Origin of the sequence: Schaalia odontolytica (genome assembly GCF_005696695.1) — a bacterium.
Classification (GTDB): domain Bacteria; phylum Actinomycetota; class Actinomycetes; order Actinomycetales; family Actinomycetaceae; genus Pauljensenia; species Pauljensenia odontolytica_C.
Map to the genome: position 1 here is coordinate 115,344 of NZ_CP040006.1, position 461,373 is coordinate 576,716.

Consider the following 461,373-nt stretch of genomic DNA (forward strand, 5'->3'; position numbering starts at 1 on the left):
GCCGGTGCCGTAGGGCTGGGAGACCACGGATTCCATCATGGCGCGCAGCTTCGAGGCCGTCTCCGACGAGATCGGTTTGCCGGCGTCGGTCGGGCTGTTCGTGCGCACGACCTGGTTGTCGGCGTCCACGATCGAGTCGATGAGGTAGGGGGTCATCATCTGGCCGTCGTTCGCGATGGCCTGGGCGACCTGCGCCATCTGCAGAGGCGTCGTCTGAACCGTGTACTGGCCGATCGAGCTCATCGCGAGCTGCGCGGCGTCCGCGTCGGCGGGGAACACGGAGGGCGTCACCGTCAGCGGAATCTGAGACTCGCGGCCAAAGCCGAAGCGGTTCGTCACGTCGAGGAGCTGCTGGTTCGTCAGCTGCTCGGAAGCCAACACGAAGGTCGTGTTGCACGAGCGCGCGAAGGCCTCGGTGAGCGTTGGGTTGCCGTCGCCGCAGGTGGAGGACTCGATGTTGGAGACCTCGGTCGCCGTGCCCGGCAGGGTCGTCGACACGGGCGAGGGCATGTGCATGTCCGGGTCGGCGAGGCCGTTTTCGATGAGGGCGATCGTTGTGAGGATCTTGAACGTCGAGCCGGGGGCGTAGCGCTCTGAGATTGCGCGGTTGAGCAGCGGGTTGTTCGGGTCCGAGGAAAGCGCGGAGAACGCGTCGGACACCGCGCTGGCGTCGGAGGAGGCCAGCTGGTTCGGGTCGAAGGTCGGCGACGAATACATCGCCAGAACCGCGCCGGTGCGCGCATCCAGGGCCACGACGGCGCCCTTGCGGTTACCGAGGGCCTCGGCTGCAGCCTTCTGCATCTGAGAGTTCAGGGTGAGGGAGACGCCGCCGCCCTGACGGTTCTGGCCCGTCAGGAGATTGCGCAGGCGCTGTCCGAGGAGCGTCTGGGACTGGCCGTCCAGGACGTCCTCCTCGGCGGCCTCGATGCCCGTCGACGCGTTGCCCACCGACGAGAAGTAGCCCGTGACCGGCGCGTACAGCGGCCCATCGGAGTAGGTGCGCACGTAGCGCTTCGAGTCTTCCTCGCGCTCCGAGGAGGCGATCGCCGTCTTGTCGACGATGATCGGGCCGCGGTCGGTTTCGGCCGCGTGCAGGATCGTGCGCTGGTTGCGAGCGTCGGCGTTGAGTGAGGACGCGGAAATGAACTGCGTGTTCGTGATGCCCACGCCCAGCAGGGCGAACATCAGGAGAACGATGATGAAGATCTTGCGGATCTGGTTATTCACGGCTCACTCACCCACTCCCACGGCGGGCTGGATACCGGAGTTCCACGGCGCGGGGGCCGAGGCCGGGCGGCGAGCAGCGTCCGACACGCGGATCAGCAGCGCGACGGTGATCCAGGAGGACACCATCGACGAGCCGCCCGCAGCGAGGAACGGGGCCGTCAGGCCGGTCAACGGAATGATGCGCGTGATGCCGCCGAGCACCACGAACAGCTGAATAGCCAGCGAGAAGCTCAGGCCGGTCGCCAGGAGCTTGCCGAAGCCGTCGCGCACCGTCAGCGCCGCGCGCAGGCCTCGCTGGATGAGGATCAGGTACAGGACCAGGATGGCGGCCATGCCGGTCAGGCCCAGCTCCTCCGCGAAGGAGGACAGGATGAAGTCCGAGTTCGCCAGCGGCACGAGCTGCGGGTAGCCGCGGCCCCAACCGGTGCCCATGAGGCCGCCCGAGGCCTGGCCGAACAGACCCTGAACGAGCTGGTAGGACCCGCGGTCGTACACGTCGGGATCCAGGGCGTTGAGCCAGATGTTGAAGCGCGTCTGCACGTGGCTGAAAGACTTCACCGCGATCGCGACGGCCGGCACGAAGAGCGTGAAACCGATGACCAGCCACGACACGCGGTTCGTCGCCACGTACAGCATCGCGACGAACAGGCCGAAGAAGAGCAGCGAGGTGCCCAGATCGCGCTGCAGGACGAGGATCGCGATGCCGATCAGCCACACGACCATGATCGGACCGAGGTCGCGGGCGCGCGGCAGGCGCATGCCCAGGAACTTGCGGCCGCCGATCGCCAGGTTGTCGCGGTTCGTCACGAGGTATCCGGCGAAGAAGATCGCCAGCGTGATCTTCACGAGCTCACCGGGCTGGACGGAGATGGGACCCAGGTGGATCCAGACGCGCGCACCGAAGGTCTCCTGGCCCAGGCCGGGAATCATCGGCAGGAGCAGCAGGAACAGCGACAGTGCGCCGAAGGTGTAGGTGTAGCGGCGCAGCATGCGGTGGTCGCGCAGCATGATCAAGATGATGGCCGCGATAACGATCGCGATGCCCACGAAGAGCGCCTGGCGGAAGCCCACCGTGGCCTCGTCCCTGCGCGCGTACGACAGGTCGAGGCGGTAGATCATCGCCAGCCCCAGGCCCGTCAGCGCCACGGCGACCGGCAGGATCACCGGGTCCGCGTAGGGTGCCAGGAAGTGCACGCCGACCTCGGCAATGATGGCGATCGCGACGAGCACGCCGACCTGCGTGAGAAGGTTTGCGGGGATCTCCCCCGTGTAGTTCAGCGAGGTCAGCACGTAGCCGGCGATGCCGACGGCCAGAGCCAGGCCCATAAGGGTCAGCTCCAGGAATCGGCGAGGCCGGGCGGGCGCGATCGATACGGTAGCCATTAGGAGGCGCCCCCGCTCTGTGCCCCGGACTGGGCCTCACCGGACTGCGGCGCGCCCGACTGGGGCGTTGGCGACGAGGGGGTGGCGGGCTGGACGACCGAGCGGCGCAGGCCCTCGATGTAGGAGTCGATGTCGGCGCGCGAGGAGCGCAGCACCGGGGTGTCGAGGCGCTGACGGTCCACGGGCGCGAGGTCGGACAGCGCGACGTTGGAGACCTCCACCGCGTGGGAGAGCTGCCACGGGCCGATCGACTGGGGGATGCCCTGGTAGATGACGACGTAGCCGTCCTGGCCGATCGCGTAGTACTGGGTTTGCGTCCACTTCCACGACATCCACGACGCGGCGACCACGAGGACCGTCACGAGTGAGATGAACACGGGGGTCCACCACGAGGAGCGGGGCTTGAGCTCGACGGGGGCCTCGTCCTCGTCGCTGGGGGTGCCCGAGGCCGAGGAGCCCAGGGCAGCAGCGCGCGCGGCCGCTCCGTCCCCGCCGCGCGACTTGGCGTTGCGGTCGATGGCCGCGGCACCCACGATCTGCGGGGGAGCGGGCGGGAACGTGCCGGCGGGGACGATGTCCGCGATGACGCACGTGATGTTGTCGGGGCCGCCACCCAGGAGGGCCAGGCGGATGAGCTCTTCGGCGCACTCGCCCGGATCCTTGAAATCGGCCATGACCTGGCCGATCGTCTCGGGGGAGACGACGCCGGACAGGCCGTCGGAGCACAGCATCCAGCGGTCGCCGACGACGGCTTCGCGGATCGTCTCGTCGGGGGCCACGTCGGCCTGCGCGTCGCCGAGGATCTTCAGGACGACGTTGCGGTTGGGGTGGTGCTCGGCTTCCTCGGGAGTGATCTGGCCGGTGTCGACCAGGTACTGCACGAAGGAGTGGTCGGTCGTGACCTGCGTGAGCGTGTCGCCGCGCAGCACGTAGGCGCGCGAGTCGCCGATGTGGACCATCGCGAGGCGGTTGCCGGAGCGCATGAGCGCGATGCAGGTGGTGCCCAGGCCTTCGAGGTCGCGGTCGCGGCTCGAGCGTTCGGTGAGCTCCTCGTGCGCGTCGAGGAGGGCCTCGCGCAGGAGGGGGAGCATCGAGTCTGCCGGGTGCGAGTCCGTGTCGAGGGGGACGAGGTGCGCGAGGGCCACCGAGGAGGCGATGTCGCCGCCTGCGGGACCGCCCATGCCGTCGGCGAGGACCAGCAGGTTCGCGCCGGCGTATCCGGAGTCCTGGTTGTTGGAACGTACGAGGCCCACGTCTGAGCGGGCAGCGTAGTGGAATTGAACCGCGTTTCCTGACATATCAACCCACCAATTCGAGAGTCGTCTGGCCGATGCGGATGACGTCACCGATCTTGAGCTGGCGCGGGGCGCTCAGGCGCTCGTCGTCGATGAAGGTGCCGTTACGGCTGGAGAGGTCTTCGATCCACCAGCCGTCGGACTGGGGGGTGAGTGCTGCGTGGCGGCTGGACGCGTACTCGTCTTCGAGCACGAGGGTGCACGCGGGGGAGCGGCCGATGACGATGGGGGCCTCGCCGAGGGGCAGCATGGTGCCGACGAGGGGGCCGCCGGTCACCAGGAGATCCTTGGGGGCCAGGGGGTTCGTGGACGTGCGCTTCTTGTTGTCCTTGCGCTTCTCACGGGAGGCTTTGCGGCGTGAGGTGGCCTTGTCGCGTCCCTTGCCGCGCGGGGTTACGACTGTGCCGAAGATGTCGCGTCGCAGCGTGTTGACGGCCGCGAGCACGAGGAGCCACAGCAGCACCAGGAACCCGATGCGGAAAACGGTAAATGCGAGGTCAGTGGTCACTTCATTAAACTCCGCTCTGGTCTGGGTGCGTCCAGAAGAGGATCTTGGTGCGTCCGATGACGATCTGGTTGCCGTCGAGCAGGGTCGCTGCGTCGATGCGGTGGCCCTCAACGAAGGAGCCGTTGGTGGAGCCCAGATCGGTCGCGATCACGCCGGTGGGCGTGATGCGCAGTTCGAGGTGGCGGCGCGAGACGCCCGAGTCGTTGACGACGATGTCGGCTTCGGAGCCGCGTCCGATGACGGTGACGGGCTCGGTGAGGAGCCACTTTTCGCCGTCGACGTCGATGATCGGGTGCTCGGGGGACGCGGACGAGGCCGTGGCGGGGGCCGCGGGTCCCCGGCGGTTTTCAGCGTCGACCTTCAGGGTGCCGCTGGGCTCGGAGGCGTCGGCGATGAATTCGATCGTGACGGGGCCGAGGAGGGAGTAGCCGTTCGCTGCGGCGTGTTCGGTGGCCTGCTGGGCGAACTCGTCGGCGAGGACGTCGAGGGAGGCCTCGAGGGAGGTGAGGTCGGTGCGCGAGGCGTAGACCGAGAAGTGGTTCGCGGCAATGATGCGCGAGGCGGAGACTTCCTGGACGGATTCGTCCATGGCGCGGCGGATCGCCGTGGTGATGTCCACGGGCTTGATCCCCGACCGGAACACACGCGAGAAGGCGCCGTTGACGCCTCTCTCGACGGCGCTCTCGAAGCGGTCGAAGATACTCATAGTCGTGCTCTCCTCATTCCCCCGCGCTGTGCGCGCGACGTACGGTGTGGGTGGAAGCGAGGCCGCTCCCAGTCACAGTTTAGCCGCCGCGCGAAGTGGTGTGGCCCCATCTGTCGGGATGTTCCCGATGAGTAAAGGCCCGCGCACTCGCATCGAAGGCCTGTCATGGCAGGGAATACCTTGTCATGATGCGCCTGTGACATTTGGTGCACATGTTACACGTGTGACGATAAGTGTGTTGGAGCAAACAGAGTGTGGACAGGTCGCGTCGCATGTTTGGTCTCGCTTGGCTGCAATTTCGCTCCTGGACTTCTGTTTTGGGGGAGGTCGTGTCGAGGTGTGTCCTGGCGGCACGCACATTGCGTCTGTTGCGCAGTGCACAATCGAAGGGTCTGACCAGGTGGTTGGTACTGCTGGCTCTTTCGTGTTGAGTGGCCGAGTGTGGGGTGAGGATGTGAAAAAGTGAGTCGGGTCGCCATTTGGGAATGGAGAGCTCGGTCTGGCAGTAATTGTCTGCATGGTCCGTCGAATAGGGGTGCCCTGTTCCGTATGTATGGGTACAGATAAATACTGACCTAGAGGGTTGTGCGGGAACTAAGTCCCATTGTTATGGTGAGTCGGTAACCATAACAACGTGGGGGCGGTATGAGACTCACTGACATGCAGGGCGGCGTCCGCAGGAGTAGCGCTGCCGACCGAGACGACCATCCGCCGGCGGGTGGCCACCTGGCCGACCGCGCGGTGCAGGCGTCGCGCCTGTGTCGCATTACCGTGCGCGGAATCGTCGCCGCCGCACTGACGGGGCTTACCCTCTCCGGCCTCGTTCTGGTTCCTGGTGCAGCGCGAGCGGAGGCTCCCCTCGAGACCCCCGGCGCCGACAGCATCACCTTCAATCGATCCGAAGGGCGCATCGGCGCGGCCGTCCTCAACGACTCTGGTACTGACCGCACCACCGTCGTCGCCGACAACTCCTACTTCGGTATCGTGCCCGGTATGACGGTCTACAATTCCGCGGACCCCAACCAGCGCTCGGTTGCGTATCGAGCGGGATACTCCCAGGACTGGCTCGACGCGAATACAGCGAAGAGCGGTGACTACTGGTCCTATGTCACCCGAGGCGTTGCCTGGGACTACCACTTGGCCGCCTATTACCAGTACCCCTACTACGGCGAATACACGCCCGACGCGATCTCGACCTCGACGACGAGCGCGCTCGGCTACAAGCCGAACAATCCCGGAACCGTCCCGCTCAACAGCACCTTCCTGATCGGGGCCGTGCGCCACAACAACTTCCCTATCTACTCCCAGATCCACTGGGTGCACTCCTCGTTCGACATCCGCATCGGCAATCTGGAGGAGTCCTTCCCCTTCGACCAGCACGAGACGACGAACGACACGGACACGACCGCGGTCAAGCGTGAGGGTGGGCCCTACAAGGTGGCCTACCGTGCTTCCGCGCCGCGCACCTGCCCGTCGGACGCCCCCTACTACGCGCTCAACCGAAATACGGGTACCACGTGGTACTGCTACAAGTACGTGGGCGAGGGCAACGGCAACCGAGATATCTACACCGACTACCCGCAGAACTACCCCGAGTCCAAGGGTCGGCCCGACCAGACGCCCGACTCGGATGACGTCCTGACGATCACGAAGACCACCTCGGACCAGACGATCACCGTCAACGGGATCCCCTACCGCCTCGTCCTCTACGGATTCGTGCCCAACGCGGACGGCAACTGCCCCGCCACCCCGCCCGCCGGCTCGACCCCGGTCTCCACCTTCACGACGAAGGAAAGCCAGGCATCCTTCGGCTGCCTCTACGGCTCTTTCAGCCAGGAGCGCTACGTGCGCATCGCGAAAGCCGTCACCGAGGACTCTGAGCAGGTGGGTGACGCGATTCCCCCGTTCACCTTCACGACGATGGGCGTGGGTGACTGGGCCGCGCCCACGGGAACCCCGCTCACCACGAGCGTGACGGCCGACGGCTTCGTCGGGTGGAACTCCTTCGAGGATGCGAACCTGACCCCGACCGCCTACGGCGAGGCCGGGGCGGCCACCTCCGGCTACAGGGCCTTCATGCCCGGCTTCTCCCAGTTCATCATCGCCGAGACGGGGCCGCGAATCGCCGGCAGGTTCCCGTTGGCTTTTGGTGCGCAGGGGCGTTTCGGCCCCTGGAAGACCAACGACGACCCGAACTCCGCGCAGTGGAGCCTCGTCGACGTGACCTGCCTGAACGGTGTGGGCGAGCGAGTGAACGTCACCCGAGACGCTGAGACGGGCGGCGTGGATTTCTCCCAGGTTGCCCCGGCCTCGTCCCCGGCGGCCCTGCCGATCACCTGCACGTTCACCAACCGCGAGCAGGTGCCCAAGCTGCGCATTCAGAAGGAGCTTGAATCCGTCGAGGGCGCGACGACGGATGACATCACCGTCACCTACCGCATCACGGCCACGAACGACGGGACCCTCGCGGGCACGACCGGGCGCCTGACGGACACGCCGAACTTCGCGCCGGGCCTGACCGTGCGCTCCGCTACCGTCGTGAGCAGCCTCGACGGGCTTGATGCCGCGACCGCGCAGGCGGCCGCCGCCTCCTACGTCCTCACCGAGGGGGCGACCGTCGAGCCGGGCGCGTCCTCCTCATGGTTCATCCGCATGAAGGTCACGCGCGATAGTTCGGCCGCCGGGTATTCCGAGTCGCTGCTCGAGTGCGCCTCGTCGAACGACCGCCTCACCCCGGGCCACGGCCTCTACAACGCGGTGACGGGCGCCTACGATCACGATGGCGAGGCCAACAATGAGGCCTGTGCACCCGCGCGCCCCCGACCGATCCGCATCGAAAAGGCCGGCACACAGCCGGTCGGAACCCCCAACGACGACGGCACATACCCGCTCGACGGCGCGGCCTTCGCGATCTACGACAACGAGGCCCTGGCTGGGGACCCGGTCTCCGTCCTCGATGGAGGGTCGCGCTTCGTGACCGCGCCCCTCGAAACCGGTAAGAACTACTGGCTCGTGGAGACCCGCGCGCCCGTCGGGCACGCTCTGCTGCCCCGTCCCGTCGCCTTCCATATCGAGGCTGGCGCGGATGCTGACGCAACGACCGTCATTAAGACGGACTTCGGCGCCGACGAGGGCTTCAGCTCCGTGCGTGTCCTGCCCGCTTCGGGCAGCCTGCCCGGGGATCGCACGCCCGGCATTCGCGTCGTCGACACCCAGGTCGGCGTGCTCCCCAAGGCCGGATCCATCGGCATCTACCCCCAGCTCGTGGGCGGAGCTGCCTTGCTTGGCCTCGCCGGAGCATGCGCGTGGCTGCGCCGCCGAGAGCGGACGCAGGTCGCGTAAGAAACACTGCGAGACATAACGACGTGGGTGTGCCCGCCATCTGGCGGGCACACCCACGTGCGTCTCGAGGGGAGGTGGCCGGTCAGGCCGCGTCGTTTGCGTGGCCCGGCCCCGGCCTCGTGAAACTTAGAAGTCCCAGTCCTCGTCCTCGGTGTCCACGACCTCGCCCATCACGTAGGACGAGCCGGAACCCGAGAAGAAGTCGTGGTTCTCGTCCGCGTTGGGGCTCAGGGCCGCCAGGATCGCGGGGTTCACGTCGGTCGCATCGGCCGGGAACAGGGCCTCGTAACCCAGGTTCATGAGCGCCTTGTTCGCGTTGTAACGCAGGAACTTCTTGACGTCCTCGGTCAGGCCGAGCGGATCGTACAGGTCCTCCGTGTACTGCTCCTCGTTCTCGTAGAGCTCGTACAGCAGCGAGTACGTGTAGTCGCGCAGGTCATCCTGGCGCTCGTGGCTCGACTCATTCACGGCCAGCTGGTACTTGTAGCCGATGTAGTAGCCGTGGACGGCCTCGTCGCGGATGATGAGGCGGATCAGGTCGGCCGTGTTCGTGAGCTTGGCGTGCGAGCTCCAGTACATGGGTGCGTAGAAGCCCGAGTAGAACAGGAAGGACTCGAGCATCGTCGAGGCGACCTTGCGCTTCTCCGGGTCGTTGCCGTCGTAGTAGGACTTGACGATCTCGGCCTTCTTCTGCAGGGCCTCGTTCTCGTTCGACCAGCGGAAGGACTCGTTGATTTCCTCCGTGGACAGCAGCGTGGAGAAGATCGACGAGTAGGACTTGGCGTGCACCGACTCCATGAATGCAATGTTCGTGTAGACGGCTTCCTCGTGCGGGGTGCGTGCGTCCGGGATGAGCGACACTGCGCCGACCGTGCCCTGGAGCGTGTCCAGCAGGGTCAGGCCCGTGAACACGCGGTTCGTCATGAGCTGCTCGTCCTTGGTGAGGGTCTTCCAGCTCGGCAGGTCGTTGGAGAGCGGAATCTTCTCAGGCAGCCAGAAGTTGCCCGTCAGGCGATCCCAGACCTCAAGGTCCTTGTCGTCTTGGATCTTGTTCCAGTTGATGGCCTCGAACACGGGCTCGGTCGCCATGGGGGCTCCTCTGTGTGCGGTGTCGGACGGACGAGGCCGGGGCGGCCTCGCGTGCTCCCACCAGGATACCCGTGGGGCGCGCGTGTCGCGGTCACGGGATCGCCTGCGTTTCGTGGACGAGGTCACCTCGGTGGGTCGGATCCTTCTTCGTCGACGTCGATCGGATCGCCGTTCTCATCCAACATGCCGTGGCGCTTCATGTACTGGTACCGAGCGTCGGCCCAGCGGGGAACGGGTAAGGGAAAGAAATGATAGATGGCAGCGATAAGAAAACAGAGTAGACCGGCGACGATGAGGATACCCGTGACGATGTAATAAGAACTGAGGTCGTAAATAGCTTCTCCGAGGCTGCAGATGAAGAAGCCAAGGCCGACAAGTGGGCGTGTTGTTGCTTGGCTTCTCGCGCTGCTGCTCATCCGCGAGGTGATAATGCGGGAGTTGCTAGAGAAAGTGGTATCGAGATAGGTCTCCATGTACCAGGCACCAATAATCATGAGCCCGAAAATCGCACCACAGACTTCCCAGAAAATCATGACTGCGAACCTCCACTGTTAATGCTTGCTGCGACTTCGCCGTTGAGTCCAGTGCTCATTAATCTTCTTCCTCCGAAAGCTCGAACTGCGGGAGGGGATCGCCGTTCTCGTCCAGCATTCTGTGGCGCTTCATGTACTGGTACCGAGGGTCTATCCATCGGGGTACGGGTATCGGTGAAAAATACCAGACAACACCGATGATGAAAATTGCCAAAGTTATTGCAATAAGTGTCAGTTGGACAAACTGCGGAAATCTTCCATCATTGCCGATTGTCACGAAGCTGCCGACCAGAAATGCACTTCCTGTTGCAAGGGTGCCGATTGATTGGTACTTGTCATTCATGCGTGTTGCTGAGCTAATGAAGCGCGCATTCTGGCCAAATTGCGAATCCGTATAAGTCTCGCAATACCACATAGCTAGAATTGCGAGGCTAAACGGTATGCCGATGATTCCCCAAATCATGAGGGTTGTCCACCTCCGTGTATAGCGGAATAAGTAGCACTGTTGATGCCTGTTTTGACTTCTCGGTCGAATCCACTGCTCATGAATCTTCTTCCTCCGAAAGCTCGAACTGTGGGAGGGGATCACCGTTCTCGTCCAGCATGCCGTGCCGCTTCATGTATTGGTACCGAGCGTCGGCCCAGCGGGGGACAGGGAATGGGAAGAAGCAAATGAAACCTATGACAATAAGTGCTAGCCCAACGATGGCGATACTGAGGGAAGGAATAAGGATGATGCGTATGTTGGGAAGGAGGTCGGTTAGAATTGCCGCCAGTGCAAACAGTGAGAATCCTGTTGAGATAAATAGTGGAGACAGGGAATCGCCGCTTGTGTTCTTATCGTTTCGATCGCCCATCTCTCGCCATAGTGCGGCAATAGGGGAGTCTGTGTAAGTTTCCACATACCATGAATACAGGCCGAATAGACCGATGGCTAGGCCCGCAAAGGACCATAGATAGCTCATCATCTGCTCCTATCTTCCGATTGAGCTGAGGAATGTCTCGTTAAATCTGCTTGCTATCGATTGATCCAATCGCGCTGTCGAAGAGCAGTCGTCGTAATGGTGTGTGCTCAGAAATGAACTGCGGCCTGCTGTATGTCGTGGACGAGGTCAGCTTGATGAGGAGGGGGTCACGGCTGTGATCTGCGTGTTCCCCGTCGGAACAGGGGCCGTGTACTTGTGGTTGTATTCGTCGTTGTAGCGTTGGATCTCGCGCATGACGTCCGCCACCGCGTCGTCCGTGCACTTGAAGTCCTCTGTTGCGGCCGCTAGGCCCAAGTAGATGCCGTTCAGGATCCACGCCATGTGGTTGAGTGTTGAGTTCAGAGCCGTGACGTGTTTGCTCAGAGTTGCATCGTGTTCGCTGCCCGTGTCGGATGTACTGAGGGCTGGCGTCTTCCTGAGTTCTGCGCACGCGTTGCTGAGCTTCGCAATGATCGAATTAACTTCGTCGTAATTCCATTCGAGAACGACGTAAGTCATGGCAGTTTCCTCTCGGGTGAAAGGGCGAAGAGATACGTGATGAGTGCCCACAGCTGCGTGTTGTAGATGGGGTGGATGGGGATGTGAGGTCCGGTGCTGGGTGCGAAAAGCGGAGCCTCGACCCTGTAGGCGGCGGCTGGCGTGATGAACGTGGAGAGGGTAGAGGTCGGAACGAAGGAGCCCTTCTTCGTGCGCTCTTCCCGGATCCAGGTGGTGTATGCCCAGCGTTGGGCCACGAGAGCCTGCGCGAAGGCGGAATCTGAGGGGCCGTAGGAGGAGTAATTCTCGAGGAGCTGGGCCGTCTGTTCGGTCGTGCCTTGCTGTGCGGCGTACACGATGGCCGTCGGTAGCACGGGAGGTCCATCGAAGACGGCGGGGTTAGGCGTGAGCGGAGATATCGCCGCCGTGACGTGGGGAATTTCCTCGTTATCGATCTGATAAATGTGAGTCTCAGTGTCGCCGTCGGGGGTGGTAGCGGTGCGGGCGACGACGCAGGGCCCCGCCTGCATCCAGATGAGAGCCTGGCGGCACTGGGAAGCATCCGGAGACGTGGTGGCGATGACCAATCGCGAGCGAGCCGTGCGCATGAGAGCCGCGAGATGGTCCGCGTCGCCGGTGAGTCCCTCGGAGGTGGCGAAGCTTGAGGTGACATCACCCGGAATGATGATGTGAGGACGGTCAGGCATTGCGCACCTCCAGGCTCATGATGATCGCGAGAACGTCATCGTTCAGGTCGCCGAAAGCGGGTGTCGTCATCGTCGCAGTCGCCGTGAGGAGGAAGTCATTCCCGCCGTCGGAATGAATCCACGCCCACTGGCAGGCGGTGATGGGGACGCTGCCCTGAATGTAGATTCCCGTGCGCAGGTGTGAAGATTCGGGTCGCGCCGGCCACTCGCAATCCTCCAGCATGCGAAAGCCGGGAACCTGATCGGACATGGACTGTGCCGAGTCGGCGAGCGCCTGCGCGGGCGTCGTGCTCGCGGGGATAGGGGAGGCAAGCACGAGGAGGGTGGGGGTGAAATCGTAATCGGCATCGATGGGGCCGACGGCGAGGGCGATAACGCCACCTTCGGCCGGATGCTGATCGCTGTCTGGCGTTCGCTCTTGCGCGTCGCCGGCGCTCCCGAATGCCTGGTTGAGGATCGAGGAGATCTCCTCCTTCGGGCACGACGACCAGCGGGGAGGCATCAGCCAATAGGTCGACAGACTCATGGTGTCCCCCATCCCTGATCGTTGTCAGCGGACTCCTCGTCGTCCTCCGAAAGCTCGAACTGCGGGAGGGGATCGCCGTTCTCGTCCAGCATTCCGTGGCGCTTCATGTACTGGTACCGAGCGTCGGCCCAGCGGGGAATAGGCAATGGAGAAAAACGCCAGATCAGAGAAATGAGTATGACAAGCAAGGTGAGGATAAGTAGAGAGTTGATAACGAGGTTTGGCAATTTAAGCTCGTTGCATATGATGACGATGGCTGCAAAAATGAATACGACTCCTGTTGCGGGGAATCCGATGGCATCTGACTTAGGATGTGCGTGAAAGGTTGTGCTAATAAAGCGTGAATTCTTCCCGTATGACGTATCCGTGAAGGTCTGAATGTACCATGTCGCTAAAATAACTGTTCCGAATAGAAGGGCAAGTATTCCCAATAACATTATTATCCTCCGTGAATTGCTGTGTGTATCCCGTTGTTCGCTAGGTCTGCTAGGTAGCTTCCGGTGGCGCTTCCAATAAGTCCGCCAACTACTCCTCCGATAATTCCTCCAGCAAGAATGCCGACGGGGCCTCCGAATGCGCCAATGGTAGCGCCGATTTTTGCGCCTGCGACACCACCTGCGAAACCTAGTCCGCCGCTGGCACCGCCCTTGAGACCGGCTCTTGCTACCTTCTCGCCCTGTCCCATCTCCGGGTGGTGGTAGGAGTCCGACTGGTAGCTGTCGTAGGCGCTGACGACTCCGTCGAGGACCGCGCAGGCGCGGCCTGCGACTTTGCCGCCAATGCGCAATGCGTCGGCGGTCTTGATCGCTCGACTGCCGCCCTTGACGGCGTCCACCCCCGGGACTTTCCAGTTCTTGAGGTTCCCTCGCTCGGTGATCTGCTTCCAGGGGGACGCGTCTTTGATTCCGGCCGGCGCCTGGTACTTGGCGCCCTTCGCCTGTAGATAGACCGACTCGATCCCGTCTGCGAGGGTATTGCGCATGGTGTCCGCCCAGCCCGGTAGGCGAGCTGGCACATTCAACCCCGTGGGGAATCCGTACGTGCCGACGAATTTGTTGAACACGGGGAGGAGGGTCGACTCCCAGACGGTGGGGTCGATACCCGCGAGGTCGTCGCCGAACAGTGTTTCCGCGTAGGCGAACTTCCTCTGGTTGATCTCGCAGCGTGAGCGCAGCGACGCGAAGAAGGCGCCAACGCCGCCCGGGACGTTTGCTGGGTGGCTGATGGTCACTTTCGTTCCGTCACGAGAAACCGTGAGCCCGGCGCCGCTGGCGTCGGTGACAATGGCTCGAAACTCTGTCCTGATGGGTTTCAGGGTGCCCCCGTAGTCCTCCAGGGCGGATTGCAGCGAGCGGAAACATGACAGCGCATGCTCGCTCGCGGAGATGACATTCGTCAGGTGCTCGACGACGGTCTCCACCAGCCTGGCTCTCTGATGTTCGACCATCCCTCGGGCGGCCGTCGCGTCGCCAATGGCCTCGTCGAGTGCCGCGATCGGTTTGTCGCACTGGTCCTTCAGCGACAGGATCGCGTCCACCTTAACCGGAAAGTCCCACGAAAAGGACTCGGCGAATTCTACGGTTCCTGCAGATGTGGGAACCGTTGAGGTGGCTGGAAGGGGGGGCATTGCTTCACTCCGTTGGAACAATCGGGCGACATGCGTGTTGCGCATCACTTATTGGTCAGCGTACTCCGGTTGTTTAACAATCTGCAGTGAAACCTGGCCGAAAAGTGCCGACGAATGATGTCGCCTGAGGTCGTGAGCGGATTTCCCATACCGCCAGTGGCTGGAGTTTGCGTGTCGTGGACGAGGTCACCTCGGTGGGGGTGGGGGCGGTATCGTGTTCGCCATGACGACGCCCACCTTCGCCGACGTTGACGAGGCCCTCGCCCGCCACGACTACCGCGCGGCCCTGTCTATCCTCGAATCCCTCGAGGTCGTGGGTGAAGACGCCTGTTACCGTCGCGACGTCCAGGCCGCGGCCTGCGCCGACCGCCTCGGCCTGTACCCCCTGTGCGAGGAGTATGCGACGCGCGCACGCGCCTACGGCGACGACATGGCCGACCCCTTCGCGCTCATCGCCCGCGCCCAGCGCCGCCAAGGCCTCGTCGCGGACGCGGAGGCCACGGCCTCGGCCGGCATGCGCCTGCATCCCCAATCCGCCGAGATAGCGCGTGAGCTGACCCTCTGCCTCGTCGACCTCGGACGCTACGACGAGGCGCGCCCGGTCTCCGAGATTGCCACCGACGGCCTTCCCAACGACGTCGAGCTCCTCATGGCATACGGGCGCCTGTGGGCACCCGTGGAACCCAATGGCGCCCAGTGGGCCTTCGGGCGCGCCACCGCGAACGCCCCGGACCTGGCCGAAGCGAAGTTCGCATACGACTCCCTGGCCCACCCGCTCAAGGGAGCGGGGCGCTCCTCGTACGACATCGAGATGGAGCCGCCCGTCGCCGAGGCCTACGGACGGATGCTCAAGCGCGTGACCTTCGCCCTCGACAAAGCCTGGATTTTCGCCATTTTCTCGGGCTTCGGCTGCGGAATCGGCTACGTCGCAACCCTGCGAGTCATGACGGATGAGCTCGCGCTGTTCTTCTTCCTCCTGTACGCCGTCATGTCGCTCAGCGGCTACCTCATGACGTTCGCGCAGATCGCGCTCTTCAATCGCGTCCTCCCGCGAGGCGTGCGCCTGACCTTCAGGATCCTGCGCAAGCGCTTCCCGGACCTGGGGAGCTCCGTCATGGACTTCGTTCGCATGATCGTGCTGGCGGGGCTCATCCTCTTCGGGCTGATGGCGCTCACCCGCTGATCCCTGTCGCTGCGCAGTTTCAGTGATGACGGCGAAAAATGCTCATATCCTGACCAGTGAAAAAGTGTCTAACTGGGCATCGCATAGTTGCTTTGTAAGGCGCGAAAAATTAACGGACAGCGCTATTGTGAGGGCGTGACCTATCAGCCCTTGCAATTCGATGCCGCGCCCCGGCCCTACCGCCTGGGGAATGACCAGCTGCGCCGCTACAACCGCGTGCGCGCCGGCCAGCGAACGCAGGGCCGCGTCAACATCGCCATCGACGTCGTCACTATCCTCCTGATTGTCTCCGTCAGCGCCATCGTCGCTATCGTCGAGCTCTCTTCCATGCCCGACACGATCCTCGAAAAGCTCGCCGGCCTCGCCCTGACCCTCATCCTCGGAGGAGGACTCATCCTCCTCGCGCTCCTCGCCGCACTCCTCATCGCCGCCCGCCGCTGGCACCGCGAATGGGACGGCAACGAAGACCTCGTCATCTTCTCCGAGTCCCACGCAGCCCTGCACGCAGCCCGGCAAGACGGCGCCGTCATGATCGCCTGCGCGCGCATGCAGCTGGCCTGGTTCATCGGCTTCCTCGCCGTCGGCTCCATCGCCGTCGCCACCGAATCCGCTCTCCTCGCCGCCCTCGTCTCCCTGCCCCTCGCCATGGGACTCCTCAACTCCTGGCGCTCCTGCCAAGCCCTGCGCCGCATCACCGGACGCACCCTCTGACACGCGTCGGGCCCGCACGCCCACGCGCACGGACCCGATCACTGTGCCCCGGCCTCGTCGGCGCGGGACGGAAGGTCAGCCCTTCGAAAGTTTTTCTCGCACGGCTCCCGCGCCGAACGTCAGCGCGGTCAGGCCCGCTTCCAGAGCGCCCAGGGCCAGCCCCTGCCTCGTGTGGGCAAAACGAGCGCCCTGCGCACGGCGACCCTCACCGCGGCGGAACAGCCAGCGCTCCACGCCGACCGTGATCATCGCCGACCCCAGCGCCGCGCCCGCGAGAACCGCCAGCTCCGCCGGATCCGCCTCGGTGACACCCTCGAGCGGATCCTCACCCGCGACGGGGGATGACTTCGAGCAGTCCACGTCCTCGTCATCGTAGGGCGGAAGCTCCGAGGGCTCCGGCAGCTGCGCCACCATCGACCAGCCGAGCACCCCCAGCAGACCCGCCTTCACGAGACCGCGCAACGGACGCGAGCGCACGTAATCAGGCAGGGCGTACCACGCGACGGTCGCACCCACGCCCGCCGCAAACCCCGCGACCCGAGTCGGGTCCACCGAGCCAGCGCACGGACAAGAACAGCTAGATGAGGCGGCCATGGCCAGTCCTTTCAATCGGGAGCGCGCGGATCAATCCGCGAGCAGGTCAAGCAGGTGAGAGACAACCTTTCCGCCCGAATAGGCGGAACCGTCGTGCTGGTACTCATTCGTGATGTAGTGGCGAGCGCCGATCAGCTCACCCGTCTCCACGGACAGCTCACGCGGCACGAACATGTCGTCGTAGTACACGGCCGCAGCCACCGGCACCGTGTTCTCGGCCAGCACATCCGGCAGGTACACGGGCGCCGCCTCCGTCGTCGACGCGAGGATCTCCGCGACGCCCTTCAGCGGCGCTAAGCCCGGGTCCTCGTCGTAGACGCGGCGCATGAAATGCTCGCCCGTCAGGTAGAACGGCTCGCTCTCATCCAGAGGGTTCGCGTCCTTCGCGAAGCCCGGGATCTCCTCGGCCAGGCGATCCGCCGCCCAGCCCGTCGCCGTGCCCACCAGGTCCGGCGTCGCGCACGCGTAGATGTACTCCTGGAACACGGCGTAAATCGGTGCGACGTCCACCTGCGAGCCGATCGCCGCCAGGAACTGCGACGAGAGACGTCGCTCGCCTCGAACCGACGTCCACGGACCCTCGAGCAGGTAGTGCAGCTGATCCGTGTTGCCCTGGCCGCCCAGCATCATGCCGATCATGCGCAGGCGCGCGGGGGAGAGACGCTCGCCCGTCGGCAGCGTCTCCTCCGTGTCAGCCAGGTGCGCGCACAGCTCGCGCACCGTGCGCTCATCGCCCGGGTGGCGCTGGAAGTACGCGCGGTTGCGCGCCGCCGTGCGCTCATACGTCAGACGGTAGATCTCGTCCACATGGACGAGGCCGGGCAGACCTCCCGTGATCAGGCTGGCCTTCAGGCCCTGGGGAGCCAGCGACAGGTACGAGGTCGTGATAAAGCCGCCGAAAGACTGGCCGAGCGTCGTCCACGGGTCATCCCCGCACAGCTCGCGGCGCAACGCCTCCGCGTCGTACACGATCTGATCCTGGCGGAAGTGGCGCAGGTACGCGGCCTTCTCCTCGTCCGTATCCAAGTGGGAGAGCGCCTGGGCGTCCATGCGGGTCGACTGGCCCGTGCCTCGCTGATCGAGGAGCACCACGCGGTAATCCTGCAGGAGACGATTCATCCATCCGCCGGTAAACGTGCCGAAACGCGGGCTCGGGTAGCCCGGGCCACCCTGGAGAAACACCGCGTAGGGAGCGTCCTCGCGGCCCTTGCGCACGACCTCGCGCGCGAAAACCTGAATCGTCGGGTTGTCCTCGCCAGTGGGGCGCAGGTGATCAAGGGGAACGTCCAGGCGGTGTTCGTAAACGGTGTGACCGTGGTGCAGGTACGACTCTGTGTGCATGGACACAATGGTAGCGGTTTTGCGGCGGTGCCGTTGTGGTCGTTTGTTGTCCCGTCTGTTTTCTGGGCGCTGCTTGTGGCCCCACGGGTGTTCCGGGCGCCGGAGGGCCCGGCCGCCCGCGAGGCTAGGCGTCCTCACTTCGTTCGGCGCCGCGCCTCGAAGCCCGCCCGTGCCCTCCGGTCCCTCCGGCGCCCTCCACACCTGTGGGGCTGGATCGCTGTGCTAGCCCGGCCAGGCCCCGCCGCCGCCCACGGGCACCGCAGCCTGGCCCTCAGGGTCCTCCGGTGCCCTCCACACCGGCGGCGCCTGGTCGCTGTTGTCTGGTTCGGTGCGTCGTCTCGAAGCCCGGCCAGGCCCCGCCGCCGCCCACGGGCCCGCAGTCAGGCCGTGCCAACCAGGCGGCCGGTTGTCTGAAACCGGTGTCGCCATTGCTCGTGCCTGCCTGCGTAGGGTTGAAACCGTCATCGCCTTTGCGGGTGCGAAATGGGTGTTTCTTAGTGCAGTTTTCGGGTGCAGAGGTGATGTCGGTTTCAACGGTCCCTTGTCGGGGGTGAGCAGTGGTGTTGTTGGTTTCAACGTCGCTACGTTGTCGCACCTCGTGCGCGAAAAAGTTCGCCCTGCTTGGCCTGATGTGTGCGTGAGCGCGAAAAAGTTCGCCCTGCACGCTCAAAACACCCCAAAATCGGCGTTTTTACATTTGCTGGGCGAGTTTTTTCGCGCCAACCCCACCTGCGCCGATCTTGGATGCAGCGCCGCGCACTTCAGGCTGGCTGCCGATGGGGGTTTTGCAGCATTAGGAACTGGCTGTCGGCGTGTCGCCGGCGTGTCACACCCCTAATGACGCCATTCCCCCCGTTGCGTGGTGCTGAGGTTGCGGCGTGAGGGGGTGGACGCATCGATTGTGCTATTCAGCGCTGTAGGCGAGGCGGATGCGAGGCGGATCTGGTCGCTGGACCCCACTACTGGCACCCTTAACCCGCTAATGCGCAGCTAAACCCTATTGGTGGCATGGTGGGCAGGCCGCCCAGGGCGCCACCCATCGGGTTAACGTGCGCATGAAGGGGCCCAGGCCGCCACCTATCGGGTTAACGTGCGCGTAGGTCGGCCCTGGCGGTCCGAGCAGCTGGAGCCCAGCCAGCTCGTCAGAGCCAGTTGAGCAACGCGACGTAGCAGACCGTTCCGATGCCGACGCTCCACAGGAGCTTGCGGCCGCTCAGCAGGTGCGCCGCGACCGTCACCCCCGCCGCCACCAGCGCCGCCCACCAGCGGCCACCCGCCGCCTGCGCTCCCTGCGTCAGCGTGGAGAGCACCAGAATCAGCATGATGCCCGGCGGCATCCACACCGCCATGTCGGAGACGAAACGCGAGTCGCGCAGCGGCTCGAGGATCTTGAACGGCAGAGCACGCAACGTAAAGTCGATGACGAAGGTGATTGCCAGAAGCGCCAGCAGGTAGCCCAGCGTCGGAGTCACTGCGCACCCCCTTCAGTCGCCTCATCCGCGGAGTGCAGGATGCCTCGGCGATGAAGGACGTGGCGAACCACCAGGCACGCGACGAACAGCAGGAGCGCCACCAGCAGGCGCTGGCCGGGTGCCGCCACCATGGCCACCGCGAAGGATGTGCCAGCCAGGAGGATTGAGGGCAGCTCGCGCCTCGTGCGCGCCGCGTCCAGCGTCAGCGTGATGAACAGGGCCGTCAGCGCGAAGTCGAGTCCCTCGATCTGCGTAGGAATCAAGGATCCCGCGGACACGCCCACGAGGCTCGAGATCACCCACGTGAGGTTAAAGAGAGCCTGCATCGCCAACAGGCGAGGCTTCGTCCACCCGTTCGGGCGGGCGGCGGTCAGCGCGTAGGCCTCGTCTACGAGGGCGTACATCGAGAAGAGGCGCGCAAAACGGCCCTCGATGACGTGCAACGGGAACGAGAACGCGAAAAACAGGAGGCGGAAATTCACCAGCAGCATCGTCACCGCGATGACAGCCAGCGGCGTATTCTGCGCGGCCAGAGTGACGACGAGCAGCTCGGCCGACCCCGAGTAGGCGGCCAGGGAGAGCGACGGAGCCAACCACCACGGCAGGCCCAGCTGGATGACGAGAACGCCGTACGCCAGGCCCAGCGGGATGTAACCCGCGGCCACGGGCGCCGTGATGCGCAGGCCTTCGAGGATCTCGCGGCGGGTAGGGCTAGCCGGCACGGGGAGGTTCACGGTGCGCGGTAGCTTGGGCATGGGTGCAATTGTGACGCGTGAGGCGGTAGGAGTGCGCGCTGGCAGGGCCGTGCGTGACGACTTGCACGCTCTCGTAGCGGGGGCGTTTCGCAGAGTGGGAAAGGGCCTCGTCGCGGACCTGTCACATAGTTTCAAAACGGGAAATAGCTCTCGCGCAATAAACCGTCCGGTGGAAATATCGTTCCTGTCGCCGAGGAACATACCCTCGGCGCTTCCATCGAAAACGCAGATCAGGAGCCCTCATGAGCGCCACTCACGCACGCAAGAAGCCATTCCTTCGACTCGCCACGGCCGCCGTCGCCATGGTCGCAGCCCTCGGCATGGCCGCATGCTCTGGTGGCGCGTCCACCTCCTCGTCCTCCTCGTCGAGCGCGCAGGTCGGCGACCGCAGCCCCGAGCAGATCAAGGAAGCCGGCGAGATCGTCATCGGCATCTTCTCCGACAAGGCCCCCTTCGGCTACATCGACGCCGACGGCAAGCCCGCCGGATACGACGTCGTCTACGGCGACCGCATCGCCGCCGACCTGGGCGTCACCGCTAAGTACGTCCCCGTCGACGCCGCCGCCCGCACCGAGGTCCTCGCCTCCAACAAGGTTGACATCACCCTCGCGAACTTCACCGTCACGCCCGAGCGCGCCGAAAAGGTCGACTTCGCGAACCCCTACTTCAAGGTCTCCCTTGGCGTCGTCTCGCCCACCTCGGCCGAAATCACCGACGTGAGCCAGCTGGCCGGCAAGACCCTCATCGTCACCAAGGGCACGACCGCCGAAGCCTACTTCGAGGCCAACCACCCCGAGGTCAAGCTCCAGAAGTACGACCAGTACTCCGACGCCTACCAGGCCCTCGAGGACGGCCGAGGCGACGCCTTCTCCACCGACAACACCGAGGTCATCGCCTGGGCGATCCAGCACCCCGGCTTCAGCGTCGGCATCAAGAGCCTGGGCGAAACCAGCTACATCGCGGCCGCCGTTAAGAAGGGCAACACCGCCCTCCTCGACTGGCTGAACAACCAGCTCGTTGAGCTCGGCAAGGAAAACTTCTTCCACAAGGACTACGAGCAGACCCTCGCCCCCGTCTACGGTGACGCCGCTACCCCCGACGACCTCGTCGTCGAAGGCGGCGTGGACACCACCTCCACCAACTGACGCAGGTACGAGGCCGTGGCCCCCACCGGGGACAGCGCCCACCGCGGGTAAACGCCCCGGGCGGCCACGGCCTCGTCCCGGATTTTTCCTATGAATCTTGACATCCTGGCGCGATACGCGCCCCTGTACGTCGACGCCGCCATCCTCACCCTGAGGATCGCGGCTATCGGCATCGTCGGCTCCCTCGCGGTCGGCCTGCTCGTGGCCGCGATCCGGCAGTACCGGATCCCCGTCGCCACCCAGATCGCCGCCGCTTACGTCGAACTGTCGCGCAACACGCCCCTGCTCGTGCAGCTCTTCTTCATCTACTTCGGCCTGCCGCGCGTGGGCATCAAGTGGAGCGGCGAGACCTGCGCGATCGTCGGCCTCATCTTCCTGGGCGGTGCCTACATGGCCGAGGCCCTGCGCTCCGGCCTCGACTCGATTGCCACGATCCAGTGGGAGTCCGCGTCCGCGCTCGGCCTCACACGCACCCAGACGCTGCGTCACGTCGCGCTCCCGCAGGCCATCGCGACCTCCGTGCCGCCGCTCGCCGCCAACGTCATCTTCCTCATCAAGGAAACATCCGTCGTCTCCGTCGTCGCGCTGCCCGACCTCGTGTACGTCGCGAAAGACCTCATCGGCATGTCCTACAACACCTCCGAAGCGCTGATCCTCCTGGTCATCGCCTACCTGGTGATCCTCCTGCCCGTGTCCATCGCGGCCCGACTCATCGAAAAGAAGGTGCGCCGTGGCGGATTTGGGAATTAACGTCATCTTCGAGGGCCGCAACCTCGTACGCATCCTCGAGGGCCTGGGCGTCACCGTCGGCATCTCCGCGCTGTCCGTCGTGCTGTCGCTGGTGCTCGGCGTGTTCGTCGGCCTCGGCATGCGCTCGCGCTGGCGAGTCCTGCGCTGGCTCATGCAGCTCTACCTCGAGTTCGTGCGCATCATGCCCCAGCTCGTCCTCCTGTTCGTGGCCTACTTCGGGCTCACGCGCGTCGCGGGGATCAACCTGGACGGCATCACGGCGTCCGTCCTCGTCTTCACCCTGTGGGGCGGTGCCGAAATGGGTGACCTGGTGCGAGGCGCGCTCATCGCGATCCCCCGCCACCAGTACGAGTCCGCCTACGCTCTGGGACTCACCCCGAGGCAGACCATGCGCCGCGTCATCCTGCCGCAAACCCTGCGCAGGCTTGCGCCCCCGGCCGTCAACCTCATCACCCGTATGGTGAAGACGACGTCCCTCGTCGTGCTCATCGGCGTCGTCGAAGTCCTCAAGGTTGGACAGCAGATCATCGACGCCAACCGCTTCAACTACCCGACCGCCTCGCTGTGGATCTACGGCCTGATCTTCGTGCTGTACTTCCTCATCTGCTGGCCCATCTCGCTCCTCTCACGCCACATGGAGAAAACATGGCAGAACTGACCTCCGACCCGCAGCTGCGTCTCGTCGACCTTGACAAGACCTACCCCGGCGGCCATCACGCCCTGCGCGGCGTCTCCCTCGACGTCGCCGACGGCGAAGTCGTCGTCATCATCGGCCCCTCCGGCTGCGGCAAGTCCACACTCCTGCGCACGATCAACGGCCTCGAGCCCATCAACTCCGGGCAGATCCTCTTCGACGGGACCGACCTGGCGGCCCCCGGCGTCTCCTGGCCCGATGTCCGCCGCCGTATCGGCATGGTCTTCCAGTCCTACGAGCTCTTCCCCCACCTGACCGTCATGGGGAACCTGACGCTCGCCCCCGGCCTCGTCGCGGGAGAATCGCGCGCCGACGCGAGCGCGCGGGCGCTGAAACTACTTGAGCGCGTCGGCCTGGCGGACCGCGCCGACGACTACCCGCGCCAGCTGTCCGGCGGCCAGCGCCAGCGCGTCGCCATCGTGCGTGCGCTCATGATGGACCCCGAGATCCTCCTCCTCGACGAGGTCACGGCCTCCCTCGACCCGGAGATGGTGCGCGAGGTCCTCGACGTCGTCCTCGAACTGGCTCGCACCGGCATGACGATGCTCATCGTCACCCACGAGATGGGCTTCGCCCGCGCGATCGCGGACCGCATCGTCTTCATGGACGAGGGCCGCATCGTCGAGGTTGACCCGCCGCGCAAGTTCTTTGCGGACCCGTCCTCGGATCGTGCGCGCAAGTTCCTCGATATCTTCAGCTTCGAAGGCGCCAAGCTGTAAGGGTGTAGGAGCTCCTCGCGGAGGGGCTTGAGCGGGGGCGCAGGCTGGTGGCTTGCGCCCCCGTTGTTGTGCTTGTTGCTGTGCGCCCGGGATGTGTTCTGGGTGCCGGAGGGGTTGGCCTTGCTGGGCCCGGCTGCTTGGTGCGCCCGTGGGCGGCGGCCCGCCCGCGAGATCGCCACACGCGAGCCTTCGGCTCGGAGTGATCGATCAGATGCCCGGCCAGGCCTTGCCGCCGCCCACGGGCGCCGCAGCCTGGCCCTCCCGCCCGTGTTCTCGGTCCCACCGGCGCCCTTCCAACAGCAGGGGCTTCGTGTTCTGCTGGGATGTCTAGCCAGGCCTTGCCGCCGACCACGGGCGCCGCAGCCTGGATCACCAGTGTTCTGGTCCGGCACCTTCCGCGTTATGGCTTGTTCCTAAGTGGTGTGACACCACTTAGCGGGGTATTACACCAGCTCGGAGGTGGTGTAATGCTCCCTAACTGGTGTAATGCTCCCGAATTGGTGCAATGTCGCGCAGGTGCCGTTGGGGCTCGCGGATAGGAAACGGCTACGTGGATAGGTTACGAGGATCCGGATAGGTTACGACGATGCGGATAGGTTACGAGGATCCGGATAGGTTATGAGGATCCGGATACCTTAATAACCTATCCGCATGTACGCAACCTATCCGTGTAGGGGGCTGGGTTGGACTGGGGGGCGTGCACCTGGCCGTCGAGGTGCCTATTCGCGTAGCGGCCCGGTGCCCTGCGTGGTGATCCGGTGCATTGAGCACGCGCGAGAGTTGAGACTGCGCGAGTAGAGCCCACCCGCGACAGAATTTCCCGTTTCAGCCGATCAGCGTCGACTGGTGGTGCACCATGATCAGGCGCGATTCGCCAGACGTCGCCGGCGCCCACACGCTGGATTCCAGCGACGCGCCGCCCTCCCAGCGCACCCGGTAGCGCGTCAGGAACGACCCGCCCAGGTCGTGCGCGTCGATGCGGCCGATCGCCGGGGAAGCGGGCGAGGGGCCCGCCAGCGTCGTGGTCGCGCCGCCACCCGGCCAGATGCGCGTCGTGCGCTCGTCGGTCATGGCCGCCAGTGCCTCCTCGTCGCCGCCGGTCCACGCCAGGATGAACTCGCGCTCGCGGGCGACCGCATCCTCGGTGGTCGGAGCGCTCACGGACGAGGCTGGGGCCGCCTCCGCTGGTTCAATCGGCTCAGCAGAAGCAGAGAAAACGCTGGGATGAGAACGGAATGTCGACGTGGCGGCCTCGTCGGTGGAGGTGTCGTGTGAAGCGGGAGCGCTCCCTTGGGCATCAGTAGTAGCGGGCACGTTGTGCGGCTCGACGGACGTGGGCGCAGAGGTAGCACCCCCGGATGCCTGATCCGCCGACGCAGTGCCACGTGACGCAGTGCCACGCGACGCGCCGCCCCCGAACCCGGGGCCCGGCTCGGGCGTGCGCCCAGCCTGGTAGGCCTCGGCGCATGCGCGCGCGAGGTCGTCGGCCCGCTCGTTCATATGGTGCCCAGCGTGGCCCTTGACCCACTCGAAGGTGACGCGGCGCCCCTCCATGGCCCGATCGATCTCCTGGATGAGCTCCAGGTTCTTGATGGGTTTCTTGTCGGCCTTCGTCCAGCCGCGCTTCTTCCAGCCGAGCCGCCACTTGGATACGACGTTGATCGCGTACTGCGAGTCGGCGAGGATGTGCAGCTCTTCGCCGGTCTCGGCCGTGGCCTCGAGCAGACGCAGAATCGCGGTCAGCTCGCCTAGGTTGTTGGTGCCCTGCGGCCAGCCGCCCGCGTCCCACGTGTCCTCGTCCACGTACCAGGCCCACCCCGCGGGCCCAGGATTGCCGAGGGAAGAACCGTCCGCCGCCGCCGTAATCGTCATGCCCTCATCCTATCGGCATCCCGCTTGCCTGATCGGAAGGGGGACGAGGCCGGGGCCGCCTCAGCCTCGTGCCCTAGACTCTGGGGTGGGCGTGGTCGCGCCCTTCGCTGCACAGACGAGGACGGAGATGACCATGAGTACACACAACGGTGAGAAGCGTGAGACGGGTGCCGACGAACAAGAGCAAGGCAGCTCGAAGAAACCGGATCGTTCCCGCCGATGGGCTTTCCTGACGCTCGCTCTCCCGATTGCGCTGCTCGCGTGGAGTTGCGTTCCGAAGGCTTCCCTGCCGGTGACGCCGACCAACAAACTGGCCATCGGGGATGCCGTCATTGCTGTGCAGCTGGGTGAAGCACAATCGCAGTCGGGCCTTGAATCCCCAATTCAGAACAACTTGGTTGCACTTGTTGACATGCAAGGGGAGCAGGATATCGTGCGTATCGGCAACCAGTGGGAAGGTAGGATCCTGTGGTCTGATCGCGGTATCTCCTTCGGTGCCGACCAATGGGAGTACCAGACGACAGAAAACGGAACGAGTAGCCAAGAAATTAAGGACTGGCGGGCCTCGAACGTCCAGCGTTATGAGTTGTCGGATGGTCGATTCATCGTGGTTTCTTACTCGTCAGACTTGGGCTATCGGGTCGATACGATCGAACGTGATGGAAGCGTGACGAGTGTGTCAACTCCCGGAACGCGCGGGGACATGGGGCAGTGTGGGGATCGGATCCTGTCGATCGTTGACACGAAGCAATTCCCGCGTGTGAGAACGGAGGCTTTCGAGGCTTACGCCGCACAGTCGGGCGGCGATGGCGAGCAACCGGAGGAGCTGTCTGTCGTCATTCAGTTGAATGATCGCGATGGTGACACTCCTCGGATCATTGGCGTCGCGCCAATGATCGACGGCTTGGTGTCGGGACAGAGAGAGTTCGCCTGTGAGGGGGACGTGATCACGATGCCGAGCGTCCAAACGGGCGACTCTCGAGTCGTTCGTGTGATGGCAGATGGTGGAGAGACGGGAACGATGGTTCTCGAGCGCTGGGATCTGGCGACTGGGGAGCGCACGATTATTCCCGTGGTCGACGAGCAGGAAAATCCCATCGAAGTGAACAGGGACCGCAGCATTTTCGACTATCAGGGGATCCAGGTCGGTGATGAGTACCGGTTCATCAGTGAAGGCGGGGATGCGTTTGCAGTGGACCTGAGGAGCGGTCGAGGCCGCTACCTGTTCTCTTATTCCGGTACACGAATCAACCAGCGAATGGTGTACCAGGTGAGTGAGACGGGCGTATACGCGCTCGAGGGCCGCCGGGAGGATCACAATGTCACCCTCTCTTACCGGCCGTGGGATGGGGGAGCATACCGGGACGTCATCACAATGGACAAGCTGGCAGACTACGTCTGGTTGGAAGGCGGTTTCATGTCGTCGGGCCACTGGCGAAGGATTCAGTCGTTCTCTCTGCGCCCCGGCTGGGATGGCGGCGCGCAGTAACGTTGTTCGGTTGTCCGGGGTTCCCGCTCGGTCGGGACGTCACTCGATGGGACGAGGACGGGGCAGCCTCGGCCTCGTGCCCTAGACTCTGGGGGTGGGCGTGGAAGCGCCCGCTGCCGCGATGAGAGGGAAGATGCGCATGGGGGAACGCCTCGACGAGCTTTGTGAGACGGCTGCCGACGAGCAGGAGCATGGCCACCCGAAGAAGCCGAAGCGTTTCCGCCGATGGGCTCTCCTCGTCGTCGTGCTCTCGGTTGCCGCGCTGGCGTGGAGCTGCGTTTTCCATGGGGGATTGACCAGAAAACCGGCTAGTTTTCTCGCGACGAATGACGCGGTCGTTGCCGTGCGTCTGGGGTCCGGATGGTCCACGGTGGCCGAGGATTTTCGGTATAACGACTATGACGGCTGGATCGTGCTTCTCGACGCCGACGGGCGCGGCCAGGTTGCTGCCGTGAACAATGTGCTTGATGGCGATGTGGTGTGGAATGAGCGGGGCGTCTTCTACGCGGCGTCTTCTCACGACTTCCTCACGACCCAGGCGGGAACGCAGGAAATTGGACGAGGAGACCGCAGCGACGAGCGTCAACGCTATGCACTCCCCGATGGCGCGCTCGCGGTTGTGAGTGGTGAAGAGTTTGGGTATGAGGTTGACACCGTCCACGTTGATGGACGTGTGGCGAGCGTCGAGAATGACAAGACAGGAGGCTCTGTCGGGCAGTGTGGGGCGCGGATCTTGGCGATCACCGACACGAAGGAGTCTCGCGGCATCAGTGCCGCAGCGTTCGCGGCGTATGCTGCTCGATCGGGCGACGAGAAGCCGCCGACCACCCTCGCGGCTGTTGTTCAGCTCAATGACCACGATGGCGAGGAGTCTCCAGTCCTCGCGGTAGCGCCGATGATCGACGGCTTGGGGTCGCGACAACACATGTTTGCCTGCGAAGGGGACGTCATCACGATGCCGACCGAGCTGTCGGACGAGGCCGCTGCCTCAAGCCATGGTTCGACGAGCGAGCGGCAGCGAACGGTGGTTCTTGAGCGGTGGGACCTGTCAACGGGTGAGCGCTCGATCATTCCCGTCCTCGACGAGGCCGGCAACCCCCTTGAGTTGAATGATGAGCAGGGCGTTTCCGAGTACGAGGCGATTCGCGTGGGCAACGAGTACAGGTTCGTGTCGTGGGGTGGGGATGCTTTCGCTGTCGACCCGGCGAGTGGCCAGGGACGTTACTTGTTTTCGCTTGATACGCCAACGTATGGGCCGGACGGATACTTGGCGACCTTCCAGGTGACCGAGACCGGCGTCTACGCGCTGAAGGATCGTCGCTCTGACCGCGTCGTGACCCTCTCGTACAGGCCCTGGGAAGGTGGCGAGTGGCGTGACATCTTCACGACCCGTGACCTGGCCTATTTCCTCAAGAAAGGCGAGTTGACGCCGACGGCGGACATCCAGTCCTTCGCCCTGCGGCCCGGCTGGGACGGTGGCGCGCAGTAACGCGTGCAGCCGCGCGGCACAGTGATGCAACGCGAGAGGGGCGGTCCTCCAATGAAGACCGCCCCCACCTGTTACACCGTGACGCCCACCTGGCCCAGCGCGAAGGCGAACTCCTCGCAGCGCGCCGCCCACCGGCCCTCGCGCCCGGACGGGCCGGCGTGCCCGGCGACCATCTCGGTGCGCAGGATGATCGGACGCTCGAGCGGGTCGCGTGCGGCGACGAGGCCGTGGCCGGCCTCCCCGCTCGCGCTCGCCTCGCCGGCCTCCGAATCGCAGCAATTGCAGCGCTGCCCAGCCCCGGCCTCGTCCGTGGAGGGAACCTGGCCGGTGGCCTCGCGCAGGCGCTGCACCCACTTGGTGGGCTCGACGAACTCGACGCGCGTGTCGTTGACCGACGTCGTCGCCATGATCGCGGGCAGGAGCGCGCCGTCGGGCACGTTCTCGTAGGGTGTGTAGCGGCTCATCGCGTCGAACACGGCGCGCGAGGTGAGTGGGTTGCCCCACTCCTCCCATTCGCCGACGGTGAGAGGCAGGGACGGGTCCAGGATTGTTGACAGCGCGTCCACGAAGGGCACGCCCGCCAGGATCGCGCGGAAACGGTCGGGTGCGGCGTTGGTGACCGCGCCCATGAGCAGGCCGCCGGCGCTGCGGCCCTCCGCGACGAGGCGGCCGGGCGCCACCCACCCGGAGTCGACCAGCCAGTCGGCCACGTCGATGAAGTCCGTGAACGTGTGCTCCTTGACCAGCTCCTTACCGTCCTCGTACCAGGCGCGGCCCATCTCGCCGCCGCCGCGCACGTGCGCGATCGCGTAGACGACGCGGCGCAGGATCGGCAGGCGCAGGGTCTCGAACTCGGGGTCGTAGCTGACCTCGTACGAGCCGTACCCGATCTGCCAGCCCGCGTGCGTGCCGTCCGGGCGCGCGTCGCGGTGGTGGATGAGGGTGACAGGGATGCGGGTCGCGCCGTCGCGCGCGAGCACCCACACGCGCTCCTCGACATACTCGGCAGGGTCCCAGCCGGGCGCCTCGCGGGTGCGCAGGGTCCGCACGGTCAGGGCCGCGCCTTCGGGGTTTTCGGGGGACGAGGCCGGGGCCGGGGTGGGCAGGGACACCTCGGCGACCGTGGGGGGCACGGTCTGTGACTGGAACTCAACCCGAAGCGGATCCTCCCACGGGGTCGGCACGGTCGCGATCGTGCGCACCGGGGCGTCCACCTCCACGCGCCGCCACGCGGGTGAGGGTTCGCGGCGATCCCACACGTCGACCTGCGTCAGAGAGCCCGAACGAAGCGAGAGCGCCACGTAGTCCGCGTGAGCCTCGACGTCGGTGATGCGCTCGCCGGGGCCGGGGCTGCGCAGCGGCTCCCAGGACTCAAACGGCGTGAGGGGTGCGGGCTCGTCCTCCGGCAGGGGAGTGCCCGGCGTGCGATCCGCCAGGGAACCCCGCGAGAACGCGGAGGAGGACGTGACGCCGAGGCCCGCCAGGGCCTCGGGCGAACCCCCTGCAGGCAGCATCGCCTGCGCGAGCGAGCCCTCCTGCGTCAGCCCCGTATGCACGATGAACAGGCGATCCCCGGCCGAATCCGCCGACACCAGCGTGCGCGGGCGCACCGGCATGAGCGGCAGCGGGCGCACGTCCGGGTGGGCGGGCAGCCATAGCCACGCGCGGCCCGCCGTCGACGACGAGGCGTGAATGACGACGTGCCCCGGGAAACCCGAGGGCGCGAACCCCATCTCGAAGCCCTCGTCCGGCTCCACCAGCAGCAGCTCGTCGGCCTCACGAGGCGTGCCCAGGCGGTGCAGCCACACGTCGCACGCGCGCCACGCGTCGTCTACGCCCATGTAGATAAAGGAGGCGGAATCATCCGCCCACGCGAAGCCGTACCCGGCGTCCACCACGGCCTCGTCGATGACGCGGCCCGACGCCTCCTGCACGACCCACGTGTAGCGCTCATCCCCGCTCGTGTCCCGAGCCCACGCGATCAGGCGCCCATCCGGGGACGGGTACATGTCCGCCAGGCGGAAAAACTCCTGCCCGCGCGCCCACTCATTCTCATCGACGAGGAGCTCCTCGCCCCGCGTCGGCACGCCCGGTTCGGGGACGAGCGGGACCGGCACCCCGGCCTCGTCGCGCTCCACCGGCGCGCGATGATGCGTCGCGTACGACTCGCCCTCCGCGAAACGCCGAAAATACCAGAACTCGCCCTCGCGGATCGGAACCGTCACGTCGGTGAGCGCCGTGGAGGCCTTGACCTCCTCCACGAGGCGCGCGGCCGCCTCGCGCGTCGGCGCCGTCACCGCGTCCGCCCACGCGTTCTCCGCCTCCAAATGAGCCCTGACCTCGGGATCCTCACCGTCACGCAACCAATCCCACGGGTCATCAAAATGCTGCCCGAACTGGTCGCGCACCCGGTACCCGTAACGCTTCGGGGCAACCGGGGGAGTGTTCATCGACGAGGCATTGGCCGCCTCACGCGTAGTCGTGTCAGTCATGTGGACCATCTTAGAGGTGGGCCAACTGATGGGGATCCACGAAACAGCGGCGCGACCGTGCGAGACTAGGGGGGTGAACGACGAACAAGCTCCCTCGCGCGGATCCGCTGCCGCGCTCGAACCCGAGTCCCCTGTGCTCGACCCCGCGGCGCTCGCGGACCGACCTGCGCCCCTTGCTCAGCCCGGCACCCGAGGGCAGGTGGATGGGGGAGCGGCCCCGGCCTCGTCCCTGAGCCTCACCGAGCGACTCCTCGCCTGGGTGCGCGAATTCATTCAATTCGGCATGGTCGGAGCCACCGCGTACATCGTCGACGCCGGACTGTTCAACCTGCTCCAGCACGGGCCGCTCGGCGTGCTCGCCGGTCACCCCAACACCGCGCAATTCGTCGCCGCCGCGACCGCGACCCTGTACTCGTGGATCGCCAACCGCCTGTGGACCTACCGTGGACGCACCCAGGCAAACGCCACGCGCGAAGCTGTCCTCTTCTTCTTCGCCAACGCCTGCGGCATCGGCATCACCCAGTTCTGCCTCTTGTTCACCCACCACATCCTCGGGTACACCTCGGCGCTGGCAGACAACATCGCCGCCTACGTCGTCGGCTTCGCCCTGGGCACCGCGTTCCGCTTCTTCTTCTACCACTACGTGGTCTTTACAGGACATACGCGCGCGTAGGTTCGAGGCGCGGCTGTAGGGTCGAAACGTGAAGGAAACGGCAGAGCACTACCCGACCCCCGAAGAGTCCATCGCCACGATGGTCACCATCGACGACACCGCCCTCGTGTTCGAAGGCGGCGGCATGCGCAACGCCTACACGGCCGCGCTCGTGAACCGACTCATCGCCGAAGGCATCAACTTCCCCCATATTTCCGGGGTTTCTGCGGGTTCCAGCCACCTGTGCAACTTCACCTCCCGCGACGCGCAGCGTTCCCACGACACCTTCGTCGACCTCGTCGAAGACCCCGAATTCGGCGGACTCAAGCACTTCCGCAAGGGCCACGGCTACTTCAACGCCGAGTACATCTACCAGCAGATCTGCTACCCCGACGGCGCCCTGCCCTTCAACATGGATGCGTTCCTGGCGAACCCGGCGACCACGCGCGTCGCCACCTTCAACGCGTCGCGTGGGCAGGTCCGCTGGTTCTCCAAGGAAGAAATGAGCACCCTGGACACGCTCGGACCCATCATCCGCGCCTCCTCCACGCTGCCGATCCTCATGCCTCCCGTCGAGATCGACGGCGACACCTATGTCGATGGTGCGCTCGGCCCCAACGGCGGCCTGCCCTTCGACCAGCCCCTGCGCGAGGGCTATCGCAAACTCCTCGTCGTCCTCACTCGCCCCCGCGACTACGTTAAGGGCCCCATGCCCGCCAGCGTCGGCGCGCTCCTGCGTACCGCCTACCGCCAGTTCCCCTCCGTGTTCGAGGGCGTGGCTCGCCGCCCCGACCGCTACAACGCGGGACGCCGCTTCCTCTTCGAGCTTGAGGAACGAGGCCAGGCCTACGTGTTCGCCCCCGACAACCTGTGGATCAACAACACCGAGTCGCGGCGCGAACGCCTGGAAGCGACCTACCGTGCCGGCCTGGTGCAGGCCGTGCGCGAAATGCCCGCGATCAAGGCGTTCCTGGGGCTGTAGGCTTTCCTGTTCCTGTTCCTGTTCCTGTTCCTGTGGTGGTGCTTGTTGCGCCGCTGGTGTTCCGGGCGCCGCGTGTGCTTTGTGGGGCCGGGCTGCCCGCGTGATTTCCAGCCGCCGCCTGATCTCCGGCCGCCGCGTGGCCTGCTGTTTTTGGGTGTGTCTGCTCTGTGCGCTCGTGGGCGGCGGCCCGCCCGCGAGATCGCCACACGCGAGCTTCGCTCGGAGTGGTCGATCTCGAGGCCCGCCCTGGCCCTGCCGCCGCCCACGAGCGCCGCAGCCACACTCCTATTGCCCCGCAGGCCCTGCGGTGGTCTCCAATCGGGCGGGCATGTGTGTGCCCTGGCCCCGCCGCCCACCGGCACCGCGGCCAGGCCCTCCGGTCCCTCCGGCGCCCTCCACACCAGTGGTGCCTGGCGTGCTGCTGACATGTGGTTCGGCGCGTCGTCTCGAAGCCCGGCCAGGCCCCATAGGCCAGGCGGTTCGGTTCTTTGAAACCCCTGTCGCCTTTGCGCGCTCGTACGTGCCTGGGGTTGAAACCGTCATCACCTTTGCGGGCCGGCGAGGTGCGCCAGTTGAAACCACCATCGCCTTTGCGGCTATGAAACGGGCGATTTTGGTGCGTTTTTTGGTTGCAGTGGTGACGGTGGTTTCAACGGTTGCTATTCAAGGGCGCGCAGTGGTGATGGGGGTTTCATGCTGACCTGCAGCAGCGGTCGTAGAGGTGTCATTGGTTTCAATATCGCCACGTCGCCGCTTCCTGCGCGCGAAAAAGGTCGCCCTGCTCGGTCTGATGGTGGACGCGAGCGTGACTATATTCGCCCTGCAGGCGAAAAAGTACCCAAAATTGGCGTTTTATGGCGTGCTGGGCGAATTTTGTACCGGATGCGCTGATGAAGGGCCTGTGTCGGGCGAGTTATGTCCCGGACCTTGCATCTAGGGCCTCTTGCTGCCGATATGTTCCTGGATCTGCGGGACGACTAGATGTTGCCCCACGATCTCGTGCTATCTGGCCGATCTGTTTCTCGGTCTGCGGCGCGCCCAGATGCGCCCCCTAGATGTAGGGCTCGTGTCGGCCCCTAGATCTAGGGTGCGCCTCCCGTTGGAGGCGCGCGTGGGTGCCTCGCTCAGACCCCATGCGACCGCCTTTCCGCATGATTCCGGCCATTTCGCCAAAAATGCCACTCACCCCTATATCTAGGGGCGCTTAGTCGCCAACGACCCCTAGATGTGCGGGTGCGACACGCCCAAGAGTGCCACCAAAGAGTGTGACGCTCGACATCTTTCAGGTGGTTGGCAGGTGGTTATGCACAGGGTGGTGATGCGCTCGTCCACAGGGTGCACAGGTGTGTGTGAGGGTGGTGGAGACCCCTAGATGTGCCCGTGGGTTAGTCGCAAACCCCAATGTTTGCGCGCATCTTCGCGCACCTGTGCGGAGGGGGCGACAAATCGCAAAGGCCTCTCCGAGATCCTGACCGCTCGCTCCATCCACAGACCCCTCCTGCCTCGTCCACAGTTGGGGCGGCGCACACAACATCTAGGGGGCGCTTGCGTGGGCGGCCACGAGGTGTAGTGTTGTCGTGTTCGCGGCGAACGAGCCGCCAGAAAGACAACACAGGATGCCAACGTCCGGCCTCGAGCCGCAAGGAGACACGAACATGTCGATCACCGTCTACTCCAAGCCCCGCTGCCCCCAGTGCGACGCGACCTACCGCGCCCTCGACAAGCAGGGCGTCTCCTACGAGAAGATCGACGTCACCCAGGACGCGGAATCCCTCGCCTTCATTAAGGGCCTCGGCTACCAGCAGGCCCCCGTCGTCGTGGCCGGCGAGGATCACTGGTCCGGCTTCCGCCCCGACCGCATCAAGGCCGTCGCTGCCGCAGCTGCCCCCCTGGCGCTGCAGGCCTGAGTCGCGCCGACAAGTCCCGGCCGCGAGGCCGGGGCTTTCGCGTATCTGGGCGGGAACGGGGCCGGGGCGCACCCCTCGGTGGATATGGGGAAATGAGCGGCCAACTGGCCGTGAGGATTTGCCGCCCACGGCCGCATACATACGCCGCCAGCGACTGCGTGCCCTCGCCAAGCCGGCCGCGTCGATCATCCCACATGGGACACGCGTGCGAGGCAACCCCGCCCGGGCCTCGGGGGTGAGACACTAGAGATTCAGCATCCCGCCTAGCAGGAAGGATCACCATGGGCATCGTCGTCTACTTCTCGTCGGCGACGGGCAACACCCGCCGTTTTGTCGAAAAGCTCGGCCTCCCGGCGGCGCGAATCCCGTTGCTTCCCAAGGATGAACCCCTGCGCGTGACCGAGGAGTACGTGCTCGTCGTGCCCACCTACGGCGGCGGAAATCTCAAGGGAGCGGTGCCCAAACAGGTCATCAAGTTCCTCAATGACCCCGACAATCGGGCCCTGTGTAGGGGCGTCATCTCGTCGGGAAACACTAACTTCGGCAAGGCCTACTGCATCGCGGGCGACATTATCGCGGCCAAGCTGGGGGTCCCCCACATGTATAAGTTCGAGCTCCTCGGTACGCCCGAGGACGTCTCCAGAGTTCGCGAAGGACTGGAACAGTTTTGGCAGAAAACTACACCGACACAGGCGTAGAGGAAGCTCCCTCCCCGGAGCTGGACTACCACGCGCTGAACGCGCAGCTTAACCTGTACGACGCGAACGGACACATTCAGTTCGACGCGGACCGTGCGGCGGCTCGCCAGTACTTCCTCCAGCACGTCAACCAGAACACGGTGTTCTTCCACGACCTGGAAGAGAAGCTGAAGTACCTGGTAGACGAGGGCTACTACGAGAAGCACGTCCTGGACCAGTACGACTTCGCGGACATCAAGGAGCTGTACAAGCAGGCCTACGCCCACAAGTTCCGCTTCCCGACGTTCCTGGGCGCGTTCAAGTACTACACGTCGTACACGCTCAAGACTTTCGACGGTAAGCGCTACCTGGAGCGCTTCGAGGATCGTGTCGCCATGGTGTCGCTGTACCTGGCGCGCGGCGACATCGAGCTTGCTCGTAGCTTCGTGGACGAGATCATGACGGGCCGCTTCCAGCCTGCCACCCCGACCTTCCTCAACGCCGGTAAGGCGGCGCGCGGCGAGCTGGTCTCCTGCTTCCTGCTGCGCATCGAGGACAATATGGAGTCGATCGCGCGAGGCATCAACTCGGCCCTGCAGCTGTCCAAGCGCGGTGGCGGCGTCGCCCTGCAGCTGACGAACCTGCGTGAGTCGGGTGCCCCCATTAAGAAGATTCAGAACCAGTCCAGCGGCGTCGTGCCCGTCATGAAGCTGCTCGAGGACTCCTTCTCCTACGCGAACCAGCTGGGTGCGCGTCAGGGCGCGGGCGCTGTGTACCTGCACGCGCACCACCCGGACATCATGCAGTTCCTGGACACCAAGCGTGAGAACGCGGACGAGAAGATCCGCATCAAGACGCTGTCCCTGGGCGTCGTCATCCCGGACATCACGTTCGAGCTGGCCCGCAAGAACGAGGACATGTACCTGTTCAGCCCCTACGACGTGGAGCGCGTGTACGGCGTGCCCTTCTCCGAGATTTCGGTGACGGAGAAGTACCACGAGATGGTGGACGACGGCCGTATCCACAAGCGCAAGATCAACGCTCGTCGCTTCTTCCAGACGATCGCGGAGATCCAGTTCGAGTCCGGCTACCCCTACATCGTCTTCGAGGACACGGTGAACAAGGCGAACCCGATCAAGGGTCGCATCACCATGTCGAACCTGTGCTCGGAGATCCTCCAGGTGTCCGAGGCTTCGACCTACAACGACGACCTGTCCTACGCCCACGTCGGCAAGGACATCTCCTGCAACCTGGGCTCGCTCAACATTGCGAAGACCATGGATTCCCCGGACTTCTCCAAGACGATTGAGATGGCGATCCGCGGCCTGACGGCCGTCTCGGACCTGTCGGACATCGGCTCGGTCCCGTCGATCGCCCGCGGCAACGCGATGAGCCACGCGATCGGCCTGGGTCAGATGAACCTGCACGGTTACCTGGCGCGCGAGCACGTGCACTACGGGTCCGAGGAGGCCCTGGACTTCACGAACATGTACTTCATGACGGTCCTGTTCGAGGCCATTAAGGCCTCGTGCAAGATCGCGCGTGAGCGCGGCGAGACCTTCGAGGGCTTCGAGGAGTCGAAGTACGCGTCGGGCGAGTTCTTCCGCAAGTACATTGACGAGGAGTGGGCCCCCACCACGGACAAGTGCCGTGAGCTGCTCGCCGCCTCGTCGATCAAGGTCCCGACCCAGGCGGACTGGGAGGCCCTGGCGGCCGACGTCGCCACGTACGGCATGTACAACCAGAACCTGCAGGCCGTGCCTCCGACGGGTTCCATCTCGTACATCAACAACTCGACGTCGTCGATTCACCCGATCGTGTCCCGCGTGGAGATCCGCAAGGAAGGCAAGATCGGCCGCGTCTACTACCCGGCGCCCTACATGTCGAACGAGAACCTGGAGTACTACCAGGACGCGTACGAGATCGGCCCGGAGAAGATCATTGACACCTACGCGGTGGCCACCCAGCACGTGGATCAGGGCCTGTCGCTCACGCTGTTCTACCCGGATACGGTGACGACGCGTGACCTGAACAAGTCCTACATCTACGCGTGGAAGAAGGGCATTAAGACCCTGTACTACATGCGCCTGCGCCAGATGGCCCTGGAGGGCACGGAGGTCGAGGGCTGCGTGTCCTGCATGCTGTGACGTGACGCCCGTTTGTCGGGTGGTGCGGGGGTCGGGAAACCGGCCCCCGCACCCTTTTATGTGGGACGAGGCCGGGGCGGGCCGGGAGCACCGGCGTGAGGTTGGGGCGGGCTGCGTCGGGTTGTGGTGAGTGGTGAGAAGGGACAATGAGGCGGAACTTCCGTGTTGCAGAGGTTGCTCGTATGATGTGGGAGGATAAGATCCCACAATCTGACCGGAGCTATTGATGAGCGACCCCTCCAATCCCTACGGCTCGGGCGGTGCGACCCCCTACGGCAGCCAGCCAGCGTACGGCGCCCAGGCCTCGTACGGTGCCCAGCCTGCCTATGGACAGGCCCCCGTCGTGCAGCAGCCTGCATACGGTACCCAACCCGCATACGGTGCCCAGGCCTCGTACGGCGCGGGCGCTTCCTACGGGCAGCCGATGTACGGCCAGGTCGTGTACGCCCTGAACCCCGCCGTCGAGCGCGTGCGTTCAAACGCGTCCATGGTGCGCATCATGTCTTTCGTTAGCTTTGTGACGGTCGGGCCGCTCCTGTCGTTCGGTGCGTGGTTCTGGAGCATGAACCTCCTCAGCGAGGCCGAGAGCCTGGGTGCCCCCGAGGACGTGCTGAGGGACGTGCGCGGTGCCCGAACGACGGCTCTCATCTGCGGAATTGTCGGCATCGTGCTGTTCGGTCTTCTGATCGCCGCGCTCTTCCTCTCTGTCTGGCTCGTGGAATCTGCGAAGTGATTGGTTGTTGACATGAGTGACGAACAGATGCCCTCGCGGGCAATTCCGGCCGGCTGGGACTGGCCTCAGCAAAGCGACGGGCCGGTCGCGCCCCAGGTGGGAGCTCCCGCCTCGTCGTGGTCGAACGCTCCCGCCCAACCGCAGGCCCCTGCCCCCGCGCAGTTTGCGCCCCCGGTGGGTGCGCCCGTGAACGTCGCGCCCGTCGCGCAGCAGTCGCCCTACGCTCCCGGACACAGCGGGGTCGCGGCCGCCAGTGTGGCCCCGGCGTACGGCACCCCTGCTGCGTATCCCCAGCAGGGTGCACCCGCCCAGCCGATGCCGTCCTACGGCCAGCCGAGCGCCTATCAGGCGCAGCCTGCGCCCGTCGCCCAGCCGATGCAGCAGGCCGCCACCCCGCAGTACGGCGTGAATCCGCAGGCCGCGTACGCGAGCCAGCCGGTGCAGCCGTCCACGGATCAGCTCCGGCAGCTGGCCTTCTCCCGCCTCAAGTCCAACGCCACCGTCGCCATCGTCATGTCCTTCGTGTGGTTCTTCACGACGCCGGTCATTCTGCTGCTCGCCAACGCGGTTCGGGCGCAGCGCCTGTGTACCCACGCCCGGGAGATCGACGCTCCGTCCGACGTGACACGGAAGGTGAACACTGCGCGCGGCATTGCGTTCGGCATGCTCCTCCTGCAGGTGAGTCTGATTATCTTGCTGATTGTCTCGGAGAACATGCGTTAGCGATCTAGTGGCGGCCGTTGTGTTCGTAGTAACTAAAGGTCGTTTTGTTTATTTTTGTACTCTCGCGTCGGCTACGATGACAGCCGTATCCGATCGACACAAGCCATTTGGAGTCACTCATGAGCGATCCCGTGAACGCCTACCCCGCCGCCGGCCAGGACCAGCCCCAGCAGGCCTACGGCCAGCAGCAGGCTTACGGTCAGCAGCAGGCTTACGGTCAGGCGCAGCCGGCGTACGGTCAGCCCGTCTACGCCCTCAACCCTGAGATTGAGAGGATCCGTTCGAACGCGTCGACGGCCCGCATGCTCTCCTTCGTGAGTTTCCTGTTCGGCCACCTCCTGCTTGCCGGTGGCATGTGGATCTGGGCCAACAAGCTGGTCGAGGACGCCAAGATCCTGGGCGCCCCGATGGACGTGATGGCCGATGTGGAGAATGCTCGCTCGGCTGCGAAGATCTGCTCGATCATCCAGATCGCGCTCATCGCTGCGGGTTTCTTGTTCTTCATCATCTTGATGGTGATCGTCGGCGCGACTGCGGCCGCCAACAGCTGACGTATCGTTACGTGTGGGGCCCGAGGAAACGGCGAGTTTCCTCGGGCCCCAACGCATAGTGGTTGACGACCGCTGCTACGATAGCGCCCATCGTCATCCGCACGGAACTATCTGGAGTGCACCATGAGCGATCCGGCTTACCCCTACGGGGCCAATCCTGCGAGTGCGCAGGATCCCTACTCGCAGCAGACGCCCTATGGTCCGGCTGCATCCGCGCCGTACGGCCAACCCGAGGCGGCGTACGGCCAGCAGCCTGCCTACGGCATGCCCAATGGGACGGCGTACAGTCAGCCCGCGCCGGCCTATGCGCAGCCGTACTATGTGAGTTCAAACCTTGCGGCCGTCGCAAACCTGCGTTCCAATGCGCAGCTCGCCATGATCTTGGCTGGCGTGAGTTTCCTGACTGTCTATCTGCTTCTCTCGTTCCCCGCGATGGTGTGGTCCTTCACGCTGCGCACGAAGGCGAAGGACCTGGATGCCCCGCAGGACATCAAGTCACTGACGAATACCGCGGTGGTCGTCACGTCCATATGCGCATCACTCCAGCTGCTCGTGCCTCTTGCCTTTTTCCTCGCCTTTTTCCTCAGTGAACGATAAGTCGTGTGCTGATACCACCTTGCCACCCGTGAGACTCGCGCGACAGCGTCGACTCTTCACACCCCGGAGCCTGTAGGAACGGTGATGCCGTTTCCGCAGGCTCCGCCTGTATTCTTGAGGGTATGACTCCCCGATACGAAGCACCCTCGCGCTCGACGTCCGGAACCGACGCAGACCTCCTCGATCAGCTGCGATACGCGGACGGGCGCCCCTACGGCTTCTACAAGAACGCCCTGGGTGCCTGGGATTACGGGGACTTCACCCTCGCGATCGATCACGTGCAGGCCGATCCCTACGCCCCGCCCTCGTCCCTGCGTGCCTGGTCGACACCCGAGGCCATGGGACTGCCCGAGGCCGCCCTGGCCTCGTCCGACGCGCGCCTGGCGGCCGCGGACTTCATCGCACGCTCCTTCGACGAGGCTATCCGCGCCCGCGACACCCGCGACGTGTCCATTGCCCGCGCCGGCGCCCTCATCCTCCAGCGCTCCTACGCGACCGTCCTACCCGACCGCGTCGAGGTCCGCTTCCAAGTCAAGCTCCCCGCGCGCGGACGCACGATCCTCGGCAAGAGCGCCGCTCACCTCTTCGATGTGGACGTGCCCAACATCGTCATGGACTGCTTCGACTTCGTCTCCGAGGACCCGGCCACCACCCGCAAGCGCTCCCGCCTCCTCGGCCACGTCGCCGCCTACGAGGACTACCGCGCCCTCCAGGGAATCCTCGAGGAACGCGGCTGGGTGTCCTTCGTCGCCGACGACGCCCTGTTGGCGCGCCGATCCGGCGTGTCCGAAACACCCCTGACGGGTGACGGCGTCGTCGCTTTCAATGCCCCCGAGACCCTGCGCGCCACCGTCACCCTGCCGCACGCCGGCGAGGTGTCGGGCATGGCGATCCCCCCGGGCCTGACCCTCATCGTGGGCGGCGGCTACCACGGCAAGTCCACGCTCCTGGAGGCCATCGCCCAGGGCGTGTACGCGCACATCCCCGGCGACGGCCGCGAGCTCGTCGCCACCGACCCCACCGCCACGAAAGTGCGCGCCGCCGACGGGCGAGCCGTTACCGGCGTTGATATCTCGCCGTTCATCACCCACCTGCCCGGCGGCGCCGACACCACCTCCTTCTCCACCGAAAACGCGTCCGGCTCCACCTCGCAGGCCGCCTCCATCATCGAATCCCTCGAGCTGGGCGCCCGCACGCTCCTCATCGACGAGGACACCTCCGCGACCAACCTCCTCATCCGTGACACGCGCATGCGCGACCTCGTCGCCGCCGAGAAGGAACCCATCACGCCCCTCGTCGACCGCGTCACCTCCCTCACCGAGGCCGGGGTCTCCCTCATCATGGTCGTCGGCGGCTCCGGCGCGTTCCTCGACGCCGCCGACCGGGTCCTCATGATGGACAACTACCGCTGCCTCGACGTCACCTCCCGCGCACGCGAGGTCGTGGCCAACCTGCCGCGCCCCCGCACCGACGCCCCCACCAGCTGGGAGGCGGCACCCCGCGTGCCCGCCGCGAAGGCCCGCGTGGACCGCCCGCGCACCAAGGCCTCGGGCACTTCCGTGCTGACGATCGACCGCTCGACCGTCGACATTTCCGACGTCGCCGCAGTCGTCGACCCCGGGCAGGCCGAGGCCATCGCCTGGTGCGTGCGCGGCGTCCTCGAGGAGATGGCCGGCAAGCAGTCGATGCCCGACCTCATGGCCAAGCTCGGACGGCGCCTCGCCTCCGAGGGCCTGGACGCCGTCTGCAAGTTCGGCGCCCGCTCCTACCCGGCGTTCCTGGCGCGCCCGCGCCTCATCGATGTGGGCGCCGCCATCAACCGTTATCGCGGGCTGTCCCTGCGCGAGCCGCGCGGCGAGGCTGTTGCGAGCGAGGTTTCCGAGTCGTAGTTGCTTGTGGCCCCACGGGTGTTCCGTGCGCCGGAGGGCCCGGCCGCCCGCGAGGCTAGGCGGCCTCACTTCGTTCGGCGCCGCGCCTCGAAGCCCGCCCGTGCCCTCCGGTCCCTCCGGCACCCTCCACACCAGTGGGGCCGGGTCGCTGTGCTAGCCCGGCCAGGCCCCGCCACCGCCCATGGGCCCGCAGTCAGGCCGTGCCGACCAGGCGGCCCGGTTGTCTGAAACCGGTGTCGCCTTTGCTCATGTGTGGCTGTGTGGGGTTGAAACCGTCATCGCCTTTGCGTGTGAGAAATGGGTGTTTTTGGTGCGGTTTTTGGGTGCAGTGGTGATGTCGGTTTCAAGGGGCCCTTGTTGGGGGTGAGCAGTGGTGTTGTTGGTTTCAATGTCGCCATGGTGTCGCGTCTGGTGCGCGAAAAAGATCGCCCGGCGGTGCTGTGTCATCGCGAAAGTGCGAAAAAGTTCGCCCAACGCGCTCAAATTGGCCCAAATTCAGCGTTTTTGCGCTTGCTGGGCGAGTATTTTCGCGGAAGAGCCGCTGGAGGGGCCGTGCTGGGCAAGTTTTTTCGCGCCAACCGACCCTGCGTCGATCTTGGATGCGATGCGGTGCACTTCAGGCTGGCTGCGATGGGGGTTTTACGCCATGCGAAGCCCTCTGACGGCGTGTCGTCGGCGTGTCGGAGGCTTGGATGGCGTCATTCCCCCCGATTGGTGGCGGCGCGGCCGCGCTGTTTGATGTGAACCGACCAATTTCGCACGTAATTCCCCTGTGACTCTTTCAGGATTTGAATTGGCATCGTTGGAATTGCAACGATTCTGAAGGTTGTTGAAAGTTCACGCAATCGAATTACGTGCGAAATTTCTGGTAGGTGTTTGCGCCTTCACTCATGGGAACCGCAGCTAGGCAGCCCAACCAGGCATCGCAGCCACGTACTGCAGCTAGGCGCCGCCGCAGGACGCCCGCAAGCACATAACACGGGAATATCAACGGTCGTAGCCCCGGGGTAGGGCGGCCGAGCATCCCCGAGGGTACCCCGGGTAGTCTCGGGGATGAATCAGGGGAAACCTCCGTAGCGGTGACGCGCACCGCAGGCGCACGATGGATACATGAACACGAACACGACAATCGCGCAGGCCCCCGTGGCCGACCAAGGGGCCCCGGCCTCGTCCATCGTCCGACTCCAGGGCGTCTCCAAGATCTACGGAAGCGGCGACGCACAGGTGCGCGCCCTCGACGACGTGAGCGTCGGCTTCGGCGCCGGCGAATTCACCGCCATCATGGGCCCCTCCGGCTCCGGCAAATCCACGATGATGCACATCCTCGCCGGCCTCGACGCCCCCACCTCCGGGCACGTCTTTGTCGAAGACACCGACATCACCGCCCTGAAAGACACCGCGCTGACGAAGCTGCGCCGCGACCGCATCGGCTTCGTGTTCCAGTCCTTCAACCTGGTGCCCACCCTGGACGCGCGCGCCAACATCCTCCTGCCCATGCGCCTGGCCGGGGCCACCCCCGAGAAGGAATGGTTCGACCTCATCGTCAACTCCCTGGGCATCGCGGACCGCCTGAGTCACCGCCCCTCCGAGATGTCCGGCGGCCAGCAGCAGCGCGTCGCCGTCGCCCGCGCCCTCATGAGCCGCCCCGCCGTCATCGTCGCGGACGAGCCCACCGGCAACCTCGACTCGCACTCGACCACCGAGGTCATGGACCTGCTGCGCCGCGCCGTCGACGAACTCGGCCAGAGCGTCATCATGGTCACCCACGACACCGCCACCGCCGCCTACGCGGACCGCGTCCTCGTGTGCCGCGATGGACGCATCGTTTCCGACCTGCGCGACGTCACCGCCGACTCCCTCACCGCGGCGCTGCGCTGAACGCGCGCCCACTCCCCAAGGCTCACCTCATGTCTGCAACAAACTCCCTCCTGAGCGCTAACCTGCGCTCCCACGGCCGCCGCTACATCTCCACCGGCCTGGCCGTCGCCATCTCCACGGCCTTCATCGTCATCACCCTCATCGTCATGACGGCGATGACCTCGGGCCTGACCTCCAGCGTCTACAGCCAGTACCGAGGCGGCACGGTCGTCGTCTCCCAGAACAAGGACGCGACCGACGAGTCGACTCAGCGCGCCGAAGAAATCCTGCGCTCCACCAGCGGCGTCACCGCCATCAAGCACATGGCCCAGTGGCCCGCCGACGCCCAAACCGACGCGACTCGCGCCGGCCTCTACGTGTCGCCGCTGGCCCCCAAGCCCTTCGCCGACCTCGACCTGAGCGCCGGAACCACCCCGACCGCCGACGACCAGATCGCCATCCCCGAGCACACGGCCTTGACCCTCTCGCTGAAGGTCGGCGACACCGTCCGCGTACGCGCCGGATTCACCGAGGGCGACTACCGCACCCTCACCATCGTCGGCACCACGCGCTCGAACACCATCAGCATGGGCGTGCCCGCCAGCTACGTGACCGACGGCGGATTCTCCGCGATCTTTGGAACGACCGCCTCCGGCCAGTTCATCGTCGCAACTTCCGGATCGGATACGGACAGCAACGCAAACCCTCCCAGCGCCACCCAGGACGAGTGGGTGGCAACAGCAAACTCCGCGCTCAGCGGCGTCTCGGGCGTGACCGTGACCAGCGTGCACAAGGCAATCCAGGACGACCTCAACCAGGCGCGCCTGGGAGCGTCCGTGACGATGGGCATCATGCTGATCTTCCCGGCGATCGCGGCGCTCGTGGCCTCTATCGTCGTCTCCTCGACCTTCCGAGTGGTGCTCACGCAGCGCACCCGCGAACTGGCGCTGCTGCGCACGCTGGGAGCAACCAGGCGCCAGGTCCGCTCGCTCGTGACCCGCGAGGCCCTCGCGATCGGAGCGATCTCGTCCGCGATTGGCGTCGCACTCGGCTGGCTGATTGGCGCGCTCGCGGAGGCGGGCACCGGCCTGGCCTCTAGCGTCGTCGCGGCGCTGGCGGGGGCCTCCATCTGGCAGCTTGTGTTCACGTGGCTGGGCGCCACCCTGTTCACGACCCTGGTCGGCGTCTTCCCGGCCCGCGCCGCCTCCCGCGTCGCGCCCGTCGCCGCCCTCGCCCCCGTGAACGAGGCCGGGGCCGCCGCCCGCAAGAAGCACACCGTCCGCTTCATCATCGGCGCGCTCGTCGCGGTGGCCGGCTGCGCCTCCGTGGCCCTCGCGTGGCGCTCGGATAGCGGCGGCACGAAATTCCTTGGGGCTTTCGGCGGGTCACTCCTGGCCCTCCTTGGCGCGCTTCTCGTCGCCTCCGTGCTGCTGCCGGCCCTCACCCGCGCGTTCGGCTCGGTCTTCCCGGGCACGCTGTCCGCCATGGCCCGCGAGAACACGATGCGCAACCCCGGACGCACCTCCGCGACCGGCACCGCGATCATCATCGGCGTGACCCTCGTCGTCACCATCATCGTCGGCGCCGCATCCGTGCGCACCACGCTGACCAACGCCGTGAACGACGCCCGACCCTTCGACCTCATGGCCACCTCCACGAGCGGAGCGCTCACCGACGACCAGCAGGCCGCCATCGCGGCCACCGACGGCGTCGCCGCCACCGTCGCCCAGTACGCCGCCCCCGGCACCCTGACGACCACCTCGGGCGCGCCCGCCTACGCTTCCGGTGAGGGAACCGGGGCGGAGGACGAGGCCCAGGCCTCGTCGGTGATGATCACCGGAGAACCCGACTACACGGGCGTCACCCACTCGACCGTCACCCAGCTGGGCGATAACCAGGTGCGCGTCGGCGACGAGGCCCTGGCCGGGCAGACGCTGCGCCTGTGCGCCGACACGTGCGTGGACCTGAGTGCCACCTACGACAAGAACGGCAGCGTCGGGGAGGCCCAAGTCTCTGAGAGGACCCTGCGATCCATCGCGACCTCGCTCGAGCGTCAGGCGATCATCATCAAGATGGCCGACGGGGCTGACGCCGAGACCGTCCAGGCTGCGCTGCTCAAGGACTCGCAGCTGAGCGTTAACGGCTCCGCCCTGGAGCGCCAGATGTACACGAAGATCATCGACAAGCTGATGCTTGTCCTCGTCGGACTGCTCGGCGTGTCCGTCCTCGTGTCCCTGGTGGGTGTGGCCAACACGCTGTCCCTGTCGGTCGCCGAACGCATCCGCGAAAACGGGCTGCTGCGGGCGCTCGGCCTGACGCGACGCCAGATGAAGAGCCTCCTCGCCCTCGAAGCGCTGTTCCTGTCGATGACCGGTGCGCTGATCGGCGTCGGCATGGGCGTCGCCTTCGGGTGGGTCGGCGTCATGAGCCTGCCGATTGATGGGGCTACTCCCGTGCTGAGCGTGCCGTGGCTGCAGCTGGTCGGCGTGTGCGTCGTGGCCATTGTGTCCGCGCTGATCGCCTCGTGGCTGCCCGGCCGCCGGGCCGCCAAGGTCAGCCCCTCGGAGGCGCTGGCGACGGAGTGATTGCTTGTTGACTGCGGTTGGTTGACTGGTGTTGATGACGGGTGGGGTGCCGCGAGGCGCCCCACCCGTTGGTATGGTGGTGCTGTGTGGCCCCGCTGGTGTTCCGGGCGCCGCGTGTTGTTGCTTGTGGCCCTACGGGTGTTCCGGGCGCCGGAGGCCCCGGCCGCCCGCGAGGCTAGGCGGCCTCACTTCGTTCGGCGCCGCGCCTCGAAGCCCGCCCGTGCCCTCCGGTCCCTCCGGCGCCCTCCACACCAGTGGGGCCCGGTGTGCTGACGTGTGCTTGTGCGTCGCCTCGAACCCCGGCCAGGCCCCGCCGCCGCCCACCGGCACCGCAGCCTGGCCCCGTAGGCCTCGCGGTGGCCGCCGATTGGGCGGGCCTGCTTGTGTTTTGTTACAAACGTCGTCAATCCGAGGAGTTTTTTGTGGGGATTCTTGTGTGGTTGTTACAAACGTCGTCAATCCGACGCCTTTTTCATTGAAAATACTGGTTTTTTGGCTCAGATTGACGACGTTTGTAACAGAGGCTGTTGAAGGGCGTTTCAAAATGCTCCAGTTTGACGACGTTTGTAACGCATGGCTGCCGTAAGCGGTGAGTCCTCGCCCAGCAAACCATGGGGTGGCCTCCGATTGGGGCGGTAATGGGGGTTTGCGCCATGCGAAGCCTTCTGACGGCGTGTCGCCGGCGTGTCGGAGCTTTGGATGGCGTCATTCCCCCCGTTTTGAGGCTCTGAGGTCGCAGCTTGGGGTGGTGCGGCGCCGAAAACACAGACCACCTCGGTGAAAAACGCTGAAAACGGGCTGTCGTGGGCGAGGTGGTCTGCGTTTTGGGCACAAAGGTGTCTGGCGCGGTGCATGTGCTCGCACGTGAGGCCAGTATCCGGAGTGCTCACCCGATAGATCGCACGTTAACCCACTGACCTGCACGTAAACCCTTTGATACGCACGTAAACCCCTAGACATGCACCTGGGCGGCGCTGCCCACACGCATGTCATCGGGTTAACGTGCGGACTTAGTGGCCCGTGCGCATGTTATCGAGCCCAGGTGCGCATGAAGGGGCCCAGGCCGCCACCCATCGGGTTGACTGTGCAGGCGAGCGAGTGTGTGGGCCCCGCAGGCCTCAGCACTCCACGACGTTGACGGCCAGGCCGCCCTCCGAGGTCTCCTTGTACTTCGAGAGCATGTCGTTGCCGGTCTGACGCATCGTCTCAATGACCACGTCGAGGCTCACCGTGTGGCGGCCGTCGCCCCACAGGGCCATGCGCGCCGCGTTGATTGCCTTGACGGCCGCGATCGCGTTGCGCTCGATGCACGGCACCTGCACGAGGCCCGCCACCGGGTCGCACGTCAGGCCCAGCGAGTGCTCCATCGCGATCTCCGCCGCGTTCTCCACCTGCTGCGGGGTGCCGCCGAGGGCCTGCGCTAGGCCAGCGGCCGCCATCGCCGAGGCCGACCCGACCTCGCCCTGGCAGCCGACCTCAGCGCCCGCGATGGACGCGTTCGTCTTAATAAGGGCGCCGATCGCCGTCGCCGCCAGCAGGAAGTCGTGCACGAGGGCGCGGCGGCGGGCTGCGCAGGCCTCGGGCGACGCGGGATCGTCCGAAGAAGTCTCCGAGGAATCCTCCGTCGTCATGCGAATGTGCGCCAGCGGGGTGACCGCGCCGTCCTCCGTCGCCGGACCCGCCGCCACGCCGGGCGTCGACCCCGTCTCCGGGCAGTGCGTCACCAGGTAGCCCAGGACCGCGGGGATCACGCCGGCCGCGCCGTTCGTCGGTGCGGTCACGACGCGGTGGCCCGCCGCGTTCTCCTCGTTCACGGCCAGGGCGAAGAGGTTCACCCAGTCCATCGCCCGCATCGGGTCGGCCACGGTCGACACCCAGGCGCGTGCACCGGGGGAGCGCACGCCCTCCGCGGGAGATGCGCTCAAGGAGGCCCCGGCCTCGTCCGTCGAAGCCTGAGGGATGCCCGTCAGGCGCTCCGCGAGCTTGCCGGCGAGCGCGCGGGCGCGGCGCGGCACGTCCAGGCCGCCCGGCAGGATGCCCGCCGCCGACGTGCCCGCATCCACGCAGTCGAACATCGTGTCGGCGATGCGATCCAGGTAGGCGTTGACGGTCTCGTGGGGGCGCACCGCCTCCTCGTTCCTGCGCACGAGCTCCGCGATGCTCAGGCCGGACGCGTCGCACGCGGCGAGCAACTGCGCGCCGGATACGAATGGGTGCGGCGCGGGAACGTCGATGCCGACGCCCGCCTGGCTCGTCGCGAGCGAAGACACCTCCGGGTTCTGTGGGTCGTCATTCGTCTGAATCATGACGAAGCCGCCGCCCACCGAATAATAGGTGCGCTCCAGGATCACGGTGCCGTCATCGTCGGAGGCGGTGATCGTCAGCGCGTTCACGTGATAGGGCAGGACCGTGCGCGGCACGAAACGCACGTCCTCGGCGATGTTGAGGGGGACCTGCGTGCCGCTCGGCAGCGTCAGCATGTTCGACGAGGCCAGGGTCGGCAGGATGGACTCCACCGTCTCGATGTCCACCGTCTCTGGGTCGTAGCCCGCCAGGCCGAGGAGGACCGCGCGGTCCGTCGAGTGACCGCGGCCCGTCGCACCCAGCGACCCGAACAGGTCAATCGTGATGTGCGACGGCGGCTTCAGCGTCGTCAGCTCCGTCGTGAATGCCAGACCCGCGCGCATCGGACCCACCGTGTGCGACGAGGACGGCCCGATGCCAATGCGGAACATGTCGAAGACCGACAGGGGGTGCGGCGCATCGTGCGCGGCCACCTCGCCCGAGACGATAGCTGCGGGCGTGGGACGCGACGGGTCGTACGTCGTGACAGATGCGCCAAGGGCGACGGGGCGAAGATCCATGGGGACTATTGTGCAGCAGCCGCCTGGGGGAATGCCTGTTGTGGCTGTGGCCCGCCAGATCTCCGGCGTTGCTCTGCCCGCCAGATCTCCGGCGTTGCTCTGCCCGCCTGATTTCCGGCCGCCGCGTGGCCTGCCCGCCCGCTCGCCGTCCGCGCCGCGAGCTTCGCTCGGCGCGTCGGCTCGAAGCCCGGCCAGGCCCCGCAGGCCACTCGGCGGCCTCCAATCGGGCGTGCGCGTGCCCGCCCTGGCCCTGCCGCCGCCCACGAGCGCCGCAGTCACACCCCTATTGCCCCGCAGGCCACGCGGCGGCCTCCAATCGGGCGTGCTTGTGCGTGCCCTGGCCCTGCTGCCGCCCACGGGCGCCGCAGCCACATCCTTATTGCCCTGTAGGACCCGCGGCGGCCTCTGGGTGGGTCGAAAGTCCTATGTGTTCGCAGGTGGGAAGAAGTTTGAGTGGAAATGGGTGACAGGACAAAGGATTTTCCTTGCATTGCTTGACGCTTTGGGGGTGACACCGGTCTGAAAATAGGCTTATCGGTTGATTGTTGGGAACCTGTCAAGCGCTGCAAAGTTCCACACTTTGATTTGTTTCCAGCCGTTAAAAAAGATGAAAATAGCCGAAAAGACACGTTTTCATAGATTGAAACCAGTAGGTCAATCGTTGATTTCCTGCGGAAATATCACTTGACTGTTTTTCTGTAAGGTAGACCACTAGCAAAGCTGCAGAAAATGGGTTGCATTTTTCGGTAACCGCGTCGTACGCTGAGTGTCATCAAGGTTGTGGAAAAACCTCTCGGGACATCCCCCCGAGTACGACACAGCGAAGCAACAGTCTTCAAGGAGATCGATTAATGGCAACGAGTCGAGCGCGCGCAGGCCACGCGCGGACCAAGCGAGCAGGAGTCGCGTCCCGCGCCCTGGCCGCCCTGGCCGTCGTGGCAACCGCCACCGGTACGCTGGTCGTCTCCCAGGTCGCCACCCCCCAGGCGGCTCAGGCCGCCCAGGAGCCTGCCGCCACCGGAATTGAAGTTGGCCCCGTTCGCGCCAACATGGGAACGGGCTTCGTCAACGCGTCTGCGACGGACACGACCACCAGCCTTCCCGACAACTTCATCCGCTACGGCATCGTCAAGGCCATGAGCGACAAGCCTGCTGACAGGATCAGGACGGGCACTGCCCCGATGACGACGTTCCTTGGCGGCGAGTACGCGAAGAATAATGATGCCTGGACCTACATCGCCCGCGGCTGGCCCTGGAAGTGGGATGAGAACCCTGCGAAGGCGGACGATAGTCAAAAGTGGATGCAGGCCCACTATGAACAGTGGAAGAATGGTGGCGACGGCACGATCTGGGTGAATGGCCAGTCCGCTATCGGCTTTAAGCCGAACGACCCGGGCACCGTCCAGCCGGGTCAGACCTTCCTGCTCGGCGCCATCCGTCATAACAACCTGCCGATCCGTGGCGGCGCAAATGTCAAGCAGTTCCTGCACTCGAGCCTGAATCTCACGCTCCCGGACCTGGTCGGCAGCACGCCTGAGAACTTCCCCTTCGTCAACCAGGAGACGTCCAACACCCTGGCGACGACGATCATCTACCGCAAGGGCGGCGCCTACGTGAAGACGGCCGGCGAGCCTGGCACGGGCACCTGCTCCTCCGACTTTGGGCTCAACGGTTGGCCCGCGACCCAGCAGATCGAGGGTAAGTGGCCCCGCGACTGGCTCCTTGCAGGTGGCAAGTACGGTACCCCCGGTTACACGCCCTCCGGTTCCTTCATTGGTCCCGCCTACGAGCCGGACCCGGTCGACGCGAGCGATCGCTCGAAGGGTTACGTCAACAAGCCCGAGACCCAGTCCGGACGTATGTACTGCGTCAAGTACGTGGGCGAGGGCAACGGCGAGTACGACCTCTACAGCCAGTACTACAACAAGGGTGCCGAGCAACCCGCCAGCACTCTGGGTACCAATCATCCCGAGGTTCTGCCGCGTGAGTGGCCGGGCGCCAAGGGTAACGTCAACGAGAACCCCTACGTGTGGGATAACGTGAAGCTGACGAAGACGACGTCGGACCAGACCTTCACGAAGAACGGTCGTACCTACCGCCTGCAGCTGTGGGGCTTCGTTCCCGCGGACAACCCCAGGACGCTGATCACCCCGGAGAATATTCAGAGTATTCCGACGGCTCAGTGCCCGGCGACCCCCGCTCCGGATGCCAAGCGCACCGACACCTTCATTACGCAGGAGCTCTCGGTCAACTACGGCTGCCTCTACGGCGTCATCACCGAGGAGCGCTCCGTGCGCATCGCGAAGGCCGTTGAGGATCCGGCGGGCGCCAACCCGACCATCCCCGCCGCCAACTTCTCGGTGGAGACCGGCGCGACCTGGCACGATAACACCGACCGTACCCCGGCGACCACCGGCACGGTGACCGTTTCGAAGCCCACGGCATCCTCCGCCCCCGCCAAGGCCTCGTACATCTCCGCAGCCGACCCGGCTGCGACGCTCACCCCCACCGCCTTCGGTGAGACCCAGGCGAAGTACGACTCGGTGTTCATCCCCTTCGAGGTCGGCAACTCCGACTTCACCATCACGGAGAAGGACATCAACACCGGCGGCGAGGACAAGTGGAACCTCAAGGACATCAAGTGCGTCAACGGCATCGGTGAAGACGTCGCCGTGACCAAGACCGAGCGCGGCGTTAGCTTCAAGAACGTCGGCGGTGCAAAGTCCGATGAGGCAGCCCCCATCACCTGTACGTTCGTCAACGAATACCAGGCTCCCAAGCTGCGCGTCGAGAAGTCCATCGAGGCGAACGGCGGCGCCAACGGCGCCACGAGCTTCAACGTGGACTACAAGATCGTCGCCACCAACGACGGCTCGCTGGCCGCCAACACCGGCAAGCTCACCGACAAGCCCGACTTCGCCAAGGGCCTGGAAATCCAGTCCGCGAAGATCGCCGAAACCCAGGCCGGCCTGGACTCCGCGTCCAACGCCACCGCCACGAACGGCGTCTACACGCTGACCGACGGCGTCGAGCTCGCTGCCGGGGCCACCAAGGAATACTGGATCCGCTTCGCGGTCGTCCGCAACACTGCGGCCGCCGGCTACAACGAGGCCGACCTGGCCTGCTCGACTCCGAGGGAGAATATCCCCGTTGCCGGCTACGGCCTCTTCAACGAGGTCCTGGCTGAGAACGGCAAGGACTGGGACGGCACGGACAACAACAAGGCCTGCGGCCCCACCGTCCCCCACGACTTCGTGGTGGTGAAGGCCGGCACGCAGAACACGGGTAAGACCTTCACCGACGCGGATAACCAGTACACGGGCCCCAATGGAGTCAAGCTGTACCCCCTCGCGGGCGCTGAGTTCGAGATCTACAAGTCCAACCCCAACACGGACGCCAACGCCCAGGTCGTCAAGACCCTGACCCAGGCGACCGCGACCGACGGCTACTACTGGTCCGTCAGCGACCTGAACATCGACACTGCCTACTGGCTGGTCGAGACCAAGGCCCCCGCCGGACACTCCCTGCTGCCCCAGCCCCTCGAGTTCAAGCTGACCACCGTCCACGCCGGCGGCTCCGGCACGAACGTTGAGCTCGCGGCCGACCTGAAGGACCAGGCCAAGTGGGCCACGAGCGCCGTCCAGGCGTTCGCGTCGGACAGTAGCATGCCCGGCGACAAGGGCTTCCTGGCCGCCGGAACCCGCAAGGCCACCATCGTTGTCAAGGACACCGAGGTTGGCGAGCTGCCCAAGGCTGGCAGCACCGGAATCTACCCCTACATCGGCGTCGCAGCGGCGCTCATGTCCGGGGCGATGGTGATGACCGTGGTCACCACCAAGAGGCGCAAGGCAATCGCCTGAGCCACCCATGAGGTCCCGTGACCACGAGACCCACCATCAGAAAAAACTCCCGAAATCACACACACAGGAGAAAGAAAACCAATGAGCACCACGAAGACCCGCCGCAGCCTGAGCCTGCTCGCAGCCTTCGCCGTCGCCGCCGGCGCGCTGGCCCTGCCCGCCGCCACCTCCGCGACCCAGGCTGCCCCCGCCTTCGGCCTTGCGGCGACCGTCACGCGCGCCCCGTCGCTGGTCGACCTCGACGCCACCAAGACCGGCTCCATCACCATCCACAAGCTGGTCAAGGACGCCAACAACGGCACCACCGCTGGCAACGGCCTCGAGGACGCCACCGCGACCGGCGACCCCCTCGACGGCGCGACCTTCACCGTCGAGAAGCTGACCAACGTCGACCTCACCACGCAGGCCGGCTGGGAGAAGCTCGCTGGCTTCAACGGCAACGTTGACACCGCGAAGGCTGACGGCGTTGACGCTGCCGTCACCAAGACCACCGCCGGTGGCGGTCTGGCTAAGTTTGACAGCCTCCCCCTCGGCGCCTACGTCGTGACCGAGACCGTGACCCCCGCCGGCTACGTCGGCTCCAAACCCTTCATCATCACGGTGCCCATGACGCACCCGACCGACCTCAACAAGTGGGTCTACGACGTCCACGCCTACCCGAAGAACTCCAAGGCCGGCATCGAGAAGACCGTCGCCGACGAGAACACCCCGGCCATCGGCTCGGACATCTCCTACACCATCAAGTCGGACATCCCCGCCGCTGAGGCCCTCGACTTCTACGACGTCGTCGACCAGTACGACAAGCGTGTGGAGCTGCCCGAGGCCGGCATCACGCTGAAGATCGTCGACGGCAAGAACGGCGAGGTCGCCCTGGCCAAGGGCACCGACTACAAGCTGATCGCCGCCGATGGCACCGATGGCAAGACCAAGTTCTGGACCGCCGAGTTCACCGCTGATGGCCGCGCCAAGCTGATCGCCAACCGCAAGGACGACAACACCAAGGTCCAGATGGACCTGGCCGGCACCGTCAAGGACAAGGTTGAGGCTGACGGCCTGTTCAAGAACAAGGCCATCCTGCTCCCCAACGCTCCCTCCAATGGCTGGAAGCCCAACTCGGGTGAGGTTCCCCCGCCGGATTACCCGAACTCCGAGGTTGTCTCCAAGTTCGGCAAGGTGAAGATCACCAAGGTCTCCGCTAAGGACACCAACGCCAAGCTGAAGGGCGCCGAGTTCGAGGTCTACCAGTGCACGCCTCAGACCACCCCGACCGCGAACTTCGAGTCCGTTGACGCGACCCTCGACAAGAAGCTGTCGCCCGCCGGCACCGAGACCTACACCACCGACGCCAACGGTGAGGTCACCATCGACGGCCTGCGCAACAACGACTGGGCGAACAACGCCGCCGTCGCCAACCCCGGCTACTACTGCCTCGTTGAGACCAAGGCTCCCGAGGGCTTCGAGCTCCAGACCCGCCCGATCGCCTTCCAGATCCTGCAGTCCAACTCCAAGGCTGACAACGAGTACACCCTCAACACCACGGTGAAGGACGTCCCGAAGAACGGTGGCTTCAACCTGCCGCTGACCGGTGCTGCCGGTGTTGGCGTCCTGATCGGCGCTGGCGCCCTCCTCGTGGGCGGCTCCGGTGCGATCGCGCTGGCCAACAAGCGCCGCAAGGAGCAGGCCGACGCCTGAGCCTAGCTAGCGACACACAGGGGGGTGTGGACCCGCGGGTCCACACCCCCCTTGCGTTGCCCGCAACCGCCCCCAGCGGTACTACCCTGTAACCAGACAAACTTCCACGGCCTCGGCAATGAACGGAGAAAGCGTGAGCACCCAAGCGCCCGACAAGAAGAAGACACCCCTCAAGTGGCGTCTCCTCACCATCGCGCCCCCGATCCTGCTGCTGGCCGGCATCCTGGTCCTCCTGTACCCCGTCTTCGCGACCCAGTACAACAACGCGCGCCAGGAACGCATCGCCTCTGAATTCAGCGCCGTCGCCGAGCAGGCCGGCCCCGACGCCGTCGCCGAGTCCCTGCGCCGCGCCGACGAATACAACCTCAAGGCCTCCGAGTCGCCGATCCTCGACCCCTGGCTGGACGCCCAGCGCCCCGGCACTGCGCAGTACCAGGACTACCTGAGCCAGCTCAACCTCAACGACGTCATGGCGACCATCAAGATCCCCTCGATCGACGTCAACCTGCCGATCTACCACGGCACCGACACCGCGACGCTCGACAAGGGCATCGGCCACCTCTTCGGCACCGCCCTGCCCGTCGGCGGCGAATCCACGCACACGGTCCTCACCGGCCACACCGGCCTGGGCAACGCCACCATGTTCGACCAGCTGACCAGCGTCAAGATGGGCGACTACTTCTACATCGAGACCGCCGGGCGCCACCTCAAGTACCAGGTCACCGACATCCGCGTCGTCCTGCCCCACGAGACCGAGTCCCTCAACAAGGTCGAAGGCAAGGACCTCGCCACCCTCATCACCTGTACCCCCTACGGAGTCAACACGCACCGCCTCCTCGTGACCGGCGAGCGCGTCCCCATGGACGAGGAGGCCGTGGCCGCCGAAGCCGCGCAGGTCAAGGGCTCCGTCATGAAGCCGTGGATGATCGCCGTCCTCGCGTCCGTCGCCGTCATCCTGCTCGTTGCCGGCATCCTCTGGCTGCGCTCCCGCAAGCGCAACGACGAGGAGCCGCAGGAGATTGAGGGCGCCGCCGCTGCTGCGCTCGCCTCCGCCGAGGCCGGGGACGAGGCCGGGGCTGAGTCCGCCGAGGCCGCTGAGTCCGCCGAGGCCGCTGAGTCCGTCGCCGACGCCCCCGACGCGCCCGCCGCCCCCGACCTGCTGACGGACGCCGAGCAGATCTCCGAGGAGGAGATCAACGCCGGCCGCACCGCCGCCCTGAGGAAGATGCTTGAGGAACGCGGCAAGCAGTAAGCAACCCTTTCACGTGCCCCCGTGGGGCACCTGAGACGCGGAAACGCGCGGACGAGCGAGTAAGCTCACCCGCGCGTTTCCGCGTATTTACGCTAGAGTCAGTGAGTAACTGTCAAACGACCTGGAGGGTACGTGGAGCACCACCCCAGCGGCGCACGCTCCCGCCGCGCCACGCACGCGAGGGCCAAGTCCCGGCCTCGCGGCACCGTCGCGCGTGCCCTCGCCGCCCTCCTCGTCGCGGGCGCAGCCCTCCCCGGCCTCGTCGCCCCCGAACGCGCGGACGCCGACGCCACGCTGGAGCCCCCCGGCGGCGGCACCGTCCCCGTCACCTCGTCCACAGGCCGCCTCGGCGCGACCACCATCAACGGCTCGGCCACGGACCGCACGACCAACGTTCCCGACAATGCCTACGTCGGAACCGTGCGCGGCGCGGGCCCCTTTGATGCGGCCGACCCCGCCCAGTCCTCGGCCCCCCTCCAGGCCGGGACCGCCCAGCCAATGCTGGACGCCGCCGTCGCGTCGGGGGACTACTGGACCTACATCGCGCGCGGCCTGCCCGCCGCCAACCCCGTCGCCACCGGCGTCATCTCGCCGCAGAACACCAACGCCCTGGGCTACAAGCCCAACAACCCGGGCGACGTTCCCATCGGCAAGCCCTTCCTCCTGGGCACCGTGCGACACAACAACTTCCAGGTGCACTCGGCCAGCCGGTGGGTCCACTCGTCGATCGACGTCAACATCGGCGGCATCGAGGACTCCTTTCCCTTCGACCAGGAGGAGACCGAGGACGACACCGACACCACCGCCGCCCTGAGCGACGAGGGCGCCTACATGCTCGCCTCGCGCGCCAACGGACCGAACTCCTGCCCCGCGAACGCGCCCTACGCCGCCCTCAACCGCGACGCCGGATCGGGCGTCTGGTACTGCTACCGTCACGTCGGCAAGGGCCGAGGCAACCGCGACATCTACACGAACAACCCGGCTGCGTACCCCGACGCCGCGGGTACGCCCGACCAGAGCCCCAACTCCGACGACGTGCTGACGATCTCGCGGACCACCTCGAACAAGACCGTCATGATCGACGGAATCCCGTACCGCCTCGTCATCGCCGGCTTCACCCCCAGCGGCGACGGCACCTGCCCGGACACGCCGCCCGAGGGCGTCACCCCCGTATCCACCTTCAGCTCGAAGGAAAACAAGACCTCGTATGGGTGCCTGTACGCCACCTTCAGCCAGGAGCGCTACATCCGCATCGCCAAGACCGTGACCCCTGAATCCGAGGCGATCGGCGGCAAGATCCCCTCCTTCAACTTCACGACGCTGGGTATCGGTGATTTCGTCTCGCCCACGGGCGAGCCCCTCAAGACCGCCGAGAACGCTGGCGGCTTCGTCGACTGGTCCTCCTTCGAGGACAGTCCCCTGACCCCCACGGGCTACGGCAAGGACGGCACGGTGACGTCGGGGTACCAGGCCTTCATCCCCGGCTACTCCCAGTTCGTCATCGCCGAGACCGGTCCGCGCATCCCCGGGCGCCGCCCCCTGCGCTTCGGCGAACCCGGCTACTTTGGCCCCTGGAAGGTCTCCGACGACCCGAACTCCGCGCGCTGGGAGCTCACCGACATCAACTGCGTCAACGGCATCGGCGAGGCCGTCAACGTCACCCGCGACCCCATGACCGGCGGCATCGACTTCTCCGACGTGCCCCCGGCCAAGACCGCGGCCGCCGTGCCCATCACCTGCAACTTCACGATCCAGCAGCAGGCCCCCAAGCTGCGCATCGACAAGACCGTCGAAAGCGTCGAGGGCGCCTCGGGCGACACGATCACCGTCACCTACCGCGTGACCGCCACGAACGACGGCACGATCGCGGGCACGACCGGCCGCCTCGTCGACACCCCGGCCTTCGCGCCCGGCCTCACCCTGCGCTCCGCGGCGATCGCCACCTCTCTCGATGGGCTGCGCGGCGCCCGCGAACAGAACCGCGCCGCCACCTACGTCCTCACCCAGGGCACCACCGTCGAACCCGGAAAGTCAGCGACCTGGTTCATCCGCATGAAGGCCGCCCGCGACAAGGCGGCGGCCGGATACAGCGAGGCCGCCCTCGAGTGCGTCCCCTCGAACGGGCGCCTCACCCCCAAGCGCGGCCTCTACAACTCCGTCGCCGGCCCCTACGACCACGACGGCGCCGCCAACAACGAGGCCTGCGCGCCCGCCCGACCGCGCACCATCCGCATCGAAAAGGCCGGCACCCAGCCCGTCGGCACGGCCAACGAGGACGGCACCTACCCGCTCGAGGGCGCCGCCTTTGCGATCTACGACAACGAGGCCCTGACCGGTACCCCCGTCTCCACCTCCGACGGCGAATCGCAGTTCGTCACCGCGCCCCTTGAGACCGGCAAGACCTACTGGCTCGTCGAGACCCGCGCCCCCGCCGGGCACGTCCTCCTGCCCCGCGCCGTGCCCTTCCACATCGAGGTGGGCGCCGACGCCTCGGCCTCCACGGTGATCACCACCGACTTCGGCGCCGACGAGGGCTTTACCTCCGTGCGCGTCATCCCCGCCGCCTCGGGTACGGGCGCCGCCGCGCTGCCCGCCATCCGCGTCGTCGACACCCAGGTCGGCGTCCTGCCCAACTCCGGCTCCGCGGGCATCTACCCCCACCTCGGCCTCGGCGCCGCCCTCCTCGGCCTCGCCGGCGTGTGCGCGTGGGTGCGCCGCCGCTCCGCCTAACCGGTACGAGGCCGGGGCTCGGTCCCGCTTCGCGTCCCCTGTGGCGCGCGCCCCGCTGTGCCGCCACCGCGCGAGGCGAGCGCGACCGCGGCGGGCCTCGTCCCCTACGATGGGAACCATGAACCTCAGCTTCCCCGAGCGCATCCGCGTTGACGCCATCATCCAAGCCGCCATGGACATGGAGGCCGCGCCCCTCCTGCACGAGCTCGCGCCCATCGGGGACGACGAGACGCCCCAGGCCATCCTCGCGGGCAGCCACAAGGCCCAGCGCTTCGTGCTCGGCATTCTCGACGGACGCACCGTCCTGGTCGTCACCTCCGGCATCGGCCTGGCCAACGCCGCCTCCGCGACCGCGCGCGCCCTCACCCTTGTCGAGGCGCCCATCGTCATCGCCGCCGGCACCACCGGCGGGCTCGCCCGCGACATCAACGTTGGCGACATCGCCGCCGGCACCCGCGCCATCTACGGGCAGGCGGATGCGACCGCCTTCGGCTACGCCATGGGCCAGGTCCCCCAGATGCCCGTCGACTACACCACCTCCGAAGCCGCCGAAGAGCGCCTTCCCATCCTGCGCGGCCTCATCGAACACCCCGTGCGCCGCGGGCGCATCGTCTCCTCCGACTCCTTCTGCACCGAGGCCAACGTTGGCCCCATGCGCGAGCGCTTCCCCGACGCCATTGGCACCGACATGGAAACCTGCGCAATGGCCCAGGTCTGCTGGTCCTCCGACGTCGACTGGATCTCGTTGCGAGCCGTCTCCGACCTGTGCGGCCCCACCGCCGACCAGGCCTTCCACATGGACGGCGCCCGCGCCGCTGCCCACAGCGCCCAGGCCGTGCGCGCCTACCTGACGCTGCTCTGAGCGCCCGCCCCGGCCTCGTGCCTGCCCCGGCCTCGTCCCGCCCCGAACGAACGGAAACGAACATGACCCGCCCCGCCCGCGTCCTTATGGTGTGCACCGGTAACATCTGCCGCTCCACGATGGCCCACGCGGTCCTCGAACAGGCCGCCGCGCGCGCCGGCGTGGATGTCGTCGTCGATAGCGCCGGCGTCTCCGACGAAGAGCAGGGCAACCCGATCGACCGCCGCGCCGCTCGCGTGCTGCGCGACGCCGGGTACATCGTGCCCGATCATCGTGCGCGCCAGATCCGCGCCGGCGAGCTGGGGGAGTGGGACCTCGTGCTGGCCATGACCTCGCGCCACCTGAACGTCCTGGAGCGCCTCGCCGAGCGCGTCGGGGTTGAGCACGAGGGTGCGCCCGCGTCCGCCGCCGACCTGGGCCAGGGGCCGCGTGTGTGCCTGTACCGCGACCTCGACCCCGAGGGCAGCGGCGACGTGCCCGACCCCTGGTACGGCGGCCACCAGGACTTCCTGGACACCCTCGAGGTTATCGAGCGGGTCACCCCGCAGATCCTCGCCCTCGTGCGCTAGGCGCGCGGACTGATTCCTTGTTGCCCCATTAATTTCGCACGTAATTCCCCTGAGGGATCTTCGGATTACCCCGAGAAAACCGCATGATTTCAACGTTTAGAATTCAAATGTTGAAAGAGCAGTGGGGGAATTGCATGCGAAATTAGTGTTGAGGGTGATAACTAGGCAGGTATCCGCTCAGGATGTCGAGGAAGGCGGCGTTCTTCACTGCGTCGCGCGTGTCTTCCATTCCAGTGTCGGGTAGGAGGCGACGGAGGGCCTGTACCGATACCGGGACCTCTCGCGCGAAGTTGCCATTCATGACGTCGTCATAGGTGAATCGAAGGACGACGTATCCGCGCCGTAAAAGTTCTCGATCGCGTTTGAGGTCCTTCTCGCGCTGCTCTTTCGATGAGTGGAAGGCCCATCCATCCACCTCGATGATGATGAAGCCGAGAATGATCATGTCGACCTCGCCGACTCCTTCAATCCAGACCCCGACCTGCGGTGTCAGCCCCATATCAATGAGCTGCAAACGTGCAACTGTTTCGAGGATCGATCGGGCACGCTCCGACGATAGGGAGAGAGCTTCTTTGAGGTGAGGCAGTCGGCTGCCGGTTGGTGGAATAGTGAGCGTCGAGACGTCGTAGAGGCCGCGATTGCGCGCGGCATCAAGCATGGGCAGCGAGACCTTGAGTGGCATGCAGACGAGCACTCGCTCCAAGACTGTCCCGATGCTCGCTACATGTGTGCGTTCTTCTTCTTTACTCAGGACCGGCTCCCAGTGGACGCACACATCGTCGAAACGGCGGAGCTTTGAGTAGTGCATTCCTCGGCTGTGTCTGACGGACAAATGCGTGCGCTGTGGGAGTTCCCCAGTGGCGACTGGTAGGTCATAGAACTTCGCTGCACTCACACACGAGAGGCAAGCGTTGTATACGAAAGCGCGTACCTGATCTAACGTGTACCTGGTGTGGTCGTAGATCCAACCGCGGTAGTGACTGATGCCAGCTGGCAGCGTTGAAGGAGTGAGGTCTGCGTGGCGCAGGCTCGATAGTTTGGTGATGCCTTGTCGTTTACGTAGCTCTTCGTTGAGATCCATGCATAGATCGTGCTACTTTGTGGCGCTTTGTGTGATCTGTTTGAAAAATCTGTGGATAACTAAGAAATTTCGCATGCAATTCCCTGCCGAGGTCTATTTGGTACCTCGTGAAAACCGCATGATTTCAATGATCTGAGTTCAAATCTTGAAAGAGGGGTGGGGGAATTGCATGCGAAATTGATCGGGGAACCAGTGTCTCCGCCGAATAGAGCGAGCGGCCACCCTGCGTGGGGTAGCCGCTCGCTGCGTTAAAGGGTGGCGCCTCAGTTGGGCAGGGACACCCCCGCCTCGGTGAGGAGGGTGCGGATCTGCTCTTCGACGCCCTTCGTGCCGCGGCCCATCGCGACGAGCTTGCCGTCCGTGCCCGCGATGAAGTGCGTCGGCCACGCCGTCGCGCCGTAGGCCTTGAAGGCCTCCAGGTCGGGGTCCAACGCCACCGGGTAGGTGATGCCCAGCTTCTCGATCGACGCGTTCACCACCGAGGTGTCGCGCTCGTAGGCCTGCTGGGGCGAGTGCACGCCCACGACGACCAGGCCGTAGTCCTTGTACTTCTCGTAGATGGCCTCGAGCTCGGGGATCTCGCGCTGGCAGTTCGTGCACGAGCTCGACCAGAAGTCCACGAGCGTCACCGTGCCGGACGGCTGGCCCAGGGTGTTCAGCCACTCCGAGGCCTGGATCGTCGGCATGGCGCCGCAATCCTTCGCGCCATTACGCGCGCACTGCGCGAAGTCGGTGCTCGCCTCGACTTCCTTCTCGGGCTCGCACGCGCCGTCCTCGCAAGCGCCTTCAGTGCTGGCCTCGAGCGAGGCCGTGTAGTCGGGGATCATCCGCTGCAGGGCCATCGGGGCGTCCGTCGCGATACCCAGCGCGAGCGCCATCATCGCGACGCCCGCGGCGATGCGCAGCGGCTGCTGGCGGGTCTTCAGGAAGCGGGCGGCGACGCCCGAACCGGCGATCGCGACGATCATCAGCGGGATCGACACGCCGATCGCGAAGGAGACGGCCAGGCCGATGATGTGCCACGTGATCTGCCCGGAGCTGGAGGCCACGATGATCGAGGTCAGCACCGGACCCGCGCACGGCACGAACGCCGCGCCCAGGACGAGGCCGAGGCCGAAGCCCGCGCTGTCGCCCGTCGTGCGAGGTGCCAGGCGCGCAAAGGGGCGCTCGAGCACCTCCATGATCTTCGGGACGATCATGCCGATGCCGACGGCCAGCAGCAGGACGATGCCGGTCCAGCGGATCAGCGCCTGCGGCAGGTTGAGCAGGCTGAGCAGCGCCGAACCCGCGACCGTGATGATCATGAACGAGGTGACGAGGCCCAGGACGATGAGCACGGGACGACGCGTCACCGAGTCGCTGCCGTCGGCCTTCACGGCTGCCTTCTTCGGCGCTTCTCCACCCAGGTTCACGCCCGGAGCGACGCGGAACAGTGACGGGTCGATGCCCGCCTTTCCGTCTTTGGAGGATTGGGGCGCCTCGTTCGAGGTGCGGCCGCCAGCGGCTCCGAGGAATAGTGCGGGCAGGACGGGAAGGATGCACGGGGAGATGCCCGTGATGAAGCCTCCAAGAAGGCCAAGCAAGAGGAACATAGGTTCACCTTACTTGGAAGTAGTTGAAAATGCATGCTAATTGTCGGCTGCGCGCATGAAAGCCGGATGTCAGAACCCGACAGTGCGCCTACAGCGACAGGACCAGGTCCGCGCGCTCCTTCGTGCGATCGACGAGGGCCATGTTCGCCGCGTCCACCGTGCGCACCCAGTGCGCGGCGTCCGCGCGGTCCCGGCCAAAGCTCATGTGCCGGTCGATCAGGCGCGAGGCGAGCTCCTCGAAAGGAGTGTCAATAAAGACGAGCAGGTCGATGAGGCCGCGCACGTCCGCCCAGCCGGGCAGCTCGAGGCCCAGGTAGTTGCCCTCCGTGATGACGACGCCGTCGACCTCAACGGGCAGGGAGGCGGCGACGGGCTCGTGCAGGTCGCGCCGGTAATCGGGGGCGAGGACAACGCCGTCCGCGCGGCGCACGCGCCCCAGGAGGGCGACGTATCCGCCCACGTCGAAGGTGTCGGGCGCGCCCTTGTGGTCGGCGATCCCGCGCGCGGCCAGCACCGCGTTGGACATGTGGAAGCCATCCATGGGCGCCAGGCCAGCGACCGCGATGCCGGCCTCGGGCAGGGCGCGCGCCAGTTCGGCGGTGATCGTCGTCTTGCCGGTCCCGGGAGGGCCGGTCAGGCCCAGCACGCGCACGGGGTCACCGAGGCGGGCGCGCTCGGCCACGGCCTCGACGATGCGCCGGGTGATCGACGAGGCCTGGGCGCACTCAGGAGAGGCAGCAGCCGACTGCGGTCCCGAGCTCGCCCGTAAGGAAGTCACGGCTTGATGACGGGCAGCGTCGACCAGGGGAAGTTGATCCACTTGTCGGTGTACGCCCACACGTAGTCGGGCTCGATGATGGACACGGGCTTCTTGTAGATGACCGCGCTGCGGGCCTCGACGCGGACGGCGGCGGAGCCGTCGAGAGTGAGGCCGTGCTCGTCGATGAGGTCCATGACCATCTTGAGGGTCTTGCCGGAGTCGGCGACGTCGTCGACGACGAGGACGCGCTTGCCATCCATCGCGGAGACGTCCATGAGCGGGGGAAGCAGCTGGGGCTCCTCGAGGGTTTCACCGATGCCGGAGTAGAACTCGACGTTCATGGTGCCGATGGCCTTCACGTCCATCGCGTAGGCGATGGCGCCGGCGGGAATGAGGCCGCCGCGCGCGATGGCGACGATCAGGTCCGGGATCCAGCCGGAGTCGACGATCTGCTGGGTGAGCTCACGGGACGCGTCGCCGAAGCCTTCCCAGGTGAGGACCTCGCGGTCGGGAGCGGTGGTGGCGTCGGGGCTGGCGGTGGTACCCATGGCTTCCTTCTCTCGGGGGTGTTGGGATCAAGGGTATCGCCGTCGGGTGGGTGTGTGCGCGCCCGCCCGGGTTGCAAAACTGTGACGTGGGCGAACGCTCGCCTTGTGCGCACTTCCCCGGCGTCGGTAACGCTAACGATGGCGGCGGATTGAGGCGAGCTCGCGCTCGTAGGCGCGCCCGGGCGAGGCGGCCTGCCCGCGGTGCTCCCACGTGAGGATCAACGCCGGGTTGAAAGCGTGCGAGCACACCCCGCACGAGGAGACGCGCCGGGGCGCCCGGTACAGGCGGCGGGTGGCCCCGCAGCGCGGGCACGTGCCCACCCAGGGCGCGTCGGGGGAGGGTAGGGATGAGGGCAGGCGCGCGGAATCCGGGGCGCCGAGGGCGCGTGCGGCCCGCTTCCACGCGGCGTCGTGCCCGTGGGAGGGGCCGACGAGGGCGTGGGCGATCTCGTGCAGAATGACGCCCCGGATCGTGTCCGCGTCATACAGGTCGGTGAGCGGGCCGGACAGGCTGATCGTGCGCGAGGTATGCGTGCACGCCCCCGCCCGGCGCTTGGCGTGGTCGAAGCGGAAACGCCAGTCGGTCAGCCCAGCCGCGTCCATGAGGGAGCGCGCGAGGGTGCGAGCATCCTCGCGCTTCACCGCGCCCCCGCGAGCACGCCGAGCAGGCGCTTCATGGAGACCTTGTTCGGCGTGCCCAGGGTCTGGGCGAACATGGACACGCGCAGCTCCTCGGCCATCCATCGCGCCTGGGTGAGGGCGGCGTCGCGTCGGGCGTCGTAGGGGCGCCGTTCCAGCGCCTCGCGCGTGGCGGCGATCTCGGCCTCGGCCTGGTGGATGCGGTCCATGTCCTCCAGGTCGCGGGCCAGCGCCCCCGGCGACGAGGCGGCGCGCTCAATGCGCACAGCACCGGCGCGCAGGTAGCGGGCCAGGTGCGGCAGCGCGGAGGCGGGCGTCGCCGACACGAAACCCTCGTAGAGCAGGGTCTTCCCATGCGCCGCGACGTCGCGCGTCGTCTCCTCGAGCGAGGCCTGGGGGTGGGAGCGCACGGCGGCGTCGGCCTCGGCGCTGGCCTCCAGGGCCCGCACGACGTGGGAGAGGATCTGGTAGACGCGGTCCTCGTGGGCGTCGCGAGCGGCTGCCACAAGCGTCTCGAAGGCCTCGGGGTCGCGCACGTCGGCGGGGGTGCTCAGCTCGTCGACGAGGGACAGGGCCGAGGCCAGCTGCGCGTCCGCGACCAGGGCCGCCGTGTCCGCGTAGGGGGAGGCTGCCAGCATGAGGGCCTCGCGGCCCGTCCAGCGCGTGGTCACGCGGTTGGTCGCCAGTGCGACGCGGGAGAGCAGCAGACGAGCGAGGCCGGCGCGATGCTCGCGGTCCGCCTCGGCGGCGCTGGCCATGACGCGCACGCCAGCCGCCGGGGCCGCGGCACTGCCCTGGGGGACCAGCGCGGGGAACGCCCGCAGCGTCATCGCGGACGAGGTCTGGGTGATCGATCGCGGCAGCGTCGGCATCTGCGTGACGCCGTCCGCGTGGAACGCCGGGTCCGGCGCGGGGGCCGAGGCCTGGGCCTCCTTCGGTGCGTGTGTGCCCTTCCCGGGTGCGGACTGCGCGCCATCGTTTGCGGCAGACTGCGCGCCCTTGGAGGTGGAGGAATTGTCCCCACCGCGGGCGGCGGCCTTCTCCGAGGCTCCGCGCCCGCGCTTGTTCCTGCGTGCCTGCTTCTCGCCGGCCTCTTCGAGGGCCGCGCGAACGGCCGTGCGCACCGCCTTGTTCGCGTCGCTGGCGAGGGAACGCTGCAGGTAGGCCAGGTCCTTGCCCGCGCCCAGCTCCTTGCCCGACGCGTCGGTGACGACGAAGGTCATGCGCAGGTGATCGGGCAGGTGGGCGCGCGCGTGCGCCAGGTCCGCCTCGCTGAGGTCCACGCCGCGCAGCACGCGCACCGCGTGGGCGAGGGCGTCCAGGATGGGACCCTCGGTGAGGGGGCGGGGCTTGGGCGCCTCGGCGGCAGGCGCGCCCTGCTGGGTGGATTCCGGCGCAGGAGTCTCCTTCTGTGCGGCCTTCTTCGGCGCCTTCGCGGGGGAATTGCGCGTCGACAGCTTGCCCGACGTCGCGCCCCACGCGGCCAGGCGGCCCATCGCGGCGTCCAGGCTCAGCGGGTCCGGTTCGTCGGAGTCGGCGGCCTTCGTCGCTTTCCCGGCGGACTTGTCCGCCGCAGGCGCTGCCTCGACTGGCTCGTCGCCCGCCTGCTCGATCCAGCGAGCCACCGACGCGGCCACGTCCGGCGCGGGGGCCAGCAGACGGCGCACGCCCTTGGGCAGAGCCCGGATCGCCTCGGTCAGCAGGTCCTCGCGCATGCCGGGCACCAGCCAGTCCGTGCCCGCATCGCTGACGCGCTCGAGCACCTCGATCGGGATGCGCATCGACACGCCGTCGCGAGGGCTGCCCGGCGCGAACTCGTAGCTCAGGGGCAGCGACAGGTCGCCGCACTGCCAACGATCCGGGAAGCCCTCGCCCGAGGTCGCCTCGCGCGGCATCAGCAGGGACGCCGGGTAGATCAGCAAATCGGGATGCTCCCGGCGCTCGTCCTTCCACCAGCGGTTGAACGCCGCCGCGCTGGTCACGTGCTCGGGGATCAGATCGTCGAAGAAACGGAAGCGCGCCTGCTCGTCCGCGACGAGGCCGTGGGTGCGGCTACGGCGCTCAACCTCGCGAGCCTGCTCCACCAGAGCCTCGTTTCGGCGCTGGAAAGCGTGCCTCTCCCTCCACTGGCCATCCACCAGGGCGTTGCGAATGAACATCTCGCGGGCCAGCTCACGCGCTGTCGTCCCCTCGCGCGTGGCCGCCAGCTCCTCGAAATGACGCGGCTCAAACGACCCCGACGACAGCGGATCCTTCGACGCCGACACCAAGCCGGCCGCCAGCGCCTCCAGCGACCCCGCGCGCGGAGCGTGAGAGCGCGAGGCGGCCACGGCCTCGTCGATGACGAGATCACCCAAGCGACCCAGCAGCACCTCGCGGTCCGCCGCCAGCGTCAGCCCGTAGAGGGTCACGCGCTCGCGGACCATCGCCGCGCCCTTCGCAACCGACCAGAACGGCTCCGAATACGAGCGCTTGAGTAGGCCGCGCGCCGCCGGCTCCACCCACTCCGGGCGGATGCGGGCCACCGTGCGCGCAAACAGGCGCGAGGTCTCCACGAGCTCCGCCGTCATCACCCAGGCGGGGTGGCCACTCACGCCCGAGCCCGGCCAGATTGTGAAGTGCGTGCCGCGGGCGCCCTCGTAGTCGCGCTTCGTCTCGTCCCACGAGCCCAGGTAGGACAGCAGGCCGACCAGCAGCGAGCGGTGCACCTGGTCCGCGTCCACGCTCGCCGAGCCCTGCCCGTAGGCCAGGACCGCACGAACGGCCGCGTCCGGCGCGCCGCCGAACTGGGCGGCCTCCACGACGTCTCCCGTCGACGGCTCGCCCACCGGCCCCGCGGCGATCCCCAGCGCCCGGGCCATCTGGCGCAGCTGGCCGACGACGTCGCGCCACTCGCGCCACCGCAGGTAGTGGAAGAACTCCGCTCGGCACATGCGCCGGAACGCCGAACCCGACAGGTCGCGGGCCTGCACCGCCAGGTAGCGCCACAGGTTCAGGTACGTGATGAAGTCCGAATGCGGGTCGGCCAGGCGTGCGTGCGAGGCGTCCGCCGTGCCCTGGTGCTCGGCCGGGCGCTCGCGCACGTCCTGGATCGACAGCGCCGCCACGATGACGAGCACCTCCGAGGCACAGCCCAGGCGCTCGGCCTCCAGCAGCATGCGCCCCAGGCGCGGGTCGATCGGCAGGCGTGCCAGGTCCCGTCCGATGCCGGTGAGCCTGTACTGGGACGAGGCCGGGGCCGCGTCCGCGCTCTCACGATCCTGCGCGAGCGCGCCGATCTCCACGAGGAGGGCCACGCCGTCGCGCACCGCGCGCCGATCCGGGGCGTCCAGGAACGGGAAGTCCTCAACCGCGCCCAGCCCGAGGGACGCCATCTGCAAGATGACGCTGGCCAGCGACGTACGCAGGATTTCCGGCTCCGTGAAGCGCGGACGCGAGAGGTAGTCGGCTTGGGAGAACAGGCGGATCGCCACGCCCTCCGCGACTCGGCCGCATCGGCCCGCGCGCTGGTTCGCACTCGCCTGGCTGATTGGCTCAATCGGCAGGCGCTGCACCTTCGTCTTGTTGGAATAGCGGGAAATGCGCGCCAAACCCGGGTCGATCACGTAGCGGATGCCCGGCACCGTCAGCGATGTCTCCGCCACGTTCGTCGCCAGGACCACGCGGCGCAGGCGGTGCGGCTCGAAGACGCGATGCTGCTCGGCCGCCGTCAGTCGCGCGTACAGGGGCAGGATCTCGATGTCCCCCGGGCGTGCGCCCTTGTCGTCTCCCGCGCGCCGGCCTCGTCCCTTCAGGTGGTCGAGGAGGGCCGCCTCCGTGTCGCGGATGTCGCGCTCGCCGGGCAGGAAGACCAGGATGTCGCCGTCACCCTCCGCGCTCAGCTCGTCCACCGCGTGACAGATCGCGGTCTCCACGTCGATGTCCTCGCCCATGCCATAGCCCAGCGTCGCCAGCTCGTCGTCCGGGTCCTCCAGGACCAGCTGCATGGGGCCGGACTCGGTGACGTCGGTGATCTCGAGGGTCTCGGTGGGATCGTTCGCCTGCTGCGCCGAGGCCTCGGACGTGTACGACGAAGGCGTCGTCGGGCCGAGGGGACGGTAGCGGATCTCCACCGGGTACGTGCGGCCCGACACCTCGATGACCGGCGCCGGCTCGATCAGGCGGCCCGAGCCGGGAGCGCCCTCCCACGTGCCGAAATGGCGCGCGAAACGGTCCGAATCGATCGTCGCCGACGTGATGATGACCTTCAGGTCCGGGCGCGCGGGCAGCAGGCGCGCGACGTAGCCCAGGATGAAGTCGATGTTGAGGCTGCGCTCGTGGGCCTCGTCGATGATGAGCGTGTCGTAGCGGCGCAGCATCGGGTCCGACTGGATCTCCGCCAGCAAGATGCCGTCCGTCATGAGCTTGACGAGGGTCGTGGGGCCCACCTCGTCCGTGAAACGCACCTGGTAGCCGACCACCTGGCCGCGCTCGTGGCCCACGGTCTGGCCCAGCTCGTCAGCGATGCGATCCGCGACCGAACGCGCCGCGAGCCTGCGTGGCTGGGTGTGCCCGATCATGCCGGCCACGCCGCGGCCCAGCTGCATGCAGATCTTCGGCAGCTGCGTCGTCTTGCCCGAGCCGGTCTCGCCCGACACGATGACCACCTGGTGGTCGCGGATAGCGCGCGCGATCTCGTCGCGGCGGGCGCTCACCGGCAGGTCCGGGAAGGAGATGACCGGGATCGCGGCCGCGCGCTCGGCTAGCTGCTCCGGGGTGAAGGGCTTGAAGGGGCGCGCGTGCTCACGCTGGGGGCGCCTGCGTCCTGCGTTGCGCGGGCGCGGTTTGCGTGCTTTGGGCGTGGCGGAGCGAGAGTCAGGCATGATAGCGCCAGTCTAGTCGCAGGCCAGAGGGGGCCGCCCGGCACCCGGCGGCGTGGCCGCACTGGAAGGCGTGATACACCCAAAGTCGCACGTAATTCCCTTGGGTCAGTTTTTGAGTGCGGCTTTAATCCGCATGATTTCAACGGTCTGATTTCAAACGTTGAAATAGGGGTGGGGGAATTACGTGCGACATTTTGGGGTAGCTATTGGATGTGGGTGTGGCGAGTCGGGGCTGCCGTCAGGCGGAGGGCGCCTCGCCCTGCAGGTCCTCGTCGAAGCGAGTCACGGGAGGCTCCATGCGCAGATCCACGAGGTCGCGCGCCAGCTGGTCGATCTCCTCGCCCAGGTGCACGCGCTCCCTCCACGAGGCGGGGATACCCTCGATCCCATAGAAAGCGCCGCCCAGCTGGCCGTAGATCGCGGCGTTCGTGTCCGAGTCACCGCCCATGTTGGCGATTGCCAGGGTCGCATCCTTGAAAGACGGGAAATCCAGGAGGCCGTGCACCGCCAGGCGCAGGCCGTTCACGATGTAGCCGTTGGTTTCCGCCTCCCACGAGGCGCGCACCTGCGGATCCGGGCTGATCACCCGCGTGGCCATCTCGTCGAACGCCGCGCCCGTCGACGCCCACGACACGTCCATGATCTGCTCCGGCGACCATCCCAGCAGGGCGCCCACCAGGAGGGCGGCGAAGACCTCGGTGGCGGCCTCGGCCTCGACCGAGAAGTGCGTCTCGCGCGCGCTCAAGCGAGCGGTCGTGACCACCTCGCGCGGGGAACGTGAGCGGAAACCCGCGATCACCATGGGTGCCAGGCGCATGATCGCGCCGTTACCCGCGCTGTTCGTGCGCTCGGCGGTCACCGGCACACGCTGCTCGTGCTCGAAATCGAACAACGCGGCGCGGACCTGGCCGCCGATATCGAAACACACGTCCGTGGAGGACCGATACCCCTCCGAAAACCAGCGCTGGTAGCGCTCCATCACGTCAAAGGAGTCGTAGCGGCCCTGCGCCAGCAGGGAATCCGCGATGCACAGAGCCATCGACGTGTCATCCGTCCACTGCCCGGGCTCCAGCAGGAACGGGCCACCGCCCACCATGTCCGTGATCGGATCGAAGGTGCCCGCCCACTTGAACTCATTCGTGGTGCCCACCGCGTCGCCGACGGCCAAGCCCATGAGGGCGCCGCGCGCCCGAGAAAGAAAATCCGACATGCCCCTAGTGTCGCACAGGGGCCCTCCAGCTGGGACCTGGCCTCCGGCCCGCGGGCAGTCGAGGCCAGGGGAACGCGCGGGTCAGCCCCGGCCTCGTCCCAGGGAGGAAACGTCAGGCGATTGACGTCCCGAACAGCCAGCCCAGCAGGTAGGTGACGCCCGCGGCGCCGTAACCTACGACGAGCTGGCGCAGCGCGCGAGGCGCGGGGGACTGGCCGGACAGGATGCCGACCACGCCGCCCGTGAACAGCAGGGCGACGCCGACGATCGCGGCCGCGGCAATGATGGCCGCCAGGCCGGTCATGCCCAGCAGGTAGGGGATCAGCGGGAAGAACGCGCCCACCGCGAAGAAACAGAAGGAGGACAACGCCGCCTTCATGGGCGTGCCCACCTGGTCGCCCGCACCGTCCGACTCGGGGCTGCCGCCCAGGGCGGCACGCACCGCGATTGCGCCGGAGTCGCCGTTCGCAGGCTTGGCGAGGCGCGCGAAGACCTGCTTCGCGTGCCGCTCAGCCTCCTCCTCGCTCTCGCCGCGCGCACGGAACACGAGGGCCAGCTCGTTCGCATCCACGTCCAAGTCCGGCACAGCCTGATGCGCGTCCTGGTCGGGGATCGAGGCGTCGAGCAGCTCGCGCTGACTGCGCACGCTCACCCACTCGCCGGCCGCCATCGACAGGGCGCCCGCGAGCAGGCCCGAAATACCCGTCAGAAGAACAGCATGGGGGTCCATGCCCGTGGCCGCCACGCCCAGGACAAGCGCCAGGTTCGACACGAGACCGTCGTTCGCTCCGAACACTGCCGCGCGGAACGTGCCCGCCAGGGTCTCGCGAGACTTTGCCGCCAGGGAACGGATGACCTCGGCATGAATGTACTCGTCCGCCTGCATGTGCGCGGGCACGTCATCATCCACGTCGCGGGCGGACCGCTGCTCGGCGCGCTGGGCCATCGCCAGAATGAAAATCGTGCCGAAAAGGTGCGCGAGGACGGACGCGGCACGCGTGCGCAGCGGTGGCTTAGGTGCGGGCAGGGCGTGGTCGCCCAGGCGCGCCAGCCAATACTCCTCGTGGCGACGCTCCGCCTCCTCAAGCTGCAAGAGGACCGCGCGCTCCTCGCCCGTCCGGCGCTCGGACAGGTCGCGGTAGGTGCGAGCCTCCATGCGCTCCTCGGCCAGGTGCTTGCGCCAGCGCTTGATCTGCGCGCGCGTGGGTTCCTGGGTGTTGATCTGCTGGTCTGCGCTCACGGCCTCGTTCCCTCGCGCGCTCAACGCTGCGTCGTGGAAGAAGTGGCCTGCGCGTCGACCGTCGTCGGCTCGGAGGCGGGGGCGCCGAACAGGCGTTCCTTCACGGCGTCGGCAACCTTATCGGTCACCTGCTCGCCGCCCGCACGCACGAGGTCGGACATCTTCTGACCCGCCGCATCCAGGGGACGGGCAACGATCGGGAAACGGCGCAGCTTCGAGGCGCTCGCGCGGATCTGCTCGTAGCGCTCGCGGCCTGCTCGGGTGCCCAGGACGTATCCGATGCCAACTCCGATGAGGATTCCAGTCTTGGTTCCCATGAATGTCCTTCTCTCGCTGCAAGTGGTGGGGCGGCCCGTCGTGGCGGGTGTCGCGCAATTCCCGTGGGCGCGGCTTTCACCGGCGCGTATGCGTCCCATCTTAGTGGCGCTGCCCGCCGCGCCGCACGATCCTCACCATGAGTGGGGATTATTCGCGGATGCTTCTCGTCTCAGGCGAGCTCTTGTCACATTCGTGCACAGTGTGGGCCCCTCTTTCCGTGAGTGGCCCTCACACGCTATGTTTATAGCGTGAGCCAGGTAACGATTGAGACGCCCCGGGGAGTATCGCTCTCCGGTACGTTCACGCGTCCCGTGGACTGCCGCGACGCTGCGGTGATCTTTTCTCACACCTTTTTGTCGGATCGTCACGCATCGGGTATGTTCGACTCAGTCGGTCGTGCGCTGCGCCGAGCCGGCTATGCGACGCTCACCTTCGACTACTCGGGCCACGGCGCCTCGGGCGACGAAATTATCACTTTCGATCCCCTCATCGAAGACTTCCGCTCCGCGTCCGGTTGGCTCGCCGACCAGGGCTTCGCGCGTCAAATCTGCGTCGGCCACGAGTTCGGCGCCGCCGTCGCGCTACGCTCGCGCCCGCCCGCCGTGCAGACATACGTGCTGGTCTCCCCGGTCCTCGGCCCCCTGTCCTACGACTGGAACCTCGTGTTCTCCGACGTGCAGCTCTCCGACCTCGAGCGCCACGGGGCCACAACCGTGCCCGACGACTCCGAGTCCGTGCGCCAGCAGTTCACCATCTCCAAGCGTACCCTCGCTGACATGTCCATGGTCTCCGGTGAGAAAGCCTTGCGCGGACTGAGCGTCCCCGTGCTCATCACGCACGACTCCTTCGACGAGGAGACCGGCCTGCTCGACCGCACACGCGAGGTCTTCCACCTGCTGCCCGACGGCTCCCTCGTCGAGATGACCGCCGCCCCCGATGGTATCGCGGGCGAGTACACGCCGGTTGACGGCGTGCCCGTCATCGACGAGGCCGTGGATCGCGCGCTCGCCGCCTCCGGTTCGGCGCACCTGCCCGCCCTGGTGGATGTCGCCGCCAAGTGGGCGAGCCGCTGGGTGCCCGTGAGCCGCTGATCGCCTCATTTCCGGCGGTGCTTGTGGCTCCGCTGGTGTTCCGGGCGCCGTCGGGCCCGGCCGCCCGCGAGATCGCCACACGCGAGCTTCGCTCGGAGTGGTCGATCTCGAAGCCCGCCCGTGCCCTCCGGTCCCTCCGGCGCCCTCCACACCGGCGGCGCTGTGTCGCTGTGTGTGCTGAGCGCGTCGGCTCGAAGCCCGGCCAGGCCCCGCCGCCGGCCGTGGGTATCGCGTCTGGGCTCTGCAGACCAGGCGGCCCGCTTGTCTGAAACCCCTGTCGCCTTTGCTTGCTGGTGTCTGTGTGGGAGTGAAACCGCCATCGCCTTTGTGGGCGCGAAACGGGCGTTTTTGGTGCGTTTTTCGGTTGCAGTGGTGACGGTGGTTTCAACGCGTGCTGTTCAGGGGCGCGCAGTGGTGATGGCGGTTTCATACTGGCCTGTATTAGTGGTCGCAGAGGTGTCATTGGTTTCAAAGTCGCCACGTGGCTGTGTCCTGAGCGTGAAAAAGTTCGCCCAGCAGGGCCTGGTGGTGGGTGTGAGCGTGACAAAATTCGCCCAGCGCTCGAGAAATAGCCGAAAATCGGCGTTTTCTGGCGTGCTGGGCGAGTTTTGTACCGGGTTGGCCCAAGAATGCCCCGTGCTGGGCGAGTTTTGTACCGGGTTGGCCCAAGAATGCCCAGTGCCGGGCGAGTTTTGTACCGGGTTGGCCCGCAAGGTAGCGAGCGGGAAAAGTTATGGCCCTGTCGGTACCAGGAAGGCCGCCTTTTTGGTAGTCGTTGTCCCAGGGGCGACCCGCACGGAGGCAGGCAGAACTAGAACTACTGGTGTGCCTCCTCAGCCACCACCTACCAGCCGTGCACCAGCTCAGCGAGAGCCGGGGAAGCCAGCCACTGCCTCGTGCCGAAGGAAGACACCGACACCGCGGCGACAGCTGACGCGAAGCGGATGAGGCGCTCCGGGTCGGCGTCCCCGCCGCGCTCGATCGCCCACGTGAAAGCCCCGTGGAAGGCGTCGCCCGCCCCCAGCGTGGACGCGTCCGGGACGGCTTCGACGGGAACCTCGCCGCTCTCGCCATCCCACCAGTACTGCACGGAGCGATCCCCGCGCGTGCGCACAGTCCGCGTGATGCCGAAGCCTCGCAGGAACTCGGCGACCCGCGCCCCGTCCGGGCGCGCCATCAGCGGCGGCGCGAAATCCTCCGAGACGACTGCGATGTCGACGAAGCCCAGCAGGGGAGTGAGCCAGTCCTTCCACGAACCGCCGTCCAGGATGCGCTGGTGCGGCGGGCGAGCCTCGAGCGGGGCGAACGGGTCCTCCCCGTCGACCTCGGGTACGCCCAGCGTGAGGGCCGCATGCGCGAGCGCCGGGTTGTGTCCGTCGATGAGGACCGCGCCGACGCGCTCGGGCAGCTCCGCCGCCACGCCCTCCGCGTTGGCGTCGAGCCGCGCGTTCGTGGAAGCCACCATGCGACCGCTCGGGTGCTCGATGATCGAGGACACGGCGGGCTCGCGCGACGCCGGGGACGAGGCCGGCGCCGTCGCATCCACGACGCGCACACCCACGGCGGCCAGGTCGGCAGCAAGGAAGGCGGCAACGGGGCCTTCGCCGAGCGCTGTCAACAGAATCGGCGCTTCCTCAGAGTCAGTGGGAGCGCCCGAGGCGGCCCCGGCCTCGTCCTCAGGACCAGAGAGGATGCGCGAGGCCGCGCACAGCACCGCGTACGTGACGGCCGCGTTCGTCGCGGGACCGCCGGCGGCCATCGTGAAGTCCGTCGACGTGACCTTCAGGGAAGGGTCCGGCACGTGGTCGAGTCGATGCAGGACATCCAGGGTCGTGAGCCCGGCGAAGAGAGCAGTCATGGGGACATTGTCGCACCCGGTGGCAGCGTGAGACGGCATGGCCGCGGCTCTCGCTGACAGAACGACAAACCCTGTAGCATATGAACAACGACACTCATCGACTCCTCCGGATCGCCATGCACCTGCTCGACGCGCTGAACAACTCCCTGCCCGAGGTCTTCCGAGCCATTGACCTCATGGGCGTTCTCCTCAACGGCATCCTCGGCGGCAAAGTTGCCCGAGAGCGCAACTTCGACGCCGTTGGCTTCTGCATTCTCGCGATCATGACGGCGCTCGCAGGCGGCATGATCCGTGACCTGCTCCTGACGACGCGCACCGGAGCACCCGTCGCCATCACGGACCCCTACTACCTGGGGTTCGCGATCATCGGCGCTCTCATCGCGATGGCTTTCCGCATGGATTCGCGCGTGTGGTCGGTGCTCCTCGTGATCGCCGACGGCATGGTGCTGGGCTGTTGGAGTGCGACCGGCGCGATCAAGACCCTCGACGCGGGGTTCGCGATCATGCCGGCGATCCTCATGGGCATCATGACGGCGATCGGCGGCGGCATGGTCCGTGACATCTCCGCGGGACTGGTCCCGCGCGTCTTTGGTGGCAACAACCTCTACGCGACCCCCGCGTTTGCGTGCTCGCTGGTCACCGTCGTCTTCTGGTACATGGGCCAGCCGGTCCTGGGCATGGGCGCGTCCATCATCGTGGGCCTCGTGTTCACGGGAATGGCGCATTGGCGCCGCTGGAAGCTCCCCCAGACCCGCGAGTGGACCATCACTCTCACATATTCACAGTTAAAAGCTCTGCGTGGGGGCAAGCGTTAGTATGGCGGTGTGACTCCCAAATCAACACCCGCTTCTTCAGCTCCCGCCGCGGCGTCGCCGACCTCCGGGCGTAAGCGTTTTAAGACATGGCACCTGTCCATGATGGCCCTGGGCCTCGCCATCGGCGCTGGCTTCTTCCTGGGTACGGGTTCCGCGATCCATCAGGCCGGTCCGGCTGTCATCGTGTCCTACGCCCTGGCGGCCATCATCGTCGTGTCGGTCATGCTGGCGCTCGCGGAACTGGCCTCGTCCTTGCCGTCGACGGGATCCTTCTCGTCCTACGCCGAGGCCGGGATCGGTCGGTGGGCCGGGTTCACGATCGGGTGGCTGTATTGGGTCATGCTCATCATGGTGTCGGGCCTGGAGGTGACGGGCGCGGCGACGTTCTTCGTCGGCTGGTTCCCCGCAGTTCCGCAGTGGGTGGTTGCCCTCGTAATTGTCGTTGTTATTGGCGGCATTAACCTGCTGGCGGCCGGGCAGTACGGTGAAATCGAGGCCTGGCTGTCGATGGTGAAGATCGTCGCGATCATCGCCTTCCTGGGCGTGGGCGTGTACCTAGTTGCGCGTACGGCGATCGTCGGTCCCCTGACGGGTCACGAGGGCGTGCTGCAGAACGTGCTGGGGCACAACGGTTTCGCGCCCAACGGGCTGTCGGGTATCGCGGTCGCTCTCCTGGCCGTCATCACGTCCTTCGGTGGCCTGGAGATCGTCACGATCGCCGCCGCCGAGGCCGAGGATCCCCGCGCCGCCATGACCAGCGCGATCCGCTCGGTCGTGACCCGCATCCTCGTGTTCTACGTCGGCTCCGTCATCCTGCTGATCGCGCTGCTGCCCTGGGACGGCGAGGCCATGAAGACGAACGCCTTTGCTGCGATCCTCGAAATGGCGGGCGTCCCCGCGGTTGGGACGCTCATGAACGTCATCATCTTCATGGCGCTGATTTCCGCGTTCTCCGCGAACATCTACGCCTCCTCCCGCATGGCGTACTCGCTGTCCGCGCGCGACATGGGACCGCGCTGGCTGCTGGGTGCCTCGGCCTCCAACAAGGCGCGCGCACGCTCCGTCGTTGAGGCGGCCCTCGAGGACGACGAGGCGCTCCTGGCCACCGAGCTCCAGGGCGACATCGAGGCGGGCCGAACCCCGAAGCGCGCGGTCGGCCTCGTCGTCGTGCTAGCGCTGCTGGCCGTCCTGGGCAACTGGTACCTGCCCGGTTCGATTCTGACGATGCTCATCAACGCGATTGGCATGGTTCTGCTGATCGTGTGGACGTTCATCATCATCTCGCTGATGCGCCTGCACCCCTCGCTGGAGCGCTCGGGCTCTCTCGTCATTCGTATGCCCGGGTGGCCGTGGCTGCCGTGGTTGGTCCTCGCGGGCCTGGGCGGTATCGGTGTCCTCATGCTCATGAGCGACGAGGGCAGGGCTCAGCTGGTCTCCATGGGTGCGCTCACGCTTCTCATCGTGGCGATTTACTTCGTGCGTCAGCTGGTGGGGTCGCGCAAGAGGGCTTAATTATCCACAGGTACTCGCCGCCGGGACGCAGATGCCGGTGGGTGGGTGCATCATGAGGGCACCCCGAGTGGTCGGGGTGCCCTCATTGCGTGGGTGGCGTGAGAGAAAGGAGAGGGAGATGGCGCGCAAGCGACGCAGGAGCATCGGGGATACGGTCCTCCTGCTGGCGATTCTCGCGGCGCTCGTGTGGGCGTTCGCGCCCGGCGTCGGCTGGGATCTGCTGGGCCTGCGCTCGCGCTTGGGGTGGCCGCCGCTGCGCAGCGGGCAGGCGCTGTCCTCTCTGCCGGATAGCGAGGCTGCCCGCCAGCTGCGCGAGCTCACGGTCCGAGAGTCGGTCGACGATCCGGCCGCGCCGTCGTATGACCGCGAGGCCTTCGGACAGCGCTGGGCGGACACCGACCACAATGGCTGCGACACCCGCAACGACATTCTTGCCCGCGACCTGGCGCGCCCCACCTTCAAGCCGGGCACGCGCGATTGCGTCGTCCTGTCGGGCACGCTCGCCGAACCCTATACGGGTGCCACGATTGAGTTCCAGAGGGGGGACAAGACCTCGTCTCTGGTGCAGATCGACCACGTCGTCGCCCTCGCGGACGCGTGGCGCTCGGGCGCCTGGCAGTGGGATGCGCAGCGCCGCCAGGAATTCGCCAACGACCCGGAGAATCTGCTCGCGGTGGATGGCCAGGCGAATGAGGACAAATCGGCCTCGTCCGCGGATCAGTGGCTGCCGCCCAACACAGCGTTCCGCTGCGACTACGTGAAGCGCCAGATCGCCGTCAAGAACGCGTACGGGCTGAGCGTCACCCGGGCTGAGCAGGACGCGCTCGCCGAGCAGCTGTCTATCTGTTCCGGGTGATGGGTGGGGTGCTAGCCCTGCGCCGTGCGCCGTTGTGACGCGCAAATCTGACCAGTAATTTCCAGCTGATTCCCAGGCGTTTTCTCACGATGTGTCCATCTCGTGTGGAACTGAGCGCACGTCCGCAACATTGCCCGATAACGCCGGTAATGTTCCCCTCAAGGGGAGGGGTGACATGTACACGGCAATTAACTGGGCGCTTGATCTGGGCCTTTATGCCGCCGTCTGCGCGATCACGTGCGCGCTGTGGTGGTTGCTCGGGCGCCGAGGTGAAACCAGTGCCACCGCGGGGCGTGCCGAGGCCTCGACCGACTCCGCTCAGAGCGCTGGGCGGGTGAGCCGTGCCCGCCTGACCGTCGTTCAAGCATTGCCCCTCATCTATCGCCGCTCGAAGCAGACGGGTGCGCTCCTGCCTCGCGAGGAGAACCCGGACACCCCGACGACGGCAGAGATTCCCGTGGTCGCGGCCCCCGCCTCGTCGATGTGGAAGTTCCCGCGCGCCCTGCCTCTCGCCTGGATCCTGTATGCGGCAGGCCTGCTGATTTTCACGCTGCTGCCGCTGCCCTCCGACCCGGTGGCCGCGTGCGCCGCGATCATCCACTGGGACAACTACACGCCGTTCGGTTCCTTTGTGGCTGTCGCCGACCAGTTCCGCGACGGCGAGAGCCTGCGCGGCACCCTGTACGCGCTGTCGATCGTGCTGAACATTGCGCTGTTTGTGCCTCTGGGTGCCCTCGCGGAGACCACGTGGCGCATCCGCCGCATGCGCCGTGCCCCCGAGGGTGCGCCCGCCGACGGGTCTCGCCTGGCCCGTTCGATCCCGCACCGCCGAGTCCTGGCGTGGGTGCTGATCGGTTGCGCCATCTCCTGCCTCATCGAGCTAACCCAGTACACGGGCCTGTTCGGCGTCGTGCCCTGCACCTACCGAGTCGTCGACATCGACGACGTCATCATGAACACGCTCGGCGCCTACGCGGGCGTGCGCCTGCTGCCCTTCATGGCGCGCAACTCGCGCTTCATGGGCGCGTAGGTGGTTATAGCCAGCCGGCCGCGCGGGCTAGGGACGCGGCCTCGGCGCGCGTGCGCGCGTCCATCTTCAGCATCGACGACGACACGTGGTTGCGCACCGTCCCCTGGCTGAGTCCCAGAGAGTGAGCGATATCCGCGATGGTGCCGCCGCCCTCGACCTCGCGCAAAACGTCTGCCTCGCGGTCCGTCAGAGGCGAGGAGCCTGCCGACAGCGCCTCGAGGGCCAGGCTCTGGTCGACCGCGCGGCCACCCGCAGCCACCGTGCGCACTCCGTCAGCCAGGGCTTCGACCGGCGCGTCCTTGACCATGAAGCCCGTCGCCCCCGCGTCGAGGGCACGCTGCAGGTATCCCGGGCGCCCGAACGTCGTCACGATGAGCACGCGCACCCCCGGGAAACGGGAACGAATCGCCTGCGTGGCCGTGATGCCGTCCATACGGGGCATCTCGACGTCGATGATGGCAACGTCGACGGGGGCGCTCGCGTGGGCCGGGGCGTCCGCCGATACCAGGCGCGCCAGCTCCTCGAGGGCCTGCGCGCCATCGGCGGCCTGCGCGACAACCTCGATGTCGCACTCCAGGTCCAGCAGCCCCGCCAGGGCACCGCGAATCATCGCCTGGTCGTCGGCCACAAGTACCCGAATCGTCACGTCACCCTCCTGTCTGCCTGCGCTTGGGGTACCAGGCTAGCGCAGGTCGCAGGATCATCTCTCGGGTGTGCCCGCCCTTCAGGACGAGTGGGTGTCGGGTGTGGCCTCGAAGGCCAGTGCGAGCGTCCACGTGGAGCCCGACGCGCCCCAGGTGAGCGTGCCCTCGTCGCCGACAAGCTCGGACAGGCCCGCGAGCCCCGAGCCGGATCCCGCGCTCGACGCGGCGTAGGCAGCCGAGTAGCCGTCGTTGGTGACGGTCACGCCGCCAGGGGAGAGGCGAATGCGAACCCACGACGGGTGCGCGTGCAGGATCGCGTTCGTGACGCCCTCACGAATCACGTGGGCGGCCGCGGCCGAATGTGGACCCGACGGCGGTTCGCCCTCGCTGGCGATGTCGGCGTCGATGCGCGCGACCTCCAGGAGGGCGCGGGCCTCCTCAAGCTCCTCGACGGGGGACAGGGCCCGCGTAGCCGCCACGATACGGCGGACGTCAGCCAAGGCCTCGTTCGACTGCGCGGTGACCGCGCGCAGCTGCTCGCGCGCCTCCTCCACGCGCCCCGCCTCCAGGAGGCGACCCGCCAGCTCGGATACCATCGTGACTCCCGTCAGCGAGTGTCCCAGGATATCGTGCAGATCCGTGCTCAGGCGCGCCCGTTCGGCGGCCTTCGCGCGCTGAATCGCGTCCTGGCGGCGCAGGCGTTCACGGGTCGAGCGCTCCATGCCCCAGCGGGCCATACCGACGAAGCCGATGAGGAGGGCCAGGTACCAGATCATCCACAGTGGCTCTCCCTCTGTGTAGGCGGCCACGCCCGCGATGGCGACGATCGGCACGACGCCCGCGACAATGTATCTGCTTGGCGCCTGGAAGATCCAAGCGACCAACAGATACGACGTCAGCATGAACGCGTACGGGAAACCGACGGCGGTCGCGTAGACGAGGTAGATGGCCGTCGCTGCGGCCAGCGCCGCGTGGGAGAGGATGAACGGCCTCGTGAAGGAGTTGCGCGCGGGCAGAGGATTGGCCAGCCACGCCGCCGAGTTAGCCGCCGCGAGGAGGGCGCACAGCCCGATGATGCCCACGCGCTGGGCCGTGTCCGTCAACTCCAGGGCGTAGGCCAGGGGGAAGCCCATGAACAGCATCCACGGGGCCGCCCACGCCAGGGAGATCAAGCGCTCCTTCATGGCAACAGCCTATCGACCCGTGTCGTGGGACGCGCCCCACCAGGCGATGCCGGCCGTGATGACCGCCCACCCGGCGATGTTGAGCCACGCGGCGGTCGGCATCGTCACGGTTCCGGCGACGGCGTAGATCGCCTGGACGGCGCCGTACAGAGGCGTGAAGGGCGCGATCTGTGCGACGAAGGGCGGCAGCTGGTCCAGCGGGATGAACATGCCGGACACGAACGCGCCCATCAGCATGACGAATGCGGAGGCGCTGTAGGCGTTCTCACCCTTGATCGTGTATCCGCAGGCCAGGCCAATGAGCGCACCCAGGGCCGACAGGGCGACGACGACCGCGGCGCTGGCCGCCCACGCACCCGGGGTCATCTGCGCGCCCGTGGCCAGGCCAAAGCTGAACGTGATGAGCGTGATGAACGCGCTCAGCGCCACGAGGGCCGTGAGACGCACGAGGAGAATGACCCACGGCTGGATGGGGGTCAGCGCGTACATGCGCGAGATGCCGGTCGTGCGCTCGACGGACAGCGTCGCGCCGAGCGAGCCTCCGACCAGGATGACGCCGTACGTGGTCATCATCGCGATCATCGCGGCAGCCAGGTTCCCGCGCCCGGTCTGGGTTGCGCGCGCGACATCGGTCATGCCGAACATCGCGTACATGAACATGGGGAGTAGCAGGGCAAACGCCATGTTCCACGGGTTGAGGATGTGGGAGCGGAACGTCGAGAGCCACAGCTTGCCCGCTCCGGTGAAGGGGGAGGGAATCGGTCGGTCGGTGGGACGCGTGGGTGCCTGGGTGGTCATGATGCCTTCTTCGTGTGTCGTGTCTGCGTTCGTGGGGCGGGGGCCTCGGCGTCGGCCTCGGGACGAGGCCGGGGCTGGCTCATCGGGACGGGCGTTGGTTGCGCTCACTCGGTGTCGGCGTGGGAGGTGATGCGCTCGAAGACGTCTTCGAGGTCCTCGTTGTCGGCGACGACCTGCTCGGTGGGAGCGTCCAGGAGGACCTTGCCGGCATCGATGATGACGATGCGGTCGGCGTCCTTGCGAGCTTCGGTCAGGTAGTGCGTGGCGAAGAGGAGCGTGCGGCCCTCCGCGGCCTCGGCGCGCATCGTCTCCCAGAAGGCGCGGCGGGCGAGAGCGTCCATGCCGGCGGTCGGCTCGTCGAGGATCAGGAAGTCCGGGTTGCCGGCCAGTGCGAGGGCGAGGCGCACGCGCTGGCGCTCGCCGCCGGACAGCTTGTCGAGGGGGCGCTTGGCCAGCTTGGTGAGGTTCGTGCGTTCGAGGAGCTCGTCGGTGGGGATCGGGTTGGCGTGCATTGCGGCGACCAGGTCAATCGTGTTGCGGACCTTCCCGTCGCGCGGCATCGATCCGGTCTGAAGCATCGCGCTCACGAGGGAGCGGCGCACGGCCTCGCGCGGGCTCATGCCGTAGACGCTGATGTCGCCCTGGGTGGGGGTGGCCAGGCCGAGGACGATGTCCAGGAAAGTGCTCTTGCCCGCGCCGTTGACGCCAAGGAGCGCCACGATCTCGCCGGGCATGAGGGTCAGGTTCACGCCGCGCAGCGCGTCGACGTGGCCGAAAGACTGGTGAATGTTCGTCGCCTGGAGGGCGGGCGTTGCTTCTGCGTTCATGGCTCCCAGTCTGCGCCCGTATTAATGGTGCCGGAAGTGCCCTTTGATGCAGGTGGTGCCATGACAAATGTCAGGGGTGGCCTCTTCCAAAAGTCGCACGTAATTTAATGCGGTCACTTTTTGAGATAGCCTGCAAACGTTGCAATTCCAATGATGGTAATTCAGCCTGTGAAGCAGTCGTCGGGGAATTACGTGCGACATTGCTTAGGAGGGCCTGGCTGCGGTGCCCGTGGGCGGTGGCGGGGCATGGCCGGGCTTCGAGACGACGCGCCGAGCCGAAGGCTCGCGGGCGGGCCGCCGCCCACGGGCACACCAAGCAGCTCGGCCCGCCAGGGCACACAAGCGCCCGGAACACCCGTGGGGCTCCAAGCAACCCGCCAGCACACAGCGAGGGGCCCGAAGCGCCGCAGCGCCTCGGGCCCCCACACTCGCGTGTGTCAGTTGCTCACAGGTTGAGCTGGATGTTGCGGCCGGGGACGGCCTCGATCAGCTCGCGCGTGTAGTCCTGGACCGGGTTGTTGAACAGCTCGTCCGTCGAGTTGGCCTCGACGAGCTTGCCCTTCTCCATGACGATCACGTCGTCGGCGATCTGGCGGACAACGGCCAGGTCGTGCGTGATGAACAGGTAGGACAGGCCCAGCTGCGCCTGCAGGTCGTTGAGCAGGTACAGGATCTGGTTCTGCACCAGCACGTCGAGCGCGGACACGGCCTCGTCCAGGACGATAACCTCCGGGTTAAGCGCGAGGGCGCGGGCCACGGCCACGCGCTGGCGCTGGCCGCCGGAGAGCTCGTTCGGGTAGCGGCGCATGGCGCTACGCGGCAGGGCCACCATGTCGAGCAGCTCGGAAGCGCGCGCGATGCGCAGCTTCTTCGGGTTGAACTCGCGCTTCTCGGCGGCGGTCAGCGAACGCTTCGTGTCGGCGGCCTCGACGAGGACGCGCATCCACTCCTCGGGGTCGCGGCCCGTGGCCTCGGCGCGCTTGATTTCGGCGCGAGCGTACTCCAGGGTGCCGTAGCCGTGGATCTTCAGGGGCTCCTCGATCAGTCGGTAGATCGAGAACATGGGATCCAGCGAGCCGTAGGGGTTCTGGAACACGGCCTGGAGGCGGCGGCGCAGGCGGAAGAGTTCCGCCTCGCTCATCTGCGAGGTGTCCTCACCGTCGAAGTAGACCTTGCCCTTGGTGGGCTTGAGGAGCTGCAGCACCATGTTCGCGGCGGTGGACTTGCCGGAGCCGGACTCACCGACGACCGCGAGGGTCGTGCCGCGGCGCAGTTCGAAGGACACGTCGTCGACGGCCAGGAAGGTGTCCTGGCCCTTCTTGGCGCCGCGGATGTCGAATTCCTTGGTGAGGTGCTCGGCGCGAATAATGGCGTCCGTGGAGGTCGCACCCTTGCCGGCGCCGACGAGCTCTTCCTCGGTGACCGAGATGCCCTGCTTGTGAGCGGACTCGATGCGCGCGGAGGCCAGGGAGGGCGCGGCGGACACGAGGCGCTTCGTGTAGGGGTGCTGGGGGTGCTGGAGGATCTCCAGGGCGGGGCCGGATTCGACGATGCGGCCGCGGTGCATGACGACGAGCTGCTCGGCGCGCTCGGCGGCCAGGCCGAGGTCGTGCGTAATGAACAGCACGGCGGTGCCCATCTCGGAGGTGAGCTTGCCGAGGTGGTCGAGGATGCGGCGCTGGACGGTGACGTCGAGGGCGGAGGTCGGCTCGTCGGCGATCAGCAGCTTGGGGTGCGCGGCCATGCCGATGGCGATGAGGGCGCGCTGGCGCATGCCGCCGGAGAACTCGTGCGGGTACTGCTTGGCGCGGCGTTCGGCGTCGGGCAGGCCGGCCTCCTCGAGGAGGGCGGTGACGCGCTGGCCGACCTCGGAGCGGGGCACGACGTTGTTCGCGATGAGGGCTTCCTTGACCTGCGTGCCCACGCGGAGCACGGGGTTGAGGTTACTCATCGGGTCCTGGGGGACGAGGCCGATGCCGGATCCGCGCAGCTCCACCCACTGCTTGGTGGACAGGTGGGTGATGTCGCGGCCGTCGAACTCGATCTTTCCGCCCGCGACCTTGCCGGTGCCGGGCAGCAGGCCGATGACGGCGGCGGCGGTCGTGGACTTACCGGAGCCGGACTCGCCGACGATTGCGACGGTCTGGCCGGGGTAGATGGTCAGGTTCGCGCCGCGCACGGCGGGGACGACGCCGGTCGAGGAGGTGAAGGTGACCTCCAGGTCCGTGATCTTGAGCAGGGGCTGCGCGTCGTCCGGGTGGACGTTGGACGAGGCCGGGGCCGCGCTGGGGGCGACGGCTCGTTCGACGACCTCTTCCATCTCCTTCTCGGAGAGCTGGGGGGTGTTCGTTTCGCTCACTTGCGTGCCTTCGGGTCGAGGGCTTCGCGCACGGCGTCGCCCATCATGATGAAGCTGAGGACGGTCAGGGCCAGGGCCGAGGCCGGGTAGAACAGGACCATCGGGTTGGTGCGCAGGGACGTCTGGGCGGCCGAGATGTCAGCGCCCCAGGAGACGACCGAGGTCGGCAGGCCGATGCCCATGAAGGACAGGGAGGCCTCGGACACGATGAAGGTGCCCAGTGCGACGGTTGCGTACACGATGATGGGGGCCATCGAGTTCGGGATGATGTGGCTCATGAGGATGCGTGCGCGGGATGCGCCGGTCGCGCGGGCCGCAGTGACGAACTCTTCGTTCTTGGCGCTTAGGACCGAACCGCGGGTGATGCGCGCGATGGAGGTCCAGCCGAACATGGACAGCACGATGACGACCATGAGGATGGAGCGCGAGCCCTTGAACATCTGCATGAACACGATGGCGGCGAGGAGCAGTGGGATCGCGAAGAACACGTCGGTGATGCGCGAGAGCAGCGCGTCGAACCAGCCGCCGAAGTAGCCGGCGAGGGCACCGACGGTGCCGCCGATCAGGACGACCGCGATGGTCGTGAGGATGCCGACGGACACGGATGCGCGGGCGCCGTAGACGACGCGGGCGTAGATGTCGCAGCCCTGCTTGTCGAAGCCGAAGGGGTGGCCGGCGGTGGGTCCTGCCAGGGAGGAGGACAGTTCGCAGAACTTCGGGTCGGTCGAGGTGAACAGCGACGGGAAGAGTGCGAGGAGCGCGGCGACCAGGATGATGAACGCGGCGATCCAGAAGGTCGGGCGGCGGCGCAGGCGCTTCCAGGCCTCGCCCCACATGGACGAGGGGGCACCCTCGTCAGCGACCGCGTCGACGGCACCGAGGCCGGTCTCGTCGATGTCGGAGACGTAGTGGTCCTGGCCCGCGCGGGTGCGGGTGATGTTGGCGGAAGGAATCTGGTCACTCATAGCGGATCCTCGGGTCGAGCACGGCGTACAGGAGGTCGACGATCAGGTTCGCGATGATGTAGACCAGCACGAGCACTGTTGTCACTGACACAACGGTCTGGGGTTCGCCCTTGATGATGGCGCTCCACAGGGTGCCGCCGACGCCGTGGATGTTGAAGATGCCCTCGGTGATGATCGCGCCACCCATGAGGGCGCCGAGGTCGCCGCCGATGAACGTGGCGACGGGGATGAGGGAGTTACGCAGGATGTGGCGCGTCATGACGATGCCGCCGGAGAGGCCCTTGGCGCGTGCGGTGCGCACGTAGTCCGCAGAGACGTTCTCAGAGACGGACTGGCGGGTCAGGCGGATGACATATGCCAAGGAGACGCCGCCGAGCACCATGGCTGGCATGGTGAGGCTGCGTAGGTCGACGGAGGCCGAGGCCGTGGTCGGCAGGATTGCCAGCTGCACGCCCAGGACGTACTGGAGGACGAAGCCCAGGACGAAGGTGGGGACAGAGATCAGCAGCAGGGAGACAACGAGGATGGTGGAGTCGAACCACTTGCCGCGGCGCATGCCCGCGACGACGCCAAGGCTAATACCGAGGACGGTTTCGATGGCGAGGGCGTAGAGGGCGAGCTTCGCGGTCGTCGGGAAGGCGGTCGCCATGATAGACGTAACCTTCTGGCCGTTGAACGCGGTGCCAAAGTCGAGGGTGAAGACTCCCTTGAGGTACAGCAGGTACTGCATCCAGAAGGGCTTGTCCAGGTTGTACTGGGCGCGGATCTGCGCGGCGGCGGCCTCGGAGAGACCGCGGTCGCCACCGAGTGCGGCGACGGGGTCACCTGGCATCAGGTAGACCATCGCGAAGATCAGAAAGGTGGCTCCGAAGAAGACCGGGATGGTCTGGAGGAGTCGCCGTCCGATGTAGCGGAGCATGGACAATCCTTTAGTGTTCGTGTCGTGGGAGGGGAGGTTCCGATCCCTGGCGGAGCCTCGCGGACGAGGCCGACTATGGTCCCATCATAGGGTAAAGAATGGGCAAATGGCGCATCGGTCTCTCAATTTGTCTGCCGTATCAACTCCGTGATGCTGTTTTGAGATGAAAGTGTGTCCCGCGTCAATGCGGGTGGGTAGTGCGTTGCTGAGCTGCGTTGATGTGTGTGTGGGGCTGTCGACAAGAGATGCGCGAGGGGCGGGCGGCTTTCGCCGCCCGCCCCTGAAGCGAGGTTAACCTCGTGCGATCACTTCTTGGTGATCTGGTACATCACGGGCTGACCCTTCCAGTCGAACTTGACGTTGTCGACGTTCTTGGACCATGCGCCGTTGACGTTGGTGTACCACAGGGGCACAGCCGGCATGTCGCGCAGCAGGATGGTCTGGGCCTGCTCGAGGATCTTCGCGGCCTCGGCAGCGCTGGTGGCGGAGGACGCCTGGGTCACCAGGGAATCGAACTCGCTGTTGGAGTACTTACCCTTGTTGGCGTCGGCACCGGTGGCGTACTGGGGCTGCAGGAAGTTGTACAGCGCCGGGTAGTCGCCCTGCCAGCCGTTACGGAACGCGCCGGTCATCTCACCCTTGTCCTCTGCGTCGAGCAGGGACTTGAAGTCGGCGAAGGGGTTGCCTTCGGCGGCGATGCCCAGGGTGTTCTTGATGGAGTTAGTGGTCGCGTCGACCCATTCCTTGTGGCCACCGTCAGAGTTGTAGGCGATGGTGAAGGTGCCGTCCCACGGGGAGATGGCGTCGGCCTTTGCCCACAGTTCCTTGGCCTTCTCGGGGTTGTAGGTCAGGACCTCGTTGCCGGAGAGGTTGGCGTCGTAGCCCTCGAGCGTCGGGGCGGTGAAGTCCTTGGAGGGGGTGCGGGTGCCGTTGAAGATGGTCTTCACGATGGTGTCACGGTCGATGGCCATGGAGATGGCCTGGCGACGCAGCTGGCCTTCCTCACCGGAGAAGTGGGGCAGGTACTGCGGGATCGTGAAGTACTGGGCGCCAGCGTAGGGCTGGTTGACGGTGCGGCCGGAGAGCTCGGACTCGTAGGTGGCGAACACGGAGGCCGGCACGCCATCAAGGACGTCCAGGGAGTCGGAGGACATGTCCTGGTAGGCGGCGTCGAGGCTCGAGTAGAAGACGAAGGTCACGCCCTCGTTCTGGGCCTTGGTGTCGCCCACGTAGTTCTCGTTGGGGACGGCGGTGAACTTGACGTTGTGCTCCCACGCGTCGGCCGAGGCCATCTTGTAGGGGCCGTTGCCAACGGGCGCCTGGCCGCCGGCCTCGGGGTTCTCCAGGGTCGAGTCCGGGAGCGGCGCGTAGGCGACGTAGCCCAGGCGGGACATGAAGTCCGAAGTGGGGTTCTTCAGCTTTGCGGTGAAGGTGTAGTCGTCGACCTCGGTCAGGCCGGTGATCTCGCCGTTACCCTCGTCGTCGGTGCCCTCGAAGATGCTGAAGAAGGCAGCCTGCTGCTGCTGCTTCGAGGTGATCAGGTTCCAGGCCTTGATGAAGTTGTGGGCCTGGACGGGGGTTCCGTCGGAGAACTTGCGGTCATTGTGGAGCTTGATGGTCCACTCGGATGCGTCCTCGTTGGGCTCGATGGACTCGGCGACGTCGAGGACGGCCTTGCCGTCAACGTCGTAGCGGACGAGCTGGCTGAACAGGACGGTCAGGATCTTGCCGCCGCCGTTCTCGTTGGTCAGGCCCGGCAGGAGCGGGTTCTGGGGCTCGGAGCCGTTCACGGTGACGACCTTGTCGGCGGAGCCGGACGAGGACGTGGAGCCGCCGCCGGCGCAGGCGGTCAGAGCGAGCGCAGCAGCCGCGGGGATGACGAGCCATGCCTTCTTCAGGTTCATGGATTCTTCCTCCTGGTTGATGGGTGGAACTGGGGGCGGTGCCCTCAGGTATGGTCCGAGAGTAACCCCTGAGGCCTGGAAGATACGAAAGATGTCCATCATGTGCGCATTACATTTTGGTTACAAACGTAAAAAGAAGGTCAAATAATGGTGTGAGTCACATAAAAGTGGGTCTGTTGTGACCAACTATTCATGCGACGAGGCCGGGGCTGAGCGTGCGCACACACCCGGCCTCGGCCTCGTCGAGTAAAGGGGAGGGATTAGGAGAGCAAACCCTCGGAAATGAGCCACTCGTGAGCGATCTGAGAGGCGGACTTCTGCTCCACCGTCGACGCCCGATTCATCTCCACAAGGTCCTGAGCGTCCAGCGCCGCGCTCACTCGGTTGATGACCGTGGTTGCGTCGTCGTTCACCCGCGACGAGGCCAGGGGTACCACGTGCGAGGCCAGGAACAGGCCCTTCGGGTCATCCAGGACCTTCAGCGTCCCGTCGGCCAGCGCCGGGTCCGAGGAGTAGATGTTCGCCAGCTGGATGTCGCCGTCCTTCAGTGCCTTGACGGTCAGGGGGCCGCCCGAATCCTCGATCGGGGTGAAGTTGACGGTCACGCCGTAGGTCTGCGACAGCCCCGTTGGGCCATAGGGGCGCGTCTGCAGCTCCGAGTTGCCGCCGAGGGTGAGCGTGCCCGCGCCCGCGAGGTCGCCGATGGAGGTCAGCGAGTGCTCGGACGCGAAGTCGGCCGTCACCACGTAGGAGTCCTGGTCGGTAGCCGGCGCCTGGTCGAGGGCTCGCAATCCCATCGGGAGGGCGGTCTGTAGCGCCGCGTAAACCTCGTCAGAGGTGTGGGCACTCGCGTTCTGATCGAGATATTGCAGCAAGTTGCCCGTGTACTCGGGGAACACGTCGATCGCGCCGGCCTCGATCTCGGGCATGTAGACCTCGCGCTGGCCGATCCGCAGCTGTCGGTCGACCGTGAAGCCTGCCCCTTCGAGGGCCTGTGCGTAGGCCTCCGCGATGATCTCGTTGGAGTAGTAGTCCTGCGACCCCACAACGAGCGTCGTCGAGCCATTCTCCGAACTCCCGGTGCTCGCGTTGCCGCCGACCGACTCTGCCGAGCCGCAGGCGGCCAGGGCCAGGGCGGAAGCCGCGACGGCAGCCATTGTGATCATCGTGCGTTTCATAGTGTCTCCTTGAGTGAGTTGTTCTCATCGTCTGCAAAAGAGTGGGTGCGGGCGCGTAGGCGCCGGGCGATGTACGCCAGGAGCGCATCGGTTGCCAGCGCGAGGGAGACGACGATGATCGCGCCGCCGATCATCTCCGCGTAGTCGCGGGTCTTCAGGCCCTCGTAGAGGAAGCGGCCGAGGCCGTAGTTCGCCGTGTAGGCCGCCAGCGTTGTCGTCGCAATCACCTGGAGGGTCGCCGAGCGTATGCCCGCCGCGACGAGGCCGGCCGCGTGCGGGGCCTCGACCTGTGCCAGAACCTGGGGCTCGGTGAGCCCGATCGCACGCGCCGCATCCACGGTCGCGCGCGGCGTCGAGGCGATGCCCGAGTATGTCGCCGACAGGAGCGGCGGGATCGCCAGGATCAAGAGCGCCAGAGTCGGTGCCGCCAGGCCGATGCCCAGCCACAGGCCCGCCAGCGTCAGCACGCCGAGCGTCGGAACCGCGCGGGCCGCGCCCGTCGCACTCACCAGCCACCGGCCCCTGCCCGTGTGTCCGATCCACGTGCCCAGCGGCAGAGCGATGAGCGCTGCGAGCGCCACGATCAGGAGGGTGAGGCCCAAGTGTTCGGCGGCCCTCACGAGGATCCCGGACGCGCCCAGCCAGTGGGCGGGGACTGCCAACCATTTCAGGGCGTCAAGGAGAATGTTCATGCCCGCCCCCTCCTCGTCCACGGGGTGAGCGCCCAGCCGATTCCCTGGATCAGCGCATCGATGACGAGCGCAAGGAGGACTGTTGCGACCAAGCCGGCCACGACCTCGGCGATGAGTCCGCGCTGGAAACCGTCAGTGAATAGCGTTCCCAGCGAGCGCACCCCGATAAACGCGCCCACCGTCACGAGTGACACCGTCGATGTGGCGACCACGCGCGTGCCCGCGACGATGACGGGCGTCGCCAGGGGAAGCTCCACCTCGACGAAGCGGCGAAAGAGGGGGTAGCCGCACGCGTTTGCGGCCTGCAGGGTCGCGCGCGGGATCGCGCGGAAGCCCTCCGCGGCCTGGCGCACCAGCACCGCCACACCGTACAGCGTCAGGACGATGATCATGTTGATGGGAGAGCGCAGTGCCACCCCGACGATCACCGGAATGACAATCAGGAGAGGCAGCGACGGCACTGCGTACAGCGCCGACAAGGCCGACAGGACCCAGCCGCCGCGGCGCGAAAACGCCGCCCAGCGCGCGATCGGCACGGAAATCAGCGCCGACAGCGCGATCGCTGGGAGGGCGATCCACAGGTGAGCAAGAGTCAGGGAGCCAATGAGCCCCCAGTTCGAGGACAGCCAGGTCACGGACGCTCCCCGGCCTCGTCGGTCGTCAGTGTGCCCACGGGCGTGCCGGCGTCGTCGACGACCAGGCCGCCCGGCCCGGCGACGCGCACCGGGCGTGCCGCGCGCGAGGCGCCCACGAACTCCGCGACGAAGGGCGAGGCGGGAGAGGAGAGTAGCTCGGTGGGCGTGCCCACCTGCTCGATGTGGCCGCCCGTCGAGAGGACGGCGACCTGGTCGCCCAACGTGAATGCCTCGTCCACGTCGTGCGTCACGAAGAGGATCGTCGTGCCCAGGGCCCGCTGAATCTCCTTCAGCTCGCGCTGCAGCTCCGCGCGCACGATCGGATCCAGCGCGCCAAAGGGTTCGTCCATCAGCAGGATGTCCGCGCGATTGGCCAGCGCCCGGGCCACGCCCACGCGCTGACGCTGGCCGCCCGACAGCTGGGCGGGGTAGCGATCTGCCATCTCGCGATCCAGGCCCACCAGCTCGAGGAGCTCGAGCGCGCGCTCGCGGGAGGCCTGCTTCGTGGCGCCCTCCAGGCGCGGGACGGTCGCGACGTTGTCTGCGATGCTTCGGTGGGGGAAGAGGCCGCCCTCCTGCAGGACGTAGCCGATCGAGCGGCGCAGGCGCACGGGGTCCTCGCCTGCGACGTCCTGGTCTCGTACGAATACCCTGCCCGAGGTCGGGGTGACCATCGCGTTCACCATTCGCATGAGGGTCGTCTTGCCGCAGCCCGAGGTGCCGAGGAAGACGGTCGTCGAGCCCTGCTCGACGGTGAGGGAGAAGTCCTCGACGGCGCGTGTGCCGCCCGGGTAGGTCTTGGAGACGTGGTCGAAGCGAATCATGCGCGCTCCTTGGCTGCCTCGGCGATGAGCGCGAGGCTGCGCGTCAGTTCCTCGCGCTGGGCTGCGGAGAGTGGGGCGAAGAGGCGCTCCTGCTCCTTCTCGACGATCATGCAGGCCTCGTCTAGGTGCGCCAGGCCCTGATCCGTCACTGTCAGGATGGTCGCGCGCCGGTCATGCTTGCACGGGGTGCGGTGCAGTAGTCCGTCGCGGTGCAGGCGATCCACGAGGCGAGAGGCCGCTCCCAGGGTGATGCCCTGGCTTGCCGCGACCTCCTGAATGCGGCACGCGGGGGTGTCGCGAACCGTGCGCAGGACGAGGAAGCGGCCGAGCGTTAGCGCGTTGTCTGCCTCGGAAAGGGCGGATTCGACCGCGTTCCACGCGCCCATTTCCGTGTGAATCAGCGCTGTGAATAGCGAGGGTGCACATGTTGCCATGTCCGCTACCTTACACGTAAATAATTAACACGTATGGTTTTCGTCGGCGGACATTTGTGCTCCGGCGGATGACAAATGTGCACGTCTGAGTCGTGAGTGTCAGCGGGAATCTGGCTGTGCGCCGGTCTTGCCAAAGCCGCTCAAGCCCAGTGCTACAGTGCGTTGTGGAGGCGAGAGGCGTGATCGTGTTCTCGCTTCGAGCCTCGGCGGATGCGCGGCTGCGCGCATAGCGGAGCGGCACGTGCGTCTCGAGGAAGGACGATGCGGATGCGGGAACGGCTCTACTCCCTGCTCAATGGCGATGGGAGAGCGGCAATGTGGTACGGGCGCGTCATGACCGCGCTCATTGTTGCCAGCCTCCTTCCCCTGTGCTTCAAGGGGTCCAGCCCCGTCCTCGAGTCGATTGAATACGTGTGCGTCCTCGTGTTCATCGCCGACTACCTGGCACGGTGGGCGACGGCGGATCTGAAGGTCGGCAAGGGCGGGTTGTCCTTCCTGATCTATCCCTTCACCCCCATGGCGATTATCGACCTGCTGTCGATCCTGCCTGTCTTCAACGCCCTCAACGACGCGCTGCGCACGCTGCGAGTTCTGCGCCTGTTCCGCGCGCTGCGGGCCTTCAAGCTCATCCGCTACTCGAAGAGCACCTCCGCCATCGCCGCCGTGTTTGAGAAACAGAGGGAGGCGCTGCTCGCTGTTCTTTGCCTGGCCATCGGCTACATCCTCGTCAGCGCCCTCGCCATCTTTAACGTCGAGCCGGAAACCTTCAATACCTTCTTCGATGCCGTGTACTGGGCGGTCGTCTCCCTGACGACCGTCGGCTACGGGGATCTCTACCCCTCCTCCGACGTGGGGCGCACGATCGCAATGATCTCCTCGCTCATGGGCGTCGCCGTCGTCGCCCTGCCCTCGGGCATCATCACGGCGGGCATGCTCGACGAGCTGCGCGGCGGCGGCATCAGCGACTGATGCGCAGGGACTTTTGTGGCCGCGTGCATCCGTGCTGCCTGCGCCCTCCTCTAAAAACTCGCACGTAATTCTCATCCGGTCACTTTGTAGGTGAGCCTACAAGCGTTGGAATTCCGGGCATTGCGCTGACGGTGTTCGTGGCGCGCTCGGGGAATTACGTGCGGAATTCAGAGAGATAGACGAGGCCGGGGCCCAACCCACCCCTCACCCTGCGGTGAGCGAGTGGCCGAGCCCCGGCCTCGTCTATGAATGCGTCAGATCAGGCGTCAGCCTGCGGCGCGGAGGAGCGGTGGCGCTTCGAGTACGCCTCGCCCTCCAGCTCCGAACCCGACGGCGCGGACGCGGGCGTCGCCGCCTCCAGGTTCGTGCCGCGCAGCTTCGAGATCAGGCGCATGCCGTGGTAGATCAGCAGAGCGGCAGCCGTGCCCAGCGCGATGCCGCCGAAGGTCATGTCGCCCACGACCCACGTGAAGTTCGCGATCGCGACGATCAGGGCGACCGCGGCGGTGTTCAGGTTCACCGGGTTGGAGAAGTCCACGCGGTTCTGCACCCAGATGCGAACGCCCAGCATTCCGATCATGCCGTACAGGACCGTGCCCGCGCCGCCGAGCACGCCCGGGGGAATCGTCGCGATGAGGGCACCGAACTTCGGCAGCATCGACAGGACCAGAGCAACGCCAGCAGCGATGATGTACGCCGCCGTCGAGTACACGCGGGTTGCAGCCATGACGCCGATGTTCTCGGCGTAGGTGGTCGTACCCGAACCGCCGCCGCTGCCGGCCAGCATCGTGGAGAGGCCGTCCGCGACGAGCGCGCGGCCCGTCAGATCGTCCATGTTCTCGCCCGTCATCGCGGACACCGACTTCACGTGGCCGACGTTCTCGGCGACCAGGATGAACACAACCGGCAGGAACAGGCCGAGGGTCGAGAAGGAGAATGCGGGGGTGTGGAATTCGGGGAAGCCGATCCAAGCGGCGTTGCTCACCTTGGAGAAGTCGACCTCGCCCTGGATGATCGCGGCCACGTAGCCGATCAGCACGCCGATGAGGATCGAGAGGCGACCGAGGATGCCCTTGAAGAGGACGGTCACGAGGCAGATCGACACGATCGTCACGACGGCCGTGATCGGCCCTCGCTTGACCCAGTCCCACGCGGGGGGCGCCAGGTTCAGGCCGATGAGCGCCACGATCGCGCCCGTCACCACGGGCGGCATGACAGCGTCAATCCAACGCACGCCCGCGAAGTGGACGATCAGGCCGACGAGCGCCAGCGTCGCGCCGACCGCAATGATGCCGCCGAGCGCGTAGGAGGGGCCCATGGAGGAGCTGACTGCCTGGATCGGCGCGATCAGCGCGAACGAGGAACCCAGGTACGAGGGCAGGCGACCCGCCGTAATCAGGAAGAACAGCAGGGTGCCGATCGCGGTGAAAAAAAGCGTTGTTGACGGGGGGAAACCCGTCAACAACGGAACAAGGAACGTGGCGCCAAACATCGCGACCACGTGCTGAGCACCAATACCAGCGGTGCGCGGCCACGAGAGTCGTTCACTCGGAAGGACGACGTCGCCGGGATTAATGGACGTGCCGTTACCGTGAAGCTTCCAACGGAACAGCGGGGTCTTCGTTTCGCTCATAAGCGTACAAATCCGATCAGTTGATGGGCAGAATGGCCGTACCGGTCGGAATAACAGGGTAGCGCGTCCGTCCCCGTCCCCGCAGGTTTCGCCACGCCTAAACCCCTCCAGCGGGCAAAGTGTGGTGCATGCCCCTCCCATTATGGAATAGTGGAGCACATGAGTCAGCCGTCCTCGAATATCGCCCCCGCCGTCTCGAGCGTGCCCTGGGCGACCCCGGATGTGACCTCGTCGATGGATGCGCCGGGCGACCGCTTCGGATACGCGCCGGGCCGCCTTCGCGTCCCCAGCGCCGACCTCTCGGGGCCCACGTTCCCCGGGACGCAGTACGTGGACGTTGCTGCGATCTTCGCCGACGGCGGCTACAACTCGCCCAAGCCGATCGGGAATCCCCTCGCGAAGGCTGCCCTGTGGGTCAGCGTCTTCGGACTTTTCGGCCTTCCGGTGATCGCCTCGGTCGTCCTTGCGATCATTGCCCTCGTGCAGGCGCAAAACCTGCCTGACCGCGTCGGCGCGCGCGAAGCCATCGCAGCCCTCGCATTCGACGGCATCCTGATCGGCGGCGCCGTGATCTTCTATCTGATTGGCCTCTCTGGGCTCTTCTAAGGGGTTCGTGCCGCGCTGTGACCTGCTCCATTGGCCAGGATTGGCGCTGAGAGCCTTTTGTCGCTTATGATTGTCCGGCACGATGTGCACGGAGGATTCGCCTAGTGGCCTATGGCGCACGCTTGGAAAGCGTGTTGGGTGCAAGCCCTCGGGGGTTCGAATCCCCCATCCTCCGCCACCGGACCCCGGGACCGCTTCAGGTTCCGGGGTTTTTGTTGCCTATGGCGTCGCTGGCGTTCCGGGCGCCGTCGGGCCCGGCCGCCTTGATTGGCCGGGCCGCTGTGTGTGTCGGTGGGCGGTGGCCCGCCCGCGAGCCGTCCGCGCCGCGAGCTCCGCTCGGCGCGTCGTCTCGAAGCCCGGCCAGGCCCCGCCACCGCCCACCGGCACCGCGGCCAGGCCCTCCAAACCAGTGGCGCTCTCCGCACCGGCGGCGCTTGTGGTGCTGTGCGCATCGGCCGGCAATCGGACGGTCCCGCGCTGCTGAACCCAGGCCTCGTCCCCCTTAGACTCCGAGGCCCTCGACGATCTCTGCGCCCGGGAGCGCGGCCAGGACCTCGCCCGTCACAAAGAGCTTCGATCGGCGCAGGCCCGAGCCGATGCAGCTCCATCCGACCGCGCACGCCGAGTCGATGAGGAGCCGCCATGAGCCGGGTACGCCCACCGGCGTGATGCCGCCGTACTCCATGCCCGACGCCTCGACCGCGCGTTCCTGCGGCCAGAAACTCGCCTTGCGCACGTCGAGGCGCTTCTTCACGACGTGGTTGACGTCCGCGTTCGTCGTCGCGCGCACGACGCACGCCGCGATCCGCTCTTCGCCGGCGCGCTTGCCGGCCACCAGAATGCAGTTCGACGACAGCGCCAGGTCCATGCCGAATTCGCGCGTCATGACCTCCGTGTCCGCGAGCTCCGGGTCGATCGCGACAACCAGTGCCGACGAGGCCGTGGCCACGCCGCGCTCGGCCAACGCGGTCAGTGCGGCGGCGACGGGTGGGGCGAGCAGATCGAGATGGTCCAGTGCGGGTGCCGGCTCCAGTGAGCCGATGCCGGGAATGATGATGTCGCTCATGGTCTCAGGGTAGGTCTGCTTGCCACGGCTTGGTGGCGCCTGGTCATTCCTTAAGCGCGTGTAACGATCGTGGTGTGTGCGTTGTGCGTGGGGTGTTTGTGTGAGGCTGGCGCGTTGCGGTCGTCGCAGCTGCGCGCGGGGGGCGAAAACGTGTATGCTGGGGGCCGGTCCTCCGCGTGACGGTATCATCCGAACCTCCCCAGGGCAGGAATGCAGCAAGGATAAGGGTGCGCTGCCGGGTGCGCGGAGGATCTTTGTATATGCTGCTCGATCTTGGTCGACTGCAGGATGCTTTTCTTCGATGTGGTTCAGGCCATAGCTCTTGATTTTGCATCCCGGCGAAGAGCGTGTAAGCTTATACCCAGCCAAACGGCAAGCGCCCGTAGCTCAATGGATAGAGCATCTGATTACGGTTCAGAAGGTTGGGGGTTCGAGTCCCTCCGGGCGCGCAGCGGCCCCCCTCGGTGCGATCCACCGGTGGGGGTTCTGCATTTCTACCAAGCACTCCTTCGGGAGTGCTTTTTTCATGCTCATTTCGCGACTGTGATGGTCTCAGCAAGTCGGTTCCCGCTTGAGCCGAGACAAAGTTCGCCCAACGCTGTCCCTTCAGTGGTACTTCCGTGAAAAAATTCGCCCTGCTCGACAAAAACCACTCATTTTGGGCTGTTTTGAGCGCGCTGGGCGAGTTTTTTCGCGTTCTGGGGTGCATCCGTGCCGTGCTGGGCGAATTTTGTCGCGTTCTGGGGCAACGGACGCCATCGCTATGAAACCGGTGGCACCTTTGCGAGCGGATGTGGGCGGCTGAATGAAACCGACATCGCCTCTGCGAGCGAGAAACGCGCTCGAAAAGACTGAAAGTGGTGAGCAAAGGTGCTGCGGGTTTCAGTGTCGCGACGGTTTGCCCGTGCAAAGGTGCTGGCGGTTTCAATCTGGTGGAAGTGCTCGCCAGTAGGGTGTCACCGCATTCATCTGAGGTGGCTGCGGTGCCCGTGGGTGGCGGCGGGGCCTGGCCGGGCTTCGAGACGACGCGTAGAGCTGCCGAACAGCGACCCAGCCCCACTGGTGTGGAGGGCGCCGGAGGGACCGGAGGGCACGGGCGGGCTTCGAGGCGCGGCGCCGAACGAAGTGAGGCCCTAGCCTCGCGGGCGACCGGGCCCTGCGGCGCCCGGAACACCCGTGGGGGCCACAAGCAGCCCGGCCCAACAGGGCACATAGAGCAGCCCGGAACACCCGTGGGGGCCACAAGCAGCCCTCAGGAACTGGGAGGCGTCACGACCCACGGCTCGGTCGGCAGGGAACGCAATCCTGAAATCCCCAGGGCGTCCGCAATGTCGGAGGCGCAACGCGCCCCGGGCACTCCCAGGGACGACCCGATAAACGAAACGACGTCCTCGGTGGACCAGCCCAGGCCTCGTAGGTCAGAGAGGGTGACGGCGCCGTCGCGCTTGGCCAACCGGGCCCCTGAGGGCGCGAGCGCGAGGGGCACGTGCGCGTACGTTGGCTCGGGGGCCCCGAGCAAGTGGGCGAGCTGCGCCTGCGCGGGCGCCTGGGAGAGCAGGTCGAAGCCGCGCACGACCTGGTCGACGCCCTGGAACGCGTCGTCGACGACGGCCGCCAGGTTGTAGGCGGGCACGCCGTCCGCGCGGCGTACGACGAAGTGGTCGACAGCCCCGGTGTAGGAGCCGTGCAGCTCGTCGAACACGGTCCACTCGGGCGAGGGGGCGGCCAGGCGCAGCGCGGGGGCGCGCCCAGCGGCGGCCAGTGCCGCGCGTTTAGCCTCGCGCTCGGAGTCGCTCAGCGTCAGGCAGGTGCCCGGGTAGTGGCCGGGTGGGACGTGCGGCGCGGAGGCGGCCTCGCGGATGTCGCGGCGGGTGCAGTAGCACTCGAAGATGAGCCCGCGCGCGGCCAGCGACGCCAGGGCGGCCTCGTGCGCGTCGGCCCGCGTGGTTTGGATGAGGGGCTCGCCGTCCCAGTCGACTCCGATCGCCGCCAGGTCCTCGATCTGGCGCTCGGCGGACCCCGCGCGTTCGCGGTCGATGTCCTCGATGCGTAGGACGAATCGCCGCCCGGTCGTGCGCGCCCACGCCCACGCGAGGATCGCGGTGCGCAGGTTGCCCAGGTGGAAGTCGCCCGTGGGGGAGGGCGCGAATCGTCCGGTGTTCGTCATGCGCCCAGTGTACGAGGCGGTGGCCGCCTCCCGGGATCCGCCTCCCCGGGTGGTGGCGCGGCGGGCGTACAGTGGGGTGCATGGTGAGTTTTCGGGTGCCCGACTGGTTGGCGGTCTTCGTGGGCGGGGTCGTGGGGACGGCTGCGCGTGCCGGCCTGGACGAGGTCGCGAAGGCCTCTCCCGTGCGTGGCCTCTTCCTGTCGTGGTCGACGCTGACGGTCAACGCCGTGGGTGCGTTCCTCCTGGGCGCGCTGGCCGCGTGGGTGTCGGGACACCTGGCTCGCGGAGTGGGGGATGCAGCCTCACTGAAATCCCTGAAGCTCCTGGTTGGCACGGGTTTCGCGGGCGCATTCACCACGTACGGGACATACATCGTTGCGTCGGTGGGGTACGCCTCGCTTAATGGAATTGTCGAGGCCGTCTCTCAGTCCCTCGGTCTCCTGGCCCTGGGCGGGGCCTGCGCCTGGGCAGGGATGTGCGTGGGGGAGTGGCTGTGCGCCCCATCGGGCGCGCGCCCTGTCAGCGGCGAGGAGGGGCAAGCATGAGCGGATCGACCTTCCTGTTCGTGGTCCTGGCCGGCGGCGTAGGTGCGTGCGCCCGCTTCTGGCTGGATCGAGGGACTCAGCGCGCCCTGTCGTCGTGGGGTGACCCGGCGGGAGCGAAGCTCGGCATCCTGGTCGTCAACGTCATCGGGTGTTTCCTGGCCGGCGCGGCCACTCAGCTGGTGCCCGTGGGCCTCATGCCGATCGTGTCGACGGGGTTCCTGGGTGGCTTCACGACGTTTTCGACGGCGCTCGTGGATTCGGTGACCCTGTGGGCGGACGGGTTCCGGGGGCGCGGCCTCGCCCTGGCCCTCGGCACGTGGGCGGCCTCGTGGGGCGCTGCGCTCGCTGGCATCGCCTGTGCCGGATAGGCGTTTGTCACGCAACTGGGGCCACTATACGGGCTGATGGGTGAGGGTTTAGCCACGATACGGAGTTTTGTAACAGCATTCCGAGCGCTCGCGACGCTGGCCCTCATATGCTGATGTTGCGGGCCGTGCGGCCCAGTAACGGAGATGCACATGATTGACCTCACCGGGGTGTCCAAGGTCTACCCCGTGAAAAACGGCGGCACGGTCGTCGCGCTCGATGGGGTGAACCTGCACGTTGATCGCGGTTCGATCCACGGGATCGTCGGCCGCTCGGGCGCCGGTAAGTCCACGCTTATCCGCTGTCTGACGGCACTGGAGAAGCCCACCGAGGGCCACATTGTCGTCGACGGCCTCGACCTGGCGACCCTGACGGGTTCAGCGCTGCGCGCCGCCCGTCGTCGCATCGGCATGGTCTTCCAGGCCGCGAACCTCCTGGACGCTCGCACTGCCGCCGATAACATCGGCTACCCGCTCAAGCTGGCAGGCGTGCCCGCCGCGAAGCGCCGTGAGCGCGTCGAAGAGCTCCTATCGCTCGTGGGCCTCGAGGGCCGCGGCGACTCCTACCCGTCCCAGCTGTCGGGCGGCCAGCGTCAGCGCGTCGGCATCGCCCGCGCCCTGGCCGACAACCCCGCCGTTCTCCTGTGCGACGAGCCGACCAGCGCGCTCGACACCGAGTCGACCGCTCAGATCCTGTCCCTGCTGCGCCACGTGCGCGACGTCGCCGGCGTCACCGTCGTCGTCATCACCCACGAGATGGCCGTCGTCCGCGAGATCTGCGACTCCGTGACCCTCCTCGGCCACGGCCAGGTCCTGCAGACCGGCCCCCTCGAAGAGGTCGTGGCCGATCCTTCGACTCCGCTGGCCCGCGAACTGGTCCCCATGCCGGTCGTCGAGTCGCTTCCGACGGAATCCGCCGAGGGCCGCTTCGAGCCGAACGCGGTGGGCACCGTCCTCCTCGACGTCGTCTTCACCTCGCACCCGGGCGTGCCCACGGGCGCCACGGTCCTGCACCTGGCCTCGTCGATGGGCGCTGACGTGACCGCAGGAACCTTCGAGTCCCTCGGCAGCGTGCAGGTGGGGCGCCTGGCCCTGACCGTGCCCGCGTACCACGCTGACAAGATCATCGAGCAGCTGCGCAAGAACAACGTCCACGCGGAAGTGAGGGACCAATGACCGCCGCACACACTGCCGCTCACGCGTTGGCGCTCCTGCCTGCGGGCAAAGGCGACCCGACGTGGTTTGACAACCCGGCCCTCACCGAGAAGTTCGGTCCGGCAATCCTCGAGACCCTCATGATGACGGGCCTCTCCACGCTCTTCGCGGTCATTATTGGAACGCTCCTCGGCCTCCTCCTCGTGCAGACCGGCAAGGGCGGCCTCACCCCGAACAAGGGCGTGTACCAGGCCGTGTCCTTCGTCGTGAATATCGTGCGCTCCCTGCCCTTCATCATCGGCATCATCATGCTGATCCCGGTCACGAAGATGATCGTCGGCAAGTCCACGGGCTCGCTCGCGACCGTCGTGCCGCTCGTCATCCTCTCCGCGCCCTTCTTCGCGCGCCTCGTGGAGACGAACCTGTTGGCCGTCGATCCCGGCAAGATCGAGGCCGCCCAGATGATGGGTGCCTCCAACCGTCAGATCCGCTGGGGTGTCCTCATTCGCGAGGCCATGCCGGCCCTCATCCAGTCCATCACGACCCTGGCGATCACCCTGATCGGCTACTCCGCGATGGCGGGTGCCGTCGGCGGCGGCGGCTTGGGCCAGATGGCCATCAACTATGGCTACAACCGCTGGCAGGACGACGTCATGATCTCCACCGTCGTCGCCATCATCGTCATCGTGCAGATCATCCAGCTGATCGGCGACATCCTCTCGCGCCTGGTCGACCACCGCGCGCGCTGACAGACCCCGGTCAGGCCACCCCGGCCTCGGCCATCCATCCCATCCTGTACGCAGAAGAAAAGAGAAACACCATGCGTCACCGCTCTCTCGCAGCTATCGGCCTGGCGGCCGTTGCCACCCTGGGCCTGGCGGCCTGCGGCGGCGGCTCCTCCTCCTCGGATGCTTCCGGCTCCTCCTCGGACGTCGTCACCCTGACCGTGGGCGCGACCCCCTCGCCCCACGCGAAGATCCTCACCTACATCAACGACAACCTGGCCGCGGACGCGGGCATCAAGCTCGACATCGTTGAGTACACCGACTACGTCCAGCCCAACACCGCACTGAACGACGGCGACCTGGACGCCAACTTCTACCAGACCGTTCCCTACCTGGAGAACGCGGAGAAGCAGTTCGGCTACAACTTCGAGGCCGGCGAGGGCATCCACCTCGAGCCCCTCGGCGTGTTCTCCAACAAGCACAAGTCCCTCGACGAGCTGCCCGACGGCGGCACGATCGGCATCATCTCCGACACGGCCAACCAGTCCCGCGCGCTCGAGCTCCTGGCCACCCAGGGCCTCGTTTCGATCCCCGAGGGCGGCGGCGACGTCAACATCAACACCGTCACCAAGCTGAAGAACTTCGACTTCCGCGAGGTCGAGGGCCCGCAGCTGGTCCGCTCGCTCGACGACTTCGACTACGCGGTCATCAACGGCAACTTCGCCCAGGAGGGTGGCAAGACCATCTCCGGTGACGCGCTCGTCGTCGAGTCCCCCGTGGACAACCCGGCCGTGAACGTCCTCGTGTGGAAGGGCGACTCCAAGAAGGCCGATGCCATCGCGAAGCTCGAGAAGCGCCTGCACTCCGATGAGGTGAAGCAGTACATCGAGAAGACCTGGTCGGACGGCTCGGTCATCCCGGCGTTCTGATCCACGAGGCCGGGGCGCGCTGGCGCCGAGGCTGACGGAACGCGTGGCCGACAGGCTCGCATAGAAAACGGGTGGGCCCCGGAACCTTAGGGTTCCGGGGCCCACCCGTGCGTCCGCGCAAGCGGCGATCAGTTGGTGCGAGACTCGAGCGGGAACTCGGCGTCCGGCTCGTGCGTGATGCGGTTACGCATGTCGCGGCGGAAGACTTCGATGACCCACAGCCAGATGATGTGTCCGAAGAACTCGGAGAAGTGCTCCGCGAAGGGCTGGTTCCAGGGCGCCGGGACGGTGCCCATCAGCGGCATGAGGACGACGTGGAAGGCCACGTAGACGAAGATGCCGAAGGCGGCACCCTGCCAGAGCTTGATCTGGGGGAAGCGCTCGGCCAGCAGACAGTAGATGAGCGCGAAGGCGATCGAGAACGAGAAGTGGACGATGAAGGAGACCCAGGGGAGTCCTTCGTTACCGTTGAAGGTGTAGGACAGGTGGGTGACGCTCTCCGGGAGGCCCAGCTGCTGGAGCAGCTCCTGGGGCGGGTTGGTGGCGTTACGCTCGGGCGTACGCGGAGGCAGCGGCACCTCCCAGCCGAACTTCACGATGGCGGAGACGATACCGCCGAGAACACCTGCGATTGCTGCGACGCCGTAGCGGCGGCGCTTGGGATTGGTCTGAATCAGTGCCATGTGACAAGCATGAAACGTGCGCAGGGTATTTTCGAGGCCTTGGGGTGCTTAGCGCTCAAGGTCACACGTGGGTGTGATCAGGGAAAATGGGCTAAAAATAGCCAATGTGGTTAATTTGCGCCTTTATTGTTGAGTAAATGCGAGGGGTGGGCGCGGGACTTTCATCCCGCGCCCATCCCTCGTGTGGCGTTAACTGCGTCGCATCCCCCGGCGCTACGATGTGCGAGGGGCGCGTGCCTCGTCAGTCGATGATGCCGTACAGGCGGTCGCCCGCGTCGCCCAGGCCGGGGACGATGTACGACTTCTCGTTGAGGTGATCGTCAACGGCGGCGACAACGACGTTCACGTCGGCGCGATCGCCGATCGCGTCCTCAAGGGTCTTGATGCCCTCCGGAGCGGCCAGGATGCACACGCAGGTGACGTCCTTTGCGCCGCGCTCGAAGAGGTAGTTGGTGGCGGCGACCATGGTGTGGCCGGTGGCCAGCATCGGGTCCAGCACGAAGCACTGGCGGCCCGACAGGTCATCCGGCAGGCGGTTCGCGTAGGTCTCGATCTCCAGGGTGTCGTCGTCGCGGCGCATGCCCAGGAAGCCAACCTCGGCGGTGGGCAGCATGCGGGTCATGCCCTCGAGCATGCCCAGACCCGCGCGCAGGACGGGGACCACGATCGGGCGAGGCTCGGAGAGCTTCAGGCCGACGGTGGGAGCGACCGGGGTCTGGATGGGGGTCTCGGTGACAGCCACTTCGCGCGTCGCCTCGTAGGCGAGCAGGGTGACCAGTTCGTCCACGAGCTGGCGGAACGTCGCCGACGGCGTTTCGCGATCGCGCAGGACGGTGAGCTTATGGGTGATCAGGGGGTGATTAGCAACGTGGAGGCGCATGGTTATAGGCTACCTTGTTCGTCCGTTGGCGCGCATCCAGTGCGTTGAAGACGAGGTCGGGGTCTCCTCGGCGCTTCCGCTGCGCCGGTCGGCGGCCCGGATCGGCAGTGTGTCGGGCCTCGTGTCAAACTCATTCGTCACACGAGCATCATGAGTCACTGTGGACTCCAACTACCCCAACAGTGATTTGGCCGGTAAGCTAGGAGGGTGACCGTGAATGAGCAGTACCGCGAAGCAATGGGCAAGGCCCTCTTCCTGGCCAACCGCGCCCGCGAAACGGGAGACGTCCCCGTCGGAGCCGTCGTCGTCGACGAAAACGGCCGCATCATCGGACGCGGGTGGAACTGCCGCGAAGCTCACCATGATCCCGCAGGTCACGCCGAAATCGTCGCCCTGCGCGAGGCCGGCCGTGCCAGGGGTACCTGGCGCCTGACGGGCTGCACGCTCATCGTCACCCTTGAGCCCTGCACGATGTGTGCGGGCGCGATTCTCGCCTCCCGCATCGACCGCGTCGTCTTCGGCGCCTGGGACCCCAAGGCCGGTGCCGCCGGATCCCTGCGCGATGTCCTGCGCGACGCCCGCATGCCCCACCCGACCGAGGTCATCGGCGGCGTCCTCGCCCAAGAGGCCGCCATGCAGCTGCGATCCTTCTTCCTCGGCTGCCGCACGCCCGACGAAATGCCCGTCGTCCAGGCTCCCGTTCACGAGCCCAGCGACCTGGTCGCGCCCATCGTCGTCCCCTACGAGGAGGATGAGGCCCCCGAGCAGGTCCACGAGGAAGCTCCCTGTGAGGAAGCCGCCCACGGTGAGGGCGTTCCCGCGCAGCTCGTTACCCCCGAGGCGCCGGCCGCTCCTGCCGTCCCCGCTCCTTCCGACGAAAACCCCCGCTCTGGAGCCTTCCCCGTGCCTCCCCAGCACGGTCGGGTCAGCCACCGTGGCGCCGAGGCCTCGCCCCTGCCTCGTCGAGCAGGACGCCCGTTCTCGGAGCGCGTCTCCGGTAATGCCGACAACCCCGCCGACATCCCCGTGGGCGAGTCGATCGGGCCCGCTGCCCCCGTCTCGCAGCCGCCCTACCGCAGCGCCGCACCCGTTCTGCCGGCGGTCTCGCCGAGCACGACGCGCGGTCCCATCACGCGCTCCGTCCCCCAGATTCGCCCCGTCCACGTGCGCCCCTCCGCGTCCGTGCCCGAAGGCCTCTACACGCCCGCGCAGCCCGGCCGCCCCGTGGCTCAGCCGCTGCGCGATAGCGCGCCCCGGCCTCGTCCTGCGGAGCCCGTCGCCGCACCCGCGCCCACGGAACCGCCGGCCCCCGTCGTGCAGGCCGCACCCGCACCCGTCGAAGAGCAGCCGGCACCGATCCCCGCGCCGCCCGCGTTCCCGCAGCGCGCCTCGTCGCGCCAGAGCGCGCGCCCGCAGCGCCCCCTCCCGCAGGCCTTCGAGCCCGAGCCCGCGCGCCGCGTCGACTACGAGCTGTCCCCGCGCCAGTTCAACGACGTCGACCCCATCACCTCCGGTATCCGCGTGCGCCGCTCCGCCCGCCGCCGTGGCAATGCTCGTCACTGACATGATCCCGGCACGCGTCATCACGGTCTCGGACCGCTGCTCTGCCGGCCTCGCCGAGGACCTCTCCGGGCCCCTCGCCGCGCGTCTCCTCGCCGATCACGGCGTCGACGCCTCGGTCGTGATCGTCCCCGACGAGGTCGACGCCATTCGCGCCGCGATCACTGCTGCCGTGGAGGACGGCGCCCGCTTCGTCTTCACGACCGGCGGCACCGGCATCTCTCCCCGCGACGTCACCCCCGAGGCCACCGAGCCGCTCCTCGTCACCCGCATTGACGGCCTCGCCGACGCGATTCGCCGCCGCGGCGAGGAAAAGGTCGCGTCCGCCGCCCTGTCGCGAGGCCTCGTCGGCGTGACCGCGCGTTCCCCCGAGGGAGCCCTCGTCGTCAACGCGCCCGGCTCGCGCGGCGGCGTCACCGATACGGTGGCCGTCATCGGCTCTCTCGTCGCCCACATCGTCGACCAGCTCGCGGGCGGAGATCACCCGCGCTCCTAAAAGCCTGCGATAGCAACGAAAAGGCCGCCCGGCAGATGTACTGCGGGCGGCCTCCTCGTACAGTGGGGCGTCAGTCCTGCGGATCCTCCGGGCGCACCCAGTCGCCGCTGCGTCCGCCCGACTTCGCCACGATCTTCGCCTCGCGGATGCGGGCGGAGCGATCCACCCCCTTGACCATGTCGACGATTGCGAGAGCCGCCACCGTCACCGAAGTCAACGCCTCCATCTCCACGCCCGTGCGGTCGGCCGTGCGCACGGTCGCACGGATCGCCACGTGGTCCTCCTCCAGGCTCAGGTCCACCGCGCAGCCGTGCACGCCGATCGTGTGCGCGAGGGGCAGCAGCTCGGGGACGCGCTTCGCCGCCGAAATGCCGGCCACGCGCGCCACCGCCAGGACGTCGCCCTTCGGGACGGTGCCGTCACGCAGGGCCTGCATGACCTCGGGTGAGCAATCCACGCGGCACACGGCGCTCGCCTGGCGCACCGTCGGATTCTTCGCGGTCACGTCCACCATGTAGGCGGCGCCGTCCTCGTTCAGATGCGTAAATTTCACGGTTTTCCTCTCCTTAATTCTCTCCATGGTGGGGTTAGCCCACGAGTGGGACGACCGCCAGCTCCTGGCCGGCCTCGACCTGCTCGATGTCTGGGGCGACCACGCCGATCGCCTCCGCGTTCGCGAGCGAGGCCACCAGGTGCGACTTCGACCCCAGGGGGTGTACCGGCTCCACCCAGCGGGCCCCGGCCTCGTCCCCCTTTCCGGAGACGAAGCGAAGTGGGATGAACTGCGTCTTTCCGGGCGGGCAGTCCCAGCCCACGTGCGCGCGGGCGATGACGCCGCTGGGGACCGTTCCGCCGTGCTCCGGGGCGACGAGGCCGGACATGACCGCCAGCGCGCCCGCGACGTACATGTGGAACGTCGTAAAGACCGAGACCGGGTTGCCGGGCAGGCAGATGACCGGCGTTTCGCGGCCACCCGTGCCCACCTGCGTCGAGCCCACGCCCTGCGGGCCGCCCGGCTGCTGGGCGACGTGGTGGAAGCCCGCGTCCGTGCCAAGCGTCAGGCGCACAACCTCGAAGGCGCCCGCCGAAATGCCGCCGGCCGTGAGGACCAGGTCGGCCTCCGGGGCCTTATCGAGGGCCGCGCGCAGCTCGGCCGGGGTGTCCCCCGTGCGCAGGTGCGCGACGACGCGTCCGCCGGCCTCCTCGACGAGGCCGCGCAGCAGGATGCCGTTCGAATCGGGAATCTGCCCGCGCTCGAGGGCCTCGCCGGCGCGCTTGAGCTCCGTGCCTGTCGAGACGACGATGACGCGCGGGCGGGGCAGAACCGTGAGGGTGCCGTGGCCGACCGAGGCGGCGGCCGACAGGGCCGTCCCGTCTAGGATGTGGCCCGCCTCCAGGACCGGGGAGCCCGCCTCGAGGGCCTCGCCCGCCACGCGCACATTCGTGCCCTGCTTCGGGGCGACGCGGATCTCGACGGTGTCGGGCGCCTGAGCGATGCCCGCCGCGTGGTCCGTGTCCTCGACTTTCACGACAGTGTCCGCGCCTTTGGGGATCGGCGCGCCCGTCATGATGCGCCAGGCCTGCCCCCGCTCGAGGCGATTCTCGCGGGTGTCGCCCGCCGGAATGTCGCCCGCGACGGGCAGAGTCCACGGGCCCTCGCCCTCCAGGTCCTCGCGGCACACCGCAAACCCGTCCATCGCGGAGTTCGTAAACGGAGGGAGGGGAATCAGCGAGGAAACGTCGACCGCCAGGCGGCGCCCCAAGCATTCCTCGACGGGAAGCGTCTCGTGGGGGAGGACGTGGCTGAGTGCCAGCGCCTCGATCAGCTCGCGATGCTGCGCGGTAGACAGAGCGGGATCGTGCATGTCACCAGTGTAGGGCCAGGTGGGGTGGGGCAGGCGTGTGGGGGCGTTTGCTCGGCGCTCGCTCGACGAGGCGTGGGTCGGGTTGTGTGGTTGGGGTGCGTTTGGGCTGTGCGTCCGTGGATGTCGGGGGAATTGCACTACATGAGGGTTCGACACGCCGGCGACACGCCGTTGGAAGGCCTCGTGTAGTGCAAAACCCCCACGCGCGTGGCCTGGTGGGCCGTTGCTGGGGTGAATGTGGCTGTGGCCGCCACCAACAGGTGCAATGAACTGGTTTCGCACTGCCGGGGTGGTGGCTGCATGATCCTCGCTCGATGACGCTGATTGGGTGGCGGCCACTGTCTCCTTTCTCTCAACGACGAGGCAGGGGCCGCGTCATGCCGTTCGAGCTTGTTTTTCGAGGGGCGAACACAGGGCAAATCGCGGTAGGGTTGCGCCATGTCTGTCGAGTTCGTTTCCGCCTCTCAGGGGGCAGATGCGGTGGCGTGTGACGCGCCGCTGCGGCTCGTCGACACCTTCGGGCGTGTGGCCCGAGACCTGCGTGTCTCGCTCACCGACCGCTGCAACCTGCGCTGTTCCTACTGCATGCCCCCCGAAGGCCTGGACTGGCTGCCCACCGAGGAAACCCTGACGGACGACGAGGTCGTGCGCCTCGTGCGCGTCGGCGTCGAGCGGCTCGGGATCCGCCAAGTCCGCTTCACCGGCGGAGAACCCCTCCTGCGCCGAGGCCTCGAGGGGATCATCGAAGCGTGCTCCCACCTGCGCACTGACGAGGGAAACCCCCTTGACCTGGCCCTCACGACGAATGCGCTCGGCCTGGCCAAGCGCGCCCAGGGCCTGAAGGATGCGGGCCTGAACCGCGTCAATATTTCGCTTGATTCGCTGGACCCCGAGCACTTTGCGGCGATCACCCGCCGCGACCGTCTTGGCGACGTCCTGGAGGGCATCGAGGCCGCCGCCCGCGCGGGCCTGAGTCCCATCAAGGTCAACGCCCTCGTCCTGCGCGGCATGAACGAGGCGGACCTGCCCGACCTGGTCGACTACTGCCTGGACCGGGGCATCGAGCTGCGCGTCATCGAGCAGATGCCGATCGGCCCGCCGGACACGTGGGATCGTCAGAACATCATGACGGCCGACGAGATACTGCACATCATGAGCACCCGCCACACGCTGACCCCCGCGCCCCGCGAGGATCCGCATTCGCCGGCGGGACGCTGGATCGTGGACGGTGACCCCGCGAAGCGGCTCGGAGTTATCGCCTCCGTGTCCGATCCCTTCTGTAGCGCGTGCGACCGCACCCGCCTGACCTCGGACGGCATGGTGCGATCCTGCCTGTTCTCCACCGAGGAGACCTCACTGCGCGACCTGCTGCGCGGCGACGGGGACGACGCTCAGATTGCCGCCCGGTGGGCCGACGCGATGTGGGCCAAGCCGGCCGCACACGGGCTCAATATCGACACCTTTGCTCGCGCGTCGCGCACCATGAGCCGTATTGGCGGGTAATCCCCACTAATTTCGTGACGCCGATGTTTTCTAACAGCGGTCAATTGCTTGTTTGTTCACGGGAGGAATGTCCCTGGCGAGGGGACTTTTCATAGCGTTTACAAGGGTGATGCACGTCCCAATGAGTTCGTGTGGGTTACGTCATTTCAATTGGTAGCCTCCGTGTTAAAGAATGTCCGGCGCATGCCCGCGCTCGGACGTCCCTTTCGACCCGAGGAGAGCCATGAGCGCGACCGACCCCGCGGCCAAGAAGAGCCGCTACCTGCTCACTGACTGGAACCCCAACGACGAGTCCAAGTGGGACTCGAAGCTCGCGTGGCGCACGCTGTGGATCACGACCTACTCGCTGATCCTGGCGTTCTGCGTGTGGTTCCTGCCCAGCGCGATCGCCCCCAAGCTGACTGCCCTTGGCTTCCACCTGGATAAGTCTCAGCTCTACTGGCTCACCGCCCTCCCGGGCCTGGCCGCCGGCATCCTGCGCCTCATCTACATGTTCCTGCCCCCGCTCATCGGCACCCGCAAGCTCGTGGGTATCACCTCACTGCTGTGCATCATCCCCATGGTTGGTTGGTTCTACGTCGTTCAGGACAACACGACCCCCTACTGGGTCCTGCTGACCCTGGCCTTCATGTGTGGCATCGGCGGCGGCGCGTTCTCCGGCTACATGCCCTCCACCGGCTACTTCTTCCCCAAGCGCCTGTCCGGCACGGCCCTCGGCCTGCAGGGCGGCATCGGTAACCTCGGCATGTCCGTCATTCTGCTTGTTGGTCCTGTGTTGATGGGCTTTGGTCTTTTCGGTCTGACCTGGCTGGCGCCCCAGCAGCAGGTCGCCGGCGACCACGTCGGTGAGAGCATCTGGGTCTACAACGCAGCGATCTTCTTCGTTCCGTGGTGCATCCTCGCGGCGATCCTCGCCTTCGTCTGGCTGCGTGACGTGCCCGTCAAGGCCAACCTCAAGCAGCAGCTGGACATCTTCTCCAACCCCAACACCTGGTACATGACCATCCTCTACGTCATGACCTTCGGCCTCTTCTCCGGCTTCTCCGCCGTCTTCGCTCTCCTCATCAACAACCAGTTCGGTGACCAGTCGGCCCTCAACCTGGGTGTCAAGGGCGCGACCTACGCCTTCCTCGGCCCCCTCATCGGCTCGCTCATCCGCATGTCCTGGGGAATCTTCTGCGACCGCATGGGCGGCGCCATCTGGACCTTCATCTCCGGCGTCGGCATGGCGGTCACCATGGGCGGCATCGCCTGGGTCCTGACCAACCCCACCGGTAAGACGGACTTCTACATCTTCCTGGGCCTCATGCTCGCCATGTTCCTGTTCTCCGGCTTCGGTAACGCCGGTACCTTCAAGCAGATGCCGATGATCATGCCGGCCCGCCAGGCCGGCGGCGCCATCGGCTTCACCGCGGCGATCGCCTCCCTCGGCCCCTTCCTGGTCGGCGTCGCGCTCTCCGCTATCAGCGCCCCGGTCTTCTTCGCGGGCTGCGCCATCTTCTGCGCCCTGTGCTCGGTCCTGTGCTGGATCATGTACGCGCGCAAGAACGCCCCGTTCCCCGGCTGATCCACCCGGCACTGCGTGGTGCCGACGGACCTGCCACTGCCTCGTCAATCGACTCTTAGGAGCACCCCATGACGAATCTCGAATCCGATATGACCTTCCCGACCTACGGCGGCGAGGTCAAGCCCGCGACCGGCGCGACCCTGTTCGCGCTCGGCTCGTGGCTGCGTCGCGGCAAGGCGTCCGCCGACGCGCGCCAGCTCTTCCTTGAGGGCGGCCGCGACGGCGACTCCTTCTACCGCGACCGCTGGAGCTACGACAAGATCGTGCGCTCCACCCATGGCGTGAACTGCACGGGCTCCTGCTCGTGGAAGATCTTCGTCAAGGACGGCGTCATCACCTGGGAAACCCAGCAGACTGACTACCCGTCGACCGGCGCGGACATGCCCGAGTACGAGCCCCGCGGCTGCCCGCGTGGTGCGGCGTTCTCGTGGTACGAGTACTCGCCGACCCGTATCAAGTACCCCTACGTGCGCGGCGTCCTGCTCGACATGTTCCGCGAGGCCAAGAAGCGCCTCGGGGATCCCGTCGACGCGTGGGCCGCGGTCGTCGAGGACCCGGAGAAGGCACGCGCCTACAAGTCGCAGCGTGGCCGCGGCGGCATGGTCCGCGTGTCGTGGGAAGAGGCGATGGAGATCGTCGCCGCCGCCTACGTGCACACGATCAAGCAGTACGGCCCCGACCGCATCGCCGGCTTCTCGGTCATCCCCGCCATGTCGATGATCTCCTACGGTGCGGGTGCCCGCTTCCACGAGCTCATCGGCGCCACCATGCTGTCCTTCTACGACTGGTACGCGGACCTGCCCCCGGCCTCGCCGCAGGTGTTCGGCGACCAGACCGACGTGCCCGAGGCCGGCGACTGGTTCAACTCGCAGTACCTCATCATGTGGGGCACGAACCTGCCGCTGACCCGTACCCCCGACGCTCACTTCATGGCCGAGGCCCGCTACCACGGCCAGAAGGTCATCGTCGTGTCCCCGGACTTCGCGGACAACACGAAGTTCGCGGACGACTGGTTGCGCGTCCAGCCCGGCACGGACGGCGCCCTGGCCCAGTCCATGGGTCACGTCATCCTCAAGGAATTCCACGTCGGCAAGCGCGAGCCCATGTTCCTCGATTACATGAAGCGCTACACCGACTCCCCGTTCCTGGTGGAGATCAACGAGGTCGGTGAGGGCGCCCACGAGGGAGTCGCCCCGACGACCCTGGTCCCCGGCAAGTTCCTGACGGCCGCCAAGATGCCCGCAGGCACGACCGAGCGCACCGAGAACAACCAGTTCCGTCCCCTCGTCATCGAGGCCGACGGCACGGTCAAGGACCCGGGCGGCACGCTCGCCGATCGCTTCGGCGAGGAGGGCGCCGGCCACTGGAACCTCAACCTGGATGGCGTCGAGCCCGTCATGTCCATCATGGACACGGACGAGTGGGAAGCCGTTGAGATTGCCCTGCCGCGCTTCGACCTGCCCGCGGCCCCCGGCCAGGCCTCGGTCGGCGGCGGCTACGTGAAGCGTGGCGTGCCCGCGCGCCGCGTCAACGGCCGCCTCGTGACGACCGTGTTCGACATCCTGCTCGCCCAGTACGCCGTCGAGCGTGAGGGCCTGCCGGGCCAGTGGCCCACCGACTACATGGACGCCTCCACGCCGGGCACCCCCGCGTGGCAGGAGGAGTTCACGTCGGTTCCCGCCGGAGCCGCCATCAAGATCGGCCGCGAGTTCGCACAGAACGCGGTTGAGACCGAGGGCCGTTCCATGATCCTCATGGGTGCCGGCACGAACCACTACTACCACTCCGACGAGATGTACCGTACGTTCCTGGCGCTCACGGAAATGTGTGGCACCCAGGGTCGCAACGGTGGCGGCTGGGCCCACTACGTGGGTCAGGAGAAGGTCCGCCCGATCATGGGTTGGGGCTCCTTCACCTTCGCCCTGGACTGGGCGCGCCCGCCGCGCCAGATGATCTCCACCGGCTGGTACTACATGACCACCGACCAGTGGCGCTACGACGGGGCCCCGGCCTCGGCCATGGCGAACCCGATCAAGTCCTCGCACCTGGACGGCAAGCAGCTGGTCGATACCCTCGTCGAGTCGGTTCAGCGCGGCTGGATGCCCTGCTACCCGACGTTCTCCAAGGGCTCGACCCAGCTGGGTCGCGAGGCCGCCGAGGCCGGCATGGCCCCCGCGGAATACGTGTCCCAGGAGCTGCGCGAGGGTCGCCTCCAGTTCGCGATCGAGGACCCGGACGCCCACCACAACGTCCCGAAGATCCTCGCGAACTGGCGTACGAACCTGCTTGGCTCGTCCGCGAAGGGCACCGAGTTCTTCCTGCGCCACATGCTGGGTACCGGCAACGAGGTCAACGCCGAGGAGCTGGAAGAGGGCAACCGCCCCGCGTCCGTCAACTGGCGTGAGGCTCACCCCGGCAAGCTCGACCTCATGTGGGTCGCGGACTTCCGCAACACCTCGACGACGCTGCACTCCGACGTCGTGCTGCCCGCCGCCACTTGGTATGAGAAGCACGACCTGTCCTCCACGGACATGCACCCCTTCATGCACTGCTTCGACGAGGCCGTGAACCCGCCGTGGGAGGCGCGTACCGACTTCGAGGTGTTCCAGACCCTGGCTCGCCTCGTCGGCCGCATGGCCCCCGGCCACCTGGACACCCAGACGGACGTCGTCGCGGTCCCGCTGGGCCACGACTCCCCGGACGCCATGACCATGGTGGACGGCGTCGTTCCCGAGCAGACGTGGACGCCCGGCAAGACCATGCCGAAGCTGGTCCCGATCGAGCGCGACTACACGCAGGTTGGCTACAAGTTCGACCGCATGGGTCCGCTCCTGCCCAAGGCCGGACTGGCCTCGAAGGGCGTTGCGTACAACGTGCAGGAGGCGTACGAGCAGCTCGGCGACCTCAACGGCCGCGCCCCGATGGACGGCAACGCCGGCGAGGGCATGCCGCTGTGCGACACCGCCATCAAGGCGGCGAACATGGCGCTGCGCTTCTCGGGCACCACGAACGGCTCGCTGGCCGTTCAGGGCTTCCGCACGCTGGAAAAGCGCGTCGGCAACGAGATGGCGTTCCTGGCCGAAGGTGACGAAGAAAAGAAGATCACCTACCAGGACACCGTCCTGCAGCCGCGCAGCGTCATCACCAGCCCCGAGTGGTCGGGTTCCGAGCACGGCGGTCGCCGCTACAGCGCCTTCGTGCAGAACGTCGAGTGCCGCAAGCCGTGGCACACGCTCACGGGCCGCCCGCAGTTCTACGTCGACCACGACTGGATGATGGACATGGGCGAGTCCCTGCCGATCTTCCGTCCGCCGCTCGACCTGGCGCACATCTACGGTGAGCGCCCCGTCGGCGACCACCGTCCCGGCCAGCCGGGTCAGGCCGAGGTCGCGGTGCGCTACCTGACGATCCACAACAAGTGGGCCATCCACTCTCAGTACTACGACAACCCGTACATGCTGACGCTGGGTCGTGGTGGCCAGACGGTGTGGATGAGCCCGCAGGACGCCGAGAAGATCGGCGTGCGCGACAACGAGTGGATCGAGGCGAAGAACCGTAACGGCACCGTGTCGGCTCGCGCTGTCGTCTCCCACCGCATCCCGGAGGGCACGGTGTTCATGCACCACGCCCAGGATCGCCAGATCAACACCCCGCTGAACGAGGGGTCCGGCAAGCGCGGCGGTACGCACAACTCGCTGACCCGAATCTTCATTAAGCCGACCCACCTGGCCGGCGGATACGCGCAGTTCGCCTACGCGTTCAACTACTACGGTCCCACCGGCAATAACCGCGACGAGGTCACGGTTATCCGCCGCCGCTCCCAGGAGGTGCAGTTCTGATGAAGGTCATGGCTCAGATCGCGATGGTGATGAACCTCGACAAGTGCATCGGCTGCCACACCTGTTCGGTCACCTGTAAGCAGGTGTGGACGAACCGCGAGGGTACCGAGTACATCTGGTTCAACAACGTCGAAACCCGTCCCGGCGTGGGCTACCCCCGCGGCTGGGAGGACCAGAAGAAGTGGAAGGGCGGCTGGAAGCGCACCGCCACGGGCCGCCTCGTTCCCCGTCAGGGCGGACGCGTCGCCTCGCTCGCGAAGATCTTCGCGAACCCGACGCAGCCGACCATGAAGGACTACTACGAGCCGTGGACGTACGAGTACGACAAGCTGCTCCAGGCGCCCGCGAACTCCCGCGCGATCCCGACGGCCCGCGCGAAGTCCAAGATCACGGGCGAGCACATTGACAAGCCCGAGTGGGGCCCGAACTGGGACGATGACCTGGGCGGCTCCATGGAGACCCTGGATCAGGACCCGGTCCTGCACCAGATGAACCTCCAGGTCGCGAAGACCATCGAGGACGCGTACATGTTCTACCTGCCTCGCATCTGCGAGCACTGCCTGAATCCGACCTGCGTGTCGGCGTGCCCCTCGGGCGCGATGTACAAGCGCACCGAGGATGGCATCGTCCTCGTTGACCAGGATCAGTGCCGCGGCTGGCGCATGTGCGTGTCGGCCTGCCCCTACAAGAAGGTCTACTTCAACCACAACACGGGCAAGGCCGAGAAGTGCACGCTGTGCTACCCGCGCCTCGAGGTCGGCCAGCCGACCATCTGCTCGGAGACCTGCGTGGGCCGCCTGCGCTACATGGGCGTGCTGCTCTACGACGCGGACCGCGTCACCTGGGCCGCGTCCCAGGAGGACGAGCGCGACCTGTACCGCGCCCAGCGCGAGATCCTGCTCGACCCGAACGACCCGCAGGTGGTCGCCCAGGCCCAGGCCAACGGCGTTCCCCACTCGTGGATCACGGCCGCCCAGCAGTCCCCGATCTGGAAGCTCATCACCGAGTACGAGGTTGCCCTGCCGCTGCACCCCGAGTTCCGCACCCTGCCGATGGTCTGGTACGTGCCGCCGCTCTCCCCGGTCGTCGACCAGGTGACCGCGTCCGGTAGCGACGGCGAGGACCACAAGGTTCTGCTGTCCGCCATCTCGCAGATGCGCATCCCGCTGGAGTACCTGGCCGGCCTGTTCACGGCCGGAGATACGGCCCCCGTGGAGCTGGCGCTGCGTCGCCTCGCCGCGATGCGCTCCTACATGCGCGACGTGTTCGTCGATAACCCGACGAACGAGGAGATCCCGGCCTCCGTGGGCATGACCCCGGAGAAGGTCAAGGAGATGTACCGCCTGCTGTCGATCGCTAAGTACGACGACCGCTTCGTCATCCCGACCGCCCACCCCGAGATGCCTCGCGGCATCAAGGATCTCGAGGGCTGCCCGGTGTCCTACGACGTCGAGGCCTTCCACGGCCTGGCCCCCGCCACGTCGAACCGCCCGATGGGTGGCTCGTCGCCGGAGGGACGCCAGATGCTCCCCCTTGAGGTCGTTCGATGAGTACTTTCGTCGGCATTCCGCGCATTCCTACGGCCGCTCCGGAGACGGAGATGGATCCGCAGGACGCGCGCGGTGTGCGCATGGCGGTCTCGGTCCTCCTGGACTATCCGGGGGATGACTTCGAGACCAAGCTGGACGCGGTCGAGGAGGCTCTGGCGAACCTGCCGGAGCCGGCCTCGGCGTCCCTGGCCACGTTCGTGAGCTACGCTCGCGCCGCTGGCCTGCGCGCCATGCAGACCACCTACGTGGAGACGTTCGACCAGCGCCGACGCTGCGCGCTCGGCCTGACGTACTACACGCACGGCGACACTCGCGGACGCGGCCAGGCCATCTTGGCCTTCAAGGAGATCCTGCGCCGCGCCGGTTTCGAGATGGAACGCGAGGAGCTGCCCGATCACCTGCCGGTGGTCCTGGAGTTCGCGGCCTTCGACGAGACCGGTACGGCCGAGGGCCTGCTGCGCTCCAACCGCGAGGGTATCGAGGTGATCCGCACGGCGCTGCGCGCCGCGGACTCCCCGTACGCGCCGCTGCTGGATGCGCTGGTCGCGACGCTGCCCGAGCCGGACGAAAAGACCATTGAGGGCTTCCGTAAGCTCATTAGCCAGGGGCCGCCCACCGAACTGGTGGGCGTGGGCGATCTGTCTGCCACGCCCTTCCCGACTTCCAATTCAACGATGGGACGGTAACGTTCATGGAATCCGCACTTTTGCATGCCGCGTCTGCAGCCGAGACGCAGTCGCTGTCCTTCCTGGACATTGCCCTGTGGGTGGTCCTGCCCTACGTGTCCTTCGCGATCCTCATCGTGGGCCTCGCGTGGCGCTACAAGACGGACCAGTACGGCTGGACGTCTCGTTCCTCGCAGTGGAATGAGCCGACCATCCTGCGCTGGGCGTCGCCGCTGTTCCACTTCGGTGTTCTCTTCGTGTTCATGGGCCACATCCTCGGCCTTGTGATCCCGAAGACGTGGACCGAGGCGGCCGGCGTGCCCCAGCACGTGTACCACCTGATGGCCACGATCCCCGGTACGATCGCCGGAATCATGACGATCGTCGGCCTCGCGATGCTGATCTACCGCCGTCTGGTGTACAAGTCGGTGCGCGTGGCGACGACCCGCATGGATATCGTCACCTACGTCATGCTGACCATTCCGGTGCTCCTGGGCGGCGCGGCGACGCTGCTGAACCAGGTGCTCGGTGGGCACGAGGGCTACGACTACCGCGAGACGATCTCCGTCTGGTTCCGGTCGATCTTCTACCTGCACCCGCAGGCGCATCTGATGGTCGACGTGCCCCTCAGCTTCAAGCTGCACATCGTCGCTGGCCTGCTGCTCTTCTGCGTGTGGCCGTTCACCCGCCTCGTGCACGCGGTGAGCGCGCCGGTCGGCTACGTGGCGCGTCCCCCGGTGGTCTACCGTGCGCGCGACGAGCGCCGCGAGCACCAGCTGACGCGCGGCGGTATGTCGGACTGATCGATGGCCGTGCCCGTCGCGGTCCCTCGCTCCTTGGCGAGGCCGTGGCGTGGTGATCGGCAGGGGCGGGGGCGAGCGCAGGCTCGCCCCCGCGTCTTTATCGTGGTCCCCGCGTTCTCACCTGTATGAATAGAGCGATAGACCCCGCGTAATGCGACCGACTGCTGGTATTGGCCGTGCGGGTGGCTGTCTGTGATGGGTAGAATAAAGCGCGCTTTGTTAGTAACGTAACAGCTTTAATGCCGTATGGAGATGCCTATGAAGGGCATTTCCGCTGATTATGAGGGAGAGAGGATACGTCATGAGTGATACCTCCCGTGCTCGGCCTCTGGCTGAAACACTCGCCGCAATGGCAGCGTTGACCCCTGCGCAGCACGCGCTCTTGGAACGCATCTCGCACCACGCGACGCCCGTGACCGTGGCGGAGTTGGCTCAGGAAGCTGGCTTGCACGTCTCGAGCGTGCGCGAGACCCTTGAGGGCCTGTTCGCCCTTGGCCTCGTGGAAAAGCAGCAGCTCCCCTCATCCGGCCGTGGCCGCCCCGCGCTGGGCTATTCGACGATGACCCCGGCGGACCCCTCGTTTGCGGCGCAGATGCTGCACCAGCTCACCTCGTCGCTGCTGGCCTGGCTGCGCGTTGACGCGGCCGACCCGGCGGCTTCCGTGCGTGAGATCGGCTCGCGCTGGGCGGACGCCGCCCTCGAGACGATGGCGGTGCCTGATCACAGCCACAATGCGAACCGTCGCCCCGTGCGCGACACCTTCAACATCGCGTCGCACCTGGGCAAGGTGCGCCTGTTCATGAACGCCATGGGTTTTGCGTCCGTCCCGCACGACACTGATCCGATGGCGGTCGTCCTGACGGCATGCCCGTTCACCGAGCCGGGCACCCCCGATGACCTGGCCCTCGAGCTGCGCCGCGGCATCGTCGAGCGAGTCTTCGAGCGGACGGCGACCGGCTTTGCCACCTGGTCACTGGAGAGCGATCCCGAGGATCCTCTGCGCCTGACGGTCTATATTCGACGGCTCGACGAGGCGAACCCGAAGCCGCTGTCGACGACCCTTCACTTCTTCGGTGGAGCGGCCGAGGCTGCCGGTGGGTACATGCGAGAACTGCCCTCCGATGAGACCCCCGCGACCCTGGGTGAACTCATCGATCAGCTCAGCTCAGAGAGCCCTGAGCTGGAGCGAATCCTCGCTGTGTCGAGCTACCTGGTCAACGAGCGCTCCGCTCGTCTGGATGCCGAGCTTGCGCCCGGCGCGCGCGTCGACGTGCTGCCTCCGTTCGCCGGCGGGTGAGATTTTTTAGTCATTTGTGTGGGGCGGTCAGGGTTGTAAGACAATCCTGACCGCTCCCTCGTAAGATGGAGGGGAAGGCATTCCCGTCCCTGGAGGATCCCATGTCAGCTGAGATTGCAACCGGCATCACCGATGAGCCGCTGGATACTGGCGCGCTGATTGATAGCGCACGTCGGGATACGTGTGGTGCTGTGGCTTCCTTTATTGGGGTTGTGCGTAACCATGATGGTGGGGAGAGCGTGGACGCGATCGAGTATTCCTCGCACCCTTCGTCGCAGCAGATTCTGCGGGACATCGTCATGGAGTTCAAGGATCGTCCGGGTGTGCATTGCATCGTTGCGTGGCACCGCGTGGGGCATCTGGAGATCGGCGAGGATGCGATGGTCGTCGCCGTCGCTGCAGAGCATCGCGCGCAGGCATTCCGTGCGGTCGAGGCCATTGTCGAGGAAGTGAAGGCGAAGCTCCCGATCTGGAAGAAGCAGGAATTGACTGACGGTTCGCACAACTGGTCGGGTCTGTGAGATGACGATCGGCGATCCTTATTCCCGTGATGCGGCCGTTTCGGGTCGCACCGTCGCGCTTCCGCTGATCAATCAGCCCGTCCCGTACGAGGCCGGGGATCCTGCGCTGGAGCGTTTCCGTCGCAATTGGCTGGTGTCCGGTATTGGCGAGGCCGGTCAGGCGCGCCTGGCAGCCGCGCGCGTGCTCGTGGTGGGCGCGGGCGGCCTCGGCTCGCCCGTCCTCCTGTACCTGACGGCGGCGGGCATCGGCACGATCGGTATCTGCGATTCCGACGTGGTCGAGGTGTCGAATCTTCAGCGTCAGCTCCTGCATGGCGAGGGTGATGTGGGGGATCCGAAGCCGGATTCTGCGGTGCGTCACCTGAGCGGACTGAACTCCTCGGTGCGCTTTGAGCGCTACGGGCACGTGACCCGCGAGTGGCTGGACGAGCATGGCCGTGAGTGGGACCTGATCGTCGAGTGCACGGATAGCTTTGACTCGAAGTACCTCGTGGCGGACTACTGCGCGGATTCTGGTGTTCCGCTGGTGTGGGGCACGGTCGTGTCGATGGCCTTCCAGGTGAGCGTGTTCTGGTCTGCGGCACCGGCTCCCGTGCCGTCTCTGACGCTGCGGAGCCTGCACCCGGTCAAGCCTGCCCCCGGGACGACCCCGGCCTCGCCGAAGGTTGGCGTGCTCGGTCCCGTGGTCGGTCAGGCGGGCACCGCGATGGCGACGGAGGCAATCAAGCTGCTGGTGGGCTTTGGTGAGCCGCTGATCGGGCGCGTCCTCATGACGGATGCGGCGACGCAGCGCGCCGACGTGCTGACCTTCGCCCCGTGGGACTGAGTCCCGTGGCTGCCCCGCGCGCTGACGTCGCTGCGATCGTCGTCGGCGGCGGTGGGGGAGAGCGCCTGGGTGGCGTCTCCAAGCCTGACCTGACGCTGGGTGGCGTGCGCTTGATCGACCGCGTCTGCGGGGTCTTGACGGAGGCGTGCAGTGCGGGTTGCGTGGCTGTCGTGCCGCCCAGTGTACGCGTCCCGGATGGCGTCGCACGCACCCTCGAGGATCCGCCAAGCGGCGGCCCGCTGGCCGGTATCGACGCCGGCCTGCGTGCGCTGAGCGTCGGCGACGACGTCCTCGTCGTGGTTGTTTCCGTCGATGCTCCCGGCGTGGGTGCTTTCCTGCCCGCCCTCCTTGAGCCCGCGTTAGGTGAGAGTAGCGACGGGCGTATCGTGCGCGGTGGCGATCCGGAGCCTTTTGACCAGTACCTGATGGGCGTCTACCGCGCTGGCGCGCTGCGCCGCGTCCTCGACGAGGCCGTGGCCGCCCTCGGGTCGGTCCGTGGCGTGGGGGTTCGTCGGGTGCTGCGCGCCCTTGACGTCGAGCGGGTGAGCGTGGGCGCTGACGTCTGCAGGGACATCGATACCCCTGAGGATGTGGCCTGGTGGGAGACATTTCTGAGCAACTGATTTGTCAGTAACGCGCTTTTGGGTGTAGGTTTAGCTAGTAAGCATCTAGTGACCCATCCCACTCAAGGCGTGCTCATGAATCTTCGTCACGGACAACTGTGGCAGCGACTCGGACTGGCCGTACTGTCAGGCATTCTCGTCGCCTCCCTCGCTCCTGCCACTGCCGCCGCTCCGACAGATGGCCAGAACATGCATGGCGACATGGAGTCTACCGACCTCGATGCGTCGAGCTCCGACTCCGGCGTTTCCGCCCCCGACACCGCGCAGGACCGTGCGGCCTCGGACGGTGCTGATGCTTCCGATGCCGCCGAATCCGCGGATTCCGCAGACGAGGCCACGGCCTCGTCCGAGGAAGAAAGCACGGACGGCGTCGACGCGCAGGTCTACACTTTCCCCGGCACGGATGGCCCCACCCGCATTCATGTTCTAACGACGACGGGTTCGGCGGACGCCATCCTACTCGAGTCGCGCGGCGTCTTCGCCATGATCGACGGAGCCGAGGGGGTCGGCGCCCCCGACGGCAAGGATCCGCGTTACCCCCTGCGCGAGGGAGTCGTTAATGCCGCGCTCGGAGATACCGACTGGGTACTCGGCTATATGTCCAACCATGGCGTCACCTCCTCGAACCTCGCGTTCTACCTGGGCACGCACGCCCACTCCGACCACATCGACAACGCGGATGAGATCATCAAGAAGTTCCGCCCGAAGGTCATTCTCAGCCCCGAGTATTCCGACGAGTGGATTACGGATAAGTCCCGCCTGTGGGACAACCAGTGGATCTACGACAACATGATGGCGGCCGCGCGATGGGCTCAGGGCGCGTACGGAGCCTCGATCGTGCAGAACATCAAGGACTACAACACCCACATCACGCTGGGTGATATGGATGTCCAGATCATCCCCACGGATCCGGCTGAAAACTACAAGAAGACCGGCGTGCGCGATGCAAACCTCATCGCATATACCGCGAAGGTGAGCGCCTTCGGGCATTCCGCCTACCTGGCCGCCGACCTGGAGGCTGGTGGAGGTTACGAGGACCGCATAGCCCCGATCGTTGGGCATGTTGACATGCTCAAGGCCGGTCACCATGGCCTGCCGACCTCTAACTCGAGTGCCTTCATGAAGGCGCTGAGCCCCTCCATGATCGCCCAGACCGGGCCGGAGTGGTACATCCCCGACAATCTGACTGAGAGCGTCATTCATGGCGACTCATCGTGGGTGCCGCTGATGGATCTGTGGTCCAGTGCGCACATTCCCTCGCTCATCGCAACTTTCGGCCCTTCCGGCATTTCGTACAACGATCTGTCCTACGCTTCCTGGGGGCATGAGTACGGCCTGGAAAGTCCGCGCGCCTGGTGGTTCAAGGGCGGCCGACCCGCGGCTACGACCGGCTGGTGGAAGGGAAGCAGCGGCAACTGGTACTACTTCGCCGGCAAGCCCTCCGCCGAGGCCAGTACCTGGGTGTATGACGGCGGCCAGTGGTACTGGATGGATTACTCCGGGGCGATGGCATCCTCGGGGCTGGTCGACACGGGTAAAGGCCTCTACTATCTCGACTCTGCGGGGCACCCTTCCGGTAATGGGTGGATGCAGATTAAAGGCAAGTGGTACTACCTACACGACGGACGCGCCCATAACGGTTGGCTGTACGACGGCGGCTCCTGGTACTGGCTCGATGGACGCACGGGCGATATGGCCACCGGCTGGACGAGCGTTCAGGGATCCTGGTACTACATGCGTTCTTCGGGCGCGATGGTCACCGGGTGGCTGGACGGCGGCGGCACCTGGTACTACCTGAGCGCCAGTGGTGTGATGGTGACCGGATGGCTGTACGACAACGGCTCCTGGTACTACTTCGGCAGCGAGGGAATGATGGCCCTCGGCTGGTTCTCGGATGGAAGCGCTGTGTACTACGCGGCACCCTCCGGTGCGATGGCGACCGGCTGGCTCTACTCGAACGGCTCCTGGTACTACCTGGGCTTGAGCGGCGCTCGGGCAACAGGCTGGGTTCTGGATGGTGGTGCGTGGTACTACCTGTCGTATGACGGGCGGATGGTCACCGGTCGGAACTATATCGATGGGCGCTTCTCGGTCTTTACTGACTCCGGCGTCTGGGTGGGGTACACCTTCTGAGTGAGCCCCGGCGAGCATCCTCACAAAGCGCCGCCCGTCGCGTATTGACGCAGATGGGCGGCGTTTGCCCGTTGTAGTGTGAGGGGGCAGATCCTGAGCGAAAGGCCACTCATGACGTTCCTTCGTGCCCGCATCGCAGCGGTCCTGACGATGACCGTCGCGGCCGCCGTGGCCTCGGTCTCGGCGTTGTTGCGCCGCGGCCTCGTTCGTTTCTGGTGTCCGGGGGCGGCGGCCCGCCCGCGAGATCGCCACACTCGAGCCTACGGCTCGGAGTGATCGATCAGATGCCCGGCCAGGCCTCGCCGCCGCCCCCGGACACTAACGAGCCGAGGCCTCGTTCCTTGCTGCTTGTTGGGTCAGCGCTGCTCGTCGAGCTGGTGGAAGATCGCGGGGAGCAGGGGCGTGACCACCTCGAGGGTGTCGAGCGCGCCGCCTCGCGAGCCGGGAGAGGAGATGATGAGCGCGCCCGAGGCGTCGCGCGCCGTCATGCCGACCACCTCGCGGGACAGGCCTGACAGGGGAGTGTTGCTCAGGCCGTGGGCACGGATCTGCTCGGCGATGCCGGGGATCTCGACCTCGATGATCGAGCGGACGATCTCGGGCGCGTAGTTGCCCACGCCGAAACCCGAGCCACCCAGGACCAGGATGAAGCGCGCGCCGGCCTCGAGCGCGTCGCGAATCTCCGTCTCGAGGATGTCGGCGCTCTCGGGGATCGCTGCGACCGTCACGGGACCCAGGCCGGCTTCGACTAGCGCCGCTGTGCAGGCAGGGGTCGCCCGGTCCTCCTTCGTGCCGCGCTGGATGCGGTCGGAATAGGTGATGACGTGGGCGCTGATCTGGCTGAGGTCGTAGTCGACAGGCTTGGGCATGGTGTCCTCCGAGGTGTGGTGACGTGCTGGTGACTGTGATCCTAGTCCCTTCCTGCTGTGGAGGCGGGGCTGAGGGCAGGCGTGAGCGTGAGGTGATTTTGTGTGCGCGTCGCCCGAGGGAAAAGGGGCCTCCGGACGTCTGAGTGCGCTGATGCGCGACTGAAGCGGCCTGCGGATGGCGGCTCACCCCGTTTTATGATGGGTGAAAACAAGTTAAATAACTTTCTGGCTTTCCCCGGTATTAAAAGCAAAAGTAACAATTTGGGTGCGCTCTTGCGAAGCGTTGCGTGCTTGCTGCGCCCCTTGTTAGATTTAACGCGTTCGATTCCCTCTCAAAAGGAGATATGAGTGCGTTCCCTCCGCATCCTCCCCGCCATCGGCGCCGCCGCCCTGGCACTCGCCGCCTGCACGGGCGGCTCCACCCCCGCCGACTCCACGGCCTCGGCCGAGGCGACGCAGCCCGCCGAGACCACCGTCCTTAACGTCTACGCCGCCGCCTCCCTCACCGAGACCTTCGGTGAACTCGAGAAGACCTTCGAGGAAGCCAACCCCGGCGTGGACGTACGCTTCAACTTCGCGGGCTCCCAGGACCTCGTGACCCAGCTCGGCGAAGGGGCGGACGTCGACGTCCTGGCCACCGCCAACGAGTCCACCATGAAGAAGGCCGCCGAGGCCTCGCAGGTCGACGCGCAGACCATCTTCGTCACCAACACCCTCACCCTCATCACGACGCCCGGCAACCCGGCGGGCGTGACCGGCCTCGACTCCTCGCTCGACGGAGTCAAGCTGGTGATCTGTGCGCCCGAGGTCCCCTGCGGCAAGCTCACCAAGACCCTCACCGAGAAGCTCGGCGTGACCCTGAACCCCGTCTCCGAGGAGCAGGCCGTCACCGACGTGCGCGGCAAGGTCTCCTCTGGCCAGGCCGACGCCGGCATCGTCTACAAGACCGACGCCCTCGCCGAGGGCGACGCCGTCGACACCGTCGCCATCCAGGGCGCCGACGAGGCCGTCAACAAGTACCCGATCGCCCTCGTGAGTGCCTCGACCAAGAAGGACCTCGGCCAGAAGTGGATCGACCTGGTTCTGTCCGCCGACGGCCAGAAGATCCTCGAAAACGCCGGATTCACGCCCGCCGCGAAGTAACATCGACGCGTGAAGTCACGCAGGACACCCGCCGTCAGCCCCCTGCCCGTCTGGGCGGGGGGCCTCGGTGCGCTCGCCCTGTGCTTCCTGATCCTGCCCCTGGCCTTCATGCTGGGGCGCGTCAACTGGGCCACCCTCGGCACGACCCTCGCGACGCCGGAGGCGGCCTCGGCCCTGGGCCTCTCGCTGCGCACGTGCGCCATCGCGCTCGGCGTGGACCTCCTCCTCGGCATCCCCGCGGCCCTCGTGCTGTCCCGTTCGTGGCGGGGCGTGCGCGCCGCCCGTATTCTCGTCGCCCTGCCGCTCTCGCTGCCGCCCGTCGTCGCGGGCATCGCGCTGCTCGCTGCCTTCGGCAGGCGCTCGGCCCTCGGCGCGCTCCTCAGCGGCGTCGGCCTCGACATCGCCTTCACGACAACCGCCGTCGTCATCGCCCAGGTCTTCGTTTCCCTGCCCTTCCTCATCGTCACCCTCGAGTCCGCGCTGCGCGCCCGCGAGCAGGGGCTCGACGAGATGGCCTCCTCCCTGGGGGCCTCGCCCACGCGCGTGTTCTGGCAGATCACCCTGCCGACGGTCCTGCCCGGCCTTGGGCGTGGCGCCGCCCTCGCGCTGGCCCGATGCCTCGGCGAGTTCGGTGCGACCCTCACCTTCGCGGGGTCCATGCAGGGCGTCACCCGCACGATGCCCCTCCAGATCTACCTGGCCCGAGAGTCCGACGCGGACCTGGCCCTCGCGCTCGGCGTGGTCCTCCTCGGCGTCGCAGCCGCCGTCGTCGCGCTCACGGAAACCCCGTGGGGACGCCTCGCCTCGCTCCTTCGATCGACGAGGCCCGGGCACGCTTCCGCTGATTCGTCCGCTCGCTCCTCCGAGGCCCCCGCCGCGCTCGCGAGCCAGGCCGGCGAGGGCGTGGCCGTGCGCGTCGCCGGAACCGTGGCGGCGCGCGGATGGGACGTGGACGCGGAGCTTCGCCCCGGCCTCGTCACCGCCGTCGTCGGTCACAACGGCGCGGGAAAGTCGACGCTCGCCCAGGTGATCGCCGGGACCCTGCGCGTGGATAGTGGGACCGTCAGCATCGGCGATCGAGTCGTCGACGACGCCGCCACGTTTGTGCCCGCGCGCCGCCGCGGTGTTGCCCTGGTTTCCCAGGCACCCCGCATCTTCACCCACATGAGCGTGCTCGCCAACGTCGCTTTCCCCCTGCGCGTGCGCGGGGCGGGGCGCGCCGAGGCCCGGGCCGCCGCCCTCGAACAGCTGCGCGCCGTGGGGATCGCCGACCTCGCGAACAAGCGCGCCTCCGACCTGTCCGGCGGCCAGGCGGCCCGCGTCGCGATCGCTCGCGCCCTCGTCTTCCGCCCCGAGGTCCTCATCCTCGACGAGCCCACGGCCGCCCTCGACGTCGAGGCCACCGCCCAGGTCTCCGCCGTCCTGCGCGAGCGCCTGGCGGGCGCCGGCATCACGACGCTGCTGGTCTCCCACGACATCGCCGAGGTCCTCTCCCTCGCCTCTCACATGATCGTCATGGGGGAGGGGCGCATCGTCGAAGAAGGCGAACCCGCCCGCGTGCTCGCCTCGCCTGCGTCGGTGTTCGCGGCCCGCCTGGCCGGACTCAATATCGTGAGTGGGCCTCCTGTGGCGCGTCCCGGCATGGTCGGCGTGCGCGTCGGCGACGGAGCGCTGTGGGCGGCTTCCGACAGCGTTGCCCCTGGCGAGGAGCCGGCACGCGTCGCCCTCACCTTCCCGCCCGAGGCCGTGGCCCTGTCCCGCGAGGAGGCCCACGCCTCGCCTCGTTCCGTCCTGCCCGGCGTCGTCGCGGGCATCGACGTTGACGGCTCCCTCGTCAGCGTGCGCGTCGCGCTCGCGGAGGGTGTGTCGGTGAGCGCCCGCGTCACTGCCGCCGCATGGTCCGAGCTGGGCCTCGGCGTCGGCGAGGGCCTGTGGGCGAGCGTGAAGGCCACCCAGGTCCGCGCGATCTGCGTCGCGCCGACCTCCTGATCGTTTCACTGTCTGACGGTGGCGCGAATTTTGTTACGCTTCATATGTTGTAATTCTTGGTTTTCGCATGAGCGGGATCCGCACCCCCAAAATGCGGAGCACAGCCTATTTTCGCGGTTATTCTGCGGTTTTAATCGCCGCGTACCAGCAGTCGGTGGACAGCTTTGACTCTGCGTGAGGGGTTTCCTAAGTTGTGGTGAGAACCCAGGAGGTACCTCATGACAACACAGGGTCACCACGAGGCAAAGCGCCCCTATCAGCTCGGCATCGACGTCGGCTCGACGACGGTCAAGGCCGTCGTTTTGGATGGAAATCGCCGTCTTTTCTCCGACTACCGACGCCACAACGCAGACGTGCGCGCATCTCTGGGAGCCCTCCTCGCCGACGTCGAGCGCGCCCTGCCCGGCGCCCGCGTCCACGCGGCCATCACCGGATCCGGCGGCCTGACGACCGCCCGCGCCATGGGCATCCCCTTCGTCCAGGAGGTCATTGCGGGTACCGAGGCCACCCAGCGCCTCCACCCCGAGGTCGACGTCGTTATCGAGCTGGGCGGCGAGGACGCCAAGCTCACCTACCTGCACCCCACCCCCGAGCAGCGCATGAACGGCACGTGCGCGGGCGGAACTGGCGCGTTCATCGACCAGATGGCGACCCTCCTGCACACGGACGCCGCGGGCCTGGGCGAGATGGCGACCCGCCACACCCAGCTCTACCCGATCGCCTCGCGCTGTGGCGTCTTCGCCAAGTCCGACATCCAGCCCCTCATCAACCAGGGCGCCGCCCACGAGGACCTGGCCGCCTCCATCTTCAACGCCGTCGCCACCCAGACTATCGCCGGCCTGGCGTGCGGGCGCCCGATCCGCGGAACCGTCATGTTCCTCGGCGGCCCCCTGCACTTCCTGCCCGCCCTGCGCGAGGCCTACAAGGCCCTCCTGCCCAAGGCCGACTCCTTCGTCACCCCCGACGACGCCCAGCTCTACGTCGCGATCGGTGCGGCCCTCCTCGCCGAGAAGGAGGCCGCCAAGAAAGCCCGCCAGGCCGAGGAAGCGGGCGCCACCTCCGTCGACTCCCGCGGTGAGAAGCTCACTACCCTCATGGAGCGCCTCGCCGCCGCCCCCGTGCAGGTCGAGTCCCCGCGCATGGACCCCCTCTTCGCCACCCCCGAGGACCGCGAGGAGTTCATGGCCCGCCACAGCCTCGACGTCATCCCCAAGGCCAGCCTCGACGAGGCCGAGGGCCGCTGCTGGCTCGGCATCGACGCGGGCTCCACGACGATCAAGGCCGTCGTCATCGACTCCCAGGACCGCATCGTCTTCACCCACTACGCCTCCAACGAGGGCGACCCCGTGGCCGCGGCCGTCGACATCGTGCGCGCCGTCCGCTCGGCTCTGCCGCAGGGGTGCGAGATCGGCCGCTCGTGCGCGACCGGCTACGGCGAGGGCCTCGTCAAGTCCGCCCTCACCATGGACGAGGGCGAGATTGAGACGATGGCGCACTACCGCGCCGCCGAGTTCATCTGCCCCGGCGTCACCTCCGTCATCGACATCGGCGGCCAGGACATGAAGTACCTGCGCATCCGCGACCACGCGGTGGACTCCATTTCCGTCAATGAGGCCTGCTCCTCGGGCTGCGGCTCCTTCCTGCAGACCTTCGCGCAGACGATGGGCACCGACGTACGCTCCTTCGCGCGCATGGCCATGGAGTCCGAATCTCCCGTGGACCTGGGCACCCGCTGCACGGTGTTCATGAACTCCTCCGTCAAGCAGGCGCAGAAGGAAGGCGCGGACGTGCGCGACATCAGCGCCGGCCTCTCCTACTCCGTCGTGCGCAACGCCCTCTACAAGGTCATCAAGCTCAAGGAGCCCTCGGACCTGGGTGAGCGCGTCGTCGTCCAGGGCGGCACATTCCTCAACGACTCGGTGCTGCGCGCCTTCGAGCTGCTCACCGGCCGCGAGGTCGTGCGCCCTGACATTGCGGGCCTCATGGGGGCGTACGGAGCCGCCCTGACCGCGCGCATGCACGACACGGGTGAGGGGACCTCGACGCTCGCGACGATCGAGGCCCTCGAGGGCTTCAGCGTGGACACGACGCGCAAGACCTGCCGCCTGTGCCAGAACCACTGCCAGATGACCATCTCAACGTTCTCCAACGGCGAGCGCCACGTGTCGGGCAACCGCTGCGAGCGTGGCGCATCCCTGGAGCGCGTGCCGAAGAAGTCGGACCTGCCCAACCTCTACGACTGGAAGTACAAGAGGATCTTCGGATACCGCCGCCTCACTGAGAAAAAGGCGTTCCGCGGCGACATCGGCATCCCGCGCGTGCTCGGCATGTACGAGAACTACCCGTTCTGGTTCACGATGCTGACCGAGCTCGGCTTCCGCGTCATGATCTCGGGCCGCTCCAACCACGACCTCTTCGAGACCGGCATGGAGTCCATCCCCTCGGAGAACGTGTGCTACCCGGCCAAGCTGGTCCACGGACACATCGAGTCCCTGCTGGACAAGGGCATCACGACGATCTTCTACCCCTGCGTCGACTTCGAGCAGAAGCTCACCGAGTCCGAAAACTCCTTCAACTGCCCCATCGTGGCGACCTACCCCGAGGTCATCCGCAACAACATGGAGCGCCTCTTGGAGCCGGGCACAAAGTTCATCAGCCCCTTCGTCAACTTCGGCAACCGCGAGTATCTGCCCGCCCACCTGTCCAAGACCTTCAAGGAATACGGCTACGACATCCCGGTCGAGGAGATGAAGGCCGCCCTGGACAAGGCCTGGGAGGAGGACGCCGCCGTCAAGGCCGAGATTCGCGCGAAGGGTGTCGAAACCATCGAGTGGATGCGGGAGCACGGCGTGCGCGGCATCGTGCTCGCGGGCCGCCCCTACCACCTCGACCCCGAGATCAACCACGGCATCCCCGAGGTCATCGTCGGCCTGGGCATGGCCGTCCTCACCGAGGACTCCATCATCGACGCGCGCCTCGAGCGCCCCCTGCGCGTCCTCGACCAGTGGTCCTACCACTCGCGCCTCTACGAGGCCGCCGCCCGCGTCGGCGACGAGCCCGACCTTGAGATGGTTCAGCTCAACTCCTTCGGCTGCGGCGTCGACGCAATCACCGCCGACCAGGTCCAGGAGATCCTCGAAGGCCGCGGCGACGTGCACACCGTCCTCAAGATCGACGAGGTCTCCAACCTGGGCGCCGCCAAGATCCGCCTGCGTTCCCTCGACGCGGCGATCACCGAGCGCGCCTCCCTCGCCTCCGCGATCGACGAGGCCGGGGCCGGGGACGGTACGGACGGCGCGGAACTGGCCCCCGCCTCGTCCGTGGGCCTGGTGTCGGGTTCCGTCGACACCGCCACCCTGCGCGACCCCTCCGGTGACGCAGCCCGCGAGGAGGAGGCCGGGCACATTCAGCCCCGCGCCGTCTTCACCGAGGAGATGCGCGAGGCTGGATACGAGATCCTCGCGCCCCAGATGTCCCCGATCCACTTCCGCTTCCTCACCCCGCTGTTCGCGAGCGCGGGCCTGAAGGTGCGCGTCCTGGAGCACACGAGTCGCACCTCTATGGAGGTCGGACTCAAATACGTCAACAACGACTCGTGCTACCCGGCGATTGTCGTCATCGGCCAGCTCCTCGACGAGTTCATCTCCGGGCGCGCCGACCCCGACCGCACGGCCGTGGGCATCACGCAGACGGGCGGCATGTGCCGCGCCAGCAACTACGCGGCCCTTCTACGTAAGGGCCTGCGCGACGCCGGATACCCGCAGGTCCCCGTCATCGCCCTGTCCGTTCAGGGCTTCGAGGACAACCCGGGCTTCCGCCTGGGCGTCACCCACATCCACAAGGCCATCCAGGCCTTCGTCATCGGCGACGCCATCCAGTCGATGCTCCTGCGCGTGCGCCCCTACGAGGCCACGCCCGGCTCCGCGATGGACCTGTACCGCACGTGGGACGGCTACGTCCAGGAGTGGATCACCTCGGGACGTGTGGCGGCTCTCGGTGGGCGCGTCTCCTACGGAAAGATCATCCGCGAGTGCGTGCGCGCCTTCGACGCCCTGCCCCTGCGCGATATCCCGCGCAAGCCGCGCGTCGGCCTGGTTGGCGAAATCCTCGTGAAATTCCACCCCGACGCCAACAATCACGCCGTTGATGTCATCGAGGCCGAGGGCTGCGAGGCCGAACTGCCCGGCCTCATGCAGTTCTTCCACAACTCCGTGGCCACCGCCGCGTGGGACAAGGAGAACCTGGGCATCGAGGGTAAGCAGCGCTACATCATGCCGATCGTTTTGTGGGCACTCAAGAAGTACGAGAAGCCCGTGCACCGCGCGTTTGCCGCGACGAACGGCAAGTTCGAGGCGCACCGGCCCATCGAAGAGATGATCGAGCGCTCCCAGGACATCGCGCGCCTGGGCAACCAGGCCGGCGAAGGCTGGTACCTGACCGCCGAAATGGTCGACATGATCGAACACGGCTGCCCGAACATCATCTGCGCCCAGCCCTTTGCGTGCCTGCCCAACCACGTCGTCGGCAAGGGTATGTTCCGCGCGCTGCGCACACGCTACCCCGAGGCCAACATCGTGGCCGTCGACTACGACCCGGGTGCCTCCGAGGTCAACCAGCTCAATCGCATCAAGCTCATGCTGGCCACCGCCCTGCAGGACCCCCAGGCGCGCGATGGCGACGTGCTGCAGCTCGTCGACGCCGAAGAACCGGCGTCATGCGGCGGATCCGGCTCGGTCATGCTCGGCATGCCGACCATCCCGAGCAGGCGGGCGGCCTTCCGCTGACCCAGCCGTGACGCCGAGAGGGGGACGGAGCACGCAGGCTCCGTCCCCCTTCGCGTGTGCACCTCCTCGTGCGCACTGTCCCCGGCCTCGTCCGGTGTGTTACGGCGCGGGCATGACCCCGCGACCGATCTCAAACCCGGCCGGCGCCCAGCCCGTCCCGTACGACAGACGCACCGACACCTCGCGAACGCCCGAGGCCGGCCACGCCACCGGGAGGAACCCCGTCTCGCCGGGCGCGACGTCCAGGAACGCCGGGTACTCCCACGTGACGGCTCCATCCTCGATGACACGGCACAGGAACTCCAGGTCGGACGTCGGTGTGAAGGTCATGTGGTTGCGAACCGTCACCCCCGAGTACGAGGGCGCCACCGTCACCGGCGCGTAGTGCAGCTCCTCCGCGCGCACCTCGCTCAGCAGCGGGAAGTCCGTTTCCGCATACTCCGGCCGCGTCGGATCAAGTGCGCGGGCGGCGCGGATCTCCTCGTCCTCCTCGCCCACGTTCCACGCAATGACGCTCGGGTGCGCACGATCCCGGCGGATCATCGCCTCGATTGCCTCGTCGCGCGCGGGGCCGGACTCGTACATCGTCGACGCCCGGCCAATGATGTACAGACCGTACAGGTCAGCCAATTCGTAGAAGCGCGCGTGCGCGGGCCCCTGCTCGATCGCGACCGCGTTCACGCCGCGGCGCTTGCACCACACGATGTCATCGAGCATGTCCTGCAGACCCACCGCGAGCCCAGTGCGACCATCGCACTCGTTGCGGCGCACGCCGCGCAGCGTCAGCGGGCGGCCTGCCAGGCGCAAGCCCTCGGGGGTCGCCGTCAGATCGCGGAAGCCCACCTGCAGGGCGATCGCGTCCTGTGTGCCCGCCTCCTCGTCGCTCAGCGTCACCACCAGCGTGTACAGCACCGGCTCCTCGGCGCTCCACGGGAGCACGTCCACGCCTCTTGCCTCGAGGTCCTCGCCGGGCGGGGCGCTCGCGGACCAGATCTCCTCCTGCTGGGCCTCGCCTAGCAGTGCGGCGCGGATCGTTGAGGTCTTCGAGGCCTCGGAGCACTCGACGCGCAGGCGCAGGGACCCGCTCGTGCCGTCGTGCGAGGCCTGCGGGATCACATCGATGACGTGCGCAGGTGGGCGAGCCTCGAGGGAGACCTCGCGGAACAGGCCGTGGCAGCACGCCGGCGAATCCATGAGCAGAACGCTGATCTCGTGCGTGTGCATCGGTTGCAGCGCATCCGTCACGTCGAAGGCTGCCGGAATGAAACCGTCCGCGCAAAAACCGACGAAAATGCCGTCCAGCCACACGTAGAGGGGGCCGGTGAAGCCGCCGAACGTCAGCGTCATCGTCCACCCGCGCTCGCTCGCGTCCTTCAGGGGCGCGTCGAGGATGAACTCGCGACGCAGGATTGAGGCGCGAACCTGATCCGGGGCGGGTTCTCCCTGGGCCTCTGCGGCTCTGCGGGCCTCCTCCTCGCGGCGCAGCCATGCGCCGTCCATCTCCAGCACACCGGGCACCGACGTCGCCTCGAAGTCACGCTGAAGGGGGGTGCGTTTGATCAGCTCGGCAGCAGTGCCTGATACACCCGTGACCTGCCAGGTGCTGGACAGCATTTGAAGTGGCCTGCGCGACCTCCACGTCGAGTGCACCGTCAGGCGGTTCACCGACGCCCCGGGGTCCCGTAGCCATGCAACGTCTGGTTCCGGGATGTGTTCCATGTAATAAAAGTAGCATTTTATGTTTAGTCATGAAATGGCATTGTTTTTTGAAATACAGGTAAATGTGCCTTGACATGCGGAATATCTACGGGTGACAAGTGGGATGGCGACCACATTCTGGGATTTATGGTCATACGGATGGACAAAAATGCCTCGTTGCCGGGAGGTGCTGTTTGGGTATAACGAGCCCCGGCCTCGTCTCTCGGGGTGCACATAAAGAACCCCGGCCTCGTCCCTGAGAGTTGGAACGAGGCCGGGGCTGCATGCCGCGGGGGTGAATCCCCTCGCGTGTGCGTCGCGCGTTTACTTCGCGGCGGACTCGCGATCCGAGTCGCGCGTGATCTTACGAGCGAAGTTGTAGAGCAGCCACGTCGCAACCGCGAAGAACACCAGGCCCAGAACGTTCGCGAACGGCGTGAAGCCGTCGCCGATGAACGGCAGCGCCAGCGGCGACTCCGAGCCCGTCGCGCCCGCGATGCCCGCGTAGACGACGCCGAACAGGGACTCGCCGACGATCAGGCCGGTGGCAGCCAGCGTGCCGAAGCGCTTCGCGCGCTCCACGTCCGCCTGCTTGTCAGCCCACCTGTTGTACAGGAAGCCAATGAACGCGCCGATCGGGATCAGGACCGTCAGGGAAGCGGGCAGGTAAATGCCCATGCCGACCGCCAGCGGAGGCAGGGCGAGCTTACCCTTCGACGCGGGGCGCAGAACCTCGTCAATGATGATGACGACAACGCCGATCGCAGCACCGATGCCCAGGAGCTTCCAGTCGATGCCGCCGCCAAGCACGCCCTTAGCGAGCGAGGAAATCAGCGAGGCCTGCGGGGCCGCCAGCGCGTCCGGTCCAGCGCCGGGAGCGCCCTGGAAACCGAAGGAGTTCTGCATGAGCTCCAGGACCGGGGGAATGATCAGCGCGCCGAAGACGACGCCGATGACCAGGGCAACCTGCTGCTTCCACGGGGTCGCGCCCACCAGCTGGCCCGTCTTGAGGTCCTGCAGGTTATCGTTCGCGATCGTCGCAATGCAGAAGACGATGGCCGAGGTGAACAGCGTGTAGGCGATGAGTGCCGTGTTCTCTTCCGTGGTCGAGCCGCGGCCGTGCACCGCCAGGATGACGACCGCCGTGATGACGACGACCAGCAGGCCGACGCCGGAGACCGGCGAGTTCGACGAGCCGATCAGGCCGGCCATGTAACCACAGACCGCCGCGACCAGCAGGCCGGCGAGCAGGATGAAGATGACCGAGACGGCAATCAGGACGGCCGTGTTGTGCTCGATCTGCGTGCCGCGCATGAACCACCACAGCAGACCTGCGATCGGAACCATGGCCACAAAGATGGAGACGATAACCCACTTGCCGGGGATATCCTGCTCGGTGCGGTCGACCTGCGCGCCATTCTCCTTGGTGCCGCGCGAGGCGCGCAGCGACTCAGACATGCCGCGGGCGATCGGGCCCATGATCTTGATGAGCGTCCAGATGGCGGCGACCGCCATGACGCCCGCGCCGATGAAGCGCACGTCCGACTTGAAGACCGTGGACAGGGCTGAGGTCAGATCATCCGCGCCGTCCAGCTGGCCGTTCGCGTACAGGGGCAGTAGAACGCCGTAGGAGGTGACCATGCCGATCAGCATCGCGATGCCGACCGTCATACCGACCAGGTGGCCCACGCCGATCAGAGCGAGGGACAGGGAGGTGGAAATCATCGTGCCCGTCGAGCCAATCTTGAAAGCCGTACCAACCTCGGAGGCCACGACCTTCATGTAGCCCAGAAGCGCCATCGTGGCCGAGGCCAGGGCGCCCCACGTGATGGCCAGGAGGCCACGCTTGTTGTCCTCGCCCGCATCCTGGGCATCGCCGACCTTCAGAATCTCAGCGCCTGCCACGCCCTCCGGGTAGGGCAGGTCCGAGCCGGTCACGAGCGCGCGGCGCAGGGGGATCGAGTACATGACGCCCAGCGCACCGCCGACCGCACACACAAACATGGTCTCCCAGTAGGGGAAACCGCTCCACCAGCCGACAATCACGAGGCCGGGGAGAACGAAGATGACCGCCGACAGCGTGCCGGCCGCCGAAGCGATGGTCTGGACGATGTTGTTCTCCTGGACCGTGTGGTCGCCCCAGAAGCGCAGAACCGCCATCGAGATGACGGCTGCCGGGATCGACGTCGCAAACGTCAAGCCGACCTTCAGACCCAGGTAGACGTTCGCGGCCGTGAACAGCAGCGTAATAATGCCGCCGAGGATGATGCCGCGGAGGGTCAGTTCTTTGAGCGACGTTTGCTTCGTCGCGTTTGGCGCAGACACGAAAAATCCTTTCGCTGCCTTGAATAGATACCCTGCAAGAGTAGTGCATTTATGAGTGGGCGTGAATGGTATGCGGTTACTTAATCTCGTATTCAACCGTTCTAAATGCCGAGGTCGCGCTTGTTTTGCTTGTTCCGTGTGAACTTTCGGGGTTGTGGCCCTGCTCCCAGGCTGCTGTGTGGCCCTCCTCCCAGCACGCCCGGTCGATTTGCGCGCGCAGGGGGAGGGTGTAGTAGAGTATCCGGGTAAGGTAGCGTGTCCGAGCGGCCGAAGGTGCAGCACTCGAAATGCTGTGTGGTGTCACAGCCACCCTGGGTTCAAATCCCAGCGCTACCGCCACTGCCGCCCGGCCCCATTGGGGCCGGGCGGTTTTGTTATGCCTAGCTGGTGTGCCGTGTTGCCGTGTTGCTTGTGGCCCCACGGGTGTTCCGGGCGCCGGAGGGCCCGGCCGCCCGCGAGGCTAGGCGACCTCACTTCGTTCGGCGCCACGCCTCGAAGCCCGCCCGTGCCCTCCGGTCCCTCCGGCGCCCTCCACACCAGTGGGGCTAGGTCGCTGATGTGTGGCGCGTCGTCTCGTAGCCCGGCCAGGCCCCGCCGCCGCCGATCAATTTCGCACGTAATTCTCCTGCGGCTTGTTCAAACATTGAATTTGCATCGTTGGAATTGCAACGTTTTTGGGGTGTGTCGAAAAATGACCACGATAAATTACGTGCGAAATTTGGGAGGCGGTGGTGTCGTTGCTGCCCGCGGGCGCCGCGACCAGGCCCTGTCGACCGGGTGGCCCGGTTGTCTGAAACCGCTGTCGCCTTTGCGGGCGCCGGCCGAGCTTTAGCTGAAACCCCTGTCGCCTTTGCTTGCTGGTGTCTGTGTGGGAGTGAAACCGCCATCGCCTTTGTGGGCGCGAAATGGGCGTTTTTGGTGCGTTTTTTGGCTGCATTGGTGTTGTTGGTTTCAACGGTTGCTATTCAGGGGCGCGCAGTGGTGATGGCGGTTTCATACTGGCCTGCATCAGTGGCTGCAGAGGTGTCATTGGTTTCAAAGTCGCCACGTCACAGCGTCCAGTGCGCAAAAAAGTTCGCCCAGCAGGGCCTGGTGGTGGGTGTGAGCGTGACAAAATTCGCCCAGCGCTCGAGAAATAGCCGAAAATCGGCGTTTTATGGTGTGCTGGGCGAGTTTTGTACCGGGTTGGCCCAAGAATGCCGAGTGCTGGGCGAACTTTGTCGCGGGCCAGCAGCTGTAGGCGTCCGCGGGCGAACTTTGTTGCGCCGTGCGCTTGGTAGCTGGGCCCCTCTACTGGCAGTGTTAACCCTTTAATGCGCAGCTAAACCCACCTAGTGGTAGCTGGGCGTGGCTGCCCACGCTCCACCAGGTGGGTTAACGTGCGCAGGAAAGGGCCCAGGCGGCCACCTGCTGGGTTAGGACCCCCCATCTATCGGGTTAACGTGCGCGTGACGGGCGGCCTGGTGATATGTCGTGTGCTGCGGACCAGCAGCCTCTGCGGGCGCTGCAGCCAGGCCCACGGGTCCTTCGAAGCCGTCGCGCCTCCCGGGATACGACAGAGGCGGGACCCCGAAGGATCCCGCCTCTCGTTGCGTGCGGTGGCCGCGCCGTCGGCGCCGATAAGACAGCGCTAGAAACTCAGTGCCCGAGCCTCAGCTCGGTAACAACGGCCGCGGTCGTGTCAGGCACGAACGGTCAGTTCTTCCACCAGCCCTTGACGGTGTCGATGGCCTGCGTGCCCAGGTCGGTCAGCGCGGAGTGGGCGTTGACCAGGCCGGAGGACAGGCGAGCGGCCTGGAAGCGGGAGGCGACGTTCTCCCAGTTCACCAGGTTCCACCAGGCCTTGACGTAGTCGGCCTTGACGTTGAGGTAATCCAGGTAGAAGGCGTGCTCCCACATGTCGATCATGAGCAGCGGAACGGTCGCGACCGGGATGTTGCCCTGCTGGTCGGTCATCTGGTAGGTCACGAGGCGCTTGCCGACGGTGTCCCACGCGAGGACGGCCCAGCCGGAGCCCTGCAGGCCCAGGGCTGCGGCGGCAAACTGAGCCTGGAAGGACTCAAAGGAGCCGAAGAACTCGTCGATGGCGGCGCCGAGCTCACCCTCGGGGCGCGAGGCGCCCTCGCCGGTCATGTTGGTCCAGAAGATGGAGTGGTTGGTGTGACCGCCCAGGTTGAAGGCCAGGTTCTTCTCCCACAGGTTGATCGCGGCGAAGTCACCGGACTCGCGGGCGGCAGCCAGCTTCTCAAGGGCCGCGTTCGCGCCGGCCACGTAGTTGGCGTGGTGCTTGGAGTGGTGCAGCTCCATGATGCGGCCGGAAATGTGGGGCTCGAGAGCGGCGTAATCGTAGGGAAGTTCGGGCAGGGTGTAGACGGTCATCATGCTCCTCCTGGGCGTCGTCGTCGTTTGTCTGTTGACTCCAAGGGTAGTACTTAAGTCCCGCCTTGCGTAGGGGTTATGTGTCACCTTTCGCGCAGTGCGATCAACGACGAGGCCGGGGCTGGGTCTCGCGACCACGCCCCGGCCTCGTGAAACGACAGACGATCAGGCCTTCGTGCGCGCCCGACGCACGAGCGCGGAAGCGCCCACGACGATCCACGCGATGACGGCACCCAGGATGACGCCGAAGATGCCGGACAGGAGAGTCTCGACCAGCCAGGTCACGAAACCGCCCGCGCCGGACACCGCGTGCTCGGCGGCCTCGAGGACGTGGTGGAAGACGGGCACACCGACCTCGGCGAGGTTTGCGATGACCAGGTGGCCGCCGACCCACAGCATCGCGACCGTGCCGACGACACCGATGACGCTGAAGATGTGCGGCATGACGCGCACGATCGTGCGGCCGACGTTGTCGACGGGGCCGGGGCGGTTGTCCTCGGGATCCAGTGCGCCCTTCGCGAGGTGGAGGCCGAAGTCGTCCGCCTTCACGAGCAGGGCGACGAGGCCGTACACGAAGAACGTCATGAAGAACGCGACCGCGATGAGGACGGCGACGCGCATGATGCCGGTCTCGTTGGACAGGCCGGCCATGGACACGAGCATGATCTCGGCGCTGAGGATCAGGTCGGTGCGGGTCGCCGAAGCGACGATGCTCTTCTCGAGTTCCTCGCTGGAGGTGGCGCCACCCTCGTCGTGCTCCTCGTGGTGGCCGGGCAGCCAGCCGAGTTTCTCGAGGACTTTCTCGCCGCCCTCGAAGCACAGGTACGCGCCGCCTACGATCAGCAGGAATGGGAGGGCCTGCGGAGCCAGCCACGTCAGCAGCAGAGCGATCGGCAGGATGATGAACAGCTTGTTGATGAGGGAGCCGCGCGCGATCTTGCCGATGATGGGCAGCTCGCGCGCCGGGCTCAGGCCCGACACGTACTGGGGTGTCACCGCGGTGTCGTCGATGACGACGCCTACAGCCTTCGAGGAGGCCTTGACCGCGTTGGCCGCGACGTCGTCGATCGACGAGGCCGTGACCTTCGCGAGGGTCGCGATATCGTCGAGCAGTGCGACAAGTCCACCGGACATGAGGTTTCCTCCTCTGAGCCTGACGTGAGGCTCCTGGTTGGGTACCCGCGCATTGTACGCGTGGGGATAGGCTTGAGTCATGACGACTTCCGTACCCGTCCCCGCCCTTGACCGCGACCTGATTGGGCGCCTGCGCGCCGACGTGATCGCCTCGACGTGGACCGTTGAGAATCTTCAGACCCTGATCAGTGAGGGCGCGCTGTCCGCCCTCATGCGTGACTCGCGACTGCCCGCCCTCGTCGAGCTCGCGGGCGCGACCGACCCCGCCGCGGTCCTCACGCGCTTCTTCATCCTCGGCCTGCCCGAGCGCGCCTCGGCCCTGAACGAGGCCCTCCCGACGCTGGGCGCACGCGGGCTGGAGTCCCTCGGCCTCGCGGCCACTATCGACGAGGCCGAGGCCGCCTCCGCGCTCGTCATGCCCCGTGCGGGCGGCGCGCCCAAGCGCGAACCCAAGGATGAGCGTGACGAGGCCTCGGCCTCGAAGGCGCCGAGTCTGCCGACGATGCGCGACCCCGACGAGGAGGTCCCCGAGCCCGAGGCCGAGGAAGACCCGTGGATGCGCGCCCTCTTCGACCTGCGCCCCCACGCGGCGACCCTGCCGGGCGGCGACCACGAGTGGTGGGTGGCCTCGGACCTGGCGGAGGTGCAGACCGGCAAGCCGCTGTCGGATGACCACGTGCTCGGCATTGGCGGCGCGACCCTGACGTTGCTGGAGATGACGGTGCGCGAACACGTCGACTCGGCCCTCGACGTGGGGTGCGGCTGCGGCATCCAGGCCCTCTACCTGGCGACGCACGCCGACCGCGTGGTGGCGACCGACCTGTCGTCGCGTGCGTGCGCGCTGACCCAGTTCAACGCGGCCCTCAACGAGGCTGTCATCGACGTGCGTGAGGGCTCCCTCTTCGAGCCCGTCGAGGGTGAGACCTTCGACCTCATCGTCACGAACCCGCCCTTCGTCATCACCCCGGACTCGGTGCGCGGCGCGGCCGGCCTGCTCGAGTACCGCGATGGCGGTATGGACCGCGACAACCTGATCCGCGCGGTCCTGCGCGGCGCGCCCGCGTGCATGAACGAGGGCGGCACCCTGCAGATGCTCGCCAACTGGGAGATTCCCGCCGATCGCAACCCGGACACGCAGTGGTCGTGGCGCGTGGATTCGTGGCTCGACGGCCTGCCGGTGGACGCGTGGGTCGTCCAGCGTGACGTCCTCGACCCCGCGCGCTACGTGGACATGTGGATCCGCGACTCGGGCGGCCAGCTCATGGCCCGCGCCGACTACGAGCGCGCCTTCACCTCGTGGCTGGCCGACTTCCGCCGCGCGGGCACGGGCGCGATCGGCATGGGCTTCGTGGCGCTGCGCAGGCTCGACGAGGCCGAGGCCGCCTCGGGCGGCAAGCGCGCCTACGACCTGTCTCTCGATGGGCACGCCCCGCGCGGGCGCGACGTTGCGTGGGCGCTGGCCTCCCTGCGTGCCCCGGAGCTGTGGGACACCGCGCTGACGCGCGCCTCGGACGTGCGCGAGGAGCGCCACTACGTGCCTGGCAGCCCCGACCCGGAGCTGCTCATCATGCACCAGGGTGGGGGACTGGGCCGGTCTGTGCCCGTCTCCTCGTCCGTGTCGGCGGTTGTGGGTGCCTCCGATGGTGAGCTGACGGTTGGGCAGATCGCGGCTGCCGTCGCGATGCTCACGTCCGTTGAGGTCGATGACGTCCGCGCCGAGATCGAGGCGCCCCTGCGCGACCTGATCCGCTGGGGATTCCTGACGTACTGAGCGTTGTTGTGTGCGTGGGCGCCGCGGCTGAAGGGGCAGCCGCGGCGCCTCGCCGCATCAGGTGGACTTTGTGGCGTCATTCTAGGAGTGTCGTCAGCGTGGACAGGGGAGTGCACGAGGCCGACTCCAGATGTGGGACCCCTGTGTTAGCCTGACGCCACAATCACGCGAAGGAGCGACATGGACTACGAGCTGGCCTACCGATACGGTGCCCCCTCGCGCCTGGAAGAGGGCGGCGGCCTTGCGCTGGCGACCTCGGGAGGCTCGACCCCCGAGGGGGAGGCAGCGCATCCCTTTTTCTTTTCGGGCTTCATGGAGCGTCCCGACGTGGTGGCCGCCGGTCTGCTCGCGGTCGCACGTGTGGCGCGTACCCGCTTCTATGTGCCGCCGGGCATGGTCGTCGCGCCCGGCGGAGGCCTGACTCGTATCGGGATGCTCGACCCGGTCGTGACCAGCACGGCCGAGGGCCTGCGCTTCGAGTCCTTTAGCGTCTGCTGCGGCGTGTACGCGCGGCTCGACGTGGAGGCCTCGGCCCTGGACGCCACCCACTGCGCAGTCGGCGTGACCAACGTGGATGTTAATCAGCCGCTGCGTGCCGCCCTAGCGTCGCTGCGAGCTGGGGAGCCCCTGCACCTGGGTGTGGGCGAGGAGGGGCTGACGGCCACGACCCTGGACGAGGAGGTCACGGAAGAGAAGGTGCCGCTGTCCCTGCGCTGGCTCAAGGGATTCGCGGAGACACAGATGCTCTCCTCCGCGATGATGCCGCTGCATGCGTTGAATACCGCGCAGGCGCGCGCCTTCATCCGAGGCCTGCCCAGGTCCAGCGCGACGGGCACGGTCATGTGGGCGGGGCGGGCCGTGCGCGGTCTGCGTTTGGGGACCCGGCCTGCGCCGGGGGCCGCGTGCGTCGCCGGCCCCGAGCGCCTGCGCGTGTTCGAGCCGCTTCTTCATCTCATCACCTCGCTTGAGGCCTACGGGCCTGATGTGGATGCTGGCAGCGAGCCGGTCGCTTCCCTGTGGGTCGCCCGCCTGCCCGGCGCGCGCCTCTCCATTGGGCTCAGCCCCGCCAAGTCGCGCGGCTTCTCGGGGGAGGGTGCGGTCCTGGCGTCCCTGGGAGATCCGCGCGTCGAGGAGGACGCGGATATGCTGTCCGCCCTGCTCTCCTTCGAGCCGCGCATCGACACGCAGCTCATGGCCGCGCGCTCCGGACTGGCCCCCGACCGGGTGGCTGGCGGCCTGGCACTCCTGGCCTCGAGTGGTCAGGTTGGCTTCGACGTGACTGAGGGGGCCTACTTTCACCGTCCTCTGCCCGTGCGTCCCGACGCCCTCACCGCTATGCATCCGCGCCTGGCAGGGGCGCGCACGCTCATTGAACGCGGTGCGGTCACCCACGAGGAGGGGGCGCGCTTCCGTGTCGCCTCGGGCGCAAACCGCTACCGGGTGGAGGTGCCCGCCGACCCCTACGCCATCGGCGAGTACCGCTGCACGTGCCCGTGGTGGATGAAACATAGGGGTGGGCGGGGGCCATGCAAGCATGTCCTCGCCGTCTCCACGCTGATCAAGGAGGATCAATGAGTCAGAAGTCGGATCCGTTCCGGCGGCCAAAAACGCTGGATGAATGTGCGGACTTTTGGAGACTGCACCTGTGGACCGAGGGCCACCCAGGCGAGTGGACACTCGATCAGGTCTACGCGCGCATGCTCGAGATTAACGAGGGCCCGCCCACGGCCCATGACCTGGACGTCAGCTCCAGGGTCACCGGTGCTTGGCTCAAGGGGATCGGATTCTTGCGCCTGGCCGAACTGCACGGCGACCTGGCCCTCGACCACGATCAGCGGTACCTGACGGCGCTCATCGGCCTCGAACCCGGACTGCAGCTGCCCCTCATGCGTGCCGATCGGGAGCTGCGCGAGGAGCTGGTGTGGGGGATGCTGCGCCAGGAAGGTAACCGCGGCGTGTCGCTGTCCTCCTCCGACCGTTCTGCCTCGATGGGCTCGGAGCAAACGCCCGGCTGGTCGCGCACGTTCGAAGCGAGCGTCAATGAGGGGCTCATCGAACGTGATCGTCTGCTTGACGCCCTCCTGGAGATGCTGGCGGCCGACCTGCCCTCGGCACGTGCCGGGTGGTATTCGCGCACCCTGCGCCTGCTCGCCATGACCATTGACGAGGCCGAGGCGCGGCAGCCGACTCTGTGTGCCCTCATGTCGTCTCCCGTCGGGGCAACCGTGACCCTGGCGGTCGGGCACCTGTCCGCCCTCGCCAGGGCTGGTCGCCTCGACCTGGAGCTGTTTGCGCGCAGCTGCGAGGGAGCGCTCATGGGGTCGAAGGCCAACGCACTCGCAGCCTTGACAATCCTGCGCGGTGGTCTCGAGGTCCTGAGTCCCGGCGGCATCGAACCCCTGTTGGCGATCGCGATGTCTTTCCCGCATGCGCAGGTGCAGGCTCTGGCCATCGAGCTGGCGAGTGACGCGCTGCGATCGGGCCTCCTCGACTCCGCAGCGCTCGGCCGACTCCTGTCGGATGCGGAGTTGGACCCGCTCGTCGTCGCCACGCTCGACCTCCTCGACCCGGGGCACACGGCGAATGGCCAGCCTGACCCCGGACCCGTCCCCGAGGAAGGTAGCGGTGGGCAGGCTCCCGCCGCCTTCTTGCCGCCTCCCCGTGAGGTGAACGACCTGGTTCCCATGAGCGCCGACGACGTGGTTGGTCGGGTCGGTGTCCTGGCGCAGGGCGCGCAGATGGGGCTCGAGTATGAGGCGCTGCTCGCGTTCCTGGCATCCCCCGAGTACGACCCGAGTGCGCTGGAATCGTTGCGCCCGCTTGTGCGGCGCCTGACCACGCGCAGGTTTGGGTACGAGCGCATGCTCGGAACTCTCCTGCAGATAGCCCTCAATGGGGGAGGGGAGGGTGCTGAGAGCCCGCTGGCCGCTGGCACCGCCTGGTTGGAATCGGAGAACATGCCCACCCTCATGCGAGAGCGCATCATCGAGGTCGCGGGTCTGCTCGCACGCGGGCAGCGCTACCGCCTCCTGGCCACGCCCACCGACGACCGGGGAGCCGTGAATCCCCTGACGCTCGTGCGCCGTGCCCTGGACAACGGGGGCGCGACACCCCTTCCAGCCGACCTCACCCAGGCGCTGCTGCGCGTGGACACCGAGCATCCGGACTGCGCGGCCGCGCTCGTGCTCGTGGACGAGCGGGAGGCGGACCTGCCCGCCTCCGCCGTCGCCCGCATTCGCCTCGCCCTTCAAGGGGTGGTGCGCAGACGTGCCGAGGGCTACCTGTCCTCACTCTCCGTGACGTGGGAGGGGCGTCCCTCCTATGAGTCCGGGAAGCCCAAGGTCGCGCGAGACGGCTCGCCGATCTACGCATTTTTCTTCCCTCGCATCGTCGGCGTGGACACAGGTGCGACAGGACCCGAGCTGAGCGCGCTCGCGGATATTGCGAGTGCTTCGGGCGATTTTACTGCCCACCGCTATCTCTACCCCGCGTCGGTGCGCCACTTCGCCGTCTGCCTGCTTGCCTCTCAGTGGTACGTGCTTGACCACACCCAGCTGACCTGTGAGTGCTACAGGGCCCTGTGCGAGCACGGCGGGCGCTGGGATTCGCTGTCCGCCCAGCTCCTTGGGCAGGCGATGGGCGAGCGCGAGGTCGAGTCGCGCGCGCTCGGCGTCGAGGCCCTGGCCGCCTTGGTGGCGCGCGGTGACCTCGCCTTCGACCAGGTTGTGTCTGGTTTCGAGGCCGTGGCGCACACCGTGAAACTGAACCGGTGGGCGCAGGCCTTCGGGGATCTGGGGGACGTGGACCCCCGCCTCGCGCTGGATCTGGCGCTCACGCTGCTGCCCGGGCTCGAGCGAGGGCGCACGGGCATCGGGCAGTTGCTGGGCGTCGTTACTGCACAGTACGCACGGGCGCAGGCCGAGGGATGGGCGCCGCCGCTCGGCGAGGAGTGTATCGGCTGGCTCGGCCTTTTCCGAGGGTCCTCACAGGCGGCCAAGTATGCGCGCACGCTGAAGGAGATGGGCCAATGACCACCCCCATGACACTGGCCGAGCGCCGCGCGGCCCTCAAACGCCTCCTCGCCGCCGGGGAGAGGACAATCGACGCCTACGAGCGGGTGTTGGAGGGGGCCTCAGAGAAGGATCGGCGCTCCCTCTTCAAGTCCGTGCCCTTTGTGCGCCTCGTCCCGCCAGCCGCCGAGCGGGCGGAAGCCGTCCCCGAGGACACGGTGTGCATGTGCGCGTTCCTGCGCGCAGCCCTGGCCGGGAGCGATGACGCCGGCGACGACTACGGAGTTCGTTGGTCGGGCCGCAGCGGAGGCGATCCTCGCGAGGGAGCGGACCTGGATCGGCTGCTCGCCGCCCACAGGTGCGGCGCGGCCGGGCGGAGCAGCAAGTGGCTCGAGGAGGCAGCCGGGAGTCCCGGAGGCATTGGCTTCTGGCACACCTACCGCTCCCTCCTGGCCGAGCGTGGAGCGTACCTGACGTCTGCGCCCTCCCTGGAGTACTTCGCGCGCAGGATCATTCCCGCACCCCACCCCACTTCGGATGAGACTCGACTCTTCTTCGAGAAGAACCCGACCTTCCTCGACCACGAGTTCTGGCAGCTCTTCCGCGTCGAGGGTGCCCTGCCCGGCTCGGCGCTCTTCGTGTGGATGTACCGCGAGGACCCCTCTGCGCCCGGCGGTGACTTCGAGCGCCTACACAGCCAGGATCTCATCTGCTACATGGCGACGCACCTACCGCATCTGCGGCCCCGCATCCTGTCCGAATGTCTGGCCGCGCATCGGCGCGACTTTTCCGCATACAACAGTCGTGCCTTCTCGCTGGCCTGGGAGGCGCTTGAACCCACGCGCGAGGAAAAGCTCGAGGCAGCCTCGGACCTCATCGCCCTGCTTGGGGTCCAGCCCTCGCAGACGGTCACGCTGGCGCAGAAGGCTCTCCTTGGCCTCGTCGGGGAGCTCACGGTAGAGCAGGTGGGCGCGCTCGTACAGGTCAGCGCTCAGGTCCTTGCCCGCACCGAAAAGAAGCTGCTGCGCGCTCACCTGCGCCTGCTTGCCGCCCTCGTCAAGGCCCGTCCCGGGTGCGCGACCGCCGTCAGTGACGTGGTCGCTGAGGCTGAGTTCCCCCTCGACCTGCGAGATCGCGCCGCCACGCTCGTCGTGGCCCCTGATACTTCCGGAGACTCCGTGGACGAGGCCGGGGCCGGGCCTGCGGGGACGGCCACCTCCGACGCGAGCACCCAGGGAAGCGAACCCGGGGGAGGGACCCAGGCCTCGTGGACGTTCCCGGACACGCCCGCCGCGGACCTACCGCGCACCTCGCGCACCGCTGAGCTGCCCGACGATAACGACGCGGTCGTCGCTGCGTTGCACGCCCTCTTTGAGGACGCGGCCGCGGGCGCCGCCCTGCCCGCGCTCCTGATGCGCATCAGTGGCGAGGGCATCGAGCTGACGGAGGCCGACAAGGCGCTGCTCGCCGCGTACTGGAAGAGCGCGCCCAACTGGAAGGGCGCCAACCAGCTGTCCTACCTGGCCTCACGGCTCCTGCGCGACGTGGAGGTGAAGGACGCACCCGAGGCAGGTCACTTCCGCGGCTACCGGCGCAAGGGCAGCGAATGGGAGCAACACCGCGGCCCAGTCCAGCTCCTGCACGAACAGCTGCGCGTCGCATTGCGCGACAAGCCCTACGACAAGCCGAACGGTCAGGACATGTACCGCTTCGACCCCATCCTGACCGCACCGCTGGAACCGATCCACCCGCAGTGGGAACGTCAGATCATTCGAGCCGCCTACCAGAAGCCCGTCAGGGTTGTGCGCGGTGAGTACAAGAAGACCGACGACATGCATGAGACGTGGGTGATCCCCGGGCAGAGCCCGGCCACGGGTGCCGACTCGCTCACCCAGGCCCTCACCAACGTCGCCGGCGTCGCCCCCGAGTTCACCGGGCGCCTCCTGGAATCGGGGGACTACCGGTCGAGCGGCGTCGCCTACGCGTGGGCGGCCTGGGCGCTCCAGCACAACCCGGACATTCTGGCCGCCCACGCGATGCCCGTCCTCCAGGGTGCGTTCTTCAAGTTCCCGCAGGTCATCACCGCCTTCGAGGTGATAGTGCGCGCACTGGGACAGGGATGGCGGGCGCCGGGCGCGCCCACCTACTCGGCCCTGGCGTGGGCATCCACCGCCGCCCAGGCCAACTACCGGGCGATCACCGCCGAGGCTATCGCGGGTCTCGCCGATACCGGCCGCTTCGACCCCGCCGCCATGGCCGAGGAGATCGGCTACCTGATGCGCAACGGGTGGTTCGGGCCCGGGAGGGTCACCCAGACACTCAGCGACTGCGCGTCCGTCTCTGCCCTGGCCGGGTATCGCGTCGCCCAGACGATCACCGCCGTGCTGCCCGCGCTGGCCGGTGTCAGAGGAGCAAATGGCATGGTCGAGGTGCTGGTGGCGCTCGCGGGCGACTACGGCATGAGGGTGAGCGTCCCCGATGAGATGCGCCCCAAGATGAAAGGATCAAGCGCGATGGCTAAGGCGCTGCGCGCGCTTGACGCGCTGCCTGATGCCCCGACTGATCTCGCGTGCGAGGCGGCTGAGGCACTCGATGCAGTCCGAGTGCGGCAGGGGTAGATCCGCGTCGGGTGTCTCAGGTGCGTGGGTTGCTACTGGCCGTAGTGGAAGCGGCAGGAAATGATCCAGAGGGCTTTGCCGTCGTCGCTGATCTGGTAGATCAGGCGGTGCCGTGAGTCGATTCGGCGTGACCAGTACCCCGAGAACTCGTAGCGAAGAGGTTCAGGTTTGCCGATCCCCTCGTTCCCGTTGCGCTGGATGTCCTTGATGAGGGCGTTAATGCGCTTGAGGGTCTTGCGATCCTCGAACTGCCACCAGATGTAGTCGTTCCAGGCTTCCTCGTCCCACGTGATGTGCATGATCAGTCCTCGTCGAGCTCAATGAGGTCATGGACGACGCCCTCGCCAGCGCGGTGACGTGCGATCGATTTGCGCAGGTGGCGGGCGTTCGCGGGGGACTGCATGAGGTAGACGGTCTCCATGAGGGACTCGTACTCGTCGAGGGCGATGATGACGGCGCTCTCGTGGCCCTGTCGGGTGATGACGATTTCCTCGCGGTCGTTGACGACCTGGTCGAGGACCTCGGCGTAGCGTGCGCGCGACTCGGTGTAGGTCATGGTCTTCATGGGTGCTCCTCTGCTCGCCTATGTACAGAACATTGTACAGTATTTGAGGGTGCGTGTCTCTAGTCGGCTGGTAACGTGCGGGAGTACTACCTCCGTGCGGGGCCAGGTACTGCGGAACTGCTCGCACGGGACTGCTGACGCGGGACTGCTGGCACGGGGTCTGCATCGCGGCGTCCTTCACCTGGGAGGGAGAGGCCTGCACGTCCTGGATAGGTAGCGCCGATCTGGATAGGTAGTGCTGATCTGGATAGGTTATTTTCCTATCCAGAACGTCATAACCTATCCAGTTCGTGGTTTCCTATCCACTTCGTGGCCGCCCGTGCCCATACATGTCCGCACGTGGGCCCTTTCATCCGCACGTGGGCCCTTTCATCCGCACGTGGGCCCTTTCAACCGCACGGGGGTAACGCCGCCTACGCGCAGGTCATGGGGTTTCCGTGCGTATCGAGGGGTTAACGTGCAGTCCTTAGTGGCCGCGGTGGCGAGCTTTCGCTTTCAGGCGGGCGAGGCGGCGTTTCTCTTCAGCTTTCTCACGTTTCTTCTGCTTGGTCGTGGAAGCTCGTTCTCGTGCCATGCGTTCGCGTTCTGCTTGAATCGCTGCCTGTGATGCAGTGGAAGGAAGCGCACGGCGGGCGAGGTGGGAAGCTTGGCGCTGTGCGCGCTTGGGGTTGTGGTGCGTCGCCTGACGTTGGGCCATATCGGAAGCCCAAGCGACCTCGTCGAGGCGGCACAGGAGAGCGTTAGCGTGAGCGAGAAGGAACTCGTAGAACTCCGCGTCTGAGGGCTGTGCGCCGAACACGATTCTAACGGCGCGAAAACGGTCGGCCTCGTGGCGCTCAATGACACCGACCCAGAACTGACCATCGAAATATAGTGTGGACTCCGTCTTCATTACTCGTCTCCAGGTACACCAGGGTGGACCCGATGACGCTGGATTCTGCTCGGGGCAGCGACGGATGCGAGGCATCGCCCAGACTTCCTACTGGACTGTGCGGTTCGCGTATCAGGACTGACGACTCATTATACGTCCCGTGTTCCAGGGTGTTGCTACTGGACGATCGGCTTGCCGCCGATGGACAAGGCCTTGCGCGCGCTTGACGCGCTGCCTGATGCCCCGACTGATCTCGCGCGCGAAGCGGGGGCTGCCCTCAGCGCTATCGTCTCTCGTCGAGCCGATGGAGGCGGCCCCACCAGCGGGTGATCAGCCACTCGTCGTGCGTTGAGATAACCAGGGTTCCCTCCCACTCGCGCATCGCCTCTTCGAGGGACTCCAGGGCGTTCAGGTCCAGGTAGTTCGTGGGCTCATCGATCACGAGGATCTGAGCGTCGGCCCGCGCCGCGAACGCCAGCTGAGCCCTGCGTTGGTTTCCCGCGGAGAGCTCACCGAGCGGCCGGTTCCACGCCGCTGGGGGAACGAATCCCTTCCCGGCCTCCCCGATGCCCAGGTACCACGCATTCTCGGGGATGAGGGGGTCGCCGGGCCGCGGGAGCACCTGGGGCACGAGGACGACCCCGGAGGCGGCATCGATGCATCCGTGCGCCCCGCTGGGGGCCCCGCGTGCGATCCACTCCAGCAGGGTGGTCTTGCCCGACCCGTTGGGCCCCGCGACGAGGAGGTGCTCGCCGTAGCGCGCCTCGAAGGAGGTTGGCGCGAGGCGTCCCTCCACCGACGCGCCGCGGACGGCCAGGGCGATACCCATTGCGTGTGGGTGCGGTGATGTCCCGCCCGTGGTGGTCCTGATGGGGTGGGGGAAAGAGAACTCGCCCTGGTCATAGCGGGGCTTGGGGACTTCGTGTGCCGCGAGAACCGACAGCCTCCGGGAGTCGTCGTTGATGCGCCTCTTCGACACAGTTTGGGCGCGGTCGGCGTAGTACTTCTGCGCCATCCGTATCTCGGTGCGGGGTTTGAAGCGCGCATGCCCCACCACCGTCGAATCCCGCTGGTGAGATACGAGTCGGCGTTTCTCTGCCTGCTGATCCGCATGGATCGCGGTGTGCCGCGAGCGTGCGGCGGCCTTGTCGCGCAGGTAGTCCGAGTAGGATCCTCCTACCCTGTACGCCCCGAAGTCCGCGGGCTCTCCCTTGGAGATTGCCACCGCCCGCCACGGTGTCGGATCCAGGTCGAGCAGCGCCGTCGCCGTGCGCTCAATGAAGGCCCGGTCGTGGCTGGTCATGAGCACCGGCCCCTGCCAGTTGTCGATTGTGTGTGCTAGGTGCTCGCGCCCGTCAGTGTCCAGGTGGTTCGTCGGTTCGTCCAGGACGAGGGCCTCTGGTCGATCAACGAGGGTGAGGGCCAGGCGCAGGCGGGCACACTGCCCTGGGGAGAGGGAGGCGAGGGGGCGGGAGCAGTCGAGGCCTCCTAGGTCGAGGGCCTCCAGGGTCTGTTCGAGGCGCGTGTCGATGGTCCACGCGTCCCGCGCGATCATCGCCGCTAGGACGCGGTCGTACTCCGCTTCGTCGCCCGGTGAGGGGTCCCGGGCGAGGTGCTCGGTGAGGAAGTCGAAGCGCGCCGCCAGCCCGCGGGTGCCTGACGTGGCGGCATCGATGAGCTGTGCGACGGTGCGGGACTCCCTGTCCCCCGCGAGCGGAGGACGGGACGCCAGAGGGGCTCCCGGTGCTGACCGCATGGCCGCGGGCCAATGAATTGGGGGAACTAGCTGGGGCGCGGAGAGCGTCGGGCCGGCGATCGTTCCGGAGTCCGGCTGGAGTCGGCCCGCTGCGAGGGCCAGCAGTGTTGACTTGCCGATCCCGTTCGGGCCGACAACTACGAGGCGGTCGGCGGGCCCACACGTGAAGGAGACGTTAGTGAGGACGGGCAGCGTGCCGTAGGAAAAGAAGACGTGGGAAAAGACAATCGTGGACATAATGCACCTTGGGGAGGAGGGGCAGGGAGGCATTATGTCAGGAGTCCATGGGGACATTATATCGGCAACGGCGCGCAGGCGCGGCAGTTCTGCACAGAAATGGGGGCGTCCTCCCGGGGCTGTCTGTCAAGACTAACGGCTTGCCGACGGACGACATGAGCATGCGGGAGGACACCCGGACAAAATACTCCCCCGCGAGCCCTCGTTGGGACCCGCGGGGGAGGAACGGCGACTACTGAGGAATCCTCAGAACAGCAGCGGTGCGAAGCCAGCCACCGGGGCGAGGAACGCGGCGCCACCCAGCAGAGCGGTCTTGATGTAGGGGAAGGCGACGAAGGCGGCGATGATGAGGACCACGAGCAGCGCCATGAGGATGAGGTTGTTGCGCTGACGCTTGTACTGCTCGGGCGTCAGCTCCTCCTTCTTGCGGATGAGCGGGGCCTCGCCGTGGACGGAACCAGTGTTGCCGCCGGGCTTTGCGCCCTCGTTCTCGGTCGGGAAGTGCTGGTCGGACATGGTGGTCTCCTACTGGGTGTTTGAGGGGATCAATTGACGATCGGCTTGCCGCCGATGGACATGGGGGCGCGGGTGCGGGCCTGTGCATCGAGGTCCTTCTCCCACGCGGAGGCCTCCTCCCAGTTGACGGAAGACAGCAGGTGCAGAGCACCCATCTCGCGCAGTGCGTCGAGGAGGATGAAGCGCGGGGCGGGGTAGGGGGCGTTCCATGGGATCACGGTCCACAGGCCATTCTTGCCGACGAGGAACTCGCCGCGGTTACGGTCGTGTAGGTCGTTGGCAGCGGTCTGCGCATCGCCCTCGGCGGCCCACAGCCAGCGGGTGACGCGGAAGGCCTCCCACGTCTCCTCCCACGAGGAGTAGGAGAACTGCAGAGCCCGGTTGATGACCGCGAGGGTATCCCAGGCCTCGTCCTCGCTCAGCCAGCCCTGGCCGGCACCCGCGCGCGTCAGGTTCGCGGCGCGAATGAGGTCCCACGCGGCGAAATCCAGGGCCTGGATGCCGCGGTCATTGTCCAGGAAACGGCGGATGCGCCAGCGACGCTCCCAGTCCTCCATCGACGAGTCCGCGGTCTTACTCAGGCGGGCGATCTCCTTGTCTGCCCACCCGGGCCTTGCGCAGCGCTCGCGCAGGGCAGCGAAATCCTCGCGGTGTCCGGCGCGCAAGAGCGAATAAATCTGGCGGATCAGGCTCTCGCGATCGGTGATACCCCAGTCGCGGTCGAGCATGCCCTTCATTCCGGCGGGATCCGACAGCTTCAGCTGGTTAACGACCTCGTCGTTGCACAATGCGTACACCATGGCGGGAGCCAGCAGGCGTGCCTGCGGATCGGCGGCCATGTCCTCGCGCTTGCCGCGCAGCTTCGGGGTGTGGTGCTCGTTGAGCTTGTTCCACTCGCCTTCCTTGCCTGCCTTGCGCACGTCGCGTGGCGCGGGGACGGCGCCCTTCGAGCGGGCGGCTGCCTGCTTGAACGTATTCGCAGCTAGGGCCACGATGACGCAGCCGATCGCGAACCAGATCGGGAACGGAATGTCGGAGAGGAAATTCTGGAGCACAGACTGATTGTGCCCGATGGAAAGCAGATCACACAATTCAGGGGCACTCGTGCGCGCAAGGTGGGACGAGGCTGGGGCTTCCCCCTATGTAATAGGTACCGCCGGATGAGCCCACCGGCGCCTCGCCCGGGCGCGCCCGCGCGCGAGAATCCGCCACTGCCTCGTGAATGTCAAACCCGAGCGGCGTGAGACGCGCGGAAGCGGTCCCGGTACCCAGATGCGGGTGGGACGCGGTAAGGTCCATCCCAGATGCCTCGCTGGGTGAACCGCGAGCGAGGGTGCTACAAATACTGGGGAAGCGACGGAAGGGACCGGCAATGTCAGCGACGAAGCTCGTGATCGTGGAGTCTCCTGCGAAGGCAGCCACCATCGAGGGATACCTGGGTCCCGACTACCACGTGACCGCCTCCATCGGCCACATCCGCGACCTCCCGCAGCCCTCCGAGCTGCCCAAAGACATGAAGAAGGGGCCGTTTGGTCGCTTTGCCGTCAACGTGGATGATGGCTTTAAGCCCTACTACGTGGTGAACCCGGATAAGAAGAAAAAGGTCACCGAACTCAAGAAGCTCCTCAAGGAGTGCGACGAACTCTATCTGGCAACTGATGAGGACCGCGAGGGTGAGGCCATCGCGTGGCACCTCCTGCAGGTCTTGAAGCCGAAGGTTCCCGTGCGTCGCATGGTGTTCCACGAAATTACGAAAGAAGCGATCCAGCGCGCGCTGGAGAACACGCGCGACCTGGACACCGCCCTCGTGGACGCTCAGGAGACCCGCCGCATCCTCGACCGCCTCTACGGCTACGAGGTCTCGCCCCTCCTGTGGCGCAAGATCCGCCCGTCCCTGTCCGCCGGCCGCGTGCAGTCGGTGGCCACGCGCCTCGTGGTCGCCAGGGAACGTGAGCGCATGGCGCACGTGAGCGCCCAGTACTGGTCGATCGACACGGCGTTCACGTCGGCGGGCCAGGCCTTCGGCGCGCGCGTCTCCTCCGTGGATGGCCACTCGATCGCGACCGGCTCCGACTTTTCCGAGAAGGGCGAGCTGAGCGCGAAGGCGGCCAAGGCCGGCGTCCTCCACCTGGACGAGGCCACGGCCCGCGCCTACGCGCAGGCTCTGTCGGATGCCCCGGCCTCGGTCATCGACTCGGTGACCCGCAAGCCCTACCGTCGCCGCCCGGCAGCCCCCTTCACGACGTCGACCCTCCAGCAGGAGGCGTCGCGCAAGCTGCACTGGAACGCGTCCTCGACGATGCGCACCGCCCAGTCCCTCTACGAGTCCGGTTACATCACCTACATGCGTACCGACTCCACGGCGCTGTCCAGCCAGGCGATCCACGCCGCCCGCGAGCAGGCCACCCAGCTCTACGGGGCCGAGGCTGTGGCCGAGTCCCCGCGCCTGTACGGCACCACGTCCAAGGGCGCCCAGGAGGCGCACGAGGCGATCCGTCCTGCGGGTGATCACTTCCGCACGCCGGGCGAGGTGGCCGGTTCTCTGTCGAAGCAGCAGCTGGCGCTGTACGACCTGATCTGGAAGCGCACGGTTGCCTCGCAGATGGCCGACGCTCTCGGCTACACGGCGACGATCCGCGTGCTCACCGGCATCGAGGTTGACGGTAAGCGCCACGACGTGCTGTCCTCGGCCTCGGGCACGGTCATCACCTCCCCGGGCTTCCGCCTGGCCTACCAGGAGGGCCGCGACCAGGGGCGTTACGACGCGGAAAAGAACGACGCGGAGAAGACCCTCCCGGACGTCGCTGAGGGTGATCCCGCGACGCTGACCGAGGCCACCCCCGACGGCCACGAGACCCAGCCCCCGGGCCGCTACACGGAGGCCACGCTGGTCAAGACCATGGAGGAGCTCGGTATCGGCCGTCCCTCCACCTACGCGGCCACCATCCAGACGATCGGTGACCGCGGGTACGTGACGCACCGCGGCCAGTACCTGGTGCCCACGTGGCTGGCGTTCTCCGTGACGCGCCTGCTCGAGGAGAACCTGGCGAACCTGGTCGACTACGACTTCACGGCCTCGATGGAGGGCGACCTGGACCGTATCGCCGCGGGCGAGGAGAACGGCACGGAGTTCCTGACCGGCTTCTTCTTCGGCCCCGACGGCACGGGTGAGAACGGCGGTCTGCGCCACGACGTCGCCTCCCTGGGCGATGACATCGACGCGCGCGCCGTCAACTCGATCGACCTGGGCCGCGGCGTGACGCTGCGCGTGGGTCGCTACGGCCCCTACATGGAAAAGGCCGACGGGACGCGCGCGAACGTGCCACCGGAGGTCGCTCCCGACGAGCTGACGGATGAGCTGATCGACCAGCTCTTCTCCCGCGCCGCCGACGATGGCCGTGAGCTGGGCGTCGACCCCGCGACCGGTCACACGATCATCGTCAAGGATGGCCGCTACGGCCCCTACGTCACCGAGGTCCTGCCCGAGGAGACTGAGGGCGCCGAGGAAGGCGCGAAGAAGACGAAGAAGGCTGCCGCCAAGCCTCGCACCGCCTCGCTGTTCAAGACCATGGACATCGCGACCGTCACCCTCGAGGACGCCCTGGCGCTGCTGTCCCTGCCGCGCGAGGTAGGCACGGACCCGGCCTCGGGCGAGGTCATCACGGCGCAGAACGGCCGCTACGGCCCCTACCTGAAGAAGGGCACGGACTCGCGCACGCTGGCCTCCGAGGACCAGCTGCTGACCATCACCCTGGACGAGGCCCTGGCCATCTACGCCCAGCCCAAGACGCGCGGCCGCGGCACGGCCCGCCCGCCGCTGCGCGAGTTCGGCGAGGACCCGATCTCGGGCAAGAAGGTCACCGTCAAGGACGGCCGCTTCGGCCCCTACGTGACGGATGGCGAGACCAACGTGACGGTGCCGCGCGCCGAGACGGTGGAGGACCTGACGGCCGAGCGCGCCTACGAGCTGTTGGCAGATAAGCGCGCCAAGGGCCCCGCCCCCAAGCGCACGCGCAAGACGGCCGCGAAGAAGACGACGACCAAGAAGACGAGCGCGAAGAAGACCACCGCGAAGAAGACGGCCACCAAGAAGGCCGCGACGAAGAAGGACAGCTGATGGCAGCGCGAGGAGTGTTCATCACCTTCGAAGGCGGCGACGGCTCGGGGAAGTCCACGCAGATCCAGTCGGTGCGCGACTGGTTCGAGAGCCGTGGCCGCGAGGTCATCGTCACCCGCGAGCCGGGCGGCACCGAGCTGGGCACGGAGATCCGTCGCCTCGTGCAAAACGGCCCCGAGGACGTCGACGCGCGCACGGAGGCACTCCTGTACGCGGCCGACCGCGCCTACCACGTCGCCACGGTCATCGCCCCCGCCCTCGAGCGCGGCGCGGTCGTGCTGGGGGACCGCTACATCGATTCCTCTCTGGCGTACCAGGGTGCGGCCCGCTCCCTCGGTGTGGACGAGATCGCCTCGCTGTCCGCGTGGGCGACCCGCGGCCTCTACCCTTCGCTGACGTTCCTCCTGGACCTGCCCCCGGAGGTCGGTGCGCGCCGCCGCACCGACGCCCCGGACCGCATGGAGCGCGAGTCCATGGACTTCCACGAGCGCGTGCGCCACGAGTACCTGCGCCTCGCGGACGCCGAGCCCGACCGCATCGTCGTCATCGACGCGGTGGGCACGGTCGACGAGGTCTTCTCCGAGATCCGCGGCGTCCTCGTCGAGCGCTTCGAGGGCGGCTCCGTCACGATCGACGAGGCCTCCGACTCCGTTTCCGCGCCGGCTAAGGAGACCCCGGCCTCGTCCTCTGAGGTTCCCGAGGCCCCCGAGAAGCCGCGCGACAAGAGCGCGGACAAGGGCAGCGCCCGCAAGCCCGCCACCATGGTGGGAGCCCTGGGCGAATCCCAGGGCGCGCTCTGGGATGAATGATGAGCGTCTGGTCCTCGCTCGTCGGACAGGACGCGGCGGTCGCTAAGCTCAGCGAGGCCGCGGCGTCCGCCCGCGCGATCGTCGCCTCCCGAGGCGGCGCACGGGCCTCCGACGACGCGCGTTCCATGAGCCACGCCTGGCTCATCACCGGCCCTCCCGGGTCTGGTCGTTCCGTCGCAGCGCGCGCCTTCGCGGCCGCCCTGCAGTGTACGGGTGAGACCGTGGGGTGTGGCCAGTGCGCGGGATGCCGCACGACGATGGGCCGCACGAACGCCGACGTCGTTTTTGCGGCCACCGAGACCTCGATCATTAACGTGGAGACCGCGCGTTCCCTCGTGCTGCAGGCGCAGTCCTCGCCCTCCCAGGGGCTGTGGCGCGTCATCGTCGTCGAGGACGCGGACCGCCTCGGCGAGTCCGGCGCGAACGCCCTGCTCAAGGCCATCGAGGAGCCGCCCGAGCACACCGTGTGGCTGCTGTGCGCCCCCAGCCCCGAGGACATGATCGCCACGATCCGCTCGCGCTGCCGCCACCTCGGCCTGCGTATCCCCACAGCCAGTGCGGTCGCCGACCTGCTCGTGCGCGAGGGCGTGGCCACCCCCGATGTTGCCCTGGAGGCCGCGCGCGCCGCCCAGTCGCACATCGGCCTGGCCCGAGCGCTCGCCCGCGACCCCCAGATGCGCGAACGCCGCCGAGCCATCATCACCGCGCCCGCCTCCGTGCGCAGCGTCGGTGAGGCCGTCATGGCCGCCGACCGCCTCCTTGAGACCGCGAAAGCCCAAGCCGACGCGCAGGTCAGCGAACGAAACGCCCGCGAAAAGGCCGAACTGATGCGCCAGCTCGGCATGGACGAGGGTGAGAGCGCCACCAAGGCCTCGCGCACGATGATCCGCCAGCTCGAGGAGGACCAAAAGCGCCGCTCCAAGCGTGCCCTCACCGACGCGATCGACCGCGCCCTCATCGACCTGCTCGCGATCTACCGAGACGTTCTCATGGTCCAGGTGGGCGGGAACGGCGAACTCATCAACACGGACCTGTCCGACCTCGTGCACCAGATTGCCCAGGACTCCACGCCTCGTCAGACCCTCGCGCGCGTCGATCACATCGAGACCGCGCGCAAACGCCTCGTGTCAAACGGCAACCCCCTGCTGGTCCTGGAAGACATGGCGATTTCGCTGCGCCCCCAAGCCTGAAAACTGACCCGGCGTTTCTCCGTTACAATCGGGGCCATGAAGACACGCTCCATTGCGGCCTGCGCCGTCGCAATCCTCGCCGTCGTCGCGATCGTCCTGACCGTCGTCGGCTACTACGGAACCCAACGCAGGGGACCAGCCCCCTCGACGACGGCCTCGGCCACGTCCGCGCCGATCCCCGTGTCCGCGGGCTCCGTGCAGGCCTACTATGATCAGGCGATCGAGTGGGGCGTGTGCGCCGACGGTACCTTCGACACGTTCCAGGGCGTGAACTCCTCGGATGCCAGCGAGTACCAGTGCGCCTTCCTGAAGGCCCCGCTGGACTGGGAGAACCCCGACGGAGACCAGATCACGCTCGCGCTCGCGATCCACCGCTCCGGCGCGAAGGAAGCTCCCGCACTGTTCATCAACCCGGGTGGCCCCGGCGGCGCCGTCGTCTCCTCCCTGCCGTACTACGCGACGCAGGGAATCGGCGAGGCCGTAGTCAACGCCTACGACATCGTGGCCCTCGATCCGCGTGGCGTCGGCGACTCGACCCCCGTGTTCTGCACGACCGACGCCGAGCGCGACGAGCGCAACGCCGGAGAGGACGAGGACGTCGATACCGGCGACGAGTCCCCGCAGTCCGCGGTCGCCTCTGCCCATGAGGACGCCCAAGAGGTCGCCGCGGGGTGCCGCGAACACTCTGGCAGCCTGTACGAGCACATCGACACCGTGAGCGCTGCCCGCGACTTCGACATGGTGCGCGCCGTCCTCGGCCAGGAAAAGCTCAACCTCCTCGGATACTCCTACGGCACCTTCCTCGGCGCCACCTACGCGGGCCTCTTCCCTGAGCGCGTCGGTCGCTTCGTGCTTGATGGTGCCCTCGACCCGACCCTCAGCGTCAACGAGGTCTCCGCCCTCCAGATGCGAGGCCTCGACGCCTCGCTCCAGCACTGGATCTCCGACTGCACCACCCAGGCCACCTGCCCGATGGGACGCAACCTCCAGGAAGGCATCGAGACCGTGCGCTCGTTCCTCGACTCCCTCGAGGATAACCCGATGCGCACGAACGACCCGAACCGTCCGCTCACCGAAAACCTGGCCGTCACCGCGCTCACCGGCGCCATGTACAACACCCAGTGGTGGCCCCAGCTCACCCAGGCCTTCGGCATGGCCTGGCAGAAGAGCGACGGCAGCGGCCTGCTCGCCATCGCTGACACGCTGAACTCGCGCAACCCCGACGGCACCTACCAGGACAATTCCTTCGACGCGATCAACGCGATCAACAACCTCGACTACTCGCCCGAAGGCACCATCGAGGAGTGGGCCGCCCAGGTGGAGACACTCAAGAACGAACTGCCGATCCTCGGCAAGTACGTGGGCTACCCGTCGGCCGGCCTCGAGGCGTGGCCCACGAAGCACGCGCCCCGCTCGCGCATCACCGCGCAGGGAGCCGCTCCCATTGTCGTCATCGGCACGACCCACGACCCGGCGACCCCCTACTCGATGGCTCAGGGCCTGTCGGGCCAGCTCGCCAGTGGTGTCCTCGTCACCGTCGAAGGCTGGAACCACACCGCCTACCGCCGCGGCGCCAACCAGTGCGTCACGCGCGCCGTCGAAGACTACTTCGTGAAGGGAACCGTGCCCGCCGACGGCCTCATGTGCCAGTAGGGACGTGACTCACGACATCCTGCTGTGGGGTGTCCTGGTTTGCGCTCGGCGCGATTCGTCCAGTAGAGTTGTGCCGTTGCCTGCACGCCCCGGAAACGGTGGAACGGCGGGCGCGGCCGCCTTAGCTCAGTCGGCAGAGCGATTCACTCGTAATGAATAGGTCGTGGGTTCGATTCCCACAGGCGGCTCAGATACGCCCACCCGGTTTCGGGTGGGCGTTTTTGTATGGCCTCGTGGTGCGTGGTGCTTGGTGCCCCACGGGTGTTCCGGGCGCCGGAGGGCCCGGCCGCCCGCGAGGCTAGGCGGCCTCACTTCGTTCGGCGCCGCGCCTCGAAGCCCGCCCGTGCCCTCCGGTCCCTCCGGCGCCCTCCACACCTGTGGTGCCTGGTTGCTGACGTGTAGTTTGGCGCGTCGTCTCGAAGCCCGGCCAGGCCCCGCCGCCGCCCACGGACGCCGCAGCCAGGTCCACCAATCCCTCCGGCGCCCTCCACACCAGTGGCGCTTGGTTGCTGATGTGTGGCTTGGCGCGTCGTCTCGAAGCCCGGCCAGGCCCCGCCGCCCACGGGCACCGCTGCCAGGCCCTGTCGGCCAGGCGGCCTGGCTGTCTGAAACCGCCGTCACCTTTGCGGGTGCTGGTCGAGCCTCAGCTGAAACCGGTGTCGCCTTTGCGGGTGAGCAACGGGCGTTTTTGGTGCGTTTTTCGGTTGCAGTGGTGTCATCGGTTTCAACGGTTGCTATTCAGGGGCGCGCAGTGGTGATGGTGGTTTCATCGTCGCCACGTCACAGCTGCCCGTGCGTGAAAAAGTTCGCCCTGCTTGGTCTGATGCTGGGCGTGAGCGCGACAAAGTTCGCCCAGCGCGCTCAAAATGGCCCAAATTCGGCGTTTTGTGGCGTGCTGGGCGAGTTTTTCGCGGAAATGCCAGTGGAGGGGCGGTGTTGGGCGAACTTTGTTACTGCGTGGGCCTGGCAGCTGGGCCCCACTACTGGCAGCGTTAACCCTTCAATGCGCAGCTAAACCTCATAGGTGGCGTGGTGGGCGGCCTGCCCACGCAGCCACCTATCGGGTTAACGTGCGCGTGAGAGGGGTTTGGTGAAGCTTCAGTTGCATATCGGCGCGTTGCGCCGTCGTGCTCCTGTAGGTCTCCGGCCCAAATGCCGGCCCCCAACCGCATGAGGCAACCGTGGCCTCGGGCAAGATTGGTTAGGCGAACCTGGCCTGAAAAATGAAAGCGTCAATGATCTTAAAACGCTGAAATCCGAGGATTATTCCCTCGTCGCTAACGGATAGTGAAACATTTGACTAAACGGTGGATAGCACTAGAAATCCTGGGACCAAAGGGCCAAGATGGATGTGTCTGAAGGGCATGGCCCCACAAGGGTGAGCCCCGTACCGAATACACATGCATAGGAGAAACAACATGACCGTTGAGTCCACCGGCTTCAAGGCTTCCGACGTTCTCGCAGGCAACCTGCAGAAGGTCCTCACCGACGTGACCGCTCTGTCCCTCGTGGGCAAGCAGCTGCACTGGAACATCACCGGCGAGGGCTTCCGCTCGCTGCACCTCTACCTCGACGCGGTCGTGGACATCGCCCGCGAGGCCTCCGACGAGATCGCCGAGCGCATGCGCGCCCTCCAGGTCGTCCCCAACGGCCTGCCCGAGGTCGTCGCCCAGCGCAATACCCTGCCGACCGTCCCCGAGACGATCATCAAGACCACTGACGCCGAGGAGCTCGCCGTCGCCGCCATCAACGCGACCGTCGGCACCATGCGCGACGTGCACGAGAAGGTCGACGCCGAGGATTCCGCCTCCGCCGACATCCTCAACGACTACATCCGTCGCTTCGAGCAGCAGGCGTGGTTCATCCGTTCTCAGAACGGCCAGGCCTGAGCCTGACTCCTCCGTGAGGAGGGAGCGAGCCGCGTAGGCTCGCATCAACAACGTGGGGTGCCTCGCCTGTCACAGGCGGGGCACCCTTGTATGTACGAGCAGTGCGAACGCGCCCCGGGAGGTGACACCGCGTCAGCGACACCGGGGAGAGCGAACATTAGGCTGGTGGCGTGACGAACTCCCAGGACGCAGCAGCCACCACGTCGACGTCGATCCACGCGCAGCAGGGCGAGGCGCAGCCCGCCCTCGTCCTCGTCAACCTGGGGACGCCGACCGCCCCCGAGCCCGGCCCGGTGCGCGCCTTCCTGCGCGAGTTCCTCTCTGACCGCCGCGTCATCGAGATGAGCCCGCTCCTGTGGAAGCCCATCCTGGAGGGCATCATCCTGCGAGTCCGGCCGCGCGAGGTCGCGGGCAAGTACCGCAGCATCTGGATGGACGAGGGTTCGCCGCTCATGCACTACACCCGCGAGCAGGCCCGCCTCCTCGGCGAGCGCCTGCCGGGCGCGCGTGTCGAGGTCGCCATGCGCTACGGCCAGCCCTCGATCGGCTCGGTCCTAGACCGCCTGCACGCTGAGGGCGTGCGCCGCGTGGCGATCCTGCCCGCCTACCCGCAGTACGCGGCCTCGACGGTGACGACGATCAACGATGCGGTCGCCCAATGGATCGGCCGCAACCGCGATGGCTTCGAGCTGCGCCTGCACCGCTCCTTCCCCGCGGCCCCCGCGTACATCGAGGCGCTCGCGACCGCCCTCGAACGCCATTGGGAGCGCGTGGGACGCCCGAACTTCCTGACGGGGGACCGCGTCGTCGTGTCCTTCCACTCGATCCCGGTCGCCATGGACGAGGCCGGGGACCCCTACCGCGCCGAGTGCCGTCATACGGTCGCCGCCCTCGAGTCGCGCCTGGGCTTGGCGATGGGGTCCCTGACGGCGACCTTCCAGTCCGTGTTCGGGCGCGCCGAGTGGCTGGGTCCGCAGACGATCGAGGAGATGGCCGAGCTGGGCGCCGCGAAGTGCCCGCGCGTGGACGTCATCTGCCCGGGCTTCATGGCGGATTGCCTGGAGACGCTCGAGGAGATTGACCAGCTCAACCGTGAGACCTTCGTCGAGGCCGGGGGCGGGGACTTCCACTACGTGCCGTGGGGCAATGACTCGGAGGGTGCGGTCGCGTCCCTGGAGGAGCAGGCGTGCATCGCTCTTGCCGGCTGGGTGTAGGCGCGCGCTGTCACAATCGACCGGCGGACGAAACCCTTCGGCGGATGCGGCCCCGGCCTCGTAGCGTGGAGGCATGAGCACGCCTGACTGTACGACCTTCTCCACGCTGGCCATCCACGCAGGGTTCGACCCCGACCCCATCACGGGCGACGTGGTGCCTCCGATTCACGTCGCTTCGACGTTTGTACAGGATCGGCCCGGCGAGCTGCGAGAAGGCTACGAGTACGGGCGCTGCGGCAACCCGACGACCAACGCGTTCGCGGGCGCGCTCGCGGCCCTGGAGGGGGCGACGCACGGCTTCGCGTTCCCCTCGGGCATGAGCGCCGAGGACACCGTGATCCGCCTGCTGGCGCGCCCCGGCGACCACGTCGTGCATTCGACCGACGTGTACGGCGGCACCCACAAGCTCCTCAGCGTCATCAAGCCCGCCGAGGGCATCACTTCCGAGGCCGTGGACCTCACCGATCTGGCCGAGGCCGAGCGCGTGATCCGCGGGTCGCGCCCGCAGATCGTGTGGGTGGAGACGCCCTCGAACCCGTTCCTGTTGGTCACTGATATCGCTGCGATCGCGGCCCTCACGCACGAGGTGGGCGGCCTGCTGATCGTGGACAACACCTTCGCGACGCCGGTCCTGCAGCGCCCCCTCGAGCTGGGCGCGGACGTCGTCGTGCACTCGACGACCAAGTACGTGGGCGGCCACTCCGATGTGGTCGGCGGCGCGTTCATCCTGCGCGACGGCCTGGAGCTGCCCGCGCACGTCGAGCCCTTCTTTGGGGAGCGTGACGCCGCCGCCGAGGCCGTCAAGCTGCAGATGGCCCTCGGGCACGTGCCCTCCCCGCGCGACACGTACCTGGCCCACCGCGGCCTGAAGACCCTGGCCCTGCGCGTGGAGCGCCACTGCGAGAACGCGCAGAAGGTCGCCGAGTTCCTGGCCACCCACCCGAAGGTCACCGCGGTCCACTATCCGGGGCTGGCCTCGGACCCGGTCTACGAGCTGGCTCAGCGTCAGAACCCGGCCGGCGTGGGAGGCGTGCTCTCCTTCCAGGTCGCCACCGAGGAGGCGGCGATCGAACTGACGACGCGCACGCGCGTCTTTGCGCTCGCGGCGTCCCTGGGTGCGCCGGAGTCCCTCATCGAGCATCCGGCGATCATGACGCACTCGACGCGCGTCGGTGGCGTGGGCGGTGTGCCCGGCACGCTCCTGCGCCTGGCGGTCGGCTTGGAAGACGCGCAGGAGCTGATTGCGGACTTGGATCAGGCGCTCGCGCAGATCTGAGGTTCCTCTCCTCGGGAACGAGGCCGGGGTCCCCCGGGCGGTGATGCGCGGTTAGTGGTGGGCCCGGCGGCTTAGCGGGCGCTGCCACCTACTGACGTGCGGTGGTTCAGCGAGCCTCGGCCCGGCGGCTCAGCCAGGTCGCGGCCGCCGTGGCGCCGCCGACTGCGAGGACCGCGGGCACGAGGATCGTGGCGCCCTGGCCGGTGAACTCGATGACCAGGATGAGCCCCGTGAAGGGCGCCTTCATGGAGGTGCCGAGGAATGCGGCCGCCCCGATGAACGCAAACGCTGCTACTTCCGAGCCCGGCCACGCGGCCGCCCACGGCAAGCCGATGACGGCCCCCAGTCCCGCGCCGAGCGCGACTGCGGGGGTCAGGACGCCGCCCCAGCCTCCCGCGCCGATCGTCAGGAACGTGGTGGCCGTCTTGGCGAGGAGGACCAACAGAGCGAACGCGAGTCCCGCGCCGGCCGCCCACGTCGCATCGAACTGCGTCTGTGCGCTGGCCTGCCCGTTGCCGAGCACCGATGGAATGCGAGTGGAGACCAGGCCGACGACGGCGAACGCGAGTGGCAGGGTGATAAGGATGCGCCAGTCGCGCGGCCGGATCGCGCCGGTGCGTGCGACGGCCTCTTTAAAGACCCATCCCGCGGCGCCGAGCACCGGCCCCATGAGTGCGCCGAAGACCGTCAAGGAGAGCGATGGCGTGAGGGTGGGGACCGTGTAGAAGAAGGCAGGCCTCGTGAATCCTGTGGAGACGAGGACCGCGATCCCCGAGGTGATGAGCGCGGGGGCGACGGCGCGCGCTGACAGGGAGACGAGGAGGATCTCGAGGGTGTAGATCGCGCCCGACAGGGGGATCGAGTAGACGGCGGCCAGGCCCGCGCCCGCGCCGCACGCGACGATGATGCGCCGGTCCTCGGGGGTGAGGCCCAGGCGGTCGGCGGCGGCCGCGCTGAACGCGGCGGCCATCTCGCGCGGGGCGACCTCGCGCCCCACGGAGGCGCCGAGGCCGACGATGAGAACCTGGGTGAGGGCGTGCCAGGTGGCGCGCAGGGGAGGCATGGGGGTCCCGCCTACCGCGCCGGACACCGAAGTGACGGCCTTGTTACGGCGGAACAGCAGGAACCAGGACAGGGCGCCGACGACACCGGCGAGCGTCAAGACGCCGACGCGACGGGCAGGAGAAACCGCACTCACGGCCTCCACGAGAGTGCCGCCGTGCATGTCCCAGGCGATCGCCTGGATCCAGTGGAGCAGATGGATGCACGCCAGGCCGACGAGGCCGGCGATGATCCCGGTGAGAAGCGTTGCGACCGCGAGGCGGCGCGTGCTCACGGACATGGCGTGTCGGAGTCGAGGCGTTCGCTCACCCGCGTGAACAGGCCGGTGAGCATGTCGATCTCCTCGGGCGTGATGTCGTCGAGGAAGAGGCGGCGGATGACGTCGCGCTGGACGAGGGCGGCCTCGTCGAAGAGGGTCTTGCCGGCCTGCGTCAGGGAGACGAGGCCTCCACGGCCGTCGCCCTCACACGGGCGGCGCTCGATGAGGCCTCGGGATTCAAGGCGCTTCATTGTGTGGGTGAGGCGCGAGCGCGAGAAGACGACCTGGTGGGCTAGGCGGGAGGGGCGCACGCCATCCTCGCCGGCGCGGTCGGTCATGAGCAGCACGGAGTATTCGGGCATCGACAGACCGGCCTGGCACTTGAGGGCGGCTTCGATGCGCTCGGTGAGGCGAGCCGTCGTGGTGAAGTAGAGCTCCCAGGCCGCCGCTCGGGGGTGGTGTGCTCGGCTCACTGGATCTCCTCGTTCGATGCTTCCGGGTGAGGCCGAATCGGCCTCGGACTGCCTACGAGTATAACTTTCAATTAGACCCAGGTATAAATCGGTGCAGCGCACGTCACGTTCTCAGAATGAATGATCGAATGATATGAATTGTTTGAATTGCGTTACTCTAATTGCAGTGCAATAAGCATCTGAACTCGTCAGAGAATGAATCCAAATACTTCGAGAGGAATGAATACATGAAAAAGACGAAGAAGATTGTCGAAATTGTCGACGACTTCGATGGCACCCCCGCCGATCAGACCGTTCGCTTCGCCTTTAATGGCGCGTCGTACGAAATTGATCTGAGCCGCGAGCATTTCGAGGAATTCGCCGAGGCCATTCAGCCCTACATTAAGGCTGGTCGCAAGGTGGGTTCGACCCGCCGCCGTGGCAATGCCGGCAACCCCACGCAGCGCCTGGAGAACGCGAAGATTCGTGCCTGGGCAAAGGAAGAGGGGCTCGAGCTGTCCGACCGCGGTCGTATTCCCGCTCCGATTGTCGAGGCCTACCGCAAGGCCAACGCCTGATTTGTGACGCAATTGCGGGCGCACCGAAAGGCGCGCCCGCAATTCTTTTTACATGCCTGAGGGGTGGCACGCGTTATGCGCGCCACCCCTCATTGTGCGTTGGATGTCAGTCTTTGGAGACGACGTTATGCGCGCCCAAGTCGCTGCCAACCTGAGGAGCGTTTCCGTCCTCGTACTGGACAGCGTTATTGGAGCCCGTGAAGGATACCGTCTGGACGGACTTCACGTCGACGGCATTCTGGGAGCCGTTGACCGTGATCTCGGAGACGGCCTCGCCCTCAATGTGGTTGTTCGAGCCGTTGACAACGACGGACTTCGTGCCCGCGGGGATCTCGACGTGGGCGTTGGACTCGTTGACCGTGAAGGCACCGGCTGCGTCGGACTTGCCCGAATCCTTCGACGTGTCGGACTTACCGGAGTCGGTGGACGCGTCGGTCTTGGTGTCCGTGCGCGGGTTGCTCGAGGCCTCGGGGGCGGACGAAGCCGCGGGGGCGGAGGAGTCGCCGCCGGAGACGTTCGCGGTCTGGGAGCAGCCGGTCAGGGCCACGGTCGCGACGGCCAGGGCGGCCGCGGCGGGAAGGAAGGACTTCAGGGACATGGTGTCTCCCTTTCGTATGTTGATCAGTTGGTCAAACGTCAATCAGAGTACTAGAAGGCGGGGATGAAGATCTCGACGCGGCGGTTGAGCGCGCGGCCGGCCGGGTTGTCCGAGCCATCGGCGTTCTCGTTGGGCGCGACGGGCTTCGACTCGCCGTAGCCGGTGGCATCGAGGATGGCGCTCACGCCGTCCTTCTTCAGTTCCGCGGACACGGCATCCGCGCGTTCCTGCGAGAGCTGGAGGTTGAAGGCCTCGTCCGAGATGGAATCGGTGTGGCCGTAGATGTGGGCGGTGGGAACCTTCGCGTTGTTGAGCACGCCCGCCAGGCTCTTCAGGGTCTGGGCAGCTTCGGGGCGGATGTCGGACTTGCCGAAGTCAAAGAGGACGCCGTCCTCCAGGGTGATGACCGTGCCGCAGGACTCGACGGGCTTGAGGGACCCGACGGCCGGGAACTTGCCGAGCTTGCCGACCTTCTCGACCTTCGGAGCGTCGTTGACGGTCACGCCGTTCACGGTGGCCGTGCCGTTGCCGTTGTTCTGAATCGTCAGCTTCTCGTCCGAGTAGCTGCCGGTGCCGTCGCCGTTGTTGATGATCGTGACGGTGCCCTTGGAGAACTGGCCGGAGCCGTCACCTTTGTTGATGATCGTCTCCATGGAGGTCGTATTGGAGTAGTTGCCGCCGCCATTTCCGTCCAGGATGATGCTGGTCGTCGTCGTGGAGTAGGTGCCCGAGCCGTCGGCCTCGACGGTGATGGTCACCATGGTGTCGGCGTTGGTGTAGGTGCCCGAGCCGTCGCCGCCGTAGATGATGGAGATGGGGCCCTCGGTGATGACGCCGGAGCCGGTGCCGTCGTTGACGACTGTGCCCTTATCGCTGGAGGAAACGGCGGAGCCGTCGCCGCCCAGGACCGTCGAGCCGGACACCAGGGAGGTGCCGTCGCACTTGGCGGGGGAGACCGTCACGCCAGGAACGGAAGCGAGGGACGAGGAGGCTGCCTGGACGACGGCCTTATCCGCGTTCGAGGCGAACACGTCGATCGCGGGAACCGAGAAGAGCGGGATCGGGGGGATCTCGCCGGGGCGGTAACCCGGGACCGTCGGAACCGAGGCGGGAGTTGTGGACTGGGTGGGGGCAGCCGTGGTGGCCTCGGCGGTGGGCGCAGCCGCGGGAGTCTGGGGCTTCGAGGAGCCGCAGGCGCCCAGGGCGAGCGTGGTCGCAGCGACGAGAGCGGAGGCTGTCAGGGTGCGTCGTGTGATGATCATGAACCTAACCGTACGGGAAAATACGGGGGGCGCACACTGTTCCGGTAATCATGTAAAACCGCGGAATCTCAAGGAACTCAGGGGTAATCCGAGGGGTGCTCAGGGGGTAATCAGGGTATGGCCGGGGTCTTTGTCCGCACAAGGGCAGGGGCCTCGTTCCGCGGTGTTGGGGGCGAGGCCTCGTCCCCCTCGCGCTCCGGTGTCCAAGCTGTGGCGTGATCAACGCCACGGGGTGTAGGAGGTGGCCCGCACCTGTGGGAGAATGGAGACATGAGCTACAAACTGGTGCTGCTCCGCCACGGCGAGAGCGAATGGAATGCAAAGAACCTCTTCACCGGTTGGGTGGATGTTCCGCTGTCGGACAAGGGCCGCGCGGAGGCTACCCACGGTGGCGAGCTCCTCAAGGAAGCGGGCGTGAAGCCTGACCTCCTGTTCACGTCGATGCTGCGTCGCGCCATCATGACCGCGAACCTCGCCCTCGACGCTGCCGATCGCCACTGGATCCCCGTTGAGCGCAACTGGCGCCTCAACGAGCGTCACTACGGTGCGCTCCAGGGCAAGAACAAGAAGGAAATTCGCGACGAGTACGGCGAGGACCAGTTCATGCTGTGGCGCCGTTCCTTCGACGTGGCTCCGCCTGCCATCGAGGCCGGCTCCGAGTTCTCGCAGGACACCGACCCGCGTTACGCTGGCGAGCCCGTCCCCATGAGCGAGTGCCTCAAGGACGTCATCGCGCGTCTGCTGCCCTACTGGGATGAGACCATCGTTCCCGCGATCAAGAGCGGTAAGACCGTCATGATCGCTGCGCACGGCAACTCCCTGCGCGCCATCGTCAAGCACCTGGATGAGATCTCCGACGAGGACATCGCCGGCGTCAACATCCCCACCGGCATTCCGCTGGTGTACGAGCTCGACGAGGAAACCCTCAAGCCCATCAAGAAGGGCGGCACCTACCTGGATCCCGAGGCCGAGGCGAAGATCGCCGCGGTCGCCAACCAGGGCAAGTGAGCTGAGCGGAGCCCCGGCATCGTCTGCATGGACGAGGCCGGGGCTTCGTCATGCCCGGAAAACCGGGCTTTTTGCGGTGTGATGCCCGTCCTTATGGCGCACGTTTAATCGTGAGCAGGGTCGCATGCTGGGACGAATTGCGGTCGTGCTTGAAGTTGGTTTGTGTCGATCCTTGTATGCGTGTAACGTTGAGCTTTCACACTGTATGGGTCGGTTTTGCTCGCCAGCTGGTAGAATAGTTGTGCTATCCACGCAAGCACTCAGGAGTCCATCCATGTCGTTTGAAATCGGTCAGACGGTCGTCTACCCGCACCACGGCGCAGCCACGATCGAAGAGGTCATGACGCGCACCATTCGTGGTGAGGAGCGGACGTACCTGAAGCTGCGTGTGAATCAGGGCGATCTTGAGATTCAGGTCCCCGCCGAGAACGTCGATATGGTCGGCGTCCGCGACATCGTCGACGAGGACGGCCTCGAAGAGGTCCTCTCCGTCCTGCGCGCCCCCTACATCGAGGAACCCACCAACTGGTCGCGCCGCTTCAAGGCGAACCAGGAGAAGATTGCCACCGGCGACATCGTGAAGGTCGCCGAGGTCGTGCGTGACCTGACCCGCCGCGACGACCTGAAGAAGCTGTCCACGGGCGAGAAGCGCATGCTGACGAAGGCCCGCGGAATCCTCACCTCCGAGCTGGCCCTGGCGCGCAATATTGAAAAGTCTGCCGCCGCCGAGCGCCTCGACGCCGTCCTGGCTGAGGGTCGCATCGAAGTCGAAGAAGATGCCGTCGAAGAGTGATGCCCGCGCGGTCCTGACGGCCGCAGGCTCCGGCTCTCGCCTCGGCTGCGAGGGTCCGAAAGCACTCGTTGAACTCTCGGGTCGCCCCCTTGTGTGGTGGGCGGCCCGCGGCCTACGCGCCGGGGGAGTGGGCGCGATCGTCGTGACGGCCCCGGCCTCGTCGATCGAGGAATTTCGTAGCGCCCTGTCCGATATTGACGATCTGACAGTCGTCGCCGGCTCTGATCGTTCGCGTCAGGAGTCCGTGGCCCTCGGCCTGGCCGCGCTTGGCCGGTGCGAGGCGGACACGGTCGTCCTCGTGCACGACGCGGCCCGTCCCCTGACGCCTCCGCAGGTCACCGAGCGCGTCATCGATGCGGTTGCCGGCGGCGCGGGCGCGGTCATTCCCGTCCTGCCCGTCACCGACACCCTCAAGACCGTGGATGCCTCCGGCGTGGTCGTCGGCACGCCGCGCCGCTCCGACATGGTGGCCGTGCAGACACCGCAGGGTTTCCGCTGGGACGTTCTCATTCGTGCGCACGAGGAGGGCGCCTCCCTGGGCGCCGACGAGACCCGGGCGGCCACGGACGACGCTGGCCTCGTCGAGGCGATCGGCGGGACCGTGCACACGGTCGCGGGCGACGAGCGCTCCATGAAGGTGACGCGCCCCCTCGACCTGGCCCTTGCGCAGATCCTCGTCGCCGAGGAGGCGACCGTCTAAACGCACTGCCCGGCTCACGTCGGCAGCGTGGACATACGTCAGGGGGCCGTCAGGAGCGAACGCACGAGCTGCGCGCCCTCCGGCCGACCGAGCTTCGCGCGTTCCTCCGGCTTGTCGACGAAGTAGTCGATGAGGCGCCGCAGCAGAACGAAGCGCATGGGGGCGCCCGTCATATCAAAGACCAGGCTCTCCTCGAGGCCGTCAATGCAGACGTGCATATTCATGCTCGGGAAGAAGGCAGAATCGTCCGCGGTGAAACCTTCAATGCGGGGGTGTAGATCCCACGGGATAGGCGTTGGGGAGCTGTCTGTGAGCGGGTGAATCTCCATATGATCGGGCGAGAACACGATGAATGGGCCGCGGTGAATACAAGAGGGGCGCCACGGATTGCTGACGCACAGCATGAAAGATATTGCCGATAGGAGGAATCCGCAGAGAATATGAATGATCGCGTGCACGATCGGGACCTGAAGTGCTGGCTCGACGATGAGGGAGATCGGTCCGGCTGCGATTCCGAAAGTGTAGGAGTAGCGACGCACACGAACCTGAATAAGGGATGGATAGAGTGCCATTCCTCGTGGCTCCGCGTGCACGACCGGACCCCTGCGACGGCGAATGGACTCCGCAATGCCGATCACGAGGGATGCTGGGCACAGCAACAGACAATAGAAAAACAACAAGACGAGCAAGCTGGGCGGCAGAATCCCGCCTAAGAAATACAAGACGATCACCGCGACGGGACAAGCGGCTGCGATGAAATACCAGTTGAGGGGCTCCATTTGGCGCCCGCCGGCAACGGGAACGCTCAACATTGGGCTTTGCTCCATCGTCTTCTCCTTCCAGGGTGACATCCCAGCATATGACATGCGGTCAGGTCGCGCTGGCGGTTCCCCGGCCTCGTTCCTGGGGCGGCCCGAAGAGAACGTGAGCTACGAAACGTGGTAGTTTCACCCTGGACGCACACGCGCCTCCGAGCACTCCCCATCGAAGGAGCCCGATCCCATGAGCACAACGCCCACCACCCCACACCGCGTGATTACGCGCCAAGTCGTCGACTGGGCGGCCTGGGACTGGGGCAGCGCCGCCTTCAACGCGGTCGCCACGACCTTCGTGTTTACGACCTACCTGACCAGCGACGGCGTCTTCACCGACTCGGGCACCGCCTCGACGTGGCTGAGTAACGGCATGACGATCGCGGGCCTGTTCATCGCCCTGCTGGCCCCCATCACCGGTCAGCGCGCCGATCGACGAGGCCGGGGCGGAGTCTGGCTCGGATGGTTCACGGGCGCGGTCGTCGTCTGTATGCTCGCCATGTACTTCGTGCACCCCGAGTCGGTCCTCGGGCCCCAGGGCGCCCTCATGCTGGGTATTGCGCTGCTCGGCCTGGGTAACGTGTTCTTCGAGTTCGCCTCGGTGAACTACAACGCGATGCTCAACCACCTGGGCGAGAAGGAAGACCGCGGCAAGATCTCCGGCTTCGGCTGGGCAGCCGGCTACATCGGCGGCATCGTCCTGCTGCTCATCCTCTACGTCGGCCTCATCGGCGTCAACCTGCTGAACGTGCCCACCGACGCGCACCTGAACATCCGCATCTCCATGGTGATCGCCGCCCTGTGGCTCGGCGGCTTCGCGATCCCCGTCATCCTCCACCCGCCGATGCCCAAGAAGGTCCAGACCGGCGGCGACAACGAGTCGATCATCGACTCCTACAAGCTCCTGTGGCGCACCGTGCGCACCCTCAAAAACGAGGCCCCGCACACCCTCTTCTTCCTCATCGCCTCCGCCGTCTTCCGCGACGGCCTCGCCGGCGTCTTCACCTTCGGTGCCGTCCTGGCCAAGACCGCCTTCGGCTTCACCGCCAGCCAGGTCATGATCTTCGCGATCGCCGCGAACATCGTCGCCGGCCTCGCGACCGTCGCCTTCGGATGGGTCGACGACAAGATCGGCCCGAAGAAGGTCATCATCCTGTCCCTGAGCGCGATGGTCGTCGCCGGCTTCGGCGTCTTCTTCCTGCACGCCCGCGGCCCCGCCGTCTTCTGGAGCCTCGGCCTGGTCCTGTGCGTCTTCGTCGGCCCCACGCAGTCCGCGTCGCGTTCCTTCCTGTCGCGCATCATCCCCGCGGGCCGCGAGGGCGAGGTCTTCGGCCTCTACGCGACGACCGGCCGCGCCGTGTCCTTCATGGCTCCCGCCATGTACAGCCTCTTCCTCATGCTCGGCAAGCGTATGACGCCCGCCGGCGAGGACTACACCTACTGGGGCATCCTCGGCATCATGCTGATCCTCGGCATCGGCCTGGCCCTCACGATCCCCGTGAAGGCGGACCGCGCGACCCTGGCACACATGGAGGACTGAGCTCCTCGACGAGGCGCCCGCGCCCGACAACGATACGTCCCCGACGCAACCGAGTGATCCTCGGGCGTCGGGGACGTTCTTTTGTCGATCCGCTTAGTTGGTGTCGGGCGTGAAGGCGACGATCGCGCCGCTGCGAGCCCCGATGAGCAAGTCGTCGTAGACCCACACGAAGGTTGTCAGGTCTTCGAGGCTCGGCGACACGAACGTCATCGGGTCCTCCGTGTTGAAGAAGAACGTCTGTGTGGGAGCAGACGCCAGGCCCTGGATATAGAGCGCCCTGCCGTCAGCGCTGGCGCGCATCTGGGCGGCCGACCACGTGTCGGTCGAGAACATCTCGGGGAAGGACTCGCCGGGATTGACGGTGTGAGTGTCGCCCCCGCTGCTGACCATCAGGGTGTAGCCGTTGGTGTTCTTGGAAAAGACGCGCTCCACCGTTGCCGTCGTCCACGGCGCAATGCCCTGCGTCAAGAAGGCACCGAGGTCTGCAACGCTCGGGAGCTCGCGGTCTGAGGTTGGGAGCTTGTCGAGCTCCCAGGCGGACCCGAAGGTGCCCACGACATTCCCCGCGGTGTCGTAGCCGACGGTCTCCTCCTCGCCGGCTACGAGGATGCCGTCGTTCGCCAGCGTGATCCTCGACGAGGTGCGGGCGCTCGCGGAAGGCGCGTCCCCGAGCGTCGTGAGTGCTCCCGTGGCCGGGTTGATGATCTGCGGAGCGTGGTGGGCCTCGTCGACGGGGACGACCACGGCGGCTTCCGTGCCGGTGCCGATGACGGCCGTCGTGGGCTTCGTGATCCCCGAGTGGGCGAGGCCCATGCGGCGCTGAGGCGAGGTCTGAGTGGTCCAGAGCCTCGTCCATTCTCCCGAGTCGTGGGACCATCCGGAGCACGAGCTGAAGGTGTCGCAGGTGACGAGGACGCCGCCCGCCACCCCCATCGGGAGGTCGAAGCCCCAGGGCGCCTGAGTCTGCTCGCCGGTTGACCGATCCACGATGATGTCGCTGAGCAGGATCTCTCCCTCGGTTGTGACGGAGGAGGGGAATGCCTCGGCGCGTATACGGGACGGATTCGGCCCGGTCGTGCTCCACTGAACGACCGGCTCGACGCCCGAGACGTCGTAGGCGGACACAGTGGTCACTGCGTCGGTGCCGCTTCCGTAGGTCAGCGTGTACAGGGTCGAGCCTTCGGTGATCAGCTGCGCTGGTAGGAGAGAACCGTCCTCGGCAAGGAGCGTCCACGCCCTTGCAACGCCCGAGGCCCACTTGCTCGAGAGCTCGCCCGTGCTGGTCGCCTCTCCGTGGTAGCCGATCGCATTCAGTCGCCCCTCCCGTTGCGGGCCATGAATGTGCGGTTCGGGTACCCCACGACGGCTGTCAGAGAGGTAAAGGAGGCCGGCGCCGAGTAAGAATGCGAGAACGATGCCGAAGATCGCGATGATAGCGACACTGATCAGGAAGAGGGGCGTCTTCCGTGAACGTCTGGGCTGGGGGGAGTCAGTCCCGGACTGGGGGTCGTTGGTGCTCACAAGCTGTGCCTTTTCTGTCGTTGCCCGATACGAGGGAGTCACGAGGCCTTCGGGGTGAACGCCACGATGCCGTCGACCGTCACGCCGATGGCTAGGTCATCGAAGGGCCACGAGAGGTGCTCTGCGTCGCGGAACTCGTCCGATCCGTGTCCCTGCCCGCTCGCGGTGTCGAAGAAGAACCTGTTGCCCCTGTTGGTGTGATCGACGGACTCGACGTACACGACCGACGTGTCGGCGCTGGCGCGAACCTCGGAGGGCCAAAAAGTGCTGACGTAGTGATGCTGGTCGTTATTCCCGGCATCAAGAGTGAAGGGGGGACGCCCGTCGCTCGGCGTCACCGTGAGGCTGAAGGGGGTGCCGGCCGCCGCGTTGCTTGGGGCTGTGACCGACGCGTTCGACCACGCTGGGCGGGCACCGGCCAGGAAATCTCCTAGTTCGGCCGTGGTCGGCATGCGTCCATCGCGTGTTGGCATCCTCTTCATCTGCTTGTAGGTCTGGGTCCCCGTGATGAAGCCATCGGCGTCGTAGGTGACGAAGAAGTCATCGTTGAAAGCCAGGAGCCCATCGCTGGTGATCACAAAAGACACAACGTTGTTCTGTCTGTCCCTGAAAGGACTCACAGAACCGACGTTCGTGATCTGCCCGGTGTGCGGATCGAGGAGCTGCGCCAGGTGTGTCTGTGCATCGACGGGCAGGACGACCGCCTGGTGCTCCCCGTTACCGATCACAGGTGTATCGGGGTAGGTGAGCTTATCTAACGCGGACAGGGTGCCTTTTTGGCTGGCAGTGGCCGTCTCCCACTGGCGCTCCCACGATGAGGCCTCCTGCGTCCAGCCCGAGCAGGCCCGTTTGTGATCGCAGGCCACGACGATGCCATCAACGGCCGCGAGTGCTTCCGACCCCTCCCAGGGAGCCGAGGACTGCGCTCCCGACGTCTTGTCGATGACGATGCTGTCGATGAGGAATTGATCCCTGTAGGACACGAAGGTGGGTCGCCCGAGCGATTTGGGGAGGGGCCCCGTCGTGCGCCACAGCTCGCGCGGCTGCTCGGAAGAGATGTCGAAGGCCGCTGCAGTGACCTGGTGGGCGGCGGGATTGGGGTCTTCGAAGAGGGCGTACAGGGTGGTGCCCTCCACGGTCGTGAGTGCCCGGGAGCCGTACTTCGTGGAGGGGAAGGGGATCCTCCATGCCGTTTCGACGCCCGAGGCCCAGGCGGGGGAGATAGATCCCGTGCTCGTGGCGTCCCCTGAGTATCCGACGGTGGGCATCGAGGTAAATGAACGCTGATCGCCCGGTGTCGAGGGTGAGGGGCTGAGTCGGTGGATACCGATGATAGTGGCGATCGCGACAGCGGCCAGGAAAACCACGAGAAGGGCAGCCTTCGCGTGGCTCTTCGGACGAGGTTGGGGCGGGCCGGGCTGGGGGTTTGGGGGCGCTCCGCCGGGTGGCACCCACTCCGCGGCATGCGTGGGAGTATTCATGCCCGTGTGATCGTCATTGGTCATGAGTAGTTTCTATCACATGGCAGTGTCGGTGTGATAGACGATCGTGACCTCAGGAGGATGCCGGTACGAACGCCTTGAGGCCGCTCTCGGTCATGCCGATGATCATGTCGTCGAAGACCCACATGATCTGTTTCGGCGAGTTGAGTTCGGGTGAGGTGTAGATGAAGCCGTTGACGGTATCGATGAAGAATCTACTCTTGTCCTGGTAGGTGAAGGTATCGGCGTAGAGAACCGAAGCATCCGCGCTGACGCGGACCTCCTTCGGTTCGAACAAGCACGTGCTGGTCATGTACGGGCTCAACGCTCCGGGGACCGGGGTTGTGTGCGTCGACCCGTCGGAGGTGAGGGTGATCTCGATGGAACAGTCGTTCTCGCCCACGAGGTCTACCGTGCCCGTCGACCAATTCGCGCGCTGATAGGTCAAGAAGGTCGTCAGGTCCGCGGTGCTCGGGTAGGTACCGTCACGGCTCACCGCGGGAAAATATACCTGTCCGTTGGTAGTGAACGTGGATTGGAGGGTTCCCTCACTGTCGAAGGCCATTCCCTGTTTCTTGCCGATGTCGACGACAATGAAGCCGTCGCTTCCCACCTCTACGTAGTGACCGGTCCCTGGCGTGCCGGGTTCGGGCAGGGTCGTTGCCTCGCCGGTATGGATGTTGATGATCTGCGGGGATTCCTGATAGCTGGAGGGGACCAGGACGGAGGCGAGTTCACCCGTGCCGGAGCGCGTGGTGCCTGCGGGCGCATAGCCCAAACCCTGGTTACTCAACCCGTAGGACGTCTGTGGATTCGTTGTCGTCGTCCACAGAGTCGTCCAATCGCCGGAGGCGTGCGTCCATCCGCTGCACGAGGATGTCGTCGAGCAGGTCACCACGATGCCGTCGGCCTGTGCGAGGGGAAACTCCTTGCCCCACGGGGCCTGTGTCTGCTCGCCGGTCGCCTTGTCGATGACCACGTCGAGGAAAAAGAGCTGGGTCTCGCTCGACACGAACGCGGGTGTGTACGTCATGATCGCGGAGTTTGCCGTGGGGCCGACCGTGTCCCAGAGGAGAGCTGGGTCCTCCCCGGACAGGTCGTAGGCCAGAGTCCTGACGGCGGAACCACGCTGGCCCTCGATAGTGTCGTAGCCGGCGATGTAGAGGATCTGGCCGTCGACGAACATATGCGGTCCGAACTGAGTCATTTCTGCAGGCAGCTCAAGCGTCCACGCGGTGGCCACGCCCGAGGCCCACTGCGGCGATATGGAATGCGTGTTCGTGGCGCTCCCTCGGTATCCGGGCCAGCGGGGCGGCAGCCCCTCCGCATACTCGCGCACCTCGGAGTCCGCCTGCGTGCTGGCGCTCGACGAGGTCTGCGTGCCCCAAGGTGTCGATGATGAACCGTCGCGAGTGGACGAGAGAAACGACGCGCCGAAGGCGATCGCGATGAGAGCGACGAACGCGATGAGGAGGTTCGGCTTTTTCTGCCTCGGGGGCACCGAGGCTCGCGGGGTCCTCGCGGGCGTGGGCTCGAAGGTAATGGTGGGCCTGGGCGCCTGCGCGCCTGTGGGCGCCTTCCGCGGCGAGGCCGTGGTGGCGGTTGGCCTCGGTGCTTGCTTGCCTGTGGTCCCTTTCTTCGATGAGGCAGTGGCGGCGTTGTGGGAGGCGCTGCTCGTCTGGGCTGCTGTAGCTTCCGCCGCGGGGGCTGCGTCCGGCTGAGAAATATCGGCCGGCGCGGGCGGCGTGACGGTGAGGAACTGGTCGAGGTCCGGCATCGCCACCTCTGGCATCGCCAATTCCTCTAACGCTTCCAACTCTGGCAGCTGCGGAAGTTCGGGCAGATCCGCGACCCCTGGAAGAACCCCAAAGTCCGGGAGCTCAGGAATATCGACCTGTGACACGTCGTCCCACGCGTCGGAGGAATGAACGCGCGCGGGGTCGTCGGATGTGTGATGCAGGTCGTCGTTGCTCATGACACGTTTCTACCACGTTGCGTGCCCGGCGGGCGCTCGCGGGTTACTCCTCGGCGCGCACCATGAGGGCGCTCGCCAGCGCGGCCACGCCCTCGCCTCGGCCCGTGAAACCCAGGTGATCCGAGGTCGTCGCTGACACGGTGACCGTGCCCCCGGCGATCTCGCTCATGACCGCGCAGGCCTCGGGCAGTCGCGCGGCCATACGAGGTCGGTTCCCCACGACCTGCACGGTCGCGTTACCGAGCACCCAGCCGGCCTCGGCGGTCATGCGGCGAACCTCCTCAAGGAGCGCGCGCCCCGAAGCGCCCGCCCACTCGGGGCGATCCACGCCGAACACCGTGCCGAGCTCGCCCAGCCCAGTGGCCAGCAGCATCGCGTCGCACAGGGCGTGCGCGGCCACGTCCGCGTCCGAATGCCCCTCGAGGGGGCGCTCGCCCGGCCACTCCAGGCACGCGACCATCAGAGGACGGGGCGAGTCGGGTGCGGCGAACGCGTGGACGTCGACCGCTTGGCCGATGCGGAAAGGCAGATCAGTCATGGAACCAGGGTAGCGTCACGAGGAAGTCGGCGTGAAGGCGATGAGGCCCTCATCCGTCAGCCCGACCAGCAAATCGTCGTAGACCCACGTGTGGTTCCGTGCCGCCCTCAACTCGGCCGAGGTGTGCGCCTTGTTGTTCGCCATGTCGAAGAAATAGACGGTCTGTTCCTTGTATCCGATGTTCAGAATGAACGCAGCGGTTCCGTCGGCGCTCGCACGCGCATGCGTGGGGGAGAAGGAACAGGGCGGACGGGTGCTGGAAGAAACCCCCACCAACCCCTCTGCGGAGTATTTCGCAACGCCTCCCGAGGTGTGCACCGTGAGGGTTTGGCACCCATCGCCGGTCGCCTCCAGCATGCCCGTCGTCCATGGTGTCCTGCCCGAGTCGAAGAAAGCATCCCACTCACTCAGAGTCGGCATGCGGCCATCTTCTGCGGGGATAATGTGCTTAAGGCTCGGCCCAAAAGTGCCCAGGGAATTGCCGGACATGTCGAATTTTTCGAGCAACGTGGCGTTCTTACGCACGATGAGGCCATCGGAGGCCGGATACAGAGCGTCGTAGGAATAGGAACGGGCATGAGCTAAACGCCCCTCTTGTCCAAAGGTTGTCACAACACCCGTGTGTACGTTGACGATCTGTGGGTTCCTGTAGTCATCGACGGGAACCAAGGCGGAAGCCTCCTCTCCGGTCCCAATCGTGCGCGGCCCATCCCATCGTGAGAGGGAGGAGTTACGGGATTGTTTTCCCGTAATGCTTTGCCACTGCTGTGTCCAGGAACCGGATTCCTGCTTCCACCCGGCGCAGGTTTCCATGCCGGAACAGGTCACCAGGATGTCGTCGACCATGGCGATCGGATGGCCATCCTCCCACGGCGCCTGTGTCTGAATGCCCGTTGATTTCGAGATCAGGATATTTTCGACGGCGAGCCACTCGCCGACGGAGACGATGGAGAAATCTGCCCCCGAGTATGGGATCTCCATGGACCCGTCGTTGGATGTCCACAGCACGGTGGGCTCGGAGGAGGAGACGTCGATGGCTGCAAGAGAGATGGAATAGGAATGATGGTCCCGGGACACCATGTAGAGCGTTGTGCCGTCGGCAAACAGGGTGGTTTCGAATGGCTTGTCAATGCCGCTGCGAGGTTCAGGAACGGTCCAGGCGACGCTCACGCCCGCAGCCCACTCCGACGAGAGAACGTTCGTGTTCGTGGCCGAACCCTTATAGCCCTGGGAGGCTACCGGCTGTGCGGCGGGCTTCGGAATCGCTGCGATGACACGCGGCAGCGCGAAAAGGAGAGCGATGACCGCGAGGCTCGCGGCGACGATGAGTGCTGCTTTCTTCCTCTGCAGTCGTACGTATGCCTGATGGCCCGCGATACGCTCGGGGTTGGTGCGCGTGCGCGGAGGGCGAGCGCCTTTCCGGGGTGGGCTCGCGGGGGACGAGGCCTCGTCACGAGACGCCGACGATTGGGGTGTCGCCGTGGTTCGCGTCGCACCCGTGACGAGCGACCCCAGGACTGGCTTCAACGACGAGGTGACGCCCGACTGACCCGTCGCAGTGCCCTCTGACTGTCCGATTGTGGGCGCGAAGCGATCGGGGACCGGCGAGGCACCGGTCGAAGACGCGCGGTCTGCGGGCTGCTCGGCGGTGCTCTGCGTCTTCGGCTCGCTTCCGGGCGCGGGGGTGGAATCCGCGTCCGGGGGAGCCCAGCGAGAAAAGTCGTTGCTCACCCCTCGTTTCTACCACACGCGCGCCTGCACTCTACGCTCATCTCTGGCCCCGGCCTCGTCCATCCGTGTGACGAGGTGCGGGCGCCCTCGCAGGCCACGCCCCCTCTCCGATAGGATCGACTCGTGCGCTACATTTCGACCCGACGCGGCCCCAACACGCCCACCCGTTCCTTCAGTGACATCCTCCTGGAAGGCCTCGCCCCCGACGGCGGCCTCTACCTGCCCGAGGAATACCCGACGCTGTCTCGCTCCGACCTGGACGAGCTGCGCATCGTCCTGCGCGAGGACGGCTACGCGGCCATGGCCGCCGGCATTATCTCCCTCTTCGTCGACGACATCCCGGCGAACGACCTGAGCGCGATCACGGCCCGTGCCTACCGCACCCCCGCCTTCTCCGACCCCCAGATCGTCCCCGTCGACGCCCTGGAGGGCACCGACCTGCACCTCGCCCACCTGTCGAACGGCCCCACGGCCGCCTTCAAGGACATGGCGATGCAGCTCCTCGGTGAGCTCTTCGAATACGAGCTCACTCGCCGCGGCGACTGGCTCACCATCGTCGGCGCCACCTCCGGCGACACCGGCTCCTCCGCCGAGTACGCGCTGCGCGGCCGACGCGGCCTCTCCGTCGTCATGCTCACCCCCGCCGGCCGCATGACCGCCTTCCAGCGCGCCCAAATGTTCTCCCTCCTCGACGAGAACATCGTCAACGTCGCCGTCGACGGTGTCTTCGACGACTGTCAGGACCTCGTCAAGGCCGTCAACATGGACGCTGACTTCAAGGCCACCTGGCACGTGGGCGCCGTCAACTCCATCAACTGGGCGCGCCTGCTCGCCCAGGTCTGCTACTACGTCGCCACCTGGCTGCGCGTCACCGAGGAAGGGGCCGACGCCTCGTCGAAGGTCAGTGTCGTCGTGCCCTCGGGCAACTTCGGCAACGTGTGCGCCGCCCACATCGCCCGCCAGATGGGCGTGCCGCTGGGAACCCTCGTCGTCGCCACGAACGAGAACGACGTCCTCGACGAGTTCTTCCGCACCGGCGTCTACCGCCCCCGCTCCTCCGCGGACACGCTGGCCACCTCCAGCCCGTCCATGGACATCTCCAAGGCCTCGAACTTCGAGCGCTTCATCTTCGACCTCATGGGCCGCGACGGGGACGCCACCCGCGCCCTCTTCGACGTGGCGCTCGCCCGCGACGGCTACTTCGACCTGTCCGGCACTCCCGAGTTCGCGGCCCTGCGCGACACCTACGGCTTCATCTCCGGCACCTCCTCGCACGCGGATCGCCTCGCCGAGATCGCGCGCACGGAGAAGGAAAGCGGCTACCTCCTCGACCCGCACACGGCCGACGGCGTGCACGTCGCCCGCGCCGTGCGCCCGCAGATCGAGGGCCCGCTCGTCGTCATGGAGACCGCGCTGCCCGTCAAGTTCGCCGACACGATCCTCGAGGCCACCGGCCACCTCCCGCCTGTGCCCAAGCGCTTCGAAGGCATCGAAGGCCGCGAAGAGCGCGTCACGCCCCTCGCCAACTCCGTTGAGGACCTCAAGGCGCTCATTCGCGAGCGCGTGCGCCCCGGCGCCTGAGTTTTCTTTCGCTCGACGAGGCCCGAGCCCCCACCAGCGAAGCCGCACCGTTTCGCCTGACGGGGCCCGGGCCTCGTTACATACTCCCGGGGAGTGCCCGTTTCCCTCACCCCCTCGCCCCGCCAGGTAGGATTGGTGCCATGCTGCACCTGTACGACTCCAAGAGCGCCCGCATCCAGCCCCTCAACCCGGTCACCCCCGGCAAGGTCGGCATCTACCTGTGTGGCGCCACCGTGCAGGGATCCCCGCACGTCGGCCACCTGCGCGCCGCCGTCTCCTTCGACACCCTGATCCGCTGGCTGCGCCGCAGCGGCTACGAGGTCACATACGTCCGCAACGTCACCGACATCGATGACAAGATCCTGAACAAGTCGGCCGAGGCCGGCTGGGACTGGTGGGCCTGGGCATACCGCTTCGAGCGCGAATTCACCGAGGCGTACGAGACCCTCGGTGTTGAAGCTCCCACGTACGAGCCGCGCGCCACCGGCCACATCCCCGAGCAGCTCGACCTCGTCCAGCGCCTCATCGACGCGGGACACGCCTATTCGGATGGGCGCGGCAACGTCTACTTCGACGTCCACTCCCAGCCCGACTACGGCTCGCTCACCCGCCAGCGCCTGGCCGACATGCGCACCACCGAGGACGACGCCCAAATCGACGAGGCCGTCGAAGCCGGCAAACGCGACCCCCGCGACTTTGCCCTCTGGAAGGCCAGTAAGCCGTCTGAGCCGGCCACTGCCTCGTGGGACAGCCCCTGGGGACGCGGCCGACCCGGCTGGCACCTCGAATGCTCCGCCATGTCACGGCGCTACCTCGGCGACGAATTCGACATCCACGGCGGCGGCATCGACCTGCGCTTCCCGCACCACGAGAACGAGCAGGCCCAGTCCCACGGCGCCGGCTGGGAGTTCGCGCGCCTGTGGGTCCACAACGCCTGGGTGACCACCAAGGGCGAGAAGATGTCCAAGTCGCTGGGCAACGTCCTGTCGATCGGGGCGCTCACCGAGGAGTACCCAGCCGTCGCCGTGCGCTGGGCCCTGTCGACCGTCCACCACCGCTCCGCCATCGAATGGGGTGCCGAGACGCTGCCCGCCGCGCACGCCGCCTGGGAGAAGTTCTCCACCTTCGTGGCTCGTGCCATCGAGGCCGCCGGTGAGGCTCCGGCCTCTGAGATCGCCCTGGCACCCGCCGACCTGCCCGAGGCCTTCGTCGCAGCCATGGACGACGACCTCAACGTCGCCGGCGCGCTCGCGGTCCTGCACGAGCACCTCAAGGCCGGTAACGCCGCGCTTGCTGCTGGTGACGTTTCCGGTGTGTACCGCGAGCAGGTCCTGGTTCGCTCCATGCTGGACGTGCTGGGCCTGGACCCTGCCTCCGAGCAGTGGCGCGGACAGGCTGGCATCGGCGCGGGTGCCTCTGGTGCGGCTGCGGCCGAGCACTCGGCGCTGGACGCGCTGGTCCAGGCCGTGCTGGAGGAGCGGGCCGCTGCCCGCGCTGCCAAGGACTGGGCCCGTGCCGACGAGCTGCGCGACCGCCTGGCTGCCGCCGGCGTCACCGTCGCGGACGGGCGCGACGGCGCGACGTGGAGCGTTGGCTGAGCTGCGGCTGATCCGCGGCTGAGGCCGGGCTGCTTGATGCGCCCATGGGCGGCGGCCCGCCCGCTCGCCGTCCGCGCCGCGAGCTTCGCTCGGCGCGTCGGCTCGAAGCCCGGCCAGGCCCCGCCGCCGCCCACAGGCGCCGCAGCCAGGCCCTCCGGTCCCTCCGGTCCCTCCGGCGCCCTCCACACCAGTGGGGCCTGGTCGCTGTTGTCTGGTTCGGCGCGTTGTTTTGGCGCCTGTCCGGGCCCCGCCGCTGCCCCTGGGTATCGCATCTGGGTCCTGTAGACCAGACGGCCCGCTTGTCTGAAACCGCTGTCGCCTGTGCTCGTGAGTGCCTGCGTGGGCTTGAAACCGCCATCGCTTTTGCGGGCACAGGCTGAGCTTCGACTGAAACCGGCATCGCCTTTGCGGGTGAGAATTGGGTGCTTTTGGCGCGTTTTTCGGTTGCATTGGTGTTGCCGGTTTCAATGGGTGTTGTTCAGGGGCGAGCATTGGTGATGGTGGTTTCACGCTGGCCTGTATCAGTGGTTGCAGAGGTGTCATTGGTTTCAAAGTCGCCACGGGCCGGGTCCTGCGCGTGAAAAAGTTCGCCCAGCACGGCCTGATTGTGGGTGTGAGCGTGAAAAAGTTCGCCCTGCGCGCTCGAAACACCCCAAATTTGACGTTTTTAAGGTTGCTGGGCGAACTTTGTCACGGGTTGAGTGGGGGAGAGGGCGTGCTGGGCGAATTATGTCACGCCTGCCGGCCCGCCACTGCCACCAGCCCCGGCCCGCCACTGCCTGCCGGCCCCACGGCCAGGCCTTGCGGTGCCTACGGCACCCTCCACATCGGTGACGGTGGGGGGTGTGCGCGACACGAAGCCTTCTAGCAGTGTGTCGTCGGTGTGTCGGACCCCCGTGTCGTGCAATTCCCCTGTTTGGCGGGTGTGAGTTTATGGCTTGGAGGACCCACGTGCGGATTGGCGGGTTAACGTGCGCGATCAGCCCGATGCGAGTCGAGGCCGTACCCTGATAACCAGTCGACGCCGCGAGGCGTCGCCACAAATGGGGAGGAACGCATGGAGTACGTGGCGCTGCTGCGCGGCATCAACGTCGGTGGCAAGAACAAGGTCGTCATGAGCGAGCTGCGCGAACAGATCGCCGCCGAAGGCTTCATAAACGTGCGCACCTACATCAACAGCGGCAACCTCCTCTTTGAGGCCGGGGCCGACGCCCCGCGCGATAACGTGGCCCAGGTGGTCGAGGACCTCCTGGCTCGCCGATACGACTTCCCGATCCGACTGGCCCTCCTGACGGTGCAGGACTACCTCGCGGAGCTGCACAGTCTCCCCGACTGGTGGCACGGTGAGGTCGCCCGCCGCGACGCGCTCTTCTACACACGAGGCCTGGACCGCTCCCACGTGCGTGAGCGCATCGAGGCGATGGAGCTCGGAGACGAGGCCGTACACTTCGGCGAGCACGCCGTGTTCTGGGGCAAGTTCGACGAGAAGAACTTCCTGAGGACCGCCTACCACAAGCGCCTCCTGCGCGAGGACTTCTATCGTCAGGTGACGATACGCTCCGGTTCGACGGTCGAGAAGATCGCAGCCATGCTGTCGCAGGGCTGAGGCTCGCCCCGCCCAATCGTGATTTTGGCCCCCGCGCGCGCCCCTGCGGCCCCGATGCAGCCCAAAACCCGTACGCTTGTGTCAGTTCACGAGAAAACGAGGAGACACCATGGCCTCACACAGCGGGCGCCCCGGCGCCATCCGTAAGAAGGGCACCAAGAAGGGCGCGCAGGTCGGCACCGGCGGCCACTCGCGCCGCCGCCTCGAAGGCAAGGGCCCGACCCCCAAGGCCGAGGATCGCACCTACCATCCCGCCCACAAGCGCAAGGTCAAGCGCGAGGCCCGCGAGGCCCAGGAGGCCGCGATCGCGCGCGCCCGCGCCAAGTCGTCGATCCGCGTCAAGCCCGGCCACGAGCTGATCGCCGGCCGTAACCCGGTCGCCGAGGCCGCCCGCGCCTCGGTCCCGATCGAGCGCGTATTCGTCCTCGACAACGTGAAGGACGACCGCGTGGAGGAGGTTGTGCGCCTCGCCTCGGCCATGGGCGCCCCCGTTTACGAGGTCACCCGCCGCGACCTGGATGTCGCGACCGACGGTGCCGTCCACCAGGGCGTCGCCATCGAGGTGCGCGGCTACGAGTACGCCGATGCCTCGGATCTGATCGCGGGCTCTCTGCAGCAGCTGGGCCACCCGCTCCTCGTCGCCCTCGATCAGGTGACGGACCCCCACAACCTGGGCGCTGTCCTGCGTAGTGCGGGCGCGTTCGGTGCGGACGGCGTCATCATCCCCGAGCGTCGTAGCGCGGGCGTCAACACGACCGCATGGAAGGTGTCGGCCGGTGCGGCCGCCCGCGTGCCCGTGGCTCGCGCGACGAACCTCGTGCGCGCCCTCGAGGAGGCCAAGCAGGCTGGCTACTTCGTGGTCGGCCTGGACGGCGGAGGCGATGCGCCCCTGCGTGGCCTGTCGCTGGCGGATGGCCCCCTCGTCGTCGTGACCGGTGCCGAGGGTGCGGGCCTGTCCCGCCTCGTCCGTGAGACCTGCGATCAGATCGTGTCAATCCCGATCGCCTCGACCGTTGAGTCCCTCAACGCGGCCGTTGCTACGGGCATCGCCCTGTACGAGGTGGCCTCCCTGCGCGCGCAGGGCTGAGCCTTCCGAACCATCTGTTGTCTCGCCGTGGGTGCGCGCTAGCGCCCGCGGCGAGACTCTTTTTTGGCGGCTTGGCGCATTGCGATCACGCTCCGTCCTGCGAAGAGGTGGTCTGTTGGTAGATCGCCCTCGAAGAGGAGTTCTGGCTGCGCGAGCAGTAGCTCATCGAGCTGCAGCGTGACGGCGAGGTCCTGGAGGTAGTGGCCGACGTCTTCCTTGGTGGTGGGGGTGTTGCGCTGGCTTACCCGGGTGTCGAAGCACCACACTTCGCTCGCGGGACGCCCTTCGGCCGACCAGGGCCGCGCTGCGATGAGGATCCGCGACGTCTGATAGCGAGCGGTTGCGGCAGGCTGAGAGGCAGGCTGCGAGGCAGACTGGGGGAACAGGTCGCTGCGCGCAATCGCGTCAGTCACGGTGGAGAATAGCCCGCCCAACGTATCGAGGCCGTCCGCGATCTCGGTGCCAACCCACCCATGCTGGGCGAGCTGCTCGCGCATCCCTGGCGTCTCCACCGGGGTGCTTCTCCACCTCGACGCCCAGTAGTTGATGCAGTGAGTGACCGCCTCGTGCGGATCGGTTGTGACGAGCGCGTGCAGATACCTGCGACGGAAGACCATCCGGCGCAGTGAGAAACCGGGGGTCATGATCGCTCCTTCGATGGGAGGAACTTGGCGACGGGGTCGAGGAAGCTGCCCCGCATCTGGGTGATGTTGGCGGGGGAGAGGGGGTGGTCCTCGGGCAGTTCCTCACCGTCGACGAGGCGCGGGGGAGCCAGGAGGATGCCCTGCTGGTGCAGGGCCGTGTGCAGGTACTCAAAGACGCGGGCGAAGGGATCTTTGCCGGGGCGGGCGCGCTGAATCGTCGTGTCCCAGGGGAAACACCACAGCTCGGTGCGGGCCTGTTCGGCGTCCGGCATCGGGCGAGCAGCGATGATGATGCGGGTCTTATTGAGGTGGCGCAGCTGCGTGCGCACCGCCTTCGACGTCAGGTAGACGGCGAGGCCTCCCAAGAAGAGGCCCGGTGCGATCTCGCCAAGCTCCAGGAACGTGTCGTCGAAGCGTCTGCGCGAGGTCGTGGTCTGCTCGGGCATGACCGTGACCTCTGTGCCTGACCAGCCGATGTCCGCGAAACGCTTGCACATCGTGGTCGACTCGCGCTTGATGCCGATGAACCGCCAGAACTGTGCGCAGCGCGCGACGGCCTCCGCCGGCGGACACGACACGGTGTACACCGTCATGGGGCGCCTCTTCAGGAGGGAGTCCAGCGGCAGGCGCGGGGGAGTGATATCCATCAGCACTCCTGGGGATCGGGGTAACGAGGCCAGGCTATCAGCGTGAGCGTCATCGCACGAAACCCGGAGACGATACGATGAGGCCATGAGCGTCCTGGGAACCGTCATCGTTGGCATCGTCATCCTCATCGGAGTGATCGGCGCGGTCGTGCAGATCTGGCCCTCCGCACCCGTCGTCGGAGGCGCGATCCTCGTGTGGTCGTGGATGACCGGCACCCGCGCCGCGTGGATTATTTTCGCCATCGTAGCGTTCGTCCTGATCCTCGGAACCGTGCTCAAATATGTGATCCCCGCCCGCGGCATGAACAAGGCGGGGATCCCCCAATCCACGCTCGTGTGGTGCGCCGTCGGTGGCGTCGTCGGATGGTTCATCGGCCTGCCCCTCGGTCTCGTCCTCGGCATGGTCGCGGCCATCTTCCTCGTCGAATACCTGCGCAGCCGCGACACCGCCAGCGCCTGGACAGCCACCCTCCAGGCCCTCAAGGCCTTCGGCTGGACGATCGCCATCGAGCTGATCGCCGCCCTCACAAGCGCCACGCTGTGGGGCGTCGGCGTCGCCCTGGTTGCCGCCGGAAACTGACGCGACCAGACAGGGTGCCCCGGCCTCGTCGTTCCTCCGGTAGGATGGGTCTGTTGCGCGCGCCCGCGTAACAGACCCAACTAAACGGAGATTCTCATGCCCGCCGTCATCGTGCTCGGCGCCCAGTGGGGCGACGAAGGCAAAGGCAAGGCCACTGACCAGCTCGGCCAGCACACCGACCTCGTCGTGAAGTTCAACGGCGGAAACAACGCCGGCCACACCGTCGTTATTGACGGCGAAAAGTACGCGCTGCACCTCCTGCCCGCCGGAATCCTCTCCGAAGGCGTCACCCCCATCATCGGCAACGGCGTCGTTGTCGACCTGGACGTGCTCTTCGAGGAGCTCGCGGAAATCACCGAGCGCGGCGTCGACTGCTCGCGCCTGCGCATCTCCTCCAACGCGCACATCATCCCGCCGTATAACCGCCTCATGGACCAGGCGAACGAGCGTGCGCGCGGCAACAACCTCATCGGCACGACCGGCCGAGGCATCGGCCCCACCTACGCCGACAAGATGAACCGTATTGGCCTGCGCATTCAGGACCTCTTCCACCCCGAGGAGCTGCGCGCCAAGGTCGAGGCCGCCCTGGCCCCCAAGAACACCATTTTCGAGGCCGTGGACATCCCCACGCTCGATCCCAACGAGGTGTCGGACCACCTGCTGTCCTTCGCGGATCGCATCAAGCCGATGCTGTGCGACGTGTCCCTCGTCGTCAACGACGCGCTGGACCGCGGCGACACCGTTCTCTTCGAGGGCGGCCAGGCCACGATGCTCGACATCGACCACGGCACCTACCCCTTCGTGACCTCCTCTAACCCGACCGCTGGCGGCGCGCTCACCGGCTCCGGCGTCGGCCCGACCCGCATCGACCGCGTTGTCGGCGTGGCCAAGGCGTACACGACGCGCGTCGGCGAGGGACCGTTCCCCACGGAGCTGGACGACGAGGTCGGCGAGGCCCTGCGCACCAAGGGCGGCGAGTTCGGCGTGACCACGGGTCGCCCGCGCCGCACCGGCTGGTTCGATGCCGTCATCATGCGCTACTCGACGCGTATCAACGGCCTGACCGACATTTGCCTGACCAAGCTCGACGTGCTCTCCGGCTACGAGACGATCCCCGTGTGCGTGGCCTACGAGGTTGACGGCGTGCGCACTGAGGAAATGCCCCTCGACCAGGCCGGCTTCGAGGCCGCTGTGCCCGTGTACGAGGAGCTGCCCGGCTGGAGCGAGGACATCTCGCAGTGCCGTTCCTTCGACGAGCTGCCTCAGGCCGCCCAGGACTACATCAAGCGCCTGGAAGAGCTGTCGCGCTGCCGCATCCAGTCCATCGGCGTGGGCCCGGGCCGCGAGGCCACGATCGTGCGCTACCCGCTCATGTGACGGTTTGCTGAGACGATAGTGGGGGCCGGTGCTGCAACGCAGCACCGGCCCCCACTCGTTTCACGCGCCACCGTCGGCGCGCATGTACGACAAAGCACGCCGAACCGAATGCGCCTGTCGGCGCGAAGGCCGCTCGTAGCGGCAGAGTTTGGAGCCCGGGGCATACCGGTCCGGCGTGCCCCACAACTGTACGACCAGTCAACGCCCGCGCGCATCCCGTGGCGGCGTGCATCAACCCACACGGGGCGTGCGCCACAGCCCGCCCCTCATCGCCGAGGCCGTGGCATCGTGAAGCGGGACTGACACCCGGCCCCGTGCCCGGGAGAGCCGACCCGCGCGAGCGGCTCCTGCCTCGTGAGGGGCGCACATGTGGGACCATGGAAGCGTGATGACTTCGACCCCGCCCACGCGACCCCGAACCCGCCCGAACCGCGGGCGTCGCCGCGAGACCCTGGCGACCCGGCACGTGCCCAACGGAATCGGTACCCTCACCGTCACCCTGCTGGCCGTGGCGACCATCGTCGCCTGGTGGCTGCCCGGTTCGCGTTGGAGCGTCGGACCCGTCGTCGCCGTCGCGTCCTTCCTGCTGGCTCTCGGCTGGCCGACGCTGGCGCGCCTGCACATGCCGTGGCTCGCGCAGGCGGTCCTCGCCCTGGGTGGCGCGCTGACCCCCATGGGCGTTGCCTACTGGAAGAACCTCGACATCGCCGTACCCTTGACGGGCATCACCCTGGTCGCCCTGGTCGCCGCCACGATCCTGGACGCGCCCGCGCCCCGCGACCACTCCGTGGGCCACACGAGCGAGCACTGGGGGTCCACCTCGCTGACTGCCGCCCTCGCCTCGTCGGTGACCGGGCTCCTCATCGTCACCTCCGGGTCCATGTGGGTCTCCCTCACCGTCCACGAGCGCTGGTCCGTGATCGTCCCCATGGCCGCCCTCATCGCGATTATCGCGGCGGCGTCGGCGCGCTCGGGACGCAGCGCGAAGGCGGGCGTCATCTACGCGATGCTGACCGGCATCGTCGCTGGTCTCGTCGCCGCGTCAATCGCGTGGATTCTCGGACAGACATCGGACCTCCTGCCCGTCGTCTTCCCCTTCATCACCAAGCGTTTCGGCGACTTCGCCGCCTTCCTGACCCTCGGTGGCGTCACCGGCTTCGGCGTTGGCTTCGCGGTCTCCGTCGTCGACGCGCTGCTGGGCGAGCGCGCCGCCTCCGCGCAGCTCGCCAACGTTCTGGGCCGAGGCGCCGCGAAGTTCCTCGTCGCCGCCCTGCCCGTCTACGCGATGATCCGCATCGGCGGAATCTGAGACCCCGCGGCGGTCGGGTCTCCGCGTGGCCGGGCCCCGGCCTCATCCCTATTTCGCTGCCAGCTGCGCGCGTCCCTGCTCGCGCGGTGAGCGTCCACCCGAGGCGTTAGGCTGGAGTCATGATGGTGATACCTGCTGACCTGCCCGCACTCGTCGCTCCCGTCGCGTGGATGCTTGGAACCTGGGAGGGGTGGGGCATGTACGCCGCCCCCGCCGCCCCCGGCCAGGAAGAACCTGCCGAGGATTCCCCCGTTATCGAGGAGATCCGCGGCGATGTCGTCGGCGAGCAGATGCGCCTGGTGACCCGCGTGTACGCGGGCGTCGCCTCCGAGCCGATCGACCCCACGTGGGACGCGGCGAAGGGCCTGTCCGCAATCAAGAAGGGCGACCTGATCAGCGAAGAGACCGTGTACGTCTCCGTGGCCCCCTCCGACGCGCCGCTGCCGCCCCCGGGCCAGTACAACTCCCGCGAGTTCACGGCGACCTCTGCGTCCACCGAGGGCCACAGCGCCGTGTGGGACGGCGTCAGCGTCGGTCCGCGCGTGCAGATGGTCTCCGACGCGATCGCGCTCGGCGTGGGCGCCACCCGCGTCACGCACCTGGGTCGCATGTTCGGCCTGGTCGCGGGCGAGCTCATGTGGACGCAGGAGCGCACGCTCGACGGCGAGGATGAGGCCGACGTCGAGATCTCCGGCCGCCTGCACCGCACCGCGCAGGCCTCGACCGAGTCCGGCGAGGTCATCGAAGGCATCGACGACTCCCAGGATGGCTTCCTTGTCTGAGTCTGCGCTCGATTCCGAGTTCGTCGACGAGGCCGTGGCCTCCTTCGGCGCGACCCCGCACTTCGGGGACCCGTCGGGGGAGCAGTGGGCCCTCGAGGGTGGTCGTGCGCTGGTGCGCCGCCCGGACCTGGCGGTCATTTCCGTGTCGGGGGCCGATCGGCTGACGTGGCTGACGTCGCTGGCCTCCCAGATCGTCACCGACCTCGTGCCCGGCGCGAGCCGCGAGCTGCTGATCCTCTCGCCCGAGGGGCGCGTCGAGCACTGGGCCGGCGCCAGCGACGACGGGGAGACGCTGCACCTGATCGTGGAACGCTCGGACCTGTCGGGGTTCGTGGAGTTCCTCGAGTCGATGCGTTTCGCGCTGCGCGTCGCCGTCTCAGAGAGCGACGTCGTCGTGTTCTCCTCGGTCCGCACGTGCGCGAATACGCCCGAGTCCGTGGCCGACCTGCCCGGACACCTGTGGACCTGGGAGGACCCGTGGCCCGGCGTCGTGGAAGGCGGGGCCGCCTACTTCCAGGGCGAGCGTCATCCCGGCGCGCGCACCCCGATGATGTTTCACGCTGTTTCACGCGAGGCTGCGGACGAGTTTGAGGCCGCGTGGCTGTCTGCGTGCCCCGAGGCCGGCTCGCGCCGCCGCGCCGGATACCTGGCGTGGGAGGCCATGCGCATTGCCGCGTGGAAGCCGCGCCTGGGCCGCGAGACCGACGCCCGCGCGATCCCGCCCGAGGTGGACTGGCTACGCAGCGCCGTCCACACGACGAAGGGCTGCTACCGCGGGCAGGAGACCATCGCCCGCGTCCTCAACCTCGGACGGCCCCCGCGCCGCCTCACCTACCTGCAGCTGGATGGTTCGCGCGGCGACCTGCCCGCGCCCGGCACACCCATCGAGGTGGGCGGGCGCCAGGTCGGCGTCATCACCTCCTCGGCCCGCCACGCGGACGAGGGGCCGATCGCCCTCGCGCTGATCGCCCGCGCCGTGCCCGTCACGACCGTCTTCGACATCGACGGCGTCGCCGCCGCCCAGGAGGAGATCGTGCCCGTCCATGGCAAGTCCTCCGTGTCGCCCGTGACCCGTCCGGGCGCCGACCTCTCGCGCGAGGCTGGCCAGCGCGGCGGTTCCACGGGCTTCGGCGGCCTCGGCTCGGCCCTGGGGTCGCGCTGATGCGCGCCGTCATCCAGCGCGCCACCTCGGGCGAGGTCCGCGTTGACGGCACCGTCGTCGGCCGCCTCGCCATCGATCCGCACGAGGCGGGGGAGAAGCGCCAGGGCCTCGTCGTCCTCCTGGGCGTCCAGCGTGGCGACGGCCCGGAGCAGGTGGCCACGGTTGCCCGCAAGATTGCCGAGCTGCGCATCCTCGACGACGAGCGTTCCGCGCTCGACGCGGGCGCCCCGATCCTCGTGATCTCGCAGTTCACCCTGTACGGGGACACCCGCAAGGGGCGCCGTCCCTCGTGGGCGCACGCCGCCCCCGGCGAGGAGGCCGAGCCCCTCGTTGACGCGGTCGTCGCCGACCTGCGAGGCCGGGGCCTGCACGTCGAAACCGGCCAGTTCGGGGCGATGATGGAGGTCTCGCTGGTCAACGACGGGCCCTTCACTGTCCTCGTCGAGGCGTAGTCGCGGGGGCTGCCCGCCGCGACTGTGCTTGCGTGAGAGTCGTGCTGTGACGCTGCGGACCAGTGCGGCCGAGCAAAACCGCGCTCGCACTTGTTACCGATGGGGTGTTGCACCTGATCGGTAAGCTTCAACCCCTTCTGATCGGGTTGAATCTTCCCGATCGGGTTGAATCCTGCCGATAGCTCCGCGTTTGTACTTGTTGTCGAGGGGCCATGCACCCGATCAGTAGGCATTACACCCTTTCTGATCGGGTGTAATGCCCCTTAACGGGTGTCATGCTCGTTAACGGGTGTAATGCCCCCTAACTGGTGCATCGCTGCGCTCAGCTGCGTGCAGTGTCTCTTGTGGGGCTAGCTGCATGGAATCTGCGTGTGGCCACAGAGCATGGTTTCTCCCCAATCTCGCACGTAATTCCCATGGCAACCTTTCATGCATTGAAAAATGCTCGTTGGAATTGCAACGTTTATGGGCTGTCTCGAAAAGTGACCGAGGGGAACTACGTGCGACTTTTGGGTGAGGCTCTCAGAGAGACATGCCGATAGTTCATGCCGTGCCTCGGCCTCGGCCTCGCGCCTGGCCCGCCGCCGTGCCCCGGCCTCGTGCCGCACAGGCCCCGTGACCCGACCCCGGCCCTGCGTCGACGAGGCCCCGTGACCCGACCCCGGCCCTGCGTCGACGAGGCACCGTGACCCGACCCCGGCCCTGCGCCCAGGGCGAAAGCGCGCGCACGCCGCCCCTGCTTTCCGTAGGCTGTAACCAGTCAACTGGGACGGGTGTACGCCGTGCTCGGCGAAGTGCCTGTCCTGTGAAACGAGGAGAGGCATGTTCGAACGCTTTACCGACCGCGCTCGCCGGGTCGTCGTGCTCGCGCAGGACGAGGCTCGCGGTCTCAAGCACAACTACATCGGCACGGAGCACCTGCTGCTCGGCCTGATCTCCGAGGGTGAAGGCGTCGCCGCCAAGGCCCTGGAGACCATGGAGATCAAGGGCGAGGCCGTGCGCGCCTCCGTCATCGAGATCATCGGCGAGGGAGAGAAGCCGGTCGAGGGCCACATTCCCTTCACCCCGCGCGCCAAGCGCGTCTTCGAGCTGAGCCTGCGCGAGGCCCTGCAGCTGGGCCACAACTACATCGGCACGGAGCACCTGCTGCTTGGCCTCCTCAAGGAGGGCGAGGGCGTGGCCGCCCAGGTCCTGACCAAGCAGGGCGCGGACCTGGCGCAGGTGCGACAGACCGTCATCCAGATGCTCAGCGGCTACCAGCGCGGCGACGACGAGGGTCGCGAGTCAGTCGGCGCGGGTGTGGGCGGCTCGGGTGGTCCCGAGCGCTCCAACTCCGCGATCCTCGAGCAGTTCGGCCGCAACCTGACGCAGGCCGCGCGCGAGAACAAGCTGGACCCCGTGATCGGCCGCCGCGTCGAGATGGAGCGCGTCATGCAGGTCCTCTCGCGCCGCACGAAGAACAACCCGGTGCTGATCGGTGAGCCCGGCGTCGGTAAGACCGCGGTCGTCGAGGGCCTCGCTCAGGCGATCGTGCACGGCGACGTGCCCGAGACGATCAAGGACAAGCAGATCTACAGCCTCGACATGGGGTCGCTGGTCGCCGGCTCGCGCTACCGTGGCGACTTCGAGGAGCGCCTGAAGAAGGTCCTCAAGGAGATCCGCACGCGCGGCGACATCATCCTGTTCATCGACGAGATCCACACCCTCGTGGGTGCGGGTGCCGCCGAGGGCTCGATCGACGCAGCCCAGATGCTCAAGCCCATGCTGGCGCGCGGCGAGCTCCAGACGATCGGCGCCACCACGAACGACGAGTATCGCAAGTACATCGAGAAGGACGCGGCCCTCGAGCGCCGCTTCCAGCCGGTGAAGGTCGAGGAGCCCAGCGTCGACGAGACGGTGGAGATCCTCAAGGGCCTGCGCGACCGCTACGAGGCGCACCACCGCGTCATCATCACGGACGCTGCGATCCAGGCTGCCGCCGAGCTGGCGGACCGCTACATTTCGGATCGTTTCCTCCCCGACAAGGCCATCGACCTGGTCGACGAGGCCGGCGCGCGCTTGCGCATCCGCCGCATGACCGCTCCGCCCGAGCTGCGCGAGCTGGACGAGAAGATCGCCGAGGTGCGCCGCAACAAGGAGGCGGCCATCGACGATCAGGACTTCGAGAAGGCCGCGTCGCTGCGCGATGAGGAGTCGAAGCTCTCCGAGGAGCGCAAGGCGAAGGAAGAGGCCTGGAAGGGCGGCGAGTCCGACGAGATCGCCGAGGTCGGGGATCAGGAGATCGCCGAGGTCCTGGCCATGTCGACCGGTATCCCGGTCGTGCGCCTCACCCAGACCGAGACCGCGAAGCTGCTCAAGATGGAAGACGAGCTGCACAAGCGCGTCATCGGCCAGGACGAGGCCGTCAAGGCTCTCGCTCAGTCGATCCGTCGTACGCGCTCGGGTCTGAAGGATCCGAACCGTCCCGGTGGCTCGTTCATCTTCGCCGGCCCGACCGGCGTGGGTAAGACCGAGCTGGCGAAGGCCCTCGCGGAGTTCCTCTTCGGCGACGAGGATGCCCTCATTCAGCTGGATATGTCCGAGTTCTCGGAGAAGCACACGGCCTCGCGCCTCTTTGGTGCTCCTCCCGGCTACGTCGGCTACGACGAGGGTGGTCAGCTCACGGAGAAGGTCCGCCGCAAGCCGTTCTCGGTCGTCCTCTTCGACGAGGTCGAGAAGGCTCACCCGGACATCTTCAACTCGCTGCTCCAGATCCTCGAAGAGGGTCGCCTGACGGACTCGCAGGGCCGCAAGGTGGACTTCAAGAACACCGTCATCATCATGACGACGAACCTGGGTACCCGCGACATCAACAAGGGTGTCCTCACGGGCTTCCAGACCGCGGACAACTCGACGCACGACTACGGCCGCATGAAGGCGAAGGTCGCGGAGGAGCTCAAGCAGCACTTCCGTCCCGAGTTCCTCAACCGTGTCGACGACACGATCGTGTTCCCGCCGCTGACCAAGCCCGAGATTGCGCGCATCGTCGACCTGATGATCGCCAAGCTGGCCAAGCGTATGGAGGCTCAGGACATGCGCCTGCAGCTGACGGACGAGGCTCGCGAGCTGCTCGCGGACGTGGGCTTCGACCCGGTCCTGGGTGCGCGCCCGCTGCGTCGTGCGATCCAGCGTGAGATCGAGGATGCGCTGTCTGAGCGCATCCTGTTCGGAGAACTGCAACCCGGTCAGGTTGTTACCGTTGGCGTCACCGGAGAGGGTAAGGACCGCAAGTTCACCTTCAACGGAGAGTGATTTACTCGCCAATTATCTGCGGCTGACAAACCAGTCGCTTCGAGAGGGCGGCCCGTCGTACTGCGACGGGCCGCCCTCTAGTTGTCAAGTAATCGCACATCTGATAGATTCTCGTTAACTATTAGTATGCGGTGTAGTCGTGCCACACTATTTCTGGGGTATTGCTCACCGATCGAGAGAGGCCATATGTCCGCGAAAACGCGACACAATCGGATCAGTGCGAGGCGCCGTCTGCCGGCGTTCATCCTCGTGCTGCTCGTTGTTGCGCTCTGCGTCGCGGGTGTCATCTACAAGGGCGCCGAGGTGACCCAGGTCAACGTCAATGACGGCGGCATCTGGGTGACCAACAAGTCCAAGCAGATGGTTGGCCACCTCGACTACGAGGCCCGTATCCTCGACGGCGCGCTGCGCACCGAGGCCACCAACTTCGACGTCGGCCAGGCGGGGGAGACCGTCACCGTCTCCGACCTCACCTCTTCGACGGTTGCGCCCGTCAACGTCACCCAGGTTTCCCTCGGCTCTCCGACGGCCCTGCCCGCGGGTTCCGCGGTCATGCAGGGCGGCGATGTCCTCGGCGTCCTCAATGGCTCCGACGGCACCCTCTGGACGACCTCCGCCGTGAACCCCAGCCCCTTGAACCTTTCCGAGGGGGCGGCCATCTCCTCGAACATGGGCGCCAGCGCCTTCGTGACCGGTTTGGACGGCTCCGTCTACACTCTTGCCGCCTCGGGCACGCTGACGACCGTCAAGCGTCAGGGCGCGGTCGATCAGGCCCAGACCTCGACCGTTGAGGGCATCCCCGCGGACGCGCGACTGAGCATGACCGTCGTCGGCGACCAGGTCGTCGCCCTCGACGGCGAGTCCAACACGCTCTTCCTGCCCGACAACAAGCGGATCGATCTGAGCGCTGCCGGCGTCGAGACCGGCGGCGTCCTCCAGCAGGCCGGCCCCAAGGCCGATTTTGTCCTGCTCGCCACGCCCACCTCGCTGGTGACGATCCCGCTGGCGGGCGGCGCCCCGACGATCACGGCCTCCACCGAGGGCGGCGTCAGCGGCACCCCGGCCGCTCCCGTGCGTCACGAAGGCTGCGCGTATGGCGCGTGGACCGGAAGCGGCGCGTACATGCGCGCCTGCGACGATCCTTCGGCGAACAAGCAGATGGTCGTCGATACGCTGACGACCGCGCGTGAGATCGTGTTCCGCACGAACCGCAAGGCCATCGTCCTCAACGACGTCGCCGAGGGCAGCGTGTGGCTGCCCGACTCGAACATGGTCCTCATGGACAACTGGGACGAGGTTGAAAACGAGCTCGAGGAAAACGAGGACGAGCAGGACAGCCCCGAGCTGACGAACGAGGTCGCGGACCCGCAGCAGCGCGAGGAAAACACCCCGCCCGAGGCCGAGGACGACGAGTTCGGCATTCGCCCGGGACGCTCGACCATCCTGCCCGTCCTCGACAACGACTCCGATCTCGACGGCGACGTGCTGACCGCAGCGCCGGTCAAGCAGCCCGAGTGGGGCGTCGTGACCGTCGCGCGCGGCGGACGAGCCCTGCAGATCAGCGGAGTGTCGGCCTCGCAGGTCGGCTCGACGACGTTTACCTACGCGGCTTCCGACGGCCAGGCTTCGGCCGAGGCCAACGTGCGCGTCACCATTCACCCCTTCGATCAGAACGAGGGGCCTGCGCAGCTGCGCGTCCCGACCGTCAAGATCGGCGCGGGCGCCCAGATCCAGTACGAGGCTCTGAGCGATTGGCGCGATCCCGACGGCGACCCGATCTACCTGAAGAACGCCGAGGCCCCCGAGGGGCTGAAGGTCTCCTTCACCGAGGACGGCTCCGTCACCATTAACGAGGAGGGCGGCGCAGCCGGCCCGAAGTCCATCGTTCTCACGGTCGCCGACGACCAGGGCGCGGAGACCCGCGGTGAGCTGATCGTCGACGTTCAGGAGGCCGGAAACCTGCCGCCGTCGGCGAACGGCGACCTGTTCCAGGCGCATCCGGCGAGACCGTCACGCTCGACCCTCTCAAGAATGACACCGACCCCAACGGTGACCAGCTGACCCTGGCGGCCGTCTCCGGTGCGCCCGCCGGCGCCTCGATCCAGCCCGACCTGGATCACGGAACCATCGACTTTAGGGCGACCGAGCCGGGCTCCTACTCCTTCGCCTACACCGTGTCCGACGGCATTGCGACGACCCTGGGCATTATCCGCGTCGAGGTCATGGCGCCCTCGAGCGAGCCCCCCGTCGCCGAAAATGACACGGCGGTCCTGCCGCAGGGTGGCTCCGTCCTCGTCGCGCCCCTGAACAACGACTACGACCCCTCCGGCGGCCTGCTGTCGATCGTCTCCGTGGATGCCTCGAACACCCCCGAGATCGAAGTTGCCCTCATCGATCGTCACCTGCTGCGCGTCACCGCGCCCGCTGGCCTGGACCGCACGGTGCAGTTCAGCTACACCGTGTCCAACGGCGTCGGCGAGGCCACGGCCGACGTGATGGTCATCCCCGGAGCGGCGGACCGCTCGGACCTGCCGCCCATCCTCAAGCCCGACCACGTCAAGGTGCGCGTCGGTGACGTGGGTACCGTGTCGGTCCTGGCGAACGATCGCTCGCCCGCAGGCCTGAACCTGCAGGTCGAGTCGACCCTCGAATACGACCAGGGTTCCGCGCTGGGAACCCCCTTCGTCACGGGCAACCAGGTGCGCCTTGAGGCTGGGCAGACCCCCGGCCTCATGGACGTGACCTACTCGGTCATCGACTCCGCGGGCAACCGCGCCTCGAGCACCGTCACCTTCGAGGTGATGGGTGCCTCCGATCAGAACCAGGAGCCGCGTCCTCGCGACATCACCGCCTGGGCGGCCGCGGGGCAGACCACCCGTATCGCAGTGCCCCTGGACGGCATCGACCCCGACGGTGACTCCGTGACCCTCAGCGGTCTCGGCTCGTCCCCGCAGCTGGGTAACGCGACCGTCGGCCCGACGTGGATCGACTACACGCCGAACCAGAACGCCTCGGGCACCGACTCCTTCACCTACACGGTCGAGGACCGCCAGGGCGGACATGCTTCCGCTCGCGTGCGCGTCGCAATCTCGGCCGCGCCCACGCTGAACCAGAACCCGGTCGCCGTCCCCGACACGGTCCTGACCCGCCCGGACCGCATGGTGACCGTCAACGTCCTGTCGAACGACGTGGACCCCGACGGCGATCCGCTCGCGCTGGAGGAGGGCAGCCTCGAGACGGCCACGCCCGAGCTCGACCCGCAGGCTCTGTCCTCCTCGACCATCCAGGTGCACACGCCCTCGCAGGCCGGCACCTACCTCGTGTCCTACGCGGTGAGCGACGGCCGCGGTGGCTCCGCCCGAGGCACTGTCACCGTTTATGTGCAGGACGACGCACCGCTGAAGGCTCCCATCGCCCGCGATGATTTCGTGTCCTACGAGGAGCTGCCTACCGACGGCTCGGCCGTGCGCGTGAAGGTCCTCGATAACGACGAGGATCCCGACGGCAGCATCAACGAGCTGACCGTCACGAGCGCCGAATCCGGCGTGACCGTGGAGGGCTCCGACGTGCTCATCCCGGTGACGGACAGCATGCGCCTGGTCGTCTACACGATTACGGACCGTGACGGCCTGACCAACTCCGCCGTCGTGACCGTGCCCGGCCGCGACACGACCGCGCCCTTCCTCAACACCGCGGGCCTGCCCATCGAGATGGATGCGGGCACCTCGCGCACGATCAACCTGTCGGATTACGTGGTGACGCGCTCGGGCCGCAGCCCGCGCCTCGTGGACGACTCCTCGCCGGTCGCGCAGACCGGCCTGGACTCGGTCGTCGCCGACTCGTCGACGCAGCTGACGCTGACCGCGAATGCCTCCTTCGGCGGCAACTCGGCGTTCCTCATCCAGGTCGCGGACGGCGACGCCTCCGACTCGGGCACGCTCACCGCGTCCCTGTCGCTGCCCGTGCGCATCAAGGCGACCCAGAACCAGCCGCCCACCTTCGCCCCGACCGCGATCCGCGTCGAGGCCGGCGGCGCCGCCGTCACGCAGGATCTCAGGCTCGGCGTGCGCGACCCCGAGGGCACGGACGTCTCGACCTTCACCTACGCGATGGGCTCGGCCCCCGACACGATCTCCGCGTCGCTGTCGGGCACCGTCCTGACCGTGTCGGCGCCCGAGAACGCCCCCGCCGGCTCCGCCGGTGCCATCGCCGTGAGCGTCACGGATGAGCAGGGCAACACCGTCAACGGCTCGATCCCCGTCGAGGTCGTCGGCACCACGAAGCCACGCATCCAGCTCCCGGCATACTCGCGGCAGACCTCGGTGAACAACCCCGTGAGCATCGACGTGGCCTCGGAGGCGATCAACCCCTTCCCGGACACGCCGATCTCCCTTGAGGGCGCCGCCATCTCACTCGGGGATGCGACCACGTCGACCTCCGGCACGGTTGTGACTATCACCCCGAAGTCGGCGGGTACCATCTCCGTCGCCTACCGCGTGAACGACAAGCTCAAGGACCCCTCACGCGTCGTCCAGGGCACCATCACGGTCACCGTGAAGGGCCCGCCCGACGCGCCCACCGGCGTGGTGGCCCGGGCCAAGGGCCCGACGGGCGCCACCGTGTCCTTCCATGCTCCGGCCTCCAACGGCGAACGCATCACCGAATACCGCATCTTCAACGGTAACGACCAGGTTGCGACCTGCACCGAGACCGTGTGCGAGGTGAACGGCCTGACGACTGGCCGCAGCTACACCTTCACCGTGAAGGCGGTGAATGCCTCCGGCGAGTCTGAAGGCGCGACGTCGAACTCCGTGACCCCCTCCGGCGTCCCGGATCGCCCGGGCGGCCCGACCGTCACTGCCGGTGACGGCGAACTCGCGGTGCGGTGGGATGCGCCCAACAACAACGGGTCGCGCATCACCTCGTACACCGTGTACGCGACGACCGCGGGTTCTGTGGCGAGCAGCTGCACGACCAACGGCGAGCAGACGTGCACCATCAAGGGCCTCAAGAATGGCCAGCCGTATGTCGTCACGGTTGTCGCCACGAATGCGAACGGCAATTCCCAGGCGTCCCCGGGCGTGACGGGCACCCCGAAGGCCACGATCCAGCCCCCGGACAAGCCCGTTATCTCGAAGGCCGAGCCCAAGCAGGTCGGTCAATCCATGGTCCTCGACCTGTCGTGGGTCCTGGGCAAGTCCGGCTCCAGCGGCTGGGGAACGACGACCATTCAGGTCGGCAGTGAGCCTGTAACGGTCGCGGGTGGTTCGACGTATCGCCAGGTTTCCGTGACTCCGGGCACTACCGTCAACGTGACCGTGACCGTGACCAACCTGCAGGGCGAGAGCGCGATATCCGACACGCGTACCGTCACTATTCCCGCCCTCACGCCCGTGCGCGAGCCCAAGGGGGAAGTGCCGAGACCGGACGCCCCCGGCCTGCACACCCCTCCGGATAACTCCGTGGGTAACATCCAGGTGTCGAATGCTCGACTGCGTGAAGGAAACGGCTACAAGGCCGCCGACCTGAAGCTCTTCTACGGAGATACCCCGGAGAAGTGCAAGGCGCCCGGTAACCTCGTGAACTTCAACAACGGAGACCGCGCCGACTTCAATATCGGCCCGCTCACCCCGGGCGCCACGGTGACCTACTACTTCTGCCAGCAGGGCCAGAAGGACGACGGCTCGTACGCCTGGAGTGAAACCGTGGCGGTCACGGGCGTCGTAGGCAACGGCCAACGCAGCCGTGATGACGATGACCCCATCCCGACCTTCGAGGTCCAAGCAACCGCGTCCTACGTCCAGAAGAATCGATCCTGGGGTGTGGCTGCTTCGTGGTCCAATCCGAGCGGAGTGGAGATCACGCAGACCAATACCTGGATCGAGGGACTGAAAGACTCGACCAAGCAGAGTTGGACAGGCCCGCTCACCAACTGGTGGGCCGAGGACCTGGCGCCCGGCCACGAGTACACGATCGTCGTCGAGGTCATCGGAAACAACGGTCAGCACCGCGAGGTGAGGACCACCGTGAAGACCGGAGACTTGGCCGATAACGTGAAGGCAACCTTCGAAGATGCGGTCACCTGCCCGAATGGGCAGCCGTGCGGCTCGATGACGCTGCGTGCCGTCAACGCCTCGAACTATTCGTCCGGCGTGACGCTCGTGTGCCGCGTGAAGACCGGACGCCCCTCAGCGATCACCGAGTTCCGTTTCTCGCGGGATAACCCTCAGATTACGGGTATCCTGACCGAGGCCACGACGGGACCAGAGCTTCTCGCGAAGCCCCCCGTCGTCGACTGTCGCGCTGAATAGACCACCCCCCGCCACACAACAAAGGTAGAAACATGACCCTTTCCATTGAGGATGCAACCAGGTTCGCCCAGGTCTTCAAGGGCCTCGTCGACGGCGTGTCCGTGGCGGTCCTGGACAAGCGCCAGGCCGTGCGACTCGCGCTCACGACGATGTTCGCGGGCGGACACCTCCTGCTCGAGGACGCCCCCGGCACCGGTAAGACCGCGCTGGCGCGCGCCATCAGCGCCGTCATCGACGGCACGCACTCGCGCATCCAGTTCACCCCGGACCTGCTGCCCTCGGACATCACCGGCGTCAACATGTTCAACCAGAAGACGGGCGAGTGGGTCTTCCACGCCGGCCCCGTCTTCGCGGAGATCGTCCTGGCAGACGAGATCAACCGTGCGTCGCCCAAGACCCAGTCCGCCCTCCTGGAGGTGATGGAAGAGGCCCAGGTGACGGTTGACGGCGTGCGCCGCCCCGCCCCCCAGCCCTTCATGGTCATCGCGACCCAGAACCCCGTCGAGCAGGCAGGCACCTACCCGCTGCCCGAGGCCCAGCTGGACCGCTTCCTCATGAAGACCTCGATCGGCTACCCCTCGCGCTCCGCGATGATTGACGTCCTCGACGGCTCGGCCTCGCCCGACCGCTCGAAGAACCTCAAGCCCCTGCTGTCGGGCAAGGACATCGTCGCCTGGGCGGCCCTGGCCTCGGCGAACCACACCGACCGTGCCGTTCTCGACTACGTGGCCGCGCTGGCGGAGGCGACCCGCGAGGACGAGTCCTCGCTGCTGGGCGTGTCCACCCGTGGCGCCATCGGCATGGTGCGCTGCGCACGCGTGTGGGCGGCCGCGCAGGGACGTAACTTCGTCCTGCCCGACGACATCAAGGCCCTCGCGGTGCCCGTGTGGGCGCACCGTGTCATCGTCGACCCCGACGCCGCGTTCTCGGGAGCGACCGCCGAGGGCGTCATCCAGCGTGCCCTGACGTCGGTGCCCGCACCGGCCGTCGGCGCGTAAGGAAACGCCGGATACAACGATGGAAGGGATGCGAACGGACACCCCCACGATGGTCTCGCCCAAACGGGCGCAGGCCGTTCGTTCGCATCCCCTCAAAGCCCTCGTGGGCGCGGTCACCCCGACCGGGTGGGCGGTCATCACGCTCGTCATCGTGGGCCTTGCGCTCGCGGTGGCCTTCCAGTGGGTCGAGGCCCTGGCGTGCGCTCTCGCGGGCGTCGTGGCCCTGGTGCTCGCCGCGATGCGCGTCGCGTGGCGTCCCCCGCACGTCGTGTCGATCCGCGTCCCCAACGAGCGCATCGTGGCCGGCCAGACCGCCGTTGGCGAGATTTCGGTGCGCAACGAGCGGGCGCGTTCCGTGCGCTCGGGCATCATCGAGCTGCCGATCGGCACGGGCACGGGCGAGTTCGTCGTGCCCCCGCTGGGCGCTCACGAGACCTGGGACGAGATGTTCCTGATTTCCTCGCGTCACCGAGGCCTCATCAACGTCGGCCCCGCGCGCGCCGTGCGCTCTGACGCGCTCGGCCTGCTGCGCCGCGTACGCATGTGGGACGAGCCCGTCCTCCTGCACGTGCACCCGCGCACCGTGCGTGTTCCCTTCGACGCGACCGGCTTCCAGCTGGACGTCGAGGGCGTGGCCACGGGCAAGCTCTCCAGCTCCGACGTGTCCTTCCACGCGCTGCGCGACTACGAGCCGGGCGACGACCGCCGCGCCGTGCACTGGCAGTCGACCGCGCGCCTGGGCAAGCTCATCGTGCGCCAGTACGAGGAGACGCACCGCTCCCACCACGTCATCGTCCTCGATACGTCCCGCGACGCGTGGGACCACGACACCTTCGAGACCGCGGTCTCCGTTGCCGGCTCCTTGGGCCTGGCAAACCTGCGCGAATCACGCCCCGTGTCGCTGTCCACGACCGAGGGCTGGCTGCCGTCGGGCGTCGCCATGCGCATGCTGGACGCCCTCTCCGAGGTGAAGGCGCGTTCCTTCGGCGACCTGTCGCGCCGCGTGCGCGAGGCCGTGGCCCAGCGTCCCGGCGTCTCCGCCCTCACCCTCATCGTCGGTCCGAACGTGACGGACATCGAGGCCGCCCACCTGGCGCGCCTGGCCCCGATCGACGTTCCGGTCTCCATTATTCGTATCGGTGCGGAGGGCGTGCGAGCCCGCCGTGACCTCGGCCGTGGTGTGCTCCTGGATTGCTCGACGCTGGACGACCTGCCGCGCATTATCGTCGCCGGAGGCCTCGCATGAGCAAGAACGTCAACACCAAGCCCCGCGCTCAGCGCATCGATTCCCAGGACGAGGCCGCGGCCTCGTCCCTGGAGGCGACCGAGCAGCACGAGGCCACAGCCCAGGACCGGGCGCCCGCCGCCGCGGGCGAGTCGCCGGCGCCCAAGCCCAGGACCACTCGTAACCGTCTGCTGACGATCACGCAGCGCTTCGCGACGTTCCGCACGCGCCTGCCGATCTGGTCGCTGCTCGTCCTCGCCCTGCTGTTCGCCGGACCGGTCGCGGCCTTCGAGCCCGTCTTCGGCGGGGGAGCGGGCGCGATCGCCGCGGGTGCGGGCGTGGCCTGCGGCCTCTTGATCGCCGCCGCCTCGACGCGTTGGCGCTGGGACGCGCTGACGACTGTCCTGAGCGTCGTCGTTACGTACTTCCTGCTGGGCAGTGCGGCCGCCCTGCGCGCCGAGGCCCTCTACGGGTTCCTGCCCACGGGTAAGACCCTGCAGGTCATGGTGCTGGGTTCCTTCCGCGCGTGGAAGGACCTGCTCACCCTGACGGCTCCCGTGTCCGTCTACTCGGGTCCGGCCCTCGTGCCGTGGATGTGCGGCCTCGTGTGCGCTGTTCTCGCGGGCCTGATCACTGCCCGCTCCGGACGTGCGGTCCTTGGGTCGATCCCGCTCGTCGTCATGGGCGTCATTTCGGTTTTCTTTGGCCTGTCTCACCATGCGCTGCCCGTGTGGGCCGTGCTGGCCTGGTGGGCACTCCTGGCCGCCTGGTGGGCGCTGGCCGCCCAGTACCAGCGCATCACGCTGGGACAGGACGTCCTCGTGGGTCGCTCCGCCTCGGGCGGCGGCGAGGCGACGGCCGCGCGCCAGTCGCGTTCGACCGTGTACGTCGGCACGCGCCTGCTGGGCGCCCTCGCCGTCCTCGCGGTGTCCGTCGGCGTCGCGCTGCCCGCTGCGGCGTTCCTCGGCGCGGGCGGGACGCGCATCGTGGGCCGCGACCTGGTCCAGCCGCCCCTCGACATTCAGGCCTACCCCTCGCCCCTGTCCTCCTTCCGCCACTACACGACGGACCTGCAGGACGAAACCCTCCTGACCGTCTCCGACCTGCCGGAGAACCAGCGCGTGCGCATCGCCGCGATGGACGTGTACGACGGCACGACCTTCGGTATGTCCAATAAGCGCGGCGACGGACACACGGGCTACATTCCCGTGGAGTCCACGATCCCCGGCCGCGCCGAGGGCAACTCCCTCGTGACCGTGACGACGAATGGCCTGTCGGGCCCGTGGGTGCCGGTGCTCGGCAACCCCTCGGAGATCGCCTTCACGGGTGCGAATTCGGCTGCCCAGAAGGACGGCCTCTACGTGGACACGTGGGCGAACGCCGCGCTGACGACCGGCCCGGCCGGAACAATGACCTACAACGTGCGCACGTCCTTCGCCGAGCCAGTGCGCGACGAGGACCTGGCGTCCCTGTCGGTCGTGCCGCTGTCTGCAACGGACAAGAACGTTCCCGAGGGCCTGGCGACGAAGGTCTCTGAGATCACCCAGAACGCCTCCACGGCTCTGTCCGCCGCGCGCGCGATCGAGCACTACCTGGCGAACAACGGCTACTACCTGAACGAGAACACGCAGTTCTCGCGTCCGGGTGTGCGCACGGACCGTCTGGAGCGCATGCTGAGCGGCGACGAGCGGCTCATCGGCGACGACCAGCAGTATTCGGCGCTGATGGCGCTCATGCTGCACCAGCTGGGCATCAACGCCCGCGTGGTCATGGGCGCCTACCCCGAGGGCGGCTCCCAGGGCGGTCCCGCGACCCTGCACGGCTCGGATATCCGCGCGTGGGTTGAGGTCGAGTTCGAGGGCGGCGTTTGGGCCGTCTTCGATCCCACGCCCCCGCGCGACCACACGCCGCAGACCCAGGTCCCCAAGCCTCGGAGCGTCCCGCGCCCGCAGGTGCTCCAGCCCCCGGAGCCCCCGGAGGCTCCCGCCGAGCTGCCGCCGACGACGCGCGACCAGAACGCCGATCCGATGGAGCCCCCGGCCGAGCCCTTCCCGTGGGGTCTCGTCGCCGGCATCTCGGGTGGCATCCTGTTGATTCTTCTGCCGCCGCTGATGGTCCTGCTGTTCAAGGCGGGACGCCGCAGGCGTCGGCGCCGCGCCGCCGCCGTGGGCGCGCTGGTCGGCTCGTGGGACGAGGTCGTGGACCTCGCCGCCGACTCTGGCCTGCGCATCGACGTGGGGCGTACGCGCCAGGAGACCGCCTGGTCGCTGGCCTCCCAGTGGGAGCTCGGCGAGGACCCGGGCGACCCCTTTACCCTGGTCACGGGCGAGGTGCGCCACGGCGACAACGGTTCGACGGACTCGGTGGAGGTCGACGAGGCCGAGGCCGGCAAGGGCCGTTACATCATCGACGGCTGGAGTCGCTTCGGTGACGACGTGCCCGCCCCCGTGGTGATCGCACGCTACGCGGATATCGCGAGCTTCGCTTCGAACGGTGCCTCGCGTGACCGTGCGCGTGACGCGTGGGCCCAAGTGCGTTCCCTGCGTACCCAGGTGAGCAAGAAGGCCGGCTTCCTGGCGCGCGTGCGCCGCGCGCTGTCCCTGCGAAGCCTGCGCATGCGCCGCAAGTTGCGACTGAGCGCGTCGATTGCGCGCACGATGGATGAGGAGAAGAAGGCGTGACGCCAGCGGTTGCGGGTATGAGGGGCCCGGAGATTCCCGGTTTCCGGTGGGTGCGCCCGCTGGGCCAGGGTGGCTTCGCCGACGTCTTCCTGTACCGTCAGGAGCTGCCGAGCCGCGAGGTCGCCATCAAGGTCGTGCGTACGCAGGGCGATGAGCGGGGCACGAAGGAACTGCACCGCGAGGCTGACGCCATGACGCTGCTGGCCGGTCACCCCGCGGTTGTCGAGCTGCACGGCGTGGGTACGACGGCCGACGGCCGCGCCTACCTGGTGATGGAATATTGCCCGGTGGCTGACCTGCTCACGCAGGTGCGTGCGCGCCCGATGGACCTGGAGAAGGCCCTCGACACGATGATCAAGGTGTGCGGCGGCGTGGAAATGTTCCACCGCCAGGGTTACGTGCACCGCGATATCAAGCCGTCCAACATCATGCTGGACGCCTACGGCAAGCCGGTGCTCGCCGACTTTGGCGTGGCCTCGAAGATCGGGCAGCTGGAGGTCGGCGCGTTCGACGGCTTCTCGGTGCTGTGGGCGCCTCCGGAGCAGCAGGACGTGAATTCCCCCGCCTCGCCCCTGCAGGACGTGTGGGCGCTGGCCTCAACGACGTGGACCTTCGTGACGGGCCGCAGCCCCTTCGAGGACCCGATCGGCGACAATTCTGCCGCGTCGATCGCGAACCGCGTGCAGCGCGGCCGCATGCGTGGCCTGGGCCGCGCGGATGCGCCGGCGGAACTCGAGCGCGTGCTGCGTGCGGCCATGGCGATCGACCCGCAGGAGCGCACGCAGAGCGCGATGGAGTTCGGTCAGGGGCTGCAGCGCGTCCAGAAGGAGCTGGGCCTGCCGCGCACGGAGATGGAGATCAAGGAGAAGCGCTCCAAGGCCTCTACGACCGTCTCGGGGGACCAGAAGACGCGCCTGCGCGGCGCGCCCGTCATCGACCCGGATAAGACGCGCCTGCGCTCCTCGGCCTCGTACTCCTTCGAGGGTGGGGCGGGCTCCGGCGGCGTTGAGGCCGTCGCGGATTCATGGAAGATCGAGCGTTCCTCGGACGTGGACGAGGACTCGATCGGTCGAGTGGTCGAGGATTCCTCGGGCGCCAAGCGGGGCATCTCGCCCGTCGTGGGTGTGCTCCTGGCGCTGGTGGCCGCAGTGATCGCGGCCGGCCTGGTCGTGGGCATGCTGCGCGGCGAAGGCTCCTTTACTCGCATTTCTCCCGCCCCCGAGACGACGAGTGCGTCTCCCGCCCCCGGGGATGCCGTGGGGTCGGCCCCGCCGCAGGCGTCCGGCCTGGCGGGGGAGTACGCCGACGGCGTGGTGACGTGGACGTGGACGGCGCCGACGGGCCCGGCCCCCTCCGACATCGTCTACGCCTACGAGGCCACGGGTCCGGCAGGCACGTCGCGCGGCCGCGTGGAGACCACGACGGCGATGGTGGACGGCGCCAGCGGCGAGAATTGCATGGAGATCACGACGGTGTCCCGCTCGTCAGGGCGCATGTCCGAGCCGCTGCGCGCGTGTGTGGATGTGCCGTGATGCGGATCATGCAATCGGTTCAGTTGTACGCATCGCGACCCATCGCTTCTCAACGAGGCGCTGGTCACGTCGCGTGTAGAATGGTCAGTATCGCGCGTGATCCCTCGCGCTCAACGCAGCTAAAGGATGAAGGCACATGTCTCTGAATGAACATGCGGAACGTCCCGCAGTTCGATGGGGCGCCTCGACCGACATCGGTCCGGTCCGCTCCGAAAACGAGGATTCATGGCTGGCTGTCCCTCCCGTTTTCGCCGTCGCAGATGGGATGGGTGGTCACCTGGGTGGTGCCCAGGCCTCGTCGAGTGCCGTCATTACCCTCCAGGAGTTCCTGAGCCCCGATCGTCTGGGCAACCGCCCCGTCGACCTGGTGGACCTGTCTGTCGCGATCGACGCGGCGGCGACGGCCGTCGCCTCGCTGGCCCCGATCGATAATCCGTCAAGCGCCCCGGGCACGACCCTGTCGGGCGTTATGGTGCTGCGCACCGCCGAGGGACCGTACTGGCTCTCATTTAACGTGGGCGACTCGCGTGTGTATGTCGTGGGCGGCGGGGGTATCCGTCAGCTCACCCATGACCACTCCGCACTGCAGGAGGCGCGCGACCTCGCGGCCACCTCCGGAGCGCCCCGTGTGATCCCTCCCGCAAACGTTGTGACAAAGGCGCTGGGTGCCGGGCAGACCGGAAGTGTGAAAGCCGACTACACAATCATGCCGCTGGAAGAAGGCGATCGGGCGGTCATCTGTACAGACGGCGTGCACGGCGTCCTGCGCGATTCGCAGATTCATGCGGTTGTTGCGGCTGGTGACGGTCCTCAGGGGACCGCGGATACGCTTGTGCGCGCGTCGCTGGAATCGGGCACGCGGGACAATACGACCGCCGTTGTAGTTTACGCAGGAACCAAATCACGAGTAACATTGACATCGAATGTCATGAATCGGATGATTCAACCAGTACGTCCGGCGTCGATCGAGACCGCTCGCCGGGTTCCTCGTAGAGAAGGCAGTAACTGATGCTTCAGATTGGACGCTTCCTGTGCCGCGGGCAGGGCGCGATGCTCGTCACGGGCCCCCTCGGTGCGGCGCTGGTTCCGCTCGACTTCGCAGACTCTGCGGCCGACGTGGTCTGGGGTCGTGCTGACACCCAGGCGTGGCTGTCTCACGTTCAGGCCGAAAAGGGCGACGCCCTCCTCCTGGACTGCGCGGGCGAGCAGCCCTACCTGACCGTGCTGGGTAACATCCAGCTGCGCATGCGCGCCGCCGGCCAGATCACCGAGCAGGTGTGGACCGACCCGATCTGGGCGTGGCCCTTCAACCCCGGCGAGTGGCAGACCTTCGAGGCCACCATCATCGACGGCGACGAGGTCACCTGGATGGTGCCCGCCGCCGACCGCGTCGAGGCCGGCGAGATCCGCATCGGCCGCGCGCTCGACGAGGTCGAGGCCCTCGCCTCGATGCCCGTCGACACCATGGGCTTCCTCATCAACCCCGACATCCCGGATCACGAGCGTCGCGCCCGCCGCGAGGCCCGCGAGGAACTGCCGGAGCCGACCATGCACACCGCCTCCGTGGACCTGGCTGCCGTCGAGGCCCAGTTCCTCGCCGCGACCAGCAACGGTCCCGTGTCGCTGAGCTCCGCTTCCCGCACCCCCGAGGAGGTCACCGAGGAGTCGGACGAGCAGATCGAAGACGAGTCACACGAGGAGGCGCCCGCGAAGGACGCCGAGCAGCCCTCGGGTGAGCTCTACGTCGTCGCCGACGCGGAGGAACCGCCGGTCGACACGGCGGAGTCCGCCGAGCGCGCCGGTGGTTTCGGCGAGTCCGGTACCCCGGCCTCGTCCGAGGTCGTCGCTGAGGCTCCCGTCGCTGAGCCTCCCGCCGCCCCCGAGGCCATGAGCGCCGAGGGCCTGGCCGACCTGGGTGCCGAGACCGACACCGAGGCGACGATCCTGCGCCTGGCCCCCACGAACTCGGGCCCCGCCGCGCCCGTCGCGTTCCTGATTCACGGCGGCACCGTGCCCGTCGAGGTTTCCCGCGACGTCGTCATCGGCCGCGACCCCGACGCCCGTGCGCTGACCGGCCGCCCCGTCGCGACCGTCCTGCGCGTGCCCAGCCCGCAGACCGAGATCTCCCGTTCGCACTGCGCCGTCATGATGACGACCCCCGGCTCCTGGGCCCTCATGGACCTGGGCAGCGCGAACGGCACCGTCCTGCGTCACGCCGACGGCTCGTTCCAGGACGTCACCCCCATGGTGACGATCGCCCTGAACGACGGCGACCTCATCGACGTGGGCGAGGGAACCACCATCGAGTTCCGCGTGCGCTGATTGACTCAAACGCTGCAGGTGGGGCGGGCCTTCGGGCTCGCCCCACCTGCGTTTGTATTAGCCTGGTGTGCGTCACCGCCCCGGCCTAGGCGGAGCGGTATGCCCCTCAACCAGCGGAAGGTCAGTCCCGATGAGTCGTCGATCGTGGTTCATCCTCGTCCTCGTGTGCGTCGTTGCGTTGGGGGCGATCGCAGGTGTTGCCTATCAAAGCAACACGGAAAAGAGCGTCGAGGAGGCGGCGCGCTACTACGCCGATGCGATCGCTGAAGGGCGCGTGAATGACGCTCTTGAGGTCGAGTCGGGGGACAGCTTCGGGGAAGCGACGAAGAGTGCAGATCGGGCATTTGATCTTCGTGGCGCCAAGACCGTGGAACCTGCGCGGGTCAAGGAGGTGCGCCTGCACAATCAGCCTGACCTGCACGGGCGTCAGGGAGCCGTCATCGAGTTCATAGTCGGTGAGGACTCTGTCAATCGCGAAATCTACCTGGAGCGCGTGAAGGAGCCCCTGAAACCAGTGGGCTACTGGCGCGTTGTCAGCAGTGCCGCGCGCGCCGTACGCATCGATACGGAGGGGTACGGCAGGGATGTGACCATCGGTGGGGTCTCCATCGGGCCCCTTGGGCGGACAGCCTATGATGAGAACAAGGCGAAATATCTGCCCGATGACTATCTGTGGTACCGCGCCAGTCAAGAAGTCACGGTTTACGCGTACCCGGGCATCTACGAAGCCGTCGTCGATACTGCCTCTGAACACGTCAATCTGACGGTGGACAAGGCGACCTCGAGAACGACCATGGATCTGAGCAAAGATGTTGACGAGCATGAGATCAAGGCGGTTGTCGATACCGATGCCGCGTTGTGGCTGAAACGCAATGCGGAGGCGTATCTGACAGAGTGCCTCCGGGGCGGCACGCCGGATCGCACATTCTGTCCCCCTGAACGACTGTCGGATGTGCAGCAGGTGAGCATTGGGTCGACGTCGGGGGGCTATTCCACGGGAATCCGCCTGTCGGATGTCGTTGTGCGTACCTCGAGCGAGGAACGCACGCTCAACCTGATGGGCGAGGTCGTCTTTGATCCCTCGAACGGCCTCCACATGCTGCTCAAGCCGCTATAGGTCGCGGCACCGCCCGGCTGTCGCGCGGTCGTGCCTTCGAGGGGGAAGGTTGTGACGTTGCCGCTGATCGGATGACTTTCTCATCCCGTGCGCCCGGTGAGGAAAGATGAGGGGGCTGTCCCGGCCTCGTCTATGTAAGGACAATCATACTCTCGCGCGCCTTGAGGTGACCTAGGTCCCTTGAAGCGTGTATCCTTACCCCTGGTAGCGACCCGCTGGTGGGTCGGTCATCGCAAACACGGAAGTTGAGGACCACGATGGTCAAGTACGTATACGACTTCTCCGAGGGCGACAAGTCCATGAAGGACCTCCTCGGAGGAAAGGGAGCCAACCTCGCCGAGATGACGAAGCTCGGTCTGCCCGTTCCCCCCGGCTTCACGATCACCACCGAGGCGTGCCGCGCATACCTCAAGGAGTCGACGGTTCCCGAGTCGCTTGCCACCGAGGTCACCACCGCCCTGCGCGGCGTCGAAGACCAGATGGGCCGCCACCTCGGCGATCCTTCCGACCCGCTCCTCGTCTCCGTGCGAAGCGGCGCCAAGTTCTCCATGCCCGGCATGATGGAAACCGTCCTGAACATCGGCCTCAACGATGAGTCCGTTCTCGGCCTTGCTGCCGTTAGCGGTAACGAGCGCTTCGCGTGGGACTCCTACCGCCGCCTCATCCAGATGTTCGGCAAGACCGTTCTCGACATCGACGGCGACCTCTTCTCTGACGCCCTCGACGAGCTCAAGGCCGAGCGTGGCGTGAAGGGCGATACCGAGCTGACCGCCGAGGACCTCAAGGGCCTCGTCGACACCTTCAAGGGCATCGTCAAGGAACAGACCGGCAACGACTTCCCGCAGGACCCGCGCACCCAGATGGACATGGGCATCGAGGCCGTGTTCCGCTCCTGGAACACCGAGCGCGCCCGCATCTACCGCCGCCGTGAGCGCATCCCCCACGACCTGGGCACCGCCGTCAACATCTGCACCATGGTGTTCGGCAACATGGGCGAAAACTCGGGCACCGGCGTGTGCTTCACCCGCGACCCCTCCTCCGGCCACTCCGGCGTCTACGGCGACTACCTCGAGAACGCGCAGGGCGAGGACGTCGTTGCGGGCATCCGCAACACCCTGCCCCTGTCCGCCCTCAAGGACATCAACAAGCCCGTCTACGACGAGCTGCGCGCCATCATGCGCAAGCTGGAGACCCACTACCGCGACATGTGTGACATCGAGTTCACCGTCGAGCGCGGCAAGCTGTGGATGCTCCAGACCCGCGTCGGCAAGCGCACCGCCGCCGCCGCGTTCCGTATCGCCACCCAGCTCCTGGGCGAAAAGCTCATCACCCGCGACGAGGCCCTGGGCCGCGTGACCGGCGATCAGCTCACCCAGCTGATGTTCCCGCAGTTCGACGCCAAGGCCGAGAAGGAGCTCATTGCTCGCGGCATGGCCGCCTCCCCGGGCGCCGCCGTCGGCAAGATCGCCTTCAACAACGCCCAGGCCGTCGAGGCCGCCGAGAACGGCATCAAGACCGTCCTCGTGCGTCGCGAGACCAACCCCGATGACCTGCCCGGCATGGTCGCCGCCGAAGGCGTCCTGACCGCCCGTGGCGGCAAGACCTCGCACGCCGCCGTCGTCGCCCGCGGCATGGGCAAGACCTGCGTGTGTGGCGCCGAATCCCTCGTCATCGACGAAGCTGCCGGCACCGTGACCATCGGCGACCTCGTCCTGACCGCCGACGACACCATCGCCATCGACGGCCAGACCGGCGAGATCTTCCGCGGTGAGGTTCCCGTCGCCGACTCGCCCGTCACCACCTACCTGGCTGACGGCCTCGAGGCCGGCATCGCCGCCGCCGGCGAGGACCAGGGCACCCGCGAGCTCGTCGAGGCCGTTGACAAGCTCCTCGGCCACGCCGACAAGGTCCGCCGCCTGCACGTGCGTGCCAACGCCGACACCCCCCTCGACTCCAAGCGCGCCATCGCCTTCGGCGCCGAGGGCATCGGCCTGTGCCGCACCGAGCACATGTTCCTGGGTGAGCGTCGTCCGCTCGTCGAGCGAGCGATCCTCTCGGCTCCCGAGTCCGACGAGCGCCAGGCCGCCTTCAACGAGCTCGAGAAGCTCCAGAAGCAGGACTTCCTCGAGATGCTCGAGGTCATGGACGGCAAGGCCATGACCGTGCGCCTCATCGACCCGCCGCTCCACGAGTTCATGCCCGCCCTCATCGAGCTGGAGACGAAGGTCGCCGTCGGCAAGGCCACCGGCACCCTCGACCCCGCCGACGAGGCCATGCTCGTCGAGGTCCGTCGCATGCACGAGCAGAACCCCATGCTGGGCCTGCGCGGCGTGCGCCTGGGCATCTACCTGCCCGGCCTGTTCGCCCTGCAGATGCGCGCCCTGTGCGAGGCAGCCGCCGAGCTCGTGGCCCGCGGCCTCAACCCGCGTCCCGAGATCATGGTCCCGCTCGTCGGCTCCGTGCGTGAGCTCCAGCTCGTGCGCGAGGAAGGCGAAGGCATCATCGCCTCCGTCGCCGCCGCCCACGGCGTGGACCTGTCCGGCGTCTCCATCGGCGCCATGATCGAGCTGCCCCGCGCCGCCATGACGGCCGAGGATCTCGCCGAGGAAGCCGACTTCTTCTCCTTCGGCACCAACGACCTGACGCAGACCGTGTGGGGCTTCTCGCGCGACGACGTCGAGGGCGTGTTCTTCCCGCAGTACATCGAGGCCGGCATCTTCGGCGTCTCCCCCTTCGAGTCCATCGACGTCCACGGCGTGGGCACCCTGGTCTCCGAGGGCGTGCGCCGCGCCCGCTCCACCAAGCCGAACATCAAGCTTGGCGTGTGTGGCGAGCACGGTGGCGACCCGCAGTCGATCCACTTCTTCCACAACGTGGGCGTCGACTACGTGTCCTGCTCCCCGTTCCGCGTCCCCGTCGCCCGCCTCGAGGCTGGCCGCGCCGCGGTCGAGGATCACGTGGACATGACCGCCTGATCGCTGGCGCTTGCTCTGCTGAGTAGCGCTGATTGAGCGCGGCGAGGCCGCGGCCGGGAAACCGGTCGCGGCCTCGTTTCGTTGTGGGTGCTGTGTGGTGTTGCTTGTGGCCCCACGGGTGTTCCGGGCGCCGGAGGGCCCGGCCGCCCGCGAGGCTAGGCGGCCTCACTTCGTTCGGCGCCGCGCCTCGAAGCCCGCCCGTGCCCTCCGGTCCCTCCGGCGCCCTCCACACCAGTGGTTCCTGGCCGCTGATGTGTGGCTTGGCGCGTTGTCTCGTCGTCCGGCCAGGCCCTGCTGCCGCCCGTGGGCATCGCAGGGGTCTTGCGCGCTGCGATTTCTGGCCGTTCTCTTGCGTGTTGTTACAAACGTCGTCAATCGGCGGTGTTTTTCGCGTGGATTTCTGATCCGTTGTTACAAACGTCGTAAATCCGACGGCTTTTTCGCTGAAAATAGTGGTTTTTGGGAGCAGATTGACGACGTTTGTAACAGAAGTCCTCGGAAGGGCTTTCAAATTGCTCCGGTTTGACGACGTTTGTAACGGATATTGCCCACGGGTGCCGCGGCCGGGCCGCACCACTGCCCGCGGGCGCCGCGGCCGGGCCCTGTTGGATAGGCGGCCCGGTTGTCTGAAACCCCTGTCGCCTTTGCTCGTGCGTGTTTGCGAGGGTTTGAAACCGCCATCGCCTTTGCGGGCGCAGATCGAGCCGTAACTGAAACCGCCATCGCCTTTGCGGGTGAGAAATGGGTGTTTTTGGTCCAGTTTTCGGGTGCAAAGGTGTTGTGGGTTTCAAGACGCAGACCCGGGCTTGTCGCAGAGGCGTTGCGGGTTTCAAACGTCACCTCAAGGCCTTGCGCAGGCATCGGCGGCTTCAGGCGGCGCGGCCGTCCACATCCAGCGGACGTACAGCAACGCCCCGCCCGAAGCCGGGCGGGGCGTCACGGCATCCAACAATCAGACGTTCTGCAAAGCTCCCTGCATGGCGAACATCAGGCCCACCATGATCGAGTTATTGAGCGCGTGGAACAGCCACGAGTACGCCACGTTCTTCCCGGACATCACGTACACGAGCGTCAGGACGATGCTGATGGGCAGGTATGTGAAGAAGTCCTGCCACTGGTGAGAATGCATGTACGCAAACAGCGCCGCGGAGATTGAAGCGACGAGCCACGTCGGCGCGTATGCGCTGAGCTTGCCGATGAGGATGTGGCGGTAGAAAATCTCCTCGACCATGGGCACCCCGATGGCGACGAAGAAGCAGAAGATGAGTCCCGTGCCGCCGTCAAAAATTGCGTTGATGACGGCCTGCTGGTTATCGGCGACCGGCGGGTTGAGCCCGTAGAGGGCGATGCGGGTCGCGGCCTGGACGATGACGACCAGGATCCACAGGCCGAAAAGCAGCAGGACCTTCAAGAAGGGGCGCGTGCGCAGATAGGAAAACGCGGGGAAAAACTCGCGCGAAAAAAGTGCCAGGACGATGATCAGGAAGACCGTGTCGACAGCGAGATTGATGGCCGTCAGGTTCCACGACTCGGGGAAGAGGAACATGGGAACGGCGCCCAGCAGGAAGAACGCGGCGTAGGGGATGCCGAAGATCGCGATGCGCACCCAGTCCGCGCGGGTCGGGCGCTCAGGGGACGAGGCCGGGACTGCCTCGCTCGAAACAGCCTCGCCGGGCAGGGGGAGGGGAGCGGTGGACACGGGGCCCTGCGGGCCTGTGTTCGTCACGAGAGAATCTGCCGCCTCGCTCAGGGGCTGTGTATTCGGGTTGGTTGCCATGAGTGGGATCCGCTTTCTGCCGCAAATTGTACTGCCCGAATATTATGACAGAATTTGAAATAAATTGGCGGGTGCATGTGTGTGAGAGTGCAGCAACGCCCCGCCCGAGGCCGGGCGGGGCGACACACAGGTAAGTCCGATACCCTCGCAGGCGACTAGACGAGGGACCTGACAATGAGCATGATCGAGTTGTTCAGCGCGTGGAACGTCCACGAGTATGCGACGTTCTTCCCGGACTTCACGTACACGAGCGTCAAGACGATGCTCAGCGGCAGGTACATGAAGAAGTCCTGCCACTGGTGAGAGTGCATGTACGCAAAAAGCGCCGCTGAGATCGACGCGACGAGCCATGTGGGCGCGTACGCGCTGAGCTTGCCGATGAGGATGTGGCGGAAGAACATTTCCTCGATGACGGGCACTCCAATGCCGACGAAGAAGGTGAAGACGATGCCGAGAGCCCCGTCATTCAGAAGGTTCATGACCTGCTGCTGGTTTTCGGCAATCGGTTGGTTGTGTCCGTAGAGGGCGATGCGGGTTACTGCCTGAATGGCGGTGACCAGGAACCATAGGCCGAAGAGGAGCGCGATCTTGCGTACGGGCCGCGTGCGCAGGTAGGTGAAAGCGGGGAAGAACTCGCGCCAGAAGAATGCGAGCGCCATGATCAGCAAGATGGTGTCGAGCCCGATGTTGATAGCGGTCAGGCTCCACGATGCGGGGAAGATCCATGTCGGCACTCCCACCAGGAAGAACGCCGCATAGGGGATGCCGAAGATCGCGATGCGCACCCAGTCCGCGCGCGTCGGGCGCTTGGGGGACGAGTCCGTGGCCGCCTCGCTCGAAACCGATTCGCCGGGTAGGGGGAGGGGAGCGGCGGACACGGGGCCCTGCGGGCCTGTGTTCGTCACGAGAGAATCTGCCGCCTCGCTCAGGGGCTGTGTATTCGGGTCGGTTGTCATGGGTGGTTTCCTCTTCCTGTCGAAAATTAGACCGCCCGAATATTTTGTCAGATCTTGACCTGATGGGGTGGGCGTGTGGTTGAACTGTGAGACATTAGAAATCCTGGATATTGCGCCACTTTTATGGCATCGTGTCAGCAAGCGATCATCCTGGGTCCTTAGTCCCTCAACGGGGCTATGTCCCCGCGCTAGGCACCGTCACGGCATGGTCACAATTTAGGACGACCTAAACAGACTGCTTTTCACCTGGGTGAGATGTGGCTACGCTCAATGCTTAGGAATTCCATCATCCCGGCGTTGCCTAATCGCCGGATCCACAGGAGGCAAGCGGTGACAGTGCTTCGCGCTCACGCGCATAGTATTCGCGCTCACGTACACAACATCGGTCAGCGACTCAGCCGCGTCCTCATCGTCGCCGTGATGGCGGCTCTGGCCGTGGCGATGTTCGCCTCGCCCTCGCGCGCCGCGGATCAGACGTGGAGCGATGTTTCGACCACGATCAATGGCCTGATCGACGAAGGTGTGTCCACCTTCAAGGCGGGCGACGCTAAGGGCGGCAAGGACAAAGTCAACGACGCCTACTACAAGCACTACGAGATCACCGGCATGGAGAAGCAGGTCATGGCCCGCATCTCCGGCTCGCGCGTCTCCCAGGTGGAGATGGAGTTCTCCCTCCTGAAGAAGGCCATGAGTGACGCCGACAGTGCGGGCGTCGATAGTCACGCTACGACCCTCAAGCAGTACATGGTCGAAGACGGCGCGTCCCTGGATGGCGTCGCCCCCGGGTCGGCAGCCCAGGCCTCGTCGGATGATTACAGCCCCGGCGCGTGGGGTGAGGTCGCCAAGACGATCAACGGCATCCTCGAAGACGGCGCCAACGCCTACAAGGGCGGCGACGCCAAGGCCGGTAAGGACAAGGTCAACGAGGCCTACTACAAGCACTACGAGATCACTGGCATGGAGAAGCAGGTCATGAGCCGCATCTCCGGTTCGCGCGTCTCGCAGGTGGAGATGGAGTTCTCTCTCCTCAAGAAGGCCATGACCGACGACGACTCGGCCGCGGTCGACCAGCACCTCTCGACGCTGACGAACTACATCCGCGAGGATGCCAACAGCCTTGACGGCTACACCGGCAAGGCCGCCGACAAGACTACTGACAGCTCGGGCACCTCCCCGTGGATCGCCCAGTTCCTGCCCTCCCTCCTCGTCATCCTGCGCGAGGGCATGGAGGCGATCCTGGTCGTCGCCGCCGTCCTGGCCTACCTGTCCAAGGCCGGCCACAAGAACAAGGCCCCCATCGTGTGGGGCGGCGTGGCCCTCGCCCTCGCCCTGTCCGTGGGCCTGGCCTTCCTCTTCAGCTACGTGACCTCCCTGGCGGGCGCCAACCAGGAGCTCCTCGAGGGCTTCGCCGCGCTCTTCGCGGTCGTCATGCTGATCTGGGTCTCCAACTGGATGATCAACAAGTCCTCCAACAAGGCCTGGGATGACTACATCAAGAAGCAGACGGACGCCTCGCTGACCAGCGGCTCCCTGCTGGGCCTGGCGTTCATCTCCTTCCTCGCGGTCCTGCGCGAGGGCGCCGAGACGATGCTCTTCTACGTGCCGATCGTCGCGGCTGCGGGCGACAAGGTCCACTACGTGTGGATCGGCCTGGCGGTCGGCCTCGTGGCCCTGGTCATCATCTACCTGCTCATCCAGTTCGCAGCGGTGCGCATTCCGCTGCGCCCCTTCTTCACCGTCACCTCGCTGCTGATGGCCTTCATGGCCTTCACCTTTACGGGTGCCGGTATCGGGGAACTCCAGGAGGCGGACGTCGTGTCCCTGACGCCCATCTCCGGCTTCCCCACCATTGACCTCTTGGGGATCTACCCCCGAGTGGAGAACCTGGCCGCGCAAGCCATCGTTCTCGCCATCATCGTCGGTCTCTATTTCTTCGGAAAAGCTCGCCTCGCCCGCGAGGCCGCCGCCCAGTCGCGGGCTGGGGAATGACACCCCCGAGCGACACCGACGTTTCACCCAACCAACACGCACAGGAGATCATCACTATGAAGCGCTCTCTGTTCCGCGTCGGCGCGGCCCTGGCCACGCTGGCCCTCGCAGGCACCCTGGCTGCCTGCTCCAACAACTCCTCCTCGTCCTCCAGCGAGAAGCCGTCGACCTCGTCCTCGGCCGCCGCTGACTCTGCCGCTCCCGCCCCCGGCGAGGACGCTGGCTTCGAAGAGCAGCCCCTCGGTGACGAGGTCCACGTCGGCCCCCTCGTCGTGGGTGGCGTCTACTTCCAGCCCGTCGAGATGGAACCCCAGGTGGGCACCCCCGCCGCAGATTCCTCGATGCACATTGAGGCCGACATCGCCGCCGCCGCCGACAACAAGCTCGGCTACGGCGCGGGTGACTTCGTCCCCGGCCTGACCGTGGACTACGCGATCAAGGACAAGTCCGGCACGACCGTCCAGGAGGGCACGCTCATGCCGATGAACGCGTCCGATGGCCCGCACTACGGCCTGAACCTGCCCAAGCTGGACGCCGGCACCTACGACGTGTCCTTCATGATCAAGCCCCCCAGCGTGTGGCTGCTGCACACCGACAAGACCACGGGTGTCGAGGGCCGCTTCTGGACCGAGCCGCTCGTCGCCGAATTCCCGGATTGGCAGTGGGATCCCACGGCCGTCTCCTGGTGATCGACGTGCACTCTTCGCGGGGCCGAGGCAGTGGTTCTTTGTCGGGACCTCTCGCCTCGGCCCTCGCCCCGTGAGGGGACTAGAATCGACACCGTAGCTACGACTTCGGTGAACCTTTATTTCGGGAGGAAAGCCAATGCTTCAGCAGATGAGTGAAGCAACCCTGACGCTGCTATTGACGATGCTCGCGCTCGGCGCCGTCATCCGCTTCATGCCCGCCGCCGGGCGTGGTCGCCGCGGTAAGAAGGCGCGCTCGCTCGCCGTGTGGGCCGGCATCGGCCTGGGCATGGTCTCCTCCCTGGCCCTGACGATCATTAACGTCGAGGCCCCCAAGTCCGTGAACCGCCAGACGGTTGGCCTGTTCACCCTCCCCGTCGGGATTCTCCTCGCGGTCCTGTTCCTTGCGCTCATCGCGGTGCGCTCGCGCCGCGTGCGCGCCCTCCTGCCCGGCGACGCCGACGACGAGGCCCGGGCGGCCTCGTCAATGGAAACCGCAGTGAGCGGGGATACCCTCGTGCGCATCGTCGGGGCCCTCTACATTGCGGCCGCCCTGTTCCGGGCCGTTCCGACCGCCATGAACCAGGCCGTCATGATGCTCTCGGGCGGCGTCGAGATCTACTCGACCCCGGTCGTCCTCGCGCTCGTCGGTTACACGCTGGCATGGGTGCTCGTCTGCTTCGTCGCCTGGGTGTCCTACCGCCTGTGCTCGTGGAACAACCGCGTGTGGCCGGCGGCCTTCATCCTGATCGCCCTGCTGGCCAACCACTCTCTGATGGTCGTGCGTATCCTCAAGGCCAAGCGCTGGATCTCAACCAGCAAGGAAACATGGGCGGTCATGTCGTGGTTCATCAACCACGAGGCCGTCTTCACGATCGCCGCTGGCCTGGCCCTGTGTGCTGTGGTGGTCCTGACCTGGCTGGCCTCGCGCTCCATTCCGACCGTCGGGGCAAACCCGGCCGAGGGGCGCCTGGGTCGCGCGCGCTCGCGCCTCTACAAGTCCATGGCCGGCACCGCCGCCCTCGGCTACCTGTGCGGCGCGCTGCTCATCACCGTCGGCGTCGCCTACGGCAGCCAGGAGATCGAGCTGTCCCCGCCCGAGTCCTTCAGCGTCGTCGACGACCAGGTGAGCGTCAACCTCGCCGACATCTCGGACGGCCACCTGCATCGCTTCGAGTACACGACCTCGGGCGGCGTGAAGGTGCGCTTCATCGTCATCCAGAAGTCCGGCTCCTCCTTCGGCGTTGGCCTGGATGCGTGCGAGATCTGCGGCCCCTCCGGCTACTACGAGAAGGACGGCAAGGTCATCTGCAAGCTGTGTGAAGTGGCGATGAACATCGCGACCATCGGCTTTAAGGGCGGCTGCAACCCGATCCCCATCGACTACAAGGTCTCCAACGGCACGCTGACCGTGCCGATCTCCGCCCTCGAGGCCTCGGCCTCCATCTTCGCGAAGTAAGGCTGACGCGTGTTTTTCCGAATGCTCCGCGGCGCCCTCACAAGACGCGGCAACCGCCACCTCATGATCGCCCTGACCGTCGCGCTGGGCGCCTGCGTCGCCACGTCCATGCTCTCCGTCATGTTCAACGTCGGCGACAAGGTCAACCAGGAACTCAAGTCCTACGGCGCGAACATCGTGGTGCGCCCGCAGGGCGCGGCCGTCCTCGACGACCTCTATAGCACGGGCGAAGCCACCGAGGCGCGCTCCTACCTGCGCGAGGACGAGCTCGGCAACATCAAGACAATCTTCTGGACGTACAACATCCTCGACTTCGCGCCCCTGCTGAACGTGTCCGCCACCGACGCGTCCGGCGAGCACGTGCCCACGACCGGCACGTGGTTTGGCCACCACCTCGAGCTGGCCACCGGCGAGAGCGTCGAGACCGGCCTCGACAAGCTGCGCGGCTGGTGGGGCATCGAGGGCTCCTGGCCGGCGGACGACGACGAGGACGGCGTCCTCGTCGGCACCACCTACGCGGCCGCCCACGGCCTGACGGTCGGCGACACTGTCACCCTCACCCGCGAAGGCATCACCCGCGACTTCACGGTGCGCGGCATCCTCACCAGCGGCGACGATGCCGACCGCGGCGTGTTCATTCAGCTTCCGCAGGCCCAGGCGCTCCTGAACCGCGAGGGCGTCGTCGGCAGCGTCGAGGTCTCCGCTCTGACCACGCCGGACAACGACCTGGCGCGCAAGGCGGCGAAGAACCCGAATTCGCTGAGCGTGTCCGAGAAGGAAACCTGGTACTGCACCGCCTACGTCTCCTCGATCGCCTTCCAGATCGAGGAAGTCATGACGGACTCTGTGGCCCGCCCGGTCCGCCAGGTCGCCCAGTCCGAAGGCGTCATCCTGGAAAAGACCCAGCTGCTCATGGTCCTCGTGACCGTCCTGGCGCTCATCGCCTCGGCCCTGGCCATTGCGAACCTGGTGACCGCAGGCGTCATGGAGCGTTCCAGCGAGATCGGCCTCATGAAGGCCGTGGGGGCCAAGGACAAGCAGATCATCGCCCTGTTCCTGACCGAAACGGTCATCGTCGGCCTGGTCGGTGGCGTCCTCGGCTACGGCGGAGGCCTCGCGCTGGCCCAGGCGATCGGCTACATGGTCTTCCACTCGTCGATCTCCTTCGTGCCCGTCGTCGTCGGCCTCGTCGCCGTCCTCGTCATCCTCGTCGTCCTGGGAGCCTCCATCCCGGCGATCCGCTACCTGCTGCGCCTCAACGCGGCGGAAGTCCTGCACGGAAGGTGATGCCCATGTCCAGACGAGCAATGTTCTGGCGGATGGTCACCTCCTCCATCCTGCGCCGCCGCTCCCGCGTCCTCATCGCGATCCTCGCCGTCGCCATCGGCGCGACCACACTGTCCGGCCTCGTCACGATCGCCGTCGACGTGCCGGCCCAGCTGGCCCGCGAGATCCGCTCCTACGGTGCCAACCTCGTCGTCACCCCCGCCGGGGACGTGCCCATCACGGACGAGGCCGTGGCCGCCGCAACCGCCCAGGTGCCCGCAAGCGCTCTGGTCGGATCCGCGGCCTTTGACTACGAGACCGTCACCATCAACGACCAGCCCTACGTGGCGGGCGGCGCCGACCTGGAGGCCGTGCACGCCATGAACCCGTACTGGTTCGTGGACGGTGAGTGGCCCGCTGCGACGGGCCAGGTGCTCGTGGGCGAGCAGGTCGCCTCGACGATCGACGTGAAGGCGGGGGACACGATCACGGTGAGCCAGCTGGACGCCGGCGCCTCCTCGAAGGGTGCGCAGGTGCAGTCCGGCGCCCCGGCCTCGGGCCTGAAGGTCGATCCGCGCACCGTCACCCTGACCGTGTCCGGCATCCTCAAGACCGGCGGTAACGAAGACGGCTACGTGTACATGTCCAGCCAGGACATGAGCGCCCTGACCGGGCAGAGCGGCACCGTGTCGCTCGCCGAATACTCGATCGCACTGGAGGGTGATCAGCTCAGCGCCATCGCCGACGCGATGAACGCCGCGAACCCCGACATTCACGCTCAGACCGTGCGCCGCCTCGCCCAGTCCGACACGGGTGTCCTCGCGATGCTGCGCTCCCTCCTCGTCGTCATCACCGTCATCGTGCTGGCGCTGACCATGATCGGCGTGTCCACCACGATGATCGCCGTCGTCACCGAGCGCCGCAACGAGATCGGCCTGCGCAAGGCCCTGGGCGCCACCTCCCGATCCATCACCCGCGAGTTCATGGGTGAGGGCGTCATGCTCGGCCTCATCGGCGGAATCCTGGGGGCCGGGGCAGGCTACGGCCTCGCCGTCCTCATCTCCACCTCCGTGTTCCACCGCTCTATCTCGCTGCACCCCGTCATCCTCCTCGGCACGGTCGCCTGCTCGATCCTCATCGCCGTCCTCGCCTGCCTCCCGCCCGTGCGCCGCGCACTGGCCGTCGACCCCGCGCTCGTCCTGCGCGGAGAATGAGAGTCACCATGACCACCTCCACTGCCACCCCGGCCTCGTCGGCCTCCACCGACGCGCTGCTGAGCCTCGAGGGCGTCTCCAAGATCTACGGGGACCTGCACGCCCTCGACAACGTGTCCCTCGAGATCCCGCGCGGCCAGTGGGTCTCAATCGTCGGACCCTCCGGCTCCGGCAAGACCACGCTGATGAACATCGTCGGTGCCATGGACACCGCCACGAAGGGCACCGTCATGCTGGACGGCCACGACATCTCCGACCTGACCGCCGACGAGCTCACCGAGGTGCGCTGCCGCACCATCGGCCTCGTCTTCCAGCAGTTCCACCTCATCGGCCACCTGACGGCCCTCGAGAACGTCATGGTCGCCCAGTACTACCACTCGATGCCCGACGAGAAGGAGGCCCTCGAGGCCCTGGACCGCGTCGGCCTGGCCGACCGCGCCACCCACCTGCCGCGCCAGCTCTCCGGCGGCGAACAGCAGCGCGTGTGCGTGGCCCGCGCCCTCATCAACTACCCCAAGCTGCTGCTGGCCGACGAGCCCACCGGCAACCTGGACGAAACCAACGAGGAAATCGTCCTCGACCTGTTCAACCAGCTCCACCAGGACGGCACGACCCTCATGGTCGTCACCCACGACGCGCTCGTCGCCGAACAGGGCCAGCGCGAAATCCGACTTGACCACGGCAAGGTCGTCAAAGAAACCTGGCACGACCACGACTTCGAACAGCGCGCCTCCGGCCTGGTTCTGCCCGGCCGCGACGGCGACGCACGCAGCGGAAAGGACAAGGTGCGATGACCACGCCCACCACCCCCGATACCCGATCCCGCTGGGTCGCCCCGGCCTCGTACGCGGTCCTCGGCGCCCTCGGCGCGACGATCCTGGCCGCGTGCACGCCCTCCACCGGCCTGGACATGACCAAGCCCATGAGCGACGGCACCTGGACCGCCCAGTCCAACGCCGACGACCAGGGCTCCATCGGCACCATCACCATCACGGTTGAGGGCGGGCGCATCACCGCCACCTCCTACGAGACGACGCTTGCCGACGGCACCGACAAGGGCGCCGAGTACGGCAAGAACTCCGCGGGCGAAGTCTTCAACGAGGACTACTACAAGAAGGCGCAGGCCGCCGTCGCCTCCTACCAGGAGTACTCCGACAACCTCACCAAGGTCGGCGACCCCGCCAAGGTCGACGTCATCACCGGCGCCACCGTCGCCCACCAGCAGTTCGTGCAGGCCGCCATCCGCGCCATCGCCGCGGCCCAGGGTGTCTCCCCGGACGGCGCCGACGACATCAATATCCCCGGCCTGAAAGACGCCACCAAGGACGGCGACCTCGACAAGGACCTCGGAGGCTCCGACGGCTGAGCCCGCGCGCTGTGCTGGCTCTGTGGGCGGCCCGGGGGACGAGGCCGTGGCCGGGTCTCCGGGGGTAGCGCCCACGTGGCGTTCGTCCTTCCCCGCGATGGGGACCCGCGTCGACATCATCGGCTGGGGCGGGGACGGCATGGCGATCGTCAACGCTGTTGTGGGTGTCGTCGCGCGCCACGAGGACACGTGGAGCGTATTCCGGCCTTCCTCCGAGGTGTCGCGGCTCAATGATGTAGTCGCTTCGACTGGGGGCGGCGGTGGTGTGTCCCGTTGTGGGGCCGATTCCGCGGTGGCTGGCCCCGGCCTCGTCGTCAGCGAAGAAACCGACCGGCTGCTGCGTGACGCGCTCGCGCTCGCGGAGGCGACCGGGGGAGCGTTCAACCCGCTGATCGGGCCGCTCGTTGCCGCCTGGGACGTCAAAGCGATGCGGGCCGCGTACGTCGCGGGTGCGCCCTTGCCGCCCGCGCCGTCTGAGCGCGTTGTGGAGGCGGCGTTGCGGGCGTCGTCGTGGGGCTTGCTGTCGCGCGTTGGCGAGCGGCGGTGGGCGATGGGTACCCCTGCTGAGTGCGTGGGTGGTGTGGATGTTCCCAGCCCGAGCCTCGACCTGGGCGGCATCGCGAAGGGATACACCGCCGACGCGTGCCGCGACTTGGCAGTGGCCATGGGGGCGCGTGGCGTGTTGGTGTCGGTGGGGACCTCGTCGGTGTCGGTGTATGGGACTCGCGCCGACGGTTCGTCGTGGCGCGCGGGCCTGCGAGACCCTCATGGTGGGCCCACGTCGGTCGCTGGCGTCGTGGAGCTGCCTGCGGGCGGCATGGCGTCCCTGTCGACGTCCGGGGATAACCTGGGGCCGCTGGGTGGGGTTCGCGGTGTCGGTGCGGGGCGTGCGTCGGGGCCTCTGGTGGGGCCTGCGGCTGGTTCTGTGGAAGATCGTCGCGCGCGTGAAACATGGCGTGAAACAGCTGCGGGTGGCGGTCGGATTTTCGACCACCACATCATCGACCCACGCACGGGATACCCCGCGAGTGCGGGCGTTCGACAAGTCAGCATCGTGGCCTCGTCGGGTGTACTGGCGGAGGCCCTGTCGACGGCGCTGCTCGTCGATCCGTCCATCGATGTTTCGGACGTCGCTGCCCGCTGGGCCCGCGTGACGGGTGCCCCGGCCTCGGCGAAGGTTGTGGGCCTGGTGCGTGCGGGGTGATGAACGAGCAGTTGATACGTGGATGGGCCTGGGATGGGAAATGCTTGGTGCAAGGGTCAACCTGATCGGGAACATTCAACCTGATCGGGAAGATTCAACCCGATCAGAAGAGGTTGAACCTTACCGATCGGGTGTAACGCCTCATCGGTAACAAGGGAATACCTGGGCAGGTGTTGTTGTTGGCCACCATTGTTAGGGGGCTGGGGGGCTTTTATCCACAGACCTTCGTTCGTGTCGTATGTTTTCCACAGGGGCAGCCGTTCTAGGTGAGGTACTTTCGTCGTGCTGCGATCATCCACATATGAGTGACAATCAGCTGACCGTTATTCGTTCATCGTCGGGCTGTCGAATTCCTCGCGATATGCAAGATACATGCGTGTATCTACACATCATGAAGGGGTGCTACGTACGCGTCGACGATGCTCAATTCCTGAGTTCGCGATGGGCTGTCTGGGAAGCCGTGTCACGAGCACGACTGTTGGCTGTGCAGCATGCGGGGAGTGAAGATCGTGTCTTCATCGGAGCCAGTGCGCTCGTTGCTCGAGGTATTCCGTTGTGGGAAGCGAACCCCGATGTTTGCGTCTGGGCTCCTTCGCGGCGTGGGCACAAATCGCTGCGCGCAGTCCAAGCGGAGGCTGTTCGGGTGCCTGCCGTCTCGGTCCGGTGGAGCGTCGTGCCACCCAATGCGCCGGAGCTTGAGCAAGTAGAGGGCATCACCGTCGAAGGAATCGTTGATGCTGGAGTGCGCATGGCTCTCTTCTCTGAACACTTAAGTGCCTTCGTGGCGCTCTGTATGCTGCTCAATCGGCAGTCGCAATTTTCAGTGTTTACGCAGGACGTGGACCGGCAACGTTCGGATTCTCTGCGGGAAAACATGCTGGCAAGGCTCGAAGAACGTGCGACAGACAAAGAAACTATCCCCTTCCGGAGAGCTAAACGCCTGATAGCCGCCGCTGACCCGGGCTGCGAGAACCCTGCTGAGGCCGCTCTTCTGTGGGTGGTGAAGTCGGTGAGCGCGTTCGAGGTCGTGACCCAGTTTGAGATCGTCGTCAACGGGAGGCGTTATTTTGCGGACATCGCTATTCCGGGACTCATGATCATCTTCGAGTTCGATGGGATTGGAAAGCTTGGAAAGAACGAAGCCGACTTCGCTCGGGCGAAGCGTGACTGGATCCAGCGCGAAAACGACTTGCGTAGTGCCGGCTGGACCATCTATCGATTCTCGTGGCCAGATTATGAGGATCTGGCGCAACTGAGGTCCTTGGTAAGTGAGCTGTTGGGGCCTTTCCAATCCGTGATCCCATCCTCGGCTCAGGGCCTGTGGGCGAAACCCTCGCCGGCGTGTGATGGACCGGAGCGTCGGTTCCATATGGCTGCCAATCGTTGGGGAACCGCGCGAGAGGATTACACCCGTTAGGGAAGATTCAACCTGATCGGGAACATTCAACCTGATCAGAAGAGGTTGAACCTTACCGATCGGGTGTAACACCTCATCGGTAACAAGCGAATGCGTGGACGCAATCACGAACGGATGCCGCTGCGGGGCGAAGCACCGAAACATGCGCCAGTGCATCAGGCCCCACAGATGTGAAGGGTGCCGGTGGGGCCTGGTTGCGGTGCCGGTGGGCGGTGGCGGGGCCTGGCCGGGCTTCGAGGCGACGCGCCGAGCGGAGCTCGCGGCGCGGACGGCTCGCGGGCGGGCCGCCGCCCACCGGCACACAAAGCAGCCCGGCCCCACAGCAAGGTACGACGGTGCCCCGAACAGGAGCAGTGCCCAGAGTACCCGCGGAGCGCCGCAGCAACGCCAATCAGTCAGCGTGCCCCGCAAGCAGCGTCGCCAGGTGGACGCCCCCGCGGCCCGCCAGCTGCGCGGCCTGGGTGCGGCACGAGAAGCCGTCCGCCAGATACACGGCGTCCGGCTTCGCCGACAGGGACGGCAGCAGCGAATGGGATGCGACGGCCACAGACAGGTCGTAGTGGCCCGCCTCCATGCCGAAATTCCCGGCCAGGCCACAGCAACCCTCGAGCCGGGTCACACGCGCGCCCAGCGACTCGAGCAGCGCCTGGTCCACGTCCCACCCCATGACGGAGTAGTGATGGCAGTGCGGCTGCGCGACGATCTCGACGCCCTCCAGGCTCGGCAGGCGACGCTCGGATGCGGGCACCGCAGACAGCACCTCGGCGAGGGTGCGCGTCGCGGAAGATACGAGCACCGAGCGCGGGTCTTCGGGCAGCAGATCCAGCAGGTCGTCGCGCAGCACCGCCGTGCACGACGGCTCGACGCCGACGATCGGGATCCCCGACGCCGCGAAAGGCGCAAGAACCCCCAGCAACGACGCCAAGTGCTTCTTCGCACCCGTCAGCTGACCCGTCGTAATCCACGTGAGGCCGCAGCATGCGTCCGGCGCAACGATCGGCGCGAACCCGTTCGCCTCGAGCACGTCGACGACCGCGCGCGCACCCGCATCGTCCAGGGTCTGGCTAAACGAGTCCGCCCACACGAGCGCGTACGGCCGCCCGCTGGGGTCGCGCGGCCCGCTCAGGATCGGGGAGTTCGACGTCGACGAGGCGGTGGCCCCCTCGCGCTCGCGGGTATCGGATACGGCATCCGACGAAGCCGACGCAGGAACGCTGTCCGCCAACAGGGAGCGGCGGCGAGCCCACGTGGTGAAGGTGCCGGACTGGAGGGCGGGCATGCCTCGTCGAGGATCGAGGCCGATGACGCGGAACGCGAGCGAGCGCAGGGGAGCGACCGACATGACGGCGTTCGCGATGCTTGCCAGGCCGGGCACGCGCGCGGTGACGCGGGTGAGGCGAGGCAGCCAGCCAAGCGTGTAGTGGCTGAGGGGGCGCATGCGGCCCCGGTAGGTGCGGAACAGCGCTTCGGAGCGGTAGCGGGCCATGTCGACGCCGGCGGGGCAGTCGGCGGAGCAGGCCTTGCAGGCGAGGCACAGGTCGAGGGCCTCGAGGACCTCGGGGGAGTCGATGGCCTTCACGAGCTGCGAGTTCGCCGCCTCCTGGAGGATGCGGGCCCGCCCGCGGGTCACGTCCTTTTCCTCGCGCGTGGCCAGGTAGGACGGGCACATGAACGTGCCGGACACTCCCGCGCGGCACTTGCCGACGCCGGTGCAGCGGTGGACGGCGGCCGTGAAGTCGCCGCCGTCGTGGGTGAAGGCGAAGCCGCCGTCCGCGGGCATGGGGCGCGCGGCGACGCGGCGCAGGCCAAAGTCGAGGGGGTCGACGCCGGGCTGGAGCTCGAGGGCCCCGCCGGCATTCCGCGCCCGCGCGCGGGAGGCGGCCTCGGCCTCGTCCATGGGGGCGGCGAGCACCCCGGGGTTGAGGAGGTTGTCCGGGTCGAAGACGTGCTTGACGCGGGCGAACAGGTCGAGCATCTCGGGGGAGTACATGAAGCGCAGGAGCTCGCCGCGGGCGCGCCCGTCGCCGTGCTCGCCGGAGACGGAGCCGCCGTGGGCGGCGCAGATGCGGGCCGCGGACTGCAGGAAGGCGCGCGAGTGGGCGACGCCCTCCGGGGTGTCGAGCGGCATGGCGAGGCGCACGTGCACGCAGCCGTCGCCGAAGTGCCCGTACAGGAGCCCGTCGATGTCGAACTCCTCCATGAGGGCGGTGAAGTCGCGCAGGTACGCGCCGAGGTTTTCGGGCGGGACCGCCGCGTCCTCGAAACCGGGCCAGGCCTGCTGGTCGCCGCCGCCAGCGCCGTCGGGCGGGGTGCGTCCGCCCAGGCCCGCACCGTCGGCGCGGATCCTCCACAGGGCCGAGGCCTGTGCCCCCGGCGGGTACACGACCGTGTCGATGGCGGCCGAGTCGGTGCACAGGGCGCGTGCGCGCTCCAGGGAGGCGGTGACGTCTTCGCCGGGGGCGCCGACTTCGACGAGGAGCCAGCCTTCGCCTTCGGGCAGGGCGGGGACGGCGCCGGGGCCCTTGTGGGCGCGCACGACGTCGACGAGGCGACGGTCCATGCCCTCCACGGCGAGGGGGGAGTGGGCGAGCAGTGCGGGTACGTCGTCGGCGGCCTCGATCATGGAGCGGTAGCCCAGGGCGGCGAGCACGGGCGCGTCGGGCAGGGGTACGAGGCGCACGGTGATGGACAGGATGAGGACGAGGGTGCCCTCGGTGCCCGTGAGCATGGCGGCGAGGTTGCGCCCGCCCTCGGGGGTGAGGTGCTCGAGGGAATAGCCGGAGACTTGGCGCTTGAAGCGGCCGAGTTCGGTTCGGATGGGCGCCAGGTTGGAGTCGATGAGGGAGGCGAGTCCCGGCACGTCGCTGAGGGCTGCGTCGTGGTCGGTCGTGGCCGTGAAGCGCCGCCCCTGCCCGTCCACGCAGTCGAGGGAGACGATGTTGTCGGAGGTGCGCCCCCAGGCGGTCGCGTGCGGGCCGCACGCGTTGTTGGCAACCATGCCGGCGATCGTCGCGCGGTTCTGGGAGGAGGGGTCGGGGCCGAAGCGTAGGCCGTGCTTCGCGGCCGCGGCCTGGAGGGTGGAGCCGACGCAGCCGGGCTCAACGGTGGCGGTGCGGGCCTCGGGGTCGATGGAGATGACGCGGTTCATGTGCCGCGAGAAGTCGAGGACGAGGCCGGGGCCGATCGCGTTGGACGCGCACGAGGTGCCACCGCCTCGGGCGGTGAGGGGGACGCCGTGGGCGCGGGCGAGGTCGAAGGCTGCGATCGCCTGCTCGGGCGTGCGCGGGAATGCGACGGCTAGGGGCGGGATGCGCGTGAGGCCGGCGTCGGAGGAGTAGCGCGCTCGCGTGCCGCTCGAAGCGTCGACGTCGATGAGTGCGCGCAGGTCCGTCAGGAAGCTCTCGCTCATGGTGCCAGTCTGTCACGCGGGCGCGCGTTGGGCGGCGGGTATCCGGTGTGCGGATGGTCGCGCGAGGCCGTGGCAGATTGGGGCGAGTGTGGCGAGGTGCGGCGCTTTGGGTAAAGGAGTGGGCCGAGGCAGTTGGTGCCTGCGGCCCTGACGATTACGCGGGTTCCGGGTCGTCGTGGAACAGCTTGGGGAAGGGTGTCACGGGGACGGGCATGCGCTCCACGGGCGGCAGATGAGGGCTGACCGCCTGCTCAGACTTTGGGTACAGTCGGGGCGATGATTCCGTGTTCAGGCAGTAGGGGGACAGTTCGCGGCGCGTCTCATCGGACGCTGGAACCTGCGGCTCCGGCGCCGAATATTCAACGATACGCAGCTTATCCCTACCCATTGAGTGCCACCCTGTTCTGTCTCATATGCTCAGCCGCGCAGTAGTCTAACCGGGTGGAAGATGCTGCGCCATCCGGATTCTGAGCGACATCTGTCATCGTACACGACATTGGTCCCAAGTCATCGGACAACTGAGGATAGTTGCTCAGCATGTGTCAGTGGCCGTTGTTTTCCTTTGCCCGGGCTGCCTTGAGCGCTGCCCACTCTTCGTCCGTCGTCTGGTTTCCGCCGGCGACGATGTTCGCGAAGTCCTGGGATGTGCGGGTGCCCTCGTCGAAATAGGCCATGTGATGGTCTAAAGCGTGCAGGGCGCGGAAAGCCTGGTGCATTAGCGGATTGTCATCGATGGGAGGTATGCGAGGTGGTACGTACTTCTCAGAATCTGTGACGTCGCCGCTCAGATGAGTAATTCCGTCGAGGTATCGTGGGTCGCTCCCGAATCCACTAGGTGTGAATGTGTTCAGGTCCTGTACTGCGTCGGACGTTGGGATCGAGGAGACATAGACGTGTTTCTGTGACACGTTATATGCGTCGATTGTGTCTGCCCCAGCTCCGGGAGAGCCGCACATGATGAAGCGGTCGACGGTGCCCGGGGCGACGAGCGTCATCGACTTGCCGGACGTGGTCGATCCGTAGGAATGGCCGATGAGGGTGTTGGTGAACGCGTGGCCGTTGGCGTTTGCGTTCGCACGCAGTCCCTCCTCGAAGCGTGCGAGCTGGGGGGCCGCGCGGTCGGCGAATCCGATGTCTGCGGCCTGTCTAATGTTCGTTCCATCGTTCTTGGGGGCGACGTAGCCGAGGTAGGAGATGGTGGCAACGCTGTTCGGGTTGACCCCTGCGTGCTTGGTCTGATCCCTGAGGCGGTCGTTGAAGTCCATGTAGTACCCGAGGTCGCCGCGCACGTTCGTGCCGATGCCCGGAACCAGCGTCGACACACGCGTGGCGGTGTCGGGATTGCCCGCGGAGACGATGGCGGTCGTGCGCTGATATTTCTCGTCGTAGTTGAAGTCGAGGAGGTAAGCGGGGGCGAGGCCGTTGGTCAGTCGATAGGTAGGCTCCGTTCGCGACTTGATGACCTTGAGGTCCCGGTACTTCTCCAGTGCTCGGTCGAGCTCTCTCTTTGCCGTCGCCACCTCTGGGTCGATGTAGTCGTTTTTTGCGAGGGCGGGGTTGAGTTCCTTGTCTGTGCTCTTTTTGAGGGCGGCTTGATATTTGGCATTGGCGTCGTTATAAGCCTGTTCGGCGGTGTCGAGGGCGCCCTTGTGGTAATTTCCCTTTTCGTCAAAGTAGCCGTCGAGGGCGAAGCGGTTGGCCCTGTCGCGCGCGTAGGCGGGGAGTCCGTCGAGGTGGCGGATGTCGTCGGGACGATGGTCCATGAGGAATTGCTTGCGTTCCTCGGGCAGGGAGTTCCACCAGGCCGCGTTCTGGGACGGGCTCCAGTTTGGCTGTGGTAAATCGGGGACTCCGATGACCTTGTTTTCTGCCCAGTCTCCGTCTGTGTAGCTGTCGTTGTTGATGTCTTGGAGGGCGTGGTAGAGATCGGTGTCGACCTGGTCGGCCTGTTTGACGACGTCTTCGATGCCCTGCTCGATGTTTAAGCGTGCAGAGGATTTTCCGCCACGTTGTGTCCTTGAGCCCTCTCCGACGACGCTGCCGTCGTTGAGAATGGTGCAGTTATTCGTGGCTGCGTACGCCTGCAGGGTGTTGATGTTGGACATGACGGTCGCAACTCCATCGCGTGCGCCTTCGATGGCCATGAGGGCGCCGTTGATGTTGGTGAGGGCACGCTCGAGTGAGGCGAGGTTGGTGATGGTCGTCGCGCGCATCGCTGTGACGGCCTCGCCCTCGGACTGGACGGCCTTCAGGTCATCCTGTCCATTTTCGTAGGCATTGCGCAGACCCTGGCTGGCCTCGAGGAGTTCTTGTGCGATCTCGTCGAGTGGACCGGTCTTCCACTCGAGAATGTTCGCCCAGGTGATCGCCATGTCTCATTCTCCCTTCGAGGGGCCCTTGGGTGGGCAGGGTTCTGGAATGCTGGCCCGGACTTGCTGGATCGCCTGCTGGTTGATCTCTTCGGTCGCCTTGAACTGGTTGGCCGCGGCCTCCACGTTGTCGGCCAGGGTTACGAATGAGGTCCTCAGTGCCGACAGCTGCTCCTCCATGTGCTCCCCTGCGTACTGTGCCTGCTTGTAGGAGGAGCCGCCATCCATGGCCGAGGCAACCTTGCACAGTTTGGAGGGGGTGGCGATGAAGCCGCCAACCTTGGTGGACAGGTCGCGTAGTTTGTGAGAGAAGTTCTCGAGGTCGCCCTGGATAATGTTGAGGTCGGGCATCGTTGTCCTGTTCGTCGTGACGGCATCGTGTCGTACTAGCGAACTATTCTACCGTTTTGAAAGACTGTGGGTGCGGCGGATTCCGCGGCTGAGATGGCTCGTCGACGCCCGTAATATCACCTGATAATTACGTGGTATCTACCGCAATGTGCCTGTGTCATCCGTGTTTCTTTTGGAACGTATGAAACAATGGCCACGAGCGCCCCATACACGTGAAGGAAAGAGCGATGGCCCTGTTTGAGTTCGAGGATGGTCACCTCGTACCCGCTCAATTCGGATACCCGGTCGCCCAAGACCTGGGACCCGACCTCGTTGACGCTATCTGCCAGCAGGTCCTGCAGATCGTCTCGCGTCCGCTTTTCCCCGTGACCTGGCGCGACATGACCGGCCAGGACGACGAGGAGACGCCTCGCCTGACGGCTCTCGACGTGACCGGCCAGATCGTCTCCGTCGAAATCCTCAAAGAACTCGACTCCGAAACCCTCATTACTTCCCTGTCTCGACTGGCCGAGGTCGCCTCGATCTCCTGGTCGGACCTCGCCGCCGAGTACCCGTCCGGCCCCGAGGGCTTCCGCGCCGGTTGGGCGCAGTTCCGCGATTCGATGCCCCCGGCCGTCGGCCCGGGCCCCCGCCTGATCATGGTCGCGGGCGACATCGACCCCTCCGTGCGCCCCGCCCTGTCCGTGCTGGCGACCTCCGGCGTCGAGGTGCACCTCATGAACCTGCGCCAGATGTCCAACGGCCGCCTCTTCCTGGACGTGAACGCGGTTGGTCCGCGCCTGTACGGCCACGCCCCGCAGCTCCTCGCCTCCGCCGCGGCAGCGCCCGAGCTGGCCGCCGCGACCGAGCAGGCTGCTCCCTTCGAGGAAAGTACGCCCGCAGAGTCCGCGATCCCCGCGCCTCCTGCGGAGGGCACCGAGGCCTCGAACGAGGAGGACTCCGAGACCCCCACGACGCGTCCCACGCCGAAGGTCGCCCCGCACCTGCGCGAGGTCTTCACCTACCCGATCGACGAGGAGCCCCCGGCCCCCTGGAAGCCCGCCGCCGAAGAGCCTGTCACGGAAGAGTCTGTCGACGAGCAGCCGTCCGACGAGGCCGTGGAGGCCCCGCGCGACGAGGCGGAGCTGGGCGAGGAGCAGCCCGAATCCGAGTCTCAGGACCGCGCGGATGATGCCGACGAGTTCGAGGATGCCGAGGCCGAGCTGGCCGATGAGCTGCACGCCGCCGACAACCACGCGGCCGCCGACGAGGCCCAGGATGCCTCCCAGGACGAGGCCCAGCCGGCCAACGAGCAGCTCGTCAGTGAAACCGCCGAGCACGCCGAGCCTGCCGTCCACGGTGAGGATGTCGAGCGTGAGAACGTTGTCGAGCCTGAGCGCTCCGACGATGTCGAAGACGGCGACGACTCCGAGGATGCCGCTGAGGCTCAGGAGCATGAGGCCGCGGATGAGAACGCCGACGACGCGGCCGATGAGCCCGATGTTGATTCTCACGATGATGCCGATGCTTCCGCCGACGAGCCTCGCCCCGAGGAAGCCCCCGAGCCGGCCACGGAGCAGCAGGCGGACGATCAGCAGGTCGACGAACCCCAGGCCGACGAGCAGCCGACCCCCGAGGAAGACAAGCCTCGCTGGGAACGCCCCGCCCACATGAGCCGCCGCGCCACGCGCCGCGCCCGCGAGGAGTCGAGCGAACTCAACGACGGCGGTGCAACCGACGCGGCCACGGCCTCGTCCGTGGATCGCTCCGAAGAATCCCCCGAGGTTGCACAGGCACGCGCGGAGGGCCTGCCGGTCCTCGGCCGCGACGAGGCCGGACTGCGCACCCTTGCGGAGATTCTCGGCCAGGACACGCCCCTCGTTGCCCGCAGTGAACTGGGCCTGCCCGCAGACCTGGTGCTCGCCGCGAGCGGCGCCATCTCGGGCGCGGGCCTCACCTACCCGTCGCTGGACACCCTGCTCACCGCGCGCGGCCTTGGCCATATCGACGCCTGGGGTCAGGTGCGCATCGGCGACCGCCTGGGCCCGACCCTGGCCGAAGCCCTCGACGAGATCAACCGCGAGATCGTGCGCGAGTACGCGCAGGCCCCGCGCGCAAACCACTCCGCCAAGCACTGACGCGACCGCGGCGGGCGTCCACACAACGCGACGCACACTTACGCAGAGAGGCCCGGGATCACGCGATCCCGGGCCTCCTCGCTACCCGACGCTCAGTGCACGAAAGCGTCCAGCCAGCCGCGCATCGTCGCGTACACGGCCTCGCGCACGGGGGCGTCCGACAGGACCAGATCGTGCTTGCCGGGGAAACGGGCAATCGTCACCAGGTCCGAGAGGCCCAAGCTCCGCTCGGCGATAACCGTCGGATCCAGGACGGTGTCGGACGTGAAGACGCGCTCGCACCACTCCTCCTCGAAATAGGCCGACGTGGACACCATCGACAGGACCGGACAGTCCAGGTGCACGCGCTTCTCGATCGTGTCGTGCCCGGCCATGATCGCCTCGAGCCACGAGGCGGGAACCGGGTAGGACTCGGGGCGCTTCCACTCCTGGATGATCGGCCAGCCCGCGACCGACGGGTCATCCGCCGACAGGTTCTCGGGGATCGGCAGCTCCGAGGAGGCGCGCCCCGCGAGCGAGCGACCGTAGTGGCCGGTCCCGCCCGAGGGCACCTCCCACATGGGGTTGCGCGATGCGATGCGCCCGATGACGGGGGCCATCGCCCCGCGCCAGGCGGCCATCGACTGCATCTCCAGCCAGCCCGAGTTCAGGATCAGGCCAGCCAGGACGCCCGGGTGGCGGTGCGCCCACAGGGTCGCGATCAGGCCGCCCGTCGAGTGGCCCATGAGGACGATCGGCTCGTCCTCGCGCTCGGAACGGATGATCTCGATGGCCTCGCCGATCTCCTCGTCGTACACGGACAGGTCGTCGGCGTAGCCGATCGTCTGGTGGGGACGCAGCGAACGCCCGTACTTGCGCATGTCCAGCGCATAGAACGCCGCGCCCGCGTCAACCAGCTGCTGCGCCATCTCCGTCTGGAAGAAATAGTCGTTGCGCCCGTGCAGGTACAGGACCGTCATGCGGGCACTCTTGGGCGGGGTCGCGCGCACCAGGGTCGCCACGCAGGGCCCCTCCGCGTCGTCGAGCAGCTCGATTGTGCGCGACTCATACCCGTCGCCGAGGATGTCGGCGCGCCACTGGTCGCCAGGAGGACCGTCCTCGCCCCACGGTGCCATGACGTCGCGCTCGGGGATCCCCTCGGGGGACGAGGCCGGAGTGTCCACCCCGGACAGGTCGGGCAGACCGCTCGTGTCCGGGATCAGCTCGTCTCCGGGCGTGGGATTGCTGGTAACGCTCATGGGGTCAGCATAACGCGCGAGGCCACCCCGGCCTCGTTGATGAGGAGGAGGAACCGGGGTAGCCTCGCGGAGAATGGGTGCCGATCAGGCGAAGGAGGACGCGCGCGAGGGGATGCGCTCGTTGAGGAACTCGTCGAGGAGAGCGGTCAGCTGGTCGTGCTCGATGAGGAAGCCGTCGTGACCGTGATCGGAGTGGATCTCGCGGTAGAACGCGCCCGAAATTCCGGCGGCCATCTGCCAGACCTGCTCGGGGAAGAACAGACGATCCGAGTCGACCGCGACGACGAGCGTGCGCGCGGTGACCGCCTTGAGGGCCTCGACGACGCCGCCGCGGTCGCGGCCCACGTCGTGGGACAGCATCGTGCGGCACAGCGTCACGTAGGAACCCGCGTCGAAGCGGCGTACGATCTTCTCGCCGTGATAGTCCAGGTAGGACTCCACCGCCAGGCGTCCGCCGTGCAGCGGATCCTCGTCGTTCTGCGGGATGCGGCCGAAGCGCTCGTCCAGCTCCGAGGGGGAGCGGTAGGTCGTGTGCGCGATCTGGCGGGCGAGCGCGAGCCCGGCGGTGGGGCCGGGGCCCGCGTAGTAGTCGCCGCCGCGCCACGCCGGATCCAGCTCGATCGCGCGGATCTGAGTGTGCGTCCACGCCGCCTGGTCGGCGGTCGTCTGCGCGCCCGAGGCCACGACCACGAGTCGGCGCACACGCTCCGGGTAGCTGACCGCCCACTCGATCGCGCGCTGTCCGCCCAGCGACGCGCCCACGACGATGCTCCACTCGTCAATGCCGAGCAGGTCGGCCAGGCGGGACTCGGCGTAGACCTGGTCGCGCGTGGAGATCACGGGGAAACGCGATCCCCACGGCGCCCCGTCGGGAGCGAGCGACGCCGGGCCCGTGGAGCCCTGACAGCCGCCCAGCACGTTCGCGGCCACCACGAAGTAGCGGTCCGTGTCGATGATGCGCCCCGGGCCCACGATCTGCTCCCACCAGCCGGGGGTCGGCTGGCCGGGCGCTGCCTCGCCGCACACGTGCGCGTCGCCGGTGAGGGCGTGCAGGATGAGGACCGCGTTGGACGAGGCCTCGTCCAGCTCGCCCCACGTCTCGTAGGCGAGCGTCACGGAGGGCAGGATCTCGCCGTTCTCCAGGCGCTGAGCGCCCAGGTTCGCGAACTTGCGGAAGGCGACCGGGTCGCCCTCGCGCCACGCGCCGGACGTGGGTGCGGGGGGCAGGTTGTGACGGCTCATGATGTCCTTCTTTCGCAGGGGCGCTTCGCTGTCGCGGGAGACTGGGGGGAGCAGCGGCGGCCTCGGAGCCTCAGGAGTGTGTGTATCCCCGAGGCCGCCGACGGGTCTGTTAGGCCGTGGCCGCGCGGGCCGCGTCGAAGCCGAGCTCCAGGTCGGCGAGGATGTCCTTGATGTTCTCCAGGCCGATCGACAGGCGCACAGTGCCGGGCGCGACGCCGGCCTTGACCAGCTCCTCCTCGGTCAGCTGCGAGTGCGTCGTCGAGGCCGGGTGGATGACGAGGGACTTCGCGTCGCCGATGTTGGCGACCACGGGCAGGAGCTGCACGCCATCCGCGAAAGCCCTGCCGGCCTCGTACCCGCCCTTGATGACGAAGGAGAGAAGGCCACCCGTGCCCAGCGGCGCGTACTTCTTGCCCAGCTCGTAGTAGGGGGAGGACTCCAGGCCCGCGTAGTTGACGGACTCGACGTCCGGGTGTGCCTCGAGGAAGCGGGCGACCGCCAGCGCGTTGGACACGTGGCGCTCGATGCGCAGGGACAGTGTCTCGATGCCCTGCGAAATCAGGAACGCGTTGAAGGGGGAGGTGACGGCGCCCAGGTCGCGGTTGATGAGCGTCTGGATGCGCAGCAGGAACGCCAGGTTCGCGCCCAGCGCGCCGCCCACGCCCAGGTCGCGGGCGTAGACGAGGCCGTGGTAGGACTCATCCGGCGTGTTGTACAGGGGGAAGCGCTCGGGCTGGGAGGCGAAGTCGAAGTTGCCCGAGTCGACGATCGCGCCCGCGATCGAGGTTCCGTGTCCGCCCAGGTACTTGGTGGCCGAGTGGACGACGATGTCGGCGCCCCACTCGATCGGGCGGACCAGGTAGGGGGTGGCGACCGTGTTGTCGACGATGAGGGGCACGCCGACCTCGTGGGCGACCGTTGCGATCGGCTCGATGTCGAGGATGTCTCCCTGCGGGTTGGGGATGGTCTCGCCGTAGAAGGCGACCGTCTTGTCGTCGGCGAGCGCGCGCCAGGCCTCGGGGTCGAGGGGGTCCGCGACGAAGCGGGTCTCGATGCCCAGGCGTCCCAGCGTGTTCTTCAGGAGGGTGACGCTGCCGCCGTACAGGGAGGGGGAGGCGACCACGTTGTTGCCGGCGACGGCCAGGGCGAGGATCGACAGGGCGGTCGCGGACTGACCGGAGGAAACGAGGAGGCCGCCGACGCCGCCCTCGAGGGCCGCGATGCGGGCGGCGACGCCGTCGGTCGTCGGGTTGGTCAGGCGCGTGTAGATGGGGCCCAGCTCCTGCAGGGCGAAGCGGCTCGCTGCCTGCGCGGTGTCTTCAAAGGCGTAGGAGGAGGTCTGGTAGATGGGCAGTGCGGTCGCGCCGGTGGCGGGGTCGAGGTTGTATCCGGCGTGAATCTGCTTGGTTTCGAAGGACCAGTCGTTGGCGGTCATTGTGCGGCTCCTTAGGTGAGGGGTGGTTCGTCTCTGATTCCCCTCCGGCGGGCCGCGGATGCGGTGAAGTGAACATGCGTCGAGGCGCGTCCCGCTGTCGGGGGACTGCGCGGCAGTCGCTTGTGCTGACGCGCAGTCAGCGGCACATTCGACGGTTCATGCCCTCAATTGTTTGTCATCGACGAGGCCGGGGCTGAGGGGTCCCGGATGGTGGACTTTTGTGACAGGTGGGGCGTGGTGCCGGGGTGTGTGAGGAGGCTCGCAGTGGTGGTTGAAAATGTTATGAAAGCGCAGGTATTTGCGCGGTAATCATGGTGCTGATGTTGCAAATGTTGCGATTGTTGCATGTGTGAAAGTTGAGTTTTCTGGTGTGTTTGTTGCCAAGCGTGACGAAAGTGGATAGGCTCTTTCCCAGTACGCGCGCTCCGGCGCACCTAATTGGACGAGATGAGACAACGATGAGACGACGCGGAACCATTCGCATGGGCCTGACGGCTATCGCCGCCTGTGCCCTCCTCGTGCTGCCCCAGATGGCGCAAGCTGCCCCCTCTGAGGAGGAGATCGCTGCCGCCCAGGCTGCCGAAGAGGCTGCGAAGATGAGCGTCGCCCAGATCGAGGTCAAGCTCGCCGAAGTCAACGCCAGCGCCGCAACCGCGATGCAGAACGCGCAGATTGCGGGCGAAGACCTCAACGAAGCGACCATTGCGCTGCAAGAGGCGACCGCAACCGCCAATCAGGCGTCGGCTGACGCGGACGCCGCCGAGGCTGCCTTCGAGGAAGGCAAGCAGCAGATCGCCTCCGTCGCACAGGCTGCCTACCGTAACGGTGGTGGCACGCTCGACGCGCTCGCCCCCTACCTCGACTCCGACGGACTGCGTAGCGTCGAGACCAAGCAGGCTGGCATCAGCTCCTTCTCCTCCTCTGCCGAGGCGAAGATGCAGAACGTTACTGCACTCGAGCAGGTCGCCAAGGTGACCCGCGACGCCGCGAACACCGCGCTCGCCAACCAGAAGGCTGCCACGGACGAGGTTCAGAGGCGCACCGACGCCGCCAACCAGGCCGCGACCGCCGCCCAGAACGAGGCCGCGATCGTCGCCGCCCAGCGTGGCGCCTACGTGCAGGAACTGGCCACCAAGCAGAACACGACCGTCGACCTCATCAACCAGCGTGAGGCCGCCCTCGAAGCCGAGCGTCAGGAAGCCGCGCGCGTCGCCGCCGAGCAGGCAGCCGCCGCTGCTGAAGCCCAGCGTCAGGCCGATGCTGCCGCAGCCGCCGAACGCCAGGCCGCCGCCGATACTGCCGCCCAGGCCTCGTCCTCCTACGACGATGACGATGACTCCTCGTACTCGGCACCCTCCTACTCCGCGCCCTCCTACTCCTACGAGGAGCCCTCGTACTCGGCGCCCTCCTACTCGGGTGGCGGCGCTGACACGGCCATTGCGACCGCGAAGAGCTACCTCGGCGTGCCCTACGTGTGGGGCGGCGAATCCTACGGCGGCGTGGACTGCTCCGGCCTGACCATGCTCGCCTGGGAGAGCGCCGGCGTCGACCTGCCGCACCTCTCCCGCGCTCAGTACAGCTACGGCACGCACGTGCCGATCGGCTCCATGGAGGCCGGCGACCTGATCTTCTGGTCCTCCAACGGCACCCAGTCCGGCATCTACCACGTCGCCATCTACCTGGGCGGCGGCCAGATGATCGAGGCCCCCACCTTCGGCGTGCCCGTGCGCATCACCGGCATCTACAGCTGGGGCTCGATCATGCCCTACGCCGTGAGGCTCTGAGCCGCAACGTTGCTTGACGATCCGGGGCCGCGCAGACTGTGTGTCTGCGCGGCCCTCGGCCTTTGTGTGCGGCTCTGGTCTGTGGGGTGCCCGGGGGTGGCCTGCGTGGATGTGCTGACCTGCCCCGGCCTCGTTCCTCGTGTGCCGACCTGCCCCGACGGGGAACCCGCGAGCGCGCTTGTGGAGTCATGTGGTTAGCATGAACGGCATGAGTGCCCCCACCGCCGACACGAACACCCACCAGATCGGTGCCACCTCCACTGTCCCACAGGTCGTCAAGCCGTTCCCTGCGTTCGCGCGCACCCTGGCACTCCTCTCCTTTGTGGTGTTTCCGGCTTGGTCTCTCATTGGGATTCTGACGAGGGATAACTGGACGCGGTGGGCATTCCAGTTGAGCCAGGCGCGAGTGATCATTGCGGCCATCGCAGTCCTCGCGTTCCTCCCCATCGTCCGGGCGGCGTTCGGTCGTTTCATCCTCGACCTGATTCGCAGGATCAAGCCGATGCGCAGCGGCAAGCACGCGACGGAAGCTCATCCCGGCACCATGTTCCTGGGGGTTGTGGCCTCGCTCGTGGTGCTCGGACTGGTTGGTCTGGTCGCGTGGGGTATGTGTGGTCAGGTTGCCCTCGACTGGCGCGACGGTCCGGTGACCCGCGAGGGCGTCACGTGCACCGCCATGAATCCCGAGGAGCGCGACGATGGCCCCTTCGTGCACATCGAGCTGACTGAAAGCGAAGGGGTCGTGCGCGCCTACGACCTGCGCCAATACGAGCTCGATCGCCACGCCGAGAAGGGCACGCCCCTCTACAACACGATCGTCGAGGCCTGCCAGACCCCCGGCACGCAGATCGGGATCAGCATCTACGACCGCACGGGCATCATCGTCGACGCGTGGAAGAAGTAGTAAGAAGTAGTGCGCATAAACGCAGCGGCCTCGCGCACGGGCCGCCATGCTCGAGGCCGGGGAGCGTGGGTGTGCAATGAGCTCTGAGTGATCGTCCTGCGTATGCGGTGGGGCCGCGCAGACGTAAGTCCGCGCGGCCCCTCGCAAGCAGTCAGCTCAGTGCTCGCCCTCGTGCTCCTTCAGGCGCTCGTAGGAGCGGCGAATCTCGGCCTCGGCCTCTTCGCGACCCACCCAGTGGGCGCCCTCGACGCTCTTGCCGGGCTCGAGGTCCTTGTAGACCTCGAAGAAGTGCTGGATTTCCAGGCGGTGGAACTCCGACACGTCGTCGATCTCGGTACGCCAGGAGGCGCGCTGGTCCGAGGCGGGAACGCACAGGACCTTGTCGTCGCCGCCCTTTTCGTCGCGCATGCGGAACATGCCGAGCGCGCGGCAGCGGATCACGCAGCCGGGGAAGGTGGGCTCTTCGAGGAGGACCAGGGCGTCCAGCGGGTCGCCGTCCTCGCCCAGGGTGTCGTCGATGAATCCGTAGTCATCGGGGTAACGAGTGGAGGTGAAGAGCATGCGGTCCAGGCGGATACGGCCCGTCACGTGGTCGATCTCGTACTTGTTTCGGTTCCCCTTGGGGATCTCGATGGTCACGTCAAATTCCATGGCCGCGCCTTCCTCATTAGCCCCGAAACTCGGGGGTCCGGTTGGTTGTGTCGGCGCATGGACGGGTACTGTAGGTACCGAAGTAACCACGAAGGGAAATCCATGCATCGCACGTCTATGGGGGCCATTGTAAGCGCTAGCGCCGCACTCGTGGCGACGGCGGCGCTGGTGGGTGCCGGTTGTTCGCCGCAAACGGCCACTCCGGCGGACGCTCCCACGGCCTCGACGCTTGAACCCGCAGCGATTTCCGGCGACGCGAAGGGCGGCGGGAACCCGGTTTCCGCCGAGGACGTCCAGGCGCTGTGGGCACCGGTCGCGGCAGCCGCGGCTGAGGGCGGCTACACGGCGTGGGGCACGGTCCTGGATGCGCAGACCGGCGAGGTCCTCCTGGACGCGTCTGCCGCCACCCCTCACACGCCCGCCTCGACGACGAAGACCCTCGCGGCTTTCTCCGCGCTGCACCACCTGGATCCGACGGCGACGCTGACGACCAGCGCGCTCCTGGGCGCTGATAACCAGACCCTCTACCTGGATTCGGAGGGCGACCTGCTCCTGGGGATTGGCACCTCCGACGAGGTCGAGGTCTCGGGCCGCGCGGGCCTGCAGACCCTCGCGAAGGACACGGCCGCGGCCCTGGCGCAGCGCGGTATCACCTCCGTGACCCTGAATTGGCGCGGCACTCTCTTCGAGGGTGCCTCGCACCTGTCCTCCTGGGACGCGCAGGAAGTCGGCTCCTACGAGGGTCACGTCGGCCCCATGGCGATCGATGCCGGACGCACCTACGAGGGTGCCAACGCTTTCTACTCGGACGCGCCGGGACGCGTCGCCGAGGTCTTCTCGCAGGCCCTCGGCGCGGAGGGGATCTCCGCGACCCTCGGCGAGGCCGGAGATCCGCCCGCGGGAGCGGGAGCCGTGGCCCAGGTGAGCTCGGCGACGATGGGGGAGCAGCTGCGCTGGATGCTCGCCCACTCGGATAACACCCTCGCCGACCAGTACTGCCGTTTCGCCGCGCGCGCGGCGGGAGCCCCCTCGACCTATGAGGGCGCGACCGAGACGGTGCGCAAGACCCTGACCGAGGCCGGTGTGCCCACGGAGGGCCTGACCCTCGAGGACTGCTCGGGCCTGTCCAGCAACGACAAGATCAGCGCGAATACTCTCGTCGGCGTCCTCAAGGCCTCGTACGAGGGCACGGGCACCGAGGCGAACACGATGCGCCTCCTGCCGTGGGCGGGCCTGGTGGGCACGCTCTCGAAGCGCATGACCGAGGAGCCTGCGGCCGGAAACGTGCAGGCGAAGACGGGCGCCCTCCAGGAGGTCACCTCCCTGTCCGGGTCCGTCATGACGAAGAGCGGGCGCGTCCTCCTTGTGTCGATCGGTCACGATAACGTCACCGAGGGTGCCTACGCCACGCGCGGCCACCTCGACGCCTTCGAGGAGGGCCTCGCCGGGCTAGACTGAGGCCATGGATATGCCGTTTGGCCCGCGCAACGTCGCGGGAGTTCTCGCTTCGTTGTCCTACGCGGGGCCCTCGGCCTCTCGCGTGGGTGCCTCCGCCGTCGTGGCGCGCCTGCGCCGCTCGGTCGCCTGGTCGGATCGTCGGCTCGCCGAGCTGTCCACCCTGCCCGAGGCCTCCGAGAAGGTGGCCGGCTCCCCGACCCTCGTCGTTGACCGCCGCGGCCTGATCCGTTCGGTCGGATCGCTCCTGGAGAGCTTCGAAGACGCGCGCACACCCAAGGTTCTGGCCGCCGAGGCCGTCATCCTGCGCGCCCTGGCCAAGGACGCGACGGGCATCTGGGACGTGCGCTCCGGCCGCCGGATCCTCGTGGCCCCTAACGTGCTCGCCGACGCGCAGCGCTACGCCTTGGACCAGACCGACTGGTGCCGCTGGGTCTCCCTGTGCACGGGTCTGCGCGGCGTCCACCTCACCCACGCCCCCCACCTCGTCCCCTACATCGCCGACCTGATGCGCTCGCTGCCCGAACGCAGCGACGAACTCGTGCGCATCGTCCTGCTCCTGGACGCCCTGCCCACCGCGGAGATGGAGGTCCTCACGCCCCGTGACCTGCCCTCGATCCAGTGGCTGCGCACCCACCGCGCGCACGCCGGGGGCGTCGGCCTGGTGCGCGCGTGCGCGGCCGCCGGAATGCCCCTGGCCGGGGTCGAGGCCCTGCAGGCGCAGACCGAAGGATTTGCGCGCACCGTCGTGCGCGAGGGCGCGATCGCGCAGCTTCTGTCCAGCGTCGAGGCCCTGCCGAGCGCCCGCGAGTACGCGGAGCCGGCAGCGTGGCTGGCGCGTGTGCGCTGAGGCCTCCCGCCTCGTGGGTGCGAACCCGCGCGGCTCCCTGCGCGACTGCTCCCTGGCGGTGCGCGCTTCTCTGACTTCCTTCATCGACGAGGCCGGGGCGCCTCCCGCTCTCGTCGTTGGCCTGTCGGGGGGCGCGGATTCGCTGGCGCTGGCGTTGACGACGATTGACGTGGCGGCGCGCGCGGGAATCCCTGTTGTGACGGTGACCGTTGATCATGGGCTGCGCGCGGGCAGCGGTGAGGAGGCTCGCCGCGTCGCTGATCGAGCGGAATCCCTGGGGGCGCGTGCCGTTGTTGAGACCGTGTCGGTGGAGGGCCCGGGAGGCCCCGAAGGATCAGCCCGCGACGCCCGCCGAGCCGCCCTGCGAGCGGTCGCCCAGCGTGAGGGCGCCCCGATCCTCCTCGGCCACACGATGGACGACCAGGCTGAAACGGTCCTCCTGCGCCTCGCGCGCGGCTCCGGCCCCTCGTCCCTGCGGGCCATCGCTCCCGTCTCGCGCGACGATGACGGGGTGACGTGGCTGCGCCCACTCCTCGGGCTGCGGCGAACGGACACGGAGCAGGCGTGCGCCCAGGCGGGCCTCGCCCCGCTTGAGGACCCGACCAACGACATCGACGGGCCGTGGCGCGCCGCGGACGGCAGCCCCCTGCGCCGCTCGGCGCTGCGCCACGCTGCGATCCCCGCCCTGGCCTCGGCTCTGGGAGTGGACCCGGTTCCCGCGCTGGCCCGCACGGCCGCCCTGTGTGCGGCCGACGACGACGCCCTGTCCCAGTGGGCGAGCGCGCTCGCGGCCCCTGCGATGCCGGGGGAGGAACACGACTCCGAGACGGGACACCCGTCTCTGGCGGTGTCCGCCCTGCGGGGTGCCCCCCGAGCGGTGCGTACCCGGGCGCTGCGTGAGGCCGCCCACGTCGCCGGAGTTCGCGCGTTGTCCAGTGCCCACGTGGACGCCCTCGACGACCTCGTGGTCGCGTGGCGCGGCCAGGGGCCCATCGACCTGCCCGGAGGCACCGCCTCACGTGTTGGACGCGGCGCGCACGCGCGCATCGCTTTCGTCGCGCGCGAGGCGGGCGCCCCGACGGCCCCAGACCCCGACTAAACAGCGGGAATACGCCGCGATAGACCCCACCGGAGCGGCCCGGCACTGCCTGCGCGATCACAGGATGTTGCGCTGACAGTGAGAATCCCGTCCTTCCTGGAACAGGCGAGCGTTTGTGTGGCACGCTTATAGTGGAATCGCTCGCGTAGCTTCGATACGAAAAGAGGACACGGTGGACGCCACCGATATGGGTAACGACCTGAAAGAAATCCTGGTCACCGCCGAGGATATGGACCGTCGGCTCACCGAAATGGCTGAGCAGATCGACCGCGACTACGCGGGCGAAGAACTGCTGATCGTCGGCGTCCTGCGCGGCGCCGTCATGGTCATGGCGGACCTGTCCCGCAAGCTGCACACCCCCCTCGAGATGGACTGGATGGCCGTGTCCTCCTACGGTTCCGGCACCAAGACCTCGGGCGTTGTGCGCATCCTGAAGGACCTCGACCAGGACGTGGCCGGACGCCACGTGCTCATCGTCGAGGACATCATCGATTCGGGCCTGACCCTGTCCTGGCTGCAGGCGAACCTGCTCGGACGAGGCGCTGCCTCCGTCAAGATCGCGACCGCGCTGCGTAAGCCGGAGGCCGCCAAGGTCGACGTGGACGTTGCCTACGTGGGCTTCGACATTCCCGACGAGTTCGTCGTCGGTTACGGCCTGGATTACGCGGAAAAGTACCGTAATTTGCCTTTCGTCGGCACGCTGCAGCCGCACGTCTACAACAACTGAGAACGCATACCTGTAGGGGACCCACGTGAACGAGAAGATCAAGAACAAACGCCCCAGCCTGGGGTGGGTGATGGTTCCGCTCATCATGCTGCTCGCCGGCGGCTGGTTCATGTGGGGCTTCTTCGCCCCTCGTGCCGTGACGACGTCCGAGGGCCTCGCGGTCATCTCGGGCGACACGGTCGAGCGGGTGGTCCTCAACGAGGGCACCCAGCAGGTGAACCTGACGCTGACGGAAAACTACGTCCACCAGAGCACCGGTGGCGACGATAAGACCGTTGATCTGGGCAAGGACGTGTACTTCACGTACTCCTACGTGCAGACCAAGGACATCCTGGACACGGTGGCCGACAAGGCTCCCGCGAAGGGCTGGAACGCGGTGCGTCCCCAGTCTGGCATCCTCGGCGGCGTCGTTCAGCTGCTGATCTCGCTGGTGATCCTGGGCGTCGCCTTCTACTTCATCATGCGCTCCATGTCGGGCTCGCGGATGATGGGCGGCTTCACGCAGTCGCGCGCCAAGGAATTCAACCAGGAGCGCCCGGACGTCACCTTCGCGGACGTCGCCGGTGAGGACGAGGCCGTGGAGGAGCTCGAGGAAATCCGCGAGTTCCTGGCCTCCCCGGACAAGTTCCACAAGGTGGGTGCGCGCATCCCGCGCGGCGTCCTGCTCTACGGTCCTCCCGGAACGGGTAAGACCCTCCTCGCCAAGGCCGTCGCCGGCGAGGCGAACGCCCCCTTCTTCTCGATCTCCGGTTCGGAGTTCATGGAGCTGTACGTCGGCGTGGGTGCCTCCCGCGTGCGTGAGCTCTTCGAGCGCGCCAAGAAGAACGCGCCGGCCATCATCTTCGTCGACGAGATTGACGCCGTGGGTCGCCACCGCGGCAGCGGCATCGGCGGCGGCAACGACGAGCGCGAGCAGACGCTCAACCAGCTCCTCGTCGAGATGGACGGTTTCGACGAGCGCGCCAACATCATCCTGATCGCGGCGACCAACCGCCCCGACATCCTCGACCCGGCTCTGCTGCGCCCCGGGCGTTTCGACCGCCAGATCGCCGTCGAGGCCCCCGACCTGAAGGGCCGCGAGGCCATCCTGAAGGTCCACGCGCAGGGCAAGCCCCTCACCGAGCAGGTCGACCTGCGCCAGATCGCCAAGCGCACGCCCGGCTTCACGGGCGCCGACCTGGCGAACGTCCTCAACGAGGCCGCGCTGCTCACCGCGCGCTCGAACATGCAGTTCATCGATGAGCGCGCCATCGACGAGGCCATCGACCGCGTAATCGCGGGCCCGCAGAAGCGCACCCGTGTCATGAACGACCACGACAAGGCCGTGACCGCCTACCACGAGGCCGGCCACGCCCTGGCCGCCGCCGCCCTGAACTACACGGATCCGGTCACGAAGGTGACGATCCTGCCGCGCGGCCGCGCCCTGGGCTACACGATGGTCATGCCTACCGAGGATCGCTTCAACAAGACCCGCAACCAGCTCCTCGACGATCTGGTCTACGGCATGGGCGGCCGCGTCGCCGAGGAGATCGTGTTCCGCGACCCGTCGACCGGCCCCGCTAACGACATCCAGCAGGCCACGAAGACGGCCCGCGCCATGGTCACCGACTACGGCATGAGCGACCGCATCGGCATGGTCAAGCTGGGCGACGCCGACACCGAGGCCTTTGGGCACGGTAGCGGTGAGGGCCCGCGCGCCTTCTCCGACGAGACGGCCGCGATCATCGACGAGGAGGTGCGTCGCCTCCTCGACAACGCGATGCGCGAGGCGTGGCGGATCCTGTCCGAAAACCGCGGTGTTCTCGACACGCTGGCCTCGCGCCTGCTCGAGGAGGAGACCCTCGACGAGGCGCAGCTCGCGGAGATCTTCAAGGACGTCGTGAAGGCCCCCGAGCGTCCCGTGTGGAACTACCAGTCCGACGCCGCGGTTCCGGGTGTCCTCCTGGGCAACCCGGTCGGCGTGGGGTCGGCCGAGGCCTCGGCCACCTCCGAGGTGTCGTTTGAGGCCCCCTCGATCGACGTCTCCGACGTGATGGACACCCAGACGAACGAGGGAGAGGAGCAGGCGTGACCTACGATCCCGCTGGCGTCGAGAAGGCGTCGCGCGACCTGCTCGTCGCAATCGGTGAAGACCCCGAGCGCGAGGGCCTTGTCGGCACCCCCGACCGCATGGCGCGCGCGTGGCGTGAGATGTGCAAGGGCCTGACCGAGGACCCGCGCGAGCACCTGCGCACCCAGTTCCACGCCGGCACCGACGAGCTGGTCCTGGTCCGCGACATCACATTCTTCTCGGTGTGCGAACACCACCTGCTGCCCTTCTACGGCCGCGCCCACGTGGGCTACATCCCGCGCGGCGGCGTCGTGACTGGCCTGTCCAAGCTGGCCCGCGTGGTCGAAGGCTACGCGCGCCGCCCCCAGGTCCAGGAGCGCTTGACTGCCCAGGTCGCTGACGCGATCGATGAGATCCTGGATCCCCAGGGCGTCATCGTCGTCATCGAGGCCGAGCACATGTGCATGTCGATGCGCGGCATCTCCAAGCCGGGTTCCTCGACCGTGACCAGCGCGCTGCGCGGCATCATGAGCGACGGTGCGACCCGCGCCGAGATGATGGCCCTCGTCCTGTCCGGGAGCCGATGACGTGAGCGCCCTGCCCCTGCCCGCCGCCCCGGCCTCGTTCCCGGTTCCGCCGCCCCCGGCTCTACCGGGCGGCCTGAGCCTGCCCAGCGGGCGGACGGCGATCATGGGCATCCTCAACGTCACCCCGGATTCTTTTTCGGACGGGGGACGCTACACGGACGTGGCCGCCGCTTTGCGCCATGCGCGGGAGATGGTGGCCGCCGGAGCGGACCTTATCGACGTGGGCGGGGAGTCGACCCGCCCGAACTCGACGCGCATCAGCGCGGACGAGGAGTGGGCGCGCATCTGCGCCATCGTCGAGTCCCTGGCCGCCGACGGCGTCATCGTGTCGGTGGATACGCTGCACGCGTCGACGGCCCGCGAGGCCGCGCGCGCGGGTGCGGCGATTATCAACGACGTGAGCGGCGGGCGCTGGGATCCCGAGATGAACGCGGCTGTCGCGCAGTCGGGCTGCGCGTACGTCGTTCAGCACTACCGCGCGCTGCCGGGCATGCCGGAGGAGCACTTCGACTACGGGGATGACCTCGTGGGCACGCTCATCGAGCGCGTGGGGTCCCAGGTTCAAGACGCTATTGATGCTGGTGTGACAGCTGATAAAATTGTGGTTGACCCGGGCCTCGGCTTCTCGCTGACGGGCGACCAGTGCTGGCAGATCCTACGCGAACTGCCGCGCTTCGCGCAGGGCGGATACCCCGTCCTCGTCGGCGCCTCTCGCAAGCGCTTCGTCAAGGCCCTCGAGGGCGACGTGGACGCGGACAGCGCGGACATCGCCGCCTACTGCGCGGCAGCTGGCGCGTGGGCCGTGCGGGTCCACGACGTAGCAGCCACCGCGGCGGCCATCGCCCGAAAGGAGAACGACGTTGACTAACCGACGCGTCATCATCGCCCTGAAAGGACTCGGGGCGCTGGCCAACCACGGCGTCTACGACTTCGAGCGCGACCGCAACCAGCGCTTCAGCGCCGACATCGTCATGTGGGTCGAGACCGCCGGCACCGCCGACGACATTGCTGCCACCGTCTCCTACGCGGACATCGCCGACGAGGCCATGGCCGTCCTCACCGGCACCGCCGTCGACCTCATCGAGACCCTCGCCGAAACCATCGCCTCGCGCGTCATGAGCCACGAGGGCGTCGTCGGCACCGAGGTCACCGTCCACAAGCCCGACGCCCCCATCGATCACCCCTTCGCGGACGTGTCCGTGACCGTACGCGCGGGCCAGACCGACGCGATGCCGCTGTCGCTGTCTCTCAAGGGCATTTACGAGGCCGAGGATGGCTCCGTCCTCACCGGCGAGATCGAGGCCTATGGTCACGCCCAGGCCCCCAGCCCCGCCGAGCAGGAACAGAGCGGCGCCCTGCCCACGCGCCGCGATGTCCAGGCCGCACACGCCGCGCCCGCCCATGACGTGACGCGCCCCGAGCACCTGCGCTCGCGCCGCGTCGTCCTGGCGATCGGCGGCAACCTCGGGGACGTGCCCGTCACCCTCATGCACACGGTTGAGGCCCTGTCCTACATGGAGGGCTTCCAGATCGACGACGTCTCGCCGATCATGCGTACCAAGCCCGTGCTGGCCCCCGGCCAAGCCCCCCAGCCCGACTACTGGAACGCCGTCGTCGTCGGCTCCGCGATCGCGACCCCCGACGAGCTGTTCGCCCAGACCAGCCGCATCGAGCGCGAGCTGGGACGCGAACGCCACGAGCGCTGGGGCGCGCGCACCGTCGACATCGACATCATTCAGATCGAGGGCCTGGCCTCCTCCGACCCGGTTCTCACCCTGCCGCACCCGCGCGCCAAGGAACGCGCCTTCGTTCTGGCACCCTGGCTCCTGTGCGAGCCCGACGCCGTCCTCGAGGGCGTGGGCCGCGTGTCCGACCTGCTGGCCGACACCCCCGACCGCGAGGGCATCATCGACGCGGTCGACGACTGGCTGGAAGACCCCGCGGCCGTCATGGCCGACTCCGACCAGCTCCTCGCCCAGCGCGCCGAGCAGGCCAGCGCCGACATGCGCGAGCTCATCGAGGCCCTGACCGGCGAGATCAGCCAGGTCAGCGACCTCGTCACCCGCCCGGGCGAGCCCGCCGAGCCGGTGGAGATTCCCGCCGCCCACACGGTGATCGAGGACTCCGCCGACGACGTCGAGGAGGCCGCAGACTCCGAGTCGGCCCCCGAGCAGGCCGAGGAACCCGAGGCTGCCCCCGTCTCCGCCGACGAGGCCCCCGCCCCTCGCGCCAGCATCTGGAGCCGCCTGTCCGCCGCCCAGGCTTCGGACGAGGCCTCGAGCGCCGAAGAGCCTGAGGCCAGCGAGCCAGAGCTCGACGAATCCGCGTCACACGGCGTTGACGTGCCCGAGGCCGAAGTTCCGGCCGCGGACGCCGCCGCGCAGACTGACGAACCCGACGCAGCCCCGCAGGCCGCAGCGCCGCAGGGCGAAGCCCCCGCGGACGAGGCCCCGACCGCCCCGGCGGTGCCCGGCCCTCCCCACCGCCAGCGCCGCCGCCGCGCGGAGGAAGCCAAGGCCTCGTCGCGCCCGTCCTGGCACCCAGTATCCTCCGTGCCCGCCGACTCTGCGGCCGGTCGCATGACCCGCAAGATCGGCACCGGCACCTACAAGCCGAGCGGGACCGAAAAGCCCCGCTGGGCCCCCGTGTTCGAGTCCAAGCGCGAGGAGTCCCGCTCCAAGATCGCGCTGCCCGACTGGAACTTCTCCGTGGGCACCTCCCACGACGTGCGCGTCGTCGACGACCGCTCCGGCCTGGGGCGCGACGACGAGGCCCCCAAGGCAACCGTGCACGCCGACGGACGTTCCACCATCCTCGCCCCCGGGCTGCCCGACAACACCCCCGTCGGCCCCATCCCCGAGGACGAGGCCACTCAGACCGGCATCCTGCGCCGCGTTGTCGTGCGGCCCACGATGACGGGTGCGATCCCCATCGTCAAGAGGCGTTAAATGAAACCCCTGTCGATCACCTGGGTGACGCTGGTCGGCTTCGTCTGTGCCCTTCTCAGCTTCCTCGGCTTCTTCGCGCACATGCGCGCGGGAGGCACCCCCATGATCGTCACGCCCGGCCCGGCCGTCGTCTTCGCGGTCGCGACCGCGCTCCTCATCTGGTCCGGCCTGGCCGTGCGCCGCCTGCGCGCGAACAAAGACACGTGGATTGACGCGATTGGCGCGATGCGCGTCGCCGTGTTCGCCAGGGCCAGCGCGATCGTCGGAAGTGTACTGGCCGGCGTCCTCATCGGCGTCATGATCGTGTCCCTCACGCAGCTCGAAGCCTCGGCGATGGTCGCCAACGCGGTCGCGTCAGGCCTGAGCGGCCTGGTCGGCCTCGTCTGGATTATCGTCGCTCTCGTCGTGGAACGCTGGTGCGTCATCAACCCGGACGACGACGGATCATCGAGCTCGCACAAGCGCAGCGCCGCCGCCTAAACAACGCGTGTGGGAGTCCTCTCGCGCGCGAAAGTGAGCCTGCCCCGAGCGTTAGTCGCGCCCCGATGGCGCGGGCCGGTATCGTGGATGCGTGGCTGACCAGCGTAAGAATTCCCCCAGGCGACCCTCGTCCCGTCGCTCCGCGTCCGCATCCGGACGCGCCGGCGACCGCGCCTCCCGAGCCGCAACGGGCGGTCGGGGAGCCTCGACGCGCGCGGCGTCTTCCGCCGGCGCCTCGACGGCTAAGCGGGGGAGCGGGGCAGGAGTGCGTCGGCCCAAGAAGGCCTCATCGGGTGGCGGTCGTCCGCCCGTGAATCTGTGGCCCCGACGCATCATCACCGGCCTGGGCCTGCTCCTCATCATCGCGCTCATCGTGTGGGGCATCGTCGCCGCCGTGCGCGCCATCGCGGGAGCCTTCAGCGCCGATCCTGCGCCCCAGTCGACCCCGCAGTCCGTCGTCCAGTCCGGGGCCCTCGATGCCTCCGGCTACACGCTCAAGGGCGGCCAGGAGGCCACCGCCGATGGCCTGCTCACCGACGGCACCGCGATCGACATTCCCGCCTGCCTGGACCGCGACATCACGGCCACCGCGAAGGCGAGCCCCGTGGCCTCCGGCTCGGCAATGCCCGTGACGCTCACGCTGGAAAACCGCGGCTCGGTCGCCTGCTCGACGTCGCTGACGCGCTTCAACCTGGCGGTGACGACCGGCGACCACCAGGTCTACGACTCCTCGCGATGCGCCGACAGCCAGCAGTCATCCACGACGCTACTGCTGCGCCCGGGCGGCACCTGGTCCGGCGCGCTGCGCTGGGACGGATACGTGTACACGAACGGCTGTACGGCTCCGGCGGGCGGGGCGAGTGCGGCCGCGGCCGGCACCTACAAGGTGGCCGTCACGATGGGCACGCGCGAAGTCGGCTCAACCGTCGTCGACGTGACGCCGGCGCCCACCCCCGCGCCCCAGTCGGGAGCACAGTCGGGCGCCCAGTCCGGCGCACAGTCGGGCCGCTAAAGGCTAGGAGCCGGCGAGCGGCTACCAGCCGACGATTCCGGCGCTCACGGCCTGGGCCTGGTGAGCCAGGTTCTCCGTGATGAGTTTCGCCCGGTAGGGGCCGATTCCCTCGAGCTCCTCAAGGTCCGAGATGGTGGCCGCGCGCAGCTGCGGCAGCGAGTTGAAGTGTGCGGACACGACCTTGATGGCGCTCCATGACAGGTGGGGCACCAGGGACAGGGCGCGCACGCCGCGCGGCGTGATCTCGCGATCCAGGTCCGCGACCTCGTACACATCCAGGCCCAGGATGTTCGAAATCGCGGTGAGATCCACGATGCGCTCGGAGCCGAGCGAGGACAGCTCAGCCTCGACGCGTGCCAGGTCGTCCGGATTCGCGATGTAGTCGCGCATGACGAGGGCGCGCTCGGACGCGGAGCCGCGCACGAGGTCCTCGACCTGCAGGGCCAGCAGGCGGCCCTCCGAGCCCAGCTCCTCGAGGTACTCCGTGATCTCGGAGGTGATGCGCCGGATCATTTCCATGCGCTGCATGACGGTGGCAACGTCGCGCACGGTCGCGCTGTCGCGCATTTCCAGGATCGTGAGGGTCTGCAGGACCTCGTCGAGGCGCTGGCTGTAGCGGTCGAGCGTGTCAACCGCCAGGTTCGCGCGTGAGAGCAGAGCCTCGGGCTCCTCCACCAAGCGATGCTCGGAGCCCACGTAGATGGAGATCATGCGCATGGACGCGGACAGCGACAGGATCGGCAGGTGGGTCTGGCGGGCGGTGCGCTGCGCGGTGCGGTGACGCATGCCGGATTCGTCCGTGGGGATCGTCGGGTCCGGGAAGAGCTGCACGTTCGCCTTGCGGATGCGCCACTGGTCGGGATCGATGATGACGGCGCCGTCCATCTTGCACAGCTCGCGCAGGCGCGCGGCCGTGAAGGCGACGTCGAGGTCGAAGCCGCCCGAGCATATGGCCTGCACTTCCGGGGTGTACCCCAGGACGATGAGAGCACCCGTGTGGGAGCGCTGGATTCGTTCCAGTCCCTCTCGCAGAGGCGTGCCGGGCGCGACTGCGCGCAGTGCGTCACGAAGGATCGCTGCATCGGACGTCAATGTGATTCCCTCCCAGAACAGTCGGTGTGATTCCTATTATTGCGAGTCCGCGGGGAAAGCGACACGAATAGCCGTCGCCAGATCCGACACAGTAAACACGGTGATGCCGTCGACTCCCGACAGGTCTTCGCTGCCCTGAGCGGGCACGATCGCGCTAGAGAAGCCGAGGCGTGCGGCCTCGGCGAGGCGGCGCTGGGTGCCCGTGCAGGCGCGCACCTCGCCCGTCAGCGAGATCTCTCCGACCGCGACGAGGTCGGGGCGCGGGGGAGTGCCCTTGAGGGAGGACACGATGGAGATGGCCATCGCCAGGTCGATCGCGGGTTCGACCGTGCGTGCTCCGCCGACCGTGGAGACGTAGACGTCCGCCCCCGACGTGTCCGCGCCGATGCGGGCCTGCAGGACCGCGAGGATCATGGCGACGCGCGCGTGGTCCACGCCCGAGGTCGTGCGCCGGGGCGAGCCGCCCGACGAGGGGGCGACGAGGGACTGGATCTCCGTGGGCAGCGGGCGGCGCCCCTCCAGAGAAACGGCTGCGCATGTGCCGGGCACGCCGCGCGTCGTGCGCGACAGGAACAGGCCGGACGGATCGGCGAGGCCGTAGATGCCCGAGTCCGTCAGCTCGAAGCAGCCGACCTCGTCGGTGGGGCCGTAGCGGTTTTTCACCGCGCGCAGCAGGCGCAGGCGCGAATGACGGTCGCCCTCGAACTGGCAGACGACGTCCACGAGGTGTTCGAGGACGCGCGGACCGGCGATGCCGCCGTCCTTGGTCACGTGGCCGACGAGCAGGGTGGGAAGGTCGGACTCCTTGGCGACCCGGATCAGCGAGGCCGCGACCGCGCGCACCTGCGCGACGCCGCCCGCCCCGCCCTCGACCTGGGCGGAGGAGATGGTCTGCACGGAGTCGACGATGAGCAGGGAGGGGTGCGAGGCCTCGACGTGCCCGAGGACGACGCCGAGCTCCGTCTCATCCGCGATCAGGAGGTTCGGTTCGAGCGCGCCGATGCGTTCCGCGCGCCCGCGCACCTGGGCCGCCGACTCCTCGCCCGTCACGTAGAGGACGGGGCCGCGCCCGCCCGCCGCCGCCGTGCGCGCGGCCTTCGCGGCCACGTCCAGCAGCAACGTCGACTTACCCACGCCGGGTTCGCCCGCCAGGAGGATCACCGCTCCGGGCACGATGCCGCCGCCGAGGACCCGGTCCAGCTCGCCCACGCCCGTCGAGCGCGACGAGGCCCGCTCGCCGTCCACCTCGCCGATCGGCAGGGCGGGGCGACGCGGGGGAGTCGTGGCCGCGCGCGGCCCGCCCGAGGCTTCGCCGGCCTGGTCGACGGTGCCCCACGCTCCGCACTCGCGGCACTGGCCCACCCACTTGGGGGAGGTCCACCCGCACTCGGAGCAGCGGTAGGTGATCTTCTCTTTCGCCATGCACTCACCGTAACCCGGCCCGCCCTCATCTGCGGTTCCCGCGCGCGGGTGGGTACCGTGACCCCGGCATCGGGAGAGCGGACCCGAGACCCGCCCCGGCCTCGTCGACGAGGTGCGATAGCCTAAATGCGCGACTGTGGTCAGGTTCTCGCGCGTGCGGAATGGCCATACAACGCCGCACGAACCCCCGTTCGACAGGTTGCAGATTCCTCGGTACCTGTTGTTGTCTGCGGGGTTTATCCATAGGGTTGGTCGGTGTGTATCCTTGGGATGGTTGCCCATACCCTCCGCGGATACAGACAACGCCCCACACCAGTGCGCACATTGAGACTGAGGAAAGCCACATGAACAAGGCGCGTCGATCGCGAAACACCTGGTCGAAGCGGATACCCGCGCTCGCCGTCCTATTGGTGTCCGCGATGCTGTGCGTACTCGCGGTCGTGTATCGAGGCGTCGAGGTCACCCAGGTGAGCGTCGACGACGGCGGCATTTGGGTGACGAACCAGGACCGCAAGCTCCTCGGACACCTCAACTATGACGCCCTTATGCTGGACGGCACGGTCTCGGTGAAGTCCGCGTCCTTCGACATCGGTCAGGAGGGCGGCGACGTGACCCTGGGTGAGACCGTGAGTCGCACGGTCACCCCGGTGCGTCCGACCTCCTTCTCCCTCGGCCAGTCCGTCACCCTGCCCGACAATGCGGTCCAGGTCCAGGGCGGCTCGGTCCTGGCGGTCCTCGACCCCAACGAAGGCCTCCTGTGGGTCGGCAGCGCGAACGAGCCCGCCACCATGTCGCTCCTGCGCGAGGATGCGGTCGCCAACGACCTGAGTGACGGCATCGTGACGGTGTCGAACTCGGGCACGGTCTTCGCGTACTCTCCCGGCTCCTCCAAGCTCGTGACGCTGACGCGCGAGGGTCAAGCGTGGCGCGCCAAGACCACGGAGATCAAAGACTTTACGCCCGCCGGGACCCCGACGATTACCGCGGTCGGCGACAAGCCGGTCGTCTACGACCAGACCGGCAACAAGCTCGTCCTGCCCGGCGGCAAGGTCCGCGACCTGTCCGAGGAGCACGTGAGCGGCGCCGTCCTGCAGATCCCTGGCGACGAGGCCGCCTCGGTCCTCCTCGCGACCGGCGACCAGCTGGTGTCCGTGCCCCTGAACGGCAAGGCGATCGAGCGTCAGGAGGCCTCGGAGAGCGGCCAGAAGGGCACCCCCGCGGCCCCTGTCTTCCACCGTGGATGCTCCTACGGCGCGTGGGCGGGCTCGGGCGCGTTCGTGCGCACCTGCACGGACTCCTCGCGCAACCAGGCGCAGACGGTCCCGAGCCTGGCCGAGGCCTCCTCCGCCGTGTTCCGCACGAACCGCACGCGTATCGTCCTCAACGACGTTTCGACGGGCACGCTGTGGCTGCCCGACAAGAACATGGTCGTGGTCAGCAACTGGGACCAGACCCCCACCGAGGAGCAGGAGGAAGAGGACACTCCGACCCCCGACCAGCGTGAGCAGGTCTCCGAGCCGGAGCACAAGGACAAGAACACGCCGCCCGAGGCCGTGGATGACGAGTTCGGCATCCGCCCGGGCCGCTCGACGCTGCTGCCCGTCCTCGACAACGACTCCGACGACGACGGCGACGTGCTGACGGCGCGCGCGGTCACCAACCCCGAGTTCGGCTCGATCGTGCGCACGAGGGGCGGCCGCGCCCTGCAGATCACGGATGTCCCCGAGAACATGACGAGCGGATCGACGTCCTTCACGTACGAGGCCTCGGACGGCCTCGCGGGCGCGACGGCGAACGTGACGCTGACGATCCACCCGTGGAGCCAGAACGAGGGCCCGCGCCAGCTCAAGCACCCGGTCATCAAGGTAGGTGCGAACGCGCAGGTCGAATACAACCTCCTGTCGGACTGGATCGACCCGGACGGCGACCAGTTCTACCTGGTGTCGGCGACGGCCCCCGAGGGCATGGCCGTGCAGTTCTCCGAGGACGGCACGGTCCAGATCCAGGACTTGGGCTCGGGCGCTGGCGTCAAGGCGATCGCCGTGACCCTGTCGGACGGCCACGCCGAGACCACGGGCGAGCTGAAGGTGAGCGTCCAGGAGGCGGGCAATGTGCCGCCGGTGGCGCGCGCCGACTTCTACGTGGCGCGCGTGGCTGAGCCGCTGACGATCGACCCGATCGCCAACGACACGGATCCCAACGGCGACCCCCTGTCCCTCGTGGCGGCTGGCACACCCCCGGCCGGTACGTCGGTGAGTGCCGATCTGTCGCGCGGCACGCTGACGTTCACGGGCTCGGTGCCGGGATCCTTCCAGTTCACCTACACGGTCTCCGACGGCCCGTCGACGACCGTGGGTGTTATCCGCGTGGACGTGGTCGACGACGACACGAATGCTCTTCCGATCGCCGAGGACGACCTGGCGGTCCTGCCCAGCGGCGGTGCCTCGCTGATCGCGCCGCTGGCCAACGACACGGATCCGTCCGGCGGAGTGCTTGTCGTTCAGTCGATCGACGTGCCCGCGAACTCGGGCCTCGAGGTCACGCTCATCGAGCGCCACCTGCTGCGCATCACGTCGCCGGGCGGCCTCACCGACGTGACGACCTTTACCTACACGGTCTCCAACGGCGCGGGTTCCGCGACCGCCCAGGTGAGCGTCATCCCGACGAACGCACAGAGCGAGGAGACTCCGCCCCAGGTCACGGCCGACACCGCGAAGGTGCGCGCCGACGACATCGGCTCGGTGAGCGTCCTGTCGAACGACCGCTCGCCGATCGGCCTGTCGCTGAGCCTGGACCCGGAGGTGGAGGTCCTGTCGGGCGCCGAGCTGGGCACGGTCTTCGTGACCGGTAACCAGGTGCGTCTGGCCGCCGGCTCCGAGGCCGGCGTGGTGCGCGTGGCGTATACGGCCATCGACTCGGTGGGTAACCGCGCGACGACTACCGTCACGTTCGAGATCATCGCTTCCTCCGCGGCCAACAGCGCGCCCGTGCCCAAGGCGCTGAGCGCGTGGGCCGTGCAGGGCCAGATGACGCGCATCCCCGTGCCGCTGACCGGCATCGACCCCGACGGCGACTCGGTCGCCCTGGTGGGCATCGACCAGCCGCCGGCCAAGGGCAGCGTCGTGCTGGGCACGGAGTGGCTGGAATACACGCCCTCCGACGATGCGACCGGCACGGACACCTTCTCCTACATCGTCGAGGACCGCCTCGGCGTGCAGGGACGCGCCCGCGTGCGCGTCGGCATCGCCCCTCCGGGCTCGCAGAACCACAACCCGACGGCCGTTCCCGACTCGGTGACGGTGCGTCCGGGGCGCGAGGTGAGCATCAACGTCCTGAGCAACGACCTGGACGCGGACGGCGACGCCCTGTACGTGGACACGGATCCGCAGACCGTGTCCGTGTCGGATCCGGCCGCGACCGTGACGATGGCCGAGGACCTGGTGACGGTGAAGGCGCCCGCCACGAACGGCGTGTTCGTCGTGGCCTACCAGATCGAGGACGGCCGAGGCGGTCGCGCCCAGGGTCAGCTGACCGTGACGGTGGACGCGGATGCGCCGCTGCGCGCGCCGATCGCCCGCGACGACGTCGTGCCGGTCTCCGACCTGCCCTCGGACTCCAAGCCTGTCAGCGTTGCCGTCCTCGTCAACGACGAGGACCCGGACGGCACCACGGCTGCGCTGACGGTGTCCTCGGACGCCTCGGGCGTGAGCGTGTCGGGGCAGAACCTGTCCATTTCCCCGGACGCGCGCCGTCGCCTCGTCGTGTACACGGTGACGGACCCCGACGGCCTGAGCGCGAGCGCGGTCGTGACTGTTCCGGGTACCGACCTGCTGGCTCCGCGTCTGGACACGACGCGCGTCCCGGTGGCGATGCGCGCGGGCTCCACGCTGACCCTCGATATGCGCGACTACGTGCTGGTGCGCGACAACTCGCGCTCCCCGATCATCACCGACGCGTCGTCGGTGAAGTTCAGCGGCGGCCTGGATTCGGCCTCGCTTCAGGACTCCACGCACATCACGCTGAGCGCGCCCGACACTGCCTCGGGCAAGGCCTCGGTCTCCTTCACGGTGCGTGACGGTGCCTCGGACGACGCCTCGGCCCTGACATCGACCCTGACGATCCCGATCACGATCCAGCCGGCCAGGAACCTGCCGCCGCGCCTGACCCCGACCCCGATCCTCGTGGGCCAGGGTGAGAGCGTGACGGTCGACCTCACGCAGATGGTGGACGACCCGGACGACCAGGCGAAGGGCTCCTTCGAGTACCGCGTGGTGAAGGCCCCCGGCGGCGTGGACGTCTCCCTGGACGGCTACAACCTGACCGTGTCCGGCAAGAAGGACCAGCCCAAGGGCCCGGTCGGCGCGATTACCGTCAGCGTCGACGACGGCTCGGGCGCGGTCAACGCCGACATTCCGGTCACGATCGTGAAGTCCTCCAAGCCCCTCGTGACGACCACGGAGGCCCGCATCAAGGCGAAGGCCGGCCAGACGGTGGACGTGAACCTGTCGGAGTACACGACGAATCCGTTCCCGGAGCCGCTCGTGGTCCTGGATGCGTCGGTGCACGTGGGCCAGGGAACCGCCTCGGGCAACGGCAACGTCCTGTCGGTGACCCCCAAGGCGGGCTTCCACGGCGACATGATCGTTGTTTATCGCGTCATGGACGCGACGAACGACCCCGATCGTGTGGTCCAGGGCCGCGTCGTTGTCAAGGTTTTGGATCGCCCTGAACCGCCGCAAAACGTGAAGGCGACGGCGATGGGGTCGCAGACCGCCTTCGTGCAGTTCGATGAGCCTGCCTCGAACGGTGGCACGATTTCTGGCTACACGGTGACGGACCTGTTGGACGGGCGTACCTACAACACCACTAAGCCGGGCACGCAGATCAAGGGCCTGACGAATGGTGCGAAGCACCGCTTCACGGTCGTCGCGACGAACGAGGCCGGTGACTCCGATCCGTCGGCACCGTCCGCCGAGGTGAATGTCGATGTCGAGCCCGATCAGATGGCGGCACCTACGGTCGTGGGTTCGGATGGGGCCCTGGATGTCACGTGGGCGGAGCCGCACAACGAGGGCTCTAAGATCCAAACGTACACGGTGTTCCTGTATCCGGAATCGGGCGGCCAGCCGATCCCGTACACGGCCGCTGGCACAGATAGGAAAATGACTATCTCTGGGTTGAAGAACGGTGCCCTCTACTCGGTGAGAATCCAGGCCCAGAACGACGCGGACAAACCGTCGCTGCTGTCGGAGGCCACAGGCGCGCACCCGCATGGCGCACCGGACCAGCCGACTGACGTGAGGGCGGTGGCCGTGACAGCGGATAAGGATCCGAACCTAGCGACGGTCGAGGTCTCGTGGACGCCGGGCCGTTCCGGCGGAACTGATTTCGGTTCTACCCATGTCATGGTGGGCGATAAGCCGGTGACGGCTCCGGCTGGTGCCAGGAGCGTCCAGGTGCCACTTGTGCCGACCGGTCGTGACAAGCAGGTGTCGGTGGAGCTGACGAACACCGACGGTGACACGTCGGCGAAGGGGTACACGACGGTGTCCATCGCAACCACTCCCGCGCCGATTGCGGACCCGACCCTCTCGGGCACCGGGAAGGCCGGTCAGCTGAAGGTCACTGGGTTGTCGGTGGTGACGGGCCGAGGTTTCGAGGCGTCGGATCTGACCTTGCGCTACTCGGCGGACCCCAATTCATGTGCGAGTGGACAACGGGTCGACGATGGCGACATCCTGCCCGCCAACGGCTGGGAGTCGAAGACGTACTACTTCTGCCAGACGGGCATCGGCGTGAACAACCAGCCGGCGGCCTCACCGGTCGCGTCCGCCACGGGCACAGCGACGGGCCGCCCCTCGGATGTGGGCGTGCGGTTCACAGGTGTCAACTCGACGAGCCTGACGGTTCAGTGGGATCCGGTGGGCGCGAACCCGGCGGTTACCGAGGTCCGCGTGTCGCTGAATAACGGCGCGACGCAGACTGTGCGTGGCGGTGTCAACACGGCGACCTTCTCGGATCTGGCCCAGGGCACCCGCTACCAGGCCACGGTCGTTGCGGTCAACGGTCTGGGCGAGACGGTGATGAGTGAGCAGCCGACGGAGACCACGAAGCTGGACGTGAACCTGACGTGGACGGAGGCTTGCCAGGGAGGCGAGAAGTACGGGTCCCCGGGTGGATGCCACACCTTTACGTTCAGTGCTCCGGGGTGGGCCGACACGTCGCTTACTCACAAATGTACGATTAGTTCGGATCTGGACGGTTGGACTGAAGAGCTGACTATCACTGGTGCCGGTCCCACTCCGTCGAAGATCGCAACGCGGGCGGATTCCGAGGCGGCGTTCGCGCAGAAGGTGCGCGTCGGCGATTGTCGCCCGGTGAGGTGAGCCAGTGAAGAAACTACGTCGACTTGTGAGGCATGCGTGGCGCGCCCTGAGCGCCCGCGTGCAGGCGCTGCCCGGATACGAGGGCGTCGCCCGCTGGCTGGGCGCGCTGACCCCGGTGGGGTGGGCGGTGATCGCGGCGATGGTTGCGGGAACCGTCGCGGCCCTCGCCTTCGGCTGGCTGGAGGGCTTCATCGTGGCCGTCATGGGCCTGGTGGCCCTCGTGGTCGCGGTGGCCTCGGTCGCGTCCCCGTCCCCGCTGTCCGTGTCCCTGCGCATGAAGAACGACCGCATTGTCGCCGGCCAGGTGGCGGTGGGCCGCGTTCGCGTGGTCAACGAGTCCGGGCGCCGCTCGGGTTCGACCCTCGTGGAGGTGACGATCGGACGAGGCAGTGGCGAGTTCCTCGTACCCCCGATCAGCGGAAACGGCACCTGGAACGAGTCCTTCTCGGTCATGACGAAGCGCCGCGGCGTCATCAACGTGGGCCCGGCGCGCACCGTGCGCATGGACGGCCTGGGCCTGCTGCGCCGCGTGCGTTCGTGGGATGACCCGATCCTCGTGCACGTGCACCCGCCGACGGTGCGTTTCTCCTTTGACGCGACGGGCATGCAGATGGACGTCGAGGGTGTGGCCAGCGAGAAGCTGACGAGCTCCGACGTGTCCTTCCACGCCCTGCGCGACTACGAGCCGGGCGACGACCGCCGCGCGGTGCACTGGCCGTCGACGGCGCGTTTTGGCCGCCTGATCGTGCGTCAGTTCGAAGAGACTCACCGCTCGCACCACATGGTGCTGTTGGATACGCGCGTGGACGCGTGGGATCGGCGCTCGTTTGAGACGGCCGTGTCGGTTGCCGCGTCGCTGGCGCTCGCCGGCTCGGGCGAGGCCCGCACGGTGTCGATGCACACCGCGGACGAGTGGATCCCCACGGGCTCGCCCATGGCGATGCTGGATGCGCTGTCCGAGATGGAGACGTCGACGCGCTCTGAGTTTGCGGGCATCGTGCGCCGCTGCATCATGGAGCGCGGCGGGATCTCGGTGCTCTCGATCGTCGTCGGCGCTGGCGTGGACGACGAGGAGGCGGCTCGCCTGGCGAACATCGCTCCTGTCGACGTCATCGTGTCGGTGATCCGCGTGGTCCCGGGCCGGGCACGTCGCCGCCGCAAGATCACGCGCGGCGTCATCATCGACTGCCCCTCCCTCGAAGACCTGCCGATGCTCGTGTCCCGGGGGGTGAACGCGTGAGTACTCCTGCTCGCAACGCCTCGCGTCCGGCACCTCCGCCGCGTCGCTCCCGTCGCCCCGTCGCCCAGGAAACCACGATGGGTGGGTCGATCCACCGCGCCGCCATGCCCGCGTGGTCCCTGCTCATCCTCGCGGTCCTCTTCTCCGGTCCGATCCTTATGTTCGAGTCCGTCTTCGGCGGCGGCCAGGGCGCGATTGCGGCGCTCGCGGGCGTCGTGGTCGGCCTCGTGGTCGCGTGGGCGGCCGCCAAGTGGCGCTGGGACCTGCTCTCGATCGTCGCGGCGGTTGTGGCCTCGCACTTCCTCTTCGGTGGCGTTGCCGCGCTGCGTGAGACGACCCGCTGGGGCGTGGTCCCGACGTCGCGGACCCTCCAGACGCTGGTCGTCGGTTCGGTCGAGGCCTGGAAGGACCTCCTGACGCTGACGCCGCCGGCCGGCTCCTACGTGGGGCCCGCGATGGTGCCGTGGATGGCCTGCCTCGTGTGTTCGGTTGCGGCGGGCGTCGTGACGGTGCGCTACGGGCGTCCGATGTGGGGATCTGTGCCGCTGATCCTCGCCGGCGTGATCGCGATCGTGTGGGGGCCGTCGGGCCACTCCCCGTCCGCCCTCCTCGTCATCGCGTGGTGGGTGGGACTCATCGTGTGGTGGGCGTGGGCCTCGGCGATCGGACGCGCACGACTGGGCGCCGACATCGTCATTGGTATGGCCTCTACGGCGACTACCGCGTCGACGACCGTGGGCGGTTCCTCGCGCCAGATCGTGCACGTGTGGTGGCGCGTGGGCATGGGCGCGCTCATGGTGGGCGTCATGGTTGCTGCGGCGATCCCTGCGGCGTCCCTGCTGGGCCCCACGGCCTCGGACCGCGTCGTCGGACGCGACGTCGTCGAGCCGCCCGTGGACGCGCGCCAGTACCCCTCGCCGCTGTCCAGCTACCGCCACTACAACAAGGACCTCGAGGATGAATCCCTGATCCGCGTGTCCAACATGCCCAAGGAGGCGCGCGTGCGCCTGGGCGCGATGGACGTGTACGACGGGACGACCTTCGGCATGGGCGTCACGAATACCGCGGACGGCACGGCCGGATACCGCCGCGTGGGGTCCACGATCCCGGGGCGCAGCGCCGATACGGCGGGCGTGCAGACCTCGGTGTCGACCTCGCAGCTGCTGGGACCGTGGGTGCCCACGATCGGCCAGGTGTCGGTCCTTCGCTTTGAGCCCTCCGCCCCCAACGCGGCCGAGCAGCAGGACGGCCTGAACTATGACCTGTGGGCGGATACCGCCCTGACGACGGGCCCGACCGGCCAGCTGAGCTACTCGCTGAGCACGACGATGCCGCGCGAACACGCGGACTCGGAGTTCGCCAGCGTGAACGCGGCGCGCTACGCCGGGGGCGACACGAACGTCCCGAAGGACGTGGACTCCCTGGCCGCGGATCACACGTCGACCGCGCGCTCGGACCTGGAGAAGGCCCGCGCGATCGAGCAGTTCCTGCACACGGATGGCTACTACTCCAACGAGGACACGATCAATTCGCGTCCCGGCTCCTCCCAGGACCGCATCGAGCGCATGATCAGCGCCGAGGCGCTGGTGGGCGACGACGAGCAGTACGCGACCCTCATGGCCCTCATGCTGCACTCGCAGGGCATTAACGCCCGCGTCGTGATGGGCGCCTACCGCGAGGGCACGTCCGGCAGCGTCGACCTGACGGGTTCGGACATGCACGCGTGGGTCGAGGTGGAGTTCCCCGGCGTTGGCTGGGCGACCTTCGACCCGACTCCGCCGCGCGATCAGCAGCCCACGACGCAGGTCAACAAGCCTAAGTCCGTGCCCAAGCCCCAGGTCCTGCAGCCCCCGGAGCCGCCCGAGCAGCCGGTCGAGCTGCCGCCCGCGACCCGCGACCAGGCGACGGATCCGCATGATCCGAACGGCGTCCACATCCCGTGGATGGCGATCGGCACGGTGTCGGTGTCGCTCCTCCTGCTGCTGGGCCCGGTCCTGGCGGTGCTCCTGGCGAAGTCTCGCCGCCGCAAGAGCCGCCGCCGCGCGCAGGCCGCCGAGTCGGTGCGCGGCTCGTGGGACGAGCTCGTGGATACCGCGATCGACTCCGGCCTCGTCGTCGAGCCGCACCTGACGCGCCAGGAGGTCGCGTGGGCGCTGGCCTCGCAGTGGACGCCCAAGAAGTCCGAGAGTGACGAGGAGGGGGACGCCAAGGCCCGCAAGGCGCGCAAGCGCTCGGCTGCGGACGTGCGCGTGCCCGGCTGGTCGCTGTTCTCGGGCGCGGTTCCCCGGGCCGTCACCGTGGCGCGCCGCGCGGACGTCGCGGACTTCGCTGCCGGCGGTGCCCGCCCCGAGGACGCGGAGCAGGCGTGGAACGACGTGGATGAGCTGCGTCGCGAGTGGGCGGCCTCGGTGTCGCCGTTCGCGCGAGCGCGTTACGCGCTGTCGCTGAAGTCGCTGCGCTGGCGCCGTCGCGCCCGCCGCCAGGCTGACGCCGCTCGCAAGGGTGGTCGCTCGCTGGCCAAGCGCATGGGCCGTAGGAAAGGGAAACGTTGATGGATAGCGACGCTCGCGTCGGAATGGTGCCGTCGCTGCCGGGTTACGAGTGGATTCGTCCGCTCGGGTCGGGTGGTTTCGCGGACGTGTTCCTGTGCCGCCAGGAGCTGCCCAGCCGTGAGGTGGCCGTCAAGGTGGCGCGCAGGGATCGTGGGGCGGACGGCGAGGCCGGTATCGCCCGCGAGGCCGACGTGATGGCTCTCGTGTCGGGTCACCCGGCGGTGGCCCAGCTGTACGGCGCGGGGCGCACGCCGGATGGTCGCCCGTACCTGGTGATGGAGTACTGCCCGGTCGCGAACATCCTCGATCAGGTGCGCGCAAACCCGATGTCGACGGATCGCGCGCTGTCGATGGTGATCCGCATGTGCGGTGGTGCTGAGATGCTGCACCGCGCGGGCTACGTGCACCGGGATATTAAGCCCAGCAACATCATGATCAACGCCTTCGGGTCGCCGGTGCTCACCGACTTCGGCGTGTCCGAGCCGGTGGGTGCGGACCCGCGCGGCGGCCGCGACGGCTTCTCGGTGATGTGGGCGCCGCCCGAGCAGATCGCGGGCACGGCGCGAGCTCACCCGACGCAGGACGTGTGGGCACTGGGCGCGACCCTGTGGACGCTTCTCATGGGCCGCTCGCCCTTCGAGGTGGAGGACGGGGATAACTCGGCCCACGCGGTCGCCCAGCGCGTCGCCCGTGGCCGCGTGTCGCGCATCGACCGCCCGGGCGTGCCCGACGCTGTGACGGCCATCGTGCGCCGCGCGATGAGCCTGGACCCGGAGCAGCGCTTCGGGTCGGCGGCAGCCCTCGGCTACGCGCTGCAGACGGTCGAGCGAGAGATGCACCGCCCGGTCACGGAGATGAAGCTGAGCGTGGTGGCCTCCTCGAGCGCGCCCTCCTCGGCCCTGTCTGCCCCGTCTGCGGCGGCCCTGGACGCGGAGCGTACGCGCACCCGCCGCGGGAGTTTCGCGGACGGTCCCCAGGCCTCGTCGAACGAGGCGTGGGCCGGTAACTCGACGACGAACCGAACCGGGTTGGTTGAGGGGCAGTCGAAGCGCCCCGCGTGGGTGGTGCCGGTCCTGGCGCTCGTGATGGTGCTGGCGACGGCCGGCCTGGTGGTCGCGATGCTCACCGGCGGCGGACACAGCATCCACCTGGGCGGAGGCGGTGGCGGCGTATCCACGCCGACTCCCTCCTCGAGCGCGGGGACAGTGAGCAACTCCGATCAGGGCGACGCGGGCGCCGTCCCGCCCGAGGCCGTGACCGGGTTGACGGCCACCCCGAACGGCAACGAGATCCGCTGGGGCTGGGAGGTGCCCGAGCAGGGCCAGTACCAGCCCGGAGCGCTCGAATTCAAGTACGTGCTCACCCGTCCGGGCGAGGCTGTGGTGGCCGAGACGATGCGCCGCAACAGCCTGACGACGACCGCGGTGAGCGGCGAGAACTGTCTGACCGTGAGCCTCGTTGTGACCTCCACGGGCCGCGAGTCCGCGCCGGTCACCCAGTGCGTGACGGTGCCGTAGGGCGCTGGCGTCATGCACTTTCGTGACTGGCTCGACGGCGCATGACCGAGTGGTAGACTGCTGTGTTGCGCGCCGTCGGAGCGCGTGGCGAAAGGAAGTGTGATGAGGCGCGACATTGCCCGAACGATACGGCGCGGCACGGGGGTTGCCCTGGCGGGCACGCTTGCCGTTGCAGCCCTCGTGGTTCCTGCGGCCCCAGCATCGGCGGATGCCACGATCACGGCGAACGAACAGACCTTCTACGGCTACTACCGCTTGGACGCAATCCACTCGTCAGGCTACACGGGCGAAGGCGTGACGATCGCGCTCGTTGACGGCCCCATCAACACGCAGATCCCTGAGCTAGCCGGTGCGCGCATCCAGTCCTACAGCCCATGCGCCGTGGACTCCCAAGACAAGTCCTGGGACCACGGCACCGTCATCGCGCAGGTGATTTCCTCGCCTCAGTTTGGCGTGGCCCCCGGCGCGAATCTACGCGCCTACACATTGTCATTTGCCGGTGAGACGACGGGTTCCGACTGTGCGCTCGGGCAGTGGGGGCGAGGCTACTCCGACCTCGCTCTCCTCATCGAGGACGCGCTTAACGACGGCGTCGACGTGATCACGACGTCGTCGAGCTACCCCAGCGATTACGAGGGCATGCGCTGGGCTCTCGCCCGAGCGATTGCGTCTAAGGTTCCGGTTGTCGCCTGCGTGGGGAACGACTCGACCAGTAACTCGACGGATTGGCTGCCCGCCTGGGGTGGCGTCGTCGGCGTGGGCGCGATCGAGACCAACGGTCGCCCCTCCGACTACCAGAACTGGGGAAGGCCCCTGTCGACGGCGGCCCTCGCGCGCCCTCTCGCCCGCTCGGGCGTGTCTCAGGAACGGGGCGAGTGGTGGGGGACGTCCTTCGCGAGCCCCGTCGTGGCTGGCTCCCTGGCACTGTCCATGCAGCGCTGGCCTCGCGCGACCGGCAACCAGATCATGCAGGGCCTGGCCCGCACCGGCGTGGGCGGCAACGGCGGCGAATGGAACCAATACACGGGGTACGGTGCGCTCGACATCTACGCGATGCTGACGACGAACCCGACGAGTTTCCCGGATGAAAACCCGTTCATGGACAAGGGAACGAACACGGTTCCCAGCCGCCAGGACGTGCAGGACTACATCGACGGCGTGGTGGATCCGCGCGTCGTCATGAACGACAACTCCTACGAATACCTAGGGTTCGACGAGCGTCTCGCACTCAGCCGCGATCATGACTATCCGACGCACCTGGGCACCAGCCCCCGCTACCACCAGAAGTTCCAGTCTCAGAAAAAGAACTAACGCTCGCGGGCGCCCCATTGCGCGCAGCGAAAGGACAGCTGATGAGTCATCTGATGACACGCCTGGCGAGACGCGGTGCCGGCCTGGGAGCCGCCTGCGCGCTCGCGGGCGCGGTCCTCGTGTTCCCCGCAGCCCCGGCCCAGGCCTCGCGCGCGCCGATCACGTCGGATGAGCAGGACTACTACTCCTACTACTACCTGGGGCAGCTCCACGCGTCGGGTTACACCGGCAGGGGCGTGACGATTGGCCTGCTGGACGGCCCGGTCAACACGAACATCCCGGAGCTGCAGGGCGCGAACATCCAGTACATGAGCCGCTGCGACGTGGAGTCCAGCGAGGACAGCTGGGAGCACGGCACGGTCATCGCCCAGATGATCTCAGCACCGGAGTTTGGGATCGCCCCCGAGGCGAGGCTCAACCGCTACACGGTGTCGCTGAAAGGCGATACGCCGAGCAGGGATTGTGCGATCGGCTGGTGGGATGACGGATACTCTGATACGTCGGTTCTCATTGAGCTGGCGCTCAACGACGGGGTGGACGTGATCACGATGTCCTCGTCGTACAGCGCCGACACTGAGAGTATGCGCTGGGCGTTGGCTCGCGCGATCACGCAGAAGGTGCCCGTCGTGGCCCCTCTCGGCAATGAGTCGGAGTACAACCCGTCCACGTCGCTCGCGCGCATGACCGGCGTGGTGGGGGCGTCGTCGGTGTACCCCGATGGGTCGCTGACCTCGTATTCGAACTATGGGGACTTCGTGTCGGCGGCGTCCGTGTCGCGTCCGTACGCGAGGAGCGGCATCACGTGGGAGACCGGGTATTGGCAGGGGACGTCGTTCGCGTCTCCGACGATCGCATCCTTCTTGGCGTTGGCGAAGCAGAGCTGGCCCGAGGCGACGGGTAATCAGCTCCTGCAGGCCCTGGCCCGCACGGGGATCGGCGGCAACGGTGGGTACTGGAACCCGTACACGGGGTACGGGGCGGTGGACCCATACGTGCTGCTGACGACGAATCCGACCCAGTTCCCGGACGAGAACCCGTTCTTGAACAAGGGCTATGAGTCCATTCCGACCCAGCGTGACATCGCGGACTACGCGGACGGCCTGGTGGATCCGAGGCGCATCAACGCAGATGATTCCTACCAGTATCGGGGCTTCGACGAGCGTCTCACCCTGAGCCACGAGCACGGCTACCCGACGCACCTGGGGACCAGCCCGCGCTTCCACGCGAGCAATGCGAGCAACGCGAAGAAGAAGTAGCGCGTAGGGAAGCGCCCCTGTCGCCCACGGTACGGTGGGTGGCAGGGGCGCTGCGCTGTGTCGGGTTGCCGATGTTACTTCCGGTGGTAGCGGGGGCTCGTTCCCAGGTGGATCTCATTCTTTAGCTCCGACTGGTAGAGGATGACCTGATCGTCGGCGCCTCGGTACACGTAGGAATCGGGAAGCAGTGTGGTTTCAATGGGATTAATGAGTCCATCGGTGTAGTCAGCGACCTTGTCAGCCGTGGGCTCGGAACCACCCGGCTTCTGGATGATTGGGTTCTCATCCGGATACTGCGAAGGATCCGTATTGACCAGTGCGCCACCGTCAATCGCTCCATACCCGGTGTATTGCGTCCACTCGTGGTTGGGATTCAAGCTGGTGTGAACCAGGGCTTGAAGGATCTGGTTGGTGGTGGCGTTAGGCCACTTCTGGCGTGCCAGGGCGAGCATTCCCGAGACGAGCGCGGTCGCGTTGGACGTGCCTGATGTGGTTGTGGGTGCTCCGGTGTTCGCGTCGACGGTGTTGATGGGGCCGCCGAACGCGGCGGTAACAACGCCGTTTCCCCAGGAGGAGTAGGACGCGAAGGTGCCGTCACTGTTGATGGCGGACACGCCGACCACGCCGGACCAGCGGATCAGCTGCTCAATGCTGTTGTCGCTTGCCGTGTTGCCGGCGGATGCGACGATGATGACGCCTTCGCTCATCGCGCGGGTGAGAGCCCACTGAAATTCCGAATCACTTACTGGGGTGCCCTGAGAGATAGAGATGATCTGGGCGCCGTCATCGATGGCCTGGTTGATGAGGGTCCCCAGGGTATCGGTCAGGAGCCCGTCGGATACGCATGTGCCTGACGACACAGACTCAGCGTTGGAGAACTGGTAGCTGTACAGCGTGGCGTCGGGGGCTACACCCGTGTAAGGGGATACGAGCAAGGTTGCCATCGTGGTGGCGTGGCGAATGCCCCTTGGGGAGTCTTCGATGGTGCAGCGGCTCTTGTCGGTGATGTTGGCGCCGGCTAGTTCGGGGGCGCTGGTGTCGACTGGTCCGTCGATGAGGGCGATGGTGACGCCCTTGCCCGTGTAGCCCTTTTGGCGTGCAGAGTCCAGATGGTAGTACGAGAAGTACTCCTGGGTGGTGATGGGGTCCGCCGCGTGCGTGGGCGCCGGAGCCAGGGTGAGGGCCCCGGCTGCCAGCGCAAGCGCCGAGGCGGCGGTGGTCAGGGCGCGCGCGGCGCGCCCCGCCCTCCCCACAAAACCGAAGGGAGAACGGGGCGCGGCGTTGGAACGAATGCTCACCACTGGCGCGGGTCCCATCCGTCATCGTTACGCTTCGCCGGCGCGATGTCCTTGTCCGTGCCGGAGGTCTGCGACAGGGGATTCACGTAGCCCGCGGGCAGCTCGTCCTCGTCGTCGTCGAACTTGAAGGCCACGTACCGGTTCTTACGTCCCTTCTTGTCGTCCTTGCCGGCGCCAGCACCCGCACCCGCGCCGGCCCCCATGAAGCCGCCGGAGCCTGCGCCGCCCTTGCCAGCAGCGCCGGCCGCGCCGGATGCGCCGCCGCCGTTCGCGCCCGTGGTGCCCGTGACGCCCGAGGAACCGGCGGCACCGTTCGCGCCGCCGGCGCCGGCCGCGCCCGCAGAGCCGGCGGGAGGAGTGTAGGAGCCGAAGCCGGAACCCGAGTAGGAGCCGACCTTCAGGCCGGCCGCGCTCGCGCCACCCAGACCGCTGGTCGAGCCGGTCACGCCGCGCATGCCCGCGGCGCCCATGCGACCGGCGCCGGACATACCACCGGCCGAACCGGAACCGCCGAGGCCGTTCGCACCCGCACCGGATCCGCCGAAGCGGCCGAGGGCGCTGGAACCGGCGCCGGCGCCACCGAAGCGACCGAAGACGCTGGAGCCGCCGAGGGAACCGGTTCCGCCGAAGCTGCCCGAACCCATGCGGGCCGCGCCGCGCAGGCCGAGCGCGCCTGCACCGAGGACACCCGCGCCGCCGAGGCGACCGGCCGTGGCGGAGTCGGAAGCTGCGCCTCCGTTCAGGCGCCACAGCGGGTGATGTGCGTCGGCCGGGGGTGCGGGGGTATGACCGCCGACGACGCCGTTACGGTACGCCGTGCCGTTTGCGGGGGTGTGGAGGAGGTCTGTGCCCATGAGCTCCTGAGGATCAGTGATCGGGTTCGTCCGCGACCCAAGCTCGCCATAGGCGGGTTCCTGAGTGGGAATAGCGCCGGAAGCGACCGTGCGATTCTGGGCAGCGGCGGCGTCCGCCTCGCTCCACCACGGCTGGGCAAAACCACCCGGATAGTTCGCTGAGCTGGGACTTCTGTCGGCGGCGCGTCCAAAGCTATCGTCCAGACTTGGGGCCGACGTCGCTTGCTTGCCTGCGATAACGCCGACATCGATCGGGTCATTTGCGTGGCCTTGCACTTTATCTCGCAGTGCAGCCTGCTGCCTCATGAGCGCCGCGATGTTGCTCGTCCGCTGGTTCACCATCGAGAGGACGCGCTGCGCGGCAGCCTCGCGCTGGGCGTTCGCCTGTGCCTCGACCGCGTCCACGTAGGCGGCGCCGGTCGTGAAGCGTTTGCCCAGCACAGAAACGCCGCCTCCGGGTGAGGAGCTAGGAACCATAACGACGGGGTTGTCACGCATGGCCTCCGTGGCAGAGTCCAGAAGGGTCGGAGAGATCATCTCAGCTTCCTTCAGCGCTGTTGCCATCGTGGATCGACCGGCCTCGTAGCTCGTGTGTCCTGCCTCGTAGATCGACCGGACCATATTGATGCGGTGAAGCGATTCAGCTACCCACTGGGTCATCGCATCGGCGGTAGCGCCCTGAAAGCCCTGACTGTCGCTGTAACGCGTTAGTCGCTCGGTCGCTTCCTTGAAGCCTTTCAGCGTCTTCTTGTGGTCGGTATCCCATGCGTCCAGGTCGCGGTTGGTTCGGGCAGCCTCCATGAAGACCTTGAGGCGCTCGTACATCGGTGACGAAACCATGATTAATTTCCCTTTTCTTATGAAGGCCTAGTATTCGCTTGGAGCCGAAGTGGCGGTTGAACCACTCGTGGATCCGGATGACGATCCACCGCTCGACGCGTGAGGAAGTCCGCCGTTCATGAGTAGTGATCCGCCTAGGGAACTTGCCACGGCACCAGCCGTGCTCGAGGCGGTGGACACGCCGAAAACCTTTGAGAACTTACCGATCGATGCCTTCAAAGCCACGGCAGCGTCGGACTTGGCGACACGGTCGAGAGCCTGATTAATTTTCTCAATCCGCGCCTTGTTTTCGTGCTCCGTTCCCGTGAAGCTCGACAGTGCCGCATTGATCTCGGCCTCGAACGTGCTGATCAGGGCCGCTTCGTTTTTCAGGAGCTCAGATACTGCGTTAAACATTTCGGTAGAGCTGTCCTGCACGGAACGTGGACCCGTCTCATGCCCCCAAAACATGCTCTTCTGAGCGGCCCCTAATGCAGAAGCCCCCTGAGCGGACTCCGTCATGGCATCAAAGCCCTTTACAACCTCAGTGGCTGCCGCTTCCTGCTTTGCGCTGTCAACAGAAACCGACTGGTACTGTCCGGCCATTTTTGCTCCTAATTGTCGATGGAAGATAAAAGAGCGCTGCAATGCGCCCGGTTGCTTACTTGGCGACCTTGAAGCGGCGGACCAGCGGCTTATCAGGCTGGTCGGAGCCCTCGATCTTCAGGGTCCACACGTAGGTCAGGTCAGAGCCCGAGCCCTCCACGTCCACGGTCCAGGACGAGTAGTACTCGCAGTTCTGCTCCACGCACAGGTCGTAGGTGTCATTGCCCAGTCGCCAGAAGTCGGTGGCCGACATCATCTGGTACATCGTGTCGTTCTTGTTAACCACGGTCTGGCCCTTGGGATCAAGCTTGAACTGCTGGGAAGCAATCATGCTGGGCTCCACGCCCACCAGCTGCGCGCCAACCATGTTGTTCAAGGCGACGGCCTTCTCGGCGATCTGCTTCTTCTGCGCGCCCGACGCGGACTGCATCTGCTGCACCAGCTGCTGCTTCTGCCCCTGGGGAATGTTGGGCAGCTTGCTGATATCGGTGGCCTTGGAGCCACCTCCCCCAGAGGGGGAGCAGCCCGACAGTACGACGGCAGCGAGCAGCACGGATGAGGCGACCGCACGTGCGCGACGGGACACGAGAGAGGACATATTTTTCTCCTACTTTCAGACTGGTCAATCATATGCGACGAACGGGTCGCCGTGTCAACAAACGGTCAGATTGATGCAGGTGGGGTGTTCGCCAGCTGGGCAGCGACCACGCCGAGCTCTCGGTGGACGACCTGCGCGCGGCCCGGAACGGCTCGCTTGGGCTTGACACCGTTGATGATTGCGCCCTCGCTGGGATTGCCGGACAGGAGGATGCCGGTGACCGCCAGGTCGTTCATCATCTGCAGGACCTTCTCGTAGGTCGCACGCGACGCGCCACCCATACGGCGGGTGATGATCACGTGCAGGCCGATGTCGGCGGCCTGGGGCAGCAGGTCGATGAACTCCATGAGCGGATTGCCCGACGTCGTCGCGACCAAGTCGTAGTCGTCGACCAGGATCCACACCTCGGGGCCCGACCACCAGCTGCGGTCGCGGATCTGCTCGGGAGTCACGTCCGAACCCGGCAGGCGCGTGCGCAGGAATGCTGCGAGCTCGCGCATCTGCTTCATGGCCTCGGAGTGGTTCGTCAGGTACCCCAGCTGGTAGTCCTTCGGAATCGCGCCCATGAGCGTGCGGCGCATGTCGATCGACATGATCTTTGCCTCGCCCGGCGTGTACAGGCGCGTGACCTCGGAAATGATCGAGCGCAGGAACGTCGTCTTGCCCGTCTTGCCGTCGCCGAACAGGTACAGGTGCGACTCCGCGCGGGTGTTGAACAGGAGCGGTCCGAGGCGGGACTCCTCCACGCCCAGGATCATGTCGCCACCGCCGCGCGGCAGGACCAGCGGCTCGGGGATCTGCGCGAGGATCTCGGGAACCGTGACGTTCTCGGGCAGCAGGCGCAGCTTCGGGCCCTCACCGTGGACCAGGGACTCGCGGATCTTCGCCACCGTGCGGGCAACACCCTGCGACACTGTCGATGGATCCGGATCGTCGTCGGCGCGCGGCAGGCCGATCATCATTTCGTGGCCCACCATGTCGATGCCTCGACCCGGGCGGCCCTTCGGAATACGGGCGGCGCCCTCGCGGTTAACGATCGACTCCTTCGGATTCGCCGTGTGCAGCTCCAGGCGCGAACCGAAGATGTCCTGCGCCTCCGAACGGATGTCCATCCAACGGGCGGCCGACACGATGAGGTGAACGCCCAGCGACAGGCCTCGGCTCATCATCGTCGTCACCGTGCGGTCCAGGCCATCGAACTCGCTGCGCAGCGCGCCCCAGCCGTCGATCACCAGGAACACGTCGCCGTAGCCGTCGTCGTACGTGCCCTCCAGGCGGCCGCGACGGTAGGTGTCCATCGAGTCGATGCCATGCGCGCGGAAGTAACGCTCGCGGTCATCCATGATCGCCGCGATCTCGGCGATCATACGCGTGCGCACCTCCTCGGTGTCGCGCGTCGCGATGCCCGCCACGTGCGGGGCGCCTGCAAAGCCGGCGAACGTACCGCCGCCGAAGTCCATGACGTAGAACTGGACTTCCTGCGGCGTGTAGGTCAGCGACAGGGCCTGCACGATCGTACGCAGTGCCGTCGACTTACCCGTCTGCGGGCCGCCGACCAGCGCGAAGTTACCGCCCGCGCCCGACAGGTCCAGGACGAGGGTCTCGCGACGCTGCTCGAGCGGCAGGTCGACCGTGCCCAGGGGCACGCGCAGGGGGCCGGACTCGCGCCACGCGCGCGACACGAAGCCGAGCTCCGGGTCCGGGCGCAGGTCGGGCATGAGGGTCGCGAAGGTATCCGGGATCTCCAGCGGCGGCAGCCACACCTGGTGCGCCGGGTAGCCCTTGCCCTTCATCTTCTCCACGGCGATGTCCATCTCGGACATGTCCGCCCACACCTCGTCGCCGGCCAGAACGACTTCCTGGTTCTGGTCGATCTCTTCCTCCTCGCCCAGGTCCTCGCGCGTGATGACGGGAGCGACCGTGAACGGCAGGATCTCGATCGGCGCGGTTGGAGCGCCGGCCGTCGAGGCCTCGGAAATCGACGCGAGCGTACGCGCCGGCGGGGGAGCGGCCACGTAGGACGCGCGGAAACGAACGAGGCCGTCGCCGCCCGCCTTCAGGAAGCCCGAACCGGGCAGCGGGGGCAGCTTCGCAGCGTCGGGAATACCCAGGACCTCGCGAGAGTCGTTCTCCGTGAAGGTCTTCAGAGCAATGCGGTACGACAGGTGCGACTCCAGGCCGCGCGCCTTACCCAGGTCCATCTTCTGCGAGGCGAGCAGCAGGTGCACCGACAGGGATCGGCCCAGACGACCGATCATGATGAAGACCTCGCCGAACTCCGGCTTGGCCACGAGCATTTCCGTGAACTCGTCCAGGACGATGAACAGGGCAGGCAGCGGCGGGAACTCGTGCTTGCCCGCGAGACGATCCGCCTCGTAGTCGGACACGTTCGCGTAGTTGCCCGCCTGGCGCAGCATCTCCTGGCGGCGCACCATTTCACCCTGCAGGGCGTCCTGCATACGGTCGACGAGGGAGAGCTCCGACTCCAGGTTCGAGATCATGGCCGACACGTGCGGCAGGTCCGCCATACCGGCGAAGGTAGCGCCACCCTTGAAGTCGACGAGAACCAGATTCAGCTGCTCCGGCGAGTGGGTGAGCGCCAGGGCCAGCACGAGGGTACGCAACACCTCGGACTTACCCGAACCGGTCGCGCCGATCAGCAGGCCGTGCGGACCCATACCCTGCTGGGCGGATTCTTTAATGTCCAGGACCACGGGGCGGCCCTCGGGCGTGACAGCGAAGGGAGCGGCGAGGCGTTCGCGGCCCTCGCGGCGTCGCCACTGCTTCTCCGGGTCGAAGTCTCGGATATCGCCGATGCCGACGAGCTCCATGAGGTCCATTTGGCGGGACTCGTCCGAACGGCCCACCGGCGTCTCCGCCTCTTCCAGGTTCTGCTGGGTGGCGAAGGGCGTCATGCGGCGGGCCACGGCCTCGGCCTGCACGGCGGTGAGGCGGTCGGCGAACGCCTGCTCGGGCAGGGAGTCCATGGTGACCACGTCGACCACGTCCGCGCCCTTGTGATCCGGGTTGGGGTGGATGACGAGGCGCAGCGCCGTGTGCGACTTCATGGGCGTCCACTCGCGGGCGCGGGACATGATCGTCACGCCGCGCACGCCCACCGCCGAACCGAAGGGGGAGTTGGGCGGGAACTCGGCCCCGTCCAACACGAGGAGGAGGTGGGGCCACTCGGGCATGTCGTCACCCGGGCGGTACGCGCCGCGCATCGCGATGTCGGGGCCGATCATCTCGGCGAGCTCGCGCGGGTCCGTCGAGATCATGCGGCCCGGCCCCACCGCGTCGCGCACGATGGAGGAGCGGGCCTGCGGCATCCACTTGACCCATTCCCAGTCGCCCAGTCGATCGGCCGAACACAGGACCGCGATCTTGAGCTTGGAGGGGTCGATGAAGCACGCCAGGTGCATCATGATGGCGCGCATTTCGTCGTAGGCGGTCTCGCCGTCGCCGACGACCTCGATGTGGCTGAAGTCACCCAGGTAGAGGAACTTGCCGACGTTGTCCGTGTGGTCATGGACGCCGATGAAGCGGTCCATGGCGGACAGACACACGACGTCCATCTCCGTCATCGGGTCGATCGGGGGACGCTCGAAAATGAGGCCGAGGGGCTGGGTGCCCGAGCCGTAACGGAACGTCAGCAGGTCGTACGTGTTGCCCTCGCGCGACCACAGGCGCGAACCATTCGCCGCCAGCGTCACGAGAGCGTCGGGGGAGGGGTAGACCCAGTTGTAGTAGGCGCGCTGCTTCTTCGCGACCTTGCGCACGGACTCGCGCGTCTCCGCCAGGTAGGAGAGGTATTCGCGGCGCTGCGTCTTGACCCGCGTGCGGTACTGGGAGAACTGACGGTAGATGTTGAAGCCGACCATGCCCAGCATGGCGACCAGCATGCCGCCGCCCATCATCAAGGAGCGCGTGTTGCCGTCGTTCTGCAAAGCCATGAAGACCATGACGCCCGTCGAACCGAGCATTGGGACGACCATCATCAGGACGTTACCGATCGATGCGGGCTCGGCCTTCTCCGGCGGCATCTGGATTGCCAGGGTGCCGGAGGGCTGCTCCGGAACCGCGACAGTCCGCCGTTTCTTGCGTGTAACCATCAGGTCTCCTCGCGCTGCGCGCGTACGTGTTCGATGCGACTGCACCCAGTGTAGCTGAGTGGACTTCCAAGTTTTAACCGACGGTTAGCCTCAGTGCATTACACTGGGCACTGTTGTTTCCCGACGATCGGAGGTTTCATGAGCGCCACCATGGTGTCCGTGACCGTTATCGACTCCGATGGTGCCTCTGATTTCGCCGCTCCTGAAGGGACCACGGTCGCCGGATTGTGCGCGATGCTGGCCATCGACTTGACCCTCCCTTCGGTCCGCGTTTCCTACGCCGATGGGCGTCCCCTCGACGGCGGCGCTGTCCTCGGGCGTGACCTGCCCGCAGGGTCGACGATCGCTGTGTCCAGTCGCGTCCTGTCCGCTCAGCAGGTCAACGAGGCCTCGGAACGTCAGGAGAACCAGTGGCTGTCCCCGGTCCTGGCCCTCCTCGGCTACTGCTTCATCGTGATCGGCGCGGTCAGCTCCCTGTGCCTCTTGCCGATGGTCGGCGATGCGGTCCTCATTGGGTTCGCTCACCCCGAGGACGGCCCGAAGTGGGCCGTCGAAGTCGTGAAGATCCCGATGTGGGCGCGGGGCGCGTGTGCCGCAGTGTGCTGCGCTGCTTCGATCCTCCCGCTTTTTGTGTCGCGCACGGTCCGTTCGAGGCCTGCCCTGTTGCTCCTGATGCCCGCGTTGGCCGGATATAGCGCGATCGGCTTCGTGTCGATGGCCGGCATCCACGCCCTGTCGGTCGCCCCCGTGATCGGAGTGTGGGTTGCCCTCGCGGTTTCGCTGGCAGTCGTGTCACTGACGACGACCCCCACCGCGTTCAGCGCGTTCTTCGCGTGGATTGGTGCCACGGCGCTCGTCACGATCGGCGCGTACCCGTTGTTGAGCCTCATCGACATCGCTCCGCTGGCTCTCCTCCTCGGGGTGTTCCTGTTCCTGATGGCGCCTCGTTTTGCGTTGCGCGTGCCCGACAGTCAGCTCATTGACTCCGCGTCGGTGCAGACGATCGCGTCGCGTATCCGTCAGCCTCCCGCGCAAAAGCCCAGCACGGTGACCGGCGGCCGGATGGCGGATGCCCTCGGGCACACGGATGCTCGGTACACGCTGCTGGTTGCCTCCTCGACGCTGTTTGTGCTGGTAGGCGGCATACCCCTGGCGTACACGGTGACTCCCGCGATCACGCTGGGCCGAGGCCTCGGCGGCTTCATCTTCGTCATCATGTCCATCCTGATTCTGTTGACGGCCCCGCGAGGGGTACGCACGCGCGCCGGGCAGGTCCTGCCTCGCATCGCTGCGGCGGGTGTCGGCTGTGCGTTCCTGTTTGGTACCTGGTCACAGTCCTTGGTGGTGGGGAAAGGAAAAAACACGCACTCGTTGTTCCCCCTGCTCCCGCTGGCGATTCTGCTCATCATCGCGATCGCGATGGTCCTGTGGATGACGCTGTATGTTCCCAAAGGACACGCCGCCCTCGCGGGCACGATCCTCGACTTCGTGCAGACCTTCTGCATCTTTACACTTCTCCCCGCGGCGGTCATCTCCTCGGGTCTCTTCGAGTTTGCTTGGAGGGCAGTCCTGTAATGGCTGATACTACGAAGACTCCTTTCGCCCATGCGCCCGCTTCGCGGCTCGTCGGCGCGTATCTCATCGACCTGCTGGTCCTCGGGGTCCTGCTTGGTGTGACGTGGTACGTGCACTTCACGGCGTGGACGATCGGAATGATCACTGCCGAGGCCGTGGTTGCCTCCGCGCTCATGCTCGGCGCGTCCGGCCGGACGCCGGGCATGGCCCTCATGCGCGTGTGCATGATCCGCGACGAGGAAGACGCGCAGACTCCGTCGCTCGGCGCGGCGCTGGGCTACACGGCCCTCGCTGTGCTCCTCCAGGTCACCGTCGTGGGCCTGCTCGCCTCGTATGCGATGGTCCACGATGGGCGTACGTGGCTGAGCGGCCCCACCCGTACCCGCTTTGTCGACCTGCGCAAGCATGCGGCGCTCGCGGCGGGCCCCGGTGAGGTCGAGCGCGCCGAGCGTCCGCACATGGCCCCCAGTGGTTTTGAGAGCGTGCATGAGGGGGTTGACCAGTGGAGCGCTCCCGCTGCGCCGTTGACGCCCGTGCCCTCCTCGGCGCCGGACTATTCCGCGCCCGGTCAGCGTGCGAACGACCCCTTTGGGACGGGTTACAGCGCTCCTGCGGTCCCGGCGGTCTCCCCGCTGCCTGCGGCCCCCGCCATGCCGGCGGCGCCCAGTGCGCCAGCCGTGCCCAGCACGCCTGCTGCGCCCGGACTGTCCGCTGCGCCTTCGGCTCCCGCTGTGCCCGCCGCGCGCGAGTCCAACGAGTTCGAGGCGCTCCTCGCGCCGCCACAGGGAACGCCGGACACCCACCGCCCCGCGCCCCAGCGCCCCGCGACACCGTCCGTGCCCGCGGTACCTCCGGTGCCCAGCGTGCCCGCCTCGTCGACGCCTGCCGCGCCCGCGCAGGTTCCCGCCCAGGCCAGCTGGGGAGCTCCCGCTCAGCAGGTGCCCCCTCAGCCCGGCCAGGCCTCGTACAACGCAGGAGGGCAGTATGCGGCCCCCGCATCGGGTGTGCCCGGACCTCCGCCGAGCCGCCGCGACGTGCAGGCTGCGCAGCGCTCCGGCACCTCCCAGTGGGGTGGGGCCGGCCAGTCCCAGTGGGGTGCACCCGCGACGCCGCCGCGCACGCAGCTCCTGTGGCTCATCTTCGACTCCGGGCAGCGCGAGCTCATCGACATGCCGGTGACTCTTGGGCGTGCACCCGCAGCCGTCGAGGGCTCGCGTGCGGTCGTCGTGCCCGACGCGACGATGTCGCTCTCGCGCACGCACATGCGCCTGGGGCCCACGGCCACCGGTGCCTGGATCGAAGACTCCTTCTCCGCGAACGGCACGCAGATTCGTACGCCCGATGGCCGCGTCATGGAACTGACGGGCGGACAGGCGGTCGAGGTGCCTGCCGGTACCGAGGTCATCATGGGAGACCGGAGGGCCACGATCGTCTACGCCGACGCTGACTCGGTGCACTGATTTCCTCGCCTGGCCGATCCTTCGAAGAGTCACCGCCGCCGTCCCGATAGGGGCGGCGGCGGTTTTGTAGGTGCTCGCTCCCACCCCGATTTAACCGAATGGGAAATTCTTGTGGATGGAGGCGGGGCAAAGCGGCAGTCGGTCGATTCCGGGTGTGGAATCGACCGACTGCGGCTACGGAAAAGGGCCGCCCCAATGGGGCGACCCCTCCCGTAGCGCTAGGCGCTCATGCTCTCAGAAGCGGGCAGCGTTGGACTGGTCCGTCGACTGGTAGTTGTCGCGAGCAGCATCAACGGCGGAGGAGGTGCGGGTCAGCACGTCCTTCAGGCCCTCAAGGCCCTGGTTCCACTGACGCTGAGCGGCGTCGTAGGCTTCCTGTGTCTTGCCTTCCCAATTCGAGCGCAGCCTGTTCAGCGTCTGCTCGAGGTCGTCGAGGCACTTCTGCAGGTTATCGGCACCGCCTTTGATGTCAGCGGCAGCGGCGTCAAGAGCGCCGTAACTTACCTGGAAATCCATGTCAGTCTCCTAATCTAATCTCTCACAGGCCGCCGAGCAGCTGGGAGAACGAGTTCTTGGTCTCGGACTCGTTGTCTGTCATCGACGAATCGGTGGCGCGCAGGTTATCAGCGAGATCCTGAAGAGCCTGGTTAACCTTTCTTACGTTCTCATCCCACTGATCCATCAGCGACTGGAACTGCACCGACGCCTCGCCCTGCCAGGAGCTGCCGATGGTCGACAGGTCGCCCTTAAGACGCGTGGTGTGGCCGTCGATGTCGTTCTTGGTGGACTCAACCGCTGCGAAGCCCTCCTTTAGGGCACCTTCTGCGGCCCTCTGGTCTGCCATGTGAACCTCCATTTGTATGAGTGGACTCTCTCGCCGGGATGCGTGAGAGCATGGGGACACATGAATACTAACCATGTTTTCATCGTTTTTTTCGATGTTACGGAAAAATCATGACAAAACCTGACCGAGAATCTAGACTTACAGGGTTGTGTCGTGTAGCCAAAAACCCCATCACGCGGCATTCGGGAGGACCCAATGGCATCGAAAACATCACGAGGAGTGGCGCTGATTCCGCTCACGATTACGTACGGCGTTGACCGTAGTGACGTGACGCTTCCGCAGTCGATCCCCCTGGTGGAGCTGCTCCCTGGAATGGTTGAAACGGTGGGCGCTTTCACTGATCAGCCAACGAATGACGGCTTCGCGGTGCGTACGGCCTCGGGTCGTCTGCTCGATCAATCCAAGTCCCTGTCCGCCCAGGGAGTGCGCGCCGGCGCGGCGCTCACGCTCGAGCCTCTGGGTGAGGGCGCTGCCGATATGGTCTATGACGACCTCACCGAAGCGGTCGGTCAAGTCGTCGAAAGGGTGTCCACTCCTTGGACACGTGAGGACGCTCGCACTCTTGCTGCACTCTCTGCGGCGGGCCTCGTCTTCGTCGCAGCCCTCCTCCTGGCCACCACTCCTCCGGACGCCCTCACCGCCCTCGATTCTCATTCCGTCACGAGGTACAACGTCATTGCCGGCGCAATCGGTATCGTCGCGGCGCTGCTCGTGACTGCGACGTCCGCCGTGATGACCCGGAAGTACCCGCAGGCGAGCGGCATCGCGCTGGCACACACCGTCCCCTTCCTGACGGCCGCATCGGCTCTGCGCCTGAGCCAGAGCCACTGGGACACCGCCGGCTGGGGGTGGACCGGCCTCGGCCTCCTGATCGGCTCCCTCGCCGTTCTCGCGCTGCCCAAGCGGTACAGAATCTCTATCGCGGCCCCTCTCGTCGTCGGTACGGTTTTGGCCGCGACCGGCCTCCTGGTTCGGCTCGGTCAGCTCTCTCAGGCGGGTATCTCCGCAATCCTCTTCGCCCTCGTGATTGTGCTTCTCCAGGTCGCGCCCTGGATCGCGCTGGCCCACATCCCCGTGCGCATCCTGGATGCGGACACGACTGAGCAGATTCCCGCGAAGGGCATCACCGACCAGGTCAGCACCTCCTTCGTGTTCGTCGTCGCTCTGCGCGCCGGCGGGGCAATCGCCGCTCTCTTCCTGGCCGTCGCCCTGATGACGGCACCCGAAACGCGGTCGATCTCCCTGCCGCTGACCCTCATCGTGCTCGGTGCGGTCTCCCTCGTTCTCCAGACGCGTTCCATCCGCGCTCGTGTTGAGGTGCTTCTCGGTGCTCTCACCGGCCTGATCGTGATTCTCGTGGCCACTGTGCTCGGCGCCTACGCGGACCCGAGGACCATGCCGTGGCTGACGCTGTCGGCAATCGCGACCGCCCTCGTCCTCGTCATCACGAACGTCGTCGGGCCTCGTGCACGCCCGCACCTGACGCGCATCGCCGACACGATCTCGGTGCTGTCGCTGTTTGTTCTGCTTCCCCTGGCCGTCTACCTGTGGAGCTGAGCCATGCCGTCGAGTAAAGACATCCTCGAAGCCCAGCGTTTTAATCGAAACCGCCTGATCACGGCCTTCACCTCCGGCACGCCCGACGGGCGCGAGGTCGACACGCCCTCGCCCGTGCGCCCCCTTATTTTCGGGCTCGTGGTCGCCGTTATTCTCAGCGTGGTGGGAATCGGCATGCGCGTTTTTGCGCCGAACCCGAAACTCGGGGAGGCGCAGTATCAGCTGGTTGACGTCAAGGGGACGGGTGCCCGCTATTTCTGGGCAAACGGCGTCCTCCATCCCATCGCGAACGTGACCACCGCTAGGCTCCTCAGCCCCGAATCGAAGCTGACGACCATCCAGGCATCAGCGTCGTCACTCGAGAACATTCCGCGCGGCGCCCAGATCGGCCTGCCCGACGTCCCCGATGACGTGCCAGTACCCGACATGCTGAGTAAGCAGTGGCTCTCCTGCGACATGGAGTCCGGATACCACACGTGGATCGCCAAGGAACTGCCTGTGGCGAATTTTCCGGTGAAGCAGGCGACATCCGCGCTCGTTCAGGCGACCGGCAGCGGAGACAAGTACTTCGTCGATCGGGAAAAAGGCAAGAAGTACTACATCGACTCCAGCGTAAGCCGCCTGGGTGACTGGGCGCTGTCCTTCCAGAACCTCACCAGCTACCCGATCACCGTCGAACCCGAGTGGCTCGACCTCTTCCCTTCGGGCACGCCTCTGCGCCCCTGGAGCTACAACGACATTGAGAACGCGGGGCAGCCGGCCAAGAACCTGCCCGGTGACTTGAAGAACGAGGGCATCACCATCGGAATGGTCCTCGACCAGGTCGACTCCACCGGTCAGGTCAAAAACTCCTACCTGGTGATCGACGACTCGAATCTGGTGGTCTTCAACTCGACTGCGGCGCGCCTGTATCAGGACGCCCCGCCCTCGAAGAAGTTCCCCACCGAGATGTTCAAGTACGTCGAGCCCGTCCAGGCCGTCTTCGTCGGTGACGATTGGCCTGCCGTCGAGGACTTTGAATCGCCCGAGTGGTTCAACGAGAGCCGCGACGCGGCCAGCCGGACGGTCCTGTGCGCCGCGATGGACACCACTGATCGCGCTAATCCGACGTTCGACCTGGTCACCATGCCTGAAAAGCGTGCGATCGAAGCGTCCTACGATGCGGAATCTCTACAGTCCCCGAAGGGGCCGTCGACGACGCGCAACGTCACTGTCGCGGGCGGATCTGGCGCCCTCCTTGCCCTCACGTCCGGCGGTGGTGGCGAGGCCGCGTCCTACGTCTTCATCTCCGATATGGGCTTCCGCCACTCCCTCGGCGATGTCCCCTCCGTCTCCATGAATGCCCTCGGCTGGAGCGCCTCTGAGGCCGCGTCGGTCCCGCGCGCGTGGGGCGAGCTCATCCCGCCGGGTTCCGAGATGTCGCCGAAGGCCGCCGCCACCTCAGTGGGGATCAAGTGAGCGCCCGCCGCACGCGTTCCCGCTTCCTGGGCCGAGGCCTCGTCGGGGCCTCGCTGATCGCTGGACTCGCGCTCGTGCCGATTGCCGCACCGGTTGTCTCGCCTGATGACTCCGGTGCGTTCGGTCCTGGCGTCGCTCACGCTGACCCGGTGCCGACCCCGAGCGTGCGTCCGACTCCGACTGCGACTCCCTCGTCGTCGGCGACGACGCCCGCGAGCGAGTCCGAGGGCGGCGAATGCTCGCAAAACTCGCCCTCGTACATCAAGCAAGCACCCGCCATCTTCGACGCCGTCGGGGTACGTCGAGCCTGGGAGGTCTCGCGAGGCCGTGGCGTCACGGTCGCGATCGTTGACTCGGGCGTCGCCGCTGGCAATCAGCACTTCCAGGGCCCGGACGGGTCCGTCGTGCTGCCCGGCATTGACCTGAGCGGTGAAAACACCGACGGGCGCGTCGACGTCGGCGAACACGGCACGGCCATCGCCGGTGCGATCGCCGCGCAGGAGCTGCCTAAGGAGATGGGATCCGGCCTCGTCGGCGTCGCCCCCGAGGCGAAGATCCTCCCGGTGCGCGTTGACACCGGGCTTCAGGACAATCGCCCGCACAAGGAAGGCGAAGAGACCTTCATGTCGAAGGTGGGCCGCGGGATCCAGTGGGCCGCCGACCATGGCGCGCAGATCATCGTCGTCGCACAGTCTGCTCCCGAGGGGGACCCCCAGCTGGAGGCAGCCATTAACGCCGTGCGCGGCCGGGCCCTCGTCGTGGCATCGACCGGCAACGTGTACCAGGGACAGGAAGCGAATCAGGTCGTCTACCCGGCCGCCTACCCGGGTGTGCTCGGCGTGACCGCCTCGAATGCTGACGGATCGGCCTCGGACCAGCAGGTGCACGGCGCGCACGTCAAGCTCGCTGTTCCCGCCGGCGTCATCCTCACGACCTGGTTCGATCAGGCCGACTGCCTCGTCGGCGGATACGAGGGGGACCAGCCCCTGCCGTCCTCGTCCTACGCGACCGCATACGCGGGCGGCTTCGCGGCCCTCGTGGCCTCGGCCTACCCCGATGAGGGGCCCGACATGTGGAAATACCGGCTCGAAGTGACCGCCCTGCGCGGCACGCCCGATCAACGCACCGACGCCCTCGGCTGGGGTGTCGTCGCTCCCTTCGACGCCCTCACCTTCACCGATATCGGCACCAGGTTCGGGCCGGAACACCCTAACGCCGCGGAACATCCCGCTCCCGCCCGACCGGCCGTGGCCTCGGCGGACTTGACCTCGCGCGATAACAACCTGACGATCCGCGCCTACATCGTGTCCGCGATCGCAGTCCTCGGGGCCTCGCTGATCGGAGGTCTCGTGATCCTCTCCCACCTGCGCGGTAGGCCCGCCGTGGTCGAAGACTCAGAAGAGGACTTGTCGTGACCACCTGGGTGTCGCGGCGCTGGGCAAAGAGCGTGGGCGTCCTCGCCAGCGCACTCGCGCTCAGCCTCGGCGCGAGCCTCACCCCCGTTGCGCCGGCTTACGCCGCCGACCCGCCGGTGACCGCTGACAAGCAGGACTACTACAAGTACTACAAGCTCAAGTCCATCCACGATCAGGGAATCACAGGCAAGGGCGTCACCATCGCGGTCCTGGACGGCGCCGTGAACCCGAACATTCCCGAACTCAGGGGCGCGAACATTCAGGATCGGATGCCCTGCGTCAAGGACTCGGCCCCAGAGAATGCGGCACACGGCACCACGGTCGCGCAGATCCTGGTCTCGCCCGAGTTTGGTGTTGCGCCGGACGCGACGCTCTACACCTATACACTCCCCCTTCATGGTGATGCGTCGAACTGCACGCTCTCCGGCTGGACGGGGGAAGCAGAAAACGACACGCCTCTCCTCATCGAGCAAGCGATCAACGACGGCGCCAACATCATCACCATCTCCAGTAACTTTGGCGATAATTCCATCGACCTTCGATGGGCCATGGCCAGGGCCATGGCCGCGGGAGTCATCGTCGTGGCCGCGATGGGCAACGAGACTACCGAGGACCCCGATGATGCGCTGGCTATCTGGACGGGAATCTGCGGCATCGGAGCAACGCTGCATGATGGCAGCCTGACGGAGTACACGAACTGGGGCAACGGGTTGTTGACGACCGCCCTGGGAACAGTCGTGACGCGTGACACCTCGACCGGTCGTGTCGAGGAAGCTGACGGAACGTCCTTTGCGACCCCGATTATCGCCGGCTTTTTGGCGCTCGGCTGGCAGCACTTCGACGAGGACGTGAGCGCAGGTCAGATGCTTCAAGCGCTGGCTGCAACGGGGAGAAGCGGAAACGAGTGGAACAAGTTCACCGGCTACGGCCCCGCCGACCCGATCGCGTTCCTCCGGTCAGACCCGTCGCAGTATACGGACGAGAATCCGTGCGTTCCGCAGGACAACAGGTCTTTGCCAACGAGGGATGATGTCATCGACTACATGGACGGCGTCGTCAACCCCATTCTGATTCGTAATGATGATGTCTACGTCTACCGCGGCGTGAACGAAGAGGCTGCCCTCAGCCGCGAACACGGCTACCCGACACACATCGGCACCAGCCCCCGGTACCACAGTCAGTGACGGGCCTCGGCTTTCCTGCGAGCCCGAGTGCCTGAGCGCCCGAACGAAAGGAACAGACACAATGATGCGGTCGGCCGGTCGGTCCCGAGGCCTGCGTGCCCTCTCCGTTCTGGCATCGGCCTGTGCCCTGGCCCTGACGGCCGTGCTCTCGCCCGTCGCCCCTGCTGCCCCTGCGACAGCGGTGGATCGAGAGCTTACGGCAGCTGACCAGGCCTACTATTCGCGCTACAACCTGGAGGCGCTGCGCGCCCAGGGGTACACGGGCGAGGGCGTGATTATCGCGGTCATCGACGGGCGTATTGACACGTCCATTCCCGAGCTGCAGGGTGCGGACATCGTCGACAAGAGTACGTGCGACGTAGGAGCCGACGCCGAGCAGGACGAGCATGCGACGTTCATTGCGCAGCTCCTGGTCGCCCCGGCCTTCGGCGTTGCGCCGAAGGCCACCATCTATAACTATCGGAATGCCCTAAGCGTTAATCAGGGTAGCGACGACTGCACAACGGTATGGAATCTCCCGACGGGACGAGCCCGTACGGAATACCTCATCGAACAGGCGATCAACGACGGTGCTGACATTATCGCGATCTCCTCCAGCTACGCGGATTCTCACAATTCATCGATGCGCTGGGCTATTTCTCGCGCGACTGTGACGGGTGTTCCAATCGTTGCATCCGTCGGTAACGACAGCGAGTACAACCCCGATGACGAACTGGGTATGTGGGGAGGAGTCATCGGTGTCGCTGCGCTCGAGCAGGATGGCACCGTTGCCGACTACTCGAACTATGGAGACGGGGTAACACTCGCGGCGATTGGTGAAATCAATGGGCGTTCGTCAATCGACGGTAAGCTCTACAAGACAAGCGGAACATCGTACGCTTCGCCCATGGTTGCTGGTTTCCTGGCCCTCGCGTGGCAGCGTTTTGGTGGTGGTGAGGTGAGCGTGTACCAGGTTCTTCAGGCCGTGCTGGCGACCGCGTGGGGGACGAATGGGCAGTGGAACGAGCGCACGGGTTACGGTGAGATCAACCCGGCGGCTTTGCTGGCCGCCGATCCGTCGCAGTACTCGGAGGAGAATCCGCTGCTGGAGAAGGGCAGTCGCTTTGCCTTCCATGAGGATGACGTCTACGACTACTACTACGGGCTGGCGAATCCGCGCGAGGTCCTGAACGACGACTGGTACGTGTACCGTGGTGTGGATGAGGAGGGTGCTCTGTCCGAAGGGCAGGGGTACGAGGTTCACCTGGGGACGAGCCCGCTCTATCACAACCAGGGATGAGCGGGCCGTGAGCCGCGACGCCCTCGCGAATGTTGAAACGCCTCGATGAAAGGAATAGACAAGACGATGCGATCGATTGGTCGATCCCGAGGCCTGCGTGCCCTCTCCGTTATGGCCTCGGCCTGCGCGCTGGCCCTGACGGCCGTGCTCTCGCCCGTCGCTCCCGCTGCCCCCGCAGAGGCGGTGGATCGCAAGGTGACAGCGGCGGATGAGGCGTACTATTCGCGCTACAACCTTGCGTCCTTGCATGCGCAGGGGAAGAGGGGGGATGGAGTCATCATCGCGCTCATTGATGGTCGCGTCGATACGTCGATTCCGGAGTTGCAAGGGGCTGATATTCAAGACAAGACCCCGTGTCAGGTCACGCCCGATGCGGAGTCGAACGATCATGCGACATTTCTCGCTCAGCTTCTGGTCGCCCCGGACTTCGGAGTCGCTCCCGGTGCGACACTCTACAGCTACGCCCAGGCGGGTTCGACGAGAGAAGCGGGCGGAGACTGCAACCTAGGGGCGCGTTCAACAGCCTATGCAGATCAATCCGTGCTGATTGAACAGGCCTTGAATGACGGCGTGGACATCATCTCGATCTCTTCCAACTATGCGTCCAGGGACAGCGAATCATTGAAATGGGCAGTTGCACGCGCTGCCGTCGACGGCGTGCCAATTGTTGGTTCGATGGGTAATGACGGAGAGCGTAATCGCACGGATCGCGTGGGGGCCTGGGGTTCGGTTGTTGGTGTTGGGGCACTTGAAACTGATGGGCGCTATGCGGACTACTCAAACTACGGTGATGGGGTCTCCATCGCCGCAGTGGGAGAGATGATTGCGCGTCAGGCCAGCACCAATAAAATCGTGACAACAGCGGGTACTTCGAACTCCGCACCTTTGGTTGCGGGAGTGCTAGCCCTGGCGTGGTCCGACTTTGATGACGGAGTGACGGGGTATCAGATTCTGCAGGCGCTGGTTGCGACCGCGAGCGGGTCGGGTGGCAAATGGAACGATCGGACCGGTTATGGCGAGGTTGATCCAGCGGCCCTGTTGGCGTCTGATCCGTCGCGGTATCCAGACGAGAACCCCTTCGAAGAGAAGCAGGGTGATTCCGTCGTGACTCCGGATGATATCGATGATTACGACGATGGGCTCGTCAACCCGAGCTCCGTTTATAACGACGACACGTATGTGTACCGGGGCCTCGATGAGCAGGTGGTGACTTCGGGCGCGTCCGGTTACCCGGCTCACCTTGGTACGAGCCCCCGCTACCACGCGCAGTGAATGATTCCCATGAGCGAGCAATCACTCGCAAATACTGAACGTATTGGTGACTTCCGGTCGCCATAGAGGCGGTCTTACCGTCTCGGTACATGAAGTGGTGCACGTGCGCCAAGGAACTCAGTTAGGATAACCGTATGGTAGAGACGATGGGGAGCACCCCCGAAGAAGTAAGGCAGACTATCCGGGCTCAGATGGAAGCCGCTGAAAAGCGTGCCGAGAATGCCCGTGAACTCGTCGAGATTCTCAAGACAGCGAAGACGCGTGGCGTCGACGCTCAGGGCGACGTTGAGGTCGAAATCGACTCGGACGGTCGACTCGTGAAGCTGTCGATCGATGATGACGCGCTCCAGGGAAGTGCGCGTGAACTCGAGGACTCGATCATGGAGGCCTACGCCGACGCCGGTCGCAACATGCGTGACTACGTGCGCATGCAGACCACCCAGCGGTTCGGCGAGGACGGTGGCTCGCTCGGCGGCTACCTCGAGACTATTTCCTCGAACCTTGGTTCCCTCGGAGCGGGTCAGCGATGAGCGCGGATCTTGGCGTCAATACAGAAGTAATCCGTGATCATGCGACCACGGTGAGTGACTGTGCGTCGACCCTCGACGAGAGCGTGGGCGTCGCCAACTCGACGAAGGGCCAGGTCAACGGCAACGCCTTCGGCCTGATCTGTTCCTTCTTCGTTTCCCCGGTCAATGAGCAGATCACGAACCTCACGAAGATGATCTCGGACTGCTCCGCAGCCGAGAAGCGTCTTGTCAACTGCCTGCTCCAGTGGGCGCAGGAGATGGACGATCTTGAGCAAGACATCGTTGGGGATCTGCAGAAAATCCAAGGCGCCGTGGGCACATACACTAAGCCTATTGGCAACGGCGGCGACGGCGGAAACGGCGGTGCCGGTGGCGCTGGCGGTGCCGGTGGTGCCGGTGGCGCTGGTGGAGCTGGCGGTGCCGGTGGAGCTGGCGGTGCCGGTGGAGCTGGCGGATATGGCGGCGGCGGAGGTGGCGGCGGCTTCGGCGGCGGAGGCGGCTACGGTGGTGGCGGCGGCTTCGGCGGCGGAGGCGGCACCGGCGGTGGTGGCGGCTTCGGTGGTGGCGGCGGCTACGGTGGTGGCGGCGGCCTGGGCGGCCTCAGCGGACAGTCCACAATGCCCTCCCTCTCACACAACCCCGGCCTCGGTGATGACTCCGCAAAGGACGGTAAGGACGGGCACGACGGTAAGGACGGGCAGGACGGCAAGGATGGTAAGGAAGGCAAGGACGGCCAGTCCGGTAACTCCTTCGACAGCCTCCTCGGCGGCCACGACAAGCTCAACGCCGACGACGACGAACTGCGTCGCTTCCTCGAGAAGCAGCGCGACGACGAAAACACCGATCTTGCCGAGTTCTACGAGCGCCAGAAGGAAGACCAGAACGAGGCGCTCGCGCGCTACGCTGAGGCGCACCCCGGTGAGGACATCTCCGAGGTCAAGAGCCTCATCGAGTCCAACCAGCAGGAGCAGCAGGACGCGATGACGGACTTCCTGTCGCGCCAGCGCACCGAAGAAGAAACCCAGATCCGCCAGTACGTGAAGGACAACCCGCAGGCAACGTCCCGCGAGTTCGACGCCTTCATGTCGAAGCAGCGCAACGACCAGCAGGCCAGCTACCGCAGCTTCGTCGAGGAGCAGGAGAAGGCTCAGTCCTCCCGTATCGAAGAGTTCTCGAAGGCTCACCCCGATACGAAGACGGACGACGTGCGTTCGCTGTTCGACCGGCAGGATGACCACGGCGATAAGGACATCGAAACGTTCCTGTATCGTCAGCGCCAGGATGAAGAACGCACGCTGCGTCGCTTCCTGTTTGAAGGAGTTCAGAAGTGAGCGTCGAATCCCCCGAATTCACACCGAGTATCGACAACACCACCCCGACCGAGGGCCTGGGTATCGTCGACGAGCTGTACAACGTCGCCCAGGACCTGCGCGCCGGCGAGGTGAACAACCTCGTCGATTCAGCGAAGGCAATTTACGAGGAAGCAGCCGGGCTCGCCGTTGACCCTATCGGTGGTCTCGTCGGTATGGGCGTCGAGTGGATCTTGCAGCACATCGATCCCCTCAAGACCTGGGTGAACCAGCTGACCGGCGACTCGGCTCAGGTGTACGGCATGAGCTCCAGCTGGGACTCCATCTCGAGCTCCCTCGCCTCCGTTGCTGAAGAGCTGCAGTCCACCGCACAGGCCGCGATGTCCGGCATGCACGGCGAAGCAGTGCGCGCGTACCTGGAGCGCCAGGCCGTCGTCACCAGTGCGATCGACGGCGTCTCTGCTGCGTCTGGTGCCTTCGGCGAGGCGCTCACGAAGGTGGCAGACTCCGTCGACAGCATCCATGACGCCGTCGTGGGCGCCATCGGCGATATCGTTGGCAGCTGTGTTTCCGCAGCGGCCGAGGTAATCTTCACCGCTGGTCTTGCAGCTCCCGCCGCCGAAGCGCAGGTTGCCAGTAAGGTCGCCAAGTGGGTCGGACTCATCGGCCCTGTCCTGGATGTCCTCATGGAAGCCGTTCAGGCCATCATGGCGATCTACGCCGTCATGACCTCGGTCGGCGAGAACCTGACCCGCGGCGTCGAGCACATCGGCGAGCAGTGCCAGGCCCCCGGCGGCGGCTGCTGCGGCGAGGGACACAGCAAGGGCGGCGAGGGCTACGAGCTGCGCGACGGAAGAAACGTGTACGTCGACGGCGATAACAACGGCACCATCGTGAACGGTGACGTCAATATCGAGGAAGACAATCACACGGAGATCAACCCCAGTATCGAGCTCAGCCCCGAAATCAATATCGAGCACGAGCACGAAGAGCACCACCACCACGGTAAGCACGACGGGGGCGACGACTCTTCGCACGACAAATCGCACGGTCGCAAGGCACCGCACGAGCAGCAGCACAACGGCGCTAGTGAGCGCGGAACTCGCCCGCGCAAACAGCACGGAGGCAACCACGACAGCGGAAACGATGGGAATCACCATCGTCACAAGGGTGGCAGCAGCCACGATGGCAGTGGACACCGCCCTCGTCGCCCCCACCATCATCGCCGGCCTCACTGATCGGACGCTCCGGTCCTCTGGTGACCGACGGTGCCCTGCGCGCCGACGGGAGCCAGAGGCCGGGGATGCGCTCTGCCTCGCCGCATGAGCGTGAACGGCCTCGGCCTCGTCCTCACGTGACGATAGGAGGGCCCCGCACAGATCACTGTGTGGGGCCCTCCTGCGTAAAGACCGCCTACGGCCTATTCGCGAAGTACTCCAGCAGATGCGAGTCGCCCGACACGATGATCTCGTCGTCAGCATTAATGCGCGTTGACGAGTCCGCGTATTCGAAGCGCTGCTTGGGACGGCGGATTGCCAGCACGTTCACGCCGTAGCGGCCGCGCAGGTCGAGTTCCTCGAGGGAGAAGCCGCGCACCTCCTGGGGCGGGCGCAACTTCATGATGGAGAAGCCATCCTTCTCCATCTCGATGTAGTCGACCATGCGCCCACCCACCAGGTGCGCTGTACGCTTGCCTGCGTCCAGGTCTGGGTAGACGACATGGTGGGCACCCACGCGGCGGAGGATGCGGCCATGCTGAGAAGACGTCGCCTTCACCCAGATCGAAGAAATACCCATGTCAACCAGGTTTGCGGTGATGAGCACCGCCGCCTCCAGCGAGGAACCCACGCCGACAACGGCACTACGGAACTCCCGCGCCCCGAGCTGCTCGAGCGCATCCTTGGACGTCGCATCCGCCTCGACGAGCGGGAATCGACCCGCGAAAGCCTGCACGCGGGCGGGGTTCTTTTCGACGGCCAGGATCTCGTAGCCCAGCTGGTCCTGCGTCACCGCGACGGCGGAGCCGAAACGGCCCAGCCCGATGACGAGCGTTCCCGACTGGAGTTCCTTTGACTCGCGTTCATCTGCCATGCCCCCATTCTTCCCTGCGTGCGCCCCCAACGCGAACGCTGCGGCCGTGAGCGTGGTTTAGTGAGTCGACGTGGATGCGTTGGTGAGCATGATGGTGCCTGCGAACAGCTCAGGGGCGAATGATCTGTGGCGCGAGGATTGTGGCGTGAGGATGTTGCTGTGGTGCAAGGGGATGGCGTTCAGCCTAGTTCAATGGGGCTGGCCAGGTTCGTTGCGGTAGCGGTGTCGGTATCTGGTCGGTGCGCGTGAAACACGCGTGAAACATCGACTGGGATTCGCATATCGGGGCGAGAGAACCAGTCAAAGAGAGATAGCTTCGTGCCGCGCTCGGTTCGCGGTGGCAGTGATGTCGGCTCGCGCATGAAACCGGCGTCGCCTTTGCGGGCGTGGACGGGCCTGTTTTGAGCGGTTGGGGCGCGCATTGGTGTTGTGGGTTTCATGCGGGTCTGGGTGGGGCCTTGCGGTGGTGCTGCCGGTTGTGTTCTTCGACCTTTCGTGAAACCCGCGTCGCCTTTGCGGGCGTGGTTGGCGTGGCTCGTGAAACCGGTGTCGCCTTTGCGGGCGTGGATGGGCCTGTTTTGAGTGGTTGGGGGCGCGCATTGGTGTTGCGGGTTTCATGCGTGAGCATTCGCCACCGTGCATTGGTGTCGTGGGTTTCAAGCCGGGTTGTATTGATCGAATCGTCTCGACGTGTTCTCAGTGCACAGTCGTAGGCGGTCTGGGAATTCAAAGATTGCATGAGTCATGCACCAGTTAGATCGTCGTCTTGTTCAGTTTCCCTTCTTGGTTCGGATGGCTACCAGAACCTGGGCGACGACCTCGTCGATGACGCGAAGATCCGACCATCGGACACGAATGACTGCCCACCCGTCGCGTTCAAGGTCGCGCTGCCGACGCTGCTCGGCCTCAATGCTGTCGTGGACTTCATCGACCGTGTCCCCGTACTTGATGCGACCATCGAACTCGATAGCTATCTTCAGGTTGGGCAGCGCAATATCGATGAAGTACGTGTGGCCGGCTACGTGGACCTCTTCTTGAGTCGTTATTCCTTCGATCCCCGCGCGCAGCAAGGCAAGCAACACGAGGGCCTCGCCAGGAGACTCGCATCCAGCGTCGGCACGGTCAATGACCCATCGGGCTTGCTTGCGCCCGACGGTGTTGAGGGGAGTGTTAGCCAATGCCTCGTGGAACTCTTTGCGTGCCTCCTCCTGGCGGACACGCGACTCATCCTGACGAAAACGGTCGAAGTGGCACGCGTGGGCCAACCCCGCGCAGGCGATGGGAAACCTGTGCTTGTCGGCCAACAGGCGGGCGCAGTCAACGACAACTCGCGCCGGTGTGGCGATCTGGAAGCCCAAGTAGTTGATTGAGGGAACTGGCGATCGGGGGCGAGAAACGGTCGTTGTCACTGCCGAAAAACGTTCATTCTTCTCAACTGTGATTGCTGGAAAATGAATCTGGCGTGGGCATTCTCGAGATGGCGCATACAGTGTGAGCTTCTCGATCTGGTCGTCGGTGGGGAGGTCGAGAAGGTAAGCGGCGACGCCGCCGCTGATGACGTAATTGGGATATCGCAGACTCAGAGCGCATAACCGGGCAATGAAAACCGCTGTTTTGCGCTCCCGTGAGTGCAGTCCAATCAACTGTGCTGAAGGGATATAAATGCCGGTAAGGAGACGAATGAATTCTCCTTTCTGCACGCGCCTATGGATGCGTTCACTAGCTGCATGCGAGTCGGCAATGACTAGGGATGCACGGATGGATGCCACCCGGTCGCGCAGCAAAGCAGCATCTTCGTTGTGCGCATGCGCGCCTCGTTGTTGGTCCATGAGTCCAACTGTGTGACGACTGGAGTGCGCCTTCAAGCTCTCTGTGTGAGCCTGTGGATAACGACAAGTCGAGAGTTAGCCTGTGGATAACAAGCGATGGTCCTGATGCGCCGAAAGCGAATGCCCGTCTACGCGTGTATGCGAAACGCTCGTTGGGAGTTGTCTCAGCGAGACGATATTCGCCCTGTGGTTCGAAGTGGGTTGAAAGGCGTGATATTTTTCGCCCTGCGCGGCAAAAATGGCTAGATTTCGGTGTTTTTGGGCTTGCTGGGCGAGTTTTGTCTCGGTTTGGCCAAGATTGGGCTGTTGCTGGGCGAGTTTTGTCTCGGTCTGGCCGTGGGTGGGGTGTTGCTGGGCGAACTTTTTCGCGCTCTGGCGCTATCAGGCCACCCGCTCTCGCGTGGCGACGACGCCAGTCGCTCCCGCAATCAGCCGATGATTGGCCGTTCTTCCGGCATTCGGATGACGCGGGAGCGCTCGCGCAGGGCGAGGGCTGCGGCCACTGTCATGGAGCCGGTACGGCCGGCGAACATGAGGAAAATCAGCACGTACTTGGCGCCGACGGGTAAGACTGGGGTGATGCCGGTGGACAGGCCTACGGTCGCGAACGCGGAGGCGGTCTCGAACAGGATGATGTCGAGAGAATAGTTCGTCATTGACAGCAGCAGGACGACGGACACGGCCACGAGCGCCAGGCCCAGCAGCGACACGGCAACCGCCAGTCGGACGGCGCTCGTGGGGATGCGTCGCCCGAAGGTCTCGATGTCGCGGTCGCCTCGAGCCTCCGCGATGACAGCCAAGACGAGAACGGCAAAAGTTGTGACCTTCACGCCGCCCGCCGTGGATGCGGAGCCGCCGCCGATCATCATGAGGATGTCCTGCACGAAGTGGGTCTGGGTCTGCATGGCGCCGACGTCCAGGGCAGACAGGCCGGACGAGCGGGAGTTTACGCCGGCGAGCATCGCGTTGAGAATCTTGGAGGGAGTGTCGATCGCACCCAGGGTCGCGGGATTGTTCCACTCGGTGAGCGCCAGGGCGAGTGCCCCCACGAATGCGAGGATCAGGTAGGTCGACAGGGTGAGCTTGGTGTGGAGTCTCCAGCGCCGCGGTGTGCGCAGGTTCTTGGCGACGTCCATGATGACGGGGAAGCCGATGGCTCCCACGGTGGTGCCCAGGATGATGGGGATGAGCATCCACCAGTCGGTGACGTGGGGGGAGAGGCCTTCGGGCAGGATGACGAAGCCCGCGTTGTTGAACACGGAGATCGCCATGAATACGGCGTCCCACACGGCGCGCACGGGGTCGATGCCCATCGACAGGAAGCGCGGGAGGAACACGGCGGCCAGGAGGGCCTGCATGGTCAGCGATGTCGCGATGACGGCCTTGAGCAGGAGGGAGATCTGGCCCATGGCGCCGGTGCCGGTTTCCTGCGTGGCGAGCATGCGCTGTGTGAGGCCGAGGTGGCGTGAGACAGCGAATCCGAGGATCGACGCGAGGGTCATGACGCCCAGGCCGCCGACGACAATGCCGGCGGCGATGACTGCCTGCCCGAAGGGGGACCAGTAGGTCGCGGTGTCGACGGTGGTCAGGCCGGTGACGCAGACGGCGGACACGGCGGTGAAGAGAACATCGACGAAGGGGGCGGATGTGTCGGACGAGGAGGAGATTGGCAACATCAGGAGCGCCGTGATGACGCCGATGATGAGTGCGAATGTGCCCAGAGCGAGGCGTGCGGGTGAATACCGGGCCTGCTTGGACAGCCACGCGCGCACGCGCTGGATGGTTGTGGTGGGTACCTCGCCGTGCGGGTTCTGGGGGCCTTCGGGGACGCGGCGTATGACGGGGGAGGGCTGCGGGTTCAGCGGTTCCTCAGAGATCACAGGGGACGAGGCCGTGGCGCGTCCGCGCATCAGGGACCGGGTGGCGCCGGGTTTGGGACGTAAGCGAGGGGTCTTGCCTCGCTGCTGACGACCCTTGTGTGCCGGTGCCATCGATGCTCCTTAACGACTCTGCAACAAAAGTGGACAAAGTTGCAGTTTCCATGCGGTTGGGCAGTAGTATATTTCGTGAGGCTACGTAAGCGGTGAACGAATCGGGTTTAGCGCGCCTCGCGAGCATATCTGGGAGTCATTAATGGAACAGCAGTCGGCGCCGCGCTTTATGACTGTCACGGAAGTGGCGGACATCATGCGCGTCTCTAAGATGACTGTGTACCGCTTGATTCACAGTGGCGAAATGCCCGCGATTCGCGTCGGAAAGAGCTTCCGAGTCCCGGAGGCCGCGGTCGCCCAGATGATCCAGGCCGGTATGGCGGATCACTCTGGTGACCAGGCTCGCGTCATTGGCGGGTAGTATAGGCACGATGTGCCCGGCTCGGGCACCCATCATCCATCAGCGGTAGTACCTCTGCCGCACACACTACGAGGGAGGAACCCCATGGGCTCCGTCATCAAGAAGCGCCGCAAGCGCATGGCGAAGAAGAAGCACCGCAAGCTCCTGCGCAAGACGCGTCACCAGCGTCGCAACAAGAAGTGAGCGAGCGGAGGCCCGACCTTTTGGTCGGGCCTCTCGTGTATTCGGGGCCCTATACTTGGGTGTCATGGACCGCACCATTATTCACGTTATGCGCCACGGCGAGGTGGACAATCCCGACGGTGTTTTGTACGGGCGGCTGCCCGGTTTTGGGCTGACGGAGCTGGGGCATGCGATGGCTGCCCGCGCCGCCGAGTATCTGGTGGATTCGGGTGCGGATATTGCTCGCGTGATTTCGTCGCCGCTGCTGCGTGCGCAGTTGACGGCGGCTCCGACGGCGGCCGCGTACGACCTGAGCATTCAGTCGGATCCGCGCCTCATCGAGTCGGATAACGTCTTTGAGGGGCTGCCGGTGAACACCAACCGCGCGATGCTGGCGAACCCGAAGTACTTCAAGTACTACTGCAACCCGCTGCGTCCCTCGTGGGGCGAGCCCTATCGGGATATCGCGTCGCGTATGAGCGCGGCCCTGTCCTCGGCGCTGCGCGAGGCCCGGGGGCGTGAGGCGCTTGTCGTGTCCCATCAGAATCCGATCGTGACGCTGACGCGCTTCGTGAACGGTCAGCCGTTGGCGCACGCGCCGAAGTCGCGCCACTGTGCGCTTGCGTCGATCACCTCGTTTATTTTCTCGGGTGCGACGCTCGTGGGTACGTCCTACGCGGAGCCCGCGGCTGACCTGGTTGCGATGGCGAAGGATATGACGCCGGGGGACTCGCAGGCAGACTTGCGCCGCTGACGTGACCGTTGCGGTAGCGCTCGCAACGCCGTGTCGCGCCGCAGCAGGGTGGAACCCGCGGTAGATGGCGTGAGCGTCGCTCAGTTGGCCTCGTCGCCGGAATCCTCGGCGGGGTCGGTCCCCTCTTCCTCGGAGTGCTGACGCTGTTCCTGCGCGCGGCGCTCCTCCTCGCGGCGCTTGCGCTGGATGTCGCGCTCGAGACGGAACAGGAACTCCGGGTCGTCGTCGGGGGCGGAGGGGCGCTTGGGGGCCTCGGGCGCTCGGGTCTGCTTCTTTTCCGCGCGCGATACCCACCGCAGGACGAGCCAGGCGATGGGGCCGATGGCGGCGATCGTCGCGGTGAAGAGGATGATCATCAGCCAGATGGGCTTGGCGATCTTTCCGGGCATCTCGTCTTCGGGCGTGCGGTGCCAGTCGGCGGCAGCGTAGATGGTGACTGCGAGCATTGCGACGACGAAGACGATCCTGGCCATGCCCCTAGCATAGGGGCGTGGGCCGTCTCACGCTGGCGCGTTCACTCCCGGAGCAATCGGAGGAGCCGCGCGGCGTTCAGGCACGCGTGACGCGGGGGAGGTTCGCGTACGAGGGGGCGGCGCCCGGCGCGAGGACCGCCGTCGACCCGGCACGGATTCCGTCGGCCACGGCCTCGGCGAAAGGCTTGCCGAGGGCCATGGCGGCCGCCAGCGCGCCCACGCACGCGTCCCCGGCGCCCGTGGTGTCCACGGCCTCGCCGAGGGTGAGGGCGGGGCAGTGCCCGGCCTCGCTGCCCGATGCCCACGCCGCCCCGTCCGCGCCGAGCGTCACCATGACGTGCTTGGGGCCGAGGCCTCGCAGCGCCCGCGCGACTCCGATCGCCTCGGTGGGGCCGGCGGGGGCGGGCATGCCCAGCGTCAGGCCTGCCTCCGTCTCGTTGACGATGAGAACGTCGACGCGCGCCATGAATGCGGCGTCGGTGGGGCGGGCGGGGGCCAGGTTGAGCAGGATGCGTGCGCCGAACGAGTGCGCCCACGCGAGGGCTTCGGCGTTGGCCTCGGCAGGGATTTCGGCCTGGAGGACGACGATGTCGGCGGGGGCGGGGAACAACGAGGCCTTGGCGGGCTCGACGGTCACGGTCGCGTTCGCCCCGGCGTCGAGGATGATCGTGTTCTCACCCGAGGAGGCGACAGTGATGAGCGCGGTCCCGGAGGGTCCGTCGACCTCGCGCAGGTGGGTGACGTCCACGCCGTGAGACGCCAGCTCCGCGCGCAGGCGCTGACCCGAGGGATCCGCACCGACCGCACCCACGAAGAAGACGGGGACCCCCGAATGTGCGGCGGCGGCCGCCTGGTTCGCGCCCTTACCGCCGAGGCCGTAGGTGAGCGAGGTGCCCGAGAGCGTTTCGCCGGGCTTCGGGAAACGGTCGACGGTGACCGTGACGTCCTGGTTGATGGAACCGACAACGATGACGCGAGACATGGTGCTCCTTTGCGAGGGATGATTCATTGTGCCACGTCAGGGGTGGGGCAGTGGCGACTTTGAGCCCTGATGGGCGGGCGCGCACGTGGGGGAGAGGCCAGCAATCAGGGTGTTAAGTTGAGCTTCATTTGCGCACTAGTTTCCTGCAATACTGCTAAACGGTTGATTTGTGGTGAACTAATCGCCGTGCGCACGCTCCGATTCTTCATCTCCTCGCGAGCGGCAGGACCCACCTGCCGCGTCGCCACCGTCCCCTCGCAGGTCATCCGAGGGACGGCCTCGGCCACCGCGGTCAACTTGCGCACCGTTGCCACGGACGGCGAATACGCGGACGGACCCGCGCGCGTGCTCCTGCCGCTTCTCGGCATCTACGCGCTCGGGACGGTCTCCCTCCAGGGGTTCAACCTGGTCTACCTGCGCGTCGCCCAGGACATCGGCGCGGGGGATGCCTCCGGCCTCATCACCGCGATCCCTGGCATCGTCCTCGGCGTCGCCTGCTTCCTGTACGGAACCCTCGGAGACTTCATCCCGCTGCGCCGCATCGTCGATGTGGGGATCGCGCTGATCGTCGCGGGGTCCCTGCTCGGCTTCGTCTTCTCCTCGTCGCTGGCCGGCGTCATCGTCGCCCGCGCCCTCCAGACACTGGGGTACCAGGCCGCCGCCTCCGCGTACATGATCCTTGCGACTGCCATCCGTGACCCGAAGAAACGAGGCCTCTACGTCGGCCTCATGTGCGCGGCCTTCCAGGGCGGCACCGCAATCGGCATGCTGGCCGGCGGTATCCTCGCCGACATCAACTGGGCTCTGCTCCTCCTCATTCCCCTGGGTGGCCTCGCCTGCTTGCCGATCATGGGGCGTCGCGTCCCCGCGCGCGCCCGCGCCGGGCGCGTCGACGTTGTCGGCCTCGCGATTTTCTCCTCCCTGGCCCTGCTGCTCACCCTGGTCGCCGCGAACCCGCACTGGTGGCTCATCGCGGGCCTCATCCTCGGCGGCTTCCTCTTCTGGCGCTACATCGGGCGTGCGCGCGCCCCCTTCATTACGCGTTCCTTCTTCACGAACGTGCCGTGGGCGCGCTCGATCAGCCTCATCCTGATCGTCTACTGCATGAACTTCACGGTCGCGCCCCTCATGAACGGCATCGGCGCCGCCAACTACGGGCTCACGCCCGCGCAGGTCTCCGTGCGCCTGCTGCCCGCCTACTGCGTCGCCCTGGCCACCGCCATGACGTCGGGCGCAGCCATGTCGCGCATCGGGCGCGGCCGTACCGTGCGCGCGTGCGTCAGCCTCATCCTCACGGGTACCGTCCTTATCGCGCTGTGCATGAGCATGGGCCCGTGGGTCATCACCGCCGCCATGTGCTTCATCTACGCGGGCTTCGGCGCCCTGTTCACGCCCATCTACGACACCGTGTTCGCGACCGTCGCTCCGGGCCAGAACGGGCGCGCCGTCGCCATGAACGACCTCGCCATGCAGGGCAGTGCCGCGATCGGCATCGGCGTGTTCACGCCGATGCTCGCCTCGGGTGCCTTCCGGGCCATAGCCCTCATCTGCGTCGTCGCGGCAGCGACCGGCATCGCCGGCGACTGGCTGCACGAATACCTGTACCGCCGCGGGCGCTGACGGCAGGGGAGCGCAGAGCAGCACCGGCCTCGTTTTTAGGACAGGAGCAGCGCGAGCACGCGTGGTCGTGATGCCTGTCAGGTCGTGGGGGTAGGGATGAGCCAGTCGGGCCGGCGGCCCGGGATGTCGGCGAGCTGCTGAGGGTCGTCCGTTGATCCATCGGAGCTGAGCAATTCGGTCCCGTAGTCGAAGGAAGAACGCTTGGAGTCACGGATGTAGGCGCTGGCGCTAATCCCGTAGGTGGGGTTCCGTGCGATGATCCAAGTTAATTTTCCTTCGTTGTCTGTCATTTGTTCGTCCACCGTGACGGTGAAGCCGAGAGGGATCAGATGACTTTCAAACGCCGTCCGTACCTTGTCGACATTGTCTTCAAGAAAATAAATGGTTGGGGAATTGAGGATGTAGAGTGTTTGATCTCCCGTTGGTTGGCTGGAAATCCCATCTTCTCCATGGCGCAGCTCAAAGTTGTTCTCGTTGATGAGCTCGTTGCGTACCTGGATCAGGGTCGGCTCGATATCGCGTCCAAAGTCCTCGATGGAGTGCATCTGTCCTGCCTGCTGAAGCTGCTCAGCATGCCATGGATTCATCCCCGGAGTACCACCGAAGTACTCCGCGCACGAGGCCGTGCACAGCGCCAGGAGGGCGCAGGCGAGGAACGCGAGAGGACGTGCTCCCCGGAGATCGGTTGCTCGTTGCATCATCCCTGTCCTGAGGGCGGAAGGTTGGGGTCAAACCAGTCGGGGATGCGCCCGGGCTGGTCGATCAGCTGCTTGGGATCACCGTTGGATCCATCCGAGGGTGTGCCCTGTGTGTAGTAGTAGGTGGAGGTTTGCTCACCGAGCCGTGTCGTCGCCGAGACGACGGCCTGGTACTCCTCGTTGATCCATAGGTAGTCAACGATCTCAACTCCGTTGGACGTCCAGCGGTCTTCGGATAGCTCGAATCCGAGGGGGAGGAGACGTGCGCTGTAGGTGTCGCGGATGAGGTCGGTGTCCAGCTCGGTAAAGAAGAACATACGCGAATGGAAGGAATATAGGGTCTTTCCGTCCTCCATGTAGCGAGCGATGGAGTAGTTGTTCTTGTACGCCATGAAGTTCTCGGCTGTGACGAGCTCGTTGCGGGCGGCGATGATGGTGGGCTCGAGGTCACGTTGGAAAGCCTCGACGGATTTAACCTGGGGGCTAAGCGGACTCATGGATCCTCCAAAAAACGGTGCGCACGAGGCCGTGCACAGCGCCAGGAGGGCGCAGGCGAGGAAGGTGAGAGGTCGTGCTCGTCGGTGTGCCGGTGCCTGCTGTGTCATTTCTGATCTGCTGGAGGGAGGTTGGGGTCGAACCAGTCGGGGGTGCGCCCGGGCTGGTTGATCATCTTCATGGGATCACCGTTGGATCCGTCCGAGGGGGTGCCGACCGTGTAGTAGCGGGTAGAGGTTTGCTCGCCGAGACGTGACGTTGACACTACGGCAGCGTGGTACTCCTCGTTGGTCCAGAGGAGCTGGACAATATCCACCCCGTTGGAGGTCCATCGTTCCTCGGTTAGCTCGAATCCGAGGGGGAGGAGGTGCTTGTTGTAGGTGTCGCGGATATGGTCCGTATCCAGGTCGCTAAAGTAATACAGGCGAGTGTGGACGGAATACTGCGGGCCCTCGGCGGACCTGAAACTGTCGATGAAGTCTCCGTTTACGTAGGCAATGAAGTTCTCGGCGGTGACGAGCTCGTTGCGCGCGGCAATGATGGTGGGCTCGAGGTCGCGCTGGAAAGCCTCGACGGACTTTACCTGGGGGGCGGGTGACTGCATGAGTCCTCCAAAAAACGGTGCACATGCTGCGCACAAGATGAGTGACAAAAACGTGAGAGGGATCGCGACGAGCTTTCTCATACCTTCGGATTCCCTCCGATGACGCTAGCAATGTGCTTATTCGCCTCGGTACCTTTCTTGAAATAAGCGCTATGTAGACCGAATGGGTCTGGATAGCGAACATCCCAGTCGTACCCAGGTACTTTTTTCCATACGATGGGGCCGACATCGCCCGAGAGATGCTTGTACCCGTCCATTTCTGTGGGGTTCTTTCCAAACATTACGTCTGGGCCGACACCTTGGACCATGTCGTTCACATAAGGGGCTGCACTGACGTACATGTGTCCTTCGGGAACGTGGAACTCGCCCACGTTCTGGACACCCGAGCCGGGCGAGCCGAATTGAACCAGGTCGTCGATGACGCCGTCGCCGACAAGCGTTGCCGCTATACCAGCGGTGGTTGAGCCGTAGGAGTGGCTGGCGACAGTGATGTGTGCGTCGCCGGCCCCGTGCTCGCGCACTGCGTCGATGCCGTTCAGGAAACTGGCGAGCTTGTGTGCGCCAAAGGTGGCCATCACGGTATTTGATGCTTCCACCACAGATGGGGGAGCGTCGTATCCAAAGAACTCGACCATCGCGACCTTTTCGCCAGGATTTGCTGCGTCTTTCGCTGCTTCTCGCATGACCGTAGCGTGACCGTCGTAATCGAGGATAGAGCCACCTTCACTGTTACCTGCGACGCTGGTCGTCATACCGGGGACGATCACGCCGATGTGGTCGGCATCGTCGGGGTTATTCTGGGAAATTGCCGCGAGGACATTCGCTCCGGAGGTGTCGAGGGACATGAGGTAGCGGGGTACCCCGTCGCTGTCCTCCTTCGCCAGCGTATTTTCGATCTGCCTAATTGCGTGAACACGATTGCGGAGTCGATCCATCTCCGCGCGTTGCTCCTCTGTTGGGTTAGGACCGAGAGTCTGTTCGTAGCGTGCTGCTTCTCTCGTAACTTCCTTGCGGCGGATGGGCAGCATGATGCGATTTGCTTGATTGCGCGACGTGTAGTCGACGCCCTCGAGGTTGCCGATGACGTCCGGATGATGGTTGATCATCCACTGCTTGTCGTCGTCGGACAGGGAACTCCACCAGGATGCGACTTCCTGTGCAGAGGCTCCGGCAGGGGGAAGCGTGGGAGGTGCCTTGAGTCTGGCGGAGTAATTCACACCATTATCGAACGTCCCTGCGCTCAGGGATGAGATCTTCTGCGAGAGAGAGTCGACGAGATCCTGAGCTTGCTTCAGTGCTTTGTTTACTCGCCGCTGTATCCGCTCCACCATCTGCGGAATTTCATCGAAGCCGTGCCCTTCCTTCATGAGCTGCTTGACTTGACCCCTATCTATTGACACGTTGCCAACTGAATCGATGGTCATGTGCCATGTGTTAGCCAGTTGCAGAGCATCCTCAACGTTCGCTCGAACCTCGTTGATTCCCTGTGCTCCAGCGCTGCAGATCTCGGCAATGCTGATCAGGTTATTCACTTTCAGTTCGATGGCTGAAAGCTGCTTGTTTAAGGCTTCCTGCGCCGCCTGAGCGGTTTGTCCAGAGCTGATCAGGCCTCCGACATTGGTCGCAAGAAAATCAGCTGCTGACTGCATTTGGCGCTGCTTGTGCTCACAACTGACCGCGTAACGTTGAAGCGGCGCCGACTCCCATTGCTGAATGTCTGCCCAGTTCATGGCTGGATCACCGAACCCAGGGCGACCGTGCCCATGGGGGCGTGCACGCCCGGCGTGTAGGAATCATTGCTCATCGTGGCCTCCGCTAAACGGTGAGTAGTGTTGTAGGTCATCCTATCTGACAGGTGGTCGTTTTTCACTACTCGGGGAGGACTTGTGAACGGCGGGACCCCGGCCTCGTTCCTAGGAGAGGACCAGTGCGAGTGCAGCCAACAGCGCCCACGCCAGGGTGAAGAACCCCGTGTTGCGCAGCACCGTGATGAGGTCGCGGCCCGAGGCGCCGGTAAGGACCGGGAGGCTCACGCCGGCCGCCCACGCTCCCGCGCCCACGCCCAGCGCGATCGTCGCCAGGGGGTGCAGTCGGACCGCGATGCCCAGCACGATGATCAACGCGACGGGAAGCCACGCGCACGCCGCAAACGCCCAGCGCGACGGGCGTTCGCCCAGGCGCACGGCCGCCGTCATCTTGCCTGACTCGCGGTCCGTCGGAATATCTCGGATGTTATTGGCCATCAGCAGCGCCACCGATAGCAGGCCCAGCGCCGACGCGCTCATCCACAGCCACCACGGAGCCGACTGCACCTGCGTCCACGCCGTGCCCACGCACGCGAGGAGGCCGAAGAACACGAAGACCATCAGCTCGGACAGGCCGATGCCCATGTACGCATATGGGTGCTTACCGCCCGTGTAGAACCACGCGGCCACGACCGCCGCGGCACCCGCAGCGATCAGCCACCAGGTGCCCGACACGGCAACCAGGGCGAGGCCCGCGACCCCGGCCACCGCGAACGACCCCAGCGCGGCCGCCAGGACTGTCTTCGGCTTGGCGAGGCCGCCGCCCGTCAGGCGCGCAGGCCCCTTGCGGTTGTCGTCCGTGCCGCGAATGCCATCCGAATAGTCGTTCGCGTAATTGACCCCCACCTGCAGGGCCAGCGCCACCAGCAGCGCCAGGGCAGCGCGCGCCGCGCTGAAACCCCCCAGGTAGTGCGCGGCCGCAGACCCCACAATCACGGGCGCGGCGGCGGCAGGGAGGGTGCGCAGGCGAGCGCCTTCAATCCAGTCAGAAACGGAAGCCATGCCCACCAGTGTAGTTGGAGCGGGCGCGGGTCCGGGCAGCGGGTTAGCGCACCCACTCCCGCTCGGTGCCCGAGGCCTCGGCCGCAGCCTGCGCGGCGGCGGCGCGATCGATCTTGTCGAAGCCCAGGTAGGGGAGGGACTCGACGGCCACAATCCGGCGAGGAGCCTGCGCGCGCCCGATGTGCGCCGCCGCGTGCTCGCGAATCGCCGAGCCGAGCTCCGCCATCTCCAGCGAATCCGACGGCATCTGATCAACAACCACGAGCGCGGTCACCACGTGGCCCCACTTCTCGTCCGGGGTGCCCAAAATCCACGCGTCCGACACGCCCTCGAAGGAACGCACCGCGCGGCGCACCGGCCCCGGCGCGATCGACAGGCCGCCCGAGACGATCACGTCGTCCGCGCGGCCGCGCACCTCCACCGTCCCCGAAGCCCGGATAATGCCCAGGTCCCCGGTGAGCAGCCAACGGTGGCCGCCCTCGTCGAAGAAGGGACTCTCCGCGTCCAGGTAGCGCGTCATGAGCGTCGGGCCGTGGATCGCCAGGCGCGTGCGCCCGTCCCAATCCACCGCGCGCACCGACGTGCCCGGCAGGGGCTTGCCGTCGTACACGCAGCCGCCCGCCGTCTCCGTCATGCCGTAGGTAAGGCGCACCTTCAGGCCAGCCTCGGTGGCGCGTGCGAGCAACTGCTGGTTGGTCGCCGCCCCACCCACGAGGATCGCCGCCAGCGAGCGCATCGGGCCCACGACCTCCTCGCCAGCGTCGAGGCACTGGGCGAGCTGGGTGGGCACGAGCGACAGGTAGCCGGGCATGTCGTCCTGTGTGGCGCCCTGAATCGCAGGCAGGAGAGCGCGGGGGTCAAATCCCTCGGAGGTGTCGACGATCTGCGGGTTCGTCTCCGCGACGGCCGCGCGCAGCAGGGTCATCGCGCCCGCGATGTGGTGCGCCGGCATCGCCAGGATCCAACGTCCCGGGCCATCCAGGGCCAGCTCGGTCGCCTTCGCCGAGGCCATGAGCGCCTCGATCGACAGGCCAACGAGGCGCGGGCTGCCCGCGCTCGACCCCGACGTCGGGACGACCAGGTCAATACCGTCGAAGAAATTCGGGTCCGCGTTGATCGCCTCGGCGAGGCCGGGGTAGCGATCCTCCGGGAAAGCCTCCTCGGGCGTCACCGCGGAGCCGCGCAGCGTCGCCGGGGGCACATCCTCCGGGGCGCGCAGGACGACAACCGTGTGCGGCGCCGGATGATTGGGGTCCGCCTGGCGCTCCTCGTACAGCTCAACGAGCTTGTGGATCGACGCATTCGCCAGGGCGACAGCGCCAATAGCGGTGCCTCCGGGCACAACAAGAAGTCGCGGCGCAGCCATGATGAGCCTCCCAAAGTCGACGGCGAACGCATATACAACCAGGATAAAGGCTTGCGTTCTCGCAGGTGGTGAAGGGAGTCGCGGCAATAATCACGTTTGTCGGTTGAAACGGCGAGATTGCGCCTATTTCCCTGTGGCAGATAACGCAGCTGAAAATTCAACGGAATTTTCGCGCGGGCATGCATGAGGTTATACGATAGAAAACGATGCTCAAAAAACTTTCCTTGAAAACCAGATGGGCGATCGGCGTCGTGAGCGCCCTCGTCCTCCTCGTCGTCTGCGCCGGCATCGTGTATGCGGCCAACTACTCCGGACGCGCCCTGCCGGGCACGACCGTCGCCGGCACGCCCGTCGCGGGCATGACCCGCGACCAGGTGATCGCCGCCGTCAACGAGCGCGCCGACGCCGCGACCGTCACGCTCACCGTCGAAGGCAAGACCACCCAGGCCTCGCTCAACGAAGCAGGCATCACGGTCGAAGCCGACGAGACCGCCGATGCCGCCATGAAGGGCTCCACGTCCCTTCCCGCGTTCGTCAGCGCCCTGTTCTCCGAGCGTAATGTCGAGCCCGTCGTCACCGTCAGTGAGGAATCCATCAAGAAGCTCGCCGCGACCGCGAACTCGACCCTCACCTCGGAAATGAAGGACGCTGCGGTTGTTGTTGCCGAAGACGGCGAATCCTTCACCTTCACCCCCGCGCAGAACGGCAACGGCGTGTCCACCGATGACGTCGCCTCCGCCGTCAAGCAGGCGGGCGCCACCCTCGCCTCCGTCACCCAGGACGTGAGCGTGCGCGAGATGGAGCCCTCCGTCACCACCGAGAACGCGCAGGCCGTCGCCGAGAAGGCCAACGCCCTCCTCGAGACGAACATCGAAATCTCCGACGGCATCGACACCTTCTACGCCGAGCGCTCCGACAAGGTCAAGTGGGTCGAATTCCTCACCAAGGATGACGGCAGCCTCGAGGACCCGTCCATCAACGCCGTCAAGGTCGCCGACTGGGTCAACGCCCTGGCCGCCAAGACCGACGTCAAGCCTGAAAACCGCGTCGACAACGTCGACTCTTCCGGCAATGTTCTGACCGTCGCCCGTGAAGGCAAGAAGGGCCTCAAGACCAACAACACCGAGCAGATCACCAAGGACGTCGTCGCCGCCATGACCGACGGCAAGGCGTACGAGGGCCTGTTCCACTACGACGACGTCGAGCCCGGCTCCGAAACCAAGCAGGTCGCCGAAGGCACCGAAAACCTGGTCTACCAGGCGGCCGAAGGTGAGAAGTGGGTCGACATCAGCCTCTCCGACAACTCCGTCACCGCCTACGTCGGCGGCAAGGTCGCCGGCGGCCCCTTCTACATGGTCCCCGGTGCCCCCGAGACACCCACCATCGTCGGCACCTTCCACGTGTACCTCAAGTACGACGTGCAGACCATGCGCGGTGAGAACGCCGACGGCACCAAGTATGAGACCGAGGGCGTCCCGTGGGTCACCTACTTCAGCGGTGGCTACGCGATGCACGGCGCCCCCTGGCGTTCCTCCTTCGGCTGGAGCGGCTACGGCGGCTCCCACGGCTGCGTGAACATGCCCGTCGACGCCGCGAAGTTCATCTACGACTGGACCGACATGGGTGACACGGTGGTCGTGCACTACTGATTAGTGCTGAGCATCAGGGCGGGCCGGAACCGAAGGGTTCCGGCCCGCTTTGTCGTGTTTGTGTTTGTGTTTGTGTTTGTGGCCCCGCTGGTGTTCCGGGCGTGGTCTGATCCTGCTGTGGGGCCGGGCTGCTTGGTGCGCCAGTGGGCGGCGGTCCGCCCGCTCGCCGTCCGCGCCGCGAGCTTCGCTCGGCGCGTCGTCTCGAAGCCCGGCCAGGCCCCGCCACCGCCCACGGGCGCCGTAGCCAGGCCGCGCCGTCGCCCATGGGCGCCGCAGCCCACACAGCCGCCTACGCTCACCAATTTTGCACGTAATTCCCCTGCGACTGTTTCAAATCTTTAATGCGCCTCGTTGGAATTGCAACGTTTTCAGCGTTTATTGAAACTTCTTTCAATCGAATTACGTGCAACTTTGCGGGGGTGCTGCCTCGGTGGGCCCACACCAACGCATGCAGGAGCGATCTTTCTTTCGCGGTCCACCACGCCTCATTGGTGCGCCTTTTTGGGCCGTATCTGGTGTGTTTGTGCCTCGCCATGAAACCGACAGCACCTTTGCTGGCGCTTCCTTGCGGTGGCATGAAACCGCCATCACCATTGCGAGCGATAAAGAGTCCTTTTCGAGCTATTTTGTGCGAGCAAAGGTTATGGCGGTTTCAACGGGGTGTGCAGTGCGGCGTGCAAAGGTGTTGGCGGTTTCAAATTTGCCTCGTCATCGTGCCCTGTGCGCGAAAACGTTCGCCCTGCTCGGCCTGGTGTGGGTGTGAGCGTGAAAAAGTTCGTCCAGCGTGGTCGAAATGACCCAAAATCGGCGTTTTGTTGCGTGCTGGGCGAATTTTTTCGTGGAAATGCTGTGGGATGGGCTGCGCTGGGAGAACTTTTTCGCGGAAGAGCCACTGCATGCTCTCATTGTGAGCGTGTGTATGTGCGTCCGCAGTCCTTGCGACGGCCGCTCATCAGCCGGGGACCAATTTCGCATGCAATTCCCCTCAAGGTATTTCAAGCTATGAACTCAAACCGTTGAGATTCTGCCGTTTTAGTGCCGTCGTGCATGTGGGCTCTGTGGGAATTGCATGCGAAATTGTGGAAGAGGTGGCCTGGACTGGTTGTGTGGACCGGGTGTTTTGAGGGGTGGTTGTTAGTGGTGTTGTGCCCATAGGTGCGCGTACCGGTTGGGAAGAACCAGTCCAGTGCGGTGGCTGGGCCGACCGGCAGGCCCGAAGCGGCGCCGCGACGGAACGTGCTACGCGGCCCGGGATGCGATAAAGCCCTGCAAGGCGATGACGCCGGCGCCGCGCGACCAGGCCTCGTTGGAGCCATCGGAGAGGGTGACGCGAATCGATGAGGCGCGCGGGTCGCGCACCTCTGCGATGCCGGCCCGCAGAGCCTCGCCGCTCAGCGATGCGAGCGCGACACCCTCACCGCCGACGATCACCAGTTCCGGAGCCGTGAGAGACGCGACCAGGCCGATGAGCCTGCCGAGGGCGCGCCCCGAGGCCGCCAAAATCGCCGTCACCGCAGGGTGTTTGTCGGAGGCGAGAGCGATGACGTCGCTCCACTCGAGCGGACGTCCGAGCGCGGCCGACGCGTCGCGGCAGATCGCGGGCGTCGTCAGCATGGCCTCCGCGCAGCCTCGGTGCCCCTGGGAGCAGATGGGGCCGAGTGGATCGAGTGGCCAGTGGCCGACGAGGCCGATGCCCGAGTCCTCGTTCTCCAGGCGTGCCCCGTTGGCGACACATCCGTATCCCACGCCCACGCCGACCGTGATAACCGCGAAGTTGGAATGTCCGGTGCCCGACCCGAACCAGTGCTGGATCTGCGTGTAGGCGGACAGGTCGTTGGCGACGAAGGTAGGCAGGTGGGTGGCCTCGGAGACGAGGGAGGCGAGTGGAACGTTGTTCCACTTGAGGAAGGGGGCCGACTCGACGGCGCCGTCAGCGTTCACGATGCCGCCGACGGCAATGCCGATCGCGTCGATGCGGTAGGCCGAGCGGGCGAGGTGCGCCAGGTCCGCGATTGCGCGGACAACGCGGATGGGGGTGAGGGATTCGAGGGGGATGCGGTAGGAGTCGCGGGGAGTCGCCTTCAAGTCGATGACGGTGGCGTCGAGGGCACTGTCCGTCAGCTTGATGCCGAGGAAGTAGTGCGAGGAGGGGACGACGTCGAGGGGGATCGTGGGGCGGCCGGAGGTTCGCTGGGTGGCCTCGGGGACCTCGGCGAGGAGACCGGAGGAGATGAGCTCCGTCGAGATGCGCGTGAGCGTCGCGGGGGCCAGGCCGAGGCGTCGCGCCAGCTCAGCACGGCCGAGTGGGCCGTGGATGAGGACTTCGAGAGCGACCGCGGAAGCGAGCTCGTCTTTGGGCTGCCAGGTCATGACCATTCCTTTCTGGTGAAAGAAAGAGTACATGCAAATTTCAATTTTGCCTAGCTTATTGACATAACTAATTTTGCGTGGTGAAATTAGTGGCAAGCGGCCAATGGTGGTCGCGATCACGAGAAAGTGCACAGTGCAATGAAGCAGAAGCGTCTCCTTACCGTCGGTGTCACCCTTTTCGCTGCGGCCTCGATGCTTGCAGCCTGTGGTGGCAACACAGCCGACCAGTCATCGTCTTCCGGATCCGGCTCCTCGACCGTCGAACTCACCCTGTGGGGCACGTACGGTGCGGGCTCCAACAGCGCCCAGAAGGACGCGTTGGAAAAGGAAATCATCCCCGCCTTCGAGAAGGCCAACCCCGGAATCACCATCAAGTACGTCGACATGCCCTACGACGGCCTCAAGCAGAAGCTCACGACCGGCGCCGCGGCCGGGGAGCTGCCCGACCTGATCCGTACCGACCTCGGTTGGAACGCGCAGTTCGCCAAGCTGGGTGTCCTCAAGCAGCTCGACGGCAACATGCCGAATTACGAGGCCTTGGCGTCCAAGGTCTACCCGGGCCTGCTCGGCACGACCCTGTACAACGGCCACCACTACGGCCTGCCCCTGGACACGAACACGCGCGTGCTCATCTCCAACCCCGATGCCCTCGCCAAGCTTGGCGTCGACAAGGCCCCTGAGACTTTCGATGAACTGAAGGACCTCGCCGCTAAGGCGAAGGACGCGGGCGGTTCGGTCTACGCCTTCGCCGACGGGGACATCTCGCAGTGGAACATCATGCCGTGGATCTGGAGCGCGGGCGGCGACATTTCCGATCCCGACCAGACCAAGGCCTCGGGCTACCTGGACTCCGATAAGTCCGTGGCCGGCGTCCAGTTCCTCGTCGACCTGTACCAGCAGGGGCAGATCCCCAACGCGATCATCGGCAACGAGGGCGCGACCAAGACCCAGGACGGCATGCCGAACGGCGAGTACGCGACGATCCTCGACGGCCCGTGGATGGACCAGATCTGGGCGGGCTCGTATCCGGACTTCAAGCCCACCTACTCTAAGGTTCCCGCCGGCGAGGGCGGATCGATCTCGGTCGTCGGCGGCGAGTCCATCGTCATCACGGAACAGACCAAGGATCTCGAGGCCTCGTACAAGTTCCTCGAGTTCACCCAGTCGCGCGAGTTCCAGCTGCCGATGAGTAAGGCCGGCCAGATGACGGTCGTTGCCGAGTACGCGGCCGAGGAGGCCGAGGCGACACCGGGCACCAAGATCTTCTCCGAGCAGCTCAAGACAGCGAAGTCTCGCCTCTCCATCCCTGATGCTGGGAAGGTCGACGAGATCTTCAAGACCGAGCTGACCCCCGCCTTCGAAGGCAAGGTGACGGTTAAGGAGGCCCTGACAAAGGCAGCGCAGCAGATCGACCCGCTCCTGAGCGCCGCCAAGTAACCCGACGTCGCTCCACTCACCGGGCCCGGCCCCCACGCGCGGGGCTGGGCCCGGGAAAGGACAACTCATGAGCACCCCCACCGCGCACGAGGCCGTGGCACCTCGGGCGCGTCGGCGTTCCTCCCGGAGGAACCCGGTGGCCCCCTACCTCTTCTTGGCCCCGGGCATGATCCTGTTCGCCCTGTGCATCCTGTACCCCATGGTGCGGTCGGGGCAGATGAGCTTTTACGACTGGAACATCGTGAAGGGCTCGAACTCGGACTTCGTTGGCCTGGACAATTACGTCAAGGCATTCCATGATCCGTCCTTTTGGACGGGGCTGGGAAACTCCGGGATCTATATGGCTTTGACGGTGCCCCCGCAGATCATCCTCGGCCTCGCCGTCGCGATGCTGCTGCGCTCGAAGGCGCCGCTCCAGCCGCTGTTTCGGGTGCTCTACTACCTGCCCGTAGTCACGTCCTGGGTGGTCGTATCCCTGCTCTTCAAGTACCTGTTCGCTGACCAGGGGCTCATCAACTACATGTTGGGCAGTGCCCACCTCGGCGCGGGGGACACCTCGTGGCTGTCGAACCGTTGGACCGCCATGATCGCGATCTGCGCGCTGGGCGTGTGGAAGGGCATCGGCTGGTCGATGATGATCTTCCTTGCCGCCCTCCAGGGGGTGCCGAAGGAGCTGGAGGAGGCCGCCCTCGTCGATGGGGCGAACTGGTGGCAGCGCTTCAAAGCCGTGACCGTTCCGGCGATCTGGCCGGCCACCGTCTTCGTCATCGTCATGCTGGTGATCGGTGGCCTCAACGTCTTCACGTCGGTGCTGCTCATGACGAAGGGCGGGCCCAACGGCCAGACCGAGGTGCTGATGACCTACATGTACCGCCTCGCGTTCTCCGACCTCAACTTCGGGTATGGCTCGGCGATCGCCGTCGTCCTGACGATCCTCGTGTTCATCATTTCGATTGTTCAGCTCAAAGTACTGAACCGCGACGACGAAAGGGCGGGAGCATGAGCACGTCACGCAAGACGATTCGCGCCGCGGGAACGTCGCTGCGCTTCGTCGTCCTGACGGTGGGGGCGATCGTTATGATCCTGCCCTTCGCCTACATGGTGTCAACGTCCTTCAAGCCGCAGGCTTACGTCCTGGAGACGCCCCCGAAGTTCATCCCCGACCCGGGCACGGTCGACAACTTCGTGCAAGCGTGGACGACGCAGGATTTTTCCCGCTACGCCTTGAACTCAGCGTTTGTGTCCGTGACCTCGACGGTGCTGGCCGTGTGGCTCTCCTCGATGATGGCCTACGCGTTCGCGCGCTTCGACTTCCCGGGCAAGGAGTGGCTCTTCCGCGCCCTCCTCCTCGGCCTCATGATCCCCTCGATGATGCTGATCATCCCGCAGTTCGTGCTCACCAAGCAGCTGCACCTCATCGACAACCTGTGGGCCCTCGTGCTGTTCTACGTCTCGGGAAACCTGGCGCTCAACACCTTCCTGCTGCGCAGTTTCTTCGAGGGGATCCCGTGTGAGCTCGACGAGGCCATGGAGGTCGACGGCGCGAACGTGTGGACCCGCTACTGGCGCCTCGCGATGCCGCTGGCCCGGCCCGCGCTGGCGACGACCGTCATCTTCACCTTCCTGGCGACCTGGGATGAGTTTGCCTGGGCCCTCACGGTCATTTCGACGGAAACGAAACGCACCCTCCCGATCGCCATTCAGCTGTTCCACGGGCAAAACTCCACGCAGTGGGGGCTCGTGTTTGCCGCGTCCCTCATCGCGATCCTCCCCGTTATCGTTGTGTACCTGATCTTCCAGCGTCACTTCGTCGCGGGCCTGACCGCAGGAGCCGTGAAAGGATGACTCCCTTGCTCCTCCCCACACAATCCGTCTACCTGCCCGGCCAGGCGGTCCTCGTCGAAGCCTCCCACCCGGGCGACCTCGTCGTCACCCACCTGGGCGAGACCGTGCGCGAGGTCCCGTGCGAGCGCCCCGGCCTCGTCGAACTGGGAGGACTGAGCGTCGGCGGGTACGGTGTCGCCCAGCCGTCGACGGGCGCGTCGAGCGCCGTGCAGGTGTGTGCCTCGGCGTCGGATCGGCTGCGCTACGGTTTCGTTGCCTCCTTCCGCCCGGGAAAGGACGCCGAGGCCGTGGCCCGTTTCGCGCGTCGCCTGCACCTGACCGGCATTCAGTTCTACGACTGGGCGTATCGGCACGCTGACCTGCTGGGCGGGGGAGAGGAGTACCTCGACGCCCTTGATCAGCCGATTTCCCTGGCGACCGTGCGCGCCCTCATCGAGGCGCTGCGCGCGGTGGGCACGCGGTCGATTGGCTACGCGGCCGTGTACGGCGTCGGCAATGACGAGTGGGAACAGTGGGAGGATGCGGCCCTGCTGGATGCGGTGGGGGAGCCGTACTCGCTCGCTGACTTCCTGCGCATCGTCGATCCCGCCCATCCGCGCTGGCTTGAGCACTTCGCCGCCGACGTTGCGGCTGCCGCGCGCGAGGTCGGCTTCGATGGCTTCCACCTCGACCAGTACGGCTACCCGAAGATGGCTGTCCGCCCCGACGGCGAGATCGTCGACGTGGCCTCATCCTTCGACACCCTCATCCGAGGGGTGCGTGAGGCGGTGCCCAGCGCGACGCTCGTGTTCAACAACGTCAACGATTTCCCGACCTGGTCCTCGCCGGCAGCCCCTCAGGACGCGGTCTATATCGAGCCCTGGGAGCCCGTCACCACGTACGAGGCCCTGGCTCGGGTGGTAACGAGGGCGCGGCTCGTCGCGGGCGGGAAGCCCGTCGTCCTGGCGGCCTATCAGTCCATCTACGACAAGGTTGCCCGGGACGTGGCCGACGCATCGACGCGCCTGACGATGGCGACGCTCTTCTCACACGGTGCCACGCAGCTCCTCGCCGGAGAAGACGGCCGACTCCTCGTCGATCCGTACTACGTGCGCAACATGCCCGCCGAGGACGAGACCCTCGACATGCTCGCTAGCTGGTACGACTTCCTCGTCGCGAACGACGAGATCCTCGTGGACCCCGGGATTGTTGACGTGACGGCCTCGTACGTGGGCGCATACAACGCGGATATCGATGTGTCCTTCGATGCGGCGCCCGTGTGCTGGGAGGCGTCCCCGGGCTGCGTGTGGCGGCGCATCACCCGCGCAGGCGACGCCCTGGTTGTCCACCTCATCAACCTCGTAGGCCAGTCCGACACGGTATGGGACGGCCCCCACCGCCCGGTGATCGCGCTGCGAGGCGGTACGCTGCGTCTGAAACCCCTGTTCGGGCGCGTGCCGCGGGTGTGTGCGGCGGATCCCGACTCGGGTTCGACTCTGATCCCCCTGGACGTGCGCATCGTCGACGGCCAGGCCGTTGTTTCCCTCCCCGACCTCAACGTATGGCAGGTGCTCCATGTTCTTCTGTAACGATGCGCTGAACCCCGCAGGCAACGGCCTGGGCCCCGACGAGTGGTGGAAGGGCGCGGTCGTCTACCAGATCTACCCGCGTTCTTTCAAAGACTCCAACGGCGACGGCTTCGGCGATCTCGAGGGCATCCGCTCCAAGCTCGACTACCTGAAGTCCCTGGGCGTGGATGTTCTGTGGCTCTCGCCGATCTATGCCTCTCCGCAGGCGGACAACGGCTACGACATCGCCGACTACTACGACATCGACCCGATGTTCGGCACGCTGTCGGACTTCGACCGCCTGCTGGAGGGTGTCCACGAGCGGGGTATGCGCCTCGTTATGGACCTGGTCGTCAACCACTCCTCGGATGAGAACCCGTGGTTCGTTGAGTCGCGCTCCTCGCGGGAGAACCCGAAGCGCGACTGGTACATCTGGCGAGACCCCCGCCCCGGGTTCGTGGGCGGCGAGGCCGGGGCGGAGCCCACCAATTGGGGGTCCTTCTTCTCCGGCTCGGCCTGGGCCTGGGACGAGGCCACGGGACAGTACTACCTGCACCTGTTCCACAGGAAGCAGCCCGACCTGAACTGGGAGAACCCGCAGGTTCGCGCGGCCGTCTACGAGATGATGAACTGGTGGCTCGACCGCGGTGTCGACGGCTTCCGCATGGATGTCATCAACCTGATCTCGAAGGAACCGGGCCTGCCCGACGGCGTCGTCTACCCCGGGCGCGCGTGGGGCGAGGGCTTCCCGCACTTCTCCGAAGGCCCCCACCTGCACGAATACCTCGCCGAGATGCGCCGCGAGGTCTTCGATGGCCGCGCGGGCACCATGACGGTCGGCGAGTGCCCCGGCGTGCGCCGCGACAACGTCCTGCTGTTCACAGACCCGGCCCGGCGTGAGCTCGACATGGTCTTCCAATTCGACCACGTTGACCTCGGCCTCGAAGCAGGGAAGTTTCACCCGCGCCCGCTGCGGCCCGGCGAGCTCGCAGACTGCCTGAGCGCCTGGCAGGAGGCCCAGGGTGAGGTCGGCTGGAACAGCCTCTACCTGGACAATCACGACCAACCGCGGGCCGTTAGCCGCTTCGGCGACGAATCGCGCCGCTACGAGTCGGCAACGGCCCTGGCCACCGCCCTGCACATGCTGCGTGGCACGCCCTACGTGTACCAGGGCGAGGAACTCGGCATGACCAACAGCGTCTTCGGGGGCATCGACGACTACCGTGACGTCGAGGCGCTGCGCTACTACCGCGAGGCCGTGGAGTCGGGGGAGAGCCCCGAGTCGGTCCTGAAGGGGCTGGCCTTCACCGGCCGCGACAACGCGCGTACCCCCGTCCAGTGGGATGCGAGCGAAAATGCGGGCTTTACGGAGGGCACCCCGTGGATCGGCGTCACCCCGAACTATCGCGACATCAACGCGGCCTCCCAGGTCGGCGACCCGTCCTCCGTGTACGCGTACTACCGCGCGCTCGCGGACATCCGCCACGGGCTGCCCGTTATCGCGGCCGGATCATTTGAGCGCATTGAGACTCCCTCGCCCGCGATCTTCGCCTATAGGCGCACGCTCGGCGAGGCCGTGGCAACCATCCTCGTCAACCTCTCCTCCCAGCCGGCCTCCCTCGGCGAGGCCGTGCGCGGGGTGAGTGGGGACCTCCTCCTGGCCAACCGCGACCTGCCCGAGGAGGACCGGGGTATCCCGGAGAGCCTCGGAGAATGGGAGGCGCGCGTCTACCTCGCGTGAGCGACGAAGGCCCGGGATCGGCGAGATCCCGGGCCTGTGGTCACTGAGTGTCGGTGAGGAAACCAGCCTCAGTAGTAGTAGGGGTAATCCTCCCAGCGGGGGGCGCGGTGCTCGAGGAAGGCGTCGCGCCCCTCCTGCGCCTCGGCCGTCATGTAGGCCATGCGCGTGGCCTCGCCCGCGAAGACCTGCTGGCCGGCCAGGCCGTCGTCGGCCAGGTTGAAAGCGAACTTGAGCATGCGGATGGCCTGCGGGGACTTCGTCGCGATGGTCGCGGCCCACTCCAGGGCGGTCTCCTCGAGTTCGGCGTGGGGGACGGCGCGGTTGATGACGCCCCAGCGTTCGGCAGTTTCGGCATCGTAGCGCTCGGCGAGGAAGAAAATCTCGCGCGCCCGCTTATCCCCGGCCTGGCGGGCCAGGAGAGCCGATCCGTAGCCGGCGTCGAAGGAGCCGACGTTCGCGTCCGTCTGCATGAAGGCCGCGTGCTCGATGGAAGCGACCGACAGGTCCGCGACCACGTTGAGGGAGTGACCGCCGCCGGCAGCCCATCCGGGGACGGCCGCGATGACGACCTTCGGCATCGTGCGGATGAGGCGCTGGACCTCAAGGATGTGTAGGCGTCCGGCGCGCGCGGGGTCGATCTGCTCGCGGCGCTGGGCGGTGGCCGCCTCGGGGTCCGCGCCCTCGACCTCGTAACGGTAGCCGTCGCGGCCTCGCACCCTCTGGTCGCCGCCGGAGCAGAAGGAGTATCCGCCGTCTCGCGCCGAGGGGCCGTTGCCCGTCAGGATGACGGCCGCGACCGAGGACGTCTGGCGCGCATGGTCGAGCGCGCGGTACAGCTCGTCGACGGTGCCGGGGCGGAAGGCGTTGCGGATGTCGGGGCGATCAAAGGCGATGCGCACGACCGGCATGTCGGCGCCCTCGGGACGGCCGTCGGCCTCGGGGCCGCGCGAGATACCGCGGTGGTAGGTGATGTCGGCGAAGTCGAATCCCTCGACCTCGCGCCAGCGGGTCGGGTCGAAGGTGTCGGACACGAAGGGGAGAGCGCTCATGTGTCGGATTCTAATCGACGAGGCAGTGGCAGGCGTCGGGGGATGCCTGCTCGAGAGGGGTGGCGGCGTTGACGACCAGCCTGGGACGAAGGACATGCGTGGGGCTATGGATGCGCAACCTAACCAATCGGAACAAAGGCTACTTTCTTGTAACCGTTTTATATGGCGTCTAGACACTTGAGGGTGTGTCCTGCCAGACGCGCCTACTTGCCACGTGTTCAACAGTTCCAAAGAGTCTGTCACTTTGGCGTGCTTACTGCGCAATTGGTTACAAGTTGATGTGTGTAGGATTTGTCGATTATCTGAGGTTGCGCGATAATATTACCGGTAAGTAAGGAGGGTTCTAGTGAACGCAGCGCAGCAACCGACGCTCATGCGCATTCCAATGCGCACGCTCAGCCGTCAAACGCGTTACGCCCTCGAAGGCGTCGACGACATCCTTGTGTACAAGGTAGCGATGACGACGCGCTTCCGCGGCGTGACTCGCCGCGAGGGGCTCCTCCTGCACGGACACGCCGGTTGGGGAGAGGCTGCGCCCTTCTGGAACTATGACGATCTGGAGTCCTCGCGCTGGCTGGCGGCGGCCCTCGAGTCCGCTCGCCGTTTCCCGCCGGTGCCTCGACGCAAGTTCGTGCCCGTCAACGTCACGATCCCCGTCATTTCGCCGGAGGAAGCCTACGAGCGCGTGAAGGCCTCGGGCGGGTGTGCGACCGCGAAGATCAAGGTTGCTGAGCCCGGCGTCAGCGTTGGGCGCGACTGTGCGCGCATCGCCGCGGTCGCAGACGCCCTGCGTGAGACCGTGGGCGGGCAGGCGATGATCCGCCTCGACGCCAACGGCGCGTGGGAGGTCGATGAGGCTCGCGAGGCCATCCCCGCAATGGCGGCGGCCGCCGGCGTCGTTCCCATCGAATACGTTGAGCAGCCCTGCCTGACGGTGGACGAGCTGGCCCAGGTGCGCCGATCCGTGGATGTGCCGATCGCCGCCGACGAGTCGATCCGTCGCGCTGAGGACCCGCTGGAGGTGGCCCGCAAGGAGGCCGCCGACGTCGTCATCATCAAGGTTGCGCCACTCGGAGGTGTGCGCGCCGCACTCAAGGTTGCCCGCAAGAGCGGCCTCGGCGTCGTCGTGTCCTCCGCCCTCGAGACGTCCGTCGGCCTGTCGGTCGGCGTCGCCGCTGCTGCCGCCGTGCCCGGTGTGCCCCGGGCCGCCGGACTGGCCACCGCCTCGTTGCTGGTGGGCGACGTGACCCAGCCCCTGATTCCCGAGCGCGGCCGCCTGCCCGTGGGGCGCCTCGAGCCGGACCAGGAGCTCATTGACCGCACCCCGGTCGACGGCGACCTCGTCTCCCGCTGGGGCATGCGCCTCGAAGGCATGGCCGAGCACCTGAGGGTGGGCTCCCGGTAGGCTGGGCGTATGCCCTCCGTCGATACCGCCAGCGCTATCCTCTCGTCCCTGGATACCCTGGGCGTCACGCACGTCCTGTACTGCCCGGGTTCGCGCTCCGCGCCCTTCGCCTACGCTCTCGAAGCGGGCTCTTTCGGCGGGGATGCGCGCCCCATCCTGGATGAGCGCGGCGCCGGTTTCGCTGCCGTCGGCCTGGCGCGCACCGGAGGGCTGCCCGCTATTGTCGTCACCTCCGGCACCGCCGTCGCCGAGCTGGCCCCCGCTGTCCTCGAGGCCTCGCACGCGCGCCTGCCCCTGCTGGTCCTGAGCGCCGACCGCCCCGGCGAACTGCGCGGCGTTGGAGCCTCCCAGGCGACCCACCAGTCCAGCTTCTTCGGCACGCACGTGCGCGCGAGCGTCGATCTGGAGCCGCAGGAGGCCTCGCCCTCTCTGGTCGGCCACCTCACCCGCGCGGTCGCGGCCGCCTGCGGGGCACCGAGCGGCACGCCCGGGCCCGTGCAGATCAACGTCGCCTTCCGCGACCCGCTGACCCCCGTCCGTCCCGCCTCCGACTCAGGGGATGAGGCCGTGGCCCCCTTCGTCCCCCGCCCGACCCGGGTGATGGGTGCGCATGCCGTACCCGCGCGCTGGGAGGACGTGGTTGGTCCTGCCGACGCCGGGCTGATTGTCGCGGGTGAGGGTGCCTCGCCCTGCGCCTGCGAGTGGTCGGAGGCCTCGGGCTTCCCGCTGCTCGCCGAACCGGCGTCGGGCGCGTGGCGCGGCGGGGGAGTGACCCCCTTCGAGCAGTCCCTCGTCAGCTCGCCGCTGGGGCGTGAGGTCGACGCGGTCGTCGTGACCGGGCGCCCGACGCTGTCCCGCCCGATTCAGGCTCTGCTCGCGCGCCCCGACGTGCGTGTCGTCGTTGTCGATGCGCACGCCCCGTGGGTGGACATCTCGGGCAACGCCTCGGTCGTCGTCGCCGACCTCGAGCCGGCCCGCGAGCCGATCCGCGCCGCTCAGGCCGAGTGGGCCTCTCGCGTGCGCCAAGCCGCCCGCGACGCCGGCGAGCGCATCGAATCCCTGCTCGCCTCCGGCTCTGGGCGCACGATGCTCGACCTCGCTCGAAGCGTCGCCGCCTCGACGAGCGGCCCCCTCGTGCTGGGCGCCTCCAACCCCGTGCGCGCCTTCGACCTTGCTGTCCCCACGCTGGAGGGGCGCGTCGTCCACTCCAACCGGGGACAGGCCGGCATCGACGGCACCATCGCGACCGCCGTCGGCATCTGCCTGGGCTCCGGATACGCGGGCGAGGCCTCGGCCCCCGCGGGCGAGCGCGTCACCGCCGTCATGGGCGACCTCACGGCCTGCCACGACGCCTCATCCCTCGCCCTGGCGGCGAGCGTGGGCGCTCACCTCGACATCATCGTCGCGGACGACCAGGGTGGCGGCATCTTCGCCACCCTCGAGCACGGGCGCGCCGCCAGCGCCGAGGCCTACGACCGTTGGTTCGGCCTCGCTCAGTCGGTGGACTACGAGGCGCTCGCGGCCGCGTACGGCGTGGCCTTCGCGCGAGCCGACGCGCCTCGGGAACTGGAGTCGTTGCTCGCCCACCCCACCAGCGGACCGCGGTTGATTCACGCGCCGGTCGAGCGCGCCGCGCACCTGTACACGGCCATCCGTGACGTGTTGTCCTGACGGGACGCGTGTTCGCTGTGAGGTTGAACGGTTTACAGGAAACTTCCAGGACGCTTTCAGTGGCCCTTTGAGGAAACGGCCCATACTGGTGGGCAGATAACGAACTGACACCAGAGGAAACCATGACTCAGCCTCATATTCCGGCCCACGATGCCGACTCGGCGCGCGACGCTGAGACGGCCTCGGCCCCCAGCTACCCGCAGCGCTCGACGGTCCAGGACCACTCGGCCACCCAGGAGCTTCCGGCCGCGCAGGACGCCACGCGCGAGATGCCCTCCGCCACGACGATCCCCGCGCCGCCCGCGGGCACGGTTCCGCCCGTCTCTGCGCCGGGCGCCCCCGCCGTGCCGGCCGCACCCTCCGTGCCTGCCCAGGACGCTCCCGCGTCCGGCGGCGCATACTCCGCCCCCTCCGGCCAGCCCTACAGCGGATACGCGGCCCCGGCCTCGCCGGACGCCTTCGCGTCGCCCACCGTCATCGTGACGAAGAAGGGCCCGGGCTGGGTCGCCCTCCTCGGCGCGATGCTCCTGACGATCGGACTGACCCTCGGCGCCGTGTTCTACGCGCGCCCCGCGATGCTGCGCGCGTCCACGCCCACCAACCTCAACGGGGGAACAGTGGCCACCGTGCCCGTCTCGAACAGCTCCGGAACGGACTGGACGGACGTCGCCGCCGCCGTGTCGCCCGCCGTCGTGACCATCCAGGCGCAGGGCGCGTCCTCGGGCGGCACCGGCTCCGGCGTCGTCTACGACGCGCAGGGCGACATCGTCACCAACTACCACGTCATCGCCTCCGCCCTCGGCGGGGGACAGATCCAGGTGACCCTCGCCGACGGGCGCCTGTACAGCGCCGTGGTCGTCGGCCACGACAAGACCACAGACCTGGCCGTCATCCGCTTGGAGAACCCGCCCTCGGACCTCACCGTCGCGCGCTTTGCCTCCTCCGCGAACCTCGAGGTCGGTGCCCCCGTCATGGCGATCGGCGCGCCCCTGGGCCTGTCGAACACGGTGACGACCGGCATTGTCTCCGCCCTCAACCGCCCCGTCGAGGTCTCCGTGGACGAATCCGCGACCTCGGAGGACGGCACGCAGGCTTCCTCGGATCTCGTGGTGACGAACGCGATCCAGATCGACGCGTCGATCAACCCCGGTAACTCGGGCGGCCCGCTGTTCGACGCGAGTGGCGCGGTCATCGGCATTAACTCCTCGATCAAGTCGCTCGCCACCTCGTCGGACGGGCAGGCGGGCTCGATCGGCCTGGGCTTCGCGATCCCCTCCGATCTGGTCGTGTCCATCGCGGACCAGCTCATCGCCTCCGGCAGCGCCTCGCACGGCTTGCTCGGCGTGACCGTCAAGGCCGCGACGACGACCGTCGGCTCCGACACCTACGTGGGCGCCGAGGTCCAGGACGTCTCCGCAGGTTCCGGCGCCTCCGCTGCGGGCATCCGCGCCGGCGACGTCATCGTCAAGGTCGAAGGTCAGGAAGTGACCAGCCCCAAGCAGCTGATCGGCTACGTGCGCCGCTACAAGGCCGGCGACACCGTCACCATGACGATCGTGCGCGACGGCGCCACGCAGGACGTGTCCGTGCGGATTCAGTGAGCTGCGCGCGCTGACGAGGCCCGCCGTCCCTGTGAAGGGGTGGCGGGCCTTTGTGCGTGGTGGGCTTGCGAGGGTGCATATGCGCAGTTTTCGGCCGCTGATGTGCCGCACGTTGATGTGACGCCCCCGCATCTGGGCTTGTGTCGACCAGGATTCAACCTGATCGGGAAGATTCAACCCGTTCTGATCGGGTGGAATGTTCCCGATGGGGTGGAATCTTCCCGATCGGGTGGAGCGCTGGCGCAATCAAGCCGCTGAGTTGCCAGAAGTGGGTTCCGGCGTGCCGCAATACTCTGCGCGATTCAGACCCCGAGGGCGTCCAGGAGCGGGCGCATCTTCGCTTCGGTCTCGGCCAGCTCGGCATCCGGGTCGGAATCCGGCATGATGCCGGCCCCCGCGAAAAGGCGCAGACGCGTGCCCGACGTGAGCCCGCAGCGCAGCGCGATCGCAAACTCGCCGTTCCCCGCCGTGTCGACCCAGCCCACGGGCCCCGAGTAGCGGCCGCGCTCGGTGTCTTCCAGCTCTTCGATGAGTCGCATCGCCGCGTCGCGCGGAGTGCCGCACACGGCGGCCGTCGGATGCAGGGCAGCCACCAGATCCAGGAGGTGGGCCTCGCCCAGGCGCGCGTGCACGTCCGTCGCCAGGTGAACGACGTTGGGCAGTGATAGGAGGAACGGCCCCTGAGTCGTCACCGAGGAGCACAGCTGCGTCAGGATCGACGACACGGACTCGGAGGCCAGGTCATGCTCGCGCAGATCCTTCGCGCTCGACGCGAGCGCCTCGCCCTCGCCGGGCTTGCACGTGCCCGCCAGGACACGAGAGCTCGCCGTGCCGCCCGAGGCCGCGATCAGCATCTCCGGGGAGGCTCCCACCAGCGAATCCACACAGAAACGCCACGTCGACGGATACAGATCGCTGAGGCGTTCAAGCAGGAAACGCTCGTCGAATCCGCGTGCGCACCGCACCGTCATGTCGCGCGCCATGACGGCTTTGTCGGCGGCCCCATCGCGCAGGCGCTGCGCCATCGCCCGTACCGAGTCGCGCCACTGGCCGCGCGACATCGACCCGTGTCCAAACGTCAGGGACTCCGGCACGCGCGGGGCGGGCCTCGCCTCGGCCAGGGCCTCATCAACAGCCGCCAGCGGATCCGGGGCGTCCCCAATGCCCGCCGTGATCGCCCAGCGGGCCCCGGCCTCGTCGATGAGAGTCAGCGCGGGCATGAAGGCAACCGAGCGGGCGGGGGAGCGGAACGCGAAGGACGCGAAAAGGACGGGCGAGGGGGCTCCCTCGACGCAGGACGAGGCGGGGGTGGCCTCCCACGCGCGGCGCACGTCGGCGATCGCACCCGGGGTCGCGGACTCGATCGTGAGCGCCCGTCCCAGGCCGATCATCTGGCGGCGCTCACCCAGCCAGGCGGCGCCCCCGGAGTCGGGAAGCAGGGATGTCAGTGAGCAAGTAGACCCCGGGTGCTGCGGGGGTAGGACCAACGCCCGAAAGACGAGGCGCGAGCATCCGAAGTCGTTGTGCATGGGTTCCATGGTAGGAGCAGGGGCGGCGGCGCGCTGGAAGACGTGCGAGTATTGACGCATGACTGAATCCCCGCGCGCGGACCTGAACAAGGATCCCAAAGAGATCGCCTCGATGTTTGACTCCCTCGCCTCGCGATACGACGTGATGGATGCGCTGATGACGGGCGGTTTGGACAGGGTGTGGATGACCGCCCTGCGTAAGGCTGTCGCCCCGCACCCCGGCGAGCGCATCCTCGACCTGGCGGCCGGCACCGGCGCGTCGTCGGCCGCGCTGGCTAAGGGCGGCGCCGAGGTCGTCGCCTGCGACCTGTCCGAAGGCATGATCGAGGTCGGCCGTGAGCGCCACCCCGAGATCGAGTTCGTGCACGGCAACGCCATGGACCTGGACTTCGAGGACGGCTCCTTTGACGCGGTCACCATCTCGTGGGGCCTGCGCAACATCCCGGACCCGGAGCTCGCGCTGCGCGAGATGGCGCGCGTCGTGCGCCCGCGCGGCCGCCTCGTGGTCCTGGAGTTCTCCACCCCGCCTTCGCGTGTCTTCCGCGGCATGTACAACGCCTACCAGTCGACCGTCATGCCTGCGATCGCGCGCCTGGTTTCCACGAACGACGGCGCCTACGACTACCTGGTCGAGTCGATTCGCGCGTGGCCGGCCCAGGAGGAACTCGGCCGCATGATCGCCGCCAACGGCTGGAGCGAGGTCGAGTACCGCAACCTCACCGGCGGCATCGCCTGCCTGCACCGCGCGGTCAAGCCGCTGCCGTAATTTTTCGATAACGACGAGGCCGGGGTCCCTTGTGGGGGTCCCGGCCTCTCACTGCGTCTCGAGGTTTCTTCTACTTCGCGTGGTAGCGCGGGCTCGTACCAAGGTGTGTCGGATACGGGTTCGTGGTTGCTCCGAGGACGGATTCGTCCAGGCCTCGGTAGGTGTATGAGTTGTCGAAGACGATCTCCGCCGGCGGGACGATGCCGTCGACGTACTGCGCGATCTCCTCTGGGGTCGGGCTGGACCCGCCTCCCTTGTCCGCGAGGGGGTTGACATCGGGGTACTGACTGGGATCAGTGTTCATCATTGTTGCGGGGCTCGCTACGCCGTAGCCGGTGTACTGATTCCAGCCGCCGTCCGGGTTGACGGTCGTGTGTATCAGCAGTTGCAGCAGCTGATTCGACGTCGCATCGGGCCACTTCTGGCGAGCCATCGCGAGGAATCCTGCGACGATGGGGGTGGAAATGGAAGTCCCAACAGTCTGTGTAATCTGTGCAGTCCCGTAGTCATACGCCTTGATAGGGCCTCCAACGGCCGCCGTAGTGACGGATGACCCCCATGATGAGTAGTCCGCTCGTGCACCGTTGATATCAACTGCGGAAACACCAACTACTCCAGACCAAAATGACAGGCTTCCCTCATCATTTGTGTTAGCTGTATTACCGATGCCGGCAACGACGATCGTCCCCGATGCAGCAGCACGAGCTAAAGCCCATTTCAGAGATGCTGCTCGGTCTTGGGACGAGATAGAAATGCTGACAATGCTTGCACCGTCATTAATCGCATGATTGATCAGTGAAGCGTGCGTGTAAACACTTGTATCTTGACACGATGGATCTGGCACCGAGCTTCCGCTAACCGTCTGATAACTGTACAGAGTAGCTTGAGGAACAACCCCGTAGTCACGTGCGACGAGAATTGAAGCGACCTCAGTCCCGTGACGCCGACTATCGTCGTCAGGTTTGATCTGGCAAGGGCTCTTATCAAGGACCGTGGCACCAGCGAGTTCTGGTCGCGATGTGTCAACTGGCCCATCAATCATCGCAATTGTGACACCTTGACCCGTGTAGCCTTTAGCTCTCGCTTGGTCGAGGTGGTAGTACGCAAAGTAGGGCTGATCGGCCGCGGTAATGGTGTCTGCGGCACGTGCCGGAGCAACGGGAACAGCAACGAGTCCCAGGGCAAAAGCGGACGCAGAGGCAATAGCGAGTGAGACGCGTGAGACCTTGTGCTTGGGGGTCACCATTGGCGGGGATCCCATCCGTCGTCCTCACGTTTCGCGGGTGCCAGGTCCTTGTCCGAGCCGTAGGTCTGAGACATGGGATTCACGTAGCCTTCAGGCAGCGCATCGGGATCATCATCCAGATACCTGTAGGCCTGGTACTTGCGGCGTTTTGCTTTCTTATCCTCCTTCGAGCCGCCCGCACCGGCTCCCATACCGCTACCCATGAAAGCTCCCCTGCCGGCACCAGAACCGCCACTCTGAACAGCGGAAGCGCGTGCTGCTCCAGGAGAAGCAGTTGTTCCGCTCACGCCATTTCCAGCTGCGCTTCCTGCTCCTGCCTGTGAAGGGGCGGAATAAGTTCCGAGTCCTTTCCCGCTGTATGTTCCAGCAGTCAGAGCAGAAGCTCCAGAACCCCCGAGAGACCCCGTCCCCATACGCGCAGCTCCGCGCAAGCCAAGGGCACCTGCTCCGAGCGCTCCAATTCCCGCGAGGCGTCCGGCAGAACCACTATCAGCAGCGGGCCCTCCATTGATTCGCCACAGTGGGTGATCGATGTCGGTGGGATTAGCAGGAACATGACCTCCCCACACGACTCCGTTTCGGTGGTGATTTGCATCAACCCTCGTATGCAGGAGATCCATGCCCATCAGATCCTGCGCGTTTGTAATGGGGCGATCGTAGGAACCATCGACATCGGGCGGCAGGTACCGCTTGGATACTTGCTGTGATGCCAGCGCACGGCGTCGAGCAAACTCGTCAGTTTCCGGATCTGCATACCCATCCGGATAGAGTGACTTATCGGATCGCAGGGCGGCACGCCCATAGTCATCCGCAGCGCTACGTCCATAGATTCCCGAATCATATGACGAATACTGCACGTACCCACGATTGAGATTTTCTTGTGTTTGCTCAGGAACTGGAAGATCAATGTTCTGATATCCAGCTCCAACCTTCACGCCTGTTTGCGTCAGCGTATTGACACCGGCGCTGAGCTCATTCAAACCGCCATTCAAGCGCTCAAGAATCTCGGTTGCAGCCGTCTCACGCATGGCGTTCGCTTGCGCTTCCACAGCATCAACATAGGCCGATCCCGCTGACAGAACGGTGTTTGCAACCACTCCGGTCACCGCCCCGGTCACAACACCAATAGCGGGTGTATAGGGCAGCGCAACCTTCGCAGCATCGCGCATTGCAGCCGTCTTCGAGTCGATGAGTGTCGGCGACAGACGACGCGCGTCTGCGGCGGCCTGCGCAATAGCCTGACGGGCAGCGACATAACGCGCAATCCCGCCCATGTAGTACGAACGCTTCGCTTCCAGACGTGCAACAGTCTGATCTGCCCAGGCCTTCAGCGCCTCTCCAGTCTTCCCTGTAAATCCCTGGTGTTCCTGGAAATGGCGAACCCGCTCGATTGCCTGATCAAAGCCATCAATGACACGCTTATGATCACTATCCCAAGACTGCAATTCTGCGTTGAAGTCCGCTTGCGCAGCAAAAGTCATGAGCCGGTCATACATCGGTGAAGAAACCATGTGTCGTCCTTAAAATCTCAGAACTCGGGCATTGCGCCGGCAGCCGTAGGAGCATCATCTGGCTGCGCACTTGGGGCTGTAGAAGAAGTAGCAGTTGATCCAGCGGTTGAAGCGGCGGCGGCTGCGACTGAGGGGTCTGAGTTAAGTGCACGATTGATTGCCTCAAGCACCGCTGCATTGGCTTCCTCGCTACTAACGGCCTCCCGAACAGCATCCGTGAGGTTCGTCTGGAATGTATCGAAGATTTTGCGCTCGTCCACAAGCATCTCATCAACAGACGAGAAGAATCGCACTGCGCTGTTACGAAAATCCTGCGCGCCTTGCTCATTAGTCCATCGGGTTACAGTTTGGGCACCATTGAGCGAGCTCGCAGCGTCATTGGATTTGTTGAGAGCCGTCCCGCCCTCATCCATATCGCCGTTTGTCTGAGCGTGTTTTTCCTTATCGAAGCCATAATCGGCACTCATGCACTGTCTCCTGTCAGCAATCGAAGAACATCATCGGTCAGGATCCGTCTTCTGGCCCCAGTGTAGGGCCAGTGCCGACTAGCTCACAACCAGTCGAGGTAGCAAGCACCTAGAGCAATCGAGCAGCTTTGCCCGGCCTCTCGCGTTGGGTACGGAAGACGCAACCGCGTCGACTGGCGGGGTAGGGGTGGCGCGCACCCACGTGCGCGTGATGCGCGCCCCGCCCCGGCCTCGTCGTTAGTTGCTTGGTGCGCGGCCCCGGGTGAGCTTCCCCAGTTCGAGGTAGCCGGGCAGCGGCTTGTTCATGGCCTCGTTCGCGAAGGCGACGGGCGCGCCGTTCGGCAGCGGGTTGACGACGCGGATCGCGGCGGTCAGCTTCTGCGCGGAGTTGTTCGCGCGGTACTCCGCGGGCAGCGGCAGGTGCGCGGTCACCCTCCCCGTCTGGCCCGGGAGGATCGAGGGCAGGGGCGACTCGATCGTCTGGCTGGCCACGATCGTGCCCTTCGAATCGACGAGGACGACCTCGAGCGGCCACGTCGCGTAGAAGGGGGCCGACCCCGTGTTCGTGAACTCCACGGCCACGGCAGCCTTCGCGCCGTGGTAGGTCGCCGACGTGCGGGTCGCCCGCAGCGTGTACCCCAGGGCGGCGCTCGCGGCCTTGGCGCGCGTCAGCTCGGCTCCGGTGTAGCCGGTCGAGAACGCGTGCTGGTTGATGAGCCACGTGGCGTGAGCCTTCTGGATCGACTCGAGGGCCTTGTAATCGCGTCCTTGCTCCCTGCTCGGGCAACGCAGCGGCTGGGAGAATGCGCATTCCTGGAAGGAGGGGTAGAGCTCGCCGCCGATGGGGGAGTGCTGCCAGGCGTCCCCCTCGCCCTGGTCCTTGAGCTTGGGGATGAAGTGCCAGTCGGTCCCCTCCAGGGTTGCGTAGCCGAGAGAGTCGTCGAAGTAGCCCATGCCGTGTGCCTTCGTGGCAGCGGTGGGGTAGCGGTTCTGGACGAAGGTGTCGTCAAAGGCCTCGTCCCAGGCCTCGACGAGGCGGGCGCGGAACTCGTCCGATGGCATCCAGTTGATGGCCTTCGGGTTTTGGTTGTTGACGTAGCCGCTGTACGGGTAGGTGTGCTCCTCGCCCCAGAATCCGTACAGGCCCGCGGTGATGAAGCCAATGCGTGGATCCCCGTCGTACCTCTCGCCCAGGGCTGCGACGAAGTGCAGGAGCATCTCCTGGACCTTCGGGTCGTTGTAGTTGGGGGAGAAGGAGATCTTGTTGTTGTCGTAGAAGTCGTAGGTGCGGCTCGTGTCCGTGCCTGCGTCGATCAGGTATTGGGGCATCCCGGTCTTTTTGCCGGGGGTGTCCAGGGTGAAACGAATGACGGCCTGGTGACCGCGAGAGGCGATCGCGTCCAGGAGGGCGTCGACCTTCGTGAAGTCGTAGGTGTCGCGTCCGGTGACGACGTCGTTCACGGGGAAGGGGGCCCACTCGAGCGTGTAGGGCAGAGCGTTTGCGACCGTGCCGGGTGCGCCTCCGTCCTTGGGTGCCCACGGCATGAAGCCCTTCATCGGGTTCGTGACCGGGGCTGGCGCTTCCTTGAGCGTCGTCCACTGGGCGGTGGCGGCCGACGAGGCCGTGGCCGGGAGCGTTGCGCCCGCCAATCCTATGGTCGCCGCGAGAGCGATGGCGATGCGAGAAAATGTTCTCATCGCGAGGTCCTTTCAGTCATGAGTGCTGCGGCTGGGGACGTGATGCGGCGTGGGCGCGTCGCGTGGGACCTGAGTGCGTAGCGTCGTCGTTGCGCGCAGGCGAGGCCTCCACGGCTGTCAAGTGAACCATATTGTGCATAGTGCCCGCAACATTGCGGAAAACTCTGCCAGTAAGTGGTTGCCTGACAAACCTATTATGGGGCGTGTCGATTGAGTATGCGCGAGGCCGGGCTCCCTGGGTGGGGTCCCGGCCTCGTCAATGGAGAGTGTGTGCTGGCTCTTTTAGTACGGTCCGCTGTCGACGACCGCCCACGTGCCATCGTCCTGCAGTCGCAGGAAGACGACCTCGCGCCCCTTCACGGGCTCCAACGAGTCGTCGGAGTAGTTGCGCAAGTAGTAGACATTTCCGTACCAGCGCGTCGGGTCAGTGTTCGGCTGCTGCCCATGGTTGTTGCTGCCCGTGATAGTGACGGTCGTGTGGGCGCGGTTAGCCAGGAGCGGCAGGAATTCGCCCTGACCGTGCTCCAGGTCGGGCGTCTTCGTGTGGCTGCTCGCTCGTTCCGGTACTTCGTACACGCTCGCGCGGATGAATGCATAGGCGTTGGATTTATCGCGCGATGCATCCCACGTGTTACGCGTGATGGTGTAGGCGATGGCGACCTGTTCGGGATCGGTGCGGTCCACCTCGCGCGGGTCGGGGAGGAGATCGGGGAGCCACTGGACCGATGTGGGATATAGGCACGTACCGAGCGGCGTGGGGGAACCGTCTTCGCAGGCCGGGGTGGTCGGCGTCGCCTCCGTCGGCGTCGGCGCGGCTGTGGAGTCGCCGGATTCCTGGGTCTGTGTCTGGTCCGAGGAGGATTGTGGGGAGGATTGTGTGGACTGTGCCTGGCTATCTGCGCTGGGCTGGCGCGAGCCGCAGGCTGTACCCGTGATTGTGAGGGTGAGGACCGCTGCTGAAGCGATGCCGATGAGGGTGCGTCGTGGATACCTGCGGGTATGAGTCTGTTCTTTCGAGCCCATGCGTGCTCCCCTTCAGTGTGTATGTGTCGAGGTTCGTCGCGCGTGTCCTGTGTTGGATGTGTGAGTACTCTCCACTGTTGCTGGTCGTCGCGGCGCTGGCCATCGTACCGGCTCGTATGTGCTCGCCGCGCGCCGGAGTGGTGGTCGCGCCGGAGTGGTGGTGCTGTGTTCTGCCTGGCATGAGGGGGTTTGTCGAGACTATTTGTTAAGGGTCTTGCATAAGTGGGGTGATTGAGCGCATAATGGTTGCGTCAAGGAAGACCTCCCGCCCAAAAGGAGAACCCATGAACGCGCCATTACGCGTCGGTGTTGTCGGACTTGGGGCCCGATCATCAATCGCACACCACCTCGCGTCGGTCACCCACCCCGCAGTCCTCGTCGGAGGCTGCGACCCCAACCCAGCCATGCGGGAGCGCGCCACGCGCACCCTCGGGGAGGGGCAGTGGGTGGCCACGCTCGAGGAACTCATCGGCCTATCGATCGACGCTGCCATCGTCACCAGCCCCGACGACACCCACGAGGACATCACCTGCTCGCTGCTCGAGGCCGGGGTCGCGGTCTTCCTCGAAAAGCCGATCGCCATCACGATCGAAGGAGCAGACCGGGTCCTCGAGACCGCGTATCGCACGCGCACGCCCCTGTACGTCGGCCACAACATGCGCCACATGGACGTGGTGCGCACGCTGCGCCGCGTCATCCAGGAAGGCCGCATCGGCGAGGTGAAAGCGATCTGGTGCCGCCACTTCGTCGGCAACGGGGGCGACTACTACTTCAAAGACTGGCACGCGGACCGCAGCCGCACGACGGGCCTCCTCCTGCAAAAGGCAGCGCACGACATCGACGTCATGAACTGGCTGTCCGACTCGGTGCCCGCCCGCGTCGTCGCTATGGGAGACCTGATGGTCTACGGGAAGCTGACAGACCGCAGCGGCCAGAGCGACGGAGCGGTCATGGAGGACTGGTTCTCCTTCGACAACTGGCCGCCCGAAACGCAAACGGGATTGAACCCCGTCATCGACGTCGAAGACCTCTCGATGCTGCTCGCGCGCCAGGAAAACGGCGTCATGATCTCGTACGAACAGTGTCACTTCACCCCCGATTACTGGCGTAACTACACCGTCATCGGCACGCGCGGTCGAGCCGAAAACTTTGGCGACGGCGAAGGCGGGTGCGTTCGTGTGTGGGCCCACCGCAGCGGCTACGAGCCCGTCCCCGACCTTGAGATCCCCCTGCGCGGAGACGCGGGCGGCCATGGAGACGCCGACGTCAACACCATGGACGAATTCATCCGTTTCGTCGTCGATGGAGACGTCACGGATACGACCCCCCTCGGGGCGCGCGAGGCGGTTGCCGCCGGAGTGGCCGCCACGGCCTCGCTCAGGGGCGGAAACGCCCCCGTCGACGTGCCCCGCGTGCGCCCCGAGATCGCCGAGTACTTCAACCGAAACCAGCTGCGATAGCACCCTCATTCCTCATTCATTCCAGACACCAGGAGAACAACAATGTCGTGTACTCACGATGAAATCGTCAGCCAGCCCGACCTGTGGCGCCGCGTCGCCGAGCTTTCCACGGACCCGCTGCCCGCCGACGGCGAGCACATCGCCGTCGTTGGATGCGGCACCTCGTGGTTCATCGCGCAGGCCTACACCGTGTACCGCGAGCGGGCGGGCAAGGGCGCGGGAGACGCCTACACCGCTACCGAATTCCCGTGGGGACGCACGTTCGATCGGGTCATCTGCCTGTCGCGCTCCGGCACGACGACGGAGATCATCCAGGTCATGAAGCGCCTGCACGAGGAGGGCCATCCCGCGCTCCTCATCACCGCCGTGGCGGGTGGCCCCGCCGCCGAGTACGCCAGCGAGGAGGTCGTCCTCGACTTCGCCGACGAGACCTCCGTCGTCCAGACCCGATTCGCGACGAGCGCCCTACAGTACTTCCTCGGCTCCCTCGGACACGATGTCGAGGCCTCGGCCGCCGATGCCGAGCGCGCGCTGGCGACGGAGATTCCCTCGCGCTGGGTCGACGCGGACCAGATTTCCTTCCTCGGCACGGGATGGACGATCGGACTGGCCGCCGAAGCCGGCCTCAAGCTGCGCGAAGCCTCGCAGTCCTGGACCGAGGTCTACCCCGCGATGGAGTACCGCCACGGCCCCATCTCGATCGCCCAGCCCGGACGCCTCACCTGGGTCTTCGGCCCGGTCCCGGACGGCCTCGCCGAGCAGGTCCACGAGACGGGCGCGGAGCTCGTCACCTTCGATGGGTGCCCGATCGCTCACCTGGTCCTCGCCCAGCGCTTGGCGGTTGAGCGCGCACTCGCGCGTGGCCTCAACCCCGACACGCCCCGCAACCTCACGCGATCCGTCATCCTGCCGTGAACGCACTGGGAGTCGGAGTCGACGTCGGCGGAACCACCATCAAGGCGGTTCTCGCCGGTGATGACGGGGTTGTGCGCGAGCGCGTCGATCCGCTTCCAACCCCGCACACCGGGGCCGAGGACGTCGCCCGGGTGGTTGCGTCCATGGCGAAGCCCCTCCTGGCCCTCGCCGGCCCGGGGGCTGCCCTGGGAGTGTGCGTGCCGGGGATCGTCGACGAGGAACGAGGCATGGGCGTCTTCTCCGCCAACCTCGGCTGGCGGCGCGCGCCCCTGCGCGACCTCATCGCGGACCTGTGCGGGTGTCCCGTCGCCTTTGGGCACGACGTGCGCTCGGGGGCCCTCGCCGAGGCCCGCTGGGGCGTGGGCGTCCCCGACTGCCTCTACGTGGCCGTGGGGACGGGGATCGCCTCGGGCCTGGTCCTCGGCGGCCACCTGTCCCCGTCGCGCCCGTGGACCGGCGAGATCGGCCAGGTCGGCGTCGCGCACCCCGCCACCGGAGTGATCGTTCCCCTCGAGTCGGTGTCCTCGGCCTCGGCGATCGCCAGACGGGCCGCGGACGCCGGGATTGTCACCGAGGGGTCGGGAGCACGCGACGTCGAAGACGCGGCCGCCATGGGTAACCCGGACGCGGTGCGGATCCTCGACGAGGCGATGGGCGCCCTCGGGCACGTCCTCTCCGTCGTCGCCCACCAGGTCGGCTCCATCCCCATCGTGCTGGGTGGCGGGCTCTCGCGCGGCGGCGAGCTCATCTACGGGCCGCTGCGCCGGGCGCTCGCACTCGGCTCGATCGTCGCGCCCCCGCCCGCGCTGCTGCGCGCTCGCCTCGGGTCCGACTCCCAGGCCCTCGGAGCGGTCGCACTCTCGCTCGAGCTCGAGGAGGTGTACGCATGATCTACACCGTGACGCCCAACCCCGCGCTGGACATCACCTGGGGCGTGCCCGGGTGGGAACGAGGATCCACGACACGCGTGACCGACATACAGGAGAGCCCCGGTGGGAAAGGCCTCAACGTCGCCCGAGTGGCGGACCAGTTGGGTGCCTCGGCGTGCGCCACGGGTCCCCTCGGTGGTGCGACCGGAGAACGGGTCCGCGACCTCTTCGCGAGCCTCGCGCCTCGGGTGCAGACCCGCTGGATAGACTCCCCGGCCTCCACACGCAGGTCCGTGGCCCTCGTGGACGGAGAGGTATCGATCTTCAACGAGGCCGGGCAGGCCCCTCCCCGTGACGTGTGGTCTCGCGGCGCCGAGTTCCTTGCCTCCGTGCTCACTCCGGGTGACGTCTGCGCGATCTGCGGGTCGCTCCCGGGAGATGCGCGCGCCGGCGATATTGCACCCATTTTCGAGGCCGCGAAGGCCTCGGGCGCCCGGATCATCCTGGACACCTCCGGGACCGCCCTCGTTGACGCCGCCTCGTACGCGGATGTCCTCAAGCCCAACGAGCACGAGCTACGAGCCGCCACCGGGTGCTCACGCCTCGACGAAGGAGCGCGCATGCTCCTCGATCGTGGGGCCGCTTGGGTGTTCGTCTCCCGAGGCGCCGACGGCATGGACCTGTATTCGAGCGAGGGCTCCTGGCACGCCTCGAGCGACCCGACCATCACCGGAAACCCGACGGGGGCCGGAGACGCCGGGGTAGCCGCGATCGCCACGCACCTCGACGGGCACGGATCGCTCAGCGAGATCAACGGCGTCATGGCGCTCGCCGACGCGGTCGCGACCTCGACGGCAGCAGTCGTGCGCCCAACGGCAGGAGAGATCGACATGAGCGTGCGCGCCAGCGTCCTTTCAGCCGCGTCGCCCGTCCGCCTCGCGTCTCGGCCCACCCACTAACCTCCACCATTTTCAGACCAACGAAAGGAGCGAACAATGCTCGCAGATACCGCAGAACTCGCCCGCGACGCAGCGCAGCGAGGGCAGGGTCTGGCCGCCTTCAACGTCGTTCTGCTGGACCACGCCGAGGCATTCATCGACGCGGCACAGGAGGCGCAGCTGCCCCTGGTCCTCCAGCTCTCGCAAAACGCTGTCGCGTACCACGGAGGCCGCCTCGCGCCCATCGGCCGCGCGCTCATCGAGCTCGCCTCCGAAGCCACCGTCCCCGTCTCCGTCCACCTGGACCACGCCGAATCGACCGACCTGTGCCGCGCCGCCGTCGACCTGGGATTCACGTCGATCATGTACGACGGCTCCGTCCTGCCCGACGACGTCAACCGCGCCACGACCGCGAAGATGGTCGAGATGGCCCACGCCTCGGGGGTGAGCGTTGAGGCCGAACTCGGGGAGGTGGGCGGAAAGAACGGCGTCCACGACCCCAAGGCGCGCACGAAGCCCGAGGATGCCGCCCAATTCGTCGCCGACACGGGCGTCGACCTGCTCGCCGTCGCGGTCGGATCCTCCCACGCCATGGCCACGCGCGACGCGGTCCTGGACACCGGCCTCATTGCCGCCATCAAGAGCGCCGTCCCCGTTCCCCTCGTCCTGCACGGCTCCTCCGGGGTGCCCGACGAGGGCATGGTCGCCGCGATCAACGCGGGAATGACGAAGATCAACGTCTCCACGCACCTCAACGTCGTGTTCACCAGCCGCATCCGCGACATCCTGCTGCACGATCCGGGCCTGGTTGACCCGCGCAAGTACGTCGGTCCCGCAACGGGAATCGTCCGCGATGAAGTGCGCCGCCTCATGGAGCTGTACGCCGGATGGTGCGCAGTCGCCTAAAGGACACACAAGGGGGGCGGGTGACCATCAGGCCACCCGCCCCCCTTTGTGCTCTGTCAGGCCTCCTGAAAGAGAGCCTGGGGGGAACGCAGCGTATCCCCGAGCGTGAGCGTCTCGACGTGGTCGAGGCCTCGACGAGCGGCGCCGACAACCACGGCCCGAGAACCCAGATCCGAAGTACGCACATCCGGCACGCGCAGGACCAGTTCCGTCAGGCGCTGCGTGAAGGCATCCATCCACACGTCGGCGGACGCTGAAATGCCGCCGCCCACGATGAGGGCCTCGGGGTCGACCGTCAGGACCAGCGCGGACGCGCCGACGGCGAGGTTGCGACCAAACGACCGCGCGATCTTGAGGGCTTCTCGATCCCCCTCGCGCGCCTGATCGCACACCCACTGAGCGGCCCGATGCGTCGGAATGTCATCGGGCAGACGCGAGTGCGTGAGGAAGACAGCCGGGGTCGAACTCCACTTCAGCGTCTTGAGGGCGCCGACCTCGCCGGCCGCCCCACCCGCTCCCCGGCACACCGTCCCATCGATCATGAAAGATGCGCCAATGCGCGCGCCCGCCATGATGTAGGCGGCAGAGGAGAGGTCTTGCGCCTGGCCGGTCCAGGCCTCGGCCGCGAGGGCGCACTTACAGTCGTTTTCCACGAGGACGGCGCATCCGTAGCGCTCGCGCAGCTCATCCGCGATGTTCACCGAATCCCACCCGGGCAGGGGAGTGCCGTACGGGGAACGCCCCTCGGCGTCGACGGGGCCCGTGAGAGCAACGGAAATGACGGTCAGGCGCTCGCGGACGACGCCCTTCACGTTCAGTGCGTCCTCCAGGAGGGCCAGGGCCGTACTCAGACGCTCCGACGCCGGTGCCTCCGGAGACACGTCGGCCCGCAACGACGCGAGGGACGATCCCACGAGGTTCGTCGCCAGGACGTCAATGTGGTTCGCGCCAATGTCGAGACCGACGACGACGCCGGCCTCGGACTGGAAACGGTAGCGCTTGGCAGGACGCCCGGTGATCGATGGAGCAGGGGGCAGCGACGACACCCAGCCGAGTTCCTCGCAGTCCGCGATCGTCGCACCGACCGACGTGCGCGACAGCCCGGTCTCCTGAGCAATCTGGCTTACGGTGGCCTCGTCGACGGTGCGCAGGTAGGCAAGAATCGCGAGCGAATTCAGCTCGCGAATGCGGTCTGGGCCGTGGGTGGCGCTCATGGGTCCTCCTAACCTGTGGGTACCACCAGGATCTCATCCCCCAGGGTAGGCCCTTTTCAGCGTGAGTGGGGCCTACCCAGGGGGCATGTATGCAGGTCAGCGCCTATGAGCGCGCCTGTAGAGCAGCGTTCCGGCTCCCGCCATCGCCGCGATGCAGACGAGAGAAGCCAGCGCGTTCGTGCCGGTGCGAGCCAGCGAGGAGGGCTGGGTCGCCTGCGGTGCGCTCGCGGCCACGGGGGCGCTGGTCGGCGAGGCAGACGAGGCCGGATCACTCGGAGCAGCCGTGTCCTGCGGCGTGGGGCTGGGAGCGTTGGTGGCATCCATGCGCTGGACGGTCGTCAGCGTCAGGGCGCCGGGCAGCATCGTGTTCATGCCGCTGTTGGCGAAGACGACGGGAGCTCCGTTCGGCAGCGGGTTGACGACGCGGATCGTTGCGGTCAGATCATCGGCGACCGCGCGAGCACCGCCGCGGGCTGGCGGGACCGTGACGTGCGCCGTGACCGTGCCGGTGGTCCCGGGAGTGATCGAGGGCAGCGGGGATTCGACGATCTGGCTCGCGACCGTGGAGCCGACGCCGTCAACCAGGGACACCTCGATCGGCCAGGAGGCGTAGAAGGGTGCGACGCCGGTGTTCGCGATCTCGACGGAGACGGTGGCGTCGTTGCCGGTGATGGACGCTGCGGCCTTCGTCGCCTGGAGGGTGTAGCCCATCGCGGCGTTCGCTTCCTCGGCGCGCTTCATGTCATCGCCCTGGTATCCAACCGTGAATGCCTTCTCGTTAATGAGCCAGGTGGCGTGCGTGGCCTTGATCGAGCCCATCATGTCGAAGTTGCGGCCCTGGGCGCGCTCGGCCTCGGCTCCCGCGCAGTTGAGGGGCTGGGAGAAGATGCACGTCTGCAGCGGCGGGTAGACCTCGCCGCCGATGGGTGCACTGCGCCAGGCGTCCGTTTCGTTCTGGTTCTTCATGTGGGACATGAAGTGCCAGTCGACGTTATCCAGCGTGGAATACGCGAAGGAATCGTCGTGGTAGCCCATGTGGTGTTCCTTCGTCGCCGACGTGGGGAGTCGGTACTGCACGAAGGTCTTGTCGAAGGCCTTGTCCCATTGCGCGACCAGCTTGGCGCGGAACTCGTCCGAGGGCATCCAGTTCTCGCCCTTGGGGTTATCGGCGCTCTTCTCGCCGTTCATCGGCCAGGTGTGGTCCTCTCCCCAGAAGCCGATGAGGCCCGCGGTGATGTAACCGATGCGGGGGTCGCCGTCGTACTTCTTGCCCAGGGCGTCCACGAAGTGCAGGAGCATCTCCTGGACCGCTGGGTCGTTGTAGTCGGGGGAGAAGGAGACGTTGTTGTTGTCGAAGACCGTGTAGGTGCGCGACGTGTCGGTGCCCGCGTCGATGAGGTACTGGGGGACGCCGGTTTTACGCGTGGGGTAGTCGAGGTAGAAGCGGATCGCCGACTGGTCGCCGCGCGACGCGATGGCGTCGAGGAGCGCATCGACCTTCGTGAAGTCGTAGGTGTCGCGCCCGGTCACGACCGCGTTGACGGGGAAGTATGCCCACTCCATCGTGTAGGGGAGTGCCCCCTCGACGGCCTTGGGGGCGGAGCCATCCTCCGGTGCGAAGGGGAAGAAGCCCTTGAGGGGGTTCATGATCGGAGCGTCGGCCGCTTCGAGCGCCGTCCACTGGACGGTGTCATTCTCCGTCGCCGAGGCCGGCAGCGCTGCGCATGTCAGGCCTGCAGTGGCCGCCAGAGCCACGGCAATTCGGGGAAAACGTCTCATCGTTGAGACTCCTTTCGATACTGGGACGTGCAACACATTAAAGTGTTGCAGTACACACAGTGAAGCACGTGAGCAGCAACTTTGTCAACGGTCTTGACAAAGTTTGTTAGAGCTGTTTTATAATTACGTGTCGCATCACTGGAGGTGTTCTCGATGACGAGTACAACACTTACAAAAGGGGGCGGAGTTGCCCCCTACCTAGCAGGAACTACAAGCAGTTCCAAGGCCTCGGCCCGCAAGGGGACGGGTGCCGCCATCTCGCCTTCCGGCAAGAGTGCGGGAGCGGGGAAAAAGCGCGTGCGTGACGACCGAGTCGCCGCCGCTATCTTCCTCATTCCCACCTTCGTCGGCTTCTTCGTCTTCTACGTCTACCCGGCCCTGCGCGGCCTGTGGTACTCCTTCACCGACTTCAACCTGATCGGAGACGCCCACTACGTCGGCCTCGATAACTACGCGAAAGCGATCGGGGACAAGGAAGTCTGGAATGCCTTCGCGGTGACCATCGCCTACGCCCTCTACAACATCATCGGGCAGACGTTCCTGGGCCTCCTTCTCGCCGCTCTCATGCAGCGATTCGCCCGATCCACGTGGGTGCGCTCCCTCCTCCTGCTTCCCTGGCTGGTGCCCAACGTCGCCATCGCCCTCATCTGGGGCTGGCTCCTCGACTCCAACATCGGCTACGTGACCCACCTGCTCAGCTACATCGGCATCGACGGGGTGACCTTCTACAACGCCCACGCCGCCATGCCGATCGTCGCAGGCATCAACATCTGGGCCTACACCGGGTACACCGCGCTGCTCCTGTATGCGGGCATGCTCCAAATCCCCGGCGAGCTCTACGAAAGTGCAGCGCTGGACGGCGCGGGAGAAACGCGCATGTTCTTCAGCATCACGCTTCCCCTGCTGCGCCCGGTCCTCGTCCTTGTCCTCGTCATGGGCCTGATCGGAAGCTTCCAGATCTTCGACACCGTCCAAATCGGATACGCCGGGCACCCGATCCCCGCCGTCCGAGTCATCTACTACTACATCTACCAGCAGGGCTTCACCTTCCTGAAGATGGGCTACGCGTCCGCCGTCGCCATGCTGCTGGTGGTCGTACTCGCCATCTTCACCGCGATCCAGCTGCGCCTCATGCGCGCCGGTTCCTCTGACCTGGCATAAGGAGCTCATCATGAATCGCACAGCGCTCCCGCAACGCATCGTCGCCTGGCTGATTCTCGGGGTCGCCATCCTGTGTACGGTCTTCCCCTTCTACTGGATGATTCGCACCGCGATGACCCCCCAAGCGGACCTCATCGCAGAATCGACGCAGCTGTGGCCCTCGCACCCCACGCTCATCAACTTCAAGCGCATCCTCGGCCTCGTCTCCGTCGAAGAAGCGCAGGCAGCGGGTGGTAGCGGGGCGACGATCAACTTCGCGATCGCGACGACCAACTCCCTCATCTACGCCGGAGGCATCGCGATCATTCAGACCTTCTTCGCCGCGTGCGCAGCCTACGCTTTCGCTCGCCTGCGCTTCCCCGGCAAGAACCTGCTCTTTGGGTGCGTCATCGGCGCACTCATGGTGCCGGGCATCTTCTCCCTGCTGCCCAACTACGTGCTCATCAAGCAGCTCGGATGGCTCAACACCATGCAGGGCATGATGCTCCCCGCTCTCTTCATGGCTCCCTTCTCCATCTTCTTCCTGCGCCAGTTCTTCCTCTCCCTGCCGCGCGAAGTCGAAGAGGCCGCCATGATCGACGGTCTGGGACCCGTCTCCCGCTTCTTCAAGATCACCATCCCGATGTCGGCCGGCCCCGTCATGACGATGACCCTCATCACCATCATCGGCATGTGGAAAGACTTCCTCTGGCCGCTCCTGACGGGGCGCGAGGGAGCCCAGCTGCTCACCGTCGCGCTGGGGATCTTCCAGCAGCAGTCTCCCAACCGCGCCCCCGACTGGACGGGCCTGATGGCGGGATCCACCCTCTCCGTCATTCCCGTCCTCATCCTCCTCATCCTCATGGGACGCAAGCTCGTTGAGTCCCTGAACTTCTCCGGAATCAAGTAACGCACCCGCGGGTGCCCAACCGAAAGAAATACCCATGAAGACACGAGTCGCCTTTGGCGTTTTCCTCGCTGCAGCGATGGCGCTGCCCCTGGCCGCGTGCAATGCGAACACCACTGCAACCGGTGGTGGTGAATCCTCCGCAGACAGCGGCGTCACCATCAACTACTGGCTGTGGGACGACCGTCAGGCCCCGCTGTACCAGCAGTGCGCTGACGACTTCCATGCCGCCAACCCCAACATCACCGTCAAGATCACGCAGACCGCGTGGGGACAGTACTGGGACACGCTCACCACGCAGCTGGCCGCCTCCAACGCCCCCGACACCTTCGTTGATCACTCCACCCGCATGCTGCAGTTTATCGACTCGGGCCAGATCATGGACATCACCGACGCGGCCAACAAGGCTGGAATCGATGACTCGATCTACCAGCCCGGACTGGCCGACCTGTCCAAGTACGAGGGCAAGCGCTACGGCCTGCCCAAGGACTGGGACACCATGGGCCTGCTCTACGACACCGAGGTCGCAGCCGAGGCCGGCTACACCAAGGAGGACATGGCGGCCCTGACGTGGAACCCCACGGACGGTGGCACCTTCGAGCAGTTCATCGCGAAGACGACCCTGGACGCCAATGGCCACAACGGCCTCGACCCTGAGTTCGATAAGAACAACGTCGTGCGCTACGGCTACCACCCCGAGTGGTCCGACGGAGCGATCGGCCAGAACGGCTGGGGTGAGCTCGCGGCCGCGAACGGCTTCACCTACGGCGACCGTTCCGTCAACCCCACGAAGTTCAACTTCGGCGACAAGTCCCTCGTGGACACGGTCGCGTGGATCAAGGGACTGATTGATAAGGGCTACGCGCCCAAGTTCGATAAGACCTCGTCCCTGGGTACCGACGCCGTGATGAACAACGGTAACGCCGCCTCGACGATCGCCGGTTCCTTCACGACCTCCGTCTACCTCGGCCCGGACGCGAAGAAGAAGTTCGCCTACGCGCCGCTTCCCACCGGCCCCGCCGGTCGCCGCTCCGCGATGAACGGCCTGCACGACGTCGTGTGGAGCGGAACCAAGCACCCCGAGGAGTCCTTCCAGTGGATCGCCTACATGGCCTCCGAGGCCTGCCAGATGAAGGTCGGCGAGTCCGGCGTCATCTTCCCCGCCGTCACCAAGGCGACCGAAGCCGCCCTCAAGGCTCGTGAAGCCCAGGGCCAGGACAACAGCGCATTCACGACCGTCGTGGACAACAAGGAAACCTTCCCGGTGCCCGTCTTCGCTCACGGCGACGAGGTGAACGCCCTCATCCAGGACGCGATCCAGGCGATCGCCACCGGTGCGGACCCCGCCTCGACCCTGCAGGAAGCCAACGACAAGGCAAACGCCCTGCTCAAGTAATCGCGAGCGGCCCGGCGCGTGAAGGATGCGCGCCGGGCCTCCTCGCTCCCGCTGACATCATTGCCCCGCCCTGATCGGTGCTGGCGCCGCTGCAAGGAGCCTCCCATGGAACGACTCACCATCCCTTTGCCCACAGGAGTCGCGTGCGCATCCCCCGATGCCACGCTCGTCGAGCGAGGGGAGGGGTACGCGCTCATTCGTTCCTCGCGGCTCGCGATCCTGCACGGCTGCGCGAACGGCCAGTTCTACCGCAGCGGGCATAACTCCTGGTCTCCCTCCGGCTGGAATGATCTCGCGGGCGCACCGCTGCGTATCCCCACCGACGAGCGTCGAGCCACGGCGGACGATCCGACGGCCGACGATACGGTCCGCCACCATGGGTCGTGGATGGGGGCCGTCGTTGACGGAACGGATGGGGACGGCGTCCTCGTCGGAGCCCTTGAGGGCGGCCACCCCCGCGTGCGCGCCGACGAGGATCATCTGGCGGCGTTCGACGAGACTCGGCCCGCCCTGTGGCTCCTCGCGTGGGGCAGTGAGGCGTCGATCTTCGCCGCGTACGTGCGGTGCCTGAGCGAACGCGAGCGCACCCCGGGGCGCGCTCCCCGCGTGTGGTGCTCGTGGTATTCCTACTACGAAAAGGTCTCGTGGGATGTCCTGGAATCCCAGCTACCGGGACTCGCGCAGCTGGGGTTCGACACGCTCCAGATCGACGACGGCTGGCAGAAGGGCGTGGGAGACTGGCGGGCCAATGCGAAGTTCGGCGAGGACCTCGCCGCGCGCGCCGCTGACATCGCCGCGCTGGGGGTGACCCCGGGCGTGTGGGTGGCCCCCTTCATCGCGAGGCCCGGCACGCCTTTCCTCAGCGAGCATCCCGAGGCATTCGTGCACACCCCTTCGGGGGAGCTCGCCATCGCCGGATACAACTGGGGAGGGCCGTACTACGCCCTTGACACCACGCATCCGCTCGCTCAGGAATACCTGCGCGACCTCGCACACTCGCTCGTCGATGCGGGCATCGGCTACGTCAAGGCCGATTTTGTCAACGCGGCCGCCATCGACGGCGTGCGCCACGACGATCAGGTCACTGGCGACGATGCCTACGTCATCGGTTCCCGGCTCTTGCGCCAGGGGCTGGGTGAGGATGTGTACCTGCTCGGCTCGGGCGCGCTCATCATCCCCTCCATCGGCATCTACGACGGCATTCGCGTCGGCTGTGATGTTGCTCCGATCTGGAAAAACTACGCGACGGAGGATCGCTCAGACGCCGAGGCGCGCAACGCCTTCATGACCTCGGTCGCCCGCCTGTGGCTGCGCCCCCTCATCGACTGCGATCCTGACGTCGTCTTCTTCCGGCACATGAAGAACCTGCTGGGAGATCGGGAAATCTCCTGGCTCCAAGACGTCGCCGCCGTCGCGGGCTTCAAATCCTCCTCCGATCCGCTTGAGTGGCTGACGGACCAGGAACGCTCCGAGGCGGCCCAGTGGCTCGCTCGGCGCGAGGCTGTCGAGGTCGTCGGGCGTACGCGTTTCCGCCTCGACGGTCGGGAGGTGGACTTCGCCCCCGGCCTCGAAGAACCCGAACACTGCTACCCGGTGTCGTAGCCGGGCAGTAGGAGTCTCACGCGTGCGGCGTCAGGGCTGGTTGGTCCTGGCGCCTTTCGCTGTGTGGTGTCGCCTCATCAACGAGGCCGGGGCCACTATTTACGACAACGCTTTGTTGCGCAAATGGGTGCTAGGAATAAGCCTGGCCACGGCCTCGTTCGTTGAAATCGCGGGAAAAAGTGCGCTCGGTCGCCGAGGTGAGGGTGACCTAGCTAGGGTTGTTTGCGGAATGAAGTGATGTGCACACTTCGTCCACCTTGCACACTCGCGCGGATGCACCCGCGCACCACACGACGGAGGAATGCCGTGGCATCCACCATGCCTAGCGACATGAGCGCTGACGTTGTCGTCGTCGGCGCAGGCCCTGGCGGGTCCTCCACCGCATACCACCTGGCCAGAGCAGGCCTCGATGTCGTCCTCCTGGAGAAAAGCCCGTTCCCGCGCGACAAAATCTGCGGCGACGGGCTCACCCCGGCCGCCGTCCACGAGCTCATCGCGATGGGCGTGGACACCACCGGATGGATGCGAAACCGCGGCCTGACCGTTATCGGCGGCGGCCACACCGTCCACATGGATTGGCCCGATCAGAAGTCCCTGCCCGGCTACGGCATGACCCGCGCTCGCATGGACCTCGACCACGCGCTCGCGCAGCGTGCCGTTGAAGCCGGCGCCCGCCTCTACGAGGGCGTCACCGTCATCGGCGCCATTCAGGACGGCTCCGGCCGCGTCGTCGGCGTGCAGGCCAAGAGCGGGCGCGGCAAGAACGCCACCACCACCTCGGTGCGCGCCTCCATCGTCGTCGACGCCGGGGGAGTGGCCGCCCGACTGGCCACCAGCCTCGGCCTCGAAAAGAAGATGAACCGCCCCATGGGCGTGGCCGCACGCGCCTACTTCCACAGCCCCCGCGGCAACGAGGAATGGATGGAATCCCACCTCGAACTGTGGAGCGGCACCCCCGGTGCCTCCGACCTGCTGCCCGGCTACGGCTGGATCTTCCCCATGGGCGACGGCATCGTCAACGTCGGCCTCGGCTCCGTCGCCTCGCGCGCCGGCGCCACCAATCTGCCCTACCGCGAGGTCTTCAAGACCTGGACCGCGAACCTGCCCGAGGAATGGGGCTTCACCCCCGAGAACCAGATCGGTCAGCTCCGCTCCGCCGCCCTGCCCATGAGCTTCAACCGCAAGCCTCACTACACCCAGGGCCTCGTCCTCGTCGGCGACGCCGGCGGCATGGTCTCCCCCTACAACGGTGAAGGCATCGCCCCGGCCATGAAGGCCGGACGCTACGCGGCCTCGTGCATCGCACAGGCCCTGTCCCGCTCCCACCGCGCCGGCATCGACCGTGCCATGAGCGAATACCCCCACATGCTTCGCGACGAATACGGCGGCTACTACCAGCTGGGCCGCATCTTCGTCGCGCTCATCGAAAACCCGACGATCATGCGCACCTGCACGAACGTCGGGCTGCCCATTCCGCGCCTCATGACGCTCGTCCACAAACTCCTGTCGGACGGGTACGAGAGGACCGGGGGCGACTTCGACGACCAACTCATCACAATGCTGACCAAGGTGGTGCGCCCCGCATGACCACCACCACCGATAACCGGGAGGAACGATGACGAATCCCTACGTGCCGCTGCTCATCATGTCGGCAGCTGCCCTCGTACTAGCCTTCGGAGGCCTGGTCGCCTCCGCGATCCTGGGCCCCACCAAGAAGTCCAAGACCAAGGCCGACAACTACGAGTGCGGTATCCAGCCGACCAGCGCTCACCTCACCGAGGGTCGCTTCCCGGTGCGCTACTACCTGGTCGCCATGACGTTCATCATCTTCGACATCGAAGTTGTGTTCATGTACCCGTGGGCCGTCAGCTTCAACCAGCTGGGCCTGTTCGGACTGGTCGTCATGATGAGCTTCCTGGTCACCCTCTGCGTCCCCTACGCCTACGAATGGCGACGCGGCGGCCTGGACTACTGAGATATAAGTAAGGAAAAGACAAGTGGGACTTGAAGAATCCTTGCCCGCGGGTATCGCGCTCACCAGCGTCGAAAAAGTCCTCGGGCTTGCACGCAAGTACAGCCAGTGGCCCGTCACCATGGGTCTGGCGTGCTGCGCCATCGAGATGATGGCCGCCGGCACCCCCCGTTTCGATATGTCGCGCTTCGGCCTCGAGGTCTTCCGTGCCTCGCCGCGTCACGCCGACATGATGATCGTGTCGGGCCGTGTCTCGCACAAGATGGCGCCCATTATCCGCCGCGTCTACGACTCGATGCCCGAACCCAAGTGGGTTATCTCCATGGGTGCGTGCGCGTCCTCCGGCGGCGTGTTCAACAACTACGCCGTCGTCCAGGGCTGCGACCACATCGTCCCCGTCGACGTCTACCTGCCCGGCTGCCCGCCGCGCCCCGAGGCCCTCATCCACGCGGTCCTCGTCCTGCGTGAGCAGATCGGCAAGGAACCCCTCGGCGTCCACCGCCGCGAGATCGCGCGCCGCGCCGAGCAGGCCGCCCTCGAGGCGACCCCCACCCACCAGATGAAGGGACTCCTCGCATGAGCGACCTTTCCATCCCCGAGGACAACACGCCCGCCGAGGTCACCCAGGCCTCGTCGCAGCGCGGTTTCGCCCTCCCCGAGCCCATCGCGCACCGCGAGGGCCTCTTCGGTGCGGGCACCGACTCCTCCACCTCCGGCTTCTCCGGACTGGTCTCCGACTCCTTCCTGCCCGGCGAGGCCTCCCGCCCCTACGGCGGCTGGTTCGACCAGGTCGTTGACGTCCTCGAAGAGCTCATCGCCGCAGATGGCCTCGACGTCGCCGACGTCATCGAAAAGGTGACCGTCGACCGCGGACAGCTCGGCATCTTCATCGCCCGCGAGCACATCGCGCGCGTCGCCAAGTACCTGCGCGACGACGCGGACCTGCGCTTCGAAATGTGCCTGGGGACCAACGGCGCGCACTACCCCCTCGACAAGGGGCGCGAGCTGCACGCCATCTACCCCCTGTACTCGATCACGCACAACCGCATGATCCGCCTCGAGGTCACGTGCCCCGACGAGGACCCCCGCATCCCCTCCATCGTCTCCGTTTACCCCGGAAACGACTGGCAGGAGCGCGAGACCTGGGACCTCATCGGCATCGTCTTCACCGGGCACCCCTCGCTCACGCGCACCGCGATGCCCGACGACTGGGTCGGACACCCCCAGCGCAAGGACTACCCGCTGGGCGGCATCCCCGTCGAATTCAAGGGAGCCGTCAATGCCTCCGCCGACGTTCGTAGGAGTGTGAACTGATGACCACCGCCTTCCACGCGCCCGCAGGCGCGACCGACCTGCCCATCGAGGACATCCCCGAGGTCCTCACCCAGGGCGGCGACTGGGACGACGTCCTGCACGAGATCGAGGCCATCACCTCCGAGCGCATCGTCGTCAACCTGGGTCCGGTTCACCCCGCGACCCACGGCGTTCTGCGTCTGATCCTCGAGCTCGATGGTGAAAAGGTCCGCGAGACCCGCGTCGACACCGGCTACCTGCACACCGGCATCGAGAAGAACATGGAGTACCGCACGTGGGCCCAGGGCGTCGCATACTGCACGCGCATGGACTACGTCGCTCCCTTCTTCCAGGAGGCCGCGTACTGCCTCGGCGTCGAGAAGCTCCTTGGCATCGAAGAGGACATTCCCGAGCGCGCCTCCCTCATCCGCATCCTCATGATGGAGCTGTGCCGCATCGCCTCGCACCTGGTCGCCATCGGTTCGACCGGTAACGAAATGGGTGCCACGACGATCATGACGATCGGCTTCCGTGCCCGCGAGGAGATCCTGCGCATCTTCGAGCGCATCACCGGCCTGCGCATGAACCACGAGTACATCCGCCCCGGCGGTGTCGTGCAGGACATCGGCGAGGGCACCACGGACTACATCCGTGACCGCCTGCGCCGCGCCCGTAAGGACATCGGCGAGCTCCAGGACATCCTCGTGGAGAACCCGATCTTCAAGAAGCGTCTGTGCGACGTGGCCGTCATGCCGCTGAGCGGCCTCATGGCCCTCGGCACCACCGGCCCCGGCGTTCGCGCCGCCGGCCTGCCCCTGGACCTGCGTAAGAGCCAGCCCTACTGCGGCTACGAGAACTTTGAGTTCGACGTTCCCACCCGCGACAAGTCGGACGTCTACAACCGCACGATGGTCCGTTTCGACGAGTGCTACGAGTCGATGCGCATCATCTGGCAGGTTCTCGCCAAGCTGGACCAGTGCGAGGGCGCGCCCACCATGGTCGCCGACCCCGAAATCGCCTGGCCTGCGCGCCTGGCGGTCGGCACCGACGGCCAGGGCAACTCGGCCGAGCACGTCCGCGAGATCATGGGGGAGTCCATGGAGTCCCTCATCCACCACTTCAAGCTCGTCACGGAGGGCTTCCACGTGCCCGCCGGCCAGGTCTACCAGACCGTCGAGCATGCGAAGGGCATCCTGGGCGTTCACCTCGTCTCCGACGGTGGCACGCGCCCGTTCCGCGCGCACTTCCGCGACCCCTCCTACGCCAACCTGCAAGCGCTGGCCATGATGACCGAGGGCGGCCAGCTGGCCGACGTGGTCGTCGCACTGGCCGCTATCGACCCCGTTCTCGGAGGCGTTGACCGATGAGCTACACACCCGACACCCTGGCACGCCTGCAGGCGGATGCCGCGCAGATCATCGCCCGCTACCCGGACGGTCACTCGCGCTCCGCGCTGCTGCCGATGCTGCACCTGATCCAGTCCGTCGACGGCTACGTCAGCCCGGACGGCATCGACTTCATCTCGGCCACGCTGGACCTGCCCCGCGCAGAGATCAGCGCCGTCGCGACCTTCTACACGCAGTACAAGCGTCACCCCACCGGTGAGTACCTGGTGGGCGTGTGCACGAACGCGCTGTGCGCCGTCATGGGCGGCGACGAGATCTGGGAAAAGGTCTCTAAGAAGGTCGGCGTCGGAAGCGACGAGACCAGCGAAGACGGCAAGATCACGCTCGAGCGCATCGAGTGCAACGCGGCGTGCGACTACGCGCCCGTCGTCATGGTCAACTGGGAATTCTTCGACAACCAGAGCCCCGAGTCGGCGCTGGCCATGATCGATGACATCCAGGCCGGCCGCGACATCCACCCGACGCGCGGCCCCATCGTGGCCCCCACGTTCAAGGAGAACGAGCGCGTCCTGGCCGGCTTCCTGGACGGCCACGAGAACGAAGGCCCCTCTGCGGGCCGCGCCACCCTGCTGGGCCGCGAGATCGCCGCGGCGAACGGCTGGACTGAGCCGGTTGCCGTCGAGGTCGCCGACGAGGCCACTGACACGAAGGGAGAAGAGGCGAAGTGAGCACCGCATACGTTGCGCCCGGACCGCTGACCCCGATCCTCACCAACGGATGGGGAGAGGAGCGTTCCTGGACGCTGGACTCCTACCGGAGCCGCGGAGGCTACCAGGGCCTCGAAAAGGCCCGCACCATGGAGCCCGCCGACATCGTGCAGGCCGTCAAGGACTCCGGTCTACGAGGCCGTGGTGGCGCAGGCTTCCCGTCCGGCCTCAAGTGGTCCTTCCTGCCCCCGGCCGACGGTGGCCCCCGCTACCTCGTGGTGAACGCCGACGAGTCCGAGCCGGGCACCTGCAAGGACATCCCGCTCATCATGGGCAACCCGCACGTCCTCATTGAGGGCATCGCGATCACGTCGCGCGCCATCGGCTGCGACCACGCGTTCGTCTACCTGCGCGGCGAGGTCACCCACGTGTACCGCCGCCTGCTGGAGGCCGTGCGTGAGGCGACCGAGGCCGGCGTGCTCGGCGACCTGCGCATCACCGCTCACGCGGGCGCCGGCGCCTACATCTGCGGTGAGGAGACGGCTCTGCTGGACTCCCTCGAGGGACGCCGAGGCCACCCGCGCCTCAAGCCCCCATTCCCCGCGGTCGCCGGTCTGTACGCCCGTCCCACGGTCGTCAACAACGTCGAGACCATCGCTCAGGTGGCGGGTATCTTCCGTAACTCTCCCGAGTGGTTCGCCTCGATGGGCACCGAAAAGTCCAAGGGCCACGGCATCTTCTCCGTGTCGGGTCACGTGAACAACCCCGGCCAGTTCGAGGCCCCCTTCGGCATCACGATGCGCGAGCTCATCGAGATGGCGGGCGGCATCCGCGACGGCCACAAGCTGAAGTTCTGGACCCCCGGCGGCTCCTCCACCCCGATCTTCACCGAAGACGAGCTGGATACGCCCCTCGACTACGAGTCCGTGGGTGCGGCCGGATCGATGCTGGGCACGCGTGCCCTGCAGGTGTTCGACGAGACCGTCTCGGTGGTCCGCGTCATCACCCGCTGGTCCGAGTTCTACCAGCACGAGTCCTGCGGTAAGTGCACGCCCTGTCGCGAAGGCACCTACTGGATGAAGCAAATCATGCTGCGTCTCGAGCGAGGCGAGGGCCGCCCCGGCGACGTCGACCTGCTCGACGAGATCGCACACAACATTGCGGGCCGTAGCTTCTGCCCGCTCGGCGACGCCGCAGCAACCCCGATCATGTCGGGCATCAAGCGCTTCCGCGACGAGTTCGAGGCCGGCCTCACCACGCCTGCCCGCGAGCTTTTCCCCTACGAGGCGTCCGCTAACTACGCGCGAGGAGGTGGCCGATGAGCGACGCACCCAACATGATCGACGTCACCATCGACGACGTTCAGGTTTCTGTCCCCCAGGGCACGCTCGTGATCCGCGCGGCCGAGCAGGCCGGCATCCGGATCCCGCGTTTCTGTGACCACCCGCTGCTGGCCCCGGTGGCCGCATGCCGCCAGTGCCTCGTGGAGGTCGGCATGCCCGACCGCAACACGGGCGAGCTGCGCTTCATGCCCAAGCCCCAGCCCTCGTGTGCGCAGACCGTCACCCCGGGTATGGTCGTCAAGACCCAGCACACCTCCGAGGTTGTCGACCGCGCCCAGCGCGGCGTCATGGAGTTCCTGCTCATCAACCACCCGCTGGACTGCCCGGTCTGCGACAAGGGTGGCGAGTGCCCCCTGCAGAACCAGGCACTGACGGAGGGCCGCGGCAAGTCCCGCTTCACCGACGCCAAGCGCACGTTCAAGAAGCCGCTGCGCCTGACCTCCCAGATCCTGCTGGATCGCGAGCGCTGCATCCTGTGCCAGCGCTGCGTGCGCTTCGGCAAGGAGATCTCGGGCGACGTGTTCATGGACCTGCAGGGTCGTGGTGGTGGCACCGCCCCCACGGAGCACCACTACTTCATGGGCGAGCAGGTCGGCGGCTTCGACTCGACCACGCTCGACTTCTTCGACCCGAAGGCCAAGGAGGCCTCGACCTCGTCCCTGTCGTCCCCGTACGGCACGGACGCGATCGTCGGTTCCATCAACGAGGGTGAGCTTTCCGTCGCCGAGCGCGACGTGTCGGGCCGAGCCTTCGCGTCCTACTTCTCGGGCAACATCATCCAGATCTGCCCGGTCGGCGCCCTGACCGCCGCGTCCTACCGCTTCCGCGCGCGTCCCTTCGACCTCGTGTCGACGGCGTCCGTGACCGAGCACGACGCGTCGGGCTCCGCGATCCGCCAGGACGTGCGCCGCGGCGAGGTCGTGCGTCGCATGAGCGGCAACGACCCCGAGGTCAACGAAGAGTGGATCACCGACAAGGACCGCTTCGCCTTCGAATGGGACAAGGTCGATCGCCTGACCACCCCGCTCGTGCGCGAGGACGGCAAGCTGGTTCCCACCTCCTGGTCCGATGCGCTCGACCGCGTCCGCGAGGGCCTCGAGCAGGCGGGTTCGTCCGTGGGCTTCCTGCCCGGCGGCCACCTGACCTTCGAGGATGCCTGGGCATGGTCGAAGTTCGCGCGCACCGTCGTCGGCTCCGACTCGATCGACTTCCGTTCGCGTCGCTCCAGCGAAGAAGAGCGTTCCTTCCTGGCCTCCTACGTGGCGGGCTCCGGCCTCGAGACCACGTACGCGGACCTGGAGAGCGCCGGCCAGGTGCTGCTGGTCGCCCTCGAGCCCGAGGACGAGTGTGGCGCCATGTTCCTGCGCCTGCGTAAGGCCACGCGTAAGTCGGGCCTGAAGGTCGCGACCGTCGCGCCCTTCACCTCCGCAGGTTCGCGCAAGATGAAGGCTCGCCTCCTGCACGCCGCCCCCGGCTCCGAGCCGGGCGTCGTGGACGCGATCGCAGCAGACGGCGCCTACGCCGACGTGGCCGAGGCGCTGTCCGGCGGCATCATTCTCGTGGGCGAGCGCGCCGCGCAGACCCCCGGCCTGCTCTCCGCCGTCGTCGCTCTGGCTGAACGCACGGGCGCCCGCCTCGCGTGGGTCCCGCGCCGCGCCGGTGACCGCGCTGCCATCGAGGCCGGCCTCCTCCCGGGTCTGCTTCCCTTCGGCCGTGGCCTTGACGAGGCCGGCGCGCAGTCCCTCGGTTGGGGCGAGCTGCCCGCCCGTGGCCTCGACGCCGAGCAGATGATCGAGGCCGCTGCCTCCGGTGAGCTCCAGGCTCTGGTCGTCGGCGGTGTTGACGTCCGCGACTTCGACGAGCCCGCCGCCGTGCGCGAAGCCCTCGAAGAGGTTCCCTTCCTCGTGTCCCTCGAGGTTCGCGCCTCGGAGATCACCGATCGTGCGGACGTCGTCCTGCCGGTCGCTCCCGCGGTCGAGAAGAACGGCACCTACATCAACTGGGAAGGCCGCCTGCGCCCCTTCGGCCAGGCCCGCTCGGCGACGTCCCTCACGGACCGCGACGTGCTCGTGCGCCTCACCGAGGAGTTCGACCTCGACCTGGGCATCACCGCCCTGGCCGACCTCTACGAGGAAGTCAACCCCCTCATGGAGTGGGACAGCGCCCCGCAGGAGTTCACGCCGGTGTCGGCGCAGGCTCCCGCTGCTGCCGGTAAGGGTCAGGTCGTTCTGGCCTCCCACAAGCCCATGATCGACGCCGGTCGTCTCCAGGATGGCGCCCCGTGGCTGGCCGGTTCGGCCCGCCGCCCGGTCCTTTTGGCCTCGGCCGCGACGCTGGCCGCCGCGGGCATCGCCCCCGGCGCCGACGCGACGCTCGAAACCGAGCGTGGCACGATCACCCTCCCGGCCGCCATCGCGGACCTGCCTGACTCCGTCGCGTGGGTGCCCGAGTGCTCGACCGGCTCCGTTATTCACGAAAACCTCGGCGGTGCCGGCACCGTCGCGACCCTGCGCGCCACGCAGGAGGTGGCACGATGACACTCGCACCCTTCGCAGTCCCGGAGTACACCGCCGCGGACTTCAGCCAGGAAACATGGTGGCTCAGCCTCATCAAGGCCGTGTTCATCATCGTCTTCCTGATCGCCAACGTGCTCCTCGCCCTGTGGGTCGAGCGCCGAGGCCTGGGCCGCATGCAGACGCGTCCCGGCCCGAACGTCGCTGGCCCCCTCGGCCTGTTCCAGGCGTTCGCGGACGCCGGCAAGCTCCTCTTCAAGGAGGACATGTGGACCCGCCGGGCCGAGAGGTTCCTGTACTTCCTGGCCCCCGCGATCGCCGCGTTCGCAGCGTTCAGCGTCTACGCGGTCATCCCCATGGGCCCGAACGTGATGATTGGTGAGATCTCGACGCCGCTGCAGCTGGCCGACATGCCCGTCGCCTCCCTGTACATCCTCGCGATCGCGTCGCTGGGCCTGTACGGCATCGTCCTGGGTGGTTGGTCGACCCGCTCGACCCTGCCGCTGTACGGCGCCGTGCGTTCCTCCGCGCAGGTCATCTCCTACGAACTGGCCATGGGCCTGTCCCTCGTGAGCGTGTTCCTCATGTCGGGCTCCATGTCCACCTCGCAGATCGTCGCAGCCCAGGGACAGTTCTGGTGGGCATTCACCCTGTTCCCGGCATTCGTCATCTACTGCATCAGCGCCGTCGGTGAAGTCAACCGTCTTCCCTTCGACCTTCCCGAGGCCGAAGGCGAGATCGTCGCCGGTCACATGACCGAGTACTCGTCGATGAAGTTCGGCTGGTACTACCTGTCCGAGTACGTCAACATGCTCAACGTCTCGGCCGTGGCCACCACGATGTTCGCCGGTGGATGGCACGCCCCGTGGCCGCTGTCCCACATCGAGTTCCTCAACTCCGGCTGGTGGGGCCTGCTGTGGTTCTTCCTGAAGATCTGGTTCTTCATGTTCCTGATGATCTGGACGCGCGCCACGCTGCTGCGCTTCCGCTACGACCAGTTCATGAACCTCGGCTGGAAGCGCCTCATGCCCATCGCCCTGGGCTGGCTCGTGCTCGTCGCCCTGGTGCGCGGCATCACCCAGTTCGTGCAGCTGCCCAACCACGTCCTCTTCGGAGGCGTCGGCGTCCTCTTCCTGATCGCCCTCGCGATCATCTGGCTCACCGACAAGCCCGAGCCCGAGGAGATCCCCGCCTCCGAGCGCGAATACACCGGCTTCGAGGACGGCTTCCCCGTCCCGCCGCTGCCCGGACAGACCCCCGTTGCCTCGCCGCGAGGCCTCGCCACCATTGAGGGCGAGCTGGCCCCGGCCGCGGCAATCGACAGCCCGAAGGAGTCCACCGATGAGTGAGAAGACCACCGACGAGGAAATGCTCTTCGAGCATGACCCCAAGGGTGCGTTCGCCCAGTTCGTCGCGCCCATGGCCGGCTACGGAGTCACCATGGCTTCCTTCTTCCGGCCCACCGTCACCGAGCAGTACCCGCGCGAACCTGCGCGCGTCATGCCCCGCTTCCACGGTCGTCACCAGCTCAACCGCTACGACGACGGCCTGGAAAAGTGCGTCGGCTGCGAGCTGTGCGCCTGGGCGTGCCCCGCTGACGCGATCTTCGTCGAGGCCGCCTCGAACACGCCCGAGGAGCAGTATTCTGCGGGTGAGCGTTACGGCCGCGTCTACCAGATCAACTACCTGCGCTGCATCTTCTGCGGTATGTGCATCGAGGCGTGCCCCACGCGCGCCCTGACGATGACGAACGACTTCGAAATCGCCAAGTACACCCGCGAGGACGACATCTACGAGAAGGAAGACCTCCTGGTCCCGCTCTCCGATGGCATGCTCGCAGCGCCCCACCCCATGGTCGAGGGTAAGAACGACATCGACTACTACCGCGGGGAAGTCACCGGCCCCACCGCCGCCCAGGTTGACTGGGTGGCCGCCCGCCGCCCCGACGACCCCTCCCTCAAGACGGTACGAGTCGCCGAGGAGGCACACTGATGAACCTGTCCAACGGTTGGCCCATGATGGGGTCAACGGGGGAGATCATCCTCTTCGCATGCACGGCCATCGTGATGGTCGCCTGCGCTCTGGGTGTCCTCTTCTTCAAGAAGGCCGCGCACTCGGTCATCTGCATGGTCGGCGTCATGCTCGGCCTGGCAGTCCTGTACATCGCGAACAGCGCCCCCTTCCTGGGCGTCGCGCAGATCGTCGTGTACACCGGCGCGATCATGATGCTGTTCCTCTTCGTCATCATGCTGATCGGCATCGGCACCTCCGACGACTACGCCCGCCAGAGCCGCGGCGCGATCGTGGCGGCGGTGCTCGGTGGCCTCGGCCTGATCGTCATCGTCACGACGGCGATCCTCAAGGCCGTGCCCGCTCCGCACAAGCCCGTTGAGGTTGACCCCTACTCCAACCAGCCGATCACCGACCTGGCGATCACGCTGTTCCAGGAGCACTGGCTGAGCATGGAGCTCGCCGGCGGCCTGCTGATCACGGCCGCTGTCGGCGCGATGCTGCTGACCCACTCTGATCGCCTCACCCCGAAGGCCGACCAGTTCGAGACGGCCCGCAACAAGATGCGCGCGTTCGCCGAGAAGGGCGCTCGCATCGGCCAGCTGCCCGCCCCCGGTGTCTACGCCCAGTCGAACGCGGCCGACGTGCCCGCCGTCTCCGGCGAGACCCTCGGCCCGGTCGAGGAGTCGGTGCCTCGAGTCCTGCGCGTGCGCGGCCTCGCCCGCACGATCGGCGAGGTCACCCCGGAGGTCTCCGAGCAGCTCGCCCTCGCGCGCACCACGGCGGCCGACGCCTCCGAGGTCGACGAGTCGCCCTACACCATCGGGCGCACGCCCGACGTCCCCCGCTCCGGTGCCTTCGGCATGCCCGGCGCGGACGCGCCCACCGGTCTGGCCCAGCCCCGGGCCCGCAAGGCGCGCACCACCACCCCCATTGAGAAGAAGGAGGAGAGCAAGTGAGCCTCGCCTGGTACCTCATCCTTGCGGGTGTGCTGTTCGCCATCGGTGCGACCACGGTCCTCGTGCGCCGCAGTGCGGTCATCGCGCTCATGGGCGTCGAAATGATGCTCAACGCCGCGAACCTCGTCCTCGTGACGTTCTCGCGCATTAACTCCAACGTTGACGGCGAGATCATGGCGTTCTTCGTCATGGTCGTCGCGGCCGCCGAAGTTGTCGTCGGCCTGTCGATCATCGTGTCCATCTATCGTTCGCGCTCGACCACGAGCATGGACGATCTGAACCTGCTGAAGAACTGAGGGAGGACGTAACTCATGACCACCTTCATTTCCACACAGGCTACCGGCGTCCCCGACTCGGTCGCCGCCACCGGAGCCGCCGCCTACGCGTGGCTGCTCATCCTCATCCCGCTGGCCAGCGCGGGCCTGCTCCTGCTGCTGGGTCGCGCGTCGGACAAGTGGGGCCACCTGCTGGCCACCCTCGCGTCCTGGTCGACCTTCGCGGTTGGTGCGGCGATCGCCGCCCAGATGTGGAACGCTCCCGTAGGCGAGCGCCGCTTCGCCGAGACGCTGTTCACCTGGATTCCCGCCGGTGACTTCACCGTTGACTTCGGTCTCCTCGTAGATCCGCTCTCGATCACGTTCGTCATCCTGGTGACCTTCGTCGGTTCGCTCATCCACGTGTACGCGATCGCCTACATGGAGCACGACGCGGCTCGTCGCCGTTTCTTCGCCTACCTGAACTTCTTCATCGCGGCGATGCTGACCCTGGTCCTCGCGGATTCCTACGCCGGCCTGTTCGCCGGTTGGGAAGGCGTGGGCCTGGCGTCCTACCTGCTGATCGGCTTCTGGAACCACGTGCCCGCGTACGCGGTGGCCGCCAAGAAGGCGTTCGTGATGAACCGAGTCGGCGACATGGGCATGCTGATCGCCATGATGGCGATGGTCGCCTCCTTCCACTCGGTGTCCTTCTCCGTCGTCTCTACCCAGGTCGAGTCGATCCCCACGGCGTCGGCGACCGTCATCGGTTTCTTCCTGCTGGTGGCCGCCTGCGGTAAGTCCGCGCAGTTCCCGCTGCAGGCGTGGCTGGGCGACGCCATGGCCGGCCCGACCCCCGTCTCCGCGCTCATCCACGCGGCCACGATGGTCACCGCCGGCGTCTACCTGATCGTCCGTTCCGGCGACGTCTTCATCGCCGCCCCCGTTGCCGCGACCGCCGTTGCCATCGTCGGTGCGATCACGCTCCTCTTCGGTGCGATCGTCGGTTGCGCGAAGGACGACATGAAGAAGGTCCTCGCGGCCTCCACCATGAGCCAGATCGGCTACATGATGCTGGGCGCGGGCCTGGGTCCCATCGGCTGGGCATTCTCGATCTTCCACCTCTTCACCCACGGCTTCTTTAAGGCCCTCATGTTCCTGGGTGCCGGTTCCGTCATGCACGGCATGGGCGACCAGGTCAACATGCGTCGCTTCGGCGCCCTGCGCGGCGCCATGAAGGTCACGTGGCTGACGTTCATGATGGGCTGGCTCGCCATCCTCGGTGTTCCGCCGTTCTCCGGTTACTGGTCGAAGGACAAGATCATCGAGGCCGCCTTCAGTGCCGACAGATTCGGAGGCAACATCGCTCTGTGGGCCGGCTGGGTCTACGGCCCCGTCGCGCTGATCGGTGCGGGCATCACCGCGTTCTACATGTCGCGCCTCTTCTTCATGACGTTCCACGGCAAGGCCCGCTGGACCACCGAGGCCGAGGGCGCGCCCGTGCATCCGCACGAGTCCGGCCCCCTCATGACGATCCCGATGATCATCCTCGCGATCGGCGCGGTCGTCCTCGGCGGCGCCCTGTCCGTCTGCAACACCTTCACCGAGTGGCTGGTCCCCTCGATCGGCCACGTCATGCACGGTGATCCCGTCCTCAATGAGTACGTCATTCAGGGAGCCACCCTCGCCCTCGTCATCCTCGGCGCGGTTGTCGCGTGGATGAAGTACGGACGCGACGAGGTTCCCACCTCCGTCCCCGCAGGCAACGCCCTGACCGAGGCCGCACGCCGCGACCTCTACCAGGACACCGTCAACGAGACCCTGTTCATGATGCCCGCCAAGGGCCTCGTCACCGTCGCGACCGTCGGCGATGCGAGCGCCATCGACGGTGCGCTGAACGGCCTCGGTGCCGGCTCGCAGCTGCTCGGACGCATCGTCGGCATCACCCAGAACGGCCTCGTGCGCACGTACGCCGCCTACATCCTGGGTGGCGTCATCCTCGCCCTGGCCATCGTCCTCGGATTCAGGCTGTAAGGGGTACACGACAATGGAAAGTGCAATGATTGCTGCTAACTTCCCGTGGCTGTCCGTCCTCGTGGCCATTCCGGCTGCGGGCGCGGCCCTCCTCGGCTTCGTCCCGCCCCTGAGGCGCGCCGCAGGGCGCGTCGTCGCCCTGGTGGTCTCCCTCGTCGAGCTCGCGCTCGGCGTGTACGTGGCCGCCTCCGTGTTCGACTGGTCCGCCCCGGCCTCGTACCAGGTGTACGAGTCCCACCTGTGGATCCCCCAGATTGGCATCACCTGGTCCCTCGGCGTCACGTCCCTGGGCCTGGTCATGATCCTCCTGGCGATTGGCCTCGTGCCGCTCGTGCTGATTGCGGGTTGGGACGAGGACGATGCCGCGGACCGCGGCGCCTACCCGGCGCTGGTCCTGGCACTCCAGGCTTTCATGGTCGTTATTTTCGCGGCCTACGATCTGACGGTCTTCTACTTCGCCTTCGAGGCGATGCTCGTGCCGCTGTACCTCATGATCGGACGCTACGGCGTCGGTGACGAGGCCGCGCGTCACAAGGCCGCCATGAAGTTCCTGCTGTACTCGCTGTTCGGTGGACTGGTGATGCTCGGTGGCATCCTCTACGTGTGGGCCATCGCCTACCAGGCGAACCCCGATGCCTCGACCTTCTTCCGCATGGACATGCTCGCCCAGCTCCTGCCGACCGCCCCGGACACGGTTCAGATGGTCGTCTTCGTGACCTTCATGGTTGCCTTCGCGATCAAGGCCCCCATGGTCCCGGTGCACACCTGGCTGCCCGACACGGCCGCCGTCGCACGCCCCGGTACCTCGGTGCTGCTGGTCGGCGTCCTGGACAAGATCGGCACCTTCGGCATGATCGCCCTGTGCCTGCAGCTCACCCCCGGCGCGGCCGCGTCCGCGAAGTGGGTCATGTGCGTGCTCGCCGTCATCTCCATCCTGTGGGGCGGCCTGTCGGCCAACGGCCAGAACGACATCATGCGTCTGGTGTCCTACACCTCGGTGTCGCACTTTGGCTTCATGGTCCTGGGCATCTTCATCGGCTCGCAGATCGCTCTCGTCGGCGCCATGTTCTACATGGTCGCCCACGGCGTCTCGATCGCCGCGATGTTCCTGCTCTCCGGCTGGCTCTCGCGCCGCGGTGGCACGCAGGACATGCGCGAGTACGTCGGCATGCAGCGCGTGACCCCGGTCCTCGCTGGCCTGTGGCTCGTGTCCGGCCTCGCGTCCATCGCGCTGCCCGGCCTGTCCGGCTTCGTCCCCGAGTACCTCGTGCTCATGGGCACCTGGTCGGTCAGCGGTCCGCTGGCGCTATTCGCGGTCCTGGGCGTCGTCATCGCCGCCCTCTACGTGCTCATGCCCTACCAGCGCGTCTTCACCGGTGCGCCCGGCAAGGGTAAGGAAGAGCTGACGGACCTGAACAGCCGTGAGCGCGGCGTCATGGTGCCGCTCGTGGCCGCGATGCTCATCCTTGGTATCTGGTCGGCGCCTCTCGTGAGCGCCCTGACCCCGGTTGCTTCAGACCTCGGCCTGCCCACCACGCAGGTCGGCGCCACCGCTGAAGGGAGCGCACAGTGAACGTTCTACCCATGGATAACTTCCAGGCCCCCGAGGTTCACTGGGTGAGCCTCGCGCCTATCCTCATCGTGCTGGGCGGAGCGGTCCTCGGCGTCCTCGTCGAGGCCTTCGCCCCCGCGAAGGCTCGTCGCCCCCTCGTGATCGGCCTGTCGATCCTGGCGACCGCAGGTGCGTGCGTCATGCTCGCCCTGCGCTGGGTCCCCGTCCTGGAGACTCCGGTGACGCTGGGGGAGTACATGGAGGATCCGCTGACGGTCGCCGCTCAGTCGGCCCTCGTCATTATCGGCTTCTTCGCCGTCCTCGTGATGGCCGACCGCACCTCCGTCGGTGACGGCGCGTTTGCCGGCCAGCCGTCGGATCGTCCGGACTCTGCCGCCGAGGAGCTGTCGGAGCGCAAGGGCTACCAGCGTTCCGAGATCTTCCCGCTGACCCTGTTCTCCCTGGGCGGCATGATGATCTTCCCCGCGGCGGACAACTTCGTGACCCTGTTCGTGGCCCTTGAGGTCATGTCGCTGCCCCTGTACATCATGGCTGCCACGGCCCGCCGTCGTCGCCAGCTGTCCTACGAGTCGGCCCTCAAGTACTTCGTGCTCGGCGCCTTCTCCTCGGGCTTCCTGCTCATGGGCTCCGCATTCCTCTTCGGCTTCTCCAACTCGCTGCGTATCTCTGCGCTGGCCGAGGCCATCTCCACCCACACGAACATGGAGTGGATGGTCCTCGTGGGCGTCTTCTGCGTGATGGTCGGCCTGCTGTTCAAGGTGGGCGCAGCCCCCTTCCACGCGTGGACCCCCGACGTCTACACGGGCGCCCCGACCCCGGTGACGGGCTTCATGGCTGCCGCCGTGAAGATCGCGGCCTTCGCAGCGATGATCCGCTTCTACACGGTCGCAGCCGCCTACCTGCAGTGGGACTTCCTGTACATCTTCGCGGCCGTGGCGGTCCTGACGATCCTCGTCGGTACCTTCGCTGGCCTCGTGCAGGATGACGTCAAGCGCATGCTGGCCTACTCCTCGATCGCCCACGCGGGCTTCATCCTGATGGGGATCCTCGCGATGGAAAAGGGCGGTACGGGCCATGTGTTGTTCTACACGCTCGGTTACGGTCTGGCGACGGTCGGTGCCTTCGGCGTGGTCACGCTGGTGCGCGGCCGCGACGCGGACGGCAACGTCCTGGGTGAGGCGACGAGCCTGCGTAAGTGGGCGGGTATCGGCCGCACCAACCCGTGGCTCGCGGGCGCGATGCTGATCTTCCTGCTGTCGTTCGCGGGCATCCCGCTGACGGGCGGTTTCATTGGTAAGTTCGTGATTTTCTCCGACGCGATCAAGGGCGGCATCGGCTGGCTCGCGATCGTCGGCCTCGTGGCCTCGGCGATCACCGCGTTCTACTACTTCCGCCTCGTGCGCCTGATGTTCTTCACTGAGCCCAGTGAAGAGTCCGTCGTTGTGAAGTCGGAGGGCCTGTCCGCTCTGGCGATCGCCGTGTGCGCGATTGGGACGCTCGCCCTGGGCGTCTTCCCCGGTCCCGTGTTGAGTCTGCTCGAAAAGATCGTCATACTGATTCCGTGAGCGCTCAAACACCCGATCTTCATGTTCCCGACCTCGAGTCCCGCATTACCCCGGGGCTCGAGGTCGTCGAGCGTCGTCTCCTCGACGCCGTCTCTTCGTCTCGCGACCTGACGGACGAGCTGACTCGTCACCTCGCGGTCGCGGGCGGCAAGCGGATGCGTCCGCTGCTCACCCTCGTGTGCGCGCAGCTGGGCGAGCCCGAGCGCGCGCTCGACGAGCAGGTCATCACGGCCGCGACTGCGGTCGAGCTCACGCACCTGGCGTCCCTGTACCACGACGACGTCATGGATTCGGCGCCCACGCGTCGCGGTGTTCCCTCGGCTCAGCACCTGTGGGGCAACAACCGCGCGATTCTGGCCGGCGACATCCTGTTCGCCCGCGCGTCGCTGCTGGTTGCCTCGCTGGGGCCCGAGATGGTCGCGCACCACGCGCGCACGTTCGAGCGCCTGTGCGAGGGTCAGCTCAACGAGACTTTCGGTCCGACGGATGGCGCCGATCGCGTCGACTTCTACCTGCAGGTCCTGGCGGATAAGACGGGCTCGCTCGTGTCCACCGCCGCGTCCTTCGGCGCGCTCCTGTCGGGCGCCGGCAAGCTGATGGCGGACGTGGTGAGCGACTTCGGTGAGAAGGTGGGCGTCGCCTTCCAGATCGCCGACGACGTGCTCGACCTGGCGTCCTCGGGCGAGCAGTCGGGTAAGACGCCCGGCACCGATCTGCGCGAGGGCGTGGACACCCTGCCCGTCCTTCTCCTGCGTCGCCGCGAGGCGGCTGGCACGATCGACGAGGCCGGCGTGCGCATCCTGCGTGAGCTGACGGGCGACCTGTCCTCGGACGAGGCCCTGGCCTCGGTCGTTGCGCAGCTGCGCAACCACGACGTGCTGGAGGAGACCCGCGAGCTCGCGCGCACCTGGGCGAACGACGCGGTCGCCGCGTTGGCGCCGCTGCCCAAGGGTGAGGCGAAGACCGCGCTGGAGGCGTTCGCGAACCTCATGGTGGATCGCCTGGTCTGATTGTCGATAACGAGGCCGGGGCTCGGCTGCGCGAGATTGCGCGGCTGGCCCCGGCCTCGTCGTATGCCCGAGGCCTTGAGGTGTGTGAGGGGTCTCAGCTAAGGTTGCCCTTGGCAACGGCGCGCTAAACTTAGTGCCCAGGTGCGCGCACACGCGCGCGGTCACGAAGAAGGAGAAATCGGTTGGCACCGCTCAACGTCGCCGTCATCGGCGCTGGTCCCGCTGGCATTTACGCGTCGGACATTCTGTCCAAGTCGGGACTCGAGGTGAATATCGACCTGTTTGAGCGTCTTCCCGCGCCCTACGGTCTCGTGCGCTACGGCGTCGCTCCGGATCACCCGCGTATCAAGCAGATCATTGTGGCGCTGTACAAGATCCTGCAGCGTGGCGACATCCGCCTGCTCGGCAATGTCGAGGTCGGCCGCGACGTGACGATCGACGACCTGCGTGACCACTACGACGCGATCATCATTGCGACGGGCGCGGACCGTGATCACCCGCTCGACATTCCGGGCGTGGATCTGCCCGAGTCCTACGGCGCCGCCGACTTCGTGTCCTGGTATGACGGCAACCCGGACTACCCGCGTACGTGGCCGCTGAAGGCCCGCGAGGTTGCGGTCCTGGGCGTCGGCAATGTGGCGCTGGACGTGGCTCGTGTCCTGGCCAAGCACGCCGAGGACATGCTCAAGACCGAGGTTCCGGCCAACGTGGCCGAGGCCCTGGCCGAGAACCCGATCACCGACGTGCACGTGTTCGGTCGTCGTGGCCCGGCCCAGGTGAAGTTCACGCCGCTGGAGCTGCGCGAGCTGGGCAAGGTGCCGGACGTGGATGTCATCGTCTCGGAAGAGGACTTCGACTTCGACGAGGGTTCGGAGGAGGCGCTGCGCGCGTCGAACCAGCAGCGTCAGGTCGTGAAGACGCTGACGAGCTACGCGATGGCGGATCCGGAGGAGCACACGGCCTCGCGTCGCATCCACATTCACCTGTTCCAGGCCCCGGTTGAGGTCGTCGCGGACGAGAACGGCCACGTGAAGGCTCTGCGCACGGAGCGCACCGCCCTGAACGGCGATGGCAGCGTGTCGGGCACGGGCGTCATCACGACGTGGCCCGTGCAGGCCGTGTACCGCGCGGTGGGTTACTACTCCTCGCCGATTCCGGGCCTGCCCTTCGACGAGCGTGCCGGCGTCGTGCCGAACGTTGAGGGCCGCGTCATCGAGGGTGACACCACGAAGGATGAGTCCGCCCCCGTTATCCCGGGCGTGTACGCGACGGGCTGGATCAAGCGCGGCCCCGTTGGCCTCATCGGCTCGACGAAGTCGGATGCCCAGCAGACGATCTCCCACCTCGTTGAGGACGCCTCCGAGGGCCGTCTGCACGCGAACACCGCCGAGGTGGGCCACGAGGCCATGGTGGCGCTCCTGGAGTCTCGTGGCGTCGAGTTCACGACGTGGGAGGGCTGGGAGCTCCTGGACGCCTACGAGCAGGCTCTGGGCGAGGCCTACGGCGAGCTTCCGGGCGGCCGCGGCACGCGTGAGCGCATCAAGGTCGTGTCGCGTCGCGCGATGACGGACATTTCGCGCGGAGCGCAGGTGGATCCGCAGGCGACGGATCTTATCGGCGAGATGGGCGAAATGGGCGTGCCGAGCGCCCCTGAGCGCTTCGATGACTACACGGGTCCGGGTCGCCGCAACTGAGCGGCCCTAATCGTTACGAGGCCGTGGCCGGGTTTTCCGGTCGCGGCCTCGTTGTGTGGGGCAGCGGGGCTGGGGCGCAGATGGGTGTTTCCCATTGGAGCTTCGGCTGGTTCTCAGCAGCTTCCCAGGTAATCCCCATAGGATCGCCGGTATGGTGCACCGCAACTATCACAACGGTCTGAAGACGACGCTCCTGCTGGGAGGCATGTGGGCGCTGCTGCTCGCCATTGGCGCGTTGGTTGCTTCGGGTACGGGGCGCATGGTGTGGATTGTTGTGTTTGCCGGCATTGGGCTCGTCCAGACCGCGTACTCGTACTGGAACTCAGCGACGATTGCACTGCGGTCCATGGGGGCGTACCGGGTGACCGAGGCGCAGTACCCGCAGCTGTACGCGATTGTCCGTGAGCTGTCGGCGCGCGCGCAGCAGCCGATGCCGTCGATCTGGGTGGCGCCGTCCTTGACGCCGAATGCCTTTGCGACGGGGCGTAACCCGAACAATGCGGCGGTGTGCTGCACGGAGGGCATCCTGGCTATTCTGAATGAGCGTGAGCTGCGCGGAGTGCTGGGGCACGAGCTGATGCATGTCTACAACCGCGACATCCTGACGACGTCTGTTGCTGCGGCGATGGGCGGTCTGATCACGTCGATCGCGCAGGGACTGCTCTTCTTCGGAGGGGGAAACCGTCGAGAGGGCGGGGGAGTGGGCTTCCTTGGCCTCCTTGCGATGAGCATCATGGCGCCTTTTGTGTCGATGCTTATCCAGTTCTCGCTGTCGCGTACGCGTGAGTTCGATGCTGACGAGGATGGCGCGATGCTCACGCAGGACCCGCTGGCACTGGCGTCGGCTCTGCGCAAGCTGGAGATCGCGACGGATCGCCGTCCGATGGAAGACACCCCGCGCACGCGCAACGTGGCGGCGATGATGATTGCGAACCCGTTCCGCGGCCAGTCCCTCATGCGCATGTTTTCGACGCATCCGCCGATGGAGCAGCGCATTGCGAGACTGGAGAAAATCGCAGGTTACTGAGCCTCTTTCATACGGGGGCGGGCGGCCGGTTCATTCCGGCCGCCCGCCCGCATATGACGCGTTGATCAGCGGTAGTTGACGAACTGGAGGGCGACGTCCAGCTCCTCGCCCTTGGGGCCCTTGAGGAGGGCGATGACGGCCTGTAGGTCGTCGCGGGACTTTGAAGAAACGCGAAGTTCGTCACCCTGGATCTGTGCCTTGACGCCCTTGGGGCCTTCCTCGCGGATGAGCTTGGAGATTTTCTTCGCGGTGTCCTGCGGGATGCCTTCCTTGAGGGGGCAGACGAGCTTGAAGAGCTTGCCGGAGGCCTTGGGTTCGCGGTCCTTGTAGTCAAGAACCTTCAGCGACAGGCCACGGCGGATCAGCTTGGACTGCAGCACATCGAGGATTGCCATGACGCGGGAGGCGGAGTTCGCTTCCATTGCGATCGTGTCGCCGTTGAGTGAGATGGCGGCGTCGACGCCGCGGAAGTCGTAGCGGTTGGCGATCTCCTTGGCGGTCTGGTTGACGGCGTTGTCGACCTCCTGGCGGTCGAGTTTGGAGACAACGTCGAAGGAGGAGTCTGCCATGGGTGCACCTTTCGTTGGAATTCAGCCAATCGTCGTTCCGATTGGCGCTCGGAACCATTTTAATGCTATTCTTTCACGGCACCGCGAGAGCGGCGCACGGCAGGTTACCAAAGCGGCCAAATGGATCTGACTGTAAATCAGACGCTTCGTGCTTCGGGGGTTCGAATCCCTCACCTGCCACCACTCGCTGGTTCCAGTGAGTAACGCCTGTGACGTCATTCTCAGGCTCCGGGATTGCTTCGGCACTCGGAGATGAGATAGGCTTTCCGGCGTTGCCCCGATAGCTCAGTAGGCAGAGCGTCTCCATGGTAAGGAGAAGGTCAAGGGTTCGATTCCCTTTCGGGGCTCCGGTCGCGGATTCATCCGCTTCCGGCGGCGGGGTAGCTCAGCTGGTCAGAGCGCACGACTCATAATCGTGAGGTCGCGGGTTCGAGCCCCGCCCCCGCTACCAATTCTTTGATCCGACAGGTCGCGCGAGCGACGAAACTAAGCGAGGGAAACAACCGTGGCAAGCAAGTCCCAGGACGTTCGCCCCAAGATCACTCTGGCCTGCTCGGAGTGCAAGGAGCGCAACTACATCACCAAGAAGAACCGTCGTAACACGCCGGATCGTCTCGAGCTGGCGAAGTACTGCCCGCGCTGCCACAAGTCGACGGCGCACCGCGAGACCCGCTGACGGCTTCCGTCTCAAAGCCCCGAGGAACTCTGGTTCCCCGGGGTTCTTTGTATCAGGGCAGGAGTGTCTCTGTTATCCTGGACACATGACTGACTCCGTTGATTTTCGCTGCATCGTCGCCCCGAAGGGCGCGGGCGAGGCGCGCATCCCTGGCCTCGTGACGCTCGCGGACGAGCGCACCGTCCTCTTCTTTGACGAGCGGCCGGCCCCGGCCTCGGGCACGGGATCTGACTTCAACGGGCTGACGATGGCCTCGGATCTGCCGAATCCGAACCGCGTCCTGTGGATGGAACGCGAGGGGGTGGGACGATGGAGCGAACCGCGTCCCCTTCCCGCCGGCGGCCCGCCGGTCTCTTCGGACGCCTGTGTCGGCGTGGACGGCGACGGGTTCATGCATCTTGCGTTCGCGTCGACGGATGGGCGCGTGGGCTACATGGACTCTCGCGCGGATGGTGAGCGCCTGCGCGTCTGGTGGGCGTGGGGGAGTGGCCCCGAAGACCTCGCCTATGTGGACATGACGGACGAGCTCTATGAGCTCACGGGCGCCGACGCGCTGTTTGCGACGTCTGGCGGCACGGTCGCGCTTGACGGGGCTGTGGCTCTGCCCTACGTCGTGCGCGTGGGGGATGAGACGCACCTGCGCGTCGTGTACGCCCGTGCGGGTCGCCTCGTCGGTGCGGCGTCCCCTCTTGTTGGCGACGGGGGAGTGCTCCTCGACGAGACGACGCTGAGTGTGTGGGACGGTCGCCTCGTCGCGAACTGCCGTCTCCAGGGCTTTGAAGGGCGAGGTTCGGGTGCGCGCTACCTTGCGTGGGGAGACGGGCACACCTGGGAGGGTCGGCGCCTGTGGGAGCTTGATGACCCGGGCTGCAACGCGCGCATGATCGGTGCGCTCTTCGTGCACCCCGGTCGGCGTGACGCGCGAGCAAGCGGTCAGATCCTGCGCCTCACCCCGCCGTGGGAGGGTGAAGTGCGCGCCGAGGTGGTCTCCTCTTTGGGTGATGGCGCCTTTGGGTACAGCGACGCGACGGTCGACGGGGACGAGGCCGTGGTTGTCTTCGAGCGCGACCGCGGCCTGTGGGAGGCTGCGATTCGTCGCTAAGTGGATACAGAAAACCCGGTGCGCGTGCCCCCACAACGCTCCGGGTTTTTCTGTGTGCTCTAGCGACCTTCGATGATCGCGAGGAGTGGGGCGTAGTGTGCCTCGACGGCGGCGGTGTATGCCTCGAGGTCGCCGGCCTCGCAGGCTCGCAGGATGGCCGCGTGGGCCTCGGCGGTGTCTTCCATTTCCTGACGCGACGCTGCGGCCAGCTGAGGAGTCACGCTCTGATGGACGAGCCACATGGCTGCCACCAGCTGGTGCATGAGTTCGTTCTCGACGTAGGCGAGGAGGCCGGAGTGGAACGCGATGTCCTGCTCGAGGTAGGTCGAACCCGTGTGGGCGTACTCCGTCATGGCCTCGACGAGCTCCCACAGGTGCGGGTTCGTCGTGCCCTTCATGGCGCGGGTGAGCGGAACTGCGATCCCGAGGTCGAGCGCGCGGCGCGTATCGATGATCGCGTGCAGGGACTGTGCGCCGTTGATCTCGTCGAGGGCGGCGCGCAGGACGAGGGTCTCGACGAGCGGCTGCATCGACATTTCGCCGACGTATGATCCCGAACCCTGACGGACCGTCACGATGTCGAGAGCCTGGAGGCGACGTAATGCTTCTCTCACAGAGGAGCGCGAAACGCCAAGGTCGGCGCATAGTGCCGATTCTGTGGGGAGGCGGTCACCGGGATGTAATCCATGTCGCAAAATGTAGGACTTGATCGCATCCATCGTTACCGAGGATCTCGAGTCAATCGATGTCGGTTTGGGTCGGTTCGGACTGGTTTCTGAGGGCGATGGGGGTGATATCGCTTGCATTAATTTGTCAGACAACATAGAATAAGTATAGCGAGCGGAACAACAGAACCGCACGTCCCAATTCTCGAAGATGAGGAGCGAGAACATGCGAATGCGTAAACACTTCGCAACCGGCGCTGCACTGACCGCAGCTGCCGCCATGATCCTGACCGCGTGCGGCGGCGGATCCTCCACCAGCACCACGTCGACCGACGGCGGCTCCAAGGCCTCCGAAGGACCGAAGGGTATGATCACCGCCGGTGTCGCCTACGAGACCACCGATTACGGCCCGATCACCACCTCGGCTCTCGGCATGGGTGCGAACTGGCAGGTCCTCGAGGGCCTGTACCGTTTCAACATGGCCGACTACTCCGTCAGCCCCGCGCTGGCCGCCGGTGACCCGGAGAAGATCTCCGACACCGAGTACGAGGTGAAGCTGCGCGACGGCGCGAAGTTCTCCGACGGCACCCCCGTGACCGCCGCCGACTTCGTTGCTTCCTACGAGCGCGCCACCTCCGAGAAGTCGATCTACCGTCAGTTCTTCACCTTCGTCGATTCCGTCGAAGCCAAGGACGACAACACCATCACGATCAAGCTCAAGCACCCCTTCGCCAACCTGAAGGAGCGCTTCGTCAACGTCCGCGTTGTTCCCGCTTCGATGGACGAAGACTCGCTGAAGGCGAAGCCGATCGGTACCGGCCCCTACAAGTACGAGAACATCACGGCGACCGAGATCACCGCTGTTCCGAATGAGAACTACACCGGTAACGAGCCCGCGAAGGTTGCCACCCTCAAGTGGCAGTCCCTCAAGGATGACTCCGCCCGCCTCGCTGCCGCCATCGGTGGCACTGTTGACGTCATGGAAGCCGTTCCCGCCTCCGCGCAGGATCAGCTCAAGGGCGCTGGCTGGAACGTTGAGTCCAAGCCCGGCTACGGCAACCCCTTCCTGATGTTCAACACGCAGAAGGCCCCCTTCGACAAGCCCGAGGTTCGCCGCGCGATCCTCAAGTCCATCGACAAGCAGAAGCTGATCAGCTCCTCGCTCGAGGGCCAGGCCGTCGAGGCGACCTCCTTCCTGCCCGAGGCGAACCCCGCCTACAAGAAGCCTTCGACCGATCTGTCCTACGACAAGGATGCCGCCACCAAGCTCCTGAGCGATGCTGGTGTCTCCGGCCTCGAGGTCAACCTGGTGTCGACGGACCACCCGTGGGTCCTCTCCCTGGTTCCCCAGATCAAGTCCGACCTGGAGGCCCTGGGCCTGAAGGTCAACCACACTCAGATGGCTTCGTCTGACCTCTACGCCAACGTCACCGACGTTGACAACCCCTCCTACGACATCGTCCTGGCCCCCGGCGACCCCTCGGTCTTCGGCACCGACCCCGGCATCATCATCTCCTGGTGGAACGGTGACAACGTCTGGACCAAGAAGCGTGACGGCTGGCAGACCTCGGACCCCGAGTCCTTCAACAAGCTGCAGTCCATCATGGACGAGGCCGTTCAGCTTGACGGTGACGCCGCCAAGGCCAAGTGGGGCGAGGCTCAGGATCTGCTCGCTGAGAAGACCGTGATCTTCCCGCTCGTGTTCCGCAACATGATCACCGGCTCCAACCCCCAGAAGGTGGAAGGATTCCAGGCGATCTCCTCCACCGGCCTGCAGCTGCTGGGTGTGAGCGCTAAGTAAGTCCCCTCGAGGGACCACAAGAGAGGAGGGGTGGAGCCCCGCCCTGAGGCAGACGCCACAGTCGGGCGCCACCCCTCCTTTCTTATTGCCAAAATCCGTTGAAAATGGAGGTCTAGCAGTGAATAACCTTCTGCGACTCATCGGACGACGTTTGGTGGCTCTGCCGATCATGGTGGTCGGCGTGTCCTTCCTCGTCTTCTTCATCATGTCGCTGTCTCCGATTGACCCCGCCTACTCGGCACTGGGTGAGACCGCGACCCCCGAAGCTCTCGAAGAGTACCGTGTGCAGCACGGTCTCAACGACCCCTTCTTCGTTCAGTACGGTCACTACCTGTGGAACATGCTCCACGGTGACCTTGGCACCTACGGCGTTGGTACGTCCAACCACGTGACCGATCTGGTTGCTCAGGCTCTTCCGATTACCCTGCAGCTCACCTTCCTCGGCCTGTTCTTCGCCGTCATCATCGCTTTCCCCCTCGGTGTTCTCGCCGCTCTGTACCGCGACCGCTGGCCCGACCAGGTGATCCGCGTGTTCTCGGTCATCGGCATCGGCACCCCGTCCTTCTGGCTGGCAGCGCTGCTGGTCCTGGGATTTGTTCAGAAGCTTCCGGTCTCCGGCCCGCTGCCCGCGTTCAGCGAAGATCCGAGCGGCTGGTTCCTGCGGATGCTCCTTCCGGCTATCGCCCTGGCGGTTCCCGTCGTCGGTCAGATGACGCGAGTCGTGCGTACCTCAATGGTTGAGGAACTGGATCGCGACTACGTTCGCACCGCGGTTGGCGCCGGCATCCCCAAGCGCATCGTCGTGGCCCGCAACGTGCTGCGTAACGCGCTCATCACGCCCGTGACCGTCCTCGGCCTGCGCATCGGCTACCTGATGGGTGGCGCGGTCGTCATCGAAATTATCTTCTCCATCGATGGAATGGGTAAGGCGGTCCTGCTCAAGGGCATCCAGGAAAACTGGGTCACCCTGGTGCAGGGGGGCGCGCTCGTCGTCGCGATCGCGTTCATCGTCGTCAACATCATTGTTGACATGCTCTACCTGCTCATCAATCCGCGTATTAGGTCGGTGTGAGGCATGAATCAGAAAGAAAAGCTCGGCAAGGTCACTGCGAAGGGCGCGCGTTTTTCGCGTATCGGTGCGATGTCCACCGGATCGAAGATCGCGATGGGCCTCCTTGCCCTCATCGTCCTCGTCTCGATCCTGGCGCCCTACGTTTCTCCCTACGGTCCCGATGACATCTTCGACAAGTGGAGCGCCCCGTCCGGCGAGCACCTGTTCGGAACCGACCACGTTGGCCGTGACATCTTCGCTCGCGTCCTGTTCGGCGGACGTTTCTCGCTGATGATCGGTCTGTGCTCGACCCTGATCGCCCTCTTCTTCGGCGCGATTATCGGTTCGATTGCAGCGGTTGTGCGCAAGTCCTTCTCCGAAGCGATCATGCGCGTCATGGACATCGTGATGGCGGTGCCCGGCATCGCCATGGCGGCCGTTTCGGTCCTGGTCTTCGGGCGCACGCTGTCCAAGTCCGGCAACACCTTCGGCCTGGTCTTCGTCATCATCTGCTCGATTGCCTTCGTGTACATCCCGCAGCTGTCGCGTATCGTTCGCGCGAACGTCATGGCCGCCTACGGTGAGGACTACGTTCGTGCGGTGATCGTCTCCGGCGCCCGCGCCCCCTGGATCCTCACCAAGCATGTCATGCGCAACACGGCCGCCCCGGTTCTCGTGTTCGCGACCGTCCTCGTCGCCGACGCGATCATCCTCGAGGCCTCCCTGACCTTCATCGGTTCGGGCCTCCAGGCGACCACCGTGGCCACGTGGGGCAACGTCCTGTCCGAGGCCTCGTCGAACCTGTCGGTTCTGCTGGGCAAGTGGTGGACCGCGTTCTTCCCCGGCCTGTTCATCATGATCACGGTCCTGTGCCTCAACATTCTGTCTGAGGGCATCACCGACGCCATGGTGGCGGCTCCCGCGTCCGCGGCCGTCGCTCAGGTCGACAAGGACTCCGACCGCGAGGCCGACAAGCTCCTGCTCGACCCGCGCCGCGCCTACGCTGAGCAGGCCGAGTCCCTGCAGGCCCGCCTCGACGACCTCGAGTCCGTCGAAGGCAAGCGCACCGACCGCTTCGAGGCACACCTGGAGAAGACCCCGCTGCTCGAGGTCAACGACCTGTGCATCAAGTTCGAGCGTCATGGCAACGTCAACGTCGTCGACCACGTCTCCTTCAAGGTCCGCCCCGGCGAGACCATGGGCCTCGTGGGCGAGTCCGGCTGCGGCAAGTCGATCACGGCCCTGACCATCATGGGCCTCATCGATCCCAAGGCCGAGATAACGGGCGAAATCCTCTACCAGGGTGAGAACCTGCTTGAGAAGTCGGCCGAGGAGCGCCGCGCTCTGCTCGGTCACGAGATGGCCATGATCTACCAGGACGCCCTGTCGTCCCTGAACCCCGCCATGCTGATCAAGGCTCAGATGAGGCAGCTGACCAGCCGCGGTGGTACCCGCAGCGCCGAGGAACTCCTCCAGCTCGTGGGCCTGGATCCCAAGCGCACCCTCGAGTCCTACCCGCACGAGCTCTCGGGCGGTCAGCGTCAGCGCGTTCTCATCGCCATGGCCCTGACCCGCGACCCGAAGCTCATCATCGCGGACGAGCCGACCACCGCCCTGGACGTCACCGTCCAGAAGCAGGTCATCGCACTGCTCAACGAGCTGCGCGAGAAGCTCGGCTTCGCCATGATCTTCGTGTCCCACGACCTGGCGCTTGTCGCCGAGGTGGCACACCACATCACCGTCATGTACGCCGGCCAGGTTATCGAGCAGGCCCCCACCAAGGAACTGCTCACGCACCCGACCCACGAGTACACGCGCGGCCTGCTGGGCGCCGTCCTCTCGATCGAGTCTGGCTCCGGCCGACTCCACCAGGTCCCCGGCACGGTGCCCTCGCCTCGCGACTTCCCCGTGGGCGACCGCTTCGCACCGCGGTCCTCGCACCCCGATTATGGACTGGACATCCGCCCCGTCCTCACCGAGGTCGGTCCCGAGCACGTGTACGCGGCTCTGCCGCCCCGCGACGAGGCTGACGCCTTCGCGCAGGAAACGAACGGTCAGGAGGAAACGCGATGAGCGACAACACCCCGATCATCGAACTGAAGAACGTCGAGGTGACCTTCACCTCGCGTACCGGCTCCCTGTTCAAGCCCAACAAGGTCCACGCGGTGCGTGGCGTCAACATGCGCATCGAGCGCGGACAGACGCTCGGCATCGTCGGTGAGTCCGGCTGTGGCAAGTCCACGACCGCGAACGTCATGTGTGGCCTGCAGATGCCGTCCGCCGGCCAGGTGTTCTTCAATGGCAAGGAGGTCACGAAGCGCAGCGCCGCCGCCCGCCGGGAGATCGGTCGCGTCGTCTCCGTGGTCTTCCAGGACCCCGCGACGGCCCTGAACCCCCGCATGCACGTCCAGGATCAGCTCGCTGACCCGCTGCGCGTGCACGGCATCGGGGACGAGGCCTCGCGAGCCAAGCGCGTGCGCGAACTGATCTCGCTCGTAGGCCTGCCCTCGAGCGCGCTCGACGCGCTTCCCGGACAGCTCTCGGGTGGCCAGCGCCAGCGCGTGGCCATCGCCCGAGCCCTGTCCATCGGCCCGGATGCGATCATCGCAGATGAGCCCACCTCCGCACTCGACGTGTCGGTGCGAGCACAGATCCTGAACCTGCTCACGGACCTCAAGAAGGAACTGGGCCTGGCGATGGTCTTCATCTCGCACGACATCCAGACCGTGCGCTACGTGTCTGACCGGATCGCCGTCATGAACGGCGGCAAGGTCGTCGAAGAAGGGCCGGCCGCACAGCTGCTCGCCGACCCGGAGGACCCCTACACCCGCAAGCTCCTGGGCGCCGCGCCTTCGCTGCTGCACCCCAACCTCGAAGGAGAGAAGTAATTATGTCTTCGAAGATCCGCGGCGTCGTGCCGCCCCTGGCCATTCCGCTCAAGGACGGCGAGCTCGACGTCCCCTCGCTCGAGCGTCACATCAACCGCCTGATCGAGGCCGGCCTCGACGGCCTGTTCGTGTCCGGCTCCACCGGTGAGGTCGCCTTCTCGACCGCCGAGCGTCGCGCCCAGATCCAGCGCGAAGCCGTGCGCATCGTCGACGGCCGCATCCCGCTCCTGGTCGGCGTCATCGACACCGAGACCGAGCGCGTCATCGAGAACATTAAGGCCGTGGAAGAGATCGGCGGCGCCACCGGCGTCGTCGCGACCGCCCCGTTCTACGCCCTCGGCGGCGAGACCGAGGTCGAGCGCCACTTCCGCCTCCTCAAGGAGAACACCAGCCTCGAGCTGTGGGCCTACGACATCCCCGTGTGCGTGCACACGAAGCTGTCGCCCGACCTGCTCATGCGCCTGGGCCGCGATGGCATCATCGACGGCGTCAAGGACTCCTCCGGCGATGACGTCGCGTTCCGCTGGCTGTGCCTGGCGAACGAGGCCGCCGGCCACCCGATGCAGCTGCTCACCGGCCACGAGGTCGTCGTTGACGGCGCCTACATGTCCGGCGCGGACGGCTCCGTGCCCGGCCTGGCCAACGTGGACCCCGAGGGCTACGTGCGCCAGTGGCAGGCCTACGAGCGCCGCGACTGGGAGGCCGTGCGCACCGAGCAGGACCGCCTCGCGGAGCTCATGCGCATCGTCCAGGTGAAGGGCGTGCAGGGCTTCGGTGCGGGCGTCGGCGCCTTCAAGGCCGCCCTGCACCTGCTCGGCGTCTTCGATTCGCCTGAGATGCCGCGCCCCGTTGCCGCCATCGAGGGCGACAACATGGAGCATGTCGCGTCCGTGCTGCGCGCGGTCGACCTGCTCTCCTGATACGTCGACGAGGCCGGGGCAGTTCCGTTCCGCATATTGCGCGCCTTCGGGCGCGCGCCCCGGCCTCGTCGATTTTCTTATACCCCTGACTTTTCGTAAGGATCCTCATGACTACGCTCCTTGCCCTCGACATCGGTGGCACCAAGGTCGGGTGGGGCATCGTCGAGGCCGGTGACACCTACGAGGTCACCGAGCGCGGATCGATCCCCACTGACGCGATGCGCGGCGGAGCGGACGTGGCGGCTCGCATCTGCGACCTCGCCTCGTCCCTGGTCGCCTCTCACCCGCAAGTCGCGGGCGTCGCCGTCGCCAGCGCCGGCGTCGTCGACCCGTCGACCGGCGATATCGTCTCCGCCACGGGCACCATGCCCGGCTGGGGAGGCACGCCCCTGGGCGCTCTGCTTCAGGAAGCGACCGGCCTGAAGGTGCGCGTCCTCAACGACGTGCACGCGCACGGCCTGGGCGAGGCCACGCTCGGCGCCGGCCAGCCCTACCGCACCGTCCTTTCGATCGCCGTCGGCACCGGAATCGGCGGCGCCCTCGTCGAAGACCGCCAGGTCTCCTTCGGGTCGCGTGGCATCGCCGGACACGTTGGCCACATCCACCACCACTTCGCCCCCGACATGACGTGCTCGTGCGGCCGCAAGGGCCACATCGAGTCCTTCTGCTCCGGCTCGGGTATCACGGCCTGGTACGACTCGCTGCGCAGCGACTCCGACCCCGAGGTTGACGGGGGACGCGCCCTGCAGGAGCTTGCCGAATCCGGCAACGCCCTGGCCGCCGCCTGCTTCTCCCGCTCCGCGTTTGCGCTCGGCGAGGCCACGGCCTCGTTGGTCAACTGCGTGGACCCGGCCGTCGTCATCCTGTCCGGGTCCATGACCCGCTCCGGGGACATCTGGTGGGACGCCCTGCGCGAAGGCTTCGCGGCCTCTGCGATGACGCCCGTCGCCGACACCCCCATCCTCGTTGGTTCCCTCGGCGGCGACGCGCCGCTGCTCGGAGCCGTTTCCTTCTTCCTGCACGCATAGGAGTTCACCATGCACCCGCTCATTGCAAACCTGAAGGGCAAGCTCATCGTCTCCGTCCAGGCGTACCCGGGCGAGCCCATGCGCCACCCCGAGACGATGGCCCAGATCGCCCGCGCCGCCGAGATCGGTGGCGCCGCCGCCATCCGCTGCCAGGGCCTGTCCGACATTTCCGCGATCAAGGGCCGCGTCGACGTCCCCGTGATCGGCCTGTGGAAGGAAGGCCACGAGGGCGTGTACATCACCCCCTCGCTGCGCCACGCCCGCGCCTGCGTCATGGCCGGCTCCGACATCGTCGCCCTGGATGCGACGGGTCGCCCGCGCCTCGACGGCCTGAGCTTCGCCGAGACCGTTGCGGCCCTGCGCGAGGACGGCACGCTCGTCATGGCTGACTGTGGCTCCTTCGAGGACGCCCAGCGCGCCGTCGACGCCGGCGTGGACATCGTGTCCACGACCCTCGCGGGCTACACGGGCGACCGCGTGAAGACCGACGGGCCCGACCTGGAGCTGCTGCGCGAGGTCGTCGCCGCGTTCCCGGACGTCCCCGTGATCTGCGAGGGGCGTGTTCACACGCCCGAGCAGGCTGCCGCGGCCATCGAGGCCGGCGCGTTCGCCGTCATCGTCGGCACCGCGATCACGCACCCCACGTCGATCACGACGTGGTTTAAGGCTGCTGTGGAAGGCTGATCCTGTCGCTGTTGGGACAGTGCGCGGGCGGGTGATCAACACCCGCCCGCGCACTGCGTTTTTCTCCCGGAAATGAGCGTATATTACCCAGCATGTCCGTCCCTTCCTCGCGTGCTCACGCTGCCCTTCGCGCTACCGGCATCGTCTACGTGTGCCTCGGTTTCGGCACGTCCGCGTGGCTCTCGCGCCTGCCCGACGTGCGCGATGACCTCGGGCTGACTCCGGCGACGATCGGCACGATGCTGCTCATCGCCTCCCTCGGCTCTCTGCTGACCCTGCCGACCTCCGGCCCGATCGTCACGAAGATCGGCGCGCGGGCCTCGGGTCGTATCGGCGTGGCCATCTGGGCTCTCGGCATTGTCTGCGCGGGGGTGGGCGCGCTCAACGTGTCGATCCCGCTGGCCACTCTTGGCCTCGTGCTCCTGGCTGCCGGTAACGGCCTGTGGGGCGCCACCATGAACATCGAGGCTGGCCTCGTGCAGGCGGCCGTGCGCCGCACCGTTGTGCCCATCATCCAGGCGATGTACGCGGTCGGCATGCTGGGAGGCGCGCTCCTCGGCGCGCTCGCCTCCCAGATGGGGCTGCCCCTCGGCGCCCACCTCTTCGGACTGGCCGCGCTCGAGCTTTTCGCCTGCGGCAGCGCCGTCGGCTTCTACCTGACGAAGGAGGAGGTCGCGGCGCTCGCCCCCGCGCAGGACAAGGGCGACGGGGGAGAGGCCTCGTCCAGCAAAGCGAAGGGCCTCACGCGCGTCGCCTGGCGAGAGAAGCAGACCGTGCTCATCGCCCTCATGGTCATGAGTGCCGGCCTCATGGAGGGTGCGGCGAACGACTGGCTCAACCTGTCGATGGTGGATGGCTACGGCTACTCGACCGCGGCTGCCTCAGCGGCGTTCGCATTCTTCCTGCTCATGATGACGATCGTGCGTTTCGCGTCCCCGCGCCTCGAGGCACGCCTGGGCTCGCCCATGCTGCTGCGCATCACCTTCACCGGTGCGGTCGTCGGCCTGCTGCTCGTGGCATTCGCCCCGCACCACCTGTTCGCCGTCGCGGGCATCGCCCTGTGGGGCATCGGATCGGCCCTCGGCTTCCCCCTGGGCATTTCGGCGCTGTCCGTCGACCCCGTCATGACGCCCGCGCGCGTCTCGGTGCTGTCGACCGTCAACTACGGCGCGGCCCTCATCGGCCCGCCGCTCCTCGGCCTCATCGCCGACCACATCGGCTACCACCGAGCGCTGGCCTTCGTGGCCCTGCCGGTCCTCCTCGCGATTGTGCTCGCCGGGCAGGTGCCCGACCGCCGCGGGACGAAGCGCACGGACCTCGCCTTCGGCGACTAGGCTTAGGGGCATGACGACCCTTGCTGATCTGACGACCCTGCGCGTGGGCGGGCCGATCGCCCGCCTCGTGCCCGCCACGTCCTCCGATGCCCTCGTGGACGCTGTCGCCGCGGCCGACGCCGCCGGCGGCCCGCTCCTCGTCGTGGGCGGAGGGTCGAACCTGCTGGCCTCCGACGCCCCCTTCGAGGGCACGGTCGTCGACGTGCAGCCCTTCGGTGAGGTCGCCTCGATCATCCACGAGGACCCCGCCGGTTCGGTCGTCGTGCGCGCCGGCGCGGGCACGGTCTGGGATGAGTTCGTCTCCTGGACGCTGTCTGAGGGGTTCTGCGGCCTCGAGGCGCTCTCCGGCATCCCCGGAACCGTCGGCGCCTCCCCGGTGCAAAACGTGGGCGCCTACGGCCACGAGGTCTCCGAGACCATCGAGAGTGTCGAGGCCTACGACCGCCTGACGGGCATCGTCGTGCGCCTGCTGCCCTCTGACCTCGGCTTCGCCTACCGCTCCTCGGCGATCAAGCGAAGCGTCGGCCAGCCCGGCCTGGGCGACCGCCCCTGGGGCCCCACTGGCCGCTGGGTGGTCCTGTCCGTGGACTTCCGACTCGAGCGCTCGCCCCTGAGCGCGCCCGTCATGTACGCCGAGCTGGCCCGCCGCCTCGGCGTCGAGGCCGGGGAGCGCGCCGATGCTTCCCTGGTCCGCTCGACCGTCCTGGATCTGCGTCGCGGCAAGGGCATGGTCCTCGATCCCGCCGATCACGACACGTGGAGCGCCGGTTCCTTCTTCACGAACCCGATCCTGCCCGAGGCCGCGGCCGCCTCCCTGCCCGAGGGAGCGCCTCGCTTTAGCGCGGGGGAGGGCCTCGTCAAGACGAGCGCGGCCTGGCTCATCGATCATGCTGGCTGTGGCAAGGGCTTCCACCTGCCCGAGGCCGGGGATCCGCCGCGCGCGTCCCTGTCCACCAAGCACGTGCTGGCCCTGACGAACCGCGGCGGCGCGACGGGTGCCGACATCGAGGCCCTGGCCCGCACCGTGCGCAAGCGCGTCTTTGAGGCGTTCGGCGTGACCCTGGTGCCCGAGCCGGTCACGGTCGGCATCGCCTGGTAGACGGTCACCCGGTAGCGGGTCACGGTCGTTGTGGCCTCGACCGTCTTTGGCATCTTTCCGGAGAACCCGTAGAGGGACTTCCCCAAATTTCGCACGTAATTCCCCGGAGCGTGTTGTGAAGCATGCCCTGAAAACCGCGGAATATCAACGTTCTGGATTCAAGGTTTGAAAGAGGTGTGGGGGAATTACGTGCGAGATTGAGGGGGAAGTGGGCGCACCCCGCACAAGTACTATTCACTACGCCGCGGGCGCCGCAGTACTATGCCACGGGCTCAGCCGCCAGCCACGCGTCGATGTCGGCCTTCCAGGCCGCCTTGCGCGAGGGCGAGGCCAGCGACGCGTCGATAGAGGACCGCGCCAGGTCTGCTAGGGCCTGGTCAGATAGGCCGAACACGTCGCGCGCGACCTCGTACTGGGCGACCAGGCGCGAACGGAACAGCAGCGGGTCGTCCGCAGCCAGCGCCACCGTAGCCCCCGCTGAGATCAGCGTCGGCAGCGGCACCTGCGAAAAGTCCGTGTAGACGCCCAGGTGCACGTTCGACGTGGGGCACACCTCCAGAGCGATACCCGCGTCGACGACGGCCTGCAGCAGGTCCGGGTCCTCGCTGGTACGCACCCCGTGCCCGAGGCGGGCGGGTGCCAAAGCGGACACGACCTCGCGCACGGAGGACGGACCCAGGAGCTCGCCTCCGTGTGGAACACCCACGAGCCCGGCGCGGCGCGCGATGCGGAACGCTGGGGCAAACGAGGCCGTGGAGCCCACGCGCTCGTCGTTCGATAGGCCAAAACCGACGACCTCGCCGGGGCCATCCCCAGCAAACGACGCGGCCAGCCGCGCGAGCGTGCGCGCGTCCAACGGGTGCTTCATGCGCGACGCCGCAACGATCACCCCGATATCGACGCCGGTATCGCGCGAGGCCGCTCGGGCCTCGTCGATGATGATCTCAAGCGCTGGGGTGATACCGCCGACGTAGGGCGCGTAGGACGTAGGGTCGGCCTGAATCTCCATGCGCACCGAGCCTTCGGCGGCGTCGTCCTCGGCGGCCTCGCGGATGAGGCGGCGCATCGCGGCCTCGGAACGCACGAGGTGACGCGCGGAATCGTAGGCGCGCTGGAAACGGAACCAACCGCGCCCGTCGGCCGGCATGGAGGCCGCGTCGATGTGCAGCAGGTGAGGAGGCAGGCGCACGCCCTGGGCTCGCGCCATGTCGATCATGGTTGAGGGGCGCATCGCACCCGTGAAATGCAGGTGCAGGTGGGCCTTGGGGAGGGCGGCGAGGTCACGCCTGCCCGGTGGGGTGGGGCGCGGGGCCGTCAGGTTAGGGACAGCGGGCGCTTCCACGGCCTAGTGCTCCCCGAGCCAGATGATGATGTCGCGAATCAGGCCGGGGCCCTCGGGCTCGTTGAGGAGCTCGTGGTAGGCGCCGTCGACGATGCGCAGGTGGATGTCGGCGTCCGGGTGCGCCGCGCGTGCCCCGCGCACGAGCTCGCGCGATCCGCGCAGGTCCGCCATCAGGTCATTCGAGCCGTGCATGACGAGCGTCGGAGTGCGCAGGCGGTCGGCGCGCGCGATGACCTCATCGCCCTGGAGGATCGAGGTCAGGCCCGTCAGAATCGGCACGCCGCCCTTGTAGGTGAGCGGGTCCGCGTCGAAGTCGCGCTGGACCTGCGGGTCGCGCGACAGGGGAGAGACCTCCATGTCAGACGCGCCCTTCGCCACGACGAGGCCGGGGCGCAGCCGAGCGATCGGCAGCAACATGCGCGCCTGGGAGGGGGAGACGTGGGGGAGGGGGCGCACCGCGGGCGCGGACAGGACGGTGCCGCGCAGCCGCGTTGGGTCAAGGATGGTCGAGGCAGCAGCGATGAGCCCGCCCATCGAGTGTCCGAACAGGAACAGGTCCGGGGTGCGCGCGTGGGCGAGGGCCGCCCGGCGTGCGTCGCCGAAGTCGCGGATGAGCGCGCCCACGTCCACGCGGGCGCGGGGACCCTCAGAGGTCCCGTGGCCCGCGTGGTCGTAGTAGGCGACGTCGTAACCGGCGCGGGTGAGTGCGGAGCGCAGGTGGGCGTAGCGCCCACAGTGTTCCGCGTACCCGTGGGCGAGGAGGACCGTCCCGAGGGGGGCCTCCTCGCCTGTCCGTTCGAATGAGACGTGCATCAGGCGAAGAGCTCCTGCACGCGGGTGATGCCCTCGACGAGGTCGTCGTCGGCCAGGGCGTAGGAGAAGCGCAGGAAGCCGGAGGGGCCGAAGGCCTCGCCCGGGACCGCTGCGACCTCGACCTCGTCGAGGATCAGGTCGGCGAGCTCGCCCGACGTGTTGGCGACGCGGCCGCGGATTTCGCGACCCAGCAGGCGCTCGACGGAGGGGTAGACGTAGAACGCGCCCTTGGGTGTGGGAACGTCGAAGCCGTCGATCTGGCGCAGCATGTCAACGATCGTGCGGCGGCGACGGTCGAAGGCGACGCGCATCTCGTCCACGGCGTCCAGGGAACCCGACACGGCGGCGCGCGCGGCCTCCTGGGCGATGTTGTTGACGTTGGAGGTCAGGTGCGACTGGAAGGACAGCGCGGCCTTGATGACGTCGGAGGGCCCGATCATCCAGCCCACTCGCCAGCCGGTCATCGCGTAGGTCTTGGCAACGCCGTTGAGGATAACGGCCTGGTCGGCCAGCTCGGGCACCAGCTTGACGATGTGCGCGGTCTGCGCGTCCTCGTACAGCAGGTGCTCGTAGATCTCATCCGAGATGACCCAGATGCCGTGCTCGAGGGCCCACTGGCCGATCGCGGTCAGCTCCTCGGGCGTGTAGACGCTGCCCGTCGGGTTGGACGGCGAGCACATGAGGAGGACCTTCGTGCGAGGCGTGCGCGCGGCCTCGAGCTGCTCGACGGTCACCTTGTAGTCCTGGTCGGCGCCCGCGAACACCTCGACGGGGGTCGCGCCGGCGAGCTTGACGACCTCGGGGTATGTGGTCCAGTACGGGGTCGGCAGGATCGCCTCGTCGCCGGGGCCCAGCAGCGCGGCGAAAGCCTGGAAGACGGCCTGCTTGCCGCCGTTGGTGACGACGATGTCGGCGGGGGAGACCTCGTAGCCGGAGTCGCGCAGGGTCTTTTCTGCGATGGCCTCGCGCAGCGCGGGCAGGCCGGCGGCGGGGGTGTAGCGGTGCATCGCGGGGTTGCGAGCGGCCTTGACGGCGGCTTCGACAATGTAGTCGGGCGTGGCGAAGTCAGGTTCGCCGGCGCCGAAGCCGATCACCGGGCGGCCGGCGGCCTTGAGGGCCTTGGCCTTCGCGTCCACGGCCAGGGTCGCGGACGGGGTGATGGCGTTGAAACGATCAGAGACACGGGTGCGAGGAGTATTGGTCACCCCTCCATGGTCCCACGTCGCGCGCGCGTGTGGCGGAGAGCGCACACGATGCGTGCGTGGGCTACCTCTCATTTACGAGGTCGGGGCTGGTATTACGCGGCATGCGACCCGCCGGCGCGCATCTCGGTTGGACAAAGCGCCGCCTTATCCACTAATGTTCGTCAGGCAGGTTTTCCTGCGTAGGGCAGTGGCGCAATTGGTAGCGCACCGGTCTCCAAAACCGGCGGTTGTGGGTTCGAGTCCCGCCTGCCCTGCGGATTAGGCTGATCATTTTCGTAGGAGGATTCCCATGGCCGATCGTGTTGCCTCGGATGCTGAATCCTCGCGCCGAGATCGCACTAAGAACGAAGCTACCCGCAAGCGTAGCGCCGCCACCAAGGAGCAGACGAAGCGTCCTGGTTTCTTCGGTGGCATCTGGCTCTTCTTCAAGCAGGTCATTGACGAAATGAAGAAGGTCACCTACCCCACGGGATCCGAGACCTGGACCTACTTCCTCGTCGTTGTTGTGTTTGTCGCCGCAATCATGCTTTTCGCTGGCCTACTCGACTTCGGATTCGGTAAGCTAAGTGCATTGATCTTCGGCTGAGACCGACGAACCCGCCCGCAGGACACTGCAGGCGGGTTTCTTCTACGGTCCGGCCCCATTTGCAGGAGGGAAACGTCGTGAGCGACGAAAACTACACCGAGGAACAGGTCTTCGAGGAGCACCAGGAAGAGGTCCAGCAGGAGACCGCCGAGGCGCTGGCAGACGGAGCCGCCCAGGAAATCGTTGACGAGGTGGCCGAGGAGGTCGCCGAGAAGGAAACCGAATCGGACGACGAGGCCCCTGCCTCGACCGAAGAGGAAGCGATCGCCAAGCTGCGCCGCAAGCTCTACATGTCCCCCGGCGACTGGTACGTCATCCACACCTACTCCGGCCACGAGCGCAAGGTGAAGGCCAACCTCGAGCAGCGCATCACCACGCAGAACATGGAAGACTACATCTTCGCCGTCGAGGTCCCGGACGAGTACGTCATGGAGTACCGCGGCAACGCGAAGAAGCGCGTGCGCCACGTGCGCATCCCCGGCTACGCGATCGTCTGCATGGACTTCAACGAGGCCTCGTACCGTGTCGTCAAGGAAACCCCCGCCGTCACCGGCTTCGTGGGTGACCAGCACAACCCTGTGCCGCTCTCGATCGACGAGGTCGTCATGCTCCTGACGCCCAACGTCCTCGAGGAAGCCGCCGAGGCCGCCAAGGATCAGCCCGCACCCGTCCAGGTCGTCCAGACCCAGTTCGAGGTTGGCGAGATCGTCACCGTCACCGACGGACCTTTCGAGACCATGTCGGCCACGATCTCCGAGATCATGCCCGAGACTCAGAAGCTCAAGGTCCTCGTCACCATCTTCGAGCGCGAGACGCCGCTCGAGCTCGGCTTCGACCAGGTGGAGAAGCTCGAGCAGTGACATCACGCACCCGGACTTGGGATCAAGCCCGGAATCGCGTTATGATTCACTTTTGTGTGCGTAGGGCGCACTATGCCCACTGAAACCCAGTGAGCTGACGCCAAACGCTCCGCCCTGACCGACACCCGTCGGCCAGAACTTCAGAAGAAAGACCCGCATTCATGGCACCGAAGAAGAAGGTCACCGGCCTGATCAAGCTTCAGATCGCAGCCGGCGCCGCTACCCCCGCACCGCCCGTCGGCCCCGCTCTGGGCCAGCACGGCGTGAACATCGTTGAGTTCACCAAGGCTTACAACGCGGCCACCGAGTCGCAGCGTGGAAACATCATCCCCGTTGAGATCACCGTCTACGAGGATCGTTCCTTCACGTTCGTCCTCAAGACGCCGCCCGCCGCTGAGCTCATCAAGAAGGCTGCTGGCATCCAGAAGGGTTCCGGCACCCCCAACACCGTCAAGGTTGGTTCGATCACGATGGATCAGGCCCGCGAAATCGGCCAGTCCAAGATGGCTGACCTCAACGCCAACGATATCGAGGCCGCGGCCAAGATCATCGCCGGCACCGCCCGCTCCATGGGCATCAACGTCGAGGGCTGACCTCAACCAACCCCCCCGTGGTAGGGCAGGCGCTGCCCGACACCCACGACTGCAAGGAGAAGAAGCAGAATGACCAAGCGCTCCAAGAGCTACCGCGCAGCGGCCGAGAAGGTCCACGCGGACGTGCTGTACACCCCCTTCGAGGCCATGAAGCTGGCCAAGGAGACCACCGTCACCAAGTTCGACTCGACCGTTGAGGTCGTCTTCCGACTGGGTGTCGACCCCCGCCAGGCGGACCAGATGGTCCGTGGCACCGTTTCCCTGCCGCACGGCACCGGCAAGACCGCCCGGGTCTTGGTCTTCGCCGTTGGTCCGCGTGCTCAGGAAGCGATCGACGCAGGCGCCGACGAGGTCGGCGGCGACGAGCTCATCGAGAAGGTTGCCAAGGGCTACACCGACTTCGATGTCGCCGTTGCTACCCCCGACCTCATGGGCAAGGTTGGCCGCCTCGGCCGCGTCCTCGGCCCCCGTGGCCTCATGCCGAACCCCAAGACGGGCACCGTGACCATGGATGTCGCGAAGGCCGTCAAGGAGATCAAGGGTGGTCGTATCGAGTTCCGCGTCGACAAGCACGCCAACCTGGCGTTCATCGTCGGCAAGGCCTCCTTCACCGCCGAGCAGCTGACCGAGAACTACGCCGCCGTCCTGGACGAGGTGCTGCGTCTCAAGCCGACCTCTTCGAAGGGCCGCTACCTGATCAAGGGCGCCGTCGCCACGACGATGGGCCCCGGCATCCCGCTGGATGTCACCAAGGTCAAGGACCTCATCGAGAAGTGAGCCTCGCTCGCTGATCAAGCAACCGGGCCCCGCGCAGCACTGCTGCGCGGGGACCGGCTTTGTTTCTTGTGCGTCGACATGTGTGCGTGTGCCAGTCTGAGGCGCCGTGGCGGCCCTGAGAGCATGCTGACTGCCTTGTGGGTGCGCGAGAGCAGATTGCGCGGTGCTCGCCGGAGTGTGCAACCCCGGCCTCGTCTGTGATGCTCGCCCCGTTGCTTGCATGCCCTTGCTGGGCCTGTTAAGCTGATCCGTGCCGAAGACCGTTGGTGTCCACGCTAGTGGAGGAAAATCCAACGCAGGTGAGTGAGCAGCCTTGTGCTGCAATCGAGCGTATGCCCGACACGATCCTGCGTGTCGGGTTTTTTCTTGCCTACGGTCACGTATCTGGAAGGAGGACCATGGCGAAGTCCGACAAGGTGGCAGCAGTTGCCGAGCTCGTGGAGCGTTTCCGCGCAGCCGACGCTGTCCTGCTGACCGAGTACCGCGGCCTGACCGTCGGCCAGCTGAAGCAGCTGCGTCGCGGCCTGGGCGAGAACGCGACCTACGCCGTGGCAAAGAACACGCTGGCGCGCCTGGCGGCCAAGGAGGTCGGTCTCGACTTCCTGGCTGAGGACCTCAAGGGTCCCACGGCCATCGCTTTCGTCTCCGGCGAGCCCGTTGAGGCCGCCAAGACCCTGCGTGATTTTGCTAAGGACAACCCCGCCCTCGTGCTGAAGTCCGGCGCGATGGACGGCGCTCAGCTGAGCGCCGAGGGTGTCAAGAAGCTTGCCGATCTCGAGTCCCGCGAGGTCCTGCTGGCCAAGGCCGCAGGCGTCCTCAAGGCCAAGATTGGTCAGGCGGCGTTCGCATTCAACGCTCTGCCCGTCAAGGCAGTGCGCACCATCGATGCTCTGCGCGAAAAGCAGCAGGGCGAGGCGGCCTGACGAGACAGGCCATGTTCCACGCCGCCACCCCGGCTGCGTGAAACTACCCAACAATCTGCACTCGTGCAGGCCAATTAGGAAGGATGCCACTCATGGCTAAGCTCTCCAATGACGAGCTCATCGCAGCTTTCAAGGAAATGACCCTCATCGAGCTCTCCGACTTCGTGAAGCTCTTCGAGGAGACCTTCGACGTTGAGGCCGCTGCCCCCGCAGCCGTCGCCGTTGCCGCCCCGGCCGCCGACGCCCCCGCCGCCGAAGAGAAGGACGAGTTCGAGGTCGTCCTCGAGTCCGCCGGTGACAAGAAGATCGCCGTCGTCAAGGTCGTCAAGAACCTGGCCGGCCTGGGCCTCAAGGAAGCCAAGGACCTGGTTGACTCCGCGCCCTCCACCATCTTCCCCGCCGCGAAGAAGGAAGACGCCGAGAAGGCCAAGGCTGAGATCGAAGAGGCCGGCGGCAAGGTCACCCTTAAGTGACTTTCCCCGTCTGAATCGTTCAGACTTCATACCCGACTGGGTAGCGGAAACCCCGTCCCGCATCCGCGGGGCGGGGTTTCCGCATGCGTTGGGGCTCGTTGTGTTGCTTGTGCTTGTGGCCCCACGGGTATTGCGGGCGCCGGAGGCCCCGGCCGCCCGCGAGGCTGGGCGGCCTCACTGCGTTCGGCGCCGCGCCTCGAAGTCCGCCCGTGCCCTCCGGTCCCTCCGGCGCCCTCCACACCGGCGGTGCTTGCGTTGCTGGTGCTTCGCTCGGCGCGTCGTCTCGAAGCCCGGCCAGGCCCCGCCGCCGCCGACCAGCACCGCGGCCTGGCCCTGCCACCGCCCACGGGCCTAGCGGCCTGGTCCTCCGGTCCCTCCGGTGCCCTCCACACCAGTGGGGCCGTGTCGCTGTGAATAGCCTTGTTGGGCGCTATCGCCGTACACAGCAACCGCGGCCTGACATTGTCGACGGCCGTGGGGCATCAGTGGGTGTTGTAGGCGGCGCAGGGTGTCTGTTTGAAACCGGCATCGCCTTTGCTTGTTCGAAATGGTCGATTTTGGCGTTGTTTGTGCCTGGAGAGGTGTTGCTGGTTTCAACGTTGCGCATTTGTCGCGCAAGGGGCCGGATGTGCCTCGTGCTGGGCGTGTGTTGTCGCGCCCAGGGCGCTGGGGCGTTCTTCTGCATGACCGGGGCTTTGAGGTGGTTTCAATCTGACTGTGACACTGGCACTTTTGTCCATGTGGTCGCGACACGGACACGCCCTTCCGTGTGATTATGGCGCGCGCATGTTCCTCCGCTTGACCATGACGCGGCGTCAGGGGCCAGAATCGATGTCATGAGCAACGACACCACTCTTCACACGGTCGGGGAGGTCGCTGAGCGGTTCTCGCTGACGGTGCGAACGTTGCACCACTGGGAGGCGCAGGGGCTCCTCGCTCCCACCGCGCGGAGCTGGTCGAACTACCGCCTCTATTCGGCTGAGGATTGTGCGCGTGTCCAGAGGATCGTCATCTACCGGGCGACGGGGATGAAACTCATCGACATTAAGTCTCTACTCGATTCTGGAGACACGGCAGTCGAACACCTGAAGAGGCAAAGAGAGAGTCTTCTTGCTCATCGTCGCGAGACGGATGCAATGATCGAAGCACTAGACATTCTTTTGGAGGATGCAATGAATGACAAGGCGCTCACCGTGGAAGAAATCGGGGAGATCTTGGGGGAGGCCAACTTTGCGGCGCACCAGAGCGAGGCCGAGGAACGCTATGGCGACACCGCTGACTGGCGTGAATCGCGAGAACGCACTGCTTCGTGGCAAGCCGCCGACTGGCGGCAGAATGCCGAGCGATTCCATGACATTGAACGCAGGATGATCGATGCGATTCGCGATGGCGCCGCTCCTGACAGCGAGAGGGCCGCCGGCCTGGTTGAGGAACATAGAGAAGCTCTCAGTGAGTTCTTTCCGGTCACGCCTGCCAAGCACTACATCATGTCGCGCGGGTACATCCACGACGAGCGATTCCGGGATCACTACGACTCGCAGCATGTTGGTTTCGCGCAGTGGCTTGCTGACGCGATCGAGGCGGTTGCGAGGCGGCAGGGGGTGGACATCGAGAGTCCCACATGGGAGTGAGCACCCCCGACAAGGAAGTTGCATGTCCGTGATGCGCAGCATAGCTTTAGGCCCGTATCTGGCTTGCCAGTTTCGAATAGTCTCTGCTACTATCTTCTCTTGTCGCAATCCTGCGTAGCTCAACGGCAGAGCATCCGACTGTTAATCGGACGGTTACTGGTTCGAATCCAGTCGCAGGAGCAGATGCCCCGAGTTCTCACGGACTCGGGGCTTTTTGTTGATCGGAGAAGGGGGCCTCATTGGGTGTGATCGCAGGGCATCCCTATGTCGCGTTGCTTATCGCCGTCGTCGCTTTCTTCGTTGTCTCGGGGGTCGTCGAGGCTGTACGTGCGCCTCGTAAGCCGAAGTCTCCCCCGCGCGCCCCCAGGGAGAGCGCAGTCGATCGTGAGAAGCGCATGCGAGAGCGCTACGCGGCCTTCGGAGACCGTTGGCGGGAGTGGCTGGACCAACCGCGGGGGAGCGGTGACGCTGACCGTCTTGTGACGGCCGCGAGCATCTGGGGAAGCCCGGAGCAGGGGGCTTCCTTCCCTCGGCGCTTCCATGACAGTCAGCTCGGCAAGGTCGCGGTCGATAAGCGCAGCTACCTGGCGATGCTTGACGCGCCTGCCGATGCGGTTCAGCCAAGGCGCGAGCTGGCCCCGACGTCGTGGGCGACAATGCGTCTCGACGTGTGGGCCTTGCACTCTAAGGCGGCGCAGAAGCCTCGTCTCATGCGCGTGTGGCTCAGTAGGGATCGTGCGCTCGTGGAGCTGCATCGCACGCGTGTCGTCAAGGTCGATGAGATCCTGCCCAGCGAGGTCGTCGGCTTCGTCCGTGGATTCACGCGACTCGGCCCGCGCACCGGCAAAGTGGATGGCCTGCGCTGGCTACCCGCCGAGGCGATGGAGCTGGGGGCTAAGCCCCTGTGGAACACGTTCCGCGTCATGCGCGACATCTCCTGCGTGACTCCCGAGGGGTCGACCGTCGCCGATGCCTTGAATGCTGCGGACTTCCACGCGTTCGCCTTCGTTGCCTTCCGTGCTGAAAGCGCGTGGAAAGAGCCCTGTGCCCACTTGCGCGTCCTGGATTGTTCTGGTGTGACCTACCAGGTGGGTGACGCGTTCTCACAGCAGCTTGATAATGGGGAGGGTGTTCAGGCTTCTCGACGAGGCCGTGGCCGCCCGAGCAGGCGTCGCAGCTTGAGAAGAAGGCGTAGTGCGGCGGAGGAAGCGGTTGTATCCGGCTGTGATGAGCAGCAGGTTGTAGAACCGGAGTTCTCTGAGTTGCCCGAACACGAACCCGAGCCGCTGGCGGACACGGACCTCGCCGTGGTCCCGATCGACCCTCGTGAGGTGCTGTGGGCCGTGGAGAAGATGGTCGAGCTGTGACTGTTCGTTGCCGTGTGCAGACGAGGAGGTGTGAACGGTGAGGGAAGAACTCGTCGAGGCTGTCCTGCGGGTCGTGGAGGAAATCCCTGCGGGGCGTGTGGCCACGTACGGCATGATCGCGCGAGCGCTTGGTACCGGTCCGCGCGTTGTGGGGCGGATTATGCACGACTGGGGCGGTGGGGTCACGTGGTGGCGCGTCGTGAGCGTTCACGGAACTTTTCCGACAACTGTACGAGGTGAGGGATTTTTCGAGTGGGAACGAGAGGGGATCCCTCACGATCCGACACGCGGAAAAGTGCTGGTCGCGGCGTGTGTAGTCGAGCAGGACTGGCTGGACGCTGTCGCGCGTTCGGTCCTTGAAAATCTGAGCGATCATGCGGAAATGTCAGACTGAATCATCCTGACATTCGGTTACGATTTGATTACGCGCACAGACATTTGGGTCGCGCGGGACACTGTGATGCTCTACTCTTAGGGGGACGCCGAAGAAGGCGATTCTCCGGAACAGTGACCGTTAGCGTTAACGAAGCCGGGGGAGCAAACTCCAGAAACAGAGAAGTTACTGGTACCCAAGGGGTGAGAAGTGACGAACTTACTAGAGCTAAAGGGGATCTCAAAGACGTTCCCCGGTGTGAAGGCACTGTCCGACGTGGACCTTGACCTTCGACCCGGTGAAGTCTTGGGTCTCTGCGGTGAGAACGGAGCGGGTAAGTCCACGCTCATGAAGGTGCTCACCGGTATCCACAAGTCCGACCCGGGCGGCGAGATCTGGCTGCAGGGAGAGAAGGTCGACATCCAGTCGCCGGAGCACGCGCGTGACCTCGGCCTGTCGATCATCCACCAGGAACTCAACATCGTTCCTGACCTGACCGTCGCCCAGAACCTGTACATCGGTCGACCCGGCACGTCCAAGTTTGGATACGTCGACGACCGCAAGATGGTCCGTGATGCGCGCGAGCTGTTCGAGCGCCTCAACATGGACATCGATCCCACCGCCTACTGCCGCGACCTGCCGGTTGCGCGTCTGCAGATGGTGGAAATTGCGCGCGCGCTGTCCTTTGACTCGAAGATCCTGGTCATGGATGAACCCACGGCTCCTCTGACCACGACCGAGACCGAGTCCCTGTTCGAGCTGGTGCGCGACTTCGTGTGCCCGACGACCGGCCTGATCTTCATCACGCACCGCATGCCCGAGCTCACCGAGCTCACCAACCGCATCTCGGTCCTGCGCGATGGCAAGTACATCGGAACGGTGGACACGGCCACGACGCCCATGAGTGAGGTCGTCAAGATGATGGTCGGCCGCGAGGTCCCTGCGGACGCGCGTCCCACCACCAAGCCGCTCTCCGACGAGGCCGTCCTGCGCGTCGAGCACCTCTCGACCGTCAAGGCCGTCCACGACGTGTCCTTCGAGGTCAAGAAGGGTGAAATCTTCGGGTTTGCGGGCCTGGTCGGCGCCGGCCGCACCGAGGTTGCCCGAGCCCTGTTCGGCGCTGACCCCCACACCGCGGGCGATATCTACGTCCACGGCAAGAAGGTCTCGATCAAGGGCGCGAACGACGCCGTGAAGAACGGTATCGGCTACCTGTCCGAGGACCGCAAGCAGTTCGGCCTGCTCCTCGACAAGGACATCTCTTTCAACACGGGTATGGCTGCGATGGGCCACTTCAGCACCGCGACCGTCGTCGCGACGAAGAAGCTGCGCGAGGTGGCCAAGGACTACGTGGCGAAGCTGCGTACGCGCACCCCCTCCGTGGACGTCGAGCTGCGCAGCCTCTCCGGCGGCAATCAGCAGAAGGTCGTCGTGGCCAAGTGGCTGGAGCGCGACACTGACATCCTGATCTTCGACGAGCCGACGCGCGGCATCGACGTGGGCGCGAAGGACGAGATCTACACGCTGCTCGAGGACCTGGCGAAGCAGGGCAAGGCCATCATCGTGATCTCCTCGGAGCTGCCCGAGGTCCTGCGCCTGGCTAACCGCATCGCCGTCATGGCCCACGGCCGCATCATCGGCACCCTCAACAACGAGGACGCCACCCAAGAAAACATCATGGAACTGGCCACCGTCGGCCAGGAAGAAGCGAACGGAGAAGTCGCGTGAGCACCGTCGTCGACAACAAGGGCCTGGAGGCGCCGTCGCCTTTCAAGACCTTCATGAAGAACAATATGCAGCTGATGCTCGTCACGGTTGCGCTGTTCGTCATCTTGCTGTTCTTCAGCATCGCAGCCAACGGCTTCGCGAAGCCCAACATCTACCTGGACATCGTCCTGCAGTCGGCCTACACGGGCGTCATGGCGCTGGGCGCGACCTTCGTTATCGCGACCTCCGGCATTGACCTGTCCGTCGGTACGGGCATGAGCCTCGTGGCGGTTATGGCCGGTATCTTCCTGGCGGGCGACAAGATGAACCTGCCGCTCGGCCTCGGCCTCCTTCTGACGCTGCTGGTTGGCATGGCGATCGGCCTGGTCAACGGCCTCAACGTCTCCATCCTGGGCCTGCCGCCCTTCATCGCGACACTTGCGATGATGATGGTCGCCCGAGGCCTGGCGCTGATCATCTCCGACAAGGCCTCGATCACGATCGCGAACACCGGCTACAAGGCCATCGCGCGTGGTGAGATCATCCCCGGCGTCGCAAACGCCGTCCTGATCTTCGTGGTCCTCACCTTCCTGGCGACCTTCCTTATGAACAAGACGCTGCTCGGCCGCTACTCCCTCGCGATCGGCTCCAACGAGGAGGCCACGCGTCTGTCCGGCGTCAACGTCCGCCTGTGGAAGATCATCATCTACGTCGTCGCCGGTGCCTTCATGGCCATCGGTGCTGTCCTCTACTCCTCGCGTGGTGGCCTCGTCCAGCCCGCTGAGGGCGTGGGCATGGAGCTCAACGTTATCGCCGCAGCCGTCATCGGTGGCACCTCCCTCTCGGGTGGCCGCGCCTCGATCCCCGGCGCCCTGGTTGGTGCGATCATCATGGAGACCCTCAAGAAGGGCCTGACGATGATGGGTATCGCCGCCGAATGGCAGTTCGTCGTCACCGGTATCGTCCTGCTCCTGGCCGTCGTCATCGACAACATTCGCCGCGTTCGCGAGAACGCCGCCTGATTCTTACCCATTCAATTCACCCATCGTGGACCGACGTCGGTTCACGCACACCAAGGGCGGGAATGACCCCGCCACCCCACGAAAGGAAAACCAATGCGCCCCATCGGACGTATCTTCGCCGCCGCCGCCGTCGGCTCCATGGCCCTGGGCCTGGCTGCCTGCACGACTTCGTCGGACTCCTCCTCCTCGTCCTCCTCCGACGCCAAGCCCAGCGCGTCCTCCGGCTCCGCCAAGGTTGACACCTCCGGCGACATGCAGGATTGGGAGAAGGCCGCGGTCAAGGGTGACGGCACCAAGACCATCTACCTCGTCTCCAAGGGCTTCCAGCACCGCTTCTGGCAGGCCGTGAAGGAAGGCGCCGAGCAGGCTGGTGAGGAGCTGGGCTACCAGGTCAAGTTCGTCGGCCCGCAGGACGAGACCAAGGTGACCGAGCAGACCGACCAGCTGAAGTCCGCCCTGGACTCCGGCCCGGCCGCCATCGGCTTCGCCGCCCTCGACTCGAAGGCTGCCGCCGACCTGCTCACCGAGATCAACGGCAAGGGCATCCCGGTCGTTGCCTTCGACTCCGGCGTTGAGTCGGACATCCCCGTCACCACCGTCCAGACGGACAACAAGGCCGCCGCCGCCGAGGCCGCCAAGCACATGATCGAGCTCCTCAAGGGCAAGAAGGGCTCTGTCGGCATGGTCTGCCACGACGCGACCTCCACCACGGGCAAGCAGCGCTGCGAGGGCTTCAAGGAGTACTTCAAGGCCAACGCTCCCGCCGACCTGAAGCTCCTCGACGAGCAGATCGCCGGTGAGGTCACCAAGGCCGCCGACACCTCCAAGGCCATCATCCAGGCCAACGACGACATCGTCGGCATGTACGGCTCGAACGAGGCCGCTGCCTCCGGTATCGTCCAGGGCTCGCAGGAGACCGGCAAGGACGTCACCGTTGTCGGCTTCGACTCGGGCAAGACCCAGATCGACGCCATCAAGGGCGGCACCGAGGCTGGCGCCGTGACCCAGTCGCCCGTGAAGATCGGCTACTACACGGTCAAGGCCGCTGTCGTCGCGATCAACAAGGGCGAGCTGCCCAAGGTCATCGACTCGGGCTTCGCCTGGTACGACAAGATGAACATCGACAACGCCGAGATCAAGGCGAACCTGTACGAGTGAGCCGATAGCTCCATCGGGCACGAGGCCGGGGCTGGGGAAGTGACAAACTGACCTGGTGGCCCGCCGTGGGTCCCACTCCGCACCAGTGGGGTGGGACCTGCGGACCCGGCACTTTTTTGTTCAAAGGATCCGAGGGGGCGAGCGCCCCCGCGCTCCGACATCGACGTCACCATGAGGGATGAAGGAATAATGACAAACCACCCCCGCATCGGAATCCGCCCCACTATTGACGGCCGCCGCAAGGGCGTTCGTGAGTCGCTCGAAGAGCAGACCATGAACATGGCGAAGTCCGTCGCCGAGCTTTTCACCTCCAACCTGCGCTACCCGGACGGCAGCCCCGTCGAGGTCGTCATCGCTGACACCACGATCGGCCGCGTCCACGAGGCCCAGGCCTGCGCCGCGAAGTTCCGCGCGAACAACGTTGGCCTGACCCTGACGGTCACCCCCTGCTGGTGCTACGGCACCGAGACCACCGACATGGACCCCGCGATGCCGCACGCCATCTGGGGCTTTAACGGCACTGAGCGCCCCGGCGCCGTGTACCTCGCCGCCGCCCTGGCCGGCCACGCCCAGATCGGCATCCCCGCCTTCGGCATCTACGGCGAGCACGTGCAGGACGCTGACGACACCTCCATCCCCGAGGACGTGCGCACCCGCCTCCTCGACTACGCGACCGCCGGCCTGGCCGTCGCGCAGATGAAGGGTGAGGCCTACCTGTCCATGGGCTCCGTCTCCATGGGCATCGCCGGCTCCGTCGTCGACCCCGACTTCTTCGGCTCCTACCTCGGCATGCGCAACGAGTACATCGACATGACCGAGTTCACCCGCCGCATCGAAGAGGGCATCTACGATCACGAAGAGTACGAGCAGGCCTACCAGTGGATCCGCGAGAACTTCAAGCAGGGTAAGGATTGGAACCCGCCGGAGTGGCAGTACCCCGAGAAGCACGAGGACTGGTGGAAGTTCGTCACCAAGATGACGATCATCGCCCGCGACCTCATGCATGGCAACCCGCGCCTGGCCGAGCTGGGCTTTGAGGAAGAGGCCGGCGGCCACGGCGCCATCGCGGCCGGCTTCCAGGGTCAGCGTCAGTGGACCGACCACTTCCCCAACGGCGACGTTCTGGAGACCATCCTCAACACGAACTTCGACTGGACCGGCATCCGCCAGCCCTCCGTCGTGGCCACCGAGAACGACTCGCTCAACGGTGCCTCGATGCTGTTCGGCTACCTGCTGACCAACACGCCGCAGATCTTCTCCGACGTGCGTACCTACTGGAGCCCCGAGTCCATCGAGAAGGCCACCGGTTGGAAGCCCGAGGGCCGCGCGGCTGCGGGTCTGCTCGACCTGCGTAACTCCGGCTCGACCACGCTGGACGGCGCCGGCAAGGCCGTGCGCGACGGCGAAAACGTCATCAAGCCCTGGTACGAGTTCACTGAGGAGGACCGCGAGGCAACGCTCGAGGCCACGACCTTCCACCCGGCCTCGACCGGCTACTTCCGTGGCGGCGGCTTCTCGACCCACTTCCGTACCTCCGGCGAGATGCCCGTGACGATGTGCCGCATCAACCTGGTGCGCGGCCTCGGACCGGTCATGCAGATCGCCGAAGGCTACACGGTCGAGCTGCCCGACGAGGTCGCTTTCACCATCGAAGAGCGCACCAACATCGAATGGCCCACCACCTGGTTCGTCCCGAACCTGACGGGTGAGGGTGCCTTCAAGAGCGTCTACGACGTCATGAACGCGTGGGGCGCCAACCACGGTGCGATCTCCTACGGCCACATCGGTGGCCAGCTCATCACGCTGGCGTCGATGCTGCGCATCCCGGTCAACATGCACAACGTCCCCGCGGAGCGCGTGTTCCGCCCCAAGGCGTGGTCGCTGTTCGGCACCGAGTCCCTCGAAGCCGCGGACTTCCGCGCCTGCGAGACCTTCGGTCCGATGTACCGCTGATGCAACCACCGGTCGGGCTCGGGTGTCCTCTCTCCCCGAGCCCGACCGGGCTCGCCCCCACGCGGGGCACAACACCGGGATCCGGCCCCGGCCTCGCCGATGAGGAAAGCCGCACGAGAACCCAACGACGGGACGCGCCGCGCGAGGGCGTTTTGAGCAGGAGACCTTCAATGACCACCGTACTTGCTGTTGACCTTGGATCCGCATCCGGACGCGTCCTCGCCGGAACGCTGCACGACGGACGCCTCGACGTCACCGACATCCACCGCTTTAAGCACGAGGCCCGCCGCCGCGAAGACGGCACCCTCACGTGGGATGTGGCCACGATGGAGGCCGAGACGATTACCGGCCTGAAGAAGGCCCTCGAACAGTTCCCGGATGCCCGCGCGGTCTCCATTGACACGTGGGGCGTGGATTGGGCTCCCCTCGACGAGAACGGTGAGCTCGTCGGCGACGTCGTCGCCTACCGCGACGAACGCACCTCCCGCACCCTTGACGCATTCCGCGATCGCATTGGCGACCGCGAGTTCTTCGACCTGACCGGTAACCAGCCGGCCACCATCAACACGGCGAACCAGCTGTTCGCTTACCTGCAGGAAAACCCCGCCGACGCGCAGCGTGTCGCGGCTGCCCTCTTCCTGCCCGACTACTTTGCGTACCGCCTCACCGGCGTCGTCGGCTGGTCGCGCACGATCGCCTCGACCTCCGGCCTGCTTACCCCGGGCGGCGGCGACTTTAACGACGAGGTCTTCAACCGTCTCGGTATCCCGCGCGGCTGGTTCGGTGACCTCGCCGCCGACCGCACCGTTGTCGGCCCCTGCACGGTCCCCGGCCTCGAAACCCTCACCGTCGTGCGCGGCGGTGCCCACGACTCCGCGTGCGCCGTCCACGGCCTGCCCATCGAGGAAGGCAAGCGCGCCTACTTCCTGTCCTGCGGCTCCTGGTCCGTCCTCGGCGCCATCGAGGATAAGCCCCTCATGAGCGACGCCGCCTTCGACCTGGGCATCACGAACGAGGGCCGCACCGACGGAGGAGTGCGCCCGCTCTTCAACATCACCGGCATGTGGATCCTCCAGGAGATTCAGCGCCAGTGGGAGCGCGAGGGCACGCCCACCGACACCGACGAGCTGGTCGCGCAGGCCCGCGAACTGCCCGCCGCGTCCGGTGTTTTCGACCCCGACGAGGAAGCCTTCGCCACCCCCGGCGACATGCAGCGCAAGATCGACGAGGCCTTGGATGCCCAGGGCGCGGCACGTCCCGACTCCATGGCCGGCTATGTGCGCGTCATCATCGAGTCCTTCGCCCGCCGCTACGCCCGTGCCATCGGCGAGCTGACCGAGGCCACGGGGAAGGCCCCCGACCAGCTCAACCTCGTGGGCGGCGGCGCACGCAACCGCCTCCTGTGCGACCTGACCGCCCAGATCTCGGGAGTCACCGTCGTGCGCGGCCCCATCGAGGCCTCGACCTTCGGCTCCCTCCTCGCCCAGCTCGAAACCATCGGTGCTCTCGCCGAGGAAGATCGTGCCTCCGTCATCGCAGCCAGTGCAGCAACCCATGTCCACGTCCCGACCCGCAGCTAAGAAGGTCTCGCTCGCCGACATCGCGCGGCGCGCAGGCGTCTCGACCAACACGGTCTCGCGCGTCGTGCGCGGGGACCCTGAGGTGTCCGAAAAGACGCGCGCGCGCATCGCGAAACTCGTCGAGGAGCTGGGCTACGTGCCCAACTATGCGGCGCGCGCGCTCGCGGCCAAACGCACCAATGTGCTGCAGGTCGTCCTGGCCGCCCCCATGTTCCACGGACACGGGCGCGTGCTGCTGTCGATCCTCAACGCCTCGTCGCAGGCCGGGTACCACGTGTCCATGTCCTACGCGTACGGGCCGGACGGGCAGCTGCGCAACGACTTCGCTCCCTTCGACGTCGACGGCGTCATCATCCTGGGAGGCCAGGACCCGACGATCGACGTTGCGATTGAATCGGGTAAGCGCTTCCCGACCGTCCTCGTCTTGACGAGCGAAAAGGGCCTCGACGGTATCTCGACCGTCGCTGTCGACAACGTGCGCGGGGCGCGCCTGGCCACCGAGCACCTGCTCGCCCAGGGGCTCACCGACGTCGTTCACGTCTCTGGTCCCGCCGGTTGGTCGGACGCGCAGATGCGCAGGCTCGGTTATGAGCAGGCATGCGCGTCCTACGATATCGAGCCCGTCGTCCTCCAGCCCGACTCGTGGGACTCTCGCGATGGCTACGACGTCATGCGTGCGGCCGGCCGTCTGCCCCAGGGCATCCAGACCGCGAACGACCAGCTGGCCCTCGGCGCCATGCGCTACATCTACGAGCGCGGGGGAGTGGTTCCGCGCGACGTGCGTGTCGTCGGCTTCGACGACATTGACGGCGCGGACTCCTACGCACCTCCGCTCACGACGATCCACCAGCCCTTCGATCGCCTGGGACGCACGGCCGTGCGCCTTGTGCGTTCGCTCATGGGCGGCGGTCCCTCACAGGACATCGTCCTCGACCCCGAGCTGGTCATCCGGGCCAGTTCACACCTGTAAGAAAGGCACGTTCATGCTCTATGGACCTATGACGCACCCGCAGTTCCTGCGTGCGCTCGCGGCCGCCGGCCACGGCTCGAAGATTCTGCTGGCGGATGCGAACTACCCGCACACGACGGGTGTGAACCCGCGCTGCGAACTCATTTCGCTCAACCTTGCCCCGGGTCTCCTGGATGTCAGCCAGGTCCTTGACGTCCTCAAGCGCACGATTCCGATCGAGCGCGCCGAGATCATGACCCCCGCCCCCGACGCCGATCCGGTCGAGATCCCGATCCACGACGAGTTCCGCGCTGCTCTGCCCGGCGTGGAGTTCGGCGAAATTTCCCGCTGGGACTTCTACGATGCCGCACGCGACGAGAACGTCGGCATCATCGTTGCGACGGGCGAGCAGCGCCTGTACGGCAACCTGCTCCTGACGGTCGGCGTGCGCCAGCCCGGGGAGTAAAACCTGTTTGCCGCCCCAGGGCGTGCCTTGTTGCATCGGTGACGAACGCTTTCGTTTCGTTTTCGTTTCAACTGGATGGTGACTCCGGGGTGGAGACGACAGTTTCATAGCTGGTGGGTGGCTCGAGCGAGCTGCCCACCAGCGCGTTTATCCTTGCAATATCGTCGAATAATGAAGAATGGACAGCGTTGCCCTGAACGTTTGTGCGCCCCGCGTGCACCTGCGTGAATCTTCTTCTCGTGATGTTGCATACTTTCGTTTTAGTGACTATTCTTTTCTTAACGAAAGGGAAAGCGACAAAGAAAGTCGCTGATTCTGTAAAGAGGTGCCCCATGGGACGTGCAGAAGAACGCACGAACTACATCCTGGATCGCCTCGCCCGGGAGGGTGAGGTGAGCGTCGCGCAGCTTGCCTCCGATCTGGGAGTTTCGCCCGTCACCGTGCGCGCGTCGCTCAAGTCTCTCGACGAGCAGGGCTACCTCGTGCGCACCCACGGAGGAGCCCGTCCCACCACCTTCCGCAACATTCACCTGCGTCAGAACGATCGTGTTGAGATCAAGGAGCGCATCGCTCGTGCCGCCGCCGACATGATCCACGACGACGATCGCATCATGATCGAGGCCGGCACCACCTGCGCCCTCATCGTCAAGTACCTCACCGGCAAGCGTGGGGTTCAGGTTCTCACCAACTCCGTGCTCGTCTTTGCTAACGCCCGCTCCAACCCGAACCTGAACATCACGCTGACGGGTGGGCACTTCCGCGCCGAGTCCGAGTCCCTCGTGGGGCCGGTCGCCGAGCGCGCCATTAATGACTTCAACGCTCGCGTCGCGTTCCTCGGGACCGACGGGTTCAGCGTTGATCGGGGTCTGACCACCCAGCTCGTAGAAGGTGGACAGGTCGGCTCCATTATGCGTACCCGCGCACAAGAGACGTGGCTGCTCGCTGACTCCTCCAAGTATGGGGAAGCCGGCTTTGTCAGCTTCATGGGGATCGACGAGGTCACCGGAATCATCACCGACGATGAGATCCCCGAAGAATCCATCAAGGAATTGGCCGAGCGCACGAAGCTGCGCATCGTCTAGGAGGAATTACATGGCCACCATCGTGGTGATGCCCCAGCTGGGCAACTCTGTTGAGTCATGCATCATCGTCGAGTGGATGATCGCAGAAGGCGACACCGTCTCCGTCGACCAGACGCTCGCGTCCATCGAGACCGACAAGTCGACCATGGAGGTGCCCTCGACCGCCGAGGGTACCGTCCTGAAGCTCCTGTGGGAGGAAGGCGACGAGGTCCCCGTGAAGGATCCGCTCATCATCGTCGGTGAGCCCGGAGAGGATATCTCCGGCCTCGTTCCCGGTGGCGACGCTGCCCCCGCCGAAGCCGACGCTCCCGCCGAGCAGGCCGCCGCTGCCCCCGAGGCTGCCGCTCCCGCCTTCGCGACCGAGCGCGCCACCGGCGCCGTCTCCCCGCGCGCCCGCGCCCTCGCCGCTTCGAACGGCGTCGACGCTTCCGCTATCGCCGAGGGCTCCGGCCCCCACGGCCGCGTCATCGAGCGTGACGTCGCCGCCGCGATCGCCGCCGGCCCCGTCCTGACCTCCGCCGCGCGCGCCGCCGGTGTGAGCGCCGCCGAAGGCACCGGCATCGGTGGACGTGTGTCCGTCGCCGACGCCGGCCGCACCGCCGAGGCCGCGCCCGCCGCCGCTGTCGCCGCCCCCGCCGCGGCCGCCGACTTCCCCGGTGCCTCGACCTCCGCCCCGCTCAAGGGCGTGCGCAAGGTCGTCGCCAAGCGCATGATGGAGTCCCTGACCTCCACCGCCCAGCTGACCCTCAACACGACGGCCAACGCCGCCGGCATCCTCGCGATGCGCAAGAAGGTCAAGAACGCCGACGAGGCCCTGGGCCTGAACAAGATCACGCTCAACGACCTGGTCTGCTTCGCGGTGTCGCGCACCCTGCTCAAGTATCCCGTGTTCAACGCTCACCTGGAGGACGGCGTCCTCACCGAGTTCGAGCAGGTCCACCTCGGCTTCGCGTGCGACACCCCGCGCGGCCTCCTCGTCCCCGTCATCCGCTCCGCGCAGGCCCTGGGCCTCAAGGCGTTCTCCGACGAGGCCAAGCGCCTTGCCGGCGGCGCGATCGACGGCTCCCTGTCGCCCGACTTCCTGAGCGGCGGCACCTTCACGGTCTCCAACATCGGTTCCTTCGGTATCGAGACCTTCACCCCCGTCATCAACCTGCCCCAGACGGCCATCCTGGGCGTTGGCGCGATCACCCCGCGCCCGACCGTGGCCGGAGACGGCTCGATCGGCGTCGAGCAGCGCCTCAACCTGTCGCTGACGATCGACCACCAGGTCATCGACGGCGCGGACGGCGCTCGCTTCCTGCGCGACCTGGTTGCCGCCATCGAAAACATCGACGTGACCGTTCTGGCCTGAGGAAAGAGGAATACTCATGAGTGACACGCATTTTGACGTCATCGTCCTCGGTGCGGGCCCCGGCGGCTACCTGGCCGCCGAGCGCCTCGGACACGCGGGCAAGAAGGTCGCCCTCGTTGAGGAGCAGTACCTGGGCGGCACCTGCCTGAACGTGGGCTGCATCCCCACCAAGACCCTGCTCAACGGCGCGAAGAACTACCTGCACGCCAAGGAAGCCAGCCAGTTCGGCGTGGACGCCCAGGGCGTTGCCGTCAACTGGACGCAGATGCAGGCCTGGAAGGATCAGGTCGTCAAGGGCCTGGTCGCCGGCGTCGCAGCCACCGAGCGCAAGGCGGGCGTGACCGTCATCAATGGACGAGGCCACCTCGACGCCCCCGGTCGCGTGACCGTCGAGGGCACGACCTACACCTCGGATCACGTCATCATCGCGACGGGCTCCGTGCCGGCCATGCCCCCGCTGCCCGGCACCCAGGACAACCCCGCGCTGGTCGACTCCACGGGCATCCTCTCGCTGCCCGAGGTCCCGGCTCGCCTCGCGATCATCGGCGGCGGCGTCATCGGCGTCGAGTTCGCCTCCCTGTACTCCACCCTCGGCTCCCAGGTGACCGTCATCGAGATGGCCCCCGAGATCCTGCCCTTCATGGACGATGACCTGGCCGCCAAGGCCCGCGCCGCCATGAAGGACGTGACCTTCGAGCTGGGCTGCCGCGTCGAGTCCCTCGACGGAGGCACCGTCCACTACTCCAAGGGCGAGGAGAAGCTGAGCGTCGAGGCCGACGTGGTCCTCATGGCCGTTGGCCGCCGTCCCGCGACGGTGGGCTGGGGCGCCGAAGAGGCCGGCCTCGAGATCAACCGCGGCATCGTCGTCGACGACACGATGCGCACCAACCTGCCCAACGTGTGGGCCATTGGTGACGTCACCGGACGTTCCCTCCTGGCGCACGCTGCATACCGCATGGCGGAGATCGCCTCGGCGAACATCCTCGACCCCTCCGCGAAGAAGCGCGGCGAGGTCATGCGCTGGCACACCGTCCCGTGGGCCGTCTTCTCGATCCCCGAGGCCGCCGGCGTTGGTCTGACCGAGTCCGCCGCCAAGCGCGAAGGCCGCGAGGTCCTCGTTGCCAAGGTGCCCGCCCTCATGTCCGGCCGCTTCATCGCGGAGAACGGCTTCAAGGCCCCCGGCGAGGCGAAGATCCTCGTCGATCCGAAGACCCACCAGGTGCTGGGCATCCACGTCCTGGGTGCGTACGCCGCCGAGATGATCTGGGGCGCTCAGGCCGTCCTTGAGATGGAACTGACCGTCGAGGACCTGCGCCAGGTCGTCTTCCCGCACCCCACGGTCTCCGAGGTCATCCGCGAAGCCGCGTGGGCCGTCAAGCTCTAACGAACATCCCCTACGTCAAGGAAGAGTAGAAAAATGACTCAGTCTCTTATCATCGACCCCAATGAGGTGCGTCGCCCCGGGTACGTGAAGTTCCCCGAGGTCCCCGTCAACCAGTACACCTTCGACCGTGACACCGAGATCGCCCGCTACGGCGAAAAGGGCATGGTCCAGATGCTCCACGACATGATCGTCGTGCGCACCTTCGAGTCGATGCTGGACTCCATCAAGAAGACCGGCGCCTGGGAAGGCGTCGAGTACAACCACCCCGGCCCCGCCCACCTGGGCATCGGCCAGGAGAGCGCCTACGTCGGCCAGAGCTTCGTGCTGTCGCCCGATGACTTCATCTTCGGCTCGCACCGCTCTCACGGCGAGATCCTCGCCAAGTGCTACTCGGCCATGCACCAGATGGACGAGAGCCAGCTCGAGGGCATCATGAAGGGCTTCCTCGGCGGCGAGACCCTGTCCTACGCCGAGAAGATCGACTACAAGGACACGAAGGACCTCACCGAGAACTTCATCCTCTTCGGCGCCCTCGCCGAAATCTTCGCCCGCAAGTCCGGCTTCAACCGCGGCCTGGGCGGCTCGATGCACACCTTCTTCCTGCCCTTCGGCTCCTACCCGAACAACGCGATTGTCGGTGGCTCCGCCCCCGTCGCCAACGGTGCGGCCCTCTTCAAGCGCATCAACCGCAAGCCCGGCATCGTCATCTCCAACGTCGGTGACGCCGCCCTGGCCTGTGGCCCCGTGTGGGAGGCCATGAACTTCGCGGCCATGGACCAGTTCCGCTCGCTGTGGCGCGAGGAGGACGGTGGCAACCCGCCGATCCTGTTCAACTTCTTCAACAACTTCTACGGCATGGGCGGCCAGACCTTCGGCGAGACCATGGGCTACGAGATCCTCGCCCGCGTGGGCGCGGCCCTCAACCCCGAGGCCATGCACGCCGAGCGCGTCGACGGCCTCAACCCGCTGGCCGTCGCGGATGCGACCACCCGCAAGAAGAAGATCCTCGAGGAGGGCCGCGGCCCCGTCCTCATGGACACCATCACCTACCGCTTCTCCGGCCACTCGCCGTCGGACGCCTCCTCGTACCGCACGAAGGAAGAGGTCGAGCTGTGGGAGCAGGTGGACTGCATCAAGGAGTACAGCAACCTGCTCATCTCCAACGGCCTGACCACGCAGGACGAGATCGACGGCTACACGGCCTCGCTGACCGAGAAGCTCGTCAAGGTCCTCAAGCTCTCGATCGACGACGAGACCACCCCGCGTGTTGCCGACGGCTACATCGACTCCGTCATGTTCTCCAACGAGAAGGTCGAGGCCTTCGACGACGCGACCCCCGAGATCGACCTCGAGGACAACCCGCGCGTCAAGGCGCTGGCCAAGAAGGTGCGTACCTCCGTCGACGAGAACGGCAAGCCCGTCTCCAAGATGCGCATGTACCAGTTCCGTGACGGCCTGTTCGAGGCCATGCTGCACCGCTTCAAGACCGACCCGACGATGGCCGCTTGGGGCGAGGAAAACCGCGACTGGGGCGGCGCCTTCGCCGTCTACCGTGGCCTGACCGAGGCCCTGCCTTACCGTCGCCTGTTCAACTCGCCCATCGCCGAGGCCTCGATCGTGGGCGCCGGCGTCGGCTACGCGATGGCCGGTGGCCGCGCGGTCGTCGAACTCATGTACTGCGACTTCCTGGGCCGCTCCGGTGACGAGGTCTTCAACCAGATGGCCAAGTGGCAGTCGATGAGCGCTGGCCTGCTCAAGATGCCTCTCGTCCTGCGCGTGTCCGTGGGTGCGAAGTACGGCGCTCAGCACTCCCAGGACTGGAGCGCGCTCGTCGCTCACATCCCGGGCCTGAAGGTCTACTTCCCGACCACCCCGACCGACGCCAAGGGCATGCTCAACCTGGCACTCGCCGGAACCGACCCGGTCGTGTTCCTCGAAAGCCAGAAGCTCTACGACAAGGGCGAGGACTTCGAGCCCGGCGGCGTGCCCGAGGGCTACTACGAGACCGAAGAGGGCGAGCCGGCGATCCGCCGCGAGGGCACCGACATCACGATCGCTGCATACGGCGCGACCGTGTACAAGGCCCTCGAGGCCGCGGACGTCCTGGCTGAGAAGTACGGCCTGAGCGCCGAGGTCATCGACCTGCGCTTCGTCGCCCCGCTCAACTACGACAAGCTCATTGCCTCCGTGAAGAAGACCGGTCGCCTGGTCCTCACCTCGGACGCCGTCGAGCGTGGCTCCTTCCTCAACACGGTCGCCGCCAACGTGCAGACCCTGGCCTTCGACGCGCTCGACGCGCCGATCGCCGTCGTCGCCTCGCGCAACGGCATCACGCCCGGACCCGAGATGGAGTCGTACTTCTTCCCGCAGGTCTCCTGGATCCTCGACGCGATTCACGAGCGCATCCTCCCGCTGCCCGGCCACGTGCCCACCACGAAGCACGCGACCGAGGCCGAGATCGCGCGCCTGAACCGCGCGGGACTCTGAGGCGCTGGGGGCGGGCCGTTCCCCTTTCCGGCCCGCCCCCGTCCTTGGCTCGCATTCCCTGACGCGAGCCCGCGAGGCCGGGGCTACACTCCTCCTCACCGTGCCCCGGCCTCGCCCACATACTTGTTTCAATACCGTTTTTCTCCACCCAACGAAGAGATGGCAGAACCCATGGACATCACCAACGACCCGGCCGCAACCCCGGCCCAGCGCATCGAGGCGCTGCGCGCCGGCGTGGCCGACGAGCACTTCCCCAGCTGGGTGCCCGAGTCGAACAACCACATCCACACGTGCTTCTCGTTCAGCCCCTACACGCCCACGCACGCCGCCCTGCTGGCGCGCCGCAACGGCCTGCGCGTCGTCGGCTCGGTCGACCACGACTCGATCGGCGCCGCCGCTGAGATGAGCGAGGCGACCCGCATCCTGGGCATGGGTTCCGTCACCGGCTTCGAGATCCGCGCCCGCTTCGGCGAAGGAACGCCGCTCGCGCAGCGCAAGCTCAACAACCCCGATTCCGAGGGCGTCGCCTACATGACGGTCCAGGGCGTGCCCGCTCCGGCCCGCGAAAAGGTCGCCGAGTGGCTCGCCCCCAAGCGCGCCGCCCGCCTCGAGCGCACCCTCGCCATGGCCGAGAGCGCCAACAAGATCCTCACCGACCTGGGCCTGGAACCCTTTGACCCGCAGGCCGACATGGTCGGCATCTCCCAGTACGCCAATGGGGGCGGGATCACCGAGCGTCACCTGCTGGCCGCCATGGCCTCGGCCCTCATCCGTGGTTTCGGCGGCGGTCCCGCCCTGGTCCAGGGTCTGGACTCGATGGGCGTTGAGATTCCCGAGTCCCTCGCGCGCGTCCTGTCCGACGCCGACAACCCGCACCTCATGTACGACCTGCTGGGCGTCCTGAAGGCCAACTACCTGGATCGCATCTACATCCAGCCCACCGACGAGCTGCCGAGCGCGGCCGAGGTCGTTGAGTTCGCCGACTCGGTCGGTGCGATCGCCACTTACGCCTACCTGGGCGACGTGTCAGCCTCGCCGACCGGCGACAAGAAGGCCGAGAAGTTCGAGGACGACTTCCTCGATGAGCTCTTCGAGCACATGGAGTCGATCGGCCTGCGCGCCGTCACCTACATGCCCCCGCGTAACACCCCCGAGCAGCTCGAGCGCATCCACGCGCTCGCGGCCGCCCACGGCATGCTCGAAATCTCGGGCGTGGACATCAACCAGCCCCGCCAGCGCTTCACCTGCGAGGAACTGCGCCGCCCCGAGTTCGCGGACCTCAACGAGGCCACGTGGGCCCTCGTTGCGCACGAGGCCCTGTCCTCCGTGGACCCCTCGCTGCACCTGCTGGGCCGCACGGGTCGCCTGACCCCCGAGGCCCTCGCCGAGCGCATCAGCCAGTACGCACCCCTGGGGCGCGCGATTGCCGACGGCGAGGACGCCGCCGCTGTTGCCGCCCGAGCCACATCGATTAACTGACGAGTATCGTCAAGAAAGAGAGACATCATGAGTAACGCTCCCGAGGTACGCGGGCTCTTCCTCAAGGCCCTCGGCCGCCCGGTTATCGTGGCCCCCAGCTCGGCGGAGCCGACCGTCACCTTCGACGGCCCGCTCACCGAGGTGTGCCCCTGCTCCCTGAAGGAGACGGAGCTTCCCGTCGTCGTGCGCGCCGGCGAGGAGACCTTCGAGGTCCGCGCCACCGCCACGGGTGAGCGCGCCATCAACGGCCGCGTCGCCCTCGTCACGGGTGGTGCCCAGGGCTTCGGTGCGGAGATCGCGCGCGGTCTGGTGGACGCCGGCTGCTTCGTGTACGTCGCCGACCTGAACGGCGAGGGTGCGGCAGCCAAGGCGGCCGAACTCGGCGGTGAAGGCGTTGCCCACCCGATCACGGTCAACGTCGCCGACGAGGAATCCGTCGCCGCGATGGCCTCCGAGATTGAGCGCGTCACCGGCGGCCTTGACCTGGTCGTCTCCAACGCGGGCATCGTGCGCGCGGGCTCGGTCCTCGAGCAGGACGCCTCGGCGTTCCGCCTGTCCACCGACATCAACTACGTGGCCTTCTTCCTGGTCACCAAGCACCTGGGCCAGCTCCTGGCTCGCCAGCACTCGACCGCCCCCGAGTGGCTGACCGACATCATCCAGATCAACTCCAAGTCCGGCCTCGTCGGCTCGAACAAGAACGCCGCCTACGCGGGCTCGAAGTTCGGCGGTATCGGCCTGGTCCAGTCCTTCGCCCTCGAGATGGTTGCTCACGGCGTGAAGGTCAACGCGATCTGCCCCGGCAACTTCTACGACGGCCCGCTCTGGTCCGACCCGGACCGCGGCCTCTTCGTCCAGTACCTGAACTCCGGCAAGGTGCCCGGCGCCAAGACGGTTGCCGACGTCAAGGAGTTCTACGAGGCGAAGGTCCCCATGCGCCGTGGCGCCCAGGGCATCGACGTTCTGCGTGCGATCTTCTACATCGTCGAGCAGGAATACGAGACCGGCCAGGCCGTGCCCGTCACGGGCGGCCAGGTGATGCTCTCCTGACAGTGTCACGAGGCCGGGGACACATGCGGGTTTCTCCGGAGCTCCCCGGCCTCGTCCTTTCTTCCCACGTCCAGTAGTTTTTCCAGTGAAAGAGTCAGTCATGACCCAGATTCCCGCCACTCAGTACGCGATTCAGATCGTCGGCAAGGAAGAGTTCGTCGTTAACCCGGCGAAGCCCGTTGACCCCGTTGGCCCGACGCAGATCATGCTCGAGGTCGAAGCCTGCGGCATTTGCTTCTCTGATACGAAGCTGCTCCACCAGTTTGATGGCCACCCGCGCAAGTCGGACGTGGTGGCGGGTATCGACCTGGATGCTCTCAAGGACATTCCGTCCTACCACCCGAACCAGGAGGCCGTGACGCCCGGCCACGAGCCCGTCGTCCGCGTCGTGCAGGTCGGCGAGAAGGTCACGCACTTCAAGGTCGGCGACCGCCTGCTGGTCCAGGCTGACTGGAAGCACCTGCGTACCGCAAAGTCGAACGGTGCCTTCGGCTACAACTTCGACGGCGCCCTCGAGGAGTTCGTTGTCGTCGACGAGCGCTGCGTCGTGTCCCCGGAGGGCGAAGAGTTCCTCATCCACGTGTCGGAGGGCCCGTCGGCCGCGGCAGTCGGCCTCATCGAGCCCTGGGCGACCGTTGAGGGCTCCTACGCGTGGGCCGAGCGCAACCACGTCGCCGACGGTGGCCGCCTGCTGGTCGTTGGCGAGGGCGATATCGACGCCCTGACCGCCGAGCACAAGCCCGCCGAGGTCGTGCGCGTTGCCGCTGACGCCATCGAGGGCGTCGAGGGAGAGTTTGACGACATCGTGTTCTTCGGCGCGGACGCCGACGCGATCGAGAAGGCTGCGCTCCTGATCGGTACCCGCGGCACCATGTGTGTCGTCCTGGGCGGCGAGAAGATCTCGCGCAAGGTGTCCCTGGACATCGGCCGCGTCCACTACGACTTCACCCGCTTCTGCGGCACGACCGGCTCGGATCCGCGCGAGGGCTACGCCTGGATCCCCGCCAACGGCGACCTGCGCGAGAACGACAAGTGTGTCTTCGTCGGCGCCGCTGGCCCGATGGGTGTCATGCACACGATGCGCGCCGTTACCTCGGGTGTTCCCGGCCTCAGCGTCGTTGGCACGGACCTGTCGGACGAGCGCCTGGCCAACCTGACGAAGGTTGTCGGCCCGACCGCCGAGAAGAACGGCGTGCCGCTGGACATCGTCAACACCTCCTCGACGCCCCTGGAGTACGGCTACACCTACGCGACGTGCCTCGTGCCCGTCCCGGCGCTGGTCTCCCAGGCTGTCGACCTGCTGGCCGAGGGCGGCATCCTGAACGCGTTCGCCGGTATCCCGGCCGGCACCTTCGGCGACTTCGACCTGCAGGGCATCATCGAACGCCGGATCTTCATGCTGGGCACCTCCGGCTCGGACGTCTCCGACATGCGCACGGTCCTGCGCAAGATCGAAGCCGGCATTATCGACACCACGATCTCCCTGTGGGCGATCACCGGCATGGCGGGCTTTGGCGACGCCATCAACGCGGTGATGGACCGTACCTCGGGCGGCAAGATCATGGTCTTCCCGATGATGCACGACCTGGGCCTGACCCCCGTGTCCGAGCTCGCCGAGAAGCTGCCGACGGTCGCCGCGAAGCTTGACGCCGCCGGCCTGTGGACCAAGGAGGCCGAGGAGGCGCTGCTCGCCACCCGCTGAGCGCTCCGCCTAGACCTTCGCCCCGGCCTCGTCTGTCACTCGGACGAGGCCGGGGCCTTCTTTCTCTGCGATAATGAGGGGGCAAGCGTTGCGGGATGGAACGAGGAGGTTCCCATGACGGTCAACGATCACGCCTCGCAGGAGCGTTACGTGGCGTTGCAGGCATGGCTGTGCGGGCAGATGTCCCCGCGTGCGCCTCACGCGGCGGACCTCTTTGCGCAGGACAGGGAGTGCCTCTACGATGCCTTCCTGTCCGTGCTCATTGGCACGGGGCTGGGATTCATCGCCTACGACGACATCCGCTTCCACCACGGCCTCTACGCCTTCGACTTTTTCGTGGGCGACGTCCACGCGCCACCCCGGCGTGGGGGAGCGGACGGGCCGGGGGAGTCCCGCGCGGCAGGGCAGCTCTCCCCGGCGGTCGCCACCCCGGCGATGTGCCACGCGATTGTCGACACGTGGCTCGGTGACGTGGGCAGGCACATCCACTTCGTGGCATCTGTGATTGCCTCCGTGGCCACCCTCGAGCTCGTCGCCGACGTGAGCGTCGACGAGTGTGTCTTTGAGTGTGACCTGCCGCCGGGCTACGCCTGCTCCACCGCAAACAAACCGTGGGAAGACGGCAGCCTGCCAATTGGCGCGCTCGATTCATCTCTGGTGGTCCCCGGTCCTCTCATTCACCTCGAGGCGCGCCCGCGCTACAAGGGACAGGCCCTGTCCCCCTTGGGCTTTACCGAGGCCTTGGCATCGGCCGTGCAGATGGGGCTCTCCGTGGAGTCGTCCTCTGCGTTCGCCTTCGGGGCCGCCGCCACTCTGCGCGCCCCGCACGGGGGCCCTGAGATGCTCGGGTGGGCTGCCGACGCAGTGGCTCGCGCCCTGTCCGCGTGCGGGTACACCGGGGTAGTGCAGATCCGAGCGCGCTTCGCTCACGCGCCGGCGTAGTATCTGACCGCCGCGCCGTCGCGCATAACGAAGCCCCGGCCTCGTCCGTTGAGACGAGGCCGGGGCAAGTTGCTAGAGGAGCGGACCCTTAAGCGTTGGTCTTCTCTGCGGCGACGGGAGCGTCGTCCTTCCAGAAGTCCAGCTCGTCGGGGTTCAGCCCGATCGAGGAGGCCTTGAAGTGCGGCTCGAGGCCGGCCTTGCGCTGGGCGACGTAGTCGTTCGCGCAGCGGATGGCCTGGTTGCCGAGGATGACGATGACGGGCAGGTTGATGAGCGCCATGAGGCCCATCAGGATGTCGCCCAGGTTCCATGCGACCTCGAACTTGAGGAGCGCGCCCGCGAAGACGAGCAGCGCGGCGACGGCGCGGAAGATCGAGAGCATCCAGTGCTTCATGTTCTTGTTGCGCAGCAGGAAGCGGAAGTTCACCTCGGCGTAGTAGAAGTTGCCCACCAGCGTCGTGAACGCGAAGAGGAACAGCGCGACCGAGATGAAGACCTGCGCGACCGGCTGGCCGAGGACCGTGGCCATCGCGTCCTTCACGAGGGGAGCGCCCGTCACGCCGTTGTCATTGCCAACGCCCGAGGAGAGAACCACGAATGCGGTGAGCGTGCAGATCACCATGGTGTCGATGAAGACGGAGAGCATCTGGACGAGGCCCTGCTTCGCCGGGTGCGACACGGAGGCGGAGGCGGCGGCGTTCGGCGCGGAACCGACGCCGGCCTCGTTCGAGTAGAGGCCGCGCTTGATGCCGTACATCATTGCGGAGCCCGCGAAGCCACCGAAGATGGCCGGGAAGTCGAAAGCGCCGCTGAAGATCGCCGAGAACATCGCGGGAATGTTCTGGTAGTTGAGCGCGACGACAACCAGGCCGACGCCCAGATAGATGATGGCCATGACCGGCACAAGCAGGGCGGTGACGTCGGTGAGACGACGCGTGCCGCCGAAGATCGAGCCGGCCATGAGGACCGCGAGGACGGCACCGACGATCCACGGGGTCCATTCGTTCGCCCAGCTGTACTCGGTGAACGCGTCGGCAACGTTAAAGGAGGCGAGCAGATTGAAGCCACCCATGTAGGTCAGAATGAGCACCGACGCGAAGAGCGTGGCCAGCCAGTTCTGCTTGAGGGCCATCTGAATGTAGTAGGCGGGACCACCGTAGGAGTGGTGGGGACCCTGCTTCTTGTAGATCTGCGCGAGCGTCGACTCGATGAACGCGGATGCGCCACCGAGGGTCGCGATGACCCACATCCAGAACACGGAGCCGGCGCCGCCGAGCGTCACCGCTGTCGCCACACCGGCAATGTTGCCGACGCCCACGCGCGAGGCCGTGGAGACCATCAGAGCGCGGAACGAAGAAACCTCGCCTTCCTCGTGGGGAGGCTCGGTCACGACGCGGATCGCTTCCTTAAACAGGCGCAGCGGAAGAGCGCGCGTGCGGATGAAGAAGTACAGGCCAACGCCAATCAGAAGGGCGACAAGCAAGTACGTATACATAAAGCCCGAGATAGCATCCAGGGTGCCGGCAAGATCAAAAGCCGGACGCAGAGTTCCATTCATCGTTGTTCCTAGCGTTGATGGATGTTCGTGGACACGGCAAGGCCGCGCTGATGGTCCCGAGTATAGCCCGTCGGTCAACGAAAGGTAAAGAGTTTACTAAAAAACGTGATGGCGTAGGCCGTGTGGGCAGTTCAGACGCTGATGATCGGTGACCCTGCGTTGAGTTACTCGTGAATCTTGCGAGTGCTGGCGCACATTTCGCCCAAATCCTTGTGGTCTGGAGCATTAAAATCGCCGATTTTGGAGCAATTTGGCCGTGTATAGCACAAGAAATCGTTGATATTCTGCGAAAGTTGAGGTGTAGCTGGATAGATTGCGCTTGATTTGACGATGCTCGGACAAGTGCGTATTGTTTTCCTTGTTGCGCCGAACGGCAGCGAACGAAGCGAAAAGCTCGAGTCGCGGAAACATGGCGCGGAACACCTTTCGAAAACATGCGAGATATTCGTGTGCGCTTGATCGTGTGGGTGTTGTTTGTGAACTCGATAGTGTGTTTGTTTGTTTTTTATGCCTGTTTTTTGTTTTTGAGTGTTTTTGGTTGGGATTGCTGGCTGGCCTTTTTTGGTTGGTTGGTTTTTCTGGGCTTTAACGTTTTTGTTTTTGTTCGGAGAGTTTGATCCTGGCTCAGGACGAACGCTGGCGGCGTGCTTAACACATGCAAGTCGAACGCTGAAGCCCAGCTTGCTGGGTGGATGAGTGGCGAACGGGTGAGTAACACGTGAGTAACCTGCCCCCTTCTTTGGGATAACGCCCGGAAACGGGTGCTAATACTGGATATTCACTGGCCTTCGCATGGGGGTTGGTGGAAAGGTTTTTTCTGGTGGGGGATGGGCTCGCGGCCTATCAGCTTGTTGGTGGGGTGATGGCCTACCAAGGCTTTGACGGGTAGCCGGCCTGAGAGGGTGACCGGTCACATTGGGACTGAGATACGGCCCAGACTCCTACGGGAGGCAGCAGTGGGGAATATTGCACAATGGGCGAAAGCCTGATGCAGCGACGCCGCGTGAGGGATGACGGCCTTCGGGTTGTAAACCTCTTTCGCTCATGGTCAAGCCGCAACAATGGTTGTGGTGAGGGTAGTGGGTAAAGAAGCGCCGGCTAACTACGTGCCAGCAGCCGCGGTAATACGTAGGGCGCGAGCGTTGTCCGGAATTATTGGGCGTAAAGGGCTTGTAGGCGGTTGGTCGCGTCTGCCGTGAAATCCTCTGGCTTAACTGGGGGCGTGCGGTGGGTACGGGCTGACTTGAGTGCGGTAGGGGAGACTGGAACTCCTGGTGTAGCGGTGGAATGCGCAGATATCAGGAAGAACACCGGTGGCGAAGGCGGGTCTCTGGGCCGTTACTGACGCTGAGGAGCGAAAGCGTGGGGAGCGAACAGGATTAGATACCCTGGTAGTCCACGCTGTAAACGTTGGGCACTAGGTGTGGGGGCCACCCGTGGTTTCTGCGCCGTAGCTAACGCTTTAAGTGCCCCGCCTGGGGAGTACGGCCGCAAGGCTAAAACTCAAAGGAATTGACGGGGGCCCGCACAAGCGGCGGAGCATGCGGATTAATTCGATGCAACGCGAAGAACCTTACCAAGGCTTGACATGCACGGCGACACTGCAGAGATGTGGTGGCATTTAGTTGGTCGTGTGCAGGTGGTGCATGGTTGTCGTCAGCTCGTGTCGTGAGATGTTGGGTTAAGTCCCGCAACGAGCGCAACCCTTGCCCTATGTTGCCAGCACGTTATGGTGGGGACTCGTGGGGGACTGCCGGGGTTAACTCGGAGGAAGGTGGGGATGACGTCAAATCATCATGCCCCTTATGTCTTGGGCTTCACGCATGCTACAATGGTTGGTACAGAGGGTTGCGAAATCGTGAGGTGGAGCGAATCCCTTAAAGCCAGTCTCAGTTCGGATTGGGGTCTGCAACTCGACCCCATGAAGGTGGAGTCGCTAGTAATCGCAGATCAGCAACGCTGCGGTGAATACGTTCTCGGGCCTTGTACACACCGCCCGTCACGTCACGAAAGTTGGTAACACCCGAAGCCCATGGCCTAACCGTTTATCGGGGGGAGTGGTCGAAGGTGGGATTGGCGATTGGGACGAAGTCGTAACAAGGTAGCCGTACCGGAAGGTGCGGCTGGATCACCTCCTTTCTAGGGAGCCCATTTTTGGGGAACAGTTCGGCATGGCTTGTCGTGGTTGTGCCTGGTTGTTTTCTTGTGCCTGCATGTGTTCGCCACTCATGGTGGGTGGTGGGTGTGGGTGCGTGTTTTTGGGTTGGGCATAAAAAGTTCTAGCAGATGAACACACTGTCGGGTTCACGTTCAACACCGTGTGAGCGTCCGCCATCCGTTGTGGTGGTGGTTGCCTGCGCAGCCAGCCAGCAGTTGTTGGTGTGGGTTGTGTGTGGTGGGTTGTTTGTGATTTGTATAGTGGTTGCGAGCATATTTGTTCTGTACTGTTTTTTGTGTTTTGTTTAGTTTTATTGGGCATTCGGTGGATGCCTTGGCATCAAGAGCTGATGAAGGACGTTGCGGCCTGCGATATGCCTCGGGGAGCTGGCGAGCGAGCGTTATTATCCGAGGGTGTCCGAATGGGGGAACCTAACCTGGGTTGTGCTGGGTTACCATCATCTGAACGTGTATAGGGTGATGGGGGGAACGCGGGGAAGTGAAACATCTCAGTACCCGCAGGAAAAGATATTCCGTGAGTAGTGGCGAGCGAAAGCGGAGGAGGCTAAACCAGATGCGTGTGAGAGGCGGCGGCCGTTGCGTGTTTGGTGTTGTGGGGCCACATCTGATCCTTCTGCCGGGGGATCGCACCACTTGTTGTTGGGAGTTGAACAGTCTGGGAAGTCTGACCGTAGAGCGTGATAGTCGTGTAAACGGACCGGTGGCGTGTGGTGTGGGTGTGGTACCCGAGTAGCGCGGGACTCGTGAAATCTCGTGTGAATCTGCCAAGACCACTTGGTAAGCCTAAATACTACTTGATGACCGATAGTGCATAGTACCGTGAGGGAATGGTGAAAAGTACCCCGGGAGGGGAGTGAAATAGTACCTGAAACCGTGTGCCTGTAAGCCGTCAGAGCCTTGAGGGGTGATGGCGTGCCTTTTGAAGAATGAGCCTGCGAGTTAGTGATACGTGGCGTGCTTAACCCGTGTGGGGTATGCGTAGCGAAAGCGAGTCTGAAATATGGCGTTTGTCGCGTGTTCTAGACCCGAAGCGGGGTGATCTACCCATGGTCAGGTTGAAGCAGAGGTAAGACTGTGTGGAGGACCGAACCCACCAGGGTTGAAAACCTGGGGGATGAACTGTGGGTAGGGGTGAAAGGCCAATCAAACTCCGTGATAGCTGGTTCTCCCCGAAATGCATTTAGGTGCAGCGTCGCGTGGTCCCTGGTGGAGGTAGAGCTACTGGATGGCCGATGGGCCCTATGGGTTACTGACGTCAGCCAAACTCCGAATGCCATTAGGTGTAGCGCGGCAGTGAGACTGCGGGGGATAAGCTTCGTAGTCGAGAGGGAAACAGCCCAGATCATCAGCTAAGGCCCCTAAGCGTACGCTAAGTGGGAAAGGATGTGGAGTCGCGGTGACAACCAGGAGGTTGGCTTAGAAGCAGCCATCCTTGAAAGAGTGCGTAATAGCTCACTGGTCAAGTGGTTCTGCGCCGACAATGTAGCGGGGCTCAAGCGTACCGCCGAAGCTGTGGCAACAACACAGGATGCTGGCGCCAGGAACTGGATGTCGGTGTGTTGTTGGGTAGGGGAGCGTCCTGCACGAGGTGAAGCCTGGAGGGAACTTCTGGTGGATTGTGTGGGAGTGAGAATGCAGGCATGAGTAACGAATCTGCGGTGAGAATCCGCAGCGCCGATTGACTAAGGGTTCCAGGGCTAGGTTTATCCGCCCTGGGTTAGTCGGGTCCTAAGGCGAGGCCGACAGGCGTAGTCGATGGACAACCAGTTGATATTCTGGTACCGCGTTATGACCGCCCATGCTGAAGTCATTGTGCTAACCAATTTGCTCACGCCCCCACATGACCTTCGGGTCGCGTGGTGTGTGTGGGTCTTGGGGCCCCGGTGATTGTAGGCAAGCGTGTTAACAGGGGTGACGCAGACAGGTAGCTGCAGTGCGCCGATGGTTGTGCGTATTTAAGGTTGTGGCCCGCCTCCCAGGCAAATCCGGGAGGCACTAAGGGTGAGAACTGATGAGGGACACACGCGTGTGTGGACTTGTGGTGATCCTAAGCTGCCGAGAAAAGCCTCGACGTGAGGGCATAACGCGCCCGTACCCTAAACCGACTCAGGTGGTCAGGTAGAGTATACCGAGGCGTTCGAGTGAATCGTGGTTAAGGAACTCGGCAAAATTCCTCCGTAACTTCGGGATAAGGAGGACCCCGTGACTTCCCCGCACCTTGCGTGAGGGTGGGGTTGTGGGGTCGCAGAGAATAGGGAGAAGCGACTGTTTATCAAAAACACAGGTGCGTGCGAAGCCGTAAGGCGATGTATACGCACTGACGCCTGCCCGGTGCTGGAAGGTTAAGAGGAACCGTCAACACCCCTTGTGGGTGTGAAGCGGTGAATTTAAGCCCCAGTAAACGGCGGTGGTAACTATAACCATCCTAAGGTAGCGAAATTCCTTGTCGGGTAAGTTCCGACCTGCACGAATGGCGTAACGACTTCTCCGCTGTCTCAACCGCGAACTCGGTGAAATTGCAGTACGAGTAAAGATGCTCGTTTCGCGCAGAAGGACGGAAAGACCCCGGGACCTTTACTATAGCTTGGTATTGGTGTTCGCTTGGACTTGTGTAGGATAGGTGGGAGACTGTGAAGCTGCCGCGCCAGCGGTGGTGGAGTCGTCGTTGAAATACCATTCTGGTTCAAGCGGTCACCTCAACCTTGGCCCGTAATCCGGGTTGGGGACAGTGCCTGGTGGGTAGTTTAACTGGGGCGGTTGCCTCCTAAAATGTAACGGAGGCGCTCAAAGGTTCCCTCAGCCTGGTTGGTAATCAGGTGGCGAGTGCAAGTGTACAAGGGAGCTTGACTGTGAGACCGACGGGTCGAGCAGGTGCGAAAGCAGGAACTAGTGATCCGGCCATGGCACGTGGGTGCGTGGTCGCTCAACGGATAAAAGGTACCCCGGGGATAACAGGCTGATCTTGCCCAAGAGTCCATATCGACGGCATGGTTTGGCACCTCGATGTCGGCTCGTCGCATCCTGGGGCTGGAGTTGGTCCCAAGGGTTGGGCTGTTCGCCCATTAAAGCGGTACGCGAGCTGGGTTCAGAACGTCGTGAGACAGTTCGGTCCCTATCCTCTGTGCGCGCAGGAAATTTGAGAAGGGCCGTCCCTAGTACGAGAGGACCGGGATGGACGAACCTCTGGTGTGCCAGTTGTACCGCCAGGTGCATGGCTGGTTGGCTACGTTCGGAAGGGATAACCGCTGAAAGCATCTAAGCGGGAAGCCTGCTTCAAGATGAGATTTCCACGCCCCCCAGTGGGGTGAGAGGCCCCCGCCAGACTAGCGGGTTGATAGGCCAGAGGTGGAAGCACAGCAATGTGCTCGTGAGCCGACTGGTACTAATGGGCCAACACTAAACAACAACCCAACACAACGGGTAAGAGCAAAAAACACGAACAAACGTCGTGCCGCAACCACTATACAAACCACGATCAACCCACACCCCCACCAAACAAACGAGCGTGCGGGGAACAGTGTTGAACACCAATACTTGTGGTGGTCATAGCACCGGGGAAACGCCCAGCCTCCATTCCGAACCTGGAAGCTAAGCCCGGCAGCGCCAATGGTACTGCAACCGCCAGGTTGTGGGAGAGTAGGACACCGCCACAACACACCTCAAGTCGAAGGGCCTCATCCAAACGGATGAGGCCCTTCGCGTATCTTCCGCAGTGTTTATTGCTTGAGGCTTGCGCGCCCTCATCTGCGGAATCGCAGCGCTACTGCACTATGGGACTTGTGTCCTAAACGATAGTGATCGTCCTTGTGTCAGGCTTCGTGGCGAACTATAGTAGTTGACGTTTCAATAAGACTTCGAAAGGAAACGTCATGGCTTCCGTTGCAATCGTCCTTGGTTCCGTTCGTCCCGGCCGCGCCGGCGAGCAGGTCGTTCGCTGGATCGAGGACCAGGCTCGTCAGGTTGAGGGCGTGCAGACCGTGTTCTTCGATCTGCGCGACTATAACCTCCCTCTCTTCGCGGAGGAGATGCCCCCGTCGATGAAGGCTCCCGAGCTGGCCGAGGCTGTTCGCCTTCGCGCTAATCTCGAGGCAAACGATGCTGTCCTGTTCGTGACGCCTGAGTACAACCACTCCGTGTCCGCAGCCCTGAAGAACGCGATCGACTACCTGCCTCCGGCTACGCTCAAGGACAAGGCCGTTGGTCTGGTGGGCTACTCCTGGTACGGCGCGGTCAAGCCGCTCGAGCATCTGCGCGAGATCGTCTCGACCTTCGGTTCTGACGTGCGTGATCAGCAGGTTGGCATCAACCTGGGTTCTGACTTCCAGGATGGCGTTTTCACGCCCTCCGAGGAGCTCGGTGCGCAGATCCGTGAGCTGCTCGCGTCGCTGGCGTGAGAAAGGCTTCTGAGTGGTTTTCGAGTGATTGTGGCGCCGGCGCGCGAGTGTGTGTGGCGTGAGTCTTCGTGCGACCGTGGTTGAACGCTTGGGGGCTCGTCGAAGCAGCCGTTCAGAGTAAGGGTGTGGCCCGGCATGAAACTGCCGGGCCACACCCTTACCTGTTGGGGTCTATGCGGATTGTCAGATCCAGCTTTGCAGCCACATGTGGGCACGCCAGAAGTCGTAGTCGATGACGTCCCCGCGCCACAGCGGCATGAAGTAGATGGCGCACCCGAGGATCGCAGCCGTCACGAGCGCGGCAAACGCCCACCCCGTGATCTGAGTCCGGCGACTGGCTGGCGCGGGTTCGGCCGATCCGTCCATCGTCGCCCACCCCGCGAGGAGCCCAATCATCCATGCGACTGCCAGGGCGACGAAAGGTGCAAACGCGACCGTATAGAAAATAAAGATCGTGCGATGCGCATAAGCGAGCCACGGAACGTACAGGGCGATGTAGCCGAGGGCAATGATGCCCACACGCCAATTGCGGTAGTAGAACGTGGCGACAAGAACGAGTAACAGTGCTCCGATGCCCACCCACCACAGGAGGGGATTGCCGAGGGCGACGACGTCACTCGCGCACTTGCCTGATCGACAGCCCATCACGGCCTCGCCGTTGTTCCAGTAAAAGGATGTCGCGCGCACCTGTGCGAGCCACGTGAACGGGCTGGACTGGTACTTGTGGGGCGTGTTCAGTCCGTTGTGGAACGCCCACATCTCCTTGTGGTAGAGCCATAGGTCGGCCAGCTGTCCGGCGAATCCTGTAATGCCGGAACGGCCGTGTCCGTGTGCGGCGGAGTGTGTGAACCAGCCGAACCAGGAGGCCACGTACGTCAGAATCGCGGTCGGAACCATGAGGACGAACGCCCACCACACGTCTGCGAGGAGTGCTCCGCGGATCGGCGTAGGATGTCCCGCGCGCCAGCGGCACGTCACCTCGCGCAGTGCGACGAACAGCCCGAGGAAGGCAAGCACGTAAATACCGGACCACTTGACGGAGCAGGCGAGACCCGCGCAGATGCCAGCCGCGAAAAGCCACGGGCGGTTTCCTGCATTGGGGCCGATCGCAAAGGGGCGGCGATCGCGCAGTGTCAGGTGCGCCCAAGCGGAGCGCCACCCCTGCCTCGGCTCGCCCAGTCCATCCCAAGTCGCCAGCTTGGCGATGAGTGCGGGCTGTGCCATGTGCTGATCCTTCACGACGCACAGGAATGCGGCCAGCGCAAACATCGCGAGGAATCCGTCGAGGATGGATGTGCGGCTCATGACAATCGCCATGCCGTCCGTCGCGAGGAACAGGCCTGCGAGGAGGGTGATGGCGGGGGAGCGGAACAGGTTCTGCGCGAGGCGGCACAGCAGGAATACGGTGATGACGCCGCAGATTGCCGCCGCGATGCGCCACCCCACCGGATCTGCCTGGCCGAAGAACTTCATGCCCATCGCGATCAGCCACTTGCCCGTCGGCGGGTGAACGGGATAGCCGCCCACCGCGGACAAGCCGGAGGTGTCGCCGTTCGCGAACGCGGTGTCGACGTCTTTGGCCCACGTTCCCTCGTATCCGAGGGCGAGGAGTGACCAGGCGTCCTTCACGTAGTAGGTCTCGTCGAAGATGAGCGTGCGGACGTTACCCAGTCCTGGCAGTCGGATGAGAGCGGCGACGAGCGTCGCAATCGCTGTCGCTACCCACCCCGCTGTGGGCGTCGACAGGCGCGGCGCCCATCCATCGGTCGGGGGAGTGGACGAGGCCTTGGCTGGCTGTGCGGGGACCTCGTCGTTGGTCGCCGGCTCGCGCTCGGGGAGGTCGCTGGCGATCTCGTCGCCTGCCGCCTCCTGCTCGAGGGGGTCCGCGGTCTCGTCGATCGTGTCGTTGTGTGCGTTCGCAGTATCCATCGCATCCGAGTCTAGCGGCCCTATCGCGCTGAAAGGAGTGCGGCGCACATTCGCTCTTGCACTTGGAGAGAATGTTCAGCTTGAGCCTCTTGAGAATTGTTCTCGCTTGTGGCTATAATTTCGTGTACCCGAAAATTGCACAGGAGCAATAATGTTTTCCTCGACGACGCGCGGCGTAGCAGCCGCCGCTGGGCTGGCCCTGGCAACCGCCTCGCTGGCCGCCTGCTCGCCCTCCTCCTCGGCCCACGGCCTCGCGGTCGTTGCCACGACCACGCAGATCTGCGACTACGTCACCCAGATCGCCGCGAAATCCGCCGACATTTCCCTCGACAAGACCGACGCCGCCGGAAAGAGCAGCCACGTCGGCGCGCAGAAAGATGGCGCCGCCCTCTCCATGAGCCTCACCTGCCTGCTCGCCCCCAACGCATCCGCGCACGAGCACGAGATGACCCCCGCGCAGACCTCGGCACTCGCACAAGCCGACGTCATGGCGGTCTCCGGCGTGGACCTCGAGCACTTCCTCGACGACGCTGTCGTCTCCTCCGGCTTCAAGGGACGCATGGTTGTCACCTCGGGCGTCCTGACAGCTGCCGACATCGACAACCCGGGTACCCCGGACCCCGAGGGCCCCTACACGATTGATCGCGGAAGTGAGCGCGTGGACGTCGCCCCGTGGCCGTTCCCTCCGGAGGAAGCGGGGGAGGAGCCCGAATTCCGCTTCGACCCGCACGTGTGGACCTCGCCGAAGGGCACCCGCGTCCAGGTCGCTAACCTCGGCGCGGGCCTCGCAGCCGCAGCGCCCGACGCTGCCTCGTCGATCAACGCGGCCACTGCCTCGTACCTGGAGGACATCGACGCCCTCGATCAGTGGACCGCCGAGGCCATCAAGACCGTGCCGGAAGGCCAGCGCGTGCTCTTTACCTCCCACGACGCCTTCGGCTACTTCTCGAGGGACTACGGCATCCGCTTCATCGGCGCCGCCCTGTCCGACTTCAACGAGCAGCAGGACGCCACCGCCGACCACATCGCCAAGGCCGTCGAGGCCGTCAAGGAATCCGGCGCGGTCGCGCTCTTCGCCGAAAACTCCAACAACTCCAAGTCCATCGAGGCGATTGCTCGCGCGGCCGGCGTGACCCCCATCGTGGGCGAGGACGCCATGTACGGCGACTCGTTGGGTCCCGATGGATCAGAAGGGGCCACCTACGTTGGCTCGATTATCCACAACGTGCGTGCCGTGACGCAGGCGTGGGGCGGCGCCGTCCCGCAACTGCCCGAGCGCCTGAAGGATCAGTGATGGGCAGACTCGTCTCCTTTCACGACGCGGCGCTGGGGTATGGGAATACCCCGGCGCTGACCGGCCTGACCCTCGACGTGTTCGGGGGCCAGGCCCTCGCCCTTGTCGGCCCCAACGGCGGCGGCAAGACGACTCTCATGCGAGGTATCGTTGGCGGCTGCTCAGTCCTGTCCGGGACCGTCGAGGTGGAGGCAACGCGCATCGGCCTCGTGCCCCAGAGCGCCGACCTGGACCTCACGTTCCCCGTGAGCGCTGCCGAGGTCGTCACCATGGGGCTCATCGCCGAGGCCGGCTGGGGCAGGCGCATCACCGCGGACATGCGCGCGCGCGTGAGTGCCGCCCTCGAGCGCGTGAACCTCTCCGACCGGGCCACCCACCGCTTCGGGACGCTCAGCGGCGGGCAGCGCCAGCGCGTCCTCGTCGCGCGTGCCCTGGTCGCGCGCCCCGAGCTGGTCATGATGGACGAACCCTTCAACGGCCTGGACGCTCCCAGCCGCGACATCATCACGGGCCTCATCGCCGACCTGACCGCTGACGGTGTCGGCGTCATCGTGTCCACGCACGACCTGTCGCTTGCGCGCGACGTGTGCTCCCAGGCGTGCGTGCTCGCCTCCCGCCTCGTCGCCCTGGGGCCCACCGACGAGGCCCTCGCGCCCGCGGTCTTGGCGCGCGCCTACGGATCGAGCGCCGACGAGGCGATTGCGGCCCTGTCATGATCGCCCCCTACCTGCTGCGCCCTCTCATCGTCCTCGGCCTGCTCGCGCTCGCGGTGGGACCAGCCTCGACGCTGGTCAACCTGCGCCGCGCCGAATTCAGCGCCGAAACGATGGTCCACGGCGTCTTTCCTGGCATCGTCGTTGGCATGGCGGTCGGCGGGCGCGACGCGATCATCCCGGGCGGCGCCGTGTGCGCCGCACTCATCGCGGCAGCACTGACGACGGCCTCTCGCAAACAGCGCCACTCCGAGGCGACGACCGCGGTCCTGCTCACCGCCTTCTTCTCCCTCGGCATCGTGATCTCCCTGCGCATCGGGGACATGTCAGGGCAGCTCGAATCCCTCATGTTCGGCCGCCTCCTGGATATCACGCCCTCTCGAATGTCGGTGAGTGCTCTGGTCCTCGTGGTTGCGGGCGCCCTGCTTGCCCTCACCTGGCGCGCGCAGGTCGCGGTGGCCTTCGACCGCGAGGCCGCGCACGTCAGCGGCATCCCGGTCACCTGGATTGACATCGCGTTCAACGCGGCGCTCGGAGCCATCGTGGTCGCGGCGTCGACGGCGGTCGGGGTCCTCCTCGTCGTCGGATATCTTGTGGTGCCCGGAGCCTTCGGTCGCCTCCTCGCGGCGGGACCACGCTCGATGATGTTCCTGGCCGGCGCCTGCGCGCTCATCGGGGGATGGGCCGGATTTGGCGTTTCCCTCCTGCGTGCGCCGCGCCCGCTCTCCCCGCAGGCGTGCGTCGCCATGGGGGTCCTCGTCTGCTTCGCTGCCGCGTGCGCCATCCGCGAGATCCGCGCCCGGCGCGCCCACGCGGTCGGAGCCGCGCGTGAAACGTCGCGTGAAACGACCGTGACCGCCGGGGGAGGGGAGGCCTCGTGATTGCCAGCCTCCTCCTGTACCCCGCGCTTCACGTGACGATCATCGGGGCCCTGGGCGGCCTCGTCGGTGCCTTCGCCTACCTGGACCGACGCATCTTCTTCGCCGAATCCGTCACGCACGGCACGTTCCCGGGCGCGGTTCTCGGCGTCGTCATTGCCGCCGCCCTTGGCTTTGGGCACTCCGGCATGTCGGCGGCGCTCTACGTTGGAGCGTTCCTGGGGACCATCCCGCTCGTCGCCCTCATGCGCAGGCTCGCCACGATCCCGGGTATCTCCAGCCAAGGCGCAGCCGGCATCGTGCTGACCGCCGGTTTTGCTTCCGGTTACTTCCTGGCGACCTGGTTCAAGCCCCTGCCCCTCGCGGTCAACTCCTTCCTGACAGGCTCCGTCATGACGGTCTCGCCCGCCGACGTCGCCTGGGCGGGTGGAGTGCTCGTGGTCGCTCTGCTTGTCGTGACGTTGGGTGGGCGCCACCTGATCGCCCACTGTTTCGATCCCGCCAACCCCGCCGCCGCCTCGCGCGCCGGGCGTCACGAGCTCGTCATCCTCGGCCTCATCCTCGCCTCAGTCACCGTGGCGATCCCCGCAGTCGGCACGATCCTGTCGATCGCGCTCATTGCCGCGCCGGCCGCGGCGCTCGCGCCTCTCGTGCGCAGCTCGCGCGCCTTCCTCGTCGGCTGCCCTCTGTTGGGGGCGCTCCTCGGAATCGTCGGTCTCGCGGTCGCCGTCCCCGCGCGCCTGAGCGCAGGCGGAACCATCGCGCTCCTGTGCGCCGCGTGCGTCCTCGCCTCGCGCGTCCCCCAATGGGTGGCGGGCGCGAGGCGGACGCGCCGTGCGCGCGCAGGAAACCAGTGAGACGATACGGGCATGGAAGCAGCGACCGACACGACCAACGCCCCCGAGGCTGCCTCGACGTCCAAGGACGCTCGCGCGCAGGAACCCTACCGCCAGGAGGCGGGGACCATCCTGCTGGCCGCCACCCCGATCGGGGACGTGCGTGACGCCTCGCCCCGCGTCGTCGCCGCGCTTCAAGGAGCGGACATTGTCGCCGCCGAGGACACGCGCCGCGCGCTCGCCCTGGCCTCGCGCCTAGGCATCAAGCTGGGTGGCCGCCTCGTCGCCCTGCACGACCACAACGAGGCCGAGAAGGCCGCGGGCATCGTCGAGGCCGCCAGGGGAGGGGCGCGCGTCGTCTTCGTGTCCGACGCGGGAATGCCCACGGTCTCTGACCCTGGCTTCCGGCTGGCTCGTGCCGCCATCGACGCGGGCGTTCCTCTGTCCGTTCTGCCCGGTCCCTCCGCGCCGCTCGTGGCCCTCGCCCTGTCCGGCCTGCCGTCGGACCGCTTCGCCTTCGAGGGATTCCTACCGCGCAAGGATGGGGATGCCACGCGCTACCTGCAGGACCTCGCGACCGACCCGCACACGCTCATCTTCTTCGAATCGCCCCGGCGCGCAGCCGCCACGCTGACACGCATGGCCGAGGTCTTTGGCGCCGACCGCTCCGCCGCGCTGTGCCGCGAGCTCACGAAGGACTACGAGGAGGTGCGCCGCGGTACGCTCGGGCAGCTCGCGGAAGGTGCCGACGACGTCCTCGGCGAGGTGACGATCGTTGTCGCCGGATACGCGCGAAGCGCACGCGCCGAAGACCACGTCGGTGCCGTCCTCGCGCTCGCGGCGGAAGGCATGCGCCTCAAAGACGCCGCAGCTGAGGTGGCTGCGGCGACGGGCGCGCGCAAGAACGACCTCTACAAGGCCGCTCTCGCCGCGCGATAAAAACGAGGTCGGGGATCCTCAGACGATCTCGACGTGCTCCGACGTCATCCACTGGCGGGCCGACGCGCCCAGCTCCTCGGTCACGGGCGCGGTCAGCTCACGCAGGACACGCGTCTTGAAGTCCGCGCGAGCGGCGTCGACCGCCGTGCATGCGACGCAGTGCGACTCGGCGAGGCCCACGACGTCCACGTCCGTGATGCCAGCGTTGCGCAGGACCTGCTCCAGCGTCTCGCCCTCCTCGGTCGTTCCCTCGAAGCCCGAGTAGGCGGCCTTGTACTGGCCTTTCTTAATCGTCACGTCCGCGTTCACGTGCGCGAGAGCAGGGTGCAGCTCGGCCTCGGCCGTGCCCGCGACGCCGTGCGGGGGCCAGGTGTCCACGAAATCCGGCGTCTCGGAGAAGTGAGCGCCCGGATCGATGTGCCAATCCTGCGTCGTGACGATCAGCTGGTACTCGTCGCGGTGCGCGTCCACGTAGGCGGCCACGGCCTCGGCGATGGCGTTACCGCCCGTCACGGGGAGAGCACCACCTTCGCAGAACGTGGGCTGAACGTCGACGATAATGAGTGCGCGGGCCATGAAACCTCCCTGATAAATCAGTAATTTCCCCAAGCGTATCACCCGGGTCACATTCGCCCAAGGGCTGTTTCAATTCCTCGATATGCGGCCGGTTGCCCGTTTATGACACCAACGCAGTATTGTTAGGGGCTATGAGTCGTATTCTGTCCGCCGTCGCATGGCCCTACGCCAACGGCCCCCGTCATATTGGCCACGTTGCGGGATTCGGTGTCCCCTCCGACGTTTTCTCCCGGTACATGCGAATGGCCGGCCACGACGTCCTCATGGTGTCCGGCACCGATGAACACGGCACCCCCATCCTGGTGGCCGCCGACGGCGCCGGCGTGAGCGCCCGCGAACTCGCAGACCAGAACAACCGCCTCATCGTCGAGGACCTCGTGGCCCTGGGCCTGTCCTACGACCTCTTCACTCGCACGACCGCCGGCAACCACTACCGTGTCGTCCAGGACATGTTCGCCACCGTGCGCGACAACGGCTACATGATCGAGCAGGTCACCCGCGCCGCGATCTCCCCGTCCACCGGCCGCACCCTGCCCGACCGCTACATCGAGGGCACCTGCCCGATCTGCGGCGCCGAAGGAGCGCGCGGCGACCAGTGCGATAACTGCGGTAACCAGATGGACCCGACCGAGCTCATCAACCCGCACTCGCGCATTAACGGCGAGACCCCCAACTTCGTGGAGTCCACCCACTACTTCCTCGACCTGCCCGCCCTGGCCGAGGCCCTGTCCGCCTGGCTCGACGAGCGCGAGAAGTCCGGCACCTGGCGTCCCAACGTCATCAAGTTCTCCCAGAACTTCCTCGAGGACATCCGCCCCCGCGCCATGACGCGCGACATCGACTGGGGTATCCCGGTCCCCGGCTGGGAAGACCAGCCCACCAAGCGCCTCTACGTGTGGTTCGACGCCGTCATCGGCTACCTGAGCGCCTCCATCGAGTGGGCGCGCCGCACCGGCGACCCCGAGGCCTGGCGCAAGTGGTGGAACGACCCCGAGGCCCTGTCCTACTACTTCATGGGCAAGGACAACATCGTCTTCCACTCCCAGATCTGGCCCGCCGAGCTGCTCGGCTACAACGGCCAGGGCGCGAAGGGTGGAGCTCCCGGCGACCTGGGCGTCCTCAACCTGCCCACCGAGGTCGTCTCCTCCGAGTTCCTCACCATGGAGGGCAAGAAGTTCTCCTCCTCGCACGGCATCGTCATCTACGTGCGCGATTTCCTCTCGCGTTACCAGGCCGACGCCCTGCGCTACTTCATCAGCGCCGCCGGCCCCGAGACCTCGGACTCCGACTTCACGTGGGCTGAGTTCGTGCGCCGCACCAACGGCGAGCTCGTCGCCGGTTGGGGCAACCTGGTCAACCGCACCGCCTCCATGATCGCCAAGAAGTTCGGTGAGATCCCCACCCCCGGTGAGCTCGAGGACATCGACCGCGCCCTCCTGGATGCCGTCGAGGCCGGTTTTGAGACCGTCGGCAACCTGATTCGCCACCACCGCCAGAAGGCGGCGCTGTCTGAGGCCATGCGCCTGGTCGGCGAGGCCAACAAGTACGTGACCGACACCGAGCCCTTCAAGCTGAAGGCCCCCGAGCAGCAGGAGCGCCTCGCGACGGTCCTGTGGACCCTGGCCCAGGCGGTCACGGACCTCAACCTCATGCTCTCCCCGTTCCTGCCCCACGCGGCCAACGACATCGACCGCGTCATGGGCGGCACAGGCGAGATCGCGCCGATGCCCTACATCGAGGAGGTCGCCGAGCTCGACCCGCAGGTCCTGCCCGCCAACTTCGAGGGCCGCGACGGCTACCCGATCATCACGGGCGACTACACGAACGTCCCGACCTGGGAGCGCCACCCGATCACGGTTGGTACCCCGATCGCCAAGCCTACGCCGGTGTTCGTGAAGCTGGATGAGTCCATTGTCGAGGAGGAGCTTGCCCGCTACGCGGACGCTCACCCCGACGATGTGACGGGTGCCTGATCTGGGGTTTTCCCTGGCATGACGCCACTTGCGATGAGTGTGGCGTACGTTTGACAGCGCGCGGGCGGGACGGATGTGTCCCGCCCGCGCGCTCGTCTGTCTCGGGGTGTTACCGTGAGGTCATGGCCGAAGATTTTCTCGCGTCCGCCCTCACTGCCGAGGCCTCGTCGCGCGCCCCGCAAGATCCCGACTACCCGCTCTTTCACGTCGCACCCCCGGTGGGCCGACTGAACGACCCGAACGGCCTCATTGAGATCGATGGGACCTACCACGCCTTCTTCCAGTACACCCCCGAGCACCCGCGCCGCCTCGTCTACTGGGGACACGCCACCTCGACGGACCTGACCCGCTGGGACTACCACGCCCCTGCGATCCTGCCCGACACCCACCAGGACGCGAACGGCGCCTACTCGGGCACGGCCATCGAGGTCGGTGACCACGTCGAGCTGTGGTACACCGGCAACTACAAGGACCCCGACACGGGGGAGCGCGAGGCCACCCAGTGCGTCGTCACTACGACAGACCTGGTCCACTTCAACAAGCAGGTGCCTCCGATTATCGGCCGCCAGCCGGAGGGGTATACCGCCCACTTCCGCGACCCGCAGGTGTGGCGCGACGCGGACGGATCCTACCGGATGCTGCTCGGCGTCCAGCGCGAGAACCTCACGGGCGCGGCCCTGCTCTACCGCTCCACGGACCTGCGTGCGTGGGAGTGCGAGGGCGAGATGACCTTCCCCGACGCCGGTGGCGCCTTCGACGCGTTCGGCTACATGTGGGAGTGCCCCAACCTGGTGCGCCTCGTCGACGAGGATTCGGGTGAGGCCCACGACGTGTTGATTTTCTGCCCGCAGGGAATTTCGCCCGAGCGCGAGGGATTCGAGAATGTCTTCCCGTGCGTCGCCATCGTCGGCGAGCTCATGAGCACCGAGTTCCGGGGCGCGGACGGCTCCTTCGAAGAGCTCGACCGCGGCACCGAGTTCTATGCTCCCCAGATCATGGCGCGCTCCGCGTCCTCGGACCCGGGGGCACCGACCCTTCTGTTCGGCTGGGCGGGCAATGCGGGCGAGGACGACCAGCCATCGATCGAGACGGGCGGCTGGGTGCACTGCTTCACCGCCCCGCGCGCCCTCACCCTGCGCGGGGGTCGCGTCATCGCCCGACCGTTCCTTCCGGGCCTGCCCCTGGCGCCCGCCACACTCGAGGGTGCTCCCGGGGACGAGGCCGGGGCGCGCGTTGTGGAGCTCGCTGGCTCACGCTCGTGGAGGCTTGCCTTCGATGCTTCCTATGAGGAGGCCCTGTCCGTGCGCATCGGCGAGGAGTCTGGCCTGGCGATCACTCTTGAAGAGGGGCGTCTGACCGTCGACCTGACGGGCACGCGCTACCCCCACGGTGGCCGCCGCGTCGTCACCCTGGAGCCGGGGGAGACCAGCCGCGTCGAGATCCTCCACGACCGATCGATCACCGAGATCTACCTGGGCGACGGCTCGCGCGTCTTCACGACCCGCAGCTTCCTGAACGGCGACGGCTCCGGCGTGACCCTTACGGGCGCCGCTTCCGTGACGAACGTGAGCGCCGCGCGCGCCGACTAAACGACCCGCGCGCGAGGCCGTGGCTGCTCACAGTGGCCACGGCCTCGTCGTATGTGGGCGGTCTCTCATACTCTGACCTGAGACGATGGCCGACGCACCTTGCGTTGAGGACTCTGCCACCCGTAATATGTCAATCGATTGCTACACACCGCCCAGCGCGGCGTAACAATGGCGTTGCGCGTGGGGTTTTGAGAAAGGAATGTGGTCGGCAATGGATCACGCCAAGGTGGCAGGAGAGGTCGTCGAAGCAGTCGGCGGCGCATCCAACATCAGCGCAGCAGCACACTGCGCAACCCGTCTCCGCCTGGTGATCGCGGACGAGTCCAAGATCAACCAGCAGGCCCTCGATGACAACGAAGATCTGAAGGGTACATTCGCCGCCGGCGGCATGTTCCAGATCATCGTCGGTCCCGGCGATGTTGACCAGGTCTACGCCAAGATGGTCGCAAACCACGGCGTGCGCGAGGTCTCCAAGGATGAGGCCAAGGAAGAAGCCGAAAAGGGTGGCAACCTCTTCTCGCGCTTCATCAAGATGATTGCCGACATCTTCGTTCCGATCCTCCCGGCGCTGGTCGCCGGCGGTCTGATGATGGCCATCAACAACGTCATGACCGCTGAGGGCCTCTTCGGCGAGCAGTCGCTGACCCAGATGTACCCGGGCATCGCGGACTATGCGGCCCTCATCAACATGGTCTCCTCCGCGGCCTTCGCCTCGCTGCCGGTCCTCGTCGGCTTCTCCGCCGCCAAGCGTTTCGGCGGCAACGTCTACCTCGGCGCTGCGATCGGCGCCGCCATGGTGTCCTCCGACCTGCTCAACGCCTGGAATACGGGCGCGGCGCTCGCTGGTGAGGCACAGGTGAGCTACTGGCACATCTTCGGCATGGACGTTGCCAAGATCGGCTACCAGGCGCAGGTCATCCCGACCCTGGCCGTCACCTACGTCATGTGCCTCATCGAGAAGAGCCTGCACAAGGTCCTCAAGGGCACCGCGGACTTCCTCCTGACCCCGCTCATCACGATGCTGGTCACCGGCTTCCTGGCCTTCACGATCATCGGTCCCGTTACCCGCGTGGCCGCCGAGTACCTGACCTGGGGCATTAACTGGACCTACTCGACCCTCGGCGTCTTCGGTGGTCTTCTCTTCGGCCTCGTCTACAGCCCGATCGTTGTGACCGGCCTGCACCAGTCCTTCCCCGCCATCGAAATCCCGCTGCTGCCCGTCAACGGCGGCGTCGGCGACTTCATCTTCCCCGTCGCCTCCATGGCGAACGTCGCGCAGGGCGCGGCCGCCCTGGCCGTCTTCTTCAAGACCCGCGACGCCAAGCTCAAGGGCCTGGCCGGCGCCGGTGGCGCCTCCGCCGTCTTCGGCATCACCGAGCCCGCCATCTTCGGTGTCAACCTGCGCCTGCGCTGGCCCTTCTTCTGCGCCATGGCCGCTGCTGCCATCGGCTCCGCGGGCGTCGCCCTGCTGAACGTGCGCGGTCAGGCCCTCGGCGCCGCAGGCTTCGTCGGCTTCGTGTCGATCATCCCCAAGTCGATCCCCGCGTACCTGGCCCTCGAGGTCCTCGTCTTCGTTCTGTCCTTCGGCTTCACCTTCGCCTACGCCATGACGCGCGGCAAGGCCGACATGGAGGGTCGCGCGCCCGCCGCCAAGGCTGCTGCTCCCGTGGCCGCCGCCGTGGCCACCCCCGCCGCTCCGGCTCCCGCGGCCGCCCCGGCTGCCGCTCCGGCCCCGTCCTTCAGCGCCGAGGCGCTGGCTGACCTCTCGGTCGCCTCGCCTCTCGCGGGCACCGTGGTTCCGCTCGAGCGGGTCAAGGATGAGTCCTTCGCCAAGGGCATGCTCGGCCCCGGCATCGGTATCGAGCCCGCCGACGGCCTCGTCGTGGCCCCCTTCGATGGCACTGTGACCGTCGCCTTCCCGACGGGCCACGCCTACGGCCTCAAGTCCGCCTCCGGCGTCCAGGTTCTCATCCACGTCGGCATGGACACCGTCAAGCTGGACGGCAAGGGCTTCACGCCCCGCGTCGCCAAGGGTGATGTCGTGCGCCGCGGCGACGTCCTCGCCGAGGTTGACCTCGACGTGATCCGCGCGGCCGGCTACGAGACCATCACGCCCGTCGTCGTGACGAACAAGAAGAAGTTCGGCGCGGTGACCCCGGTCGCCAGCGGCGAGATCCAGCGCGGTGACGCGTTGCTCGACGTGGCACCCAAGGAAGCCTGAGCCTTCCGGGAATCACTCCTGACATAACGGGTGGGCGGCACCAGCAGTGCGCTGGTGTCGCCCACCCGTCTGTCGTGCCGGTGGTATCGGGCGCGACAATAACCCGGGGCGGCGGCGAGCGGTCATAGTCCCGCCGCTTGATGCATGCTCAGGCGTTGATCGAGCGCCCCTGGATCAGCGTGCCCGAGAACTCGACCGTCTGAGCGCGGGGAGCCCCGGCCTCGTCGGACGAAGAACGCGGAGCCTTGCCCTCGATCTGATCGAGGAGAATCGACACCGCAGCCCGGGCGATGTCCTCGATGGGCTGGCGGATCGTCGCCAAGTGGGGGAGGGCGCGGCGCATCGTCTCCGTGCCGTCAAAACCGATGATGGACAGGTCAGAGGGGACCGACAGGTTGCGCGTGCGCGCCCACTCGAGGACCTCAGCGGCCGCTAGATCGTCGGTCGCGAAAACCCCGTCGATGGGGGCGGCAGCGCGGGCCTCGTCCAGGGCGTCGCGCACCATCGCGAAACGCTGCGGCGTCGGCGTATCGAACGGCACGGTGACCACGCGAGGGGTCAGCCCTGCGCGCTCGATCTCGGCACGGTAGCCGGCCTCGCGCAGATTGCGCGGACCCGAACGGGAGGTAAGCAGCAGGGGATGGCGGCACCCGCCCTCGATGAGCGCGCGCGTCGCCATGGCGCCCGCCTCCTTGTTCGCGCAACGCACGTTCGGGATGGACGGGCTCAGCTCGCGGTCGATCGTCACCAGGGGCATGCGGATCGCGTCGTACTCGCCCAGGCCCTCGTTGTGGGCGCCCGAAATGATGCCGTCCACGCGATTGCCGACGAGCAGCGAGAGGTACTCGCGCTCACGGTCCGCCCGGCCCATGGAATTACAGATAAGGATGCGGTAGCCGGCGTCGGCGAGGGCGTTCTCGACCTCGACGGCGAGCTCGCCGAAGAAGGGGAGGGACACGGCGGGAACAATGAGGCCGACCGTCTGCGTGCGCTTGCCGTGCAGGGCACGAGCCAACGAGTTTGGGCGGTAGCCGAGCGTCTCGATCGCGTCGGCGACGTTCTTCTTCGTCTTCTCCGAGAGGTAGCCGCGGTTGTTGAGCACGCGCGACACGGTCGTCAGGCTTACTCCGGCCAGCTCGGCGACGTCGGCCAGCGTGGGTTCGCGTGAACTCATGCGCGCTCTCCTTTCCTTCCCTCGGTACTTCTCCATTGTAGTTGGTGGGGTGGGAGGCGGTCGATCGTCACATCGGCGAGGCCTGGGGTGGTTGGTGCGCGAGGGTGTCGTCATGGGGTGAACGGGTCGCGTCAAATCTATGGTTTTTCGGCATTTATAAGGGTGATGTATCCCATGTCACTGTCCGTGATATCGGGTTTTACCTGGGTATCTCAGCCCGATACCATGGGCCGTACGGGCACCTGTGTCTCACGATGGACATACCCGCATTTGAAAGGAACGACCATGATTTCCCGCACCGTTGCAATTGGTTCCTCCGTTGGCCTCCACGCACGTCCTGCTTCCGTCCTCGCCGAGGCCGTTGACGACTCCGGCGTCGAGGTCACCATCGCTTTCGATGGCGAGGAGGCCGACGCCGCGTCGCTCCTCGAAATCATGACCCTGGGCGCCAAGCACGGCGACGTCGTCACCCTGTCCACCGAGGATGATTCCGCGGGCGCGGTCCTCGACTCGCTCGTCGAGCTGCTCTCGCGCGACCTCGACCAGGAGTGAGCTGATGGCGACGCACGACGTCCTGCACGGCATCGGCGTCTCTGCCGGTACCGCTGCAGCTCCCGCCGCGATCGTCCAGCCCGCCCCCGGCGTCGACACGACGGAGCCGGGCAGCGTCGACGCTGCCGCCGACGGCGCGCGTGTCCGTGAGGCGCTCGCAGCCGTTTCCGCTCGTCTGAGCGACCGCGCTGCGAACGCGCCGGAGGAGACGAAGGCGATCCTCAAGGCCACCGCCCAGCTCGCGGGCGACCGTGGCCTGGCTAAGGCCGTTGATAAGAAGCTGAAGAAGGGCCTCGGTGTCACCCAGGCCGTCCATGACGCTGTCGAGGACTACGCGCAGATGCTGCGCAGCCTGGGCGGCTACATGGCCGAGCGCGCGACAGACCTGTATGACGTGCGCGACCGCGCGATCTGCGAGCTGCGCGGCCTGCCTGAACCCGGCGTGCCGGCGTTCGATGGCCCCGTCGTCCTCGTGGCGCGCGACCTGGCACCCGCCGAGACCGCGACCCTGAATCCGGAGACCGTCCTCGGCATCATTACCGAGGTCGGCGGCCCCACCTCGCACACGGCGATCCTGGCCGCCCAGCTGGGCATCCCGGCGATCGTCAAGGCCGAGGGCATTATGGCTGTCGAGGAAGGCACGATGCTGGCTCTCGACGGTGGCGTCGGCGAGGTCATCGTCGCCCCCACCGATAAGGAGGTGGACCTGCTCAAGGAGCGCTCGCGTCGCCGCGCGCTCGCCCTGGCAGGCTCGACCGGCAAGGGCGCGACCTACGACGGCTACCCCGTCAAGCTCCTGGCCAACATCGGCACGGTTGACGACGCGATGAAGGCCTCGAAGTTTGACCTCGAGGGCTCGGGCCTGTTCCGCACGGAGTTCCTGTTCCTGGAACGTTCGGAGGCCCCGACGCTGGAGGAGCAGACCGACACCTACACGAAGGTCCTGCAGGCCTTCGGTGACCGTCGCGTCGTCGTGCGTACCCTCGATGCGGGCGCCGACAAGCCGCTGAGCTTCGCGGATCTGGGTGCCGAGGAGAACCCCGCCCTGGGCGTGCGCGGCCTGCGCCTGTGCCAGGTGCGAGAGGACCTCATCGACACGCAGCTGCAGGCTCTGGCCGCCGCCCACAAGGCGACGGGCGCGGAGCTGTGGGTCATGGCTCCCATGGTGTCCACGGCTTCCGAAGCTAAGTGGTTTGCCGACAAGGCGCGCGGCTACGGCCTGCCCAAGGTCGGCATCATGATCGAGGTGCCCGCGGCCGCCCTGCGTGCCGAGCAGCTCCTGTCGATCGTGGACTTCGCCTCTATCGGCACGAACGACCTGACGCAGTACACGATGGCTGCCGACCGCCTGGACGGTAACCTGGCACCCCTCCTGGATCCGTGGCAGCCCGCGGTCCTCGAGATGATCCGCCACGCCTGCAACGGCGGTCGTGCGACGGGCAAGCCGATCGGCGTGTGTGGCGAGGCCGGCGGCGATCCGCTGCTGGCCCTGGTCCTCACGGGCCTGGGTGTCGCCTCCCTGTCGATGGCTCCGTCGAAGGTCAACGCCGTGCGCGCCGCCCTGCGCATGCACGACCTGGCGACCTGCCAGCAGATGGCCGCCTTCGCGGTGGATGCCCCCAGCGCGAAGGAAGGTCGTGAGAACGTCCTGAAGCTGGTGGCTCCGGCGATGCTGGATCTGCTCTGATTTGACGCTTCTGACAAGCGAACGGGGTGGGCCCGGGAACCAATCGGTTCCCGGGCCCACCCCGTTTGTGTGCGTGTTGTACGTCCGCGTCAGTCCCTGCGGATTGCGTCGGCCGGGTTGGGGGCGGTCGGTGTGCCCGCGCCCTGCTTCGGAGTCTTCTTGGAGCTTCCCGAGAAGAGAGCCGTGAGGATCAGGATGACGCCGAGGATCGCGATCGCGCTGATCCCAATGACCGGCAGATTGAGGTTCGTGATGTAGGCCTCGGTGATGAGGAACGCGCCCACCATGCACACCAGGAGAGCCCACACGAAAGAACCGACGCGCACGCCCCTGCGGGGGGCCTCGGGCAGCGGGTAGGTGGCACCGAGGCCACTTTGTGCGCTCCACGTTTGGGCACCCGGGGCAGGTGAAGCGCCCGTCCTTGCCTGAGCGCCGGTGGCGGCCCCGGCCTCGTGACCCCGAGGAGTCGACTCACCCGTGGAGGCCGGATCGAAGGCCGTGCGTCCGCTCGTGCCTACAGAGCCAGCGGGAGTGCCAGCCTGCGCCTGTGAACCCTGAGTGCCCGGTGCGCCCGCCTGGCTCTCAGCGCCAGCGTCTGCCCGAAAGGGATCGGCAGGCATCTGCGTTGTCGGGGCGTCGCGGAAGATCGCGAGCGGGTCCGAGGAGAGGTCCGGCGACGAGGTCGGCATCTCGACGGTCGCATCCTGGCCGATGGAGGGGGCGGGAGTCGTCGGCAGCGGCGTCGTCACGTCGAATTCGGGCAGCTGGGTGGTCTGATCGTCGTTCGAGGTAGTCATGGTCGTGGTCCTTCCTCAGTTACCCGACTGGGAGCCGGTGGGGGTAGGGGACGGGGTGGGCGTTGCGCTAGGGGTCGCGCTGGGCGTGGCAGCGGGGGTCGGCGTGGAACCCCAGGTGCCCGAGGCATCGGGGGACTGCACGATCGTCAGCGTGTCGATGTCCGCGTCGTCGGTGATGAGGATAGTGATACCGCCGAGCGAGGGCTTTCCCCAGGCGGGGGAGGAGACGGTGACGCCGGAGCACTTGTTCAAGGGCTCGGCCCAGCCGTTGCCGTCCATATTGGTAGTGAGGTCGTCGATGCTGGACTGGCAGATGATCTGCACGGGCTGGCCCTCGGCCATCTGAATGGTGAGTCGGCTCCAGGCCTGCCAGTCGACCGTGATCGTCTTGGTCGTACCGACGGGCGCGCCGGTCAGGTCGAGCGTGGTCGAGCTGGTGGGGTTGCCTCCGCTGACCTTGTCGACCGTCCAGTCGAGCGTCGTCTGGTTGCCGATGGCGCCCACGTGTGTGTTGATGAGGAAATCGGTGGGGTGAGAAGCCTGGGAGCCAACGAGGCCTGTGGGGAGTGCCATCACCATGCCGATGACCGACAGGACAGTGAGCCAGCCGGCGCTGCGATCGCGCAGGGCTGCAATCGCCAGGGACAGACCCACGATGATCAGGCACACGCCGCCGCCGACCGTGACGATGCGAGCGATTGTTTGCCCCTCGGTCTCACCGGTGATAAACGGGATGACGGGGCCCTTGTCGACCATGTAAATGCCGGCGAAAACGGCGGCCACCACCAGGATCAGCAGACCCGTGATCGCTAGGTTCACGCGACTGGAGACGGTGCGCGGGCGATGCGTCGGCATTGGGCGCGGGGTCCACTGACGAGGCCTGGGGGCGCTAGGCGGAGGCGTCCAGCCGGGGTGGGGCTGGGTGGGGCGAGCGGCGGCCGGGCGCGGCCCGGCATTCGCGCCCTGAGCGGCGGAGGTGGCGCCATCGGGGCGCGCGGCGTTCGCATTACCCGCGCTGTCTGCGGGGACGCCGTAGGCAGGGAAACCCTCGGGAGCCTGCGCGTTCTGCTGCTGCTGCGGCATGGTGCTGCCCGTGTCCTTAGCGCCCGGGGCGCTGTGCCCAAAAGGGTCGGATGCTCCCGCCGCCGACGCCTGCTGCTGGGGCGTGCCGTACTGCGGGTTGCCGTACTGGGGCGTGCCGTACTGCGGATTGCCGAATTGGGGGGTCGCGCGGTTCGCGCCGGCCTGGGGGCCGCCCGAAGCGGATCGGGTGACGCTGACGAGCACGACGATGACGGCTGTGATGCCAGCGGCGAGTGCCAGGAGCTGAAGCCACCCGAGCCCAAGGCCTCCGACGATACCCACCGCGGACAGCGACGAGGACAGGCCCGCAAGGATCATGAAGACGCCGCCGATCACTGCAATGTCGAAGCGGCCCTCCAGGGTCTCTTCCAAGTGGATGCGGCCGTCGGCGGCTTCGGGCAGGAGAAGCCACGCGAGTCCGTAAGCGATCGCCACGACGGGCATACAGAACGTGGCGACCACCATGAGGACGCGCACGAGCGACAGATCCCAGCCCTGGCGAGCAGCGATGCCCGAGCACACGCCTCCGATTGCTCGCTCCTGAGCGCGGTACCAGCCCGAGCCTCGGACCGCGTCAAAGAAGCTGTTGCGGGGCGGGCGCTGCTGGTACTGGGCACCGGGGTCTGTTGTACCGTTCGGCCAACTCATCATGCACTTCCTCTCGATGGGATCCACACGGCGTGGATCGATACCACTACTCAACCAAAGAGACGGGGTGTCCCGATAGTAGGGGACCCCCTGAACGGCCCCTGATTGTGGTGGGGGTACCCCGGGGGTAGCCCCCGTGGCATGCCACAATGGGAACGTGAGCAGACCCGTGAACTCCCCCCACCCGGGGTGGACTCCACCCATTCCGGCGCCTCCCGCCAGGCCACCGCTCGTGCGCGCAACCGCCGCGAGCCCGGACATGCCGGCCCCCTGGATGGCAGGCGTGTGTGCCGGATTGGCCGTGCACCTGGGAGTGTCGGTCGCTCTCGTGCGCATCATCATGATCTGCATGACCTTTGTGGGTCTCGGCTTCGGCGTTTACCTGTGGCTGTGGGTGACGGTCCCCGAAGATTCCCCGGAGCGAAGCGGTGAGGGCACGCTCAGCCCCGGCCTCGTCCGACTGCGCGAGGAACGCGCCGCCCAGGTGTCGCGCAACCGCTTGATCGTCGTCGGCGTGGCCCTGATCGTCGGCGCGATCATCGGCACGATCCTGAACGCGACGAACACGCTGGACTGGCGGGACATGGGGTCGATCATCACGATCGTTTCCGGTATCTCGCTCGTGTGGAGCCAGAGTCGAAACGTGAGTTCCTGGCGGTCGCTGCGCTTCATCGGGGCCGTCTTCGGCGGTATCGTGCTGCTCAGCCTCGGCGTCGTCATGGTGGCCTCGCGCGACAACCCGCCGATCATTCTGCTGCGCGGCGGCCTCATCGGGGCGGCCCTGGTCGCGGGCGTGCTCTTCGCTCTCGTCCCCATGTGGCTGCGCACGACGAAGGACCTGTCCCAGGCCCAGGCGCAGCGCGTGCGCGAATCCGAGCGCGCCGACATCGCCGCCCACCTGCACGACTCCGTGCTCCAGGCCCTCACTCTTATCCGCGCATCCGCCGAGGACCCGGCCCGCGTGCGCGCCATCGCCCTCACTGAGGAGCGCGAGCTGCGCGCCTGGCTCTACACGGGCCACGCGCAGGCCGCCGACTCCCTCGAGGCCGCCGTCACCGAGGCGGTCGTGGGCGTCGAGAGCCGCTACGGCGTGCCCATCAGCGTGGTCGTCGTCGGCGACATGCGCCCGGGCCCCGGTGAACTCGCGCTCGTCGCGGCCCTCGCCGAGGCCTGCCAAAACGCCGTGCGCCACGGCGCCCCGCCCGTCTCCGTCTACGTCGAAGTGCGCCCCCAGGCCGTGGAGGCCTTCATCAAAGACAGCGGCGAGGGCTTCGATCCCGCCTCGATCGCGGCCGACCGCCACGGCGTGCGCGACTCCATCGTCGGGCGCATGCGCAGGACCGGGGGAAACGCCACGATCAGGCGTCTCGCCCGCGGAACCGAAGTTGCTCTGAGCGTGCCGCGCTCCGATATCCTGGAAGAAACAGCGCCCAACGGGAGGACACAGTGACCATCCGCATCCTCGTCATCGACGACCACCCCATGGTTCGGGCAGGCGTGCGCGCCGAGCTCGAAAACTCCGGGGCAGACCTGGAGGTCGTCGGCGACGCCTCCGACGTCGAGGGCGCCATCGCGGCCTGCCGCGCGCTCACCCCGGACGTGGCCCTCCTCGACGTGCACCTGCCCGGCGGAAACGGCGGAGGTGGGGCCGAAGTGGCCAGCACGTGCCGCGACATCGAGGGTCTGCACTTCCTGGCGCTGTCCGTCTCGGACGCCGCCGAGGACGTCGTCCAGGTCATCCGCGCGGGCGCCCGCGGATACGTCACCAAGTCGATCTCCACCCCCGACCTCGTCGAGGCCATCGGTCGCGTTGCCGCCGGGGATGCCGCCTTCAGCCCGCGCCTGGCTGGCTTCGTGCTCGATGCCTTCGGGACCGGCGAGGTGTCCACGACCGACACCGAGCTGGACCTGCTGTCCGCGCGCGAGCAGGAGGTCATGCGCCTCATCGCCCGCGGCTACACGTACAAGGAAGTCGCCCACGACCTGTTCATCTCCATCAAGACCGTCGAAACCCACGTGAGTTCGGTCCTGCGCAAGCTGCAGCTCTCCAACCGTAACGAGCTGACGCGCTGGGCGATGCAGCGACACATCGTGTGAGGTCGGACCCCTTTCGCGCGCCCCATCCGGAGCGAGCGGCCCATGCGTGCCTACAATGGAATCCCGAGAGCGTGACAGCGCCTGACCGCCCCGCACGGACGGCCCCTTTATTTCCGCGACCTCGGAGGATGCATGCACCGCATCGGTTTTGATAGTGATCAGTACATCGAGATGCAGTCTCGACACATTGCCCAGCGACGAAGCGAATTCGGCGGGAAGCTGTATTTGGAGTTCGGCGGCAAGCTGATCGACGACATGCACGCGTCGCGTGTTCTGCCCGGTTTTACGCCCGACAACAAGGTGCGTATGCTGCGCGAACTGGCCGACGAAGTCGAGATCATCGTCGCCGTTAATGCCAAGGATTTCGCGCGCCGCAAGGTCCGCGCAGACATGGGAACCACCTATGACGACGAGGTTCTGCGCCAGATCGACGAGTTCCGTGAGCGCGGCCTGTACGTCGGTTCCGTCGTCATCACCCAGTGGACGGACGACAACAAGGCAGCCGCCGAGGTGAAGGAACGCTTCGAGAAGCTCGGCATCCGCGTCTACCGCCACTTCCCGATCCCCGGCTACCCCTCGGACGTCGAGCGCATCGTCTCGGACGAGGGCTATGGTGCCAACGAGTACGTGGAGACCAGCCGCAACCTCGTCGTTGTGACGGCTCCCGGACCGGGCTCCGGCAAGATGGCGACCTGCCTGTCGCAGCTGTATCACGACCACAAGCGCGGGATCGAGTCGGGGTACGCGAAGTGGGAGACCTTCCCGATCTGGAACATTCCGCTGGATCACCCGGTCAACATCGCCTACGAGGCGGCCACCGCCGACCTCGACGACGTCAACATGATCGATCCCTTCCACCTGGAGGCCTACGGGATCAAGACCGTCAACTACAACCGCGACGTTGAAATCTTCCCGGTCCTGAACCGCCTCTTCGAGAAGATCCTCGGATCCTCCCCGTACAAGAGCCCCACGGACATGGGCGTCAACATGGCGGGCCACTGCATCGTCGACGACGAGGCCTGCAGGGAAGCCTCGCGCCAGGAGATCATTCGCCGCTACTACAAGGCCCTCGTGACTGAGAAGAAGGAGATGAGCGAGCCCGTGCAGTCGGCGCGCATCTCTCTGCTGATGAGCCGCGTGGGCGTGGGCCGCATGGACCGCCCGGTCGTGCGTCCGGCCCTCGAGCTGGCCGAAGCCACGGGCGAGCCGGCCGCCGCGATCGAGCTGCCCGACGGCCAGATCGTCACGGGCAAGACGTCGGCGCTGCTGGGCTGCTCCTCGGCGATGCTCCTCAACGCCCTCAAGAAGCTCGCCGGCCTGCCGGACGAGGTCCAGCTCCTCGCCCCGCAGTCCATCGAGCCGATCCAGCGCCTCAAGACCCGCGACCTGGGCTCGCGCAACCCGCGCCTGCACACCGACGAGGTCCTCATCGCGCTCGCGGTCAGCGCCAACGGCGACGACAACGCGCGCCGCGCCCTGGACAAGCTGAGCGCGCTGCGCGACTGCGACGTACACGAGTCGGTCATCCTGGGCCCCGTTGACGAGGGCATCTTCCGCTCCCTCGGCATTCAGGTGACGACCGAGCCGGTGTACGCGACGAAGTCGCTGTACCGCAAGAAGTAATCGCTTCGACGAGGCCGGGGTTTCCACCGCGTATCAGCGCGGGGAGGCCCCGGCCTCGTTGTGTGCCGCCTTTCGTGGTTGGCACCACCCGGGGCGGGGGTCGCAGGTGAGGGTGGGGCGGTTTACCCTTGGAGGCGATGAGTGACTCGACTTCTTTGCCTGACCTTGGTTTCCTGATCGGCCCCGACGGGGGGTTCCAGGACGACTACGTGCCGCCGGAGGTGCCCGCCTTTGACGTGGAGGACGCCTTGGGTTCCGACGGGTGGCCGGAGATCGCCGTGCCGGGTGGAGCATCGGGTGCGCCGTCGGCGTGGGAGCCTCCCGCGTCCTCGGGTGGTTTTTCGTCCGGCTGGGAGCGTCCCGCGCGCCCGGGCGTGGACCCTGAGTCGCTGACGCGCGGCCTCAACGATCGTCAGCGCGAGGCCGTCACTCACGCGGGTTCGCCGCTGCTGATCCTGGCTGGCGCAGGCTCCGGTAAGACGCGCGTGCTCACGCACCGCATCGCCTACCTGCTGGCCACGGGCCGCGCGCGGGCGGGGGAGATTCTGGCGATTACATTCACGAACAAGGCGGCGGCCGAGATGCGCGAGCGCGCGGGCGCGCTCGTGGGTGACGACGCGCGTCGCATGTGGGTGTCGACCTTCCACTCGGCGTGCGTGCGCCTGCTGCGCTACGAACACGAGGCGGCGGGCCTGTCCTCATCCTTCACGATCTACGACGCCCAGGATTCCCAGCGCCTCATCCAGATGGTCCTCAAGGCCATGGATGTGGACATCAAGCGCTTCACCCCAAAGATGGTGGCGGCGCGCATTTCGGACGCGAAGAACGAGCTGATCGGCCCGGCGCGCTACGCGGAGACGGCGGGCAAGGACCCGATCTCGCGCATCGTCGCGGACGCCTACGTCGAGTACGACAAGCGCATGCGCGCCTCGAATGCGCTGGACTTTGACGATCTCATCATGCGCACGGTCGACCTGCTGCGCGAGAACCCGCTGATTGCTGAGCACTACCACCGGCGCTTCCGCCACATCCTCGTGGACGAGTACCAGGACACGAACCATGCGCAGTACGTCCTCGTGCGTGCTCTCGTGGGGGACGGCAAGGACGGCGTGGAGCCCGCCGAGCTGACGGTCGTGGGTGACTCCGACCAGTCGATTTACGCGTTCCGTGGCGCCACGATCCGCAACATCGAGGAGTTCGAGCGCGACTTCACGGGCGCGCGCACGATCCTACTCGAGCAGAACTACCGCTCCACGCAGAACATCCTGTCGGCTGCGAACGCGGTCATCGCCCGCAACACGGGGCGCCGCGCGAAGAACCTGTGGACGGCCTCGGGCGACGGCGCGCTCATCACCCTGGATGCCGCCGATTCCGAGCACGACGAGGCCCGCTTCGTCGTCGGCGAGATCGACCGCCTCGCGGACTCCGGCGTCGAATGGGGCGACATCGCGGTCTTCTACCGCACGAATGCGCAGTCCCGCGCGCTGGAGGAACTCCTCGTGCGCCAGGGCATCCCGTACCGCGTCGTCGGCGGTACCCGCTTCTACGAGCGCCGCGAAATCAAGGACGCCTTGGCGTACCTGCAGGTCATCTCCAACCCTGACGACACTGTCGCGGCCCGCCGCGTCCTCAACGTCCCCAAGCGCGGCATCGGCGCGAAGGCCGAAGAAGCGATCGCCGCGCACGCCGCCCACTACGGCATCTCCTTCGGTGCGGCGCTGCGCCACCTGTGGCTGCGCGCCGGCTGCCCCGCGGGTGAGGGCGAGGGGATTGACGTCGACGCGCTCGCGCGTTCCGCGTCCCCGGACGAGGCCTCGGCTGATTCTTCGGCTCCCGTTTCCTCGGATGAAGCGGCGGGGGAGAACCCCGCTGCTCGCGATGGTGCGGATGAGAGCGCGGCTGCGGGGCAGAGCGCTGCGGCCCCGGCCGCGTCCCCCGTCGAGAGTGCTCCTGAGACGGCTCCCGAGGTCCTTGGGATCACCCCGCGCGCCGCGAAGTCGGCGGCCGCCTTCTGGGGGCTCATCGAGACGCTGCGCGCCGCGGAGGCGCGGGGTGCATCGCAGGCCGACATCCTCGAAGAGGTCCTCGACCGCACAGGCTACCTGGCTGAACTGCGCCGCAGCGAGGATCCGCAGGACGCCTCGCGCGTGGAAAACCTGGCGGAACTGCACTCGGTTGCGGGTGCCTTCGCGGCCGACGCTCCGGGCGGGACCCTCGCGGACTTCCTCGAGCGCGTCGCCCTCGTCGCGGACTCCGACCAGGTTCCCGCGGAGGGTGAGCGCGGCGGGCAGGTCACCCTCATGACTGTGCACACCGCGAAGGGCCTCGAATTCCCGGTCGTGTTCGTCACCGGCATGGAGGACGGCACCTTCCCGCACCAGCGCAGCCTCGGCGACGAGAGCGAGCTGGAGGAGGAACGCCGACTGGCGTACGTGGCCATCACGCGTGCGCGCGAACGCCTGTACCTGACGCGCGCGGCCGTGCGCAGCGCCTGGGGGACTCCGCAGGAGATGCCGCCCTCGCGGTTCCTCGACGACATCCCCGCCGAGCTCCTCGACGTGCGCCGTGCGGCCACGTCGGGGGAGCGCATGCGCGCGTCCTACGGCGGTTCCTACGGGTCCGGATCGTACGGCTCGGGTTCCTACGGGCGCTCCCGTCGCTCCGAGGGACGCGACCCGTGGGGCGACACCGACACGGGTGCCTTCGGCTCCGGCCGTGGCGGTGCATCCGCCCAGCCCGCGGGCGTGCGCAAAGTGACGCGCATGGGGGTGACTCCCGCTGCTAAGCCCGCCGAGGATAAGCCGGTGCTCTCCCTCAAGGTCGGCGACCGCATCAAGCACGCGACCCTGGGCGCCGGCACCGTCACCGGCATCGAAGGCGAGGGGCCGCGCACCGTGGCCCGCATCCGCTTCGGCCTGGGCGAGAAGCGCCTGCTCGTGCGCATGGCTCCGATGGAGAAGATTTCGTAGCGTTTTCCGGCTGTGGCCGGGCCGCTGCGTTGTGGGGCCGGGCTGCTTGATGCGTCCGTGGGCGGCGGCCCGCCCGCGAGCCGCCCGCGCCGCGAGCTTCGCTCGGCGCGTCGTCTCGAAGCCCGCCCGTGCCCTCCGGACCCTCCGGCGCCCTCCACACCAGCGGGGGCTGGGCTGCTGATGTGTGGCTCTACGCGTCGTCTCGAAGCCCGGCCAGGCCCCGCCACCGCCCACGGGCGCCGCAGCCAGGCCCTGTAGGCCAGCTGGGCCGGTTGTCTGAAACCGTCATCGCCTTTGCGGGCGCCGGCCGAGCCTCAACTGAAACCGCCATCGCCTTTGCGGGTGCGAAATGGGTGTTTTTGGTGCATTTTTCGGGTGCAGAGGCGATGCCGGTTTCAAGGCTCCCCTGTTGGGGGCGAGCAGTGGTGATGGTGGTTTCAATGGTTGCTGTTCAGGGGCGCGCAGTGGTGTTGTTGGTTTCAACGTCGCCACGTTGTCGCGCCTCGTGCGTGAAAAAGTTCGCCCTGCACGCTCACATTGGCCCAAAATGGGCGTTTTCTGGCGTGCTGGGCGAACTTTTTCGCGGAAATGTCGCTGAAGGGGGCGCGCTGGGCGAGTTTTTCGCGGACCGGCAGGCGTGGTATCCCACAGGGCGAGTTTGTTGTAATGCGGTCCTGGCCGCCGGCCCTCCTACTGGCAGTGTTAACCCTTCGATGCGCAGCTACACCCACCGAGTGGAAGCTGGACGCGGCCGCCCCACAACCCCAGCAAGCCACCCCCGCAACGCAAAGCGTTGATAAAGGGAAGTGGCTCTCCGGTCAAGGCCGTGACAAGCCTTGATAATGGGAGGAAATGGCGCGTTGACGCCGGTCGCACGTTAGAATTATTGCGCTGACCACACCACGTTCAACGGAGGGAATAAGGTGGATCTCTACGAGTACCAGGCCCGGCAGATGTTCAAGGAGCACGGCGTGCCCGTGCTCGACTACCGCCTGGCGTCAACCCCCGAAGAGGCGCGCGAGGGTGCGCGCGAGCTCCTGGCGGACGGTGCGTCGCTGCTGGTCGTCAAGGCGCAGGTGAAGACCGGCGGCCGCGGCAAGGCCGGCGGCGTCAAGCTTGCCCACACCGCCGACGAAGCCTACGAGAAGGCCGAGGCGATCCTCGGCCTCGACATCAAGGGCCACATTGTCAAGAAGGTCATGATCGCGTCCGGCGCGGACATTGCCGCCGAATACTACTTCTCGATCCTGCTGGACCGCTCGAACCGCCGCCACCTGGCGATGTGCTCGCGCGAAGGCGGCATGGACATTGAGACCCTCGCGAAGGAGCGCCCCGAGGCTCTCGCGCGCGTTCCCCTCGATCCCACCGTCGGCATCGACGCCGAGGTTGCCCGCCACATCGCGAAGGAAGCCGGGTTCGACGAGGCCACGGCCGAGGCCATCGCCCCCGTCCTCGAAACCTTGTGGACCGTCTACCGCGACGAGGACGCGACCCTGGTCGAGGTCAACCCGCTGGTCTCCAGCCCCGACGGCTCCGTGTGGGCCGTGGACGGCAAGGTCACCCTCGACGACAACGCGCGCTTCCGTCACCCCGGCCATGCCGAGCTGGTGGACGTGGCCGCGCAGGATCCGCGCGAGGCCGCCGCGAAGGCAGCCGGACTCAACTACGTGCGCCTGGAGGGCCAGGTCGGCATCATCGGTAACGGCGCGGGCCTGGTCATGTCGACGCTCGACGTGGTCGCGATGGCCGGCGAGGAGTTCGGCGGCATGAAGCCCGCGAACTTCCTCGACATCGGCGGCGGCGCCTCGGCCGAGGTCATGGCGAAGGGCCTGGACATCATCCTCGGCGACGAGCAGGTTCGTTCCGTGTTCGTCAACGTCTTCGGCGGCATCACCGCATGCGACCAGGTCGCCCGAGGCATCATCGGCGCGCTCGAGACGCTGGGCGACGCGGCCTCGAAGCCGCTTGTCGTGCGCCTCGACGGTAATAAGGTCGAGGAGGGTCGCGCGATTCTCGCCGAGGCTGCGCACCCGCTCGTCCACATGGAAGAAACGATGGACGGCGCGGCCCGGCGTGCAGCTGAGCTCGCAGCCCAGGCCTCGTCGAAGTAACGACCCGAGAATCGCAGGAGAACACCATGACTATCTTCGTCAACTCTGACACCCGGGTCATCGTCCAGGGCATGACCGGCGCCGAGGGTCGCAAGCACACCCAGCGCATGCTGAGCGCGGGCACGGCCATCGTGGGCGGCACGAACCCGCGCAAGGCTGGCACGACCGTCACCTTCGACGTGCAGGGCTACGGCCCGGGCGCCGACAAGGTGACCGACGGCCAGGTCGAGGTCCCCGTCTTCGGCACGGTCGCCGAGGCCCGCGAGGCCACCGGCGCGAACGCCTCCGTCATCTTCGTGCCCCCGGCCTTCGCGAAGAGTGCTGCCCTCGAGGCCATCGACGCGGGCATTGAGACGATCGTCCTCATCACCGAGGGCATTCCCGTCCAGGATTCCACGATCGTCGTCGAGCGTGCGCTCGCGGCGGGCGTGCGCTTGATCGGCCCGAACTGCCCCGGCATCATCTCGCCCGGGCAGGCGAACCTGGGTATCACCCCGGCGGACATTACGGGACCGGGACGCCTCGGCCTCGTCTCGAAGTCGGGCACGCTGACCTACCAGCTCATGTACGAGCTGCGCGACTTCGGCTTCACGACGTGCCTGGGTATCGGCGGCGACCCGGTCGTGGGCACCACCCACATCGACGCGCTGGCGGCTTTTGAGGCGGACCCCGACACGGACCTCGTCATCATGATCGGTGAGATCGGCGGTGACGCCGAGGAGCGCGCGGCCGCCTGGATCCAGGAGAACATGACGAAGCCCGTCGTCGCCTACATTGCGGGCTTCACGGCCCCCGAGGGCAAGACCATGGGCCACGCGGGTGCGATCGTGTCGGGCTCGTCCGGCACGGCTGCCGCGAAGGCGGAGGCGCTCGAGGCCGTGGGCGTGCGCGTGGGGCGCACTCCCTCGCAGACGGCGCAGATCGCGCGCGAGATCCTTTCGCGCTAACGTCACAGCACAAATCGGCCCGGGGTCGGCGCGCAGCGTCGCGGCCTCGGGCCGATTCTGACACTATGGGCCTGTGAGCGAGCGCATCAGAGAAGTACCCAGCCCCCGACGAACCACGACCACGTACGTGGCGGATCGCGCGACGATCCGTGTGGCTGTCCCGCGGGGCTGGGCGCGCGGTGTGCTTGCGGGAGTCGAGGCGGCCTTCGCGGGCTGGGGTCTGATCACGGTGTTCACGATGATCGCCTACCTGACGCTGCGCTCGAACTCGTGGATGAATGACACGACGCCGCGCGATGCGCTCGGCTTGGGCGGTGACCTGTGGGCCGCCGTCATTGGCGGCACGTCGGTCGTGGGTGACGTGCACTATCGTGCGATCCCGACGCTGATGGGCGCTCTGCTGATCGTGTTGGTGCGGATTCTGCTGCGCACGACGGCGGGTTATCCGCGCAGTGCCGCGCTGTTCGCTGTGCCTGGCTTCCTGCTGACTTCGTGGCTCCTGGCTGGGGCTTCGGGTATTCACTCGCATTGGTGGACGGGCACGATCGGCGGCGTGTTGATCCCGTTGATCGGCTCGGTGTGGTTCGTTGCCTCGGGCTATTCGCGCGACCATGAGGCCCCGTCGATGCAGCACTGGATTTCGGGCGGCCTGAAGCTGGGTGGCCTGTCCGTGGTGGTTCTCGCGGCAGCGTCGTTCGTTGCCTCGGTCATTGCGCTCGTCGCGGGGTGGAGCCGCATGGTGGGCATTCAGGAGCTCCTGGGCGCGTCGTCGGCCGCGGACACGTCGTTCATCGTCGGCGGGCAGGCGCTGTTTGCGCCGACGATCATGGCGTGGGTGGCCTCCTGGTGGTCGGGCGCGGGCTTCTTGACGGCGACGGATTCGTTGCATTCGCCGGCGGTTGCCGGCGCCGGACCGATCCCGCCGATTCCGCTGTTGGGTGCCGTCCCGCAGACCGCTCCCGGCATGTGGGTGATCCTCGCGCCGATCGCGCTGGGCATCGGCCTCGGTGTCGTCGCGGCTCGTTCGTTCCGTCGTGAGCACCTGCTGCACCAGACCGCTCAGGGGGTCCTGGCCTCGTTGATTACCGCGTCGGTGACGGCCCTGTGGATGTGGAGCGCGACGATGAGCATGGGCTCCGTGCGCCTGGCGTCGATGGGCCCGCGCGTGGGGTGGGCGACGCTCGCCCTCGTGCTCGAGATCGCCCTGCCCGCGCTGATCATCGCCCTGGCGACCCACCCGACGACGCGCGCCCTCCTCGGCGAGGGTGCCGGTCGCGTGCGTAACGAGGGTGAGGCCCTGCGCCGCCGCGCCGCCGAGCGTGCGTCCCGCGTGGGAGCCACTGCCTCGACGATGGACGAGGCATGGGCTGAGGCTTCCGATCCCGCTGAGGCGGGCGACACGGAAGCAAGCGCCGACGAGGCCGGGGCTGAGGATCTCGAAGCGGTGGCCGACGGGGGAGAAGCGGACGAGATGCCCGAGGAGACGAGCGAAACCGCCGCCGATGACGCTGCGGACAGCGAAGCGGTCGAGGCCGAAGGTGACGCGGAAGACCCCGAGACGAAGGCGACGCGGCGCGAGGGCCTGAACTAGACTGGGAGTCGCCGCGACTGGCGAGGGTGGATTACCACCGGGGAGCGGCCGCATTTCCCGCGAGGCGTCGCCCGCCTGGGCGCCTGGGTTTGGTCTCAACCTGGAGGAACTATGTCCGTCTCCCTGGACAACCTGGAACCCGTCGACGTGCGCCCCATCAAGCGGGCCCTGATCTCTGTGTATGACAAGACGGGCTTGGAGGACCTTGCTCGCGCCCTTGGCGAGGCCGGCGTGGAGATCGTCTCCACCGGCTCCACGGCTGCCCGCATCGCGGCCGCTGGCGTGGCCGTGACCCCGGTCGACGACGTGACCGGTTTCCCCGAGGTGCTCGAGGGGCGCGTGAAGACCCTGCACCCCTTCATCCATTCCGGCATCCTGGCCGATCAGCGTAAGGCTGCGCACCGCGAGCAGATCGCGCAGCTGGGCATCAAGGCCTTCGACCTGGTCGTGTGCAACCTGTACCCGTTCCAGGACACGGTCGCCTCGGGCGCGTCCTTCGATGAGTGCGTTGAGCAGATCGATATTGGTGGTCCTTCCATGGTGCGCGCCGCCGCGAAGAACCATCCGTCGGTTGCGGTCGTGACTTCCCCGGAGCGTTACGCGGATGTGGCCGAGGCCGTGGCGGGGGAGGGCTTCACCCTCGAGCAGCGCCGCGTCCTGGCCGCCGAGGCCTTCGCCCACACGGCGACCTACGACCTGGCGATCGCCGGCTGGCTGGCCGACGAGCTGGATCTTGAGGACGTGCGCGAGACCCTTGACGATGCCGCCGAGACCCACCTGGACGCCTCCGACGCGGCGTTCTTGGAGTCCCTGGGCTACCAGGCCGAGGAAGACTACGTGGTGGAGGCCCCCGAGGAGGAGGGGCAGGCCTCGGGCATGCCCGTGTTCGTCGCCGACGCGTTCGAGCGTGTGGAGTCGCTGCGCTACGGCGAGAACCCGCACCAGGGTGCGGCCGTCTACCGTGAGATCGATGAGTCCTTCGAGGACGAGGAGGCCGACGACGAGGCCTTGGCCCCGGGCATCGCGAATGCGCGCCAGCTGCATGGCAAGGCCATGAGCTACAACAACTACACGGATGGCGACGCCGCCCTGCGCGCCGCCTACGATCACGAGCGCCCCTGCGTCGCGATCATCAAGCACGCGAACCCCTGCGGCATCGCGGTGGCTGACGATGTGGCCGAGGCGCACCGCCTCGCGCACGCCTGCGACCCCGTGTCGGCGTTCGGCGGCGTGATCGCCGTGAACCGCCCGGTGAGCGTGGAGCTGGCCCGCCAGATCGTCCCGATCTTCACCGAGGTCGTGCTGGCACCCGATTACGAGGAGGGCGCGCTCGAGGTGCTGAGCACGAAGAAGAACCTGCGCGTCCTGCAGGTTGAGCCCCCGGCTCGCGGCTCGTACGAGTTCAAGCAGATCAGCGGCGGACTGCTGGTCCAGGAGCGCGACGATATTGACGCGCCCGGCGATTCCCCGGAGAACTGGACGCTCGCGGCCGGCGCTCCCGCCGACGAGGCGACGCTGGCGGATCTGGAGTTCGCGTGGCGCACGGTGCGCGCGGTGCGCTCGAACGCGATCCTGCTGGTTAAGGATGGCGCCTCGGTGGGTGTGGGCATGGGCCAGGTGAACCGCGTGGACTCCTGCAAGCTGGCGGTTGAGCGTGCGAACACGCTGGGCTCGCGCTCGACGGGTGATGCGGCGGCGTCCAACGTGGACAGTGCGGGCGGCGCTCGCGCGTCCGAGGTTGTGGCCGAGGCTCCCGAGCAGCGTTCCATCGGCGCGGTTGCGGCGTCGGATGCGTTCTTCCCCTTCGCGGATGGCCTGCAGGTGCTCATTGATGCGGGCGTGAAGGCTGTCGTTCAGCCCGGTGGTTCCGTGCGTGACCAGGAGTCGATCGACGCGGCGAACGCTGCGGGCATCACGATGTACCTGACGGGGACGCGCCACTTCGCGCACTGATCATTCCTGTTCATGGGCTCCAGGGGGCGAGCGCCGGTGTGGCGCTCGCCCCCTGAGATCTGTGCCCGTGTGCTTGACAGGGGAGTGGCGGACAGCATATTGTTCAATTGTTGAATGAAAGGCTGTTAGCCCTGTTGAAAGGTGTCGTATGACCACCCTGACCGCTTCCCCCGTCGCCGCGCGTGAGAACCGTGTTCTCGCCGACCGCCTCGGTGGCACGATCGCCCGCGAGATCGCCCTGGTGGCGGCTGGCACGATCGCCATGATCGTCCTCGCCCGCATCTCGATCCCGCTGCCCTTCACGCCCGTGCCCGTCTCGCTCGGCACGCTGGGTGCCCTCTCGGTCGGCACGGCCCTCGGCGCGCGCCGAGGCCTCGTCTCCGTCGCTTCGTATGCCCTTCTCGGTATTGTGGGTGTCCCGGTCTTCACCGGCACGAACGTCGGCTGGGCCTTCGCGTCCTTCGGCTACATCCTCGGCTACCTCCTCGTCGCTGCGATTGCTGGCCTGGCGGCCCAGCGCGGCGCCGACCGTCGCATTGTTACCATGGCGCCGACCGCCGTCGTGTCCCTGTTCTCCGTGTACATCCTGGGCCTGGCCTGGATGATCCCCTTCGCGCACATGACCCTCGAGCAGGGTCTGATGAAGGGCTTCGTGCCCTTCATCATCGGCGACCTGGTGAAGGCCGCCGTGGCCACCGGTGCCTTCCCGGTGCTGCGCTCTATCTTCCGCTGAGCCGCGCGCTCCAGCGCAACGCGAGTCGGCCTCGTCCCCATGAGGGGCGGGGCCGTCGCCGTATCCGGCGTGCGCAGTGGTGACATGCGTAATGGAGCGCGACGGGGCGGGGCGCGCGCGGGTACCATTGGCAGGGTGAACGCTTCTGACATGCATCCCGTCCTCGTCGTCGACTTCGGCGCGCAGTATGCCCAGCTGATCGCACGCCGCGTGCGTGAGGCTAACGTCTACTCCGAGATCGTCCCCCACACCATGAGCGTGGCGGACATGCTCGCCAAGGAGCCCGCCGCCATCATCCTGTCCGGCGGCCCGTCCTCCGTCTACGAGGAGGGTGCGCCCTCCGTCGATCCCGCTATCTTCGAGGCCGGTGTGCCCGTGCTGGGCATCTGCTACGGCTTCCAGACGATGGCCCACGCCCTCGGCGGCACCGTCGGTCGCACGGGCACCCGCGAGTATGGGCACACCGAGGCCACCGTGGCTGGTGACTCCTGCCTGTTCGGCGGCACCCCCGACGACCAGATCGTGTGGATGAGCCACGGTGACGCCGTCCAGGGCGCGCCCGAGGGCTTCACCGTCACCGCCTCCACCACCGAGACCCCCGTCGCGGCCTTCGAGTCGCGCGAGCGTCGCCTCTACGGCCTGCAGTGGCACCCCGAGGTGGGCCACTCCCAGTTCGGCCAGGACGCGCTGAAGAACTTCCTCTACGAGGGTGCCGGCCTGGAACCCACGTGGACCGCCGGTTCCATCGTGGACGAGCAGGTCGAGAAGATCCGCGAGCAGGTCGGCGACGCGCAGGTCATCTGCGCCCTGTCCGGCGGCGTGGACTCCTCCGTGGCCGCGGCCCTCGTGCACAAGGCTGTCGGCGACCAGCTCACCTGCTTCTTCATCGATCACGGCCTGCTGCGCGCGGGCGAGCGTGAGCAGGTTGAGAACGATTACGCGCGCGGTATGGGTATCCGCGTCATCACGTGCGACGAGTCCGAGCGCTTCCTGTCCGCCCTGGCCGGCGTCACCGAGCCCGAGGCGAAGCGTAAGATCATCGGCCGTGAGTTCATCCGCTCCTTCGAGGCCGCCCAGAAGCAGGTCATCGAAGAGGTTGGTGCCGCCGGCGGCGAGGTGAAGTTCCTCGTCCAGGGCACCCTGTACCCCGACGTCGTCGAGTCCGGCGGCGGCGAGGGCGCGGCCAACATCAAGAGCCATCACAACGTGGGTGGCCTGCCCGAGGATATGACCTTCGAGCTGGTCGAGCCCCTGCGTACCCTCTTCAAGGACGAGGTGCGCGCGGTTGGCCGCGAGCTGGGCCTGCCCGACTACCTGGTGAACCGTCAGCCCTTCCCGGGCCCCGGCCTCGGCATTCGCATCATCGGCGAGGTCACGCGCGAGCGCCTGGACATCCTGCGCGCCGCCGACCTGATCGCCCGCGAGGAACTCACGGCGGCCGGCCTGGATCAGGAGATCTGGCAGTGCCCGGTCGTCCTGCTCGCCGACGTTCGTTCCGTGGGCGTCCAGGGCGATGGCCGCACCTACGGCCACCCGATCGTGCTGCGCCCCGTGTCCTCCGAGGACGCGATGACGGCCGACTGGACGCGCCTGCCCTACGACGTCCTGGCCCGCATCTCCACGCGCATCACCAACTCGGTGCCCGAGGTCAACCGCGTCGTCCTCGACGTGACCTCCAAGCCCCCGGCCACCATCGAGTGGGAGTGACGCTCATACCGATCTGAGCTCGCAGACTGATAGCCCCGGCCTCGTCCCTGTTTTGTGGGATGAGGCCGGGGCTCGGTCGTACGTTTGCGAGGCCTAGGCCTCGGGCGAGGGGATTGCTGCGGCGGGCTGGCGTGCGGCATCCCGTGCGCGCAGGTGCATGTAGAGCTTGTAGGACGAGACCAAGTCGGCCACGGGGAAGAACTGCATGGGGATGTGGAGCTTTGTCGCCTTCGGGTTGCTGAGGCCCTGGTTGCGGGCGCGAATCGCGGCGGTGATGCCGTAGCCCGATGAGATGAGGAGGCTCAGGTAGGCCAGGCCAAGCCATTCGTAGATGAAGCGTAATGACTCGAAGAAGTCGTGGGGGGAGAGGAATAAGTAGACCAGTACATATGAGTACTGCAGAAGGGGCAAGCTGAATGGGAGAAGGACAATTTTCAGCAGTAGGCTCCGCAATGCCAGTGCGCGCGGGCTCTCATCACGGCACAGCCAGAAGAGAGAGATCAGATTTGCCGCTGCGGCAACCGCAAACAAGGCGAGCCACATGTTCCAGGTCAATCCGAATCCAATGCGGTAGCTCTGGTCGCTATACGCGGCTATGACAAGGAGGATGGGGGCTACGATGCGGAGAACCTTGGACATGTGGCGCCTACTTTCTGTCGACGTCTCGCCTGTGTCGTGAATATATCATCATGGCCACAGGCGGGGCGTCCGGCGCTCAGGATTCCGAGGCGGCGGCCGAGGCGGGCTTATTCGCCCGGTGCAGAAGGATGCATAGCCAGATGCTGGAGATGAGATCGGTAAACGGTAGGCAGTGCATCGTGATGTACCTGCGCTTTGAGGAGGTGTTGAGGAGTCCCTCCGTGTTGGCGTGATGCGCTGCGGCTATGCCGTACTGAGAACTCGTCAGCAGTAGTGCGTACATGCCGCAAATGGGCGTGAACAGGTAGCCGATGGCTAGCACGAGGTACGGGGGAGCTATGAGGCATGCGGCAAGGAATGCTGCGAAGGGGAGAAAACCGATGTAGAGGGGGAGGAGGCCTAGCTTGAGGAGTAGCCCCCACAGGGCGAGCGAGCGTGCACTGGCGTCGCGCTGAAGCCATAGGGTGCTCACGAGGTTCGCCAGGCCAGCGATCAGGATGGCGATGATCCACACGGCGTCGCCGGTGCCCGCGAGGCTGTGCTGGAGCATGAGCTCGGCGCCACCGCCGATGTAAGCCGCGAGAATCAAAAGGATGGGTGCGGTGACACGTGCGATGGTGGACATGTGTACCCCTCATTCTGTTTGAAAGTTTGTAATAGTTGTGACTATGGTACCTCCTCTCGTTGAAGGCGAAAGCGGCAGTTATGCCACGCTTGATCTGAGGCTAGATTCTGGCCATAATTATGGCTAAAGGAGATGGGAGTAGCATGTCGACACTGACTATGGGACTCGCTGAGGCGAAGAATAACTTTTCGCGGGTGACAGCAGAGGTGAACAGGACGGGGAAGCCTGTCACGATCCTGAAGAACAATAGGCCTTGGGTCGTTATTCAGCCTGCGCAGCAGTCTGAGAGCGCGGTCGATGTCGCTGTCGATTTCATGGATGCCTACGCGGACGTGTTTGAAGAGCTCGCGAAGTGACCGCTTTCGCGTTTTCCCGGGACGATGTGTGTGCCATCCATTCGGCTACGATTGCTCGCTTCGGTGGTCTTGATGGCGTGCGAGACGAGGGAATGTTGGCCTCGGCTCTTGCTCAGCCGTTCCAGACGTTTGGGGGCGAGGAGCTCTATCCCAGTGCGGTCGAGAAAGCGTGTCGGTACGCTGTTGGGATCATTTCGGGGCATCCCTTCCTGGACGGAAATAAACGAACCGGTGCCGCTCTGCTAGGCACGTATCTCAGGATGTGCGGTCTTGGTTTCACGCCCGACCATGCGGAGTTCCTTTCGGCCATGCTGGGTGTAGCTGATGGGTCGATGGGATACGAGGAACTCGTGGACTGGGTGAGGATCAACGTGGGGTAATTGCTTTCGGGTTTTGTGTTGGTGATTCAGTGGCGGAGTATTCCGTGGAGTAGGGTTCGTCGTAGCGAAACGGCGGCCCCGAATCAAGGAGGATGACACGTGGATCTGCTCGAATACATGCGCTCACAAAACGACATGACGCGCCAGGAATGGGAGCGCACCTTTGAGGAAGAGGCTAGGGAGCTTCTCGTTCTGCTCGCTGGAAGCAGTGGAGCTGGAAAGAGGAACGGCTTCTGGGAGGCCGCGCACTCCTATCTGGCGTACGTGGACTGGGAGACTGGCGCCCTATGTGCGGATGATGGTCGGCTGGTCTACCCAGTCAGCGATGAGGACAATGCCGCTGGCAACGTCTTGGGCCGCTTCCGTGACGAGGAGATCTACCGCGTCACGGCTCGCAAGAAGATCCCGCAAGAGCTCCCCGAGGGCATGAGCGCCTCCGCGCAGAACCGCCTCCTGATCGTGGAGGTCCTCGAAGAGAATCCTCCGTGCCCCGCGTTGGACGAGGTCCTGGCTGAGTATCGCAGGCCGGTAGTTCTCAAGGATGAGGAGTTGGGTGAGCTGTCCCTCGACAAGGACCTCGACACGTTCGAGGGAGGTGTCTCGTGGCGGGGTGAGGACATCAACATCTCTCTGGAGGTTGATTCGTCCAGCGAAGACACGTGGACCGCAGCCGTGGCCGCCATGAAGCAGATGGTGACCGATCAGGACCGGTGGGATCGCGACATGCGAGCGTTCGCCGCGCGAGAGCTGACCGGACTCGCGTGCGACTGGCGCGAGTCTGCCGACGAGGAGGTCCCCGAGATTACGGAAGAGAGCTTCGCACAGCGATTAGGTCTCACCAGTATCGCCATGGATCCGGACGGTTCATTTTCCGCATACTTCGATGATGACGATATGTTCTTCGGCCACTGCGTCGTGGTGTACGGAACCCTGGCCGATGGGGTGGCCTCGGCGGTGA

Annotated in this window: 360 protein-coding genes, 9 tRNA genes, 3 rRNA genes, 1 other RNA gene, 1 pseudogene and 1 riboswitch (2 of these 375 running past the window's edge); of the genes and pseudogenes, 247 read left to right on the plus strand and 127 right to left on the minus strand. The window is 66.5% G+C overall.

Annotated elements, in window-relative coordinates; translation table 11 throughout:
- The 5 genes in view from FBF35_RS00530 to FBF35_RS00550 are tightly spaced (at most 4 nt apart) and all read right to left on the minus strand, a layout consistent with a single transcriptional unit that may run on beyond the window.
- A protein-coding gene (locus FBF35_RS00530) for a peptidoglycan D,D-transpeptidase FtsI family protein (protein WP_060566129.1) crosses the window boundary here: on the minus strand, positions 1–1,227 show its 5' portion. It extends 225 nt beyond the left edge of the window; the window shows 1,227 of its 1,452 coding nt (coding positions 1–1,227); its start codon is at positions 1,225–1,227; its stop codon lies beyond the left edge, outside the window.
- Positions 1,228–1,230: 3 nt separating this feature from the next.
- Entirely contained in the window at positions 1,231–2,610 is a 1,380-nt protein-coding gene (locus FBF35_RS00535) for an FtsW/RodA/SpoVE family cell cycle protein (RefSeq protein WP_060566130.1), read from the minus strand.
- Entirely contained in the window at positions 2,610–3,908 is a 1,299-nt protein-coding gene (locus FBF35_RS00540; protein WP_034464987.1) for a PP2C family protein-serine/threonine phosphatase, read from the minus strand. The genes FBF35_RS00535 and FBF35_RS00540 overlap by 1 nt, the downstream gene beginning before the upstream one ends.
- A 1-nt stretch (position 3,909) precedes the next feature.
- Positions 3,910–4,413 carry an FHA domain-containing protein gene (locus tag FBF35_RS00545; RefSeq protein ID WP_034464990.1) on the minus strand — a complete coding sequence of 168 codons (504 nt, stop codon included), beginning with the start codon at positions 4,411–4,413 and terminating at the stop codon, positions 3,910–3,912.
- Positions 4,414–4,417: 4 nt separating this feature from the next.
- Positions 4,418–5,119: an FhaA domain-containing protein gene (locus FBF35_RS00550; RefSeq protein ID WP_007589799.1), complete on the minus strand. Its 702-nt coding sequence runs from the start codon at positions 5,117–5,119 to the stop codon at positions 4,418–4,420.
- A gap of 645 nt (positions 5,120–5,764) precedes the next feature.
- Between FBF35_RS00550 and FBF35_RS00555 the strand changes: the two genes are divergently transcribed.
- Positions 5,765–8,461, plus strand: coding sequence for a prealbumin-like fold domain-containing protein (locus FBF35_RS00555; protein ID WP_060566131.1), 2,697 nt, complete (start codon positions 5,765–5,767; stop codon positions 8,459–8,461).
- A 126-nt stretch (positions 8,462–8,587) separates the two neighbouring features.
- Here the strand turns inward: FBF35_RS00555 and nrdF are convergent, their stop codons facing one another.
- The 8 genes from nrdF to FBF35_RS00600 all read right to left on the minus strand — a co-directional run bounded on the left by nrdF (position 8,588) and on the right by FBF35_RS00600 (position 14,451).
- Entirely contained in the window at positions 8,588–9,550 is a 963-nt protein-coding gene (gene nrdF, locus FBF35_RS00560) for a class 1b ribonucleoside-diphosphate reductase subunit beta (protein ID WP_060566132.1), read from the minus strand.
- Positions 9,551–9,672: 122 nt separating this feature from the next.
- A complete protein-coding gene (locus tag FBF35_RS00565) occupies positions 9,673–10,083 on the minus strand; it encodes a hypothetical protein (protein WP_060566133.1) in 411 nt (136 codons plus the stop codon).
- Between the two features lie 58 nt (positions 10,084–10,141).
- Positions 10,142–10,546: a hypothetical protein gene (locus FBF35_RS00570; protein WP_060566134.1), complete on the minus strand. Its 405-nt coding sequence runs from the start codon at positions 10,544–10,546 to the stop codon at positions 10,142–10,144.
- 79 nt (positions 10,547–10,625) lie between these two features.
- The gene (locus tag FBF35_RS00575) at positions 10,626–11,048 is read right to left on the minus strand and encodes a hypothetical protein (RefSeq protein WP_060566420.1); all 423 of its coding nucleotides are present in this window, start codon (positions 11,046–11,048) and stop codon (positions 10,626–10,628) included.
- 147 nt (positions 11,049–11,195) lie between these two features.
- Positions 11,196–11,567: a hypothetical protein gene (locus FBF35_RS00580; RefSeq protein ID WP_060566135.1), complete on the minus strand. Its 372-nt coding sequence runs from the start codon at positions 11,565–11,567 to the stop codon at positions 11,196–11,198.
- Positions 11,564–12,253, minus strand: coding sequence for a hypothetical protein (locus FBF35_RS00585; protein WP_060566136.1), 690 nt, complete (start codon positions 12,251–12,253; stop codon positions 11,564–11,566). Before FBF35_RS00585 ends, FBF35_RS00580 begins: the two co-directional genes overlap by 4 nt.
- Positions 12,246–12,779 carry a hypothetical protein gene (locus FBF35_RS00590; RefSeq protein WP_060566421.1) on the minus strand — a complete coding sequence of 178 codons (534 nt, stop codon included), beginning with the start codon at positions 12,777–12,779 and terminating at the stop codon, positions 12,246–12,248. The genes FBF35_RS00585 and FBF35_RS00590 overlap by 8 nt, the downstream gene beginning before the upstream one ends.
- A 439-nt stretch (positions 12,780–13,218) precedes the next feature.
- The gene (locus tag FBF35_RS00600; RefSeq protein ID WP_262337892.1) at positions 13,219–14,451 is read right to left on the minus strand and encodes a hypothetical protein; all 1,233 of its coding nucleotides are present in this window, start codon (positions 14,449–14,451) and stop codon (positions 13,219–13,221) included.
- A 178-nt stretch (positions 14,452–14,629) separates the two neighbouring features.
- Between FBF35_RS00600 and FBF35_RS00605 the strand changes: the two genes are divergently transcribed.
- Entirely contained in the window at positions 14,630–15,589 is a 960-nt protein-coding gene (locus tag FBF35_RS00605; protein ID WP_060566422.1) for a tetratricopeptide repeat protein, read from the plus strand.
- Positions 15,590–15,724: 135 nt separating this feature from the next.
- A complete protein-coding gene (locus tag FBF35_RS00610) occupies positions 15,725–16,300 on the plus strand; it encodes a hypothetical protein (RefSeq protein WP_060566139.1) in 576 nt (191 codons plus the stop codon).
- Positions 16,301–16,375: 75 nt separating this feature from the next.
- On the opposite strand, the gene FBF35_RS00615 is transcribed toward FBF35_RS00610, so the two are convergent.
- Positions 16,376–16,894, minus strand: coding sequence for a hypothetical protein (locus FBF35_RS00615; RefSeq protein WP_060566140.1), 519 nt, complete (start codon positions 16,892–16,894; stop codon positions 16,376–16,378).
- A 30-nt stretch (positions 16,895–16,924) separates the two neighbouring features.
- Positions 16,925–18,235, minus strand: a complete 1,311-nt coding sequence (locus FBF35_RS00620; protein WP_060566141.1) for an alpha/beta fold hydrolase — start codon at positions 18,233–18,235, stop codon at positions 16,925–16,927.
- A gap of 406 nt (positions 18,236–18,641) precedes the next feature.
- Between FBF35_RS00620 and FBF35_RS00625 the strand changes: the two genes are divergently transcribed.
- Positions 18,642–19,073, plus strand: a complete 432-nt coding sequence (locus tag FBF35_RS00625) for a hypothetical protein (protein ID WP_131726619.1) — start codon at positions 18,642–18,644, stop codon at positions 19,071–19,073.
- A 304-nt stretch (positions 19,074–19,377) separates the two neighbouring features.
- On the opposite strand, the gene FBF35_RS00630 is transcribed toward FBF35_RS00625, so the two are convergent.
- Both FBF35_RS00630 and FBF35_RS00635 read right to left on the minus strand, forming a co-directional pair.
- Entirely contained in the window at positions 19,378–19,707 is a 330-nt protein-coding gene (locus FBF35_RS00630) for a branched-chain amino acid transporter permease (protein WP_060566142.1), read from the minus strand.
- A complete protein-coding gene (locus FBF35_RS00635) occupies positions 19,704–20,462 on the minus strand; it encodes an AzlC family ABC transporter permease (protein ID WP_082632829.1) in 759 nt (252 codons plus the stop codon). The genes FBF35_RS00630 and FBF35_RS00635 overlap by 4 nt, the downstream gene beginning before the upstream one ends.
- Positions 20,463–20,704: 242 nt before the next feature.
- Here FBF35_RS00635 and FBF35_RS00640 point away from each other — a divergent pair, with 242 nt between their 5' ends.
- The 4 genes from FBF35_RS00640 to FBF35_RS00655 all read left to right on the plus strand — a co-directional run bounded on the left by FBF35_RS00640 (position 20,705) and on the right by FBF35_RS00655 (position 23,770).
- Positions 20,705–21,607 carry a cysteine ABC transporter substrate-binding protein gene (locus FBF35_RS00640; protein WP_060566143.1) on the plus strand — a complete coding sequence of 301 codons (903 nt, stop codon included), beginning with the start codon at positions 20,705–20,707 and terminating at the stop codon, positions 21,605–21,607.
- A gap of 90 nt (positions 21,608–21,697) precedes the next feature.
- Positions 21,698–22,357 (plus strand): amino acid ABC transporter permease, encoded by a 660-nt coding sequence (locus tag FBF35_RS00645; RefSeq protein ID WP_060566144.1) that lies wholly within the window; start codon positions 21,698–21,700, stop codon positions 22,355–22,357.
- A complete protein-coding gene (locus tag FBF35_RS00650; RefSeq protein ID WP_048672587.1) occupies positions 22,338–23,015 on the plus strand; it encodes an amino acid ABC transporter permease in 678 nt (225 codons plus the stop codon). The genes FBF35_RS00645 and FBF35_RS00650 overlap by 20 nt, the downstream gene beginning before the upstream one ends.
- Complete coding sequence (locus FBF35_RS00655) at positions 23,003–23,770, plus strand: amino acid ABC transporter ATP-binding protein (protein ID WP_060566145.1); 768 nt, start codon at positions 23,003–23,005, stop codon at positions 23,768–23,770. Before FBF35_RS00650 ends, FBF35_RS00655 begins: the two co-directional genes overlap by 13 nt.
- Positions 23,771–24,595: 825 nt before the next feature.
- On the opposite strand, the gene FBF35_RS00660 is transcribed toward FBF35_RS00655, so the two are convergent.
- A complete protein-coding gene (locus FBF35_RS00660) occupies positions 24,596–25,642 on the minus strand; it encodes a ribonuclease H (protein ID WP_060566146.1) in 1,047 nt (348 codons plus the stop codon).
- Positions 25,643–25,775: 133 nt separating this feature from the next.
- Here FBF35_RS00660 and FBF35_RS00665 point away from each other — a divergent pair, with 133 nt between their 5' ends.
- Together FBF35_RS00665 and FBF35_RS00670 are read left to right on the plus strand one after the other, a co-directional pair.
- The gene (locus FBF35_RS00665) at positions 25,776–27,131 is read left to right on the plus strand and encodes a hypothetical protein (protein ID WP_060566424.1); all 1,356 of its coding nucleotides are present in this window, start codon (positions 25,776–25,778) and stop codon (positions 27,129–27,131) included.
- Positions 27,132–27,225: 94 nt separating this feature from the next.
- On the plus strand, positions 27,226–28,620 hold the full coding sequence (locus tag FBF35_RS00670) for a hypothetical protein (protein WP_241772528.1): 1,395 nt from the start codon (positions 27,226–27,228) through the stop codon (positions 28,618–28,620).
- A 71-nt stretch (positions 28,621–28,691) separates the two neighbouring features.
- Here the strand turns inward: FBF35_RS00670 and FBF35_RS00675 are convergent, their stop codons facing one another.
- Positions 28,692–31,121 carry a S9 family peptidase gene (locus tag FBF35_RS00675; RefSeq protein WP_082632831.1) on the minus strand — a complete coding sequence of 810 codons (2,430 nt, stop codon included), beginning with the start codon at positions 31,119–31,121 and terminating at the stop codon, positions 28,692–28,694.
- A gap of 64 nt (positions 31,122–31,185) precedes the next feature.
- On the opposite strand from FBF35_RS00675, the gene FBF35_RS00680 reads away from it, so the two are divergent.
- The 14 genes from FBF35_RS00680 (at position 31,186) to FBF35_RS00760 (ending at position 46,412) form a co-directional block, all read left to right on the plus strand.
- Positions 31,186–31,785 carry a GtrA family protein gene (locus FBF35_RS00680; RefSeq protein WP_082632832.1) on the plus strand — a complete coding sequence of 200 codons (600 nt, stop codon included), beginning with the start codon at positions 31,186–31,188 and terminating at the stop codon, positions 31,783–31,785.
- Between the two features lie 28 nt (positions 31,786–31,813).
- Entirely contained in the window at positions 31,814–32,746 is a 933-nt protein-coding gene (locus FBF35_RS00685) for a patatin family protein (RefSeq protein WP_060566147.1), read from the plus strand.
- 406 nt (positions 32,747–33,152) lie between these two features.
- A complete protein-coding gene (locus tag FBF35_RS10465) occupies positions 33,153–33,446 on the plus strand; it encodes a hypothetical protein (RefSeq protein ID WP_157843479.1) in 294 nt (97 codons plus the stop codon).
- Between the two features lie 955 nt (positions 33,447–34,401).
- Positions 34,402–34,653, plus strand: a complete 252-nt coding sequence (gene nrdH / locus FBF35_RS00705) for a glutaredoxin-like protein NrdH (protein ID WP_016460788.1) — start codon at positions 34,402–34,404, stop codon at positions 34,651–34,653.
- Positions 34,654–34,934: 281 nt separating this feature from the next.
- Complete coding sequence (gene nrdI, locus FBF35_RS00710; RefSeq protein ID WP_060566148.1) at positions 34,935–35,351, plus strand: class Ib ribonucleoside-diphosphate reductase assembly flavoprotein NrdI; 417 nt, start codon at positions 34,935–34,937, stop codon at positions 35,349–35,351.
- On the plus strand, positions 35,321–37,477 hold the full coding sequence (gene nrdE, locus FBF35_RS00715) for a class 1b ribonucleoside-diphosphate reductase subunit alpha (protein ID WP_060566149.1): 2,157 nt from the start codon (positions 35,321–35,323) through the stop codon (positions 37,475–37,477). Before nrdI ends, nrdE begins: the two co-directional genes overlap by 31 nt.
- A 226-nt stretch (positions 37,478–37,703) precedes the next feature.
- Positions 37,704–38,210 carry a hypothetical protein gene (locus FBF35_RS00720; RefSeq protein WP_060566150.1) on the plus strand — a complete coding sequence of 169 codons (507 nt, stop codon included), beginning with the start codon at positions 37,704–37,706 and terminating at the stop codon, positions 38,208–38,210.
- Between the two features lie 12 nt (positions 38,211–38,222).
- On the plus strand, positions 38,223–38,933 hold the full coding sequence (locus tag FBF35_RS00725; RefSeq protein WP_131726621.1) for a hypothetical protein: 711 nt from the start codon (positions 38,223–38,225) through the stop codon (positions 38,931–38,933).
- Between the two features lie 119 nt (positions 38,934–39,052).
- Positions 39,053–39,484: a hypothetical protein gene (locus FBF35_RS00730; RefSeq protein ID WP_060566152.1), complete on the plus strand. Its 432-nt coding sequence runs from the start codon at positions 39,053–39,055 to the stop codon at positions 39,482–39,484.
- A gap of 123 nt (positions 39,485–39,607) precedes the next feature.
- Positions 39,608–40,081 (plus strand): hypothetical protein, encoded by a 474-nt coding sequence (locus FBF35_RS00735; RefSeq protein WP_060566153.1) that lies wholly within the window; start codon positions 39,608–39,610, stop codon positions 40,079–40,081.
- 122 nt (positions 40,082–40,203) lie between these two features.
- Positions 40,204–41,970, plus strand: a complete 1,767-nt coding sequence (locus FBF35_RS00740) for an ABC-ATPase domain-containing protein (RefSeq protein WP_060566154.1) — start codon at positions 40,204–40,206, stop codon at positions 41,968–41,970.
- 297 nt (positions 41,971–42,267) lie between these two features.
- Positions 42,268–42,714, plus strand: a complete 447-nt coding sequence (locus tag FBF35_RS00750; protein WP_157843480.1) for a hypothetical protein — start codon at positions 42,268–42,270, stop codon at positions 42,712–42,714.
- A gap of 366 nt (positions 42,715–43,080) precedes the next feature.
- Entirely contained in the window at positions 43,081–43,848 is a 768-nt protein-coding gene (locus FBF35_RS00755) for an ABC transporter ATP-binding protein (protein ID WP_060566155.1), read from the plus strand.
- A gap of 29 nt (positions 43,849–43,877) precedes the next feature.
- The gene (locus FBF35_RS00760) at positions 43,878–46,412 is read left to right on the plus strand and encodes an FtsX-like permease family protein (RefSeq protein WP_060566156.1); all 2,535 of its coding nucleotides are present in this window, start codon (positions 43,878–43,880) and stop codon (positions 46,410–46,412) included.
- A gap of 1,118 nt (positions 46,413–47,530) precedes the next feature.
- On the opposite strand, the gene FBF35_RS00765 is transcribed toward FBF35_RS00760, so the two are convergent.
- Positions 47,531–49,276 (minus strand): L-serine ammonia-lyase, iron-sulfur-dependent, subunit alpha, encoded by a 1,746-nt coding sequence (locus FBF35_RS00765; RefSeq protein WP_060566157.1) that lies wholly within the window; start codon positions 49,274–49,276, stop codon positions 47,531–47,533.
- 851 nt (positions 49,277–50,127) lie between these two features.
- On the opposite strand from FBF35_RS00765, the gene FBF35_RS00770 reads away from it, so the two are divergent.
- The 6 genes from FBF35_RS00770 to FBF35_RS00795 all read left to right on the plus strand — a co-directional run bounded on the left by FBF35_RS00770 (position 50,128) and on the right by FBF35_RS00795 (position 60,241).
- Positions 50,128–53,136, plus strand: a complete 3,009-nt coding sequence (locus FBF35_RS00770) for a prealbumin-like fold domain-containing protein (RefSeq protein ID WP_060566158.1) — start codon at positions 50,128–50,130, stop codon at positions 53,134–53,136.
- Positions 53,137–53,217: 81 nt separating this feature from the next.
- Positions 53,218–54,828, plus strand: a complete 1,611-nt coding sequence (locus tag FBF35_RS00775; RefSeq protein ID WP_082632834.1) for a SpaH/EbpB family LPXTG-anchored major pilin — start codon at positions 53,218–53,220, stop codon at positions 54,826–54,828.
- 133 nt (positions 54,829–54,961) lie between these two features.
- Positions 54,962–56,080: a class C sortase gene (locus tag FBF35_RS00780; protein WP_060566160.1), complete on the plus strand. Its 1,119-nt coding sequence runs from the start codon at positions 54,962–54,964 to the stop codon at positions 56,078–56,080.
- A gap of 132 nt (positions 56,081–56,212) precedes the next feature.
- Positions 56,213–58,810 (plus strand): SpaA isopeptide-forming pilin-related protein, encoded by a 2,598-nt coding sequence (locus tag FBF35_RS00785; protein ID WP_060566161.1) that lies wholly within the window; start codon positions 56,213–56,215, stop codon positions 58,808–58,810.
- Between the two features lie 118 nt (positions 58,811–58,928).
- On the plus strand, positions 58,929–59,672 hold the full coding sequence (gene mtnN / locus FBF35_RS00790) for a 5'-methylthioadenosine/S-adenosylhomocysteine nucleosidase (RefSeq protein ID WP_060566162.1): 744 nt from the start codon (positions 58,929–58,931) through the stop codon (positions 59,670–59,672).
- A 62-nt stretch (positions 59,673–59,734) separates the two neighbouring features.
- On the plus strand, positions 59,735–60,241 hold the full coding sequence (locus FBF35_RS00795) for a low molecular weight protein-tyrosine-phosphatase (RefSeq protein WP_060566163.1): 507 nt from the start codon (positions 59,735–59,737) through the stop codon (positions 60,239–60,241).
- 142 nt (positions 60,242–60,383) lie between these two features.
- Here the strand turns inward: FBF35_RS00795 and FBF35_RS00800 are convergent, their stop codons facing one another.
- The 9 genes from FBF35_RS00800 to FBF35_RS00840 all read right to left on the minus strand — a co-directional run bounded on the left by FBF35_RS00800 (position 60,384) and on the right by FBF35_RS00840 (position 72,490).
- Positions 60,384–61,322: an endonuclease domain-containing protein gene (locus FBF35_RS00800; protein WP_060566164.1), complete on the minus strand. Its 939-nt coding sequence runs from the start codon at positions 61,320–61,322 to the stop codon at positions 60,384–60,386.
- A 263-nt stretch (positions 61,323–61,585) separates the two neighbouring features.
- The gene (locus FBF35_RS00805; RefSeq protein WP_060566165.1) at positions 61,586–62,914 is read right to left on the minus strand and encodes a cytochrome c biogenesis protein/redoxin; all 1,329 of its coding nucleotides are present in this window, start codon (positions 62,912–62,914) and stop codon (positions 61,586–61,588) included.
- 88 nt (positions 62,915–63,002) lie between these two features.
- Positions 63,003–63,692: an AAA family ATPase gene (locus FBF35_RS00810; protein ID WP_060566166.1), complete on the minus strand. Its 690-nt coding sequence runs from the start codon at positions 63,690–63,692 to the stop codon at positions 63,003–63,005.
- Positions 63,689–64,222, minus strand: coding sequence for a phosphoribosyltransferase (locus FBF35_RS00815; protein WP_060566167.1), 534 nt, complete (start codon positions 64,220–64,222; stop codon positions 63,689–63,691). Before FBF35_RS00815 ends, FBF35_RS00810 begins: the two co-directional genes overlap by 4 nt.
- Before the next feature lie 132 nt (positions 64,223–64,354).
- On the minus strand, positions 64,355–64,864 hold the full coding sequence (locus FBF35_RS00820; protein WP_060566168.1) for a SprT-like domain-containing protein: 510 nt from the start codon (positions 64,862–64,864) through the stop codon (positions 64,355–64,357).
- Entirely contained in the window at positions 64,861–69,723 is a 4,863-nt protein-coding gene (locus tag FBF35_RS00825) for a DUF3418 domain-containing protein (RefSeq protein ID WP_060566169.1), read from the minus strand. The genes FBF35_RS00820 and FBF35_RS00825 overlap by 4 nt, the downstream gene beginning before the upstream one ends.
- Positions 69,724–69,961: 238 nt before the next feature.
- Positions 69,962–70,933 (minus strand): ADP-ribosylglycohydrolase family protein, encoded by a 972-nt coding sequence (locus FBF35_RS00830; protein ID WP_060566170.1) that lies wholly within the window; start codon positions 70,931–70,933, stop codon positions 69,962–69,964.
- A 112-nt stretch (positions 70,934–71,045) separates the two neighbouring features.
- Positions 71,046–72,197 carry a VIT1/CCC1 transporter family protein gene (locus FBF35_RS00835; RefSeq protein ID WP_060566171.1) on the minus strand — a complete coding sequence of 384 codons (1,152 nt, stop codon included), beginning with the start codon at positions 72,195–72,197 and terminating at the stop codon, positions 71,046–71,048.
- Entirely contained in the window at positions 72,194–72,490 is a 297-nt protein-coding gene (locus FBF35_RS00840) for a hypothetical protein (RefSeq protein WP_048775421.1), read from the minus strand. Before FBF35_RS00840 ends, FBF35_RS00835 begins: the two co-directional genes overlap by 4 nt.
- A 249-nt stretch (positions 72,491–72,739) precedes the next feature.
- Here FBF35_RS00840 and FBF35_RS00845 point away from each other — a divergent pair, with 249 nt between their 5' ends.
- Positions 72,740–73,582, plus strand: coding sequence for an alpha/beta hydrolase (locus tag FBF35_RS00845; protein WP_082632835.1), 843 nt, complete (start codon positions 72,740–72,742; stop codon positions 73,580–73,582).
- An 844-nt stretch (positions 73,583–74,426) separates the two neighbouring features.
- On the opposite strand, the gene FBF35_RS00855 is transcribed toward FBF35_RS00845, so the two are convergent.
- Positions 74,427–75,440, minus strand: a complete 1,014-nt coding sequence (locus FBF35_RS00855; protein ID WP_060566173.1) for a PfkB family carbohydrate kinase — start codon at positions 75,438–75,440, stop codon at positions 74,427–74,429.
- A 116-nt stretch (positions 75,441–75,556) separates the two neighbouring features.
- Here FBF35_RS00855 and FBF35_RS00860 point away from each other — a divergent pair, with 116 nt between their 5' ends.
- The 4 genes from FBF35_RS00860 to FBF35_RS00875 all read left to right on the plus strand — a co-directional run bounded on the left by FBF35_RS00860 (position 75,557) and on the right by FBF35_RS00875 (position 79,653).
- Positions 75,557–76,255, plus strand: a complete 699-nt coding sequence (locus tag FBF35_RS00860) for a trimeric intracellular cation channel family protein (RefSeq protein ID WP_060566174.1) — start codon at positions 75,557–75,559, stop codon at positions 76,253–76,255.
- Between the two features lie 9 nt (positions 76,256–76,264).
- The gene (locus FBF35_RS00865; protein WP_082632836.1) at positions 76,265–77,767 is read left to right on the plus strand and encodes an amino acid permease; all 1,503 of its coding nucleotides are present in this window, start codon (positions 76,265–76,267) and stop codon (positions 77,765–77,767) included.
- A 118-nt stretch (positions 77,768–77,885) separates the two neighbouring features.
- Positions 77,886–78,623, plus strand: a complete 738-nt coding sequence (locus FBF35_RS00870; protein WP_060566176.1) for an HNH endonuclease family protein — start codon at positions 77,886–77,888, stop codon at positions 78,621–78,623.
- Between the two features lie 175 nt (positions 78,624–78,798).
- Positions 78,799–79,653 (plus strand): VanZ family protein, encoded by an 855-nt coding sequence (locus FBF35_RS00875; RefSeq protein WP_060566177.1) that lies wholly within the window; start codon positions 78,799–78,801, stop codon positions 79,651–79,653.
- A 4-nt stretch (positions 79,654–79,657) separates the two neighbouring features.
- On the opposite strand, the gene FBF35_RS00880 is transcribed toward FBF35_RS00875, so the two are convergent.
- The 13 genes from FBF35_RS00880 to FBF35_RS00940 form a co-directional block, all read right to left on the minus strand.
- Complete coding sequence (locus FBF35_RS00880) at positions 79,658–80,299, minus strand: DNA-binding response regulator (protein WP_060566178.1); 642 nt, start codon at positions 80,297–80,299, stop codon at positions 79,658–79,660.
- A 78-nt stretch (positions 80,300–80,377) separates the two neighbouring features.
- The gene (locus tag FBF35_RS00885) at positions 80,378–81,481 is read right to left on the minus strand and encodes a sensor histidine kinase (RefSeq protein WP_060566179.1); all 1,104 of its coding nucleotides are present in this window, start codon (positions 81,479–81,481) and stop codon (positions 80,378–80,380) included.
- Between the two features lie 9 nt (positions 81,482–81,490).
- A complete protein-coding gene (locus tag FBF35_RS00890) occupies positions 81,491–82,279 on the minus strand; it encodes an ABC transporter permease (RefSeq protein WP_060566180.1) in 789 nt (262 codons plus the stop codon).
- A gap of 104 nt (positions 82,280–82,383) precedes the next feature.
- The gene (locus FBF35_RS00895) at positions 82,384–83,106 is read right to left on the minus strand and encodes an ABC transporter ATP-binding protein (RefSeq protein WP_060566181.1); all 723 of its coding nucleotides are present in this window, start codon (positions 83,104–83,106) and stop codon (positions 82,384–82,386) included.
- 445 nt (positions 83,107–83,551) lie between these two features.
- Positions 83,552–85,465: a dipeptide ABC transporter ATP-binding protein gene (locus FBF35_RS00900; RefSeq protein WP_060566182.1), complete on the minus strand. Its 1,914-nt coding sequence runs from the start codon at positions 85,463–85,465 to the stop codon at positions 83,552–83,554.
- A complete protein-coding gene (locus tag FBF35_RS00905) occupies positions 85,462–86,430 on the minus strand; it encodes an ABC transporter permease (protein ID WP_060566183.1) in 969 nt (322 codons plus the stop codon). The genes FBF35_RS00900 and FBF35_RS00905 overlap by 4 nt, the downstream gene beginning before the upstream one ends.
- Positions 86,423–87,349 carry an ABC transporter permease gene (locus tag FBF35_RS00910; protein WP_060566184.1) on the minus strand — a complete coding sequence of 309 codons (927 nt, stop codon included), beginning with the start codon at positions 87,347–87,349 and terminating at the stop codon, positions 86,423–86,425. The genes FBF35_RS00905 and FBF35_RS00910 overlap by 8 nt, the downstream gene beginning before the upstream one ends.
- Before the next feature lie 305 nt (positions 87,350–87,654).
- Positions 87,655–89,253: an ABC transporter substrate-binding protein gene (locus FBF35_RS00915; RefSeq protein ID WP_060566185.1), complete on the minus strand. Its 1,599-nt coding sequence runs from the start codon at positions 89,251–89,253 to the stop codon at positions 87,655–87,657.
- A 260-nt stretch (positions 89,254–89,513) separates the two neighbouring features.
- The gene (locus tag FBF35_RS00920) at positions 89,514–90,431 is read right to left on the minus strand and encodes an ABC transporter substrate-binding protein (RefSeq protein WP_060566186.1); all 918 of its coding nucleotides are present in this window, start codon (positions 90,429–90,431) and stop codon (positions 89,514–89,516) included.
- Positions 90,428–91,123 carry an ABC transporter permease subunit gene (locus tag FBF35_RS00925; protein WP_060566187.1) on the minus strand — a complete coding sequence of 232 codons (696 nt, stop codon included), beginning with the start codon at positions 91,121–91,123 and terminating at the stop codon, positions 90,428–90,430. The genes FBF35_RS00920 and FBF35_RS00925 overlap by 4 nt, the downstream gene beginning before the upstream one ends.
- Entirely contained in the window at positions 91,120–91,758 is a 639-nt protein-coding gene (locus FBF35_RS00930) for an ABC transporter permease (RefSeq protein WP_060566188.1), read from the minus strand. The genes FBF35_RS00925 and FBF35_RS00930 overlap by 4 nt, the downstream gene beginning before the upstream one ends.
- Positions 91,755–92,582: an ABC transporter ATP-binding protein gene (locus tag FBF35_RS00935; RefSeq protein WP_060566189.1), complete on the minus strand. Its 828-nt coding sequence runs from the start codon at positions 92,580–92,582 to the stop codon at positions 91,755–91,757. Before FBF35_RS00935 ends, FBF35_RS00930 begins: the two co-directional genes overlap by 4 nt.
- On the minus strand, positions 92,579–93,016 hold the full coding sequence (locus FBF35_RS00940) for a MarR family winged helix-turn-helix transcriptional regulator (RefSeq protein WP_060566190.1): 438 nt from the start codon (positions 93,014–93,016) through the stop codon (positions 92,579–92,581). Before FBF35_RS00940 ends, FBF35_RS00935 begins: the two co-directional genes overlap by 4 nt.
- 267 nt (positions 93,017–93,283) lie before the next feature.
- Here FBF35_RS00940 and FBF35_RS00945 point away from each other — a divergent pair, with 267 nt between their 5' ends.
- Positions 93,284–93,985 (plus strand): ion transporter, encoded by a 702-nt coding sequence (locus tag FBF35_RS00945; protein WP_060566191.1) that lies wholly within the window; start codon positions 93,284–93,286, stop codon positions 93,983–93,985.
- Positions 93,986–94,244: 259 nt separating this feature from the next.
- Here the strand turns inward: FBF35_RS00945 and FBF35_RS00950 are convergent, their stop codons facing one another.
- A complete protein-coding gene (locus FBF35_RS00950; protein ID WP_060566192.1) occupies positions 94,245–95,618 on the minus strand; it encodes a uracil-xanthine permease family protein in 1,374 nt (457 codons plus the stop codon).
- A 159-nt stretch (positions 95,619–95,777) separates the two neighbouring features.
- Here FBF35_RS00950 and FBF35_RS00955 point away from each other — a divergent pair, with 159 nt between their 5' ends.
- Both FBF35_RS00955 and FBF35_RS00960 read left to right on the plus strand, forming a co-directional pair.
- Positions 95,778–96,224: a hypothetical protein gene (locus tag FBF35_RS00955; RefSeq protein WP_060566193.1), complete on the plus strand. Its 447-nt coding sequence runs from the start codon at positions 95,778–95,780 to the stop codon at positions 96,222–96,224.
- 90 nt (positions 96,225–96,314) lie between these two features.
- A tRNA-Ser gene (locus FBF35_RS00960) sits at positions 96,315–96,402 on the plus strand.
- Between the two features lie 324 nt (positions 96,403–96,726).
- On the opposite strand, the gene FBF35_RS00965 is transcribed toward FBF35_RS00960, so the two are convergent.
- On the minus strand, positions 96,727–97,290 hold the full coding sequence (locus FBF35_RS00965) for a YbaK/EbsC family protein (RefSeq protein WP_034463350.1): 564 nt from the start codon (positions 97,288–97,290) through the stop codon (positions 96,727–96,729).
- A gap of 163 nt (positions 97,291–97,453) precedes the next feature.
- Between FBF35_RS00965 and ffs the strand changes: the two genes are divergently transcribed.
- An RNA gene (gene ffs, locus FBF35_RS00970) (signal recognition particle sRNA small type) lies at positions 97,454–97,549 on the plus strand.
- A gap of 117 nt (positions 97,550–97,666) precedes the next feature.
- Positions 97,667–97,739, plus strand: a tRNA-Arg gene (locus FBF35_RS00975).
- Between the two features lie 803 nt (positions 97,740–98,542).
- Here the strand turns inward: FBF35_RS00975 and gluQRS are convergent.
- Positions 98,543–99,457, minus strand: a complete 915-nt coding sequence (gene gluQRS / locus FBF35_RS00980; protein ID WP_060566194.1) for a tRNA glutamyl-Q(34) synthetase GluQRS — start codon at positions 99,455–99,457, stop codon at positions 98,543–98,545.
- A gap of 80 nt (positions 99,458–99,537) precedes the next feature.
- Here gluQRS and FBF35_RS00985 point away from each other — a divergent pair, with 80 nt between their 5' ends.
- From FBF35_RS00985 to FBF35_RS01005, 5 genes are all read left to right on the plus strand, one after another.
- A complete protein-coding gene (locus tag FBF35_RS00985) occupies positions 99,538–100,002 on the plus strand; it encodes a fluoride efflux transporter FluC (RefSeq protein ID WP_060566195.1) in 465 nt (154 codons plus the stop codon).
- Positions 99,999–100,370, plus strand: coding sequence for a fluoride efflux transporter FluC (locus FBF35_RS00990; RefSeq protein ID WP_060566196.1), 372 nt, complete (start codon positions 99,999–100,001; stop codon positions 100,368–100,370). Before FBF35_RS00985 ends, FBF35_RS00990 begins: the two co-directional genes overlap by 4 nt.
- 150 nt (positions 100,371–100,520) lie before the next feature.
- A complete protein-coding gene (locus FBF35_RS00995) occupies positions 100,521–101,543 on the plus strand; it encodes a methionine ABC transporter ATP-binding protein (RefSeq protein ID WP_060566197.1) in 1,023 nt (340 codons plus the stop codon).
- Positions 101,540–102,271, plus strand: coding sequence for a methionine ABC transporter permease (locus FBF35_RS01000; protein ID WP_048673101.1), 732 nt, complete (start codon positions 101,540–101,542; stop codon positions 102,269–102,271). Before FBF35_RS00995 ends, FBF35_RS01000 begins: the two co-directional genes overlap by 4 nt.
- A gap of 71 nt (positions 102,272–102,342) precedes the next feature.
- Complete coding sequence (locus FBF35_RS01005) at positions 102,343–103,176, plus strand: MetQ/NlpA family ABC transporter substrate-binding protein (RefSeq protein WP_060566198.1); 834 nt, start codon at positions 102,343–102,345, stop codon at positions 103,174–103,176.
- Between the two features lie 128 nt (positions 103,177–103,304).
- Here the strand turns inward: FBF35_RS01005 and FBF35_RS01010 are convergent, their stop codons facing one another.
- A complete protein-coding gene (locus FBF35_RS01010) occupies positions 103,305–103,859 on the minus strand; it encodes a YagU family protein (protein ID WP_060566199.1) in 555 nt (184 codons plus the stop codon).
- Positions 103,860–104,100: 241 nt separating this feature from the next.
- A complete protein-coding gene (gene upp / locus FBF35_RS01015; RefSeq protein WP_060566200.1) occupies positions 104,101–104,739 on the minus strand; it encodes a uracil phosphoribosyltransferase in 639 nt (212 codons plus the stop codon).
- Between the two features lie 213 nt (positions 104,740–104,952).
- On the opposite strand from upp, the gene tadA reads away from it, so the two are divergent.
- Positions 104,953–106,302, plus strand: a complete 1,350-nt coding sequence (gene tadA, locus FBF35_RS01020; protein WP_082632837.1) for a tRNA adenosine(34) deaminase TadA — start codon at positions 104,953–104,955, stop codon at positions 106,300–106,302.
- 1 nt (position 106,303) lies between these two features.
- A complete protein-coding gene (locus FBF35_RS01025; RefSeq protein WP_060566202.1) occupies positions 106,304–106,795 on the plus strand; it encodes a molybdenum cofactor biosynthesis protein B in 492 nt (163 codons plus the stop codon).
- A gap of 70 nt (positions 106,796–106,865) precedes the next feature.
- Here FBF35_RS01025 and moaC read toward each other — a convergent pair whose 3' ends face one another.
- Together moaC and glp are read right to left on the minus strand one after the other, a co-directional pair.
- A complete protein-coding gene (gene moaC / locus FBF35_RS01030) occupies positions 106,866–107,348 on the minus strand; it encodes a cyclic pyranopterin monophosphate synthase MoaC (RefSeq protein ID WP_060566203.1) in 483 nt (160 codons plus the stop codon).
- A gap of 34 nt (positions 107,349–107,382) precedes the next feature.
- Entirely contained in the window at positions 107,383–108,660 is a 1,278-nt protein-coding gene (gene glp, locus FBF35_RS01035; RefSeq protein ID WP_060566204.1) for a gephyrin-like molybdotransferase Glp, read from the minus strand.
- A 438-nt stretch (positions 108,661–109,098) separates the two neighbouring features.
- Here glp and moaA point away from each other — a divergent pair, with 438 nt between their 5' ends.
- The 12 genes from moaA to FBF35_RS10470 all read left to right on the plus strand — a co-directional run bounded on the left by moaA (position 109,099) and on the right by FBF35_RS10470 (position 124,263).
- A complete protein-coding gene (gene moaA, locus FBF35_RS01040) occupies positions 109,099–110,163 on the plus strand; it encodes a GTP 3',8-cyclase MoaA (protein ID WP_060566205.1) in 1,065 nt (354 codons plus the stop codon).
- A gap of 223 nt (positions 110,164–110,386) precedes the next feature.
- The gene (locus FBF35_RS01045) at positions 110,387–111,730 is read left to right on the plus strand and encodes an MFS transporter (protein WP_060566206.1); all 1,344 of its coding nucleotides are present in this window, start codon (positions 110,387–110,389) and stop codon (positions 111,728–111,730) included.
- A 68-nt stretch (positions 111,731–111,798) separates the two neighbouring features.
- A complete protein-coding gene (locus FBF35_RS01050; RefSeq protein WP_060566207.1) occupies positions 111,799–115,569 on the plus strand; it encodes a nitrate reductase subunit alpha in 3,771 nt (1,256 codons plus the stop codon).
- The gene (narH, locus tag FBF35_RS01055; protein ID WP_060566208.1) at positions 115,569–117,119 is read left to right on the plus strand and encodes a nitrate reductase subunit beta; all 1,551 of its coding nucleotides are present in this window, start codon (positions 115,569–115,571) and stop codon (positions 117,117–117,119) included. The genes FBF35_RS01050 and narH overlap by 1 nt, the downstream gene beginning before the upstream one ends.
- Positions 117,116–117,805, plus strand: coding sequence for a nitrate reductase molybdenum cofactor assembly chaperone (narJ, locus tag FBF35_RS01060; RefSeq protein WP_060566209.1), 690 nt, complete (start codon positions 117,116–117,118; stop codon positions 117,803–117,805). The genes narH and narJ overlap by 4 nt, the downstream gene beginning before the upstream one ends.
- Positions 117,806–117,810: 5 nt before the next feature.
- Positions 117,811–118,587, plus strand: coding sequence for a respiratory nitrate reductase subunit gamma (gene narI, locus FBF35_RS01065; RefSeq protein ID WP_060566210.1), 777 nt, complete (start codon positions 117,811–117,813; stop codon positions 118,585–118,587).
- A gap of 301 nt (positions 118,588–118,888) precedes the next feature.
- Positions 118,889–119,884, plus strand: coding sequence for a MoaD/ThiS family protein (locus FBF35_RS01070; RefSeq protein ID WP_060566211.1), 996 nt, complete (start codon positions 118,889–118,891; stop codon positions 119,882–119,884).
- A gap of 101 nt (positions 119,885–119,985) precedes the next feature.
- The gene (locus FBF35_RS01075) at positions 119,986–120,405 is read left to right on the plus strand and encodes a molybdenum cofactor biosynthesis protein MoaE (protein WP_060566212.1); all 420 of its coding nucleotides are present in this window, start codon (positions 119,986–119,988) and stop codon (positions 120,403–120,405) included.
- A gap of 1 nt (position 120,406) precedes the next feature.
- A complete protein-coding gene (locus FBF35_RS01080) occupies positions 120,407–121,231 on the plus strand; it encodes a HesA/MoeB/ThiF family protein (RefSeq protein WP_060566213.1) in 825 nt (274 codons plus the stop codon).
- Between the two features lie 5 nt (positions 121,232–121,236).
- The gene (locus tag FBF35_RS01085) at positions 121,237–121,854 is read left to right on the plus strand and encodes a molybdenum cofactor guanylyltransferase (RefSeq protein ID WP_241772529.1); all 618 of its coding nucleotides are present in this window, start codon (positions 121,237–121,239) and stop codon (positions 121,852–121,854) included.
- A 75-nt stretch (positions 121,855–121,929) separates the two neighbouring features.
- The gene (locus tag FBF35_RS01090) at positions 121,930–123,987 is read left to right on the plus strand and encodes a cell wall-binding protein (RefSeq protein WP_060566215.1); all 2,058 of its coding nucleotides are present in this window, start codon (positions 121,930–121,932) and stop codon (positions 123,985–123,987) included.
- A gap of 111 nt (positions 123,988–124,098) precedes the next feature.
- Complete coding sequence (locus tag FBF35_RS10470; RefSeq protein WP_157843481.1) at positions 124,099–124,263, plus strand: hypothetical protein; 165 nt, start codon at positions 124,099–124,101, stop codon at positions 124,261–124,263.
- An 80-nt stretch (positions 124,264–124,343) separates the two neighbouring features.
- Here the strand turns inward: FBF35_RS10470 and FBF35_RS01095 are convergent, their stop codons facing one another.
- The gene (locus FBF35_RS01095; RefSeq protein ID WP_060566216.1) at positions 124,344–124,856 is read right to left on the minus strand and encodes a molybdopterin-binding protein; all 513 of its coding nucleotides are present in this window, start codon (positions 124,854–124,856) and stop codon (positions 124,344–124,346) included.
- Positions 124,857–125,204: 348 nt separating this feature from the next.
- On the opposite strand from FBF35_RS01095, the gene modA reads away from it, so the two are divergent.
- The 3 genes from modA to FBF35_RS01115 all read left to right on the plus strand — a co-directional run bounded on the left by modA (position 125,205) and on the right by FBF35_RS01115 (position 132,772).
- Positions 125,205–125,999, plus strand: coding sequence for a molybdate ABC transporter substrate-binding protein (gene modA / locus FBF35_RS01100; protein ID WP_060566217.1), 795 nt, complete (start codon positions 125,205–125,207; stop codon positions 125,997–125,999).
- 9 nt (positions 126,000–126,008) lie between these two features.
- Positions 126,009–127,988 carry an ABC transporter permease gene (locus FBF35_RS01105; protein ID WP_060566218.1) on the plus strand — a complete coding sequence of 660 codons (1,980 nt, stop codon included), beginning with the start codon at positions 126,009–126,011 and terminating at the stop codon, positions 127,986–127,988.
- Positions 127,989–128,206: 218 nt separating this feature from the next.
- Entirely contained in the window at positions 128,207–132,772 is a 4,566-nt protein-coding gene (locus FBF35_RS01115; protein ID WP_060566219.1) for an acyl-CoA dehydratase activase-related protein, read from the plus strand.
- A gap of 99 nt (positions 132,773–132,871) precedes the next feature.
- Here FBF35_RS01115 and FBF35_RS01120 read toward each other — a convergent pair whose 3' ends face one another.
- Together FBF35_RS01120 and FBF35_RS01125 are read right to left on the minus strand one after the other, a co-directional pair.
- Positions 132,872–134,491, minus strand: a complete 1,620-nt coding sequence (locus FBF35_RS01120) for a glycoside hydrolase family 2 TIM barrel-domain containing protein (protein ID WP_060566220.1) — start codon at positions 134,489–134,491, stop codon at positions 132,872–132,874.
- A 303-nt stretch (positions 134,492–134,794) separates the two neighbouring features.
- On the minus strand, positions 134,795–136,795 hold the full coding sequence (locus tag FBF35_RS01125; RefSeq protein ID WP_060566221.1) for an OPT family oligopeptide transporter: 2,001 nt from the start codon (positions 136,793–136,795) through the stop codon (positions 134,795–134,797).
- Positions 136,796–137,044: 249 nt separating this feature from the next.
- Between FBF35_RS01125 and FBF35_RS01130 the strand changes: the two genes are divergently transcribed.
- A tRNA-Ser gene (locus FBF35_RS01130) sits at positions 137,045–137,134 on the plus strand.
- A 1,356-nt stretch (positions 137,135–138,490) separates the two neighbouring features.
- On the opposite strand, the gene FBF35_RS01145 is transcribed toward FBF35_RS01130, so the two are convergent.
- On the minus strand, positions 138,491–139,174 hold the full coding sequence (locus FBF35_RS01145; RefSeq protein WP_060566428.1) for a superoxide dismutase: 684 nt from the start codon (positions 139,172–139,174) through the stop codon (positions 138,491–138,493).
- A 165-nt stretch (positions 139,175–139,339) separates the two neighbouring features.
- Positions 139,340–140,308, minus strand: coding sequence for a DUF808 domain-containing protein (locus FBF35_RS01150; protein ID WP_060566222.1), 969 nt, complete (start codon positions 140,306–140,308; stop codon positions 139,340–139,342).
- Positions 140,309–140,387: 79 nt separating this feature from the next.
- Here FBF35_RS01150 and FBF35_RS01155 point away from each other — a divergent pair, with 79 nt between their 5' ends.
- The 4 genes from FBF35_RS01155 to FBF35_RS01170 all read left to right on the plus strand — a co-directional run bounded on the left by FBF35_RS01155 (position 140,388) and on the right by FBF35_RS01170 (position 148,707).
- Positions 140,388–142,079 carry a methyltransferase gene (locus FBF35_RS01155; protein ID WP_060566223.1) on the plus strand — a complete coding sequence of 564 codons (1,692 nt, stop codon included), beginning with the start codon at positions 140,388–140,390 and terminating at the stop codon, positions 142,077–142,079.
- Positions 142,080–142,259: 180 nt separating this feature from the next.
- Positions 142,260–143,654 carry an SWIM zinc finger domain-containing protein gene (locus FBF35_RS01160; RefSeq protein WP_060566224.1) on the plus strand — a complete coding sequence of 465 codons (1,395 nt, stop codon included), beginning with the start codon at positions 142,260–142,262 and terminating at the stop codon, positions 143,652–143,654.
- Positions 143,651–146,110, plus strand: coding sequence for a DUF6493 family protein (locus tag FBF35_RS01165; protein WP_060566225.1), 2,460 nt, complete (start codon positions 143,651–143,653; stop codon positions 146,108–146,110). The genes FBF35_RS01160 and FBF35_RS01165 overlap by 4 nt, the downstream gene beginning before the upstream one ends.
- Positions 146,107–148,707 carry a DUF6493 family protein gene (locus FBF35_RS01170; RefSeq protein WP_060566226.1) on the plus strand — a complete coding sequence of 867 codons (2,601 nt, stop codon included), beginning with the start codon at positions 146,107–146,109 and terminating at the stop codon, positions 148,705–148,707. The genes FBF35_RS01165 and FBF35_RS01170 overlap by 4 nt, the downstream gene beginning before the upstream one ends.
- A gap of 32 nt (positions 148,708–148,739) precedes the next feature.
- Here FBF35_RS01170 and FBF35_RS01175 read toward each other — a convergent pair whose 3' ends face one another.
- The 6 genes from FBF35_RS01175 to FBF35_RS01200 all read right to left on the minus strand — a co-directional run bounded on the left by FBF35_RS01175 (position 148,740) and on the right by FBF35_RS01200 (position 153,707).
- Positions 148,740–149,006, minus strand: coding sequence for a Txe/YoeB family addiction module toxin (locus tag FBF35_RS01175; protein ID WP_060566227.1), 267 nt, complete (start codon positions 149,004–149,006; stop codon positions 148,740–148,742).
- Between the two features lie 2 nt (positions 149,007–149,008).
- Complete coding sequence (locus tag FBF35_RS01180) at positions 149,009–149,272, minus strand: type II toxin-antitoxin system Phd/YefM family antitoxin (protein WP_060566228.1); 264 nt, start codon at positions 149,270–149,272, stop codon at positions 149,009–149,011.
- 466 nt (positions 149,273–149,738) lie between these two features.
- The gene (locus tag FBF35_RS01185) at positions 149,739–150,164 is read right to left on the minus strand and encodes a YjdF family protein (RefSeq protein WP_060566229.1); all 426 of its coding nucleotides are present in this window, start codon (positions 150,162–150,164) and stop codon (positions 149,739–149,741) included.
- Positions 150,165–150,426: 262 nt separating this feature from the next.
- Positions 150,427–152,136 (minus strand): ATP-binding cassette domain-containing protein, encoded by a 1,710-nt coding sequence (locus FBF35_RS01190; RefSeq protein ID WP_060566230.1) that lies wholly within the window; start codon positions 152,134–152,136, stop codon positions 150,427–150,429.
- Between the two features lie 246 nt (positions 152,137–152,382).
- Complete coding sequence (locus tag FBF35_RS01195; protein ID WP_060566231.1) at positions 152,383–152,652, minus strand: hypothetical protein; 270 nt, start codon at positions 152,650–152,652, stop codon at positions 152,383–152,385.
- A 29-nt stretch (positions 152,653–152,681) separates the two neighbouring features.
- Positions 152,682–153,707, minus strand: a complete 1,026-nt coding sequence (locus FBF35_RS01200; RefSeq protein ID WP_060566232.1) for a DUF1266 domain-containing protein — start codon at positions 153,705–153,707, stop codon at positions 152,682–152,684.
- Positions 153,708–154,024: 317 nt separating this feature from the next.
- Between FBF35_RS01200 and topA the strand changes: the two genes are divergently transcribed.
- The 8 genes from topA to FBF35_RS01245 all read left to right on the plus strand — a co-directional run bounded on the left by topA (position 154,025) and on the right by FBF35_RS01245 (position 164,800).
- Positions 154,025–156,769, plus strand: a complete 2,745-nt coding sequence (topA, locus tag FBF35_RS01205; RefSeq protein WP_060566233.1) for a type I DNA topoisomerase — start codon at positions 154,025–154,027, stop codon at positions 156,767–156,769.
- Positions 156,769–157,578, plus strand: coding sequence for a dTMP kinase (tmk, locus tag FBF35_RS01210; RefSeq protein WP_060566234.1), 810 nt, complete (start codon positions 156,769–156,771; stop codon positions 157,576–157,578). The genes topA and tmk overlap by 1 nt, the downstream gene beginning before the upstream one ends.
- Complete coding sequence (locus tag FBF35_RS01215) at positions 157,575–158,768, plus strand: DNA polymerase III subunit delta' (RefSeq protein WP_060566235.1); 1,194 nt, start codon at positions 157,575–157,577, stop codon at positions 158,766–158,768. Before tmk ends, FBF35_RS01215 begins: the two co-directional genes overlap by 4 nt.
- Before the next feature lie 36 nt (positions 158,769–158,804).
- On the plus strand, positions 158,805–160,421 hold the full coding sequence (locus tag FBF35_RS01220) for an alpha/beta hydrolase (protein WP_060566236.1): 1,617 nt from the start codon (positions 158,805–158,807) through the stop codon (positions 160,419–160,421).
- Between the two features lie 115 nt (positions 160,422–160,536).
- Positions 160,537–160,609 (plus strand) — tRNA-Thr (locus FBF35_RS01225).
- Positions 160,610–161,839: 1,230 nt separating this feature from the next.
- Positions 161,840–162,310: a Dps family protein gene (locus tag FBF35_RS01235; RefSeq protein ID WP_007590173.1), complete on the plus strand. Its 471-nt coding sequence runs from the start codon at positions 161,840–161,842 to the stop codon at positions 162,308–162,310.
- 170 nt (positions 162,311–162,480) lie between these two features.
- Positions 162,481–163,524, plus strand: a complete 1,044-nt coding sequence (gene hemH, locus FBF35_RS01240; protein ID WP_060566237.1) for a ferrochelatase — start codon at positions 162,481–162,483, stop codon at positions 163,522–163,524.
- Positions 163,525–163,597: 73 nt separating this feature from the next.
- Complete coding sequence (locus tag FBF35_RS01245) at positions 163,598–164,800, plus strand: PLP-dependent transferase (protein ID WP_060566238.1); 1,203 nt, start codon at positions 163,598–163,600, stop codon at positions 164,798–164,800.
- A gap of 106 nt (positions 164,801–164,906) precedes the next feature.
- Here the strand turns inward: FBF35_RS01245 and FBF35_RS01250 are convergent, their stop codons facing one another.
- Together FBF35_RS01250 and FBF35_RS01255 are read right to left on the minus strand one after the other, a co-directional pair.
- A complete protein-coding gene (locus tag FBF35_RS01250) occupies positions 164,907–166,142 on the minus strand; it encodes a chloride channel protein (protein WP_060566239.1) in 1,236 nt (411 codons plus the stop codon).
- A complete protein-coding gene (locus FBF35_RS01255) occupies positions 166,133–166,594 on the minus strand; it encodes a MarR family winged helix-turn-helix transcriptional regulator (RefSeq protein WP_060566240.1) in 462 nt (153 codons plus the stop codon). The genes FBF35_RS01250 and FBF35_RS01255 overlap by 10 nt, the downstream gene beginning before the upstream one ends.
- Before the next feature lie 227 nt (positions 166,595–166,821).
- On the opposite strand from FBF35_RS01255, the gene FBF35_RS01260 reads away from it, so the two are divergent.
- Positions 166,822–167,151 carry a histone-like nucleoid-structuring protein Lsr2 gene (locus FBF35_RS01260; protein WP_034465316.1) on the plus strand — a complete coding sequence of 110 codons (330 nt, stop codon included), beginning with the start codon at positions 166,822–166,824 and terminating at the stop codon, positions 167,149–167,151.
- Between the two features lie 106 nt (positions 167,152–167,257).
- On the opposite strand, the gene FBF35_RS01265 is transcribed toward FBF35_RS01260, so the two are convergent.
- Positions 167,258–167,749 (minus strand): DUF3060 domain-containing protein, encoded by a 492-nt coding sequence (locus FBF35_RS01265; RefSeq protein WP_241772530.1) that lies wholly within the window; start codon positions 167,747–167,749, stop codon positions 167,258–167,260.
- 50 nt (positions 167,750–167,799) lie between these two features.
- Entirely contained in the window at positions 167,800–169,011 is a 1,212-nt protein-coding gene (locus FBF35_RS01270) for an OmpA family protein (RefSeq protein ID WP_060566242.1), read from the minus strand.
- Positions 169,012–169,281: 270 nt separating this feature from the next.
- Here FBF35_RS01270 and FBF35_RS01275 point away from each other — a divergent pair, with 270 nt between their 5' ends.
- The 3 genes from FBF35_RS01275 to ispD all read left to right on the plus strand — a co-directional run bounded on the left by FBF35_RS01275 (position 169,282) and on the right by ispD (position 171,512).
- A complete protein-coding gene (locus FBF35_RS01275; RefSeq protein WP_048672469.1) occupies positions 169,282–170,019 on the plus strand; it encodes a phosphoglyceromutase in 738 nt (245 codons plus the stop codon).
- 274 nt (positions 170,020–170,293) lie between these two features.
- Entirely contained in the window at positions 170,294–170,812 is a 519-nt protein-coding gene (locus FBF35_RS01280) for a CarD family transcriptional regulator (protein ID WP_003791906.1), read from the plus strand.
- Positions 170,796–171,512 carry a 2-C-methyl-D-erythritol 4-phosphate cytidylyltransferase gene (ispD, locus tag FBF35_RS01285; RefSeq protein ID WP_060566243.1) on the plus strand — a complete coding sequence of 239 codons (717 nt, stop codon included), beginning with the start codon at positions 170,796–170,798 and terminating at the stop codon, positions 171,510–171,512. The genes FBF35_RS01280 and ispD overlap by 17 nt, the downstream gene beginning before the upstream one ends.
- Before the next feature lie 38 nt (positions 171,513–171,550).
- On the opposite strand, the gene FBF35_RS01290 is transcribed toward ispD, so the two are convergent.
- Positions 171,551–172,339, minus strand: a complete 789-nt coding sequence (locus FBF35_RS01290; protein WP_060566244.1) for a hypothetical protein — start codon at positions 172,337–172,339, stop codon at positions 171,551–171,553.
- A gap of 175 nt (positions 172,340–172,514) precedes the next feature.
- Between FBF35_RS01290 and FBF35_RS01295 the strand changes: the two genes are divergently transcribed.
- Positions 172,515–173,864 carry an MFS transporter gene (locus FBF35_RS01295; RefSeq protein ID WP_060566245.1) on the plus strand — a complete coding sequence of 450 codons (1,350 nt, stop codon included), beginning with the start codon at positions 172,515–172,517 and terminating at the stop codon, positions 173,862–173,864.
- A gap of 93 nt (positions 173,865–173,957) precedes the next feature.
- Here the strand turns inward: FBF35_RS01295 and FBF35_RS01300 are convergent, their stop codons facing one another.
- Genes FBF35_RS01300 through FBF35_RS01320 form a run of 5 tightly spaced genes read right to left on the minus strand, consistent with a single transcriptional unit; the run spans position 173,958 to position 181,110 of the window.
- Positions 173,958–175,385 carry a hypothetical protein gene (locus FBF35_RS01300; RefSeq protein WP_060566246.1) on the minus strand — a complete coding sequence of 476 codons (1,428 nt, stop codon included), beginning with the start codon at positions 175,383–175,385 and terminating at the stop codon, positions 173,958–173,960.
- A gap of 38 nt (positions 175,386–175,423) precedes the next feature.
- On the minus strand, positions 175,424–176,890 hold the full coding sequence (locus FBF35_RS01305; protein ID WP_060566247.1) for a hypothetical protein: 1,467 nt from the start codon (positions 176,888–176,890) through the stop codon (positions 175,424–175,426).
- 49 nt (positions 176,891–176,939) lie between these two features.
- The gene (locus FBF35_RS01310; protein WP_060566248.1) at positions 176,940–178,841 is read right to left on the minus strand and encodes a hypothetical protein; all 1,902 of its coding nucleotides are present in this window, start codon (positions 178,839–178,841) and stop codon (positions 176,940–176,942) included.
- A gap of 43 nt (positions 178,842–178,884) precedes the next feature.
- A complete protein-coding gene (gene ispF, locus FBF35_RS01315; protein ID WP_060566249.1) occupies positions 178,885–179,379 on the minus strand; it encodes a 2-C-methyl-D-erythritol 2,4-cyclodiphosphate synthase in 495 nt (164 codons plus the stop codon).
- A 15-nt stretch (positions 179,380–179,394) separates the two neighbouring features.
- Positions 179,395–181,110: a hypothetical protein gene (locus tag FBF35_RS01320; RefSeq protein WP_060566250.1), complete on the minus strand. Its 1,716-nt coding sequence runs from the start codon at positions 181,108–181,110 to the stop codon at positions 179,395–179,397.
- Positions 181,111–181,233: 123 nt separating this feature from the next.
- Between FBF35_RS01320 and thrC the strand changes: the two genes are divergently transcribed.
- The 4 genes from thrC (at position 181,234) to rlmB (ending at position 186,982) form a co-directional block, all read left to right on the plus strand.
- Positions 181,234–182,691 (plus strand): threonine synthase, encoded by a 1,458-nt coding sequence (thrC, locus tag FBF35_RS01325; protein WP_060566251.1) that lies wholly within the window; start codon positions 181,234–181,236, stop codon positions 182,689–182,691.
- A gap of 140 nt (positions 182,692–182,831) precedes the next feature.
- Entirely contained in the window at positions 182,832–184,289 is a 1,458-nt protein-coding gene (gene cysS / locus FBF35_RS01330; protein WP_034465279.1) for a cysteine--tRNA ligase, read from the plus strand.
- Positions 184,290–185,346: 1,057 nt separating this feature from the next.
- Positions 185,347–185,895 (plus strand): DUF1697 domain-containing protein, encoded by a 549-nt coding sequence (locus FBF35_RS01340; protein WP_060566252.1) that lies wholly within the window; start codon positions 185,347–185,349, stop codon positions 185,893–185,895.
- Positions 185,896–186,004: 109 nt separating this feature from the next.
- Entirely contained in the window at positions 186,005–186,982 is a 978-nt protein-coding gene (gene rlmB / locus FBF35_RS01345; RefSeq protein ID WP_004565454.1) for a 23S rRNA (guanosine(2251)-2'-O)-methyltransferase RlmB, read from the plus strand.
- A gap of 38 nt (positions 186,983–187,020) precedes the next feature.
- Here rlmB and FBF35_RS01350 read toward each other — a convergent pair whose 3' ends face one another.
- Both FBF35_RS01350 and FBF35_RS01355 read right to left on the minus strand, forming a co-directional pair.
- The gene (locus FBF35_RS01350) at positions 187,021–187,626 is read right to left on the minus strand and encodes a hypothetical protein (protein WP_060566253.1); all 606 of its coding nucleotides are present in this window, start codon (positions 187,624–187,626) and stop codon (positions 187,021–187,023) included.
- Positions 187,623–188,273 (minus strand): hypothetical protein, encoded by a 651-nt coding sequence (locus FBF35_RS01355; protein ID WP_060566254.1) that lies wholly within the window; start codon positions 188,271–188,273, stop codon positions 187,623–187,625. Before FBF35_RS01355 ends, FBF35_RS01350 begins: the two co-directional genes overlap by 4 nt.
- Before the next feature lie 85 nt (positions 188,274–188,358).
- Between FBF35_RS01355 and FBF35_RS01360 the strand changes: the two genes are divergently transcribed.
- The 16 genes and pseudogenes from FBF35_RS01360 (at position 188,359) to ppdK (ending at position 216,387) form a co-directional block, all read left to right on the plus strand.
- Positions 188,359–188,853 (plus strand): DUF456 domain-containing protein, encoded by a 495-nt coding sequence (locus tag FBF35_RS01360; protein WP_060566255.1) that lies wholly within the window; start codon positions 188,359–188,361, stop codon positions 188,851–188,853.
- A 96-nt stretch (positions 188,854–188,949) separates the two neighbouring features.
- Positions 188,950–190,230, plus strand: coding sequence for an adenylosuccinate synthase (locus FBF35_RS01365; RefSeq protein WP_048672506.1), 1,281 nt, complete (start codon positions 188,950–188,952; stop codon positions 190,228–190,230).
- 388 nt (positions 190,231–190,618) lie between these two features.
- A complete protein-coding gene (locus tag FBF35_RS01370; RefSeq protein ID WP_241772531.1) occupies positions 190,619–191,539 on the plus strand; it encodes a hypothetical protein in 921 nt (306 codons plus the stop codon).
- A gap of 119 nt (positions 191,540–191,658) precedes the next feature.
- Positions 191,659–192,321, plus strand: coding sequence for a heme-binding beta-barrel domain-containing protein (locus tag FBF35_RS01375; protein ID WP_060566256.1), 663 nt, complete (start codon positions 191,659–191,661; stop codon positions 192,319–192,321).
- Positions 192,314–193,483 carry a YgfZ/GcvT domain-containing protein gene (locus FBF35_RS01380; RefSeq protein ID WP_060566257.1) on the plus strand — a complete coding sequence of 390 codons (1,170 nt, stop codon included), beginning with the start codon at positions 192,314–192,316 and terminating at the stop codon, positions 193,481–193,483. The genes FBF35_RS01375 and FBF35_RS01380 overlap by 8 nt, the downstream gene beginning before the upstream one ends.
- Entirely contained in the window at positions 193,483–193,935 is a 453-nt protein-coding gene (gene dtd / locus FBF35_RS01385) for a D-aminoacyl-tRNA deacylase (protein WP_060566258.1), read from the plus strand. The genes FBF35_RS01380 and dtd overlap by 1 nt, the downstream gene beginning before the upstream one ends.
- 822 nt (positions 193,936–194,757) lie before the next feature.
- Positions 194,758–197,226 (plus strand): ATP-dependent Clp protease ATP-binding subunit, encoded by a 2,469-nt coding sequence (locus FBF35_RS01390; RefSeq protein WP_060566259.1) that lies wholly within the window; start codon positions 194,758–194,760, stop codon positions 197,224–197,226.
- Positions 197,227–197,412: 186 nt separating this feature from the next.
- Positions 197,413–203,537: pseudogene (locus tag FBF35_RS01395) on the plus strand (Ig-like domain-containing protein).
- 32 nt (positions 203,538–203,569) lie between these two features.
- Positions 203,570–204,535 (plus strand): AAA family ATPase, encoded by a 966-nt coding sequence (locus tag FBF35_RS01400; protein WP_034463698.1) that lies wholly within the window; start codon positions 203,570–203,572, stop codon positions 204,533–204,535.
- Positions 204,536–204,554: 19 nt separating this feature from the next.
- Positions 204,555–205,781 (plus strand): DUF58 domain-containing protein, encoded by a 1,227-nt coding sequence (locus FBF35_RS01405; protein ID WP_060566260.1) that lies wholly within the window; start codon positions 204,555–204,557, stop codon positions 205,779–205,781.
- On the plus strand, positions 205,778–208,441 hold the full coding sequence (locus FBF35_RS01410) for a transglutaminaseTgpA domain-containing protein (RefSeq protein ID WP_187348960.1): 2,664 nt from the start codon (positions 205,778–205,780) through the stop codon (positions 208,439–208,441). Before FBF35_RS01405 ends, FBF35_RS01410 begins: the two co-directional genes overlap by 4 nt.
- A gap of 17 nt (positions 208,442–208,458) precedes the next feature.
- The gene (locus FBF35_RS01415; RefSeq protein ID WP_060566261.1) at positions 208,459–209,973 is read left to right on the plus strand and encodes a serine/threonine-protein kinase; all 1,515 of its coding nucleotides are present in this window, start codon (positions 208,459–208,461) and stop codon (positions 209,971–209,973) included.
- Positions 209,974–210,109: 136 nt separating this feature from the next.
- A complete protein-coding gene (locus FBF35_RS01420; RefSeq protein ID WP_060566262.1) occupies positions 210,110–210,982 on the plus strand; it encodes a PP2C family protein-serine/threonine phosphatase in 873 nt (290 codons plus the stop codon).
- The gene (locus FBF35_RS01425) at positions 210,982–212,295 is read left to right on the plus strand and encodes an FHA domain-containing protein (protein ID WP_060566263.1); all 1,314 of its coding nucleotides are present in this window, start codon (positions 210,982–210,984) and stop codon (positions 212,293–212,295) included. Before FBF35_RS01420 ends, FBF35_RS01425 begins: the two co-directional genes overlap by 1 nt.
- A gap of 130 nt (positions 212,296–212,425) precedes the next feature.
- Positions 212,426–213,412, plus strand: coding sequence for a hypothetical protein (locus FBF35_RS01430; RefSeq protein ID WP_060566264.1), 987 nt, complete (start codon positions 212,426–212,428; stop codon positions 213,410–213,412).
- A gap of 257 nt (positions 213,413–213,669) precedes the next feature.
- Positions 213,670–216,387 (plus strand): pyruvate, phosphate dikinase, encoded by a 2,718-nt coding sequence (ppdK, locus tag FBF35_RS01435; protein ID WP_060566265.1) that lies wholly within the window; start codon positions 213,670–213,672, stop codon positions 216,385–216,387.
- Positions 216,388–217,339: 952 nt separating this feature from the next.
- Here the strand turns inward: ppdK and FBF35_RS01445 are convergent.
- The gene (locus tag FBF35_RS01445) at positions 217,340–218,164 is read right to left on the minus strand and encodes a CPBP family intramembrane glutamic endopeptidase (protein ID WP_060566266.1); all 825 of its coding nucleotides are present in this window, start codon (positions 218,162–218,164) and stop codon (positions 217,340–217,342) included.
- Positions 218,165–218,319: 155 nt separating this feature from the next.
- Positions 218,320–219,120 carry a type II CAAX endopeptidase family protein gene (locus FBF35_RS01450; protein WP_060566267.1) on the minus strand — a complete coding sequence of 267 codons (801 nt, stop codon included), beginning with the start codon at positions 219,118–219,120 and terminating at the stop codon, positions 218,320–218,322.
- A 330-nt stretch (positions 219,121–219,450) separates the two neighbouring features.
- Between FBF35_RS01450 and FBF35_RS01455 the strand changes: the two genes are divergently transcribed.
- The 9 genes from FBF35_RS01455 to FBF35_RS10595 all read left to right on the plus strand — a co-directional run bounded on the left by FBF35_RS01455 (position 219,451) and on the right by FBF35_RS10595 (position 229,721).
- Positions 219,451–221,109: an FTR1 family protein gene (locus tag FBF35_RS01455; RefSeq protein WP_060566268.1), complete on the plus strand. Its 1,659-nt coding sequence runs from the start codon at positions 219,451–219,453 to the stop codon at positions 221,107–221,109.
- A 56-nt stretch (positions 221,110–221,165) separates the two neighbouring features.
- The gene (locus tag FBF35_RS01460) at positions 221,166–221,798 is read left to right on the plus strand and encodes an iron transporter (protein WP_060566269.1); all 633 of its coding nucleotides are present in this window, start codon (positions 221,166–221,168) and stop codon (positions 221,796–221,798) included.
- 136 nt (positions 221,799–221,934) lie between these two features.
- Entirely contained in the window at positions 221,935–223,254 is a 1,320-nt protein-coding gene (locus FBF35_RS01465) for a DUF2318 domain-containing protein (protein WP_060566270.1), read from the plus strand.
- Between the two features lie 21 nt (positions 223,255–223,275).
- Positions 223,276–224,541, plus strand: coding sequence for an ABC transporter permease (locus tag FBF35_RS01470; protein ID WP_060566271.1), 1,266 nt, complete (start codon positions 223,276–223,278; stop codon positions 224,539–224,541).
- 5 nt (positions 224,542–224,546) lie between these two features.
- Positions 224,547–225,734 carry an ABC transporter permease gene (locus FBF35_RS01475; RefSeq protein ID WP_060566431.1) on the plus strand — a complete coding sequence of 396 codons (1,188 nt, stop codon included), beginning with the start codon at positions 224,547–224,549 and terminating at the stop codon, positions 225,732–225,734.
- 8 nt (positions 225,735–225,742) lie between these two features.
- The gene (locus FBF35_RS01480) at positions 225,743–226,528 is read left to right on the plus strand and encodes an ABC transporter ATP-binding protein (RefSeq protein ID WP_007589879.1); all 786 of its coding nucleotides are present in this window, start codon (positions 225,743–225,745) and stop codon (positions 226,526–226,528) included.
- Entirely contained in the window at positions 226,525–227,100 is a 576-nt protein-coding gene (locus FBF35_RS01485; protein ID WP_060566272.1) for an FMN-binding protein, read from the plus strand. Before FBF35_RS01480 ends, FBF35_RS01485 begins: the two co-directional genes overlap by 4 nt.
- A gap of 46 nt (positions 227,101–227,146) precedes the next feature.
- On the plus strand, positions 227,147–228,304 hold the full coding sequence (locus tag FBF35_RS01490) for an FAD:protein FMN transferase (RefSeq protein ID WP_241772532.1): 1,158 nt from the start codon (positions 227,147–227,149) through the stop codon (positions 228,302–228,304).
- 301 nt (positions 228,305–228,605) lie between these two features.
- Positions 228,606–229,721, plus strand: coding sequence for a hypothetical protein (locus tag FBF35_RS10595; RefSeq protein WP_241772533.1), 1,116 nt, complete (start codon positions 228,606–228,608; stop codon positions 229,719–229,721).
- Positions 229,722–230,112: 391 nt separating this feature from the next.
- Here the strand turns inward: FBF35_RS10595 and FBF35_RS01500 are convergent, their stop codons facing one another.
- From FBF35_RS01500 to FBF35_RS01515, 4 genes are all read right to left on the minus strand, one after another.
- On the minus strand, positions 230,113–233,130 hold the full coding sequence (locus tag FBF35_RS01500) for an FAD-binding and (Fe-S)-binding domain-containing protein (RefSeq protein ID WP_060566274.1): 3,018 nt from the start codon (positions 233,128–233,130) through the stop codon (positions 230,113–230,115).
- Between the two features lie 154 nt (positions 233,131–233,284).
- Positions 233,285–233,518 (minus strand): hypothetical protein, encoded by a 234-nt coding sequence (locus FBF35_RS01505; RefSeq protein ID WP_060566275.1) that lies wholly within the window; start codon positions 233,516–233,518, stop codon positions 233,285–233,287.
- Between the two features lie 154 nt (positions 233,519–233,672).
- Positions 233,673–235,502, minus strand: a complete 1,830-nt coding sequence (locus FBF35_RS01510; RefSeq protein WP_060566276.1) for an alpha/beta hydrolase — start codon at positions 235,500–235,502, stop codon at positions 233,673–233,675.
- A gap of 3 nt (positions 235,503–235,505) precedes the next feature.
- Positions 235,506–235,850, minus strand: a complete 345-nt coding sequence (locus FBF35_RS01515) for a hypothetical protein (RefSeq protein ID WP_060566277.1) — start codon at positions 235,848–235,850, stop codon at positions 235,506–235,508.
- 227 nt (positions 235,851–236,077) lie between these two features.
- Between FBF35_RS01515 and FBF35_RS01525 the strand changes: the two genes are divergently transcribed.
- Positions 236,078–237,967 (plus strand): hypothetical protein, encoded by a 1,890-nt coding sequence (locus FBF35_RS01525; RefSeq protein WP_060566278.1) that lies wholly within the window; start codon positions 236,078–236,080, stop codon positions 237,965–237,967.
- A gap of 92 nt (positions 237,968–238,059) precedes the next feature.
- On the opposite strand, the gene FBF35_RS01530 is transcribed toward FBF35_RS01525, so the two are convergent.
- The 3 genes from FBF35_RS01530 to FBF35_RS01540 form a co-directional block, all read right to left on the minus strand.
- Entirely contained in the window at positions 238,060–239,205 is a 1,146-nt protein-coding gene (locus FBF35_RS01530) for an alpha/beta hydrolase (protein ID WP_060566279.1), read from the minus strand.
- An 84-nt stretch (positions 239,206–239,289) separates the two neighbouring features.
- Positions 239,290–240,447 carry a homoserine O-acetyltransferase gene (locus FBF35_RS01535; RefSeq protein WP_060566280.1) on the minus strand — a complete coding sequence of 386 codons (1,158 nt, stop codon included), beginning with the start codon at positions 240,445–240,447 and terminating at the stop codon, positions 239,290–239,292.
- Positions 240,448–240,556: 109 nt separating this feature from the next.
- Positions 240,557–241,882: an O-acetylhomoserine aminocarboxypropyltransferase/cysteine synthase family protein gene (locus FBF35_RS01540; protein WP_060566281.1), complete on the minus strand. Its 1,326-nt coding sequence runs from the start codon at positions 241,880–241,882 to the stop codon at positions 240,557–240,559.
- Between the two features lie 458 nt (positions 241,883–242,340).
- Here FBF35_RS01540 and FBF35_RS01545 point away from each other — a divergent pair, with 458 nt between their 5' ends.
- Both FBF35_RS01545 and FBF35_RS01550 read left to right on the plus strand, forming a co-directional pair.
- Complete coding sequence (locus FBF35_RS01545) at positions 242,341–243,666, plus strand: NlpC/P60 family protein (protein ID WP_060566282.1); 1,326 nt, start codon at positions 242,341–242,343, stop codon at positions 243,664–243,666.
- 208 nt (positions 243,667–243,874) lie between these two features.
- Positions 243,875–244,570, plus strand: coding sequence for a hypothetical protein (locus FBF35_RS01550; protein WP_241772534.1), 696 nt, complete (start codon positions 243,875–243,877; stop codon positions 244,568–244,570).
- Positions 244,571–244,726: 156 nt separating this feature from the next.
- Here FBF35_RS01550 and FBF35_RS01555 read toward each other — a convergent pair whose 3' ends face one another.
- Positions 244,727–245,221 carry an inorganic diphosphatase gene (locus tag FBF35_RS01555; RefSeq protein WP_003792014.1) on the minus strand — a complete coding sequence of 165 codons (495 nt, stop codon included), beginning with the start codon at positions 245,219–245,221 and terminating at the stop codon, positions 244,727–244,729.
- Positions 245,222–245,323: 102 nt separating this feature from the next.
- Between FBF35_RS01555 and dacB the strand changes: the two genes are divergently transcribed.
- From dacB to FBF35_RS01605, 10 genes are all read left to right on the plus strand, one after another.
- Positions 245,324–246,679, plus strand: a complete 1,356-nt coding sequence (gene dacB, locus FBF35_RS01560) for a D-alanyl-D-alanine carboxypeptidase/D-alanyl-D-alanine-endopeptidase (RefSeq protein WP_060566284.1) — start codon at positions 245,324–245,326, stop codon at positions 246,677–246,679.
- 4 nt (positions 246,680–246,683) lie between these two features.
- Complete coding sequence (locus FBF35_RS01565) at positions 246,684–247,526, plus strand: hypothetical protein (RefSeq protein ID WP_060566285.1); 843 nt, start codon at positions 246,684–246,686, stop codon at positions 247,524–247,526.
- A complete protein-coding gene (gene tilS, locus FBF35_RS01570; protein WP_060566286.1) occupies positions 247,516–248,625 on the plus strand; it encodes a tRNA lysidine(34) synthetase TilS in 1,110 nt (369 codons plus the stop codon). Before FBF35_RS01565 ends, tilS begins: the two co-directional genes overlap by 11 nt.
- Before the next feature lie 172 nt (positions 248,626–248,797).
- Positions 248,798–249,352, plus strand: a complete 555-nt coding sequence (hpt, locus tag FBF35_RS01575) for a hypoxanthine phosphoribosyltransferase (protein ID WP_060566287.1) — start codon at positions 248,798–248,800, stop codon at positions 249,350–249,352.
- A gap of 25 nt (positions 249,353–249,377) precedes the next feature.
- Positions 249,378–251,423 (plus strand): ATP-dependent zinc metalloprotease FtsH, encoded by a 2,046-nt coding sequence (gene ftsH, locus FBF35_RS01580; protein WP_082632840.1) that lies wholly within the window; start codon positions 249,378–249,380, stop codon positions 251,421–251,423.
- A complete protein-coding gene (gene folE / locus FBF35_RS01585; RefSeq protein ID WP_016460951.1) occupies positions 251,420–251,989 on the plus strand; it encodes a GTP cyclohydrolase I FolE in 570 nt (189 codons plus the stop codon). The genes ftsH and folE overlap by 4 nt, the downstream gene beginning before the upstream one ends.
- A gap of 1 nt (position 251,990) precedes the next feature.
- Positions 251,991–252,857: a dihydropteroate synthase gene (folP, locus tag FBF35_RS01590; RefSeq protein ID WP_060566288.1), complete on the plus strand. Its 867-nt coding sequence runs from the start codon at positions 251,991–251,993 to the stop codon at positions 252,855–252,857.
- Positions 252,850–254,937 (plus strand): 2-amino-4-hydroxy-6-hydroxymethyldihydropteridine diphosphokinase, encoded by a 2,088-nt coding sequence (folK, locus tag FBF35_RS01595; RefSeq protein WP_060566289.1) that lies wholly within the window; start codon positions 252,850–252,852, stop codon positions 254,935–254,937. Before folP ends, folK begins: the two co-directional genes overlap by 8 nt.
- Positions 254,938–255,417 carry a DUF3180 domain-containing protein gene (locus FBF35_RS01600; RefSeq protein WP_060566290.1) on the plus strand — a complete coding sequence of 160 codons (480 nt, stop codon included), beginning with the start codon at positions 254,938–254,940 and terminating at the stop codon, positions 255,415–255,417.
- 91 nt (positions 255,418–255,508) lie between these two features.
- The gene (locus tag FBF35_RS01605) at positions 255,509–256,429 is read left to right on the plus strand and encodes a hypothetical protein (RefSeq protein ID WP_241772535.1); all 921 of its coding nucleotides are present in this window, start codon (positions 255,509–255,511) and stop codon (positions 256,427–256,429) included.
- Between the two features lie 21 nt (positions 256,430–256,450).
- Here the strand turns inward: FBF35_RS01605 and disA are convergent, their stop codons facing one another.
- Entirely contained in the window at positions 256,451–257,521 is a 1,071-nt protein-coding gene (gene disA / locus FBF35_RS01610) for a DNA integrity scanning diadenylate cyclase DisA (protein WP_060566292.1), read from the minus strand.
- Between the two features lie 36 nt (positions 257,522–257,557).
- Positions 257,558–258,943: a DNA repair protein RadA gene (gene radA, locus FBF35_RS01615; protein ID WP_060566293.1), complete on the minus strand. Its 1,386-nt coding sequence runs from the start codon at positions 258,941–258,943 to the stop codon at positions 257,558–257,560.
- 344 nt (positions 258,944–259,287) lie between these two features.
- Between radA and FBF35_RS01620 the strand changes: the two genes are divergently transcribed.
- The 6 genes from FBF35_RS01620 to FBF35_RS01645 all read left to right on the plus strand — a co-directional run bounded on the left by FBF35_RS01620 (position 259,288) and on the right by FBF35_RS01645 (position 273,205).
- Positions 259,288–265,329 carry an Ig-like domain-containing protein gene (locus FBF35_RS01620; protein WP_060566294.1) on the plus strand — a complete coding sequence of 2,014 codons (6,042 nt, stop codon included), beginning with the start codon at positions 259,288–259,290 and terminating at the stop codon, positions 265,327–265,329.
- A gap of 4 nt (positions 265,330–265,333) precedes the next feature.
- Complete coding sequence (locus FBF35_RS01625) at positions 265,334–266,569, plus strand: DUF58 domain-containing protein (RefSeq protein ID WP_034463810.1); 1,236 nt, start codon at positions 265,334–265,336, stop codon at positions 266,567–266,569.
- Positions 266,570–266,646: 77 nt separating this feature from the next.
- Positions 266,647–269,121, plus strand: coding sequence for a transglutaminase-like domain-containing protein (locus FBF35_RS01630; protein WP_060566295.1), 2,475 nt, complete (start codon positions 266,647–266,649; stop codon positions 269,119–269,121).
- Positions 269,121–270,638 (plus strand): serine/threonine-protein kinase, encoded by a 1,518-nt coding sequence (locus tag FBF35_RS01635; RefSeq protein ID WP_060566296.1) that lies wholly within the window; start codon positions 269,121–269,123, stop codon positions 270,636–270,638. Before FBF35_RS01630 ends, FBF35_RS01635 begins: the two co-directional genes overlap by 1 nt.
- 102 nt (positions 270,639–270,740) lie before the next feature.
- Complete coding sequence (locus FBF35_RS01640; RefSeq protein WP_060566297.1) at positions 270,741–271,949, plus strand: S8 family peptidase; 1,209 nt, start codon at positions 270,741–270,743, stop codon at positions 271,947–271,949.
- A gap of 41 nt (positions 271,950–271,990) precedes the next feature.
- A complete protein-coding gene (locus tag FBF35_RS01645) occupies positions 271,991–273,205 on the plus strand; it encodes a S8 family peptidase (protein ID WP_060566298.1) in 1,215 nt (404 codons plus the stop codon).
- Between the two features lie 74 nt (positions 273,206–273,279).
- On the opposite strand, the gene FBF35_RS01650 is transcribed toward FBF35_RS01645, so the two are convergent.
- From FBF35_RS01650 to eccCa, 5 genes are all read right to left on the minus strand, one after another.
- On the minus strand, positions 273,280–274,521 hold the full coding sequence (locus tag FBF35_RS01650; RefSeq protein ID WP_060566299.1) for a S8 family peptidase: 1,242 nt from the start codon (positions 274,519–274,521) through the stop codon (positions 273,280–273,282).
- Entirely contained in the window at positions 274,500–276,197 is a 1,698-nt protein-coding gene (locus tag FBF35_RS01655) for a hypothetical protein (protein WP_060566300.1), read from the minus strand. The genes FBF35_RS01650 and FBF35_RS01655 overlap by 22 nt, the downstream gene beginning before the upstream one ends.
- A 27-nt stretch (positions 276,198–276,224) precedes the next feature.
- Positions 276,225–276,782 carry a hypothetical protein gene (locus FBF35_RS01660; protein WP_060566301.1) on the minus strand — a complete coding sequence of 186 codons (558 nt, stop codon included), beginning with the start codon at positions 276,780–276,782 and terminating at the stop codon, positions 276,225–276,227.
- A gap of 55 nt (positions 276,783–276,837) precedes the next feature.
- Positions 276,838–277,380, minus strand: coding sequence for a hypothetical protein (locus FBF35_RS01665; RefSeq protein WP_060566302.1), 543 nt, complete (start codon positions 277,378–277,380; stop codon positions 276,838–276,840).
- A gap of 65 nt (positions 277,381–277,445) precedes the next feature.
- Positions 277,446–281,492, minus strand: a complete 4,047-nt coding sequence (eccCa, locus tag FBF35_RS01670) for a type VII secretion protein EccCa (RefSeq protein WP_060566303.1) — start codon at positions 281,490–281,492, stop codon at positions 277,446–277,448.
- A gap of 138 nt (positions 281,493–281,630) precedes the next feature.
- Here eccCa and FBF35_RS01675 point away from each other — a divergent pair, with 138 nt between their 5' ends.
- Both FBF35_RS01675 and FBF35_RS01680 read left to right on the plus strand, forming a co-directional pair.
- Positions 281,631–283,067 carry a hypothetical protein gene (locus FBF35_RS01675; RefSeq protein ID WP_060566304.1) on the plus strand — a complete coding sequence of 479 codons (1,437 nt, stop codon included), beginning with the start codon at positions 281,631–281,633 and terminating at the stop codon, positions 283,065–283,067.
- Positions 283,067–284,527, plus strand: a complete 1,461-nt coding sequence (locus FBF35_RS01680; protein WP_060566305.1) for an FHA domain-containing protein — start codon at positions 283,067–283,069, stop codon at positions 284,525–284,527. Before FBF35_RS01675 ends, FBF35_RS01680 begins: the two co-directional genes overlap by 1 nt.
- Before the next feature lie 234 nt (positions 284,528–284,761).
- Here the strand turns inward: FBF35_RS01680 and FBF35_RS01685 are convergent, their stop codons facing one another.
- Together FBF35_RS01685 and FBF35_RS01690 are read right to left on the minus strand one after the other, a co-directional pair.
- Positions 284,762–285,043, minus strand: a complete 282-nt coding sequence (locus FBF35_RS01685) for a WXG100 family type VII secretion target (RefSeq protein ID WP_060566306.1) — start codon at positions 285,041–285,043, stop codon at positions 284,762–284,764.
- A 22-nt stretch (positions 285,044–285,065) separates the two neighbouring features.
- The gene (locus FBF35_RS01690; protein ID WP_241772537.1) at positions 285,066–285,371 is read right to left on the minus strand and encodes a WXG100 family type VII secretion target; all 306 of its coding nucleotides are present in this window, start codon (positions 285,369–285,371) and stop codon (positions 285,066–285,068) included.
- 195 nt (positions 285,372–285,566) lie between these two features.
- Between FBF35_RS01690 and FBF35_RS01695 the strand changes: the two genes are divergently transcribed.
- The 9 genes from FBF35_RS01695 to FBF35_RS01740 all read left to right on the plus strand — a co-directional run bounded on the left by FBF35_RS01695 (position 285,567) and on the right by FBF35_RS01740 (position 296,614).
- The gene (locus tag FBF35_RS01695) at positions 285,567–286,928 is read left to right on the plus strand and encodes an EsaB/YukD family protein (RefSeq protein WP_060566308.1); all 1,362 of its coding nucleotides are present in this window, start codon (positions 285,567–285,569) and stop codon (positions 286,926–286,928) included.
- Between the two features lie 3 nt (positions 286,929–286,931).
- Positions 286,932–288,386: a type VII secretion protein EccB gene (locus FBF35_RS01700; RefSeq protein ID WP_060566309.1), complete on the plus strand. Its 1,455-nt coding sequence runs from the start codon at positions 286,932–286,934 to the stop codon at positions 288,384–288,386.
- Positions 288,383–289,801, plus strand: coding sequence for a S8 family serine peptidase (locus FBF35_RS01710; RefSeq protein WP_241772538.1), 1,419 nt, complete (start codon positions 288,383–288,385; stop codon positions 289,799–289,801). The genes FBF35_RS01700 and FBF35_RS01710 overlap by 4 nt, the downstream gene beginning before the upstream one ends.
- Positions 289,798–290,985, plus strand: coding sequence for a S8 family peptidase (locus tag FBF35_RS01715; RefSeq protein ID WP_241772539.1), 1,188 nt, complete (start codon positions 289,798–289,800; stop codon positions 290,983–290,985). Before FBF35_RS01710 ends, FBF35_RS01715 begins: the two co-directional genes overlap by 4 nt.
- A gap of 61 nt (positions 290,986–291,046) precedes the next feature.
- Entirely contained in the window at positions 291,047–292,264 is a 1,218-nt protein-coding gene (locus FBF35_RS01720) for a S8 family peptidase (protein ID WP_060566310.1), read from the plus strand.
- 45 nt (positions 292,265–292,309) lie between these two features.
- Positions 292,310–293,536: a S8 family peptidase gene (locus tag FBF35_RS01725; RefSeq protein ID WP_241772540.1), complete on the plus strand. Its 1,227-nt coding sequence runs from the start codon at positions 292,310–292,312 to the stop codon at positions 293,534–293,536.
- A gap of 134 nt (positions 293,537–293,670) precedes the next feature.
- Complete coding sequence (locus FBF35_RS01730) at positions 293,671–294,066, plus strand: YbaB/EbfC family nucleoid-associated protein (RefSeq protein WP_060566311.1); 396 nt, start codon at positions 293,671–293,673, stop codon at positions 294,064–294,066.
- Positions 294,067–294,116: 50 nt separating this feature from the next.
- Positions 294,117–295,397: a hypothetical protein gene (locus FBF35_RS10600; RefSeq protein ID WP_187348962.1), complete on the plus strand. Its 1,281-nt coding sequence runs from the start codon at positions 294,117–294,119 to the stop codon at positions 295,395–295,397.
- Positions 295,394–296,614 carry a hypothetical protein gene (locus FBF35_RS01740; protein WP_060566313.1) on the plus strand — a complete coding sequence of 407 codons (1,221 nt, stop codon included), beginning with the start codon at positions 295,394–295,396 and terminating at the stop codon, positions 296,612–296,614. The genes FBF35_RS10600 and FBF35_RS01740 overlap by 4 nt, the downstream gene beginning before the upstream one ends.
- 175 nt (positions 296,615–296,789) lie before the next feature.
- On the opposite strand, the gene FBF35_RS01745 is transcribed toward FBF35_RS01740, so the two are convergent.
- The 3 genes from FBF35_RS01745 to FBF35_RS01755 form a co-directional block, all read right to left on the minus strand.
- Positions 296,790–297,467, minus strand: coding sequence for a potassium channel family protein (locus FBF35_RS01745; RefSeq protein ID WP_003792081.1), 678 nt, complete (start codon positions 297,465–297,467; stop codon positions 296,790–296,792).
- Positions 297,468–298,237: 770 nt separating this feature from the next.
- Entirely contained in the window at positions 298,238–299,296 is a 1,059-nt protein-coding gene (locus FBF35_RS10605; protein WP_241772541.1) for a hypothetical protein, read from the minus strand.
- Positions 299,297–299,724: 428 nt separating this feature from the next.
- Entirely contained in the window at positions 299,725–301,287 is a 1,563-nt protein-coding gene (locus FBF35_RS01755) for a TrkH family potassium uptake protein (RefSeq protein WP_060566314.1), read from the minus strand.
- Positions 301,288–301,429: 142 nt separating this feature from the next.
- Between FBF35_RS01755 and FBF35_RS01760 the strand changes: the two genes are divergently transcribed.
- The 3 genes from FBF35_RS01760 to FBF35_RS01770 all read left to right on the plus strand — a co-directional run bounded on the left by FBF35_RS01760 (position 301,430) and on the right by FBF35_RS01770 (position 302,564).
- Positions 301,430–301,648 carry a helix-turn-helix domain-containing protein gene (locus FBF35_RS01760; RefSeq protein ID WP_003792089.1) on the plus strand — a complete coding sequence of 73 codons (219 nt, stop codon included), beginning with the start codon at positions 301,430–301,432 and terminating at the stop codon, positions 301,646–301,648.
- 84 nt (positions 301,649–301,732) lie between these two features.
- Positions 301,733–301,831 carry a 30S ribosomal protein bS22 gene (locus FBF35_RS01765; protein WP_003792170.1) on the plus strand — a complete coding sequence of 33 codons (99 nt, stop codon included), beginning with the start codon at positions 301,733–301,735 and terminating at the stop codon, positions 301,829–301,831.
- Positions 301,832–301,895: 64 nt separating this feature from the next.
- Entirely contained in the window at positions 301,896–302,564 is a 669-nt protein-coding gene (locus FBF35_RS01770) for a histidine phosphatase family protein (RefSeq protein ID WP_060566315.1), read from the plus strand.
- Positions 302,565–302,644: 80 nt separating this feature from the next.
- Here FBF35_RS01770 and FBF35_RS01775 read toward each other — a convergent pair whose 3' ends face one another.
- A complete protein-coding gene (locus FBF35_RS01775; RefSeq protein ID WP_060566316.1) occupies positions 302,645–303,037 on the minus strand; it encodes a phospholipase in 393 nt (130 codons plus the stop codon).
- Positions 303,038–303,113: 76 nt separating this feature from the next.
- Complete coding sequence (locus FBF35_RS01780) at positions 303,114–304,019, minus strand: ribokinase (RefSeq protein ID WP_060566317.1); 906 nt, start codon at positions 304,017–304,019, stop codon at positions 303,114–303,116.
- A 186-nt stretch (positions 304,020–304,205) separates the two neighbouring features.
- On the opposite strand from FBF35_RS01780, the gene FBF35_RS01785 reads away from it, so the two are divergent.
- On the plus strand, positions 304,206–305,639 hold the full coding sequence (locus FBF35_RS01785) for an MFS transporter (protein WP_060566318.1): 1,434 nt from the start codon (positions 304,206–304,208) through the stop codon (positions 305,637–305,639).
- Between the two features lie 77 nt (positions 305,640–305,716).
- On the opposite strand, the gene FBF35_RS01790 is transcribed toward FBF35_RS01785, so the two are convergent.
- The 6 genes from FBF35_RS01790 to FBF35_RS01815 all read right to left on the minus strand — a co-directional run bounded on the left by FBF35_RS01790 (position 305,717) and on the right by FBF35_RS01815 (position 311,609).
- Positions 305,717–306,340 carry a DUF4853 domain-containing protein gene (locus FBF35_RS01790; RefSeq protein ID WP_241772542.1) on the minus strand — a complete coding sequence of 208 codons (624 nt, stop codon included), beginning with the start codon at positions 306,338–306,340 and terminating at the stop codon, positions 305,717–305,719.
- Positions 306,337–306,834, minus strand: a complete 498-nt coding sequence (locus FBF35_RS01795) for a DUF4853 domain-containing protein (RefSeq protein ID WP_082632844.1) — start codon at positions 306,832–306,834, stop codon at positions 306,337–306,339. The genes FBF35_RS01790 and FBF35_RS01795 overlap by 4 nt, the downstream gene beginning before the upstream one ends.
- Positions 306,835–306,938: 104 nt before the next feature.
- Positions 306,939–307,436 carry a DUF4853 domain-containing protein gene (locus FBF35_RS01800; protein ID WP_187348963.1) on the minus strand — a complete coding sequence of 166 codons (498 nt, stop codon included), beginning with the start codon at positions 307,434–307,436 and terminating at the stop codon, positions 306,939–306,941.
- 77 nt (positions 307,437–307,513) lie between these two features.
- The gene (locus tag FBF35_RS01805) at positions 307,514–309,166 is read right to left on the minus strand and encodes an alpha/beta hydrolase (RefSeq protein ID WP_060566321.1); all 1,653 of its coding nucleotides are present in this window, start codon (positions 309,164–309,166) and stop codon (positions 307,514–307,516) included.
- A gap of 183 nt (positions 309,167–309,349) precedes the next feature.
- Entirely contained in the window at positions 309,350–310,243 is an 894-nt protein-coding gene (locus FBF35_RS01810) for a 1,4-dihydroxy-2-naphthoate polyprenyltransferase (protein ID WP_060566322.1), read from the minus strand.
- Between the two features lie 43 nt (positions 310,244–310,286).
- Positions 310,287–311,609 (minus strand): AMP-binding protein, encoded by a 1,323-nt coding sequence (locus FBF35_RS01815; RefSeq protein ID WP_060566323.1) that lies wholly within the window; start codon positions 311,607–311,609, stop codon positions 310,287–310,289.
- A 206-nt stretch (positions 311,610–311,815) separates the two neighbouring features.
- On the opposite strand from FBF35_RS01815, the gene FBF35_RS01820 reads away from it, so the two are divergent.
- Positions 311,816–313,258 carry a L,D-transpeptidase family protein gene (locus FBF35_RS01820; protein WP_060566324.1) on the plus strand — a complete coding sequence of 481 codons (1,443 nt, stop codon included), beginning with the start codon at positions 311,816–311,818 and terminating at the stop codon, positions 313,256–313,258.
- Between the two features lie 694 nt (positions 313,259–313,952).
- On the opposite strand, the gene FBF35_RS01825 is transcribed toward FBF35_RS01820, so the two are convergent.
- Positions 313,953–314,156, minus strand: coding sequence for a hypothetical protein (locus FBF35_RS01825; RefSeq protein ID WP_131726627.1), 204 nt, complete (start codon positions 314,154–314,156; stop codon positions 313,953–313,955).
- Positions 314,157–314,497: 341 nt separating this feature from the next.
- Positions 314,498–315,628, minus strand: coding sequence for an ROK family transcriptional regulator (locus tag FBF35_RS01830; RefSeq protein WP_241772544.1), 1,131 nt, complete (start codon positions 315,626–315,628; stop codon positions 314,498–314,500).
- A 138-nt stretch (positions 315,629–315,766) separates the two neighbouring features.
- On the opposite strand from FBF35_RS01830, the gene FBF35_RS01835 reads away from it, so the two are divergent.
- From FBF35_RS01835 to FBF35_RS01855, 5 genes are all read left to right on the plus strand, one after another.
- Positions 315,767–317,065, plus strand: a complete 1,299-nt coding sequence (locus tag FBF35_RS01835; RefSeq protein ID WP_060566325.1) for an extracellular solute-binding protein — start codon at positions 315,767–315,769, stop codon at positions 317,063–317,065.
- 67 nt (positions 317,066–317,132) lie between these two features.
- A complete protein-coding gene (locus FBF35_RS01840) occupies positions 317,133–318,068 on the plus strand; it encodes a carbohydrate ABC transporter permease (RefSeq protein ID WP_060566326.1) in 936 nt (311 codons plus the stop codon).
- Positions 318,065–318,910 (plus strand): carbohydrate ABC transporter permease, encoded by an 846-nt coding sequence (locus FBF35_RS01845; RefSeq protein WP_060566327.1) that lies wholly within the window; start codon positions 318,065–318,067, stop codon positions 318,908–318,910. The genes FBF35_RS01840 and FBF35_RS01845 overlap by 4 nt, the downstream gene beginning before the upstream one ends.
- Positions 318,907–320,478 (plus strand): glycoside hydrolase family 66 protein, encoded by a 1,572-nt coding sequence (locus tag FBF35_RS01850; protein WP_060566328.1) that lies wholly within the window; start codon positions 318,907–318,909, stop codon positions 320,476–320,478. The genes FBF35_RS01845 and FBF35_RS01850 overlap by 4 nt, the downstream gene beginning before the upstream one ends.
- A complete protein-coding gene (locus FBF35_RS01855; protein WP_060566329.1) occupies positions 320,465–322,198 on the plus strand; it encodes an alpha-glucosidase in 1,734 nt (577 codons plus the stop codon). The genes FBF35_RS01850 and FBF35_RS01855 overlap by 14 nt, the downstream gene beginning before the upstream one ends.
- Before the next feature lie 68 nt (positions 322,199–322,266).
- Here FBF35_RS01855 and FBF35_RS01860 read toward each other — a convergent pair whose 3' ends face one another.
- On the minus strand, positions 322,267–323,247 hold the full coding sequence (locus FBF35_RS01860) for a 1,4-dihydroxy-2-naphthoyl-CoA synthase (protein ID WP_034464680.1): 981 nt from the start codon (positions 323,245–323,247) through the stop codon (positions 322,267–322,269).
- Positions 323,248–323,620: 373 nt separating this feature from the next.
- Between FBF35_RS01860 and FBF35_RS01865 the strand changes: the two genes are divergently transcribed.
- The 3 genes from FBF35_RS01865 to FBF35_RS01875 all read left to right on the plus strand — a co-directional run bounded on the left by FBF35_RS01865 (position 323,621) and on the right by FBF35_RS01875 (position 327,924).
- Complete coding sequence (locus FBF35_RS01865) at positions 323,621–324,652, plus strand: o-succinylbenzoate synthase (protein ID WP_060566440.1); 1,032 nt, start codon at positions 323,621–323,623, stop codon at positions 324,650–324,652.
- Positions 324,653–324,661: 9 nt separating this feature from the next.
- A complete protein-coding gene (gene menD / locus FBF35_RS01870; RefSeq protein WP_060566330.1) occupies positions 324,662–326,323 on the plus strand; it encodes a 2-succinyl-5-enolpyruvyl-6-hydroxy-3-cyclohexene-1-carboxylic-acid synthase in 1,662 nt (553 codons plus the stop codon).
- 122 nt (positions 326,324–326,445) lie between these two features.
- Positions 326,446–327,924 (plus strand): S1C family serine protease, encoded by a 1,479-nt coding sequence (locus FBF35_RS01875; protein ID WP_060566331.1) that lies wholly within the window; start codon positions 326,446–326,448, stop codon positions 327,922–327,924.
- Between the two features lie 302 nt (positions 327,925–328,226).
- Here the strand turns inward: FBF35_RS01875 and FBF35_RS01880 are convergent, their stop codons facing one another.
- Complete coding sequence (locus tag FBF35_RS01880; protein ID WP_060566332.1) at positions 328,227–329,513, minus strand: isochorismate synthase MenF; 1,287 nt, start codon at positions 329,511–329,513, stop codon at positions 328,227–328,229.
- Between FBF35_RS01880 and FBF35_RS01885 the strand changes: the two genes are divergently transcribed.
- Entirely contained in the window at positions 329,512–330,219 is a 708-nt protein-coding gene (locus FBF35_RS01885) for a class I SAM-dependent methyltransferase (RefSeq protein ID WP_060566333.1), read from the plus strand. The two genes, FBF35_RS01880 and FBF35_RS01885, sit on opposite strands and share 2 nt — an antisense overlap.
- Positions 330,220–330,289: 70 nt before the next feature.
- On the opposite strand, the gene FBF35_RS01890 is transcribed toward FBF35_RS01885, so the two are convergent.
- The 5 genes from FBF35_RS01890 to FBF35_RS01910 form a co-directional block, all read right to left on the minus strand.
- Complete coding sequence (locus FBF35_RS01890; RefSeq protein WP_082632845.1) at positions 330,290–331,480, minus strand: S8 family peptidase; 1,191 nt, start codon at positions 331,478–331,480, stop codon at positions 330,290–330,292.
- The gene (locus FBF35_RS01895; RefSeq protein ID WP_187348964.1) at positions 331,459–332,976 is read right to left on the minus strand and encodes a hypothetical protein; all 1,518 of its coding nucleotides are present in this window, start codon (positions 332,974–332,976) and stop codon (positions 331,459–331,461) included. Before FBF35_RS01895 ends, FBF35_RS01890 begins: the two co-directional genes overlap by 22 nt.
- A gap of 17 nt (positions 332,977–332,993) precedes the next feature.
- Positions 332,994–333,443: a hypothetical protein gene (locus FBF35_RS01900; RefSeq protein WP_082632846.1), complete on the minus strand. Its 450-nt coding sequence runs from the start codon at positions 333,441–333,443 to the stop codon at positions 332,994–332,996.
- A gap of 237 nt (positions 333,444–333,680) precedes the next feature.
- The gene (locus FBF35_RS01905; RefSeq protein WP_060566338.1) at positions 333,681–335,141 is read right to left on the minus strand and encodes a DUF4832 domain-containing protein; all 1,461 of its coding nucleotides are present in this window, start codon (positions 335,139–335,141) and stop codon (positions 333,681–333,683) included.
- A gap of 282 nt (positions 335,142–335,423) precedes the next feature.
- Entirely contained in the window at positions 335,424–336,164 is a 741-nt protein-coding gene (locus tag FBF35_RS01910; RefSeq protein ID WP_060566339.1) for a hypothetical protein, read from the minus strand.
- A 284-nt stretch (positions 336,165–336,448) separates the two neighbouring features.
- Between FBF35_RS01910 and FBF35_RS01915 the strand changes: the two genes are divergently transcribed.
- From FBF35_RS01915 to FBF35_RS01935, 5 genes are read left to right on the plus strand one after another with little or no spacing between them, the layout of a single operon-like run.
- Complete coding sequence (locus FBF35_RS01915) at positions 336,449–337,624, plus strand: Gfo/Idh/MocA family protein (RefSeq protein ID WP_082632847.1); 1,176 nt, start codon at positions 336,449–336,451, stop codon at positions 337,622–337,624.
- Positions 337,625–337,666: 42 nt separating this feature from the next.
- Positions 337,667–338,539, plus strand: coding sequence for an SIS domain-containing protein (locus tag FBF35_RS01920; protein ID WP_060566341.1), 873 nt, complete (start codon positions 337,667–337,669; stop codon positions 338,537–338,539).
- On the plus strand, positions 338,536–339,429 hold the full coding sequence (locus FBF35_RS01925; protein ID WP_060566342.1) for an ROK family protein: 894 nt from the start codon (positions 338,536–338,538) through the stop codon (positions 339,427–339,429). The genes FBF35_RS01920 and FBF35_RS01925 overlap by 4 nt, the downstream gene beginning before the upstream one ends.
- Positions 339,426–340,367 (plus strand): 1-phosphofructokinase family hexose kinase, encoded by a 942-nt coding sequence (locus FBF35_RS01930; RefSeq protein ID WP_060566343.1) that lies wholly within the window; start codon positions 339,426–339,428, stop codon positions 340,365–340,367. The genes FBF35_RS01925 and FBF35_RS01930 overlap by 4 nt, the downstream gene beginning before the upstream one ends.
- Positions 340,368–340,403: 36 nt before the next feature.
- The gene (locus FBF35_RS01935; protein WP_060566344.1) at positions 340,404–341,252 is read left to right on the plus strand and encodes a ketose-bisphosphate aldolase; all 849 of its coding nucleotides are present in this window, start codon (positions 340,404–340,406) and stop codon (positions 341,250–341,252) included.
- Between the two features lie 56 nt (positions 341,253–341,308).
- On the opposite strand, the gene FBF35_RS01940 is transcribed toward FBF35_RS01935, so the two are convergent.
- Both FBF35_RS01940 and FBF35_RS01945 read right to left on the minus strand, forming a co-directional pair.
- Complete coding sequence (locus FBF35_RS01940) at positions 341,309–342,466, minus strand: ROK family transcriptional regulator (RefSeq protein ID WP_060566345.1); 1,158 nt, start codon at positions 342,464–342,466, stop codon at positions 341,309–341,311.
- A gap of 96 nt (positions 342,467–342,562) precedes the next feature.
- Positions 342,563–344,245, minus strand: a complete 1,683-nt coding sequence (locus tag FBF35_RS01945) for a DUF4832 domain-containing protein (protein ID WP_060566346.1) — start codon at positions 344,243–344,245, stop codon at positions 342,563–342,565.
- 297 nt (positions 344,246–344,542) lie between these two features.
- On the opposite strand from FBF35_RS01945, the gene FBF35_RS01950 reads away from it, so the two are divergent.
- From FBF35_RS01950 to htpX, 22 genes are all read left to right on the plus strand, one after another.
- Positions 344,543–345,406, plus strand: coding sequence for a carbohydrate ABC transporter permease (locus FBF35_RS01950; protein ID WP_060566347.1), 864 nt, complete (start codon positions 344,543–344,545; stop codon positions 345,404–345,406).
- A 10-nt stretch (positions 345,407–345,416) separates the two neighbouring features.
- Positions 345,417–346,295 carry a carbohydrate ABC transporter permease gene (locus FBF35_RS01955; protein ID WP_048671765.1) on the plus strand — a complete coding sequence of 293 codons (879 nt, stop codon included), beginning with the start codon at positions 345,417–345,419 and terminating at the stop codon, positions 346,293–346,295.
- Positions 346,296–346,329: 34 nt separating this feature from the next.
- Positions 346,330–347,688, plus strand: coding sequence for an ABC transporter substrate-binding protein (locus tag FBF35_RS01960; protein WP_060566348.1), 1,359 nt, complete (start codon positions 346,330–346,332; stop codon positions 347,686–347,688).
- A 105-nt stretch (positions 347,689–347,793) separates the two neighbouring features.
- Positions 347,794–349,290, plus strand: a complete 1,497-nt coding sequence (locus tag FBF35_RS01965) for a glycoside hydrolase family 36 protein (RefSeq protein WP_060566349.1) — start codon at positions 347,794–347,796, stop codon at positions 349,288–349,290.
- Between the two features lie 318 nt (positions 349,291–349,608).
- Positions 349,609–350,877, plus strand: coding sequence for a geranylgeranyl reductase family protein (locus FBF35_RS01975; RefSeq protein WP_187348982.1), 1,269 nt, complete (start codon positions 349,609–349,611; stop codon positions 350,875–350,877).
- Positions 350,878–350,905: 28 nt separating this feature from the next.
- Positions 350,906–351,265: an NADH-quinone oxidoreductase subunit A gene (locus FBF35_RS01980; RefSeq protein WP_003792234.1), complete on the plus strand. Its 360-nt coding sequence runs from the start codon at positions 350,906–350,908 to the stop codon at positions 351,263–351,265.
- A 22-nt stretch (positions 351,266–351,287) separates the two neighbouring features.
- Positions 351,288–351,842 carry an NADH-quinone oxidoreductase subunit B gene (locus FBF35_RS01985; RefSeq protein WP_007588157.1) on the plus strand — a complete coding sequence of 185 codons (555 nt, stop codon included), beginning with the start codon at positions 351,288–351,290 and terminating at the stop codon, positions 351,840–351,842.
- A complete protein-coding gene (locus FBF35_RS01990; protein ID WP_060566351.1) occupies positions 351,839–352,576 on the plus strand; it encodes an NADH-quinone oxidoreductase subunit C in 738 nt (245 codons plus the stop codon). The genes FBF35_RS01985 and FBF35_RS01990 overlap by 4 nt, the downstream gene beginning before the upstream one ends.
- Entirely contained in the window at positions 352,576–353,922 is a 1,347-nt protein-coding gene (locus tag FBF35_RS01995; RefSeq protein WP_007588163.1) for an NADH-quinone oxidoreductase subunit D, read from the plus strand. Before FBF35_RS01990 ends, FBF35_RS01995 begins: the two co-directional genes overlap by 1 nt.
- Positions 353,919–354,629 carry an NADH-quinone oxidoreductase subunit NuoE gene (gene nuoE, locus FBF35_RS02000; protein WP_060566352.1) on the plus strand — a complete coding sequence of 237 codons (711 nt, stop codon included), beginning with the start codon at positions 353,919–353,921 and terminating at the stop codon, positions 354,627–354,629. The genes FBF35_RS01995 and nuoE overlap by 4 nt, the downstream gene beginning before the upstream one ends.
- The gene (gene nuoF / locus FBF35_RS02005) at positions 354,626–355,930 is read left to right on the plus strand and encodes an NADH-quinone oxidoreductase subunit NuoF (protein ID WP_003792240.1); all 1,305 of its coding nucleotides are present in this window, start codon (positions 354,626–354,628) and stop codon (positions 355,928–355,930) included. Before nuoE ends, nuoF begins: the two co-directional genes overlap by 4 nt.
- The gene (locus FBF35_RS02010) at positions 355,927–358,488 is read left to right on the plus strand and encodes an NADH-quinone oxidoreductase subunit G (RefSeq protein ID WP_060566353.1); all 2,562 of its coding nucleotides are present in this window, start codon (positions 355,927–355,929) and stop codon (positions 358,486–358,488) included. The genes nuoF and FBF35_RS02010 overlap by 4 nt, the downstream gene beginning before the upstream one ends.
- Positions 358,485–359,813, plus strand: coding sequence for an NADH-quinone oxidoreductase subunit NuoH (gene nuoH / locus FBF35_RS02015; protein WP_060566354.1), 1,329 nt, complete (start codon positions 358,485–358,487; stop codon positions 359,811–359,813). The genes FBF35_RS02010 and nuoH overlap by 4 nt, the downstream gene beginning before the upstream one ends.
- Positions 359,806–360,456 (plus strand): NADH-quinone oxidoreductase subunit NuoI, encoded by a 651-nt coding sequence (gene nuoI, locus FBF35_RS02020; RefSeq protein WP_060566355.1) that lies wholly within the window; start codon positions 359,806–359,808, stop codon positions 360,454–360,456. The genes nuoH and nuoI overlap by 8 nt, the downstream gene beginning before the upstream one ends.
- Positions 360,456–361,433, plus strand: a complete 978-nt coding sequence (locus FBF35_RS02025) for an NADH-quinone oxidoreductase subunit J (protein WP_060566356.1) — start codon at positions 360,456–360,458, stop codon at positions 361,431–361,433. The genes nuoI and FBF35_RS02025 overlap by 1 nt, the downstream gene beginning before the upstream one ends.
- On the plus strand, positions 361,430–361,729 hold the full coding sequence (gene nuoK, locus FBF35_RS02030; RefSeq protein WP_007587627.1) for an NADH-quinone oxidoreductase subunit NuoK: 300 nt from the start codon (positions 361,430–361,432) through the stop codon (positions 361,727–361,729). The genes FBF35_RS02025 and nuoK overlap by 4 nt, the downstream gene beginning before the upstream one ends.
- A gap of 15 nt (positions 361,730–361,744) precedes the next feature.
- Positions 361,745–363,721: an NADH-quinone oxidoreductase subunit L gene (nuoL, locus tag FBF35_RS02035; RefSeq protein ID WP_060566357.1), complete on the plus strand. Its 1,977-nt coding sequence runs from the start codon at positions 361,745–361,747 to the stop codon at positions 363,719–363,721.
- Between the two features lie 25 nt (positions 363,722–363,746).
- The gene (locus tag FBF35_RS02040) at positions 363,747–365,294 is read left to right on the plus strand and encodes a NuoM family protein (RefSeq protein ID WP_060566358.1); all 1,548 of its coding nucleotides are present in this window, start codon (positions 363,747–363,749) and stop codon (positions 365,292–365,294) included.
- An 11-nt stretch (positions 365,295–365,305) separates the two neighbouring features.
- Positions 365,306–366,859: an NADH-quinone oxidoreductase subunit NuoN gene (gene nuoN, locus FBF35_RS02045; RefSeq protein WP_060566359.1), complete on the plus strand. Its 1,554-nt coding sequence runs from the start codon at positions 365,306–365,308 to the stop codon at positions 366,857–366,859.
- Entirely contained in the window at positions 366,856–367,869 is a 1,014-nt protein-coding gene (locus FBF35_RS02050) for a polyprenyl synthetase family protein (protein ID WP_060566360.1), read from the plus strand. The genes nuoN and FBF35_RS02050 overlap by 4 nt, the downstream gene beginning before the upstream one ends.
- Before the next feature lie 182 nt (positions 367,870–368,051).
- Entirely contained in the window at positions 368,052–369,563 is a 1,512-nt protein-coding gene (locus FBF35_RS02055; RefSeq protein ID WP_060566361.1) for an FAD-dependent oxidoreductase, read from the plus strand.
- Positions 369,564–369,714: 151 nt separating this feature from the next.
- Positions 369,715–370,590: a zinc metalloprotease HtpX gene (gene htpX / locus FBF35_RS02060; protein ID WP_060566362.1), complete on the plus strand. Its 876-nt coding sequence runs from the start codon at positions 369,715–369,717 to the stop codon at positions 370,588–370,590.
- A gap of 65 nt (positions 370,591–370,655) precedes the next feature.
- Here the strand turns inward: htpX and FBF35_RS02065 are convergent, their stop codons facing one another.
- The gene (locus tag FBF35_RS02065) at positions 370,656–371,159 is read right to left on the minus strand and encodes a YajQ family cyclic di-GMP-binding protein (protein ID WP_060566363.1); all 504 of its coding nucleotides are present in this window, start codon (positions 371,157–371,159) and stop codon (positions 370,656–370,658) included.
- Between the two features lie 98 nt (positions 371,160–371,257).
- On the opposite strand from FBF35_RS02065, the gene FBF35_RS02070 reads away from it, so the two are divergent.
- The 5 genes from FBF35_RS02070 to FBF35_RS02090 all read left to right on the plus strand — a co-directional run bounded on the left by FBF35_RS02070 (position 371,258) and on the right by FBF35_RS02090 (position 372,937).
- Positions 371,258–371,342, plus strand: a tRNA-Tyr gene (locus FBF35_RS02070).
- A gap of 91 nt (positions 371,343–371,433) precedes the next feature.
- A tRNA-Thr gene (locus FBF35_RS02075) sits at positions 371,434–371,506 on the plus strand.
- Between the two features lie 27 nt (positions 371,507–371,533).
- A tRNA-Met gene (locus FBF35_RS02080) sits at positions 371,534–371,610 on the plus strand.
- A 54-nt stretch (positions 371,611–371,664) separates the two neighbouring features.
- Positions 371,665–371,835 carry a 50S ribosomal protein L33 gene (gene rpmG / locus FBF35_RS02085; RefSeq protein ID WP_003792256.1) on the plus strand — a complete coding sequence of 57 codons (171 nt, stop codon included), beginning with the start codon at positions 371,665–371,667 and terminating at the stop codon, positions 371,833–371,835.
- A gap of 85 nt (positions 371,836–371,920) precedes the next feature.
- Positions 371,921–372,937, plus strand: a complete 1,017-nt coding sequence (locus FBF35_RS02090; RefSeq protein ID WP_060566364.1) for a sialidase family protein — start codon at positions 371,921–371,923, stop codon at positions 372,935–372,937.
- A 59-nt stretch (positions 372,938–372,996) separates the two neighbouring features.
- On the opposite strand, the gene FBF35_RS02095 is transcribed toward FBF35_RS02090, so the two are convergent.
- The gene (locus FBF35_RS02095; protein ID WP_316043225.1) at positions 372,997–373,884 is read right to left on the minus strand and encodes a FadR/GntR family transcriptional regulator; all 888 of its coding nucleotides are present in this window, start codon (positions 373,882–373,884) and stop codon (positions 372,997–372,999) included.
- Here FBF35_RS02095 and FBF35_RS02100 point away from each other — a divergent pair.
- From FBF35_RS02100 to FBF35_RS02140, 9 genes are all read left to right on the plus strand, one after another.
- On the plus strand, positions 373,829–375,403 hold the full coding sequence (locus FBF35_RS02100; protein WP_060566366.1) for an ABC transporter substrate-binding protein: 1,575 nt from the start codon (positions 373,829–373,831) through the stop codon (positions 375,401–375,403). The two genes, FBF35_RS02095 and FBF35_RS02100, sit on opposite strands and share 56 nt — an antisense overlap.
- Positions 375,404–375,521: 118 nt before the next feature.
- Entirely contained in the window at positions 375,522–376,475 is a 954-nt protein-coding gene (locus FBF35_RS02105) for an ABC transporter permease (RefSeq protein WP_060566367.1), read from the plus strand.
- A gap of 3 nt (positions 376,476–376,478) precedes the next feature.
- Positions 376,479–378,527, plus strand: coding sequence for a dipeptide/oligopeptide/nickel ABC transporter permease/ATP-binding protein (locus tag FBF35_RS02110; RefSeq protein ID WP_060566368.1), 2,049 nt, complete (start codon positions 376,479–376,481; stop codon positions 378,525–378,527).
- Positions 378,524–379,342 carry an ABC transporter ATP-binding protein gene (locus FBF35_RS02115; protein WP_034464746.1) on the plus strand — a complete coding sequence of 273 codons (819 nt, stop codon included), beginning with the start codon at positions 378,524–378,526 and terminating at the stop codon, positions 379,340–379,342. The genes FBF35_RS02110 and FBF35_RS02115 overlap by 4 nt, the downstream gene beginning before the upstream one ends.
- A gap of 2 nt (positions 379,343–379,344) precedes the next feature.
- Positions 379,345–380,262: a dihydrodipicolinate synthase family protein gene (locus tag FBF35_RS02120; protein WP_003793799.1), complete on the plus strand. Its 918-nt coding sequence runs from the start codon at positions 379,345–379,347 to the stop codon at positions 380,260–380,262.
- Between the two features lie 107 nt (positions 380,263–380,369).
- Positions 380,370–381,290 carry an ROK family protein gene (locus FBF35_RS02125; RefSeq protein ID WP_034464750.1) on the plus strand — a complete coding sequence of 307 codons (921 nt, stop codon included), beginning with the start codon at positions 380,370–380,372 and terminating at the stop codon, positions 381,288–381,290.
- Between the two features lie 9 nt (positions 381,291–381,299).
- Complete coding sequence (locus FBF35_RS02130) at positions 381,300–381,974, plus strand: N-acetylmannosamine-6-phosphate 2-epimerase (RefSeq protein ID WP_007587569.1); 675 nt, start codon at positions 381,300–381,302, stop codon at positions 381,972–381,974.
- A gap of 92 nt (positions 381,975–382,066) precedes the next feature.
- A complete protein-coding gene (locus FBF35_RS02135; protein WP_060566369.1) occupies positions 382,067–383,308 on the plus strand; it encodes an MFS transporter in 1,242 nt (413 codons plus the stop codon).
- Positions 383,309–383,318: 10 nt separating this feature from the next.
- Positions 383,319–384,407, plus strand: a complete 1,089-nt coding sequence (locus FBF35_RS02140; RefSeq protein WP_060566370.1) for a UDP-N-acetylmuramate dehydrogenase — start codon at positions 383,319–383,321, stop codon at positions 384,405–384,407.
- 259 nt (positions 384,408–384,666) lie between these two features.
- On the opposite strand, the gene FBF35_RS02145 is transcribed toward FBF35_RS02140, so the two are convergent.
- Genes FBF35_RS02145 through FBF35_RS02155 form a run of 3 tightly spaced genes read right to left on the minus strand, consistent with a single transcriptional unit; the run spans position 384,667 to position 387,767 of the window.
- Positions 384,667–385,749 (minus strand): adenosine deaminase, encoded by a 1,083-nt coding sequence (locus tag FBF35_RS02145; RefSeq protein WP_060566371.1) that lies wholly within the window; start codon positions 385,747–385,749, stop codon positions 384,667–384,669.
- Positions 385,750–385,752: 3 nt separating this feature from the next.
- Positions 385,753–386,562 carry an alpha/beta hydrolase gene (locus FBF35_RS02150; RefSeq protein ID WP_060566372.1) on the minus strand — a complete coding sequence of 270 codons (810 nt, stop codon included), beginning with the start codon at positions 386,560–386,562 and terminating at the stop codon, positions 385,753–385,755.
- Positions 386,562–387,767 carry a pyridoxal phosphate-dependent aminotransferase gene (locus tag FBF35_RS02155; protein WP_060566373.1) on the minus strand — a complete coding sequence of 402 codons (1,206 nt, stop codon included), beginning with the start codon at positions 387,765–387,767 and terminating at the stop codon, positions 386,562–386,564. Before FBF35_RS02155 ends, FBF35_RS02150 begins: the two co-directional genes overlap by 1 nt.
- A gap of 181 nt (positions 387,768–387,948) precedes the next feature.
- On the opposite strand from FBF35_RS02155, the gene FBF35_RS02160 reads away from it, so the two are divergent.
- The 26 genes from FBF35_RS02160 (at position 387,949) to FBF35_RS02285 (ending at position 415,665) form a co-directional block, all read left to right on the plus strand.
- A tRNA-Trp gene (locus FBF35_RS02160) sits at positions 387,949–388,021 on the plus strand.
- 35 nt (positions 388,022–388,056) lie between these two features.
- Positions 388,057–388,353, plus strand: a complete 297-nt coding sequence (gene secE, locus FBF35_RS02165; RefSeq protein WP_003792279.1) for a preprotein translocase subunit SecE — start codon at positions 388,057–388,059, stop codon at positions 388,351–388,353.
- Positions 388,354–388,430: 77 nt separating this feature from the next.
- Complete coding sequence (nusG, locus tag FBF35_RS02170; RefSeq protein WP_082632850.1) at positions 388,431–389,213, plus strand: transcription termination/antitermination protein NusG; 783 nt, start codon at positions 388,431–388,433, stop codon at positions 389,211–389,213.
- A 161-nt stretch (positions 389,214–389,374) separates the two neighbouring features.
- Positions 389,375–389,806 carry a 50S ribosomal protein L11 gene (rplK, locus tag FBF35_RS02175; protein WP_060566375.1) on the plus strand — a complete coding sequence of 144 codons (432 nt, stop codon included), beginning with the start codon at positions 389,375–389,377 and terminating at the stop codon, positions 389,804–389,806.
- Between the two features lie 69 nt (positions 389,807–389,875).
- The gene (rplA, locus tag FBF35_RS02180; RefSeq protein WP_060566376.1) at positions 389,876–390,583 is read left to right on the plus strand and encodes a 50S ribosomal protein L1; all 708 of its coding nucleotides are present in this window, start codon (positions 389,876–389,878) and stop codon (positions 390,581–390,583) included.
- Positions 390,584–390,981: 398 nt separating this feature from the next.
- Entirely contained in the window at positions 390,982–391,506 is a 525-nt protein-coding gene (gene rplJ, locus FBF35_RS02185) for a 50S ribosomal protein L10 (RefSeq protein WP_016461558.1), read from the plus strand.
- Positions 391,507–391,598: 92 nt separating this feature from the next.
- Positions 391,599–391,979 (plus strand): 50S ribosomal protein L7/L12, encoded by a 381-nt coding sequence (gene rplL, locus FBF35_RS02190; protein ID WP_003792291.1) that lies wholly within the window; start codon positions 391,599–391,601, stop codon positions 391,977–391,979.
- 836 nt (positions 391,980–392,815) lie between these two features.
- On the plus strand, positions 392,816–393,610 hold the full coding sequence (locus FBF35_RS02195; RefSeq protein WP_060566377.1) for a MerR family transcriptional regulator: 795 nt from the start codon (positions 392,816–392,818) through the stop codon (positions 393,608–393,610).
- Positions 393,611–393,718: 108 nt separating this feature from the next.
- Positions 393,719–393,790: transfer RNA gene (locus FBF35_RS02200), tRNA-Asn, on the plus strand.
- Positions 393,791–393,855: 65 nt separating this feature from the next.
- The gene (locus FBF35_RS02205; RefSeq protein WP_241772548.1) at positions 393,856–394,977 is read left to right on the plus strand and encodes a hypothetical protein; all 1,122 of its coding nucleotides are present in this window, start codon (positions 393,856–393,858) and stop codon (positions 394,975–394,977) included.
- Positions 394,978–395,014: 37 nt separating this feature from the next.
- Positions 395,015–395,371, plus strand: coding sequence for an MGMT family protein (locus FBF35_RS02210; protein WP_060566379.1), 357 nt, complete (start codon positions 395,015–395,017; stop codon positions 395,369–395,371).
- Positions 395,372–395,560: 189 nt separating this feature from the next.
- Positions 395,561–397,078 (plus strand): sugar ABC transporter ATP-binding protein, encoded by a 1,518-nt coding sequence (locus FBF35_RS02215; protein WP_060566380.1) that lies wholly within the window; start codon positions 395,561–395,563, stop codon positions 397,076–397,078.
- Positions 397,075–398,079 carry an ABC transporter permease gene (locus FBF35_RS02220; protein WP_060566381.1) on the plus strand — a complete coding sequence of 335 codons (1,005 nt, stop codon included), beginning with the start codon at positions 397,075–397,077 and terminating at the stop codon, positions 398,077–398,079. Before FBF35_RS02215 ends, FBF35_RS02220 begins: the two co-directional genes overlap by 4 nt.
- A 93-nt stretch (positions 398,080–398,172) precedes the next feature.
- Positions 398,173–399,237, plus strand: a complete 1,065-nt coding sequence (locus FBF35_RS02225) for an ABC transporter substrate-binding protein (RefSeq protein ID WP_060566382.1) — start codon at positions 398,173–398,175, stop codon at positions 399,235–399,237.
- A 189-nt stretch (positions 399,238–399,426) separates the two neighbouring features.
- Positions 399,427–401,190 carry an L-fucose isomerase gene (locus FBF35_RS02230; RefSeq protein WP_060566383.1) on the plus strand — a complete coding sequence of 588 codons (1,764 nt, stop codon included), beginning with the start codon at positions 399,427–399,429 and terminating at the stop codon, positions 401,188–401,190.
- A gap of 170 nt (positions 401,191–401,360) precedes the next feature.
- Entirely contained in the window at positions 401,361–402,770 is a 1,410-nt protein-coding gene (locus FBF35_RS02235) for a rhamnulokinase (RefSeq protein ID WP_060566384.1), read from the plus strand.
- Positions 402,745–403,740, plus strand: a complete 996-nt coding sequence (locus tag FBF35_RS02240) for a LacI family DNA-binding transcriptional regulator (RefSeq protein ID WP_060566385.1) — start codon at positions 402,745–402,747, stop codon at positions 403,738–403,740. The genes FBF35_RS02235 and FBF35_RS02240 overlap by 26 nt, the downstream gene beginning before the upstream one ends.
- Positions 403,741–403,753: 13 nt before the next feature.
- Positions 403,754–404,185, plus strand: a complete 432-nt coding sequence (locus FBF35_RS02245; RefSeq protein ID WP_034467793.1) for an RbsD/FucU family protein — start codon at positions 403,754–403,756, stop codon at positions 404,183–404,185.
- Between the two features lie 332 nt (positions 404,186–404,517).
- On the plus strand, positions 404,518–405,267 hold the full coding sequence (locus tag FBF35_RS02250; protein ID WP_007590149.1) for a DeoR/GlpR family DNA-binding transcription regulator: 750 nt from the start codon (positions 404,518–404,520) through the stop codon (positions 405,265–405,267).
- A 10-nt stretch (positions 405,268–405,277) separates the two neighbouring features.
- Positions 405,278–406,621, plus strand: coding sequence for a dihydrolipoamide acetyltransferase family protein (locus tag FBF35_RS02255; RefSeq protein WP_060566386.1), 1,344 nt, complete (start codon positions 405,278–405,280; stop codon positions 406,619–406,621).
- 16 nt (positions 406,622–406,637) lie between these two features.
- The gene (gene lpdA, locus FBF35_RS02260; protein WP_007587379.1) at positions 406,638–408,005 is read left to right on the plus strand and encodes a dihydrolipoyl dehydrogenase; all 1,368 of its coding nucleotides are present in this window, start codon (positions 406,638–406,640) and stop codon (positions 408,003–408,005) included.
- 33 nt (positions 408,006–408,038) lie between these two features.
- Complete coding sequence (locus FBF35_RS02265) at positions 408,039–410,492, plus strand: thiamine pyrophosphate-dependent enzyme (RefSeq protein ID WP_060566387.1); 2,454 nt, start codon at positions 408,039–408,041, stop codon at positions 410,490–410,492.
- A gap of 159 nt (positions 410,493–410,651) precedes the next feature.
- Positions 410,652–411,971, plus strand: a complete 1,320-nt coding sequence (locus tag FBF35_RS02270; protein ID WP_060566388.1) for a PHP domain-containing protein — start codon at positions 410,652–410,654, stop codon at positions 411,969–411,971.
- A 27-nt stretch (positions 411,972–411,998) separates the two neighbouring features.
- Positions 411,999–413,021, plus strand: coding sequence for an SDR family NAD(P)-dependent oxidoreductase (locus tag FBF35_RS02275; protein ID WP_003793873.1), 1,023 nt, complete (start codon positions 411,999–412,001; stop codon positions 413,019–413,021).
- 100 nt (positions 413,022–413,121) lie between these two features.
- A complete protein-coding gene (locus tag FBF35_RS02280; protein ID WP_060566389.1) occupies positions 413,122–414,723 on the plus strand; it encodes an alcohol dehydrogenase catalytic domain-containing protein in 1,602 nt (533 codons plus the stop codon).
- A gap of 114 nt (positions 414,724–414,837) precedes the next feature.
- Positions 414,838–415,665, plus strand: a complete 828-nt coding sequence (locus tag FBF35_RS02285) for a hypothetical protein (protein ID WP_060566390.1) — start codon at positions 414,838–414,840, stop codon at positions 415,663–415,665.
- Positions 415,666–415,753: 88 nt separating this feature from the next.
- Here FBF35_RS02285 and FBF35_RS02290 read toward each other — a convergent pair whose 3' ends face one another.
- Positions 415,754–417,223 (minus strand): alanine/glycine:cation symporter family protein, encoded by a 1,470-nt coding sequence (locus FBF35_RS02290; RefSeq protein ID WP_060566391.1) that lies wholly within the window; start codon positions 417,221–417,223, stop codon positions 415,754–415,756.
- Between the two features lie 601 nt (positions 417,224–417,824).
- Here FBF35_RS02290 and FBF35_RS02295 point away from each other — a divergent pair.
- The 4 genes from FBF35_RS02295 (at position 417,825) to FBF35_RS02310 (ending at position 423,795) form a co-directional block, all read left to right on the plus strand.
- Positions 417,825–419,362: ribosomal RNA gene (locus FBF35_RS02295) — 16S ribosomal RNA — on the plus strand.
- Positions 419,363–419,682: 320 nt separating this feature from the next.
- Positions 419,683–422,806 (plus strand): 23S ribosomal RNA (locus FBF35_RS02300).
- Between the two features lie 130 nt (positions 422,807–422,936).
- Positions 422,937–423,054: ribosomal RNA gene (gene rrf, locus FBF35_RS02305) — 5S ribosomal RNA — on the plus strand.
- The 16S, 23S and 5S rRNA genes sit together here, the layout of an rRNA operon.
- 216 nt (positions 423,055–423,270) lie before the next feature.
- Entirely contained in the window at positions 423,271–423,795 is a 525-nt protein-coding gene (locus FBF35_RS02310) for an NADPH-dependent FMN reductase (RefSeq protein ID WP_060566441.1), read from the plus strand.
- A 183-nt stretch (positions 423,796–423,978) separates the two neighbouring features.
- On the opposite strand, the gene FBF35_RS02315 is transcribed toward FBF35_RS02310, so the two are convergent.
- Complete coding sequence (locus FBF35_RS02315) at positions 423,979–425,724, minus strand: dolichyl-phosphate-mannose--protein mannosyltransferase (RefSeq protein ID WP_060566442.1); 1,746 nt, start codon at positions 425,722–425,724, stop codon at positions 423,979–423,981.
- Between the two features lie 151 nt (positions 425,725–425,875).
- Between FBF35_RS02315 and FBF35_RS02320 the strand changes: the two genes are divergently transcribed.
- From FBF35_RS02320 to rsmI, 5 genes are read left to right on the plus strand one after another with little or no spacing between them, the layout of a single operon-like run.
- The gene (locus FBF35_RS02320; protein ID WP_060566443.1) at positions 425,876–427,018 is read left to right on the plus strand and encodes a metal ABC transporter substrate-binding protein; all 1,143 of its coding nucleotides are present in this window, start codon (positions 425,876–425,878) and stop codon (positions 427,016–427,018) included.
- Entirely contained in the window at positions 427,018–427,734 is a 717-nt protein-coding gene (locus FBF35_RS02325; protein ID WP_060566444.1) for a metal ABC transporter ATP-binding protein, read from the plus strand. The genes FBF35_RS02320 and FBF35_RS02325 overlap by 1 nt, the downstream gene beginning before the upstream one ends.
- Positions 427,731–428,612, plus strand: coding sequence for a metal ABC transporter permease (locus FBF35_RS02330; RefSeq protein ID WP_060566445.1), 882 nt, complete (start codon positions 427,731–427,733; stop codon positions 428,610–428,612). The genes FBF35_RS02325 and FBF35_RS02330 overlap by 4 nt, the downstream gene beginning before the upstream one ends.
- Positions 428,609–429,466 carry a metal ABC transporter permease gene (locus FBF35_RS02335; protein ID WP_060566446.1) on the plus strand — a complete coding sequence of 286 codons (858 nt, stop codon included), beginning with the start codon at positions 428,609–428,611 and terminating at the stop codon, positions 429,464–429,466. The genes FBF35_RS02330 and FBF35_RS02335 overlap by 4 nt, the downstream gene beginning before the upstream one ends.
- Positions 429,467–429,478: 12 nt before the next feature.
- Positions 429,479–430,384: a 16S rRNA (cytidine(1402)-2'-O)-methyltransferase gene (gene rsmI / locus FBF35_RS02340; RefSeq protein WP_060566447.1), complete on the plus strand. Its 906-nt coding sequence runs from the start codon at positions 429,479–429,481 to the stop codon at positions 430,382–430,384.
- An 18-nt stretch (positions 430,385–430,402) separates the two neighbouring features.
- Here rsmI and FBF35_RS02345 read toward each other — a convergent pair whose 3' ends face one another.
- Positions 430,403–430,960 carry an isochorismatase family protein gene (locus tag FBF35_RS02345; protein WP_060566448.1) on the minus strand — a complete coding sequence of 186 codons (558 nt, stop codon included), beginning with the start codon at positions 430,958–430,960 and terminating at the stop codon, positions 430,403–430,405.
- Positions 430,961–431,091: 131 nt separating this feature from the next.
- On the opposite strand from FBF35_RS02345, the gene metG reads away from it, so the two are divergent.
- The 3 genes from metG (at position 431,092) to FBF35_RS02360 (ending at position 436,743) form a co-directional block, all read left to right on the plus strand.
- Entirely contained in the window at positions 431,092–432,933 is a 1,842-nt protein-coding gene (metG, locus tag FBF35_RS02350) for a methionine--tRNA ligase (protein ID WP_060566449.1), read from the plus strand.
- A gap of 122 nt (positions 432,934–433,055) precedes the next feature.
- Positions 433,056–434,522 (plus strand): glycoside hydrolase family 32 protein, encoded by a 1,467-nt coding sequence (locus tag FBF35_RS02355; RefSeq protein ID WP_060566450.1) that lies wholly within the window; start codon positions 433,056–433,058, stop codon positions 434,520–434,522.
- A 211-nt stretch (positions 434,523–434,733) separates the two neighbouring features.
- Entirely contained in the window at positions 434,734–436,743 is a 2,010-nt protein-coding gene (locus FBF35_RS02360; protein ID WP_060566451.1) for a sucrose-specific PTS transporter subunit IIBC, read from the plus strand.
- A gap of 148 nt (positions 436,744–436,891) precedes the next feature.
- Here the strand turns inward: FBF35_RS02360 and FBF35_RS02365 are convergent, their stop codons facing one another.
- Positions 436,892–437,917 carry a LacI family DNA-binding transcriptional regulator gene (locus tag FBF35_RS02365; RefSeq protein ID WP_060566452.1) on the minus strand — a complete coding sequence of 342 codons (1,026 nt, stop codon included), beginning with the start codon at positions 437,915–437,917 and terminating at the stop codon, positions 436,892–436,894.
- 285 nt (positions 437,918–438,202) lie between these two features.
- Between FBF35_RS02365 and FBF35_RS02370 the strand changes: the two genes are divergently transcribed.
- Both FBF35_RS02370 and ptsP read left to right on the plus strand, forming a co-directional pair.
- Positions 438,203–438,469, plus strand: coding sequence for an HPr family phosphocarrier protein (locus tag FBF35_RS02370; protein ID WP_003793915.1), 267 nt, complete (start codon positions 438,203–438,205; stop codon positions 438,467–438,469).
- A 4-nt stretch (positions 438,470–438,473) separates the two neighbouring features.
- The gene (gene ptsP / locus FBF35_RS02375; protein ID WP_060566453.1) at positions 438,474–440,156 is read left to right on the plus strand and encodes a phosphoenolpyruvate--protein phosphotransferase; all 1,683 of its coding nucleotides are present in this window, start codon (positions 438,474–438,476) and stop codon (positions 440,154–440,156) included.
- Between the two features lie 89 nt (positions 440,157–440,245).
- Here ptsP and FBF35_RS02380 read toward each other — a convergent pair whose 3' ends face one another.
- Both FBF35_RS02380 and FBF35_RS02385 read right to left on the minus strand, forming a co-directional pair.
- Positions 440,246–440,953, minus strand: a complete 708-nt coding sequence (locus FBF35_RS02380) for a hypothetical protein (RefSeq protein ID WP_060566454.1) — start codon at positions 440,951–440,953, stop codon at positions 440,246–440,248.
- Between the two features lie 15 nt (positions 440,954–440,968).
- Entirely contained in the window at positions 440,969–442,684 is a 1,716-nt protein-coding gene (locus FBF35_RS02385) for a PspC domain-containing protein (RefSeq protein WP_241772549.1), read from the minus strand.
- Positions 442,685–442,943: 259 nt separating this feature from the next.
- On the opposite strand from FBF35_RS02385, the gene FBF35_RS02390 reads away from it, so the two are divergent.
- The 10 genes from FBF35_RS02390 (at position 442,944) to guaA (ending at position 458,415) form a co-directional block, all read left to right on the plus strand.
- Positions 442,944–444,134: an ATP-binding protein gene (locus FBF35_RS02390; protein WP_060566456.1), complete on the plus strand. Its 1,191-nt coding sequence runs from the start codon at positions 442,944–442,946 to the stop codon at positions 444,132–444,134.
- A complete protein-coding gene (locus FBF35_RS02395; protein WP_034465697.1) occupies positions 444,131–444,781 on the plus strand; it encodes a LuxR C-terminal-related transcriptional regulator in 651 nt (216 codons plus the stop codon). Before FBF35_RS02390 ends, FBF35_RS02395 begins: the two co-directional genes overlap by 4 nt.
- Positions 444,782–444,913: 132 nt before the next feature.
- Entirely contained in the window at positions 444,914–446,404 is a 1,491-nt protein-coding gene (locus tag FBF35_RS02400) for a DUF1846 domain-containing protein (RefSeq protein WP_060566457.1), read from the plus strand.
- A gap of 137 nt (positions 446,405–446,541) precedes the next feature.
- Positions 446,542–449,373: a UvrD-helicase domain-containing protein gene (locus FBF35_RS02405; protein ID WP_060566458.1), complete on the plus strand. Its 2,832-nt coding sequence runs from the start codon at positions 446,542–446,544 to the stop codon at positions 449,371–449,373.
- Between the two features lie 923 nt (positions 449,374–450,296).
- Complete coding sequence (gene sucC, locus FBF35_RS02415) at positions 450,297–451,484, plus strand: ADP-forming succinate--CoA ligase subunit beta (RefSeq protein WP_060566459.1); 1,188 nt, start codon at positions 450,297–450,299, stop codon at positions 451,482–451,484.
- A 26-nt stretch (positions 451,485–451,510) separates the two neighbouring features.
- Positions 451,511–452,431: a succinate--CoA ligase subunit alpha gene (gene sucD / locus FBF35_RS02420; protein WP_060566460.1), complete on the plus strand. Its 921-nt coding sequence runs from the start codon at positions 451,511–451,513 to the stop codon at positions 452,429–452,431.
- A gap of 73 nt (positions 452,432–452,504) precedes the next feature.
- Positions 452,505–454,022: a DUF6350 family protein gene (locus FBF35_RS02425; RefSeq protein WP_241772550.1), complete on the plus strand. Its 1,518-nt coding sequence runs from the start codon at positions 452,505–452,507 to the stop codon at positions 454,020–454,022.
- A 3-nt stretch (positions 454,023–454,025) separates the two neighbouring features.
- Positions 454,026–454,110, plus strand: a riboswitch (ZMP/ZTP riboswitch).
- 23 nt (positions 454,111–454,133) lie between these two features.
- Positions 454,134–455,975, plus strand: coding sequence for a bifunctional phosphoribosylaminoimidazolecarboxamide formyltransferase/IMP cyclohydrolase (gene purH / locus FBF35_RS02430; protein WP_060566462.1), 1,842 nt, complete (start codon positions 454,134–454,136; stop codon positions 455,973–455,975).
- Positions 455,976–456,123: 148 nt separating this feature from the next.
- Positions 456,124–456,708, plus strand: coding sequence for a biotin transporter BioY (locus FBF35_RS02435; protein ID WP_060566463.1), 585 nt, complete (start codon positions 456,124–456,126; stop codon positions 456,706–456,708).
- A gap of 150 nt (positions 456,709–456,858) precedes the next feature.
- The gene (gene guaA, locus FBF35_RS02440; RefSeq protein ID WP_060566464.1) at positions 456,859–458,415 is read left to right on the plus strand and encodes a glutamine-hydrolyzing GMP synthase; all 1,557 of its coding nucleotides are present in this window, start codon (positions 456,859–456,861) and stop codon (positions 458,413–458,415) included.
- Positions 458,416–458,508: 93 nt separating this feature from the next.
- On the opposite strand, the gene FBF35_RS02445 is transcribed toward guaA, so the two are convergent.
- Entirely contained in the window at positions 458,509–458,826 is a 318-nt protein-coding gene (locus FBF35_RS02445; protein WP_131726633.1) for a hypothetical protein, read from the minus strand.
- A gap of 304 nt (positions 458,827–459,130) precedes the next feature.
- Positions 459,131–459,679: a hypothetical protein gene (locus FBF35_RS02450; protein WP_060566466.1), complete on the minus strand. Its 549-nt coding sequence runs from the start codon at positions 459,677–459,679 to the stop codon at positions 459,131–459,133.
- Between the two features lie 143 nt (positions 459,680–459,822).
- Here FBF35_RS02450 and FBF35_RS02455 point away from each other — a divergent pair, with 143 nt between their 5' ends.
- From FBF35_RS02455 to FBF35_RS02465, 3 genes are all read left to right on the plus strand, one after another.
- Positions 459,823–460,035, plus strand: a complete 213-nt coding sequence (locus FBF35_RS02455) for a type II toxin-antitoxin system Phd/YefM family antitoxin (protein WP_003793591.1) — start codon at positions 459,823–459,825, stop codon at positions 460,033–460,035.
- Positions 460,032–460,415: a type II toxin-antitoxin system death-on-curing family toxin gene (locus tag FBF35_RS02460; protein ID WP_060566467.1), complete on the plus strand. Its 384-nt coding sequence runs from the start codon at positions 460,032–460,034 to the stop codon at positions 460,413–460,415. Before FBF35_RS02455 ends, FBF35_RS02460 begins: the two co-directional genes overlap by 4 nt.
- A 99-nt stretch (positions 460,416–460,514) precedes the next feature.
- Positions 460,515–461,373: the 5' portion of a DUF2262 domain-containing protein gene (locus tag FBF35_RS02465; protein ID WP_060566468.1), read on the plus strand. 11 nt of this gene lie beyond the right edge of the window; only the first 859 of its 870 coding nucleotides appear in the window; the start codon lies at positions 460,515–460,517; its stop codon lies beyond the right edge, outside the window.

Bases quoted from the DNA above. Each gene is read 5' to 3' on its own strand.
- FBF35_RS02390 (WP_060566456.1), top strand. From the start codon at position 442,944: ATGCCGGCCCCCTGGATGGCAGGCGTGTGTGCCGGATTGGCCGTGCAC.
- FBF35_RS00770 (WP_060566158.1), top strand. From the start codon at position 50,128: ATGGCAACGAGTCGAGCGCGCGCAGGCCACGCGCGGACCAAGCGAGCA.
- FBF35_RS02265 (WP_060566387.1), top strand. From the start codon at position 408,039: ATGACTCAGTCTCTTATCATCGACCCCAATGAGGTGCGTCGCCCCGGG.
- FBF35_RS02330 (WP_060566445.1), top strand. From the start codon at position 427,731: ATGATCGCCCCCTACCTGCTGCGCCCTCTCATCGTCCTCGGCCTGCTC.
- FBF35_RS01830 (WP_241772544.1), bottom strand. From the start codon at position 315,628: ATGACCTGGCAGCCCAAAGACGAGCTCGCTTCCGCGGTCGCTCTCGAA.
- FBF35_RS01190 (WP_060566230.1), bottom strand. From the start codon at position 152,136: ATGTCCACGATTGTCTTTTCCCACGTCTTCTTTTCCTACGGCACGCTG.
- FBF35_RS01945 (WP_060566346.1), bottom strand. From the start codon at position 344,245: ATGAGACGTTTTCCCCGAATTGCCGTGGCTCTGGCGGCCACTGCAGGC.
- FBF35_RS00765 (WP_060566157.1), bottom strand. From the start codon at position 49,276: ATGGATCTTCGCCCCGTCGCCCTTGGCGCATCTGTCACGACGTACGAC.
- gluQRS (WP_060566194.1), bottom strand. From the start codon at position 99,457: ATGACGAACACCGGACGATTCGCGCCCTCCCCCACGGGCGACTTCCAC.
- FBF35_RS01195 (WP_060566231.1), bottom strand. From the start codon at position 152,652: ATGTCCGACCAGCACTTCCCGACCGAGAACGAGGGCGCAAAGCCCGGC.
- FBF35_RS01350 (WP_060566253.1), bottom strand. From the start codon at position 187,626: ATGACCCCCGGTTTCTCACTGCGCCGGATGGTCTTCCGTCGCAGGTAT.
- FBF35_RS01665 (WP_060566302.1), bottom strand. From the start codon at position 277,380: ATGTCCTCTCTCGTGTCCCGTCGCGCACGTGCGGTCGCCTCATCCGTG.
- FBF35_RS00965 (WP_034463350.1), bottom strand. From the start codon at position 97,290: ATGAGCGACATCATCATTCCCGGCATCGGCTCACTGGAGCCGGCACCC.
- FBF35_RS02360 (WP_060566451.1), top strand. From the start codon at position 434,734: ATGGATCACGCCAAGGTGGCAGGAGAGGTCGTCGAAGCAGTCGGCGGC.
- FBF35_RS01505 (WP_060566275.1), bottom strand. From the start codon at position 233,518: ATGGGTAGGGATAAGCTGCGTATCGTTGAATATTCGGCGCCGGAGCCG.
- FBF35_RS02255 (WP_060566386.1), top strand. From the start codon at position 405,278: ATGGCCACCATCGTGGTGATGCCCCAGCTGGGCAACTCTGTTGAGTCA.
- FBF35_RS02270 (WP_060566388.1), top strand. From the start codon at position 410,652: ATGGCAGAACCCATGGACATCACCAACGACCCGGCCGCAACCCCGGCC.
- FBF35_RS02140 (WP_060566370.1), top strand. From the start codon at position 383,319: ATGACGACCCTTGCTGATCTGACGACCCTGCGCGTGGGCGGGCCGATC.
- menD (WP_060566330.1), top strand. From the start codon at position 324,662: ATGCCCTCCGTCGATACCGCCAGCGCTATCCTCTCGTCCCTGGATACC.
- FBF35_RS01915 (WP_082632847.1), top strand. From the start codon at position 336,449: ATGAACGCGCCATTACGCGTCGGTGTTGTCGGACTTGGGGCCCGATCA.
- FBF35_RS01070 (WP_060566211.1), top strand. From the start codon at position 118,889: ATGAGTGATACCTCCCGTGCTCGGCCTCTGGCTGAAACACTCGCCGCA.
- ppdK (WP_060566265.1), top strand. From the start codon at position 213,670: ATGGTCAAGTACGTATACGACTTCTCCGAGGGCGACAAGTCCATGAAG.
- narI (WP_060566210.1), top strand. From the start codon at position 117,811: ATGGAATCCGCACTTTTGCATGCCGCGTCTGCAGCCGAGACGCAGTCG.
- moaA (WP_060566205.1), top strand. From the start codon at position 109,099: ATGTCTGTCGAGTTCGTTTCCGCCTCTCAGGGGGCAGATGCGGTGGCG.
- FBF35_RS01370 (WP_241772531.1), top strand. From the start codon at position 190,619: ATGACTTCGACCCCGCCCACGCGACCCCGAACCCGCCCGAACCGCGGG.
- FBF35_RS01850 (WP_060566328.1), top strand. From the start codon at position 318,907: ATGACTCCCTTGCTCCTCCCCACACAATCCGTCTACCTGCCCGGCCAG.
- FBF35_RS02235 (WP_060566384.1), top strand. From the start codon at position 401,361: ATGACCACCGTACTTGCTGTTGACCTTGGATCCGCATCCGGACGCGTC.
- FBF35_RS01810 (WP_060566322.1), bottom strand. From the start codon at position 310,243: ATGGCTTCCGTTTCTGACTGGATTGAAGGCGCTCGCCTGCGCACCCTC.
- FBF35_RS00645 (WP_060566144.1), top strand. From the start codon at position 21,698: ATGAATCTTGACATCCTGGCGCGATACGCGCCCCTGTACGTCGACGCC.
- FBF35_RS02065 (WP_060566363.1), bottom strand. From the start codon at position 371,159: ATGGCAGACTCCTCCTTCGACGTTGTCTCCAAACTCGACCGCCAGGAG.
- FBF35_RS02100 (WP_060566366.1), top strand. From the start codon at position 373,829: ATGCGAATGCGTAAACACTTCGCAACCGGCGCTGCACTGACCGCAGCT.
- FBF35_RS01265 (WP_241772530.1), bottom strand. From the start codon at position 167,749: ATGTCCCTGAAGTCCTTCCTTCCCGCCGCGGCCGCCCTGGCCGTCGCG.
- FBF35_RS01075 (WP_060566212.1), top strand. From the start codon at position 119,986: ATGTCAGCTGAGATTGCAACCGGCATCACCGATGAGCCGCTGGATACT.
- dacB (WP_060566284.1), top strand. From the start codon at position 245,324: ATGCATCGCACGTCTATGGGGGCCATTGTAAGCGCTAGCGCCGCACTC.
- FBF35_RS01150 (WP_060566222.1), bottom strand. From the start codon at position 140,308: ATGTCCGGTGGACTTGTCGCACTGCTCGACGATATCGCGACCCTCGCG.
- FBF35_RS01410 (WP_187348960.1), top strand. From the start codon at position 205,778: ATGAGCAAGAACGTCAACACCAAGCCCCGCGCTCAGCGCATCGATTCC.
- FBF35_RS00570 (WP_060566134.1), bottom strand. From the start codon at position 10,546: ATGATTTGGGGAATCATCGGCATACCGTTTAGCCTCGCAATTCTAGCT.
- FBF35_RS01655 (WP_060566300.1), bottom strand. From the start codon at position 276,197: ATGGTTTCGTCACCGATGTACGAGCGCCTCAAGGTCTTCATGGAGGCT.
- guaA (WP_060566464.1), top strand. From the start codon at position 456,859: ATGCATCCCGTCCTCGTCGTCGACTTCGGCGCGCAGTATGCCCAGCTG.
- FBF35_RS02245 (WP_034467793.1), top strand. From the start codon at position 403,754: ATGCTCTATGGACCTATGACGCACCCGCAGTTCCTGCGTGCGCTCGCG.
- FBF35_RS00815 (WP_060566167.1), bottom strand. From the start codon at position 64,222: ATGGGTACCACCGCCAGCCCCGACGCCACCACCGCTCCCGACCGCGAG.
- FBF35_RS00920 (WP_060566186.1), bottom strand. From the start codon at position 90,431: ATGAAACGCACGATGATCACAATGGCTGCCGTCGCGGCTTCCGCCCTG.
- rplJ (WP_016461558.1), top strand. From the start codon at position 390,982: ATGGCGAAGTCCGACAAGGTGGCAGCAGTTGCCGAGCTCGTGGAGCGT.
- rplA (WP_060566376.1), top strand. From the start codon at position 389,876: ATGACCAAGCGCTCCAAGAGCTACCGCGCAGCGGCCGAGAAGGTCCAC.
- FBF35_RS01845 (WP_060566327.1), top strand. From the start codon at position 318,065: ATGAGCACGTCACGCAAGACGATTCGCGCCGCGGGAACGTCGCTGCGC.
- FBF35_RS01865 (WP_060566440.1), top strand. From the start codon at position 323,621: ATGCGCATTCCAATGCGCACGCTCAGCCGTCAAACGCGTTACGCCCTC.
- FBF35_RS02365 (WP_060566452.1), bottom strand. From the start codon at position 437,917: ATGAGTTCACGCGAACCCACGCTGGCCGACGTCGCCGAGCTGGCCGGA.
- FBF35_RS01660 (WP_060566301.1), bottom strand. From the start codon at position 276,782: ATGGCCGGACAGTACCAGTCGGTTTCTGTTGACAGCGCAAAGCAGGAA.
- FBF35_RS01820 (WP_060566324.1), top strand. From the start codon at position 311,816: ATGCTCAAAAAACTTTCCTTGAAAACCAGATGGGCGATCGGCGTCGTG.
- FBF35_RS01935 (WP_060566344.1), top strand. From the start codon at position 340,404: ATGCTCGCAGATACCGCAGAACTCGCCCGCGACGCAGCGCAGCGAGGG.
- FBF35_RS02225 (WP_060566382.1), top strand. From the start codon at position 398,173: ATGCGCCCCATCGGACGTATCTTCGCCGCCGCCGCCGTCGGCTCCATG.
- FBF35_RS02125 (WP_034464750.1), top strand. From the start codon at position 380,370: ATGACTACGCTCCTTGCCCTCGACATCGGTGGCACCAAGGTCGGGTGG.
- FBF35_RS01305 (WP_060566247.1), bottom strand. From the start codon at position 176,890: ATGACCAATGACGATCACACGGGCATGAATACTCCCACGCATGCCGCG.
- FBF35_RS01120 (WP_060566220.1), bottom strand. From the start codon at position 134,491: ATGGAACACATCCCGGAACCAGACGTTGCATGGCTACGGGACCCCGGG.
- FBF35_RS02025 (WP_060566356.1), top strand. From the start codon at position 360,456: ATGAACCTGTCCAACGGTTGGCCCATGATGGGGTCAACGGGGGAGATC.
- FBF35_RS00875 (WP_060566177.1), top strand. From the start codon at position 78,799: ATGTACACGGCAATTAACTGGGCGCTTGATCTGGGCCTTTATGCCGCC.
- FBF35_RS01600 (WP_060566290.1), top strand. From the start codon at position 254,938: ATGAAACCCCTGTCGATCACCTGGGTGACGCTGGTCGGCTTCGTCTGT.
- FBF35_RS01840 (WP_060566326.1), top strand. From the start codon at position 317,133: ATGAGCACCCCCACCGCGCACGAGGCCGTGGCACCTCGGGCGCGTCGG.
- FBF35_RS01045 (WP_060566206.1), top strand. From the start codon at position 110,387: ATGAGCGCGACCGACCCCGCGGCCAAGAAGAGCCGCTACCTGCTCACT.
- FBF35_RS01860 (WP_034464680.1), bottom strand. From the start codon at position 323,247: ATGAGCGCTCTCCCCTTCGTGTCCGACACCTTCGACCCGACCCGCTGG.
- FBF35_RS01530 (WP_060566279.1), bottom strand. From the start codon at position 239,205: ATGAGCGTTACCAGCAATCCCACGCCCGGAGACGAGCTGATCCCGGAC.
- rplK (WP_060566375.1), top strand. From the start codon at position 389,375: ATGGCACCGAAGAAGAAGGTCACCGGCCTGATCAAGCTTCAGATCGCA.
- FBF35_RS01960 (WP_060566348.1), top strand. From the start codon at position 346,330: ATGAAGACACGAGTCGCCTTTGGCGTTTTCCTCGCTGCAGCGATGGCG.
- nuoI (WP_060566355.1), top strand. From the start codon at position 359,806: ATGAGTGAGAAGACCACCGACGAGGAAATGCTCTTCGAGCATGACCCC.
- FBF35_RS02315 (WP_060566442.1), bottom strand. From the start codon at position 425,724: ATGGATACTGCGAACGCACACAACGACACGATCGACGAGACCGCGGAC.
- metG (WP_060566449.1), top strand. From the start codon at position 431,092: ATGAGTCGTATTCTGTCCGCCGTCGCATGGCCCTACGCCAACGGCCCC.
- FBF35_RS00615 (WP_060566140.1), bottom strand. From the start codon at position 16,894: ATGGCCGCCTCATCTAGCTGTTCTTGTCCGTGCGCTGGCTCGGTGGAC.
- FBF35_RS00935 (WP_060566189.1), bottom strand. From the start codon at position 92,582: ATGATTCGCTTCGACCACGTCTCCAAGACCTACCCGGGCGGCACACGC.
- FBF35_RS02405 (WP_060566458.1), top strand. From the start codon at position 446,542: ATGAGTGACTCGACTTCTTTGCCTGACCTTGGTTTCCTGATCGGCCCC.
- FBF35_RS02325 (WP_060566444.1), top strand. From the start codon at position 427,018: ATGGGCAGACTCGTCTCCTTTCACGACGCGGCGCTGGGGTATGGGAAT.
- FBF35_RS00735 (WP_060566153.1), top strand. From the start codon at position 39,608: ATGAGCGATCCGGCTTACCCCTACGGGGCCAATCCTGCGAGTGCGCAG.
- FBF35_RS02285 (WP_060566390.1), top strand. From the start codon at position 414,838: ATGACGGTCAACGATCACGCCTCGCAGGAGCGTTACGTGGCGTTGCAG.
- FBF35_RS01090 (WP_060566215.1), top strand. From the start codon at position 121,930: ATGAATCTTCGTCACGGACAACTGTGGCAGCGACTCGGACTGGCCGTA.
- FBF35_RS00985 (WP_060566195.1), top strand. From the start codon at position 99,538: ATGGTGAGTTTTCGGGTGCCCGACTGGTTGGCGGTCTTCGTGGGCGGG.
- FBF35_RS00720 (WP_060566150.1), top strand. From the start codon at position 37,704: ATGAGCGACCCCTCCAATCCCTACGGCTCGGGCGGTGCGACCCCCTAC.
- FBF35_RS00945 (WP_060566191.1), top strand. From the start codon at position 93,284: ATGCGGGAACGGCTCTACTCCCTGCTCAATGGCGATGGGAGAGCGGCA.
- FBF35_RS01790 (WP_241772542.1), bottom strand. From the start codon at position 306,340: ATGATGCAACGAGCAACCGATCTCCGGGGAGCACGTCCTCTCGCGTTC.
- FBF35_RS02455 (WP_003793591.1), top strand. From the start codon at position 459,823: ATGTCGACACTGACTATGGGACTCGCTGAGGCGAAGAATAACTTTTCG.
- FBF35_RS01360 (WP_060566255.1), top strand. From the start codon at position 188,359: ATGAGCGTCCTGGGAACCGTCATCGTTGGCATCGTCATCCTCATCGGA.
- FBF35_RS01310 (WP_060566248.1), bottom strand. From the start codon at position 178,841: ATGAGCAACGACGACCTGCATCACACATCCGACGACCCCGCGCGCGTT.
- FBF35_RS00940 (WP_060566190.1), bottom strand. From the start codon at position 93,016: ATGGCAACATGTGCACCCTCGCTATTCACAGCGCTGATTCACACGGAA.
- FBF35_RS01645 (WP_060566298.1), top strand. From the start codon at position 271,991: ATGAGTCATCTGATGACACGCCTGGCGAGACGCGGTGCCGGCCTGGGA.
- FBF35_RS01180 (WP_060566228.1), bottom strand. From the start codon at position 149,272: ATGAAGACCATGACCTACACCGAGTCGCGCGCACGCTACGCCGAGGTC.
- FBF35_RS01930 (WP_060566343.1), top strand. From the start codon at position 339,426: ATGATCTACACCGTGACGCCCAACCCCGCGCTGGACATCACCTGGGGC.
- rsmI (WP_060566447.1), top strand. From the start codon at position 429,479: ATGGAAGCAGCGACCGACACGACCAACGCCCCCGAGGCTGCCTCGACG.
- FBF35_RS01620 (WP_060566294.1), top strand. From the start codon at position 259,288: ATGAACAAGGCGCGTCGATCGCGAAACACCTGGTCGAAGCGGATACCC.
- FBF35_RS00840 (WP_048775421.1), bottom strand. From the start codon at position 72,490: ATGGGAACCAAGACTGGAATCCTCATCGGAGTTGGCATCGGATACGTC.
- FBF35_RS01765 (WP_003792170.1), top strand. From the start codon at position 301,733: ATGGGCTCCGTCATCAAGAAGCGCCGCAAGCGCATGGCGAAGAAGAAG.
- rplL (WP_003792291.1), top strand. From the start codon at position 391,599: ATGGCTAAGCTCTCCAATGACGAGCTCATCGCAGCTTTCAAGGAAATG.
- FBF35_RS01080 (WP_060566213.1), top strand. From the start codon at position 120,407: ATGACGATCGGCGATCCTTATTCCCGTGATGCGGCCGTTTCGGGTCGC.
- FBF35_RS00565 (WP_060566133.1), bottom strand. From the start codon at position 10,083: ATGATTTTCTGGGAAGTCTGTGGTGCGATTTTCGGGCTCATGATTATT.
- FBF35_RS01375 (WP_060566256.1), top strand. From the start codon at position 191,659: ATGATGGTGATACCTGCTGACCTGCCCGCACTCGTCGCTCCCGTCGCG.
- FBF35_RS01700 (WP_060566309.1), top strand. From the start codon at position 286,932: ATGCCGTCGAGTAAAGACATCCTCGAAGCCCAGCGTTTTAATCGAAAC.
- FBF35_RS00535 (WP_060566130.1), bottom strand. From the start codon at position 2,610: ATGGCTACCGTATCGATCGCGCCCGCCCGGCCTCGCCGATTCCTGGAG.
- FBF35_RS00910 (WP_060566184.1), bottom strand. From the start codon at position 87,349: ATGCTCCGCTACATCGGACGGCGACTCCTCCAGACCATCCCGGTCTTC.
- FBF35_RS02380 (WP_060566454.1), bottom strand. From the start codon at position 440,953: ATGACTACCTCGAACGACGATCAGACCACCCAGCTGCCCGAATTCGAC.
- FBF35_RS10470 (WP_157843481.1), top strand. From the start codon at position 124,099: ATGACGTTCCTTCGTGCCCGCATCGCAGCGGTCCTGACGATGACCGTC.
- FBF35_RS01720 (WP_060566310.1), top strand. From the start codon at position 291,047: ATGATGCGGTCGGCCGGTCGGTCCCGAGGCCTGCGTGCCCTCTCCGTT.
- FBF35_RS01535 (WP_060566280.1), bottom strand. From the start codon at position 240,447: ATGAGCCGTCACAACCTGCCCCCCGCACCCACGTCCGGCGCGTGGCGC.
- FBF35_RS01805 (WP_060566321.1), bottom strand. From the start codon at position 309,166: ATGAACTGGGCAGACATTCAGCAATGGGAGTCGGCGCCGCTTCAACGT.
- FBF35_RS00915 (WP_060566185.1), bottom strand. From the start codon at position 89,253: ATGAACCTGAAGAAGGCATGGCTCGTCATCCCCGCGGCTGCTGCGCTC.
- FBF35_RS01730 (WP_060566311.1), top strand. From the start codon at position 293,671: ATGGTAGAGACGATGGGGAGCACCCCCGAAGAAGTAAGGCAGACTATC.
- FBF35_RS00580 (WP_060566135.1), bottom strand. From the start codon at position 11,567: ATGACTTACGTCGTTCTCGAATGGAATTACGACGAAGTTAATTCGATC.
- FBF35_RS01170 (WP_060566226.1), top strand. From the start codon at position 146,107: ATGACCACCCCCATGACACTGGCCGAGCGCCGCGCGGCCCTCAAACGC.
- FBF35_RS02090 (WP_060566364.1), top strand. From the start codon at position 371,921: ATGACTGACTCCGTTGATTTTCGCTGCATCGTCGCCCCGAAGGGCGCG.
- FBF35_RS01095 (WP_060566216.1), bottom strand. From the start codon at position 124,856: ATGCCCAAGCCTGTCGACTACGACCTCAGCCAGATCAGCGCCCACGTC.
- FBF35_RS00620 (WP_060566141.1), bottom strand. From the start codon at position 18,235: ATGCACACAGAGTCGTACCTGCACCACGGTCACACCGTTTACGAACAC.
- FBF35_RS02120 (WP_003793799.1), top strand. From the start codon at position 379,345: ATGTCTTCGAAGATCCGCGGCGTCGTGCCGCCCCTGGCCATTCCGCTC.
- FBF35_RS01890 (WP_082632845.1), bottom strand. From the start codon at position 331,480: ATGGGATCCCCGCCAATGGTGACCCCCAAGCACAAGGTCTCACGCGTC.
- lpdA (WP_007587379.1), top strand. From the start codon at position 406,638: ATGAGTGACACGCATTTTGACGTCATCGTCCTCGGTGCGGGCCCCGGC.
- FBF35_RS01900 (WP_082632846.1), bottom strand. From the start codon at position 333,443: ATGAGTGCCGATTATGGCTTCGATAAGGAAAAACACGCTCAGACAAAC.
- FBF35_RS00605 (WP_060566422.1), top strand. From the start codon at position 14,630: ATGACGACGCCCACCTTCGCCGACGTTGACGAGGCCCTCGCCCGCCAC.
- FBF35_RS01980 (WP_003792234.1), top strand. From the start codon at position 350,906: ATGACGAATCCCTACGTGCCGCTGCTCATCATGTCGGCAGCTGCCCTC.
- FBF35_RS00550 (WP_007589799.1), bottom strand. From the start codon at position 5,119: ATGAGTATCTTCGACCGCTTCGAGAGCGCCGTCGAGAGAGGCGTCAAC.
- FBF35_RS01640 (WP_060566297.1), top strand. From the start codon at position 270,741: ATGAGGCGCGACATTGCCCGAACGATACGGCGCGGCACGGGGGTTGCC.
- glp (WP_060566204.1), bottom strand. From the start codon at position 108,660: ATGCACGATCCCGCTCTGTCTACCGCGCAGCATCGCGAGCTGATCGAG.
- narJ (WP_060566209.1), top strand. From the start codon at position 117,116: ATGAGTACTTTCGTCGGCATTCCGCGCATTCCTACGGCCGCTCCGGAG.
- upp (WP_060566200.1), bottom strand. From the start codon at position 104,739: ATGCGCCTCCACGTTGCTAATCACCCCCTGATCACCCATAAGCTCACC.
- FBF35_RS02290 (WP_060566391.1), bottom strand. From the start codon at position 417,223: ATGAATGGAACTCTGCGTCCGGCTTTTGATCTTGCCGGCACCCTGGAT.
- FBF35_RS00755 (WP_060566155.1), top strand. From the start codon at position 43,081: ATGAACACGAACACGACAATCGCGCAGGCCCCCGTGGCCGACCAAGGG.
- FBF35_RS01470 (WP_060566271.1), top strand. From the start codon at position 223,276: ATGCTCCGCGGCGCCCTCACAAGACGCGGCAACCGCCACCTCATGATC.
- FBF35_RS01025 (WP_060566202.1), top strand. From the start codon at position 106,304: ATGATCCCGGCACGCGTCATCACGGTCTCGGACCGCTGCTCTGCCGGC.
- FBF35_RS00950 (WP_060566192.1), bottom strand. From the start codon at position 95,618: ATGAGCGAAACGAAGACCCCGCTGTTCCGTTGGAAGCTTCACGGTAAC.
- FBF35_RS01365 (WP_048672506.1), top strand. From the start codon at position 188,950: ATGCCCGCCGTCATCGTGCTCGGCGCCCAGTGGGGCGACGAAGGCAAA.
- FBF35_RS01405 (WP_060566260.1), top strand. From the start codon at position 204,555: ATGGAAGGGATGCGAACGGACACCCCCACGATGGTCTCGCCCAAACGG.
- htpX (WP_060566362.1), top strand. From the start codon at position 369,715: ATGGTGCACCGCAACTATCACAACGGTCTGAAGACGACGCTCCTGCTG.
- FBF35_RS00905 (WP_060566183.1), bottom strand. From the start codon at position 86,430: ATGAGTGACCAGATTCCTTCCGCCAACATCACCCGCACCCGCGCGGGC.
- ispF (WP_060566249.1), bottom strand. From the start codon at position 179,379: ATGACTGATCTGCCTTTCCGCATCGGCCAAGCGGTCGACGTCCACGCG.
- FBF35_RS01800 (WP_187348963.1), bottom strand. From the start codon at position 307,436: ATGCAGTCACCCGCCCCCCAGGTAAAGTCCGTCGAGGCTTTCCAGCGC.
- FBF35_RS02130 (WP_007587569.1), top strand. From the start codon at position 381,300: ATGCACCCGCTCATTGCAAACCTGAAGGGCAAGCTCATCGTCTCCGTC.
- FBF35_RS01650 (WP_060566299.1), bottom strand. From the start codon at position 274,521: ATGGGACCCGCGCCAGTGGTGAGCATTCGTTCCAACGCCGCGCCCCGT.
- FBF35_RS01165 (WP_060566225.1), top strand. From the start codon at position 143,651: ATGAGTCAGAAGTCGGATCCGTTCCGGCGGCCAAAAACGCTGGATGAA.
- FBF35_RS01425 (WP_060566263.1), top strand. From the start codon at position 210,982: ATGCTTCAGATTGGACGCTTCCTGTGCCGCGGGCAGGGCGCGATGCTC.
- FBF35_RS10605 (WP_241772541.1), bottom strand. From the start codon at position 299,296: ATGGACCAACAACGAGGCGCGCATGCGCACAACGAAGATGCTGCTTTG.
- FBF35_RS00990 (WP_060566196.1), top strand. From the start codon at position 99,999: ATGAGCGGATCGACCTTCCTGTTCGTGGTCCTGGCCGGCGGCGTAGGT.
- FBF35_RS02110 (WP_060566368.1), top strand. From the start codon at position 376,479: ATGAATCAGAAAGAAAAGCTCGGCAAGGTCACTGCGAAGGGCGCGCGT.
- FBF35_RS02095 (WP_316043225.1), bottom strand. From the start codon at position 373,884: ATGGCGGCAGCTGCGGTCAGTGCAGCGCCGGTTGCGAAGTGTTTACGC.
- FBF35_RS00885 (WP_060566179.1), bottom strand. From the start codon at position 81,481: ATGAAGGAGCGCTTGATCTCCCTGGCGTGGGCGGCCCCGTGGATGCTG.
- FBF35_RS01880 (WP_060566332.1), bottom strand. From the start codon at position 329,513: ATGCGTCAATACTCGCACGTCTTCCAGCGCGCCGCCGCCCCTGCTCCT.
- FBF35_RS01355 (WP_060566254.1), bottom strand. From the start codon at position 188,273: ATGGATATCACTCCCCCGCGCCTGCCGCTGGACTCCCTCCTGAAGAGG.
- FBF35_RS01010 (WP_060566199.1), bottom strand. From the start codon at position 103,859: ATGGCACTGATTCAGACCAATCCCAAGCGCCGCCGCTACGGCGTCGCA.
- FBF35_RS00725 (WP_131726621.1), top strand. From the start codon at position 38,223: ATGAGTGACGAACAGATGCCCTCGCGGGCAATTCCGGCCGGCTGGGAC.
- FBF35_RS00800 (WP_060566164.1), bottom strand. From the start codon at position 61,322: ATGGATCTCAACGAAGAGCTACGTAAACGACAAGGCATCACCAAACTA.
- FBF35_RS00855 (WP_060566173.1), bottom strand. From the start codon at position 75,440: ATGACTGCTCTCTTCGCCGGGCTCACGACCCTGGATGTCCTGCATCGA.
- narH (WP_060566208.1), top strand. From the start codon at position 115,569: ATGAAGGTCATGGCTCAGATCGCGATGGTGATGAACCTCGACAAGTGC.
- mtnN (WP_060566162.1), top strand. From the start codon at position 58,929: ATGAACCTCAGCTTCCCCGAGCGCATCCGCGTTGACGCCATCATCCAA.
- FBF35_RS01005 (WP_060566198.1), top strand. From the start codon at position 102,343: ATGCGTCACCGCTCTCTCGCAGCTATCGGCCTGGCGGCCGTTGCCACC.
- radA (WP_060566293.1), bottom strand. From the start codon at position 258,943: ATGGCGAAAGAGAAGATCACCTACCGCTGCTCCGAGTGCGGGTGGACC.
- FBF35_RS01260 (WP_034465316.1), top strand. From the start codon at position 166,822: ATGAAAAAGACGAAGAAGATTGTCGAAATTGTCGACGACTTCGATGGC.
- FBF35_RS01550 (WP_241772534.1), top strand. From the start codon at position 243,875: ATGAGTGCCCCCACCGCCGACACGAACACCCACCAGATCGGTGCCACC.
- FBF35_RS00925 (WP_060566187.1), bottom strand. From the start codon at position 91,123: ATGAACATTCTCCTTGACGCCCTGAAATGGTTGGCAGTCCCCGCCCAC.
- nrdI (WP_060566148.1), top strand. From the start codon at position 34,935: ATGGGCATCGTCGTCTACTTCTCGTCGGCGACGGGCAACACCCGCCGT.
- FBF35_RS01895 (WP_187348964.1), bottom strand. From the start codon at position 332,976: ATGGTTTCTTCACCGATGTATGACCGGCTCATGACTTTTGCTGCGCAA.
- FBF35_RS01275 (WP_048672469.1), top strand. From the start codon at position 169,282: ATGAGCTACAAACTGGTGCTGCTCCGCCACGGCGAGAGCGAATGGAAT.
- FBF35_RS01465 (WP_060566270.1), top strand. From the start codon at position 221,935: ATGCTTCAGCAGATGAGTGAAGCAACCCTGACGCTGCTATTGACGATG.
- nuoH (WP_060566354.1), top strand. From the start codon at position 358,485: ATGACACTCGCACCCTTCGCAGTCCCGGAGTACACCGCCGCGGACTTC.
- FBF35_RS01525 (WP_060566278.1), top strand. From the start codon at position 236,078: ATGGCCCTGTTTGAGTTCGAGGATGGTCACCTCGTACCCGCTCAATTC.
- FBF35_RS02250 (WP_007590149.1), top strand. From the start codon at position 404,518: ATGGGACGTGCAGAAGAACGCACGAACTACATCCTGGATCGCCTCGCC.
- FBF35_RS01955 (WP_048671765.1), top strand. From the start codon at position 345,417: ATGAATCGCACAGCGCTCCCGCAACGCATCGTCGCCTGGCTGATTCTC.
- FBF35_RS00590 (WP_060566421.1), bottom strand. From the start codon at position 12,779: ATGAGTCTGTCGACCTATTGGCTGATGCCTCCCCGCTGGTCGTCGTGC.
- rlmB (WP_004565454.1), top strand. From the start codon at position 186,005: ATGGCCTCACACAGCGGGCGCCCCGGCGCCATCCGTAAGAAGGGCACC.
- FBF35_RS01270 (WP_060566242.1), bottom strand. From the start codon at position 169,011: ATGATCATCACACGACGCACCCTGACAGCCTCCGCTCTCGTCGCTGCG.
- FBF35_RS01185 (WP_060566229.1), bottom strand. From the start codon at position 150,164: ATGAAGACGGAGTCCACACTATATTTCGATGGTCAGTTCTGGGTCGGT.
- FBF35_RS00640 (WP_060566143.1), top strand. From the start codon at position 20,705: ATGAGCGCCACTCACGCACGCAAGAAGCCATTCCTTCGACTCGCCACG.
- FBF35_RS00660 (WP_060566146.1), bottom strand. From the start codon at position 25,642: ATGACGATTACGGCGGCGGCGGACGGTTCTTCCCTCGGCAATCCTGGG.
- FBF35_RS01215 (WP_060566235.1), top strand. From the start codon at position 157,575: ATGATGAGCGTCTGGTCCTCGCTCGTCGGACAGGACGCGGCGGTCGCT.
- FBF35_RS01905 (WP_060566338.1), bottom strand. From the start codon at position 335,141: ATGAGAACATTTTCTCGCATCGCCATCGCTCTCGCGGCGACCATAGGA.
- FBF35_RS01250 (WP_060566239.1), bottom strand. From the start codon at position 166,142: ATGTCCGTGAGCACGCGCCGCCTCGCGGTCGCAACGCTTCTCACCGGG.
- FBF35_RS00575 (WP_060566420.1), bottom strand. From the start codon at position 11,048: ATGAGCTATCTATGGTCCTTTGCGGGCCTAGCCATCGGTCTATTCGGC.
- FBF35_RS01725 (WP_241772540.1), top strand. From the start codon at position 292,310: ATGAAAGGAATAGACAAGACGATGCGATCGATTGGTCGATCCCGAGGC.
- FBF35_RS02230 (WP_060566383.1), top strand. From the start codon at position 399,427: ATGACAAACCACCCCCGCATCGGAATCCGCCCCACTATTGACGGCCGC.
- FBF35_RS01145 (WP_060566428.1), bottom strand. From the start codon at position 139,174: ATGACCGTCTACACCCTGCCCGAACTTCCCTACGATTACGCCGCTCTC.
- ptsP (WP_060566453.1), top strand. From the start codon at position 438,474: ATGGCGACGCACGACGTCCTGCACGGCATCGGCGTCTCTGCCGGTACC.
- FBF35_RS02385 (WP_241772549.1), bottom strand. From the start codon at position 442,684: ATGAGTTGGCCGAACGGTACAACAGACCCCGGTGCCCAGTACCAGCAG.
- tmk (WP_060566234.1), top strand. From the start codon at position 156,769: ATGGCAGCGCGAGGAGTGTTCATCACCTTCGAAGGCGGCGACGGCTCG.
- FBF35_RS00895 (WP_060566181.1), bottom strand. From the start codon at position 83,106: ATGAACGCAGAAGCAACGCCCGCCCTCCAGGCGACGAACATTCACCAG.
- FBF35_RS00955 (WP_060566193.1), top strand. From the start codon at position 95,778: ATGAGTCAGCCGTCCTCGAATATCGCCCCCGCCGTCTCGAGCGTGCCC.
- FBF35_RS01290 (WP_060566244.1), bottom strand. From the start codon at position 172,339: ATGGAGCAAAGCCCAATGTTGAGCGTTCCCGTTGCCGGCGGGCGCCAA.
- FBF35_RS01450 (WP_060566267.1), bottom strand. From the start codon at position 219,120: ATGACAACCGACCCGAATACACAGCCCCTGAGCGAGGCGGCAGATTCT.
- FBF35_RS00890 (WP_060566180.1), bottom strand. From the start codon at position 82,279: ATGACCACCCAGGCACCCACGCGTCCCACCGACCGACCGATTCCCTCC.
- FBF35_RS00740 (WP_060566154.1), top strand. From the start codon at position 40,204: ATGACTCCCCGATACGAAGCACCCTCGCGCTCGACGTCCGGAACCGAC.
- FBF35_RS02010 (WP_060566353.1), top strand. From the start codon at position 355,927: ATGAGCGACGCACCCAACATGATCGACGTCACCATCGACGACGTTCAG.
- FBF35_RS01965 (WP_060566349.1), top strand. From the start codon at position 347,794: ATGGAACGACTCACCATCCCTTTGCCCACAGGAGTCGCGTGCGCATCC.
- FBF35_RS01770 (WP_060566315.1), top strand. From the start codon at position 301,896: ATGGACCGCACCATTATTCACGTTATGCGCCACGGCGAGGTGGACAAT.
- cysS (WP_034465279.1), top strand. From the start codon at position 182,832: ATGCTGCACCTGTACGACTCCAAGAGCGCCCGCATCCAGCCCCTCAAC.
- FBF35_RS00665 (WP_060566424.1), top strand. From the start codon at position 25,776: ATGAGTACACACAACGGTGAGAAGCGTGAGACGGGTGCCGACGAACAA.
- FBF35_RS01875 (WP_060566331.1), top strand. From the start codon at position 326,446: ATGACTCAGCCTCATATTCCGGCCCACGATGCCGACTCGGCGCGCGAC.
- FBF35_RS00730 (WP_060566152.1), top strand. From the start codon at position 39,053: ATGAGCGATCCCGTGAACGCCTACCCCGCCGCCGGCCAGGACCAGCCC.
- FBF35_RS00870 (WP_060566176.1), top strand. From the start codon at position 77,886: ATGGCGCGCAAGCGACGCAGGAGCATCGGGGATACGGTCCTCCTGCTG.
- FBF35_RS01460 (WP_060566269.1), top strand. From the start codon at position 221,166: ATGAAGCGCTCTCTGTTCCGCGTCGGCGCGGCCCTGGCCACGCTGGCC.
- FBF35_RS01235 (WP_007590173.1), top strand. From the start codon at position 161,840: ATGACCGTTGAGTCCACCGGCTTCAAGGCTTCCGACGTTCTCGCAGGC.
- FBF35_RS01995 (WP_007588163.1), top strand. From the start codon at position 352,576: ATGACCACCGCCTTCCACGCGCCCGCAGGCGCGACCGACCTGCCCATC.
- FBF35_RS01910 (WP_060566339.1), bottom strand. From the start codon at position 336,164: ATGGGCTCGAAAGAACAGACTCATACCCGCAGGTATCCACGACGCACC.
- nuoL (WP_060566357.1), top strand. From the start codon at position 361,745: ATGACCACCTTCATTTCCACACAGGCTACCGGCGTCCCCGACTCGGTC.
- FBF35_RS02240 (WP_060566385.1), top strand. From the start codon at position 402,745: ATGTCCACGTCCCGACCCGCAGCTAAGAAGGTCTCGCTCGCCGACATC.
- sucD (WP_060566460.1), top strand. From the start codon at position 451,511: ATGACTATCTTCGTCAACTCTGACACCCGGGTCATCGTCCAGGGCATG.
- FBF35_RS01160 (WP_060566224.1), top strand. From the start codon at position 142,260: ATGGACTACGAGCTGGCCTACCGATACGGTGCCCCCTCGCGCCTGGAA.
- FBF35_RS01115 (WP_060566219.1), top strand. From the start codon at position 128,207: ATGACAACACAGGGTCACCACGAGGCAAAGCGCCCCTATCAGCTCGGC.
- FBF35_RS02355 (WP_060566450.1), top strand. From the start codon at position 433,056: ATGGCCGAAGATTTTCTCGCGTCCGCCCTCACTGCCGAGGCCTCGTCG.
- ispD (WP_060566243.1), top strand. From the start codon at position 170,796: ATGCCGTCGAAGAGTGATGCCCGCGCGGTCCTGACGGCCGCAGGCTCC.
- FBF35_RS01280 (WP_003791906.1), top strand. From the start codon at position 170,294: ATGTCGTTTGAAATCGGTCAGACGGTCGTCTACCCGCACCACGGCGCA.
- purH (WP_060566462.1), top strand. From the start codon at position 454,134: ATGTCCGTCTCCCTGGACAACCTGGAACCCGTCGACGTGCGCCCCATC.
- FBF35_RS01340 (WP_060566252.1), top strand. From the start codon at position 185,347: ATGGAGTACGTGGCGCTGCTGCGCGGCATCAACGTCGGTGGCAAGAAC.
- FBF35_RS01855 (WP_060566329.1), top strand. From the start codon at position 320,465: ATGTTCTTCTGTAACGATGCGCTGAACCCCGCAGGCAACGGCCTGGGC.
- FBF35_RS01920 (WP_060566341.1), top strand. From the start codon at position 337,667: ATGTCGTGTACTCACGATGAAATCGTCAGCCAGCCCGACCTGTGGCGC.
- FBF35_RS00860 (WP_060566174.1), top strand. From the start codon at position 75,557: ATGCACCTGCTCGACGCGCTGAACAACTCCCTGCCCGAGGTCTTCCGA.
- dtd (WP_060566258.1), top strand. From the start codon at position 193,483: ATGCGCGCCGTCATCCAGCGCGCCACCTCGGGCGAGGTCCGCGTTGAC.
- FBF35_RS00995 (WP_060566197.1), top strand. From the start codon at position 100,521: ATGATTGACCTCACCGGGGTGTCCAAGGTCTACCCCGTGAAAAACGGC.
- nuoN (WP_060566359.1), top strand. From the start codon at position 365,306: ATGGATAACTTCCAGGCCCCCGAGGTTCACTGGGTGAGCCTCGCGCCT.
- FBF35_RS01415 (WP_060566261.1), top strand. From the start codon at position 208,459: ATGAGGGGCCCGGAGATTCCCGGTTTCCGGTGGGTGCGCCCGCTGGGC.
- FBF35_RS01050 (WP_060566207.1), top strand. From the start codon at position 111,799: ATGACGAATCTCGAATCCGATATGACCTTCCCGACCTACGGCGGCGAG.
- FBF35_RS02135 (WP_060566369.1), top strand. From the start codon at position 382,067: ATGTCCGTCCCTTCCTCGCGTGCTCACGCTGCCCTTCGCGCTACCGGC.
- FBF35_RS01695 (WP_060566308.1), top strand. From the start codon at position 285,567: ATGGCATCGAAAACATCACGAGGAGTGGCGCTGATTCCGCTCACGATT.
- FBF35_RS01245 (WP_060566238.1), top strand. From the start codon at position 163,598: ATGAGCACGCCTGACTGTACGACCTTCTCCACGCTGGCCATCCACGCA.
- FBF35_RS01430 (WP_060566264.1), top strand. From the start codon at position 212,426: ATGAGTCGTCGATCGTGGTTCATCCTCGTCCTCGTGTGCGTCGTTGCG.
- FBF35_RS00830 (WP_060566170.1), bottom strand. From the start codon at position 70,933: ATGTCGGATTTTCTTTCTCGGGCGCGCGGCGCCCTCATGGGCTTGGCC.
- FBF35_RS01175 (WP_060566227.1), bottom strand. From the start codon at position 149,006: ATGCACATCACGTGGGACGAGGAAGCCTGGAACGACTACATCTGGTGG.
- FBF35_RS01155 (WP_060566223.1), top strand. From the start codon at position 140,388: ATGACGACTTCCGTACCCGTCCCCGCCCTTGACCGCGACCTGATTGGG.
- FBF35_RS01540 (WP_060566281.1), bottom strand. From the start codon at position 241,882: ATGACCGCCAACGACTGGTCCTTCGAAACCAAGCAGATTCACGCCGGA.
- FBF35_RS01825 (WP_131726627.1), bottom strand. From the start codon at position 314,156: ATGCAGTGGCTCTTCCGCGAAAAAGTTCTCCCAGCGCAGCCCATCCCA.
- FBF35_RS02400 (WP_060566457.1), top strand. From the start codon at position 444,914: ATGCACCGCATCGGTTTTGATAGTGATCAGTACATCGAGATGCAGTCT.
- FBF35_RS01680 (WP_060566305.1), top strand. From the start codon at position 283,067: ATGGCTGATACTACGAAGACTCCTTTCGCCCATGCGCCCGCTTCGCGG.
- FBF35_RS01480 (WP_007589879.1), top strand. From the start codon at position 225,743: ATGACCACCTCCACTGCCACCCCGGCCTCGTCGGCCTCCACCGACGCG.
- FBF35_RS00585 (WP_060566136.1), bottom strand. From the start codon at position 12,253: ATGCCTGACCGTCCTCACATCATCATTCCGGGTGATGTCACCTCAAGC.
- FBF35_RS01630 (WP_060566295.1), top strand. From the start codon at position 266,647: ATGGGTGGGTCGATCCACCGCGCCGCCATGCCCGCGTGGTCCCTGCTC.
- FBF35_RS01565 (WP_060566285.1), top strand. From the start codon at position 246,684: ATGGATATGCCGTTTGGCCCGCGCAACGTCGCGGGAGTTCTCGCTTCG.
- FBF35_RS00655 (WP_060566145.1), top strand. From the start codon at position 23,003: ATGGCAGAACTGACCTCCGACCCGCAGCTGCGTCTCGTCGACCTTGAC.
- FBF35_RS00635 (WP_082632829.1), bottom strand. From the start codon at position 20,462: ATGCCCAAGCTACCGCGCACCGTGAACCTCCCCGTGCCGGCTAGCCCT.
- FBF35_RS01485 (WP_060566272.1), top strand. From the start codon at position 226,525: ATGACCACGCCCACCACCCCCGATACCCGATCCCGCTGGGTCGCCCCG.
- FBF35_RS00555 (WP_060566131.1), top strand. From the start codon at position 5,765: ATGAGACTCACTGACATGCAGGGCGGCGTCCGCAGGAGTAGCGCTGCC.
- FBF35_RS01000 (WP_048673101.1), top strand. From the start codon at position 101,540: ATGACCGCCGCACACACTGCCGCTCACGCGTTGGCGCTCCTGCCTGCG.
- FBF35_RS01390 (WP_060566259.1), top strand. From the start codon at position 194,758: ATGTTCGAACGCTTTACCGACCGCGCTCGCCGGGTCGTCGTGCTCGCG.
- FBF35_RS00795 (WP_060566163.1), top strand. From the start codon at position 59,735: ATGACCCGCCCCGCCCGCGTCCTTATGGTGTGCACCGGTAACATCTGC.
- FBF35_RS10595 (WP_241772533.1), top strand. From the start codon at position 228,606: ATGAGTGACAATCAGCTGACCGTTATTCGTTCATCGTCGGGCTGTCGA.
- FBF35_RS00775 (WP_082632834.1), top strand. From the start codon at position 53,218: ATGAGCACCACGAAGACCCGCCGCAGCCTGAGCCTGCTCGCAGCCTTC.
- FBF35_RS01990 (WP_060566351.1), top strand. From the start codon at position 351,839: ATGAGCGACCTTTCCATCCCCGAGGACAACACGCCCGCCGAGGTCACC.
- FBF35_RS02275 (WP_003793873.1), top strand. From the start codon at position 411,999: ATGAGTAACGCTCCCGAGGTACGCGGGCTCTTCCTCAAGGCCCTCGGC.
- FBF35_RS01475 (WP_060566431.1), top strand. From the start codon at position 224,547: ATGTCCAGACGAGCAATGTTCTGGCGGATGGTCACCTCCTCCATCCTG.
- FBF35_RS01400 (WP_034463698.1), top strand. From the start codon at position 203,570: ATGACCCTTTCCATTGAGGATGCAACCAGGTTCGCCCAGGTCTTCAAG.
- FBF35_RS01835 (WP_060566325.1), top strand. From the start codon at position 315,767: ATGAAGCAGAAGCGTCTCCTTACCGTCGGTGTCACCCTTTTCGCTGCG.
- FBF35_RS00805 (WP_060566165.1), bottom strand. From the start codon at position 62,914: ATGTTCCTCTTGCTTGGCCTTCTTGGAGGCTTCATCACGGGCATCTCC.
- FBF35_RS01500 (WP_060566274.1), bottom strand. From the start codon at position 233,130: ATGAGCGAGAGCTTCCTGACGGACCTGCGCGCACTCATCGACGTCGAC.
- FBF35_RS01545 (WP_060566282.1), top strand. From the start codon at position 242,341: ATGAGACGACGCGGAACCATTCGCATGGGCCTGACGGCTATCGCCGCC.
- FBF35_RS02435 (WP_060566463.1), top strand. From the start codon at position 456,124: ATGACCACCCTGACCGCTTCCCCCGTCGCCGCGCGTGAGAACCGTGTT.
- FBF35_RS02310 (WP_060566441.1), top strand. From the start codon at position 423,271: ATGGCTTCCGTTGCAATCGTCCTTGGTTCCGTTCGTCCCGGCCGCGCC.
- FBF35_RS00600 (WP_262337892.1), bottom strand. From the start codon at position 14,451: ATGCGCAACACGCATGTCGCCCGATTGTTCCAACGGAGTGAAGCAATG.
- topA (WP_060566233.1), top strand. From the start codon at position 154,025: ATGTCAGCGACGAAGCTCGTGATCGTGGAGTCTCCTGCGAAGGCAGCC.
- FBF35_RS02345 (WP_060566448.1), bottom strand. From the start codon at position 430,960: ATGGCCCGCGCACTCATTATCGTCGACGTTCAGCCCACGTTCTGCGAA.
- FBF35_RS01775 (WP_060566316.1), bottom strand. From the start codon at position 303,037: ATGGCCAGGATCGTCTTCGTCGTCGCAATGCTCGCAGTCACCATCTAC.
- FBF35_RS01675 (WP_060566304.1), top strand. From the start codon at position 281,631: ATGAGCGCCACCATGGTGTCCGTGACCGTTATCGACTCCGATGGTGCC.
- FBF35_RS01690 (WP_241772537.1), bottom strand. From the start codon at position 285,371: ATGGCAGACCAGAGGGCCGCAGAAGGTGCCCTAAAGGAGGGCTTCGCA.
- nrdH (WP_016460788.1), top strand. From the start codon at position 34,402: ATGTCGATCACCGTCTACTCCAAGCCCCGCTGCCCCCAGTGCGACGCG.
- FBF35_RS02280 (WP_060566389.1), top strand. From the start codon at position 413,122: ATGACCCAGATTCCCGCCACTCAGTACGCGATTCAGATCGTCGGCAAG.
- FBF35_RS00825 (WP_060566169.1), bottom strand. From the start codon at position 69,723: ATGCCTGACTCTCGCTCCGCCACGCCCAAAGCACGCAAACCGCGCCCG.
- FBF35_RS01885 (WP_060566333.1), top strand. From the start codon at position 329,512: ATGACTGAATCCCCGCGCGCGGACCTGAACAAGGATCCCAAAGAGATC.
- FBF35_RS00750 (WP_157843480.1), top strand. From the start codon at position 42,268: ATGGGTGTTTTTGGTGCGGTTTTTGGGTGCAGTGGTGATGTCGGTTTC.
- eccCa (WP_060566303.1), bottom strand. From the start codon at position 281,492: ATGGTTACACGCAAGAAACGGCGGACTGTCGCGGTTCCGGAGCAGCCC.
- FBF35_RS01745 (WP_003792081.1), bottom strand. From the start codon at position 297,467: ATGGCAGATGAACGCGAGTCAAAGGAACTCCAGTCGGGAACGCTCGTC.
- FBF35_RS01635 (WP_060566296.1), top strand. From the start codon at position 269,121: ATGGATAGCGACGCTCGCGTCGGAATGGTGCCGTCGCTGCCGGGTTAC.
- FBF35_RS02450 (WP_060566466.1), bottom strand. From the start codon at position 459,679: ATGTCCACCATCGCACGTGTCACCGCACCCATCCTTTTGATTCTCGCG.
- FBF35_RS01295 (WP_060566245.1), top strand. From the start codon at position 172,515: ATGAGCACAACGCCCACCACCCCACACCGCGTGATTACGCGCCAAGTC.
- FBF35_RS01445 (WP_060566266.1), bottom strand. From the start codon at position 218,164: ATGGCAACCAACCCGAATACACAGCCCCTGAGCGAGGCGGCAGATTCT.
- FBF35_RS00675 (WP_082632831.1), bottom strand. From the start codon at position 31,121: ATGGTCCACATGACTGACACGACTACGCGTGAGGCGGCCAATGCCTCG.
- FBF35_RS01975 (WP_187348982.1), top strand. From the start codon at position 349,609: ATGCCTAGCGACATGAGCGCTGACGTTGTCGTCGTCGGCGCAGGCCCT.
- FBF35_RS02195 (WP_060566377.1), top strand. From the start codon at position 392,816: ATGAGCAACGACACCACTCTTCACACGGTCGGGGAGGTCGCTGAGCGG.
- FBF35_RS01755 (WP_060566314.1), bottom strand. From the start codon at position 301,287: ATGGCACCGGCACACAAGGGTCGTCAGCAGCGAGGCAAGACCCCTCGC.
- nuoE (WP_060566352.1), top strand. From the start codon at position 353,919: ATGAGCTACACACCCGACACCCTGGCACGCCTGCAGGCGGATGCCGCG.
- FBF35_RS01940 (WP_060566345.1), bottom strand. From the start codon at position 342,466: ATGAGCGCCACCCACGGCCCAGACCGCATTCGCGAGCTGAATTCGCTC.
- FBF35_RS01760 (WP_003792089.1), top strand. From the start codon at position 301,430: ATGGAACAGCAGTCGGCGCCGCGCTTTATGACTGTCACGGAAGTGGCG.
- FBF35_RS01220 (WP_060566236.1), top strand. From the start codon at position 158,805: ATGAAGACACGCTCCATTGCGGCCTGCGCCGTCGCAATCCTCGCCGTC.
- FBF35_RS00540 (WP_034464987.1), bottom strand. From the start codon at position 3,908: ATGTCAGGAAACGCGGTTCAATTCCACTACGCTGCCCGCTCAGACGTG.
- secE (WP_003792279.1), top strand. From the start codon at position 388,057: ATGGCCGATCGTGTTGCCTCGGATGCTGAATCCTCGCGCCGAGATCGC.
- FBF35_RS02115 (WP_034464746.1), top strand. From the start codon at position 378,524: ATGAGCGACAACACCCCGATCATCGAACTGAAGAACGTCGAGGTGACC.
- FBF35_RS01555 (WP_003792014.1), bottom strand. From the start codon at position 245,221: ATGGAATTTGACGTGACCATCGAGATCCCCAAGGGGAACCGAAACAAG.
- FBF35_RS02150 (WP_060566372.1), bottom strand. From the start codon at position 386,562: ATGCACGTCTCATTCGAACGGACAGGCGAGGAGGCCCCCCTCGGGACG.
- FBF35_RS01685 (WP_060566306.1), bottom strand. From the start codon at position 285,043: ATGGATTTCCAGGTAAGTTACGGCGCTCTTGACGCCGCTGCCGCTGAC.
- FBF35_RS02320 (WP_060566443.1), top strand. From the start codon at position 425,876: ATGTTTTCCTCGACGACGCGCGGCGTAGCAGCCGCCGCTGGGCTGGCC.
- FBF35_RS01815 (WP_060566323.1), bottom strand. From the start codon at position 311,609: ATGGCTGCGCCGCGACTTCTTGTTGTGCCCGGAGGCACCGCTATTGGC.
- FBF35_RS01515 (WP_060566277.1), bottom strand. From the start codon at position 235,850: ATGCCCGACCTCAACATTATCCAGGGCGACCTCGAGAACTTCTCTCAC.
- FBF35_RS02040 (WP_060566358.1), top strand. From the start codon at position 363,747: ATGATTGCTGCTAACTTCCCGTGGCTGTCCGTCCTCGTGGCCATTCCG.
- FBF35_RS01780 (WP_060566317.1), bottom strand. From the start codon at position 304,019: ATGTCTCGCGTCATCGTTGTCGGTTCCATCAACCAGGACGTCACGGTC.
- FBF35_RS01420 (WP_060566262.1), top strand. From the start codon at position 210,110: ATGTCTCTGAATGAACATGCGGAACGTCCCGCAGTTCGATGGGGCGCC.
- FBF35_RS00760 (WP_060566156.1), top strand. From the start codon at position 43,878: ATGTCTGCAACAAACTCCCTCCTGAGCGCTAACCTGCGCTCCCACGGC.
- FBF35_RS02370 (WP_003793915.1), top strand. From the start codon at position 438,203: ATGATTTCCCGCACCGTTGCAATTGGTTCCTCCGTTGGCCTCCACGCA.
- FBF35_RS01795 (WP_082632844.1), bottom strand. From the start codon at position 306,834: ATGAGTCCGCTTAGCCCCCAGGTTAAATCCGTCGAGGCTTTCCAACGT.
- FBF35_RS01510 (WP_060566276.1), bottom strand. From the start codon at position 235,502: ATGGCGATCACCTGGGCGAACATTCTCGAGTGGAAGACCGGTCCACTC.
- nrdF (WP_060566132.1), bottom strand. From the start codon at position 9,550: ATGGCGACCGAGCCCGTGTTCGAGGCCATCAACTGGAACAAGATCCAA.